Here is a 356,783-nt window from a genome sequence, read left to right on the forward strand (position 1 = left end):
GCGGTCGAGGACATTGCGCTGACGGGCCCGGCCCCCTTCCTTCGCCGGCGGCACCTCCTCCTTGTGCGAGTCGATGTGGATGCACCAGTCGGGGCACTCGCGGGCGCAGAGCATGCACGAGGTGCAGTTGCTCTCGACGAGGGCGATGACGCCGCGCGAGCGGGCCGGCAGCTCGGGGGCGACGTCGGGGTACTCGGCCGTGTGCGGCCGGGAGAAGAGCTGGCGGGCGGTCGTGGCCATGCCGGTGACGAGCCCGGGGACGAAGTCCTTGCTCACGCGGTCACCACCACCCCGACGGCCGTGAGGCCGAGCTGGGCGAGCGCGAGCGGCACGAGCACCGTCCACGCGAGCCGCTGCAGCTGGTCCTCACGCATCCGCGGCCACGAGACCCGCACCCAGATGATGAGCAGCACGACGAGCGCCCCCTTGAGCAGGGTCCACAGCCAGCCGAGCTGGTCGGCGAAGGGCCCCTGCCAGCCCCCGAGCCACAGGATGCCGAAGAGCAGCCCCATGACGACCATCCCGGCGTACTCGGCGAGCATGAAGAAGGCGAAGCGCAGCCCGGTGTACTCGGTCCACGGACCCATGACGACCTCGCTGTCGGCGATCGGTGCGTCGAAGGGGGGTCGCTGCAGCTCCGCGGTCGCGGCCACGAGGAAGACGACCGCCCCGGGCAGCTGCCACAGCAGCCACCACGGCGACCAGGCCTCGACGACCCCGGCGAGGGAGAGCGTGCCGGCAGCCATGGCGATCGAGGCCACGGACAGGACGAGGGGCAGCTCGTAGGCGAGCAGCTGTGCGGCAGAGCGCATCCCGCCGACGAGGGCGTACTTATTGGCGCTCGCCCACCCGGCCATGAGGGTGCCGAGCACCCCGACCCCGGTCACGGCGAGCACGAGCAGCAGGCTGCCCGGCACCTCGGCCGCGGCGACCCCGGGGTGGACGGGCAGCAGCGCGATGGCGATGAGGTAGGGCACGAGCGCGACGGCCGGCGCGAGGCGGAAGACGGCCCGGTCCGCGGCCGCGGGGGTGATGTCCTCCTTCTGCACGAACTTCACGCCGTCGGCGACGAGCTGGGCCCAGCCGTGGAATCCGCCGGCGTACATCGGGCCGAGGCGGCCCTGCATGTGCGCCATGACCTTGTGCTCGGTCTGGCCCGCGGCGAGGGGCAGGACGAGCACGGCGGCGAGCGCCGCGAGTGAGCGGAGGGAGATCTCGAGCAGGCTCATGGCGCCCCCACCACACCACACGCTCCCTGAGGAGGTCGCCCGGCGACCGTCTCGAAGGGAGTCATGACTGCCCCCACTCCGGCCCGGGCACGCCGGGCGCGGAGACGCGGCGCCGGCTGGGCGACTTCGCCGAGTGGCCCTCGCCGGGCTCCTTGCCACCCGGCCACGGCCGGGTGGCGCGTGAGGCGAGGACGAAGGACTTGCGCAGCGGCGTGCCCTCGAAGCCGTCCGGCAGGAGCAGCGGCCGCAGCCCGAGGCCGGTGCCGTCGGCGAAGCCGTCGAAGTGCTGGCCGAACATCTCGTGCGTCTCGCGCTCGTGCCACGCCGCACCGGCGAAGATCCCGGTGAGGCTGTGCAGGGACTCGCCCAGGGGCACCCGGGTGCGCATGAGCAGGGTCCGCTGGTCCCGCTCGGGGGTCGGGCGCGGGTCGATGAGGTGGCAGACGACGTCGAGGCCGGGGTCATCGGCGCGGTCGCTCTCGTCGACGGCGCTCAGCCAGTCGAAGAAGGTGTAGCCGCGGTCGCGCGCGTCACCGACGGCTCGCAGCCACTCCGGTGGGGAGACGGTGAGGTCCTCCTGGGGCACGTCAGACCCCCTTCGTCGGGCGTCGCAGGAGGCCGCGGCGCACCTCGCCGGCCGCCGCGGACCGGTGGCCGGCGTAGCGGGCGCGCAGCGCCGGGGTCGAGAGCGACTCGGCGGCGATCTTGTCCTGGAGGGTGAGGATCCCGTGGAGCAGCGCCTCGGGGCGCGGCGGGCAGCCGGGGACGTAGACGTCGACGGGGATGAGCTGGTCGACCCCCTTCGTCACGGAGTAGCTGTCCCAGTAGGGGCCGCCGGAGTTGGAGCAGGCGCCGAAGGAGATGACGTACTTCGGCTCGGGCATCTGGTCGTACAGCCGGCGGATCGCCGGCGCCATCTTGTCGGTGACCGTGCCGGAGACGACCATGAGGTCGGCCTGGCGCGGGCCGGGGGCGAAGGGGATGACCCCGAGCCGGATGAAGTCGTGCCGCGCCATCGACGCGGCGATGAACTCGATGGCGCAGCAAGCCAGCCCGAAGTTGAAGACCCACAGCGAGTAGCGCCGGCCCCAGTTGAGGACGACCTTCATCGGGCGCGGGGCATGGGCGCCCACGGCACCCACGCGCGGCATCGGCAGGTCGGTCGTCACGCGGTCACCACCTCAGGTCCACCGCAGCAGCCCGCGGCGCACGGCGTGCACGAGACCCAGCAGGACGACCCCGATGAAGATCGCCACCTCGAGCAGGCTGACGAGCCCGAGGTCGGTGCGCAGCACGAGGGCCCACGGGAAGAGGTAGACCGCGTCGACGGCGAAGACGACGTAGAGGAAGGCGTAGGCGAGGTAGCGCACCCGGGTCTGGGCCCAGTCCTGCCCGACGGGGTCGACACCGGACTCATAGGTCGTCAGCTTGGCGCGGGTGGGGGCCGCAGGGGCGATGAGGCGACGGGCGGTGTAGGCCGCGACGACGAGCAGCACGCCCACGACGAGCGTGCCGGCGACGACGAGGTAACCATCCACGCCCCGCACCCTATCCGCGCCGCCCGCCGAATCGGCGCCGGCAAGGCCACCACGGCGAGGCCCGATCCTCTAGGTTGCGACCCACCAGGTGGGCAACTTCGCCTACCGACCACGGGAGGAAAGACACGTGCGATCACGTACAGCAGCCGCCACCGCGGCCGCCGCGACCGCTGCCCTGGCACTCGCCACCGTCGCCACGGGCCCGAGCCACGCGGAGGAACCCACCGCGTCGGACCGGATGACCACCGCAGTCACCGTCGAGGGGGTCACCGAGCACCTGCAGGCCCTGCAGGACATCGCCGACGCCAACGACGGCAACCGCGGCGCCGGCACCTCGGGCTACGAGGCGAGCGCCGCCTACGTCGAGGAGACCCTCGAGGAGGCCGGCTACACGACGCAGCGGCAGGAGTTCTCCTTCGTCTACGAGGAGGTCCACGAGGACAGCCTGACGGAGGTCGCCCCCGACGCGCGGACCGTCGAGGCGGTCCCGATGTCGTACAGCCAGCCGACCCCCGACGAGGGCGTCTCCGCCGAGCTCGTCGCGCCGAGCACCGCCACCGGCTGCACCGCCGACGAGTACGACGGGGTCGACGCCACCGACAAGATCGCCATCGTCGAGCGCGGCGTGTGCCCTTTCGGCGACAAGGCCATAGCGGCCAAGGCCGCCGGCGCTGACGCCGTGATCATCGCCAACAACACCGACGGCGTGCTCAACGGCACTCTCGGCGGCGTCGACGAGGACGGCGTCCCGGCCACCGGCATCACCCAGTCCGAGGGCGCGGCCCTGCTCGCCAAGATGGAGAGCGGTCCGGTGACGATGAAGCTCGTGCTCACCAAGACGATGGAGGAGCGCCAGACCTTCAACGTCATCGCGGAGACCGACGAGGGCAGCAGCGACGACGTCGTCATGGTCGGCGCCCACCTCGACAGCGTCCACGACGGCGCGGGGATCAACGACAACGGCTCCGGCACGGCGGCGATCCTCGAGACCGCGGTCCAGCTCAAGGCGGTCGGCGGCCAGCACCGCAACAAGGTGCGCTTCGCCTTCTGGGGCGCCGAGGAGCTCGGCCTGCTCGGCTCCGACCACTACGTCGCCGACCTGCAGGCCAACGACCCGCAGGGGCTGGAGAGCATCTCCTCCTACCTCAACTTCGACATGGTGGGCTCGCCCAACCACATCATCGGTGTCTACGACGCCGACCAGTCGACCTACGAGGCCCCGGTCGAGGTGCCCGAGGGCTCCGCCGACATCGAGGCCGTCCTCACCGACTACTTCGACGGCATCGACCAGGCCTGGGTCGACACCGAGTTCTCCGGGCGCAGCGACTACTCCGCCTTCATCGCGGCCGGCATCCCGGCCTCCGGTCTCTTCACCGGGGCCGACGGGATCAAGACGCAGGAGGAGGTGGCGCTCTTCGGTGGCACCGCGGGGATCCAGCACGACCCCAACTACCACACGCCGCAGGACGACATCGACAACATCAACAGCGAGGCGCTCGACGTCAACAGCGACGCCATCGCCCACGCGACGATCACCCTCGCCGAGCCGATCATCGAGGACCCGGGCACCGACGAGCCCGGCACCGACGAGCCGGGCACCGACGAGCCGGGCACCGACGAGCCGGGCACGGAGGAGCCAGAGCGTCCCGACGTCGTCCAGACCGACGGCACCGGCACGGATGGCGGCGCGGCCGGCGCCCTGCTGCTCGCCGCGCTCGGCGCGGGCGGCGTCCTCGTGGCCCGACGGCGGGCGCTGCAGGACTGACCCGGTCGCAGCACGGGCGAAGGGGGACGGCGCGGCCGTCCCCCTTCGTCGTGCCGGGGGTGGGGCTGGCCCCACCGCGACCCGGCGGCGCACCGCATGGTCCCGGCACCCTCCGAGCGGGCAGAGTTGACCCCGACACCACAGGAGGCACCCATGACCGAGCACCCGCAGACCCCGCCCCAGCAGGGGGCGCCCTACACCCCGCAGCCGCTCTCGCCGACCGAGGAGCGCAACCTCGGGTTGATCGCCCACCTCGTGCCCGCGGTCCTGCTGCCGCTGAGCGCCGGCACCCTCGGCTTCCTCGGGTCGCTCGTCATCTACCTCATGTACAAGGACCGCGGGCCCTTCGTCCGCCAGCACGCGGCCAACAGCCTCAACGTGCAGATCATCACCGCGATCCTGCTGCTGGCCTCGACCGTGCTGATGATCGTCTTCATCGGCTTCCTGACCTACGGTCTCGTCATCGTCGTCGCGACCGTCATCCACGTCATCGGCGCGGTCAAGGCCAACAACGGCGAGTGGTGGACCCCACCGCTCACCCCGCAGCTGGTGAAGTGACCGCGAGCGCGACCGGGGTCGTCGTCGCCGGGCACGGCGTCGCCTCCGGCCGGGCGGGCGACTCCCCCTTCGCCGCCGGGACGATCGAGCTCCAGGCCCCGCACTTCCGGGCGCGGGGCCTGGAGCTCTCGGCGTACCTGCTCGCGACGGTCAACGTCGACCTCGCGCCGTGGCGGCTGGTCCTGCGGGAGCCGCGGTGGACCTTCGCCGACGTCGAGTGGACCCGGGTGCACCCGCCGGAGACCTTTTCCTTCGTCGAGTGCACGGTGACCCGTGACGGCGCCGCCGTCGACGGGCTCGTCTACCACCCGCACCCGGAGACCAAGCCGATGCACCACCAGCCGTCGACGGTCGTCGAGCTGCTGCTGCCGCACCTGCCGGGGCTGACGCCGGGCGAGACCCTCACGCTGCAGGTCGACCCGCGTCAGGCCGTGCTCACCGACCGGTGACGAGCACCTCGGTCAGCTCGGCATCGACCCGGCGGCTCCGGACCCCCTTCGGCGTGGGTCCGGAGCCTTCGTCCATAACGTGACGTTATCCATCTCATAACGTGACCGACTGAAATCGGAAGGCAGGTCCGCCTTACCATGGACGGACGCCCCGGGGGACCCCGCGGCACGACCGACCTGCAAGGGGCACGACCACCCACCATGAGCAGCACAGCGACAGCCCAGGCCAAGGACCGCGTCATCATCCGCTTCGCCGGTGACTCCGGTGACGGCATGCAGATGACGGGAGACCGGTTCACCGCCGACAGCGCCGCGCTGGGCAACGACCTGTCGACCCTGCCGAACTTCCCCGCGGAGATCCGCGCCCCCCAGGGCACGATCCCGGGCGTCAGCTCCTTCCAGCTGCACTTCGCCAGCTGGGACATCCTCACCCCGGGCGACGCCCCCGACGTGCTCGTCGCGATGAACCCCGCGGCCCTCAAGGCCAATCTCGCCGACGTGCCCCGCGGCGCGACGATCATCGTCAACACCGACGAGTTCACCACGCGCAACCTCAAGAAGGTCGGCTGGACCACCAGCCCGGTCGACGACGACACCCTCGAGTCCTGGCACGTCCACGCCCTGCCCCTGACGTCGATCACCGTCGAGGCGCTCGCCGACTTCGACTCGCTGACGCGCAAGGAGAAGGAGCGGGCGAAGAACATGTTCGCCCTCGGCCTGCTGTCGTGGATGTACTCGCGCCCGACGAGCGCGACCGAGGACTTCCTCACCTCGAAGTTCGGCGCCAAGCCCGACATCCTCGCCGCCAACCTCGCCGCCCTGCGCGCCGGCTGGAACTACGGCGAGACGACCGAGGACTTCGCCGTCCCCTTCACCGTCGCAGCCGCACCCACCCCGCCCGGCACCTACCGCAACATCACCGGCAACACCGCACTCTCCCTCGGCCTCGTCGCCGGTGCGCACCGCGCCGGCCGCCCGCTCGTGCTCGGCTCCTACCCGATCACTCCTGCGAGCGACATCCTCCACGCCCTCTCCGGCTTCAAGCGCCACGGCGTGACGACCGTGCAGGCCGAGGACGAGATCGCCGGCATCGGCGTCGCGCTCGGCGCCTCCTTCGGCGGCGCGGTCGGGGTGACGACGACGTCCGGCCCGGGCGTCGCGCTGAAGTCGGAGACGATCGGCCTGGCCGTGAGCCTCGAGCTGCCGCTCGTCATCGTCGACGTCCAGCGCGGCGGGCCCTCGACCGGCCTGCCGACCAAGACCGAGCAGTCCGACCTGCTGCAGGCGATGTTCGGCCGCAACGGCGAGTCGCCCGTGCCGATCATCGCCCCGCAGACCTCGGCCGACTGCTTCGACGCGGCCCTGGAGGCCGTGCGGATCGCGACGGTCTACCGCACCCCCGTCTTCGTGCTCTCCGACGGCTACCTGGCCAACGGTTCCGAGCCCTGGCAGGTGCCGCAGGTCGCGGACCTGCCGAGCTTCCCCGCCGAGCTGGCCACCGAGCCCAATGCCACGGACGCGAAGGGCAATCCCACCTTCCACCCCTACGTCCGGGACGAGGCGACGCTGGCCCGCCCGTGGGCGGTGCCCGGCACGCCCGGTCTCGAGCACCGCATCGGTGGCATCGAGAAGGACGCCGTCACCGGCAACATCTCCTACGACCCCGACAACCACGACCTCATGGTCCGCACCCGCCAGGCCAAGGTCGACAAGATCGCCGACTCCATCGGCGACCTCGAGGTCGACGACCCGAGCGGCGAGGCCAAGGTCCTCGTCCTCGGCTGGGGCTCGACCTACGGGCCCAACCTCGCGGCGGTGCGCCGCCTGCGCTCGGCCGGCAAGGCCGTCGCCCACGCGCACCTGCGCCACCTGAACCCCTTCCCGGCCAACACCGGCGAGGTCCTCGCCCGCTACGACCGCGTCATCGTCCCCGAGATGAACCTCGGGCAGCTGGCGATGCTGCTGCGCGCGAAGTACCTCGTCGACGTCCGGTCCCACACCTCGGTCCGCGGCCTGCCCTTCAAGGTCGCCGACCTGGCCGAGGTCATCGACGCAGCCCTCCAGGAGGTCTGAGCATGAGCATCGATCTCGGCATCCCCACGGTCGCCTCCGGCACCGACGGCGTCCCCACCCTCCCCGAGGGCGAGAAGCAGACCCGCAAGGACTTCGCCTCCGACCAGGAGGTGCGCTGGTGCCCGGGGTGCGGCGACTACGCCATCCTCGCGGCCGTCCAGGGCTTCCTGCCCGAGCTGGGCCTGCGCAAGGAAAACATCACCTTCGTCTCCGGTATCGGCTGCTCCTCGCGGTTCCCGTACTACCTCGACACGTACGGCATGCACTCGATCCACGGTCGCGCGCCGGCGATCGCGACGGGTCTGGCGACGAGCCGCCCCGACCTGTCCGTGTGGGTCGTGACGGGTGACGGCGACGCCCTCTCGATCGGTGGCAACCACCTCATCCACGCGATGCGGCGCAACGTCAACATGACGATCCTGCTCTTCAACAACCGCATCTACGGCCTGACCAAGGGGCAGTACAGCCCGACCTCGCAGCCGGGCCTGGTGACGAAATCTTCGCCGATGGGCAGCGTGGACGCCCCCTTCAACCCGGTCTCGCTCGCGCTCGGCGCGGAGGGCACCTTCGTCGCGCGGACGATGGACTCCGACCGCAAGCACCTCACCGAGGTGCTCAAGGCGGCGGCCGCCCACCGCGGCACGTCGATCGTCGAGATCTACCAGAACTGCCCGATCTTCAACGACGGCGCCTTCGAGCTCATCAAGGACGTCGAGCAGCAGAAGGCACGCCTGGTCCACCTGCGCGACGGCGAGCCCGTCGCCATCGGTGACGAGGGCGAGCGCGAGCTGCTGGTCCGTGGCGAAGGGGGGTCCGTCCGCTTCGTGCCGGAGGCCGAGGTCGCCGGCCAGGGCCTCGCCGACCACGTCATCGTCCACGACGTGACGCTCTCCGACCCGAGCCAGGCCTTCTCGATCAGCCGGCTCGACTCCGAGTCGATGACGCACGTGCCGATGGGCATCTTCCGCGCGGTCGAGCGCCCCACCTACGACGACCAGACCCGCGCCCAGGTCGAGTCGGCGATCGATCTCGCCGGCGGCCCGGCCACCGACGACGACCTCCAGTCCCTGCTCCACGGCAAGGACACCTGGACCGTCGAGTGACCCCGCGCGCATTTCCCTAGGGAAATGCGGACCCAGGGCGCATTTCCTTAGGGAAATACGGACCCAGGGCGCATTTCCCTAGGGAGATGCGCGGTCAGGGGCCGAGCACGCGGTCCAGGTAGTCGTTGGTCAGGACCCGCTCGGGGTCCAGCCGGTCCCGCAGGGCGACGAAGTCGCCGTGACGCGGGTAGAGGTCGGCGAGCTGCTCGGCGCCCAGGCCGTGTAGCTTGCCCCAGTGCGGGCGGCCGGCGTGCGCTGCCACGATCTCCTCGAAGGCCGCGAAGTAGGCCCGGCGGTCACCCCGGTGGTACTGGTGCACCGCGACATAGGCATTGGCCCGCTCGTACCCCGTCGACAGCCACATGTCGTCGGGCGCGGCCACCCGCACCTCGACGGGGAAGCTGATCGGCTCGCGGTGCCGCTCGACCCAGGCGACGAGGTCGGTGAGCACGTCGGCGACGGCCTCGCGCGGCACGGCGTACTCCGACTCGACGAAGCGCACCGTCCGCGGCGTCACGAAGACCTCGTGCGAGGGCGCCGTGTACGACCGCTCGGTGAGCGCCCGGGCCGCGACCGCGTTGAAGGGCAGCACCGCCCGCGGCACCGCGGTGAGCACCCGGTTGGCCGCGCCGAAGACGGTGTTGGACAGCAGCTCGTCGTCGAGGCGACGCCGCCAGGGGGCGAGCGGCTCGCCGACGTCGTCGGCGATGAGGTCGTTGGCCTTGGTCTGCACCCGCCGCGTCCCGGGGAACCAGTAGAGCTCGAAGTGCCGGTGGGCGTCGAAGTGCTCCTGGATGCGCGGCAGCACCGCGTCGAGCGAGTCCGGCCGCTCGACCGCCCGCAGGCGGTAGGCCGGCAGGCAGGCCAGCTCGATCTCGGTGACCACCCCGAGGGCCCCGAGGCCGACGCGGGCCGCGCCGAAGAGCTCGGGGTCGCTCTCGTCGACCCAGCGGCTCGCGCCGTCGGGGGTGACGAGGCGCAGACCGACGATGCCGGCGGACAGCCCCGGGAGGGTGGCCCCGGTGCCGTGCGTGCCGGTCGAAGTGGCCCCGGCGAGGGTCTGGGCGTCGATGTCGCCGAGGTTGGGCATGGCCAGCCCCAGCAGGTCGAGGGCCCGGTTGAGGACGCGAAGGGGGGTCCCCGCCAGCACCCGCACGTGTCCGGTGGCCCGGTCGGCGGCGACGATGCCGCTCAGGTGCCTCAGGCTCAGCCGGGTGTCGCCGGCCTGCGCGATGGGCGTGAAGGAGTGCCCGCTGCCGACGGGGCGGATCCGCCGGCCGGCTGCGGCGCTCGAGTGCACCATCTCGACGAGCTCGTCCTGGGTGCGCGGGCTGAGCACGGCCGCCGAGTCGGTGACATTGCCCGCCCAGTTCGACCAGCTGGCGCTGTGGCGGCCGGTCATCCGAAGGTCCTTCCCTCGCCGCGGTAGGTCGGGACGACGTCGACGACCTCGTCCCCGCTGATGACGACGTACTCGTCGAAGCGCTCGGCGAGCTCGCCCGCCTTGGCATGCCGCCACCACACGCGATCACCGATCGCGAGGTCACGAGCGGCCTTGCCCCGCAGGGGAGTCTGCACCTCACCTGCACCCTCGGTGCCGATGAGTCGCAGGCCCTCCGGGTGGTGCACCGACGGGACCCGCGAGTCCCCGGCCGGCCCCGAGGCGATGTAGCCGCCGGAGAAGCAGGTGACGACGTCGGCCGCCGGGCGCCGCACGACGGGCAGGGCGAAGGCCACCGCGGGGTGCGGGGTGAAGGCGTCGTAGCCGTCGAAGAGCGTCGGCCCGATGAGCCCGGACCCCGCGGCCAGCTCGGTGAGCGAGGGATCGGCCCCCGTCACCTCGAGCGAGCCGGTGCCACCGCCGTTGACGATCTCCAGCGGTCCGACGACGGACTCGACTGCCGAGCGCACCCGACCGCGACGGCGTCGCAGCGAGGCATCGCTGCGTGCCTTGACGAGCCGGACCGCCGGCGAGCTGTCGGGCAGCCCGGCGATCTGGGCGTCGTAGAACATCACGCCGACGACGGCGAAGCCGGCCGCCCGCGCGGCCTGCGCGACCTTCGCCGCGGCCCGCGGGCTGCGCGTGGGGCTCCGCCGCACCCCGAGGTGGACCGGGCCGATGCGCAGGGAGGCGTCGACGTCGACGACGACGCGCAGCGGGACCCCCTTCGGCAGCCAGCGGCGCAGCGCGTCGACGTGCTCCACCGAGTCGACGACGACGGAGACCTGGGTCAGAGCATGCTCGTCCGCGGCCAGCCGGTCCAGCGCCTCCCGGTCGGCCGTCGGGTAGGCGACGAAGACATCACGCACGCCCTCCCCCACGAGCCACAGCGCCTCGGGAAGGGCGTAGGACATCACCCCCGCGAAGCCCTCGCGGGCCAGCGCCCGCTCGAGCAGGTACCGCACCCGGATCGACTTGCTCGCCACCCGGATCGGCCGGCCGGCGGCCCGCCGCACGAGGTCGGCGGCATTGGCGTCGAAGGCATCGAGGTCGACGACGGCGAAGGGGGCCGACCGCCCGGCCGTCGCCCGGTCCCACACAGCAGCTCTGCTCACGCCATTGATGTTACCCACAGGTCACTACATGTGACATTCGGGTGAGCGTCACCTGCACGCCACCTCGGCGACGCCGGGGGTGACCTTCGCCTCCCTAGGTTTTCGCCCGTCCCTTGCGCCACCCCGCCCACCCCGGGCCCTCGGAGGAGAAGTCATGACGCCACCCCGCAACGACCGCACCCTGCTGCCGCTGGCCGCAGGCCACCGGGACGGCGGCCGCTCCGCCGCCACCTGCCTGTGGAAGTGCAACGACGCGTGCAGCAAGCCGGTCCCCAACACCTCGGACAACGAGTACTTCGGTGACGTCGTGGCCGCGTCGCGCCGCTCGGTGCTCAAGGCCGGTGGCGCCGCCGCCGCGCTCGCCGGTCTGACGACCGCCGCCGGCACCGCGCTCGCCGAGCCCGCCGTCGCCGCCCCCGGGCCGGGCAAGACCGCCCCCTTCGGCTTCATCGGGATCGACCCGGTCAACGCCGGCACCGACGAGGTCGTCGTGCCCGAGGGCTTCCGCTGGGCCCCGATCATCGCCTGGGGCGACCCGGTCCTCGCCGGTGCCCCCGCCTTCGACTTCGACCACCAGACGGCCGCCGCCCAGGCCGGTCAGATGGGCTACAACTGCGACTACGTCGGCGTCCTGCGCAACGGCAGCGCCAACCAGGCCGTGCTCGTCGTCAACAACGAGTACACCAACAACGAGCTGATGTTCCACGGCTACACCGACGCCGCGTCGCTCACCGACGACCAGGTGCAGATCACGATGAACGCCCACGGCATGACCGTCGTGGAGATGACCCGCAAGAACGCCAACAGCAAGTGGGTCTACACCAAGGCGGCCCCGCTCAACCGCCGCATCACCGCCGAGACCCCCTTCGAGCTCGTCGGTCCGGCCCGCGGCAGCGACCTCGTCAAGACCTCCGCCGACCCGGCCGGCACGACGCCGCTCGGCACCTTCGGCAACTGCGCTGGCGGCACCACCCCGTGGGGGACCATCCTCTCCGGCGAGGAAAACTTCAACGGCTACTTCACCCAGCCGGCCGCACCCTCCGACGACCTGGCCGGCGAGGCCGCCGCCCGCTACGGCCTGGCCGGTGGCAGCGCCGCGCAGCACAACTGGGACCGCCTCGACGACCGCTTCGACCTGACCAAGGAGCCCAACGAGGCCCACCGCCACGGCTGGATCGTCGAGGTCAACCCCTTCGAGCCCGACGCCAAGCCGCGCAAGCTGAGCGCGCTCGGCCGCTTCAAGCACGAGGGCGCCAACGTCGTCGTCGCCGGCGACGGCCGGGTCGTCGTCTACATGGGTGACGACGAGCGCTTCGACTACATGTACAAGTTCGTCTCCGCGGGCACCTACGTCGAGGGCGACGCCGCCGCCAACCGCACGCTCCTCGACGAGGGCGACCTGTACGTCGCGAAGTTCACCGGCAACGGGACCGGGGACGGACTCCACGACGGCACCGGCGAGTGGCTGCCCCTCGTCGTCGACGGCGAGTCCCAGGTCGACGGCATGAGCCTCGAGGAGGTCCTCGTCTTCACCCGGCTGGCCGCCGACAAGGTCGGCCCGACGAAGATGGACCGCCCCGAGGACGTCGAGGTCAACCTCGTCAACGGCCGCGTCTACGCCGCCCTGACCAACAACTCCAAGCGCGCTCCCGGTCAGGTCGACGAGGCCAACCCCCGCGCGAAGAACAAGCACGGTCAGGTCCTCGAGATCACCCCGCGCTCGGGCGACCACACGGTTACCGCCTTCGACTGGAAGCTCGTGCTCATCTGCGGCGACCCGAGCGACCCGGAGACCTACTTCAACGGCTACGACAAGTCGCAGGTCAGCCCGATCTCCTGCCCCGACAACGTCGCCTTCGACAGCTCGGGCAACCTGTGGATCTCGACGGACGGCAATGCGCTCGGCCACTGCGACGGCATGTACCTCATGCCGCTCGAGGGCGAGCACACCGGCCACCTGCAGCAATTCCTCTCCGTCCCGGCCTTCTCCGAGTGCTGCGGCCCGCTCATCGAGTGGGACGACCGCGTCGTCTTCGCGGCGATCCAGCACCCGGGCGAGGACGACGGCGCGAGCACGACCAATGTCCGCAGCCGCTTCCCCTACACGGGCAACACGCAGCCGCGTCCCGCGGTGATCATGGTGTGGCCCGAGGCGAGCAACGAGCCGAAGCCTCCGAAGGCGCCCAAGCCCCCGAAGGAGCCCAAGCCGCCCAAGGGCCACAAGCCCCCGAAGGGCGACACGCCTCGCGGCCCGGTCATCGAGACCGACCGCGTCTGACCCCACCACTCGGGCGGGCCGTCCGCGACCGCGGGCGGCCCGCTCCCCCCATGACAAGGTGAGACCCATGCCCCGCCACCGCCCCTCCCGCCGCGCTCTCGCCGCCGGCGCCCTGCTCGCCCTGGCCGTCACCGGCTGCGGGGCGGGTGGTGACGACCCGCAGGCGTCCGGGACCTCCCCTTCGTCATCTGCGACGTCGAGCACGAAGGGGGCGACCCCCACCTCGTCGTCGACCAGCGCCACCTCGTCGTCGGGCACCTCGAGCACGAGCCATGCCCCCGACCCCGACGTCACGGTGACGCCTGCGGCCGACGCGCCGCAGACCGCCGCCGAGGCGAAGGCCGGCCGGTCCGCTGCCGACGCCTCCGCCCCCGCGACCACGCTGAGCATCCCCGCGGTCGGTCTGTCGACGAAGATCGGTCCCCAGGGCCTGCGCGACGGCAAGGTCAACCCGCGCGCCGGCGAGGTCATCTGGTTCACCGGCTACGACCGGGTCCGGCCGGGGGCTACCGGCACGACCGTCATCGCCGGCCACGTCATCTCGGGCGGGAGGGCCGACTCCTTCGCCGCCCTCGAGCAGTTGTCCAAGGGCGACGGCGTCGTCCTGTCCTACCCCGGCGGAGCCCGCCTGCGCTTCGAGGTGACGAGCACCGACATCGTCGACAAGGACGAGCTGACGACGAGCCAGGACGTCTGGGGAGACAACTCCGACACCCGCCGGATCGTCCTCGTCACGTGCGACGACGAGCTCGGCTTCCGCACCGACGGGCACCGCAAGGCCAACTTCGTCGCCGTCGCAGAGCTGCCCGCCTAAGGCCGGACCGGCGGCGGGAGTAGCCTCGGCCGGTGACCCCTCAACGTGACGCGCGCGGCGTCCTTGCCGCCTGGCTCGCCTACGGCATCTGGGGGCTCTTCCCCCTGTACTTCCACGCTCTCCGGCCGGCCAGCGCCGAGGAGATCCTCGCGCACCGCGTCATCTGGACCTTCGTGCTGTGCGTGCTCGTCCTGCTGCTGCGCCACGAGCTGGTGGCCCTGCTGCGGCAGCTGCGCGGGCGCCTCGCCCTGGGCGTCGGCATCGCCGCCTACCTCATCGGCGTCAACTGGTTCGTCTACGTCTACGCGGTCGGCACGGGGCGGACCAACGAGGCGGCCCTGGGCTACTTCCTCAACCCGATCGTCACGGTCGCCCTCGGGGTGCTCGTGCTCGGCGAGGGCCTGCGCCGCCTGCAGTGGGTCGCGGTGGCGATCGGCGCGATCGCGGCGCTCTACCTCACGGTCGCCGGCGGCGGGCTACCGTGGATCTCGCTGGTCCTCGCGCTGAGCTTCGGTGGCTACGGCCTGACCAAGAAGCGCCTCGGGGCGACCCTGCCGGCGCTCCAGTCGCTCTCGGCGGAGACGATCTTCCTCCTGCCGCCCGCGCTCGCCCTCGTGTGGTGGCTGGGCGCCGGGGGCGAGTCGACCTTCACCGTCGACACCCCGTGGCACCCGCTGCTGCTCGTCTCGGCCGGCGTCGTCACCGCGATCCCGCTCCTGCTCTTCGCCGAGGCGGCCCGACGCATCCCGCTCGTGACGATCGGGCTGATCCAGTTCATCACCCCGGTGCTGCAGCTCGTCGTGAGCGTGACGCTGCTCGGCGAGCACCTCGAGCCGGCCCGGTGGGTGGGCTTCGCGACCGTGTGGGTGGCGCTGGCCTGCCTCACGGTCGACTCGCTGCGCACGGCCCGTCGCCGGCGCCGCCCCGCCCCGGGCGAGTGCGAGTCGCTGGAGCCGGTCGAGCCGGTCTGATCGGGCCGAAGGGAGCGGGCCGGATCAGCCGACCCGGTGGACCACGCCTTCCATGAGGGCGACGAGAGCCGTCTTGGCGTCGCTCTCGGGCAGGCCGGCGAGCGAGTCGGTCGCCCGCCGCCCGACGGCGAGGGTCTCCTCGCGGGCCTGCGCCATCGCCGGGTGCGGCCGCAGCAGCTCCAGGGCCCGCTCGACCCGCTCTGGCTCCTTGAGCTCCGAGCGCAGCAGCTCCTGCAGCTCGGCGTCGGCCGGGTCGGTGGAGGCGAGCGCGTTGAGCACCGGCAGGGTCCGCTTGCCCTCCCGCAGGTCGGTGCCGGGCGTCTTGCCCGTCTCACCGGACTCGCTCGCGATGTCGATGAGGTCGTCGGCGAGCTGGAAGGCGACGCCGAGGTGCTCGCCGTACTCCGTGGCCAGCTCGACGACCTCGGGGCTGCACCCGCCGTACATCGCGCCGTAGCGGGCCGCCGTCGCCACGAGCACCCCGGTCTTGTCGGCGAGCACCCCGCGGTAGTACTCGCGCGGGTCGGTGCCGTCTGGGCAGGGGCGGTCGTCACGGATCTGGCCCGAGCACAGGCGGATGAAGGTCTGCGCCTGGATCTTCACGGCGTCGGCACCGAGGTCGGCGATGATGTCCGACGCGGTGCCGAAGAGCAGGTCGCCGACCAGGATCGCCGTCGAGTTGTCGTAGCGGGCGTTGGCGCTCGGGGCCCCGCGGCGCAGGTCGGCCTCGTCCATGACGTCGTCGTGGTAGAGGCTCGCGAGGTGGGTCAGCTCGACCCCGGCCGCGGCGGCGATGACCCGGTCGTTGATCCCCTCGCCGAGCTCGGCGACGAGCATGGTGAGCATGGGGCGAAACCGCTTGCCGCCGGCCTTGGCCAGGTGGAGGTTGGCCTCGGTGATGAAGTCGTCCTCGCTGCGGGTGCGCTCGACGATGAGCGCCTCCACCTGCTCGAGACCGGCCTGGAGGCGGGAGGTCAGGTCCGTGCTCGCGCCCGGGAGGGCGAGCACGGGCGGCGTCGAGCTGGTCACTGCGTCACCTCGTGATGAAGATGCTGGACTGCTCGGCTAGCTCGAGCAGCGGGCCCGGGAAGACACCGAGGGCGATCGTAGCGATGACGCCGATGACGATGACCACCAGGGACAGCGTGGCGGGTGCGGCGGCGGTCACCTCGCCCGTCGGCTCGGTGAAGAACATGAGCACGATGATGCGCACGTAGACAAAGGCGGTGATCGCCGACATGAGCACGCCGATGACGACGAGGACGACGCCGGACAGGCCGGCGTGCTCGACCGCCGGGAGGAAGGCGACGACCTTGGAGGTGAACCCCGAGGTGAGCGGGATCCCGGCGAAGGCGAGCATGAAGAGGGCGAAGGCACCGGCGAGGTAGGGGTGGTTGCGCCCCAGACCGGCCCACTGGGAGAGGTGGGTGGCCTCCGCGTCGCGCTCGCGCACGAGGTTGACGACGGCGAAGGCGGCGATCGTCGTGATGCCGTAGGCGACGACGTAGAAGAGCACACCCTCGACCGCCGAGCGGTCGAAGCTGATGAGCGCCACGAGGATGAAGCCGGCGTGGGCGATCGAGCTGTAGGCGAGCAGTCGCTTGATGTCGGTCTGGGTCACCGACAGCACCGAGCCGGCGACCATCGTCAGGGCGGCGATGACGATGACGCCCGTCCGCCACTCCCACCGGGTCGTCTCGAGCCCGACGTAGACCAGGCGCAGCAGCGCGCCGAAGGCGGCCGCCTTGGTGCACGCGGCCATGAAGCCGGTGACGGGGCTCGGGGCGCCCTGGTAGACGTCGGGCGTCCACGAGTGGAAGGGGACGGCGCCGACCTTGAAGAGCAGCCCGACGAGGACGAGGACGACACCCGGGAGCAGCAGCCCCTCGAGCTCGCCGGTGGAGGTCGTCGCCGCGGCCGCGATCTCCGGCAGGCCGATCGACCCGGCGTACCCGTAGAGCAGGGCCGCGCCGAAGAGGAAGAAGCCGGAGGAGAAGGCGCCGAGGAGGAAGTACTTCAGCGCCGCCTCCTGGGAGAGCAGCCGACGCCGGCGGGCCAGACCCGACATGAGGTAGAGCGGCAGCGACAGCAGCTCGAGCGCGACGAACATCGTCAGCAGGTCGTTGGCCGCGGGGAAGAGCAGCATGCCGGCCAGCGCGAAGAGGGCCAGGGGGAAGACCTCGGTCGTCGACCAGCCCTTGCGGGCGGCCTGCGCCTCGAGGTCGGAGCCCGGGCTCGCCGCACCCATGGGGGTGAAGGCATCGGCGCTGTCGCCACCGAGGCGGTCGGCCATGACGAGCAGGCCGAGCCCGCCGAGGACGAGCAGGGTGCCCTGGAGGAAGCGGGTCGGGCCGTCGACCGCGACGGTGCCGCCGACGGTCACCCCGACGTGGTCACCGGTGAGGAAGAGCAGCGTGGCCATGGAGGCGACCACGGACAGACCCGTCACGGCGAGGTGTGCGACGTGCTTCGCCCCGCGGGGGACGAAGGCCTCGACGAGGACACCGACGAAGGCACCGACGAGCAGCACGATCATGGGCGCGAGGGCCTGGTAGCTGATGTCGACGGCCTCGAAGGCCTCGGGCACGGTGGGGGGCATCAGTGGTCACTCCCGGAGTCGAGCTGGAGGCCGGCGGGCACGGTCGGGATCGTGTCGCCTACCCCGACGATCTCGAGCGTGCGCTCGACCGCCGGGTTGAGCACCTCGAGGGCCGGCCCGGGGAAGAAGCCGAGCACGACGAGGGCGACGACGATCGGGGCGACGACGACCTTTTCCCGCCAGCCGAGGTCGGGCACGGCGGCGGCGAGGACACCCGCGCGACGCCCTTCGTCGAGGTCGGCACGGACGAAGGGGAGCTCGCTCGCCTCGTCGGTGGCCTCCTGCGCGTCGGTCCCGGCGGTGCCGACGACCGGCGGCGGGCCGGTGAAGACCCGCTTGTAGAAGAGCAGGACGTAGATCGCGGCGAGCACCACACCGAGCACGGCGAAGGCGGTCGCGACCGGCTCGCGGGGCCAGGCACCGGCGATGACGAGGAACTCCGAGACGAAGGTCGACAGACCCGGCAGCGAGAGCGTCGCCAAGCCGGAGAGGAGGAAGACACCGGCGAGCACCGGGGTCACCCGCTGCCAGCCGCCGTAGGCCTCGATGTCCTGGCTGCCGCGGCGCGCGATGAGCATGCCGGCGACGAGGAAGAGGCCGGCCGTCGCGAAGCCGTGGTTGACCATGTAGAAGTTGGCGCCGACCTGGGCCACCGAGGTGAAGGCGAAGATGCCCAGGACGATGAAGCCGAAGTGGCTCACCGAGGTGAAGGCGATCAGGCGCATCATGTCGCGCTGGCCGATGGCCAGGATCGCCCCGTAGAGGATCGAGACGACCGCGAGGGTCACGACGACCGGGGTCGCCCACAGGCTGGCCTCGGGGAAGAGCTGGAGGCAGAAGCGCACCATGCCGTAGGTGCCGACCTTGTCGAGCACCCCGACGAGCAGGGTCGCCACGGCCGGGCGGGAGGCCGCCGCCGCGTCGGGCAGCCAGGTGTGGACCGGCCACATCGGCGCCTTGACCGCGAAGGCGATGAAGAAGGCGATGAAGAGCCAGCGCTCGGTGCTGCCCCCGATCTCCAGGCCGGTGAGGTTGGCGACGAGGAAGCCGTCGGGTCCACCGGGGCCCTGCAGGTACAGGGCGATGACCCCGACGAGCATGATGAGCCCGCCGGTGAGGGAGAAGATCAGGAACTTCACGGCCGCGGCCTGGCGGTGCGCGCCGCCGTACATCCCGATGAGGAAGTACACCGGGATGAGCATCGCCTCGAAGAAGACGTAGAAGAGGAAGACGTCGGTCGCGGCGAAGACGCCGATCATGAAGGGCAGCAGCACGAGCAGTAGGGCGAAGTACCCCTTGTGCCAGGCTCCGCCCTCCGGGGCGTCGTCCCACGCGGCGAGGATGCACACCGGCACGAGGACGAGCGCCATGAGGATGAGCGCGAGCGAGATGCCGTCGACGCCGAGCGAGTAGCTGACGCCGAGCTGCGGGATCCACTCGTGCTGCTCGACCATCTGGAACTGCTCGGTGCTGCCGCGGGTGAAGCTCGTCGCGGTCGCGATGATGCCGAGCACCAGGGTGACCAGGGCGGAGCCCAGGGCGATGGGTCGGGCGAGAGCCGCACTGCTCGACGGGAGGACCGCCACCACGGCCGCGCCGGTGAGCGGCACGACCATGAGCAGGGAGAGCCAGGGCAGGTCGTTCATCAGTTGATCACCCACAGGGCTGCGAGGAAGACGACGACGCCGGAGAGCATCGTCAGGGCGTAGGAGCGGGCGAAGCCGTTGTGGGCCCGCCGCAGCCAGCTCGAGGCCGACTCGATGCCGCGGGAGAGCCCGCCGACGCCGGCGCTGTCGACACCGTCGGTGTCCATCGACACCAGACCGCGGGTCAGCGAGATGCCGGGCCACTGGAGCAGGGTCGCGTTGAGCTCGTCCTGGTAGAGGTCGGCCCGGGCGGCGCGCGTGAGGGCCGAGCCCTCGGGCGCGACCTGCGGGACCTCGCCGCGGCCGTAGACGAGCCAGGCCCACACGGCGCCGATGGCGACGACGACGAGGGTGCCGGCCATGAGGACCGGGATCGGCAGGACCGGCTCGTGGTGCTCGACGTGGCCGAGCACCGGCTCGAGCCAGGTCGTGATCGGCGCGACGGTCGCGAGGACGAGACCGAGCAGGGCCGAGCCGACGGCGAGGACCATCATCGGGATCGTCATCGTCAGCGGCGACTCGTGCGGGTGCACGTCGTCGGTCCAGCGGCGCTTGCCGTGGAAGGTCATGAAGAACAGGCGCGACATGTAGAAGGCCGTGATGCCGGCACCGATGAGCGCGGTGAGCCCGAAGACCCAGGGCCGCCAGCCCTCACCGACGAAGGCGGCCTCGATGATCTTGTCCTTGCTCCAGAAGCCGGCGAAGGGGGGCACCCCGAGGATCGCCAGCCAGCCCAGGCCGAAGGTCACCCAGGTGATCTTCATGACCGTCGAGAGCCCGCCGAAGCGGCGCATGTCGACCTGGTCGCCCATGCCGTGCATGACCGAGCCGGCGCCGAGGAACATCCCGGCCTTGAAGAAGCCGTGGGTGATGAGGTGGAAGATCGCGAAGGCGTAGCCGACCGGGCCCAGGCCCGCGGCGAGCATCATGTAGCCGATCTGGCTCATCGTCGAGGCGGCCAGGGCCTTCTTCATGTCGTCCTTGGCGCAGCCGACGATCGCGCCGTAGACGAGGGTGATCGCACCGACGACGACGACGGCGAGCTGCGCGTCGGGCGAGGCCTCGAAGACGTGGTGGCTGCGTACGACGAGGTAGACGCCGGCGGTGACCATCGTCGCGGCGTGGATGAGCGCGGAGACGGGGGTCGGGCCGGCCATCGCGTCGCCGAGCCAGGACTGGAGCGGGAACTGCGCCGACTTGCCGCACGCACCGAGCAGGAGGAGCAGGCCGATCGCGGTGACGGTGCCCTCCCCCGCGCCGGCCACGGTGGCGCCGACGGTCGCGATGTCGAGCGTGCCGAAGGTCGCGAGCATGAGCGTCATCGCGAGGATCAGGCCGACGTCACCGATGCGGTTGGCGATGAAGGCCTTGTTGGCCGCGGTCGCGTAGGCAGGGTTGTGGTTCCAGAAGCCGATGAGTAGCCACGACGCGAGGCCGACGCCCTCCCAGCCGACGAAGAGCAGCAGGTAGGAGTCGGCGAGGACGAGCACGAGCATCGACGCGACGAAGAGGTTGAGGTAGGCGAAGAAGCGCCGCTTGTCCGGGTCATGCTCCATGTACCCGAGCGAGTACACGTGGATGAGCGAGCCGACGAAGGTGATGAGCAGGACGAAGGCGAGCGACAGCGGGTCGACGACGAGCCCGGCGGTGACGTCGATGTTGCCGGCGGGTACCCAGTCCCACAGCTCGAGCCGGCCGGACCGGTCGTGGGCGTCGGTGCCGAGCATCCCGACGAAGATCGCGGCGCCGACGGCGAAGGAGCCCCACGACAGCGCGGTCGCGAGGAGCGGGCCGAAGGAGTCGGTGAGCCGGCCGCCGAGCAGGAGCACCGCGGCGCCGAGCAGCGGCAGCGCGACGAGCAGCCAGGAGAGTTCGGTGAGCAAGGTGACTCCCTTACAGCTTCAGCAGGTTGGCGTCGTCGACCGAGGCCGACCGGCGGGCACGGAAGACGGCCATGATGATGGCCAGTCCGACGACGACCTCGGCAGCCGCGACGACCATGACGAACATGGCGATCACCTGGCCCTCGACCGACCCGTGCATGCGGGCGAAGGTGACGAAGGCGAGCGAGGCGGCGTTGAGCATGAGCTCGACGCCCATGAAGACGACGATCGCATTGCGCCGCAGCAGCACGGTCGCGCTGCCGATCGTGAAGAGGATGACCGAGAGGTAGATGTAGTTCATCGGGCTCATCGCTCCTGCCCCCCGTCGGTCGTGGTCTCGGCGTCCTCGAGCTGGGTGTACCGCGTCGGCGTGGTGACCTGGTCGCGGGCGACGAGCACCCGGTTGAGCGAGAGCTCGCTGATGCTGCCGTCGGGCAGCAGCGCCGGGGTGTCGACGGCGTTGTGCCGGGCGTAGACGCCGGGGACGGGCAGACCGGCCAAGTGCTTGCCGGAGCGGAAGCGCTGGTCCATCCACTCCTTCTGCGTCGGCTTGGCGATGATCCGCTCGCGGTGGGCGAAGACCATGGCGCCGATCGCGGCGACGGTGAGCAGGCCGGCCGTCACCTCGAAGAGCCAGACGTACTTGCCGAAGACGAGGTAGGCGATCGCCTCGACGTTGCCCGGGTTGGCGTTGACCTCCGCGAGCGAGGGGTCCCCGGAGTAGGAGACCCGGCCGATGGCGCCGAAGAGCAGCGCGACGACGGCGAGCGAGAGCACGAGGGTGAGCACGCGCTGGCCCTTGAGCGTCTCGACGAGGGAGGACGAGTGGTCGACACCGACGAGCATGACGACGAAGAGGAAGAGCATCATCACCGCGCCGGTGTAGACGAAGATGTGCACGACCCCGAGGAAGTCCGCCTCCTGCAGGAGGTAGAAGACGCCGAGGACGATCATCGTCGTCACCATGCCGATGGCCGCGTGAACGGCCTTGCGAGCGAAGAGTAGGGCCAGCGCGCCGGGGACGGCGATGCAGCTGAGGACCCAGAAGACGACGGCCTCACCGGTGCCGGTCATCGGGCCTCCTCCGTGTCGTGGCCGCTCGCGTCCGAGCCGCCCGCGTCGCGGTCGCTCGTGTGCTGGTCGACCCACCGACGCTGCTCGTCGGTGGCCGTCGCGACCTTGCCCTGGTAGTAGTCGCGCTCCTCCGTGCCGGCGACCATCGGGTGCGGCGGGGGGAGCATCCCCTCCTGGAGGGGGGCGAGCAGCTGCTCCTTGGTGAAGATCAGGTCGGCGCGGTTGTTGTCCGCGAGCTCGTACTCGTTGGTCATCGTCAGCGCCCGCGTCGGGCAGGCCTCGATGCACAGGCCGCAGAAGATGCAGCGCAGGTAGTTGATCTGGTAGATGTGCCCGTAGCGCTCACCGGGGCTGAAGCGCAGCCCCCGCTCGTCGTCGTTGCCGCGGCCCTCGACGAGGATCGCGTCGGCCGGGCAGGCCCAGGCGCACAGCTCGCAGCCCACGCACTTCTCGAGACCGTCCGGGTGACGGTTGAGCTGGTGCCGGCCGTGGAATCGCGGCTGGGTGGGCCACTTGACCTCGGGGTACTCCTGGGTCGCCACCTTGCGAAACATCGTCGCGAAGGTGACCCCGAAGCCCGCCACGGGGGCGAAGAGGTCGGCGAAGAACCCTCCCTTGGCGTCGTCGTCAGCCACGGTGCTCCTCCTCGGAGGTCGGCGCATTGGTCGTCGTGGACGGGGTGGGCGCCGGCGCGGAGCCGATGGCGGCGCCGGCCGGGGACGCCTCGACGAGGCGCTGCCCGGGCATCGGGGGCACGGGGTAGCCCCCGGCCCACGGGTCGATCTCGTCGGGCACCTCGGCCGCGGCCTGCTCGGCCTGCGAGCGCGCCTCGACCTTGCTCTCCCAGATCCACGTGGACCCGAGGACGAGCACGCCGAGCACCGAGACGATGATCAGCGAGGAGACGGGGAACTCGACGCCTAGGAGGCCGACGGTGCCGTCGCCGAAGAAGCCGGCGTCCGCGCCGCGGATGAAGGCGACCGCGATGACCCAGGCGACGGTGACGGGGATGAGGAACTTCCAGCCGAAGCGCATGAACTGGTCGTAACGGGTCCGGGGCAGGGTGCCGCGCAGCCAGACGAAGAAGTACATGAAGAGCCACAGCTTGGCGGTGAACCACAGCAGGCCCCACCAGCCGGTGTTGAGCATGCCGTCACCGATGGCGGCGATGCCGGGAGGTGCCTGCCAGCCACCGAGGAAGAGGGTCGTCGCGAGCGCCGAGACGGTGAACATGTTGATGTACTCCCCGAGGAAGAACATCGCGAAGCGCATCCCGGAGTACTCGGTGAAGTAGCCACCGACGATCTCGCCCTCGCCCTCGGCGAGGTCGAAGGGCAGCCGGTTGGTCTCGCCGACCATCGTGATGACATAGATGACGAAGGAGACGCAGGCGGGGACGACGTACCAGAGGTCGCTCTGGGCGGCGACGATCTCACTCGTGCTCATCGAGCCCGCGTACATGAAGACCGCCACGAGGGCCAGGCCCATCGCGATCTCGTAGGAGATGAGCTGGGCCGTCGCGCGCAGGCCACCGAGCAGCGGGTAGGTCGACCCGGCGGACCAGCCACCGAGGACGATGCCGTAGGCCGCGACGCCCGCGACCGCGAGGACGAGCAGCGCGGCGACCGGCAGGTCGGTCAGCTGCAGCGGGGTGTGGTGGCCAAACATCCACACCATCCCGCCGAGCGGCATGATCGAGAAGGCGACGAAGGCCATCGACGCGAAGATCACCGGGGCGATGGTGAAGATCAGGGCGTCGGCCCCCTTCGGCCGCACGTCCTCCTTGAGCATCGACTTCATGCCGTCGGCGAGGGTCTGCAGCAGGCCGAAGGGGCCGTTGCGGTTGGGGCCGGGACGCTGCTGCATCCGGCCGATGACGCGGCGCTCGAACCAGATGACGAGCAGCACGGAGACGAGCAGGTAGACGAAGAGGAAGAGCGCCTTGACGAGCGAGAGCCACAGGGGCGTGTCGCTGAAGTCGGCGGCCACCGGCTTGTCGGCCGCGGCGACGAGGAGGTCGAGCCCCGTCATGCCGCACCCCCCTTCGTCACGGAGACGATCGCTCCGGCCTGTCCGGCGAGGCCGCGCAGGTCGCAGCTCTCGGAGTTGGTCGGCAACCACACGACGTGGTCGACCATGTCGTGGATGACGACGGGCACGGTGACCCGCAGGTCCTCGCTGCTCACGGTGACGAGGTCACCGTCGACGATGCCCATCCCCTGCGCGGTCACCGGCGAGATGAGGGCGCGGGGCGCCTTCGCGGTGCCGGCGAGGAAGGGTTCGCCGTCCTGCAGCGAGCCCTTGTCGAGCATGAGCCGCCAGGTGGCGAGCACGAGCTCGCCGACACCGGGCTCCGGGACGGGGGCGCGGCGCACCCGCGGCGGGTAGCCCTCGGCGCGCGGCGTGGCCGTGGCCTCCATCGAGCGGCGGGCCTCGGCGGTCGTGCGCGTGCCGAGGAAGGCGCCCATCTCGTCGGCGAGCATGTGCAGCACCCGGTGGTCGGGCAGGGCGCTCGTCGCGAGCGCCGCCTCGAAGGGCCGCACCCGGCCTTCCCAGTTGACGAAGGCACCGGCGCGCTCCGCGTGCGGAGCGACGGGCAGGACGACGTCGGCGTGCTCGGTGACGCTGCTCGGCCGGATCTCGAGGGAGACGACGAAGGCCCGCTCGAAGGCCTGCGCGGCCCCCGGCAGCCCGAGGTCGTCGACGTCGACACCGCCGACGAGCAGGGCGCCGACGCGGCCGTCCGCCGCAGCGGCGACCATGCCGGCCGTATCACGGGCTCCGGCATCGGGCAGGCACCCGGCCTCGATGGCGCCCCGCTCGCCCGCGCGACGCGGCACCCAGGCCAGGCGCGCGCCGGTCGCCGTGGCGAGCTCGGCGGCAGCGGCGAGCGCGCCGGGCACGGTGGCCAGACGCTCGCCGACGAGGATGATCGGTCGCTCGCCCCGCAGCGCGGCGTGGGCGGCGACGACCGGGTCGGTGTCGGTGCCGGGGCCGATCTCACCGGCGAGCGCGGTGAGCACCTCGGTCTCGGTGCCGGGCGCGCTCGGGATGAGGGTGCCGCCGAGCTTGTCGAGACCACGGGTGGCCAGGGGGGCGACGGAGTAGACGGCGGTGCCGGCCTTGCGGTGCGCCTTGCGCAGGCGCAGGAAGAGGATCGGGCTCTCCTCCTCGGGCTCGAGCCCGGCGAGCAGCACCGAGCCGGCGCGGCCGATCTCGTCGTAGGTCACGCCCGTCTCGGGCGTCGTGCCGGCGACGTGGCGCAGCAGGAAGTCGCGCTCGTCCGCCGAGTGCGGGCGGGCGCGGTGGTCGATGTTGCCCGTGTGCAGCACCGTACGGGCGAAGGCGGCGTAGGCGTGGGCGTCCTCGACGCTCACCCGGCCGCCCACGAGGACGCCGTGGTCGGTGGCGGCGCGCAGTCCGGCCGCGGCGGCGGCCAGGGCCTCCCGCCAGGAGACGACCCGCAGCTCACCGTCGGCGTCCCGGACCATCGGCAGCTCGAAGCGGTCGCCGAGGTCGGCCGAGACGAAGGCCCAGCGGCCCTTGTCGCAGTTCCACTCCTCGTTGACCTGCGGGTCGTTGCCGGCCAGGCGCCGCAGGACGGTGCCGCGACGGTGGTCGGTGCGAAGGGAGCAGCCGTCGGCGCAGTGCTCGCAGACGTCGGGGGTGGAGACGAGGTCGAAGGGTCGGGAGCGGAAGCGGTAGGCCGCCCCGGTCAGCGCCCCCACCGGGCAGATCTGCACGGTGTTGCCCGAGAAGTAGGACTCGAAGGGCTGCTCCTCGTAGATCCCGACCTGCTGCAGGGCGCCCCGCTCGACGAGCGCGATGAAGGGGTCGCCGGCGACCTGGTCGGAAAAGCGGGTGCAGCGCGCGCACAGGACGCACCGCTCGCGGTCGAGCAGCACCTGCGAGGAGATGTTGACCGGCTTGGGGTAGGTGCGCTTGACGTCCTCGAAGCGCGAGGTCGCCCGGCCGTTGCTCATCGCCTGGTTCTGCAGGGGGCACTCGCCACCCTTGTCGCAGACCGGGCAGTCGAGCGGGTGGTTGATGAGCAGCAGCTCCATGACGCCCTGCTGCGCCTTGTCCGCGACGGGCGAGCTGTGCTGCGTGCGCACGACCATGCCCTCGCTGACGGTCATCGTGCAGCTGGCCTGGGGCTTGGGCATGGGCTTGACGTTGCCCTCGCGGTCGGGCGTCGCGACCTCGACGAGACACTGCCGGCAGGCGCCGACGGGCTCGAGGAGGGGGTGGTCGCAGAAGCGCGGGATCTGGATGCCCGCCTCCTCGGCCGCCCGGATGACGAGGGTGTCCTTGGGGACCTCGACCGGCACCCCGTCGATGCTCACCGTGACCAGCTCGGGAGTCGCGGGGGCGGTGTTCTTGTCGCTCGTGACGGTCATGCGTTCACCTGCGCGCTGTCGTGGTGGGCGAAGAGCGTCGAGGCAGCCGGCGGGAAGAGCTCGGCGGCCGGGGTGTGGCAGCCGGCCTCGAACTCCTCGCGGAAGTGCTTGACCGCCGAGGTGATCGGGCTCGTCGCGCCGTCACCGAGGGCGCAGAAGGAGCGCCCGAGGATGTTGTCGCAGATGTCGACGAGCTTGTCGATGTCCTCGGGGGTGCCCCGGCCGTGCTCGATCCGCTCGAGGATCTGCGCGAGCCACCACGTGCCCTCGCGACACGGGGTGCACTTGCCGCAGGACTCGTGCTTGTAGAAGTCGGTCCAGCGGCTCACGGCGCGCACGACCGAGACGGTGTCGTCGAAGATCTGCAGCGCGCGCGTGCCGAGCATCGACCCGTGCGCCGCCACCGACTCGAAGTCGAGGGGCACGTCGAGGTGGGCGTCGGTGAAGATCGGCGTGGACGACCCTCCGGGCGTCCAGAACTTCAGCGGGTGCGCCGGGTCGCGCATGCCCCCGGCCATGTCGATGAGCTCGCGCAGGGTGATGCCGAGCGGTGCCTCGTACTGACCGGGCCGCTTGACGTGGCCCGAGAGGGAGAAGATGCCGAAGCCCTGGGACTTCTCCGTCCCCATGTCGGAGAACCAGTCGGCCCCCTGGCTGACGATGAGCGGCACCGAGGCGATGGACTCGACGTTGTTGACCACCGTCGGGCGGGCGTACAGACCGGCGACGGCCGGGAAGGGGGGCTTGAGACGGGGCTGGCCGCGGCGCCCTTCGAGGGAGTCGAGCAGGGCCGTCTCCTCGCCGCAGATGTAGGCACCGGCACCGGCGTGGACGGTGACGTCGAGGTCGAAGCCGCTGCCCTGGATGTCCTTGCCGAGGTAGCCGGCCGCGTAGGCCTCCTCGACCGCGCGCATGAGGCGGCGGTAGACGTGGACGACCTCGCCGCGCAGGTAGATGAAGGCGTGGTTGCAGCCGATGGCGAAGCTCGTGATCGCGACGCCCTCGACGAGGAAGTGCGGGGCGGCCATGAGCAGCGGGATGTCCTTGCACGTGCCCGGCTCGGACTCGTCCGCGTTGACGACGAGGTAGCGGGGGCCGCCGTCCGGCGGGGGCAGGAAGCCCCACTTCATGCCGGTGGGGAAGCCGGCGCCGCCACGACCGCGCAGGCCGGAGTCCTTCATCGTCTGCACGAGGTCGGAGGGGTCCTCGCCGAGGGCCCGGCGCAGGGCGGAGTAGCCGTCGTGCTCCTCGTAGGTGGCCAGGGCCCACGACTGCGGGTGGTCCCAGAACCTCGTGAGGATCGGCGTCAGCGTCGTCATGCCTGCCCCTCCTTGCCGTCACTCGTCGGGCGCTCGTCCGGCTCGTTGGCCGGGGTGTCGACGGAGGTCTGCTCGCCGGTGGCGGTGCCCTCGGTCGACGCGTCGTTGGTCGGCGCCGCGTCGGGGGTGGCGTCGCCGCTGTCGGGAGCCGTCCACCCTTCGCGTCGCGCCAGCTCCACCCCGCGAAGGGAGGCCGTCCCGGCTCCGACGCCCTCGTCGGCCAGCCCGTCGGGGAAGCCGGCGAGCACGCGCGAGACCTGCTTGAAGGTGCACACCCGGCTCGGCCCGCGCGTCGGCGCCACCGGCGCACCGGAGCGCAGGTCGTCGACGAGCTGCACCGTGGAGTCGGGGGTCTGGTTGTCGAAGAACTCCCAGTTGGTCATGACGACCGGGGCGTAGTCGCACGCCGCATTGCACTCGATGCGCTCGAGGGTGATCTTGCCGTCCTCGGTCGTCTCGTCGTGGCCGATGCCGAGGTGCTCGCTCACCGTCTCCCAGATCGCGTCGCCGCCCATGACCGCGCACAGCGTGTTGGTGCACACGCCGACGGTGTAGTCGCCATTGGGGTGGCGCTTGTACTGGGTGTAGAAGGTCGCGACGCCCGAGACCTCGGCCGTCGTCAGCCCGAGGGCGCTCGCGCAGAAGTCGATGCCCCGACCGGTGACGTAGCCGTCGATGCTCTGCACGAGGTGCAGCAGCGGCAGCAGCGCCGAGCGCCGCTGCGGGTACCGGGCGATGACCGCCTCGGCGTCCGTCGACAGCTGCTCGAGGACGTCCGCGGGGTAGGGCTCCTTGCTCTCCGACGGCACGTGCAGGTGCCCCGAGGCGGTCTGCTCTCCGTAGTGGTTGACCATCAGCGGTCCACCCCTCCCATCACCGGGTCGATCGAGGCGACCGCGACGATGACGTCGGCGAGGTTGCCCCCTTCGCACATGGCCGCGACGGCCTGCAGGTTGTTGAAGCTCGGGTCCCGGAAGTGGGCCCGGTAGGGGCGGGTGCCGCCGTCGGCGACGACGTGGCAGCCCAGCTCCCCCTTCGGCGACTCGATGCCGACGTAGGCCTGCCCGGGCGGCACACGGAAGCCCTCCGTCACCAGCTTGAAGTGGTGGATCAGAGACTCCATCGAGGTGCCCATGATCTCGCGGATGTGGTCGAGGCTGTTGCCCTGCCCGTCGCCACCGACCGCCAGCCGGGCCGGCCAGGCGATGCGCTTGTCGGCGACCATCGTCTCGCCGGGGTGGCGCTGCAGCTCGTCGGTGACCTGCTCGACGATCTTCAGGCTCTCGCGCATCTCGTCGAGGCGGATGCACAGGCGGTCGTAGGCGTCGGCACCCGTGCGGGTGATGACGTCGAAGTCGTACTTCTCGTAGCCGCAGTAGGGCGTCAGCTTGCGCAGGTCGTGCGGCAGGCCGGTCGAGCGGAGCACCGGACCGGTGATGCCCAGCGCGGTGCACCCGGTGAGGGAGAGGACCCCGACGTCCTTGGTGCGGCCCTTGAGGATCGGGTTCTCCAGCAGCAGCTTTTCCAGCTCGCCGATGCCCTTGCGCACCTGCGGCACCATCTCGCGGATCTTGTCGATCGCGCCGTGCGGCAGGTCCTGGGCGACACCGCCCGGGCGGATGTAGGCATTGTTCATCCGCAGGCCGGTGATGTTCTCGATGACCGACAGGATCCGCTCGCGCTCGCGGAAGCTGATCGTCATGATCGTCGTCGCGCCCATCTCCATGCCACCGGTGCCGAGACAGATGAGGTGGCTGGAGATGCGGGTCAGCTCCATCATGAGCACCCGGATCGCGCTCGCGCGCTCGGGGATGTCCGCCGTGATGCCGAGGACCTTCTCGATCGCCAGGCAGTACGCGGCCTCCTGGAACATCGGCGTCAGGTAGTCCATCCGGGTGCAGAAGGTGACCCCCTGCGTCCAGGTGCGGAACTCCATGTTCTTCTCGATGCCGGTGTGCAGGTAGCCGATGCCTGCGCGGGCCTCGGTGACCGTCTCGCCGTCGAGCTCGAGGATGAGCCGGAGCACCCCGTGGGTTGACGGGTGCTGCGGGCCCATGTTGAGGACAATCCGCTCCTCGGGGTTCATCCCGAGCTCGCCCATCTCCTGGTCCCAGTCGCCGCCGGAGACGTTGACGACGTGACCCTCGGCGAGGTCGTCGGCGCCGGGAGTGGCATGCACCCCGGTGTGCGTGCGTGTGCGAGCCATCAGCTGTACGACCTCCGCTCGTCGGGCGGCGGGACGGTGCCGCCCTTGTACTCCACCGGGATGCCACCCAGCGGGTAGTCCTTGCGCTGCGGGTGCCCGGCCCAGTCGTCGGGCATGAGGATGCGGGTGAGCGCCGGGTGCCCGTCGAAGACGACACCGAACATGTCCCACGTCTCCCGCTCGTGCCAGTCGGCCGCGGGGTAGGTGGCGACGACGCTCGGGATGTGCGGGTCGGCATCCGGCGCGGTGACCTCGACCCGCAGGCGGCGACCGCCGTGGGTGATCGAGAGCAGGTGGTAGACGACGTGCAGCTCCGCGCCCTCGTCCTGGGGGAAGTGCACCCCAGAGACCGACATGCACATCTCGAAGCGCAGGTCCGGGCGGTCGCGCAGCGCCCGCATGACGACCGGCAGGTCCTCGCGGCGCACGTGCAGCGTCAGCTCGTCGGCGTGGACGACGACCCGCTCGAGCAGGTCGCCACCCGTGGCGTCGGCGAGCCGGTCGACGATCTCGTCGTACCAGCCGCCGTAGGGGCGCTGGGCGGCGCCGGGGAAGGCGACGCTCGTGCGCAGCCCGCCGTAGCCCGAGGTGTCCTGCCCCTCCCGGGCACCGAACATCCCGCGACGCTCGTCCCGCACGACGGGGGCGTGCGCGGGGTCGACCTCGCCGGCCCCCTCCCCTTCGACGTTGCTGTACTCGACCGGCTGGTTGCCGCCGGTCAGGCCCTGCGTCGACGGGAAGCCCTTGTTGGCCGTGCCGCTCAGGCCGACGCCATCCGGGTGCACGCCCTCGGCGGGCGTGTCGAGCTCGTCACTCATGCGAGGAGGTTCCTTCCGAGCAGGCCCTCGTGGTCGTGCGTCGGGGGCTGCAGCTCCGTCGGGGTGGCGCCCAGCGCGGCCTGCTCGGCGGCGCGGGCAGCGGCGACCCGGTTGACCCCCAGCGGGGTGCTCTGGATCTGCTCGTGCAGGGTGATGATCGCGTTGAGCAGCATCTCCGGCCGCGGCGGGCAGCCCGGCAGGTAGATGTCGACGGGGATGATGTGGTCGACGCCCTGGACGATCGCGTAGTTGTTGAACATGCCGCCCGAGCTGGCGCACACACCCATCGAGATGACCCACTTCGGGTTGGCCATCTGGTCGTAGACCTGGCGCACGACGGGGGCCATCTTGTTGCTCACGCGGCCGGCGACGATCATCAGGTCGGCCTGGCGCGGCGTCGCCGCGAAGCGCTCCATGCCGAAGCGGGCCAGGTCGTAGTGCGGCGTGCCGACGGCCATCATCTCGATGGCGCAGCAGGCCAGCCCGAAGGTCGCGGGCCAGATCGACGCCTTGCGCATGTAGCCCGCAAGGTTTTCGACGGTCGTCAGCGCGATACCGGCCGGCAGCTTCTCTTCGATCCCCATTGATCCTTCTCCGTCCTCGTCAGTCCCACTCGAACCCACCGCGACGCCACACGTAGGCGTCGGCGATGAAGAACGCGTTGAACAGGAAGAGCACCACGGCACCGAGCGTGAACGCCCCCAGCTCGTCGAAGGCGACGGCGAAGGGGTAGAGGAAGAGCGCCTCGATGTCGAAGATGATGAACAGCATGGCGGTGAGGTAGTACTTCACCGGGAAGCGGCCACCCTCCTCCGCCTGCGGCGTCGGCTGGATGCCGCACTCGTAGGCCTGGGCCTTGGCGACGTTGTACCGCGCCGGACCGACGACGAGACTCGTCCCGACCGACACCAGGGCAAAGCCCAGGCCGAGCGCGAAGAGGATGAGCAGCGGGATGTACGGGTTCATCGCTGCGCCTCGCTTCCTGATCTGTGATGCACGCCACGCACGATCCTAGGGGTGACCCGCGACATGATCGCGGCCGGCTCACGCATTGGGGGCCACCTTCGTCATGAGGTGCACCAGACGGTCGTCGAGACCGCCGCCCTTCTCCTCCGGCAGGTTGGCCATGAGCTTGAGCATGAACTTCATGAGCGTCGGCCGCGGCAGGCCGTACTTCGTCGCCAGGCGCATGATCTCGGGGCGGCCGATGAGCTTGGCGAACTGCGCGCCGAGGGTGAAGTAGCCACCGTGCATGTCCTTCATCCGGCCGATGTACGAGGCGAGCACCCGCTCACGCTCCGCCGCGCTCGGCCGCGCCAGCGCCTGGACGATCGTCTCGGCCGCGGCGTGCCCGGCCTCGAGCGCGTAGTCGATGCCCTCGCCGTTGAAGGGGTTGACCATGCCACCGGCGTCGCCGACGAGCATGAGGCCGTCGGCGTAGAGCGGCTGCCGGTTGAAGGCCATGGGCAGGGCCGCGGCGGTGATCTCGCCGGTGATCGTGTCCTCGTTGATGCCCCACTCCGCCGGCATCGTCTCGACCCAGCGACGCATGACGTCCTTGTAGTCGGTGCGGCCGAAGGCCTCGGAGGTGTTGAGGACACCCAGGCCGACGTTGGAGCGACCGTCACCGAGGCCGAAGAGCCAGCCGTAGCCCGGCATGAGGATGCGCCCCCCTTCGGGCGTCGTCGACCACAGCTCGAGGTGGCTCTCGAGGTAGGCGTCGTCATGACGGGGGGTCTCGTAGTAGGCGCGCACCGCGACGGCCATCGGCCGGTCCTCGCGCTTCTCGCGGCCCATCTTCACCGACAGACGGGAGGAGACGCCGTCGGCGGCGACGACGACCGGCGCCCGGTAGGTCTCGGTCTCGCCCGTCGCGCGTCCCCGCTCGTCGACGACCTTGGCGACCACGCCGACGATGCGGCCGCTCTCGTCGCGGACCGGCTCGGAGACGTTGCGCCCCTCGAGCAGCTCGGCACCGCACGCCGCGGCGTGCCGGGCCAGCACCTCGTCGAGGTCCGCACGGGCCCGGACCATGCCGTACCCGGGGAAGGAGGTGACGTCCGGCCAGTCGAGCTGCAGCCGCATGCCGCCACCGATGATCCGCAGGCCCTGGTTGTGGGCCCACCCGTCCGTCTCAGACAGGGGCACACCGAGGTTGATGAGCTGGCGCACCGCGCGCGGGGTCAGGCCGTCGCCGCAGATCTTGTCGCGGGGGAAGCGTGACTTCTCGAGCAGGACGACGTCCTTGCCCGCCTTCGCCAGCCAGGCGGCGGTGGCGCTGCCACCCGGCCCGGCTCCGACGACGATGACGTCGACACTGCGGTCACCATCGGCCGCAGGCAGTGCACTGGTCACGGAAGTTCCTCAGCTGCTTGTGAAGCATTTCACGATCGCGGGAGACACTACCCGCCGGAAACCTTGCCGCTCACGCAGGTAGACCTAACCTTTGGTCGCCCGGTCCCGTGGTCGCGTGCAGGCTTCGCTCGTGCCTCGCTACGCCTTGACCGCTCGATGGAGCGCGACGACCCCACCCGTGAGGTTGCGCCACTCCACCTCGGACCACCCGGCGCCGGCGACCATGCGGGCGAGCGGCTCCTGCGCGGGCCAGCTCTGGATCGACTCCGCGAGGTAGACGTAGGACTCCGGGTTGGAGCTCAGCCGCCGCGCGACGGGCGGGAAGGCCGCCATGAGGTACTCCGAGTACACGGTGCGGAAGGCCTTGTTGACCGGCTGGCTGAACTCGCAGATGAGCAGCCGACCCCCCGGCCGGGTCACGCGCAGGAACTCCTCGAGCGCCACCTCCGGCCGCACGACGTTGCGGAAGCCGAAGGACATCGTCACGACGTCGAAGGAGGCGTCGGCGAAGGGGAGGCGGGTCGCGTCGGCGGCGGTGAAGTCCAGCTGCGGGCTCTGCTTGAGCCCCTGCCGCAGCATCCCGAGGGAGAAGTCGGCGGAGACGACCTGGGCGCCCGCACGTCGCAGCGGCAGCGAGGAGCTGCCGGGGCCGGCGGCGATGTCGAGGATCCGCTCACCCGGCCCGGGGTCGATGGACGCGAGGACGGCGCGACGCCACAGCCGCGTCTGACCCAGCGACATGACGTCGTTCATCAGGTCGTACTTCGCGGCGGTCTCGTCGAACATCGCGGCGACGTCCTTGGGGTCCTTCTGCAGGGTGGCGCGGCTCATGTCCTCATCTTCGCACCCGCGGTCGTAGGCTGTTGCCCGCCATGACCTCACCTTCGCCTGCCGCCGACACCACCCCCGTCGGCACCCCGCACCCCGCGCTGGTCGTGCGCACCGTCTCCGTCCCCGCCTCGCGCGTCGGCGACCTGCTCGCCCTCCTGCCCGAGCCGCAGGACGCCGGCGACATCGTCTCGTGGGTCCGCAGGGGCGAGGGCTTCGTCGGGTGGGGCCGGGTCGCGACCTTCCGCGCCACCGGTGCCGACCGCTTCGAGCACGCCCAGGAGTGGTGGCGGGCCGTCACCGCCGAGGCCATCGTCCGCGACGACGTGGACGAGCCGGGCACCGGCCCGATCACCTTCGGCTCCATGGCCTACTCACGTCGGTCGGAGACCGAGTCGGTGCTCGTCGTCCCCGAGGTCGTCGTCGGCCGCCGGGGCGACCTCGCCTGGGTGACGACCACGACGACCGACGCCACGGTGCCGCCGGCCGACGAGCCGCTCACGCAGCAGCCGGCCCCGACCAGCCCCGGCGAGGTCGACTTCGTCGACCGTGACCTCGACGCCCCCTCGTGGGCGCTCGCCGTCGAGGAGGCCGTCGCCCGGATCAGCGCCGGAGCGCTCGACAAGGTCGTGCTCGCCCGAGCCGTCCAGGCCAGCGCCTCCCACCGCATCGACCCGCGGTGGGTCCTCACCCGGCTCGCGGAGGACTACGACACGACCTGGGTCTTCGCCGTCGACGGCCTCGTCGGCGCGACGCCGGAGATGCTCGTGCGCCTCGAGCGCGGGCTGGTCACCTCCCGCGTCCTCGCCGGGACGATCCGCCGCACCGGCGACGACAGCCACGACCTGGCCCTCGCCGGGTCGCTCGCCCGGAGCAGCAAGGACCTCGAGGAGCACGAGTACGCGGTGCGGTCGGTGGCCGACGCGCTCGCCGCGCACACGTCGTCGATCAACGTGCCGGACTCCCCCTTCGTCCTCCACCTCAACAACGTCATGCACCTGGCGACGGACGTCGCCGGCGTCGTCGACGACCGGTCGACCTCGCTGGCCCTCGCCGCCTCGCTGCACCCCTCCGCCGCCGTGTGCGGCACCCCCACCCGTGACGCCGACGACGTCATCGCCGAGCTCGAGCAGATGGACCGCGGGCGCTACGCCGGCCCCGTGGGCTGGATGGATGCCTCCGGCGACGGCGAGTGGGGCATCGCGCTGCGCTGCGGGTGGTACGAGAGCGCGCAGTCGCTGCGGCTGTACGCCGGCTGCGGGATCGTCGCCGGCTCGGTGGCGGCCGACGAGGTCGCCGAGTCGATCGCCAAGCTGCTGCCGATGCGCACCGCGTTGGGCGGCTGAGTCCTCAGCCGAGCGCCGCGGCCACGGCGGCCCGCACCCGCTGGCCGGCTGCCCGCCGCCCGCTGCCGCTCACGGGCACCCGGATGACCCGGATGCCCGGGCTGGGCTGACGGAGCAGCCCGGCGAGCTCGTCGGTGGTCCAGGCGGTCGTCGCCGGCACGCCGTGGGCCGCGCAGAGCAGACCGATGTCCGTCCCGGTGGGCGTGGTGAAGAGCCTCGACAGCGACCCCGCGAGCTCCGGCGCGCCGTACTCGAGCGTGGTGAAGATGCTGCCGCCGTCGTCGTCGAGCACGACGATCGTCAGGTCCGGCCGCGGCTCGGCGGGGCCGATGAGCAGGCCGTTGGCGTCGTGGAGGAAGGTCAGGTCCCCGAGCAGCGCGACCGTCGGCGCGGGGCGGGAGAGGGCGAGCCCGATCGCCGTCGAGACGCAGCCGTCGATGCCTGCGAGCCCCCGGCTGGTGACGACCTCGACATCGGGCCGTGGGTGGGCGACCCCGTGGGCGAGGTCGCGGGCGACGCTCGAGCTGCCGACGAAGAGCGCGGCGCCCGGCAGCAGCGTCTCGTGCAGGGCGCGAGCGGTCGCGGGCCCACCGGCCTCAATCGGGACGGCGGCGGCGATCCGCTCGCCGGCCTCCAGCCAGGTCCTGGCGAAGGGGGTCACCCCCACCTCCTCCCCCGTGAGCCGCAGTGCGGCGAAGGGGTGGACCGCGGAGGCCGCGTGCGCGGCATCGGCCCAGCCGTCCGCGCCGGGCTCGCCGGAGGTGACGACCTCGACGCGCAGCCCGGGGGCGCGGGTGAGCGCCGGGACGGACCGGCCGAGGGTCGGTCGCCCGACGACGAGCAGGCGCCGGGGCAGGTGCTCCCCCACCCAGTCGGTCGCCGTGAGGAGCAGGTCGCCGTGGGGCAGGACGAGGTGGTGCGTGCCCGGCCCCGGCTCGGCGATGACCGGGGCGCCGTGGTGGGCGGCCCAGTCGAGGGCCGCCCGTCGGTGCTCGGCGGTGGGCAGCTCGCCGATGACGACGAGCGTGTCCGGCTCGTGCGGCAGCGGTGACCCGGCCCCGTCGGTCACGGTCGCGGGGGCGGGCAGCTCCACCCGGGGGCAGGCGTCCGACGGCTCGGGAGCCGCCGGGTCCGGGCCCGCCGACCCGACGAGCGACTCCGGGGCCAGCGGGTCACGGTAGGGCAGGTCGAGGTGCACGGGGCCTGCGGACCCGGGTCCTGCCAGGGCGCCGGTGGCCGCCGCGACGGCCCGCGCGGCCGCGGTGCGCCAGGCCGGCTCCTGCCGGGCGGGGTCGCTCGGGGCCTCGAGCTCGAGCGCGAGGCGCACGTGCCCGCCGAAGACTCCGACCTGGTCGGTCGCCTGGTTGGCCCCGACACCACGCAGCTCGGGGGGCCGATCGGCGGTGAGCAGCAGCAGCGGCACGGCACCGTGGTGGGCCTCGAGCACGGCGGGGTGGAGGTTGGCGACGGCGGTGCCGCTCGTCGTGACGACGGCGGCGGGGCGTCGTGAGGTCTTCGCCAGACCGAGTGCGAGGAAGGCAGCGCTGCGCTCGTCGACACGGACGTGCAGCCGCAGCCGGCCCTGCCGCTCGAGCTCGTGCGCGGCGTACGCGAGCGGCGCCGAGCGGGAGCCGGGGCAGAGGACGAGCTCGCCGACACCGAGTCGGACGAGCTCGTCGAGGAGCACGCGGGCGCCGGTCGTCGAGGGATGCACCCGCACGATCCTGCCACCGCACGGATCTCACCGGCGCGCGACGTCGTAGTCGGTCGTCACCGTCGCCCCGGGACCGTCGCCGAGGTAGGGCACCGCGTCGGCGCGCCAGGCGGTGATCGACGGGTCGTCGCTGGCGTCGACGAGTTGCGCGGCCTCGGCGTAGCGACCGTTGTCGTGGGCCTGCGTCGCCCGCCCGTCCTCGCCGAGCTCGTCGGCGAGGGAGCGCTCGACCGTCACCCAGCTCGCCCGGTCGGGGTTGTCCGCCCCCTCGAGCGCGGGCACGGGGTCCTCGGTGTGCTCGATGCTGAGGACCGAGACCTCCGGTGGCACGTCGAGCGAGGCGATCGGTGCCCCCGAGGTGACGACGTGGGTAACGCCGAGGCGATCGCGCAGGCGCGGGTCCGCGGCGAGCGCCGCGGCGACGAGTCCGCCCTGGCTGTGACCGGTCAGCATGACGCGCGGCGGCCCGGTGTCGCCGACCCGGCGGCGGGAGTCCTCGAGCGCGCTCACCACGGCCGTCATCGTCGCGGTCTGCCGCCCGGCGACGAGGAGCACGTTGCTCGTCATGTCCCACGGGTTGTCGCCCGACCTCGGGTCGAAGGTCTGGGTGCCGGGCACGTCGACGACCCACGCCCACCCGCCGTCGGGCTGCGGGATCCCCGTGACGCGCACCCGAGACCGACCCGACGTCGGCCCGTCCCCCGCGACGAGATCGGCGATCCCGCGCGGGCGCACCCCGACCTGCGGCTCGCGGGCGCGCACGGTCGCGTGCCGCCCGGACTCGTCGAGGACCACCCCGCGCGTCGCGGCGAGCACGACGCCGAGCGCCTCCGTCTGGGTGCGCGGCGGGTAGACGGCCCCGGCTCGTCCGCTGCGCCGGGCGAGCCACAGCCCGAGCACCGGCAGTCCCTGCCCGAGTCCGAGCAGGAGCCCGTCGAGGCCGTCGGCGGCGGCCGGGACGATCCACGGGTGGTCGAGCACGATCTGGTCGATCCCCTCGCCGAGCCCCAGACCGACGCCCACCACGGCGTCGCGCGCGCCGGGGACCGCGAGCACGAGCGGGACGACCGGAGCGACGGCCAGCCCGACGCCGAGTGCCACGGGGGCGATCGTGCGCCCCACCCAGGCACCCGCCTGCGTCGCGATGCCGTCGGCGAGCGACTCCACCGCCTCCTCGGCACCGCGGTAGGTCCGGACCGCCGTCGTCGTCGCGAGCGCGGTCGCCGTGACGTCAGCAGCGGCACCGGCGGCGCCATGCGGCCCGATGCAGCCGAGCAGCGCACCCTCGGCGGCGAGGTACTCCACCGGGGCGAGCAGCCCGGCCAGCGCGAGCCGGGGGTCCGTGGCGGCGAGGCCGATCGACGCCGCGACCTCGCCGAGGTCGAGCGCCAGGCTGCGCAGGCGACGAGCCGACTCCTCGAGCTCGTCGAGCCCGACGGACAGGCCGGCCGCTCCGCCCGACACCTCGATGGCGCTCACCGGCCGACCCCCGCGGTCAGGTCGACGGCACCGACGAGGTCGAGCCTCTGCTCCGCGACGTGCTGCAGCGTGCGCACGCGCTGCGCAGCCCGACGCACCCGCTCGGCGAGGGCCGCGATGTCGTCGGCGTGCTCGGCGACCCGCTCACGGTGCAGCGTCGCGGCCTCGCCCCGCCAGGTCGTGGCGGTCGCGACCCGCACCTGCAGCGCCGTCACCTCGAGCCGTGCGGCACAGCGCTCGAGGCGGTCGGCGGTCGTCGTCAGCTCCCCCGGGAGCAGTGTCCCCGTGTCCATGGGTCCACCTCACCGCGGCTCGGCCACCTCCGCCGGACTCGCCTGCGGACTGTGCACGGGCGGACGCGCCGGGCGCCGGCTGTGGATCAGGTGCGCGCCGCGCTCGCAGCCCGCACCCGCTCCCGCCACCAGTCCACCCGTGCGGGCGGCGCCGCGTGCCGGGCGAGCAGGTCCGGGTCGACGACGACCTCCCGGACGGGCAGCGCCCCCTCCGCCGGCAGCAGAGGCTCCCGGCTGACGTCGGCGGCCAGGAGTGCGCCCGTCCCGAGACCGCACGCGTGCCCGAGGTCGGGCAGGGCCGCCGCGAGCGCGACCCCGGCCCGCAGACCGACGCTCGAGTCGATGGCTGAGGAGACGACGGCCGGCAGCCCGCAGTCGGCGACGACCTCGAGCGCGTGGGCGACTCCTCCGAGCGGGGCGACCTTGACGACGACGACGTCCGCCGCCTCGAGGCGAGCGACCTCGAGCGGGTCCTCCGCCTTGCGGATCGACTCGTCGGCCGCCACCGGCACGTCGACCCCGCGCCGGGCGAGCTCGACCCGCAGCCGGGCGAGGTCGTGCACGTCGGCGCAGGGCTGCTCCGCGTACTCCAGGCCGAAGGGGGCCAGTCGGGTCAGCACGTCGACGGCCTCGGTCAGGGACCAGCCGCCGTTGGCGTCCACCCGCAGTCGGGCGTCGGGCCCCATGGCCTCGCGGACCGCTGCGACGCGGTCGAGGTCGTCCTGCTCGCCCTGGCCCCGCTCGGCGACCTTGATCTTCGCCGTCGTGCACCCGTCGTAGCGGGCGACGACCTCGGCGACGTCGGCTGCGGGCACGGCGGGCACGGTCGCGTTGACCGGCACCCTGGCCCGCCGCGGCTCCGGCCAGCCCTGCCAGGCCGCCTCGACGGCCGCGTCGAGCCAGCGCGCGGCCTCCTGCGGTGCGTACTCGACGAAGGGGGCGAACTCCCCCCAGCCGCGCGGCCCCCGCACGAGCGCGACCTCGCGCTCGGTGACGCCACGAAATCGGGTGCGCAGGGGCAGGGTGACGACGTGCAGCCCGTCGAGCAGCTCGTCGACGGCGACCGCGGGGCTCATCGGTCTCGGCTCGAGAGCACGCAGAACTCGTTGCCCTCGGGGTCGGCGAGGACGGTCCATGTGACCTCGTCGTCGTCCTGGCCGACGGCGGCGCGGGTGGCTCCCTTCGCCAGCAGTGCCTCGATCTCGGCATCGCGGTCCTGACCGACGTGCGGTGCGAGGTCGATGTGGAGACGGTTCTTGACCGTCTTGCCCTCGGGTACCGGGACGAAGGAGAGCATCGAGCGCCGCGCCAGCCACGTGGCCGTGTCGTCGACCGGGTCCTCGCTCGCCTCCGGTGGCAGCACCTCGCACTCGTGCTCGTCCTCGTAGCCGATCCGCCACCCGAGTACGTCGGCCCACCAGCGGGCGAGGGCCCGGTGGTCGCGGGCGTCGACGGTCAGGGAGTAGAGGTGCAGGGCCATGCCCCCGACGTTAGTCCGACAGCCGGGCGAGCCGGGCCCGCAGGAGCGCGAGTCGGTGGGCATTGCCGTGCAGCTCGATGTACCGCTCGCCGTAGACGGACAGGAGTGCGTCGTCGAGACGGCGCACGGCGCCGGGCGGGTAGCGGTAGCCCATGTGCGCGTCGATCGCGGGCACGTCGACCTCGCGCAGCACCTCACGCAGCTCGGAGAGCGAGCTGATGCCGAGCTCGAGGAGCAGCCCGCTGATCCACGCGTAGTGGTCGGTGCGCGACCACCCGGCGTCGACGAACTGCCCGGCGAGGAAGGCGGCGAGGTCGGTCGCCCCGATCCGCGGGTCGTCGTCGTCCTCGGTCGGCGAGGTCAGCTCGTCACGGTGCCGGTCGCGGATCGAGGAGAACTGCTGGTCGGCGAGCTCGAGCAACCCGGCGGCGAGCGTGAAGCGGCGGTCGAAGTCGGGCGCGTGCTCCGCGGAGACCGACCCCTTGTAGCGCACGTCGTGCTCGAACTCCGCCCACGCGTGCTGGAGCACCGTGCGGATCTGCACCGACGCGGGGCGCTCGCGCGGGATGCCCGGCTCCTCCCGGTCCTCGCCCAGCCCCACGAGCAGGTGACGGCTGGAGTATCCGAAGCGGCCGGCCGCCGCCGTCTCCTGACCCATGTCGCGGTCCTCGAGCACCGCGAGCTGGGAGGAGAGCAGCTGCGCCACGGCGTCGACGTCGGCGAGGACGTAGGTGACGACCCGGACCCCGATCTGGTCGGTGATGTCGGTGAGCGGCTTGGGGTGCGCCAGGCGCCCACCCGGCAGCCGCCGCGCGGCCTTGCCCGCGAAGGACTCGACCGTCTTGGTTCGCCCGCTCACGGTCAGGTAGTTGATGCCCGCGTCGTCGAGCAGCCGGGTCACCAGCGCCACGTAGGCGTCGGTGACCCCCCGCAGCTCGTCGATGCTCGCCGCGTACCGCTGGACTGCCCGGCGCACCCGGGTCGACTGTGTGGTCGCCATGGGGACAGCCTGCCCGACGCGGGTCACATGACCTTGCTGATCGCCTTGGTGAGCTCGTTGACGGCCAGGGCGGCGAAGGCCGCCGCGCACAGGACGAGGGCGACGTTGGCCGGCCAGCGGTTGCGCCACTGCACCGGCACCCGGTCGGTGTTGAGCAGCCAGAGCAGGGTGACCGACAGGAAGGGCATGAAGAGCGCGCCGAGGACGCCGTAGGCGAGGATCAGCCAGATCGGCTTGCCGAGGAAGAGCATCGCCATCGGTGGGATCGTCAGCCACAGGATGTAGGCGCGGTACCAGGTGCCTCCGGCGCGTCGCGCCGGGTCGTCCTCGGCCAGGCCGCGCAGGTGACCGACGAGGTCGGCAAACATGAGCGAGACGCCGTTCCACACCCCGAGCAGCGAGGACATCGCCGCCGCGAAGAAGCCGACGAGGAAGACCTTGCCGGCCCAGTTGCCGTACCGGTCTGCGAGGACCGTCGACAGGTCGAGCAGCCCCTTGTCCCCGTCCTCGACGGCGATCTGCGCCGAGTAGAGCAGCTCGGCACCGACGACGAGGGTGGCGAGCACGAAGATGCCGGTGATGACGTAGGCGACCGTGTTGTCGATGCGCATGACCCGCACGTGTCCGGGGGTGTCCCAGCCCTTCTCGCGCAGCCAGTAGCCGTAGGCGGCCAGGGTGATCGTGCCGCCGACACCGCCGGCGAGCGCCAGCACGTTGACCAGACCCCCGTCGGGGATCCACGGCTTGATGCCGGCGAACACGTCGAGCAGGTTGGGCAGCGTCATGATCGCGGCGCCGCACATCGTGACGAACATCAGGCCGACGAGTGCCGCGCAGACCTTCTCGAAGACGCCGTAGCGGCCGAGCCAGACGAGGGCGGCGCCGGTCAGACCGGCGATGATCCCCCACCACGTCACCCCGAGGACCGGGAAGAGGGAGTGGAGCGGCAGCCCCGTGCCGGCCATCGCCGCCGCGCCGTAGACGAAGCCCCAGATGACGATGTACGGCACGAAGTACACGTGCGTCCATCGACCGAGGCTGGACCACCCTTCGAAGATCGTGCGTCCGCTCGCCAGGCTGTACCGGCCGGCGCCCTCGACGAGGACGATCTTCATGATGCAGCCGACGACGACGCACCACATGAGGCCGTACTCGTACTTGCTGCCGGCGATGAGGGTTGCGACGAGGTCGATCGCGCCGACACCCGTCGCGGCCACGACGATGCCGGGGCCGACGAGCGACCACCTGCCGGTGCTGACCTGGGGTTCGCGTGCTGGGGTGGACACGTGCTGCTCCTGCCGTGGACTGCTGGGTCGATGCCGACGTGTGAGTGTAGTCACAGCCACGTAGGGTCTCTCGCGTGGACATCGCACTGACGCTCGTCGCGATCGCCCTGGCGATCGTGCTCATCCTCCGGTTCAAGGTCGACCCGGTGATCTCGCTGATCATCTCGTCGGTCTTCCTCGGCCTCTCCGCCGGCGTCGGGGCCGCCGACACCGTCGCGGCCATCACGACCGGCTTCGGCGAGATCATGGGCGAGGTCGGTCTGCTCATCGGCTTCGGCGTGCTCATCGGCTCGCTGCTGCAGGCGACGGGGACCTTCCGCGCCCTCGTCGAGGTCATCGCCCGCCGGGTCGGGCGCAAGCTGCCCTACGCGATGGCCGCGGCGCTCTCGGCGGTCTTCCCCTCGATCTACGTCGACGTGCAGGTCGTCCTCGCCTCCCCGATGGCCCGCCAGGCGGCGCCCGTCGTCGACCGGCGCAAGGGCCTGCCGTGGCTCGCCGGCGCGATCGGCATCGGCATCTTCGCCGGCTACGTCTTCGTCGTCCCCGGCCTGGCCGCCGTCGCCATCTCCGGCCAGCTGAAGCTGCCGCTCGGCGAGTACCTGATCTTCGGCGCCCCGATCGGTGTCGCCACCGCGCTGCTCACGACCTTCCTCTTCCGCCTGCTGCTGCAGACCCGCTTCTGGGACGAGCGCACCGACGTCGACCCCAACGAGGAGGAGCACCCCGACAACCCGGGCCACGCCGCCTACCTCGCCCGCGGGGAGATCGGGCACGAGAGCACCGGCAGCTCCGCCGACGCCGACCTCGACGACCCTGACGCCGTGCCCGAGCGGGCCCTGCGCCTGCCGCTGCTGCTGCGCCTCACCCCGATCCTCGTCCCGCTCGTGCTCATCGCCTTCGGCGCCTTCATGGACCTCTTCGACGCGAGCAACGGGGCCATCGCCTTCGTCGGTGACGCCAACATCGCGCTCTTCGTCGGCCTGCTCATCGCCTTCGTCATCGGCCGCTCGACGCTCGGCTCGGACGGCACCGAGCAGGCCCTCTCGGGCGGCTTCCGCACGACCGGCGAGATCCTGCTCATCACCGGCATCGGCGGTTCGCTCGGCGCCGTCATCACCGAGACCGGTCTCGACACGACCCTCGAGGGCCTCTTCTCCGCCGACGCCGGCGCGCCGGTCCTCGTCACGGTGCTGCTCGCGTGGTTCATCGCGGCGCTGCTGCACTTCGCCATCGGCTCGGTGTCGGTCGGCGCGATCACCGCCTCCGGCATCATCGGCCCGGTCGTCGCCTCGACCGGTGTCTCGCCGGTCGTCGTCGCGCTCGCCATCGCCTCCGGTGCGATGTTTGCCCTGCACGTCAACAGCAACTTCTTCTGGATGTTCAAGAGCCTGCTCGGGCTGTCGACCAAGGGCGCGCTCAAGACGCTCACCCTGGCCACCTCGCTGGGCGCCGTGGTCTCGCTGCCGATGGTCCTGCTCGTCAGCCTCGTCGCCTGACGGGGCGCCCCCTTCGACCTGCGGTCGTTAGGCTCGCCCCCGTGAGCGCACTGGACAACGTCAGCGAGACCTTCGACCCGCAGGCCTGGGAGGTGGTCCCCGGCTTCGAGGACCTCACCGACCTCACCTACCACCGCGCCAAGGACGTCGGCTGCGTGCGGATCGCCTTCGACCGGCCGGAGATCCTCAACGCCTTCCGGCCGCACACCGTCGACGAGCTCTACCGCACCCTCGACCACGCCCGCCGCACCCCCGATGTCGGCGTCGTCCTGCTGACCGGCAACGGCCCGACCCCACGCGAGGGCAGCAGTGCGACGACCGAGGGCTGGGCCTTCTGCACCGGCGGCGACCAGCGCATCCGCGGCCGCTCCGGCTACCAGTACGCCGCCGACCCCGGTGGCGACGACTCCGCGGCCGGCATCAACGAGCGTCGGGTCAAGGCCGAAGGGGGGCGCCTCCACATCCTCGAGGTCCAGCGCCTCATCCGCACCATGCCCAAGGTCGTCATCGCGCTGGTCGGCGGGTGGGCCGCCGGCGGCGGGCACTCGCTGCACGTCGTCTGCGACATGACCCTCGCCAGCCAGCACGCGCGCTTCAAGCAGACCGACGCCGACGTCGGCTCCTTCGACGGCGGCTACGGCAGCGCCTACCTCGCGAAGATGGTGGGGCAGAAGCGCGCTCGCGAGATCTTCTTCCTCGGCCGCGCCTACACGGGCCAGGAGATGTACGAGATGGGCGCGGTCAATGCGGTCGTCGACCACGCGGAGCTCGAGGTCGAGGGGCTGCGGATGGCCCGCGAGATCATGGCGAAGTCGCCCACCGCGATCCGGATGCTCAAGTTCGCCTTCAACCTCACCGACGACGGGCTCATGGGCCAGCAGGTCTTCGCCGGCGAGGCGACCCGCCTGGCCTACATGACCGACGAGGCGGTCGAGGGGCGCGACCAGTTCCTCGAGAAGCGTGACCCGGACTGGTCGCCCTTCCCTTGGTACTTCTGATGCCCATCACCCCACTCCCCTTGCCGCCCGGCCCGGCCGCGCTCGAGTCGCTCCCTTCGCTCGAGCAGGCGCTGACCGGCACCGCGCCGATCCACCCGCACGCCCCCGGCGAGCACCCGAGCCTGCCCGAGGGCGAGCTGCCCGGCGACCTGGCCGTCGCCATCGCGACCTCCGGCTCGACCGGCACGCCCAAGCTCTCGCTGCTCACCGCCGCCAACCTCATCGCGAGCGCGGAGGCCACCGCCCAGCGGCTCGGCGGGCACGGCCAGTGGCTGCTCGCGCTGCCGCCGCACCACATCGCCGGGCTGCAGGTGCTGCTGCGCAGCATCGCCGCCGGCACCACCCCGGTGGCGCTCGACCCGTCGGCGGTCACCCCCTTCGCGCTGGTGGAGGCGGCGGCGGGCATGCACGCGCAGCGGCGCTACACCTCGCTCGTGCCGACCCTGCTCGCCCGGCTCGTCGACGACCCGCTCGGACTCGAGGCGCTGCGGCGCTTCGACGCCGTCCTCGTCGGTGGGGCCGCTACCCCGGCGGCGCTGCTCGACCGCGCCCGGTCTGAGGGCGTGCGCGTGGTGACCACCTATGGCATGTCCGAGACCGCCGGCGGTTGCGTCTACAACGGGCAGCCGCTCCAGGGGGTCGCCGTGCGCACCGACGCCGCCAGCGCCCTCGAGATCGGCGGCCCGGTCGTCGCCCACGGCTACCTCGGGGTCGAGACCGGAGCCTTCCGTGACGAAGGGGGCCAGCGCTGGTTTCGCACCGGCGACCTCGGCTCCGTCGACGGCCGGGGCCGGGTGAGCGTCACCGGCCGCGCCGACGACCTCATCAACACCGGCGGCCTCAAGGTCGCGCCGCGCGTCGTCGAGGAGGCCGTCCTCGCCCACGTGCCCGCCGTGACCGAGGCGGTCGTCGTCGGCGTCCCCGACCTCGAGTGGGGCCAGGCCGTCGCGCTGGCGGCGGTCACCTCGCCGGGCGGACCGCCGCCCGGGCCGGTCCCGGACGCCGGGGTCGCCGAGATCCGCGAGATGCTGCGGCCCCACCTCGAGGCCGCCGCGCTCCCCCGCCGCGTCGTCGTCGTGCCCGAGCTGCCGATGCGCGGGCCGGGCAAGCCGGACCGGGCCGCCGTGGCGCGTCTGGTCGGGGGCTGAGCGCCTCGTAAGATCGCCTCTCGTGGCCACCATCAAGCAGTGGGTCGCCGGCGCCCGTCCGCGAACCCTCCCCGCAGCACTCGCCCCCGTCATCGTCGGTACCGCTGCGGCAGCGGCCAACCGTGATCTCGAGGAGGGGACGAAGGGGGCCAACCTCGGCCTCGCACTGCTGGCGCTCATCGTCTCGTGCTGCCTGCAGATCGGCGTCAACTACGCCAACGACTACAGCGACGGCATCCGCGGGACCGACGAGGAGCGCGTCGGCCCGGTGCGGCTCGTCGGGCAGCGCCTGGCCAACCCTGACAACGTCAAGATCGCGGCCTTCTCCTTCTTCGGGCTCGGCGCCTTCGCCGGCTTCGCGCTCGTCGCGCTGAGCCAGGCGTGGATCCTCCTGCCGATCGGCGCGCTGGCGATCCTCGCCGCGTGGCGCTACACCGGCGGCGACAACCCCTACGGCTACCGGGGCCTCGGCGAGGTCTACGTCTTCGTCTTCTTCGGGCTGGTCGCCACGCTCGGCACGCAGTTCACCCAGATCGGTGGCATCACCGCGGTCGGTGTGCTCGGCGCGATCGCGGTCGGCTCGCTCGCCAGCGCGATCCTCGTCGCCAACAACCTGCGCGACATCCCCACCGACTCGGTGACCGGCAAGACGACGCTCGCCGTGCGCCTCGGCGACGCGCGCACCCGGCAGCTCTACCTCGGGCTCTTCGCCGTCACCGTCGTGTGCACCCTGCTCATGGCGATCTGGCGACCGTGGGCCCCGATCGGCCTCATCGGGCTGGTCATCGCGTGGCCCGGCATCCAGGCCGTGCGCGGCGGAGCGACGGGCAAGGAGCTCATCCCGGCGCTGGCCCTCACCGGCTTCGCCGAGCTCATGTGGGCGGTCTGGCTCTTCGCGCCGCTCGCGCGCTGAGACCCCGGCGAGTCGAGCGCTCACACCTCAGCGGAAGGTCTCGGGCTCCTCGCCCTCGGGCGCCGACTCCCGCTCGCGCGCAGCGTCCTCGACGGCCTCGTCGGAGTCGGGGCGCTCCGAGCGGGCTCGCGCCTTGGCCTCCTGGCGCGCCTGGATCTGCTCGATCATCTCCGCGCGGAAGGGCCGCAGCACGATCGCCGAGACGACCATCGACAGCAGGGCCGCGATGACGACGAGCCAGGGCAGCTCGTTGGGCTCGCGCAGGCCGACGAGCCACAGCAGCGAGAGGCAGCCGAAGAAGATCAGCATGCGGAGCAGGGTGTAACGGACCACGGGTACTCAGAACCTCACTGCGCGTAGCTGTGCTGGCCGATGAAGTAGAAGTTCACGACCGTGTAGTTGATGACGATGCACACGAAGCCGGCGACGGCGATCCAGTTCGCGGTGCGGCGCGAGGTGTTCTTCGTCGCGCGGGCGTGCAGGTAGGCGGCGTAGACCGTCCAGATGACGAAGGTCCACACCTCCTTGGGGTCCCAGTTCCAGTAGGCCCCCCAGGCCTCGCGGGCCCAGATCGCGCCCGCGATGAGCGTGAAGGTCCACAGCGGGAAGCCGATGATGTGCAGGGAGTACGACAGCTTTTCGAGCGTCGCGGCCGGCGGCAGCTTGCGCCAGAAGCGCTCGCTCCCGACCCCCCGGTCGCTCATGAGGTAGAGCGCGCTGATGATGGCCCCGACGACGAAGATGCCGACCGACAGGGTCGCGACGGTCACGTGGATCGGCAGCCAGTAGGACTTCAGCGAGGGCACGACCTCGTCGGCCTCGACGTACCAGGCGGTCGAGGCGACCATGAGCAGCAAGACGACGAAGGCGGTGACGAAGACGCCGAGCCAGCGCAGGTCGCGGCGCAGCCCCGCGACGGCGAAGGTCGCCATGGCGAAGAAGGCTCCCGCAACGCTGAACTCGAAGAGGTTGCCCAGCGGGAAGCGCTCGACGGCGAAGCCGCGGCAGGCGAAGGAGACGAGCAGGAAGAAGGCACCGAGCCAGGACATCGAGCCGGCGATGCCGGCGGCCTTGCGGGCCCGCGCGGAGGTCTCGGCGGGCTCGGCGGCGGGGGCGGCGCCCCCTTCGGCCGTGGCGTCACCCTCGCCGCCGCCGACGGTCGCGGGCACCTTGGCCTCGACCTCGGCCTGGTCGCGCACGGGCACGGCCTGCGAGAGGTAGAAGGCGTAGCAGAGCATGGCCATGGTGATGACCAGCGCGGCCGAGGCCAGCGCGTAGTTGGCGTACTGGGCCAGCATCTCGTTCGTCATGATGTCCTCGATTGTCCCACGAGCTCGTCGCGGATCTCCTCGACGACCTCGAGGAGGCCCTCGTCGTCGTCCTTGCTCATGCCGCCGACGTCGACCCTCACGACGTCGCCCTCCTGGACGAGTCGCACGAAGACTCGGCGGCGCTTGATCGTCAGCGTCGCGATGAGCCCGGCGAGGGCGAAGAGCGCCGACCACAGGGTCAGCCCCTTGCCCGGGTCGTGCCGGACCGAAAATCCGGCGAAGCGCTCGACCCCGTCGAAGGTGATGGTGCCGCGGTCGCCGGGCAGCTTCGCCCCTTCGCCGGGGGTGAGCCACAGCCGCATCTGGTCGGAGCCGTCGGCCGTCTCGACCTTGGTCATCGACGCGGTGTCGAGCGTGAAGACCGACTGCGGGCGCCCGTCGGGGAAGAGCTCGCCGGTGTACATGCTCATCGCGAGCGCGGGGCTCTTGGTGTCGGGGAAGACCGAGATCGGTCCCTGGTCGGGGTCGATGTAGGCGGTCGGCAGGAAGAGGCCGACGAAGCCGAACTGCTCGGGCGAGGCCGCCCCGACCTTGATCGCGCCGGTCGAGCGGTAGTTGCCGTCCTGCGCGAGGAAGGGGGTGGCCCCCTGGTAGAGGACCTTGCCGTCGTCGTCCTTGACGGTCACGACGGGCGCGTAGCCGTTGCCGAGGAGGAAGACGGTCGCGTCCTGCATCTCCAGAGGGTGGTTGACCTTGACGCTGTCGGTGAAGGCATTGCCGTCGGCCTCGGTGACCTTGACGTGGGCCTCGAAGTCGCGCGGCTGGCCGAAGGTCTGCGCCGTCGGCTCTCGGTCGTTGAAGTCGGCGGTCATCTCCTCGACCTCGATGGCGAAGGGAGACAGCGAGGACTCGTCGACGAGCGGGCCGGGGGCGAAGGTGTCGTAGCGGGTCACCGTGTTGACGAAGGAGTCGCCCGAGGGGACGACGACGTCGGCCTTCCAGCCCCACAGGTGGCCGACGGCGACGCCGATGATCAGGGTGACGAGCGCGGTGTGGAAGACGAGGTTGCCCGTCTCCTTGGCGTAGCCCTTCTCCGCGGAGACGGAGACGTCGTCGTGGCTCGCGACGCGGAAGCGCCGCCGGCGCAGCACCCGGGTCGCCGCCTCACGGGCCGACGCCAGGTCGCCCGCGAGCTCGCCGGAGGCGTGGGCCTCCAGGCGCGCCAGACGCTTGGGGGCGCGCGGCGGCTTGCTGCGCAGCGCCCGCCAGTGGACGCCGGTGCGGGGGACGATGCAGCCGATGAGCGAGATGAAGAGCAGCAGGTAGATCGCGGAGAACCACGGCGAGCTGTAGACCTCGAAGGCGCCGAGCTTGTCGAGCCAGGGGCCGGTCGTCTCGTGGCGGGCGATCCAGTCGGCGGTGCGGGCGGGGTCGATGCTGCGCTGGGGGAAGACCGACCCCGGCACGGCACCGACGGCCAGCAGCAGGAGGAGGAAGAGCGCCGTGCGCATGCTGGTCAGCTGCCGCCAGGCCCATCGCAGGTAGCCGACGACGCCCAGGCGTGGCTGGGTCACCTCGGGCCGGGTCTCGCGGGCCATCAGATGAAGACCTCCATGTCGCTGAGCAGGCGGGTCTGCAGCCACTGGGTGAGCGCGTCCCACGCGCCGGTGAGCAGCAGCAGGCCGACGATGATGAGCAGGACGGCGCCGGTGACCTGGATGGCCCGCTGGCGTCGGCGCAGCCAGGCCGAGACCGGAGCCCACCGCTCGTAGGCCGCCGCGATGAGGACGAAGGGCAGGCCCAGCCCCAGGCAGTAGGCGACGGCGAGCACGACGGCTCGGGTCGTCGACGCGTCGCCGGCGAGGTTGAGGGTGAGCACGGCCGCGAGGGTCGGGCCCATGCACGGGGCCCAGCCCAGGCCGAAGACCGCGCCGAGGACCGGCGCCCCGGCGAGGCCGGCGGCGGGCCGCACGGGCAGGCGCCAGGTGCGCTGCGACCCGGCGCCGAGGAAGACGAAGGCCATGAGGATGACGAGCACACCGCCGATGCGCATGAGCAGCTCGCGGTGCTCGCCGAGGGCCTGGCCGATGCCGGCGACGAACATCGACAGCAGGATGAAGACGGCGGTGAAGCCGAGGATGAAGAGCAGCGTGCCGAGCACCATCCGGCCACGGCTGCGCCGCTCGAGCGCGACGTCGGACAGCCCGGTGACGTAGCCGAGGTAGCCGGGCACGAGCGGCAGCACGCACGGCGTCGCGAAGGAGACGAGACCCGCGAGCGCGGCGACGAGCACGGCCAGCGGCAGGGCACCGTCGGCGATCTGGTCGCTGAGCATCAGTCGCTCTCGGCCAGGGTGTCCTCGACGGCGCCGACGAGGGTCTGGGTGGTCACCGGGCCGAGGACGACGGCGGCGATCCGCCCGTCGCGGTCGAGGATCGCGGTCGACGGCTGGGTCGTCATCTTGCCTTGCATGTCGATGGCGGTCTTGCCCGACTTGTCGTAGACGGAGGGCCAGGTGAAGCCCCACTCCTCGCCCTGGGCGCGACCGGTCTCCTTGGAGGACTCGCGGTAGTTGATCCCGACGAACTCGACGTCCTCCCCCTTCGTCTCGTCGAAGGCCTCGACGAGGTGGGGGGCCTCCTTGGCGCACGGGCCGCACCAGCTGGCCCAGAGGTTGACGACGACGACCTTGCCGCGCTGGTCGGCGCTGTCCCAGGTCGCGCCGTCGATCGTGTCGCCGGCGAGCTGCACCGGCTCGCCCCGCTCGTCGGGGGCGAAGAGGGTCATCGACCCGTCGCCGTTGCGCGAGCCGACCTCCTTGGCCGCCTTCTCGGAGGCGGACTCACCGCAGGCGGCGACCCCGCCGGCGAGCGCGAGGGCGCTCACCGCGGCGACGAGGGTGCGGGTCAGTCGGTGGTGTCTCATCGAAGGGGGGTCAGGCTCCGGGGGTCGTGGCGGCGTGGGCGTAGAGGTGCGCCGCCGGTTCGCTGTAGGTGACGTCGGTGACCTCGTCGCCGGTGAAGGTCACCGAGGTGAGGGAGGCCAGGTTGCACTGGCGCCGGCGCGGGTCGTGCCAGAGGTTGCGCTGCTCGAGGACGCTGCGGATGGTCCAGATCGGCAGCTGGTGGCTGACGATGAGCACCTCACGGCCGCGGGCGTGGTCACGGGCGTCCTCGATGGCGGCCATCATCCGCTTGCCGATGACGCGGTAGGGCTCGCCCCAGGTCGGCTTCGTGGGGTCACGCAGCCACCACCAGCGGCGCGGGTCGAGGAGCAGCCGCTTGCGGAAGCGCCGCCCTTCGAACTTGTTGCCCGCCTCGATGACCCGCGGGTCCACGATCGCGGTGAGTCCGTGGCGCTCGAGCGTCGGGGCCGCGGTCTCGGCGGTGCGCTCGAGGGGGCTGTGCACGACGAGACCGAGGTCGGCGTCGGCGAGGTGCTCGGCGACGGCCTCGGCCATCTCGCGGCCCAGCGCCGACAGGTGGTAGTCGGGCAGGCGGCCATAGAGGACCTTGTGCGGGTTGTCGACCTCGCCGTGGCGCAGCAGGTGCACGACGGTGCGCTCGGTGCCGGGGCGGGCGCCGTGCTCGGCGTGTGCCTCGCGGGCTCCGGCGGCGGCTTCGCCGGCGGCGTCGGCCGCTTGGGCAGAGGTCTCCGCGGTCTCGGTGTCGACGGGCAGGTCGGTGCCGGACTCAGGCATCGGCTCGGTCATGGCCGGGATTGTCCCACCTCAGTCTGAGAGGGACCTGCGGTGGTCGACGACGGCGTCGTAGAGCGCCTTCTTGGAGTGGCCGGTGGAGGTCGCGACGGCCGCGCAGACGTCCTTGAGCCGGGCCCCGCGGTCCTGGCGGGAGAGCACCTCGGCGACCGCGTCCTCGATGGAGATGCTCGTGCGCTCGGCCCCGCCGACGACGATGGTGATCTCACCCTTGACCCCCTCGGCGGCCCATCCGGCGAGCTCGGTGAGCCCGCCGCGCCGCACCTCCTCCCACGTCTTGGTCAGCTCGCGGCAGACCGCCGCCGGGCGGTCGGCGCCGAGCACCTCGGCCATCGCCTCGAGGGAGGCGGCGATGCGGTGGGGCGCCTCGAAGAAGACCATCGTGCGCCGCTCCTGCGCGACCTCCTCGAGGAGGCGACGGCGCTCACCGCCCTTGCGCGGCAGGAACCCCTCGAAGGTGAAGCGGTCGACGGGCAGCCCCGACACGGCCAGCGCCATGAGCACGGCACTCGGTCCGGGCACGCACGTCACCTGCTCGTCGACGTCGATGCACGCGCGGACGAAGCGGTAGCCCGGGTCCGACACCGACGGCATGCCGGCGTCGGTGACGAGGACGACCCGCTCCCCCTTCGTCACGGACTCGAGGAGGTCTGCGGTGCGGGCCGCCTCGTTGTGCTCGTGGTAGCTGACGACTCGCTCGGGCAGGGTGACGTCGAGCTTCGCGGCGAGGGCGCGCAGCCGCCGGGTGTCCTCGGCGGCCACGACATCGGCCCCGGCGAGCTCCTCGCGCAGGCGGGGGCTGGCGTCGCGCGGGTCTCCGATGGGTGTGGCGGCGAGGACGAGTGGCATGGCTCCATCATCCCAGCCCTGCTCGCTCGCCTACGATGACGCCCATGGACCGGGGGCAGCAGCTGCGCGAACGCCTGCTCGGCTTCCGGCCCACCGAGACGCTGTGGGGCTGGGCCGGCCCGCTCCTCTTCGCCGCCATCGGCGGCCTCCTCCGCTTCTGGGCCCTCGACCGCCCCCACCAGCTGGTCTTCGACGAGACGTACTACGTCAAGCAGGGCGTCTCGATGCTCGACCACGGCGTCGAGATGCAGTGGAACGGCGACGGCGAGCAGGTCGACCCGCTCTTCACCCACGGCACGACGGCCGTCTTCAACACGACCGAGGGCGACATGGTCGTCCACCCGCCGGTCGGCAAGTGGGTCATCGCCTTCGGCGAGTGGGTCTTCGGCTCGACGTCGAGCTTCGGGTGGCGCTTCTCCGTGGCGCTGCTCGGGACGATCTCGATCCTCATGGTCGGCCGGATCGCCCGCCGCCTCTTCCGCTCGAGCTGGCTCGGGGCCATCGCCTCCTTCCTCATGGCCTTCGAGGGGCACCACTTCGTCCACTCCCGCACCGGCCTGCTCGACATCATCCTCATGTTCTTCGCGCTGGCCGCCTTCGGCGCGCTCCTCATCGACCGCGACCGGGGGCGGGAGCGACTGGCGGCCAAGGCCGCCCGTCTCCCCGCGAGCTTCGCCACCGGCCCGTGGCTGCTGTGGCGCCCGTGGCGCCTCGTCGCCGCCATCTGCCTCGGGCTGGCCTGCGGCACGAAGTGGTCCGGCCTGTACTTCTTCGCCGCCTTCGGCCTGATGATCGTCTTCTGGGACATCGGGGCACGCAGGGCGGCGGGCGCCCGCCACTGGATCATCGCCGGCATCGGCAAGGACGGGGTGTGGGCCGGCCTGTCGATGACGGCCGTCGTCCTCGCCACCTACCTCGCGTCGTGGGTCCAGTGGTTCCGCACCGACATCGGCTACAACCGCACCTGGGCGGTGGACAACCCCGAGCAGGGCGTGCAGTGGCTGCCGCCGGCGCTGCGGTCGCTGTGGGAGTACCACGTCGTGGTCCTCGACTTCCACGACGGCCTGACCAAGCCGCACACCTACGACTCCAACCCGTGGTCGTGGATGGTCCAGTCCCGCCCGACGTCCTTCTTCTACGAGTCGCCGACCCAGGGCATGACCGGCTGCGACGTCGAGAAGTGCTCCAAGGCGATCACCTCGCTCGGATCCGTCTCGATCTGGTGGCTTGCGACGGCGGCCCTCTTCTTCCTCGTCTACCACTGGGCCTTCAAGCGCGATTGGCGCGCCGGGGCGGTCCTCGCCGGCTTCGTCGGCGGGTGGCTGCCGTGGTTCTTCCTCCAGCACCGCACGATCTTCACCTTCTACACGATCGCCTTCGAGCCCTGGGTGGTCCTCGCGGTCGTCTTCGTGCTCGGCCTGGCCCTCGGCCCACCGGGCGCCGACGCGCGCCGCCGCCGCATCGGCCAGCTCGTCGTCGGGGCCTACTTGCTCCTCGTCCTGGCCAACTTCGCCTTCTACTGGCCGATCTGGACCGCGCAGGTCATCCCCTACGACCACTGGCGCTGGCGCATGTGGTTCCCCAGCTGGGTGTAGCGGAGGCACGCGTGTCAGTCACCCCTCGTACCCTCGGGGGCATGGACCTCCCCCTCGTCGACGGCGCACCGCAGGCCGCGGTCATCACCGCGGGCGACCTGCGCCACGGACGAGAGTGCGAGTACGGCCTGCTCGTCGACCTCGACGTGCGTCTCGGGCGACGCGAGCCGGTCGTCGCCACCGTCGACCCGGTCCGTGAGCGCTTCGGCGACCTCGGCCGCGAGTACGAGCAGGAGGTCACCGCCGCCCTGAGCGCGCAGGTCGGCGCCGGGGTCGTCGACGCCCGCCGCCTCGGCCCCGACGAGGTGCTCACCGTCCTGCGCGACCCCGCGACGCGTCTCGTCCACCAGGCCGCCGTGCGCGGGGAGCGCTTCGTCGGTCGTGCCGACCACCTGCTGCGCGGGCCCGACGACCTGTGGGTCGTCGCCGAGACCAAGCTCGCCCGCCGAGCCCACCAGCACGCCCAGCTGCAGGTGGCCGCCTACGCCCGGGCCCTCGCCGACGCGGGGGTGGGGGTCGCTCCCTTCGTCCGCCTCATCCTCGGTGACGGCAGCGAGGTCGACATCCCGCGCGAGGACCTCGCCGACGAGCTCGCCACGGTCCACACCCGCCTCCTCGAGGTGCTCGACACGCACGCCGCCGAAACGGGGCCGGTCGTGTGGGGCGACCCGCGGTGGCGGGCCTGCCTGTTTTGCGACGCCTGCCGGGCCGAGCTCGCCGTCCGCGAGGACGTCGGTCTGACCGCGGGGGTCCGCGCGACGACCCGCGCCCGGCTGCTCGACGCCGGCGTGACGACGGTGACTGCCCTCGCCGGGCGCACCGAGCCGGTCGAGGGCATCGACCCCGAGCAGCTGGCGACCCTGCGCAGCCAGGCCCGCCTGCAGATCGTCGAGCCGACGCCCGAGGCACCCCTGCCCTACGAGGTCTTCGCCCCCGAGCGCCTCGCCGACCTGCCCGCCCCCAGCGAGGGTGACGTCTTCTTCGACTTCGAGGGCGACCCGGTGTGGCGCGGCGACTCAGCGACCGACCAGGGCCTGGAGTACCTCTTCGGCTCGCTGACCGCGAGCGGCGACTTCGTCCCCTTCTGGGCCCACGACCGCGAGCAGGAGCGGGCAGCGCTCATCGGCTTCGTCGACTGGCTGCGCGCCCGGCTCGAGCGCTGGCCCGACCTGCACGTCTACCACTACTCCGGCTACGAGCGGGCTGCCCTCGCCCGGCTCGCCGCCCGGCACGCCGTCCGCGAGGCGGAGGTCGCCGAGATCCTCGACGGCGACGTCTTCGTCGACCTCTACGCCGCGGTCAAGTCGGCCGTGCGCATCGGCTCGCGTTCCTACTCCATCAAGCGGCTCGAGCCGCTCTACATGGGCGACGAGCTGCGCGACGACTCCGGCGTGACCGCCGGCGGTGACTCGATCATCGAGTACCAGCGATACCGCGAGGCGGTCGCGGCCGGCGACGCGACCACGGCCGCCGAGCGCCTCGAGGACCTGCGGCAGTACAACGAGTACGACTGCCTCTCGACGCTGCGGCTGCGCGACTGGCTGCTCGCCCACGCGGGCTGACCCGTCATGTCCCTCCGCCGTCGCCGGGTCGCCGCCGCGGCACTCGCCGCCCTCACCGTCTGCGTCGTCGTCGTGGGGGTCAGGGCGGCCCATGGCGACGGTGAGCCGACGACGCAGGTGAGCCCGGTGAGCACCAGCACGACGACCGCCACCACGACGGCGGCGCCCTCGCCGACGACCTCGGCGCGTCCGACGCTGCCCGACTACCGCTCCACCGGAGACTTCTCCCGCAGCCCGACCGGCACCCCGGTGCGCGGTCGCAGCACCGGCCAGCTCGTCACCTACCGCGTCGAGGTCGAGCGCGGCTCGGGCGTGACGACGAGCGAGTTCGCCGCCACGATCGACCGGACCCTGCGCCACGAGCGGGGCTGGACGCGCGGCGGCCACTGGCGCTTCCAGCGGATCGTGCGCCACGAGCCCGACGTGACGATCCGCCTGGCCACCCCGCGCACGGTCGACCGCGCCTGCGGCGCCGCCGGTGCCGACACCGACGGCTACACCTCCTGCCGGGCCGGCTCGGTCATCTGGCTCAACCTCGACCGCTGGTACATCGGGGTCCCCCACGTGCCCAACCTGCACACCTACCGCGCCTACCTCATCAACCACGAGGTGGGCCACGCGCTCGGCCGCGGCCACGAGCGCTGCCCGGGCCGGGGCCGACCCGCGCCCGTCATGGTCCAGCAGACCCTCGTGCTCGGCGGGTGCATCCCCAATGCGTGGCCACGCACGCCCGGGGGCCGCCCGATCACCGGCCCGCCGGCCGAGTAGTTGTCAGCCATGGTCGTACCGGGCAGGGGTGTGGTGCGCTGCGCCCGTGCCGCAGCCTGGGCCTGCGCGGCCCGGCGGCCTGTCGGTCGGCGCCCACCTCGTCGGTGGCGGCGGGCTCCCTTCGGCCGGTGGCGCACGCCGACCCCCCCGCAGCTCGTCGGTATGGGCCGCGAAGACCTCTTCGTCCGGCTCCGACCAGTCGAAGCGCCGTCGGGCCCGACGAAGTAGCCGTCGAGCGAGATGTTTATCGAGTAGGTGACGAGGCGGGGCGTGGGTGCCATGGACCGACGCTACTGGCGAAGGGGAGCCCGTCACCCCTCGTCGTCGGCGAGCGCCGACAGGTAGCGGTCGGTGATCCGCGACTGGACGCGCCGCCCCACCTGTCCCGCGAGGCGGGCCAGACGGGACGACGGACGGGAGACGGCGGTGATGGTGAGGGTGACGTCGCCCGTTTCGCCCAGCTCCACGACGAACGACTCCTCGCCGCCCTCAGGGTGCCCGGGGAGGGTGCCGTAGGCGAAGCCGCGACGGGTGGGCTCGTCGACCACGTCCACGACCCGCACCGGCGCCCGCAGGCCCAGCCGCCCCACGCCCAGGCGCAGCTCGGCGACCGCTCCGGTCTCGACCCGCTCGTGCGATGCCGTGGCTCGACGGTGCATCTGCCACGTCAGCAGGGCATCGGCGGCCCGCTCGAAGTCCGCCAGCCCCGATCCGACCCGACGGCTGCGGCGCAGCTCCGCGAACCCGCCCGGCGCCACGCCCGTGCGCGTGCACCCGACAGCGGCTTAGGTGAGGGCGCGCTGGTCCATGCTCGCCATGCTGGCACGGGGACACGACCGAGCCCGGCTCTACGACCGACGTTGTCCCCCTCGCTCGGTAGCGTGACCTGCGGGAGGCGAGAGCAATGGCGAACGGTTCACAAGCGGGCTGGTATCCGGACCCCATGCGGAAGTTTCAGCATCGGTATTGGGACGGCAGCCGCTGGACGGAGCACGTCAGCACAGGCGGCGAGATGTCCATTGACCCTCTGCCTTCGGCCCCTGAACCCACAGCTCACATGCCGCCCACCGAGGCAGGGTTTCCCGCCGAGTCGTCTACCGCGGTCGCGTCTTCTTCAGAAGGCGCGACCACACCCCCACCCGTAGAGGCTCAGACACCACGCGTTCCCAGTGGGCCAACGCAAGGTGGAACCGGGTGGACTCCCAACGAAAAGATCACGACCTTCAACGCCAAGCGTGTGGCACACGAGCTTCAGGTCGAGAACCAGCGGCTCTTGGGCTCCCTGGAGCAGTGTGAGCGACTGCTGGCGGAGTTGGGTGCGCTCGACGTTGCCGCGCGGGAGCAGCGCATCGAAGCGCAGAGACAGACCGAGGAAGCTGTAAGACAGCAGGTGGCCCAACTGCAGCGGCAGGTCAACGACCTCGAACGGCAGGTCATCGTCAACCGCGATCGTCTAATCCTGGAGGAGGTCGGCCTCTTCGACTTCGAGCATCCGGCGGAGGCCTCAGCCGCACTGGCCACCGAGCTCGAGGCTCTGCGCTCTGACATCCGACAGACGAACAAGATCGGTTCTGCGATCACCGCCGCGCCGAACTTCACCTTCAACAACTCTCTCGCCAAGGGAAAAACCTTCGTCAACCAGATGAGTCGCATCATGCTGCGTGCCTACAACGCCGAGGCAGAGAACGCCGTCAAGACGGTGAAGGCCGGCAACCTCACCTCGGCGCAGAAGCGCCTGTCCACAGCCCGAGAGCAGATCGCCAAACAGGGGCAGATGATCGACCTCGCAGTCACCGACCAATACCACCGACTCCGCCTCCGGGAGCTTGAGCTTGCGGCCCGTCATGAGCAGGCAAAGGCTGCCGACCGGCAGCAAGAGCGCGAGCGTCGTGCAGAACTCCGAGAGCAGCGCGCCCTTGAGGCCGAAATCCAGCGTGAGAAGGACCGCCTGGCAAAGGAGCGCGGCCACTACCTCAACTCCATCCAGCGCCTGCGGGACTCCGGCGACACCACCAGCGCGGAGTCGCTTCAAGCAGAACTCGACCGCATTGACGCGGAGATCGCCGCGGCGGACTACCGTGCGGCCAACATCCGAGCCGGGTATGTCTACGTCATCTCCAACATCGGCGCCTTTGGTGAAGGCGTCGTCAAGATCGGCATGACTCGGCGCCTCCAACCCGAGGAACGCATCCGCGAGCTAGGCGATGCGTCCGTGCCGTTCAACTTCGATGTGCATGCATTGTTCTTCAGCGACGACGCGGTCACGATCGAGGCGATGCTTCACCGCGAATTCGCCCGTCAGCGACTGAACAAGGTCAACCACCGACGGGAGTTCTTCCGAGTCCATCCACAGTCGGTCCTTGACGCCCTCACCGAGCACAACGTGTCCGTCATCGAATTCAACACACACGCTGCGGCCGACGACTACCGCATGAGCTGGCCTGACGGATACCCGGCCAGCGCCGACTGACAGCCACAGAGTTAGGGCACGGGGGCCGATCGGGCGGGCCTCGAGCGGCTCAATGCCGAGTGGAGGTACCGCCGGGGTACCAACTCCCCCGCCGATGGCCGGGCACAGTCGTGATGCACCCCAAGAACGACGAAGGCCCCCGGCGTGGTGCCGGGGGCCTTCGGTGGTGGAGCTGAGGGGATTCGAACCCCTGACCTTCTCATTGCGAACGAGACGCGCTACCAACTGCGCCACAGCCCCGAGAACGTCGGTAACCATAACACCGTGATGACGCGTCGCCACAATCCGTGCGGTTACAGTCGACAGACCCGACCCGAAGGACGTGCATGAGCGACAAGCGCCGCCCGAAGGGGGTCCGGTTGCCCCGTCTCCCCCGCCGGCTGCCGCAGCTGCCCCAGCTGCCGGCACCACCTCCGCAGGAGCGACAGATCGTCATCCAGACGACCCCTCCCGGTGCGGGCGGCAGCGGGGCGGTGCCGCCGGCCTTCAGGGCCGCCTCGGAGTGGGTGTGGCGCTCCCTCGTCATCGGCGTCGGCATCATCGCCCTGCTGTGGCTCATCTCGAAGCTCTCCGAGGTCGTCTTCCCCGTCATCATCGCCCTGCTGCTCGCGGCGCTGCTCGAGCCGGCCTTCCAGCGCCTGCGCGCCGTCCTGCCGCGCGGCCTGGCCGCCGGGGTGACGGTGCTCGGCACGCTCGCGGTGCTCGTCGGTCTCTTCAGCTTCGTCGGCAACCAGTTCGCCTCCCAGCTCGACGACATCGTCAGCCAGGTGAGCCAGGGCGTCGACGAGTCGCGCCGCTGGGCGGTCAACACCTTCGGCCTGACCGAGGGCCAGATCACGACATGGGTCTCCGAGACGTGGAGCCAGCTCACCGAGGGTGACGCCCTCTCCTCACGCGCCGCCCAAGCGGGGCTGACGGTCGGGCAGCTGCTCACCGGCTTCTTCCTGGCGATGTTCTCGCTCTTCTTCTTCCTTTACGACGGCGCGGGCATCTGGGCGTGGGTCGTACGCCTCTTTCCCCGCGGTGCCCGTGCCAAGGTCCTCTCCTCCGGGGCGATCGCGTGGAACCAGCTCAAGGCCTTCACCCGCGCGACGATCCTTGTCGCGGGCACCGACGCCCTCGGCATCGGGCTGGGCGCCTTCGGCCTCGGCGTCCCCTTCGCCTCAGGCATCGCCCTGCTCGTCTTCATCGGTGCCTTCATCCCGATCGTCGGCGCCCTGATGTCCGGCTTCGTCGCGGTCGCCCTCGCTTTCGTCGCCAAGGGCCCGATCACGGCGCTCATCATGCTCGGCATCGTCATCGCCGTGCAGCAGGTGGAGTCCCACCTGCTGCAGCCGCTGCTCCTCGGCCGGGCCGTGCGCGTCCACCCGCTCGCGGTCATCCTCGGCATCGCGACGGGCATCGTCGTCGGTGGTGTCATCGGCGCCCTCGTCGCCGTGCCGCTCGTCGCGGTGCTCAACGCGGTGGGGCACAACCTGCTCGACCCGGTGCCCGAGGACGTCAATGAGCCCGCGGACCTCGCCGACCCGCAGGAGCGCTCCGAGATCCGGGAGGACATCGCGCAGGACACCGCCCGCTCGAGCATCGAGCCGGGCGAGTCCCCCTTCGACGTCTAGTCGGTCAGCCCCAGCCGGCGATGGCCGGCAGGTCGTCGTCCTCGACGTCGATGACCTGCGGGGTCTCGTCGTCGGCGGCCGGCGCAGCGGTCGGAGCCGGGGCGGGCTCCCGTCGGGCGGCGGCCTTCATCGTGTAGACGGGCCGCGGGACCGGGGTGGGCTCCCAGGTGCCGGGCTCCGGGGTGGTGGCGATGGGCTCCTCGACCTCGTCCATCTCGGCGGCAGCCGCTGCAGCGACCGCGGGAGCCGCGACGTCGTAGATCCGCTCGGCACGCCGGCGCGGGGCGGGCGACGCCTCGCGCGCGGCGGGCTCGGCCCGACGCGGGGTGGGAGCGGTGGCGGTGGCGGTCCGACGCTCCTGCGCCCGGGCACGACCGCGCGCCTCGCGCTCGGCCTGCACCGCCTGTCGCAGCCAGCCGAAGGCAGCGACGGTCCCGACGAGCCAGGCGAGGGCGACCCACCAGGTCAGCGGGCCGAAGGCAGCGACGAGGGTGACGACGGGCAGCAGCACGAGCATCGTCAGCAGCACCAGACCGCGGACCCGACGCGGCGCACCGACGACGGGCTCGACCATGCGGGCCCGGGCGGGGGCCCCGGCGTGCTTGACGGTCACCTCGGGGCGCGCAGTGCGCGCCGGGGTCACGGCGTAGGAGCGCGGCGTGGGCTCGGTGGCCTCACGACGCAGTCGGTGGTCGTCGAGCACCCGCATCGCGGCGGAGAAGCGGTCGACGGATCGCACGGTGGAGAGGTGGTCGCGGCGCTTGATCCAGTACTGGAGGAGGTAGACAGCCCAGATCGCCACGACGAGGACGAAGATGAGGCTGCTCGGCTGCACGGACCCAACGCTAGGCAGTCACGTCGTCAGGGTGGTGCAGGCTGGTCGGTGTGTCGCGCACGTGACGCCTGATGTTGGTGTGACAGACGTGCTCGCAGCCCTCCGGGACCCAGCTCGTCGGTGACGACGGCGAAGCTGCGGTGGTCGCGCCAGGCGCCGTCGATGTGCAGGTAGGCACGCCGCAGCCCCTCCTCGCGCAGGCCGAGCTTGGCCGCGACGGCCAGGCTCGGCGCGTTGTCGGGGCGGATCTCCAGCTGCACCCGGTGCAGTGCCCGGCCCTGCGGGTCCATGAGGTGGTCGGCGAGTATCGCCACGGCCGTCGGCGCGATGCCTCGGCCGGCGACCTCGCGCCCGACCCAGTAGCCGATGCTCGCGGAGCGCAGCGCGCCCTCGACGATGCTGCTCGCCGCGACGAGACCGACGATCGCGGAGTCGACGACGATCGCCAGGGTGAGCCCGGTGCCGGACCTCGCCTCGGCGTCCAGGGCCCGCACGTACCCGCGGAAGTCGGCGGCGATGTCGCGCCGCGGCACCCCGCCCGGTGGCGTCGTGGGGTCCCACGGCGTCAGCCAGTCGGCATTGCGGCGGCGCAGTGCGATGAACTCGTCACGGTCACCACGCACGAGCGGACGAAGGGAGATCCTCTCGCCGTGCACGGTGGCGCCGGTGAGCACGACCCCGCGCCGGCGCCTCACCGGGGCAGCTCGACCCGCCCCTCGAGACGGGCCCCCTCCGGCAGGGTCGCCGGCTCGGTGGCGACGACCTCGACGTCGCCGACGGCGCGCACGTCCGCGCCGAAGGTGACGTCACCGGTCACCTGCAGCGAGGTGCACTCGCGCAGCGACGGCACCCCCTGCGGGAAGCGGGCGTCGAAGTCGTGGATGAGCTTGTACGTCGGGTCGAGCCGCACCGTCGGGTCGCCGCGGTCGATGGTAGAGACGACGCGCCACCGCTCGTCGAGCTCGAAGACGTCGGAGCGCAGCAGGAGCAGCTCGTTGGTCGTCTTGACGGGCCGGAAGCGCGAGCGCGGTACCCGCAGCGCGACGCTGCCCTCGAAGGCCTCGACGGCCGAGCCCATGGCCGACTCGATCTGGATGACGGGGGTGGAGTCGGGGCGGGTCGGGTCGACGGTCTTGCGGTTGACGATGATCGGCAGGCCGAGGTCGCCGTCGCGCTCGCGCAGCAGCTGGTCGAGCCGGTCGAGGTCGACCCACAGGTTGTTGGTGTTGAACCACTGGTGCCGGCGGATGTCCTGGAAGTGCTCCTGGTCGTCGTCGACGACCATCGCCGACTCGCGCAGGACGAGCTGGCCGTCACTGCGGCGCACCGCGAGGTGGCCACCCTTGCGGTCGTTGAGGGTCCGCTCGGCGACCTCGACGGCGAAGGGGATGCCCTCCGCCACCATCCAGGCCGCGATGTCGGGGTCGCAGGTCGCGCCGAGGTTGTCGGAGTTGGAGATGAAGGCGTAGCGGATCCCGGCCGCGCGCATGCGATCGAGCAGGCCGGAGGCGGCGAGCGCGACGTAGACGTCGCCGTGACCCGGCGGGCACCACTCGAGGTCGGGGTCCTCCGCCCACGTCACCGGGGCGAGGGTCTCGGCGTCGAGCTTGGGCTCCATGTTTTGCAGGAAGTCCAGGGGCAATGCTTGGTCGGCCATCTGCGGGTACCGCTCGAGGATCTCGAGCGAGCGCTCGCGGGTGCGGAAGGAGTTGAGCAGCACGAGCGGCGGCCGAGCCCCAAAGCGCTCCTCGAGGGCGATGAGCTGGCGGACGATGACGTCGAGGAAGGTCTGTCCGTCGCGCGCGACGAGTGCCGCCTTGGGCCCGGCCATGCCCATGCTCGTCCCGAGGCCGCCGTTGAGCTTGACGACCGCGACCCGGGCGAGGGCCTCGCGGCGCGCCTCGTCGTCGACCTCGAGGGCGGCGAGCTCGGGCACGTCGACGAGCGGCTCGAGGGTGTCCTCGCGGACCATCCCCTGCTCGCCTGCCGCCAGCTGCTCCCAGTAGTGCTCGAAGACGGTGATCGCCCGCTGGTCCACCCCCGCTGCAGCCATCCGCTCGACGGCCCTCGCACACCCCTCGCGACTCATGGTGGTCACCTTACGATGTCGTCCCATGACACTCGGCGCGCGATCGAAGGGGGAAACCCGCCGCCTCCTGCGGGCGCGGCGGCGCGAGATCGTCGCCACCCGTGACCTCATCGCCGACGGCGCCGCGATCGCCGCCCAGCTCGAGGCGTCACCGCCGGCCGGGTGGTCGGCCACGACGCCCGGGACGGTGCTGTCGTACGAGTCCCTCCCCCACGAGCCCTCGACGGTCGCGGTCAACGACGCCCTGCGGGCTCGCGGCCACCGCGTGCTCGTGCCGATCACGCTGGACGACATGCAGCTGGACTGGTGCGACCTCGACGACCCGGGGCGGACCCCCTTCGGCATCGACGCACCGACCGGGGCCGACCTCGTGCTCGCCCCGGGGTTGGCCGTCGACCGCGACGGCACCCGCCTGGGCCAGGGCGGCGGCTGCTACGACCGGGTGCTGCCGATGCTCGCCCCGCACGTGCCCGTCGTCGTGCTGCTGCACCCCGGCGAGCTCGCCGACGAGGCGCTGCCACGGGAGCCGCACGACGTGCCGGTCGCCTGGGTGCTGAGCGCCCTCGGGTGCGGCCCCGTGGCCCCCGACGGGACGACGAGGTGATCTCGAGCGGGCAGACGCCCGGCTTCGACCTCTCGGAGCTCTCGCTCGCCCTGCTCGCCGGCTCGCTCGTCCTCGTCGTCGCCGTGGCGGCCGTGCGCCTGGCCAACCGCGCCGGGCTGCCGACCCTGCTGCTCTACCTCGCGATCGGGCTTGCCCTCGGCCAGGAGGGCCTGGGCATCCCCTTCGACTCCGACCAGGCCGCGCAGGTGCTCGGCTACTGCGCGCTCGTGCTCATCCTCGTCGAGGGCGGCCTCACGACGTCGTGGTCCTCGATCCGGGCCTCGGTGGCACCGGCCCTCGCCCTGTCGACCGTCGGGGTGCTCGTGTCTGTCGCGGTCGTGGCCGTCGCGCTGCACGAGATCCTGCACACCGACTGGCAGATCAGCCTGCTCATCGGCGCGATCCTCGCCTCGACCGATGCCGCCGCCGTCTTTTCCGTCCTGCGCGTCGTGCCGCTGCCCCGCCGGCTGTCGGGGATGCTCGAGGCCGAGTCGGGCTTCAACGACGCCCCCGTCGTCCTGCTCGTCACGGCCCTCTCGCTGCAGCTGGCCGACCCCGCGGAGGCCGAGCCGTGGTGGCAGATCGGGCTGCTCGCCATCGCCGAGCTCACCGGTGGCGCGCTCATCGGGCTCGCGATCGGCTGGCTCGGGGGCAAGCTCATGCGACAGCTCGCGTCAGGCACCTCCGGCCTGTTCTCCCTCGGGGTCGTCGGCATCGGCGTGCTCGCCTACGCGGCGGCCTCGACGGCGCACACCTCGGGCTTCATCGCCTGCTACCTCGCGGCGCTCGTCCTGGGCAACATGCACCTGCCGCACCGGCAGTCGGTGACCGGGTTCGCCCAGGCGCTCGGCTGGCTGTCGCAGATCGGACTCTTCGTCATGCTCGGCCTGCTGGCCCGCCCCTCCGGCTTCGTCGACGAGGTGCCCCGCGCGATCCTCGCCGGGCTGGTCCTGCTCCTCGTCGCCAGGCCGCTCTCGGTGATCGTCTCCCTCACCCCCTTCGGCGTACCGTGGCGGGAGCAGGCCTTCCTCTCCTGGGCCGGCCTGCGCGGGGCCGTGCCCGTCGTCCTCGCGACGGTGCCGATCACCAACAACGTGCCGGGTGTCGAGTGGGTCTTCGACCTCGTCTTCATGCTCGTCGTCATCTTCACCCTCGTGCAGGCGCCGCTCATGCCGCGGGTGGCCCGCGCCCTGCGGGTCACCGAGCCGGGCCGGGCCGCTGACGTCGTGGTCGAGGCCATGCCGCTCGAGGAGCTCGGGGCGGAGATGCTCGACGTCGCCGTCCACGAGGGCTCCCGCCTGGCCGGGGTCGAGGTCTACGAGCTGCGCCTGCCGCAGGGGGTCAACGTCTCCCTCGTCGTCCGCGGCGCGGAGACCTTCGTCCCCGACGCGCACACCCGGCTGTGGACCGGTGACCGGCTGCTCGTCGTCACCCCCGGCGCGCAGCGCGAGCGGGCCGAGCACCGGCTGCGCTCGGTCGCCCGCCACGGACGCCTGGCCGGCTGGCACCGCGACGTATGATGGCAGGGCCATGCCTACCTATGCCTACGCCTGCGCCGACTGCGGCCACGCCTTCGACATCGTCCAGTCCTTCAGCGACGACGCGCTGACGACGTGCCCGCAGTGCCAGGGCCGTCTGCGCAAGCAGTTCAACGCCGTGGGCGTCGTCTTCAAGGGTGGCGGCTTCTACCGCAACGACTCGCGGTCGACGAGCGCGAGCAGCGACTCCGCGACCAGCTCGAGCTCCTCCTCCGACTCGTCCACAGGCTCGACCGCCTCGACGACGTCGTCCACCGCGAGCTGACGCCACTCCCACACGCCTTGGGCCGGCCCTAGCGTCGGGCCATGGCCACCTCGCGTCTCGCGCAGCACCTCCCGTCCCTCTTCGGGCCCTCCCGTCGGGCGGCCTGGCGGCTCTCGCTCGCGCGCCGGCTGCTCGCCGTGAGCGCGATCCTCCTCGCCCTCCAGCTCGTCCTCGGGGCCACCGGCGGCGAGTCCACCGAGCCGGTCACCGACCCGGTCGGTGACGGACCCCAGCTGACCCTCCCCCTCGCCCTGCCCGGCGACCACCTCGCGACGGATGACGAGGTCGACGTCTACCTGGCCGGTCGCGCGACCCCGCTCGCCACGGGCGCTCGGGTCACCGGCACCTCCGAGGGCGCGTCCGGGCAGTCCGTGGCCCGGGTCGTCCTGCAGCCGGACGAGATCCGCACGATCCTGCGCAGCATGGGGCCGGGCGGGGCTTCCGAGGGCGGTTTCGTCGTCGTGACGACGGGCTGACGGACGCGCCACGGGGGTCTCTTGCGGCGCAATGTGAGTCCGGATGGTTCACACTGTCAGGCGAGTGACGTTCGCGCGTCACGCCCCTGTACCCCATCCGAAGGGAGACCCTCATGAAGGGCTTCAAGGACTTCCTCATGCGTGGCAATCTCGTCGAGATCGCCACCGGTCTGATCATGGCGACCGCCTTCGCGGCCGTCGTCACCAATTTCACCAACTTCCTGCTCGAGGTCGTCGGTCGCATCACCGGCGGCAAGGAGTTCAACTTCGATGACATGGAGATCCTCGGTTTCCAGACCATCGGTCCTCTCCTGACCGCCCTCGTCGCCTTCCTCATCATGGCCGCGGTCGTGTACTTCGGTGTCATCAAGCCCTACACCGCGATGCGCCAGCGCTTCGTCGCGGCCGAGGAGGAGACCACCGACGAGTCCGTCGAGCTGCTCCGCGAGATCCGCGACTCCCTGCGCGCCGGCCGCGCCTGAGTCACGCCACACGGGTAGACCCCGGCCGCACGGTGATCCGTGCGGCCGGGGTCTTCTGCTGTGCGCCCGCGGGCGCGGCGCGGCGCGAGGAGGGCGTCACTCCCAGTGCGGCGGACGCTGCTCCTGCAGCCAGCGGTCGTGCTCGTCCTCGTCGGGGCGCTCGCCCCACCCGCGGTCGGTGTCGTCCGAGGTCTGCTCGGGGGTCGAGCGGCGGCGGGGCGCGACCCGCGGCGTCTCCGTGGTCCCCTCCTGCGGGGTCTGCTCCGGCTGGTCGGTCATGACGCGTCTCCCTCCTGGGCGATGGCCTCACGCACGGCCCGGGTGACCAAGGCCTCCTGACGGGCCGGATCGGCGAAGATGTCGACCGCCCACAGCCTCAGGTGGTGCCAGCCGAGGTCGGTGAGCCGCTCGACGAGGATCCGGTCCCGCTGCCGGGTCGAGGCCAGGCCGGCGTAGCCGGGCCCGTCGACGTCGACGGCGACGAGCATCCGGCTACGGTCGCGCGGGTCGGCGACGGCGATGTCGACCCGGTGCTCCCCGGAGCCGACGTCGGTGGCGACGACGAGCCCGCCGTCGCGCAGCCGCCGGACAAACCCGGCGAGCAGTGGGCTCAGCTCTGCGTCCTCTGCGCTGCCTCGCGGACCACCGACCGGCGACGGGGCGGCGATGCCCTCGAGCAGCGTGCGCAGGGCCCGGTGCCCGGGCAGCGATCCCCGCTCACCCCCGAGGTCCTGCGGGTCGATCGTCGTCACCCAGACGATGGTCCGGCGGGCTCTGGTCGCGGCGAGCAGGACCAGCTCGGCACCGGTGACGCCACTCAGCGCGCCGAGGCGCTGGATGACCCGTCCCTGCGGCGAGCGGCCGAAGCCGACCGAGACGATGACCGCGTCGCGCTGCTCGCGCTGCCACCGGTCGGCCGGCTTGATGACGAGGGGCTCGGGCAGGTCACGCAGAGCCTGGGCGATCTCAGGGTCGGACTGGCTCGCCTCGGCCACCGCGTCGGCGATGCGGTCGGCGTGCCGCTGGCCGAAGGTCACGACACCCAGCGAACGGCGGGGCTTTCGCTGGAGGTGCTGGCGGACCCGGGCGACGACGGCCTCGACCTCCGCCGTGGTCGACTCGACGAGACCGGTGCGCTCGTCGAGGACACCCACGCCCTCGACGCGCTCGAGGTGCACCGCGTCGTGGGGTGCAGGGGCCGGCGGGTGCACGACCTCACCGGCGGTGGCGGCGCCACCGAGCAGGGTGTCCACGCGCGGTCGCGGATAGGCGCTGTCGCGGAGCGCGCGCGTGGGCAGGACCCGCGCCGTCAGGTCGGCGAGCGAGGTCCGCGGCCGGCCGGGGGCGGGCACGCCGGCGTCGGCGGTCCACGTGTCGGGGGGCAGCTGTCCGCGGTCGCCGATGACGAGCAGCTGGCTCCCTCGGGCGATGCCCGAGAGGGTGCGGGCGAGGGTGGTGCGCGAGGCGTCGTCGACGACGACGAGGTCGAAGGTCTGGTCCCGGGGCAGCACCTGCCCGACGACGAAGGGGGCCATGGCCCAGGCCGGGGAGGCGGCCCGCAGCAGCCCGCCCCAGCGACCGAAGGCACGGTTCCACGGCAGCGACGGGCGCAGCCCCTCGTGGGCGGCAGCCACCTCGCGGGCGGCTGACCGGTGCCGTCGCCCGTCGGCGTGGAAGCGCTCGCGCTGTCGGGCGGCGACACGAGCAGCGTTGGCGCCCAAGCTCGCCCGGTCGGCCTCGACGAAGGTCCGCAGCGCCTCGTCGAGCTGTTCGCCGGTCACGCCGGCGACGCGCTCATCCTTGCCCGCCTCGGCGAGCACCGAGGTCCACCACACGAAGAGCACCTCGTCCGCCACGGACGACGGCGCGACGCGACGCGACGCGAGGTCGTCGAGGAGGTCGCCGAGGCCGCGCTTGCGCAGGTCGTCGAGGTCGTCGATGACCTCCGGCACGGCCCGGGCACCGGCCACGTCCTTGCCGAGCTCGTCGAGGCGCGCGGTGAGCTCCTCCCACGGGGTGTCGAGCAGGTCGCCCCCCTTCGCCGTGTCGCCGATGACGGCACCGACGTGCGTGAGGTCGGCGTAGACCCGCTCGTAGGCGGTGTGGGCGCGGTCCATCTCTGCCGGGATGCGCGGTCGACCGCCGCCACCGGTGAGGCGGGACCAACTGCTGCGCTGGCGCGCGGCGAGCTGGAGGGCGGCGTGCAGGTCCTCCGGCGGGCGCCCGGGCCGCAGCAGGCGGCGCGCCTGAGCACGCAGGCGGCGCCGCTCGACGACCCCGAGGGGTTCGCCGTCGACGGTGAGGCCCTTGGGCCCGGTCGCCGCGAGGAGGTGGTCGAGGGGGGTGTCGAAGACCTCCGGCCGGAAGACGTCGACGGTGTCGCGGATCTCCTCGATGCCGGCGAGGAAGCGCCCGTGGTCGGCCGGGCAGGACGCCCGGGGCTCGGCGATGTCGGCGAAGACCTCGCGCACCGTCGTGCGCAGCTGGGCGAGGGTGCCCTCGGGTCCGCGCAGCCGGTCGATCGCGGCGAGCACCTCGTCGACGTCGGCGGCGCTGTGCAGCCGGGCCCCGGCCCACGGCTCGTCCTGCCGCCCGGGCCGCCAGGCCTTGCGTGTGGCGACACCGGTGAGCTGGGTGACGAGGGCGTCCCTCCCTTCGGCATCAAGCGAGGTGAGGACTCGGCCGGTGAGCCGCACGCGCGAGCGCGGGGCGGGACGGCGGGTGCTCAGACCGACGATCGCGTCGTGGGCGTCGGCGATGGAGACCCCCCACGGGGGCCGCGGCTCGTGCCGGGCGTGGGTGTGCCCGTCGAGGACCTTGGCTGCGGCGGCGGCCCGGCGCCCCGGGCGGTCGAAGGAGCGCTCGCTCTCCGGGAGGCGGCGCGGCCAGCGCTCGACGACGATGGTCGGGTTGACCTCGGCGGCGGGGTCGGTGACGTGGACGAGCAGGTCCTCGAGGCCGGCGGAGGCGAGCTCGTGCGCCACGGCGTCGATGGCGGCGGTCTTTTCGGTGAGGAGGAGGACGCTGCGGCGCTCCCCCGCGGCCTGTGCGATGACTGCCGCGACGAGCTGCGCGATGCCGGTGCCGGGCGGGGCGTCGACGTAGAGGTCCTGCCCGTCGGCGACCCGGTCGAGCACGGCCTGCTGGTCGGCGGTGATGTCGAGGACGGCGCTGTCGGCGACGCTCGGCGGCTCCTGCTCCGGCGCTTCGACGGGCCGACCCCGCAGGAGGGTCGCGGCCGGGCCGTCGGCGGTGAGCTCGCCGAGGTCGGTCAGGTCGGCGAGCGCCTCCGCCTTGCCGTAGGGGTAGGCGGCGATGACGATGCGCGAGGTGATGTTGAGCTCGGGCAGGTCGGCGCACATCTCGCGCAGCGCGTCGAGCACCGGTGTGGGGTTGAAGCCGCGGCCGTCCCCCCGGCCGAGGTCGGCGAGGGCTTCGCCGTCGATGTCCCGACGCAGGGCGCGCCGCAGGTAGGTGAGCAGCGCCGGGTTGACCTCGGCGCGGGGTGCGAGGTCGAGCGCGAAGTCCGACCCGGGCCGCAGCCGCCGCAGGGAGGCGCGTCGCAGGATGACGGGCGCGAGCGGGCGGTCGACCTCCCCGGGCACGTGCCAGGAGGCGGAGCCCATGGCGAGGAAGCAGGTGTGCACGCCGTGCTCCTGCGCGATCCGCTCGACGTGCTCGGTGAGCTCGGCGGCGCGGCGCTGCGCCCGCAGCAGCGCGCCGGGCTCGCGGACGAGGTCGGAGAGGCGGGCGTCGCGGCCCGAGAGGAGCATGGCGATGCCGCCGGGGTGGGCGGTCGTCAGGTCGACGACGTGGGGGTCGCGGGACGGCCAGAGGAGCGTGTTGGGACCGCCGAGCTCCATGAGCTCACGGCGCTGGGGGGACACGTCTGCCGGCACCGGGGCAGGGGTCGTCGGCGGCAGGGTCACGGCGCCAACGCTAACAATTGCGACCGCGCCCGAGCGGGACCAGCAGGCCGACGAGCAGCGCCGCGCCGCCCGCGAGGAGGGCGAGGGCGGGGTAGCCCCACCAGCCGACGACGACTCCCGCGAGCGCGCCGCCTCCGCCCCCGGCCAGCCCCATGGCCACGTCGGCGAGGCCCTGCGCCGCAGGCCGCTGGCGAAGGGGGATCGCCCCCGTCAGCAGGGTCGACCCGGCGATGAGGGTGCACGACCAGCCGAGGCCGAGGAGCACGAGCGCGAGGGTGAGCACCGCGGAGTGGCCCTCGGGTGAGGTGGCCGCGAGGACGCTGGCGGTGAGAAGGATCGCGGCGCCCAGCCCGATGACGGCCCGGCCACCCCACCGGTCGACGGCCCAGCCAGTGACGGGCGACAGGGCGTACATGCCGACGACGTGCAGCGAGATGACGAGCCCGATCACCTCAAGGGTCGCGTGGCCGTGCCGCATGTGCAGCGGGGTCATGATCATCACCGAGACCATGACGGTGTGCCCGAGTGCCATGGCGAGCACCCCGGTCAGGGCGTCGGGGTGGGATCGGATGACGGCCCAGCCGCGGGTGGGCGGCTCCCCGGGGCCGGGTTCGTCGTGGTCGACGTGCAGCTCGCGGGCGGTGAGCAGCGGGTCGGGGCGCAGCGCGACCAGGAGGACGAGGCCGGCGAGGAGCACCGCCACGAGCGAGAGGACGTAGGGTCCGACGAGCACGGGCAGGTGCAGCCGCTCCGCCACCCACCGTCCCGGACCGGTGAGGTTGGGGCCGGCGACGGCGCCGACGGTCGTCGCCCAGACGACGATCGACAGGTGCCGGCCGCGGTGGTCCTCGTCCGCGAGATCGGTCGCGGCAAACCTCGCCTGCGAGTTGGCCGCCGTCGCACCGCCGAAGAGCAGGAAGCCGGTGATGAGCAGCGGGAAGGACCCGATCGCCGCCGCGCCCACGATGAGCAGTGCGCCGCCGACGGCGAGGGCGTACCCGAGGACGAGGCCGGGGCGTCTCCCCTGCGTCGCCATGACCCGGGCGACGACGATGGCGGCCAGCGCACCGCCCAGGGTCTGCGCGGTGCCGCCCAGACCTGCCCAGGCCTCGCTGCCGGAGACGTCGGCCGCGAGGAGGGCCCCGACCGCGGCGCCGGCACTCACCCCGACCCCACCGATGATCTGCGAGCCCGCCAGGGTGGCGATGGTGCGCCGCTGCAGCGCCTGGGTGATCACCGAAGGGAGTATGACGCGTACCCTGTCCCTCGGCGTGGTCCCGCACCGCGTCGGGCCTCCGTAGCTCAGGGGAAGAGCACTTCTCTCCTAAAGAAGGTGTCGCTGGTTCGAATCCAGCCGGGGGCGCCGCTAGTTTTGGGGTTGTTCGCCAGCGTGGGGGCCCTCGTCCGGGTCAACTCGCCCGCTCCTCAGCCGCCCGGCGGCGTTGATGTCACCTGGTCCCCCTTCTCCGGGCAACCAGGTGACAGCAAGGCCGCCAGGTGACATCAACGATGCCAGGCGACGCCGGGGCGCACTGATCCTCGACGCGTGCGGCCACCATCTCGGCCACCCGCGCATCACGCCCTTCGACACAACACGCCGTCGCCCTCGCCTGCACCGCCGCAGACGCCCTCTCGAAGCCCTGTTCGAGGGCGTCAAGAGGGTGGCAGGAGATTCCTTCGGGAACCTGCCGAGCCGGGCACCTGCCGCGCGTGCCCCCGGCACCGGCGGCGCGGTCACCTGCCGTTAAACTAGGAGCCCGTCCCCGGACTCGTCGAGAGGCCTTCGTGACCCTGCTGCTGCTTGCCCACTTCGCGGCGGCAGCAATTGCGCCCGGACTGGCCAAGAGCCTCCACCGCCGGTCCTTCCTCGTCCTGGCCCTCGTCCCCGCGGCCACCTTCGTCTGGCTCCTCGCCCAGTCCGGCACCGTCACCGAGGGCCACACCCTCGTCGAGCAGATCCGCTGGGTCCCCCAGCTCGGCATGGACTTCTCCCTGCGACTGGGCACCCTCCAGTGGCTCCTCGGCCTGCTCGTGAGCGGCGTCGGCGCTCTCGCGCTCGTCTACTGCGCCTGGTACTTCAAGCCCGACGACCCCAGCCTGTGGCGCTTCACCGGGGTCTTCACCGCCTTCGCGGGCGCCATGCTCGGGCTCGTCCTCGCCGACAACCTGCTCGCGCTCTACGTCTTCTGGGAGCTGACGACGGTCTTCTCCTACACCCTCATCGGACACAACCCGGTGCGCTCGGCCAACCGGCGCTCGGCGATGCAGGCCCTGCTCGTCACGACCTTCGGTGGCCTGGCGATGCTCGTCGGCACCGTGATCATCGGCCAGACGTCGAGCTACACCATCAGCGAGATGCTCGCCTCGCCGCCGCCGGCCGGCGCCCTGACGACCGTCGCCGCACTGCTCGTCCTCGCGGGCGCGCTCACCAAGTCCGCGCAGATCCCCTTCCACTTCTGGCTGCCCGGCGCCATGGCCGCACCCACCCCGGTGAGCGCGTACCTCCACGCCGCGTCGATGGTCAAGGCCGGCATCTACCTCGTCCTCCTCCTCGAGCCGGCCTTCGCCGACGTGCCCGGCTGGCGCCCCGTGCTCGTCGTCCTCGGCCTGTGGACGATGATCGTCGGCGGCTGGCGGGCGCTGCGGCAGGACGACATCAAGCTTCTGCTCGCCTACGGCACGGTGAGCCAGCTCGGCTTCATGACCGTGCTCTCCGGCATCGGCTCCAAGGCCGCCGCCCTCGCCGCGCTCGGCCTCGTCCTCTCGCACGCCCTCTTCAAGTCCGTGCTCTTCTTCACCGTCGGCATCATCGACAAGGGCACGGGCACCCGCGACCTCACCCAGCTCCACGGCATCGGCCGCACCGCCCCGGTGCTCGCCGTCGTCGCGACGATCTCGGCCGCCTCGATGGCCGGCCTGCCGCCGCTCGTCGGCTTCGTCGCCAAGGAGTCGGCGCTCACCGCCGCCATGGAGTCCGCCCACGGCCCGCTGTCGACGGCGACCGGCTGGCTCACCGTCGCCGGCATCGTGGCGGGATCGGCACTCACCGTGGCCTACTCCGCCCGCTTCGTCTGGGGTGCCTTCATGACGAAGGGGGAGACCGGCGCCGCCGCGCGGCCCACCCCCTTCGACGCACCGCGCCCCCTGCTCATCGCCCCGGTGCTGCTCGCCGCCGCCACCGTCGCGGCCGGCTTCCTCGGCGACCCGCTCACCGAGCTCTTCCACCCCTACACCGCCTCGCTGCCGGGTGAGGAACCCGAGCACCTCGCGCTGTGGCACGGCCTGACCCCCGCCCTCGGGCTGTCCGCCGTCGCCATCGCCGGCGGCCTGACGCTCTTCGCGCTGCGGGCCCCCTTCGCGCGGCTGCAGGCGCGCCTGCCCGACGTCGCCGACGGCGAGCGCGTCTACCAGCGCTTCATGAAGGCTCTCGACCGCTTCGCCGTCGAGGTCACCGCCCTCTCCCAGGGCGGCTCGCTGCCCACCTACCTCGCCGCGATCTTCCTCGTCGTCCTCGCCCTGCCCGGGGTCGTCGCCGCCACCGCGCTGCCCGGCGCGCAGGTGCGCCTGTGGGACACCGTCGCCCAGGCCGTCGTCGCCGCCCTCGTCATCGCCGGCGCCGTCCTCGCCGTGCGCGCCCGCAACCGCCTGCAGTCGGTGATGTTCGTCGGGACCACGGGCTACGGCCTCGCGCTGCTCTTCCTGCTCCACGGCGCACCCGACCTGGCGCTGACCCAGGTGCTCGTCGAGACCTTCAGCCTCGTCCTCTTCGTGCTCGTCCTGCGCAAGCTGCCCGAGTCCTTCCGCCGCCGCCCGCGCTCCGCCCGCCGCTCGTGGCGTCGCTCCTGGCGGCTCGCCCTCGCCGGCTCCATCGGTCTGGCGATCTCGACGCTCACCGTGGTCGCGGCCAATGCACGAGTGCACGAGCCGATCTCCAAGGCCTTCCCGCAGGAGGCCTACGACTTCGGTCACGGCCGCAATGTCGTCAACGTGACGCTCGTCGACATCCGCGCTTGGGACACCCTCGGCGAGATCTCCGTGCTCGTCGCCGCCGCCACCGGCATCGCCAGCCTCGTCTTCGTCCGCACCCAGGACGTCGAGCGCTCGTGGACCCGCCGCCGCAACCAGGGCGCGGTCATGGCCTCAGTGGTGCGCGAGCGCCGCTCGGTCATCCTCGAGACGGCCACCCGGCTCGTCTTCCACGTGATGATCCTGCTCTCCCTCTACCTGCTCTTCGCCGGCCACAACCAGGTCGGCGGCGGATTCGCCGGCGGCCTCGTCCTCGGCCTCGCCCTGCTCGTGCGCTACCTCGCCGGTGGCCGCGCCGAGCTCGACCGTGCCGCCCCGGTGAGTGCCGGTCTCGTCCTCGGCGCCGGGTTGGCCGTCTCCGCGGTGTCCGCCCTCGCCCCCCTCGCCTTCGGCGGCACCGTCCTGCAGTCCGCCGTCCTCGAGGTCGACCTGCCGATCTGGGGCCACGTCAAGATCGTCTCCGCGCTCGCCTTCGACATCGGCGTGTACCTCATCGTCATCGGGCTCGCCCTTGACGTCGTCCGCTCGCTCGGCGCCGGCATCGACAAGCAGGCCGAAGAGGACGAGGTGACCGCATGACCGCCATCGCGCCCAATCTCAGCCTCGTCGTCGTCGCCGGCTTCCTCATCGCCACCGGTGTCTACCTGCTCCTCGAGCGGGCCCTGACCCGGCTGCTGCTCGGCATCGTCCTCGCGAGCAACGGCGTCGCCACGCTCTATCTCGTCGTCTCCGGACCGGCCAAGGGCGCCCCCTTCGTCGGCTCGAGACCGGCCGAGGAGATGAGCGACCCGCTCCCCCAGGCCATGGTGCTCACCGCGATCGTCATCGCCCTGGCCTCCGTCGCCTTCGTCCTCTCCCTCGCCTACCGCCAGTGGCGGATCACCGGCAGCGACGACGTCCCCGACGACGCCGAGGACGAGCTGATCAAGCGGCTCGCCGAGCGCGACGAGGTCTCGAGCACCTACGACCCCGACACCCAGTCCACGACCGAGGCAGACGAGGAGGACGCCACCGCATGAGCTCCGCCAACCTCCTGCCGCTGCCGGTCCTGCTCCCCCTGCTCGGAGCAGCGCTCACCCTCGTCGCCCGGCGCCACCGGCGCACCCAGGTCGCGATCAGCCTCGGCGTGCTCGCCGCGAGCCTCGCCGTCGCCGTCACCCTCATGTACCGCACCCACGAGGAGGGCCCGATCGCCCTGTGGCTCGGCGCGTGGAGCGAGCCCCTCGGCATCGCCCTCGTCGCCGACCGGCTCTCGGCGCTCATGCTCCTCGTGAGCAGCTTCGTCATCCTCGTCGTCCTCGTCTTCGCCATCGGGCAGGGCGTCGCCGACGGTGACGATGACTCCCCCCTCGCGATCTACTTCCCCACCTATCTCGTGCTGTCGGCCGGCGTCTCCAATGCCTTCCTCGCCGGTGATCTCTTCAACCTCTTCGTCAGCTTCGAGATGCTGCTCTTCGCCTCCTTCGTCCTGCTCACCCTCGGTGGCAGCGGCGCGCGCATCCGGGCCGGGACGACCTATGTCATCGTCTCGATGGTCTCCTCCTTCCTCTTCCTCGCGGCCATCGCGGCGACCTACGCGGCGGCCGGCACGGTCAACCTCGCGCAGCTCTCCCTCCGCCTGCCCGACATCGACCCCACGGTGAGCCTCGCCCTGCAGCTCATGCTGCTCACGGTCTTCGGGATCAAGGCGGCCGTCTTCCCGATGTCCGCGTGGCTGCCCGACAGCTACCCGTCGGCGCCCGTGCCCGTCTCCGCGGTCTTCGCCGGGCTGCTCACCAAGGTCGGCGTCTACGCCATCGTGCGCACCCAGTTCCTGCTCTTCCCCGACTCACCGCTGCACCACCTGATCATGATCGCGGGACTGCTGACGATGCTCGTCGGCATCCTCGGAGCCGTGGCGCAGCCGGGCATCAAGCGGATGCTCTCCTTCACGCTCGTCAGCCACATCGGCTACATGCTCTTCGGCATCGGCCTGGCGAGCGAGCTCGGCCTCTCGTCGGCGGTCTTCTACATCGCCCACCACATCACCGTGCAGACCGCGCTCTTCCTCATCACCGGGCTCATCGAGCGGGTCGGCGGCTCGACGGTCATCGACCGGCTCGGTGGCCTCGCCGCGACCTCCCCGGTCCTGGCCATCCTCTTCTTCGTCCCCGCGATGAACCTCGCCGGCATCCCGCCCTTCTCCGGCTTCGTCGGCAAGGTGGGGCTGCTCCAAGCCGGAGCCGAGGACGGCAGCGCCGTCGCGTGGACACTCGTCGTCGGGTCGGTCGTCACCTCCCTGCTCACCCTCTACGCGGTCGCCAAGACGTGGAGCCACGCCTTCTGGCGCCCGCGCGCCGAGGACGAGAGCGACCGCGCCTTCGCCTTGCCGACCCTCACCCCGTCCTTCGGCCGGCTGAGCGACGCCATCGGGGCCGTCGTCGCCGCGCAGCGCCCCTCCACCCCCATCGCTCCACCGCCGCCCGCTCAGCCCGTCGAGCGGCCGATGCCCCCGCTGATGCTCGGCGCCGCGAGCGCCGTCGTCGTCTTCAGCCTCGGCCTCTCGCTCTTCGCCGGGCCCCTCTTCGCCTACACCGACGCCGCGGCCCAGCAGATGATCACCCGTGACGGCTACGTCAAGGCCGTCCTACCGCAGGAGGGGCCGTGAAGGACGCCGACACGAGCACGGCCGCTGCCACCCGGCGCGGCGGCTGGCAGCCCCGCGCGATCATCGCCCTCGCCGTCGTCTGGGTCCTCCTGTGGGACCGGGTCACCCTCGGCAACGTCGTCAACGGGCTGATCATCGGCGCCGTCGTCACCCAGATCTTCCCGCTGCCGTCGGTCCAGTACTTCGGCCGGATCCACCCGTGGCCGCTCGTCCAGCTCATCGCGCGCTTCCTCGTCGACCTCGTGCAGGCCGCCGTCCAGGTCGCCGCCGCCACCCTCAGCCCGCGCCCCGCGCAAGGCGGGTCGATCGTCGCCGTCCAGCTGCGCACCCGGTCGGAGTTCTACATGACGATCGTCTCGGCCCTCGTCTCCCTCGTGCCGGGCTCGATCGTCGTCGAGGCCCGACGCCGCGCGGGCATCCTCTACGTCCACGGCTTCCACGTCACGACCCCCCAGGAGCTCGAAGAGCTGCGCCGGGACGTCCTCGCCGTCGAGACCCGCGTCGTGCGGGCCATCGGCACCCGCGAGGAGATCACCCTCTGCTCCGAGGAGGAGGCATGAGCATCATCCTGGCCATCGCCCTCGGCATGCTCATCTGCGCCGCCGCGCTCGTGCTGGTGCGCGTCGCGCTCGGCCCGACCAACCTCGACCGGGCGCTCAGCCTCGACGTCCTCATCGTCATCGTCACGGGCATCATCGCCACGCAGATCCTGCGCACGGACGACCCCGGGCCGCTGCCGATCATGGTGGTCTTCAGCCTCACCGGCTTCGTCGGCTCGGTGTCCGTCGCCCGCTTCATGGCCCGCAAGCAGGACGACGCATGAGCTGGCAGGAGATCTGTGACCTCGCCGGGGGCATCAGCCTGCTCCTCGGCTCGACGATCGCCCTCGTCGGCGCGATCGGTCTGGCCCGGCTGCCCGACATCTTCGGCCGCATGCACGCGGCGACCAAGCCGCAGACCCTCGGCCTGCTGCTCATCCTCGTGGGCCTGGCTCTCAACGTGCGCACCTGGGCCTCGGTCGCCACGCTCTTCATCGTCGTCGGCGCCCAGGCCCTCACCGCCCCGGTGACAGCCCACATGCTCGGCCGCGCCAGCTACCGCACCGGCGCCTCCGAGGACGACCTGCTCCACCACGACGAGCTCGGCGAGGACTACCGGCGCATGACGGAGCAGCAGGCCACCGGCGACGAGGCCTGACCGCACGACGAAGGGGGCGGAGGGAGATGATCTCCCTCCGCCCCCTTCGTCATGGGGTGGGCCTGCTCAGACGCGGCCGTACCCGGAGACGCCGTCGAAGATCGGACGGATCGAGATCGACTTGCCAGTGCGCGGTGCGTCGATCATCATGCCGTCGCCGACATAGATGCCGACGTGCCACGAGGGCGAGCCGAAGAAGACGAGGTCACCCGGCTGCGGGTTGGACACGGGGGTCGCGGCGGCCTGCTGGGCCGTCGTGACGCGCGGTAGCGACTTGCCCGCCTTGGCGAAGACGTACTGGGTGAAGCCCGAGCAGTCGAAGCCGGAGGGGGTGGACCCGCCGTAGACGTAGGGGACGCCGATGTACTGCTTGGCGATGGAGATGACGTCGGAGCTCGCGGAGGAGGCCGCGGCGGGGGCGGGCTCGCTCTTGGCCGGGGCCGGGGCCTGACGCTCCTGCGAGCGGCTCGGCGCGGTGGACTCGGTGCGCTCGCTGGCCTGCTCCTCGCGGGCGGCCTGCTCCTGCTCCTGCTCGCGCTGACGCTCGGCGGCGGCCTCCTGGCGGGCCTGCTCGCGCTCGGCGCGGGCCCGCAGCTGGGCCGGGGTGGGGCCGGTCGGCTTGGCGACGGGCTCGACCTCGATCTTGCCGAAGGCGGCGTCGGTCGCCTTCGACGACGTCGTCGTGGCGGGCGCGGTGACCGCGGCGGCGGGAGCGGCCGGGGCGGAGGCGGTCTGGACCGGGGCGGCGTCGACCTCGGCGGTCGAGTCGGCGGCCTGGGCGGGGATGGCGATCGCGGCGATCAGACCACCGGAGGCAGCGATGACGGCCGAGCCCTTGGCGAGGGGCGTGCCCGCTTGGCTGACGATCTGGCCGAGCTCGGACACGGGGTTGTAGCGACCGGCGGCGCGGTGGCGCCCGACGTTGTGAGACAAGGTGATGACCTCTATCCCGCCTGCGGGGTCAGCTGTCGGGTTCGAGCCAGAGGTCTGGCCCGGCCCTGCGACACCGGACCGACCTGGCGGTCCGCTGCGTCCCAGGACTTCACCCCGAGGAGCATCCGCGATGCCCCGCCAAAACGTGGGTCCCCCGCTCCTGTCATGCGGTGTCGTGCAGATCCGTCGGGTGCGGTGACAGGACTCAGCGTCCGCGTGACGGGTCCGCCCAGGGGGAGCGGACCATCAGACCGTACCCGCAGATCACGGCAATGTCACGCCGAGGTCACGAGAGGTCACGGAGCGACCAGCTCGACGAAGACGTGCTCGGCGACGTCCTTGGGCAGCGACACCGCGTCGCCCGGCTGGGCACCGACCCGCGCGACGATGACGCGGTCTCCCTCGGGGGTGACGTCGACGACCTCACCGGGGCGCAGCCGCGCCTCGGTGAGCAGCTCCAGCGCCTCGTGGTCGACCTGGGCCGGCTCGCCGATGCGGCGCACGCGGTACTGCCCCGTGGGCTTGCCCTGCGCGACCTGGACGAGGCTCTGCAGACCCTCGAGGTAGTCGATGCTCGCCTCCTCGTCCGAGAGCAGCTCGTCGAGGCCGGGGATCGGGGTCCCGTAGGGCGACTCCCGGTGCTCGGGCAGCATCGCGAGGATCTTGCGCTCGACGCGCTCGCTCATCACGTGCTCCCACCGGCAGGCCTCGTCGTGCACGTGCTCCCACTCGAGACCGATGACGTCGGCGAGCAACCGCTCGGCGAGGCGGTGCTTGCGCATCACCCGCGTGGCGAGCAGCCGCCCTTCGTCGGAGAGGACGAGCCGGCGGTCCTCGCCGAGGCTGACGAGGCCATCACGCTCCATGCGCGCCACGGTCTGCGAGACGGTCGGGCCGGAGTGGCCGAGCCGCTCGGCGATGCGGGCGCGCATCGGCGGGATGTTTTCCTCCTCGAGCTCGAAGATCGTGCGGAGGTACATCTCGGTGGTGTCGATGAGGTCCTTCACGAGCCCCATCATGCCCTGCCCGGCGGCGCCGCGGGCCGCCGCGTCAGGCCGCGGAGCGCTCCCGGTCGGCGCGTGGGATCCACAGGCTCGTCCAGGCCAGCCCCGCGAGGCCGAGGGCCCCGAGCGCCACGGCGGCGGCGGGCAGCGAGACGAGGGTGGTGACGGCGCTCAGGCCGAGCGAGCCGCCGGCGTGCCCCACCTCGCCGGTGAGCCGCCAGGCGCCGAGGAACTGGGCCCGGTCGCGGCTCGGCGCGGCGTCCGCGCCGAGGGTCATGACGATGCCCGACCCCAGCCCGTTGCCCAGGGCCATGGCGAGCGCGACGGCGAGCAGCTCCCCCTTCGTGTCGGCGAGGGGCAGGGCGACGAAGGAGAGCGAGACGACGCCCAGCAGCGCCCCGACGACCCACATCCGGCCGAGCCGGTCCATGACCCAGCCGCCGGGGTAGACGAGGACGAGCTCGGCGAGACCGGCGACGGCGAAGATCTGCGAGGAGTCGACGCCGTCGAGGCCGATGTGCAGCGCCCACAGCGGCAGGATCGCCAGCCGGGCGGAGCGCAGCGCCGAGATCACCGTGACGCCCAGGCCCTGGGTGAGCAGCAGGCGGGCGTGCCGCCGGATGACCCGGAAGACCCCGGTGTGCGGCTCCTGCGCGCGGGCCCGCTCGTGCTCACCGGTGAGGTCGGGTGCGGTGAGGACGGTCAGCACGGAGCCGACGGCGAGGAGCACGGCCAGCCCGTAGGCCCCCTGCAGGCCGAAGGGGGCGATGGCCAGCGACCCGACAACCGGCCCGAGGAGCAGCCCGGCCCGCATCGACCCACCGAGCAGGGACATGCCACGGGCGAGGAGCTGCCGCGGCAGGACGTCGATCATGAAGCCCTGCCGGGCGAGGAAGAAGGCGGAGGAGGCGAGCCCGCTGACGAGCAGCGCGACACCCATGAGCCACAGCGAGGGCGCCCACCCCGCGACGGCGAGCGCCGCGACGTCGAGCAGGCCAGCGCGGACGAGGGTCGCGCGCTCGCCGATGCGGGCGACGAGGGCTCCGGCGGGCAGGACCCCGACGAGCTGCCCGACCCCGGTGAGGGCGACGACGAAGGCGGCGGTGCCGAGGCTCGCGCCGAGCTCGTCGGCCCGCAGCGCAGCGACCGGGATGACGGCGCCGGTCGCGGCGGCGGAGAGGAAGGTCGGCCCGAAGGCGGGTACGGCGATGCGCCTCCAACCGAAGGTCTCGCGCGTACTCATCCCCCTCATCCTCTCCTGCCGGCTCGTCGCTAGGTTGGGGTGGTGCACACCACAGCCGAGACGACGACCGTGTCCACCCTGCGCGCCGGCCCCCCGGGCACCGGCAACGGCGGCTGGTTGTGCGGGCTGCTCACCGAGCGCCTCGACGACCTCGTCCCCGCGGAGGGGGACCTGACGTCGGCGACGGTCCGCCTGAGCGCGCCGACGCCGCTCGGGCGTCCCCTGCGGTGGGAGGTCGACGGCACGGTCGCCGACGGCGCCGAGCTCGCGGTGCACCTGCTCGACGGCGACACCCTGCTCGGCACGGCCCGCCGCACGACCGCCCCCGACCTGACGGTCCCCGCACCGGTCGACCTCGAGGCGGCCCGGACCGCGGCGGCCGGCGTCGACGCGAGCGACCACCCCTTCCCCGGCTGCTACGTCTGCGGGCCCGAGGCCGAAGGGGGTCTGCGCGTCTTCGTCGGGCCGGTCGCCGGCCGCGACGACGTCCTCGCCTCGCCCGTGACCCTGACCGAGGAGGGCCTGCCGCCGGTGCTCGCAGCGCTGGACTGCCCGGGCGCCTTCGCCGTGGGCTTCGGCGAGGAGGCCTTGCTGCTCGGCACCCTCACCGCCACCGTCCACGCCGAGGTGCCCGTGGGCCGCGAGCTCGTCGTCGTCGCGTGGGAGATCGGGTGCGAGGGCCGCAAGCGCCACAGCGGCACCGCCCTGCTCGACGGCGAGCGGGTGCTCGCGAGCGCAGCCGCCACCTGGATCGTGGTGGCCCGATGAGCCGCCCCCTCGCCCTCGTCACCGGCGCCAGCTCCGGCATCGGGGCCGCCACCGCGCGTGCGCTCGCCGCGGCCGGCCACGAGGTGGTCTGTGCGGCCCGCCGCACCGACCGCATCGCCGACCTCGCCGCCGAGATCGACGGGCGCGCCGTCACCTGCGACGTCACGGACGCGGCCTCCGTCGCGGCGTTGGCCGCCGAGATCGGCGACCGCCTCGACGTGCTCGTCAACAACGCGGGTGGCGCCTTCGGCCTCGACCCGGTGGCCACGGGTGACGTCGAGGACTGGCGAGCCATGTACGAGGTCAACGTCATCGGCACCCTGCGCGTGGTGCAGGCGCTGCTCCCTTCGCTCGTCGCGGGTGAGGGGGTCATCGTCAACGTCGGCTCGACCGCCGGCCGCACCTCCTACGAGGGCGGCGCGGGCTACACCGCGGCCAAGCACGCGCTCGCGACGATGACGGAGACGATGCGCCTGGAGCTCGTCGACCAGCCGGTGCGGATCACCGAGGTCGCGCCGGGGATGGTGCACACGGAGGGCTTCTCCCTCACCCGCTTCAAGGGAGACGCGGAGCGCGCCGAGCAGGTCTACGCCGGCGTCGCCGAGCCCCTCGTCGCCGAGGACGTCGCCGACGCGATCACCTGGATGGCCACCCGCCCCCCGCACGTCAACGTCGACCTGCTCGTCATCAAGCCCCGCGCGCAGGCCGCCCAGCACAAGGTCCACCGGGAGATCACATGAGCCTGCCCACCCCCGCCACCCCCGAGGCCGTCTTCACCTACGCCGCGCCGCGCCTGAAGTTCGGGCCCGGAGCCGTCAGCGAGATCGGTCACGACGTCGCCGGGCTGGGCGCCCGGTCGGCACTCGTCGTCACCGACGCGCGGCTGGCCGCCACCGGCCACCCCGAGCGGGTCGCCGAGGCCCTGCGCTCGGCCGGGCTGCGCGCCGAGGTCCACGACTCGGCCGCCGTCGAGCCGAGCGACGCCTCCCTCGCGGCCGCCGTCGAGAGGGCGAAGGGGGCGGCCCCCTTCGACGCCGTCGTCGCCGTCGGCGGTGGGTCGAGCATCGACACGGCCAAGGCGGTTTCGCTCCTGCTCACCAACCCCGGCGAGCTCATGGACTACGTCAACGCGCCGGTCGGCGGCGGGCGGGCGCCCGAGCAGCCGGCGCTGCCCCTTGTCGCCGTGCCGACGACGACGGGCACCGGTGCGGAGTCGACCACGGTCTGCGTCCTCGACGTGCTCGCGGCCAAGGTCAAGACCGGCATCAGCCACGAGCGGCTGCGGCCGGTGCTCGCGGTCGTCGACCCCGAGCTGACCGCCACCCAGCCGCCCGGGGTCACCGCCTCGGCCGGGATGGACATCCTCTGCCACGCCCTCGAGTCGTGGACCGCGCGGCCGTACACGAGCTACGAGCACAAGACGCCTGAGCAGCGGGTGCCCTACTGCGGCTCCAACCCGATCTCTGACCTCTATGCCGAGAAGGCGATGCGCCTGCTCGCCGGCGCCTTCCGCGGTGCCGTAGCGGGCGAGGAGCGGGCCCGCACCGACATGGCGCTCGCGGCGACCTTCGCGGGGATGGGCTTCGGCAACGCCGGTGTCCACGTGCCGCACGCCAACGCCTACCCGGTCGCCGGGCGGGTCCACGACCTGGGCTCGGCCTTCCGCCCCGACGGGTACGACGTGGAGGAGGCGATGATCCCGCACGGCATGGCGGTCGCCTCGACCGCTCCGGCCGCCTTCGCGATGACTTTCGCAGCCGACCCGCAGCGCCACCTGACCGCCGCCGCCTGGCTCGACCCGCAGGGCCTCGACGCCGACGTCCCCGAGCCCGAGCGCCTGTCGGCCGTGCTGCGCCGGCTCATGCGCGACATCGGGCAGCCCTCGGGGCTCGCCGAGATCGGCTACGGCGAGGCGGACGTCGACGGCATCGTGTCCGGGACCATGCAGCAGCAGCGCCTGCTGGCGACAGCGCCGCGCGTCGTCACCGAGGAGGACCTCGCCGGGGTGGTGAGGGCTTCGATGCACCACTGGTGAGTTGGGCGATTGATGCTCCGCGGCGACACACCAAGGCTGATATTCCCCACACTGCCACCAGCCGAGAGTTGAACGACAACCCTCCGTAGCGAAGCAGTTACAGGTACGTCAGCCACCCTTCGCTGTAATAGCGCACTCTCGAGGGCGCGAGAGCGCGCTCGATCTCAGCCGCAAGCGACATTCCCCGCGCGTCCAGCTCATCGATATGGCCAGCGAGCGAGCGCCGCTCACTCAGGCCAAGGGGGACAACAACTTGATAGTCAGCGTTCCACGCGACGATGCGAGCGACCAAGTCAACAGGGAGCCCGGCCCGGTCGATCACAAGGTGGCCTTCGGACTCTTCGCGCAGGGAAGGATCAATGTAGTCGGCGGAGAGCGTCAAGTACCTCATGGCTTCCACGCCCGATGGAAGATCACGCCCGTGTCGGGGTTTATCGGCTCTTCACCCACGATGAGGGTGCCGATCCGACCTGAAGTCTGCAACTGCCCCTGCCAGCGCAGGACCAGGTTGGGGTCAATTGCAGAATCGGACGGTCTTGCAGGAACCACCGTCGTGTTGCCGTCGAACTCGCTGAGTGTCCCGACGGCAACACCCGATGGCGAGGCCGCGATCGGGTGTCCGCCCATGGACGATGGCAATGTGCCGGTCACCGGGTCTAGGACCAACACAAGGCTGTTCGGAAAAGTTGTCGCGATCTGCAGCATCAGCCGCCACCACCCAACCGATTCATCCTTGCGATGAACAGCCCTTGCTCCCGACTGCAAGCCAAGCAGTGGGGGTACACCTCGAAGGGCCCATCACTCTGCGAAATCGGCGGTTGGGGATCTGGGATCGCGCCCCCCGACTTGGTCCCTGAGGTCCTTACCCCGCATCGATGACAGCCCGTATCACTCATGATCTCGTTCAACTCGTCGCGCTGCCCTCGCGTGAAGTCCCGAGTCGTCGCCTGGGATCGAGCGGCGAGCAAATGGGCCCGGAGACAACAACCCGTCACCTGTCCTTGCGGCAACACCACTTACGCGAATCGAAACCGCCGCCCTCAAGGGCGCGACTGGAGGCTCCGTCGGCCACTCGGGTCGCGTCGATTCCACAGGCCGAGGTTCAGGGTGTGAGCCGGTCTCGTAGGCGTGGGCAGCCATGTCGTAGGTGGTGGCGAAGGCTTGAGGCAGGGCTGTCGCGCTGGATGTCGACCAGCCCAGAAGCGCCGCACAGACGACGAAGAAGCCGACCACGCGCCCCAGGCACAAGCCGTCACGCGTCATCGCGCATCGCTTCCAACGCGAGCCGAGCCAACTCTCGTATGCGGTGCCATTCAAGCGAGTGACGAAGCGCCCCCGCATCCCAGGGCACATTATCGCTCGAGAGCGCGCGGTCGATGTCCGAAAGGCGATCCTGAAGTTCTCGGTCGGAGATCTCAAGTAGTGGACTCAGCACCCTCCACACGTCGTCGAACTCAAGCCCGAGTTCGTCGATCGATCCCTCAATACCGAGGTTTCGCAGGTACTGCAGTTGGTCGTCCGCAGGGGAACTCAGTCTGCGCAGAACTCCCTGGGCAGCTTCGAGCCAGTGTTCACGGGGCGTCGATATCGTCATCGGATGATCCCGCCGAGGTCGCCGTTGGGCCCGACCACGCGCCAGTACGGATCAGGCCCGTGGTGTCCCCCGCCGGGGTGCCAACGGATTTGGGGTCCAGTCGGGTTGCCAGCATCGTTGTACTGACGGAGTACCCATCCCTGGCCTTGCCGACTTCCCTTGCCGAGGGTCTCTACTTGCCAACCAGGCGTACGGCCAATCATCGATTCGACCTGAGCCGGCGACTTTCCCACGAGCAACCGCGGGTTGGTCATCACGTCGTCAACGGACTCCAAGTACTTCCCGACCGGCCGTAGTGCCTTGGAACCCGTGTTTGCGGCGACTGGCGACGGGTTAGTCAGTCCCGCTTCCTTCTTGACCGGCGGTCCGGGAAGGAGGTCCGTGAGGCACGGGCCGACCTTGGCATACTGGCCGTTCGTGATGTGTTGTGGAGCGTTGAGTGCGTCGAGCGGAACAAAAATGCTGATGCCGAAAGATGTGGCGTTGGCCGCGTAAGTCTCCGTGCGACTCGCTTCGTATGTCGGGGTCCCGGTCGGGACGGTGCTATAGGTGAAGGCCCCTGGCTCGAGGAAATCCGATGCGCGAATACCCTTGAACAAGTCACCCCCAGTTAGGAGGTCGCCAGGCACCCAGGCCACATCGGCGAGCCCAGCCGCTCCGAGACCAACTCCCGCTCCTAGGTCTTCCAACCAGCGCGGGATTTCCCCGGATGGGTCGACCATCGTCAGAGGCCGTGCGTTGACGTACAAGTACGGGTTGCTCGCAGGGTTGGGCGGGCCGAGCGTGATCGGGTCCGGAGCGAAGAAGGCGCCGATGCCCAGGTAGTCCCGGGCCCGTAGGTGGATCGTGCCGGTGAAAGTATCGGTGTACTCGCCGGTGTACCCGATCTCCGGGGCCACCCGAGTCGCGGACTTGCTGGGAGTCTCCTGCCGGCCAAACGCTTGGTAGTCGTGGCGATAAGCCGTCGCGCCGTCCGGCTTGAGCACCTCCCTCACCAAGCAGGAGTCCAAGGAGTCGGATGGCACTGATGCTGGCGCCCACAGCTCGTTGAGGAACGTGACGGGAGTTGCTGCAACAGTCCGCGCGTGGAGCATAGAACTGCGAGCCGAACCGACTACCTGCCCGGGCGCACTGACCCCAAGCGCTAGCGCCACAACGACCCACACTGACACCACAAGACGACTCAACACAGCAAGCCCTCCCCGCGCGATGCCGTCGCTCCCCCGGATGGTGCACGAGCAGCGAGTCACATCTTGGCAGAGCAAGCGCACCCCGGCGACCCGGCGCGGGAGTCAGTCGAAACCTCACCAGCGATTCATGTATTCGCCGCCTTCGCTCGGGCTCGCCCGTCCGTTCGCCAACGCCGACCTGTCAGGGCTGGAGGCGCTCAACCCGCCAGGCGGCGGGCTCGTCGAGCCCCCCTTCGCCCCCCCTCGACCAACGGAACCGGTCGTGCAGCCGGTTGCTCCGACCGGCCCACGCCTCGACCTCGTCGCAGACGATGCGCCAACCGCCCCAGTGCTCGGGGCGGGGCACGTCACGGCCCTCGTAGCGAGACTCGACTTCAGTCCAGGCGCGCTCGAGACGCTCGCGGCCGTCGATGGGCGCTGACTGGTGCGAGACCCACGCGCTCAGCTGGGAGCCACGGGGGCGCTCAGCGAAGTAGGCGTCGATCTCCTCCCCGCCGATGCGCTCGGCGCGTCCGCGGAAGCGGATCGCACGAAACATCGACGGCCACGTCAGGGTCGCCGCGACGAAGGGCGTGGCGGCGAGCTGTCGGCTCTTCGCCGACTCCAGGCTCGTGACGAAGCCCGGCCCGCGGGCGTCGAGGAAGCGCATGAGCACCGTGCGCACATCGGGTCGGCCCTGCTCGTCGACGGTCGCGACGGCGAAGGACAGCGGCTCCGGCACGTCGCCACGGTCGACCTGACGGGCCCGCGCCGCGTCCACCCACGACGTCACGAGAGCGAAGGGGGCAGCCGGCACCTCCCCTTCGGTCAGGCCCTCGCCGGAGTAGTCCACGTGGTCCGGCCGCGGCGGGGTGCGCGGGATGATCCCGTCAGGGGAGGCACTCATGGGCGCCAGCGTACGGCCGTCTCCCCCAGCGCGACCGGACCGGCGGGTAGCCTGCCCGGGACCACAGTCCCGCCCATCCCCTGGAGTCCGCATGCGCCCTGCCGCCCCGCGGCGCACCCGCCGTCAGCGCACCTGGTGGCGCGACCTGGTGAGCACGGACCTCGACCAGATGGGCCGCTCGTACCGACCGGCGATCGACGGCTACCGCGGGCTCTTCATCATCCTCGTCATGCTGTACCACTTCGGGGTCACGCAGCTGACCGGCGGATGGGTGGGCATCAACCACTTCTTCACCTTCTCCGGCTTCCTCATCGGCGGCATCCTCATCAAGGAGTGGCAGCGGCGGGGCCGGATCGACGCCGTGCGCTTCTACCTGCGGCGCGCTCGCCGGATCGTGCCGGCACTCGTCCTGCTCGTCGTCGCGGTGCTCGTGCACACCCTGCTCGTCAACTCCGGTGACCGGCCGCAGACCGCGGGCGATGCCTTCGCCAGCCTGACCTTCTGGCAGAACTGGCGCCTCATCGGCCGCGACGACCAGTACTTCGACGTGCTCGTCGAGCCCAGCCCGCTGCGGCACGTGTGGACCCTGGGGGTGGAGGAGCAGTTCTACCTCCTTGCGCCCTTCCTCGTCGCTGCCGTCCTCGTGCTCCGGCGCCGGTGGGCGCGCACGGCCGCCGTCCTCGGCCTGGCCGGGGTCAGCGCCGCGTGGACCGCGATGCTCGCCGACGGCGGCGCGACCGGCTCGCGCCTCTACTACGGCACCGACGTGCGGGCCCAGGCGATCCTCGTCGGCGTCGCCGTCGCGATGCTCCTCACGCCCGACCGGCGTGGTGACGCCCCCCGCCTCGGCCGCTCGACAGCCGAAGCCATCGGCTGGGCCGGCACCCTGCTGTCGATCTCGGCCTTCTTCGTCCTCGACGAGACCGGCCGGTGGATCTTCGAGAGCGGCGGCATGCTCCTCTTCGCCGTCATGGCCGCGTGCATGGGCGCATCAGCGCTCGACCCCCGCCCTCTGCTCATCAACCGGATCATCAGCTGGTCGCCCCTCGTGCACCTCGGCCAGATCTCGTACGGTCTCTACCTCTTCCACTGGCCCATCTCCCTGTGGTTGCCCGTCGACGGGCTCCCGCTCGTCGTCGCGATCGCGATCAAGCTCGCCCTGGCCTGGGTCTGCGCCGTGCTGTCCTACCGCCTCGTCGAGCTGCCGGTGATGATCGACGGCTTCCGCGCACTCGTCCCCCGCAGCCTGGGCCGCACCGCCCGGCAGTGGGCTCCGGCCGGAGTCGTCGCCGCGCTCGCCGCCGTGGCCTACGCCCTGAGCACGGTGTGGTCCCCGCTCATCGACGGGGACTGGGACGGCCGCCCCCTCGCCGCCGCGGCCGAGTACCAGCAGCCGGCGCAGGACCTGCGCGTCTCGGTCGTCGGCAGCTCGATCGCGCAGTCGATCCGCGACGGCTTCGACGGGGGCGACTACCCGGGCCTGGACGTCAGCGGCCACACGCGCCGCGGGTCCTGCAACCCCGTACCCATCACCTTCAAGTACCTCGGTGGTGGTGAGGTCGAGGAGGACGCGACGTGCGCCGCCTGGCGCGAGAGCTGGCCCGACGAGGTCCGCGGGGCGGACGCCGACATCGTCCTGTCCCCCATCGAGACCGCCCTGACCCAGCCGATCGTCCTCGACGGCCGCACCGTCGAGCCGGGCACCGAGGCGCATGCTCGCGAGGTCCGCCGCGCCCTCGACGCCCTGCTCGAGCAGACCCGCCGGGCTGGCGCCCGCCAGCTGCAGCTCATCAACGCCACCTGCCACGACGACCCGGCCACCGTGCGTGACGGCGAGGAGCTCGGCGCGGTCAAGATCGACCCGTCGCCCACCAACGAGGTCGTGTCCCGCTGGGCGAAGGGAGTGCAGGACCAGCGCGGTGACGTCTCCGCGGCGGTCCTCGACCTCAACTCCGCCGTGTGCGGGGAGGGGTACCGCTCGCAGATCAACGGCGCCGAGCTCTACGCCGACCGGGTGCACTTCTCCCGGCAGGGCTCCGAGCTCGTGTGGACCTGGCTCGCGCCCGAGATCGTCACCGCCTGGGGCTTCCGGGACGCGTGAGGGTCACCGGTCGGCGTAGTTCCTGCTGACCTGCCCCAGCAGCCACTTCCACAGCATCGGGGTCACCTCCGGCGAGAAGTGCAGGAAGTCGTTGTAGACCTGCACGCCGTGCAGCTCCTCGGGGTACCCGTCGGCGCACAGCGCCCCGTCGAGGTCCACGACCCGCACGTCGTCGGGGTGGGTCTCGGCCCAGGACTCGACGAGCCCGTTGAGGATCTCCGGGTTCTTGTACTCCGCGAGCATCTGCGGCTCCGACTCCAGGACCGCCTGGACCTCGTCCGGGATGTCGTCGGGGGGCAGGCGGCAGGGCACGTTGACGATCTGCACCTGCTCGGCCCCGGCTCCCTTCGCCTGGTCGTAGACGGTCTCGAAGCGATCGGTGATGACCTGACGGAAGCGCGGGTCGTCGAGCCAGAGCCGCTCGCCGTCGACGATGTGCGGCAGCCCGACGAGGGGCGAGGCGAAGAGCATGAGCACCTGGTCGTCGGCGGCCTCGAAGTCGGTGGTCCACTGCTTCTTCTGCGTGACGCACCACGGCTCGGTCTTCTTCGACAGACCGGGAGCCCAGCTGATCGGCTCGTCGAGGAGGTCGCAGCCCTCCCGTGCGTGGTTGTCGATCTGCACCCCGGGGAACTGCGCCGCCGGGAAGCGCTCGCCGAGGAAGTAGGGCACCGAGTCGCCGAGGATGCCGATCCGGGTGGGCGCGTCCGGGACGTACTCCACCTGCCCGTCGACGATGTCCGGCAGGTCGGCCACGGTCGCCGTCGGCGCGGTCGACTGCTGCTCCGGCGCGGTCCGGACGAGCCCGAGGCCGAGGACGGCGACGAGGACCACGGGCAGGACGGCGGCGAGCAGGGGCTCGCGCGTCCGCGGCAGGACCCCACGGATCCCGCGCGCGATGACCGGCTCCTCGAGGTAGGTGTACGAGACGTGCGCGATGGCGACGGTGAGAGCCATCCCGACGACGAAGACCGCGATGGTGCTGTCACCCAGCGAGGTCTGGGCCAGCATGACGTAGATCGGCCAGTGCCAGAGGTAGAGGCCATAGGTGCGCTCCCCGACGAAGGCCAGCGGCGCCCAGGAAAACAGCGTGCGTGTCGGGTTGGGCCGCGGGTCGGCGCAGGCGAGGACGAGCAGGACGCTGCCGATGCCGAAGAAGAACATCCCACCGTGGTTGAACATCCACCCGGTGTACGGCGTGATGATCGCGAAGCAGATGACCGACGACACGAGGCCGACGAGGCCGCCGACCCAGATGAGCGGCATCGGCAGGTCCGGCGGGGCGATGCCCTTGCCCTTGGGAGCGCGCAGCACACCGATCGCGGCACCGAGGAAGAGCGCCTGGGCCCGGGTGTCGGTGCCGTAGTAGAGCCGCGGGTAGTCCGACTGGTCGTGGAAGCCGAGCATCGCGGTCCACACCGCGGAGGCGACCGCGCCCAGCACGAGGACGGCCATCGAGATGCGGCGGTTGCGGAAGAGCACGTACAGGCCGATGAGGACGAGCGGGGCGACGATGTAGAACTGCTCCTCGATCGCCAGCGTCCACGCGTGACGAAGGGGAGAGGCGCCGCCAGCCGTCCCGAAGTACTGGTCCTCCTGGTGGATGAGTCGCCAGTTCATGACGTACCCGAGCGTCGCCAGGACGTCGCCGCCGAGCTTGCGGCGGATGCCTTCGGGAGCCGCGAGCGCGCCCCAGGCCATGACGACGAGGAGCATCACGAGCAGTGCCGGCAGCAGGCGGCGGATCCGCCGCTTGTAGAAGCCCCACACGTCGATCGAGCCGTAGCGGGACTGCTCGGCCGTCAGCAGACGCACGATGAGGAACCCGGAGAGGACGAAGAAGAGGTTGATCGTCACCCACATGCCCTCGAGCTGGGTCAGCCCGAAGTGGAAGGCGATGAACAGGAGGATGAAGACGCCTCGCAACCCGTCCAGAGCCGGGCTGTACCCCGTACGCACCTTCGACACCTGTGTCCCTCCCTCGCGGCCCGCCGTGCGGCATGCTACCCGTGGCAGGTCTTCGGCACGCCCGTGGTGCGTGCGACACTGATCGCTGAGCAGCTCGACGCACGAACGAAAGAGGCACCCGATGACGGACACCGAGGTCAAGCACGGTCTGGAGGGCGTCGTCGCCTTCGAGTCGGAGATCGCCGAGCCCGACAAGGCCGGCGGCAACCTGCGCTACCGCGGGGTCGACATCAACGATCTCGTCGGCAAGGTCTCCTTCGGCCGTGTCTGGGGCCTGCTCGTCGACGACTCCTTCGACCCGGGCCTCCCCCCGGCCGAGCCCTTCCCGCTGCCGGTCCACAGCGGCGACATCCGTGTCGACGTGCAGTCGGCCCTCGCACAGCTGGCTCCTCTGTGGGGCTTCAAGCCGCTCCTCGACATCGACGACACGCAGGTGCGCGACGACCTGGCCCGCGCTTCGGTCATGGCGCTGTCCTTCATCGCCCAGTCGGCGCACGGGCAGCACTCGGCGATGGTGCCGCAGGCCCGGGTCGACGAGGGCAAGAACATCGTCGAGCGCTTCATGATCCGCTGGCGCGGCGAGCCCGACCCCAAGCACGTCGAGGCGATCGACGCCTACTTCATCTCCGCGGCCGAGCACGGCATGAATGCCTCGACCTTCACCGCGCGCGTCATCGCCTCGACCGGCGCCGACGCCGCCGCCTGCCTCTCTGGGGCCGTGGGCGCGATGTCCGGCCCGCTGCACGGTGGCGCCCCCTCGCGGGCGCAGCACATGATCGAGGGCGTCGAGCGCACCGGCGACGCGACGAAGTACGTCAAGGAGGCGCTGGACCGCAAGGAGCGCCTCATGGGCTTCGGGCACCGCGTCTACCGGGCCTACGACCCGCGCGCGGCCGTCTTGCGCGACACCTGCAAGCGCCTCGGCGCCCCGCGCTACGAGGTCGCCCTCGAGCTGGAGAAGGCCGCCATCGCCGAGCTCGCGGACCGCTACCCGGAGCGCAAGATGGAGACCAACGTCGACTACTGGGCCGCGGTCCTGCTCGACTTCGCCGACGTCCCCGGCGAGATGATGACCCCGCTCTTCGTCTGCGCCCGCACCGCCGGCTGGTCGGCCCACGTGCTCGAGCAGAAGCGCACCGGCCGCCTCATCCGCCCGAGCAGCAAGTACACCGGTCCCGGCCCGCGTCCGATCACCGACGTCCACGGCTACGACCTGCTCCCCGGCTGATGCGTACCGTCGCGATGGCCCTCGCCGCCACCGCCACCCTCGCCCTGGCGGCGTGCGGTGGCGACGGGGGCCCGGGCCCGACGGCCGGCAGCACCTCCAAGGACGCCCCGATCCCCTCGTCGACGCCCTCGGCCTCCGCCTCGTCCACGGCGCCGTCGTCGACGTCGAAGGGAGCCGGGACCACGAGCTCGTCGAGCCACCGGTCCCCGTCGAGCTCCGCCCCCTCGTCCACGTCGACCGACACGGGCACGCCCTTCGACGCGGACGAGTTCACGAGCAAGCTCGAGGCCGCGGTCGACGCCAACCCGACAGTGGCTCTCGACGTGCGGATCGGGCCGAAGGACTCCCCCGCGGCCACGGCCACCGGGAAGCAGGACCTGGCAGACAACGCCCTGGAGATGGAGGTCTCCGTCGGGTCCCAGCAGCTGACCTACCGCCTCGTCGACGGCCAGTACTACCTCGCCCAACCACCCAAGTGGGTCCCGGTGACCAAGGACTCGACCAACCCCCTCATCCAGCAGGCCCTGAGCCAGACGGAGCTGCTGAGCATGCGGACCCAGCTCGACGCCTTCATCGCCGGCGTCGAGTCCGCGGGCGACAAGGGCACCGAGGAGATCGACGGCGTGTCGACGACTCACTACACCGCGACGGTCCGCACCGCCGACGTCCGTCGCGAGCTGGGCCTGGACCAGGACCCCAACGGACCGGCGACGGCCATCTACGACGTGTGGCTCGACGACGACGACCTCATCCGCAAGATGTCCTTCACGCAAAACGGCGCCGAGGCCGAGCTCATCGCCACGGACTGGGGCAAGCCGCTCACCATCAGCAAGCCCACGTCCTCCGAGCTGGCGAAGGTCGGTTGACGTCCGTGACTGCCGACATCACCATCCCCGAGGAGCTGCGGCCCCGCGACGGCCGTTTTGGCTCGGGCCCCTCGCTCGTCCGCCCCGAGCAGCTCGACCACCTCGTCACCCTCGGCCAGACCGTCCTCGGCACCTCGCACCGTCAGGCGCCGGTGCGCTCCCTCGTCGGCGGGCTGCGCGAGGGGCTCGGCGAGCTCTTCGCGCTGCCCGACGGCTACGAGGTGGTCCTCGGCAACGGCGGGTCGACCGCCTTCTGGGACATCGCCGCGCTCGGGCTGGTCCGCGAGCGGGCCCAGCACCTCGTCTTCGGCGAGTTCTCGAGCAAGTTCGCCGCGGTGACCCGCCGCGCCCCCTTCCTCGCCGAGCCCGACGTGCGCTCGGTCGACCCCGGGTCGCTCGTCGCGCCCGAGGCGGTCGCCGGCGTCGACGCCTACGCCTGGCCGCACAACGAGACCTCGACCGGCGTCATGGCGCCGGTGCAGCGCCCGGCGGGGGTCGACGACGACGCCCTGGTCCTCGTCGACGCGACCTCGGGCGCAGGCGGCCTCTCGGTCGACATCGCGCAGACCGACGCCTACTACTTCGCACCGCAGAAGTCCTTCGCCTCGGACGGCGGCATCTGGTTCGCGATCCTCTCCCCTGCCGCGATCGCGCGGGCCGAGGAGATCGCGGCCACCGACCGGTGGATCCCCGACTTCCTCTCGCTGACCGCGGCGATCGACAACTCGCGCAAGGACCAGACGCTCAACACCCCGGCGGTGGCGACCCTGGCCCTCATGGCCGAGCAGGTGCGCTGGCTCAACGAGTCCGGCGGCCTCCCCTTCGCCTCCGGCCGCACCGCGGACTCCTCCTCACGGATCCACGCGTGGGCCGAGCAGGGGGATGCGACGAGCCTCTTCGTCGCCGACCCGGCCGCCCGCTCGCAGGTCGTGACGACGGTCGACTTCGATGACGACGTCGACGCGGCAGCGATCGCGGCGACCCTGCGTCAGCACGGCATCGTCGACGTCGAGCCCTATCGCAAGCTCGGTCGCAACCAGCTGCGCATCGCGACCTTCCCGGCGGTCGACCCCGACGACGTCACCGCGCTGCTCGCCTGCATCGACCACGTCCGCGAGCGCATCTGAGGCACCCGCGCGCGGGTCACAGCAGGGCCGAGAGCACGGCCACGAGGACGAGCGAGCCGAGGACGGCCCACGTCATGATCCGCCGAAACCGGGGCGTCATCGGGCGGCCTGCGGGACGTCGTGGGTGGGCGCGGAGGAGACGCGCACGCGCGGGCGGCGCTGGCTGGAGTAGGTCACCTCGACATTCTCGTGCCGCGCGAGCCAGAAGGACACCGCGACCAGCGTGATCCCGACCGCGACGGCCCCGATGCCGATCGTCCACCGCGGCCCGAGCACGTCACCGACCCAGCCGATGAGCGGCGCGCCGATGGGGGTGCCGCCGAAGAAGATCGCCATGTAGAGCGCCATGACCCGGCCGCGCATCACCGGGTCGGTGCGCATCTGGACCATGGCATTGGCCGTCGTCATCGTCGTGAGGGCGGTGAGGCCACATGCGGCGAGCGCGACGGCAAAGGTGGCGTAGGTCGGCGCGAGGGCGGCGAAGCCCGCGGCGAAGGTGAAGCCGACGAGCGAGAGCAGCAGCACCCTCAGCCGCGGCTCGCTGCGGCGCGCGGCGAGCAGGGCGGCGCTCAGCGAGCCGATCGCCATGATCGAGCCGAGCAGCCCGTAGTCCTCGGCGCCGCGCTCGAAGACCTGGGTGGCCATGAGCGCGATGGTGATCTGGAAGTTCATGCCGAAGGTGCCGAGGACGAAGATCAGCACCATGACGAGGACGATGTCGGGGCGGCCGCGCACATAGCGCAGGCCCTCCAGGGCCGAGCCGCGACCGGTCGAGCGCGGTGCCGGCGTCAGCTCGCTCGCGCGCATGAGCAGCAGCGCGATGAGCACCGAGACAAAGGTCAGGCTGTTGGCGAGCAGCGCCAGCCCCGACCCCACCCAGGCGATGACGAGACCCGCGACGGCGGGGCCCACGAGGCGACCGAGGTTGAAGGAGGCCGAGTTGAGCGCCACCGCGTTGGCCAGGCGCTCGCGCGGCACCATCTCGGAGACGAAGGTCTGCCGTGCCGGGTTGTCGAAGGCGGTCGCGATGCCCGTCATCAGGGCCAGGCCGTAGAAGTGCCACAGCTGGGCGCTGTCGGTGACGACGAGGACACCACCGATGAGCGCGCTCAGCGCGAGCAGGGTCTGCGTGAGCAGCAGCAGCGCCCGCTTGGGGTAGCGGTCGGTGACCGCGCCGGTCCACGGCGCGAGGAGCAGCATCGGCAGGAACTGCAGGCCGGTGACGATGCCGAGCGCCGACGCGGAGTGGTCGGTGAGCTCGGTGAGCACGACCCAGTCCTGGGCGACGCGGCCCATCCACGTGCCGACGTTGGAGACGATCGCGCCGAGCGCGTAGATGCGGTAGTTGCGGATCGAGAGGGAGGCGAAGGTGGGGCTCATCGGGCCGCGATCCGACCGAGGATCCCGCTCGCCGCGACGAGCGTGTCCTGCTCCTCGCGGGTCAGCTCGGCGACCCGCTCGGTCATCCACTTGTCGCGCCGCCGCCGGGTCTGCGTCAGCGCCGTGCGCCCCTGCTCCGTCAGCTCGACGAGCACGCGGCGCCCGTCCTGCGGGTCGTCGTGCCGCTCGACGAGGCCGTCGTCGGCGAGGCAGGCGACGGTGCGGGTCATGCTCGGGGCCGAGACCTTCTCGATGTCGGCGAGCGCCCGGGGGGTCAGCGGACCGTCCTCGAGGCGGGCGAGCACGGAGAACTGGTGGGGCGCGATGACGTCGGTGCTCTCGAAGCGGATGCGGCGGCTGATGCGCATGCACGCCAGCCGGAGGTCCTCGCTCAACGCGCCCACCGCCGCACGGCCCAGCGCTCTCGACTCCGCCACCGGCTCTCCCTTCGCTCGCATCAACACGTTGGTACAACTCATTACCTGTGCTAACTATTCCTCGGCGGCGCAGAAAAACCCCGCCGCCGCACGGGTGTGGACCACGTGCGACGGCGGGGTGTCCGCGTCGATCGGCGAAGGGAGCGTCACCCCACCCCGAGCACCCCCTTGATCGGGTCGATGCCGAAGTACAGGACGAAGAGGCCAGCGACGAGCCACATGAGCGGGTGGATCGTCGCCGCGCGGCCACGCACCGCCTTGATGAAGACGTAGCTGACGAAGCCGGCGCCGATGCCCGCGGTGATCGAGTACGTGAAGGGCATGAGGGCGATCGTCAGGAAGGCCGGGATCGCGATCTCCAGGTCCTCCCAGTCGATCTCCTTGACCTGCTGCATCATGAGGAAGCCGACGAGCACGAGCGCGGGGGTGGCCGCCTCGTAGGGCACGACTGCGACGAGCGGCGACAAGAAGGTCGCGAGCAGGAAGAGCACGCCCGTGACGACCGAGGCCAGACCGGTGCGGGCCCCCTCGCCGACACCGGAGGCCGACTCGATGTAGCTCGTGTTGGAGCTGACCGCAGCAGCACCACCGGCCGCGGCGGCGAGCGAGTCGACGACGAGGATCCGCTGCGAGTTCGGCGGGTTGCCCTCCTCGTCGAGCAGGTCGCCCTCCGCGCCGACGGCGACCATCGTGCCCATCGTGTCGAAGAAGTCCGCGAGCAGGATCGTGAAGACGAGCAGCGCCGCCGAGACGACCCCGATCTTGTCGAAGGAGCCCAGCAGGTTGAAGTCGCCGAGCAGGCCGAACTGCGGCGTGGCGGCGATGGAGTCGGGCACCTGCGGGACGTTGAGCCCCCAGCCGGTCGGGTTGACCAGCTCACCCGCCTCGTTGGTCTGCGAGCCGATGCTGAAGACCGCCTCGACGACCATCGCGAGGATCGTCGTGCCGAGGATGCCGTAGAGGATCGCGCCCTTCACGCCGCGCACGTGCAGCGCGATGATGATGAAGAGGCCGATGACGAAGACGAGCAGCGGCCAGCCGGCGAGGAAGCCGCCGACACCCAGCTCACCCAGGGGACCCCCTTCGGCCTTGCGGACGAAGCCGGCGTCGACGAGGCCGACGACGGTGATGAAGAGGCCGATGCCGACGGAGATGGCCGTCTTGAGCGGCGCCGGCACGGCGTGCAGCACCGCCTTGCGGAAGCCGGTGAGCACGAGCAGCAGGATGATCAGGCCCTCGAGGACCACGAGGCCCATCGCGTCCGCCCAGGTCATCTCCGGCAGCTTGGCGATGCCGAAGGCGACGAAGGCGTTGAGCCCCAAGCCCGCGGCGAGGGCCAGCGGGTAGTTGGCCACGACCCCCATGAGCAGCGTCATGACACCCGCCACGAGGGCGGTGCACGCCGCGACCATCGCGAGGTTGGGCTCGTCGCCCCCACCGAGGAAGCCGCCCGTCGAGTCGGCCTGGGTCCCGATGATCAGCGGGTTGAGGACGACGATGTAGGCCATCGTGAAGAAGGTCGCGAAGCCACCGCGGACCTCCCGGCCGATCGTCGAGCCACGCTCGTGGATCTTGAAGTACCGCTCGATCGCGGAGCCCTCCGCAGGGGGCGCAGTAGGCGTGCTCACAGGGTCTCCAGCACCTCGTCGTCCAGGATCGGTGTCCCGACCTGCTCCGGCTCGGGGGCGTCCATGTCGACCTCCGAGTGCGCGCCGCAGCCGTGGTCCCTGCTGACGACCGTGCCGTCGCTCGGGCTCCACTCGTTGGCGCAGACGCCGAAGACGGAGCGCAGCGCGCCCGCCATCGGCAGGAAGTAGCCGCAGCCGTCGCACCGCGCCGGCGCCTTGACGGCGACCTCGGCGGTCGGCCCGTGGCTGCCGTCGTACCACCGCTGCGCGGCGCGGTCGCGGCCCTCCGCGGAGAGCACCCGGGGGCGGCCGAGGCCGAGCTCCCACAGCGCGACGGCGTCGACGTCCTCCTCGCCCGTGGCCTCGAAGCCGGCCTCGAGGTTGGGGTCGTCGTCGACCTTGGGCGTCACGTCCCCCGGGCCGACGTCGCCGGGCGCGAGGCGCTCGGCCCACGGCAGCCACTCCGGGGAGAGGATCGCGCCGTCGCCGGGCAGCAGCTGCGACTCGCAGACGGTCGCGCTCTTGGAGCGCGGGGCGCGGGTGACGGTGACGGCCCAGTTCCAGCCGCCGTACCCGGGCAGGGTCGCGGCGAACCAGTGGGTGCCGAGCCGCTCGGCGTCGAGGGTGAAGCCGACGTGCTCGCCGACGCCCTCCCCCTTCGTCGCCTCGAGCAGCTCACGGCGGGCCGGCTCGACAGCAGCCGCGAGGACGGCATCGGCCTTCGGCCGGGCCTTGCGGGTCCGGGTGGCGGTCTCGGTCATCTCAGCCCTCCAGGTCGTCGGCGACCCGGCGCAGGACCTGCGCGACCTTGGCGCCCTGCGCCTTGTCAGGGTAGCGCCCGCGACGCAGGCCGTTGCCGACGTTGTCGAGGAGCTTGATGACGTCCTCGACGATGGCGGCCATGTCCTCGGCACCCTTGCGGTCGCGCTGGCGCAGGTTGGAGCTGACGCTCGGGGGCGCGTCGAGGACCTTGACCGACAGCGCCTGGGCGCCGCGGCGCCCCTCGACGATGCCGTAGTCCACGCGGGTGCCGCCCTTGAGGGTCGTCGTGCCCTCGGGCAGGGCGTTGGCGTGGAGGAAGATGTCCGCGCCGTCATCCCCGGAGATGAAGCCGAAACCCTTCTCCGCGTCGTACCACTTGACCTTGCCAGTAGGCACCGTGCACCTCTTGCTCGCATACGAAAGTGTGTGGGCGCACGGGACCGTGCACCACCGACAAGGCTAACCCGTGCGGGCCAAAACCCGGTGGTCGGATGTCGGCGGTCTGGGGCAGCATTGCCCCTCGTGACCACGCTGCCCAAGGACCTCGCCGCCCACGAGATCGGGCCGGGTCTGGCCGGCTTCTGGCGGGCGCTGCCGCGCGAAGGGCGGTTCCTCCTCTCCACCGTCGCGCTCCAGCACCTCGGGCGGGGCATGACTCTGCCCTTCACCGTGATCTACCTGCACGAGGTGCGGCACTTCTCCCTCGACGCGGCGGGCACGATCATGGCCCTGCTCGCCCTCGTCGCGGCGCTCGCCGCGGGCCCGATGGGCAGCCTCACCGACCGGCTCGGCGCCCGGTGGATGCTCATCAGCGCCGGGGTCGCCCAGAGCCTCGGTGCGGTGGCGATGGCCTTCGCGACCTCGTTGCCCGTGGCCGTGCTCGGCGCCGTGCTCATGGGGCTCTCGCAGAGCATCGGCTGGTCGGCGTCCAACACCTTCATCTCCGCGCTCGTGCGCGGGCCGCTGCGGCAGCGGTACTTCGGGGTCAACTTCGCCCTGCTCAACCTCGGCATCGGGGTCGGCGGGCTCATCGCGGGCGCCTTCGTCGACGTCGCCCGGCCGGTGACCTTCGAGGCGATCTTCCTCCTCGACGCCGTGCTCGTGCTCATCCCGGGCATCTGGCTGCTCGGCCCGCTGCGGCACGTGCACGCCCGCGCCGAGCACCCGGGCGACGGCTCGTCCGCCGCCACCTACGCGACGGTCCTGCGGCTGCCCGGCATGCGGTGGGTGCTGCTCCTGGCGATCCTCACGAGCTTCGTCGGCTACGGGCAGTTCGAGGCCGGCGTGCCCGCCTTCGCGCGGACCATCTCGCAGGTGGGCACCGAGACGATCGGCGTGCTCTTCGCGTGCAACACCGCGGTGATCGTCCTGCTGCAGTTCTGGGTGCTCCACCGCATCGAGGGCCACCGGCGCACCCGCATCGGCCTGCTCATGCTCGTCATCTGGCTCTGTGCCTGGGGCGCGATGGGCCTGAGCGGCCTCCTGCCCGACACCCTCGCGGCGGCGGCGCTCGTCGTCCTCTTCGGGGCGCTCTTCGGGCTGGGCGAGACCCTGCTCCAGCCGACGCTGCCGGCGATCACCAACGACATGGCGCCCGACCACCTGCGCGGGCGGGTCAACGCGGCCCAGTCGACCGCCTTCATGGGCGGCGGGGTCCTCGGGCCGCTCGCCGCGGGCTTCCTGCTCGACCGCGACCTCGGGGGCCTCTTCATCGGCATCATCATCGGGGGCCTGGCCGTCACCGCGTGGGTCATGCTGCGGCTCGAGCGGATCATCAGCCCGGCGGTCAACGGCGTCCTCGTGACCGCCGGCGACGAGCAGCCCGTCCGCTGAACTACCGTGAGGCGGTGCGATCACTCGCCGAGGACATCCGCCACCGCTCCGACGTCGAGCTCGTGGCCCTGCTCGACCTGCGCCCGGACCTGGCCCGGCCGCAGCCGGCCGACCTGACCGCCCTCGCGGCCCGGGCGAGCACCCGGGCCAGCACCGCCCGCGCCGTCGACCACCTCGACCTGCCGCACCTCACCGCCCTGCAGGCCTGCGCGGTGACGGGCAGCACCGACCCGGCGGTCATCGCCCCCCTCCTCGGCACGGACGAAGGGGGCGCCGCCCCCTTCGTCGAGCACCTGACCACCGCCGCCCTGCTGTGGCGGTCCACCGACGGGCTCGCCCTCTCCCGCACGGTCGTCGACGTGCTCGGCCCGCACCCCGCAGGCCTGGGCCCGACGGCCCACAGCCTCGGCCACGCCCTCCCCGACGACCTCGCGGGAGCGGTGGCCGATCTCTCCCCGGAGGCGCGGCGGGTCCTCGAGCGGGTCGCCCTGCACGGCCCGACCGCGACGGTGCCCACCGACCCCGCGAGCCGCGCCGGCCAGGCCGTGGCCGAGCTCGTCGACACCGGTCTCGTCGCGGCGCCCGACGCCGAGCACGTGCTCGTGCCCCGCGAGGTGGCCCTCGTCGTGCGCGGCGGCCGTCTCGTCGACGCACCCCTCGACGAGACGACGTCGACCGCGCGCACCCTCTCCCCCGACGACGTCGACCGGGCCGCGACCGCCGCCGCGACCGAGCTCGTCGCGCTCGTCGACGAGCTGCTCGACCACCTCGACGAGACGAGCCCTCGGGTGCTGCGCAGCGGCGGGATGGCCGTGCGCGACCTGCGATCGCTCGCCGGTCGGGTCGACCTCGACGAGCCGGCGACGACCTTCCTCCTCGAGCTGGCGCTCGGGGCCCAGCTGCTCGCCGACGACCACGCCCTCGAGCCCACCTGGCGGCTGACGAGCGTCGTCGACGAGTGGCGGGCGCGCTCGACCGCTGACCGGTGGGCGGCCCTGGCCGGGCCGTGGCTCGACTCGCTCCGGGCCAGCGTCGTCCCGGCCCCCGAGGACGGCGGGCGGGTCAACGCCCTGTCCGAGGGCATGGTCTGGCCGCCCGTCCGGGCGCTGCGCCACGAGGTGCTCGACATCCTCGCCGCGCTGCCCGAGGGCAGCGCCCCCGACCTCGAGGAGGTGATGCGCCGCCTGCGTCACCGTCGGCCACGCCGCATGCCGCACGGGGCCGACGAGGCCGTCGCCGCCCTGCTGCGCGAGGGCGAGCAGCTCGGGGTGACCGGGCGCGGGGCCCTGGGCTCCTTCGGGCGGCTGCTCACCACCGACGCCGCGCGGGCCGGTCAGCACCTGGCCGAGCTCGTCCCGGAGCCCGTCGACCGGCTGCTGCTCCAGGCCGACCTCACCGCGATCGTCCCCGGCACACCCGTCCCCGAGCTCGCCGCCCTGCTGCGGCGCAGCGCGACCCTTGAGTCACGGGGTGGGGCGAGCGTGCACCGCTTCACCGAGACCTCGCTGCGGGCCGCGCTCGACGCGGGCTGGACCGCCGACGACCTGCTCGACACGCTCAGCCGCTACAGCGCCGGGCCGGTGCCGCAGCCCCTCGACTACCTCGTGCGCGACGTCGCCCGACGCCACGGCCAGCTGCTCGTCGGCGCCGCGGGCAGCTACCTGCGCAGCGACGACCCCACGCACCTCGAGGCCCTGCTCACCCACCGCGAGCTCTCCCACCTGCAGCTGCGGCAGCTCGCCCCGACCGTGCTCGTCAGCCCGGTCGGGCCGACGGTCCTACTCGAGGCGCTGCGCGAGGTGGGGTCCGCACCCGCGCTCGAAGGCCCCGGAGGCGTCGTCTCGAGCCGACCGGGTGCTCCACGCATCACCCCGCGCCGGGCCCGCCCGGTCACCGAGATCGCGCCCGAGCCCTCCGACGAGGTCGTCCGTCGCCTGCGCGAGGGCGAGGCCCGCGCCGACCGGCAGCGCGCCCTCCCGCACGACGACGGGCCGGTGATCCCCGCCCTCGACCCGGCGAGCAGCGCGGCCCTGCTCCGCGAGGCCGCCGCCGACCGCCTGCCCGTCTGGCTCGGGGTCACCGATGCCGTCGGCGCCACCCGCCGCCTGCTCTTCCACCCGACGAGCATCGATGGAGGCCGCGTCGGTGGCGAGGTCGACGCCGTGCACCAGGTCTTCTCCCTCCACCGGATCACGGGCGTCGTCATCGACGGGTGAGGCACCCCCTTCGTCAGGGGCGGCGGCCGGTCACCCGCCGGACAGGGCCTTGACCACCCGCGACGGCGACGGGCGGCCGAGCTGCTCGGCCATCCACACGCTCGTCGCGACGAGGGCGTCGAGGTCGATGCCCGTCTCGACGCCGGCGCCGTCGAGCAGCCACACGAGGTCCTCGGTGGCGAGGTTGCCGGTGGCCGACTTCGCGTAGGGGCAGCCGCCGAGGCCACCGGTCGAGGCGTCGACGACGGTGACGCCAGCGCGTAGCGCGGTGAGCGTGTTGGTCAGCGCCTGGCCGTAGGTGTCGTGGAAGTGCACGCCGATCCGGTCCACGCCGATGCCGCGCTGGCCGAGGGCTTCGAGCAGCGCCTCGACGTGACCCGCCGTGCCGGTGCCGATCGTGTCGCCGATGGAGAGCTGGTCGCAGCCGAGGTCCATGAGCTCGGCACAGGCATCCGCCACCCGGTCGACGGGCACCGGCCCCTTCCACGGGTCGCCGAAGCACATCGACACGTAGGCCCGCACCCACAGGCCGGCGTCCTGCGCGCGCCTGACGACGGGGCTGAACATCTCGACCGACTCCGCGCGCGAGCGCCCGAGGTTCTTGTGGGCGAAGGTCTCCGTCGCGCTGCCGAAGATCGCGACCGCCCCGACGCCCGCCTCGAGGGCCCGGTCGAGGCCGCGCTCGTTGGGCACGAGCACCGGACGAAGCGGGCCCCGCCCCGCCTCGCCGAGGTCGGCGAGCAGGTCGGTCGCGTCGGCGAGCTGGGGAACCCAGCGCGGCGAGACGAAGGACGTGGTCTCGACGGTCTGCAGGCCGGCCGCGATGATCCGGCGGATGAACTCCGCCTTCGTCGCCGTGGGGACGGTCGCTGCCTCGTTCTGCAGCCCGTCCCGGGGGCCGACCTCGTAGACGGTGACCTTGTCGGGCAGACCGTCCATCGGCTGGGTCTGCGGCAGTGCACGACTCATGAGGTCATCCTCCCATCACGTACCGTGGGCCCGTGGCCTGCCCGTGCAGGCGAGGGAGGAGGCACCGTGAGCATGGACCCGTACCCGTACCCCGTCCCGGGTCACGCACCCCTGCCGCCTCCGCCGAACCCCTACCCGCCGCCCCAGCCGCCCAACTCGTCGGCGATCGTGCTCATCGTCTTCAGCGGGCTGGCGCTCCTCAGCGGGTACTGCTGCTACATCGGCATCCCGAGCCTCGTCTTCGGCATCCTCGGCGTGACCCAGCACGCGAGCGACCCGGAGGGGGCCGCCCGGATGACCCGCATCGGGTGGGTCGTCTTCGCCGCCCTCGTCCTGCTCACCCTCCTGGTGATCGGCGGCTTCTTCGTCTACGCCGTCATGGAGAGCTGACCGTGGCACTCGACGGGGCGCTCATCGTCCAGAGCGACAAGACCCTGCTGCTCGAGGTCGACCACGAGCGGTCGGCGGAGGCACGCCGGGCCATCGCCCCCTTCGCCGAGCTGGAGCGCGCCCCCGAGCACATCCACACCTACCGGGTCACCCCGCTCGGCCTGTGGAATGCCCGCGCCGCCGGCCACGACGCCGAGCAGGTCGTCGACGCCCTCATCACGCACTCGCGCTACCCCGTGCCGCAGGCACTGCTCGTCGACGTCGCCGAGACGATGGACCGCTACGGGCGGCTCGTGCTCGACAAGGACGGCGACCAGCTCGTGCTGCGCACGACCGACCGGGCTGTGCTCACCGAGGTCCTGCGGCACAAGAAGATCCGGCCGCTGCTCGGCGAGCAGCTCTCCCCCGACGAGGTCGTCGTCCACCCCTCCGAGCGGGGCACCCTCAAGCAGGAGCTGCTCAAGGTGGGCTGGCCGGCCGACGACCGTGCCGGCTATGTCGACGGCGAGGCGCACCCCATCTCCCTGACCGAGGACGGGTGGACCCTGCGGCCCTACCAGCAGCAGGCGGTCGACGGCTTCTGGGACGGCGGCTCCGGCGTCGTCGTCCTGCCCTGCGGCGCCGGCAAGACGCTCGTCGGCGCCGGGGCGATGGCCGCGGCCAAGGCGACGACCCTCATCCTCGTGACCAACACGGTGAGCGCCCGCCAGTGGAAGCAGGAGCTGCTCGAGCGCACCACGCTCACCGAGGACGAGATCGGCGAGTACTCGGGTGCCCGCAAGGAGATCCGCCCCGTCACCATCGCGACGTACCAGGTGCTCACGCTCAAGCGCAAGGGCGCATACCCGCATCTCGACCTGCTCGACGCCCGCGACTGGGGGCTCGTCGTCTACGACGAGGTGCACCTGCTGCCCGCCCCGATCTTCCGGATGACCGCCGACCTGCAGGCGCGCCGGCGACTCGGGCTCACCGCCACCCTCGTGCGCGAGGACGGCCGCGAGGCCGACGTCTTCTCCCTCATCGGGCCCAAGCGCTACGACGCGCCGTGGAAGGACATCGAGGCTCAGGGCTACATCGCCCCCGCCGACTGCGTCGAGGTCCGGGTGACGCTCACCGACGCCGAGCGGATGGCCTACGCCACCGCCGAGGCCGACGACCGGTACCGGCTCGCCTCGTGCTCGCCGGTCAAGCTCGGCGTCGTCCGCGAGCTCGTCGAGCGACACCGCGGCGAGCCGACCCTGATCATCGGGCAGTACCTGGACCAGCTCCACGAGCTGTCGGAGCAGCTCGATGCCGACCTCATCACCGGCGAGACGCCCGTCAAGCAGCGGCAGGAGCTCTTCGCCGACTTCCGCGAAGGGCGCTCCAGCCTCCTCGTCGTCTCCAAGGTGGCCAATTTTTCGGTCGACCTGCCGGAGGCGAGCGTCGCGATCCAGGTGAGCGGCACCTTCGGCTCCCGGCAGGAGGAGGCGCAGCGGCTCGGCCGGGTCCTCCGCCCGAAGGAGGACGGCCGCACCGCGCACTTCTACACCGTCGTCACCCGCGACACGGTCGACGCGGAGTTCGCCGCCCACCGCCAGCGCTTCCTCGCCGAGCAGGGCTACGCCTACCGCATCCTCGACGCCGACGACCTCGCCTGAGGCTGCCTCGCCCGACGGCAACGCAGGGTGGACGGAGTCAGAGGATCGACGTCAGGAAGCGCTTCGTCCGCTCGTGGGTCGGGTTGCCGAGGACCTCGTCCGGTGGCCCCTGCTCGAGCACCTGACCGCCGTCGAACATCATCACCTTGTGCGAGACGTCGCGGGCGAACGTCATCTCGTGCGTGACGATGAGCATCGAGATGTCCGTCGAGTCGGCGACGTCGCGCAGGACCTGCAGCACATCGCCGACGAGCTCGGGGTCGAGCGCTGACGTCACCTCGTCGAGCAGCAGGATCTTGGGGTCCATCGCCAGCGCCCTGGCGATCGCCACCCGCTGCTTCTGCCCACCCGACAGGCGGCTGGGGTGCTCCTCCGCACGGTCCTTGAGCCCCACCTGGTCGAGCAGGGCGAGACCGCGCTCGCGCGCCTCCTCCTTGCTCCGCCCGAGGACGTGCACGGGCGCCTCGGTGACGTTGTCGATGACCGACATGTTGGGGAAGAGGTTGAAGTGCTGGAAGACCATGCCGATCTTGCGGCGGGTGGCGGCGACCTCCTTCTCGCGCAGGCGGATCCGTCGGCCGTCGCGCCGGTCGTGGGTCAGCGGCTGGCCGTCGATCCAGATGTAGCCACCGGTCAGCTCCTCGAGCGTCATGACGAGGCGGAGGATCGTCGTCTTGCCCGACCCGCTCGGGCCGATGAGCGTGACCCGCTCGCCCTGGGCGACGTCGAAGTTCAGCCCGGACAGGACGGTGTGGTCACCGAAGGACTTCTCGACGTCCTCGAAGCGGATGACGGGCTGGCCCGGCGAAGGGGGCATCCCCCCGGTCTGGTCAGTAGACAAGAGCTTTTTCCAATCTGCGGACGGCGAAGGCGGTGACGAGGCTCGCGACGAGGAAGATCAGGCCCGCGATGGTGAAGGCCTCGTTGTACCGGAACGTGGAGTCGCCGGCCTGCTGGGCGACGGTGACCATCTCGAGCACGGAGATCGCGAAGAGATAGGGCGTGTCCTTGAACATCGAGATCGTCCAGTTGCCGAGCGCGGGCAGGGTCGCGCGCAGGGCCTGCGGCAGGACGATCGCGCGCCAGGTGCGACCGAGCGGCAGGCTGAGCGCACGCGCAGCCTCCCACTGGCCCCTGTCGACGGAGGCGATGCCGGCGATGTACGACTCGGCCATGTAGGTCGCGTAGTGCAGCCCGATGACGGCTGTGCCGACCCACAGCAGGTCCCAGCTGACCGGGACGAGGTAGCTGACGAACATCAGCTGGATGATGAGCGGGGTCATGCGCACGACGTCCATGACCCAGCGCAGTCCGGCCGCGAGTGCCCGCGGGAGGGACTGTGTGGCGACGGCGAGCAGCAGCCCGACGACGACGGCAACGGCCGTGCCGACCACGGTGATGAGCAGGGTGGCTCGGACGAAGGCCGAGAGCAGCTCCGGGAGCATCTCGGCGGCCGCCTCCCAGCTCCAGAACTCCTCGAAGGTGATGGCGGGGACCATCGTGGGAGATGTCATCACAGAGCCACCCCCGCACCGGCGTGTGCGCCGCGGACCGGGAGGCCCAGGCGGCGACGGGCGCGCTTCTCCAGGTGACGCAGGGCCTGGGAGAAGACGAGCGCGATGAGGTAGTAGATGACGAGCCCGACGCCGAAGGCGAGGATCGTGTCGCCGGTCGACGCGCGCAGCTCGTCGATCTCGTAGGTGAGGTCCTGCAGCCCGATGAAGAGCGCCACGGCGGTGCCCTTGATGAGCATGACGAGCAGGTTGTTGTAGCCCGAGAGCATGAGCACCCAGGCCTGCGGCCAGATGATCCGTCGCATGCGGGTCAGGGGCGACATGTTGAGCGCGGTGGCGCCCTCCCACTGGCCGCGGTCGACGGCATTGATCGAGCCCCGCACGATCTCCGCCCCGTAGGCGCCGTAGTTGAGGCCGAGCGCGATGACGCCGGTGAGCACGGCGTCCATGCTCACGCCGAAGAGCGGCATGACGTAGTACAGCCAGAAGAGCTGGACGACGAGCGAGGTGCCGCGGAAGAACTCGACGACGACGGCGGCCAGCCAGCGCAGCGGAGCGACCGGGCTGATGCTCACCAGCCCGAGGACGACGGACACGAGGAAGGCCACCAGGGCCCCGCCGAGGGTCAGCTGGAGCGTGACCAGCACGCCCTCGATGATCCTGGGCAGGGCGTCCTGGAGGTCCTCGATCCGGTCGGTCACTCCGCGTCCGGCAGCTCGCCCTTGCAGAGCTGCTCGGTCGTCAGGTCGCCCTTGGGCCGCTCAGCGTCCGTGAAGCCGAACTCGCCGATGACGTCCGTGTAGGCCTTCTCGTCGCCGGTGATCTTGGCCAGCTCCTTGTTGTAGGCCTCACGGAGGGTGTCGTCGCCCTTCTTGAAGACCGTGGCGCCGGCGCCGACCTGCTCCTTGCCGTCGACGACGGCGACGAAGGGTTCAGTCACCTCGACCTTCGCGTCGGGGTTCTTCTCGTCCATGGTCCGCAGCGAGATGCCGGTCAGGGCGAAGACGTCACTGCGGCCCCGGGTGACCGCCTCCATGCCGTCCTGCGGACTCTTGACCTGGGTGGCCTTGATGTCGAGCGCCTTGGCGTAGTCCGACTCGATGGCACCGCTCATGGTGGTGAGCTTTGCGCCGGACTTCTTGACGTCGTCGAGCGTCTTGAGGTTCTTGGGGTTGCCCTCGGGCACCATGAGCGCCGTCGTGTAGACGATCTCCGGGTCGCCGAAGTCTGCCTCCTTGCACCGGTCGGGCAGGATCGACATGCCCGCCGAGATCGCGTCGTAGCGGCCGGCCTTCAGGCCGGGGATGAGGGCACCCCACTCGGTCTTGACGCCCTTGACCTCGTCGATGCCCATCTCCTTGAAGACCTTCTTGTGCAGGGCGATCGTCGCGCCGGTGAGCTCCCCGTCCTCCTCGAAGGAGTAGGGCTCCTCGCCGGCGAAGGCGACGGTGATCGTCCCCTTCTCCTGCAGCTCGGCCAACTTGTCGCCGGACGAGCTGTCCGATCCGGAGTCGCCGCAGGCCGCGAGGGCCAGGGCGAGGGTGAGAGCGGCCGTCCCGGCCAGAGTTCGAGTGTGACGCACGAGTTCCTCCCCGTCGGAGGGTCTTCCCCGGGTCCGTCCCGATCCTCCGATCGCCTCCACCCGACCAAAAGAGACGGCCGAAGGGGGGCGTGGGCCCCCCGACCACCCCCTTCGTTGTCACTCCGTGACCCACGTCATGGGCACGCCGCCCAGCAGACGTCCAGCCCACACCCAGACAACGGGCGCACACTCGAAGGGTGAGCACGCACACCACCTCTGCCGAGACGAGCCCCCACCTGCTCGTCGTCGAGGACGAGCCCAACATCCGCGAGCTGCTCGCGACCTCCCTGCGCTTCGCGGGTTTCGAGGTCGAGGTCGCGGGCGACGGGGAGAGCGCCATCGACGCCGTGCACCGCATGGAGCCCGACCTCATCGTCCTCGACGTCATGCTCCCCGACATCGACGGCTTCGAGGTCGCCTCTCGCCTGCGGGCCACCGAGCGGCACCAGCCGATCCTCTTCCTCACCGCCCGCGACTCGCTCGACGACAAGATCAAGGGCCTGACCGTCGGGGGCGACGACTACGTCACCAAGCCCTTCTCCCTCGAGGAAGTCATCGCGCGCATCCGCGTCATCCTGCGACGCACCCAGGACGTGCCCTCCGCCGACGCCGTCCTGCAGTTCGCCGACCTCGAGCTCGACGACGAGGCCCACGAGGTGCGCCGCGCCGGCCGCTCGATCGACGTCTCGCCCACGGAGTTCAAGCTCCTGCGCTATCTCATGCTCAATCCCAACCGCGTGCTGTCCAAGGCGCAGATCCTCGACCACGTGTGGGACTACGACTTCCGCGGCGAGATGGGCATCGTCGAGTCCTACATCTCCTACCTGCGCCGCAAGATCGACACCGAGGGACTGCCCCCGCTCATCCACACCAAGCGCGGCTTCGGCTACGTGCTGCGCCTGCCTCCGGAGTGAGTCCCCGATGAGCCTGGAGCGGGTCACCGCACCCGTCGTCCGCAAGCTCGAGGCGATGCCGCTCACCTGGCGGCTCGTCACCATCCTGCTCGTCCTGCTGCTCGCGGCGCTGATGGCGACCTCGCTGGCGACCGCGTGGCTCGTCCAGCGTGACCTCAAGGCCAATGTCGACGACCAGCTGCGAGCGGTCGCCGTCCCCATCGCCGAGGACACCTCCGCCGTGACGATCGGCGGGGAGAGCAACGACGACTTCTACAGCCAGGACCTGCGCACCGGCCCGACCAACTTCTTCTTCGTGCGTCAGCCCTCCGACGGCTCCGCCTGGCAGTACCGCTTCCCGACCGGGGAGGCCTCCCGGCCCGACGTGCCCGTGCTCAGCCTCGACGACCCCCGGGTCCGCAGCGGGCAGCCCTTCACCGTCTCCTCCATCGACGGCACGACCCGGTGGCGCTTCATCGCCGGCCACTACACGACCCCCGACAACTCGACGTTCGCCGTCGGCATGCCGATGACGGGGGTCAACAAGATCATCAGCCGCTTCGCCATCGTCACGACGAGCCTCGGCCTGGCCGCCCTCGTCACCTGCGGCGTCCTCGGCTGGTTCGCCACCCGCCGGGCCTTCCGCCCCCTTCGTCGCATCGAGGACACCGCCGCCGGCATCGCGGCCGGCGACCTGACGCGACGGGTGCCGGTCCGCCACAGCCACGACGAGGTCGCGAGCCTCAGCGACTCGCTCAACGCGATGCTCGGTCAGGTCGAGCGCAGCTTCGCCCTCCAGGAGGCGTCCGAGACGCGGATGCGGCAGTTCGTCGCCGACGCCAGCCACGAGCTGCGCACCCCGCTGGCGACCGTCCGCGGCTACGCCGAGCTCTACCGGCAAGGGGCCGTGCAGGGCCCCGAGCACACGGCCCAGGCGATGGACCGCATCGAGGGCGAGGCCTCCCGCATGACCGGGCTGGTCGACGACCTGCTACTGCTCGCCCGCCTCGACGACCAACGCCCCCTCGAGCTCACCGACGTCGACCTCGTCGTCCTCGCCGCCGAGACCGTGCACGACGCCCGTGCCCGGGCCCCGCACCGCCGGGTCCAGCTCGTCGGTCTCGACGGCGAGCTCAGCCCCGTCGTGCTGCGCGGCGACGACAGCCGACTGCGTCAGGTGCTCAGCAACCTCATCGGCAACGCCCTCATGCACACGGCCGACGACGTGCTCGTCGAGGTGCGCACCGGGCAGGTCGGCGACCGGGCGGTCGTCGAGGTCCGCGACCACGGTGCGGGCATCGAACCCGACGTCGCCGAGCGGGTCTTCGAGCGCTTCTTCCGGGTCGACAAGGCGCGCTCCCGGGCACGCGGGGGCAGCGGCCTCGGCCTGGCCATCGTCGCGGCGATCGTCGGGCAGCACCAGGGCCGGGTCCGGGTCCTCGAGACACCCGGAGGCGGAGCGACCTTCCGCGTCGAGCTGCCCGGGACGACCCCCGAGCGCCCCGCCCGCGTGTGATCGTCACAGCCAGCTGACAGGCAACACCGAGCCGGGCCCGAAGTTGACGGAGCAGTGTGGGTCACACAGCCTCGACAAGGAGCACTCGATGGACCACCCGACTGCGCCGTACCCGACCTATGCGACCGCCCTGTCGACGCCTCCCCCGCCGCGTCTGCGCCGGCGCCGGGGTCGGCGCATCGGGGAGATGACCGCCGTCGGTCTGCTCTCCGCTGTCCTGGCCTCCGGCGGCACGTGGGGCGTCATCTCCCTCACCGACCCCGGCCCGACCGGTACCACGTCGGCGGCAAGCAGCACCGCGGTCGGCTCCGGTGCGAGCGTCGTGCCGGTGAGCAGCGCCGCCAAGACCAACCCGGACTGGAATGCCGTGACCGCGGCCGTCTCCCCGAGCGTCGTGTCGATCACCGTCGAGGGCAACGGCTCCGGCGGCCAGGGCTCTGGGGTCGTCATCGACGACTCCGGCCACGTGCTCACCAACCACCACGTCGTGAGCGGCGCCGGCGACGACGCCAAGATCACCGTGACCCTCTCCGACGGCAAGACCTATGCCGCGACGATCGCCGGCGAGGACGCGTCGACCGACCTGGCCGTCGTCAGCCTCACTGACCCTCCGGACGACCTGCGCCCGATCACCATCGGCTCGTCGCAGCAGCTGCAGGTCGGTGACCCCGTCATGGCGGTGGGCAACCCGCTCGGCCTCTCCGGGACCGTGACCACCGGCATCGTCAGCGCCCTCGACCGACCGGTGACGACGAGCTCGGCCGACGAGCAGGAGCAGCAGGGCTCTCCCTTCGGCCCGCAGCAACAGTCCAGCTCCACGCCCGTGGTGACCTCCGCGATCCAGACCTCGGCGGCCGTCAACCCCGGCAACTCCGGCGGGGCCCTCGTCGACGCCTCCGGCCGCCTCGTCGGCATCAACTCGTCGATCGCCACCCTCGGCGGGTCCGAGGGGCAGTCGGGGAGCATCGGCATCGGCTTCGCCATCCCCGTCGACGAGGCCCAGTGGATCGCCGAGCAGCTCATCGAGGACGGCACGGCGCAGCACGCCTTCCTCGGCGTCACCCCGACCGACGGCACGGCCACCGTCGGGTCTGCCACCCGGTCCGGCGCCGAGATCCGCAGCGTGACCTCGGGCAGCCCGGCCGAGGACGCCGGTCTGCGCGAGGGCGACCTCGTCGTCGGGGTCGACGACAGCCCGGTCACCTCGGCCGAGTCGCTCGTCGGGCTCGTCCACGCCCGCCGCATCGACACCCAGGTCGAGCTGACCGTCGTCCGCGACGGCCGGGAGGAGCAGGTCACCGCCACCCTCGGCACCGCCCCGACCGCCCAGGGCTGAGCAGGCTCAGCCGACTCACAGGTCGATGCCAGCGGCGTCCAAGACGGGTGTCGCAGGATGGGCTCAGGAGCACAGGACAAGGGAAGCAACGGTCACGATCGTCTCCTCCCCCGACGTGGACACCGACTTCCTCCGGCTCCCACAGGGGTGCTACCCCCGCCTTCGGGTGTGGCGTCTGAAGGCGGCGCTGAGTAGCCGAACTCATGCCCCCGGTGTGCTGGTCCCAGCACACTGGGGGCATGAGCACGTCAGGAACCCCCGCCGACCGGGTCCGCGCGATCGAGGACGACTTCGCCGACGCGATGACCCGGATGTACCGCGTCGGCAACGACCTCGCCCGGCTGCGCGCCAGCCTCGTCGCCGAGGCCGAGACCCCGGCCGAGTGGACACCGGTCGCAGCGCCCACCCCCGCACCCGCCGCAGCGCCCACCCCCGCACCCGTCGGAGCGCCCGCCCCGGCCCCAGCGCCGTCGCCGGCAGGCGCTCCGGGTGTCGTCACCCCGCCACCGACCGCTCCCTCCGCGCCGCCCGCGGAGCCCCCGACCGCGGCCCTGCCGCCCACCGAGCCGTGGTGGCAGCGCGACGGCGTGGTCGCCAAGCTGCTCGCCGTCGTCGGCACCGGCATCACCCTCATCGGCGTCGCCTTCCTGCTCGCCCTCGCCATCCAGATGGGCTTCTTCGGCCCTCTCGCCCGCGTCATCAGCGGGGCGATCCTGGCCGCCGCACTCGTCAGCGCGGCCGTCCTCGTGCGGCGGCGACCCTCGGGCACCATCGGTGCCCTCGGACTGGCCGCCACCGGATTCGCCACCGCCTACCTCGACGTCCTCGCCGTGACCTACATCTACGCTTGGGTGCCCCTCGCGGTCGGGATGGCCCTCGCCGGCGCCATCGCCCTCGGCGGTGTCCTGCTCGCCCGGGCCTGGGAGAGCGAGCTGCTCGCCGTCGTCGCCGTCCTCGGGGTCGCGCTCATGGCTCCCTTCGTCGGCATCTCGCACGGTCTGCTCACCGGCGCCTTCCTCGTCGTCCTCGCCGCCGCCACGTGGCCGGCGCAGGTCGGGCGGAGCTGGTACGCCCTCGAGGTCTCACGGGTCGTGCCCGCGGCGCTCTTCCTCATGGTGCTCGCCGGATTCCACGAGCGGACCGGCATCGCCGCGACGCTCGCCGTCGTCCTCGCCGTGCTCCTCACCGCCACCGCGGCACTCGGGGCGACGGTGCGCCGGCTGCCCGAGCAGCTCGGCATCCTCCTACCGGTGGCGATCGCCCCGGCCGCCGTCGCCGCGCTCGCCGTCGACGACCGGTGGGGCGGAGCCGGGCTCTTCGTCGTCATCACCTGCCTGCTCGTCATCGTCGCCGTCCTCGCCGACCACGGCCCGCCGACACCGTGGTACCTGCGCCAGCCGGAGATCGCCCTGGTGACCGCCGGCGTCACCTCCCTCGGTGCCGCCCTGCGGGCGGGCGACGGGCAGGGGTGGACCCCCGTCATCGCCGTCGCGGTCGCGCTCGGCTGGGCCGTGGCTGCTCTCGTCCTGCGGCACCAGACCACGCTGGTCGTCGCCCTGGCCTTCGCCGCCTTGTCTCTCCTCGGCGGCATCACCCTCCTGCCCTACGTGCTCGGTCGAGGTCTGGCCGGCGACGTCGACGCCCAGCACCTCATCGCCGCGGGCGGCCTCCTCGTCCTCTACGCCGTGCTCGCCCGCGCGATCACGACGACGCTGCCGATGCTGGCGCCCGCCCTGCCCCGGGTCCTCGTCGCGCTCAGCCTCGCCTGGGCCGGAGGGGTCGTGGTCCTCGCCGGCGCCCTGCTCGGGCAGCTCCTCGACGACGCACGGGGCGGCTTCATGGGCGGCCAGGCCGGCGCGACCGTCATCTGGATGGGTGTCGCCGCCGTGCTCCTCCTGCGCGGGCTGCGCGGCTCGAGCATCGCGATCCCGGCGGGCCTGACCCTCGTCGCCGTGAGCGTCGCCAAGCTGCTGCTCTTCGACCTGTCCTTCCTCTCCGGCATCGCCCGGGTGCTGTGTTTCATCGTCGCCGGCCTGCTCCTGCTCGGCATGGGCGCCGGCTATGCGCAGGCCCTCGAGCGCACCCGCCGCGAGAAGCGTCCGCCGGCCGGTCCTGTGGAAAACCCGACGGCCGCCGGGCCACTTCCTCCTACGGTCTGAAGGACACCGGGCCACACGGGCCCGGCACCGGACGAAGGGGAACGAGCATGGCCACTTTCACCGTCGACACCGACCAGGTGGCGAGCAGCGCGAGCGATGTCGCCCGCATCTCGGAGGACGTCGAGACGACCGTCGCGAGCATGATGACGCGGCTGATCTCGCTCCAGAACGACTGGCAGGGTGACGCCTCGACGTCCTTCCAGGACCTCATCAACGACTGGCGTGCGACCCAGCGCACCGTCAAGGAGAGCCTCGACGAGATCGGTCGGGCATTGCACGACGCCGGCCGGACCTACGACACCTCGGAGACCTCGGTCAAGAGCTCGATGCAGCCGGGTCGCTGACGAGACGCGCAGGGGCGGTGACCGGGTGGTCACCGCCCCTGCGCCCTCCGCGGGTCACTCCGTGGAGATCGCCTCGAGCACGTCCATCCGCGAGGCCCGGCGTGCTGGGAGCAGCGCCGCCAGGACACCGATGACACCGGCGAGGCCGACGAAGACCGCCATCTGCCCCCACGGGATCGCCAGCTCGGTGATGCCGTCGTCGACGAGGGCCCGCTGGATCGCGACACCCGCGACGACACCGAGGACGATGCCGAGCAGCGCCCCGAGGAGCGCGATGGTCACCGACTCCAGGGTGATCATGCGCCGCAGCTGACGACGGGAGAGCCCGACCGCCCGCAGCAGCCCGACCTCACGGGTGCGCTCCATGACCGACAGGCCCAGGGTGTTGACGATGCCGAGCACCGCGATGACGATCGCCAGGCCGAGCAGGGCGTAGATGAGGTAGAGCAGCTGGTTGATGCTCGAGCGCTGCTCATCGGCGTAGCCCGCCTGGTCCTTGAGGGTGACGAGCGGCTGCCTGTCGGTGATCGCCTCGATGTCCGCCTCGACCGCTGCCCTGTCGGCGCCGCCGTCGACGAAGATGAAGGCCCAGTTGTCGGCCGCCGCACCGTTCATCGCGTCGACCGTCTCGACCGACATGAGCACGTCCGGCGAGCCGATCGTGCGCAGCTCGTCGTAGAAGCCGACGACCTCCAGGTCCTTGGTCTCGGACCCCATGGTCACGGTGACGGTGTCGCCGACCTTGCGGCCCCCTTCGTGCTTGGTCGACAGGACGACCGCGTCGGGGCCGATGTCCGCCGTGCCGGACGTCGTCTCGATCTGCTCGACGTCGCCGAAGGACGCCGGGTCGATCGCCGTGACGAAGAGTTGCCCGCCGTCGACCTGGGCGCTGCTGAAGCGCACCGGCGAGACCTCGCGCACCCCGTCGACCTCGGCGACCTGCTCGGCGATCTTCGACGAGAAGGGCTGCCCCACCGCATTGCTCAGGATGTAGTCGGCGCGGAAGGTCTCCTCGATCTGCTGGTCGACGCTCGCCGTGGTGCTCGAGGCGACGACACCCATGAGCGCGACGAGGGTCATGCCGATCATCAGCGCCGAGGCCGTCGCCGCGGTGCGCCCGGGGCTGCGCACGGAGTTTTGCTCCGCCATCCGCCCGACCGTTCCGAAGAGGCGCCGGTAGACCCACCCGAGCCCGGAGATCACCGGCCGACCGACGAAGGGGGCGAGGAAGGCCGTGCCGAGGACGAGACCGACGATGCCGCCACCGATCCACCACAGCTGCCGTGTGTCGGCGACGAAGAGCCCGTAGAGGAAGGCGAGGGCGCCGACGGCGAGCACGGCGACCTCGAGCCCGTGGCGGACCGGGTGGTGGCCGGTGCCGGAGTCGATCGAGTCCCGCATCGCCGCCACCGGTGGCACCGAGCCTGCCCGACGGGCCGGCACCCACGCAGCGAGCATCGTAACGACGATGCCGACCGCGTAGGCGGCGATGACGGTGCGCGGGGTGAAGACCAGGCCGCTGCCCGACAGGTCGAGACCGATCGTCGCGAAGAGCGCCTTGATGCCCAGCGCGAGGACGACCCCCAGGGCCAGGCCGAGGGTCGCGCCGACGACGCCGATGATGAAGGCCTCGAGCAGAACCCCCCGGACGATCTGCCGGCGCGAGGCACCGATGGCCCGCAGCAGCGCCAGCTCGCGGCCTCGCTGGGCGACGATGATGCTGAAGGTGTTGATGATGAGGAAGGAGCCGACGAAGAGGGCGATGCCGGCGAAGACCAGCAGGAAGGTCGTGATGAAGCCGAGCGCCTGCTGCACGTCGTTCTGGTTTTCCTCGGCGAGCCCCTCACCGGTCCACCCCTTGAAGCCCTCGGGTACGAGGGGCTCGACCTGCGAGAGCAGCTCGTCCTGGCTCACGCCGTCCTTGGCCGTCACCCACACGGAGGAGTAGTCGTCCTTGCCGTCCATGAAGTACTTCTGCATGGACTTCGTGTCGAAGACGACGACCGAGGCGCCGGCCATCCCCCCTTCGCCGAAGGTCAACGTGCCGACGAGCTCGGCCTCGATCTCGGGGGTGTCGCCGGTCGTCACGAGGGTGATGTCGTCGCCCACCTCGTAGCCGGCACGCTCGGCGGTCACGGTGTCGACCATGACCTCGCCCTCGCGCTCGGGGACGCGGCCGGCATCGGTGACGAGCGGCTCCTCGCCGAGCTGGTTGGGCGCGTCGGTGTAGTTGAAGGACAGCGCGGGCGCGCCCTGCCCGCCGACGACCTTGCCGTTCTTGCCGACGACGAAGACGCCCATGGCGTCGATCGACCCGTCGGCACGCTCGGCGCCGGGCAGCTGGCCAAGCTTCTCGACGTCGGCGGCGGACATCCGGCCGCCGCCCGTGCCGCCGTACTCGTCGGTCTGCTCCGGCTGGACGACGACGTCACCGACGGTGCCGTCCATGATCCCGTCGAAGGTCCGCGAGAGGGTGTCGGTGAAGATCAGCGAACCGGCGACGAAGGCCGTCCCGAGGACGATCGCCATCGCGCTCATCAGCAGGCGCGCCTTGCGCGCCAGCAGACTCTTGAAGGTGGCCCTGAGCATCAGTGGGCCCCGCCAGTCAGGGCGACCATCCGCTCGAGGACGCTCTCGCGGTCGGGCTCGTAGAGCTCGTCGACGATGCGACCGTCGGCGAGGAAGAGCACACGGTCGGTGTGACTCGCCGCCACCGGGTCGTGGGTGACCATGACGATCGTCTGGTCGAACTCGTCGACGCTGCGTCGCAGGAAGCCGAGCACCTCGGCGCCCGACGTCGAGTCGAGGTTGCCGGTGGGCTCGTCGGCGAAGATGATCGCCGGCTTCGACACGAGGGCCCGGGCGCAGGCGACCCTCTGCTGCTGGCCGCCCGAGAGCTCCGTGGGCCGGTGACCGAGCCGGTCACGCAGGCCGACCTTACCGATGACGAAGTCGAACCACAGGGGGTCGACCTTGCGCCCGGCGATCGCCAGGGGCAGGAGGATGTTTTCCTCGGCGGTCAGCGTGGGGATGAGGTTGAAGGCCTGGAAGATGAACCCGATCCGGTCGCGGCGCAGCCGGGTGAGGTCCTTTTCCTTGAGCCGGGTGATGTCGGTGTCCCCGATGAGGGCGCGGCCGCTGCTCGCGGCGTCGAGGCCGGCGAGGCAGTGCATGAGCGTGGACTTGCCGGAGCCGGAGGGCCCCATGATCGCGGTGAACTGCCCGGCACCGATGTCGAGGTCGATGCCGTCGAGGGCGGCGACGCTCGCCTCGCCCCTGCCGTAGACCTTGGTCAGGCCGTGCGTGCTCGCGGCCACCTGAGTGCTCATGCGCGTCTCCCCGTGCTGGATGTGGTGTCGCGCCAAATCTAGGTGCACCTCAGGCGCCGGGTCACTGGGGTTTACCCCCGACGGCCTCCTCGGGGGTGCACCCAGCCGCTGGCTGCAGGGAGCCTCAGACGGTGACCTCGGAGACGACCCGCAGCCGCGGCCGGTCGTCATCACCGTCGACGACGCCCGTGACCCAGCGCAGGGTGAGGTGCCCGTCGTGCACCTCGGCGACGGCGAGGTTGTTGTCGAACCATGGCCCCTGCGTGAGCTGCCACGGGTAGCGCAGCGGCGGGACCCCCTTCGTCCTGGCGGCGAGCCAGCGCATCGGGCGGACGAGCCCCTTGGCACTCTGCGACACGAGCATCCGGATCCCGCGCGGCATCGGGTTGCGGATCGGGCTGCACACCGCCTGGACGATCGAGCTGCGTGCGCCGTGCGCGTCACCGCCGGTCACCTCGGCGACGTAGGAGTGGTGGACGTCGCCGGAGAGGAAGGTGATCGTCGCGGGTGGGCGGCCGCGCTCGCCACGGGCGACCGACATGACGAGCTCGAAGACCTCGACGAAGCCGGAGCTGAAGGCACCCCAGTGCTCGAGGTCGACGGCCTGCCGGACCACCTCGGTGGCGCGACGGACCGGCCGTGACCGGCCCGGCCCGGCGAGGGCCTCGCTGATCGCCTCCGCGTCGTGCAGCCCCGGCGGCAGGAGGAAGGGGAGGGAGGTCCCGATGAAGAGGTGGTCCAGGTCGCCGGTCAGCTGCTCGCCGAGCCAGGCCAGCTCGTCGTCGTCGAGCATCGCGCGGCGCTCGGGCTCGAGGACCCGGGCGGCCCGTGAGTCGAGCATGACCAGTCGGGAGCCGCCGAGCGCCCGGGTGTAGCTCCAGCGGTAGCGCTCCGGGTGCCGGTCCACCTGCTCGGCCAGGGCACGAAGGGGGCCGGTCAGGTCGACCTCGCCGGGAGCGGCCCCCTCGAGCCGACGCCAGATCTCGTCGCGTGCGAGCTCCTCGGGCGCGAGGTTGCCGATGTGCTGGTGGACCCAGTAGCTCGTCAGGCCGGCGACGAGCCGCTCGTGCCACCACGGGGTCTTGTTGATCTCCTCGTGCCAGGCCCACGAGGTGTTCCAGTCGTCGCGGATGTCGTGGTCGTCGAAGATCATCGCGCTCGGCACGACCGACAGGACCCACCGGATCGCCGGGTCGCTCCACGCGAGCTCGTAGAGGTGCGCGTACTCGGCGTAGTCCTTGATCTCCTCGCCCGGCGGCTCGTCGAGGCTGCGCCGCGAGGCGATGAAGTCACGCATCTGCGGGCTCGTCTCGTCGGCGTAGACCTGGTCACCGAGGAGGGCGAGGACGTCGGGTCGTGGGGACTCCCCCTTCGCCAGGGACAGGGCGAAGGTGCGCAGCGCGTCGACGCCGTGGCTCGCGTGGTGCTCCGCGTCGTGCGGGACGCTCGTGCGGCAGCTGCCGAAGGCGAGCAGCGTCGCACGCGTGTGGTCCAGCGTCGCGATGCTCGAGGACGGCAGGTCGGAGCCGGCCGGCGGCCACACCAGCTCGTCGTCGACGCTCACCGTGTAGTCGTAGGTGCGGCCGGGCTCGAGGTCGTCGAGCAGGACGAGGGCGTAGTGGTGGCCCTCCACGACGAAGCTCGCGGCGTGCCACGCGCGGCCGTCGGCCGCGACGGTCACCCGCGCGGGGGCGGCGGTCTCCACCCAGACGGAGGCGTCGTGCTCACCGACGAAGCGCAGGAGGGGACCGAGGACGAGCGGAGACGTGGCGGTCATCCGCTCATCGTCTCGCCCGTGGCTGTGAGTCGGCTGGCCGGGGGTGCGTCAGCTCACCCCTTGCGACGCCGCAGGGCGATGATCAGGAGGACGAGCGGGGCGAGCGCCGCGGCGATCTGGGGACCGTAAGCCCGCAGCAGCACCGGAAGGGCGGTCGCCCCGAGGTCGATCGCGTCATCGGACGAGCTCGCCGGGCGCGCGGCCGGCGAGGACTCGGCCGGTGAGCTCGCGGCGGGAGCCGCAGCGGATGCGGGAGCCGTAGCCCCCGGTGTCGTGGTCGACCGGGTCGGCGTCTGCGCCGGCGATGTGGCCTCCGCTTCCTCCTCACCCGTCGGCTCCGGGGTGGCCTCGGGGGCGGCGAAGCGGCCCGCCAGGCAGTCGACGAACTGCCCGAGGAGCTTGTCGGAGACGTCCTGCATCACGCCACGGCCGAACTGCGCGGGCTTGCCCGTGATGTTGAGGTCGGTGACCACGTCCACCTTGGTGCTCGCCGCACCCTCGGGGGCCATCGTCACGACGACGTCGGCGCCCGCGGTGCCGTTGCCCCGCTTGTCCTTGCCCTTGGCGGCGATACCCATCCGGTGAGCGGCCTCGTCCTTGTCGACGAAGTCGCCGCTCCCCTTGTACACGAGCGCGATCGGACCGAGCTTGACCTTGACCGTGCCCTCGAAGGAGTCGGCGTCGGCGTGGGTCACCTGGGCACCGGGGAAGCACCCGGCGACGGACTCGATGTCGTTGAGCGCGGCCCAGGTCTCGTCGATGCCGGCGGGAACGGTGAAACTGTGGGTCAGTTGCACGAGGGTCCTCTCATCCTGCGGCCGTGAGCACGGCACGCCTCGTCAGTACGGTGGCCAGGTGCCGGCGGTAGTCGGCATCGCCGTTGAGGTCCGACGGCGGCTCGGTGCCCTCGCCGGCCAGGTCGCAGGCCGCCCGCACGCCCTCGGCCGTCGGCTGGTTCCCGACGAGCGCGGCCTCGACTGCGCTGGCTCGGACCGGGGTCGCGCCCATGTTGGTCAGGCCGACCCGTGCCTCGGCGATCGCGCCACCCTCGATCCGCACCTGCGCGGCGACCGCGACGATGGGCCACTGGTGGGCGACCCGCACGAACTTCTCGTAGTGCGAGCCCCACCCGTCGTAGGTGGGCACCCTGACGGCGGTGAGCAGCTCGTCCTCGCCGACCGCGGTCTCGAAGAGGCCATGGAAGAAGTCGGCCGCGGGGACGACCCGCTGGCCTGACGCTCCGGTGATGACGAGCTCGGCGTCCATGGCGAGCACAGGTGCCCCGCAGTCGCCCGCGGGGTCGGCGTGGACCAAGGCCCCACCGAGAGTGCCCCGGTGCCGGATCTGCGGGTCGGCGACCTCGCTGATCGCCTGGTGCAGGAGTCGACAGCGTCCACTCACCCGATCGTCGGCGAGGATCTCGTGGTACGGCGTCATGGCCCCGATGGTGAGCGCCCGACCGTCGTCGCTGATGCCGCGCAGCTCGGGGATCCGACCGATGTCGATGATCATCTCGGGGGCGTTGAGCCGCATCCGCAGGACCGGGAGCAGGGACTGCCCGCCGGCGAGCACCTTGGCGTCGTCGCCATGCTCGCCGAGCAGCCCGAGCGCCTCCTCCACCGACGTCGGTGCCGCGTAGTCGAACTTCGCCGGGATCATCGGACCTCTCCTTCCGTGCTCATCGCCGGTCCCGTGGGTCCGTCGGCGCCCGCCATCCGGTCGGTCTGCCCCTGGTCACCAGTCGCCTCGTCGAAGTGGGGCGCCGCGGCCCCGGTCGTGTCCTCGCCACCGGACCCCGACCGGATCGCCTGCCACACCCGCTCGGGGGTGCACGGCATCTGCACGTCGTCGACGCCGAAGATGCGCAGCGCGTCGACGACGCCGTTGACGATGCAGGGGGTCGAGGCGATCGTTCCCGCCTCACCCACTCCCTTGGTCCCGAGCGTGTTGCCCGTCGCCGCCGTCGTGGTGGTCGCGGTGTCGAAGCTGATGGTGTCGGCCGCGGTCGGGACGAGGTAGTCGACGAAACTGCCGCTCACGAGCGTGCCGGAGTCGTCGTAGACGGCCTCCTCCCACAGCGCCTGCGAGATGCCCTGGACGAGTCCGCCGTGGATCTGTCCCTCGACGATGAGCGGATTGATCACCTGTCCGACATCGTCGACGCAGGTGTACTTGCGCAGCCTGACCTCCCCGGTCTCGGTATCGATCTCGATGGCGCTCAGGTGGGTGCCGTGCGGGTAGTTGAAGTTCACCGGGTCAAAGGTGGCCTCCGCGTCGACGCCCGGTTCGATGTCGTCCGGGTAGTCGTGCGAGGCGAAGGCCGCGGCCGCGATGTCGGTGATCCCCACGGACTGGTCCGTGCCCGCGACACCGAAGCGACCGGCCGTGAACTCGAGATCGTCGGGGTTGGCCTCGAGCAGGTGCGCCGCGTAGCGCCGCGCCTTGTCGATGACCTTGTCCGCGGCACGGACCACGGCCTCGCCGCCGACGACGAGCGAGCGCGAGCCGTAGGTGTCGAGTCCCTTGTGCGAGATCTGGGTGTCGCCGTGCAGGATCTCGACGTCCTCGAAGGGGACACCCAGCCGGTCGGCGACGATCTGGCTGAAGGCCGTCTCGTGCCCCTGACCGTGCGGGCTCACGCCGACGACGACCTCGACCTTGCCCGTCGCGAGCATGCGCACGCTCGCGTGCTCCCAGCCACCCGCGCCGTAGTCGAGGCTGCCGAGGACACGGCTGGGCGCGAGACCGCACATCTCGGTGAAGGTCGAGATGCCGATCCCCAGTTGCACGGGGTCCTTGGACTCGCGCCGACGACGCTGCTCCTCGCGCAGCTCGTCGTAGCCGAACATCTGCTTGGCCAGGTCCGTGGCGGCCTCGTAGTTGCCGGAGTCGTACTCGAGTCCGGCAACGGAGGTGAAGGGGAACTCCTCGTGGGTGATCCAGTTGCGCTCGCGCACCACGAGCGGGTCCTCACCGAGCTCGTGTGCCAGCTCGTCCATGATCCGCTCGATGCCGAAGGTGGCCTCGGGGCGACCAGCACCCCGGTAGGCATCGGTCCAGGCCTTGTTGGTGAGGACCGACTGCATCGAGAAGTGGTAGGCCGGGAACTTGTAGATGGCGTTGAACATGAAGGCGCCCAGGACGGGAACGCCGCCGCCGATGAGGGCGACGTAGGAGCCGAGGTCCGCGAGCAGGTCGACCTTGAGCCCGGTGACCTTGCCCTGCTTGTCGGCGGCGAGCGTCAGCCGCTGCCACTGGTCACGGCCGTGGTGGGCCGCCATGAGCGACTCCGAGCGGGTCTCGGTGTACTTGACGGGCCGGCCCAGCTGGCGGGCCACCCACCAGGCCAGCCACTCCTCCGGCGTCACCTGCAGCTTGCCGCCGAAGCCGCCGCCGACGTCCGGGGCGATGACCCGGATCTTCGACTCCGGGACGCCGGTCGTGGCCGCGAGCGCGAAGCGCACGATGTGCGGGATCTGGGTCGCCGTCCACATCGTCAGCTGCTCGCCGGTCGGGTCGACGACGACGGAGCGCGGCTCCATGAAGGCGGGGATGAGTCGCTGCTGGCGGTACTCGCGCTCGATGACGATGCCGTCCTGGCGTGCGGTGGCAATGGCCTTCTCGACGTCACCCCCGGTGCCGGCCTCGGCGGAGTCGAAGGTCCACAGGGCCGACTTGTTGGTGCCGAGGTCGGGATGCGCGAGGACGGTGTCCTCCGCCGCCTCCTTGAGGTCGAGGGCGGCGGGCAGCTCCTCGTAGTCCACGTCGATCAGCTCAGCGGCGTCGCGCGCCTCCGCGGCGCTGCGGGCGACGACGAGGGCGACGATCTCCCCGGCGAAGGTCACCCGGTCGGCCGGCATCGGCGGGTGCACCGGAGTCACCTGATCCGGACTGACCGGCCACGCGTTGATGAGGACGCCGACCGATTCGTCGAGGTCGGCGCCGGAGTAGACGGCGACGACATTGGTCGCGCTGGCCGCCTCGCTCGTGTCGACCGACGTGATCCGGGCGTGCGCGAAGGGGCTGCGGACCATCGCCATGTGCAGCATGCCCGGCAGCACGATGTTGTCGGTCCAGCGGGTGCGACCGGTGATGAGCCGCTGGTCCTCCTTGCGACGGCGGTCGCGGCCGATCTCGGTGGTGGCGGGCCGCTCGGTGACCTCCGCGGTCATGACGCACCCCCAGCGGCACCGGCCGAGGCACTCGCCGCAGTCTGCACCGCGCGGACGATGTTGTGGTAGCCGGTGCACCGGCAGAGGTTGCCCTCGAGCCCCAGGCGGATCTCCTCCTCCGAGGGATCGGGGTTGTCGCGCAGCAGGTCGGCGGACTGCATGATCATGCCGGGGGTGCAGTAGCCGCACTGGAGGGCATGGCACTCGTGGAAGGCCGCCTGCACCGGATGCAGCTCGCCATCCGTGGCCATGCCTTCGATGGTCGTCACCTCGCAGCCATCTGCCTGGACGGCGAGGACGTTGCAGGACTTCACGCTCCTGCCGTCGAGGTGGACGGTGCACGCTCCGCAGTTGGAGGTGTCGCACCCCACCACCGTGCCGGTCTTGCCGAGGGTCTCGCGCAGGTAGTGCACGAGCAGCATCCGGGGTTCGACGTCGTCCGCGACGCGGGCGCCGTCGACGACAAGCTCGATCTTGGTCATGGGGCGCTCCTGATCTCGATCACGACAGTGTGATCTGGCTCATGCTAGCCATGACCGTGCCGGAGGTCACGCCTTCGCGTGAGGATTCATCCCTCGCTCGAGTGGTGGATCCGCCCTTGGCGCTCGGCCAGCGGTCGACCGGAGCCGCCCCACCGCTCGGCGACGAACTCGGCCGCGATGCTGATGGCGGTCTCCTCGGGCGTGCGGGCCCCGAGGTCGAGCCCGATCGGGCTGCGCAGCCGGTCGAGCTCCGCCGTGCTGACCCCCACCGCGCTCAGCCGCTCCTGACGGTCCTCGTGCGTGCGACGCGAGCCCATGGCACCGACGTACCCGACCTCGGGCAGGCGCAGGGCCACCTCGAGGAGCGGCACGTCGAACTTCGGGTCGTGGGTGAGCACGGTGATGACCGTGCGCCCGTCGATCCGCCCGGCCTCCTGCTCAGCTGCCAGGTAGCGGTGCGGCCAGTCGACGACCACCTCGTCGGCCGCTGGGAAGCGGCTGTGCGTCGCGAAGACCGGCCGGGCATCGCACACGCTGACGCGGTACCCGAGGAAAGAGCCCACGCGGGCGACGGCGGCCGCGAAGTCGATGGCGCCGAAGACGAGCATGCGCGGCGGCGGAGCGAAGGCCCACACGAAGACCCGCATACCCTCCCCGCGGCGCTGCCCGTCGGCGCCGTAGCCGAGGGTGGCGTTGTGACCGAGCGCGAGCTGGCCGAGCGCGTCGTCACGGACGGCGGCGTCGACCCGCGCGGAGCCGAGGGTGCCGGTCGGCTCCTGATCGGGGCGCACGAGCATCCGCCGCCCGAGCCAGGCGGGGTCGGGGTGCTCGATGACCGTGGCGACGGCCACGGGTCGGCCGGCCCGGACGTCGGCGGCCACCTCGTCGAGCTCGGGGAAGGTCTCGCGGCTCATCTGCTCGACCCACACGTCGAGGATCCCGCCGCAGGTCAGGCCGACGGCCATCGCGTCGTCGTCGGAGACGCCGTACCGCTGGAGGGCAGGGGAGCCCGACTGGAGCACCTCCTGGGCCAGCTCGTAGACCGCACCCTCGACGCACCCGCCGGAGACCGACCCGACAGCGGTGCCGTCGGGCCCGACGAGCATCGAGGCGCCGGGCGGCCGCGGTGCGGATCGGAAGGTCGCGACGACGGTCCCGACCCCGACGGAGTGTCCCTGCTCCCACCAGTCCAGGAGCTCGGTGAGCACCTCACGCATCGGCCAACACCTCCAGCAGGTCCTCGAACGCCCGCAGTGAGTGTCCTGCGACGAAGGCATCGATGTGGGGCAGCGCGGCGACGATGCCCACCTGCACCGGACGGTACCCCTCCTTGCCGCGGTGGGGATTGACCCAGACCAGCAGGTGGGACATCCGGCGCAGCCTGGCCAGCTGGTCGGCGAGCTCAATGCCGTCGCCGCGCTCCCAGCCGTCGCTCACGACGACCACGACAGCGCCGCGGGCCAGGTGCCGGGTCTGCTCCCACGTGAGGAAGACCCGCAGCACCTCACCGAGCCGCGTCCCGCCGGACCAGTCCGGTACCCGGTCACCCACGCGCACGAGCGCCCGCTCGGGGTCACGGGTGCGCAGGGCCTCGGTGACCCGGGTGAGGCGCGTGCCGAGGGTGAAGACCTCGACCGCACCGCCCGTGCCACCGGTCCGGGGCGCCCGCACGATGCCGTGGGCCAGCCGCAGCAGCGCGTCGGCGTAGGGTCGCATCGACCCCGAGACGTCGACGAGCAGCACGACCCGGCGGGTGCGCGGCCCTCGCCGCCGGTGGTGGATCCGGCTCGGCTCCCCCATCTGGCGCAGCATCGAGCGAAGGGTGGTCCGCACGTCGATCTCCCCACGGACCCACGTGGTCCGCCGGGTCCCGCGACGCACCGGCAGCCGCGGCCGCAGGCCCGCGATCATCCGGTCGAGCACGGCCTTGTCCCGCGGACCCATCGCCGCCACGTCGCGGGAGCGGAGGACCTCGACCTCGCTCGCGGCCACGTGCAGTGCGTCGGCCTCCCCTTCCCCGTCGTCGGCACCGTCGTCCTCGGGCAAGGGGGAAACGAGCTCGCTCTGCTCCTCTCTGTCGACCCGCCGGGGCAGGTCGTCGCGCCCGGCGAACCACTCGGCGTACACCTGCTCGAAGCGCAGGAGGTCCTCCGGTCCGGCGCACAGCGTGGCCCGGCCCGCCCGACGCACGTGCTCGAGGTCGCCGGCCCCGACGACCGATGCCGCTTCGAGGAAGGTCGCGGCCCGGTCGTGGGTCACCCCGACCCCGGCTGCCCTCGCCGCGTGGGCGAGCGCGAGGAGGATCTCGTCGACCTCGCCGGCGTGCGGGGGTGCCGTCATCGGGCGAGCACCCGGTCCAGTGCCTGCCTCACCCGCTCGGCGTCCTCGCGGTACTTGATCACGGCCCCGAGCGTGCGGGCGGCGGTCTCGAGGTCGAGCTCCGGCGACCCGAGACGCTGCAGGGCAGCGACCCAGTCGAGGGTCTCGGCGACACCCGGGGGCTTGACGAGGTCCTCGGTCCGCAGTCGCTGGACGGCGGTGACGACCTGGTGGGCCAGCGTCTCGCTGACGCCGGGGAGGCGGCTGCGGACGATCGCCACCTCGCGCTCCAGGCCCGGGTGGTCGATCCAGTGGTAGAGGCAGCGTCGCTTGAGTGCGTCGTGCAGGTCCCGGGTGCGGTTCGACGTGAGGATGACGGTCGGCGGCACGGCGGCCCGAACCGTCCCGAGCTCGGGGATGCTCACCGTCCAGCCCGAGAGCACCTCGAGCAGGAAGGCCTCGAACTCGTCGTCCGCCCGGTCGATCTCGTCGACGAGGAGCACGACCGGGCTGGTGCGCAGCGCCCGCAACACCGGGCGCTCCAGGAGGTAGCGCTCGTCGAAGAGCGAGCTCTCCGCCTCGCTCGGGTCGAGCTCGCCGCTGGCGGCGACCGCTTCGAGGGTGCGCAGGTGGAGGATCTGCCGCGGGAAGTCCCAGTCGTAGAGGGCCTGGGAGGCGTCGAGCCCCTCGTAGCACTGCAGCCGGATGAGGGGGGTCCCCTCGAGCTCGGCGAGGGCCTCGGCGAGGGCGGTCTTGCCCGTGCCGGGGGCTCCTTCGAGCAGCAGGGGGCGCTGCATCTCCCGCGCGAGGAAGGCCACCGTGGCCAAGTCCTCGTCGGCGAGGTAACCCGTGGCACCCAGCCGGTCCGCCAGCTCCTGCGGTGACGTCATGCAGGAAGGGTACGCCGAAGGGCGGTTCCCCGATCCGGGGGAACCGCCCTTCGTGCGTGGTGCAGGAGTGGGCTCAGAAGCCCATGCCCCCCATGCCACCCATGTCGTCGCCACCGGGCATGGCCGGAGCGGCCTTCTCCGGCTTGTCGGCGACGACGGCCTCGGTGGTGAGGAAGAGCGCCGCGATGGAGGCGGCGTTCTGCAGCGCGCTGCGGGTGACCTTGGCCGGGTCGATGATGCCCTGGGCGATCATGTCGACGTACTCGCCGGTCGCCGCGTTGAGGCCCTCACCCGCGGGGAGGTTCTCGACCTTCTCGGTCACGACACCGCCGTTGAGGCCGGCGTTGGTCGCGATCTGCTTGAGCGGGGCACCCGCCGCGACGCGCACGATGTTGGCGCCGGTCGCCTCGTCACCCTCGAGGGTGAGCTTGTCGAAGGCGGCCTTGGTCGCCTGCAGGAGCGCGACGCCACCACCGGCGACGATGCCCTCCTCGACGGCAGCCTTGGCGTTGCGCACGGCGTCCTCGATGCGGTGCTTGCGCTCCTTGAGCTCGACCTCGGTGGCCGCACCCGCGCGGATGACGGCGACGCCGCCGGCGAGCTTGGCGAGGCGCTCCTGGAGCTTCTCGCGGTCGTAATCCGAGTCGGAGTTGCTGATCTCGGCCTTGATCTGGTTGACGCGACCGGCGATCTGGTCCTGGTCGCCAGCACCCTCGACGATGGTCGTCTCGTCCTTGGTGACGACGACCTTGCGCGCACGACCGAGCAGGTCGAGCTCGGCGGTGTCGAGCGAGAGGCCGACCTCCTCGGAGATGACCTGGCCACCGGTGAGGATGGCGATGTCGGCGAGCATGGCCTTGCGGCGGTCACCGAAGCCCGGAGCCTTGACGGCGACGGACTTGAAGGTGCCCTTGAGCTTGTTGACGACGAGCGTCGACAGGGCCTCGCCCTCGACGTCCTCGGCGATGATGAGCAGCGGCTTGCCGGCCTGCATGACCTTCTCGAGGAGGGGCAGCAGGTCCTTGATCGAGCCGATCTTGGAGTTGGCGATGAGGACGTAGGGGTCCTCGAGCACGGTCTCCATGCGCTCGGTGTCGGTGACGAAGTAGCCGGAGATGTAGCCCTTGTCGAAGCGCATGCCCTCGGTGAGCTCGAGCTCGAGCCCGAAGGTGTTGCTCTCCTCGACGGTGATGACGCCTTCCTTGCCAACCTTGTCCATGGCCTCGGCGATCTTGGCGCCGATCTCCTGGTCAGCAGCGGAGATGGAGGCCGTGGCAGCGATCTGCTCCTTGGTCTCGATCTCCTTGGCCATCGCGAGCAGCTCGTCGGACACCGCAGCGGTGGCCTTCTCGATGCCGCGCTTGAGGGCCATGGGGTTGGCGCCGGCCGCGACATTGCGCAGCCCCTCGCGGACGAGGGCCTGGGCGAGGACGGTGGCCGTCGTCGTGCCGTCACCGGCGACGTCGTCGGTCTTCTTCGCGACCTCCTTGACGAGCTCGGCCCCGATCTTCTCGTAGGGGTCGTCGAGCTCGATCTCCTTGGCGATGGACACGCCGTCGTTGGTGATCGTGGGGGCGCCCCACTTCTTCTCCAGGACGACATTGCGGCCCTTGGGGCCGAGGGTGACCTTGACGGCGTCGGCGAGGGTGTTCATGCCCCGCTCGAGGCCGCGACGGGCCTCCTCGTCAAAAGCAATGAGCTTTGCCATTCGGGTGGTTCCTCCACGCGAATCGAAGGGTGCGACCGGGGGTGCCCGCGACGGACGGAGAGCGACCACCCGGCTCACGTCACCGTGCGATCGCGCCCCTCACCTGACCGGTCAGGACTGTCACTCTCACGAGGAGAGTGCTAACGCCATTATTGGCACTCTCCTCCGTCGAGTGCAAACGAGGCGGGCCCGGGCCGCCGCCTCGGCCTCAGACCGCCGGGTGGTGGTGCTCGAAGCTCGCCCTCATGGCTCCGTCGACGTCGGAGGAGATCGGGTCGTCGAGGTCCGCGACGAAGACGGCGACGAGCTCTCGGGCCGGGTTGTCGCGGGCGGCGGCGAGCAGCCCCTGCCAGGCCGCGAGGTTGGGGTGCTCGAGCTGCTCGCAGGCCCGGGCCGGCGCGAGGGCCTCGACGGCGGCGGCGAGCTGGTCGGTCGACACGTCGAGGGTGGCGGTCGACCCGTCGTGCCGCAGCACCGTGGCGAGGACCACGGCCGCCAGGCCGTGGCGACCGCCGGGGAGGTTGACGTGCGGCAGCTCCCACTCCGGGTCGCTGCTGGCGGGCGAGATCGCCACGGCCCACGCGGTCGGCCGCGTCCATCCGTCGACCTGTGCTGCCAGGTGGTCGGCGATCGCCGCCAGCCCGTCGGGGGTGCTCCAGTCGAGGTCGGTCATGGTCCCCACTGTGCCAACGAGTGGGCGGCTCCGGTACCCCCTGCGGACCGGAGCCGCCCACCTGCCCCTCCACCCCTGCACCGTGAGACGCGAGAGGACGACGGCGGGTTCGGCCCGGGCACGATCCGTGACGCTTCCGTGACCCTCGGGCGCCCGGTGCACGCACGAGGGCCCCGCCCGACCGGTGGTCGTGCGGGGCCCTCGTGGCGGCGTGCGCTCAGATCTCGATGCCGAGCCGCCGCGCGCTGCGGGTGCGCTGGCGCTGGTCGCGCAGGCGGCGCAGCCGCTTGATGAGCATGGGGTCCTCGGAGAGGGCGGCCGGGTTGTTGATGAGCCCGTTGAGCACCTGGTAGTAGCGGGTGGAGCTCATGTCGAAGAGCTCCTTGATCGCCTGCTCCTTAGAGCCGGCGTACTTCCACCACTGGCGCTCGAAGGCGAGGATCTCGCGGTCGCGGTCCGTGAGCGGGACCGAGGGGGTCGGCGCGGCGGTCTGGTCTGCGAGGTTCACGTCGAGCACTGTACCGGCGAAATCACACGCCTGTCATTACCTCGGCGTGTCGGCTGGACAGGTAGGGCGAAGGGGGTCACTCGCGCCTCCTTCGCCCCACCCGTCACAGGCTCAGCCCATCGAGTCGAGGATGGCGACGATGTCGTCGGTCGTCGTCTGGGGGTTGACGATCGCGAAGCGCGCGAGGGTCTCGCCGTCGTGGTTGGTCGGCACGACGAAGGCGAACTCCTCGTCGAGGATGCGGTCGGACCAGGCCTGGTAGTCCGCGGCCGTCCAGCCCGTGCGCCGGAAGACGAGGACGGACAGGAAGCGCTCGCCGACGAGCTCGAAGCCCTCGCGGCGGGCGATCTCGGCCTCGGCGAAGGCGGCGACGGTCAGCGTCTTCTCGACCGAGTCGGTGTAGGCCTGCGTGCCGTGCGTGGCCAGGGAGAACCAGAAGGGCAGGCCGCGCGCCCTTCGCGTCAGACCGACGGAGTAGTCGGTCGGGTTCCAGTCGGTCGCCTCGGTGAGCACGTCGAGGTAGCCCGCGTGCTGGGTGTGGGCCCGGCGCCCCGCCTCGGGGTCGCGGTAGAGCAGCGCGCAGCAGTCGAAGGGGGCGAAGAGCCACTTGTGCGGGTCGACGATGAAGGAGTCGCAGTGCTCGATGCCCGCGTACAGGTCGCGCACCGAGGGCGCGGCCAGACCGGCGCCGCCGTAGGCGCCGTCGACGTGGAACCAGATGCCGAGCTCGCGGCACACCTCGGCCACGGAGGTCAGGTCGTCGATGATGCCGAAGTTCGTCGTGCCCGCCGTCGCGACGACGGCGAAGAAGGTCTCCGGCCCCTCGGCGAGGAGGACCTCGCGCAGCCGCTCGCCGGTGAGCCGACCCCGCTCGTCGGGCTCCACGGTGACGAGCTCGGCGTCCATGACGTCGCAGGCGGACTGGATCGACGAGTGGGCTCCGCGGGTGGTCGCGACCCGGAAGGGACGCTGACCGGCGGGTGCGGTGCGGCGCGCCTCGGCACGGGCTGCGACGAGGGCCGAGAGGTTGCCGATCGTGCCGCCGGGGACGAAGACGCCGCCCGCGGACTCGGGGAGGCCGACGAGGTCAGCGATCCACCGGAGCGCCTGGTTTTCGGCATAGACCGCGCCGGACCCCTCGAGCCAGGAGCCGGCGTAGATCGAGCTCGCGCCGACCACGAGGTCGAACATCGCGGCGGCCTCGGTGGGCGCGCACGGGATGAAGGAGAGGTAGCGCGGGTGGTCGACGGACAGGCAGGCGGGTGCGAGCACCTCGGCGAAGAGGTCCATCGCCGACTGCCCGCCGAGCCCCTCGGCGGTGATCGTCTGACCGGCACGCTCCTGCAGCTGCGCCGGCGTGAGGGGCCGGTCGAGTGGGACCGGGTCGAGCTCGAGGCGCTCCTTCGAGTAGTCGAGGACGATCCGAGCCAGCTCGGCCAGGGAGGTGTTGTCGTCAGCGAATCCGTGCACGGAGGCACTCTAGGGGCCAGCCGACGCGGCGCGAGGCCCCCAGGCGACGGCAGGGACACGCCCGAAGGTGTCCTCCCGGCAAACACTTGGGCCGCGCGTCCACATGGTGTTAACCTTGTGTTCATCTTGAGTCGAGGAGGACCCATGATCACCATCCACGTGGACCACGTCATGACCAACATGGCCGCGGACCTGTGCGTCCGCTACCCCCAGGTCGCCTGCGAGCGCATCGAGGCCATGGTCGCGAGCGCCAGGGAGCGCATCGAGCCGACCAACCAGCACCCCGAGTTCCTCGCCCCGCTCGTCGAGCACGCCGTGAAGATCGAGTTGCACGAGCTCGCCGGCGCCCCGGTGCCGCCCACGAGCGCCACCTGCTGACGACCCCCGATCCACGAACCCCCCGGTCCCCTGCACCGGGGGGTTCGTCGTCCCCGCGGCAGGCATAGGTTGGGCGGGTGCCAGCACAACCCCTGACCGAGCTCGTCCACCCCTCTTGGGCGCAGGCCCTCGAGCCCGTCGCCGGGACGATCGCGGCCATGGGCGAGTACCTGCGCGCCGAGGTCGCCGCCGGCCACGGCTACCTTCCCGCTGGCGAGCACGTGCTGCGAGCCTTCACCATCCCGCTCGACGAGGTCCGGGTGCTCGTCGTCGGCCAGGACCCCTACCCCACCCCCGGCCACGCCATCGGGCTCTCCTTCGCGGTGGCGCCGGACGTGCGGCCGCTGCCCCGGTCCCTGCTCAACATCCACCGCGAGCTCGTCGACGACCTCGGCGTCGCCACCCCCGGCAACGGCGACCTCACACCGTGGGCACAGCGGGGCGTCATGCTGCTCAACCGCTGCCTCACCGTGCGCCCCGGCGCACCGGCCAGCCACCAGGGCCACGGCTGGGAGCAGGTCACCGACCGCGCGATCGAGGCCCTCGCCCGCCGCGGCGGACCACTCGTCGCGATCCTCTGGGGTCGGCAGGCGCGCAACCTGGCCCCTGCGCTCGGCGACGTGCCACGCATCGAGAGCGCCCACCCCTCCCCCCTGTCCGCCCGCAACGGGTTCTTCGGCTCGCGGCCCTTCAGCCGGACCAATGAGCTGCTGACCCGTCAGGGAGCCGACCCGATCGACTGGAGCCTGCCGTGACCGAGCCGACCACCCCCGCCCAGCACCCCTGGCGCCGCTACGTCGCGATCGGCGACTCCTTCACCGAGGGCATGGTCGACGTCGACCCTCGGCACGAGGGCCGCTTCATCGGGTGGGCCGACCGCCTCGCCGCGGAGCTCGCCGGGCGCACCGGCGGCGAGGAGCTGCACTACGCCAACCTCGCCATCCGCGGCCGCAAGCTCGCCGACGTCGTCGGGCGGCAGCTCGACGAGGCGCTGACGATGACCCCGGACCTCGTCTCGGTGGTCGGCGGCGGCAACGACATCCTGCGCCCCCGGGTCGACCTCGACGCGATCGCCGCCCGGCTCGAGGACGCCGTCGCCCGGATCCGTGGGGCCGGCGCCGACGTGCTCCTCGCGACGCCGACGGACCCGCGCGGAGCCGGCCTCTTCTCCGCCCTTCGCTCGCGGCACGCGGTGCACACGGCCAACCTCCACTCCATCGCCGCCCGCCACGGCGCGCACGTCCTCGACCTGTGGGGCATGCGCTCGGTCAAGGACGCGCGCATGTGGGGCGAGGACCGGATCCACCTGAGCACACCGGGGCACGAGCGCGTGGCCCAGGCGGCGCTGACGGCGCTCGGCCTGCCGACGCGGGCGGGCTGGGACACTCCCCTCGACCCGGCGCCGTCGCGACCGGCCACCCAGCGTCGGGCTGAGCGCGCCCGGTGGGCGGTCACCTACGCCGGACCGTGGGTGCAGCGCCGGCTCACCGGCCGCTCCTCCGGCGACACGGTGACGGCGAAGATCGGCGAGCCCGCCCCCTTCGGCCCGCTCGACCTGCCCTGAGGTCGCGACGACCACAGCGCTCTTTGTCCAATACGGCTGCACTTTCCTGTGGTTTTGCCGCAGATGCGGTGATACTTTGCGCAACATGGCGCAGATTCGAATTTCAGAGGCGGCGGAGCTGCTGGCCGTCTCCCCGGACACCGTCCGACGCTGGATCGACGCTGGCCGCCTCACCGCGACGAAGGGAGCCGGCCCGGCCCACGTCGACGGCACCGACCTGGCGCGGCTCGCCGAGGAGATCGCCCACCCGGCCCCCGTCGGCACGGTGACCGACGAGTCCGCCCGCAACCGGATGCGCGGCATCGTCACCGAGGTCAAGAGGGACGGGGTCATGGCGCAGGTGAGCCTGCAGGCCGGACCCTTCCGGATCGTCTCCCTCATGTCCCGCGAGGCCGCCGACGAGCTCGGCCTGGATCCCGGAGTCGTCGCCGTCGCCTCCATCAAGTCCACCAATGTCGTCATCGGCACGCCCGGGAGCCCCGCATGAAGCGCATCGTCGCCACCACCGCCACCGCCGCACTCGCCCTGGCCCTTGCGGCCTGCGGCTCCGACTCGGACTCCTCTGCGTCGGGCGGCGACGGGGGCACCACGACCCTCAACGTCGCAGCGGCCGCCTCGCTCACGGCCTCCTTCGAGGAGATCGAGGCCGCCTTCGAGGAGGAGCACGAGGGCGTCGACGTCCAGCTCCAGTTCGCCGGGTCCTCCGACCTCGCCTCGCAGATCACCAACGGCGCCGACCTCGACGTCTTCGCCTCCGCCGACGAGGCCAACATAGACAAGGTCAAGGACGCTGTCGAGGGCGAGCCCACGGTCTTCGCGACCAATGTCCTGACGATCATCACCGAGCCGGGCAACCCGCAGAAGATCACCGGGCTGGAGGACCTCGAGGACTCCGACCTGGCCGTCGTCGTCTGCGCCGAGCAGGTCCCCTGCGGCGCCGCGACCGCGACCCTCACCGAGCAGCAGGGCGTCACGCTCGAGCCCGCGAGCGAGGAGTCCAAGGTGACCGACGTGCTGAGCAAGGTGACCACGGGCGAGGCCGACGCCGGCCTCGTCTACGTCACCGACGCGACCGGCGCGGGCGACAAGGTCGAGATGGTCGAGACGAAGGGCGCCGACACGGTCGTCAACAGCTACCCCATCGCCGCGCTCAAGGACTCGAAGCACGCCGAGGACGCCCGGGCCTTCGTCGACTACGTCACCGGCCCGGAGGGTCAGAAGGTGCTCAAGGGCAAGGGCTTCGGCACCCCGTGAGGCCCCCCGCCTGGCTATGGATCCCGGCGGCGGGGGCCATCCTCGTCGTCGTGGTCCCGCTGCTCGGTCTGCTGACCTCCGTGGACGTCGGCAGCCTCTGGCCGCTGCTGACGTCGGAGGCCTCGGTGACCGCGCTCCTGCTGTCGCTGCGCACCGCGGTCATCGCCACGGCGCTCTGCTTGGTCCTCGGGGCCCCGCTCGCCCTGCTGCTCGCCCGCGGGCAGTGGTGGGGGCAGGCGGTGCTGCGGGCGCTCGTCCTGGTGCCCCTCGTCCTGCCGCCGGTCGTGGGCGGCTTGGCGCTGCTGACGACCTTCGGTCGGCGCGGGCTGCTCGGCGAGCACCTCGTCGCCGCGGGCATCTCGATCTCCTACACGACCACCGCGGTGGTCCTCGCGCAGACCTTCGTCGCGCTCCCCTTCCTCGTCCTGTCCCTGGAGGGGGCGGTGCGGGGTCTCGACCGGCGTCACGAGGAGGCCGCCGCCACCCTCGGCGCCGGACCGTGGCGCCGGCTCACCCGCGTCACGCTCCCGCTCGTGGGGCCGGGGCTCGTGTCGGGCTCCGTGCTCGCCTTCGCCCGGGCCCTCGGCGAGTTCGGGGCGACGCTCACCTTCGCCGGGTCCGCGCAGGGGCGGACCCGGACCCTCCCCCTGGAGATCTACCTGCAGCGAGAGGTCGACCAGGACGCCGCCATCGCGCTCTCGCTCGTGCTCGTCGTGCTCGCCACGGTGATCGTCGGGTCCGTCTACGCGCGCACGACCAGGGCCGCAGCATGAGCCTGCAGGTGCGCGCCCGGTGGGCGCAGCGCGGCCTCGACGTCGACCTCGACGTGCCCGCCGGTCGGCACGCGATCACCGGGCCCAACGGCGCGGGCAAGTCCTCGCTGCTCGCCGTCGTCGCCGGACTGGCCCGCCCCGACGAGAGCCGGGTCGTGCTCGGCGGTCGCCCGCTCGACGGGCTGCCGCCGCACCGCCGTCGGGTCGTGCTCATGTCGCAGGCCGGGCAGCTCTTCCCCCACCTCGGGGTCGGCGACAACGTCGCCTTCGGCCCGCGCAGCCAGGGCAGGGGGCGGCGCGAGTCCCGCGCCGCTGCCGAGCACTGGCTCGAGGTCGTCGGGATGAGCAGCTTCGCCGACCGACGCCCCGCCCAGCTCTCCGGTGGTCAGGCCGCGCGCGTCGCCCTCGCCCGGGCGCTGGCCGCCGAGCCAGCCGCGCTCCTGCTCGACGAGCCGCTCGCCGCGCTCGACGTCGAGGCGACCCCCGCGATGCGGGCGGTCCTGTCACAGGTCACCCACGAGCGCGAGGACCTCGTCGTCCTCCTGGTCACCCACGACGTCCTCGACGTGCTCACCGTCGCCGACGGGCCGCGCGACACGCTCACCGTCCTCGGCGAGCAGGTCGAGCACGGCCGCGTCCGCGAGGTGCTCGAGCGACCGCGCAGCGCCTTCACGGCGGGGCTGGCGGGGGTCAACCTGCTCCGGGCCGAAGGGCGCGCCGGCGGCGGTGCCATCGCCGGAGAGGTCGAGATCGCCACCGGACCGCACCAGATCGCCGGGCCGTGCTGGGTGACCTTCGCCCCCGACGCGGTCTCGCTGCACGATGACCACCCGGAGGGATCGCCGCGCAATGTCTGGCGCTCTCGGGTCACGCGCGTCGAAGCGCACGCCGGGCGGGTGCGGGTCCGGTTGGACTCCCCCTTCGCGATGAGTGCGGAGGTGACGCCTGCGGCGCTGGCGGCACTCCCCCTTCGTCCCGGGGACCGGGTGTGGGCCTCGGTCAAGGCGACCCAGGTGCGCGTGCACCCAGCCACCGTCACCGCTGACGACCGTCCCTGACGGCCGGCTGTCGCGACCGGCCGCGAGGAGATCAGTCGTCCGTGGCGACCGTGGCCTGGCCCGACTCGACGTCGACGTCGACCTCGACGCCACCACGGTCCGTCGTGTCGATGGTGACCTGCCAGACGTGACGGCCGCCCTGCTCCTCGAGCTCGACGTCGTCGAGGGTGCCGTCGACCTGCTTCAGCGCGGTGGTGATGGCATCGCCGAGCGAGATCTTCGCGGCCTCGATCGCGGCCCGGTCCTCGTCGTCGAGGTCGTCCGTGTCGTCGTCGACCGTGGCGGTGCCGTCAGCCGTCACCGTGACCTCGGTGCTCGTGCTGCCCTCGGCGACGTCGATCTCCCAGCTGCCGTCGTCGTCCTGGTCGTCGATCTCGTAGGCGGCGCCGCCCGCCTCCTCCTCGGCCGCCGAGATGGCCGCGAGGACGTCGTCGGAGCTCGCACCGCCTGCCGCGGAGGTGCTGGATCTGCTCGTGTCGTCGGCGGAGGAGCTGCCGTCCGACGGGCTGTCGTCGGAGCTGCTCTCGGTCGTGGTGGTCGACGGCGCCGCGGAGCTGCTCGTCGTCGACCCGGCACCATCGGCACCGGTGTCCGACCCGCAGGCGGTGACGCCGAGAGAGACGGCGGCGGCGAGGGCGATGAGGGCGGTGCGTGAGGTCGTCATGGCTCCCACCATGGCGGCCCAGATCGCCGATATCCAGCCGGATCGGCCTGGGTGAAGGCACTCTCATCGAGGCCTCATCCCGGTCTCATAGAGTGGCACCCATGGCAGCAACGAGGCTCATGCCCACGGAGATCGGTGACGACCTCATCGCCCTCACGCGGGAGATCTGCGACAAGTCCCTGCGACCCCAGGTCGACGACGTCGAGGCGCGCGCGGCGACCGAGGAGGTCTTCCCGCGGGAGGTCTTCCGCACCCTCGGGCGGGCGGGCCTGCTCTCGCTGCCCTACCCCGAGGAGCTCGGTGGGGGCGGACAGCCCTACGAGGTCTACCTGCAGGTGGTCGAGGAGATCGCGAGCGCTTGGGCGGCCGTGGCCGTCGGGGTCTCGGTGCACTCCCTGACCGCCTACGCCGTGCACACCTACGGCAGCCCCGAGCAGCAGCAGGCGCTCCTGCCCGACATGCTCTCCGGCGAGACCCTCGGCGCCTACGCCCTCTCCGAGCCCCTGGCTGGCTCCGACATCGGGGCGATGACGACCCGGGCCACCGCGGACGGCGACGACTGGCGCATCCGCGGGCGCAAGGCGTGGATCTCGCACGCCGGCCACGCCGACTACTACACGACCTTCGCCCGCACCAGCGACGACGGCGGTCGGGGCGTCAGCTGCTTCGTCGTGCCGGCCGACGCGCCGGGCCTGTCCTTCGGCACCCCGGAGAAGAAGATGGGCCTGCACGGCGACACCGTGCGCGAGGTGATCTTCGAGGACGCGCCGGTGAGCGGTGACCGCCAGATCGGTGAGCTCGGGCGCGGTGTGCCCATGGCGCTGGCCGGCCTCGACGCCGGACGGCTCGGCATCGCCGCGGTCGCGACCGGCCTGGCCCAGTCCGCCCTCGACGTTGCGGCCCGCTACGCGACCGAGCGCGAGCAGTTCGGCCGGGCCATCGCGAGCAACCAGGGGTTGGCCTTCCTGCTCGCCGACATGGAGGCCGCGGTGACGAGCGCCCGCGCCACCTACCTGCACGCCGCGCGGCTGCGTGACGCGGGCCGCACCTTCGGCAAGGAGGCCGCCGTGGCCAAGCTCGTCGCGACCGACGCGGCGATGCGGGTGACGACCGACGCGATCCAGGTCCTCGGTGGCGCCGGCTTCACCCAGGACTTCCCCGTGGAGCGCTACTTCCGCGAGGCCAAGGTGACGCAGATCTTCGAGGGGACCAACCAGATCCAGCGGCTCGTCATCTCGCGCCAGCTGCTCGCGGGGCTCTGACCCCCTTCGGCCGTCAGTCCTCGTGGTCCCGGGAGATGCCGGGCAGGAGGGCCTCGCCGGAGCGCAGGGCGTCCAAGGCGCCGGGGCTCTGCGCGATGCGATCGAGGCTGCGCCGGCGGTAGCGCCAGATCATCCACGCGCCGAAGCCCCACAGGAGGAACTGGACGCTCATCGCGATGCGGAAGTCGTCGAGCGTGTAGGTGTCCGGACCGCCGGGGGCTAGGCGGTCGAGGACGAGGCCGATGAGCGCCATCGTCACGAGCGAGGCGACGAAGCCGCCCATGTTGACCACGCCCGAGGCCCGGCCGAGCCGGTCGCTGCGGTGGAAGCTGCGGGCGAGGTCGAAGGCGATCATCGAGCCGGGTCCGCCCACCGCGGTGACGGCGACGAGCACGACGAGCAGCCACAGCGGCGAACGGCCGGGAAGGGCCAGGACGACCGCCCACACCAGGGCGATCGACCCGACGACGCCCAGGGCAACCACCGAGCGGTAGTAGGGGTTGCGGCCCGTCCAGCGACCGATCGTCGGGCCGGCCACGAGCGCGACGAAGGTCATCAGGGTGAGCAGGGCCGATGCGGTCGTCGGGCTCAGCCCCTGGCCGGAGACGAGGAAGGGGTAGCCCCACAGCAGCGCGAAGACCGTGGGCGCGAACTGCGAGGTGAAGTGCACCGACAGACCGAGCCGGGTGCCCGGGTCACGCCAGACCTCGGTGAGGCTGTGCCGCAGGGCGCGCAGCTTGATCCGCTCGACCTCGCCGCGCTCGTAGGGCGAGTCCTTGATGACCGCGAAGGCGCCGAACAGGAGGATGACGCCGAGCGAGGCGGCGAGGGTATAGGTGCGGGTCCAGCCCAAGCCGTGCAGCGCGGCACTCAGCGGGACGGCTGCGGCCACGGCGCCCATCTGGCCGACCATGCCGGTGAGCTGGGTGATGACCGGCGCCTGCCGCACGAGGAACCACAGCGCGACGAGGCGCAGCACGGCGGTGAAGACCATCGCGTCGCCGGCGCCGATGAGGGCCCGGGCTCCCAGACCCATGGCGAAGCTGTCGGCGGCGGCGAACCACAGCTGGCCAGCAGTCATGCAAACCAGCCCGCTGATGATGAGGATGCGCGAGCCGAAGCGGTCGAGCGCCACCCCGACGGGCACCTGCATCCCGGCGTAGACGGCGAGCTGGAGGACCGTGAAGGTCGCCAGCTGGCTGGCGTTGATGTCGAAGCGGTCGGCCGCGAGCAGCCCTGCGACCCCGAGCGAGGTGCGGTGGAAGACGGCGAGGACGTAGACGGCGAGGCCGGCGCCCCAGATGGCGTAGGCGCGACGCCGCCCGATGTCGTGCAGCTGTCGGGTCCCGGTCACTGGATAGATGATACGAATCCGTGCGCGATGCAGGCCATTGCGTCCACGGATCGGCAGGCGACGACTTGTCACACACGCTTGACACAAGCCGAAGGGAGGACGAGTCTTTCTTTGTCACACTCACCTGATACAAGGAGCTGGCCATGGCCATCGCGCTCGTCCTCCCCTTCCTCCTGGTGGCGGCGCTCGGCGTCGCCCTCGTCGGGTGGCTGCTCACCCGCACGCGCGCTCCGCTCACGGTGCCGCAGCACGCGGCCGTGATGCAGGTGCACCGTCGCTCGACCCGGTGGTTCGCCTGGGGCGTCGCCCTCGCGCTCGTCGTGACGGTCGCGCTCTTCGCCCTCGCCGGCGTCTCGCTGGGGCGGGTCGCCGCCCTCGCTCCGGCGGTCGGCGGTATGACCCTGCTCCTGGTCATGTGCGTCGGCGAGCTGCGCAGCCCGCGGCAGACGACGCTCACGCGCACCGCGGTGGCCCGACCACGCCGGGTGCGCGACCTCATCGGCGCCGGCCCCCTCGCCCTCGCGACGATCGCGGTCGCCGCGCTCACCACGACCCTCGTCGTCGGCACGGCCATGGGCTCGCCCGACGACCTCGGCCGGGCCGGGCGCGCGCTGACGACGGTGTGCGGGGACGCCACGACGGTCCGCGGCCCGTGGCCCGGGAGCTACTACGCCATCCCGATCGCCGTTGCCCTCCTCGTCGGTCTGGTGGCCGCCGCGGTCACCTGCCGCACGATCGTCGTCCGCCCCGCCCGGGGGGCCGAGGGAGCCGACGTCGACGACGCCCTGCGACGCTGGTCGACGCGGTCGGTGCTGCTCACCGTCGCGCTCGTGTGCTGGGCGACCCTCGTACCGCTGCTTCTGCTCATGACGGTTGCGCACTCCGGCGGCACCTGCGCGACCTCGTCGACGCGAGCCCTCCAGCTCACCTTCGGCGCGGGCGCGCTCGTGTCGGCGGTGGCGGCGATCGGGACCTTCGCCGCGCTATGCACCGGCCCGCGGCTGCGGCCGGGTCAGGCGCCGCCGGGCAGCTCCGACCGCTCGACCGTGGGGGTGCCGCTGTGAGCGACGTCGTGACGATCGACCTCGTCGACCCGACTCCCCCCTTCGAGCAGGTGCGCCGCCAGCTGACCCTGCTCATCGAGACCGGCCAGCTCGTCACCGGCGAACGCCTGCCGTCCGTGCGGCAGCTCGCCGGTGACCTCGGCCTGGCGACCGGCACGGTCGCGCGCGCCTATCGGGAGCTCGAGTCCGCCGGGCTCGTCGTCACCCGGCGCGGGGGTGGCACCCGGGTGGCCGACCGGCCGAGCTCCGCGAGCGCGGCCGCGACGTCGCTGCTCGAGGACGCCGCCCGCGAGTACCTCGCCCGGGCCAAGGCCCTGGGCGCGGGGCCCGACCGCGCCATCCAGGTCGTCGAGATCGTCTCGCGCCGCCACTGACGGCACCACCGAGGAGACCCATGGACCGCATCACCAGGGCGCGCCGGTGGGGACGCTGCAGCTGACCTTCGTGCCCGGCCTGAGCCGCGGCGGTGCGATGCGGCCCGGGCCCGCGGCGTGACGCTCGTGCGGCTGACGAGCGACAAGCGGCGCCCCGAGGCGCACCGCTTCTACGAGCGGCTCGGCTACGTCACGACGCACGAGGGCTTCAAGCTCGAGGTGTGACCCCTCAGGCCCAGCGGGCAAGCAGGTACTGCACGCCGAAGGGTGACTCCTCGGCGACGAGCTCCCCGGCCAGACCGTCGGTCGCGGCGGCGAGGACCTGCAGGGCGGCCCGACCGCGCATCCACAGCCGGTCGCACGTCGCGGGGTCGAGGGCGGCCAGGGCGGTGGTGTCGGCGGCGGCGAGCGCGCGCGCCAGCCCCTCGGCGAAGGGAGCCGCGTCCGGCTGCAGATGGCCCGGTGCCTTGTCGGTGAGCGTCGCCGGGCCGTCGGCGACGACGACCAGCAGCGTCGACGGGCAGGCGGCGAGGGTGGTGCCCAGGGCCGCGCACTCCTGCGGCGAGGCGTCGGCGGAGACCGAGTGGAGGATGATCTCGCCCCCCGTGGAGGAGGCGAGCAGGCGCCCGATCTCGAGGTCGGAGGGCAGCGCCCCGTCGGGGACGCGGCCGGTCGTGAAGCGCGCAGCACCCGAGGGCGCGTCGCCGGGCCACACACGGGTGGTCGTACCCGAGCCGACGACGACGAGACGGTCGGCCCCCTTCGCCGTGGCGGTGTCGGCGACGAGGGCTGCGGCCCGCTCACGCAGGTCGGCGAGCGGGTCGGCGGTGCCGCCGATGCCGGGCAGCAGCGCCGGGGCAGCGGGGACGACGACGGCGGCGGTGATGCTCATGCTGGTCGACCGAGAAGGGTCCCTCCCTGCGGGCGCGGCTCGTCCCTCGCTCGTGCCCTCGCTCCTCACCCCGCTCATGCGAGCCCTCGGATCGTGCGGGCCGGCGGACGCTCGCCGCGCAGGGTGGCGACCATGTCGAGGACCTGGCGGGTCTCGGCGACCTCGTGCACGCGGTAGATCCGCGCGCCGAGCCACGCGGAGACGGCGGTCGTCGCGAGCGTGCCGATGAGTCGCTCGTCGACGGGGCGATCGAGGGTCTCGCCGACGAAGTCCTTGTTGGACAACGACACGAGCACCGGCCAGCCGGTCTCGACCATCTCGTCGAGGCGGCGGGTGACCTCGAGGGTGTGGTGGGTGTTCTTGCCGAAGTCGTGTGCCGGGTCGATGACCACCGACTCCCGTGCGACGCCGGCCACGACCGCCCGCTCGGCGTACCCGAGGACCCCGTCGAGCACGTCGGCGACGACGTCGCGCTCGAAGCCGGTGCGGAAGGGCCGCGTCCGCGGCTCGACCCCGCCGGTGTGCGTGCAGATGATCGCGACGTCGTGCGCGGCGGCGACGTCGACGAGGCCCGGGTCGGCTCCGCCCCACGCGTCGTTGAGCACGTCCGCGCCTGCGGCGCAGACGGCTTCGCCGACCTCCGCTCGCCACGTGTCGACGGAGATGACGAGCTGCGGATGCGCCGCGCGGACCCGGGCGACGAGCCCGGCGACCCGATCGATCTCCTCGGCGACATCGACGTCCCCGCCCGGCGCGGCCTTGACCCCGCCGATGTCGACGATGTCGGTGCCCTGCTCGACGACGAGGTCGACTCGCTCCATCGCCTTGTCCTCGGCGAAGGTCGCGCCCTTGTCGTAGAAGGAGTCGGGCGTGCGGTTGACGATCGCCATGACGAGCATCGCGTCGTCGGCGAAGGTGTGGCGGCCGAGTCTCATCGGGCTCCTGCGGGGTAGCCGGGCTGGGTGGCCGCCGGTGGTCGCTGACGAAGGGGGAGCGCCCGAGTCCGCCAGCCGCCCTCGCGGGTGAACTGCTCGAGCGTCTCGCTCGCGATGGTGACGTCGACCGGCTCGCCGTGGCGGCGGGCGTGGACGACGGCGAGCAGCTCGGCAGCCATGACGGCCAGGTCGTGGTCGCGCTGGTGGCGGTGGGCCCGGCAGCCGAGGTCGACCTGGGCGATCGCGTCGAGACCGTGGCGGGTGTGGGTGTCGAGCAGCGAGGCGATCTCGACGCCGTAGCCGGTCGGCACGGTCAGCGACTCCATGAGCGAGCGGCGGGCGGCCCACTCCCCCGCCAGGGGCTGGACGACGCCGGCGAGATCGGGCCACCACAGGTCGATGACGGGGCGGGCGACGAGCTCGGTGACCCGGCCCCCTTCGGTGCTGGGTGCCCGGCCGAGCACGTCCATGACCCGGTCGTACCAGCCCTTGACGAGCTGGGTGCGGGGGTCGGCGGTGAGGGCCCCGACGAGACCGGTGACGAAATGCGGCCACCACTGCGTGAGGTCGGCGTCGACGAAGACGAGCAGGTCGGCGGAGGTGACGAAGAGCGACTTCCACAGCGCCTCGCCCTTGCCCGGGTGGGCGCCGAGGTGGGGCGCGATGTCGGCGGCCCGGTGCACAGTCGCACCGGCGTCGGCGGCGACGGCCGCGGTGTCGTCCGTCGAGTCGGAGTCGACGACGACCAGCTCTGAGACGAGTGGCACCTGCTCGACGAGCTCGCGGCGCAGGCCGGTGACGACGTCGCCGACGGTGGCGGACTCGTCGCGGGCGGGGATGACGACGGCGACGGTCTCCCCCTTCGCCCGGAGGTGCTCGACCAGGGTCGTCGCGTCGAAGTCCGTGTGGACGTGGCTGTGCGCCCTGAGCCACTGCCGGGTCGACGCACGCACGTCGCCCATCGTAGGCAGGCATCATGGGGGCCATGCGCCGACTCCTCGCGATGGCCCTGCTGCCGCTGCTCCTCGTGGCCGGCTGCTCCGACCCCGGCTCCGGCCTCGACCGCGCCGAGAGCACGGGGGTCCTCACCGTCGGCGTCGTCGCCAACCCCCCGCTCGCCGTGCCGGAGGACAGCGGTGAGGTGAGCGGGCCGGCGGCCGAGGCCGTCGGCGACTACGCCGAGTCGATCGGCGCGCACCCGAGCTGGCAGGTCGGCGAGCTCGACGCCCTGGCCGCCGCGGTCGACCGCGGCGAGGTCGACGTCATCATCGGTGCCGACGGCGGGACGAAGGGAGTCACCGCCACCTCGTCGACGGGCGAGGGCGGGGTCATCCTCGTCGGCGAGCAGGAGGGCCCGCTGAAGGACTCGATCAACGCCTGGCTGGCCGGCCGCTGATCCTCCGGCCGGTCCCGCGCCAGTGGAGCTGGCGAAGGGACTCGAACCCTCAACCACCTGTTTCCCTGCGGGGCTCCTCGGTTGGGTACTGCTGGGACTCGGATTCCCTGTGTTTCCAACGGTCTTCGCGTGCATGTGCGGAGCCGACTCGGGCTGGATCGGTCCTTCTCTGGACGAAAGAGGAGGCGTAAGTGGAGGGCTGGCCGGATCTAGCCACCGACCCTGTAGCGGGGCAGAGGAGCCTGCCGGAGTGGCCGGGTCAAGGGTGGACGGAGTCCATCACGCAGTGACGCGGAGCGCCCTTGATGCGGTCCGGAGGTGGGCGGAGAGTGAAGCGGAGGGTCGGAGGCGTGAAGGTGACGTATTCGCGCGGCGGCGTGTCCGCCCAACTTCACTTCTGGACCACCGGCCTTGCTCACGTCATTGCTCCGAGCCAGCAAGGCCATCTCGGCTGCAGTTCCGTCGATGTTTCGTTGGCGCTATGTCCCAGATAGGACCTGGACTAGCTGTTCAACTGTGGGAGAACCCTCCACGCCATCTGGTGTCCGATACAGCCGACACGACAGCCCGACCGGCGCGCCTGGCTCGGCGAAGTGGTCCTCACCGTCGACAAGGATCGACGGCGAGCCACGAAAGCTCCACTGTTCAGCTTGTTCGGGGGTGGTCACCAGGACCTTCTCCACGTCGACGTGGATGCCTAGGGTTTCCAGCGCTTCACGGATGCGGCCGTCGGCCACCTGCCAGTTCGGGCACCCGTCGAAGTACAGGAGTTGGACGCGCATACTGCCAGCCTACTTATCGCACGGTGGCAATCACGTAGCTGCATGGCGAAGGGAGCGACGCTCGGGATGAGGTCCTGGGCGTCGCTCCTTTTGGTCTGCCGGTTGGGTCGAGGTTCGCCGCCGCGCCCGGAACGGCCGCAGGCCGCACGCCCGGCACGGCGGCGGGCCGAAGGCCCGCCGGCTCGCGCCGGAGGCGCGCTTGAGTCAGTAGAGAAAGTCCTCACCGGCCAGTTTTCTGCCTAGGCATTCTCCGCCTGCTTAGGAGGGAGCAGAGAGGGCCCGCGCGATTCTGTGTATCGTCTAAGCGTGCGCACTCAAGCTGTGATACTGTCCTACGCCGCCTTTATCCTTGGGGCAGCCGCCTTCGTCTACGCTGGCCTGTCCGGCCGAAACGAAGGCCCCTTCGTTCAAGCAGCGGGGGCCATAGTCGTTGCGGGACTGGCCCTTTTCGGTGTCGCCACAGGGGTAAGTTCTTGGCAAAGTGAGCGGACAAAGAGCCGGAAGCAGAGGCAGGAGGACGCGTACGCCTCACTTGTTATGCAGTTGCTGGCGCGCTTCACATCTGGCGAGGTAGAACCTGAGGGCGAGGCACAAACTCGATCAAAAGTGGCCGTTTGGGCAGAAGCTCCCGTGATTCAAGCACTGGGCGAGTGGAATCGTGTTTACGACAAGTACATACCTAGCGGTTCAACTGGAGAGGTGACGCTCGACGATTCCGGAAGGAAGGCATTTGAGGAGGCCACAGCGAAAGTGGCCCGGGCTGTCCGCAGGGAATTGGACCCCGGGGACAAAGTTCAGTTGGATCAATTGATCCAAGTGCTATTCAACCGAACTTCATAACCATGCCGGGACACGCAGCAGATGAAAGTTCGGCCCGCCGTTCTAGTAAGCCGACTGTCAAACCTGTGCCATCGACAACACAATTTCCCCTAATGAGAGCGCCCGCGATTATAATTGTCTAGGGAGGACGCAAGCATTCTGGCCACGTTTCGAGAGAGGCCGCCGTAGCCAGAGAGGCTAATGCCAACGTTACCCCCAGTGATGGATCCTCCTCGAATTGCATTGCCCACGCCGAAGCTGATTTCACGGCTACCGAACTCTATTAGACCGTTCCTCGAGCGCTCGTAGATGAGTGCGACCACCACCGGGAAATTTACCTTCTCGGCAATTGCCTCTCGGCCAGGCAGCATCTCGCGGAAGGCTTCTGCAGTTCGCGCCTCTCGGAAAGAGATGTAGAATCCATCGCCATTTTCAAAATCGACCCTGAGGTACCTTCCTCGCGGTGGGCATTCAATATGCGCCGCACCTGGATCCACGGTCCAGACGTTGTCTTCCATCCATGCTCGTGGCTCGCCATGCATAGATGGCATCTTAAAATTGAGCAATAGGAATCCGTCTTGGTCGCGGTTAAAGTAGACGCAAGGCTCACCGTCAATCTCTACGATTGTGTCTACTTGATAGAAAGCCACCGACCCAACGACGGCCACCAGATCTCGCGTCAGGTAGTCAAATTCTCCCACCACAGGCAGTGAGGCCGGCCCAACCTCCTTCAACTTGGACAGATACTCGTTGGGGTAGTATCCGCCATCGGCCTTTGCCGCGTGGTTCGAGCAGAGCGCAATCATTCCGACAGGATCGTGGTGACGCTTCTCTCGCCAGGGCGGTAAGAAGTGGTGGAACGTCAGGTACGGGCTCCCGCAGTCACGGATCGGACACCTGAACCCGACTTCACGACACAACTGCTTGCGGACAGCCTTGGGGATGGTCCGCCCTGGTTCGCTTATTGGAGTATTCGCGTTGGATTGCCGCTGCACGCCGATCCCACCATCCCCTTCTTGTCCTTTGTCATCACCATGGCTTCTGCATGGCGGCCCTCGCCCCAGACGTGGTCAGACTCGCCGATGACCTTCCAGCCGTTTCTTAGATATAGGTTCATGGCGCTTTTATCTTTGGCCAGAACTTCTAGCACGAGTGTCAGACCTAGAGACCTTGCACTGTCCTCAGCGGCTTTTAGCAACGCTTCACCTATACCCTGCCCCCGAACTCGAGGGTCGACGAAAAGGCGAGCGAGAACTGCCAGCTGCGTCATCGACACTCCCTGCTTGTCGACCACCAGACCAACTACCTCGTCGGTTGACTTGGGCTGCAAGAGAGCGGCGTGTCCACGAGGTCTTCCGTCCAAGAGGGCAGTCCATTGTCCAATAGCGTCTGGCAGGTCCAGCCAAGCCAGAGGGCTATCAACTCCTTCCACCGGGTAGCCGTCCCTCTTGTTGACCGCGACGAGTACGTCCGCAAGCTCCTCATAGTCGGCTCGTCGGGTCAAGCGGATTTCAGTCATGCTCAATCATCCACCTTCATCGTGTAGTCAAGGCCGGAGTAGTCGGCGCGCATGGTGAACTGCGTGACCTCGAAGGGTCGCCGGTCCTGGTCAAGCCCCGTATGCAGCACTACGAGGACCGGCACTCCTTCGGGCAGTCGCAGACCGTCCACCTCATCGAGCGTGGGCATGCGCGCGGTGACCTCCTCGCGGGTGTAGGTGATCTCGTGGCCCAACTCAGCGAACCGCGCATAGAGGTCGCCCTTGCCGAGGTTGTCGCCTGCCCGAAGCTCCGTCCCCGCCGCGATGCTCCACGGCACGTAGGTGACGCCGACCTGCATCGGCTCATCGTCTGCGAAGTACCAGTTTTCGCGCCGCACCACGCTCGCCTCAGTGGGACTGACGTTCAGGCGCTCAGCGATCTCAGGCGGTGGGACTACGCGGCCGATCTCCTTCAGGAAGGCGTTCGGCACTCGATCCTGGGCGGCTACCTCGGCGTGGAACGGAGACAGGCCCGTCTCCTCGCGCAGCCTCCGCGAGTACCGCCACTGACCGAACCGCATCAGCCGCGGCTTGGTCCGAACAAAGACACCCTTGCCGTGATGTGCGGTCACGAGCCCCGCCTCGGCTAGCTGTCGCACGGCTTCGCGGGCGGTGTTGCGGGCAACCCCGTGATCTGAAGCCAGCACGCGCTCAGAGGGCAGTCGGTCGCCTGGCTGGTACTTCCCCGACTCGATGGCAGCACGCAGCGCGGCCGCCACCTGACGACTTGCTGTGCCCGCCCCTTGGGCCGACACCTTCTTCTCACTCATATCCACAGTGTAGGCCCCTGGCTTAAGCCACCTGTTGACACTGGCTTGAGCCAGTTGTAACGTCGTCACACTGGCTTAAGCCAGCATCTATCAAGAGGAGCAAGTCATGGCGATGCAGCGTCGGTTCCCGGTCGGTCACGCGGATGTCTTCCCCGCGGGTGCGTTCTTGAAGGGGGGTGTGGAGCCGGTGGCGGACTTCGATGCGGACAAGCGGCCTGATGGTTCGCGGCCGCAGCAGTTGGACAAGGACTCGGGGTTGCCGTTGTGGCAGGTGACGGTCCTGGACGCGGACGAGGAGGCCGGCAAGAAAGAGACGGCGCTGTCGATCAAGATCGCGGCGAAGGTGCAGCCGGTTCCTCCGGACAACGGGACGCCGTTTCCGTGGACGCCGGTGGAGTTCGTGGGGCTGACGGCTCTGCCCTACGTCGATGACAACGGGGTGCGTCCTCGGCTGGCGTGGTCCTTCCGGGCGGAGGGGATGACTGCTCCGGGCAAGGGGGCGAGGCCCTCGGTCTCGGGTCGCTCGGAGTCGGCGGCTGCGTGATGCGTGCCGTGAGGGTTCGCCGTCTGGTCCGTGGGGGTGTCCTCGCGGTCCAGGCGGCTGGCCCGGTCCTGTGGCGGCTGCTGGCGGTGTGCGTGGCGTTGCTCGGTGCGGGCTGGTTCGCCGGTCGCGCTCCTGAGCGGACGTCGTGGGGGCTGCCGACCGGTCCGTCTGACACCTCGTGGGTCGCGGTCCTTGGGTCGCAGCTTCAGGTGCTCGGGGTCGTGGTGGGCGTGGCTGCGCTGTTCGTCTTCGTCGCGGCTTTCGTGGTCGCGTTGCGGTACCCCAATCAGGTTGTGGCGTGGTTCTACCGGCGCTATGTGCGTGGAGACTTTGCGCATGTCGCTCGGGCGGCTGGCCTGTCGAAGGAGATCCAGACCAAGGACGGTCGCGGGTGGGTCGATCCGGCGTTGCTGGGTGTGACCTCGTGCGGTGGTGTGGTCGTGGCTCGCATCCGGGCTCGCCGGGGGCAGTCGTCGTCGGAGATCGCTGCGGTGGCGGAGAAGTTCGCGGCTGACTTCGGTGCTGCGAGTTTTCGTGTCTCGACGCCTTCGGCTGCGGTCGCGGAGCTGCGGTTGACGATGGGTGACGCGCTGGCTGGTGCGACGACGGCGAGGATTCCTGTGGATCGTGCGCCGGGTGCGGCCCTGGAGCCGGTGGAGGTCGGTCGGGAGGAGTCGGGCGACCCGTGGCGGCTGTCGCTGGTGGGTCGGCACACGCTGGTCGCGGGTCGGTCGGGCTCGGGGAAGGGCTCGATTCTGTGGGGCTCGGTGGCCTCGTTGGGGCCGTGGATCAGGCAGGACACGGTGCGGGTGCACGGCGTGGATCTCAAGCGTGGCGTGGAGATCGCGATGGGCGATGGCCTGATGTATCGCACGGCGTACAAGCCGGAGCAGGCGGTGGAGGTGCTGCGGGATCTGCTGGCGATCATCGATGAGCGCGCGGTCCGCATGGTCGGGCAGTCCCGGCTTCATGAGCCGTTGCCGGGCGATCCGTTGCACGTCTTGGTCATTGACGAGTTGGCGGCGTTGACGGCCTATGCGGATGCAGGGGTGAAGAAGGAGGGCAATCGCCTCCTGTCGGAGATCTTGACGCAGGGCCGGGCGATGGGGGTTGTCGTCGTCGCCTTCGTGCAGGACCCGAAGAAGGAGACGGTCCCGATGCGGGGGCTGTTCACGCAGACGGTGGCGCTGCGTCTCCAGAGCGTCGAGGAGGTGCAGATGGTCCTGGGGTCGGGTCTGAGTGATGAGGCTCCGGCCCATCGCATCCCGGATGACATTCGGGGTGCTGGCTATCTCGTCACGGAGGAGGGCGAGGTGGCGCGGGTGCGGGCGCACTTCTGGCCGGACTCGCTCATCAAGGCCACAGCGGCGCACTACCCGGCGGCGAAGCGCTGGGAGTCATCTCGGGAAGGGGTTCGTCATGATGCCGAATGAGCGTTCTCGCGCTGCCACCCGGACGTTGGCAACGCTCAATCTCCACGGGGCGTGCGTGCGCCATCCGCACCCGGATTGGTGGTTTCCGGAGCGTGGCCGCGACGACACGGACAAGGCGCTGGAGGTGTGCGCTTCTTGCCCGGTGCGGGCGATGTGCCTGGACTACGCGCTGGCGTGGGACGACCAGGGCGTGTGGGGCGGCACCGTGGATCACGAGCGGTTCGGGCTGGGCGAGACGGCATGAGCTGGATGCTGGCGGCGGCTCCGTCGCAGGTGCTCCCCCTTCGCTCGTCGTTGGGTCGGGGTGCGGCGGTCGCGTGCGATGAGTGCGGGGTGGTCTTCGTGCGGCGCTTCGATGCGCGGACGATCTTCCCGACGACCTCGGACGCCATCGCGGCGGCGACGACGTTCTGTGAGGGTTGGGCCTATGTGATCGGCCACGGCCGCGATCACCTCGTGTGCCTCGACTGCGTGTGCGCCAGTGGGGCGGCAGGCGACTTCTGATGGTTGACCGCAGCGCCCCCTTCGGGTTCCCCGGCTACAGCGACGATGCGCCGCTGGATCTGGGGAGCCTCGGGGCGGCTGCTCGGCAGAGCGTGGTGGATCGCCTCGTGGGCGGCACCTTCGATGCCTGGGCGGATGCTGCGGCCCGGGTGGGTCATTGCGCGCACCCGATCCGGCTGGTCGGGTCCTCTCGTCGCGTCGACCGGGCCACGGGTGAGGTGCTGAGCAGCTATTCGTCTGCTCACGAGCCATTCGGCGTGACCTATGTGCGGTGCGGCAATCGGCGGGCGAGCGTGTGCCCGGCCTGCTCGCGGACCTATGCGCGGGACACCTTCGAGATGATCCGGGCCGGCGTGGTCGGGGGCAAGAGCGTGCCGGAGGAGGTCAGCGGCAATCCGCTGGTCTTCCTGACGTTGACGGCTCCGTCCTTCGGTCCGGTGCACGCGGCGAAGGGAGGGCAGCGGTGCCGTCCTCGTGATGGGCACGGGGTGTGCGAGCACGGTCGTGCGGTGGCGTGCTGGCGGGCTCACGACGACGGTGACCTCGACGTGGGGACGCCGATCTGTTCGGACTGCTACGACTACGTCGGGCACGCGATCTGGCAGTGGTGGGCCCCGGAGTTGTGGCGGCGCTTCACGATCACAGCTCGTCGGGTCATCGCTCGCGCGCTGGGTGTGCCGGACTCTCGGCTGCGGGAGGTGGCGACCTTGCAGTACGCGAAGGTCGCGGAGTACCAGGCGCGGGGTGTCGTGCACTTCCATGCGTTGGTGCGCCTCGATGGCCCGAAGACGCCGGAGGGGTATGCGGCTGCGCCTGCGGCGGTCTCGGCTGGGGTACTGGCCGGCCTCCTCGAGGACGCGGTGGCGCGGGTCCACTTCGACGCTCCGTCGTGCGGTGGCCAGGGCGGCGGTCGGCTCCGGTTCGGCACTCAGGTCGATGCCCGGACGGTGACCGGCTCGCGGGGCGATGATCCGGACGCACCGCTCGTGGGTGAGCAGGTCGCCGGCTATCTGGCGAAGTACGCGACCAAGGCCGCATCGGACACGACCGATCCGCGAAGGGAGTCGGCCCACTACCGGCGCCTGCGGGCGACGTTGGATGACCTCGCGGACCAGCGGACGTCGGGCGATGACTACGAGCTGCTGGGCAAGTGGGTGCACATGCTCGGCTTCCGGGGGCACTTCTCCAGCAAGTCGCGCAAGTACTCGATCACGCTCGGTGCTTTGCGTCGGGCGCGGCAGCGGTGGCAGCGGATCGCCGCCGACTGCGCTCGTGAGGGGCGTGAGGTGCCGGTCCTCGACTTCGCGGACCTGATCTCTGATGACGAGGAGGAAACGACCCTCGTCGTGGGCTCCTGGAGCTACGCGGGCACCGGGTGGGACAACGACGGTGACACGGCGCTGGCTCTGGCGGCTGCGGACCGTGCTCGGGCCTACGACCAGTGGCGTGCCGAGAAGGCACGGGCGAACTGAGAAGACACGACAGACAAGGGAGAGAAGGGATTCAGATGTGCAATCGACATGACCCGCTGTGGACGGTGCAGGACGTCGCAACGTTTCTCGGGGTGCCCGTGGGGGCGCTCTACGACTGGCGGTGCCAGGGCGAGGGACCTCCGGCGTTGAAGATCGGTCGTCGCCTGCGCTACCGGGAGAGTGACGTCTTCGCGTGGCTCGACGAGCAGACGGCAGCGTGAGCCATGGGACGGCAGGGGCTGGCTCCGGGCGAGTGGGGCGCCATCTCGACGGTGCGCGTGGCCACGGACTCCGGAGCGACGTACAAGGCTCGGGCATGGTTCCGGGGCTTCGACGGTCGCAAGCGTCGGGTGGAGCGGTGGGGGTCGTCGCAGGCGGCGGCTCAACGGGCACTGACGACGGCCCTGGAGGATGCCGCCACGACCGGCGTCGGTGGGCTGACGGCTCGCGACACCTTGGACGAGGCGGTGCGGCAGTGGTTGGCCGACCTCGACCAGCTCGTGCGGATGGGTGAGCGATCGCCGGGGACGGTGCAGACCTATCGCTACCAGTGGCAGCGTCACGTCTCCCCCGCGTTGGGCAACCTGCGGTTGGGTGAGGTGACGACGCCCATCGTGGACCGCTTCCTCGTGGACCTGCACGAGCGGGTCGGGTCGGCCACCTCGCGCACGTCGCGGGCGGTGATCTCCGGTGCGATGGGTCGGGCCGTGCGTGAGGGTGCGGTGCGGTTCAACCCGACTCGCGAGGTGCGTCGGCTCAGTGCCGGCCCTCGTCGTCGGCCGCGTGCGTTGACCGAGCAGGAGCGGGCGGCGTGGTTCCTGGCCGTGACCCGTGATCCTCGGGCCGTCGAGCACGACCTGCCGGACCTGTGCGCCTTCATGCTGGCGACGGGTCTGCGGATCGGTGAGGTCGTCGCGGTGCTGTGGTCGGAGATCGACCTGGAGGCCGGCACGGTCGCGGTGACCTCGACGCTGATCCGGGTGACGGGTCAGGGCTTGATCCGCAAGCCCACGAAGTCGGCGGCCGGGCAACGGCTCCTCCCCCTTCCTCAGTGGTGCGTGGCGATGCTGCGGCGGCGCGCTGAGGTCGGGGTCGGGCCGGAGGAGCCGGTCTTCGGCACGGTCGACGGTGGCTACCGGGAGCCGCGCACGGTGAGTCGGTGGCTCTACGAGGTCCGATTGGACAGTGACCTGGAGTGGGTGACCTCGCACGCCTGGCGCAAGACGACGGCGAGCATCCTCGACGGGTCCGGGGTCACGGCGCGGATCATCGCGGACCAGCTCGGCCACTCGCGGGTGTCGATGACGCAGGACGTCTACCTGGGACGCGGCGAGCAGGATCCTCGGGTGCTGGCGGCGCTCGAAGCGGCCGACCCACGACCCCCTTCGCCGGGCCAAAGTGGAGGCGAAAGTGGAGGCTTCGGCCTCCCGGAGGGTGGGGAGTGAGGTGTTTCCCTTGATTTCAGAGCTGGCGAAGGGACTCGAACCCTCAACCACCTGTTTACAAGACAGGTGCGCTACCAATTGCGCCACGCCAGCGGGCCCGGACGACGAAGACCGGGACCGCGGCATCGTAGCCCGCGGGCCCGGTCGTCACCGAGTCGTGGCGCCCGTCAGAGGACGTTGTTGTTGAGCCAGGACTGCAGGCGCGAGGTGGTCTGCGGGCCCCACTTGCCGTCGACGTCCGCGCCGACCTTGCGCTGCAGCGCCTTGGTCGTCTGCGGGCCGATGACGCCGTCGGGGGAGGCGCCGACCTTGCGCTGCAGGGCCTGCTTGTCCTGGGAGTCGAGGTAGCCGTTCATCGGGCGGCCGCCCCACTTCTCGATGCCGGCATTGGTCTTCGGGCCCTGGATGCCGTCGACGGCGAGCTTGCCACCGGTGGAGGTGGCCGGTGGGCGGGTCGTGTCGCGTGAGGGCCGCTCACCGCTGCCGTAGGGGTTGACGGCCAGGCCGTTGGCGACGGTCAGGCCCGCCTTGCGCGAGCACACCGGCCAGGCGCCGGGGCCCTGGACCTTGAGCACCTCCTGGGCGATCTCGATCTGCTGCGCGCGGGAGGCGCGGTCGGCGGTGTAGGCGTACTTCTGGCCGCCGAAGCCCTTCCACGTCTGGAAGGAGAACTGCAGGCCGCCGTAGTAGCCGTTGCCCGTGTTGATGCTCCAGTTGTTCGTCGACTCGCAGGCGGCGACCCGGTCCCAGACCGTGTCGGCGGCACCGGCGTTGGAGGCGACCACGAGGCCACCGGCCACGAGCGAGCCGGCGGCGGCGACGCCACCTGCGACGCGCAGGCGACGGCCGCGTCGGGAGGCCGGCTGATCCGGGAAGTCATTGGTGCTGAACATGTGGTGTCCTCATCTCGGCTGAGCACGGGCAGGGGTACCCCGCGCAGGTCCGAGAGCGACGCTAAGGACACTCCAGTCACACAGACAACACTCGTCACGTAAATACAGACCTGTAACTCAGGCACCTCGGACACCATCCACACCACGCCTCCGAAATGGTGGTGAGGCGCGAGCGGCGATGCCTGGGCCGCCCGGCGTCACGACCCCGGGCACGACGAAGGGGGGTCCGCACCGTTGGTGCGGACCCCCCTTCGCGGAGTGCTGCGTCACGCCTGACGGCGGGACGGGCTCAGCTCACTCAGCGACCGTTGAGGTAGGTCTGGAGGGCCTTGGTGGTCTGCGGACCCCAGATGCCGTCCTGGTCGGCGCCGACGACCTGCTGCAGGGCAGCGGTGGTCTTCGGGCCGATGACGCCGTCCTGGCCCGAGCCGACCTTGGCCTGGAGGGCCTTCACGTCGGTGGCGCTCAGGGCACCGTCCTGGGTGGCGCCGACCCACTTCTCGATGGCGGCGTTGGTCTTCGGGCCGCGGATGCCGTCGACCACGAGGGCGCCGGCGGCGGCCGGGGTGCGGACCTCGGAGCGCGAGGGCGCCTGCTGCTGCGGAGCCTGCTGCTGCGGGGCAGCCTGCGTCTTGGGGGCCTCGGCCTTCGGGGCCGGGGCGGTCGAGCCGGCGGAGGCGCCGCCGTTGGCCTTGGTCAGACCAGCCTTCTGCGAGCAGACGGGCCAGGCGCCGGGGCCCTGGGTCTGCAGGACCTTCTGCGCGATCTCGATCTGCTGCGACTTGGTGGCCTGGTGGGCGTTGGGGGCGTACTTGCCACCGCCGAAACCGTTCCAGGTCTGGTTGGTGAACTGCAGGCCGCCGTAGAAGCCGTTGCCCGTGTTGATGGACCAGTTGCCACCGCTCTCGCAGGCGGCGACGCGGTCCCAGACGGAGGAGTTCGTGGAGGCGGACGCGCTCTGGGCGGTCGCCATGGAGCCGACGGCCACCGAGGCCCCAGCCACGGCAACACCGGCGATGCGGCGGCGGGCGGGCGAGGTCTTCGCAGCCTGAGCGTGCTTCGGGGAGTAGAACATGGGGTGGTGATTCCTTCCACGAGGTTCAGGGGGCTTCGTGGTGAAGCTGCCAGAAGGTCTGGCGTCGGTCTCGGACTTCGCGAACGTTACCTTCCCGTGATCTAGCGAGTCAAACTTGTGACCTTCGGGGCGCGGCCCCGCCCCGCCAGCACCTCAGACGATGTCCCACCCGTCCTCGGCCCGCCGGTCGCCCTCCTGCTCGACGGTGGCCCGGCGGCGTTGTGCCACAGGCGCGTCGAAGGGAGCGGCCAGCCGGTCACCCAGGGTGTTGCCCGTCGCGATCGCCATGATGACGCCGAAGGCACCGAGCACGTTGAAGAGACCGGCCGTGGAGTTGGCGCCGTCGGCCACCGTGCCGGGGCTGCTCATGTGGTACAGACCGATGAAGATCCCGAGACCGGGGTAGAGGCCGAAGGACGCGGGGACCGAGATCGTGAGCGCCGGGGCGTCCATCCGCAGGGCGATGTAGCGGGCGAGGAAGCCGATGACGGCCGCAGCCAGCCCGGTCGACGTCACCCGGCCGATGCCGAGCGAGCTCAGCCCGACGGCGACCGCCACGCCGGAGACGCAGAGCAGGCTCGCGGGCAGGAGCATCCGGCGGCTGTCCTGGAGCGTGATGGCGCCGGTCAAGCCGATGACGACAGCGCCGATGATGACCATGGGCAGCGGGCCCGACGCCCAGGCGAGCTTGTCGAGCGGCGGCGGCGTGAGCTCGATGCCGAGGAGGCCACCGGCCTGCAGGCACAGCCCCAGGCCGGAGGCGACACCGACGATGAGCCCGAAGGTGTGGAGCATGACCGCGAAGAGGCGGGCCGTCCCGGTGACGGGGAAGCCGGAGAGGACGTCCTCCATCGCCGAGATCAGCGTGCGCGAGGGCAGCAGGGCGACGATGCCACCGGCGACGATGAAGGCGAAGTCCGCCGGCGAGATCGGGATGATCCCGTAGGTGCCGAGCACGTAGGCGAAGAAGGCGATCAGCGTGGCCGTCGCGCCGCCGAGCGCCCCGAGGTAGAAGTCCGGCAGGCTCAGCCGGTCGACGAGGCCGGAGAGCAGGATCGTCACGCAGGCCGCAGCGGCGGCGACGAGCACACCGGGCAGGCTCGCCCCGAGCAGGAGGGCGACGCCACCGGCCACCCCGCCCTCGGCGAGCGTGACGAACCACCGCGACCACATGCGGGGGGCCCGGCTGATCTCGCGGAGCTGCGAGTCGGCCTGCTCGAGGTCGATGTCACCCGAGACGAGGTCGTCGACGAGCGCGTGGACCATCGCCAGCCGGGCGAAGTCGAGGCGGGGCTGCCGCACGACTCGCAGCCGCGAGATCGTCTGCCCCGACGGGGTGCGGCACTGCAGGTGCATCGACTGCATCGTCAGGTCGACGTCGAGGTCGTCGAGGCCGGCTGCCACACCGACGGCGATCGTCGCCGACTCGACACCCGCGGCACTCGAGCCCGAGCGCAGCATGATCTCGGCGACCCGCAGCGCGAGGTCCATCGCGTGCGCGGCGGCCCGCTCTTCGGCGACCGCCCTCGTGACACGGGGGTCGCGGTAGGGCGTGCCGCGCAGCGAGCCACGCAGCGGGATCGTCTCGGTCGGCTGCTCGCCGCGCAGGCTGGGTCGACGGCGCGGCTTGGGCTGCGGGTGCTGCGGGATGGCTCCGGTCTGGGGCTCGGTGCGACGTCCGGGCCGGCGCCGCGGGCCCTTGGCGGGCTCGTGGGGTGGTGGGGGCGGCGGCGTCGTCATCGTGAGGGCAGCTGCTCCGGGGAGGGCATGGGCGACTGGACGTCAGGCCACCACGAGACCTCGAGGGCGCCGACGGCGAGCGCACCGAGCACGCCGACGGCGAAGACGACGAGGCAAGCGGTGATGACCACCCGCGCGACGGGGACTCCCGTCACGCTGCGCACGAGGCTGCGGCTGCCCCGGCGCAGGCTCGGGCCCCCGGGACCCCACCAGCCGATGAGCAGGGCGAGCAGAGCCGCGACGGCCAGGGGCACGGGCGCATCGAGCCGCACCCCTCGGCCGTCGACCGCGTCCTGCGCCACGGCGGTGACGACGAGGCCCGCGGCACCCACCGCGGCGGGCAGGAGCGCCGCCACGACTGTCGTGAGGGCGGCGCCGAGGAGGTGCAGGGGCGACGCGGCCAGGGCCGCGACGCCGTCGCTGCGACGACGTCCGTACCGGTGCCGTCGCCGCACGGTGGCCGTCATCGAGCGGTCGACGGTGCGCGCCAGCCAGGACCAGCCGATCGCCAGTGCGAAGCCTGCCCACGGCACGGCCGCGCCGAAGGCGACCGCGGCTGCGAGCAGCGCGGCGAGGACGTCGCTGCGCCGCGGGCGGCCGATGCGGGGGTCGCCGGGGCGGTCGGGCGTCGCCGGACCGGCGCCGGGCCACGGCGTCGGCGCGACCTGGGCCGGAGCGGGGGCCGCGGGTGCAGGCGTGGACGTGGGTCGCGGGTCGGTCCAGTCACCACGACCCCAGGGGGCCGGCGGCTCCGCGCGGGGCGCGGGCGCCGACACCGGCGGGAGGGTGCGGGTTGCTTCGGGCTGGAGGGCCCGGGTGCGCTGGGGCAGCACGTCGGTCACGGGTCGCCCACGGGCCCAGGTCTCGAGGGCCATGAGGACCTCGTCGGCGTCGGGGCGTCGGCTCGGGTCCGGGGTGAGGGCGGCGTGCAGCAGCGGCGCCAGCTGCGGGTCGACGTCACGCAGGTCGGCATCGCCGCGGCAGACCCGGGCGAGCACCGCCTCCATGCCGCCACGGCCGAAGGGAGAGCGCCCCGTCGCCGCGAAGACGAGGGTCGCCGCCCAGCCCCACCAGTCGGTGGCCGGGGTGACGTCGCCGCCCTCGATGAGCTCCGGCGACAGGTAGCCGGGGGTCCCCATGACCAGACCGGTCATCGTCATGCGCGAGCTCTCGGCGACGTGGGCGATGCCGAAGTCGATGACGACCGGGTCGTCGTCGAGCATGAGGACGTTGCCGGGCTTGAGGTCGCGGTGGACCACGTCGACCTCGTGGATGGCTCGCAGTGCCTCGGCGAGCCCGCGGGCAAGACGCAGCAGGGCCTCGGCGCCGAGCGGGCCCTGCTCGCGCACGTGCTGCTCGAGGCTCGGGCCGGGGACGTAGCGGGTGACGATGTAGGGCTGCTCGCCCTCGAGGTCGGCGTCGAAGACCGGGGCGATGCGCTGCGAGCGGACCCGGGCCAGGGTATCGACCTCGCGCGCCAGCCGGGCACGGGCCTCCTCGTCGTGGGCGACGTGGGAGCGCAGCACCTTGATCGCCACGGCGCGGCCGCGCTCGTCGAGGGCCAGGTGGACGATGCCCATGCCACCCTGCCCCAGCTGCTGGAGCACGCGGTAGGGCCCGATCGTGTCGTAGTCCGCCACACCGGCCTCTCCGGGCTCGTCCGGGGCCGGGTCGCCCCCGAGCAGCTGCGTCGTCATGCCCCCCAGCGTAGAAGGCCGAGCTTGTGAGGTGTCGGAGCGCTCGCTGTGTGCCGCCTGTAGGTCACTGGGTGATGTAGGCCTCGAGCTGGTCGCGCTCGGCGGCGAGGTCACGGATGCGGTGCTTGACGACGTCTCCGATGCTCACGATCGCGACGAGACCCCCGTCGCCCACGACCGGCACGTGACGGATGCGGCGCTCGGTCATCTGCGCCTCGAGCGCGGTGAGGTCGTCCCCCTCGCCGCAGGTGTGCACCTTCGCGGTCATGATCGCGCTCACCGGCCCCTCGAGGACGCCAACGCCACCGCTGTGGAGGTGACGGACGACGTCCCGCTCGGAGACGATCCCGTCGACGGATCCCTCCCCCACGGAGACGACGACGGCACCGATGCGGTGCTCGGCGAGGAGGGCGAGCAGCTCGCCGACCGTCGCGTCGGGGGTGATGGTCACGACATCGTGGCCCTTGCTGCGCAGCACGTCCGAGATCTTCATGTACCGACGGTAGTGGCCCCGACCGCTCCGTGGAAGGGGTCACAGGAGGGCCCACGCTGGCCCGTAGGCTGGGGACCACCCACTCCTCGGAGGTGCACTGCAGTGCCACGTCAGCACACGTACGACCTCGTCATCGCCGCCAACCGACTGCCCGTCGACCGCGTCGTCGGCCCGGACGGCAGCAGCGAGTGGCACCGCTCCCCCGGGGGACTGGTCACCGCGATGGAGTCGGTGATGCGAGGGCGCGAGGGTGCCTGGGTCGGGTGGGCCGGCGAGGCCGGCGAGGCTCCCGCCCCCTTCGCCGAGGCCGGCATGTGGCTGCACCCCGTGCCGCTCTCCGAGGACGAGCTGCAGACCTACTACGAGGGCTTCAGCAACGACACACTGTGGCCGATCTACCACGACGTCATCGTCCCCGCGCACTTCCACCGCGAGTGGTGGCAGGACTACCAGCGGGTCAACGAGCGCTTCGCCGAGGCGGTGTGCGAGGTGGCGGCACCGGGGGCCAGGGTCTGGATCCACGACTACCAGCTGCAGCTCGTGCCCGCCCTCGTGCGTCGGCTGCGACCGGACCTGCGGATCGGGTGGTTCAACCACATCCCCTTCCCTCCCGTCGAGCTCTTCGCGCAGCTGCCGTGGCGCTCGCAGATCATCGAGGGACTCCTCGGTGCCGACTACCTCGGCTTCCAGCGCTCCGCCGACGCCGCCAACTTCGTGCGGGCCGCCCGCCAGCTCGACGGGCGCAGCACGCGCGGCGAAACGGTGACGACGACCCACCCCGACGGGCGCGAGCGGGTGGTCCGCGCGTCCTCGGTGCCCATCAGCATCGACTACGCCGGGCTGGAGCAGCTCGCCCGCAGCCCCGAGGTGCTCGCCCGCGCCGAGCAGATCCGCACCTCGCTCGGCGACCCCGAGATCGTCATGCTCGGCGTCGACCGACTCGACTACACCAAGGGCATCCGTCACCGCCTCAAGGCCTACGAAGAACTGCTCTCGGAGGGTGCCTTCTGCCCCCCCGAGGTGACCTTCGTCCAGGTCGCCACGCCGAGCCGCGAGCGCGTCGAGGCCTACAAGCGGCTGCGCACCGAGGTCGAGACGACAGTGGGGCGGATCAACGGCACCTACGGCACCCTCGGCAGCCCGGCCGTCCACTACCTGCACCAGAGCTACCCGCGCGAGGAGATGGCCGCGCTCTTCCAGGTCGCCGACGTCATGCTCGTCACCCCGCTGCGCGACGGGATGAACCTCGTCGCCAAGGAGTACGTCACCTGCCGCCACGACCTCGGCGGCGCCCTCGTCCTCAGCGAGTTCACCGGGGCCTGGCACGAGCTGCACCAGTCCTTCGTCTGCAACCCGCACGACATCGAGGGCCTCAAGCAGACGATGCTGCGCGCCATCGAGACCGACCCCAAGGACCGCCGCCGGCTCATGCGCGCCTCCCGCCGCCGGGTCAGCGAGCACGACGTCCAGCGGTGGGCCGATCGCTTCCTCGACAACCTCGCCTCCGCCCCCGAGCGTCCCACGCCGAAGAGGGCCTGACGTGCCCCTGCCGGAGCCGGTCACCGCCGCCCTCGCCGAGGTCGCGGCCGCGCCGCGGCTGCTCGTCGCCACGGACTTCGACGGGGTGCTCGCCCCCTTCGTCCTCGACCCTGCCGACGCACGCGCCCAGCCGGGCACCCTCGAGTCGCTGCGCACGCTGGCCGCCGCGCCCGCGACGTGGGCGGCCGTCGTCTCCGGGCGCGACCTCGCCACCCTCGACCGCCTCACCGGGCTCGACGGGTCAGCCCTGACCCGCATCGGCAGCCACGGCGCGGAGTCGAGCGTCGGCACGACCCTGCCCGAGGGCACGCAGGCCGCCGTCACCGCGCTGCGCGGCCACGTCGCGGCGGCCGTCGCGGCCCGCGACCCGCGGATCCGGCTCGAGCACAAGCCGACCGCCGTCGTCCTGCACACCCGGGGTCTGCCCGACGACGCCCTGCCGGTCGCCCGGGCCATCGCGGAGGAGGCCGCCGCCCACGCGGGCGTCACCCACCTCGCGGGCAAGGGGGTGCACGAGCTGAGCGTGCTGCGCGCCGACAAGGGCACCGCCCTGCGGGCCCTGGCCACCACCCTCGGGGTCGACGCGAGCGTCTACCTCGGCGACGACGTCACCGACGAGCACGCCTTCGCCGCGCTCGGGCCGCACGACCTGGGCATCAAGGTCGGCGCCGGTGAGACCGCCGCCCGCGCCCGCATCGACGCCTGCACGGACGTGCCCGAGGTGCTCGCCCTGCTCGCCCGGCGACGGGGGTGAGGCTGCGCCCCCTTCGTCGACGTCGGCTGCGCCACACTGGAGCGATCGACCGAAGGGAGCCGCCGTGCCGCTCGACATCCAGGCCGCGCAACCCGACCCGGCCCTGCTCGACCTGCCGTGGTCGGTACCGCTGGCGGACTGGCCGGAGGACCTGCTCGCCGCACTCCCTCGCGGCATCTCGCGGCACGTCGTGCGGTTCGCCCGGCTCTCGGGCGGCATCGTCGCGGTCAAGGAGATCGCCGCGCCCCTGGCCCGCAACGAGTACCGACTGCTGCGCCAGCTGCGGCGCCTCGACCTGCCCTGCGTCGTCCCGCTCGCCGTCGTCACCGACCGCACGGACGCCTCCGGCCAGCCACTCGATGCCTGCCTCGTCACGCGGCACCTGCAGTTCTCCCTGCCCTACCGCGCCCTCTTCAGCCAGTCCCTCCAGGCCGACACGGCCGTCCGGCTCGCCGACGCCCTCGCGGTGCTCCTCGCCCGGCTGCACCTCACCGGCTTCTTCTGGGGCGACGTGTCGCTGTCCAACACGCTCTTCCGGCGCGACGCCGGTGCCTTCTCCGCCTACCTCGTCGACGCCGAGACCGGTGAGCTGCACGACCGGCTGAGCGACGGGCAGCGCGCGCACGACCTCGACCTCGCCGAGACCAACATCGCCGGCGAGCTCATGGACCTCGCGGCCGGGGGCTACCTGCCCGACGGGCTCGACCCGCTCGACGTCGCCGCCGACGTCATCGCCCGCTACCGGGGCCTGTGGCAGGAGCTCACCGGTGACGAGTGGTTCGACTCCGGCGAGCGGTGGCGCGTCGACGAGCGCATCCGCCGGCTCAACGCGCTGGGCTTCGACGTCGACGAGCTGGCGATCACCACCGACCTCGACGGCACCCACCTGCGCATCGAGCCCAAGGTCGTCGACGCCGGGCACCACAGTCGTCGGCTCATGCGCCTCACCGGGCTCGACGTCGAGGAAAACCAGGCCCGCCGCCTGCTCAACGACCTCGACTCCTACCGTGCGGCGCTCGACCGGCAGGGCGACGACGAGGGGCTCGTCGCGCACGACTGGCTCACCCGCGTCTACGAGCCGACCGTGCGACGCATTCCGCCGCAGCTGCGCTCCAAGCTCGAGCCGGCGGAGATCTTCCACGAGATCCTCGAGCACCGGTGGTACATGGCCGAGCGCATCGGGCACGATGTCCCCATCGAGGAGGCCGTCACGGCCTACCTCGAGGAGGTCCTGCCCAGCAAGCCTGACGAGCAGTCCGTCCTCGGGACGGACACGCAGATGCTGCCCGTCGTCGACAAGGAGAGCTAGATGTCGATCCCGACTCCCCCGCCACCCCCGACCACGGGCAGCGACCCCGACCGCCCGGGCTCCCGCGCCTGGGTGGAGCAGCGCTACGGCCGCACAGCGGCCTTCGCCGACCGCATCGTGCCCGGCATCATCGATGGGCTGCTGTCCACGGCCGCCGCCTTCGTGCCGCTCGTCCTCGGCATCATCTGCATCGCGGCCGGCGTGCCCGACACCTATGACTGCGGGGGCTACTACTACTCCGACACCTGCGAGGTCCCCGGCTCCGGCTCCGGGCTGCTCATCTTCGTCGGCATCCTGTGCTTCCTCCTGACCTTCGTCGCCAGCCTGGCGATGGTCGCGTGGAACCGCGTGTGGCGGGTCACCAAGACCGGTCAGAGCATCGGCAAGAAGGTCACCGGGCTCAAGGTCATCGACGCCACGACGGGGCAGCACCCGCAGCTCGGCGCGATGGCGCTGCGCGAGCTCGTGCACCAGTTCGCCGGCATCATCAGCTGGATCTGGATGCTCGTCGACGACGACGACCGCACGCTGGCCGACATCGTGGGCAAGACCCACGTCGTCCACGCCGACCGGGGCTGAGCCCGGCTCGGTCCGCTACCCCGGCCCGCGGCGGCCGGGTGGGGGTGCGCTCACCCCCGGCTCCGCAGGCGGGCGACCTCGTAGAGGGTCACGCCCGCCGCGATGCCGGCATTGAGCGACTCGGCGCTGCTGCTCATCGGGATCGAGACGATCTGGTCGCACGTCTCGCGGACGAGGCGCGAGAGGCCCTTGCCCTCGGAGCCCACGACGACGACGAGCGGCGAGGTGGCGAGCTCGAGGCCCGGCAGCTCGACGTCGCCCTCCATGTCGAGGCCGATGACGAAGAAGCCGGCGGACCGGTAGTCCTCCAGGGCGCGCACGAGGTTGCTCGCCTGGGCGACGGGCACCCGGGCGGCCGCGCCGGCGGAGGTCTTCCACGCGGCGGCGGTCATGCCGGCGCTGCGTCGGGAGGGGACGACCACGCCGTGCCCGCCGAAGGCCCCCACCGAGCGCACGATGGCACCGAGGTTGCGCGGGTCGGTGATGCCGTCGAGGGCGACGACGAGCGGCACCCCCGGCAGCTGCGAGTCGGCGAGATCCTTGGGGTGCGCGTACTCGTAGGGCGGCACCTGCGCGGCGAGCCCCTGGTGCACGGCACCGTCGGTGAGCCGGTCGAGCTCCGAACGCGGCGTCTCCATGATGGGGATGCCCGCCTCGGCCGCGATCGTCAGGGCCTCGCGGACCCGGTCGTCGCTGTCGATCCGGTTGGCGATGTACATCGTCGAGATCGGCACCTCGGTGCGCAGCGCCTCGACGACGGAGTTGCGCCCGGCGATCATCTCGGTGGAGCCGGACTTCTTGCGGCTGCCGCCGGGCCGGGAGGTGGGGCGGCGCTCCGAGGGCTTCTTGTACGCCTTGTGGTTGGGGCGCTCCGAGGCCTTGGGCGTCGGCCCCTTGCCTTCGAGGCCGCGCCGCCGCTGGCCGCCGGAGCCGACCTGGGGCCCCTTCTTCGACCCGGAGCGGCGCACCGCACCGCGCCGCGAGCTGTTGCCGGCCATCAGTGATCCTTCCTGGCGAGGCTCCACCGCGCGCCGTGCGGGGTGTCCTCGATGGTGATGCCCGCGGCGACGAGCGCGTCGCGGATCTGGTCTGCCGTCTCGAAGTCCCGTGCGGCCCGGGCCGCGGCTCGGGCCCCGACCTGCAGCTGCACGAGGGCGTCGAGGGCATCGGTGAGCTCACGCTCGCGGCTGCCACCAGCCTGCCCCCACGTCGCGGACAACGGGTTGATCCCGAGCACGTCGGTCATCGCCAGGACGGTGGCGGCGATCTGCGCTGCCTCGTCGCGACCCCCTTCGTCGAGGGCGGTGTTGCCCTGCCGCACGTGGTCGTGGACGACGGCGAGCGCGCCGGCGACGCCGAGGTCGTCGTCCATCGACGCGGCGAAGTCGGCGGGCAGCTCCACACCGGGGTCCGCCTCGGCGACGGCCTGCCCGGGCAGCGCCCGGCGCAGGAAGCCCTCGATGCGCTCGACCGCCGCCGCGGCCTCCTCGAGGGAGCCGGGGTGGTACTCGATCATCGAGCGGTAGTGCGCGGCGGTCAGGAAGTAGCGGACGGTGAGCGGGGCGTGCTCCTGCACGAGGTGCTGGACCTCGAGGGCGTTGCCGAGGGACTTGCCCATCTTTTCCCCCTTCACCGTCACCCAGCCGTTGTGCAGCCAGTAGCCGGCGAAGCCGAGGCCGGCCGCACGAGACTGGGCCTGCTCGTTCTCGTGGTGGGGGAAGCGCAGGTCGATGCCGCCGCCGTGGATGTCGAAGGTGTCACCGAGGTACTTGCGGGCCATCGCCGAGCACTCGAGGTGCCAGCCGGGGCGCCCCTCGCCGTACGGGGTCGGCCAGTTCGCCGTGGCCGGCTCGTCTGCCTTGCGGCCCTTCCACAGCGCGAAGTCCCGCGGGTCGCGCTTGCCGCGCGGGTCGGCGTCCTCGGCCGCGACCATGTCGTCGAGGCCCTGGTGGCTCAGCTCGCCGTAGTCGGCCCAGCTCTTGACGTCGAAGTAGACGTCGCCGCTGCCGTCGGCCGCCGGGTAGGCGTGGCCACGCTCGACGAGCAGGTCGATGAGGTCGACCATCTCGGTGATGTGGCCGGTCGCGCGCGGCTCGTAGGTCACCGGCAGCACGCCGAGCAGGTCGAGCGCCTCGCTCGTGTAGCGCTCGTTGCGATAGCTGAGCGCCCACCACTCCTCGTCGCTCTCGGCCGCCTTGCGCAGGATCTTGTCGTCGATGTCGGTGACATTGCGCACGAGGGTCACGTCGTAGCCGTGGCCGCGCACGAGCCAGCGACGCAGCACGTCGAAGGCGACGGCGAAGCGCAGGTGACCGATGTGCGGCGCGCCCTGGGTCGTGAGCCCACAGATGTACATCCCCACCCGGCCGGGGGTCACGGGGACGAAGTCGCGCTGCTCGCGCGTGGCGGTGTCGAAGAGCTGCAGGGTCACGGGCTCAAGGCTAACGGGCGCAGGTGGTTACCTTGGCCTCGTGACGACCCAGATGCCGTCGTGGGCGGCCGTGACCCTCGCCGTGCTCCTCGGCCTCTGGTCCTTCGGCGTGGGCATCGCCTTCGGGCGTCAGCTCACGCGGCTGTGGTTTCGCCCGGGCTCGAGCGCGTGGCGCACGGCCGCACGGGTGCTCCTGCTGCACGGCGGCCTCATCACGCTCCTCCTGATGAGCGTGCTCGTCGTGCTCGCCGTCCGCGAGGAGACGACGTACCGGACGTGGCTGCTGGGCGGCCTGCTCGTGGCGACCCTCGTGCCGCTCGGCCCGGTCGTCGCCAACGTCCTGCCGAGCCCGTCCGGCCTGGCCCCCGACAAGGAGACCCTTGCCCGCGCGGGGGCCGACGAGAGCCAGGCCGCGGTGATCCGGTGGCTGGGCGCCCCCTTCGCCATCGTCGAGATGGCGATGCTCGTGACGGTCTGCTTCCCAGCACTCGCGGCCTGACCCTGCGGCTCAGTGCCCCCGGTCGAGCCACTCCTGCACGTGGGGGGCCTCGGCGGCGATCGTCGTGTCATCGCCGTGGCCGGTGTGCACGACGGTCTCCGAAGGGAGGGTCAACAGCGTGTCGCGGATCGACTCCACGATCGTCGGGAAGTCGGAGTACGAGCGCCCCGTCGCCCCGGGACCGCCCTGGAAGAGGGTGTCCCCGGAGAAGAGGGCCCCGAGCTCGGGGGCGTGCAAGCAGCAGGCGCCCGGCGCGTGACCGGGCGTGTGCAACACCGTGAGGTCGGTGCCCGCGACCGTGATGACCTGACCGTGCGCCAGCGCGCCGTCCGGTGCCCGGTCCGGGTAGGTCATCTGCCACAGCGGCGCCTCGTCCGGGTGCACCAGGATCGGCGCACCCGTCGCCTCGGCGACCTGCGCCGCGGCGTTGACGTGGTCGTTGTGCGCGTGGGTGCACACGATCGCCTTCACGGTGCGGCCGCCGACCGCTGCGAGGATCGGCGCGGCCTCGTGGCCGGCATCGATGACGATCACCTCGGTGTCGTCACCGACGATCCACACGTTGTTGTCGACCTCCCACGAGCCACCATCGAGCTCGAAGACCCCGGAGGTGACGACCCGCTCGATGCGCGCGGTCACAGGACCACCACCGAACGCAGCACGTCACCGGAGTGCATCTTGTCGAAGGCCGACTCGATGTCGCCCAGACCGATCCGCTCGGTGACGAAGGCATCGAGGTCGAAGCGCCCCTGGCGGTAGAGGTCGACGAGCATCGGGAAGTCACGGCTGGGCAGGCAGTCGCCGTACCAGCTCGACTTGAGGGCACCACCTCGGCCGAAGATCTCGATCATGGGGAGGGTGACCTCCTTGTCCGGGGCCGGGACCCCGACGAGGACGACCCGACCGGCCAGGTCGCGCGCGTAGAAGGCCTGCTCGTAGGTCTGCGGCAGGCCGACCGCATCGACGACGACATCGGCCCCGAAACCGCCCGTCAGCTCACGGACCCGCTCGACGGTGTCCTCGGTGCTCGCATCCACGGTGTGCGTGGCACCGAAGCCCTTGGCGATCTCCAGCTTCCGCGGATCCATGTCCACCGCGATGATCGTCGTCGCACCCGCAACCTTCGCGCCCGCGATCGCCGCATCACCGACACCACCGCACCCGATGACCGCAATCGACTCACCACGAGTGACCTCACCGGTGTTGACCGCGGCACCGAAGCCGGCCATCACACCGCAGCCCAGCAGGCCCACGGCCGCCGCGTCGGCGTCCCCGTCGACCTTGGTGCACTGCCCCGCAGCGACGAGGGTCTTCTCGGCGAAGGCGCCGATACCCAGCGCGGGGGTCAGCGCCTCGCCGGTCTCGGCGATGGTCATCTTCTGGGTCGCGTTGTGCGTGTCGAAGCAGTACTGCGGCTTGCCCTTCCGGCACGCGCGGCACTGACCGCACACCGCCCGCCAGTTGAGGATGACGAAATCACCGGGCGCCACCTCGGTGACCCCCTCGCCGACAGCCTCGACGACACCCGCGGCCTCGTGGCCGAGGAGGAAGGGGAACTCGTCGTTGATCCCACCCTCGCGGTAGTGCAGGTCGGTGTGGCACACCCCGCACGACTGGACCTTGACCACGGCCTCACCCGGACCGGGGTCGGGCACGACGATGTCGACGACCTCGACATCCGCCCCCTTCGAACGAGCAATGACTGCCTTGACGGTCTGCGACACGATTCGACTCCATTCGACGGCGGGGCGGCGGCCCCGAGGTTCACGCCCCATCGTGACCCATCCGCCCACCGCCGTGGGCATAGGGTCTGGCCATGGATACGAGTCTGCTGGCCGAGGTCCTGCTCACCCGGCTCGCGTGGAGCCTCCCGGTCGCCATCACGGCGACCGTCATCGCCGTCCTCGCGCTCGTGCGCCGGGACGACGGCCAGTGGTGGAAGTTCGTGATCGCCGGCTGCGCCGCACTCCTCCTCGCGCAGCTCGTGGGCCTCCTGGGGACCACGCTGCTGCTGGCGAACCACGACTTCCACCGCTTCCAGTGGATCACCTCGATCCCCACCCTCGTGCTCGACGTCCTGGCGCTGGGGCTGCTCGCAGCGGGCGCCTTCACCGGCCGCCGACCGACGGTCACCCCGCGATGAGCCTGCTCGTCGTCCAGCACCAGCGGACGTGCCCTCCGGGCCGCTTCGGCGACTGGCTCACCGACGCCGGCGTCGAGCTCGACGTGCGCCGCCCCGACACCGGCGACTCCCTGCCGATCGACCTGTCGGGTCACGACGGCCTGCTCGTCCTCGGCGGCCAGATGGGCTGCCGCGACGACGAAGTGGCCCCGTGGCTGCCGGCCGTGCGTCAGCTCATCACCACCGCGGCGAAGCGGGCCACCCCCGCCCTCGGCATCTGCCTGGGCCACCAGCTGGCCGCGGTCGCCCTCGGCGGCGAGGTCGGTCGCAACCCCGGCGGGCGCACCCTCGGTGTCCTGACGGTCGCCGGCACCGGCTCGCTCGCCGACGACCCCGTGCTCGCCGCAGCGGCCGGCGCGCCTGTGCCGCAGTGGAACGACGACGTCGTCACGCGACTGCCCGAGGGCGCCGTCGCCCTCGCCGACAACGAGCGCGGCGACCTCCTCCTGGCCCGCCTGGCCCCCACGGTCTGGGGCGTGCAGGGGCACCCCGAGGCGGACCTCGGCATCGTCACCGCGTGGGCGGACTCCGACGCGGGGGCACCCGAGCTGGCAGACATCGACGTACCCGCCGCGCTGGCCGCGGTCGCCGACGCACAGCCGGCCGTCGAGGCCGCGTGGCGGCCGGTCGCCGAGGCCTTCGCCCGGCTGCTCTGAGGTCTCAGCCCCCGACGACGAGGGCGGTCGCGACGGCGGCCGCGCCCTCGCCCCGGCCGGTGAGCCCGAGTCCGTCGGTCGTCGTGCCGCTGAGGCTGACGGGCGCACCGCAGGCCGCGGACATCGCCTGCTGGGCCTCCTGACGACGGGTGCCGATCTTCGGGCGGTTGGCGACGACCTGCACGGCGACGTTACCGATCTCGTAGCCCGCCTCGCGCACGAGCCGGGCCGCCTCGGCGAGCAGGGTGAGGCCCGAGGCGCCCGCGAGCTCGGGGCGGTCAGTGCCGAAGTGCTGACCGAGGTCACCGATGCCCGCCGCGGCGAAGAGCGCGTCGCACGCCGCGTGGCAGGCGACGTCGGCATCGGAGTGCCCCTCGAGACCGACCTCGCCGGGCCACAGCAGCCCACCGACCCACAGCTCGCGTCCCGAGTCCGGCGCCGCGAAGGCGTGGACGTCGACACCGATCCCGGTGCGCGGCAGCCGGGCGACCTCGTGTGCACTCATGGCGACAGTCTCGCAGCCGGGGATCACGCGCGGCCGCACCTGCGTTGGACGCAGCGTGACCCCCTTCGACTCCCTCGTCATCGGTGCCGGTCAGGCCGGGCTCTCGGCGAGCCACCACCTGCGCCGGCTCGGTATCGACCACGTCGTGCTCGACGCCAACGAGCACGCCGGCGGCGCCTGGCAGCACCGCTGGGACTCGCTGACCATGGCCGACGTGCACGGCGTCGCCGACCTGCCCGACGCCGCTGCCCCGGGCGACTCGCACGACCGCGCCAACGAGGTCATCGCCCGGTGGTTCGACGACTACGAGCAGGCCCACGACCTGCCTGTGCTCCGCCCGGTCAGGGTCGACCGGGTCACCGACGTCGGCGGCATGCTCCACGTGCACGCTGCACGGCGGACCTGGGTCACGCGCACCCTCGTCAACGCGACGGGGACGTGGACCCACCCCTTCGTCCCGACCTACCCGGGCCAGCGCGACTTCGCCGGGGAGCAGTGGCACACCGTCGCCTACCCGGGCCGCGAGCACTTCCGCGGCATGCGCGTGCTCGTCGTCGGGGGCGGCGCCTCCGCCGTCCAATTCATCGGCGAGCTCGCGACGATCGCCAAGATCACCTGGGTGACGCGGCGGCCACCGGTGTGGACCGACGAGTTCTCGGGACGGCGGGCGATCGAGCTCGTCGAGGAGCGGGTGCGCGAAGGGAGACCACCCGCCAGCGTCGTCTCGGTCACCGGGCTGTCGCTGCGGCCGCAGGAGATGGCCGCAGCCCGCACCGGGGTCTACGAGCGGCGGCGGCCGATCTTCGATCGGATTGAGCGTGACGGGGTGCGCTGGGCCGACGGCAGCTTCGTCGCGGCCGACGCGATCCTGTGGGCGACCGGATTTCGCCCCGCGGTGCGCCACCTGGCACCCCTCGGCCTGCGCAGCCAGCACGGCGGCATCGCGCTGCTGCCCGGATCACGCGACGTCCAGACCTCCGTGACGGCGGCCCGCGACCCGCGCGTCCAGCTCGTGGGCTACGGCCCGTCCGCCAGCACGATCGGCGGCAACCGGGCGGGCCGCGCGGCGGCCCTGGCCGTCCGTCGCCAGCTCAGCGGAGCAGCTGCTCCGCCCGGGTGAGGTCCGCTGGCGTCGTCACCTTGAGCGCTCGCTCGTCACCCTCGACGACGAGCACGTCGTGGCCGAGTGCCTCGACCATAGCCGCGTCGTCGGTGGCCGCCGCGCCGGCCGCGTGCGCCGCGGCGAGGACGGTCCGGTCGAAGCCCTGCGGGGTCTGCACCGCGCGCAGCGTCTCGCGGCGCGGAGTGGCCGTGATCCGCCCGTCGGGGCCGACGACCTTGATGGTGTCGACGACCGGGACCCCGGGGATGGCGCCGGTCGCGCCGGCGTCGAGTGCAGCGAGCACCCGCCCGAAGACGGTCGCAGGCGTCAGGCAGCGGGCCGCGTCGTGGACGAGCACCCGGTCGACCGTGGGCGACAACGCAGCCAGGCCGGCAGAGACCGAGTCGGTGCGCTCGGCCCCACCGGGCACGACCACGCAGCGCGTGGCACCGGAGTCGAGGCCGGCGACGAGGGCGCTCGCCTCACCGACGAGGTCCTCGGGCACGACGACGGCGATCTCGGCCGGCGTCGTCTCGAGCGCCCCGCTCACCGCGCGCTCGAGGATCGTCACCCCGGCCAGCTCGACGAAGGCCTTGGGCCGGTCGGCACCCAGGCGCGTGCCCGACCCCGCAGCCACGACGACGACGCCCACACCGTGACCGGTGTGGGCGTCGGACTGCTGGAGCAGTGAGTCGTTCAGGACGCGAGGACCTCGTCGAGGATGACCTCGGCCTTGTCCTCGTCCGTCTTCTCGGCGAGCGCGAGCTCGGAGACGAGGATCTGGCGCGCCTTGGCGAGCATCCGCTTCTCACCGGCGGACAGACCGCGGTCCTTCTCGCGGCGCCACAGGTCGCGGACGACCTCGGCCACCTTGATGACATCGCCCGAGGCCAGCTTTTCGAGGTTGGCCTTGTAGCGGCGCGACCAGTTGGTCGGCTCCTCCGCGTGCGGGGTGCGCAGCACCTCGAAGACGCGGTCGAGGCCCTCCTTGCCCACGACGTCGCGGACACCCACGAGGTCGCAGTTCTCGGCGGGCACCTCGATGGTCAGGTCACCCTGCGCCACCTTGAGCTTGAGGTACTGCTTGTCCTCACCCTTGATCTTTCGAATCTTGATCTCTTCGATCAGAGCAGCCCCGTGGTGGGGGTACACGACCGTCTCGCCGACCTTGAAAACCATGTGGAGATTTCCCCTTTCGCGACCTCCAGATTATCACGGCGTGTCGTAGGTCGCACAGTCGTCCGAGGGATCAGAATGCCCCTCGCGCGCCCGCGGAGAGGCATGTCACGCGACCCCGCACGACCCCGGCACCGCCCCCCGCTAGGCTGTGCCCCGTGAAGCGCAACCTCGTCTCCCGCACCCCCGTCATCGCCCTCGCCGTGGCCCTGGCTGCCGGCACGGCTGGATGCTCGGTCAACTCCCCCTTCCAGACCGCCGAGACCATGGCGCTCGCCGACGGCGTCCCGGTCGACCTCGACGGGGCGCAGGTCCGCAATCTCGCCCTCGTCAGCGGCGAGGAGGGCGGCGACGCCACCGTCATCGGTGCCGTCGAAAACACCAGCGGCGAGGAGCTGACCTTCACGGTCGCCGTGAACGGCGGCAGCAAGGCCTCGACCAAGGTCCCGGCCCACGCCACGGTCAACCTCAGCTCCGAGGACAAGGTGACGCTGAGCAAGGTCGCCGCCGCCCCCGGCGACATGATCGACGTCGAGGTGAGCGACGGCGGTGCCGCGACTCCCGTGAGCATCCCCGTCCTCGACCCCACCGGCTACTACGAGGACTACGCACCCGAGGGCTGGACCCCCACCCCCACGCCGTCCGCGACGGAGGAGCACGGCGAGTCCGAAGGTCACTGACCCGCTCGAGCGCTCACGGTGAGAGGTCGGCACCCCGCGGGGTGCCGACCTCTCACCGTGAGCGGGCTCAGCCCTCGAACTTGTAGCCCAGGCCGCGCACGGTGACGATGTGCACCGGCTTGGCCGGGTCGGGCTCGATCTTGGCCCGCAGCCGCTTGATGTGCACGTCCAGGGTCTTGGTGTCACCGACGTAGTCGCTCCCCCACACGCGATCGATGAGCTGCACGCGGGTGAGCACCCGGCCGACGTTGCGCAGCAGCATCTCGAGCAGCTCGAACTCCTTGAGCGGCAGCGAGATCTGCGTGCCGTCGACCGCCACGATGTGCCGGTCGACGTCCATCCGCACCGGGCCGCCCTCGATCGTCGCCGGCAGCAGCTCCTCCGGCTCGTTGTTGCGGCGCAGCACCGCCTTGATCCGGGCGAGCAGCTCGCGCGAGCTGTAGGGCTTGGTGACGTAGTCGTCCGCACCGATCTCGAGCCCGACGACCTTGTCGATCTCACCGTCCTTGGCGGTGAGCATGATGACGGGCACGTTGGACCGCTGCCGGATGGCCCGGCACACGTCGATGCCCGACAGGCCGGGGAGCATGAGGTCGAGGAGGACCAGGTCCGCACCGTCGGCGTCGAAGGCGGTGATGGCGTCGGGGCCGGTCTCGGCGACCGCGACGTCGTAGCCCTCCTTATCGAGCAGGTAGGACAGGGGGTCGGAGAAGGACACCTCGTCCTCGACCACGAGGATGCGGGTCATCAGCGGGACTCCTTGGGGGTGGTGGTGGGTGAGTGTGGTGTGTCGGCCTGCAGGGTTTCGGCCGCGGCAGGCAGGCGGATGGTGAAGGTCGATCCGTGGTCGCCGTCGCTCCACACCTGGATGTCGCCTCCGTGGTTGGCGCAGATGTGCTTGACGATCGACAGACCGAGCCCGGTCCCGCCGGTGGCCCGGGAGCGGGCGGCGTCCATCCGGTAGAAGCGCTCGAAGATCCGGGTCTGCTCGTGCTCCGGGATGCCCGGCCCCTGGTCGGTGACGGCGATCTCGACCGTGTCGCCCTGCAGTCGCGCACCGACCCCGACGGCGGTCCCGGCGTCGGCGTACGAGATGGCATTGCCGACGAGGTTGCGCACCGCCGTGATGAGCATGTCCTCGTCACCGCGGACGTAGAGGTCCGCGGCGACCTTGTCGGTCAGGGTGATCTGCTTGGCCTCGGCCTCGAGCCGCAGGTGGTCGAGCGCCAGGGCGACGACGTCCTCGATCTCGACGAGCTCGGGGTCCTGGAGCACCGGCGTGCCCTGCAGGCGCGAGAGCTCGACGATCTCCTTGATCAGGCTCGACAGACGCACCGCCTCGCCCTGCATGCGCCGTGCGAAGCGGTCGACGGCCTGCGGGTCGTCCTTGGCGTCCATGACGGCCTCGGCGAGCAAAGAGATGCCCCCGACCGGCGTCTTGAGCTCGTGGCTGACGTTGGCGACGAAGTCGCGGCGGGTCTCCTCGACGCGCCGCCCGTGGGTCTGGTCGTCGACGAGCAGCAGGAGGTTCTTCGCCCCGAGCGGCGCGACGCGCGCCGACACGTAGACGAGGGTGCTCAGCCCGGGGCGGGCCAGCTCGAGCTGCGCCTCGCGGATCACGCCGTCACGGGCCACCTGCTCGACCATGGACGCGATCTCCGGGTGGACGAGCTGTCCGTGTCGCACGAGCCCGTAGGTCACCGCGGCGGGCGAGGTCGTGATGACGCGGCCAGCACGGTCGACGACGACCCCGGAGGAGCGCAGCACGGCAAGGACGTCGCCGACGCCGTGGGGCACCTCCGGCTCCGGCTCTGGGGCGGCGGCGCGTTCGCGGTCACTCATGGTGATCGCGGCCCAGACGAGGAAGCCGATGAGCAGGCCGGCGACGCCACCGAGAATTGCCGCGGTCGTAGGCTGCACGTCACCGAGAGTACTTCTCCGTCAGGGCACACTGACACCGGGCGAGCGGTCGCGAGACGACCTCCTGCGGTGTTCACCTGCCCGCCGCAGGATGTTCACCGCGACCGCGTTCACTGGCCCGGGCACCTGCCCGTGCACACCGACGAAGGGGACACCATGCGCCAGATCTTCCACGACGAGCTCGAGCAGATCGCGAGCGACCTCGTCGAGCTGGCCGGGCTCGTCGCCACCGCGATCCGCCAGTCGACCGAGGCCCTCCTCGAGGCGGACGTGCAGCTCGCCGACCGGGTCATCGAGGGCGACCGGGCCATCGACGACCGCCGCAACGACCTCGACGCCCGCTCGGTCGACCTGCTCGCCCGACAGGCGCCGGTCGCGAGCGACCTGCGCACGGTCGTCGCCTCCATGCGCATGTCGAGTGACCTCGAGCGCATGGGCGACCTCGCCCGCCACGTCGCCCAGGTCGCGCGCATGCGCTACCCCGAGCAGGCCGTCCCCACCGAGCTGCGCGAGACCTTCATGCGCATGGGCAGCATCGCCGAGCGGATCGTCACCGAGGTCGCCGCGGTCATCCTCAGCCAGGACGTCGCGGCAGCCGGCGAGATCGAGCGGATCGACGACGAGCTCGACGTCCTCCACCGCGAGATGTTCACCCTGCTCGCCGAGGGCGCCTGGCAGCACGGCACGACGAGTGCCGTCGACGTCGCCCTCCTCAGCCGCTACTTCGAGCGCTTCGGCGACCACGCCGTCACCGTCGCGCGACGCGTCAACTTCCTCGTCACGGGTCAGGCCGGCGCCGTCGAGCTGCCCGAGGAGTCCGAGCGCAGCTGATCGCCCCGACGAGTGAGGGCCCGCCGACGTGACGTCGGCGGGCCCTCACTCGTGCGGTCGGGTCAGCGACCCTGATTGGCCACCGCGGCCGCCTCGGCGGCCGCTGCCTCGGGGTCGAGGTACTCCCCCGGACGCGTCGGCATGAAGTCCTCACCGAGGTCGTAGACGAGCGGCATGCCCGTGGGGATGTTGAGCGCCGCGATGTCCTCGTCGCTGATCCCGTCGAGGTGCTTGACGAGCGCGCGCAGCGAGTTGCCGTGGGCGGTGACGAGCACGGTGCGGCCAGCGGTCAGGTCCTCCCGGATCGGGCCCTCCCAGTACGGCATGAGGCGGGCGATGACGTCCTTGAGGCACTCCGTGCGCGGCACCTCGGGCAGGTCCGCGTAGCGCGGGTCGTCGGTCTGGGCGTACTCGTCGTCGGGCTCGATGGCCGGCGGCGGGGTGTCGAAGCTGCGGCGCCAGAGCATGAACTGCTCGTCGCCGTACTTGTCCCGGGTCGCCGCCTTGTCCAGGCCCTGCAGGGCGCCGTAGTGGCGCTCGTTGAGCCGCCAGTCGCGGCGCACGGGGATCCAGTGGCGGTCGGCGGCGTCGAGGGCCAGGTTGGCCGTCGTGATCGCGCGGCGCAGCACCGAGGTGTGGACGACGTCGGGCAGCAGGCCCGACTCCTTGATGAGGCGGCCTCCGCGGACGGCCTCCTCACGGCCCTTGTCGATGAGGTCGACGTCGACCCATCCGGTGAAGAGGTTCTTCTCGTTCCAGTCGGAGCGGCCGTGGCGGAGCAGGATGAGAGTCGACATGGCGCACAGCGTAACGACGCCGTCAGTCCTGCGCGGACCCGTCCGGGTGCTCGAGCACCGACCGGAAGGCCTCGAGGTTGCGCAGGGACTCGCCGCGCGAGACGCGCCAGTCCCACTCCTTCTGCATCGACGTGCGGAAGCCGAGGAGCAGCAACTCGTTGAAGGGCGCGTCGGCCGCCTCGAGCACGACGCCGAGCACCTGGTCGACGAGCTCCTCCGTCACGGCACGAAGGGGGACCCTCCCCCCGACGTAGACGTCACCGGAGGCGTCGATCGAGTAGGCGAGCAGGGGCATGCGCAGGTTGCGCCGCAGCAGGTAGCGGTAGAAGCGCTCGTGCTGCTCGTCCGCATTGCGGATGACGAAGGCCGAGACGGACAGGGCGCTCTCGCCGACGACGAGCGAGACGACGGTCTTGAGCTTCTTCTCCCCCGGGAGGGTGACGACGAGCTCGCCATCACGGGCACCCCCTTCGTGCTCCAGCTCGGCCTCGGTCACCACGCGGGTCACGACGTCGAGAGCGCGCTCGCGCTCGGTCTGCTCGGTCATCGGGCCACCTCCAGGGGGTTGGCGTTGACGGCACTGCGCTCGGCGACGGCGTCTTCGTAGACGTCGAGCAGCCGGTCGACGGTATCGGACCAGCCGAAGCCCTCGGCGTGCCGGCGTGCCCGGCCGCGCAGGTCCGCGGCCAGGTCGGGGTCGTCGATGATGCGGAGCATCGCCTCGGCCCACGTCGTCGGGTCGTGGTCGGGGACGAGGACCCCCGCGTCGCCGACGGCCGTCGGGAGGCCACCGACCTGGGCGGCGAGGACCACGGCGCCCGAGGCCTGGGCCTCGACGGCGACGAGACCGAAGGACTCGGTGTACGAGGGCACCGCGACCAGGTCGGCAGCCCGGTACCAGTCAGCGAGCTCGCTGCGGCTCACCGGGGCCGACAGGTGGAGCACGTCATCGACCCCGAGCTCCTCGCCGAGACGCTGCAGGCGGTCGGGGGCGCTTAGCCCGCGCCCGGAGGCACCGCCGAGCACGGCGACGACGAGCCGGTCACGCAGCTCGGGGCGCTGCTCGAGGATCTGCGCGGCGGCCCGGACGAGGACGTCGGGTGCCTTGAGCGGTTGGATCCGGCCGACGAAGAGGAGGACGAGCGCGTCCTCGCGCAGGCCCACCCGGGCCCGCGCCGCACTCCGGTCGCCCGGTGCGAAGCGGTCGAGGTCGACCCCAGGCGGCACGACGACGACGCGCTGCAGGTCGGCGTCGTAGTACTCGACGAGCTCGGCCGCCTCCTGGTCGGTGTTGGCGACGAGCCGGTCGGCGATCTCGACGACCTGGGCCTCACCGATCTCCCGGCCGGGGGGCTCGGGCACGTCGTCCGCGGCGAGCTGACGGTTCTTCACCCGCGCCATCGTGTGCATCGTGTGGACGAGCGGGACCTGCCACCTCTCGGCGACGAGCCAGCCCACCTGCCCGGAGAGCCAGTAGTGCGAGTGCGCGACGTCGTAGTGCCCCGCGGGGACCCGCGCGATCTCGCGCATCATGCCGGCGGCGAAGGCGCACAGCTGCCCGGGCAGGTCCTCCTTGACGAGGCCCTCGTAGGGCCCGGCGTCCACGTGGCGCACCGTCACCCCGGGCAGCATCTCCACCGCGTCGGGCAGGTCCGTCGCCGTGCGCCGGGTGAAGATCTCCACCTCGACACCCCGCGCCGCGAGCTCGCGCGCGGACTCCACGACGTAGACGTTGAGCCCGCCCGCGTCACCGGTGCCGGGCTGGGCGAGGGGCGAGGTGTGCACGCTGATCATCGCCACCCGCCGGATGGGTCGTCCGGTCACTGCTCCACCGTCCTCCGGTAGCTCGTCATCGTCACGGTCGCGCTCGGCGACCACGTGTGCAGGTCGGTGTGCCCCGTGCGCCGCAGGTCGACCCCGCGGTGGGCCGGCCCCGGCCCGAGGCCGATGACCGTCCCGAGGTCCGTCGCGTAGGCGTCGGCGACCGACACGGTGCTCTCACCGACCCACCACGCCCGCTTGCGCAGCAGGCGGTCGGGCAGACCCGGCCCGCGGCCGACCGTCCCGAGCTCCTGGGCGGAGTGCACGACGACGGCGTCGGCCCCCTTCGCCTCGACGGTCAGGGAGATGCGCGAGGCCTGCAGCCGGACCGTCATCGTCACCGGCAGCCGGCCCTCGTCGTCGGTGAGCTCGCCCGACCAGGTGACCTCGCCCGCACGGATGGACAGACGGTCCACGCGCAGGTTGCTCCACGTGGCATCAATGGCCTCGGTGCGCTCCTTGCCCGTGCCCTCGACGTGACCGGTCAGCGCGGAGACCGGTGAGCCGCCGCGCACGGTGCGGAAGAGGACGCGGCCGCCGTTGGTCACCCGCAGCCCGGTCCCGTCGAGCTGGGCCGCGCGCCCCTGGCCGAGGGTCACGACGCCGCTCGCCTCGGGGGCGACGACGAGCAGCCCGGGCTGGACCGGCCGCAGGCCCGAGTCACGGCCGAGCGCCGGCGGGACCCAGATGATCGCGGCGAGCACGAGGGCAGCACTGAGCGAGAGGAGCAAGGACACCATGCTCCAGCTCACCCGTCGGTCCGCTCGCCACACATTCGCCAGCCTAGTTCGCGCGAGGACCTACGCTGCGTGCGTGTCCAGTCCCCGCCCCCTCGGCAGCATCACCCGAGGGACGACCAACCCCAACCGGCTGCGCCGCTGCGACCGGTGGTTGCTCGCGACCCACCGCGACCGTCTGACGAAGGGGGACCCGCCCCACCTCGTCGACCTCGGCCACGGCGCCTCCGGCGTGACGACCGTCGAGTGGGCCGACCGCGTGCAGGCGGTCCGCCCCGGCGCGACGGTCACCGGGCTGGAGATCGACCCCGAGCGGGTCGCGTCGGCGCAGGCCTGGGCCCGGCCCGGCGTGGACTTCAGGCTCGGTGGCTTCGAGGTGCCGGGGCGGCCGGCGCGGATCGTGCGGGCCTTCAACGTGCTGCGCCAGTACGACGAGACCGAGGTCGAGGGGCCGTGGCGCACGATGCTCGCCCGGCTCGACCCGCGCGGCCTGCTCGTCGAGGGCACGTGCGACGAGCTCGGCCGGCTCGGCAGCTGGGTCACGCTCGACGCCGACGGCCCGCAGACGCTCACGCTGTCGTGGCGGCTGCGCGACCTCGACGCGCACCGGCCCCCTTCGGTCGTCGCCGAGCGCCTGCCCAAGGCGCTCATCCACCGCAACGTCCCCGGCGAGCCGGTCCACGACCTGCTCCGTCTCGTCGACGACGCGTGGCGCCGGGCCGCTCCCTTCGCGCCGTACGGGGCACGGCAGCAGGCGGTGGCCGCCTTCGGTCAGGTCGCGGCGGCAGCCCCGGTCGTCGGGGGCCGGGACCGGTGGCGGCTCGGCGAGCTGACCCTGCCGTGGGCGGCCGTCGCCCCCCGCAGCGGACCGCTGGCTCAGCGCTGGTAGTCGTCCTCGAGACGCACGATGTCGTCCTCGTCGAAGGTGCCGTAGCCGACCTCGAGGACCCGGCACGGCTGCTCGCCGGAGTTGCCCATGCGGTGGACCTGACCCTGCGCGATCCACACCTGCTCGCCCGGCTGGGCGCTCCACGTCTCGTCACCCACGGTGACGTCGATCGGCCCGTCGAGCACCTGCCAGAACTCGGCCCGGTGCTCGTGGGTCTGCAGGGACAGGCGCTGCCCGGGGTTGACCGTGATGACCTTGACCGTCGTCGGCTCGTTGAGGGTGAACTGCTGGAAGCTGCCCCACGGGCGCTCCGAGACGAACATGGCCTCGCGCGGGTCCGGCAGGTTGGTCACGACATCTCCCCTGGATCGTGGTCGCTGATCGATCGCCATTGTGCACGACTCACCGACGGCGACCGAGGATCTCGTCGATCGCCGGGCGGACGTCGGCGAGGTAGACCCCCGCGACGACGATGCCGATGATCGCGAGCAGGCCGACGCCGACGACCGCGGCGAGCCCCATGAGCGTGGCGATCACCAGGGCTGCGACCCAGAAGGTCTTGGACTGCTTGCCGGTCGCCGTGAAGGCATCGGGCCGTTGCCGCACCGCGTGGACCAGGGCGAAGACCTCGGCCCCGAGCGCGAGGAGGGACAGGACGAGGACGATCGTCGCCTGGATGTCGCTGAAGATCTGCACGTCGGCAGCCTAGGCGGGCACGTCGAGGACGATGGTCACCGGACCGTCGGCGTGGATGTCGATCGCCATGTCCGCGCCGAACCGTCCGGTCGCGACCGACACCCCGAGCTCGCGCAGTCCGTCGGCGACGGCCGCGACGACCGGCTCGGCCACCGGGCCGGGGGCCGCGGCATTCCACGACGGCCGCCGCCCCTTGCGCACGTCGGCGTGGAGGGTGAACTGGCTGACGACGAGGACCTGCGCGCCCCGGTCGAGGACCGAGGTCTCGTCGCGCAGCAGGCGCAGCTGGGCGATCTTGCGCACCGTCGTCGCGATCTCCTCCGGCCCGTCGTCGTGCGTCACCCCGACGAGCGCGACGAGCCCCTCGCCGATCTCGCCCACGACCTCGCCCGCCACCGTGACCCGAGCCGAGGTCACCCGCTGCAGCACCGTCCTCACGGGGTGCGCAGGTCGAGCACCTCGACGGCCCCGACGGGTCGGCCGTGCCCGAGCACCGGCTGGTCGGCCAGGTCCCGCAGCCCGGGGGTGTCGACGCCGAGCGTCAGGAGGGCGTGGGCGAGCAGCCCCCGCCGGGCCCGGGAGAAGGGCGCCCCGTCGGCGACCTTGACCGCCACGCCGCGCCCGTCGGCCAGGCCGGCCGCGTAGACCGACTCGGCGCCGTCCTTGGCGATGAGCCCCGGCACGGCCTGCATGAACTGGGTGACGTCCCGATCGGTGCCGCCGACCATGTGGGGGGCCGTGCGCATGGCGTCGGCGACCCTCCCTTCGTCCGTCGTGGGCTCCGCGGCGGCGAGCCGTCCGAAGGAGGCGGCCAGCCCGCGCAGCGGGACCGCGAAGAGCGGCGCGCCGCACCCGTCGACCGTCGTGTGGGTCACCTCGCCGACGACCTCGTCGGTCGTCGTCCGGATCGCCTGCTGCAGCGGGTGCTCGGGGTCGAGGTAGGTCTCGGTCGGCCAGTCGTTGACTCGGCACGTCGCGAGCATGCCCGCGTGCTTGCCCGAGCAGTCCTGGGCGACCGGCTCCGGGCCGCGACCGCCGGCCAGCCACCGCGCGTGCTCGAGCTCGCCGAGCGGCAGGGCGGGCGTGTTGCGCAGGGCAGACAGGTCGAGACCCACCGTCGCGAGGATCTCGGCGGCCCCCTCGCGGTGGACCTGCTCCGCGGAGTGGCTCGAGCACACGAGTGCGAGCAGGTGCGGCGGCAGGTCGAGGCCGTGCCGGACCATCGCGAGCGCCTGGATCGGCTTGAGCGAGGACCGTGGCAGCACGGGGTCGCCGACCCGGCCGTGGCGAAGGGGGGTCCCCCCACCGGGGTCCGTGGCGACGAGCGTCGCGCGGTGGGCGGACTCGACGAAGCCCCCGCGGGTCACGTGGACCAGCACGGGGGCGTCGTCGAGAGCTGTGGTGTCGGGGGCCTGAGCGGTCACCCGCCGGAGGCTACCGGCTCACCACAGGGTCGGCTGCTCCGCGAAGGGAGCCGGACTCCTTCAGTCGCCGACCTTCTCGGTGGCCTTGGCAGCAGCGGTCGTGGTCTTGGCGGCCGTCTTCTTGGCGGCGGTCGCGGTCGACTTGGTCGCGGTGCGGGTGCGGGTCGCGGCCTTCTTGGCGGTGGTGCTCGTGCGCTTCGCGGCGGTGGTGGTGCGCTTGGCGGAGCCGGAGACGGCCTCCTTCGCCTTGGCGGTGTCGACCTTGACGTCGACGTCCACGGAGTCGGCGACGGCCTCGGCAGCCTTGGCGGCCTCCTTGCGACCGATGGTCAGCGTGGCCTTGGCGGAGCGCTCGACGTCGGCGACGGCCTTCTTGACGGTCGTGACGACACCCTTGCCCAGGGCGACGGTGGCCTCGGCCTGACCGACGAGGTCCTGGGTGGCCTTCTGCTTCTTGATGCGGGTGACGAGGGCCTCGCCGCGCTTGGTGAGGTCGGCGTAGTAGGCCTGCGCGTCGGACGGGGCGGCCTTGACGCGGGCCTGGACCTTCTTGGGCTCCAGCTCGGCGCGCAGGGCGGCGATCTGGGCGGTGTAGCCGCGGACCGTCTCGACGGTGAGGTCGGTGGCGCCGATGGTGGCGTAGGTCTGGTCGGTGACGACCTTCTTGACGGTGGTGGTGACGCTCATGAGGTGCTCCTTGGAGTGCTCTTGCGGGTGGACGTGCGCGAACCCGACGACGCTGCCGAGCCCTTCGTGCTGGCCGCGGTCTTCTTCGCGGTGGTCGTGGTCGCCTTCTTCTTCGGCGTGGACTGCTGGGCCGCCTTGCGGGTGGCGCGGGCACGCGGCGTCGGGCGCGCGGGCCCGGCGTGGTCGTCCGCGGCGGTGACACCGACGAAGGACTGGTAGATCTCGAGCAGCGTCTGCCGCTGGCGCGAGGTGAGTGCGGGGTCGGTGGCGATCGCGGCGCGTGTCGTGGCCCCGGCCTCGGCGGCGGCGGCGTCCTTGGGGTCGAGCAGCCCGGCCTGGACGTAGAGGGTCTCGGCGGAGATCGACAGGCCCTTGGCGATCTGCTGGAGGATCTCGGCGCTCGGCCGCTTGACCCCCCGCTCGATCTGGCTCAGGTAGGGGTTGGAGATCCCGGCGATCGCGGAGAGCTGGCGCAGCGACAGCTTCTTGGTGAGCCGCTGCTCGCGCAGGTACTCACCGAGGTTGTTGCCCAGGTTGCCCGGGAGGGCGTCCAGCGGGTTCTTCGACATGCCCCCAGTGTGCTTGCTCTAGTTAGCAACTGCAAGCCAAAGACAGCAGAAGGTGACCCGACTCACCCCCGGGGGACGACCACCGTCTGGGCGGCGGCGATGTCCGGGGCGACGAGCAGGTCGGCGGAGTCGTCGGTGTTGCGCTTGAGCAGGGCGAGCGCGATCGGGCCGTCCTCGTGGTGCCGGGCCACGGAGGTGATCCGACCGACGACGCGCTCCCCGAGCGTGATCTCCGCGCCGGGGTCCGGGAGCGTGTGCCCGGAGCCGTCGAGGTGGACGAAGGCGAGCCGGCGCGGGGGTCGCCCGAGGTTGTGCACCCGGGCGATGGTCTCCTGACCGCGGTAGCACCCCTTGTGCAGGTGCACGGCCGTGCGCAGCCAGTCGAGCTCGTGGGCGATCGTCCGGTGGTCGGTCTCGGCCCCGAGACGGGGACGCCACGCGGCGATGCGCAGCGCCTCGGCGGCCCAGGTGCCGACGAGCTCGCGGTCACCGACCGCGGCGGCGACCTCGTCGACGGGGACGATGACCTCGCGCCAGCGCCGGTCGCGCCCGGGGTGCTCCTCGACCGGCGGGCCGTAGAGGGCGGAGTCCCCGACGAGTCGGGGCCAGGGGTCGACCCAGGTCGGGGGCTCACCCTCGCTGCCCTCGCGGTCGACGGTCTCGCCGAGCACCGCGTAGCGGTCCGAGACGTCGGCGACCTCGACCCGCAGCATGAAGCGCATCGAGTCCAGCCAGGCCGCCAACGACGCCGCGGTCCCCGGCTCGACGGTGATCCAGGTCGTCTCACCGTCGTCGACGAGGTGCAGGGCGTGCTCAACGTGCCCCTTGGGCGTCAGCACGAGCGACTCGGCGGAGGTGCGCGGCGCGAGACCGGTCAGCTGCTGCGAGGTCAGCGAGTGCAGCCACGAGAGCCGGTCCGGTCCGGTGACCGTGACGACCCCGCGGTGCGACAGGTCGACGACCCCCAGCCCCTCGGCGAGGATCCGCTGCTCCCGCATCGGGTCCCCGTAGTGGGCGGCAACCCCCGCGTCGAGACCCTCGCCCGGGACCGCGCCGGGCGCCTGCAGCAGGGGAGAGGTGCTCATGACCCCAATCTACGGCGTTCAGGGAGTCACCACCCCGGGCCCCTACCATGTGGCCATGCTCGAAGAATTCGCGGACACCGACGACACCGTCGAGGAGTCCCGCCGCCCACGCCGGCGCCGTCGCGGCCGTCGCATCATCGGCTCGCTGCTCGCCCTCGCCCTCCTCGTCGCCGTCGGCGTCGGCGGCTACGGCTGGTTCCTCAGCAGCAAGGTCGACCGCAACCTCACGCACGAGGACCTCCTCGGCGCGAGCGCGGCCAAGACCGAGACCGCCAGCGGCAAGAAGCTCGTGAGCGACATGGGCACCAACTACCTGCTCATCGGCTCCGACGCCCGCCCCGGCGAGAACGCGAGCCGGTCCGACGTCATCCAGCTCATCCACGTGCCGAGGGACCGCAAGGAGGTGTGGATCATCCACTTCCCGCGCGACCTGTACGTCCCGATCCCCGGCCACGGCGAGGGCAAGATCAACGCCGCCTACGCCTACGGGCAGTCGCCCCTGCTCGTCGAGACGATCCAGGACCTCGTCGGGGTCAAGATCGACCACGTCGCCAAGACCGACTTCGAGGGCTTCAAGAACCTCACGGACGCCCTCGGGGGCGTCACGGTCACCAACCAGCACGCCAGTCCCGAGTACCCCGCCGGCCAGCTCGAGCTCGACGGCGACGAGGCCCTCGCCTACGTCCGCGAGCGCAAGACCCTCGCCGAGGGCGACATCTCCCGCGGGCAGCGGCAGCAGGCCTGGCTCAAGGCGATGATGGCGGAGACGCTCAGCCCCGGTGTGCTGCTCAACCCGGGCAAGCTCGGCGACGTCATCGAGGCCGGGACGAGCAACACCGTCGTCGACAACGACCTGACGACCGGCCGCATCCGCAGCGAGGCGATCAAGATGCGCAACGTGCGTGGCGGCGACATCCACTTCGTCACCGCGCCCTTCAGCGGCTACGGCACGACGAGCCGGGGCGAGTCGATCGACGTCCTCGACGAGCCCGGCATGGACCGCCTCTCCGACGCCCTGCGCACCGACGACATGGAGGGCTACGAGGAGTAGGGAGGGCGCTGCGCCCCCTGCCCTTCGAAGCGCTCGCCAGTGCCGTCTCGGGGGGTCACTCGACCCGCTTGAGCTCCGCCGAGAGGTGGCTCGTCATCGGCTGGCCCATCGCGGCCATGTCCATGACCCACATCAGGTTGGACTTCACGAGGCCGTACATGCGCTTGGCCGCGGAGTACTCCTTCGCGTGCGGGCTGCGGATGACCCCGTCGGTCTGCAGCTCGATCCGGCCCGGCTCCACCGTGCCGTAGTACATCTCGACGATGCCGGTGGGGTGGACGAGGAGCAGCTCCGCCTCCCCTTCGCCCCCGGCCCGCCAGAAGCCCAGCTCGGTGCCCGACGGACGCACCTTGTTGCCCTCGTCGTCGAGGATCCACGACTGGCTCTCCCACCGGAGGAAGGGGCGCGAGTCGTGGCTGACGACGATCTCCTGACCGAAGTTGGCCGACTCGATCGACGGGTAGCCGAGGACGCCGGCGCCCTCCCAGCGGCCGACGAGCCAGGCGAGGGGTGCGACATCGGGGTGGATCGTGGGATCGAGGGTGAACACGCGCCCATCGTAGACGCGGCGTCGACCGCCCGACCGCCCCGAGGAGTCGCTAGACGAGCGGCAGCCGAGCCACGAGGTGCACGAGCGGCGCGACGACGAGGACCGACGCGGCACCCGCGGCGAGCGCCCCGAGGGGGCCGTCGACAGCGGCCCGCTGGGCGAGGGCCCGACGCATCGCGGCGGCCGCCCCGGCCCCGGTCACGCCGATGAGCGCCGGCCAGGCGGCGAGCTGACCGTCGATGACGAAGTGAGCGGCCAGCGCGGCGAGACCACCGACGAGCATGCCCGTCGGGATGAGCCACGGGCTCGCCCCCGGGCGCTCGAGGACCAGGTCGACGAGCGCCGCCACCGCGAGGGCGATGCCCACGACGACGACCGGCCCACCCCCGCCGACGAAGACCGTGCTGACGAAGAGCCCACCGCCGCCGATCGTCAGCAGGCCGAGGGCCGTGCCGGACAAGGAGGTCGCGAGGTGCACCCGCGCGGGGGCATGGACGAGGGGGTGGAGGCACATGGCGATGACGCCGAGGGCGATCGCCGCCGGGACGTGCTCGAGGTAGGGCTCGCGGTCCTGCACTGCCAGGGCTGCGCCGAGGGCCAGCGCGGTGACCGCGAGGACCACGGTCATGCCGACGTGACTGCGTGGAGCGACGAGCGGCGGCCAGCCGATCGCCACGGCGAGACCGATGGTCACGATCGTCACGATCTCGACGACGCGCTCCCCCGAGGCGCCCGCGGCGCTCAGGGCGAGCCCGGCCACGACGGTCGCGGCGACCACGACGGGCCGTGGCCGCGTCGCCGGGGCCGTCGCGTCGACTCCCCGGTCCGCGCCCGCACGCTGCGTGCGGCGCGAGGCTCGGGTCTCGTGCTCGGCGGGTACATCTGTGGTCACGTGGCGAGGGTAGCCGCCCGTTCACGCATATTCTTGGGGGCGATGGCCAGACTGCTCCTCCTCACGGACGACCTGGCGCCCAGCGCAGAGATCCTCCCTGCCCTCGGGCTGCTGGGCCATCACGTGCGCACGCTCCCTGCCGAGGCGGCCGCCGTCATCGAGGCCCCGGCCGTCGACGTCGTCCTCGTCGATGCCCGCACCGAGCTGGTCCAGGCGCGCTCGCTCTGCCGCGTCCTGAGCGCCACCGGCACCGGCGCCCCGGTCATCGCGATCCTCACCGAGGGGGGCCTGACCGCCGTGACCGCCGAGTGGTCGGTCGACGACGTCGTCGTCGAGGGGGCCGGTCCCGCCGAGGTCGAGGCCCGGCTGCGCCTGGCGATGACCCGCACCGCCGAGGCCGACGCGGAGGACGACGAGCGGATCGTCGCCGGCGACCTGACGATCGACGAGAGCAGCTACTCCGCCCGGCTCGGGACGCGGCTGCTCGACCTGACCTACAAGGAGTTCGAGCTCCTCAAGCACCTCGCCCAGCACCCGGGTCGCGTCTTCACCCGGGCCCAGCTCCTCCAGGAGGTCTGGGGCTACGACTACTACGGAGGGACCCGCACCGTGGACGTCCACGTCCGACGCCTGCGCGCCAAGCTCGGCAGCGAGCACGAGCAGCTCATCGGCACGATCCGCAACGTCGGCTACCGCTTCGTCCCCGACCGCGGCGACGAGCTCACCGAGACGGGGGGCGAGGTCTCGTGACCTGGTCTCCCACCCCCTTCGTCGAGCTGGCTCCCGAGCAGGTCGAGCAGGTGCGCGCCGCTGCGTCGGCCGTGGCCTCCGCCGACGGGGTCGAGCCGCTCAGCGAGGCCTTCCTCCTCGCTCTCCCCCGGGCCGGCGACCACCTCCTCGTCACGGACGGCGACCGCCTGCTCGGCTACGCGGCCACGCTGGCCGACGGCTCGCTCGAGGCCTTCGTCGTCCCCGACGCCCGGCGTGAGGGCACCGGGACCGCCCTGCTGACCACCGCCCTCGAGCGGCGCCCCGACGCCCGCCCCTGGGCCCACGGCGACCTGCCCGCCGCCCGCGCGGTCGCCGACCGCCTCGCGCTGCACGTCGTGCGCGAGCTGCTCGTCCTCGCCCGCCCGGTCGGGCCCGGCGACGAGATCGACCCGCAGCTGCCCGACGGGATCCGCCACCGGACCTTCCGACCCGGTGAGGACGACGCCGCACTGCTGGCCGTCAACGCGGCGGCCTTCGCCCACCACCCCGAGCAGGGGAGTCTCGACGCCGACGGTCTCGCCGAGCGGGCCGCTCAGCCCTGGTTCGACCCCGAGGGGCTCATCCTCCTCGAGGACGACGACCCGAGCCGTCTCGCCGGATTTCACTGGACCAAGATCGACCCGCCCGGCGGGAGCACCGGCGAGGTCTACGTCGTCGGCGTCCACCCCGAGCTGCACGGCCGGGGGCTCGCTGGCCCGCTGACCCGGCTCGGTCTGGCCCACCTCGCCCGACGCGGCGTCGTGGACGTCGAGCTGTACGTCGAGGGCGACAACGAACCCGCCCTCGCGACCTACCGCAGGGCCGGCTTCGAGCGGCGGGCCGTGCACGTGATGTATTCACGCGAGGTTCACCCCGCAGTGACAGGATGAGGTGCATGTCCGACGCTTCCTCCCCCGTGCCCCGCCCTGCCGTGACCGCGCGCCCGGGCAGTGGTCCCGCCGGAGACATCTCGATCACCTCCTCGTCCCCCGCCGCGACGCCCGAGCTGCGCCCGCGGGCGACCAACGGCCGCTTCGTCCGCGCCGGCGGGAGCGACGACGCGGACGAAGCGCCAGACCTGCCCGTCGACCGCTTCCTCGACCGCGAGATCAGCTGGCTGCAGTTCAACGAGCGCGTGCTCCAGCTCGCGGCCGACGAGTCCGTGCCGCTCCTGGAGCGCGCCCGCTTCCTCGCGATCTTCACGAGCAACCTCGACGAGTTCTTCATGGTCCGGGTCGCCGGGCTCAAGCGCCGCATCGCCACCGGCATCGCGGTGCGCAGCCCCTCCGGGCTCGAGCCGCGCGAGGTGCTCGAGCAGATCTCGCGCATCGCGCACGACCTCACGGCAGTGCAGACCCGCATCTTCGAGGACTCGGTCCGCCCCGCGCTCGTCGACGAGGGCATCAGCATCGTGCGCTGGAGCGAAGTCGAGCCCGCCGAGCAGGAGCGGCTCGGCGAGCTCTTCGGCAGCGAGATCTACCCGGTCCTCACCCCGCTCGCCGTCGACCCGGCCCACCCCTTCCCCTACATCTCCGGGCTCTCGCTCAACCTCGCCGTCATCCTCATCAACCCCAAGACGGGCAAGGAGCACTTCGCGCGGATCAAGATGCCGCCCTCGCTCCCGCGCTTCCTCAAGGTGCGTCGGGCGACGGCCTCGGTGACCTCCGACCTCTTCGAGGCGCGCTTCGTGCCGCTCGAGGACGTCATCGCCGCCCACCTCGACCAGCTCTTCCCCGGCATGGAGGTGCACGAGCACTACTCCTTCCGCGTCACCCGCAACGAGGACCTCGAGGTCGAGGAGGACGACGCCGAAAATCTGCTCGCCGCCCTCGAGAAGGAGCTGACCCGGCGCCGCTTCGGCCCGCCGGTGCGTCTCGAGGTCGAGGAGGACCTCGACGACCACGTCATGGAGCTGCTCTCGCGCGAGCTCGGCGTCACCGACGACGAGGTCTACCGTCTGCCGGCACCGCTCGACCTGCGCGGTCTCAACGAGATCGCCGACATCGACCGGACCGACCTGCACTTCCCTCCCTTCGTCGCCCGGACCAATGCCGACCTGGCGCCGGCGGAGTCCTCCAAGGCCGCCAACCTCATCGGCCGCATCGCCCGGCAGGACGTGCTGCTCCAGCACCCCTACGACTCCTTCTCGACCTCGGTGCAGGCCTTCATCGAGCAGGCCGCCGCTGACCCGCAGGTCCTCGCGATCAAGCAGACGCTCTACCGGACCAGCGGCGACAGCCCGATCGTCGACGCCCTCATCGACGCCGCCGAGGCCGGCAAGCAGGTGCTCGCCGTCGTCGAGATCAAGGCGCGCTTCGACGAGCAAAACAACATCGAGTGGGCCCGCAAGCTCGAGCACGCCGGCGTCCACGTCGTCTACGGCATCGTCGGCCTCAAGACCCACTGCAAGCTGGCGCTCGTCGTGCGGCAGGAGGCCGACGGGGTCAAGCGCTACTGCCACGTCGGCACCGGCAACTACAACCCCAAGACCGCGCGCCTCTACGAGGACATGGGGCTGCTCACCTCCGACCCCGTCGTCGGTGAGGACCTGACCCGCCTCTTCAACCAGCTGTCGGGGCTCGCGCCACGCAGCAAGTTCAAGCGTCTGCTCGTCGCACCCCGCAGCATCCGCGACGGACTCGTCGAGCGGATCGACAAGCAGATCGCCCGCCAGGAGCGCAGCGGCGACGGCTACGTCGCCGTCAAGGTCAACTCCCTCGTCGACGAGCGGACGATCGACGCCCTCTACCGCGCGAGCAACGCGGGGGTCCGCGTCGACGTCTGGGTCCGCGGCATCTGCGCCCTGCGCCCGGGCATCGACGACCTGAGCGCCAACATCCGGGTGCACTCCGTGCTCGGCCGCTTCCTCGAGCACTCCCGCGTCTTCCTCTTCGGGCAGGGCGAGGACCGGGAGGCGTGGATCGGCTCGGCCGACCTCATGCACCGCAACCTCGACCGACGCGTCGAGGCCCTCGTGCGCATCAGCGAGCCACGCCACGTCGACCAGATCTTCGATCTCGTGACGCGTGGCATGTCCGGCGACTACGCCCACTGGAGCCTCGACGGCGACGGGCGCTGGACCCGGGTGCACCAGGGCCCCGACGGGTCCCCGCTGCCCGACATCCAGGCCGCCCTCATCGCGATGCACGCCAAGCGGCGCCGCAAGGCGCGGCGCTGACGATGGCCACCGTCCTGGCCGCGGGCACCCTGCCGTGGCGACGTCGGCGCGGGCGACTGCAGGTCGCCCTCGTCCACCGCCCCCGGTACGACGACTGGTCGTGGGCCAAGGGCAAGCTCGACCCCGGCGAGACCTTCCCCGTCGCCGCGGTGCGCGAGACGCTCGAGGAGACGGGGCTGCGCGTGCGGCTCGGGCACCCGCTGCCGACCACGACCTACACGGTCGCGACGAAGTCCGGCCCCGCGGTCAAGGAGGTGCGCTACTGGGCCGCCGAGGTGACCGGCGGCGTCGGCGGGCTCGTCCACGAGGTCGACGAGGTCGCCTGGCTCGAGGCCGACGCGGCCCGTGCGACGCTTACCTACCCGCACGACCTCGCCCAGCTCGACGCCCTCGTCGCCGCGGACGCGCAGGGGAGCCTGACGACCTGGCCCCTCGCCGTGCTCCGCCACGCCAAGGCCCGCCCCCGCGCCTCGTGGACGGACGACGACTGGCTGCGGCCCCTCGACGACCAGGGGCGTACACAGGCGGCCGACCTGGTCCCCCTCCTCGCCGGCTACGGCATCGAGCGACTCGTCAGCAGCCCCTCGACCCGGGCGAGCGACACCCTCGCCCCCTACGCCACCGCCTCCGGCGGACGCCTGCGCCTCAAGCCCGGCCTGTCCGAGGAGGGTTACGCCGAGGACCCCAGCCGCGCCGGCCACCACCTCAACCGGTTGCTCGAGCGGGGTGTCCCCGCCTGCCTGTGCAGCCACGGGCCGGTCCTGCCCGACCTCGTGGCCCGGGTGCTCGAGCGGGTCGACCCACGCCTGGCCCCCGGTCTCGTCGCGCGGTCCGTCGTCGACGACGCCGTCGGCTCAGGCCTGGCGAAGGGAGAGGTCCTCGTCGCCCACGTCGTGGGCACCGGCGAGGACGCGCGGGTGGTCGCTGCGGAGCGGCACCACCCCCTCGACCGCGGCTGAGGACCGGCGCGGCGAAGACCGGACACCGGCTCCCGATACCCCGAAGACGCACGCGGCGCGACCGGACCACGCATTGTGCAGGTCTGATTCATCGACTGTTCACCGGTTGCGGCCCTTGCGGTCACCGTCGCTCCCTACTTTCGTTGCGTACGACCACGGCGGTCGCGGCGGGCTGCCCTCGTCGCGCGTCCGTGTCCACCCCCTCAGAGAGGTTCGACAGACGTGATCCGTTCCACCCGCGGCCGCAAGGTCCTCACCACTTCCGCTGCTCTTGCCCTGACCTTCACGATGGCCGCCTGTGGCGCAGGCAACGAGGGCGAGACCTCCGCCTCCGGTGGCGACGGCGACGCCGCTGCCTCCGCCTCGGGCACCATCAAGGGTGCCGGCGCCAGCTCCATGGAGAAGGCGCAGAACGAGTGGATCGCCAACTTCACCGACGTGGCCCCCGACGCCACCGTCGAGTACGCCCCCGACGGCTCCGGCACCGGCCGGGAGAAGTTCATCAACGGCGCCGTGAACTTCGCGGGCACCGACTCCGCCATGGAGGACGACGAGATCGCCAAGGCCAAGGAGAAGGGCTGCACCGGCGAGACCATCCAGTTCCCGATCTACGTCTCCCCGATCGCCGTCGCCTTCAACCTCAAGGACGTCGACAGCCTCAACCTCAGCGCCCCGGTCATCGCCGACATCTTCTCCGGCAAGATCAAGACCTGGAACGACCCGGCGATCGCCAAGGAAAACGAGGGCGTCGACCTGCCCGACACCAAGATCACGCCGGTCAACCGCTCGGACGAGTCCGGCACCTCCAAGAACTTCTCCGCGTACCTCTCCGAGGCCGCCCCGGAGAACTGGAAGCACGAGCCCGAGGACGTCTGGCCGATCAAGGGTGGCGAGGCCGCCAAGGGCACCTCCGGTGTCGTCGACACCATCGGCGCCGGCGAGGGCAACATCGGCTACGCCGACGCCTCGCAGATCGGTGACCTCAAGGCCGCCAAGATCAAGGCAGGCGAGGAGTTCATCGAGTACAGCCCCGACGCCGCCGCCAAGATCCTCGAGAGCGCCGAGCGCGTCGACGAGAGCAGCAAGACCAACTACGCCGTCAAGCTCGACCGTGGCAACGCGGGCGAGGGCGTCTACCCGGTCGTGCTCGTCTCCTACGCGGTCGCCTGCACCGACTACGAGGACAAGGACGTCGCCAGCACGGTCAAGGCCTACCTCGAGTACGCCGTCTCCGAGGACGGCCAGAAGGCCTCCACCGACGCCGCCGGCTCGGCCGGGCTGAGCGAGGCCGCGACCAAGAACGCGACCGACGCCCTGGGCCAGATCAAGACCGACTGACCAGTGTGACCCTCAGGGTCGACCCGATCGGCCCTGTGGCTGCAGCGCAGTCGCAGGGCCGATCGGCCTGTCAGCCCACCCCCTTCCCACCCCCTGAAGGAAGCAGCAGGACACCGTGAGCAGCACCTCAGCAGTGGACTCCCCCGGACGGAGCGACCTGAAGTCCGGACGCCGATTCGGCGACGCCGTCTTCAGCGGACTCTCCCTCTCCGCCGGCGTCGTCATCCTCCTCGTCCTCGTGGGGGTGACCTTCTTCCTCTTCTTCGGGGCCAAGGACGCCCTCGTGGCCGACCCCTCCGAGGTCCGCGGGCAGAAGGGCCTCGTCGCCTACATCGGGCCGCTGATCTTCGGCACCCTGCTCTCGTCGATCATCGCGCTGCTCATCGCCGTGCCGCTGTCGATCGGCATCGCCCTCTTCATCAGCCACTACGCGCCGCGCCGCCTGGCTGCGGGCCTGGGCTACATCGTCGACCTGCTGGCGGCCGTGCCCTCCATCATCTTCGGTCTGTGGGGCATGCAGATCGCGCAGAGCGCCGTCCCGACCTTCGAGTTCCTCCACGAGTACCTCGGCTGGATCCCGCTCTTCGGCGGTGAGTCGGTGACGACCACCGGTCGCACGATGCTGATGATCGGCGTCGTCCTCGCGATCATGATCCTGCCGATCATGACGGCGGTGAACCGTGAGGTCTTCCTCCAGACGCCGCGGCTGCACGAGGAGGCCTCGCTAGCCCTCGGCGCCACGCGGTGGGAAATGATCCGCCAGACGGTCATCCCCTTCGGCAAGTCGGGTGTCGTCTCCGGTGCGATGCTCGGTCTGGGCCGCGCCCTCGGCGAGACGATGGCCGTCGCGATCATCCTGTCCGCGAGCGGCGGCGGCTACTCCTGGGAGCTGCTCACCTCGCGCACGCCGGGCACGATCGCCGGTGACATCGCGCTGAACTTCCCGGAGTCCTTCGACATCGAGCGCAGCACCCTCTTCGTCTCCGGTCTCGCGCTCTTCGTCGTCACCTTCCTCGTCAACATGTTCGCTCGGTGGATCATCTCCCGCCGGTCCGAGTTCTCTGGAGCCAACTGATGACCGCCACGACCCACGACGACGTCCAGGCGGACGGCCGCCTCGAGCAGCCGGTCCGCTGGGCGATCCTCGCCGGCGCCGGTGTCGCCGCCGTCGCCCTCCTCGCCGTGGTCGGTGGGCTCAGCCCGCTGACCGTCATCCTCGTCGGTGCGCTCTTCTACTGCATCGCGATCTACGTCGCCTCGCGCAGCGTCGAGGGCTCACGGCACGCCATGGACCGCCTGGTCACCGGCGTGGTGACGACGACCTTCCTCCTGGCGATGGTGCCGCTCGTCTCCGTGCTGTGGACGATCATCTCCAAGGGCCTGGACCGCTTCGACGTCGAGTTCTTCACCTACTCGATGCGCGGTGTCACGACCGGTGAGACCGGCGGGGCCTACCACGCGATCATGGGCACGGTCATCACGACCGGCATCGCGACGCTCATCTCCGTGCCGATCGGCCTCTTCGCCGCGATCTACCTCGTCGAGTACGGCAACAAGGGCCCGCTCGCCCGCGGTCTGACCTTCTTCGTCGACGTCATGACGGGTATCCCGTCGATCGTCGCGGGTCTCTTCGCCATCGGCTTCTTCACGATGATGCTCGGCGACGAGTCCTACCAGTCCGGCATCGTCGGCGCCGTGGCGCTGTCGGTCCTGATGATCCCGACGGTCGTGCGCTCGAGCGAGGAGATGCTGCGCCTCGTACCCAACGAGCTGCGCGAGGCGAGCTACGCGCTCGGCGTCTCCAAGTGGCTGACGATCGTCAAGGTCGTGCTGCCGACCGCCGTCGCCGGTCTGGCCACGGGCGTCACCCTGGCGATCGCCCGCGTCATGGGCGAGACGGCCCCGCTGCTCATCACGATGGGTGCGGCCAAGGCCGTGAACTTCAACCCCTTCGAGGGCTCGATGTCGGCGCTGCCGCTCTTCGCGTACAGCTCCTACGCCAACCCGGGCACCAACAAGGACGACAGCATCGCCGCCGCCTGGACCGCAGCCCTGGTCCTCATGGTGATCGTCATGGTCCTCAACATCGTCGCCCGCCTCATCTCCAAGTTCTTCGCCCCCAAGACCGGTCGCTGACGCGACAGACAAGGAACCACGACGTGTCCAAGCGCATCGACGTCAAGAACCTCGACATCTACTACGGCGACTTCCTCGCCGTGAAGGACGTCTCGGTCACCATCGAGCCCCGGTCGGTCACGGCCCTCATCGGCCCCTCGGGCTGCGGCAAGTCGACCTTCCTCCGCTCGCTCAACCGCATGCACGAGGTCATCCCCGGAGCCCACGTCCAGGGCGAGGTGATCATCGACGGGGAAAACCTCTACGGCAAGGGTGTCGACCCGGTCATGGTCCGCCGCAAGGTCGGCATGGTCTTCCAGAAGCCGAACCCCTTCCCCACCATGTCCATCCGCGAAAACGTCCTCGCCGGCGTCAAGCTCAACAACAAGCGGATCAAGAAGTCGGACGCCGACGAGCTGGTCGAGACCAGCCTGCGCGGCGCCAACCTGTGGAACGAGGTCAAGGACCGCCTCGACAAGCCCGGCTCCGGCCTCTCCGGTGGTCAGCAGCAGCGCCTCTGCATCGCCCGCACCATCGCCGTCAAGCCCGAGGTCGTCCTCATGGACGAGCCGTGCTCGGCGCTCGACCCCATCTCCACGCTCGCGGTCGAGGACCTCATCGCCGAGCTCAAGGAGAACTACACGATCGTCATCGTGACGCACAACATGCAGCAGGCGGCGCGCTGCTCGGACCGCACGGGCTTCTTCAACATCGAGGGCACCGGCAAGCCGGGTCAGCTCGTCGAGTTCGACGACACCCAGAAGATCTTCAACAACCCCACCGAGAAGGCCACCGAGGACTACATCTCCGGTCGCTTCGGGTGATCTGCCGCCCCCCTTCGCCGGGGGCAGCCGCGAACGGCCGACGGACCCGCAGGGGGGATCCGTCGGCCGTTCGTCGTGCTCGGGGTCAGACGCCGAAGAGCGGCATCGCCACCCACATGACGACGGCTGCGCTCAGCCCCGCGCCGGGGAAGGTGAAGATCCAGGCGCCGACGATGTTCTTGGCGACGCCCCAGCGCACGGCCTTGAGCGAGCGCGTGGAGCCGACGCCCATGATGGCCGCCGTGATGGCGTGCGTCGTCGAGATCGGCGCCCGCAGCATCGTGGCGACGTAGAGGATCGAGGCCGCGGTGACCTCCGCGGCGAAGCCCTGCGGCGGGTCGAGGTGGATGATCCCCCGACCAAGGGTGCGCATGATGCGCCACCCGCCGGCGTAGGTGCCGAGGGAGATGACGACGGCGGACATGACGAGGACCCACATCGGGATGTGGTGGTCGTCGCCGCTCTGGTACCCGGCGACGGTCAGGGCGAGCACGACGACGCCGGCGGTCTTCGCGGCGTCCTGCATGCCGTGGCCGAAGGCCATGGCCGCGGCGGACGCGGTCTGCGCCATGCGGAATCCGCGCTTGGTCCGCCCCGGGTGGGCGTCGCGGAAGATCCGCAGGATGAGCTTCATGACGAGGAAGCCGACGAGGATGCCGACGAAGGGTGAGACGAGCATCGGGATGACGACCTTCTCGAAGATGCCTGCCCACTTCACGGCGGCGCCGGCGGCGAGCGCCGCACCGCCCAGGCCGCCGATGAGCGCGTGCGACGACGACGACGGGAGGCCGAACCACCACGTGAGCAGGTTCCACAGGATGGCGCCGAGCAGCGCGGCACCGCACAGGACGAGGCCGAGCTCACCGCCGGGGGCCTCGATGATGCCCTTGCCCACCGTCTCGGCGACCTTGGCGCCGAAGAAGGCGCCGAAGAGGTTGGCGACGGCCGCCATGGCGAGCGCAGCCCGCGGGGTCAGGGCGCGGGTCGACACCGACGTGGCGATCGCATTGGCCGCGTCGTGGAAGCCGTTGGTGTAGTTGAAGCCCATCGCCAGCGCGGTGACGAGCGCTACGGGAAACCAGTCCACGAAGGTCAGGACTCCTTGATGGCGATCGTCTCGACCCGGTGGGCGACGCGCTCGAAGGCATCGGCCGCCTGCTCGAGGCGCTCGATGATGTCCTTGTGCTTGATGATCTCGACGGGGTCGGTCACCGCGCCGCCGAAGAGGTCCCGCAGCAGCGTGCGGTGGATGACGTCACCCTCGTTTTCGAGGCGGTTGATCTCCACCCAGTACTCCGGCAGCGCCTTCATCGTCGCCAGGCGGGGCATCGAGGCGGCCGTGAGCTCGGCCATCCGGACGATGACCTCCATCTGGCCGGTCACCTCCGGCATGAGCCCGTCCATGCGGTAGAGGACCACCATCTGGCCGACCGACTCCAGGGAGTCGGTGCAGTCGTCGAGGGCCGCGGCCAGCTCGACGATGTCGCCGTGGTCGAAGGGGGTGACGAAGCTCGAGTTGACCTTGTGGATGACCGCGTGGGTCACCTCGTCGGCGTCGTGCTCGATGTCCTTGAGCCGGGGCAGGAGCGCCTCGCGCTCGGCGGGCTCGGCCGCCAACATCTGGGTCAGGGTCTCGGCAGCCAGGACGCTCTGACGGGCGCTGTCGGCGAGGAGCTGGAAGAAGGCGTCGTCGCGGGACGACGGTCGCAAGATGCCCACGGGGGTCAGACTCCGGTTCAGGGGAGGAAGCAGGGTCGCGCCCACTCTAGGACCGCTGGGCCATCCACGCGTCATCGGGCGTTCACGCGCGAGACACCGGGGATGCACCGGGTCGGGAGCGCCTCACGGCGCACGGCCGCTCGTGGCGGCGTATTTTGGGACCCGGGGCTACCGCGACCCGGTGCACCAGACCAGCGTAACCACGCGGTGGCCGGATCTGTTCCCCCGGCCGGTCAGGACGACCCGGTCAGGACAGTGCCCCCGCCCGCCAGAGCCGGGCACACGCCTCGAGGTCCTCGGCGGTCCCGATCATCGATGCGGCGGTCGTCACGTCGCCGTCGTCGAGGTGGGCCCGCCCGGTGGCGACGACGCGGCAAAAGGCTGCGGCCCGCTCGAGCGCGACGGCGAGGTCGCCGTCGAAGACGCCACCGAGGATCCGGTCGGAGAGCGCGCGGACCTCGACGGCACCAGGTGGGTCGACGACGCCGGCGATGGCATGGCTCACCTCGGCGACCGCGAGCCCGGCGGCGTACTCACGCGCGGCGACCTCGGGACGGCGCTGGATCCAGGCCCGCAGGACGTAGACGCGCCACAGGGCTCCGGGCAGGCTGCGCGCCGGGCGGTCGGCCCACAGCTGGGCGAGGGTGTCGATGCCGAGGTCCTCGACGAGCCGCACCAGCCGGGCCGTCGTCTCCGGCGAGGAGGTGCTCCGGCCGGCGTCGACGACGGTCTGGGCGGCCGCGTGTGCGGCCGCGGCGGTCTCGGCGGGGTCGGGGAGGGTGCCGCCGTGCGCCTCCATGGCATCCGGCCCGAAGTGGAGCGGACGTCGCGGCCGACCGGGGTCGCCCACCGGTCAGTCCTTGCTGCGCATGAGCAGCGCCCGCACGAGCGTCACGGCCTCGGACTGGGACAGCTCGGTGCGCGAGGTCTCCCAGGAGGCGTGCAGCAGGCGGCGCATCTCGGAGTTGGCCCACAGGTGCTTGCCGCCCAGGTTGTCCGCGGCGTCCTTGAGGGCGGCCGTGACATCGCCGTCGGGTGCCATCTCGGCGATGCCCCAGTCGTCGGCGGTCACGGCGTCCAGCGTGCGGCCGCCGAGCCCGAAGGCGAGCGCCCGCTGCTGCCCGATGGCGCGCGGCAGGAGCCAGGCCAGCCCCGGGTCGGGGGCGCCCGTGCCGCCCTTCGGCGCGACGCAGAAGCTGGCGTCGTCGGCGCAGAAGGCGAGGTCACCGGCGAGGACGAGCCCGAGACCGGACCCCATGGCCCGCCCGTGGACGCCGACGAGGACGAGCTTGGTCGAGGAGTTGAGCAGCGCGAAGAGCTCCTCGAGCGCGGCGGCCAGCTCGAAGACCGCGGTCGTCGGGTCGTCGGCAGCCTCGGCATCGCGCGTGTCCGAGCCGAGGCAGAAGTCCTTGCCGTTGGCGGTCAGCGTGATGATGTCGACATAGGGGTCCGAGAGGGCGCGCTCGATCTGCTTGCGCAGTGTCCGCGCCATCTCGAGGTCGAGCGCGTTGCCGGCCTCGGGACGGTCGAGGACGATCTGGGCCAGCCGGTCTGATGCTTCGTACGTGACTCCCACACCACGCACCTTAGCCACCGCCGCTCACTTCTTCGATGTCGTCGGCTGGAGGTCGTGCTCGGGCTCGATGTCGCTCTCGGGCACGAGGTCGTGCTCCTCGAGGGCGACCCGCAGCTGCTCGGCCGAGTTGATGTTGAGCGGGCTGCTCGTCCAGGCCGGGATCGGCAGGTTGAGGAAGCGCTCCTCCTTGACCGCGGGCAGGTCCTTGGTCGCCGGGTTGCTCTTGAGCACCTTGACCTTGTCCTCGAAGGTCTGCCCGTCGTAGTCGACGAAGGCGAAGAAGTCCGGGTCGGAGGAGACCAGCTGCTCCCACGACACCTCGGTCCAGGTGTCCTTGACATCGGCCGTCGCGTTCTTGGCACCGGCCGCCTCGATGATGGCCTGCGGGCCACCGAAGGAGCCGGAGGTGAAGATCTGCTTGGTGCCGGAGTCGAAGAGGAAGACCGTCGGGGCCTCGTTGGGCTGCGGCGCGGCCTGCAGGGCCTTGAGCCGCGCCTCGATGTCGGCGTTGACCTCCTTCGCCTCCTCCTCGCGACCGGTGATCTTGCCGAGGTTGTCGATGTCGGCCGACAGCGCCTCCCACGGGGGCATCGTGCCCCGCTTGCCGTCGGCCTGACGGCAGCTCTCGGACAGGACGTATCCGGCGATGTCTCGGTCCGCCAAGAGGTCGGGGGTGAGCTTCTTCTCCTCTGAGTAGCCGTAGTTCCAGCCGGCGAGCATGACGTCAGGCTTCTGCGCGATGACGTTTTCCATCGTCGGGTAGTCCGTGGTCGCCACGGGCAGGGCATCGACGACGTCCGTGCCGTAGGCCGTTGAGAGCGCCTCCTTGGTGTCGCTCAGACCGCTGACGCCGGCCACCTGGTCCTGCGCATCGAGCGAGAGCACCATGGACAGCAGGTTGCCGTCGCCGCCGACGTACATCCGCTCCGCGGGCGAAGGGAAGGTCACGTCGGTGCCGCAGTTGGAAATCGTCACCTCCCCCCCGGCGGAGGTGGTGTCGGTGCCTGCGTCGTCGCCGCAGGCGGCCAGCAGTCCGACGGTGAGGGCGAGTGCTCCGCTGACGCGGGCTGCGCGAAGGGGGGTCATGAGGCTGCCTTCCGGTGGCTGGCGGCCGGCGGGGCGCCGGCTCCGAGGACGAGGTGCACCCGGCCGGTCGCCGGGTCCACGAGGTGCTGGGCGTCGACGTCGAAGACGTGACGCACGGTCTGGGGGGTGAGGACGGCGGCGGGAGGACCGACGCTGTGGAGCCCGCCGTCGTGGAGCACGGCGACCTCGTCGAAGTGGGCGGCGGCCAGCTGCAGGTCGTGCACGGCCGCGACCACGGTCCGGCCCAGCGCCCGGACGGTCTCCAGGAGCTGGATCTGGTGGTGCACGTCGAGGTGGTTGGTCGGCTCGTCGAGGACGAGCAGGTCGGTGCCCTGGGCGATGCCGCGGGCGAGCATCGCGCGACGGCGTTCGCCACCGGAGAGGTGCTGGCAGGGGTGGTCGACCTTGTCCGCCAGGCCGACGGCGTCGAGTGCGTCGAGGACGAGGCGGCGCTCCCCCTTCGCGTCGACGGCCCACGGGGGGCGGTGCGGGATGCGGCCCATGGCGACCATCTCGCCGACGAGGAGGTCCTCCGGCGGGGCGTCCTCCTGGCCGACGTGGGCCACCCGGGTGGCGCGCTGCCGCGCCGGCAGCGTCGTCAGGTCGGCGCCGTCGACGTGGACGCTTCCGGCTACGGGCCGGCGCAGGCCGACGAGCGCGCGGATGAGCGTGGACTTGCCGCTGCCGTTGCGCCCGACGACGGCGAGCATGGAGCCGCGGGGCACGGTCAGGTCGACGCCGGAGACGATGGTGCGGCCGTCGATCGCCGCGGCGAGGCCGCGGCAGGTGAGGTGGCTCATTCGCCACCTCCCGAGTAGGTGTAGTGCCGTCTGCCGAGCAGCAGCAGGAAGATCGGGGCGCCGACGAGGCCGGTGACGACGCTCAGCGGGATCTCCTGCGGCCGCACGACGACCCGGGCCGCGACGTCGACCCAGAGCATGAAGAGGGCCCCGCCCACGGCGGCGATCGGCAGGACGTGACGGTGCAGGGCGCCGACGACGATGCGGGCCAGGTGGGGGACGACCAGCCCGACGAAGCCGATGCCGCCGGAGACGGCGACGAGCACGCCGACGAGGACCGAGGTGAGGACGAAGAGCCCGATCCGCAGGCCGCGGACGGGCACGCCGAGCCCGGCAGCGACGTCGGCCCCAGCGGCGAGCGCGTCGAGCCACGAGTGCAGCGCCAGCAGGATCGCGATGGCCAGCACCACGACGATCACCGACGGGAGGATCTGCTGCCACACCGACCCCGAGAGGCTGCCGAGCAGCCAGAAGAGCACCGACTGGGTGGCTCGCGGGTCGGCGCTGAAGAAGACGAGGAAGCTCGAGACGGAGCTGAAGGCGGCGGACATGACCACGCCGGTGAGGATGAGCCGGAGGGGGGTGATGCCGCCCTGCCACATCGAGATCCCGAAGACGAGGGCGGTCGCGAGGAGCGCGCCGCCGAGCGCCCCGAAGGACAGCGCCCAGATGCCCAGGCCGCTGAAGGCGCCGATGACGATGACGAAGGTGGCGCCCACGCCCGCGCCGGCCGAGACACCGAGGAGGTAGGGGTCGGCGAGCGGGTTGCGCACGAGCGTCTGCATGCACGCCCCGGCCATCGCCAGCCCCGCGCCGACGACGACGGCCATGATGACGCGGGGGGCGCGCAGCTCCCAGACGATCGTGTCGTAGGTGGGGTCGGCCCCCTTCGACCCGGACAGGCGGGCCCGCAGCACGTCGACGACACCGGAGACCGAGAGCGGTTCGGAGCCGAAGGCGAGCGAGGCGACGGCGCTGACGGCGGTCGCCAGCAGCAGGGCGACGAAGAGGGGCGTGACGGGCAGTCGACGCCCGCCGGGACGGTCGTGGGACACGCGGCTCCAGGTGCCTCGGGGGCCCAATCGCGAGACCCGTGCGGATGCAGCGAGCCAGCAGGTTTTCGGACTCGGGGTCGACCCGGCGGGGTTCCTTCCCAGGCCTCACCGCCCAGTGGCTTGCACCCCGCCAGTCACCCTCACCGCTGCGCGACAGCTCCGGAGTCTCACCGGATTCCCTTGCACTGGTGTGCGTCTGGCTCGGGGCCAGCCTAGGCCACTGGGCAGGCGCGCTTCCTGCGGGCCTGCCCCCTTCGCCTCCTAGACTCAGTGCACCGGACCGACGAAGGGGGACGACCGATGCGGGCACGTCGTGGTGTGGGGGTGCTGACGGCACTCGCCCTGACGGTGAGCGGGTGCACTCTCGTCGGCGGTGAGGACCCGCCGGAGACCAGCGGGTCGACGTCGGCCCCGGTGAGCACGCCGCGGGAGACGACGGTCGAGACCTTCGACCCGCCGCTGGGGGGCCGCGACTGGGTGGTCGTCGTCGAGGACCCGGCCGACACCCAGGACGTCGCTGATGCCCTGAAGGCCGACGGTCTCGACCTCACCTCGATCAACACGGGCATCGGCATGGTGACCCTGCGCAGCACCGCTCGCGACGTCGCGGAGCGGGCGAAGGGAGTCGACGGCGTGAGCGCCGCCGTCACCGACCGCAGCACCAACTGGCACCCGCCCCACGTGCCCCTGCCGAGCGACGGCGACCTGACACCGGCCACCGACATCCCCGCACCCCCGGACGCCCCCGAGGGCGGCGACCCCTTCGACGGGTGGCTGTGGGGCCTGGAGGAGATCGACGCCGCCGGCGCCCACGAGGTGACGACCGGCCGACGCGAGGTGCGGGTCGGGGTCATCGACACTGGCGTCGACAGCAGCCACCCCGACCTGGCCCCCGTGCTCGACACCGGCCTCTCACGATCCTTCGTCTCGGACCTGCCGGAGATCGACGGCTCGTGCGAGGTCGACAGCTGCGTCGACCCGGTCGGCGTCGACGACGGCGGTCACGGCACGCACGTCGCCGGCACGATCGCCGCCGCGGCCAACGACCTCGGCGTCACCGGCGTGGCGCCGGGCATCACCCTCGTCGACCTGCGGGCCGGGCAGGACTCCGGCACCTTCTTCCTCGGGCCGACGGTCAATGCGCTCACCTACGCCGCCGACCAGCAGCTCGACGTCGTCAACATGAGCTACTACGTCGACCCCTGGCTCGTCGCCTGCCCCGGCGGGGCGAAGGGGGACAGCCCCGAACAGGCCGACTTCCAGGACGTCGCCCTCGAGCTGATGCACCGCGCCTACGACCTCACCCACGAGGCCGGCGTGACGATCGTGACCTCCGCGGGCAACGAGGGCGCCGACGTCGGCTCGCGCGGCCCCGACGAGACGAGCCCCAACTACGGCGACGACGCCCACGCGCGCACCGTCGACCCGCAGGAGTGCGAGCGCATGCCGCTCGACGGCGAGCACGTCATCGGTGTTGCGTCGATCGACGAGGGCGCGGTCCGGTCGACCTTTTCCAACTGGACCTCCGACCCCGACGACGGGCGCATCGACGTCGCGGCCCCCGGCGGTCAGGAGCCCGACGGTCGCGGCGGCATCCTCTCCGCCCTCCCCCGCGACCTCGCCCGGACCGAGGGGTCCGTCGACGACGAGGGCCGGGTCACCGAGAGCGGCAACGAGCAGGTCGTGCGCAGCTGCCCCGACGGCATCGGCGAGACCGACCCCGACCCCGACCGGCGCTGCGGCCTCTACACCTGGCTCCAGGGCACGTCGATGGCCTCGCCGCACGTCACGGGCACGGCGGCGCTGATCATCAGCGCGCACGGCGAGCGCATGTCGCCCGACGACGTCGCCGCCCGACTGCTCGAGACGGCCGTCGACCAGCCGTGTCCCGCGGACGAGGGCAGCGTGACGTGCGCGGGCACGACCCAGCGCAACGGGATCTTCGGCGAGGGCGTCGTCGACGCGGGCGCAGCGGTGCGCTGACCGGCTCCGACGTCACCTGACACCACACAGTGGGCCCCGTGGGATTCGAACCCACAACCTACGGATTAAAAGTCCGCAGCTCTGACCGTTGAGCTAGAGGCCCGGCCGCCACAGCGTAGTGCGCAGCAGGGCTTTGCCCACCAACGTGATCTGGGGCACAGTGTGCAAGATGCGCCGCGGAGACCCCGCGGGCCGTCTCGAGAGGACACGATGAGCAGCCAGGCCCCCACCCCCCGCAGAGTCGCCGTCGTCGGCGCCGGCATGGTCGGTCTGTCGACCGCATGGTTCCTGCAGGAGCACGGCATCGAGGTCGACGTCTACGACCGCGACGGCGTCGCCGCCGGCTCGTCGTGGGGCAATGCCGGCTGGATCACCCCGGGCATCTCGACCCCGCTGCCCGACCCGGCGGTCCTCTCCTACGGGATCAAGGCGGTCATCTCGCCCGCGTCACCGGTCTACGTCCCCGTGACGACCGACCCGCGGCTGCTGAAGTTCCTCGCGACCTTCACCCGCAACAGCACGATGCGGCGCTGGTCGCGCTCGATGCGCTCGCTCGTGCCGATCAACGGGCACGCCCTGCCCGCCTTCGACGACCTCGCCGCCGGCGGCGTGGGCGCCACTGCCCTCGAGGCCACCTCCTTCATCGCCGGCTACCGCACGCGCAGCGAGACGGAGTTCCTGCTCACCGAGCTCGAGCACATCGCCGCCTCCGGGCAGGACGTCGGCTTCGAGGAGCTGACGGGCGACGAGGTCCGCTCCGCGGAGCCGACCTTCTCCGACCAGATCGGGGCGGGCATCCGCCTGCTCGGCCAGCGCTACGTCAACCCCGGCGAGTACGTCGACGCCCTCGCCGCCTCGGTGCGGGCCCGCGGCGGGACGATCCACGAGGGCACCCGGGTCACCGGCATCACCGACGAGACGAAGGGGGTGCGCCTCGCCCTCGACCAGGCCGGCACGCAGGCCGTCGACGCCGTCGTCGTCGCGACGGGTACCTGGCTCGACGAGCTCGCCCGCCCCTTCGGCGTGCGCGAGCACGTCCAGGCCGGCCGCGGCTACAGCTTCTCGGTGCCGATCGAGCACACCCCGCGCGGGCCGGTCTACCTGCCGGCGCAGCGCATCGCCTGCACACCGCTCGGTGACCGGCTGCGGGTCGCCGGGATGATGGAGTTCCGCGCGCCCGACGCCGCGCTCGACCCGCGCCGGATCACCGCGATCGTCGACGCCGCCCGGCCCTTCCTCACCGGCGTCGACCTCGACGACCGCCAGGACGAGTGGGTCGGCTCGCGCCCCTGCACCTCCGACGGCCTGCCCCTCATCGGCCGCACGAGCTCGCCGCGCGTGCTCGTCGCCGGCGGCCACGGGATGTGGGGCATGACCCTCGGCCCGGCCACCGGCCGGCTGCTCGCGCAGACCATCGCGACGGGCCGACCGGCCCCCGAGCTCACCCCCTTCGACCCGCTGCGCTGACCCGACCGGCTGGGACCTCCACGCCGAGACGGGGTGAGCCTTCCCACCCCCTCTCGATGTGACGGGCCGTTACCTCTTCGTTACGGTCGAAGGGATGTCCTCCCCCGTCAGTTCACTCCTCACCAGCCGCGACAACTCGCTCAACGCCGTCCGCCTCGGGCTTGCCGCGGCGGTGATCCTCGCCCACTCGTGGCCGCTCGGTGGCTACGGGGCGAGCGCCATGGAGCGCTTCGGCACGATCGGGGTCAACGGATTCTTCGCCCTATCCGGCTTGCTCATCGCGGGCAGCCGGCTGCGCAACGGCTTCGGCACGTACATCTGGCGGCGGGCCAAGCGGATCTTCCCGGGCTTCTGGGCCTGCCTGGCCGTCACGGGCTTCGTGCTGGCGCCGCTCGGCGGGGTCATCGGCGGCCACGGGTGGAACCCCGCCGACTCGCTCGCCTACGTCCTCGACAACGCGGCTCTCGTCATGACCACCCCCGCGATCGGCGGGACGCTCGCCGGCGCGCCCAACCCGGGCATGTGGAATGGCTCGCTGTGGACGCTCATGTACGAGTTCGCGGCCTACCTGCTGTGCGGCGCCGCCCTGGGCATCGTGTGGGTGCGACGCCACCTCGTCGCCTCCGCCGCAGTCGCCGCGGTCGCCCTGCCCCTGCTCAGCTGGTGGGTCGGTGAGCTCTCCGGCGCCGCGCACATGATCACGAGCGCCCTGCGCCTCTTCACCTTCTTCGCCGTCGGCGTCCTCGCCTACGCGCTGCGTGACTGGCTCCGCACGACGACCCCCCTCGCGGCCCTGTCCGTCGTCGCCGTCGCGGGGCTGACCGTCGCGAGCGAGTCGGCGCTCAACCTGCTCGGTGCGGTGCCGCTCACCTACGCGCTGCTGCACGTCGGTGGCACCTGGCGCACCTCGATCGCCGCCCGCGAGGACCACTCCTACGGGCTCTACGTCTACGGCTGGCCCGTCCAGCAGGTGCTCGGCATGCTCGGCCTCGGCGCGATCGTGCCCGCGCCCGTCTTCGCGCTCGTCTCCTTCGCCTGCGTGCTGCCGCTGGCGGTGCTGTCGTGGCGACTCGTGGAGCGCCCCGCGATGCGCGTGTCGCTGCCCTCGCTGCCGACCCGACCCACGGGCGACCTCCACGTGGCCGACCAGCCCCGGCGGCACGTCGAGCGGGCAGAGGTCCGGCTGCCGCTCAGCACGCCCCGCTGACGCCCAGCGCACCCCCTCCGGCGCTCAGGCGTCGCCCGGCACCGGGTACCAGCGCAGCCTCTCGAGGGTGATCGTGCTGGCGCCGGACCCGTCCCACGTCGGCGCGAGCCCCTCGTCCTCGAGCGCCGCGACGACCCGTCGACCGACCGCCTCGTCCTCGGCGTACTTGTCGGCAGCGGACGTCGCCGTGTAGCGCGCCGCGGCATACCGCAGGTGCAGGGTGCCGGGTCCGTCGACGACGCGCTCGACGTCCTGGGCGTGGAAGAAGACGTAGCCCTCCGCCCCGACGTCCCCGGCCTCCTCCGTCGCGAGCTCGTGACCCTCGTCGTTGTCGTACCCGAGGGCCTCCACCGCGAGCACCCCCTCGGCATTGAGCGCGACGAAGGCCCGCCGCACCGCGCCGGAGTCGTCGTCATCGCGGTGCTCCTGCGCCAGCTGGACGCGCCGGTCCCACTCCTCGCGCAGGATCTCGCGGGCGCGCTCGAGCGGCAGCCCCTCGGCGGCCGCGTCGGTCGCGAGGTCGTCGTGCTGCACCATCGGCATCCGCGTCGTCGCAAAGGTGACCCGGGCCGAGCCACGCAGCGCGGACTCGTGCTCGGCGAGCTCGTCCGGCGAGAGCTCGACGGCCGGCTCCTGCGCTACCTGCCGCGCGGGGGCGGTCGGGTCCTGGCGCTTGCGGAGGCGGTCGAAGAGTCCCATGCGGGCACGCTAGCGCCGGGCCGTCTCCGTCAGGCGATGAGCACGCTCACCGAGTGGATCGCCAGGCCGGCGAGGGCGCCGACGACGGTGCCGTTGATCCGGATGAACTGCAGGTCGCGGCCGACGAAGAGCTCGATCCGCTCACTCGCCTCGTCGGCGTCCCAGCGCTCGACGGTCACCGAGATGACTTCGGCGAGCTCGTCGCCGTAGGTGTTGACGAAGAAGGCGACGACCTCGCCCAGGTGGGTCTCGAGGCGCTGCTGCCACGCCGCGTCGTGCGCGAGGTGGTCGCCCAGGTGCGTGAGCAGCTCGTCGCCGCGGCGCCAGAAGTAGGACTCCCGGTCGGCCATCGCCCCGAGGAGCGAGGTGCGCAGCGACTGCCACACGGCGACGGCGCTCGTGGGCACCTGCGGGTGCGCGAGCAGACGCTCCTTGAGCGACTCCGCGCTCGCCATGACCTCGGGGTCGTGCTGCAGGTCTGCCGCCAGGCGCCGCAGCAGGTCGTCGAGGGCCGCCCGTGCCGGGTGGCGGGCATCGGAGCGCATCTCGCGGAGCCAGGTGACCGCCTGCCGGTAGGTCCAGTCGATGACCTTGTCGTCGACCCACTCAGGCGTCCACCACGGCGCCTTGTCACCGACGACCTGCTTGAAGAGCTCCGGGTTGTCCCGCAACCACCGGGTGATCTCGTCGATGCCGAGGTCGACGAGACCGGTGTGGCTGCCGCCGTCGACGACGCCCTCGAGGAGCGACCCGGCGATCGGGCTGATCGGCTCCTGCGCCAGGCGCGGCAGGAGGAGCTGCTCGAGGAAGTCGTGCACGTCCTCGTCGGCCACCCGCTCGAGGGCGCGGGTCCCACCGCGGGCGACCTCGGTGAGCACCCGCTGCCGCTGGTCGGCGCCACCGAGCCAGGTACCGAGGCGCTGGGCGACGTGCGCGGAGGCCAGCCGGTCACGCGCGATCTCCTCGGTGAGGAAGTTGTCGGCGACGAACTCCTGCAGGCTGCGTCCGAGCTCGTCCTTGCGCTTCTTGACGAGCGCCGTGTGCGGCACGGGCAGGCCGAGCGGGTGACGGAAGAGCGCCGTGACGGCGAACCAGTCCGCGAGGGCTCCTACCATCGCCGCCTCGGCGGCGGTGTTGACGAAGCCCCACACGCCGCCGTGGTCGAGACGCAGGGTGATGACGTAGACGAGCGCCGCGAGGACGAGCAGCCCCGTGGCCACGGTGCGCATGCGGCGCAGACCGGCCCGGCGGCGCTCGTCGGCGGGGGACTCCTGCAGGAAGCTCACCCTGCGATCCTGCCCCATCTCCCTCCCTACACTGGTCACCGTGGAGTTCCTCAACGGCCTGGTGCCCCAGTTCGACCTGACCTACGACGACGTCTTCATGGTGCCGAGGCGCAGCGAGGTCGCGAGTCGGCACGAGGTCGACCTCACCACCCAGGACGGCACCGGCACGACGATCCCGCTCGTCGTCGCCAACATGACGGCGATCGCGGGTCGCCGGATGGCCGAGACGACGGCCCGACGCGGTGGTCTGACGGTCATCCCGCAGGACATCCCCGTGCAGGTCGTCGCCGAGGTCATCTCGTGGGTCAAGGCCCGCGACCTCGTCCACGACACCGCGATCACGCTCGAGCCGAGCACGACCGCCGGCGAGGCGCTCGCCCTCATCAGCAAGCGGGCCCACGGCGCGGGTGTCGTCGTGCGCGACGGCCGCCCCGTCGGGGTGGTCACCGAGCGCGACCTCGACCGGGTCGACCGCTTCACGCAGGTCCTGGACGTCATGTCAGCCGACCCGATGACCCTGTCGGCCGGGGCCGACCCCCGCGCGGCCTTCGAGGAGCTGCACCGCGCCCGCCGCCGGGTCGCGCCCGTCGTCGACGCCGACGGCCGGCTCGTGGGCATCCAGACGACGAAGGGGGCGGTGCGCGCCAGCATGTACACCCCCGCCGTCGACGCACAGGGCCGTCTGCGGATCGCCGCGGCCGTGGGGATCAACGGCGACGTGGGCGGCAAGGCCGCCGCGCTGCTCGAGGCCGGCGCCGACGTGCTCGTCGTCGACACCGCGCACGGCCACCAGCGCAAGATGCTCGACGCCCTCGCGGCCGTCCGCGCCCTCGACCCGCACGTGCCCGTCGTCGCGGGCAACATCGTCTCCGCCGAGGGCACCCGCGAGCTCATCGAGGCGGGCGCCGACATCGTCAAGGTCGGGGTGGGCCCCGGCGCGATGTGCACGACCCGGATGATGACGGCCGTCGGTCGGCCGCAGTTCTCCGCGGTGCTCGAGTGTGCCGCGGCCGCCCGCGAGATGGGCAAGCACGTGTGGGCCGACGGCGGGGTCCGTCACCCGCGCGACGTCGCCCTCGCCCTCGCCGCCGGTGCGAGCAATGTGATGATCGGCTCCTGGTTCGCCGGCACGCTCGAGTCGCCCGGTGACCTCGTCGTCGACGCGGACGGACGCCGCTACAAGGAGTCCTTCGGCATGGCGTCGGCACGGGCGGTGCAGCACCGCACGGCGGCGGACTCCCCCTTCGACCGGGCTCGCAAGTCCCTCTTCGAGGAGGGCATCTCCAACTCGCGGATGTACGTCGACCCGCAGGGGCCGGGCGTCGAGGACGTCATCGACGAGATCGTCGGCGGCGTGCGCAGCTCGTGCACCTACGCGGGCGCGACGACGCTCGAGGAGTTCCACGAGCGGGCACTCGTCGGGCTCCAGTCGACGGCCGGCTTCGCCGAGGGCCGACCGCTGCACACCTCCTGGTGACGTCGTGAGGTCCCTCGACCCGCTGGAGACCCCGGTCGACCCGGTGGCGGCGCTGCGTCGCGTCGCCTTCCTCCTCGAGCGGTCCCGGCAGCACAGCCGGCGGGTCGAGGCCTTCCGGGGCGCCGTCGCGACCCTGCGCGAGCTGGACGAAGGGGAGGTCCGCGAGCGGGTCGAGGCGGGCACCGTCACCGAGCTCGCCGGCATCGGCAGGTCCACGGCCGGGGTCATCGAGCAGGCCGTGCGCGGCGAGCTGCCCGACTACCTCGCCACCCAGCAGGAACAGCACGGCGGCCCGCTCGTCGAGGGCGGCACCGCCTACACCGAGGCGATCATCGGCGACTGCCACCTGCACTCGGACTGGTCCGACGGAGGCAGCCCGATCGACGAGATGGTCCTCACGGCGGTCGAGCTCGGGCAGGAGTGGATGGTCCTCACCGACCACTCGCCCCGCCTGCGGATCGCCAACGGGCTCTCCGCGCAGCGACTCGCGCAGCAGCTCGACCTCCTCGCACGGATCGACGCCTCGCTCGGCGACGCCTTCACCGTGATGTCCGGCATCGAGGTCGACATCCTCGACGACGGCGGTCTCGACCAGACGCCGGAGATGCTCGCGCGGCTCGACCTCGTCACGGCGTCGGTGCACTCGAAGCTCAAGATGGCGCGGGGCCCGATGACCGCCCGCATGGTCGCGGCCGTCGCCAACCCGCGCGTCAACGTCCTGGGCCACTGCACGGGTCGTCTCGTCACCGGCTCGCGCGGCACGCGCCCGCAGAGCGACTTCGACGCGCGCGCGGTCTTCGAGGCCTGCGCCGAGCACGACGTGGCGGTGGAGATCAACTCCCGCCCCGAGCGGTGCGACCCGCCCGACGAGCTCGTCGAGCTGGCTCTGGAGATCGGCTGCCTCTTCGCCGTCGACTCCGACGCGCACGCGCCCGGCCAGCTGGAGATGAAGGCCTACGGCGCCGAGCGCGCGGAGCGGCTCGGGGTGCCGCTCGAGCGGATCATCACGACCTGGGAGGCCGAGCGGGTGCGGGAGTGGGCCGCCCCGCGCTGAGCCTCACTCGTAGAGCTGGGGGGCCTGCTCGCGCAGCTCGCGCGACAGCGGCGCGGCGAGCGTGCGGACAAAGGTCGACGACAGGTGCGAGGCGTCGCGGTAGACGATGACGTTGCCGACGACCGCCGGGCAGGTGTCCTTCGGGCAGTAGTACTCCGACAGGTCGACGTAGCCGATCCCGTCGGTGCCCTCCAGGCCGACGAAGGGGGACGTCGCCGCCAGTCCGTAGTTCTTGCTGCCGACCCGCGGGGTGTCGCAGTCGCTCGGGTCGTCGGTGCGGCTGAGGCACTCGGACAGCGGCTTGCGGATGCGGGGGCTGTCGCGCATCGTCAGCACGGGGATGTCGCGCTCCTCGAGCTCGGCCCACTTGTCGAGGAAGCCGCGCGAGGTGCTCTCCGGCGCACCGAGGCTGGTCGTGCCGATGGTGACGACGAGGTCGGGGTCGAGGTCGTCGAGGACGTCGACGATCTCCTTGTTCCAGGCGACGCACGAGCTGCGCGGGGTGATGTCGCGCGGTCGCGGGTACTGGCCGTGGTTGCTCGTCAGCTGGCAGCCGCCCTTGTCGGCGACGAGGATGCGCCAGCCGTGCTGACGACCGAGCTCCTCGAAGGCGGGCACCCACTGGCCGGCGTGCGAGCCGCCAGCGACGACGACGACGGGCATCTCCTCCCAGCCGGGCGAGCCCTCGGGGTGATCGGGGTCGTCGCAGATCAGCGGCTTCTCCGTGCCGGGCCCGTCGGCCTGCTGGCGGCAGGGCTTGTCGTAGTAGTCGGGCTGGTCCTTCTCGAGCACGCCGAGCTCGGGGATGAGCTCGGCGTCGGGCGCGGCGTCCACCCAGCTGTCCGGGTCGAGGTCGCGGGCGCCGGGGTTGTCGAGCACGAGCGGCTTGTCGGCGGAGCCGAGCACCTTGTCCTCCGCGGCGACGCGCGTGAGCGACTCCTGACGCGCCAGCTCGTCCTGCTCATGGCGGGTGATCGCCTGGGCGCCGAGTGCGGTGGGTGCCGCGACGAGCACGACGAGCGCGGCTCCGAGCGCCATGGCCGGGCCGGGCCGGGAGCCGAGGCGGGCGGTGACCGGGCGCTCGACGAGGCGCAGCGTGAGCTGGGCGAGCGTGATGGCGAGCGCGAGGATGCCGACGGCCTCGAGGAGGCCGACCCGCTCGTGTCCGCTGTGGCTGATCCACAGCACGAGGATCGGCCAGTGCCACAGGTAGAAGGCGTACGAGATGTCGCCGACCCAGGCGAAGGGCCGCAGCTGCAGCACCCGCGTCACGCCCCACCGGGCGTCGTGCTCGGACCACATGACGAGCGCAAAGCCGAGGACGGGCCACAGGGCCCACGGGCCGGGGAAGAGCTGGCCGCCGTCGAGGAAGAAGCCGCAGGTGATGATGAGCAGCAGGCCGATCCAGCCGGTGACCGGGCGGATCGCGCGCGGGAGCACCTCGGCGCCGAGCAGGGCGATGAGCGCACCGAAGGCGAGCTGCCACAGGCGCGTGCCGGTGTTGAGGTAGGCGTTGGCCTGCTGGGCGTGGTGCATGTAGACGGCGAAGGGGAAGGAGGCCGCCATGACGAGGACGGAGACGACGATCATCGCGGTCCGGGCGCGCATGCCGAGGCGGCGCGCCACGACGACGGCGACGATCGTCAGCACGGGCCACAGCAGGTAGAACTGCCCCTGCACGGAGAGCGACCAGATGTGCTGGAAGACGCTCGTGTCCGCTCCGGCGGCCTCGTAGGCCAGCTGGCTCTTGATGAGCTCCCAGTTCTCCACGTAGAGCACCGAGGCGGCGGCCTCGCGCAGCAGCGCGTTCCAGCGGCTCTCGGGCAGCACGAGCAGTCCGGCGACGGTCGTGACGGCCACGACGGTGACCATGGCCGGCAGCAGGCGTCGGGCCAGCCGGCCGATGTAGGGACCGACGCGGATCCGCCCGGTCGTCGCGGCCTCGCGCAGGAGCATGCCGGTGAAGAGGAAGCCGGAGACGACGAGGAAGACGTCGAGACCGCCGGAGACGCGGCCGTGCCCGAAGACGTGGAAGAGCGCGACGAGCAGGATCGCCAGGCCGCGCAGGCCGTGCAGCTCGGGCCGGAAGCGCCGCTCGGGCAGCCCCTCGGTCAACCGTCCGGACGAGCCGGGCGCCGTGTCTGTCTCCACCATGGGTCCTTCGTGTGCTGGTCAGGGGGCCACCCCTCAGGGTAACTGCGGGGTGCAGGCATTCCGCTGCGGACGGACCGTCGGCACCCGGTCCTGCAGGGACCGACGCGCTCGTTTTGGCGATCGGCGATGTGTCTCGTATGCTTCTCGAGTCCTCGACGGATTCGGGTGCTGCCTGCTGCGTAGCGAGGGGGTTCTCGGAGACGGGTCCCCATCGTCTAGCGGCCTAGGACCCCGCCCTTTCACGGCGGTAGCACGGGTTCGAATCCCGTTGGGGATACGCACAGCAGTATCGTGCACGTGCCTTGCACACCAAGGCCCTGTAGCGCAGTTGGTTAGCGCGCCGCCCTGTCACGGCGGAGGTCGCGGGTTCGAGTCCCGTCAGGGTCGCTCGCTGGTCCGGTTCGGACCGGCTCGGCCAGGTAGCTCAGTTGGTACGAGCGTCCGACTGAAAATCGGAAGGTCGGCGGTTCGACCCCGCCCCTGGCCACCGGAGCCAAGACGAAGGGCGCCACCCCCACCGGGGTGGCGCCCTTCGTCGTCCCTGCCCGGGGTTACGGGATGTCGTCCACGGTGATCTGGCCCGCCTGCCGCTGCGTCAGCTCCTCGGCCGCGAGCGCGCGGTAGAGCATGGGCGTCAGCGAGCGGATGTAGCTGGCCGTGATGTGGCTGCCCTGGCGGTAGACGAGGGTGCCGCCGACGACGGCCGGGCACGTGTCGCGCCCGGGCGGGCAGATCCACTCGTTGAGGTCGACGAAGGGGAGGTCCTCCGCCTTCGCGACGGCCCGCAGCGCCGATGTGCCGTTGCCCGCACGTCCCGTGCCCGCTGCGGGGAAGTCGCACTGCGCGAAGTCCTCACGGTGCTCCTCGACGCAGGCGTAGACCTCGTCCTTGGGTCGCGGGGTGTCGGCGAGCACGACGACCTCGGTGCCCTGCGAGCGCAGGTCACCGATGGCCTCTGCCATGCCCTCGCGGAGCTTGGGCGAGTCGGTCGTGCTCTGCGAGACGATCGCGATGTCGGGGGCGCCCTCGGACTCCATGTGCCCCACGACGTTGCGGCTGTAGGTCGAGCACTCGGCCTTGTTGGCGCCGGCGTAGGTGAAGGGGCAGGCCGCCTTGAGGTAGAGCTCCAGGCGCCAGCCCTCGCTGTCGGCGATGGACTCGACCGCGGGGAACCACTGCCCCATCTTGGAGTCACCGAGGATGGCGATGCTCGTGTCGCCGTCCTGCGCGCCGTAGACGCACGAGGGGTCGACGTCGACGGTGCCGTTGGTCATCTGGCAGCCGTCCTCGTAGTACGAGGGGTTGTCTTCGGTGGCGACAGCGGGGTCGGGCACGACGTCGCCGGAGGTCGGCAGCTGCGCGACCGCCTCGTCGTCCACGCTCCAGTCCTCGCTCGCGGCGTCGGCGACGAGGGTCGTCGCCCCCTCGACCTGCGCGTCGGGGTCGAGCTTGGGCACCGAGGCCCAGACCGCCGTGCCGACGAGGGTCGTCACCACCATCGACGCGAGGCCGAAGAGCAGCCCCCGCGAGGCCTTGGCGCTCAGGCCGGGGTGAAACCGGATCGGGTCCTCGACGAGGTGCTTGGTCAGCCAGGCGAGGACGACCGAGAGGACGCCGAGCAGGGCCAGGTGGCGCAGCCGCACGTCGGGGTAGGCCTGCTGGGCCAGCGTGATGAGGGGCCAGTGCCACAGGTAGATCGCGTACGACAGGCCGCCGATCCAGACCATCGGCTTCAGGCTGAGCAGCCGGGCGGCCACGGTGCGCTGCGTCGAGCAGCCGGCCGCGATGATGAGTGCCGCCCCGACGGTGGGCACCAGGGCCCACGAGCCGGGCCAGGCGACCTTTTCGTCGAGCATGAAGGCCCCACCCAGCACGAGCACCAGCCCGATGCCCGACAGCACCTCGGCGGCGATCCGCGGCAGGGCGGTCAGCCGCAGCACGAGGAAGGCGAGCAGGGCCCCGATCGCCAGCTCCCAGACGCGGGTCGTCGTATAGAAGTAGGCCGTCGCCGGGCTCGCCGCCGTGTGGACCACCGAGTAGGTGAGGGAGGCGAGCGCGATGACGGACAGGACGCCGAAGAGCAGCGGCTTGGCGCGCACCGACAGGCGTCGGGCGAGCACGAGCCCGACGATGATGACGAGCGGCCAGACGACGTAGAACTGCTCCTCGACCGACAGCGACCAGTAGTGCTGCAGCGCCGACGGTGCGTCGTCCTCGGCGAGGTAGTCGACCGACCGCAGGGCGAGCGCCCAGTTGATGACGTAGAAGGTCGCCGCGATGACGTCGACGCCGAGGTTGGCCCGGTCGCCACCGGAGAGGACGAACCACCCGGCGATCGCCGTGAAGACGAGGACGACCGAGGCGGCCGGCAGCAGCCGTCGAGCCCGGCGGGCGTAGAAGTCCGCGATCGAGATGCGCCCGGACCGCACCGTCTCGCGCAGCAGCAGCGAGGTGATGAGGAAGCCGGAGATGACGAAGAAGATGTCGACGCCGACGAAGCCGCCGGGCAGGAAGGGCATGCCGACGTGGTAGAGGAGCACGGTGCCGACGGCGATGGCCCGCAGGCCCTCGATGTCACCGCGGAGGTTCTTGCCCCCCTTCGCCCCGTGGTGCGCCTCGGCGGCGCTCTCCCTGGCCTCGGCGCTCAGACGTGTGTCCCCCGAGCTTGCGGTCACGCCTCGCCTCGACGAGCGGCACCCACGGCCGCGGCGAGCACCTTGGCGATGCGCTCACCGGCGTGGCCGTCCCACAGGGGCGGCGTGTCCCAGGTCTCGAGCGGGCCGGTGGCGAGGACCTCGCGGACCCGCTCGGAGAGCGTCTCGCGCGTGACGAGCTGGTTGGTGCCGTGGGTGATGGTCACCGGGCGCTCGGTGTTGGGGCGCAGGGTGAGGCACGGGACCCCGAGGATCGTCGTCTCCTCCTGGACGCCACCGGAGTCGGTGACGACCGCGGCGGCGCCGCGGACGAGGCCCATGAACTCGATGTAGCCGAGCGGGTCGATGACGCGCATGCCCGGGTGGTCGAGGAAGCCGGCCTCCTCCAGCCGGGCCCGGCCGCGCGGGTGCAGCGGGATGACGACCTGGGCCTGGTCGGCGACGGCGTGCATGGCGGCGACGAGCGCCTTGACGTCCTCCGGGTCGTCGACGTTGCCCGGCCGGTGCAGCGTCGCGACGATGTAGTCACCCTCGATGCCGACCTCGCCGCGCACGGCCTCGGGGTCGAAGCGTTCCTTGTTCTTGAGCAGCGTGTCGATCATCGGGTTGCCGACGAAGTGGATCTTGTCCGGGTCGGTGCCCTCGTTGCCGAGGTGACCGATCGCGTCCGTGCTCGTCGTGAGCAGCAGGTCGGAGAGCTTGTCGGTGACGAGCCGGTTGATCTCCTCCGGCATCGTCATGTCGAAGGAGCGCAGGCCGGCCTCGACGTGGGCGAAGGTGATGCCCATCTTCGAGGCGACGAGCGCAGCGGCGACCGTGGAGTTGACGTCGCCGTAGACGACGACGAGATCGGGGCGGCGCTCGGTGAAGAGCTCCTCGAGCGCCTCCATGACCTTGGCCGTCTGCGCCCCGTGGGCACCCGAGCCGACACCGAGGTTGACGTCCGGCTTCGGGATGCCGAGCTGCCGGAAGAAGATGTCGGACATCTTGTCGTCGTAGTGCTGACCGGTGTGGACGAGCAGCTGCTCGACGTCGTACGCGCCGAGCCCCTCGAGGACGGGCGCCGCCTTGGGGAAGTTGGGGCGAGCACCGGTCACGTGCAGAACAAGAGGCGCCACGGGTCGTTCTCCTTGGATGGGTCGGGGACGGTCGAGACTCTCGGGCCGCAGACAGTCTCGCACGGCGCTCCTGCCCCGACCCGGCACGAGGCTTAGGATGCTGCGGATGGTTCCCGCACCCACGCACCACGAGGACGACGCCCATGGGCTCTGACCCGCGATCCGCCCGTGCGCTCCTGCGCCGCTCCTCGACCGTGGTCGCCGCGCAGGCCGTGCTCCTGCTGATCACCGTCGCCCTGGCCGCTCTCGTCGGCTGGGAGGCCGCTGTCGTCGGCCTGGCGCTCATGCAGCTCGTCACCACCGTGGTCGTCGTCGGCCCGTGGGGCGCCCCTCCCCGGGCCAGCGCAGGCGGCGCCGCCTCCACCGACGTGGCCGAGCTGACGCAGCGCGTCGACGCCCTCGGAGCCCGCCTCGTCGCCAGCACCGAGCGCACCCGCGTCGAGGTGCTCGACGCCCTCGCGGATGGTCGGCGGGACCGGACGCGCTGATGGGGGACTCCCCCACCGGCCTCGTCCCCGACGCGGCGCAGCAGCTGACCGCGTCGGACCTCGACGCCTATGCCGCCTTTGCCCTGCGCACCCGCAGTCCCTTCGCCCGTGAGGTCCTGCGGGCCGGGGGCCACACCGACGTGCTCGGCCGGGTCCTCGCCCTGGGCGGCGCCGACGGGTCCCACACCCGGGGTCTGGCCGTCCTCGACGACGCCGTCGCGGCGGGCGGGGTCGGCTCCCTTCGTCCGGAGGCACTGTCCGTCTGGACCTCCCTGCTGCTGCGTGCCGGGCGGGAGGACCAGCTGCGCGAGGTCCTCGCCAAGCCCGACCTGCCGCTGACCGACGCCGAGCGGTGGGTGCTGCGCACCGACCTGGCCAATCCCCACCGCACCGGTGCCGGCCTGACCGGCGACGCGCTCGCCGCCGCCGAGCGGGACTGGCTCGCGGTGCTCAACGAGGTGCACACCCCCGACGGCCTCGAGCCGGTCGAGCTGGTGCCCCCCGAGGGGCACGACACGGTCTACCAGCGACTCACCACCACCCTCGACGCCGCCGTCGACGGCGACCTCGTGAGCGTCGTCATGTCGGCCTACCGCCCCGACGCCGACCTCCGGCTGGCCGTCCGCGGGGTGCTCCAGCAGACCTGGCGCAACCTCGAGCTCATCATCGTCGACGACGCCTCCGGCCCCGGCTCCGACGCACTGCTCGAGGAGGTCGCGGCCCTCGACCCCCGCGTGCGGGTCGTGCGCGCCCCCCGCAATGCCGGCACCTACGCCGCGCGCAACCTCGCGCTCACCGTCGCGCGCGGCCGCTGGATGACCTTCCAGGACAGCGACGACTGGACCCACCCACGACGCATCGAGCACCAGGTCCGGCACCTGCTCGACTTCCCCCGGGTGCTCGCCAACCGGACGTGGACGCTGCGCTCCTACCCCGACCTGACGATGACCTTCGTCGGCTACCCCGCCCGACGGCTCAACGCCAGCTCCCTCCTCCTCGACATCGCACAGGTGACCGAGCTCGTCGGCGACTTCGACGTCACCCGCAAGTCCGGCGACATGGAGCTGCCGCTGCGCCTGCGGGCCGTCCGCCCGGGCAGCGTGCGCGACCTGTCGCACCCCTCACCGCTCGCGATCACGCAGCTGCGCGTCGGCTCGCTCTCCCGCGACGACGCCGTGCCCGGGTGGACCCGCTGGGACCGGCTCGCCTACCGCGACAGCTACCTCGAGTGGCACGAGCAGCTCGCGACCGGCCGGATCGCCCCCGGCCCCGGCTCGACCCGGCCCTTCCCCCTCCCCCGGCACGGCTGGTACGCCGACCGCGACCAACGCGACCCGGCCGTCGCCTGGGACGTCGTCGTCCTCGGCGACATCCGGCCCGTGGCCCCCGACGCCCTGCGGACGCTGGGCGTGGCCCGCACCGCCTCCGCGAGCGGGCTGCGGACCGCGATCGCCCACGCCGAGGCGCCCCGCCCGTTGTCGACCAAGCGGCTCGACCTGCTGCCCGGCGTCTCCACCGACGTGCGCCTGGGCCGTCTCGGCCTGACCAGCGCCCACGAGGACGACGCCGTCGACCTGCTCGTCGTCACCTCCCCGGAGAGCGTGCTCCACCTCGACGGCGCCGGCCTGCGCCCCGGCTCCGTCCTCGTCGTCACCGACACCGCCGAGCCGCAGGGCTGGACCGTCGCCGCCGTCGACTCCCGCTGCGCCGAGCTCTTCGGCGTCACCCCGACGTGGGGCGGGCCGGCCGCCGTCCACGAGCCCGGCTCCCCCGTGCGCGCCGCCGTCCCCGCCGACCGCTGGACCGACGCCGACCTCGCCGACGTCGTCGGCGCCCGCTGGCTCGAGGTGCCCGGGCACCGTCGCCCGAGCGCCGCCGACGGCATCGCCATCGGCCACCACCTCCCCGATGCCCGCGAGCACTGGCCCGAGCCGGCCACCGCGATCCGGGCCGCCCACCCCGGCACGGTCGTGCTCGCCGACCGGGGGGAGGTCCCCGTCGAGGTCCACTGTCTGCACGGGCTCGGCGCGGTGACCAAGGCCCTCGGGCGGCGTCGCCCGCCGCCGTCCTGGCTCTCCTTCGCCGGGACCGGCATGACGCCGCGCGAGTTCCTCTCCCACATCGACGCCTTCGTCCACCTCGGCGTGTGGGGCCGGGCCGCCGAGCACGCGACGCGCGAGGCCCTCGCTGCGGGCCTGCCCTGCGTCGTCGGCACCGACGCCGCCCCCAGCGGGCTGACCGGTCGGATCCGGTGCGTCGCCCCGGACGAGGTCGGCGCCGCCCTCGCCGAGCTCCTCGCCGAGCCGGCTGCCGCCGACGCCGCCACCGCGGCGCGAGAGGCCGCCTGGACCCGCACCCTCCACGACCTGGTGGCCACCCCCACCGCCCCTGACCCCAACTGACAGGTATCGCCCATGAGCCCCAAGGCACCGCTCCAGCGCCGCATCCGCGCACGCCTGCTCCCCTTCGCCGGGTACCTGCCCGCCGAGCGCGGGCCGGCTGGCGTGCAGCGGCTCGCCCAGAAGGGCCGCGTGGCCACCGCCAACCGCCTCATCCGCAAGAACCCCAGCGTCGCCCTCGCCCGGCTGGAGGCGGAGCTGACCGACGACTCGCCGCCCTCGACCGTGCGGTCCACCGCCTCCGCGGCCTGGGCCACGGACGACTTCGTCAAGGCGGCAGGGCTCTACGAGCGGCTCGTCACCTCCGGCGACGGCACGGCGATGGACATCCTGCGGTGGGCCCGTGCGGGGCGCAAGGCGGAGTCGCCACAGATCCTGGCCCGCGCGCAGGACGCCGCGCTCTCCCGGGTGCCCGCCGATGCCTCCGAGCTGACGAAGGCGGTCAAGACCCTCAAGGACGCCCCGGCCGACGAGCTGGGTCGGGTGCACGACTGGCGCGAGCGGATCGCCGCCGCCCACCCCGAGCTCGACCTCATCGACGTCGACCGCCTCATCACCGACCTGCAGGTCCACGAGGCCCTCTCCGACGACCACCTCGACCCGGCCGTCGTCACCGACGTGCTCGCCCGTGACGGCGGCGCCGCCGCGCTCGTGCGCAGCCTGCTCCGATCGCGCCGTCTCGACGAGCTCGAGGAGCAGCTCGGCGCCTTCGACGCGAGCATCGCAGCCCGCGTGCCCGACACGCTGTGGCAGCGGGTGCTCAAGCTGGCCATGTCCCTCGGCTGGACCTCCCTGGCGGCCCGTGCCGCGGAGTTCGCGCCTGACCAGGTCGAGGGTGACCTGCGCCGCCGACTGGCCGCCGACGCGGCAGACGAGCAGGCGATCCTCGCCGACCCCTGGCAGCCCCCGGCCGCCGCCCCGGCCCCCGCGAGCAGCGAGCTGGACCCGCGCTCGGTCGTCTCCGTGCTCGGCCAGTCCCTGCCCATCCGCTCCGGCGGCTACGCCACCCGCTCGCACGGCATCCTCACGGGCCTCGCGGTCCAGGGGTGGGACATGGCGGCCGTGACCCGGCTCGGCTTCCCCTTCGACCTGTGGTGGAGCGCCGACGACGAGCGCACGCCGGCACCCGTCGACGTCGTCGACGGCATCCCCTACCACCGTCTCCTCGAGGACGGGGTGCGCGAGTACCCGCGAGCCCCGCTGCCGCCCTACGTCGAGCGAGGCGCCGCCGGCATCGCCGAGCTGGCCCGCGACCGCCGCGCGAGCCTCGTGCACGCGTCGAGCCTCTACGACGTCGGCATGGCCGGCCTGAGCGCGGCCCGCCAGCTCGGCCTCCCCTTCGTCTACGAGATGCGGGGGCTCAAGCAGCTGCTCGAGGACGCCCGGCAGCCGCTCTTCTCCGCCTCCCCGCGGCGCGACTACCTCGACCTGCTCGAGGGGACCGTCGCGCGTGAGGCCGACGCGGTCCTCGTCATCACCGAGGCCCTCGGCCGCGAGATGGTCCGCCTGGGTGTCGACCCCGAGCGCATCACCGTCGTCCCCAACGGCGTCGACGCCTCACGCTTCACCCCCCGCGAGCGCGATGAGGAGCTCGCCCAGCGCCTCGGCGTCGCGGGCAAGACGGTCATCGGCTACATCGGCGGGCTCGTCCACTACGAGGGTCTCGACCTGCTCTTCCAGGCGGTCGCGCAGCTGCGGGAGCAGCGCAGCGACTTCCACGTCCTCGTCGTCGGGGACGGCGCCCACCAGAAGGCCCTGCACAAGATCGTCATGAAGCTCGACCTGGGTGACGTCATCACCTTCACCGGGCGGATCCCCCACGAGGACGTCGAGGACTACCTGAGCCTGGTCGACATCACGCCCTTCCCGCGCAAGCCGCTCAAGGTGTGCGAGATGATCTCGCCGATCAAGCCCTTCGAGTCGATGGCGATGCGCAAGACCGTCGTGGCGTCGGACGTCGCCGCCCTCGCCGAGATCGTCCAGGACGGGGTCACCGGCCGTCTCTTCGCCAAGGGCGACGCGACCGACCTGGCTCGGGTCCTCGACGAGCTGCTCGACGACACGGAGCAGCGCGCCCGCCTCGGCGAGGCCGCTCGCACGTGGGTCGTCGAGGAGCGCGACTGGCACAAGATCACCAGCCGCGTCGACGGCGTCTACCGGGGGCTGCTCGGTCAGTCGAGCACGGAGGCGTAGATCCGCGCGTAGCGGTCGTCGTTGTGGGCCCAGGTGCGGTGCCCCAGCACCCACTCGCGGGCGCGCGACGACAGCTCGGCGCGGCGCTCGCTCGACCCGGCGAGCTCCTCGAGCACGTCGGCGAGCGACGTCGCGTCACCCGTCACGAAGGTCTCGCCGCGGTCGCCGTCGCCGGTGATCTCCTGCAGCGCCGGCAGGTCGGAGACGACGAGCGGCACCCCGAGCGCCATGGCCTCGTAAGGCTTGAGCGGCGTGACGAGCCGCGCCGCTCGCTCGTCGACGCGCGGGATGACGAAGACGTCGACCTGCGCGTAGTACTGCGACACCTCGTCGTGCGGGATGCGACCGGTGAAGTGGACCGCGTCGCCCGCCTGGCACTCCCGGGCGTGCTCCTCGAGCAGCTCGCGACGCTTGCCGTCGCCGACGACGAGCGCGGTGGCGTCGACGCCTCGACGGCGCAGCTCGAGCGCCGCGTCGATGAGCAGCTCCTGTCCCTCGCGGAAGTGGTCGAGGTTGGAGACGTAGCCGAAGACGAAGCGCCCGGTCAGCCCGAGCCGCTCGGTGAGCGCCTCGTCACGCTCGACGGGGACGAAGGCCGACGGGTCGACGCCGTTGGGCACGACGTGGACGTGCGCGGGGTCGACGTCGCGGGCGACGATGTCGTCCTTCATCGACTCGCTGAGGGTCACGACGGCGGCGGCCTGCCGCAGGCAGTGCGCCTCGGCGGCGCGTCGGCGCTCGTAGACCTCGGCCCGCTCGGCCCACGCGGTGTCCTGGGTCCACAGCGACTCGAAGAAGCCCCGCACCTCGTAGACGACGGGGACGTCGAGCGCCGCGCCGACGGCCATCGCGACGAGCGCGGCCTCGGTGCCCCGGTGCCCGGAGTGGACGTGGATGAGGTCGGGCGCCTCCTGCGCGACGACAGGAGCGAGCGCGGTGGCGTAGGCGCTGAGGTACTCGTCCCACGGCTCCTTGTCCGGGATCTGCTCGCGCAGCAGGTGCCGGTAGCGCACCCCGCCGACGGTCTCCTCGTCGGGCACGTCGTCGATGCCGATGCTCCGGGGGAAGTCGAGCGCCGTGACGGCGACCGGGTCGAGCCCGGCGTCGAGCTGACCGGTGAGCGTGTACATGCTGCGCATGGAGTAGCCGCTCTGCCGCTGGGGCATCCCGATCTTCAGCAGGTGCAGCACCTTGGTGCGCGACCGGTCGCGCTCCGCCGGCTCCGGCAGCGCCGCGAGCACGGCGGGGTCGATCGTCGGGAGCCAGCCCGGCTCGGACTCGTGCCAGCGTCCCTCGGCGGCGCGCAGGTACTTCGGCAGGCCCGTGTCGTGGGGCATGACCTCGATGCGGCGCCGCAGGGTCTTGATGTGCAGGCTGAGGTTGCCCGCCTTGGAGGCGCTCATCTGGATCTGCCGGAGGAGGGCGGTGTCGGGGTCGCTCTGCTGCGCGAGCCGGTCGTACTCCTCGTGCGCGAGGGCGAGCGCCTCCTCGTGGCGACCGGCACCGGTCAGCTCGGCGAGGCGGGTAGCCGCCTGCGCGTCCGCGGGGGTCGCCGGGGTCGCGGGTGTCGAGCCCCGTCGGCGCAGTCGTCGGACGAGTCGGTCGCGCAGGTCTCTCAGGTCAGCCACCCGGCGAGACTACCCGCGCGCCCGCGCCGGTGTCAGACGCCGCGGCCGGTACCGCCGGCGTCGGTGATGCCGGTCAGCGCGGGCAGGTCGTGCAGGTCGTGCTGGTCGGCGAGGTAGCCGGGCAGGGCCTCGAGCAGCTCGACCTGGGCGGGTGCGAGCCCGGCCCTGCGCGCGGCGGGGACGTCGAGGACGAGCCATGCCCGGTAGTGGTCGGTCATCGCGACGACCCGGCGAGCGCGGTGCCGGCGCACCGCCGCCGCGTCGCCGATGTCGGCGGGGTCGGGCAGCAGCTCGACGGCATGGCCCGCGCGCCGGACGACGTCCAGGGCGTCGCCGGTGACGAGGAAGACCGCGCGGAAGCACCGCAGCCGCTCCTGCAGCCGCCCGATCTCGGCGACGACCTGGGCGACCTCCTCCGGCGTCGCGGGGCGCTCCCCGTCGGGGTCGTCGAGGGTGATGACGACGACGGGCCAGCGGTCCGCGCCGGCCGTGTCGACCCCCTTCGCCGTGACGAGGGGGTGGCTGGAGCCGCCGAGGCGCCCCCCTTCGCCGACGAGGCGGGTGAGCAGGTCGACGACCGTCTCGCTGCCACGGATGCGCGGCAGGATGCTGTCGGTCACCTGCCGGTAGCCCGGCGCGGTCCGCACGCGGCGGGCCAGGGTGCTCAGGCGGCTGCTGGGGGGCGGGGCGGCGCTGCTCATCGGACGGCTCCGGTCGAAGGGAGGGACACCAGCTCGCGGATCGCGTCGGCCGCGGCGGGGGCGCCGTTGCCGGGGTCCGCCGCGCGGGCGGTCGCGGCCATGGCCGGTCCGCGGTCGAGGAGGTCGGCGAGCAGGGACTGCGTCGGCGCGGCGGCGAGGTCGGTGGCGCCCAGCGCCCATCCGGCCCGCACCGCGTGCTCGACCCGGGTCTCCTGGTCGTCGAGGTTGGTCCGCGTGTTGGGCACGAAGAGGGTCGGCAGGCCGAGGCGGAGGTTTTCGTGGAAGGAGTTGTACCCCGCAGCGCTCACCGCGAGGTCGAAGGCGGCGAAGCGGCGGCTGATCGGGAAGTCCTGCACGTGGTGCACGTCCAGGCTGGTGCCGGCCTGCTCGGCGATCGCCGCCTGGGTGACGCATGCACCGACGCCGAGGGCGGACAGCCCCGCGACGACGGCCCCGAGGTCACCGCGCGTGTCGTTGATGTTGCCCGCGCCGAGGGAGACGAGCGCGAGCGGGGCGTCGGCAGGCAGGCCGAGCTCGCGCCGAGCGGTCGCGCGGTCCTGCAGGTCGGTCGTGTCGACGAGGGTCACCGGACCCACCCTCCGGGCGTCGCGGCCGACGGTGGCCCCCCGGTCGGAGGCCCCGGCGAGGTCTCCGGGCTCGAGGACGAGGTCGAACCACGACTCCTTGGCCAGCTGGTCGACATTGCGGTCGGGCCGCCACATCGCCCGGCGGGACCACACCCAGCGGGCACCCGGCACGGCCTCGCGCGCCAGGTCCATGCCGGCGTAGGGGTGGGTGCCGTCGAAGACGACGACGTCCGGCCGCGTGCGGCGCAGGTACTCGACGAGACGGTCGAGGAAGAGGCGCCGCCAGGTCGCGGCCCGCAGACCGGTGCTGCCCCGCGAGGGCAGGTACTCGTACCGGTGCCCGAGCTGTCCGACGACGGGGACGGCGGTCGACATCGACAGGAAGCGCACGTCGAGGCCCTCGAGCCCCTGCGCGTAGGCGAGCAGCCGGGTCAGGTGCCCCATGCCCGTGCCGTTGCTCGACATGAGGACCACCCGAGGAGGTGCGTGCGTGGCGACGGGTCCCATGGGCCTGCATCCTGTCATGACGGGCCACCGGGACCCGGCGAGCCGTGGCGCGGCTGGGCCGCGCGAGCAGGCCTCGCCTGTACACTCCACAAGCCACATACCTGCATCAAGGAGCAGCATGTCAATGGACGTCGCGATCATCGGTCAGGGGTACGTCGGACTGCCCCTCGCCCAGGAGGCCTCCCGCGTCGGGGTCAAGGTCCTGGGCTTCGACATCAACCAGGGTGTCGTCGACGCTCTCAACTCCGGTGTCTCCCACATCGATGACCTCTCCGACGACGACATCGCCGCGATGATCGCCGCCGGCTTCGAGGCCACCACCGACCCGTCCCGTCTCGACGAGGTCAAGACGATCGTCATCTGCGTGCCCACGCCGCTGTCCGAGGACGGCGGGCCCGACCTCGGCCCGATCAACTCGGCCGTCAAGACGATCGCCGAGCACCTGCAGCCCGGCCAGACGATCATCCTCGAGTCGACGACCTACCCGGGCACGACCGACGAGGTCGTCCGTCCGGCCCTCGAGGCCGGTGGCCTCGTGGCGGGCAAGGACTTCCACCTCGCCTTCTCGCCCGAGCGCATCGACCCGGGCAACGAGCAGTTCGGCGCCAAGAACACCCCCAAGGTCGTCGGTGGCCACACCCCCGAGTGCGGTGACGCCGCCGCTGCCTTCTACGGCCAGTTCGTCGACACGGTCGTCCGCGCCAAGGGCACCCGCGAGGCCGAGACGGCCAAGCTGCTCGAAAACACCTACCGCCACATCAACATCGCCCTGGTCAACGAGATGGCGCGCTTCTGCCACGACCTCGACATCGACCTGTGGGACGTCATCGCCGCGGCCAAGACCAAGCCCTTCGGCTTCCAGGCCTTCTACCCCGGCCCCGGCGTCGGCGGGCACTGCATCCCGATCGACCCCAACTACCTCTCCTACAACGTCCGCGCGAAGCTCGGCTACCCCTTCCGCTTCGTCGAGCTGGCCCAGGAGATCAACGCGACGATGCCGGCCTACGTCGTGCAGCGCGCGCAGAACATCCTCAACGAGGACAGCAAGCCGCTGCGCGGCTCGACCGTCCTCCTCCTCGGCGTCACCTACAAGCCGGACATCGCCGACCAGCGGGAGTCGCCCGCCGTGCCCCTGGCGCAGCAGCTCATCGCGAAGGGGGCGTCCGTCCAGTACTTCGACGCCAAGGTCGACAACTGGAAGGCCGTGCCCGAGGCGACCCGCGTCGACGACCTCGACGCCGCCGTGGCCGCCGCGGACCTGACGGTCCTCGTGCAGAACCACAAGACCTTCGACATCGAGGACCTGGCCGGCAAGGCGCAGCGCTTCTTCGACACCCGGGGTGTCGCCGCGGACAGCGACAAGGTCGAGCGGCTGTGACCGAGGCCCCACCGCGGGCCTCACTTCCCTCACCACTGACACCGAAGGAGGCCGCGGACCTCGCGGCCTCCCACGGGCTGCGGACGCTCTCGGAGCGTCCGCAGCTCGGGCGTTATCTCGCCGACCTCTGGCAGCGGAGGTCCTTCCTGTGGACCCTCTCCTCTGCCCAGACCCGCGCCCAGAACGAAGGCAACCACCTCGGTCAGCTCTGGGCGCTGCTCAACCCCGCCTTCCTCATCGGCAGCTACTTCCTCATCTTCGGGCTGCTCCTCGACACCCGGGGCGGGGTGGCCAACTTCGTGGCCTTCCTCGCGATCGGCGTCATCATGTTCGCCTTCACGTCCTCCGTCATCACCCGGGGGGCCAAGGCGATCTCGAGCAACACCTCGCTCGTGCGTGCGCTCCACTTCCCCCGCGCGATCCTGCCGATGTCGGTCATGCTCACCGAGCTGCTGGCCGCCGTCCCCGCCTTCGCCCTGCTCTTCGGGCTGATGCTCATCACGGGCGAGACGCCGGACTGGGAGTGGCTCCTCTTCCCCGTCGCCGTGATCATGCAGGGGCTGGCCCTGCTCGGCGTCGCCTTCATCTGCGCGCGGATCGTCAATGCCTCGCGCGACATGGGCAACCTCATCCCCGTCATGGTGCGGCTGCTGCGGTACGTCTCGGGGGTCTTCTTCCCGGTGGCGCACTACGCGAAGGGGCTGCCCCACCTCGCGCAGGACATGCTCGTCTACCAGCCCTTCTCGCTCATGCTGACGACCGGCCGGCAGGCGCTGCTCACCGACCCGGACCACGACGTCGTGCTCACCGACTGGCTCGTCATGGCCGCCTGGGCCATCGGTCTGGTGACCATCGGGCTGGTGGTCTTCTGGCGCGACGAGGCGAGGTACGGCCGTGGCTGACCCCACCCCGCAGCAGGCTCCCGAGCCCACCCCGACGGTCATCGTCAACCACCTCGACGTCAAGTACACGGTCTACGGCGGTGGCCGGCGCGGCACCCCCCTCGGCCAGCAGCGCCCCTCTCTCATGGACCGGCTGCAGCAGCGCCCCGAGCCCAAGGTGCGCGAGATCCACGCCGTCAAGGACGTCAGCTTCGTCGCCCACCACGGCGAGTCGATCGGCATCATCGGCCGCAACGGCTCGGGCAAGTCGACGCTGCTGCGGGCCGTCGCCGGGCTCATCCCACCCGCCGGCGGACGCCTCTGGGTCGCCGGCGAGCCCTCGCTGCTCGGCGTCAACGCCGTGCTGATGAACAAGCTGAGCGGTGAGCGCAACATCCAGATCGGCGGCCAGGCTCTCGGCCTGTCGCGTGCCGAGATCGCCGAGCGCTTCGACGACATCGTCGAGTTCTCCGGCATCGGTGACGCCGTCTACCTGCCGATGAGCACCTACTCCTCCGGCATGAGCGCGCGGCTGCGCTTCGCGATCTCCACGGCCGCGGCCCCCGACGTGCTGATGATCGACGAGGCGCTGGCCACGGGTGACGCCGACTTCCGCGCCAAGAGCGCCGCGCGCATCGCCGAGATCCGCGAGCAGGCGGGCACCGTCTTCCTCGTCTCGCACTCCAACTCGAGCATCCGCCAGATGTGCGACCGGGCCCTGTGGATGGACCAGGGGCACCTCGTCATGGACGGCCCGACCGAGGAGGTCGTCTCCGCCTACGAGGACACGCTGCCCAAGAAGAAGGGCAAGGCCAAGAAGAAGAAGAAGATCACCGCGGCCGACGACATCCACGTGCCCGGCACGAGCCGGTGGACCGGCGAGGACCGCTTCCAGGTCGCCGCGTCCATCACCAAGCACGCGTGGCGCAAGCCGGGCATCGACGGGTGCTTCGTCGTCAGCGTCCACCGCGCGGCTGCCGCCCGCGTGGCGGCGCCGGTGGCTGCGCGTCTCGGCTGGCCCCTGCTGTGGGTGCGGCCCGGTCACGTGCCGAGCTCGACGGTCGACGAGCTCAACCGGCTCCAGCCGGAGCGCATCGTCGTGCTCGGCGGCGACGAGCTGATCGCGCCCGAGACGGCCGCCCGCCTCGAGGAGCTGGCCCCCGGCCGCATCGAGCGGATGGGCAGCGACGACGACGCGATCACCTCGGCGGCGGTCCTGGCCGCCTTCCCACCGGACGACCGCTCGACGGTCCACGTCACCCAGCCGCACAGCTCGGGCTCCAGCCCGGTCATCTCCCTCGCGGCCGCGGTCGCCGGTCGCGCGGTCGTCGCGTGCAACACGACGACGGTGGCCGACGAGCTGCTCTCCGCCCTGGCCGAGCTCGGCCCGGAGCGCCTCGTCCTCGACGGTACCGAGGAGGACTGGGCCGCCGACGCGGTCGAGGCCCTGCGCTCGGCCGCGGGGGCGACCACCGAGTTTTCCAAGCGGGGCGCCATGGCCCTGGCCGCCGAGCAGTGGGCGGACGTCGAGCCCGGTGGCGAGATCATGGTCACCGGTCGAGCGGTCGGCGAGCTGCTCACGGGCGCCGTCGCCGCGGTGCACACGGGACGACCCCTCTTCATCTACACCCCCGACCGGATGCCGCCCGTCGTGCGCAAGGAGCTGACCCGGCTGGCCCCGAGCTCGATCGTGCTCATCGGCACGCTCGAGGCGATGCCGCCCGCGGTGCGCACCAAGGTCGGCGGGCTGCTCGCACCCCGCTGACCCCGGTGGTCACCGTCGGGGCGATCGCTCCGCGGCGACGTCGGTGAGCGCACCGACGAAGGCGGTGGCCCCCTTCGCCCAGTCGTACCGCTCGCGGACGAGGTCGCGCCCGCGCACACCCATGGCCGCCGCCCGCTCGGGGTGACGCCACAGGTCGAGCACCGCGTCGGCCACCGCCTGCGGGTCGTCGAAGGGCACGACCACCCCGGCATCCGCCTGCTCGACGATCTCGCGGGCCAGCGGCAGCGGGGTTGTCACGGCAGGGACGCCATGGGCGAGGTACTCGACGACCTTGGTCGGCATCGACCCGCGGTAGTTGGGCAGGTCCCGCAGCAGCGACAGGCCGGCCAGGGCGCCGTCGAGCCGCGCCATCGCCTGCTCGGCGGGCTGGAAGCCGTGCCAGGTCACGAACCCGTCGGCGGCCCCCCGCCCCATCGCGGCGCGGGAGGCGCCGTCACGGGCCGGCCCGACGACGTCGAGCGTGATCGCCCCGTCGGAGGCGGCGTGGGCGAGCCGGGCCGCCGCGACCATGAGCTCGCTGCCGCGGGCGAGCGTCAGGTTGCCGACGTGCACGAGGCGAGCGCCACCGGCCGGCGGGCCGTCCGCGGGCACGCGGACCGCGTTGGGGACGACCGTGTGGGGTCGGCGAAACCGGTCGGCGTAGGCGTGCTCGGCGAGCAGCAGCGGGTGCCGGCGCTCGACGAGCCCCTCGGCCACGCGCCAGCCGGCCGCGACGGGTCCGCGCACGGGCGCCGGGAGCCAGTCCTTGACGACGAGGGCCCCGGCCGGGTCCTCGTGGACGTCCCACACGAGGTGCCGCAGCCCGAGACCGGCGGTGGCCGGCAGCAGCTCGGGGTCGTGGACGAGCACGACGTCGTGCTCGGGCGCGAGCCGACGCACGGCCGCGCGCGCGGCGCGGCCGGCGGCGAGGCGGCGACGCCCGGCCGCACGCGGCAGGTCGAGACAGGTCAGCCCGCCCGCGGGTGCCGGCACGGGCAGGTCGTGGGCGACGAAGGGAGCCAGGTAGGTCACCTGCCACCCCGCCTCGAGCAGGGCGGCGATCTCCCGATGACGGATCCGCGAGTCCTGCGGATGGTGCACGACCGTCACGACGAGAGCCCGGAGGGGGCTCCGCGGCAGGCCAGCGGTCACGACCTCTCCCTTCGTCGGTGTCGTGGCGCCGATCCTACGTCGCGGCCCGGTGAGACCGATGGGACGAACCGGCCGCGCCTCATGTACCGTTGGCCTCACGAGAAACCACACAGATCCGGGTCCGCTCTGGTAGTGCCGCCCTCCCCACGGGGAGAGCGGGACGATCAGCGCCGACCCGCACTAGCGTAATGAGGGGGTCACGCCATGGGGCGCGGCCGAGCGAAGGCGAAGCAGACCAAGGTTGCCCGCGAGTTGAAGTACTACTCGCCGGAGACCGACCTGCGAGCGCTGGAGACGGAACTTCACGGTCAGTCCGCCAAGTCCACGGGGCGTGCGACGCATGACGACGCGCCCGACCGGGACGAGGACGACTACGACGACTGGTCGCCGCCACAGCGCTGACCTGCCTCAGATCAACCCCTGACGCCGGGCCTCCGCGGCCGCAGCCTCCCTGCGCCGCACACCGAGCCGCCCGTACGTGTGTGACAGGTGCGACTTGACGCTGGACGGGCTCAGGTAGAGCCGCTCGGCGATCTCCTGGTTGCCCAGCCCGTCGGCGACGAGCCGCAGCACCTCCACCTCCCGCTCCGTGAGCGGCGGCGCCTCTCGGCGCACCCGTTGCACGAGCGGCCCGGTCACCGGCTGGCCGAGCTCGGCGACGTCCCCGCGGGATGCCGCCCGGATCGCCGCCCCGATCTCCAGGGGCGTGCTCGACTCGGCCAGGCACCCGTGGGCGCCGGCCGAGATGATCGCCTCGGTGCACTCGACGACCTCGGTGAGCACGACCCACGCCGGGCCGTCCGGTGTGCGCAGCTCGGGCAGCACGTCCGTCGCACCTGGTCCGACGTCGAGGCCGCCGAGCAGCACGACGACGTCGACTGCCGGGGTCGAGAGCACCTCACGGGCCGTCGCCGCAGGCGTGACGAGCTCGAGGTCGGGCTCCGCCGCGAGCACCGCGACGAGGGACTGGCGCCGGGTCTCCGCGGCATCGGCCACGAGGACCCGGATGGCGGCGGGTCTCAGACGTGCTCCCCGACGACCTGCACGGCGCCGCCGTGCACTCCCTTCGCCCCCTGGACGACCTCGGCACCGGCCACCGGCTCGGTCGTGGCGGCGTCGGAGACCTCACCGAGGACCCAGGCGTCGATGCCGGCGGCCCGCGAGCGGGCGATCGCCGCGTCGACGCTCGCCTGCGGCAGTGCCGCGACGAAGCCGATGCCCATGTTGAGCGTGCGCTCGAGGTCGGCGCGCGGGACGGCGCCGAGCTCACCGACGAGGGTGAAGATCGGCGGCGGCGTCCACGAGGCGCGGTCGACCCGGGCGATGGTGCCCTGCGGCAGCACGCGCGCGAGGTTGGCCGCGAGCCCGCCGCCGGTGACGTGGCTCAGCGCGTGCACGTCGACGTCGTCGGACCGCACGAGGTCGAGCAGCGCGCGGGTGTAGATGCGGGTCGGCTCGAGCAGCTCCTCGCCGAGGGTGCGGCCGAGCTCGTCGACCTGCCGGTCGAGCTCCCACCCGGCGCCCGCGACGACGCTACGCACGAGCGAGTAGCCGTTGGAGTGCAGGCCCGAGGAGGCGAGGGCGATGACGACGTCACCGGCGGCGACGCGGTCCGGCCCGAGGACCTCGTCGTGCTCGACGACGCCGGTGGCGGCACCGGCCACGTCGTACTCGTCCGGGTCGAGCAGGCCGGGGTGCTCAGCCGTCTCGCCGCCGACGAGGGCGACACCGGCGAGCTCGCACCCCTTCGCGATGCCGCCGACGATGGCCGCGATGCGCTCGGGGACCACCTTGCCGGTGGCGATGTAGTCGGTCATGAAGAGCGGCTCGGCACCGCAGACGACGATGTCGTCGACGACCATGCCCACGAGGTCCTGGCCGATCGTGTCGTGCCGGTCCATCGCCTGGGCGATCGCGACCTTGGTCCCCACGCCGTCGGTCGAGGTCGCGAGCACCGGCCGCCGCATGCCCTGCAGTGCGCTCGCGTCGAACATGCCGGCGAAGCCCCCGAGGCCACCGAGGACCTCGGGGCGGGTGGCCCGGCGGACCGACTCCTTCATCAGGTCGACGGCCTTGTCGCCGGCCTCGACGTCGACGCCCGCGTCGGCGTAGGTGATCGGGGTCTGCTGGGTGGTGTCGGGGGTCGTCACGGTCGGCGTACCGCCTCTTCGGTGGGGGTGAACTCGAGCTCGAGCAGGGACTTGCCGAGGCGGTCCTCGCTCGGCAGCTCCATGGGATAGGTGCCGGAGAAGCAGGCGGTGCACAGCTCGTCGACGGGCTGCTCGGTGGCGGCGATCATGCCCTCCTCGCTGATGTAGCCGAGCGAGTCGGCGCCCAGCGAGGTGCAGATCTCGTCGACACCGAGCCCGGTCGCGATGAGCTCGGCCCGGGTCGCGAAGTCGATGCCGAAGAAGCACGGCCACTTGATCGGCGGCGAGGAGATGCGCACGTGCACCTCGGCGGCGCCGGCCTCACGGAGCATCCGCACGACGGCCCGCTGGGTGTTGCCGCGCACGATCGAGTCGTCGACGATGACGAGGCGCTGCCCCTTGATGACGTGGTCCAGGGGGTTGAGCTTGAGCCGGATGCCGAGCTGGCGGATCGTCTGGCTCGGCTGGATGAAGGTGCGGCCGACGTAGGCGTTCTTGACCAGGCCCTGACCGAAGGGGATGCCGGACTCCTGGGCGTAGCCGATGGCGGCCGGGGTGCCCGACTCGGGCGTCGCGATGACGAGGTCGGCCTCGACCGGGTGCTCGCGGGCCAGGGCACGGCCCATCTCGACCCGGGCCTCGTGGACCGTGCGGCCGTTGATCGTCGTGTCGGGGCGGGCGAGGTAGACGTACTCGAAGACGCAGCCCTTGCGGGTCGGAGCGGCGAAGCTGCGGGTGCGCAGGCCGTCCTCGTCGATGGCGACGAGCTCGCCGGGCTCGACCTCGCGGACGAAGGAGGCGCCGACGATGTCGAGGGCTGCGGTCTCGGAGGCGACGACCCAGCCGCGCTCGAGCCGGCCGATGACGAGCGGGCGCAGACCCTGCGGGTCACGCGCGGCGTAGAGGGTGTCCTCGTTCATGAAGACGAAGCAGAAGGCGCCGCGCAGCTGGGGCAGCAGCTCCATCGCCGCCTCCTCGAGGGAGCGGTCCTGCTCGCCGGCCAGGAGTGCGGTGACCAGGGCGGTGTCCGTCGTGTTGCCGCGGCTGAGCTCTCCCTTCGACAGGCCACGCCAGGTGCCGTCGACCTCAGGGGTCTCGGCGCGCGCCTCGACGAGCTCGAGCAGCTCGGCGGAGTTGATGAGGTTGCCGTTGTGGGCGAGCGCGACGGTGCCGGTGTCGTGGCCGCCGAGGGTCGGCTGCGCGTTTTCCCAGGTCGACCCGCCGGTCGTGGAGTAGCGGCAGTGGCCGACGGCCATGTGACCCCGCAGGGTGGACAGGCTGCGCTCGTCGAAGACCTGCGAGACCAGCCCCATGTCCTTGTAGACGAGGATCTGCTGGCCGTTGGAGGTCGCGATGCCCGCCGACTCCTGCCCGCGGTGCTGCAGGGCGTAGAGGCCGTAGTAGGTCAGCTTGGCGACGTCCTCGCCGGGCGCCCAGACGCCGAAGACACCGCAGGCGTCCTGGGGTCCCTTCTCGCCCGGCATCAGGTCATGGGACAGGTTTCCGTCTCCGCGTGGCACGGGGACCAGTCTCCCACAGGGCCGGGGCGCGGCTGCTCCCCCTTCGCTCCTGCGCATCTGCCGAGGGAAAGACGCACTCTCAGCCGCATTTCCTGGGGAGATGCGCGCCCCCAGCCGTATTTCCCTAAGGAGATGCGCGCCCCCAGCCGTATTTCCCTAGGGAGATGCGGACGAAGGGGGTCAGACGTCACCTGCGGTAGGTGAAGAGGGCCGCGACGGCGGCCCCGACGAGCGCGCCGAGGAAGAGCCCCAGGACGCTCATGTACCCGAGCGCGGCACCCGGGTCGTAGGTGATGTCGAAGCCCTCGTTGCGGTTGGGGCCCAGCCAGGAGACGACCCCGAAGACGACGAAGCCGATGACCGCCCCCGTCACGACGAAGGGGATCGGCTTGGGGTTGCTCCGGGGACGCTTGCTCACCCCACCATCGTAGGTTGGGCCCATGACCGACCCGCGCCCGCATGCCGACGTCCCCGGCATGAAGCTGCCCACGCCGCGCACACCCGACCCTGCGAGCGCCCCCGGGCTGCGGTGGGGTCTGCTCGGGGCGGGGTGGATCGCCGAGCAGATGACCATCGCGCTGCAGGGCACGAGCCAGCAGGTCGTCGCCGTCGGGTCCCGCGATCTGGGGCGGGCGCAGGCCTTCGTCGCCGCGCACGCGCCCGGTGCCCGCGCGCACGGTGACTATGCGTCGCTCGTCGCCGACGACGAGGTCGACGTCGTCTACGTCGCGAGCCCGCACAGCGAGCACCTCGAGCACGCCCTGCTCGCGATCGGCGCCAACAAGCACGTGCTCGTCGAGAAGCCCATCGCGCCCACCGCGGCCGAGGCGGCCCAGATCGCCGCCGCCGCCGGCGAGGCGGGCGTGTACTGCATGGAGGCGATGTGGACACGCTTCCTGCCGCACATCGACGTCCTGCGCCAGGTGCTCGACGCCGGTCTGCTCGGCGAGGTGAGCACCGTGCTCGCCGACCACTCGATCCAGCTGTGGCCCGACGGCCCCGAGCGCCTCGCCGACCCCGACCTCGCCGGGGGCGCCATGCTCGACCTCGGCATCTACCCCCTGTCCTTCGCCTCGCTGTGCCTCGGCGGCATCACGTCGGCGACGGGGCTGGGCTCGCTGACCGACCGCGGGGTGGACCGGCGCCTCGCCTGGGTCGCGCAGGGCCCCACGGGAGCGGTCGCGTCCCTCGCGACGGACATGTCGGTCTCGTCGCCGACGACGGCCTCGGTCAACGGGACCTGGGCCCGTCTGGAGCTCGACACGATGTTCTACACCCCGACGACGATGCGGCTCGTCGGCGCCGACGGGGTCGTCCTCGACGAGATGGTCGGCGACCCGATCGAGCAGCACCGCGGCCTGCGGCACGAGGCGACGGAGGTCGCGCTGCGGGTCACGGCCTGCGAGACCGAGTCGCCGGTCATGCCGCTGGAGGAGTCGGTGCACCTCATCGGTGTCGCCGAGGCGCTGCTGGCCTCCCTTCGCCCCGCATCTACCTAGGCACATACGGAGGACATGCGCATTTCCCTAGGGAAATACGGAGGACGTGCGCATTTCCCTAGGGAGATGCGAGGGGGAGGTGGGCCGAGAGGTCCGTGCGCTGCCCGCTGACCCTGACCCGCCCCGCGGCGACGCCCTCGGCCCAGTCGAGCTCGCCGGTGGCCAGCTCCAGCCAGGTCTGCGCGTCGGTCTCGACGACGGCCGGCGGGGTGCCGCGGGTGTGGACCGGCCCCTCGACGCACTGCACGGCGGCGAAGGGAGGCACCCGCACCTCGACGCTGCGCCCGGGCGCGGCGTCTGCGAGCTCGGCGACCGTGTGCCGCACGGCCGTCGCCACGACGGCGCGGGGCAGCGTCGCGCGATCGTCACTGGCCGACCACGCGGCGAGCGCGGCCCACCCTTCGTCCACGGGGATCCGACGTCGTCCAGCCACGGGACCAGTCTCGCACCGCCTACCGTTCACCCACTGGCCAGCCTCCGGCCCCGTCTCGTCATGCGAAGGCCCCCGAGCTCGGGCACAGTCTGCTGGTGAGGCCCACCCCTTGCCGGGCCCCGCCACACCGTTGTGCTCTGGGAGGAACCCCGAATGACCCTCAAGAACAAGGGCGCGTCCCTGCTCGTCGGAGCGGGTGCGGTCGCCGCACTCGTCGCGACGTCCGGTGCCGCGCACGCCGCCGACCCCGTCGAGCCGGGAGCGATCGACCCGTCGCTCACGACCGTCAACCTGCTGAACGTCAACGACTTCCACGGTCGGATCGACGCCGACGGCACCGGCAAGAGCGGCAAGGCCTTCGCCTGCACCGTCGTCACCACCCGCGCCGAGCTCGGCGAGGACAGCACCGCGCTGCTGTCCGCCGGCGACAACATCGGGGCCTCGCCCTTCACCTCCGCCTCGCAGGAGGACAACCCGACGATCGCCTTCCTCAACGCCCTGGGCCTGCGCGCCAGCGCCGTGGGCAACCACGAGTTCGACCGCGGCTTCTCCGACCTCACCGGTCGGGTCGACCAGGCGGCGGACTTCGAGCTGCTCGGCGCGAACGTCTACGAGCGCGGCACCACGACGCCGGCGCTGTCGGAGTACGAGATCGTCGAGGTCGGGGGGATCAAGGTCGGCGTCGTCGGCGCCGTCACCCAGCAGACGCCGACGCTCGTCTCCCCGCAGGGGGTCGCCGGCCTCGACTTCGGTGACCCGGTCGCCGCGGTCAACCGCGTGGCGGCCCAGCTCAAGGACGGCGACGCGACCAACGGCGAGGCCGACGTGGTCATCGCCGAGTACCACGAGGGCGCCACCGAAGGCGATGCCCTGAGCACTCTCGAGGACCAGGTGGGCGCCGGTGGCGCCTTCGCCAAGATCGTCGAGGACACCACGGCCGAGGTCGACGCGATCTTCACCGGCCACACCCACAAGCGCTACGCCTGGGACGCCCCCGTGCCCGGTGGCGACGGCACCCGGCCGATCATCCAGTCCAACTCCTACGGCGACACCCTCGGCCAGCTGCAGCTGGGCATCGACCCCGAGACCGGTGAGGTCGTCGAGTACTCGGCGACCAACGTCCCCGTCGCCCCGGCCACCGAGGAGTGCGCCGGCGACCCGACGTACACGACCGCCGCGGGCATCGTCGACGACGCGGTCGAGGAGGCCGACGAGCTCGGCAAGGTCGTCATCGGCGAGGTGAGCGACGACATCACGACCGCCCACAAGGACGGCAACCGCGACGACCGGCTGCGCGAGTCGACGCTCGGCAACCTCACCGCCGACATCTGGCTCGACGCCCTCAACCAGCCCGGGCGCCCCGGCGCCGACATCGGCATCATGAACCCCGGCGGCCTGCGCGACGAGCTCACCTACGAGCCGACCGGCGACGAGGAGCCCGGCGAGGTCACCTACGCCGAGGCCGCCGCGATCAACCCCTTCGCCAACACGCTGATGACGGTCGACCTCACCGGCGAGCAGTTCACCACCCTGCTCGAGCAGCAGTGGCAGCCCGAGGGCAGCTCGCGGCCCTTCCTCAAGCTCGGCCTCTCCGACAACGTCACGTACACCTACGACCCGGACGCCGCTGCCGGCAGCCGGATCACGTCGGTGAGCATCGAGGGCGAGCCGATCGACTCGGCCGGCACCTACACGGTGGCGTCCGGTTCCTTCCTCATCGGCGGCGGCGACAACTTCTCGGTGCTCGCCGAGGGGGCCGACCGCAAGGACACCGGCCTCATCGACACCGACGCCTTCGTCAACTACTTCTCCGCCCGCGACGTCGTCGACCCGGACTTCCGCAAGCAGGCTATCGCCGTGAGCGACGCGCCGAGCGAGCTGACCGAGGGTGACGAGGTCTCCTTCACCGTCTCCGACGTCGACCTGACCTCGCTGGGCGCGCCCGACAACACGGAGGTCGAGGTCTTCGTCGGCGACACGTCGGTCGGCACCTTCCCGGTCTCCTCCGAGTCGATCGACGGCACGCCGACGCGCAAGGGCAGCGCCGACGTCAGCTTCACCGTGCCGGACGGCCTGGAGGCTGGGGCGGCGACGCTGCGCATCGTCGCCGCGCCGAGCGACTCCCAGGCGACCCTGCCGGTGACGGTCGTGACCGACGACGAGCCGACCTCGACGACGACCTCGACGTCGAGCACCTCGACGAGCTCCACGTCGAGCACCTCGACGAGCTCGAGCACCTCGGGCACCGGGACGAGCACGAGCGGCACGACGACCGCGACGGGCACGGCCACGTCGACCGACGACGGTGGCGACGCCACCGGCCCGGTCGTCGAGACTGACCGCCCGGGCGGCCCGATGGACACCGGCGTCGTCGGCTCGGGCCTCGGCCTGGCGCTCCTGGCCGGCATCGCGCTGGCGATCGTGAACGCCCGCCGCACCGCCTCGCGTCGCCACTGACGCACAGCCCGAAGGGGGTCACGGCCGCTGGTCGTGGCCCCCTTCGGTGCCCTTCGAGACGGCGCTGGCGCGCCTCCTCAGGGACCGTGGACGCGAGACGGCGCTGGCGCGCCTCCTCAGGGCCCGTGGACGCGAGACGGCGCTGGCGCGCCTCCTCAGGGACCGGTGAGGACAGGCGGCGCTGGCGCGCCTCCTCAGGGACCGTGGACGCGAGACGGCGTGGGAGGGTGGGGCCATGGCGGAGGTGGAGCTGGTCCTCGACGAGCAGGGCGGGGTCACCGTCATGCGCGACGGCCACCCGCAGAGCCATGTCGACGTCGACGACCCGGGGCACCTCGTCTTCGAGTACGTGCAGCACATCGCCGCCGTGCTCGACGCGGTCCACCCGGACCCCGACCCGATCGGGGTGACCCACGTCGGCGGCGCTGGCCTCACCCTCCCGCGCTGGGTGCAGGCGACCCGGCCCGGCTCCCCGCAGATCGTCATCGAGCCCGACGAGGCGCTCACCGCGCTGGTGCGCGCCGAGCTGCCGCTGCCGCGCGGGCACCGGATCCGGGTGCGTCCGCAGCTCGGGCGACCCGGGGTCGAGGCGCTCCGGGACGACGCCGCCCACGCCCTCGTCGTCGACGCCTTCGACGCGGGCCGGGTGCCGGCCGACCTGCAGACCGTCGAGTTCTTCGAGCAGGTGGCGCGGGTCCTGCGGCCCGACGGCGTGCTCGTCATGAACTCCCCCGACGAGCCCGGCTGGCGACATCTGGCCGACGTGGTCGCGGGAGCACGGGCCGCCTTCGGTCCCGACGGGTCGCTCGCGCTCGTCGCCATGCGCGATGTCATCAAGGGGCGCCGCTACGGCAATGTCGTGGTCGTCGCATCCCACCGGCCGCTCGACGTCGACGAGATCACACGGCAGGTGGGGCGCTGGCCCTTCCCCTCCGGGGTGCTCGCCGGGGCGGAGCTGGCCCGACGGACCGCGGCCGGGCGGGCGCTCACGGACGGGACGGCACGCCCTTCGCCCGCAGCGCCGGCCCCGGGGGGCTGGCGGGTGCGCTGACCTCAGCCCACGCCGGCCAGACGGCTGACGACCGACGGCAGGTCGACCATGTCGCTGATGACCGCAGCAGCGTCGTCGAGCCAGCCAGTCGGGGTCATGTCGCTGTGGTAGCCGACGACCGGCATGCCCGCGGCGACGGCCGCCTCGACGCCTGCGCGGCTGTCCTCGACGACGACGCACCGGTCGGGGGCGTAGCCCATGGACTCGGCGGCGAGGAGGAAGACGTCGGGAGCCGGCTTGCCGCGCTCGACCTGCTCGGCGCTGAAGCGCGCGGACTCGGGGAAGAGCCCGTCGAGGCCGGTGCGCGCGAGCTTCGTGGCGATGGCCGCACGGAGCGAGCCGGAGGCGACACACACCTGCAGGCCGAGCTCGCGGATGGCCGCCGCCGCCTCGGCAGCACCCGGGACCGGCTCCAGTTGCTCCTGGCTGCGGGCGAACTCGGCCCGCCACGCGCGCTCCCACTCGGGGTCCGGCACGGCTCCGGTCAGCTCGGTCAGAGTGACTCGGTTGTCCTTGTAGGCCTTGCCGACGAAGGTCTCGACGGCATCGGCCTCGGTGAAGTCGACTCCGGCGTCGCGCATCATGCCGGTCCAGGTGCGCACGTTGAGGCGCTCGCTGTCGACGAGCACGCCGTCGCAGTCGAAGATGACGAGCCAGGGCGTGTCAGGCATGGACGGTCACCGGCTCTCGACGACGTCTGCAGCTGTACCCATGACCCCACGATATCGGCGAGGTGCGATGAGGTGCTCGGCCTGTCCATTCCCCCGCTGTGCCGTATGAGCGGGATATCTTTTCGTCATGTTCCATGCGCGTCCTGCCGTTCGCAGCGCAGACCTGGCCGGGCGCGGCCTGTCGCTGATCATCAACCGCGTCTACGGCCAAGGCGCGCCTCGTCCGCTGCATCCGCGCGGGCAGAGCAGTCGCGCGACCTGGCAGGTCACGGCGCAGGGGTTAGCCCCCCTCGGCGTCCCGGTGCTCGACGGAGGAACCCGTGACTGCGTGGTGCGCCACAGCCGCGCAGTCGGCTTGCCCGGCACGTTGCCGGACATCGAGGGTTTGGCCATACGGCTCGAGGGCCAAGACGGTGGCGACCTTCTCCTGGCCGGTACCGGGAGCGGCATCCTCACCAGATATGCGCTTGTCCCCCGCAGGAGGGACGGCGTGTGCTCCACCTTGCTGCCCATGCGTACCCCGACCGGTGCTGTGCTGCTCCGGGCGTCGCCAGCGCCCGCCGACAACGCCACGTGGCATCTGTCATGGGCGCGTCCAGCGGGCACCTGGCACACCTTCGGAAGGCTCACCCTCCACGCCGATGCAGTCCCTCCGACCCCTTTCGACCCGATCAACGGACTCCCCACGGGTCTCAGCCAGTACGACGTCGTCGCCCGGCTACGCAACCCGGCCTACATCAGGGCTGCCATGCAGCGCAGTTCCCCGGCCGGGTCCCCCCACCACGCCGCAGAACTCGACTGATCGCCGCCCGCCAACGAGCCGACGGGACGCTGGATCAGTCGACTGGGGTGCCGACGCAGGCCAAGAACTTGCGCACTGGAGGCCCCGAGATGGTTTGCGCCAGGCTCGAGCCCAGGGCTGCTGGCCGCCCTCGCACGGCCAGACTGCTCTCGAGAAGCATCTCGGTTCCGCCTCCTCGACGCTCCGTCAGAGTGAGGACGACGACCAGATCGGCGTGGCCGAGTCCGCGTGACTCATGTCCGCTGGAGCTGATCTCGGCACGGTGATGCGCCGTGTCCCGCACGGTCATGCTCCCCTCGGCCACGCCACCTGTGCGACGAGCAGCGCGCCGAGCAGGAAGAGCCCCAAGAGCGCGGCGCCGAGCACCAGTCCTTGCACGATCCCTCTGCTGGTCTGCCCGTCGCGCTCTCAGGCTCTGCCCACGTGCAGGGGCTCAGAGACCCAGGCGTTGGTCACGGTCCCGATGACCAAGGTCACGGCGACAGCCCACCGACGGCGCGTCACCGCCTGCACGCTCTCGCGATGGTCACGAGGGACAGGGGTCAGCAGGGCGGCCGAGACAAAGGCCCGCACGTCGTCGAGTGGATCGATCATGTGCAGCCCCACGTCGCGAAGACCGTCTGATCTCCGGGTCGAGCTCACACCTTGTGCGTCCCGTCGCACCACGGCAACCGGCCCGAGTTCCCACATCTGCACACCGCCACGACGGGTCGGCTCACCGCGTGGGCGGTGCCGTGCGCGTCGACGATCTCCTGCGCCCCGCGCACCAGGACCGGCCCGCCCGGGCAGGGCAGGATGTCCACATGAGCGCCGCAGTCCTCCGCTCGCACATCGCCGGCACGCGTGATCTCCACCCCGTCAGTCACGCCGCGCCCACCGCCGGCTGGAGCAACGCAGAGCGCGAGTCACGCCAGGCACCCACCGCGGCCTGAGCGACTCGACCCTCGAGATACAGCCCGCTGAGGAACCCGTAGAGCACCTTCTCCGTGCCGGCGGGGTCAGCGGCGGCCACCGCCGTGCACATCTGCCGGATCGCGATCTGCTCATGAGCGGCATCTGCCTCGACATGCTCACCGAAGTAGCGGTGGGCCTGCGCTGGCAGCTTCAGTCGCCGCGCTCCGGCGACGTACTCCTGGCAGGGCAGGGAGCTCGTGGTCTCGATGAAAGCCAGATGACCGGCCACCGCCCCGACCCATTCGCGTCGCGACGCCCACCACCCGAGCGCGGTGTTGGCGGCCAGCACCTCGCAGGGCCACGCGTCGCAGTAGTCCCCGTACCGATCCGACAGCTCCACCGACCGCATCGCCTCGGCGAAGATCCTCGAGTGCTGATCACTCAACCGGCCGTTGCCGTACTCGTCGAACTGGATCTCCAGCAGCGGCAACTTCGCCTCGTCGGGCAACCGCGGGATCGCGAAGGTGTGCGGGTCGCCCTCCTTGAGCTGATATGCCGACTTCAGGATCAACATCTCGCGCCACTGCTGATGACTCATCTCCCGCCGCGCAAAACTCGCGATGGACGGCGCCTCGGTGAACTCCGCCCGCGGAAGGTCGAACAACGTCCTCACCAGATCGTCCGTGGCTGAGGTCAAGTGCCGCGCCACGACGGGAGCAACCACCCGACTCAGGTCAGACTCCAGAGCATCCTCGAGAGCCAGACGCAAGGCCACGACGTCGGGGTCGACCTCGCACCTGGCGTCCACACCCGCGAAGCCGTGGCAACTCAGCCCCTGCGCCACCCACAGCGCCATCAGGCGGTCGTCGTCCGAGAGGATCCCGCTCCCGCGGACCACCTCGTCCGACGGCTGTGGCGTGGCGCTCGCCGCCTCGGACCACCCCAGCCGCTGCACAAGCCACTGCGACACCGGACCCCGCTGACGGGGCAACCGCGGCGCGGTCGGCGAGACGAGGGAAGCCATACTGACCAACCACTCTCATTGAGGGGACGGTGGATCCACTTGATCCTAGGGGCCCGTCCGCGGCTGGAGCCACCGGCGATGCGTACTCACGAGGACCGAGCACGCAGCGGCCCCCCGGTGCGCAGGTGCGCGGTGGCTCTCAGCCGAAGTAGCGCGCCATCGTCCCGGTGTGGGCGGCCCGCATCTCCTCGACCGGCAGGTCGAGCACGTCCTTGACCCGCAGCCGGTCGCCGTCGGTCGTGCCGAGGCGCGCCAGCGGGACCCCGTGGGCCTCGGCGATGCCGACGACGGCCGCCAGGTCAGCCTCGGAGCGCACCGTGACGACCACCCGGGCGGTGGACTCGGAGTACAGCGCGGTGAAGGCGTCGATGCCGTCGCGCTCGAGGACCGGGGCCAGGTCGATCGAGGCACCGGTGCCACCGGTGAGCGTCGACTCGGCGAGGGCCACGGCCAGACCGCCGTCGGAGAGGTCGTGCGAGCTGGCCAGCAGGCCGCGTCGCACGGCGTCGACGAAGAAGGAGGCGAGCGCCTTCTCGGCCGCGAGGTCCACGCGCGGCGGGGTGCCGCCGAGGTGGCCGTGCAGCGCGTGCGCCCACTCGCCGCCGTCGAGCTCGTCGCGGGTCTCGCCGAGCAGGAGGACGATCTCCCCCTTCGCGGCGAAGCCGGAGCCGACGGACGTCGCGACGTCGTCGATGACGCCGAGCACACCGACGACGGGCGTCGGGTGGACCGCGGTCTCGCCGGTCTGGTTGTAGAAGGAGACGTTGCCGCCGGTCACCGGGATGCCGAGCTCGAGGCAGGCGTCGAAGAGCCCGGCGATGGCCTGCTGGAACTGCCACATGACGCCGGGGTCCTCGGGCGAGCCGAAGTTCAGGCAGTCGGTGACGGCCAGCGGCAGGGCGCCGGAGGTCGCGACATTGCGGTAGGACTCGGCGAGCGCGAGCTGCGCGCCGGCGTAGGGGTCGAGCCGGCCGAAGCGGCCGTTGCAGTCCGTCGAGACCGCGACACCCAGGCCCGACTCCTCGTCGACGCGGACCACGCCGGAGTCGTGCGGCATGGCGCGCTTGGTGTTGCCCAGGACGTAGCGGTCGTACTGGTCGGTGACCCACGACTTGTCGCAGATGTTGGGCGAGGCGAGCAGCGCGAGCAGGTCGGCACCCAGGTCCGCGGGGCGGGGAAGGGAGGAGCTCGCGTCGGCCTGCACCGCGTCGAGCCACTCGGGCCGGGCGATCGGACGCTCGTAGACCGGACCGTCGTGGGCCACGGAGCGCGGCGGCACGTCGACGATCGTCTCGCCGTGCCAGGTGATGACGAGCCGGTCGCCGTCGGTGACCTCACCGAGCACGGCGGCCTCGACGTCCCAGCGGGTGGTGATCTCGAGGAAGGCGTCGAGCTTGTCGGGCGCGACGACGGCCATCATCCGCTCCTGCGACTCCGACATGAGGATCTCCTCCGCGCGGAGGGTGGAGTCGCGCAGCGGCACCTTGTCGAGCTCGATCTGCATGCCGCCGTCGCCGGCGGAGGCCAGCTCGGAGGTCGCGCAGGACAGGCCGGCACCGCCGAGGTCCTGGATGCCCTCGACGACGCCCGCGGCGTAGAGGTCGAGGCAGCACTCGATGAGGACCTTTTCGGCGAAGGGGTCACCGACCTGGACGGCGGGCCGCTTGGCGGGGCCGCCCTCCTCGAAGGTCTCGGACGCCAGGACCGAGACGCCGCCGATGCCGTCGCCGCCGGTCTTGGCGCCGAAGAGCACGATCTTGTTGCCCGTACCGGAGGCATTGGCGAGGTGGAGGTCCTCGTGGCGCAGCGAGCCGACGCACAGCGCGTTGACGAGCGGGTTGCCCTGGTAGCACTCGTCGAAGACGATCTCGCCGCCGATGTTGGGCAGACCGAGGGAGTTGCCGTAGCCGCCGATGCCCTTGACGACGCCGGGCAGGACGCGGGCGGTGTCGGGGTGGTCGATGGCACCGAAGCGAAGGGGGTCCATCACCGCGATCGGGCGGGCGCCCATCGCCATGATGTCGCGGACGATGCCGCCGATGCCGGTCGCCGCGCCCTGATAGGGCTCGACATAGCTCGGGTGGTTGTGCGACTCGACCTTGAAGGTCACCGCCCAGCCCTGGCCGATGTCGATGACACCCGCGTTTTCGCCGATGCCGGCGAGGGTCTTGCCCAGGGGCGTCTCGGAGGGCAGGTCACCGAAGCGCTTGAGGTGGACCTTCGAGGACTTGTAGCTGCAGTGCTCGGACCACATGACCGAGTACATCGCCAGCTCGGCGCTCGTCGGGCGACGGTCGAGGATCTCGCGGATGTGCTCGTACTCGTCGGCCTTGAGGCCGAGCTCGGCCCAGGGCTGCTCCGTGTCGGGGCTGCCCTGCGCGACGGCGACGGTGTCGAGGTTGCTGACGGTCACGCGGACACCACCTGCTCGAGGACGGACGTGAAGAAGGTGCGACCGTCGAGGCTCGGGCCGAAGCCCTCCTCGACGGCGTGCTCGGGGTGCGGCATGAGGCCGACGACGTTGCCCCGCTCGTTGGTGATGCCGGCGATGCCGCGGGAGGAGCCGTTGGGGTTGTCGCCGACGTAGCGGAAGGCGACCTGTCCCTCCCCTTCGAGCCGGTCGAGGGTGGTCTCGTCGGCGACGAACTGGCCGTCCTGGTTCTTCAGCACGATGCTGATCTCCTGGCCGGCCTCGAAGCCGGAGGTCCACGCGGTGCTCGTGCTCTCGACGCGCAGGACCTGGTCACGGCAGAGGAACTTGCGGTGGTCGTTTTGGATCATCGACCCGGGGAGCAGGTGCGACTCGGTAAGGATCTGGAAGCCGTTGCAGATCCCGAGGACCGGCATGCCGCCCTTCGCCGCAGTGATGACCTCCGTCATGACCGGGGCGAAGCGGGCAATGGCGCCGGCGCGCAGGTAGTCGCCGTAGGAAAATCCGCCGGGGACGACGACCGCGTCGACGCCGTGGAGGTCCGCGTCTCCGTGCCACAGGGCGACGGCCTCGCCGCCGCAGAGGGTGACGGCGCGGCGGGCGTCGGCGTCGTCGAGGCTGCCGGGGAAGGTGATGACGCCGATCTTCACGCGCCGGCCCCGGTGATCGGCGCCTGCTCCGGCTCGTCGCTCGTCAGCTCGTGGACGCTCACGACGTCCTCGATGACGGGGTTGGACAGGAGGGTCTCTGCGGCCTCGCGGGCCTGCGCGAGGTGCGCGTCGGTGACGTCGCCGTCGACGGACAGCACGAAGCGCTTGCCCTGCCGCACGTCGGTGAACTGGTCGATCCCCAGCCGGGGCAGCGCCCCGCGGACCGCCTGGCCCTGGGGGTCGAGGATCTCGGGCTTGAGCATGACGTCGACGACGATGCGTCCCACAGGGTGTCTCCTGGTGCGAAGGGGGTGGTCCGCTCGCGAGTCTAGTTGGCCCGGACACCTCGCTCCCCTGCGGTGCTATCCCCGGCAGGATGGAGCCATGAGCAGCCGCTACGCCGACCTCGTCCGCCTCCTGCTCCGGCATGCCCGGGGAGACCTGCTGGCCGGGGCGCAGGTGGACGGGCTCGGCGGTGGCGACGACCTGCCCGAGGGGTCGGACGCACGGGCGCGGGCCTTCGCCGAGGACCTCGAGTCGATGGGGCCGACGTACATCAAGCTGGGCCAGCTGCTTTCGACACGCTTCGACATGCTGCCCGCGGCCTACACCGACGCGCTCACCCGCCTGCAGGACACGGTCGAGCCCTTCCCCGTCGCGCAGGTGCACGAGATCGTCGAGGAGGAGCTCGGAGCGCGGATCAAGGACGTCTTCGCCTTCTTCGACGAGGAGCCGCTCGCGGCGGCCTCGCTCGGGCAGGTGCACCGGGCGACGACCCGCTCCGGGCGCGACGTCGTCGTCAAGGTGCAGCGCCCCGACGTGCGCGAGACGGTCCGGGGCGACATGGACGTCCTGGACACCGTGACCGGATTGGTCGACAAGCACACGAGCGTCGGCAGCTCCTACGGCCTCAACCAGCTGCTCCACCAGTTCCGCCGGTCCCTCATCGACGAGCTGGACTACCGGCGCGAGGCGCGCAACCTGCTGCGCTTCATCGACCTGACCGGCGGTCACGACCGACTCGTCGTTCCCGAGCCGCTGCTGCAGCTGACGACGACCCGGGTGCTGACGATGGACTACATCGAGGGCCGCAAGGTCACGGACCTGGGGCCGCTCGCCCTCCTCGACCTCGACGCGCGGCCGATCGTCGAACAGCTCTTCCACTGCTATCTGCAGATGATCCTCGACGACGGCGTCCTCCACGCCGACCCGCACCCCGGCAACCTGCTCGTCACCGACGACGGACGGCTCGCCCTGCTCGACCTCGGGATGGTCGCGACCGTCCCGCAGCGGGTGCAGGCGCACGTCACCAAGCTGCTGCTGGCGATCCACGACGGCGACGGCGAGGAGGCGGCGGTCGTGCTCGGCGACATGGGCCACGCCCTCGACGACTACGACGCCGCCGGATTCCGCGACGACGTCGCCCACCTCGTGAGCGAGGCGGTGACCACGGGGTCCGACCTCGAGGCAGGCCGGCTGCTCGTCGAGCTCTCGCGTGTCTCCGGGGTGCACGGGCTGCGCCCGCCGGCCGAGATGGCGATGATCGGCAAGGCCCTGCTCAACCTCGACCAGACGACCTCGCACCTGGACCCGGACTTCTCACCCGCCGACGCGATCCGGGACAACGTCTCTGACATCTTCGCCTCGTCGCTGAAGGTCTCCCCCGGCGGTGTGCTCGCGGCAGCGATCGAGGCCAAGGAGTTCACCGCGCTCCTGCCCAAGCGGGCAAACCGGATCCTTGACGCGCTCGCCCGCGGCGAGATGCGCGTGCACGTCGACGCGATCGACGAGCAGCGACTCCACCTCGTCCTGCAGCGCATCGCCAACCGGCTGACGCTGGGGATCATCATCGCGGCCACGATCATCGGCGCGGCGATGATGATGCGGGTCGAGACCGAGTCGACGGTCCTCGGGTTCCCCGTGATCGCGATGCTCTTCTTCACCATCGCGGTGCTCGCGGCGATCCTGCTCGGGGTCCACATCGTGCTCACCGACCGCAAGGTGGCCCAGCAGCACCCCGAGCCGCAGGAGCGCTAGCCCCACCGCCTCGCCAGCTCACGTACGACCGTCAGGTTGCGGTTGGTCCACACGCCCATCGCCCGGTCGTGCGCGGCGGGCAGCTTCACCTGGTGGTAGCGGTCCTTGCCGTCGAGCACGAGGTGGACGGCCCGGCCGCGGACGAGCGTGGCCTCCCCTTCGCCCTCGTGCGTGAGCAGCTCGACGGCCTCCGCCGATGGCTCCTCCCGCATGAAAGTCACGTAGTGCGCCGCCACGTCGAAGGGCGCCCGCCCGGCCACCTCCTCCGCGTCCGCGACGACGGCCACCAGCTCGGCCGGCGCGAGCACCACGGTCGGCACCTCGAAGCCCCGGTCGGCGAGGAAGGCCTTCTCCAACGTCGACTCCACCGCCGAGGTCGACCGCTGCCGGCTCGTCAGCCGGACGTTGCCGGTGTTGAGGTGCACGGCGACGTCGCACGCGCCGGTCTCCTCGACGACCCGCTGCAGGTCAGCCTTGGGGAACGTGCGCTTGGCGCCGAGGTTGATCGCGCGGAGGAAGGCGACGTAGGTGGCCATCAGCTGAAGCGCTCGCGCAGCTCTCGCTTGAGGATCTTGCCGCTCGGGTTCTTCGGCAGGGCCTCGAGGATCTCGACCCGCTTGGGCCGCTTGTAGCTCGCGAGCACCTGCGTGCAGTGGTCCTGGACCGACTCGGCGGTCAGCCCCGACCCCTGCTTGGCGACGACCGTCGCGGTGACGGCCTCGACCCACTTCGGGTCGGGCACGGCGAAGACCGCCACCTCGGCGACGTCGGGGTGGGCGTAGATCGCCTCCTCGACCTCGCGGGAGGCGACGTTTTCACCACCGGTCTTGATCATGTCCTTCTTGCGGTCGACGATCGTGATCCTCCCTTCGTCGTCCGCGATGCCGAGGTCGCCGGAGTGGAACCACCCTCCGGCGAAGGCCTCGGCCGTCTTCTCCTCGTTGCGCCAGTAGCCCGCCGCGATGTGCGGGCTGCGGTGCACGACCTCGCCGATCTCACCGACGGGCACCTCGTGGCCGGCGTCGTCGACGAGCCGGGTCTCGACCATGAGCACCGGCCGCCCCGCGGAGCCGGCGTGCGACAGCTGCTCGTGCGGCGGCAGGATCGTCGCGACGGGGGCGAGCTCGGTCTGGCCGTAGAAGTTCCACAGGTGGACGTCGGGCAGCCGCTCCCGGATCTCCTTGAGCACCTCGACGGGCATGGGTGAGGCGCCGTAGTAGCCCTTGCGCAGGCTGCTCAGGTCGGTCGTGTCGAAGTCGGCGTGCCGCAGCAGCGAGATCCACACCGTCGGCGGGGCAAAGTACTTCGTCACCCCGTGCTCGGCGATCTTCGCCAGCACCGTCGCCGGGTCGGGCGCGGGCAGGATGATGCTCGTCGCCCCGAGCATGATGTCCGGCCCGAGGAAGCAGTCGAGCTGCGCGCAGTGGTAGAGCGGCAGGGTGTGCAGGTCGACGTCGTCGCCGGTCATGCCGCCGTCGACGATCGCGCTGAGGTACTCCGCCTGCAGCGCGCGGGAGGTGAGCAGCGCTCCCTTCGGCCGGGACTCGGTGCCGGAGGTGTACATCAGGCGGATCGGGTCGTCGTCGGCGACGAGCGGCGGCTGCCAGCCGGTCGCGTCGGTGGCGACGAGGTCGGCGAAGGGGGTCCACCCGCCACGTGCGTCGCCGGTCACCACGCGGGTGCCGATCTCGAGCCCGCTGGCGTCGCTCGCCGCGTCGGCGGTGGCGACGAACTCCGGCTGGGTCAGCATGGCGACCGGCTCGCTGTTGCCGAGGATGAAGCCGACCTCGTCGGCGGTGAGCATGAAGTTGATCGGCACGAGGATCGCGCCGAGCCGCGCTGCCGCCCAGGCGATCGCGGCGAAGTCTGCGCTGTTGCGGCTGAGCAGGGCGACGCGGTCGCCCTTCGTCACGCCGCGCTCGGCGAGGCCCGCGGCCACGGAGGTGACGATCGCGTCGAGCTCGCGGTAGGTCCAGCGGACGTCACCGTCGATGATCGCGACCTTGTCCCGGTGGCGAGCAGCGCTGCGGCGCAACACCTCCCCGAGACCGTTGGCACGGGCGATGGCCATCTCCGTCGTCATCGACATGACGGCAGTCTGCCCACCGGAGGGGGTGAGCACCACCCCCGACCCGCTCAGACGGAGAAGGTCTGCCCGGTGAGCCGCTCGTAGGCCTCGACGTACTTGGCCCGGGTCTGCGCGACGACGTCCTCCGGGAGGGCAGGGGGCGCCTCGCCCGAGCTCTTGTCCCAGCCGCTCGCCGGCGAGGTCAGCCAGTCACGGACGTACTGCTTGTCGTAGCTCGGCTGCTGCCGGCCCGGCTCCCACTGGTCGGCGGGCCAGAAGCGGGAGGAGTCGGGGGTGAGCACCTCGTCGGCGAGGACGATCTCGTCGCCGCGCATGCCGAACTCGACCTTGGTGTCGGCGAGGATGATGCCGCGATCGGTGGCGATCTCGTTGCCGCGCTGCAGGATTCGCACGGTGAGGTCACGCACCCGCGAGGCGAGGTCCTCGCCGATCTCGGCCACGACGCCGGAGTACGGGATCGGCTCGTCGTGCTCGCCGACGGGTGCCTTGGTCGACGGGGTGAAGATCGGCTCCGGCAGGGGCGAGCCGTCGACGAGGCCGGCCGGCAGCTCGATGCCGCTCACGGCGCCGGTCGCCCGGTACTCCCCCAGCCCGCCCCCGGTGAGGTAGGCGCGGGCGACGCACTCGACGGGCAGCATCTCGAGTCGCTCGACGAGCACCGCGCGGCCGGCGACGGCCGCGGGGACGTCGGTCGAGACGACGTGGTGCGGGACGAGGTCGGCGAGCTGGTCGAACCACCACAGCGACATCTGGGTCAAGACCGCCCCCTTGTCGGGGATCGGGGTGTCGAGCACGAAGTCGTAGGCCGACATCCGGTCGCTCGCGACGAGCAGCAGCTGGTCCTGGCGCGGCTGGCCGTCGGTCCCGACCGGCGCGTACAGGTCGCGCACCTTGCCGGAGTAGACGTGGGCGTAGCCGGGCAGCTCGAGGGGGGCGTCGCTCGTCATGGGGTCATCTTGGCAGCGGCCCGGCTCAGCCGCGGCGGCGGGCCAGCCGGCGGGCGCCGGCCGCGCCGAGCCCGGCGGCCAGGAGCACGGCCCCGAGCGGGAGGAGGACGATCTCGTTGGCGATGCTGTACAGCGGGCTCTGGAGCGTGACCGGCCCCTCCCGCCCCAGCCTGGCGACGAGGCTCGCGCCCGACCGAGTGGTGACGTAGAGGCCGACGGCGAGGGTCGCCAGGCCGGCCACGGTCGTGCCCGACGACGACCACACGGTGAGCGCCGCCCACAGCGCGGCCGCGACGAGCAGCGCGACGACCCCGGCGACGAGCTCGCCCCAGCCGCGCTCGAAGCTGACCCGGTAGGCCAGCGCCGACCGGGCGACGAGCAGCGCCCCACCGACCGTCAGGAGCCACGGCAGCACCGCGGCGAAGGGCGTGACCACCCACGCGACGAGGCGGCCGCCACCCCCTTCGGTCCGGTCCTCGGCGCGCTGCGCGGCCGTCGTGGCGGTCGTGGTCTCCGGCTCCCCAGTCATGCGGACATGCTCCCACCAGCGGGCCCGCCGAAGGGGGCTCACGTCCCGCCCCGCAGCCCCTGCGGCCACCGCCGGGAAGCGCAGCGTCGGAACGCTCACCCCGGCACGCGCCGCGGTCTCGCCAATGGTCAGCAGCTCGCGCGTCCATGCCCTCGAGCTAGCGACTTGACCTCAAGCGCACGTGAGGTCAGAGCCTGTCGGCATGAGGACGACACCGCCGTGCCAGGTCGAGCCCGAGTTGTGGTTCTCCGAGGGGCTCGAGGAGGCCAAGAGCAGGTGCCGGGGCTGCCCCCGCAAGGACGTCGCCGCCTCAGGCGTGGATCTCGCCGCGGGAGGCGCGCAGGGCGATGTCGGTGCGGTGGTGCCCGCCCTCGAGCTCGACGAGGTCGACGGCCGCGTAGGCCCGCGCCCGCGCCTGCTCGAGGTCCTCGCCGAGCGCGACGACCGAGAGCACACGACCACCCGACGAGACGAGCCGGCCGTCGTCGGCCCAGGTCGTGCCCGCGTGCAGCACGTGCACGCTCTCGGCGAGGTCACCGGCCGCGATCTCCTCGAGGCCACCGATCTCAACGCCGGTGCGCGGCGCCGCCGGGTAGCCCTCGGCTGCGACGACGACCGTCACGCTGGCCTGCGGGCTCCACCGCAGCGGGTCGTGCTCGTCGAGACGACCGTCGGCCGCCGCCGCGAGCAGCACCGCCAGCGGCGACTCGAGCCGCGCGAGCACCGACTGGGTCTCCGGGTCGCCGAAGCGCACGTTGAACTCGATGACCCGCGGCCCCCGCGAGGTCAGCGCCAGGCCGACGTACAGCACCCCGACGAAGGGAGTCCCCCGCCGCGCCATCTCGTCGACGACCGGCTGGGCGACGCGGGCGACGACGTCGTCGACGAGCCCCTCCGGGGCCCACCCGAGCGGGCTGTACGCGCCCATCCCGCCGGTGTTGGGACCCTCGTCGCCGTCGAAGATCCGCTTGAAGTCCTGCGCCAGGTCGAGCGGCACGACGGTCGAGCCGTCGCAGATGCAAAAGAGGCTGGCCTCGGGGCCGTCGAGGTACTCCTCGATGACGACGCGGGCGTCGTCCCCCTTCGCCAGGCAGGCCAGTCCGTGCTCCATGGCCGCGGCGCGGTCCTCGGTGACGACGACCCCCTTGCCGGCCGCCAGTCCGTCGTCCTTGACGACGAAGGGGGCCCCGAAGGCGTCGAGCGCCGCGGCCAGCTGCTCCTCGCTCGTGCACACGTGCGCCATCGCGGTCGGCACCTCGGCGGCGGCCATGACCTCCTTGGCGTAGGCCTTGCTGCCCTCGAGGCGAGCGGCCTCGGCACCCGGGCCGAAGCAGCGGATACCGGCCTCCCGCAGTGCGTCGGCGACACCAGCGACGAGCGGCGCCTCCGGGCCGACGACGACGAGGTCGACCTCGTGCTGCTCGGCGAGGGCGACGACCGAGGCCGGATCGGTCGCGTCGACCGGCACGTTGAGCGCCAGCGCGTCGGTGCCGGGGTTGCCCGGGGCGGCGATGACCGCGGCCACGGTGGGGTCGAGGGTGAGTGCGCGGACGAGAGCGTGCTCGCGGGCGCCGGATCCGATGACGAGAACCTTCACGGGGGTGAGCCTACGGCCCGGAGGACGGAGAAGGGGCGCAGCTCTCGGCAGGCAGGGGGTATCTGCCGTGAGCTGCGCCCCCGGGGTCGCGGGTCCAGACATCAGGGGGGACACCGACCGCGCGACCGTCGACCGAAGCCGACGGGTTGATACTGACACTTCGTTGAGGGTGAAATCAAGACAGGCGAAAAAACTTCCGCGCCCGGCCGACCAGAGGTCGCGAGAGCACCCCCGCGAGGACCTAGACTGGATCCTTCCGCCGATCTGGAGGGGAGCAGGACGACACGTGACCGACACCCACGTCGACGCCGTGGCTGCGGAGATCGCCATCGAGCAGCAGCACCTGGACCGCGTCCACACCGAGCTGGCCAAGGCCGGCCAGCGAGCCGACCTCGTCGCTGTCGACGGCCTGTCCCGCGGCCGTACCGACCGCACCGGCGACGTCCGTGACGAGGAGATGTCCGGGCTCTTCGAGCGGGACGCCCTCGTCTACAACGCCGCCCGTCGCATGGCCCACCTCGAGCACCAGCACGAGGGCCTCGTCTTCGGCCGACTCGACCTCGAGCACGCCTCCGGCGCGGGCACCGAGCGGGAGATCCGCTACATCGGTCGCCTCGGCGTCCGCGACGACGACTACGAGCCGCTCGTCATCGACTGGCGCGCCCCCGCGGCCTCGCCCTTCTACCGGGCGACCCCCGTCGACAACCACGGCGTCATCCGCCGGCGCGTGCTGCGCTGCCGCGGCGAGCAGGTCATCGGCGTCGAGGACGACCTCATGGTGCCCGAGGCCCCCGACGACCTCGTGGTCGTCGGCGACGGTGCGCTCCTCGCCGCCCTGACCCGCACCCGCGGCCAGCAGATGCGCGACATCGTCGCCACGATCCAGACCCACCAGGACGAGGCGATCCGGGCGAGCGACCGCGGCATCACCGAGATCAGCGGCGGCCCCGGCACCGGCAAGACGGTCGTCGCGCTGCACCGCGCGGCCTACCTCCTCTACGCCAACCGACGCCGCTACGAGTCCGGGGGCATCCTCGTCATCGGCCCCTCCTCGGCCTACACCGCCTACATCGAGCGGGTCCTGCCTTCGCTCGGCGAGGACTCGGTGACCCTGCGCTCGCTCGGCGACGTCGTCGACGTCATCACCGCCGTGCGGCAGGAGGCTCCCGAGGTCGCCGCGATCAAGGGCTCGCTGCAGATGCGCACGGTGCTCAAGCGACTGGCCGCGCGCGCGGTGCCCGGCGCCCCCACGAGCCTGCGCGTCATGGTCGGTGGCCTGCCCGTCCACCTCGACGAGCGGGCCCTCACCGACATCCGGCGCCGCGCGCTGCGCGACCGCACCCGCAACCAGGCGACCAAGCACGTCCGCGAGCTGCTCGCCGAGGCTGCCTGGCGGCAGGTGCGCGAAGGGGACCGCGACGAGTTCCTCGACGCCTTCGACGAGTCGCTCGCCGTCGACGACTTCGTCGCCCGGTGGTGGCCCCAGGTCGACCCCCGCGAGGCCCTCCTCTGGCTCGCCGACACCGAGCTGGCCTACGAGGTCTGCCGGTCGGTGCTCAGCCAGGGCGACGCCGCCGCGCTCGCCCACGCCGCCCGCGAGACCCTCGAGCTCGGCACGTGGAGCGTCTCCGACGTCGCGCTCGTCGACGACCTGTCGGTGCGGCTGGGGCAGGTCGAGCAGCCCGAGGCGGAGGAGCGCTCCTTCTACGAGATCGAGGAGCTCGACGGCGTCGAGGAGCTGCGCGCCATGGGCTCGGCGATCCGCGCCCCCGAGATGGCCCACTCCCTCACCCCGACGACGGCCCGCGAGCGGCTGCTCACCGGCACCGTCGGGCGCCCGGGCGAGTACGCGCACGTCCTCGTCGACGAGGCCCAGGACCTCTCACCGATGCAGTGGCGGATGATCGGCCGGCGCGGCCGCCGCGCCTCGTGGACCGTCGTCGGCGACGTCGCGCAGGCCTCGTGGCCCGACATCGCCGAGGCCGAGCGGGCCCGCGACGAGGCCTACGGCACCCAGCCCCGGCAGTCCTTCCACATGACGACCAACTATCGCAACGCGCAGGAGATCTTCGACTACGCGCGCGAGGTCATCCTCCCGGTCGTGCCCGACGCCGACATCCCCGATGCGGTCCGCGAGACGGGGGTCCGGCCCGTCGAGGTGACCTTCGGCGACGCCATCGACACCTCGCGCCCCGACGTCGGCGCCGTCGCGGCACAGGCCCTCGACGCCCTCGCCGCCGAGGTCGACGGGTCGATCGCGGTCATCACGCCGCAGCGTCACGCAGCAGCCGTGCTGCCGCTCGACGGCACGCACGACGGGCGGGTCATCGTCATCGACCCGCTGTCGACCAAGGGCCTGGAGTGGGACGCGACGCTCGTCGTCGACCCCGACGCGATCGTCCAGGAGTCCCCGGGCGGCGCCCGCGTGCTCTACGTCGTGCTCACCCGCGCGGCCCACCGGATGTCGGTGCTGCGCCCGACCGACTGAGGAGCCGCGGGCGAGGTCAGGGCTGCTCGTCGTGGAGCCATCGCAGCGCGCCCGTGAGGGCCCGGCCTCGCGGTCGACCCCACCAGCGGGCGTCCTGCAGCGCCGCGCGCGCCGCGAGGTGGCCGCAGCCGCCGTGCACACCGCCGCCGGGGTGGGTCGCCGCGCTGCCGAGGTAGAGCCCGCCGACGTGGGTGCGCGGCCCACCGAGACCGGTGACGGGTCGCCACAGCGCCTGCTGGAAGAGCTGCTGCGTGCCGCCGCCCACCGCACCCCCGACGAGGTTGGCATCGGCCCCCTCGAGATCGCCCGGGGTCTGCACCCACCGCCCGACCTCGTGCTGCGACCACCCCGGGGCGAGCGACTCGAGCAGCCGCTCGCAGCCCTCGACGGTCGCGGCCACCGCCGCGGCAGCGGCGGGCCGGTGCCGCGGCAGGTGCGTGTAGAGCCACAGCGCCTCGGTGCCCTCCGGCGAGCGCGAGGGGTCGATCGTGCTCATCTGCCCGACGAGGGCGAAGGGAGCCCCCGGCACCTCTCCCGCCTCGAGCTCCGCCGACCAGCGGATGAGGCCGGGCACGTCGTGGCCGACGTGGAGCACCCCGGCGCCCCGCGCCTGCGGCGCGGTCCAAGGCACCGGCGCGTCGAGGCGCAGGTTGAGCTTGAGCGTCGGCAGGTCCCAGGCGAAGCGCGCCAGTCGTCGGCGCAGCCCGGCCGGGACGTCGGCCGGGTCGAGCAGGTCCTCGTAGAGGCGCTGCGCGCTCGTGTCGGCCACGACCGCACGACGCACCCGCACGCGCCGCCCGTCGGACAGCTCCACACCGTGCACGCGCCCACCGGCCACGACGACCCGCCCGGCGCCGACCCCCGTCTCGACCCGGGCACCAGCCGCCTCGGCCCGGAGCCGGAGCGCGCGGGCCAGCTGCCGGGTCCCTCCCCGCGGTGAGGGGAAGCCGACGTCCTGGCACAGCATCGTCATGAGCCAGCCGTAGAGGCCGCTGCCCGGTGCCGTGGGTGGGATGTCGGCGTGCATGGCATTGCCGGCGAGCAGCTGCGCGGCGCCGGCGCCCCCGAAGTGCTCCCGTGCCAGCTGGTGCACCGGCAGCAGCGCCATGCGGGCGAGATCCGGCGCCTCACGCAGCCCGATCCGGGCGACGAGGCGGGCGGCGTCGGCGACCGGGGGCCAGCGGGTGAGCAGGGCGCGGATCAGTGGCTCGCGCACCCGCTGCCACTGCTCGACCATCTCCAGCCAGGCGGCCCCGTCGCCCGGGTGCCCTCGGTCGAGGTCGGCGGCGGTGTCGAGCGGGTCGGCGTGCAGCGCGATGCCGTCACGGTCCCGGCCGGCGAGGTGCGCCAGCGGCCTCGGTGCGTGCGCCCACTCCAGCCCGTGGTGCTCCAGACCGAGGTCGCGCAGGACCGGTGAGGCGAGGGCCAGCGGGTGGCAGGCGCTGAACTCGTCCTCGACCCAGTCCCCGTCGACACGGCTGGCGACGGCCCCACCGACCTCGTCGCGCTCCTCGACGACGAGCACGTCCCAGCCCGCATCGGCGAGCAGGGCGGCGGTCACGAGGCCGTGGTGACCGGCGCCCACGACGACGGCGTCGACGGTCTGCATGCGGCCCCCTTCGTCCTATCCGGTCAGCCCGATCATGCCAGCGGGTCCGGCACGACCCCCGCAGTGCCCGTCAAGACGGCGCCGGGGCGCCTCCTCAGGGACCTCTCTCCGGGGGTCGCGTCGTGGAGTGTCGGTCAGCCGCTCTTGCGGCGGAACATCTGCTGGGTCGCGCTGGTCTCGGCGCGGTGTGCGTCCTCGACCTTGCCGTGCGCCCCGTGGGGCGAGACATCCGCTCCGCCGTGCGTCTGCTTCCGCTCCAGCGCCTCCCGGAACTTCGCCTTCACGTCCTCAGGAGCGCTCTCGTGCTTGCTCATGGGGCCTCCCTTCGTCGCCGGCCGTGACCGCGTGCGCGGCCCCGTCCCACCACCATGGTCCAGATGTCGGCCGCTGGCAACGGCTTTTTGGGACCGAGCGTCAGGCGTCGAGCAGCGAGTGGCCCCGCGTGCCCTGAGGAGCGAGGCCGTCCACGGCCGAGCGTCTCGAAGGGCAGGAACCGGCGGGTCAGGCGTCGAGCAGCGGGTGCCGCTGGATGATCTCCTCGCGGCCGGGGCCGACCCCGATCGCCGAGACGCGCGCACCGACGAGCTCCTCGACCCGCAGGACGTAGGCCTGGGCGTTGGCCGGCAGCTCCTCGAAGGTGCGGCACGCGGAGATGTCCTCCCACCAGCCGTCGAGGTACTCGTAGATCGGCGTCGCGTGGTGGACGTCGGACTGGTTGACCGGCATCTCCTCGACGCGCTCGCCGTCGATCTCGTAGGCGACGCAGATCGGCACCCGCTCGAGGCCGGTGAGCACGTCGAGCTTGGTGACGACGAAGTCGGTGACGCCGTTGATCCGCGTCGCGTAGCGGCCGACGACCGCGTCGAGCCAGCCGGTGCGGCGCGGCCGACCCGTCGTCGTGCCGTACTCGTGGCCGGTCTTGCGCAGGAACTCGCCGTCGTCGTCGAAGAGCTCGGTCGGGAAGGGTCCCTCGCCGACCCTCGTCGAGTAGGCCTTGAGGATCGCGATGACCCGGCTGACCCGGGTCGGCGGGATGCCCGAGCCGGTGCACGCCCCGCCGGCGGTCGCCGACGACGAGGTGACGAAGGGGTAGGTGCCGTGGTCGACGTCGAGCAGGGTCGCCTGACCGGCCTCGAGCAGGACGTTCTTGCCCTCGTCGAGCGCCTTCTCCAGCTCGAGGCTCGTGTCGACGACCATCGGGCGCAGCCGGTCGGCGTAGGAGAGCAGCTCGGCGACGACGGCGTCGACGTCGGCCGCGCGGGTGTTGTAGATCTTGGCGAGCACCTGGTTCTTGAAGTCGAGGGCCGCCTCGACCTTCTGCCGCAGGATCCCCTCGTCGAAGATGTCCTGCACGCGGATGCCGACACGGTTCATCTTGTCCGCGTAGGTCGGGCCGATGCCACGACCGGTCGTGCCGATCTTGCGCTTGCCGAGGAAGCGCTCGGTCACCTTGTCGAGCGTCCGGTTGTACGGCGCGATGAGGTGCGCGTTGGCACTGATGAGCAGCTTGGAGGTGTCGACGCCACGGGCGTCGAGGCCGTCGAGCTCCTGGAAGAGCACCTCGAGGTCGATGACGACGCCGTTGCCGATGACCGGCACGACGCTCGGCGTGAGGATGCCGGAGGGGAGCAGGTGGAGGGCGTACTTCTCCCCCTCGATGACGACCGTGTGGCCCGCGTTGTTGCCACCGTTGAACTTCACGACGTAGTCGACGTCGTTGCCCATCAGGTCGGTGGCCTTGCCCTTGCCCTCGTCGCCCCACTGGGCTCCGATCAGCACGATCGCCGGCATCGGGTCCTCCTCGCCCGCCGTGCGGCGGGTGTCGACAGCACGTCAGCCGCGGGGTCTCCCGCGGCTGCTCACGGGGTCAGTCTACTAAGGCGTGCTCTCGAGCCGGCCGTCGCGCTCCAGCGCGGCCCCCAGCTGGAAGCGGGTCCCGACGCCGTACTGGTCCATGAGGGCGGCGACCCGACGGCGCACCGTGCGCAGCCCCACGTGCAGCGTGCGGGCGATCATCTCGTCCTTGGCGCCGAGCGCGAGCATCCGGATCAGGGCGTCGTCGCTGCTGCGTTCGGGCACCTCGATCTCCGGCGAGAGGCTCCACATGAGGTCGAACCACGCTCCGAAGCAGGCGACGAGGCCGGGATTGCGGATGACGGTGTACGGGCTCGTCGGGTCGCCCCAGACCGACAGGGTGATGACGGCCTCGTCGCCGAGGACGATGAACTCGGTGCCGACGAGGTCGGAGACCCGCTGCTGCTGCCCTGCGCCGCGCTTGGCGGCCAGCTCGGATCGGGCCAGCTCCGTGGTCAGGCACGAGGGGTGGATGAGGACCCGCTGCTGCTGCCCCTCGACCGCGCGCGAGCGCTCGTGACGGCCGTTCACCTCCTCTCGCCCCGCACCGACCGCCAGATCGAGGATGACGTTGTCCGTCCGGTCGACGCTGCCCGCGATACGGTCGATCATCGGCGCCGCCATCTCCTGCGTCAGCACCTGGACGCCGGGGTCCTCGCCGAGGTTGATGTTGTGCATCCGCGCCCGCAGGGTCATCAGGGCGTCGCCGATGTCGATGAGCTTTTCGCGGCCCTGCTCGATGCGGATGGTGTCCTCGGCGAGATGGCGCTCCAGGCGCAGCAGCGGCTCGTCCTCGGGGACGGAGGGTGGCGACATGATTGGCATGTTACTGCCAGTGGCCTCCCCATGCCGTCTTCTGGCGACGTCGTGGGGCACAATGGCTCTGCGCAGGGGCGCTGCCAGGGATCAGGGGACCGACGGCAGCGCCCCGCGCCTCGCTTGATCCGGACACGGGACACCGGACCCCACGAAGGGCGTCACGACCACGGTCGTGACGCCCTTCGTGCGTTGTGTTGGGGTGAGGGTCAGCCGAGCAGGGCCCGCGCCGCCTCGAGGGAGGAGTCGGTGAGGAAGGTGCGGCAGCGCGCCTCCTCCTCGGTCTCACCGATCTCGCCGGCCGCCTGCGACAGGGCCGCGAGCGCCCGCAGGAAGCCGCGGTTGGGCACGTGCGCCCACGGCACCGGGCCCTGGCCCTTCCACCCGGAGCGACGCAGCGCGTCCAGACCACGGTGGTAGCCGGTACGGGCGTAGGCGTAGGCCTCGATGGAGCGGCCGCCGTCGAGGGCGGCCTCGGCGAGCACCGCCCACGGCAGGGAGGACGAAGGCAGGTCCGCCGCCACCTTCGCCGCGTCCTCACCCGCCTCGATCCGCGCGGTCGCCGGGTCCTCGGGCAGCTTCGTCTCGGGGATGCCGAGCAGGTTGTCCACCATCAGGCCTTCACCGACGTCCCGGCCGAGCGGAGGTTTTCGCAGGCCTCGACGATGCGGGCGGCCATGGAGGCCTCGGCCTCCTTGCCCCACGCGCGGGGGTCGTACATCTTCTTGTTGCCGACCTCTCCGTCGATCTTCAGCACGCCCGAGTAGTTCTCGAGCATGAAGCCGGCGACCGGGCGCGTGAAGGCGTACTGGGTGTCGGTGTCGACGTTCATCTTCACGACGCCGAAGTCGACGGCGTCGCTGATCTCCTGGGCCGTCGAGCCCGAGCCACCGTGGAAGACGAGGTCGAGCGGGCGCTCGCCGTGGTCCGTGCCGTACTTCGCGACGATCGCGTCCTGGCACTGCTTGAGGATCTCGGGGCGCAGCTTGACGTTGCCCGGCTTGTAGACGCCGTGGACGTTGCCGAAGGTCAGGGCCGTCATGTAGCGGCCCTTCTCACCGAGGCCGAGCGCCTCGACGGTGGCGAGCGCGTCCTCGGGGGTCGTGTAGAGCTGGTCGTTGATCTCATTGGCGACACCGTCCTCCTCGCCACCGACGACGCCGATCTCGACCTCGAGGATGATGTCGGCGGCCGCGCTCAGCTCGAGCAGCTCCTGCGCGATGGTGAGGTTCTCGTCGAGCGGGACGGCCGAGCCGTCCCACATGTGCGACTGGAAGATCGGCAGGCCGGTGGCGTCCCGGCGCTCCTTGCTCGCGGCGAGCAGCGGCCGGACGAAGCCGTCGAGCTTGTCCTTGGGGCAGTGGTCGGTGTGCAGGGCGATGTTGACGTCGTAGTTCTTCGCCACCTCCTGCGCGTAGGCGGCGAGCGCGAGCGAGCCGGTCACCATGTCCTTGATCGTCGGGCCGGAGAGGTACTCGGCGCCGCCGGTGGAGACCTGGACGATGCCGTCGCTGCCGGCCTCGGCGAACCCGCGGATCGCAGCGTTGAGCGTCTGGCTGGAGGTGACGTTGATCGCCGGGTAGGCGAAGGACCCGGCCTTCGCGCGGTCGAGCATGTCGCGATAGACGTCGGGAGTGGCGATGGGCATGGCGTGGAGCCTCCTGGCGCGGTGATCGGTGGTCTTGGCGCCGATCCTCGCAGATCACCCCCCGCCCGACCACGCACCCTTTGCTAGGTTCGGTCGCGCGACCGGGGGGGACGCGCCCCTCGCCACGTCACGACGAAGGGGAACCACGTGCACTTCCGTACCCGACGCCGCCTCGGGGCCGCTGCCGCCACCGCCGCCGTCCTCCTGACCGCCGCCTGCGGTTCCGGCTCCTCCGGGGAGGAGTCCTCGACCTCCCCTTCGTCGTCGTCGGGCGCGGCCACCTCCTCCGGGGACGGCGGCGAGGCCACCGGATCCAACACGATCGTCGTGGACGGCACGACGATCGAGGCCCCCTGGAAGCCCGCCTGCCAGCGCAGCGACGACGGCACCAAGGGCGCGATCGACCTGCTCGACATGCCGAGCCTGGAGGAGGTCGAGGAGTCGGGCGAGATCGACAGCACCATCGTCGGCGCCGACTTCGACCTCGACGGCGACGAGGCGACGCTCACGGGCTTCCGGGTGACCAACGGCTTCCAGGAGGACCTCATCGCCGACCGCTTCGGGGACCTCGTCGGCAACCAGGACGACATGACGATCACCTACTCGGACAAGGCCGTCCGCGTCGAGGGCACCGCCCAGGGCGAGGTCGACGGCACAAAGCGCGAGGACATCCCCTTCGTCATGGACGTCGGGTGCACCACCTGGATGGGGCTGACCAATGAGGGCGACGTCGCCCCGCCGAGCTGATCGCGGACGGGTCCTTCCTCAGGGCGCGAGCCGGCTCATCGGCGGGCGCCCGGGGAGCGTCGGGAGTCCTGCCAGGCGATGATCCGCTCGAGCGCCTCGGCGATGGCCTCGGGACCGGCCGCCAGTGACAGGCGCACGCAGTGCGATCCCTCGACCGGGTCGAAATCGCCGCCGGGTGTCACCGCGACCCCGGTCGCCTCGAGCAGCGCCGACGCGTACTCCCGGGCGTCGGCGAAGCCCGCGAGCTGGTCACCCAGGTCGGCCCAGTAGTAGAAGGCACCGTCGGCCGGCGCCGCTGCGCCCCAACCGAGCTCGGGCACCCGCTCGAGCAGCAGCTCGCGTGCCCGGCCGAAGTCGACGAGCGCCGCCTCGCACTGCCGGTAGGACTCCTCGGAGAAGGCCGCCACCGCCGCCTCCTGCGCCGCCGCCGGCGGGCAGAGCGCGATGTTGCCGGCGAGCGCGTCGACCGCCGCCCGCAGGTCCTGCGGCACGAGGAGCCAGCCGAGACGCCACCCGGTCATGCCCCAGTACTTGCTGAAGGAGGAGACGACGATCGCGTGCTCGTCCACCTCGCGCGCGCAGACCCCCTTCGCGTCGGGACCCTCGCCGTAGGTGACGCCGTGGTAGATCTCGTCGCTCACCAGGCGCACGCCGTGGGCGGAGCACCACGCGGCGATCGCGGTGAGCTCGCCGCGGTCGAGCATCGTCCCCGTCGGGTTGGCCGGCGAGGCGAGGACGAGCCCCGCCAGGGGTGAGCGGGCGTGCTCGACCTCGAGCTGGGCGACGGTCGGCTGGTAGCGCTCGGCGGGACCGGTCGCGATGTCGACGACCTCGCAGCCCAGGCCCGCGAGGATGTTGCGGTAGGCCGGGTAGCCGGGCCTGGCGAGCGCGACGCGGTCGCCGTGGTCGAAGGCCGCGAGGAAGGCCAGGACGAAGCCGCCCGAGCTGCCCGTCGTCACCGCGACCTCGGTCGGGTCGACGTCGAGGCCGTACCAGCGGCGGTAGTGGCCGGCGATCGCCGCGCGCAGCGCCGCGGTACCGAGCGCGGGGGTGTAGCCCAGCGGCCTCCCTTCGGCATGGATCGCGGCCGCCGCCGCCTGGACCGGCCCGGGCGCGCCCTGGCTCGGCTCCCCCGCGCACAGCGAGATGACCTCGCGACCCTCGGCGCGCATGCGGGCGACCGTGGCGAGGACGTCCATGACCTCGAAGGGAGCGACCGCGGACCGGGAGGAGGGGGCGAAGGGAGAGGTCATGTGGTCATGGTCGCACTGTGATACAGGCCACGTGCGGGTGTACTGTCGCCCGGCCACACCTTCCAGAGAGGACCCCCGTGTCGGAGACGACCTACCAGCTCATCGCCACCGGCGTGTACTTCGCGGCGATGCTCGCCATCGGCTACTACGCGTACACCCGCACCCGCAACATCGACGGGTACATGCTCGCCGAGCGTGGTCTCCACCCGGCTGTCGCCGCCCTGTCGGCCAATGCCGCCGACATGTCCGGCTGGCTGCTCATGGGCCTACCCGGAGCGATCTACGCCTCCGGCCTCATCGAGAGCTGGATCGCCATCGGTCTGACGATCGGCGCCTGGCTCAACTGGAAGTTCGTCGCCCCACGGCTGCGCGCCTACACCGAGATCGCCGGCGACTCGATCACGATCCCGAGCTACTTCGGCCGTCGGCTGCGCGACCGGACCAACGTCCTGCGCGTCGTCGCCGCGCTCGTCATCCTCGCCTTCTTCACCTTCTACGTCTCCTCCGGCATGGTCGCCGCCGGCAAGTTCTTCGAGAGCTCCTTCGGCTGGACCTACCTGCACGGCGTGCTGCTCGTCGCGGCGATCACCCTCGTCTACACGCTCTTCGGCGGCTTCCTCGGGGCGACGCTCACCGATGTCGCGCAGGGCCTGCTGATGTTTGCTGCCCTCGTCGCCGTGCCGATCGTCGCCGTCTTCAAGGTCGGCTCGCCGGGCGAGATCGCCGACGGGGCCCGCGCCGTGAACCCCGATGTCTTCAACCTCTTCGCCGGCGACGACGGTGCCGGCCTGCTCGCGCTGAGCATCTTCTCCACGGCCGCGTGGGGCCTGGGCTACTTCGGCCAGCCGCACATCATCGTGCGCTTCATGGCGCTGCGCACCCCCGCCGACGCCCACTACGGCCGCATCGTCAGCACGACGTGGATGATCATCACCGCGCTCGGCGCGATCACGACCGCCCTCATCGGCATCGCGTACTTCAACGGCCCCGACCCGGCCAAGCAGATCGACGACCCGGAGACGGTCTTCCTGCTCCTGTCGCAGATCTTCTTCCACCCGCTCGTCGCGGGCTTCGTCCTCGCGGCCGTGCTCGCCGCGATCATGTCGACGATGTCGAGCCAGCTCGTCGTGTGCTCCTCCGCGCTCGTCGAGGACCTCGTCAACCTCACCGGCCGCAAGGCCTCGGACAAGGCGCTGCTCGTCTACGGCCGCATCGGCGTCCTCGTCGTCGCGCTCGTCGGGCTCGTCCTCGCGCTCGACCCCGACTCGGCGATCCTCGAGCTCGTCGCCTTCGCCTGGGCCGGCTTCGGTGCCGCCTTCGGCCCGATCGTCCTGCTGTCGCTCTACTGGCGCCGCCTGACCGCCCACGGCGCGCTCGCCGGCATGATCGTCGGTGCCGTCACGGTCTTCGTCTGGGGCAACATCGACAGCCTGAGCGACCGGATGTACGAGATCCTCCCGGGCTTCCTGCTCAACCTGCTCGTCGCCGTCGTCGTCTCGCTGGCCCAGCGGACCGACGAGCCGGGCATCGGCGAGGAGTTCGACCGGATGGAGCGCGACCTCGCGCGCGATCGGGGCGACATCGACCTGACGGCCGCCCCGTAGCCGGGCCCGGCCCCTCGAGACGGTCGCTGCGCGACCTCCTCGGGGAGCGTGGGCCCGGGGTGAGTATCGGGTCCCGGGGACCTGAGTACTCGCGCGGATCCCCCCTTCGTCGCGGGTCGGGAGTCTGGTCGGCATGGACACGACGACGATCTCCCGCCTCGCGGCGGCCACGCCCGACACCCGCAACCGGGTGGTCGACCTCTACCGTGCCGTCGCCATCGGCGTCGTCGTGCTCGGTCACTGGCTCATGGCGGCCGTGGTCGTGCGCGACGGCGAGCTGGCGATGGCCAACACGCTCGACCTCGTACCGCCCCTCCAGGGCCTCACCTGGGTGCTGCAGGTCATGCCGCTCTTCTTCCTCGTCGGCGGGTACGCCAATGCGACGTCGTGGCGCTCCGCGCGGGCGAAGGGGGACACCTGGGCGACGTGGCAGCGCGCCCGACTGCGCCGGCTGATGACGCCGGTGCTACCGCTGCTCATCGCCTGGCTGGCCATCTGCTCGGTCGGGGTCGCCGCCGGCGTCTCCCCCGACCTGCTGCGCACCGCGAGCCAGTCGGCGCTCGTGCCGACGTGGTTCCTCGCCGCCTACGTCCTCGTCGTCGCCGTGGCACCGGTGACGCTGGCGCTCTGGGAGCGGTACGGCTGGTGGAGCTTCGTCGGCGGCATGGCCGTCGCCGCGGTCGTCGACCTCGTCTCGATCTCGACCGGCTCGATCCTCGTCGGCTTCCTCAACTACCTCTTCGTGTGGGCGAGCGTCCACCAGCTCGGCTACGCCTGGCGTGACGGCGCCCTCGACGGCGCCCGCCGCCGGCTCGCTCTGTCGGCCCTCGGCCTCGCCGCCGTCTCAGCGCTCGTGTGGGTCGGCCCCTACCCGGTCGGCATGGTCGGCACCGGGCAGCCGGTGGAAAACTCCTACCCGGCCCGCGTGACGCTCCTCTTCCTCGGGATGTTCCAGATCGGGCTGGCGCTGCTCGCCGAGCGCCGACTCCAGGCCTGGCTGCAGCGACCGGCCGCGTGGCGGGCGACGATCGCCGTCAACGCCCGGATCATGACGCTCTACCTCTGGCACATGACGGCGATGCTCGGCCTCGTCGGCCTGTCGCTCGCCCTCGGCGGGCGCGGCCTGCACCTCGAGCCGGCCACCGGCGCCTGGTGGGCCACCCGACCGGTGTGGTTCGCGGTCTGCGGCGTCGTCACCGTCGCCCTCATCGCGGTCTTCGGCCGGCTCGAGGACCCGAGCGTCGACCTGCGGCCCGCCCCCCGCGTGTGGCGCCCCCTCGTCGCGACGGTCGCGGTCTGCGGCGGCCTGGCCGTCATGGCGAAGTCGGGCATCGTCTCCGCCGACGGCGTGCACTGGGTCTGGCCGGTGCTGCCGGTCGCGGCCCTGCTCCTGCTGCGGATGGTGCCGCTGCGCTCGCTCGCGCCGCGGGCCTGACCCCGGTGCCCCGCGGCGACCTCAGGGAGTCGTGGGGCGCTGGCCGAAGGTGTGCCGCCGCACCCAGGCGTGCATGGCGATGGCTGCCGCGGCGCCGGCGTTCATCGATCGGGTCGAGCCGAACTGGCTGATCTCGAGCACGACGTCGCAGGCGGCGAGCATCTCCGGGGAGATGCCGGGGCCCTCCTGCCCGAGGACGAGGACGCAGTCGCGGGGCAGGTCGTGGGTCTCGATCGGGACCGAGCCCGGCACGTTGTCGATGCCGACGACGCGAAGGGGGGTCCCACCTTCGCCCGCCGTCGCCGCCCACTGCGCGAAGGCCGCGACGTCGGGGTGGTGGTGCTCCACCTGGTAGCGGTCGGTCACCATCGCCCCTCGCCTGTTCCACCGCCGCCTGCCGACGATGTGGAAGGCCGCGGCGCCCAGGGCATTGGCCGTGCGCACGACGGAGCCGATGTTGAAGTCGTGCTCCCAGTTCTCGATCGCGACGTGGAAGGCGTGCCGCCGCGTCGCCAGGTCGGCGGTGATCGCCTCGTGCGACCAGTACCGGTAGCGGTCCTCGACATTGCGCCGGTCGCCCTCACCCAGCAGCTCGGGGTCGAGCCGCGGGTCCTGCGGCCACGCGCCCTCCCACGGCCCCACGCCGTGGCTCACAGCCGGCGCGAAGGGAGCGCCCGTAGCCTTGTGTCGATCATCCGGGGTGCTCACGGGCCCCCACCGTAGACGTCACCGCCTCGGAAGGGCCGCATGAACACCATCGTCGAGTGGGTCCTCGACCTCATGGACCGGATCGGGGGGCCCGGCATCGCGCTCGGCATCTTCCTCGAAAACGTCTTCCCACCCATTCCCAGCGAGGTGATCCTGCCGCTCGCGGGCTTCACGGCCGCCCAGGGGCGCTACTCGATCGTCGAGGCAGTCCTGTGGGCGACCTTCGGCTCCGTGGCCGGGGCGCTCCTGCTCTACGGCATCGGCGCGGCCCTCGGCCTGGATCGGCTCAAGGTCATCGCGCACAGGATGCCGCTCGTCGACGTCGCCGACATCGACAAGACCGACGCCTGGTTCAGCAAGCACGGGCCCAAGGCGGTCTTCTTCGGCCGCTTCGTCCCCGGCATCCGCAGCCTCATCTCGATCCCGGCCGGCATCGACCGCATGCCCGTGACGAAGTTCCTCGGCTACACGACCGCCGGCTCGCTCATCTGGAACACCCTCTTCGTGTGGCTCGGCTACCAGCTCGGCGACCGCTACCACCTCGTCGAGCAGTACATGGACCCGATCAGCAAGGTCGTCTACGTCCTCATCATCCTCGCCGCCCTCGGGGTCGTCGTGTGGATGTGGCGGCGCTCGGTGCGCCGGCGCCACGACCCGGACGACCACATCGACGTCGAGACCCTGCAGTAGCCCCCGAGCCTCGGAGGGAAATCCGCTGGGCGCTGTCGGTGCCGCCCCGTAGCGTTGCCAGCATGACCTCCCCCGTGATCGAGGCTCGCGGCCTCGTCAAGACCTTCGGCGACGTCGTCGCCGTCGACGACGTGAGCTTCGAGGTGCCTCGCGGCACCGTCTTCGGCCTCCTGGGGCCCAACGGCGCCGGCAAGACGACGACGGTGCGCATGATGACGACGCTGGCCACCCCGACGCGGGGGACGGCGACCGTCGCCGGCCACGACGTCGTGCGCGAGCCCGACGCGGTGCGGGCGAGCATGGGCCTGACCGCCCAGGGGGCGACCGTCGACGACCTGCTGACGGGGCGCGAAAACCTCCGGCTCATCGGCGACCTCTACGGCCTGCCCGGGCGCGAGGTGCGACGCCGGGTCGAGGACCTCCTCGAGCGCTTCTCGCTCACCGAGGCGGGCGACAAGGTCGTCAAGGACTACTCCGGCGGCATGCGCCGGCGCATCGACCTCGCGGTCAGCCTCATCGCGCACCCGTCGGTGCTCTTCCTCGACGAGCCGACGACGGGTCTGGACCCGCGCAGCCGGGTGGAGCTGTGGGAGGTCCTGCGTGACCTCGTCCGTGAGGGCACGACCCTGCTGCTCACGACCCAGTACCTCGACGAGGCCGACCAGCTGGCGGACCAGATCTGCGTCATCGACCACGGGAGGATCATCGCCCAGGGAACCCCGCTCGAGCTGAAGAACCAGTCTGGGGCGACGAGCCTCGTCGTCACCGTCTCCCGCCACGACGAGGTCTCCCGCGCCGCGGAGCTCGTCCGCGGCGCCGTCGGCGAGGTCCACGTCGACGCGGACGCGCGGCGGCTGACGGCGCCCGGTGCGGGTGTCGCCGACCTGACCCGCATCGCCGGCGCCCTCGACGGCGCGGGCATCGAGGTCGACGACCTCGGCATGCAGCGGCCGAGCCTTGACGACGTCTTCCTCTCCCTCACCGGTCACGCGGCCGAGGAGGCCACCAACCAGGAGGCACCGGCATGACCGCCCACGCAGAGGCAGCACCCGCGGAGGCCGTCGCCCCGCGACCGACCGGCGCCGGTCGGGTCCGGCAGATCACCACCCTGGTCCGCCGCAACCTGACCCACATCAAGCGGCAGCCCGAGATGCTCACCGACGTGACGATCCAGCCGGTGATGTTCGTGCTGCTCTTCGCCTACGTCTTCGGTGGCTCGATCCAGATCCCCGGCGTCGACTACAAGCCCTGGCTGCTGCCCGGGATCATGGCCCAGACGATCGCCTTCAGCGCCTTCATCGTCGCCATCGGGCTCAACACCGACATCGGCAAGGGCATGGTCGACCGGCTGCGGTCGCTGCCGATCCGTCGCTCGTCGATCCTCATCTCGCGCAGCATCGCCGCGCTCATCCACTCGAGCATCGGCGTCGCGGTCATGTCGGTCACCGGGCTCTTCATCGGGTGGCGGCTGCACGACGGCGTGGTCAACGCGCTCATCGGCTACGGGCTGCTCCTGCTCTTCGGCTTCGCGATGATCTGGATCGGGATCCTCGTCGGGTCGGCCATGCGATCGGTCGAAGCGGTCAACGGTCTGATGTTCACGACGATCTTCCCGATCACCTTCCTGTCCAATGCCTTCGCGCGGACCGACGTCATGCCGAGCTGGCTGCGCACCGTCGCCGAGTGGAACCCGATCTCAGCCCTCAGTCAGGCGATGCGTGACAACTGGGGCGTCGCGGGTCAGCCGCTGCGCGCCGACGCCCCGTGGCCGCTGCACCACCCGGAGCTGGCCACGATCATCTGGTCCGTGGGCATCACCCTGGTCATCGCGCCGCTCGCACTGCGGGCCTTCAACGCACGGACGACCGACTGACCCGGCCGCGCGACCGGGTTGCCGTAGAGGGCTCAGCCCGCCCCGGGTCAGCGCGACCGGCGGCCGAGGACCAAGGTCGCCAGCTGCGTGCGTGAGCGCACACCGCTCTTGCGGTAGATCCGCGTCAGCGTGCCCTCGACGGTCTTGACGCTCAGGTGCAACCGCTGGGCGATCTCCCGGTTGCTCGCGCCGTCGGCGACCAGCCCGGCGACCTGCTGCTCGGTGAGGGTGAGCTGGGCCAGCGGGTCGGCGCCCTCGGGCTCCTCCGGCTCCAGCGAGTGCAGGGCCGCGCCCTCCGGGAAGCGGGCCTGCACCCAGGCGGCCCACGGGTCTGCGTGCAGTGGCCGCAGCACCTCGCGGGCGCGGGCCGCCGCCTCGAGGCTGCGGCCCGTACGCCGGGCCCGACGCTCGATGTGCGCCAGGGCCACGAGCGAACGGGCCTGCTCGATCGGCAGGCGACGCTCCGCCGCCGCCGTGGCGGAGCGGGTCACCAGCAGCCGGGCACCGTCGAGGTCCCCCTCGGCAGCCGCGATCTCGGCCTCGGCGCGATCCGCGGCGATCCCCGTGCCGGGGGCACCGAGACCCACCTCGACGGCCGACCGGACCTCGGCGAGCAGCGCCGCCGCCTCGTCGGTCTCCCCGACGAGTGCGAGCGCCGTCACCGCATCGGTGTGCCAGCGCAGGGCGGTCACGTCGCGGATGCCGCTCGCCGCGTCGATCCGCCGCAGCTCGCGGTACGCCGCCACGGCCGCATCGAGCTCGTCGAGGTGCAGACGAGCCAGCCCCAGCTGGGCCAGCTGCCGGCGCAGGTAGCGCTCGTCCCCCTGCTCCCGAGCGAGGTCCACGCCACGCGAGCTGATGAGGGCCGCCCGCTCGAAGGTGCCCCCGACGAGCTCCGCCAAGGCCTCGATGTACCAGGTCGTCGCGACCGGCGTGTGGAAGTGTGAGGCCGCACGGGTGGCCCGCGCCGCCAGTTCGAGTGCCTCCCGGCCCCGACCCTGGCGGGCGACGACCTCGACGAGGCTGCGCAGCACGTGCACCGTGTCGTACCCGGCGTCCGGGCCGACCCCCGCCAGCAGGTCGACGAACTCGGACCGGGCGCGGCGCAGGTCGTCGTCGTGGAGGGCGAAGCGGGCGGCGATGTAGCGCGGGGAGGTGTGCACCTGGCCCGGGCGGGGCGGTCCGGCGAGCGAGGCCGCCTGCTCGATGAGCTCGCGGGCACTCCCTTCGCCGAGGGACCGGCTGACGGAGGCGGCCACCGTGAGCGCCTCGACCTCGATGTCCGGGCGGCCCGCGCGCCCCGCCAGGTCGACGGATCGCCGCGCCAGGTCGAGCGCGGTGCGCAGCTCGTGCGTGCCGAGGAGGATGCGGGCGCGCTGGAGGAGCACCCGCGCCTGCAGCTCGGGGTGGCGCTCGGAGGCGTGCAGCGCGGCGATGAGCACCTCGTCGGGCGAGCTGTCGTCGAGCTCGAGCAGGGCGAGGTCGGCCCGCACTCGCTGGTGGGGCTCGGTGAGTTCGGCAGCGCCCTCGATGGCCCGGTGCAGCACACGGGTCTCCTTGCCGATCACCGCGTTTTCGAGGCAGCAGGTGAGCCACTCGGCCCGCTGCGGGGTCCCGGCGTCGGCGGCGAGCAGGTAGAGGTGCGCCGCGAGGTCGTGCTCGCCACGCGCTGCGGCAGCCGCGGCGGAGGAGGCCAGGTCGGCCGGCCGCGTCGACGGATCGCCCGCCAGGGCGCGGTGGTAGCGGGTCAGTGCCTCGCTCCCGGCGTGGTCGGCCAGCTCGCGGTGCAGCCGGACGAGCTCGTCGCTGTCGACCGACTCGAGCAGGACGTCGGCGAGCGCCCCCGGCGTGAGACGCAGGTAGTCGTCCTCGTCGACGACGAGGGCCAGGGCGCGGGCCGTGCGGATGCTCTGCGCGGCTTCCCGGCCCCCGAGGCGGATGAGCACCTCGACGGTCGGCTGGTGCATGACCGCGATCCGTCGCAGGGTGGCGAGCACCACCTCGGACAGCGGCTGCACCCGCTCACGAGCCCGCGCGTACTCGGCCCGGGAGACGGTCGACGGCGAGAACTCGTCGGCGGTCGCGGCGATCTCGTGCGCGATCCCGGGGTTGCCACCGGACTCGCGGTGCGCCCACAGGGCGGTGTCGGTCGGCACGCCGACGGCGGCGAGCATCTCGACGGTGTCGGCCCCGGCGAGCGGCTCGAGGTCGATGTGCAGCACCGGCACCTCGCGCACCTGGCCGGGGGTGGGGACGAAGCCGGCGCTCCCGACCGGCTCGCCCGGCCCCACCCCGAGGAGCATGCCGACCGCGCCGGGCCCGAGTGAGCGCCCCGCGGCCACCCGCAGGGCGGTGAGGCTGGACTCGTCGAGGTGCTGGGCGTCGTCGACGACGAGGACGAAGGGGGCCCGCGACGCCCGCGCGGTGAGCAGCTCGGTCAGTGCATCGGCCAGCCGGCTGCCGGGGGCGTCGGCCCGGGCCTCGGCGTCGAGGAGCACCGTCCGCATGCTCGCGGGCAGCTCGTCCAGGACGTCGTCCTCGAAGGCCTGCGCGATGAGCGTCGCGCCGTGGCCGGCGACGCCCGGGCGCTGCAGGCGCACGGCGACGACCTGGGGCAGTCCGGCGGCGACGAGGTCGAGGAAGGTGCTGCGTCCCATGCCCCGTGGGCCGTGGACCGCGATCGCCTGTCCGTCGAGGACGCGCGCGGTGACGGCGGCGACCAGCCGGGCACGTCCGACCGGGGCGGGGACTCCGCCCAGGTCGTGCTGCGCAGCGAGATGCACGCGAGCTCCTCCGTCGTCGGACCCCTCCAACGTAGCCCGCAGGCCTGCGCGGGCTACACCGCGGGTCGGTCGAGCGGGTGTCACCGGGGGGAGATGACCTCGGTGCCGAGGAAGGGTTGCAGCGCGCTCGGCACCCGGACCGATCCGTCGGCCTGCTGGTGGTTTTCCAGGATCGCGACGATCGGGCGAGTGCTCGTGATGGCGGTGCCGTTGAGGGTGGCGACCGTCCGGGTGCCACCTCCGTCGGCCTGACGCTCGCGGATGCGCAGCCTGCGCGCCTGGAAGGTCGTGCAGTTGCTCGTCGACGTCAGTTCGCGGTAGCTGCCCTGGGTGGGGACCCACGCCTCGCAGTCGTACTTGCGCGAGGCGGGACCGCCGAGGTCGCCGGCGGCGACGTCGATGACGCGGTAGGGCAGCTCGAGGGCCTCGAGCACCCGCCGCTCGATGCGCAGCAGGTTGTCGTGCTCGGCCTGGGCGTCCTCGGGCCGGCAGAAGACGAACATCTCGGTCTTCTGGAACTGGTGGACCCGGAAGATGCCGCGGGTGTCCTTGCCGTAGCTGCCCGCCTCGCGGCGGTAGCAGGTCGAGGTCGCGGCATAGCGCAGCGGGCCGTCGCGCAGGTCGAGGATCTCGTCGGCGTGGTAGCCGGCGAGCGCGACCTCGGAGGTGCCGGTGAGGTAGAGGTCGTCGGCGGGCAGGTGGTAGACCTCGTCGCCGTGCGCGTCGAGGAAGCCGGCGCCGGCCATCGTCTCGGCGCGCACGAGGTTGGGGACGACGAGCTGGGTGAAGCCCTCCTCCGCGGCGATCTGCTGGGCCAGGCTCATGAGAGCGGTCTCGAGCCGGGCGCCGATGCCGGTGAGGTAGTAGAAGCGGCTGCCGCTCACCTTGGCCCCACGCTCCATGTCGATGGCGCCGAGCAGCTCACCGAGCTCGAGGTGGTCCTTGGGCTCGAAGCCCTCCGCGGCAAAGTCGCGCGGGGTCCCGACCTCCTCGAGCAGGTCGAAGTCCTCCTCGCCGCCGGCGGGGACTCCCTCCTGGATGACGTTGCCGATCTGACGAAGGGAGGTGTCCAGCTCCCCCTTCGCCGCCTCCGCCGCGGCCTCGAGCTCCTTGACCCGGGCCGACAGCGCCGCGCCCTTGTCCCGCAGCGCGGCAGCCTCGGCCTCGAGCTCGGCCACGAGCGTGACGTCCTCGCCGGCCTTCTCGGCCTTCTTGAGCCGGCCCATGAGCGGGCCGAGCTCCTTGCTCGCCGCCTTTTGCTCCGCGCGCGCTGACTCGAAGGCACCGATGGCCTCGCGGCGGCGCTCGTCGGCCGCGAGGACGGCGTCGACGAGGGACTCGTCCTCGCCACGGGCGCGCTGGCTCGCGCGGACGGCATCGGGCTGGTCACGCAGGAACTTGAGGTCGATCACGTGACGCAGGATATCCGCGATGGGCCGCGGGCCCTCCCGCCCTCGTCGGGCGCGAGCGCGACGCCACCGCGACGGCGTGGGTCGGGTAGCGTCACGGCCGTGTCGGACTGGACCCTCTTGGCGCTCGCGCTCGCCCTCTCGCTGGCCCTCGTCGGCGTCATCATCGCCCTCGTCCTCGCCGGCCCCGGCGCGGCTCGCGCCCGTCACGCGCGGCCACGCCCGACCCGCGGCAGCTTCCGCCGCGACGGCGCGCCGGAGCGCCCTCGCCGCGCGGCGATCATCATCAACCCGACGAAGTTCGACGACGTCGCGGCGACCCGCCGTGAGCTGACGGCGGCGAGCGCCGCGCTGGGCTGGTCCGAGCCGCTCTACATCGAGACGACCGCCGAGGACCCCGGGACGGGGCAGGCCCGCGAGGCCCTCGAGGCCGGCGTCGACGTCGTCTGCCCGCTCGGTGGCGACGGCACGATCCGCGCCGTGGCGGTCGCCCTCGCCGGGACCCGGACCCCGATGGGGCTGCTGCCCCGCGGCACCGGCAACCTGCTCGCCCGCAACCTCGACATCCCCGTCGCCGGCGACCTCACCGAGGCCCTGCGCGTCGCCTGCAGCGGGCGCAACAAGGCGATCGACGTCGCGTGGCTCGAGCTGGACCCCGCGGAGGAGGCGGCCACCGACGACTCCGGCCAGGCCGAGGAGCCGGTCGAGGGCCCACCCGTGGACCGGCACCCCTTCCTCGTCATGGCCGGCATGGGCTTCGACGCGGCGATCATGGGCAACACGAGCGAGCAGCTCAAGGCGCGGGTCGGCTGGTCGGCCTACTTCGTCACGGGCATCAAGAGCATCTTCATCCAGCGATTTCGCGTCCGGTGGAGCATCGACGGCCGGGAGCAGCGGCCGGTGCTCGCCCGCACGATCCTCTTCGGCAACTGCGGCACCCTCACGGGCGGCATCCAGCTCATCCCCTCGGCCCGTCTCGACGACGGCCTCGTCGACGGGATCGTCGTCGCGCCCAAGACCCTCGTCGGGTGGGGCTCGATCGCGGTGCGGGTCCTCGGCCGCTCCGACAAGGCGGGTCAGGAGCTCATCCGCACGAGCGGTGCCGAGTACACCGCGGTCGTCGACGAGCCGCACCCGGTACAGGTCGACGGCGATGTCATCGGCGAGGCATCGCGACTGCGGGTGACGGTCGACCGGCAGGCGCTCGTCGTGCGGGTCTCGGGGGTCTGAGCCCCGGGCGGGCAGGCCTCTGGCGAAGGGGGTCAGCGCGCGGGGACGACCTGCGCCATGACCTGGTCGACAAGGTCGTCGGGCGCGGCGGTGAGGTCGAGCTCTAGGCCGTCCTCGTCGGGCTCGAGGTCCTCCAGGGTGTCGATCTGCGACTGGAGCAGCGAGGCGGGCATGAAGTGCCCCTTACGCCCCGAGAGCCGCTCGGCGATGACCTCCGCCGAGCCGTCGAGGTGCGCGAAGACGACCCGGTGACCGGCCCCGAGGGCGGCCACGTCGGCGCGGAGCACGTCGCGGTAGACCCGCTTGAGCGCTGAGCAGGTGATGACGGTGTCCTCACCCCGCGCCGCGTGCTCGGCCATCCAGGCCGCGAGGTCGCGCAGCCACGGCCACCGGTCCTCGTCGGTGAGCGGGATCCCCTGCGACATCTTGTCGATGTTGGCCTGCGGGTGGAAGGCATCGGCCTCCGCGAAGACCCAGCCGGTCCGCTCGACGACGCCCTCGGCCACGGTGCTCTTGCCGCTGCCGGAGACGCCCATCGCGACGACGTGGACGCTCATCACAGCACCAGACTCAGCGCGAAGGCGAGGACGAAGCCGATGCCACCGATGAGGGTCTCCATGACGGTCCACGTCTTGAGCGTCGTCTTTTCGTCCATGCCGAGGAAGCGGCCGACGAGCCAGAAGCCCGAGTCGTTGACGTGCGAGAGCACGGTGGCGCCACCGGCGATGGCGATGACGACGAGCACGAGATCGATCGAGGTCAGGCCCGACGAGGCCTCGATCGTCGGGGCCATGAGACCCGCGGCGGTCGTCAGCGCGACCGTGGCGCTGCCCTGGGCGACGCGCAGCGCCGCGGAGACGACGAAGGCGGCGACGATGACCGGCAGCCCGGTGGACTCGAGGGTCTCGGCGAGCGCCTGGCCGATGCCGCTCGCGCGCAGCACACCACCGAACATCCCACCGGCACCGGTGATGAGGATGATGGCGCAGACGGGGGCGAGGGCGTCGTTCATGATCGTCTCGACGTCGGCCATCGAGCGGCGCCGCCAGCCGAGGACGACCATCGCGAAGAGCGTCGTGATGAGCAGGGCGATCGGCGTCTTGCCGATGATCCGCAGCGCGGCCACCCACGTCGCGTCACCGTCGACGACGCCCTGCGTCGCGAGGGTGTTGAGGCCGGTGTCGACGAAGATCAGCACCATCGGCAGCAGCAGCACGGCGAGGACCAGGCCGAAGGAGGGCAGGCGGGTCTCCCCCTTCGTCTCGGGGACGGGGCCACCGGAGAGCAGGTCCGGCACGTCGACCATGTAGCGGCTGCCGGCCCACACGCCGTAGAGGTAGGACGCGAGGAACCACGTCGGCAGGCCGACGAGGAGGCCGAAGACGAGGAGCAGGCCGATGTCGGCGCCGACGAGGTCGGCCGCGGCGACCGGGCCGGGGTGCGGCGGGACGAAGGCGTGCATGACGGCGAAGGCACCGGCGGCGGGGAGGGCATAGCGCAGGACCGACCCGCCGAAGCGTCGCGCGACACTGAAGATGATCGGCAGCATGACGACGAGGCCGGCGTCGAAGAAGATGGGGAAGCCGAAGAGCAGCGAGGCCACACCCAGCGCGAAGGGAGCCCGGTCCTCGCCGAAGCGGGTGATGAGGGTGTCGGCGAGCACCTGGGCGCCGCCGGTGACCTCGAGCAGGCGACCGATCATCGCGCCGAGCCCGACGAGCAGCGCGACCGAGGCCAGGGTCGTCCCGAAGCCGTCGGTCAGGGTGGTCACGACGTCGGCGGGAGCGATCTTCGTCGCGAGGGCGGTGAGGAAGCTGACGAGCACCAGCGCGACGAAGGCGTGCACCTTGAAGCGGATGATGAGCAGGAGCAGCAGCGCCACGGCTGCCGCGGCGATCGCGAGCAGCGGGCCGGACCCGTAGGCGGGCTCGGGCACGGCATCCTCGACGAGAAACATCTTCGGTCCTCCGGGTGAACAAGGGAGTCGGGCGGGCGCCCAGCGGACTCACTGTGGCAAACGTATGCTTATTGTGCAAGCAATCGTCATCTCATTCCTTGGAGGAGCGCCATCACGCATGGGACAATCCGGCGCATGACGAGGACGCAGGGCGGGGGCCTGCACCACAGCGTGCTGACGCAGATCGGCGCCGACCTCACCTCGGGCACGCTCGCCGCAGGGGACGTCTGCTCGATGGAGCAGCTCGAGGGTCGCTACGGCGTCTCCCGCACCGTCGTGCGCGAGGTCGTCAAGGTGCTCGAGTCGCTCGGCGTCGTCACCTCACGCCGCCGCGTGGGGGTGACGATCCAGCCCGAGAGCGCCTGGGAGGCGCTGAGCCCGGTCATCATCCGCTGGCGCCTCGAGGGCCCGCAGCGACTCGCACAGCTGCGCGAGGTGAGCGAGCTGCGCCGCGGTGTCGAGCCGCAGGCCGCCTGGCTGGCCGCCCAGCGGGCGACCCCCGAGCAGGCCACCCGTCTGCGCGAGGCCGCCGAGGGGATGGCCGCCACCGGACCGGAGGGCGACCTGCAGGCCTACCTCGCCCACGACATCGTCTTCCACCAGACCCTGCTCGAGGCGTCGGGCAATGCACTGCTGTCGGGCTTCGCCCCCTTCGTCGCCGAGGCGCTCACCGGACGGACGGAGCACGACCTCATGCCCGCGATCCCCGAGCAGGGCGCGATCGACTGGCACGCGGAGGTCGCCCGCGCGATCGCCGACGGCCACCCCGACCTGGCGGAGGAGACGACCCGGCGGATCGTCACCGAGGCGCAGGACGCGATGGACGAGATCGACGCCGTCGGCTGACCTCGGCGGTCACTCGCCGTACTCGACGACCTCGTCGTCGTCGACGTCCGCCGCGTACCAGCGGTCCTCGACCGGCACCCGCCCGTCGGGATAGGTCAGGGCCAGCTCGGCCAGGGTCGGCCGCGGGGGCGTGCGGACCTCGTCGGGCAGCAGGTCGGTGATGGCGTCGAAGACCCGCTCCATGTCGCGCGGCACCGACCGGTACTTCAGCTCGACCGGCTCGCCGAAGGTCACCGTCACCTCCGGCCGGGTCAGCGGGTTGGTGAGCATCCGCGGCAGCTTGGCGCTGCGCGGCCAGACCTTTTCGGTCCCCGTGATGGCGAAGGGGATGACCGGCGCATGGGTGAGGTGGGCCAGGCGGGCCGCCCCCGGGAAGCCGGTCATGCCGGGCTCGAAGAAGGGGATGCCGCGCGGGATCGTCCCCTCCGGCATCATCGCGACGAGCTCGCCGCCGCGGATGGCCCGCACCGCCGAGGCGAAGGCGTCGGGGCTGTCGGGGTCGTCCTGGCGCCGGTCGACGCTGATGCCACCGCCGGCCCGGAAGACCGTGCCCAGGCCGGGCACGTCGAAGAGCTCCTTCTTGCCGAGGAAGCGCGCCGAGCGGGGCGTGCGGCGGAAGGCGACGGCCATCGCGACGAGGTCGAAGTAGGAGCGGTGGTTGCCGACGAGGATCGCCGGCCCGGCGTCCGGGATGTGCTCGGTCCCGCGGACGGTGAACTTCGCGTACGGGAAGACCTCGGGTCGCGAGAGCAGGGCGATGGCACGCTGCAGCTCCACGCCGATGACCGGCAGCTTCATCACGCCGGGCGAGGTGTCGAAGTGCAGGACCGGCCAGCGCGCGGCGATGGCGAGGGCCTGCAGGCGCGGGTCGGGGTTGACCGCGCCGGGGTTGCCGACGGCCCGCAGCAGGGGCGCGTCGTAGATCGAGTCGGAGTAGGCAAAGGAGGCGTCCAGGTCGATGCCCTCCTCCTCCGCGAAGTCGCGGACGGCGGCGATCTTGCCCATCGACCACACGAAGTGCCCGTCGTTGCGTCCCGTGAAGCGCCCGTCGTCACCGACCTCGTAGCGGGTGGCGATGACGTAGTCGATGCCGAGCCGCTCGGCGAGCGGCAGGACGAGGTGCTCCGGCGTCGTCGTCGCGAGGACGACCGGGCGCCCGGCCTCGTGGTGCTCGTCGATCAGCATCCGGGCGAAGGGCCCGACCATCGGCTCGAGAACGTCGGCCGCGAGCTGCGCGGCGTCGTCGAAGGCGTCGGCCGGCTTGCCTTTGGCCACGAGGACCGCCTGGCGGGCGAGCGCGATCGACCCGAGGGACTCGCCGAGGAGGTTGAAGTAGCCGAAGAGGAGCGCCTCGCCGGGCATCCGGGCCGAGACGACCCCGGTCTGCCGCATGGCTGCGGACAGCGCCGGACCGGAGGCCTTGGGCAGCAGGGTGCGGTCGAGGTCGAAGAAGGCAGCACCGGTCATGTCGCGAGGCTATCGACGTGAGGGACTCACGGACACCCGCGCGACGTCTAACGTGGATCACATGAGCGATGACGCCAGCACCGTCCTGACGAGCACCCAGGTCGACGACCGCGCCCCCCGCGGGTGGCGCGAGGTCGACGGCATGCTCCGGACCCGGCTGCGCACGGCCGGCTACACCGAGGCGGTGGAGCTGGTGACCCGGATCGCCGCGGCGGCCGACGAGGCGGACCACCACCCCGACATCGACCTGCGCTACAACTGGGTCGGCCTGCGCCTCGTCAGCCATGACGTCGGCGGCCTCACCGAGCGCGACATCGAGCTCGCGGGCGAGATCAGCCGGATCGCCGACGACCTCGGCGCGCAGGCCACCCCCGAGGTCGCCGTGTCGATGACCATCGGCATCGACACCGCCGACCCCGACGCGATCCGTCCCTTCTGGTCCGCCCTCACCGGGCACCGTCCGGCGAAGGGGGACCCCGACGTCCTCCCGTCCCCGGACGGGCAGCTGCCGGAGATCTGGTTCCAGCAGAGCGAGCCCCGCGAGGGGCGCAACCGGCTGCACCTCGACGTGTACGTGCCGCACGACGAGGCCCTCGCCCGGGTCGAGGCGGCGGTCGCCGCCGGTGGACGGCTCGTGACGGACGACTTCGCCCCCTCGTGGTGGGTCCTCGCCGACGCGGACGGCAACGAGGCGTGCGTGTGCACCTGGCAGCACCAGCGCAACGACCCGCGACCGCGCCCCTGACGCAGGCAAGTCGTGAGAACCTGTGGGCGCGACCTCCCTCCGACACCGAGACGACGAAGACGACCCACATGACGCGTGCCGCCCGCCGCCTGGCCCCCATCGCCGCCCTCTCCCTCGCCCTGACGCTCGCCGCCTGCGGAGACTCCGACGACCCGCCGCCGGCCGAGACCAGCGCATCCGCGAGCCCGCAGGGCGAAAGCGGCGAGGCCGGTGGGGAGGCGGAGCAGGAGGAGAGCCTCGACAAGCCGGAGCAGCAGCAGGTCGACTCGGCGACGGCCAAGGCGGCCCTGCCGACCGTCGAGGACATGCCGGGTGACGGGTGGGGCATCGACGTCTCGACCTTCAGCACCGACCCGCCGAAGTACGACCCGGCCGGCTGCGCCGCCGTCGAGCTCGACAACGACGAGGACCGGGCCTTCACGAAGGACCACCGCAAGGTCAAGGAAAACATCCGTTTCAGCCGCTCCAACGGCGACAACCTGGAGATCACGGCCGTCTACATCGACTCCTACGACGAGCCCTACCCGCTGTCGGTCTTCGATGCCGCCGGCGAGCAGGTGACCTCGTGCGAGAGCTACCGCTGGCAGCGGGGCAACGGCGACACCACCCGCCACGTGAAGCCGCTCAGCACGCCCGCGGTCGGCGACCGCGCCTTCGCCGTGCGCCTCACGAGCGACGGCAGCCCCGGCGCCACCGACCGTCTCTACGTGCGCAGCGGGCACAACGTGCTGACGATCATGGGCGAGGGCGACGACGACGGCTCGGACGGCACCCTGCTCGCCGACATCGCCCAGGACATCCTCGACGAGCTGAAGAAGACCCCATGACGACCCGCCGCGCCACCCCCTTCGCCCTCGCCTGCATCGCGGCCCTGGCCCTCACCGCCTGCGGCGGCGACGAGGAGTCACCGGCCTCGGGTGCCCCGACCGTGACCGTCACCGAGACGACCGAGGCCGCGGAGGCCCCGACCGCGCCGGAGCAGCAGGAGCTCACCGCGGCCCAGATCAGCGCCGCGCTCCCCCGCGAGGAGGACATGCCCTCCGGCTACGCGGAGCACCCCGACGGCTTCGACGCCGACTCGACCTCGGAGCGCAGCGCCGACCCCGAGTCGTGCATGGCCCTGTACATGTCGACCGAGGAGATGCGCACCTTCAGCAAGGAGCACTCGACCCAGGGCGAGGGCGTGCGCTACCAGCGGCAGCAGCAGAAGGGCTACGCCCCGAGCATCGTCGTCGCCGTGTGGACCTTCGACGAGCCGTACCCGGCGAAGTTCTTCGACCAGGCCGGCTCGGCCCTGGCCGAGTGCGCCACCTACGACACCCGCTTCGAGCCCGAGGCCAACAGCGTGCGCAATGCCGCCACGGCGATCCCGACCCCCACGGTCGGCGACCAGAGCTTCGGTGTACGCCTCGGCGACCCGCAGATGGACCTCGGCGTCGACTACCTGTGGGTGCGCAGCGGCCACAACCTCATCAGCGTGCGGATGACGACGACCTGGCGCATGGACAACGACCAGGACCTCGACACCTACGCGCAGGGCGTCATCGACGAGCTGAAGAAGACGCCGTGACCCTGCCTGCCCGACGCCTCGCACCGGCCCTGGCCGTCGTGGCGCTCGGCCTGTCGGCCTGCGGGGGCGACGAGCCCACCCCCGCCCCCTCGAGCAGCGCCCAGAGCAGCACCGGGAGCTCCGGCGAGGGCACGACGAGCAGCCCGGGCAGCTCGTCGTCGACGGCGTCGAGTCGCGCGCAGCGCGAGCTGACCCAGGCCGAGGTCGACGCCGCCCTGCCCGGCGAGGACGAGGGCCCCTACCCGGTCGACTCGGACGGGGTGACCTTCGCGAACGCAGGGAAGCTCAGGACCGAGCCCGCGGACTGCTCGGCGATCTACCTCGACTCGCCGGAGGCGCGAGCCTTCGCCGACGGGCACCGGACCGCCCGCGGCGGCATCCTCTACACCGAGCCGCGCGACCAGTTCTCCCCCCAGCTGTCCGTGCGCATCGTCAGCCACGACGCGCCCTACCCGCAGGAGATCTTCGACGCGGCCGGCGCCGCCGTGGGCGAGTGCGCCACGCACGACAGGGCGCTCACCGAGGAGGACGCCCTCGGCGAGTGGGAGGCGACGAGCATCCCGACGCAGGCCATCGGCGACCAGGCCTTCGGCGTGCGCATCGGACGGCCGCAGTTCGACGCGGCCGTCGACTACCTGTGGGTGCGCAGCGGGCACAACCTCATCAACGTCCGCATGGTCTCGGGCTACTCGCAAGACAACGACACCCGACTCGGCACCTATGCGCAGGGCGTCCTCGACGCCCTCGACTGACCGCCCGCGCCCTACACTCGGGGCGGCGGACGAAGGGAGACACATGGGGCACCCCCGCACCGCAGCCCGCGGACTCGTGATGCTCGGCGCGCTCGCGCTCGTCGCAGGCTGCATCCCCACGCTCGCCGACGACGACCCCACCGGCGACCCGAGCACCGCCAAGGTCGGGGCCGGGCAGCTGACGGAGGAGCAGATCGCCTCGGTGCTCCCCGGCGAGGACGAGATCCCCGAGGGCTTCAGCCCTGAGACCGACGAGGGCGCCCCCTCCGACCCCGAGGCGACGGCCTACCCCGCCACCTGCCTCGACGTGCGCCTGGCCGGCACCGCCGGCAAGGAGCTGGGCACCCACCGCACGGCACGCCGCACCGCCAACTTCGTCGGCAGCGAGGGCGGCTACCTCAGCGTGACCGTCTCCAGCCACGACCAACCCGTCCCGGCGCAGCTCTTCGACGACGCCGGCGCCGCCGAGAGCCAGTGCGGCACCTTCCAGCTCATCGACAAGGAGGGCACGACGTCGTGGAAGCTCTCGCGCGTCGCCTTCCCCCAGCTGGGTGACCGCACCTACACGACCCGGGTCGAGGCCACGACGGAGGGCGACATCTTCCGTGGCGGGGTCATCCAGATCGCGGGCGTGTCGGTCGGCAACAACCTCGTCTACGTCGTCTACAGCGCCGGCCCCGCCTCGAGGTACGAGCCGACCGCCGTCGAGACCTTCGCCAAGACCACCGTCGACAACCTCGACGCGTTGTGAGCCTCCGCCGACCGGTCGCCCTGGCCGCCGCAGCATCCCTGGCCCTCGCCGGGTGCGGCCTGCGCGACCGGATCCAGCCGACGACGACGGGCACGTCGACGCCCGACCCGGGCAGCTCCCAGGGCAGCGAGGGCGAGGACCTCGGCACCCTCACCGGATCCGGTCGCCCGCTGGACGAAGGGGGACTGCGCGCGGCCCTCCCTTCGGCCGACGAGGTGGGCGACGGCTGGGGAGAGGACCCCGTCACCACGGTCACCGAGACGCAGAGCGCCGACGTCACCCCGGCGACCTGCGCGCCCCTGCTGCAGAAGGGGCCGGGCTGGGACTCCGTCCGGGCCACGCAGCGGGCCCGGGTCCAGACCAACCTGCGGCGCACCGACAACCCCCAGCCCCCGGGGACCGAGCGGCACCACATGGGGGTGTGGGCCTACTCCTTCGACGACCCCTACCCGTCGCAGCTCTTCGACGAGGCCGGGCAGACCATCACCGACTGCGCGAGCTTCGACGTCAAGCAGCGCGACACCGGCAACACGAGCAGCTACGAGGCCGAGCCGCTGGCCTTCCCCACCCTCGGTGACCGCACGCTCGCCATGCGGCTCACCGTGCGCCAGACGATGGAGACCTTCACCATCGACTTCGTCGTCATCAAGATCGGCCACAACACCGTCACCATCGCCAACGGCACCTACAACGGCACCCCCGACTCGCAGGTCACCGAGTCCGCGGCCCGCGCGGCGGTCGACGGACTGGAGCAGTCGTGAGCCGCCCCGCCAGCCCCCGCCGGATCACCGCCGGTCTCGCCGCAGCCCTCACCATCCCGCTCGCCGGGTGCATCCCGACGCTCGCGACGGACGACCCCAGCAGCTCATCCCCTTCGTCGAGCTCGGCGAACATCGGGCCGCAGCACGAGCGGGCCGGGCGCGAGCTGAGCCAGGCCGACGCCGAGGCGGCCCTGCCCGAGCGCCCGCAGGGAGCGCAGGAGCGCTCGACCGAGGTCACCGCGAGCCACCGCAAGACCGACCCCGAGTCCTGCCTCGAGGTCCTGCGGATCGGGCCGACCTACGACGAGCTGATCACCGACCGCGTCGCCTCGGCCACGACGGCCTGGTACGTCCAGACCGACGGTGGCCGCCAGATCAGCGTCGGGATCGACTCCTTCCCCGACGAGATCGGCCCCGACCTGCTCGACCGGGCCGGCGCGGCGCTCGGCGAGTGCTCGGCCTTCAGCATGACCGGGCTGGGTGACACGGGACGGTTCGACGACCGCCTCTGGGCCGACGGCCGCCCCGCACCACCGCTCGGCGACCAGGGCTTCGCCGTCCGCATCACCCAGCTGGCCCAGCAGGACCGCAAGACCGTGCGGCTCTACAACGACTACCTCGTCGTCCGGGCTGGCCACAACCTCATCACCGTCACCGTCTCCCACTGGGACGAGAGCATGACCTTCCAGGTGCTGCAGGACCACGCGACGACCGTGCTCGACCAGCTGGAGCACCAGTGACCGTGCTCGGCGCGTGAGCCGCCGCCGCGGCCCTGCTCACGGGTGCGCGCCTCCCTTCGCCAGCGACGACGAGACCACGTGCAGGGCCCAGACCAAGGACCACGGCCGGCAGCTCACCCAGGCGGAGGTGGACGCCGCCGTGCCCGACCTGCCCGCGGGCGCCGTCACCACCGCCTGCGTGGCCTCCTCCACACGGGGTCTCACCGCGGACCGTCGACCCCGTGGGCGAGCAGACCTCCACCGTCCGGAGCGCGGCCGAAGAGGTCATCGGCGGCACCGACCTCGAGCAGTACGCCCGCGAGGCCCTCGACAACCTCGCGACATAGCACGGCACCACGCTCGGCGAGCTCCCCGCACCTAAGGTGGGTACGTGACCATCCGCGTAGCCCTCGAGCACCGCACGTCCTACGAGTTCGCCGAGCCGGTGCACGTCTACCCGCACACGATCCGGCTGCGGCCGGCGCCGCACTCGCGCACGCCGATCCCCAGCTACTCCCTGCGGATCGAGCCGGCCGGCCACTTCCTCAACTGGCAGCAGGACCCCTTCGGCAACTGGCTGGCCCGCGTCGTCTTCCCCGACAAGGTCTCCCGGCTCGAGATCACCGTCGACCTCACGGCGGACATGACGGTCATCAACCCCTTCGACTTCTTCGTCGAGGACTGGGCCGCGACCTTCCCCTTCGCCTACCCGCAGCAGGTCCGCGACGACCTCGCCCCCTACCTCCAGCCCGTCGACGACGCCGGCGAAGGGAGCGGACCCGCCCCCGAGGTCACCGCTTGGCTCGAGCGCGTGCTGCCGACTCTCCTCACCGCGCCGCGCGATGCCGCGCCGGGCGAGGGCACCCGCATCGTCGACTTCATCGTCGCCCTCAACCGGGCCGTGCGCGAGAGCGTCGACTACACCGTGCGGCTCGAGGCCGGCGTGCAGACACCGCAGCACACCCTGGAGCGCGGCATCGGCTCCTGCCGCGACAGCGCCTGGCTGCTCGTCTCCGCGCTCCGGCAGCTCGGGCTCGCGGCCCGCTTCGTCTCCGGCTACCTCGTGCAGCTGACCTCCGACCTGAGCGCCGTCGGCGACGACAGCCTCAATGGTCCGGCCGAGGACTTCACCGACCTGCACGCCTGGGCCGAGGTCTACGTCCCCGGCGCCGGGTGGATCGGGCTCGACGCGACCTCCGGCCTGCTCTGCGGCGAGGGGCACATCCCCCTCTCGTGCACGCCGCACCCCGCGTCGGCCGCCCCGATCAGCGGCGCGACCGCCCCGACGCAGGTGACCTTCGACTTCGCCAACACGGTGACCCGCTTCGCCGAGGACCCCCGCGTCACCCACCCGGTGAGCGACGAGCAGTGGGCCGCGATCACCGCGCTCGGCGAGTCCGTCGACGAGCTCCTGACGCAGGGCGACGTCCGCCTGACGATGGGCGGCGAGCCGACCTTCGTCGCGGCCGGCGGGACCAAGGACCCGCAGTGGCACACCGCCGCCGACGGCGACGAAAAGCGCGAGCTCGCCATGGCCCTGGCCCGCCGCCTCTCCGGGCCCGGCACGCTGCGCCACCACGGCCAGGGCAAGTGGTACCCCGGCGAACCGCTGCCGCGCTGGCAGATCGGCCTCGCCGAGCGCGTGGACGGCGAGCCCCTGTGGCACGACCCCGACCTGCTCGACGACCCGTGGGGCCCCGTGCGTCAGGAGTCCGGGAGCAGCACGGCCGCCGGTCTCGCGCGCGACCTGGTCGTCGGCGTCGCCCGCCGCCTCGGTGTGCCCACCGAGCAGCTCGTCGCCGCCCTCGAGGACCCCCTCCAACAGCTCGTGCTCGAGGCCCGACGCCCCACCGGCGAGGCCCCGACGCCCGGCGACCTCGCACCCGACGACGAGGCGGCCTCCGACGAGGCCGCCCGAGCCGCAGCCCTCGCCGAGATCGACACGCAGGTCGACCCCGACACCCCCGCGGCCTGGGTCCTGCCGATCTTCCCGGCGCCAGACGGCGAGGGCTGGGCCACGACGACCTGGCGCACCCGCCGCGGCTTCCTCGCCCTCGTGCCCGGTGACTCCCCTGCCGGGCTACGGCTGCCCTTGTCCTCCATCGCCTGGAGCGAGGGACCCGCGGTCCCCGAGCGGTCCCCCTTCGAGCCACGCGGAGCGCTGCCCGCCCTCGACCCGAGCACGCTCCCGGACGTCGCCGTCGACCCGGCGCAGGTGCTGCCGATCGACGAGTCGCCGCGGACCGCCCTCGTCGTGCAGCACCGCGACGGGCACCTCTTCGTCTTCCTGCCGCCCGTCGAGCGCTTCGAGGACGCGCTGCAGGTCGTCACCGCCGTCGAGGCTGCCGCCGCCGAGCTCGGGGTGCCCGTCGTCCTCGAGGGCTACCCCCTGCCCGGCGACGACCGCGTGCGCACGATGTCAGTGACGCCCGACCCGGGCGTCATCGAGGTCAACGTGTCGCCGACGAGCTCGTGGGGCGAGCTCGTCAGCCAGACCGAGTCGCTCTACGAGCACGCTCGCCAGATCCACCTGTCGACGGAGAAGTTCGACCTCGACGGCTCGCACACCGGCACCGGCGGAGGCAACCACCTCACCCTCGGTGGCACGACCGCCGCCGACAGCCCGATGCTGCGCCGCCCCGACCTGCTGCGCTCGCTCGTCACGTACTGGCAGCACCACCCCGCCCTGAGCTACCTGTTTTCGGGGCGCTTCATCGGGCCGACCTCACAGGCGCCACGCGTCGACGAAGGGCGCGCCGACACGCTCTACGAGCTCGAGATCGCCTTCGCCCAGCTCGAGCACGTCATCGCGATGGAGCACGACGTCGAGGCGATCACCGAGCCCCTCGACGAGGACCACCGCCCCAAGCGGCACACGCGCCCGTGGCTCGCCGATCGGCTGCTGCGCCACCTGCTGACCGACATCACGGGCAACACGCACCGCTCGGAGTTCTGCATCGACAAGCTCTTCGCGCCCGGCTCGGAGCGCGGCCGGCTCGGGCTGCTCGAGATGCGCGGCTTCGAGATGCCGCCCCACCCGCGGATGGCGCTGCTGCAGGCGCTCCTCGTGCGCGCCCTCGTCGCCCGCTTCTGGGCGGAGCCGTACACCGCACCCCTCGTCCACTGGGGAACCCGGCTGCACGACCGGTACCTCCTGCCGGCCTTCGTCGCCGCAGACCTGCGCGACGTGCTCGACGACGTCAACCGCTACCTCGAGAGGGCCGGGGCCGGCCGCATCGACCCGGCGTGGTTCGACGCCTTCCTCGAGTTCCGCTTCCCGCGGCTCGGCGACACCGTCGTCGGCGGCGTCGAGCTCGAGCTGCGCACCGCCATCGAACCCTGGCACGTACTCGGCGAAGAGGTCAGCCAGTACGGCACCGCCCGCTACGTCGACTCCTCGGTCGAAAAGGTCCAGGTCCGCGCCGTCGGCCTCGTCGAGGGGCGGCACGTCGTCACGTGCAACGGCGTGCCCGTGCCCATGGTCCCCGTCGCCGAGCAGGGCTGGGGCGGGCCCGTCGGGGCGAAGGGGAGCACCGGCGCCTTCGTCGGTGGCGTGCGCTACCGGGCCTGGGCTCCCCCGTCGGCACTCCACCCGACGATCGGCGTGCACGGCCCGCTCGTCTTCGACCTCGTCGACCGGTGGTCGGGGCGCTCGCTCGGCGGCTTCACCTACCACGTGACCCACCCCGGCGGCGTCTCGTACGACACCTTCCCCGTCAACGCCGCCTCGGCCGAGTCGCGCCGCGCCGCGCGCTTCGTCACCGCGGGGCACACCCCCGGGCCGGTCGACGTCGCCGCGCTGCCCGACCCGATGCGGGGCTTCGGCCCGGCGGTCACCGACTTCCCGGTCACGCTCGACCTGCGCCGCTTCCCCGGCACGGACCGGCAGCCGGCGACGGAGGACGACTTCGCGACGCCGCCCCCGGAGGCCGTCGACGCGGGCATGCCGCCCACGGACGGCGAGCCGGTCGTCGAGATCACCGCAGAGGGGCCGGTCGCCGAGCGCTGACGAGCACGTCGGCTGCTGCTACTTTCGTCCCAACCATCGACCGGGGGGCCGTCATGAAGCATCCATTCATCCGCCGTCTCAGCGTCACCGCGGCAGCCGTCGTCACACTCGTCCTCGCCGGCTGCTCCGGTGACTCCGACGGGGGCGGGGGTGAGTCCGGTTCCTCCGGTGGCGGTGGCGGGGAGGAGTCGACCCAGGTCGTCAACGACGCCGGCGTCGAGGACATCGACCTCGACGACGCGGCGGCCACCCAGACGGTGAAGAACCCCGGCAGCGACATCGAGATCGAGCTGCGCGTCTTCCCGCTCGAGGTCGAGGGCAAGGTCCAGACGCTGCGCATCGCCGTGACCCCGAAGTTCGAGGGCGGCGACACGGTGAACCTCTACCGGATCTTCGCTCAGACCCCCTACAGCCCGCAGCTTGTCGACCGGGACAACCTCAAGGTCTACTCGGTCATCAGGGAGCTGAGCGACAGCTGGGCCATCGACGAGGTCAAGACCGACGCAGCCAGCGGGGAGACGATCATCGCCTGGTCGCAGCACGCCGCCCCCGAGGACGACGTCGACAGCTTCGACGTGCTGGTCAAGGACGGGTGGCCTGCCTTCACCGACGTGCCGGTCAAGCGATGAGCACGACTGCGTGGCTGCTCGCTGCGGCGGTCACCCTGGGAACCGGAGCAGCCAGCGATGGTCCCGATGACCTGCCCGAGCCCCGCCAGGAGCTGATCGATGAGTCCGTGCACACGTGGACGGACGAGCACATCGAGCGCTCCGTGCGCACCTGGTCCGTCGACGACTCCGTCCAGCCCCTCGTCGACACCGTCACGACCGGCAGCACGACGACGGTGACCTTGCTCAGCGACATCCTCTTCGACTTCGGTACCGCGAAGATCGACGCGACCGCGCGCAAGGCCGTGGAGAAGTCCGCGCAGAGCATCCCGAAGGGGGCGAAGGTCACCGTCGAGGGCCACACGGACTCGATCGGCTCCCCCTCTGACAACCGCACGCTCTCGCTCCAGCGGGCCCAGGCCGTGGCCAAGGTGCTTGCCGACGAGCGCCCCGACCTGACGCTCACGGTGCGGGGCCTCGGCGAGTCCCAGCCCGTCGCCGACAACACCTCTGGCGGCGAGGACAACCCGGCCGGCCGGGAGAAGAACCGGAGGGTGGAGATCTCGCACCGCTCGTAGGCCCGCGCCCCCTCCTCGCGCGAGGATGATCGGGCATCACCACCGAATATTCATTGCACACAACTTAATTGTGTGCAACCATCATGGGGTGCAGACGGACCACCACCTCGACCAGCAGATCTGCTTCGCCCTCTACTCGGCGGCGCGGGCGGCGACCGCGGCCTACAGAGACGCCCTCGCCGAGATCGGCCTGACGTACACCCAGTACGTCACCCTGCTCGCGCTCTGGGAGCGCGACGGACGCACCGTCACCGAGCTGGGCGACGCGCTGCATCTCGACAGCGGGACCCTCTCCCCTCTCCTCAAGCGGATGTCCGCGAGCGGTCTCGTCGAGCGCCGCCGCGAAGGGGAGGACGCCCGCCGCGTGACGATCCACCTGACCGACGCTGGCCGGGACCTCGAGTCGCAGGTCGCGGCGATCCAGTGCCGTCTGCACGACACCGTCGACATGGAGCCGGAGGAGCTGGCGACCCTGCGTCGTCTGGCCCAGCGGTTCTGCGACTCCGTCGGCGACACCACCCCCACCCCCACCCAAGGAGCATGACGATGAAGACTCTCTACACCGCAGAGGCCCTCGCCACCGGCGCCGGCCGCGACGGGCACGGCCGGACCAGCGACGGCCGCCTCGACCTCGACCTCGCGATCCCCCAGGAGATGGGCGGGTCGGGCGAGGGGACCAACCCCGAGCAGCTCTTCGCCGTCGGCTACGCCGCGTGCTTCCACTCGGCGCTGCAGGCCGTGGCCCGCGCGGGCAAGGTCGACGTCGCCGACTCGGCCGTCGGCTCCCGCGTCCACATCGGTCCCAAGGACGGCGGCGGCTACCAGCTCGCCGTCGAGCTCGAGGTCACCCTGCCGCACCTCGACCCCGAGGCCGCCCAGCAGCTCGCCGACCAGGCCCACGAGGTCTGCCCCTACTCCAACGCCACCCGCGGCAACATCGACGTGACCGTCACGGTCGTCCAGGACTGAGGCCCATGACCCAGTTGCCCACCTCCACCCGTCAGGTCGTCCTCGCCTCGCGCCCCCAGGGCGCGCCGAGCTCCGACAACTTCCGCCTCGAGACCGTCGACCTGCCGCAGCTCGCCGACGGTGAGGTCCTCGTGCGCAATGTCGTCATGTCGCTCGACCCCTACATGCGCGGTCGGATGAACGACGTGAAGTCCTACGTCGCCCCCTTCGAGATCGACGCCCCGCTCGACGGCGGCGCCGTCGGCGAGGTCATCGCCTCCCGCTCCGACGACGTCGCCGTGGGCCAGCACGTGCTGCACGGCCTCGGCTGGCGTGAGCACGCCGTGCTCCCAGCGAAGGCGGTCCGGGTCGTCGACACCGACGTCGCCCCTGCCTCGACCTACCTCGGCGTCCTCGGCCTCACCGGGCTGACCGCCTACGTGGGCCTGACCGCCGTCGCCGGGATGCGCGAGGGCGACACCGTCTTCGTCTCCGGCGCCGCAGGTGCCGTCGGCCAGGCCGCCGGTCAGATCGCCAAGGCGCTCGGCGCCGGCCGGGTCGTCGGCTCGGCGGGCTCCGCCGACAAGGTCGCCCGCGTGGTCGAGCTGGGTTACGACGCGGCCTTCAGCTACCGCGACGGTCCCGTCGCCGAGGGGCTGGCCTCGGTCGCACCCGACGGCATCGACGTCTACTTCGACAACGTCGGCGGCGAGCACCTCGAGGCCGCGATCGGCGCGCTGTCGACCTTCGGTCGGGTCGCGATGTGCGGGGCGATCTCGCAGTACAACTCGACCGAGCCGCCCGCCGCACCCCGCAACCTGGGCCTCGCCATCGGCAAGGGGCTGACCCTGCGCGGCTTCATCGTCGGTCAGTACCCCGAGCTCGTCGCCGAGTACCACTCCCGGGCTCCCCGGTGGCTCGCCGAAGGTCGACTGGTCGCCGACGAGACCTTCCGCGACGGCCTCGACGCCGCCCCGCAGGCCTTCATGGACCTGCTCGATGGTGCCAACATGGGCAAGATGCTTCTCCGCCTGTGATGGGCACCGCGATCATGTGGTTTCGCCGGGACCTGCGTCTGCGCGACCACCCCGCCCTGCGGGAGTCCGCCTCCCGGGGAGCTGTGCTCCCACTCTTCGTCATCGACCCGTCGATGTGGGGGCCGGCCGGCGCGGCGAAGACCGCGTGGTTGGCCGCCACCCTGCGGGCGCTCGACGCGTCGCTCGACGGTCGTCTCGTCATCCGCCTCGGCGACCCGGCCGAGGTCGTGCCGCGCGTCGCCCGCGAGGTCGGGGCCACCTCGGTCCACGTCAGCCGGGAGAACGAGCCCGGCGGCGTCGAGCGCGATCGTCGTGTCGTCGCCGCGCTGCGCGAGATCGGCGTCGAGGGTGTGGCCACCGGCTCGCCCTATGCCGTCGACCCCGGCACGGTGCGGACGAAGGGAGGCACCCCCTTCAAGGTCTTCACCCCCTTCGCCGCTGCGTGGCGCGAGCACGGCTGGGACGAGCCGACGAGTGCGCCGCGAGGCGTCGAGTGGGTCGAGGCCGACACCGACGGCCGGGTCGAGGCGATGCTCGACAAGGCGGCCCGCGAGTGCCCGATCGACCTGCCGACCGCCGGCGAGGACGCCGCCCGGCGTCGCTGGGTGCGCTTCCGCGACGAGGCGCTGGTCGACTACGACCACGATCGCGACCTCCCGGCCGTCGAGGGGACCTCGCGCATGTCCGCCGACCTGCACCTCGGGGTCGTCCACCCCCGCCAGCTCCTGCACGACCTGCGCGAGGAGCGCGGCGACGGGGCGCAGACCTACCGCACGGAGCTCGCGTGGCGGGAGTTCTACGCTGACGTGCTGTGGGCCAACCCGGACTCCGCGTGGCAGGACCTGCGGCCACTCCCCCTTCGCTACGACGAACCGCAGGACGCCATCGAGGCGTGGCGTGAGGGGCGCACCGGCTACCCGATCATCGACGCGGGCATGCGCCAGCTGCTCGGCGAGGGATGGATGCACAACCGGGTGCGGATGGCCACGGCGAGCTTCCTCACCAAGGACCTGCACGTGTGGTGGCCCGTCGGCGCGCGGCACTTCCTCGAGCACCTCGTCGACGGGGACCTCGGGTCCAACAACCACGGCTGGCAGTGGGTCGCCGGCACCGGCACGGACGCGTCCCCGTACTTCCGTGTCTTCAACCCCGTGACACAGGGCAAGCGCTTCGACCCCGACGGTGCGTACGTGCGCCGGTGGGTGCCGGAGCTGGCCCATCTCGAGGGCGCCGCAGCGCACGAGCCGTGGAAGCACGACGACGGGTACGCGCACGACTACCCGGAGCGGATCGTCGACCACGCGCAGGAGCGTCTCGAGGCCCTGGCGCGCTACGACGAGGCGACCTGAGGCGAGCTGCTCGCCGGGTCGGGCATCACGCTGCCCCGACTGCGCTCGTCAGTCCGCGTCGACGCCTCGCTCGACGGTCGTCGTCACCCGCGTCAGGCTGGGTGACGCGGGCGTGGAGCTGAAGCCGAATCGTGGCGGCGGCGTGACGGGGGCGAGGCCGCCGATGGACTGGCCCGACCAGGTGCCGGACAGCGAGGTCACCCGCCGCTGGTCGTGCGCCCCGTAGTACTCGCGCCGCCCACCTCCGGCGCTCCCGACGGTGCGCACCCCCGGGAGCAGCCGCCGAGCGATCGGGTCGGCCAGGTGCGCGAAGGCGCGGCTGCGCCCCATCCGCTCGGGCACGGGGCGCAGGAGCAGACCGATGGCCGTCCGCGCTCCCAGACCGATCGTGCACCGCAGCGGCCCGGCGTCGAGGCGCCACGCGGCATCGTCGGCCTGCAGGATGACCGGGCAGACCCGGACCTCGTCGAAGGAGTACGTGGCGGCGACGTACTGGGCGACGCGGTGGTCCGGCGCCAGCAGGACCCGACGGTCGTCGTGCGTCGCGACCATGACGTCGGTGAAGGCCCCGAGGGGCGAGTCCCACCAGTCGCCGACCACCAGCCGCAGCCCGCTGCTGCTGCCCGCCCCGAGGATGCGCCCGTGGAAGCGCTCGAGGACGGTGCGGGTCACGGCGGGCCGTCGTCGCGGCCGGCGACCCGGGCGAGGGTCAGCGAGAAGTCGCCCGCCGCGTCGGTCCAGCTCGTCACCGGCTCGAAGCCGTGCTCGGTCAGCTCGTCACGGAGCAGGCCGAGGTCGAACTTGCGCGAGATCTCGGTCCGCAGGTGCTCCCCCTTCGCCAGGCGCCACGTGCGACCGATCCCGGTGAAGTCGGCCGTGATGTCACGCACCGCACGCAGCCGCATCTCGATGCGCGAGGCGCGGTCGTCCCACGCGGCCTCGTGGACGAGGTCGTCGCGGGACAGACCCGTGACCGGCGTGGTGCGGGTGATGACGTCGACGAGGTTGAGGTTGAATCGCGCGGTCACTCCTGCCCCGTCGTCGTAGGCCGCGACGAGCCGGTCCGGGTCCTTGACGAGGTCGGCGCCGAGGAGCAGGTGGTCGCCCGGGGCGAGGGCCGCGTGCACCATGTCGAGGAACCCGGAGCGCTCGTCCTCCTCGAAGTTGCCGATCGTGCCGCCGAGGAAGACGAGCAGACGTTCGCCCGGCTCCCCCGACAGCGGTGGCAGGTGGTGGAAGTCGGCGACCGCCGGCTCCACCCTCAGGGCCGGGTAGTCCGTGCGCAGACGGTCGGCGGCCTCGAGCAGGACCTCCTTGCTGATGTCGAGCGGCGCGTAGAGCGCCGGCCGCCCCTGCGCGGTGAGGGCGTCGAGCAGCTCACGGGTCTTGGTCGCCGTGCCCGCCCCCAGCTCGTGCAGGCTCCGCGCGCCGCTCAGCGCGATGATCTCGCCGCTGCGGTGGGTGAGGATCTCCTGCTCGGCACGCGTCGGGTAGTACTCGGGCAGGGTGGTGATCTCGTCGAAGAGGCGGGAGCCCCGCTCGTCGTAGAACCAGCGTGGCGGCAGTGTCGCCGGCTGCGACCAGAGGCCGGAGCGGAGGTCGGCCTCGAGCTCGGCGCGGCTCACCGGGCGAGTCGCAGTCCGGAGAAGGCCCACCGGGACGCGGCGGGGAAGAAGTTGCGGTAGGTCGTGCGCGGGTGGTCCGGCGGGGTGACCGCTGAGGCGCCCCGCAGGACGTGCTGGTCGTTCATGAACTTGCCGTTGTACTCGCCCACGGCGCCCGGGGCCGTCTCGAATCCCGGGTACGGCAGGTACGCACTCGCCGTCCACTCCCAGACGTCGCCGAAGGTGACCTCGGCCGCCGGCCCTGGGTGGCAGCGCTCGGCGTCGAGCAGACCGCCGTGCGTCTGGTGACCGCTCACGGCGCGGGCCTCCCACTCCTGCTCGGTGGGCAGGCGGTGGCCGGCCCACCGGGCGAAGGCGTCGGCCTCGAAGAAGGAGATGTGGCACACCGGCTCGGCGGCCACCACCGGCCGCCGACCCGACAGGGTGAACGTCGTCCAGCCGTGGTCGTCGTCGGGGCGCCAGTAGCCGGGCGCGTCCCAGCCCGTGGCCTGCAGGGTCGCCCACCCGTCGGAGAGCCACAGGTCAGGGCGCGCGTAGCCACCGTCGTCGATGAACTGGACCCAATCGGCGTTGGTCACCTGGCGGGTGCCGACCTCGACGTCGTCGAGCCACACCCGGTGGCGTGGCCGCTCGTTGTCGAACGCGAAGCCGCTGCCGTCGTCGCCGATGTGCGTGACCCCACCGGGCACGTGCGTCCAGCGCTGCGGGAGGGGGTCGGCCGCGGGGTCGGGGTCGGGCGCCCGCTCGACGTAGACCGGCTGGAGGACATTGCCCGAGAGGAGGTGCTTGACGTCCATGAGGAGCAGCTCCTGGTGCTGCTCCTCGTGGTGGCAGCCGAGCTCGACGAGGTCGAGCAGCGCCTCGTCGAGGGTCCCGTCCTCGAGCCGGGCGACGAGCTGCTCCTCGACGTCCTGGCGGTAGGCCGCGACCTCGGCGACGCCCGGGCGGGTCACGTGTCCGCGCGCGGCGCGGGGGTGACGCTCGCCCACGGCCTCGTAGTAGCTGTTGAAGAGATAGCGGAAGGCGGGGTCGCGCGGTCGGTAGGCAGGGTCGGCACCGAGGACGAACTCCTCGAAGAACCACGTGGTGTGGGCTCGGTGCCACTTCGTCGGGCTGGCCTCGGTCATCGACTGCGGCGTCTGGTCCTCGGGACCGAGGTCCCGGGTGAGCCGGTCGGTCCGTGCCCTGACGGCGAGGAACCGCTCGGTCAATGCGGCGAGGTCTGGTCGGGGAGAGGTCGTGGTCATGCTGTCCTCCATGCGACGGAGGTTGACGACCACCGTCGGGCACCGGGGAAGTGGAGCTTCGGACGGGCTCGACGCTACACGCATCCCCCGACGAGCGCGCGTCGTGGCCCCGCGTGGGGGCGGCGCGACACGCCGGGGACGCGGCGTCGCTCAGAGGCTGACGGTGCCGGTGTCGCCGAGGTCGGGCCGCCCGTCGCTGACGAGTCCCTTGGCCATCTGGACGACCGTCGCCACGGTGCCGGGCGAGGTCCAGTAGCGCGCGGTGTCGGCCGTGACCGTGATCAGGGTGCTGTTCGGGTCATCAGGGCCGCCCTCCATGAAGGCACCGGCCGACGCGTCCCACAGCCGCCCGAGCAACTCCCGGTCGTCGTTGCGACGGGCCGTGCCGCTGACGCTCACCCAGCCGTCGTCCGTGGCGTACGCGATGTTGACCTCGGGGTGGGCCGCGATCGCCCGCACCTTGTCGGTGTCGGCCTCGGTGATGAAGTGGATGGTGCCCGGGTCGTCGAGGTCCTGGGTGCCCATCGGCACCGACACCAGGCGTCCGTCCTCGACGTGGGTGAGGACGGCGATCCTCGTCTCCCGCATGATCGTGGCGACGGTCTCGATCTCGGTCTCGCTCATCGTGCGCTCCTTGTGCTCTCGGGGCGGTCTTCCTAGGCTGACTACCCGCTCCACTCGTGTCGACACACGGTACCCGCGGATCTGAGGCACCCGACAGCGCACCTGACCGATGTCGGGGCCCACCTCGGGTGCTCCGTGCCGAGCCGGGCGCCGCGACGCGCGGCGAGGCCGTCTCGCTCGCCCGGGACGCCGGCCTGATCGGCTGAGGCCTTGTCGCCCCCTTCGCCAGTTGGGAGGGTGGAGCCATGAGCGATCTCAAGAGCCTGGCCAGCGACCTCCTCCGCCTGCACCACACCGACGAGACCCTCGTCCTGCCCACGGTCTGGGACGTGTGGTCCGCGCGTGCGGTCGTCGACGCGGGCTTCCCCGCCCTGACCATCGGCAGCCACCCGCTCGCCGACTCCCGCGGTCAGCAGGACGGCGAGGGGATGACCCTGGACGACGCGCTCGACGGCATCCGTCGGATCTGCTCGGCCGTGCGCGTGCCGGTGAGTGCGGACGTCGAGTCCGGCTACGACACCCCCGCCGCCGAGCTCGTCGAGCGGGTCCTCGACGCGGGCGCGGTGGGCATCAACGTCGAGGACACCGTGCACTCACAGGGCCGGGTGCGCGAGGTCGCGGAGCACGCCGACTACATCGGGGCGCTGCGCCAGGCCGCCGACGATGCCGGCGTCGAGCTCGTCATCAACGCACGCACCGACGCGCTGCTCCACGGCACCGACCGTTTCCCCGACCCGGTCGCCGAGGCGATCACCCGCATCCGGGCGTGCGAGGAGGCCGGGGCCCGCTGCCTCTACCCGGTGAAGATCCCCGACGCGGCCACCCTCGCTACCCTCATGGAGGCGACCTCGCTGCCGCTCAACGTCACCGCCCACCCCGTCGACGGCGCCCCCTCGGGGTCCCTGCAGGAGCTGCGCGACGCGGGGGTGCGCCGGGTGACCTTCGGCCCGCTGCTGCAACAGGCGCTCACCCAGTCGGTCGCCGAGCTCACCGGCCCGTGGCTCGGCCGGGCCGGGTTGGCCGACCAGTCGGACTGACCTCCGGCAGACTCGGGCGCATGCGACCCCTCCCCCAGCACTGGCAGCTCGCGAGCGCCGAGGTCGAGCACGAGGGGCGGCGCTTCCCCCTTCGCATCTGGGGGTGGTCGGCGGAGTCGGCCGCCGACGCGGCCATGCGCGCGCAGCACCGGCTCGCCGCGACCGTCGACCAGCTGACCCGCGGGCGGGCCGGCTTCGACTACTACCCCCGCACGCCCGTGCGCGAGGAGGTCCTCCACGAGGTACGCGGCGCCGACGGTGCACTGATCGGGGCCGTGACGCGCAACCGGATGGGTGTCGAGGTGCTCAACACCGACGTCCTGCTCGTGGCCGACATCGACCTGCCGCCTCAGCGCAAGCTCTTTCGCACCGTGCAGCCCGACCCCCGTCCTGCGCTCGAGCGCATCGCCCGGTGGGCGGCCGCGCACCCCGACCTCGGTGTGCGCACCTATCGCACCGCAGCCGGCCTGCGCGTCATCATCACCGGGCTGGCGAGCGGGCCTCCCGACCTGACGGCCCTCGTCGACCTCGGCTCGGACGACCTCTACGTGCGGCTGTGCGGACTGCACGAGACCTTGCGGGCCCGGCTGACGCCGAAGCCCCACCGGGTCGGCATGCCGAGGATCCGTGCGAGCTGGCCCTACCTCGGTGACGCCCAGCGGATCGCGGAGAAGTGGCTCAGGGACTACGAGCGGGCGTGCGCCCGCCGTGCCGTCTGCGAACTGCTGTCGGTGACCGGTCCCGCCCCGGACGGAGACGCCGCCGTGCTCGTCGACCTGCACGACCGGGCCACGCAGGCGACCTCGGGCCACGCAGGCGACCTCGGGCCAGCAGTTGGCGTGAGCCGGCCCGGGCGCGGGCCGGCTCACGGGCGCGGGCAGACGCGGGCGCGGGCCGGCGCCCAAGGTCACAACCAGCGCCGCACGCTCGCCACGTAGTCGCCATAGGTCGAGCCGAAGCGGTCGCGCAGCGCCTCCTCCTCGGCCGAGACCTGGAAGGTGTCGATCACCCCGACGAAGCCGGCCACCGGCAGGATGGCGAGCAGGTCGCGGCGGTGGATCGCGTAGCCGGCGAGCAGCAGGGCGTCACCGAGGTAGATCGGGTTGCGGGAGTAGCGATAGATGCCCTGGCGCACGACCTTGCTCGCGTCGGCCGGACGGGTCGGATCGAGGGTCGTGCCTGCGGCGCGGATCTCCCGGATGCCGGCGGCCGCGACTCCCAGGCCGGCCGCGGCGACTGCCGCTCCGAGGAGCGAGGTGGCCGGTGACGTGGACGACCCGCGGCTCAGCAGGCGTTGCGCCGCGAGCGAGGCCAGCCCGACGACGGGTGGCGAGCGCAGGATCGAGAGGGGCTCCATGCACCAACGGTAGTCGCGTCGGCGCTCCGTGGACAGGCCCCGACGATGACCAGGACCTCACCCTGCGCGATTCGAAGAAGATCCGCGACCTGGATGTCGCGCTCCTTCTTCGACTCGCCGTTCCCCGGGCCGGCTGTGCCGCGACCCAGCGGTCCGGGCACTGAGTCAGCCCGACTCAGTGCCCCCGGCGCGGTACCCGGTCGGGCTGAAGCCGAGCATCCTGCCGAACTCCCGGGTGAGGTGGGCGTGGTCGGCGTAGCCGAGGTCCGCGGCGATCGTCGACAGGTCGGCTCCCGGCTCCTCACGGACGCGCTCGGCCGCCTCCTGCAGCCGGCGGCGACGGATGATCTCCCCCGGGCTCATCCCGACGTGCGTGCTCGCCAAGCGCTGCACGGTGCGCACGGACGCACCCAGTCGCGCGGCGAGGTCGTCGACCCGCAGCAGGGAGGGGTCGCTGTCGGCCAGCTCGACGAGACGCCGGGCCGGGACCGCGTCGGGATCTGCGGCCACCGCCGCCCCCACCTGCGTGGCGAGCCAGACCTCGAGCAGCCGCGCTGCGGCGGTGTGCCGTTCGTCCGCGTCGCCCGGGCCGTCCATGACCCGGGTGACGTCCGCGCGGAGGCGGGTCGCCCCCTTCGTCTCGGTGTCGCGGTCCCGCAGCGTGCCCACGTCGCCGACGAGCGCATGGGCCGCCCCCGGACGCAGCAGGGCGCCCACGGCCCAGCCGCGCCCGGTGAGGTCGCGCCGCCAGGCCCGGGAGACCGGGCCGTACACCCGCACCGCATCGGCCTCGACGACGAGCTGGCACGCAGGGAAGGGCAGCGTCAGCGCCTCGTGCACCGCCCCCTCCGGCAGGTCCCACTCCGGCACCCAGAACCACCGCGCGAGGGGCTCTCCCTCCGCCGTCGGGAGGATCCGGGAGACCGGCGCCCGGGCGTCCGGACGCAGCTGGCCCTTGCGCGGGATCGCCTCGCTCACGGGCCGAGCGTAGGGGCACCCACGAGGTTGGCGCAGATCTTCAAGCGTCCCGCCCTCGGGCTGCCTAGCGTCGTGCCCATGGACACCACCACCGCAGCGACCGGCCAGCACACCGACCACGGCGTGCCGCACGGGTTCACCAGCCTGACCCCCTTCCACACCGTGCAGGACGCGCAGGGCGCGATCGCGTGGTACGAGCGGGTCTTCGGCGCGCGCACGGTCGACGTGACGCACATGCCGGACGGGAAGGGAGGGACGCTCGTCGCGCACGCGACGCTCGACTTCGGGCGGGGCCGGCTGCAGATCTCCGACCCGATGCCGGACTTCGGTCTCGTCGCACCCCACGAGGACGACGTCGTCTGCTCCTCGATCGCGCTCTACGTGCCCGACGTCGACGCCGTGGTCGCCGAGGCGCAGGCCGCGGGCGCGACGCTCCGGGAGCCGCTCGCCGACTTCGTCTCCGGCGACCGCTTCGCCTCGATCCGCGACCCCCACGGGCTGCGCTGGGCCGTCATGACCCGCGTCGAGGACCTGTCCGACGAGGAGTCGGCGGCGCGGGTGCGGGAGTGGGCGGCCGGGCAGGGGTGAGCCCGGCCGCCCCCGCGGTCAGCTCGGGCGACGCTTGGGCGCGTTGGCCTCGGTCAGGCCGGCGTCGCGCTCGACGTGCTCGCCGAGGACGGCATCGATCTTCGCCATGACCTGCGGCTCGAGGGTGACGCCAGCCGCCTTGACGTTTTCCTCCACCTGCTCGGGACGCGAGGCACCGATGATCGCCGCGGCGACGTTGGAGTTCTGCAGCACCCACGCGACGGCCAGCTGGGCCATCGACAGGCCGACCTCGTCGGCGACCGGGCGCAGACCCTGCACCGCGGTGAGCAGGGCGTCGTTGCCGACCCGCCCGGAGATCGAGCCGCCGACCTCCTCGTGGGCGGCGCGGCTCCCTTCGGGCAGAGGCTGACCCGGCTGGTACTTGCCGGTGAGGATCCCCTGGGCCACGGGGCTCCAGACGATCTGTGACAGGCCCAGCTCCTCGCAGGTGGGGACGACCTCGTCCTCGATGACCCGCCAGATCATCGAGTACTGCGGCTGGCTGGAGACGAGCCGGATGCCGAGGTCGCTCGCCAGCCGGTGGCCCTCGCGGATCTGCTCGGCGGTCCACTCGCTGACGCCGATGTACAGCGCCTTGCCCTGGCGCACGACGTCGGCGAAGGCCTGCATCGTCTCCTCGAGCGGCGTCTCGGTGTCGAAGCGGTGCGCCTGGTAGAGGTCGACGTAGTCGGTCTGCAGGCGGCGCAGCGACCCGTCGATCGACTCGCGGATGTGCTTGGCCGACAGGCCGGAGTCGTTGTGCCCGCCCGGTCCGGTCGGCCAGTAGACCTTGGTGAGGATCTCGAGCGACTCGCGCCGCTCGCCCTTGAGGGCTTCGCCGAGGACGGTCTCCGCCTTGGTGTTGGCGTAGACGTCGGCGGTGTCGAAGGTCGAGATGCCGTGGTCGAGGGCCGCGCGCACGCAGGCGGTCGCGGCGTCGGCCTCGACCTGCGAGCCGTGGGTGAGCCAGTTGCCGTAGGCGATCTCGCTGACCTTGAGACCACTGTTGCCGAGGTATCGGTAGTCCATGTGCCTCACGCTACGCCGGGGGTCTCGAGGCTCCGGCCGGGGGCGGCCTGCGCACCTCGACCCGCGTGGCGGTCAGGGAGTGACGTTGAGCCGCCCCAGCACGATCGCGGCGGTGCCCTCGTCGCCGGTGACCCCGACCGTCGCCTCCTCCGGCGAGATCCGGCCGCCGGTGAGCCGCAGCCAGGTGATGTCGTCGAGCTCGAGGGTCACGTCGCTGCCCTCTGCGGGGTCGAAGGGAGTGGCCCTCCCGTCCTCGCCGACCCGGGCCGCGAGGGTGCGGCCCTGCGGACCGGTGATGTGCGCGACGACGGCGGTGCCCGTGGGCAGTCGGCGCAGGGTCATGGGGAAGACCTTGGTCATGATGCCCGCGACGTACGCGGCCCCGACCCCGGTCGTCGTCATGGGGCGGCCGGTCGCCTCGCGGACGTCCTGCTCGTGGACCCACAGGTCGATAGGGCGGTTGCGCAGGAGCGTGGCGAGGTCCCAGCCCAGGCGCCCGGCGACGCCGGGGGCCTGCGCCTTCGGGTCGGACAGGTCGAGGCCCGCGAGGACCTCCCGCCGTCCTACACAGGCCTGCTCGAACTCGGCGAGGACGGCCTCGGCGCTCATCCCCCGCCGCGCCTCCACCCCGACGTGGGTGAGGTCGGTGGGCATCGCCTGGTTGGGCGCGGAGTCGACGTCGATGTGGCCGCCGTCGGGCTGTGGCATGCCGGCCACCTCGGACTCGAGGTGGGCGAGGTGCGCCACGACGTCCTGGACGCTCCACCCCGGCAGCGCCGGCTTGCTCCAGTCGTCGTCGGCGAGGTCGCGCAGGACGGTGAGCAGGTCCTGGGAGGTCTGCTCCCACAAGGCCACGGGGTCGGGTCGCGTCATGCCGTCAGCGTAGGGGTCGCCGTGACACGATCGGTGGGTGACCGATGACCGACCGGACGTGTCCCCCCTTCGTGCCGTGTTGTTGGGCTGTGGCGACCTCGGGATCCGTGTCGGGACCGCCCTGCTGGGGGCCGGCCACGAGGTGACCGGGGTGCGGCGCAATGTCGCTGCGCTGCCGGCCGGCTTTGCGGGCGTGTCCGCGGATCTGGCGTCTGGTGAAGTCCCCGACCTGCCCGCGGACCTGCTCGTCGTCTCGTTGACCCCCGACCGCCGGGACGAAGGGGGCTACCGCCGCGCCTACCTCGACGCGGTCCGCGGTGGGCTCGACGCGGTCCTGCGGGCGGGGACGCCTCGCCGCGCCGTGCTCGTGTCGTCGACGAGCGTCTACGGGGACCTCGCGGGAGACCTCGACGAGACGACCAGCGTTGCGCCGCAAGCGGATCGGCCGAAGATCCTGCTGGAGTCGGAGGCCCTCTTCCGCGAGGCGCTCCCCCGCGCGACGGTGCTGCGCCTCAGCGGGCTCTACGGCCCCCCGGGCAACCGGCTCGTGCGCACCGTGCGGGCGGGTGAGAACCGTGACCCAGGACGCTGGACCAACCGGATCCACCGCGAGGACGCGGCGGCGGCGATCACGCACCTGCTGACGATGCCCGCCGAACCCGCCGACCTCTACGTCGGCACGGACGACGAGCCGGCGACGGCGGGTGACGTAAGGGACTTCGTGGCCGACGAGCTCGGGCTCCCCAGGCCCGCTCCCACCGGGGACGTCGAGCCTCAGGGTCGGCGGATGCGCAATGCGCGGCTGCGGTCTACGGGAGTGGACCTGAGGTACCCGACCTATCGCGAGGGGTACCGGGCGCTGCTCGAGCTCGAGGGGCGGGCTGGCGGCACGTCGACCTGAACTAGGGTTCGACCCATGAACCTGCAGGAGATGCTCGACCAGGCCGCCACCGGCACCGTCCACGTCCAGGAGGGCTGGGGCCAGGGACGGGCGACCTACGGCGGGCTCGTGGCCGGGCTGGCGCACGCCGGCCTGCGCGGGCAGTTCGTCGACGCTCCGCCGCTGCGGCACCTCATGGTCAGCTTCGTCGCGCCGCTGGCGCCGGGCGACGCACAGATCGAGGTGACGCCGCTGCGTCAGGGCAAGAACGCGACCCAGGCCCAGGCGCACCTCGTGCAGGACGGGCAGGTCGTGGCCGCGGTGCTCGCCGCCTTCGGTCGGGAGCGCGAGTCGGCCATCTCGGTCCCGCACGAGACGGTGCCGATGCCACAGCTGCCGGAGCCGGAGTCGATCGAGCCCTTCCCGCACATCCCCGGGGCGACGCCGGACTTCTTCCAGCACGTCGAGCTGCGGCTGGCGGACGGCGCCGTCCCCTACACCGGTGCCGACACGTCGCACATGCACGGGTGGATGCGCTTCCGCGAGGCGCCGCCGGTCTTCGACGAGCGGCACTTCGTGACGCTCGGGGACGCGTGGCCCCCGGCGGTCATCCAGATGCTCTCCCAGTTCGCTCCCGGCAGCAGCCTGACCTGGTCGCTCGAGATCACCGAGGACGTCGCTGCCGAGCCCGACACGCACTGGGCCTACGCCGTGCGCACCGACCGGGCTGAAGGCGGGTACGCCCACACGGACGCGCGGATCTGGCACCCGGACGGGCGGCTCGTCGCGATCAGCCGGCAGACGGTGGCGATCTTCGGCTGACTGGCTGGGGTGAGCGGTGGCCCGCTCACCAGCTGGTCATTCGAAGAAGGAGCGCNNGCGCTCCTTCTTCGAATGACGTGCTGGTTCTTCGACTGAGGTGCTGGGGGCGTCGACCCAGCTCCGCTCAGCTGTGGGTCAGCGGGAGCGGCCGGTGCTGCTGGAGCTGAAGGCCACGACGCTGCCACCGCGGCTGGCGCCCTGGCGGCTGCCGCCACCCTGACCGCCACGGCGCTGACCGCCGTTGCCGCCGCGGGACTGACCGCCCTGACCACCGGAGCGGCCCTGACCGGAGCCGCCACCGTTGCGGTTGCGACCGGCACCGCCGCGCTCACCGCGCTGACGCTGGCCACCCTGGGCGGAGCCACCCTGGCCACGACCACCCTGGCCACCACCGGACCGGCCGCGACCGCCGCCGCGGGGACCCCCCTTCGCTCCGCCGTTGCCCTGCTGCGGGACGTCGGGGACGAAGGCGCCGGGGAAGGACCGCTCGCCCGGGGCGAGCTCACCGAGGAGCTCGTGGCCGACGGAGACGCGGGTCGTCGTCGGCTTGATGCCCGCCTTGCGGGTGAGGTCCTTGACGTCGCGGACCTGCTCGTCGGTCATGAGCGTGACGACCGTGCCCTCGGCGCCGGCGCGGGCCGTGCGACCGGAGCGGTGGAGGTAGGCCTTGTGCTCGACCGGCGGGTCGGCGTGGATGACGAGCGAGACGTCGTCGACGTGGATGCCGCGGGCGGCGATGTCGGTCGCGACGAGGGTCTGCGCGGTGCCGGAGTGGAAGGCCTCCATGGTCCGGGTGCGCGCATTCTGGCTGAGGTTGCCGTGCAGCTCGACCGCGGGGACGCCGGCGGCGTTGAGCTGGCGGGCCATCTTCTTGGCGCGGTGCTTGGTGCGGGTGAAGACGACCTTGCGGCCCGGCGCGGCGACGAGGTCGGTGAGGACCGGCAGGTGGTCCGTGCTCTTGATGTGCAGGACGTGGTGGGTCATCTTCGCGACCGGCGACTGGGCCGAGTCGGCCTCGTGGGTCACCGGCTGCTCGAGGTAGCGCTTGACGATCTGGTTGATCGCGCCGTCGAGGGTCGCGGAGAAGAGCATCCGCTGGCTGCCGCGCGGGGTCTTGTCGAGGATCCGCTTGACGCCGGGGAGGAAGCCGAGGTCGGCCATGTGGTCGGCCTCGTCGAGGATCGTCACCTCGATGGCCGACAGGTCGACGTGCCCCTGACCCATGAGGTCCTCGAGGCGACCCGGGCAGGCGACGACGACGTCGACGCCGGCGGCGATGGCCTTGACCTGCGGGTTCTGACCGACACCGCCGAAGACGGTGCGGCTGCGCAGGCCAACGGCCTGCGCGAGCGGGGTGAGGGACTCCTCGATCTGGGTGGCGAGCTCGCGGGTCGGGGCGAGGATCAGCGCGCGGGGGCGCTTGGCCTGGCGGCGCGTGCCCGACTCGACGAGGCGGGCCACGAGCGGCAGGAGGAAGGCGTAGGTCTTGCCCGAGCCCGTGCGCCCGCGGCCGAGCACGTCACGGCCGGCGAGGGAGTCCGGCAGCGTCGCCGCCTGGATCGGGGTCGGGGTGGTGATGCCCTGCTCCGCGAGGACGGAGGTCAGGGAGGTGGGCACGCCGAGGTCGGCGAAGGTCGTGGTCGTCACGAAAAAATGGCTCCAGACGGAGTCGTGATGCTTCGGTTCTGCCCGGCGCGAGTGCCTACCTGCGTCAAGCAGGAGGGGGTCGCGGCGCGATGGCATCAGTGCAATCAGAGAAGCAGCTCGCTGCAGAACTGAACGGCTGCTTCGTCAAGTGTAGCGGCGACGGGGGTGGCGCCTGACCGCGGGTGTCGGCGGCAGCTGCCAAGCTGCGAGCATGCCGATCGAGATGCGCTCCTTCGCGCGCAGCGTCATGAGCGATGACGAGCGCCGCGAGGTGGAGGCCGTGGAGATGCTCGCCGACCACCTGCGCGACGAGCTCGTCGAGCGCGAGGTCGCCATCAACCAGGCGCACGTCGTTGGCGCGCAGAGCGCGGCGATCCAGGCGATCGTCGCCGAGGTCCTCACGGACGAGCTGGGCTTCGGTCAGGAGGTCGTGCTCACGCCGCAGGACGGGATCGTGACCAGGGCACGGCCCGACTTCGTCTTCCAGCTCTCCCCCGGTCGAGGCGTCATGGCCGAGGTCGAGCGCGGCGGCACGGTCAACAACAACCACGACCTCAAGGACATGTGGAAGGCGCACATCGCGCAGGACATCCAGCACCTCTTCCTCGTCGTACCCAACTCGAACTGGACGGGCGTCGGCGGTGCACGAGAAAAGCCCTACCCCCGCGTGCTCAACCGCGTGGGTGCATTTTTCGGCACCCCACGCCGCGAGGTCGACGTCCTGTCCGCGCACGTCTTCGGCTACGGGCTGCTCAGCCTGCAAGCTGCGGTCGAGCTACGACCCGACGAAGGGAGCTGACACCCCCTTCGTCGCAGCTCAGGGTGGCGGCATGACTCGACACACCCAGCGCCCTGACCACACCGCCGAGCTGACGAAACTGCGCGCCCGCCTCTACTCACCGGAGCTCAGCCCGCTCGAGGCCGGCGCGATGCTCACCGCGACCGAGCTGCTACGCCTCCACGAGGACGGCGCCTTCGAGATCTGCACGAGCCCGCACAGCGCGGCGATGGTCAGGCTGTGCCTCGGCGCCCCCTTCGAGCTGGTGCACGTCGAGGGTCACGACTGCTGCGACTGCTGCGGGTGCGCGTGAGGCCCTTCGAGACGGTCGCTGAGCGACCTCCTCAGGGAGCGGGGGCCCTTCGAGACGCTCGTTCCTCGCTCCTCAGGGACCGAGGGCGGGGCGGCCTCCGGGTCCTGAGGAGCGAGGCCGCCTGCGGCCGAAGCGTCTCGAAGGGCAGGGAGCGGGGATCAGATGACGCCCTGGGCCACCATCGCGTCGGCGACCTTGATGTAGCCGGCGAGGTTGGCGCCGGCGACGTAGTCACCGGGGACGTCGAACTCCTCGGCGGTCTCGAGGCAGTTGGCGTGGATGTCGCGCATGATCTCCTCGAGGCGCAGCTCGGTCTCCTCGAAGCCCCACGAGTCGCGGCTCGCGTTCTGCTGCATCTCCAGCGCAGAAGTGGCGACGCCACCGGCGTTGGAGGCCTTGCCGGGCGCGTAGAGGATGCCGGCCTCGCGGAAGACCTCGATCGCCTCCGGCACGCACGGCATGTTGGCGCCCTCGGCGACGAGCCGGACACCGTTCTTCACGAGGGTGCGGGCGTGCTCCTCGGAGAGCTCGTTCTGCGTCGCGCACGGCAGCGCGACGTCGCACGGCACGTCCCAGATGGAGCCGTCGGCGACGTGGCGGGCGGAGCCCCCCTTCGCCTCGGCATAGTCGGTCAGGCGGCCGCGCTGGACCTCCTTGACCTCCTGCAGCAGGGCCAGGTCGATGCCGGACTCGTCGACGACGTAGCCGCCGGAGTCGGAGACCGCGACGACGGTGCCGCCGAGCTGGTGGACCTTTTCGACCGCGTAGATCGCGACATTGCCCGAGCCGGAGACGATGACGCGCTTGCCGTCGAGGGACTCGCCCTTCGCCTTGAGCATCTCCTGGGCGAAGAAGACGGTGCCGTAGCCGGTCGCCTCGGTGCGCACCTGCGAGCCGCCCCACGACAGGCCCTTGCCCGTGAGGACGCCGGCCTCCCAGCTGTTGGTGATCCGCTTGTACTGGCCGAAGAGGTAGCCGAGCTCGCGGCCACCGACACCGATGTCGCCGGCCGGCACGTCCGTGTACTCACCGATGTGACGGTAGAGCTCGGTCATGAAGGACTGGCAGAAGCGCATGATCTCCGCGTCGGACTTGCCCTTGGGGTCGAAGTCGGAGCCGCCCTTGCCGCCACCGATCGGCATGCCGGTCAGCGAGTTCTTGAAGACCTGCTCGAAGCCGAGGAACTTGATGATCGACAGGTTGACGCTCGGGTGGAAGCGCAGCCCGCCCTTGTAGGGGCCGAGCGCGGAGTTGAACTCGACGCGGAAGCCGCGGTTGATCTGGACGTCCCCGGAGTCCGTGGTCCACGGCACGCGGAAGATGATCTGCCGCTCCGGCTCGCACATCCGCTTGAGGATCGACCACTGCGCGTACTCGTCGACGCGGCCGGCGATCGGCGACAGCGACTGCATGACCTCGTAGACGGCCTGGTGGAACTCGCGCTCACCGGGGTTGCGCGCGATCACGTCGTCGAAGTGCCCTTGGAAGTTGGGGTGCAGGGCCTGGGTGGTCACAGCCGGTCTCCTTCGAAGGGGGATGGGTCGGCTCACGTTAACCGGCGAGAGAGCCCCTCCGCCGGGGTGTCCGAGGGTTGTCCGCGTCACGTGCAAGGCTGGAGCCATGAGCGCTTCCGTGAGCAGAGAGACCGGGCCCGACCGCTTCGAGGTGAGCTCCGACGGCGCCGTCGCCGGCTTCGCCCAGTTCGTCGACCACGACGGCCGCAGGGTCTTCTTCCACACCGAAATCGGCGAGGAGTTCGGCGGGCAGGGCCTGGCCGGCACCGTCGTCGAGACGGCCGTGCGGGCCACCCGCGACGAGGGCCTCACGGTGGTGCCGGTCTGCCCCTACGTCACGAAGTGGCTGACGAAGCACACCGACCACGGCGCCACCGTCGCGCAGCCGACCCCGGACGACCTCGCCGCGATCCCGCAGTGACCCTGCGCGTCGCGACCTTCAACGTCAACGGGATCCGGGCGGCGCAGCGGCGCGGCTTCGAGGCCTGGCTCGCCGAGCGCGACCCGGACGTCGTCGCGCTCCAGGAGGTGCGCTGCCCGCCCGCGCAGCTGCCCGCCGGCGTCTTCGGTGACCACCACCTCACCTACGAGCCGGGCCACCTCGCCGGCCGCAACGGCGTCGCCGTGCTCACCCGCACCCGCCCCGCGGCCGTGCGCACGTGGGACGGCGAGGTCCTCATGCGCGCACCTGGCGAGGAGCACCTGCACACCGAGCCCTCCCCGCCGGGCACGATGGCACGCGGGTTGTCCCCCTTCGCCAGCGAAGGGAGGTACGTCGAGGTGGACCTCGCGGACCGCCCCCTCACCGTCGCCAGCCTGTACCTGCCGAAGGGAGGGCTGCCGGCCCACCTGCAGAAGCCCGGCGGCCGCGAGGCGCCGGACGGCGGCGCGAAGTACGAACGCAAGATGGGCTTCCTCGCCTCCTTCGCCCGGCAGCTCGACCGCTCGCGCAAGACGGCGCGCGCCGCCGGCCGCGAGTTCCTCCTCCTCGGTGACCTCAACGTCGCCCACACCCGGCTCGACGTCACCAACTGGCGCTCCAACCAGAAGTCCGAGGGCTTCCTGCCCGAGGAGCGCGAGTGGTTCGACTCGATCGTCTCGCCGCGCACGCTCGTCGACGTCGTCCGCGCGCAGCACCCCGACACGACCGGCCCGATGTCGTGGTGGTCGTGGATGGGTGGGGCCTTCGACCGCGACACCGGCTGGCGGATCGACTACCACCTGGCCACCCCCGGCCTGGCCAAGCGCGCGGTCACCGCCGGCACCGACCGGCCGGCGAGCGGCCCGGAGCGGGTGAGCGACCACGCGGCGGTCGTCGTCGACTATGCCGAGGCATCCTGAGTGGGTCCCACGTTCCGCGTGGGCGGCCGTCCGCGACCGTCTCGAAGGGCGCCGACTGATCGTCCGGCGCCGGGGGGCTACCGCAGATACCTACCGGCCGGTAACCTCCACCCATGGACCAGTCTCCGACCCTGTCCATCGGGCTCCCCATCGCCATCGGCATCGTCATGCTCGGACTCGGCCTGTCGCTCACCAGAGCCGACTTCACCCGGGTGCGCGAGGCCCCGCGCGCGGTGATCGTCGCCCTGGGGCTGCAGATGCTCTTCCTGCCGCTGCTCGCCTACGGGCTCATCCGGCTCTTCGACCTCGCGCCGCTCCTCGCGGTCGGCGTCATGCTCCTCGCCGCCTCGCCCGGTGGGACGACGGCGGGGATGTTCAGCTACCTCTTCCGCGGCGACGTCGCGCTCAACGTCACGCTCACGGCGGTCAACTCGGTGCTGACGATCGTCACCCTGCCCCTCATCACCGGCTGGGCGGTGAGTCACTTCAACGCGGAGAGCGAAGGGGTCGGCGTCCAACTCGGCAAGTTCGGCGGGGTCGTCGTGCTCGTGCTGCTGCCCGTCGCCATCGGCATGTGGCTGCGCTCGGTCCGCCCACAGATCGCCGAGCGCGCGGAGCGTCCGATCAAGGCCTTCGCCATCGTCTTCCTCGTGGTCGTCGCCATCGGGGCGATCGTCGCCGAGCGGGACAACATCGTCGAGTACACCCGCTCGGCCGGACTGCTCGTCACGATCCTGTGCGCGCTGGCCCTGATCGTCGGCTACGCCGTCGCCCGCGCTCTGCGCCTCGGCCGCGCCCAGGGCGTGGCGGCCGCCTACGAGGTGGGCATCCAGAACACGACCCTGGCCATGACCCTCGCCCTGAGCGTCATGGGCAGCACCGAGATCGCCATCCCGGCCGCCGTCTACTCGATCGTCATGAACATCGTCGGCTTCGCCTTCGGCATCGCCCTCAACCGCCGACCCGAGCGGGCCCCGGCCCCGGCCGTCTAGGTTGGCCTCATGAGCGATGTCACCGTGCTGCACAACCCGAAGTGCTCGACCTCCCGCGCCGCGATCGAGTCGATCGAGGGAGCCGGGGTCTCGGCCGAGGTGCACCAGTACCTCAAGCAGCCCCTCGACGAGGCCGAGCTGCGCGAGCTCATCGGCAAGCTCGAGGACGAGCCGACCGACCTCGTGCGCCGTGATGCCTTCTTCAAGGACCAGGGCCTGACCGACGCCGACGTGGCGACCGTCGACCAGGTCGTCGCCGTCCTCGTCGAGCACCCGCGCCTCATGCAGCGGCCGGTCGTCGTCAAGGGCGACCGGGCGATCATCGGTCGGCCCAAGGACCGGGTCGCTCCCTTCGTCGCCGGCTGACACCCTCGGTGCGAAGACGACTACGGTGAGGTCATGATCCTCATCGTCGTGAAGTTCCGCACCAAGCCCGAGTACACCGAGCAGTGGCCGGAGATCGTGGAAGAGTTCACCCGCGCCACGCTCGCCGAGCCGGGCAACATCTTCTTCGAGTGGTCGATGAGCCTCGACACGGATGACGAGTGGGTCCTCGTCGAGGCCTTCCAGGACGACGCCGCCGAGGCGCATGTCTCGAGCGACCACTTCGCCGCCGGACTCGAGGCGATGCGCCCCGCGCTCGCGGAGACCCCGCGGATCATCAGCCGCGCCGTCGAGGGCACCGGCTGGGGCGAGATGGGCGAGCTCAAGATCGACTGAGCCCGCTCAGGCCACGGCGAGCACGCCGTGACCCAGCAGCTGCGTGACCGCGGAGGTCACGATGCTGGCCGCGTCCGGGTGCTCCCCGAGCGCGGCCGTCACCCCGTCGACGAGCTGCTCCACGGTCTGCGGTTCGTCGGCACAGCGCCACACCGCAGCCCCCGGGCCGGCGAGGCGCAGGGGGCGTGCCCCCTGGAGCACGAGCACCTCACCGTCGCAGGCGATGGCGTCCGACCACGGGGCCCGCACCACGCGCACGGTCGACAGGTCGACCGAGCCCTCGTCGGGCTCGACCCGTTCGGCGTCGACGGCGAGCCGCTGCCCACCGGTCGGGGGCAGGTGCTCCCACGTCGGCTCGGCTGGCACCGCCGACGCCAGGTGCTGGCGCACGAGGTCGACGCACCCGTCGATCTCCGCATAGCTCAGTCGCGCCGGGGGGCCGCCGACCGTCACGGCCCGGGCCAGCCGGTCGAGGCCGTCGTCGAGCCACCAGGTCGACGAGGTCTCGGGCAGCAGCGCGAGCACCTGGTCGACGAGTCCCACCTCCTCGATGACCGGCTCGGTGACCGTGGCGTCACGGGCGAGGGTGAGCAGCGCCGCGAGACGGGGCGCTACCGGGGTCGGCCCGAGGCCGAGGTCGTCGGGCGCCGGCTCCTCCTTGTGGAAGCGGTCGTCCGGGTCGATGACGAGAGACGGCGGCTTGGGGTGGGGGGCGATCCGGCCGTCGGGCAGCAGCACCACCGACTCGTCCGAGACGTAGCCGAAGTGCCGCCCGAGCTCCCGGGTCGCGGTCGACTTGCCCCCTCCCGAGGGGGCGACGAGCACGACGGTGCGGCCCTCGTCGTCCGCGAGCGCCGCGGCGTGGAGCAGGGTGGCCTGCCCTCGCAAACGCATCAGACCGGCCCGAGTCACCTCGCGGGAGAGGGCGTAGGCGATCTTGTCGGCCTCCGCCGCACCGGTGACGAGTTCACCCTCAGCGACCGCCCCCGGGTCGCCGCCGTGGACGCGCACGCGGATCGGCTCGTCGACCAGCCGGAGCCGGTCGGGCGCGGCGAGCAGGTCGACGCAGCGCTGCCAGCGGTGGGCCATCGCGTCGGCCTCGTCGGGGTCGAGCGCGGACACGTCGAGCACCCACGTGCACCCCATCGTCGCGAGATCGATCGCCCGCACCGCGGCCTCACCCACCGACGGCCCTCCCTTCGCCGGGGATCACTCTGCCAGAGCCGATCCGGCGAAGGCAGTGACGTCCGCCCCCTCCGCCGTCACCGTCGCGCACTAGGCTCGGCCCCATGCCGCGACCCCACGCAGCCGCGATCATCGAGGACGCATGGTACCGCCAGGTGGCGGGGGCCATGCGCCGCCGAGGGTGGGGCACACGCGTGCTCACCTACACCGGCTACGGCAGCGCCGAGCGGGTGCGCGTGCTCGGTCGCGTCCTCATGACCCGCCGCCCCTACGCCCCGGCCGCCGCGGACGCCCGGGCGACGTGGCTCGAGCTGCGCACCGCCGACAGCGAGCGAAGGGGGTGGCGCAGCTTTTTCACCACCCCGGCAGTGGGTGAGCCGGTGACCGTGCGCATCGGCGATCGCGAGTACCGCACCCGCTCCGACCGCTCAGGGCTGCTCGACCTGACGATCACCGACCACGGGCTCGCCCCCGGCTGGCACGACGTCGAGATCGCCTCGCCGCGGGCCGCGGACACGACGGCGGCCGTCTTCGTCGTCGGCCCCGACCAGACCTTCGGCATCGTCTCCGACATCGACGACACGATCATCACGACGACGATGCCGCGCCCGATGATCGCGGCGTACAACACCTTCTTCCGCCACGAGGGCACCCGCCGGGCCGTGCCCGGCATGGCGACGATGTACCGCGAGCTGCTCGCCGCGCACCCGGGGGCACCGATCGTCTACGTGTCGACGGGCGCGTGGAATGCCGTGCCCTCCCTCACCCGATTCATGCGCCGCGCCGGGTACCCGCTCGGTCCCCTGCTCATGACGGAGTGGGGCCCGACCAACACCGGCTGGTTTCGCTCCGGCCAGGACCACAAGCGCGCCTGCCTGCACCGGCTCGCCCGCGAGATGCCCCAGGTGCGCTGGGTGCTCGTCGGCGACGACGGCCAGCACGACCCGAGCCTCTACGGCGAGTTCGCCGAGCAGCGCCCCGACCGGGTGCGGGCCATCTGCATCCGCGTGCTCACGGCGACCGAGCAGCTGCTCAGCCACTTCACGCCCATCGCCACCGACGACTTCGAGCAGCACGTCGGGGTCCAGCTGCCGGTGGTCCACGCCGCCGACGGCTACACGATGCTCGAGCAGCTGCGCGGCGCCCTCGCCGCCGACGACGTGAGCCTCTCCGACCCCGCAGGAGCCAGCAGTGCCTGAGATGCCCGAGGTGCAGGGGCTCGTCGACTTCCTCGACGAGCGCCTCGACGGACTGGCGGTCGAGTCGCTCGAGCTCGCCTCGTTTTCGGTGCTCAAGACCTTCGACCCTCCGCCGCAGGCCCTCGCCGGCGCCCCGGTCGACGGCGTGCACCGCCACGGCAAGTTCATCGACGTCGACTGCGACGGCATCCACCTCGTCGTCCACCTCGCCCGCGCCGGGTGGATCCGCTGGTCCGACGAGCTGCCCCGCACCGTCCTGCGCCCGGGCAAGTCCCCCATCGCGCTGCGCGTCCGGCTCGTCGACGGGTCCGGCTTCGACGTCACCGAGGCCGGGACCAAGAAGAGCCTGGCCGCCTACCTCGTGCGCGATGTGCAGGACGTGCCCGGCATCGCCCGGCTCGGGCCCGACCCGCTCGCCGAGGACTTCACCCGCGACGTCTTCGCGGCCCTGCTCGCCGGGCGCACTACCCAGATCAAGGGGGTGCTGCGCGACCAGTCACTCATCGCCGGCGTCGGCAACGCCTACTCCGACGAGGTGCTGCACGTGGCGCGGCTGTCCCCCTTCGCCAAGGCCGCCTCCCTGACCGACGAGCAGGTCGACACCCTCTACGCGGCGCTCCGCTCCACCCTGAGCGACGCCGTTGCCGCCGCCTCGGGCAAGCCGGCGAAGGAGCTCAAGGACGCCAAGCGGGCCGGGATGCGGGTGCACGGACGCACCGGTGAGGCCTGCCCGGAGTGCGGCGATGTCGTGCGCGAGGTGAGCTTCGCCGACCGGTCGCTGCAGTACTGCGCGACCTGTCAGACCGGCGGCACGCCGCTGGCGGACCGGCGCACGAGCAAGTTCCTCAAGTAGCGCCGGCCCGCCGCGGCGGGTGGTCCTGCCCGATCAGCTCGGGTCGATGGCGACCGACCCGACCCCGGCCTCGACGTGGACCGTCCGGTCGGAGGCCGGGTCGTGCCCGAGGGAGTTGGCCAGGCCCGCCGCGCCAGAAGCAGTCACCCGGTACCCGACGGTGTCCGGCAGGCGCAGGCTCACGTCGCCGACGCCGAGGCGCACGTCCACGGACTCGGGGGGCTCGACCCCTTCGTAGCTGAACGAGCCGACGCCCATCTCGACGTCCAGCTGCTCGCTCTCCGCCCCGGTGACGGCGACGTCGCCGACGCCGGTGCTGATCCGGATGTCACCGGCCACGTCCTCGATCTCGACGGCGCCCACGCCCTGCTCGATGCGCAGATCGGTGTCGGCGGGCACGACGACGAGCCAGTCCGTGCCGCAGACGGAGCCGAAGGAGCGCGAGGGGCACGAGGAGCGCAGGGTGGCCGTGCCCTCGCTCGTGCGGACCGACGTCGACGGCTTCCACAGCCCCCAGGTGCTGGTGACCACCGCCTTGGGCGACTCCCCCGGCTCGGCCGCGCGGATGCGCACGTCGCCGACACCGCCGGCGAAGTTCACCGCCGTGACCTCGCCCAGGGCCTGCTCGCGGGTCTCGGACTGCTTGAGCATCGGTCCGACGAGTGAGGCGGACACGAGGGCCACGAGCACGACGGCGACGAGGGCCGCGATGACGCGGATCGGGCCGGTGGGGGTGCGGGAGGGGCGGGTCTGCGCGGCGAGCTGTGCCGCCTCCGCACGTCGCGCCTCGCGCTGGCGCGCGGCATCGGTGAGGTAGCGCTCGCGCAACTCGGGGTCGGCCGGCTCACCGGGCTTCGGCGGCAGCCGGGTCGGGGTCGTCGGGGGTGCGCTGGTCATCTCAGTCCTCCTGGTCGAGCCAGCGCAGCACGGCCAGCACGCGTCGGTGGTCGCCGTCGGCCGGGGGCAGGTCGAGCTTGGTGAAGATCGACGTCACGTGTTTTTCGACCGCACCGTCGGAGATGTAGAGGCCCTTGCCGATCGCCGAGTTGGTCCGGCCCTGGGCCATGAGGTCGAGGACCTCGCGCGGGGTGAGCGCCGCGAGCGGGTCGGCGTGCCGGGCCCGGGTGAGCAGCTGGGTGACGACCTCCGGGTCGAGCACCGTGCCGCCCGCGGCGACGTCGCGCAGCGCCGCGATGAAGTCGCTCGTGTCGGCCACGCGGTCCTTGAGCAGGTAGCCGACCCCCGTGGACCGGCTGGCGACGAGCTCGGTCGCGTACTGCTCCTCGACGTACTGCGAGAGCACCATGACCGCCGTCTCCGGGTGCTTGTCGCGCACCGCGAGCGCGGCGACGATCCCCTCGGAGGTGAAGGTCGGGGGCATCCGCACGTCGACGACGAGGTCCGGCTCGTGCTCGTCGACGGCGGCGAGGAAGCTCTCGGCGTCGGGGCAGGCCGCCGGCACCTCGAAGCCCGCGGAGGTCAGCAGGCGCACGATGCCGTCGCGCAGGAGGACCGAGTCCTCGGCGAGGACGATCCTCGTCGGCTGGGTGGTCGGGTCGGTCATCGCAGGCTCCGTCCGGTGCGCAGGGGGAGTGTGGCGGTGAGGGCGGTCGGTCCGCCCTCGGGGGAGGTCACGTCGAGGGTGCCGTCGACGGCGGTCACCCGCTGGCGCAGCCCGGTCAGCCCGGTGCCGCGAGCGGGATCGGCGCCGCCGACGCCGTCGTCGGTGACGGTCGCGGTCAGCTGCTCGCCGTCAGCGGTGACGACCACCTCGGCGTGCTGGGCACCGGAGTGCTTCGCGACATTGGTCAGGGCCTCGCTGACGACGAAGTAGGCGATGGCCTCGGTCGTCGGGTCGAGCCGGCCGACATCCCGGACCTCGACGGAGACGGGCACGGCGGCGCGGGCGGCCAGGGCGGGCAGTGCCGCCTCGAGGCCACGGTCGGCGAGGATCGGCGGGACGATGCCGCGGGCGACGTGCCGCATCTCGACGATCGCCTCCTTGGCGGAGCGGTGCGCCTCGTCGACGAGCTGGGCGGCGGCATCCGGGTCGCGGTGGATGGCCTCCTTGGCCATGCCGAGGGTCATCGCGATCGAGACCATCCGCTGCTGCGGTCCGTCGTGCAGGTCGCGCTCGATCCGTCGCCGCTCGGCCTCCACGGAGTCGACGGCCTCGCGGCGCGACTCGCTCAGGGTGTCGACCCGGGCCGACAGGTGCTCGACGACCTTGCGCTCGTCGCGGCCGAGGAGCCAGCGGGCGAGCATGACGTCGACCGAGGTGACGAGGTGCGCCAGGAGCGGCATGACGAGCAGGGCGACGAGCGCGATCGTCCAGGCCGTCGCGATCTGCGTCGTGCCCTCGATGCGCAGCCAGCCGAAGAGCGAGTAGCCACCATCGGGCAGGCGGCCGCCGAGCAGGGGTGCGCCGAGGACGAGCAGGGTCTGCGACAGCCCGATGAGCATGAGCCATCCGGTCACCGCCCCCCACATCGCGTGCAGCACGAGGTAGGCGGTGCTGCGCCACGCGTGCTGGTCAAAGAGGAGCCTGCGCCACAGCGGCTGCACCCGGCGGGCCGGCGGGTCGACGCGGCGGCCGGAGAGGGCGACGACGCGGTGCCGCTCGGCGTGTCCGACGACCCCGCACAACCACACGAGCGGCACGAGGAGGAGCAGACCGAGCCCACCGGCGCTGATGAGCAGCACGGCCGTGAGGACGAGCGAGACGAGGACCATGGCCCCGATCGAGGTGAGCGCGCTCGTGATGAGCAGCAGGACGCTGCCCCACCCGGCCTGCCAGCGGCGCGGGAGGCTCGGGCGCTCCAGTGATGGGGTGAGGGTCTGTGTGGTCACGTGACCAACCTACGAAGAGCGAGCCGCTCCGGTCTGCCCTGCGCTCCCCCATCTCGCAGGGGGGATGTCCCCCCTCCGACCGGTCCGGTCAGGCGTAGGACTCGGCCATCCGCACGGCTTGGCCGACGTACTCACCGCCGAAGACCAGCGCGTGCACCATGACCGGGCACAGCTGGTGCAGGCCGACGCGCTCCTGCCAGCCGTCGGCGAGCGGGGCCGCCTCGTCGTAGGCCGCGATGATCCGGGCGATGTGCGGCGCGGTGAAGAGCAGGAGCATGGCGAGGTCGGTCTCGGCGTGACCGCCGTGCGCGGCCGGGTCGATGAGCACGGCGCCCTGCCGGGTCCACAGGATGTTGCCCGCCCACAGGTCGCCGTGGATGCGGGCCGGGGGCCGGCCGTCGTCGAACTCGCCGGACTCCAGACGGGCCGCGACCCGCTCGAAGGTCGGGGTCTCGTCGGCCCACAGCCCCGCGGACCGGCCGAGACGCAGCAGGTGCCGGATGCGCTGCTCGGCGAAGAAGGCGCCCCAGGTGTCGGTCGGCTCGAGCGGCATCGGCAGCGGCGAGTCGGCCGGGCCGATGAAGCCATGGCTGCTCCACCGCGCCGGCGGCGCCCCGAAGGCCGGTGCCCCGGCCGCGTGCGTCGCCGCGAGGGCGACCCCGAGCTCGTCGGCCTGGACATTGGTCGAGGGCGCGGGGTCGTACTGCAGCAGGTCGATGTGGTCGAGGTCGACGTCCTGCAGCTCGGCGACCTGCGCGCCCCCGCCGGCTTGGGCCTCGGCGAGCCACAGCAGGCCGGCGGCCTCCCAGGAGGAGTAGCCGCGCGGGGCGGCCGAGGTGTCCTTGCGGTACGTGCGGGGCGGCTTCACGTGGCCAAGCCTGCCATTCGCGCCCTCCGCTCCCCGGGGACCCTCCACCACCGCCCCCTGAGGAGGCCGCCTGCGGCCGTCTCGAAGGGGCCGCTCCGGATGACGGGGCACGCCGGCGCCCGCCGACATCCCCCTTCGTCCTGCGCTGGTGGTCAGCGCACGCGGGGCAACGTGCCGGTCTCGTCGACGGGGGCGGCGGTGGAGCGCGAGCCCACCTTGATCGGACCGGTCGCGCCGGCGGAGGTCTTGCCCTCGCCGGCGATGGCGACGGCGACCGTGTCGGCGACGTCGGGGTGGAAGACGCTCGGGATGATGTACGAGGGGTTGATCTCCTCGTCCTTGACGACCGCGGCGATGGCATCGGCCGCGCGGATGAGCATCTCGATGCTCACGTCCTCGGCGTGCGCGTCGAGCAGACCGCGGAAGACGCCGGGGAAGGCGAGCACGTTGTTGATCTGGTTGGGGTAGTCGCTGCGGCCCGAGGCCACGACCTTGGCGTACTGCGCGGCCTCGGCCGGGTCGATCTCCGGGTCGGGGTTGGCCAGCGCGAAGACGATCGGGTCGGTCGCCATGTTGTCGCGGATCCACTCCGCCTTGAGCAGGTTGGGCGCCGAGACGCCGATGAAGACGTCAGCTCCCTGCAGCCCGTCGGCGAGGTCGCCGCGGACCTTGCGCGGGTTGGTCCGCTCGGCGAGCTCGCGCTTGGCACCGGTGAGCGACTCGTCGTCGGAGGAGAGCAGCCCCTCACGGTCGTAGACGACGACGTCCTGGGCGCCGGCGGCGAGCAGCAGGGTGACGATCGCCGAGCCGGCGGCACCACCGCCGGAGACGACGATGCGCACCTTTTCGAGCCACTTGTCGACGACCCGCAGCGCATTGCGCAGGGCCGCGAGGACGACGATGGCGGTGCCGTGCTGGTCGTCGTGGAAGACGGGGATGTCGAGGCTCTCGCGCAGCCGGCGCTCGATCTCGAAGCAGCGCGGCGCCGCGATGTCCTCGAGGTTGATGCCGCCGAAGCCGGGCGCGATCATCTCGACCGCGCGGATGATCTCCTCGGTGTCCTGCGAGGCGAGGCAGATCGGCCAGGCGTCGATGTCGGCGAACTGCTTGAAGAGCGCCGCCTTGCCCTCCATGACCGGCATGGCGGCCTCCGGGCCGATGTTGCCCAGGCCGAGCACGGCCGAGCCGTCGGTGACGACGGCGACGCTGTTGCCCTTGATCGTCAGCCGGCGGGCGTCCTCGGGGTGCTTGGCGATGGCGCTCGAGACGCGACCGACGCCCGGGGTGTAGGCCATCGACAGGTCGTCACGGGTCTTGAGCGCGACCTTGGAGCTGACCTCGATCTTGCCGCCGAGGTGGAGCAGGAAGGTGCGGTCGGAGACCTTGTGCACCTTGACCCCGTCGATCGCTTCGACGGCCTCGACGAGATCGTCGGTGTGGTTGACGTCGAAGCCGGAGCAGGTCGCGTCGACGACGAGACGGTCGTGGCGGGAGTCCGCGATGTCGACGGCGGTGACGATGCCGCCCTGCTCGGCGATCGCGGTGGCGATCCGGCCGACGACGGCGTAGTCGGGCGAGGTGTGCAGGCGGATCGTGATGGAGTACGACGAAGGGGTTGCTGCGGGCATGTGAGCAGTGTCTCACCGTCGCCCGCTCGGTCGGCGCCAGGTCTCGGGGACCGCTCCCCATCGCAGCGGACCCTCGGCGGACCTAGGTTGGTCCCGACGAAGGGGGGGAGCATGCCGCTCTCGCACGGCGCCGACGCGGCGCGACTGCACGACATCGGGGCCGACCTCGGCACGAGTGCCGAGCGCCTCGCGACGCTCGGCACGACCGGCGACTCCCTCGTCGCGACGACGCGTGAGGCCTGGGCGGGGCCGGACATGGAGCAGTTCGTCGCCGACTGGGAGGCCTCGCGACAGCAGCTGCGGTCGTGCACGGAGCGGCTCACCGCCTTTGCCCGCGAGCTGCTCCTCCAGGCCCGCGAGCAGGAGCAGGGCAGCAGCGGCGTGGGCGGGGGTGTGGGCGGTGACCTGCCCGCCGGGACGAAGGGCGGCAGCCCCCTCAGCGCCGCCGCCAGCCTGCCCACCGACGTCAAGACCGCCGAGGACCGTGGCTCGACGGATCGTGGCCCCGGGGAGGGCGGCCGGCCCACCGGCCCGCGCCCGCCCGGAGCGCCGCCGCCCCTCGAGCGGGGCCCGGACGGCATCGTGCTGCCCCGCGGCCTGAGCGCCGACGACCCGATCGTCGAGGAGCTCGCCTCGACCCCCACGGGGCGCGAGACCCTCACCTGGCTGGCGGACAACGACATCCGGGTCTGGTACGACGACGACCTCGAGGGCGCCTACTACCAGCCGGCCCTCGACTCCATCACCCTCGGCAAGGACCAGTACCGGGACGGGCAGACGCTCGTCCACGAGGCCAACCACGCCCGGTGGGACCTCGACGACAAGGCCGCGGACGTCGACGACGTCAGCCGCAACACGTACATCCAGAGCGAGTACGACGAGGAGACGGCCGGCACCGTCGAGGCGATCCAGCACGCCAAGGAGCGCCGCGCGGACCTGGGGTACGCGCAGTACACCGAGTCCGAGCGTCGCTACGACGAGGGCTACGACCGGGGCTACAACGAGGCCCTCGAGCGCGGCCGGTCCCCGCAGCTGGCGCACCAAGCCGGCGAGTCCGCCGGTCGCGAGGCCGTCCGCGAGCGCTTCAGCTCGGGTGACTCGAGGTCCTCCGACGGGGGCCAGACCTACGGAGAGCGCGCCGGCGAGACCTGGGATGCCGAAAACGACTGGAACCCCTTCAACGGGATCTGACGCGACCCATGGCCCACCATCGACACATGAGGATGAGACGTACGGCCGTCGGCCTCGCTCTGACGATGGTCGTGACGGGTTGCTCGAGCAAGGAGGGCGCGACGGAAGAACGCATCCGGGAGGGCCTGCCGGACGACTCCGTCGTCGCGCGGTCATGGACGACCAGCCCACCGAGAGCAGAGAGCTCGACCTGCCCCAGCTCCCCGAATGGCGCCTGGCCGAGGTGCGGGCCACCGGCGAGCGGCCCTTCACCACCGTGGTCGCCTACCCGCCGGAGGGTGACCCACGCACCGTCGTCCTGACCGGCAACCCCGACACGTGGGAGCAGGTCACCACCCATGGTCACGTCGAGGATGCCGCCGGCGCTCTCGCCGTGGCCCGCGCCTGGTACGACTCCACCCGTCGGACCGACCAGCTGTGGTATCGCGCAGAGTCCGTGGACGACATCGACTGGCAGCCGGTGGTCGACGAGGACGAGGTCACCCGACTGAAGAAGGCCTACCGCAGCCGGATCACCGCCCCGGAGGCGACCCGGTCGGGTGATGGCTGGTCCGTCACGCTGTGGACCGTCGAGCAGGGCGATCTCCTGCGTCACGAGCTGACCATCGGCGCGGACGCAACCGTCGACGACTCCGCCGAGACCCTCGAGACGCGGATGCCGGTGAGCGTTGCCGTCTGACCGCCGCGACGCGCCGATCCACGAATCTGCCGAGATATCCCCCTTCGGCTAGACGGGCGGATACGGTCGCATCGTGGACCCGATCACCAACCCCTACGCCCCCGGCGCGGGCCAGCGCCCGCCCGAGCTCGCCGGTCGCGACGAGCAGCTGACACGCTTCGACGTCGTGCTCAAGCGGATCGTCAGCGGCCGGCCCGAGCGCTCGCTCGTCCTCACGGGGCTGCGGGGCGTCGGCAAGACCGTGCTGCTCAACCAGCTGCGATCCGCGGCCGTCCGCGCGAAGTGGGGCACCGGCAAGCTCGAGGCACGCCCCGAGCTCGGCCTGCGCCGGCCGCTGGCGAGCGCGCTGCACCAGGCGGTGCGCGAGCTCGGCCACACGCAGGAGGAGGAGGTCGAGCACGTCCTCGGTGTCATCAAGTCCTTCGCGCAGCGCGACGCCAAGCCGGGCACCAAGCTGCGTGAGGTGTGGAACCCCGGCATCGACGCTCCCGCCGTCAAGGGGCGCGCCGACTCCGGCGACATCGAGATCGACCTCGTCGAGCTCTTCACCGACGTCGGCGGCCTGGCCGCCGACCTCGGCCGGGGGGTCGCCGTCTTCATCGACGAGATGCAGGACCTCGGGCCGGAGGACATCTCGGCGATCTGCGCGGCCTGTCATGAGATGAGCCAGTCCGGGCTGCCGCTCATCGTCGTCGGCGCCGGGCTGCCGCACCTGCCAGCTGTGCTGTCGGCGAGCAAGTCCTACAGCGAGCGGCTCTTCCGCTACCAGCGCATCGACCGGCTCGCCCGCGAGGAGGCCGACCGCGCCCTCACCGCCCCGGCCGCCGATGAGCTCGCCGAGTACGAGCAGGCGGCGCTCGATGCCCTCTACGTCGCGACTGGCGGGTACCCGTACTTCATCCAGGCCTACGGCAAGGCGGTGTGGGACCAGGCACCGCAGTCACCGATCCGCGCCGAGGACGTGCGTGTGGCCTCCCCCGAGGCGGAGTCGGAGCTGGCCGTCGGCTTCTTCGGCTCGCGGTACGAGCGCGCGACCCCTGGCGAGCGCGAGTACCTGCGCGCCATGGCCGACGTCGCCGCCGACATCGCCGCGAAGGGGGATGAGGCCCTCGACGACATCGAGTCGGTGCTCACCTCCGAGGTCGCCAGCCACCTCGGCAAGAAGCCCCAGTCCCTCTCCCCCGCCCGTGACGCCCTGCTCAAGAAGGGCCTGATCTACTCCGGCGAGCGCGGCCGGATCGCCTTCACCGTGCCGCACTTCGGGCGGTACCTGCGCGAGCAGACCTGAGCCCGGTGGCGACGTGTCCGGGTCCGGGCAGGCCCGGGCCGCCGACGGCGCGCGCATCGCGTGGCGCGGCTCGAGCTCCTGCCCGGCGCCCGGCACGGCTACTACCTCGACGACCCATCCGCCTCGCGGGTCGTCCTCGACTTCATCCGCGAGCACCCGGTGGCGCAGACCTGAGCAGGGCAGTGCTGGGCCCGGACCGACCGCTGTCAGGATGACCCGCATGCGAGCGATGGTCCTTGACGACGTCCGAGCCCGACCCGAGGTCAGGGAGGTGGCCGCCCCCTTCGCGCCGGACGGCGGGGTGGTCGTCGACGTGCGGGCGACCGGCCTGTGCCGCAGCGACTGGCACGCCTGGGCCGGCCACGACGACGACATCGCCTGGCCGCACGTGCCGGGCCACGAGCTCGCGGGGGTCGTGAGCGCCGTGGGTGCCGGTGTGCAGCGGTGGCGGGTCGGTGACCGGGTGACCGTCCCCTTCGTCTGCGGCTGCGGACGGTGCGCGTGGTGCGCCGCCGGCGACGCGCAGGTCTGCCCCGACCAGGAGCAGCCCGGCTTCACCCACTGGGGCTCCTTCGCCGAGCAGGTCGCGCTGCACGCGGCCGACACCAACCTCGTGGCACTGCCCGAGTCGGTCGACTTCGCGACCGCGGCGAGCCTCGGCTGCCGCTTCGCCACCGCCTACCGGGCCCTCGTCGCGCGCGCCCACCTGAAGAAGGGCGAATGGGTCACCGTCGTCGGCGCCGGCGGCGTCGGGCTGAGCGCGGTGATGATCGCCCGGGCGCTCGGCGCGCAGGTCGTCGCCGTCGACCGCAACCCCGCGGCGCTGGCCGTGGCGGCCGATCTCGGGGCGGAGCACACCGTGCTCGCGGGCGGCGAGGACGCCGCGGGCGTCGAGGCCACGATCATGAACCTGACCGACGGCGGGGCCCACGTCGCCGTCGACGCCGTGGGCAGCGAGCAGACCTGTGCCACAGCGCTGCTCAGCCTGCGGCGGCGCGGCCGACATGTCCAGGTCGGGCTCCTGCCGCCGGTCGACGGGCACCCACGGGTGCCGATGTCGCGGGTCATCGGGTGGGAGATCGACGTGCTCGGCAGCCACGGGATGGCCGCCGTCGACTACCCGGGGATGCTCGCCCTCATCGAGTCCGGCGCATTGGCTCCACAGCGCCTCGTCGAGCGGATCATCGGGCTCGACGAGGCGGCGGCGCTGCTGCCGGGCTTCGACACGGCGAGCGTCGCAGGGATGACGATCATCGACCCGGCTCGCTGAGGCGGGGCGAAAACCGCTGCGACACAACCCCCTTCGGCCCGTAGCGTGCCGACTGACGGAAGGGGCACCATGCGCACACTCACGTACTGCGTCGCAGCGACGCTCGACGGCTTCATCGCGGGGCCGGAGGGCGGCGACCCGAGCGGCGAGGACTACATGGCGGTCACGCCGGACCTCGTCGAGTTCATCGCGACCCACTACCCGGAGACGCTGCCGGGGCCGGCCCGGGAGGCGATGGGCCTGACCGAGCCCGGACAGGTCTTCGACACGGTGGTCGAGGGGCGGCGCTCCTACGACATCGGGCTCGCGGCCGGCATCGACGACGCCTATCCGCACCTGCGACACCTCGTCGTGTCGACGACGCTCGGGTCAGCGCCGGCGCCGGCGGTCGAGGTCGTCTCCGGTGACCCGCTCGGCCGGGTTCGCGAGCTCAAGGCCGAAGACGGTCTGGGCATCTGGCTCGTCGGCGGCGGCCGCCTCGCCCACGCCCTGCTGCCGAAGATCGATCGGCTCGTCATCAAGCTCAACCCCTCGGTCATCGGGTCGGGCACCCCGCTCTTCGACGGGGACTTCGCCCCCACGCTCTTCGAGACGGTCGACGTCACCTCGCTGGCCGGCGGGGTGCAGGTCATCACCTGCGAGCGAAGGGCGTAGTACGCACCTGACGGGTTGCCCGCGACCCTGCGTTGCCGTAGGCAATGCGACATCAGTGGCCCCCACCTCGGGCGCAGGCATGCCGCAGCGCCCGACCGCGGGAGGTCGGGCGCGGTGCGGGGTGGCTACAGGTGCCAGGTCACCCCGTCATCACGGACCGTGCACGCCAGCTCCTGCTGGTGCACGCGGGTGTGGTGCCGCTCGCACAGCAACGCCGCATTGCCGACGTCGGTGCGCCCGCCCAGGGACCAGTACTGCACGTGGTGCGCATCGGTCCAGTGCGCGGGCATCGTGCACCCCGGGAAGGTGCAGCCCCCGTCCCGCAACCAGAGCAACCGCTTCTGCCCCGGCGTGAAGAACCTGCTCGCCCGCCCCAGCTCCAGAGGCTCACCACCACTGCCGAGCATCACCGGGATCACCCCCGCCTCGCAGGCCAGCTTGCGCACACTCGCCGGCGAGAGCACCGCACCCGAGGCCGTCACCCCGCCGGCGTGACCTCCACCGGCCACACCTCCAGCGTCCAGCCCGACCCCCTCGGGGCCCGGCGCGCCGCCCCCGTCGTCGAGGTCATCGCGGTGGCCGAAAGGGTGCGTGGCGCTGAAGGGCACCCCGGCCAGCCCCAAGGCGCCGCCGGGGCGGCGGGACCCGCACACACCGCACATCCCGTCCGTAGCCGTCAGCAGCGAGGCCATCGAGATGGTCACCATCACCTGCGCCTTGTCACTCGTGCCCACCTCACCCGGGCTGGACACCCCACGACCCACCACCGACACCAGGGCATCGGCCCGACGCCGCGCCGCAGGCCGCGGGTCACGCTCGCCGTCAGGACCCTTGACCGGCTTCGACAACCCCGCCACCGCCGCGTCGATGATCGCCGCACCCTCCGCGTCGAGCACCAGCTTGTAGCGCGTCAGCCCACTGGCATCGGTGTGACTCGTCAACGACCGCGCCGACCTCGCCCGCTCGTCATCAGCCGCCAGGTCCTTGGCCGGGCTCAACATCCGCGTCGTCTGGGTGATCGCCGCCGCCAGCTCGCGCTCGTCGAGCCCCGGGACCCGACCCGAGACGCGCCCACCCGGGCCGGTGCGCACGACCTCGTCGCGGGCCGCACCGAGCAGGACCCCCAGATCCGCCTCGAGGAGCTCGGGGTCGGCCACCCGACGCATCCCCTCGTGGAATCGCACCAGCTGATCGGCCTTGCCGAGCGGCAGCCGGCCATCCTCGAGATCGGCGAGCACCCCGGCAAGGCCGGCCGGCGGCGACTGCTCGCCCCACTCCGCTGGCGTCGCCTCCTCGGCCACCTGCTCGGGTGCGTCCGGGCGAAGGGGGGCGGTCCCCCCTTGGTCGTCGGGCGAGGGGTCGGAGAGCGCAGGGTCGACGAGCGCGGACCCGGCCCGCAGACCTGCCCTGGCCACCCGCACCACCGACGCCACGTGGCGCACCGGCGGTCGCGGGGCGGACCGACCCTCGCTGACCGCGACCCAGTCGGTGTCGGACCACGACTGCCCCTGCGGGACACCGCGTGCGATGCCCTCGCGCACGAGCGCCACCTCGGCCGCCTCGAGCACCGCCCGTGCCCGACCGATCGCAGCCAGACCCTCCGCCAGCTCCTCCTCCGTCGCCTGCCACAGGTCCGGCATCTCGAGGGCAGCGATCGTCAGGGCTCGAACCGAGTCCCGCAGACCCGACACGAGCCCGAACTCCCCCCAGTGCGTCGCCTCTGACATGCTTCGATCATATGTTCGATACAGGCCCTGGGGAACCCTCTGAGCCCTGTGAATTCAAGGAATTTCGCCGCGAGCCTGGGGACGAGTGGCACCTGAGGCGTCAGCCGTCGAGACCGGCCCAGGGGTCCTCGCGCTGCCAGACTCGCGGCAGGTGGAGGGCGACGCCGTCCTCGTCGGCGAGGCGGCCGAGCACGCTGATCGTGACGTCCAGGTCATCGCCTGCGTAGGGCAGGGCGCGCAGCGGACGGTCGAGCGGACTGAAGAAGTCGTCCCAGTGGATGAGCACCACCCTGCGGGCCCCCACGGCACGCACCGTGTGCTCCCAGTAGGCCTCGAGGTACTCCAGCGGCTGTACCCCCAGCTGCCCCACACCCAGGTAGGCGACCTCGGCATCGTGGCCGGCGAGCGCGTCGGGCACGTAACCGGCGCTGCCCTGCAGCAGGGCGGAGCGGCCGCTGCGATGAGTGAGCAGGATCGACCACGCCTCACCGCAGCGGTAGGCGCCCACCTTGACCGGGGGCCTCACGGGCGCCTCGATCTGGCCCGGGTAGCGGTCCGGCGGACAGTGGTCCGACGCCACGAAAGTCAGGGAGAAGGCACCGCACTCCACGGTGTCGCCGGAGGCGACGACCCGGATGCGCTCGGGCGCGAGCCCTCCGCCGACGCCCACGTTGGCCACCGACTCGCCACCGACGAGGAGCGCACCCGTGCGCTCGGCGACGACGGCGGAGTCGAGGGCGTGGTCGTAGTGGCTGTGGACGGGGATGACGGCGTCGAGCCCGTCGAGACCGGCGTCGCCGAGGGCTCGGTCGAGGGCGGCATCGATGCGCTCGGCGGACGGCGCGACCCGCCCCAGCCCGACCCGGAGCAGGCCCGGCCGGGAGAAGAAACCATCGGTCATCACCGCCGACTCGCCGTCCTGGACGAGCAAGGTCGAGACGCCCAGGAAGGTCACCGCCAGCGGACCATCCCCGGCGACCGGGACATCCAGGCGCGAGGCGTGGCGGGAGACGTCCGGACGGCCGGGCTTGAGACGCACCCGGTCAGGCTATACTCGCCCCGCAGCCGGCCCTGCAGGCCGTCATCGACCGGCTCTCCCCGGCGAGCCCGTCGCCTTCGTGCTGCACGACAGCGTCGACTTCTCGACGATCGCCGCGATCCTCGAGACCACGCCCACCGCTGCCCCCGAGCTCGCCTCCCGGGCCAGTGCGAAGGTACGGGGGACGGGGGCGGGAGGACTCAGTCGACCAGCCAGAGCCTCGCCTCAGCGCCGCTGGCGCTCCACCAGCACCAACGCCCCGGCACCGACCAGTGCGCCCACCGCGTACCAGAGGAGGTCGTCCGGGGCGAAGGTCGTCCCGAGCACCAGTCGCAGCTGCGGCACCCGCGCCGGCAGACCCGTGAGCTGGGCCAGCTCGACGACCACGCACAGCCCGAGCGCCACGACGGCCACGACGAGCGGGCGCGGCGCCTCACGCCCCGGCCACACCACGCGGAGGGAGAGGACCGCCGCCGTCGCGTAGAGCACGCTGCCGGCGGCGTCGGTCCACACGAGATCGCGGAAGCCCTGGAGGGTCAGCCCGGTCGCCACGACCATGCACAGGACGACGAAGGTGGGGAGGCGGCGCACCGCGCCACCTCACCACCCCCGACTGGCACCCCGCTGAGAGGGCTGACGTGCGCCTCGCCCTGCACCACGGACTACTCACGGGTAGTGTCTGGCGGCCGGTGCACCAATGGCGATGCGCCACCGGTGCGCGCTACGTCGGGGAGGAACCCGCATTTCGGGGTTGCTCACCCCCCGACCAGGCCGACTCCCGGGCCGTCGAGGTCGGGGCGCACGACGTCGCGCCCCGAGATCGCGAGCAGCAGCGCGAGGGCCGGTCCGCGGACCTCGGGCCCGTCGCCGAGGGTGAGGTCCAGGTCGGTCGCCCGCAGCGTGACCCGCTCGGCGACCTCGCGTGCTCCACCGACGGAGGCGGGCGTGCGCGCCTGGTAGCGCAGCGCACCCTCGATCGCCTCGGCGGAGTAGTCGTGCCAGATGCCGAGCGGCCGGCGGATGTCCTCACCGTGGACCACCTCCTCGACGAGCCGGCTCTCGAGCGGGGCGAGCCGGGTGGGCGGCCCCGTCCGCCGACCGGCCACCTGGCGCAGGCTGCTCAGGGTCTCGCGCGGTGTCGCCCCGCGGTGCCGGTCGACGCCCTGCTGGGTCATCCGCTCGAAGTCACCCCGGGCCCGAACCATCCCCCGCACGAGGCCGAAGGGGGTGGCGAGGGCATTGGCGACGAGGTGCGCCGCGACGTCGTGGACGCTCCACCCGTCGCAGAGCGACGCGGTGCGCCACTGCTCGTCGGTGAGGCCCTCGAGGTCGGCCGCCAGTGCGGCCCGCTCGGCGTGGACGAGCTCCCAGACATCTGTCATGGGCCCACCTTGGCACGGCGGTACGACACCCCGCACGACGAAGCGAGCCCCGCCCGACGTGTCGAGATCACACCTCGACGAGCAGCTCCCGGGTGATGTCGCCGATCGAGGCTGCGCCGACCAGCCCCATCGTCAGGTCGAGCTCGGCGAGCACGTTGTCGACCACCGCGCTCACGCCGGTCGCGCCGTCGAGCGCCAGCCCGTAGACGTGCGGTCGCCCGAGCAGGCAGGCATCGGCGCCCAGCGCGAGCGCCACGAAGAGGTCCGCCCCCGACCGCACCCCGCTGTCCATGAGCACCGTCGGCTCCGGCCCGACCGCCTCGCGCACCCGCGCGAGCGCGTCGAGGGCCGCGATCGACCGATCGACCTGTCGCCCGCCGTGGTTGGAGACGACGACGGCGTCGACACCGGAGTCGAAGGCCTGCCGTGCATCGTCCTCGTGGAGGATCCCCTTGAGCACGACCGGCAGGCTCGTGCGCTCCCGCAGGGTCGCGATGTGCTCCCACGACAACGCGGGGTTGGAGTAGATGTCGAGGAAGGTCTCGACCGCCGCCCGCGGCTCCGGCGAGCGCAGGTTGTCGCGGACCCCGCCGGGGTGCTCGCGGCTCATCGAGAGCAGGGTGCCGACTCCTCCCTTCGCCGCACGGGCCGCCCGCAGCGGCTTGCGCGGGTCGATCCCGAGCGACTGCGCGGCACGCGCCGTGTCGGCGAGCTGCTCCCGGACCAGCTGCATGAAGCGGGGGTCGGAGGTGTACTGGGCGATGCCCTGGCCCCGGGCGAAGGGGAGGGAGCCCAGGTCGAGGTCCTGCGTGCGCCACCCGAGCATCGTCGTGTCGAGCGTGACGACGAGCGCCTGAGCGCCGACGGCCTCGGCCCGAGCGATCATCGAGTTGACGAGCGCCTCGTCGGTCGACCAGTAGAGCTGGTACCAGAACGGGGTCCCGGCCATCGCCTGCGCCGTCTCCTCCATCGGCGAGCAACCCTGGCAGGAGAAGACGTAGGGCACGCCGCTGGCGTGCGCCCCCTGCGCGATGAGCAGGTCGGCGTCGTCGGTGACGAGGCCGGCCGCCCCGACCGGGGCGAGCAGCAGCGGCGCGGTGAGCTCGGTCCCCAGGAGGGTCGTCGACAGGTCGCGGGTCGTCGTCGCGTGGAGCATGCGCGGGACGACCTGCCACCGGTCGAAGGCGGCCCGGTTGGCGCGCATCGTCGCGCCGCCGCCGGCACCCCCGGCGATGTAGGCCCAGGCCTTGCGGCTCATGGCCGCTCGCGCCCGGCGCTCGAGCTCCGCGACGTCCGTCGGGACCGTGGGCGCGATGCCGAGCGCACCGGGGCGGTAGATCGCGTCCTGGCGGGCGCGGCCGGGGCTGGGCTGGGGAGTCGTCATGACCGCAGGTTAGGGCCCCAAGCGGTGAGATCGGCCACAGCGACGGCCGTGGCCCGACCTCGACCTTTCGTTGACCTCATGGGCTTCTGGGGCAGTTTGGGCGCGGTTGGCTCCATTAGCCCTTCGTTGCCCGTCGGGTTACTTTCCGCTCAGCCACACCCACAACACCACACCGGAAGGAAGGCATGCCGACGCCACCCCTGGGGATCGCCACCATCGTGCTGCTGCTCGTCCTCTTCTACGGCCTGACCATGGTCATGTCGATGCGGATCAGTCGCGGCGAGGAAAACGCCGACGAGTACATGACGGCCGGGCACAACATCGGCTTCGGGATCTCCGCAGCCTCGATGACCGCGACGTGGATCTGGGCCTCGTCGATGTACGCCTCGGTGACCTCCGGCTACACGTACGGCATCTCCGGTCCCATCCACTACGGGCTGTGGGGCGCCCTGATGATCCTCTTCATCTACCCCTTCGGCCGTCGGATCCGGGCCGTCGCCCCGCAGGCGCACACCCTCGCCGAGGTCATGCGCGCCCGCCACGGACGATCCAGCCAGCTGATGCTCGCGATCTCCAACGTGCTCGGCAGCGTCATCTCGCTCATGTCCAACTCCATCGCCGGTGGCGCGCTCATCGCGATGCTCTCGCCGATGAGCTTCATCCAGGGCGTGCTGATGATCGCGGCCGGCGTGCTGATGTACACGATCTGGTCGGGCTTCCGCGCATCGGTGCTCACCGACTTCACCCAGGTCGTCGCCATGCTCCTCGCCGTCGTCGTCCTGGTCCCGGCCTTCTTCTTCGTGCTCGGCGGGCCCGACCTGCTGCGCGAGGGCGCCGGCAACCTCACCGCCCACCAGTCGAGCTTCTTCTCCTCCGAGGCCTTCCTCGGCCAGGGCGCGCCGTACATCGCGGCCGTCCTCGCCTACGCCATCGGCAACCAGACGATCGCCCAGCGGCTCTTCGCGGTGCGCGAGGACCTCATCAAGCCGACCTTCGTCACCGCGACCGTCGGCTACGGCGCGACGATCATCGGCGTCGGCATGATGGGTGTGCTCGCCCTCTACGCCGGCATCGACCCGGCCGGCGGCGACCCCAACAACCTGCTGCCGCAGATGGCGGCGACCCACCTCGCGACCCCGCTCATCGTCATCTTCTTCGTCATGATCATCGGCTCGCTGTCGTCGACGGCCGACTCCGACCTGGCGGCCCTGTCGTCCATCGTCATGACCGACATCTACGGCGACCGCGCCCGTCGCGCCGGCACGATCAACCCCGCGACGATGCTGCTCATCGGGCGCCTGACGATGGTCGTCGCCACGGTCGCGGCGGTCCTCTTCGCCGCGCTCGAGCTCAACATCCTCGACCTGCTCGTCTTCGTCGGTGCGATGTGGGGCTGCCTCGTCTTCCCCGTCATCGCCTCCTTCTACTGGTCGAGGGTCACCAACGCCGCCTTCACCGTCTCCGTGCTCGTCGCCTTCGCGGTCTTCCTGCCGGTGCGCTTCGGCTGGCTGCCGCAGTCCGGGGCGCTCGACCTCGTCGTCGACGTCGTCGGCATCATCGGCGCCGGCATCGTCATCGGGCTCATGGCCTTCGGCTTCTTCGGCGCCCGCGTCGGCATCTCGCTCGGTGCCGTCTTCGCGGTGGGGGTTGCCCCCTTCGCCATCGGGGTGATCTCGCAGTACCCGGCGCTGTCCGGCTCGCTGGCCGCCTACGCGATCTCGACGATCGTCTGCGTCGTCATGTCGTTCGCGTCGCGACAGCGGCCCTTCGACTTCTCGCTCATCGCCCGTCGCACCGGTGACTTCACCGACGACGAGTCGCTGACCGGCGACGACGACCTCGACCTCGAGCCCGCCCGCTCCTGACCCGGAAGGATCCCCATGTCGATCACCGCACTCACCGCCTACGTCCTCGTCTGGCCGGTCATCGTGGCCGTCATCCTGACGATCATCTGCGTCGCCTTCTACAAGGAGTGGCGCGCCGCCAAGGACGAGGGGCGCAAGATCATCTGACCTCGGCCACGGCATGACGAAGGGCGGGTCCGCACCGTAGTGCGGGCCCGCCCTTCGTCATGCCGGGTGGAGCCGGGTCAGGGGGCGACGGGGCGCCCCTGCAGGTGGCGCCACGTGTAGGCGACGGCGATCGTCATGACCGGGCCCAGCACGATGCCACCGAGGTAGCAGGTGCAGACGGTCGCGATGATCGCGACGACGCCGAGGAGGCAGAGGAGCAGGTTTTCGGCGAGGTTGTCCTTGACGAAGGTGAAGCTCGCCGAGATGGCGTCGGTCGCGCTCTTGCCGTCGAGGACCGCCGCGTTGGTGTAGTAGAGGAAGAAGGTCACGACGATCGCACCGACGCAGAAGACGATGAGGCCGGCCAGCGTGGCGACCGCGACGAGGATGCCCGCCAGGAGGGCCTGACCCCAGGGGATGCGGTTGAAGAGCTGACCGATCTCGACCCGACCGGTGTCGACGACGTCGAGCGCGCCGCGCATGATCGCCAGGCCGACGATCCAGCCGAAGAGGCTGGACAGCAGGCTGCCGACGAGCTCGAGCAGCGAGGAGCCGAGGCTGGCCTCGGGCGTCGGGGTGTCGGGGTCCCACGAGGGCGCCGAGAAGATCTCGAGACCGCCGCCCATGAGGTTGAAGAGGAACTGCACGCCAACGGTGACGACGAGCAGCAGCAGCCCCAGCACGAGGAAGACGCCCACGTGCTGGCCGAACGTGCGGAAGCCGTAGACGATCGCCTCGATCGGGCTGTACGGGGCGGCGAAGCCCCCACCGGGCGGCACCGGCGGCATCCCACCACCACCGGGCGGCATGGGCGGCATCCCGCCACCGGGGCCACCGGCGGGCGGCTGGGACCCGTAGGGCGGCTGGCTGCCGTAGGCCGGCTGCGACCCGTACGGCGGCTGGGAGCCCTGCGGCGCACCCGTGCCCGGAGCGGGCGGGGTGCCGTACGGCGGCTGGCCGCCGGTGGGCGTGCCCTGCCCCTCGGGTGGCGGCTGGTTCGACGGGTACGGCGAGGAGGGCGGATAGCTCATGGGGGTCATGCAATCGACATCTGCCGCCGACAGCAAGCGACTCGCACGGGGAGCACTCCCCCGCGCGTGCGGGCGCCGGGCGTCAGGAGACCCCGTGCCGACGCTGGTGCCGCAGGCCGAGCGCGGTGCCGACGAGGACGAGGGCGATCGACGCGACGAGCACCCCGAGGTAGCCGATCCACACGGCGGCGGTGAGGGCGAGGGCCGCCGCGACGAAGGACATCGCCAACGCGAAGGAGGTGAGCGTCGTGAAGTCGGTGCCGGCCGAGTCGGGGCGGGCGAAGTCCATGTTGATCGTGTAGACGACGACATTGGCCACCGCGTAGGCGGCCATGAAGGCGCACAGTGCGATCGTCGTCCACACGGTCGACGCCTCGCCGAGGGCGAGCGGCACCAGGCCGAGGGTGGCGACGGCGAGGAGCACGCCACCGAGGACGAGGACGCGACGACGACCCCAGCGGCTGACGAGCGCACCCGCGCCGAGCGCCGAGAGGACGGCCGGTGCCGAGGCGATCGCGCCGGAGACGACCCCGATCTTGGTCAGCGACCAGCCGGCGTCGACGAGAGCCGGCGAGACGATCGCGTAGCCCACGGCGGCCCCGATGTAGTAGAGCGGGACGACGACGAGCACCCAGCTGCGGCAGCCCTGCTGGGCGAAGACCGAGAGGAGCTCGCGCAGCCCGGCCCGGCGCACCTGCACCTCGCGGGTCGGCTCGCGGAAGCCGATGACGACGCCGAGGGCCGCGGCGGTGAGCAGAGCCAGGAGCAGGATCGCGGGCACCCAGCCCCACCGGTCGTAGACGACGACGGCCAGGCCGCCGCCGACGACGCTGCCGAGGTAGTTGCCGCCGACCTGGATCCCGTTGCCGATCCCCCGACCGGAGTCGGTGAGGAGGCGGACGGCGAGCGCGTCGGCGGCGATGTCCTGCGTGGCGGAGAAGAGGACGAAGAGCGCGCAGATCGCGAAGACCGGGCCGAGATGGTCGGCGGGGGTGGCGAAGGGGGTGAGCGCCAGCAGCGTGATGACCAGGCCGAGCTGCAGCGGGATGAGCCAGGAGCGGTAGTGGCCGACCCGCCGGCTGCCGAAGCGGTCGACGAGCGGCGCCCAGAGGAACTTCAGCGGCCAGATGAGCCCGATCGTCTGGAGCATGCCGAGCGTCGCGAGGGAGGTCCCGCCGTCCCGGAGGATCGCCACGAGCCCGATCGTGAGGAAGCCCACACCGAGGTACTGGGTGAAGTACAGGGCGGTGATGAGCCGGAACCGCTCTGCGCCAAGGGTTTTGGCGTCTTCAGTGGCCGTCGGGGCAGTGGTCGTCACGGGGTTCTTCCTCGCGCTCGTGGGCAGGTGCCCGGGTAGGGGTCATCGCGCATCGGCGGTGATGCGCAGCGTCGCGATCTCGACGAGCGAGGTCGGCGCACGGCAGTTATGTTAGGCCAGCACTACCTAAGTTAGGTATCCCTTACTTCTAGGAGCATGCTCGGTGAACCCCCACCTCCTGACGCACGAGACCGCCGACGACTACGTCCGCGGCATGGCGCGCGTGACGCAGCTCGTCGCGCGGCACCTAGCCGCGGACGCCCCGTCGACCGGGGCGACCGTCGCCGACCTCACCCCCGCCGTGGAGGGTGTCGACCTCGACCGGCCCGCCTCCGACCTCGACGCGGCGCTGGCCGAGGTGACCGACATCTACCTGCGCGACGCCATCTGGTTTCACCACCCCTCCTACGTCGCCCACCTCAACTGCCCCGTGGCCCTACCGGCCGTCCTCGCCGAGGGCATCATCTCGGCGGTCAACACCTCCGTCGACACGTGGGACCAAAGCGCCGGCGGCACGCTCGTCGAGCAGCGCCTGATCCGCTGGACCGCCGGCCGCATCGGCTTCGGCGAGGGCGCCGACGGCGTCTTCACCAGCGGCGGCACGCAGTCCAACCTCCAGGGCCTGCTCCTCGCACGCGGCGAGGCGGTCCGCCGGGTCGGGCCCGACGCCACGCTGCGGATCCTCGCGACCGAGCACAGCCACTTCAGCGTCATCAAGGCCGCCCGCATCATGGGGCTGCACCCGAGCGCCGTCATCGCGGTGCCGACCGACGCGACCGGCGGCATGTCCGTCGCCGCCCTGGCGAGCGAGCTCGACGGCATCCGCGAGCGTGGGGAGACGGCCATGGCCGTCGTCGCGACCGCGGGCACCACCGACCTCGGCGTCATCGACCCGGTCGCCGCCATCGCCGACCTCGCCGCCGCCCACGACGCGTGGCTGCACGTCGACGCCGCCTACGGGGGCGGGCTGCTCGTCTCCCTTCGTCGCCGGCACCTGCTCGCCGGCATCGAGCGGGCCGACTCGGTGACCGTCGACTTCCACAAGACCTTCTTCCAGCCGGTGAGCTCCAGCGCGATCGTCGTGCGCGACGGGGCCACCCTCGCCCACGTCACCCACCACGCCGACTACCTCAACCCGCGGACCGCGGTGACCCCCAACCAGGTCGACAAGTCGCTGCAGACGACGCGCCGCTTCGACGCGCTCAAGCTCTGGCTGACGCTGCGGGTCACCGGCGCCGACGCCGTCGGCGAGATGTTCGACGAGGTCATCGACCGCGCCCACGAGGTGTGGGAGGTGCTGCGGGAGGACGACCGCTTCGAGGTCGCCGTCGAGCCCGTGCTCAGCACGGTCCTCATGCGCTACCGGCCGAAGGGGGTGGGCGTCACCGAGGCCGACTCGCTCAACCCCCGTATCCGGCACGCCCTCCTCGACGACGGGTCGGTCATGGTCGCCGGCACGACGATCGAGGGGCGGTCGTGGCTGAAGTTCACCCTGCTCAACCCGCAGACCCCCTTGGCGCACCTGCTCGGGATCCTCGAGACGATCGCCGCCACCGGAGAGGCGCTGCTCGCCGCCCTTCGAGACGGCGCTGGCGCGCCTCCTCAGGAACCGGTCCACCTCGACGAGCTGAGCCTCGCGGAGCTGGAGGTGGCGCGATGAAGGTGCACGACTTCGTCGGCATCGGCCTGGGGCCCTTCAACCTCGGCCTGGCCGCCCTGACCCACGACCTGCCCGACCTCGACGGCGTCTTCCTCGAGGCGCGGGACGAGTTCAGCTGGCACCCCGGGATGATGCTCGAGGGCGCGACCATCCAGGTGCCCTTCATGGCCGACCTCGTGACGATGGCCGACCCGACGAGCCGCTTCAGCTTCCTCAGCCACCTCAAGCAGATCGGGCGGCTCTACCCGTACTACATCCGCGAGAGCTTCTACCCGCTGCGCGCCGAGTACGACCAGTACTGCCGCTGGGTCGCCGACCAGCTCGACACCATCCGCTGGGGCCACGAGGTGACCTCCGTCGAGCGCGAGGCCGACGGCACCTACGTCGTCACCGCTCGCCTCGGCGACGGGACGGTCACCTCCCTTCGCGCTTATCATGTGGTGCTCGGCATCGGCACCGAGCCGACGCTCCCGCCCGTCGCGGAGGGCCTCGGCGGACCCGTGACCCACTCCGCGCACTACCTCGAGCACCGAGCGGCCCTGCAGGACCAGGGGTCGGTGACCGTCATCGGCAGTGGGCAGTCCGCCGCCGAGATCTACCTCGACCTGCTCGAGGGCATCACCGAGCACGGCTACCACCTGACGTGGATCACCCGCTCGCCGCGCTTCTTCCCCATGGAGTACACGAAGCTCACGCTCGAGATGACCTCGCCGGAGTACGCCCGCTACTTCCGCGAGCTGCCGATGGAGCGGCGCGACGTGCTGCTGCGCGCGCAGCGCAACCTCTACAAGGGGATCAGCGGCGACCTCGTCGACCAGGTCTACGACACCCTCTACCGGATCCGCGTCGAGACCGGCGCACCCGTCCCGACGACCCTGCTCACCAACAGCGAGGTGCGCGAGGCGAGCTGGGACGCCATCTCCGGGCGGTACACGCTCGGCGTGCACCACGAGGAGCAGGACGCCGCCGTGCGGGTGACGAGCGAGGGCCTCGTCCTCGCCACCGGCTACCGCCCCCGGACCCCCGCCTTCCTCGAGCCCGTCGCCGGACGCATCCGGCGCGATGCCCGCGACCGCTACGACACCGGGGCCGACTACAGCGTCGACCTCGACGGCAGGATCTTCGTGCAAAACGCGGAGGAGCACACCCACTCCGTCCTGGCCCCCGACCTCGGCATGGGCGCCTACCGCAACTCGGTGATCATCAACGCCATGACCGGCCGCGAGGTCTACCCCGTCGAGGAGCGGATCGCCTTCCAGCACTTCGGGGTCGGTGAGATCGACTCCCCCGTGGTGGAGCCCGTGCGCGCCGAGGCGGTGGCGCGATGACCCCCTTCGCCCTGCTCACGCCCGTCGGCCGCGTGACAATCGAGCCGGTCGTCCCCGCCGAGCACGCCGACCTGCTGCACGACTGGGTGACCCACCCCAAGTCGGCCTTCTGGGGCATGCAGGGGTACACCCCGGAGCAGACCCGGGCGGCCTTCGACGAGATCGACGCCGACCAGCACCACGACGCCTGGCTGGGTCGGGTCGACGGCATCCCGACCTTCCTGACCGAGACGTACGACCCGGCGCACTCCGTGCTCGCCGCGCACTACCGGGTCACCCCCGGTCAGCTCGGCATGCACGTGCTCGTCGCGCCGACCGACACGCCGGTGAGCGGCCTGACCTCGCAGGTCTTCCGCGCGGTCATGCACTTCTGCTTCCGCGACCCCGCGACGACCGAGGTCGTCGTCGAGCCGGACGCCCGCAACCACGCGATCCACGCCAAGAACGCCGCCGCCGGCTTCGTCGTCGACCGCCGCATCTCGTTGCCGGACAAGCAGGCCCTGCTGAGCTTCTGCACCGTCGCCGACTTCGCGGCCAGCGAGCTGGAGCGGGGCACGCAGGAGCTGCCGAGCCCCGACGTCGCCCACCTCGAGCCGGGCGTCATGGCCCGCGCCCACCGGCACGTCGCGGCCAAGGCCATCGGCGAGTTCACCCACGAGCGGCTCCTCGAGCCCGAGCCCACGGCGGACGGGCGGTGGACGATCAGCGCCGGGGCGGCCCGCTACACCTTCTCGGCCACCCGGCACGCTCTCGAGCACTGGCGGGTCGACCCGGCGAGCATCGAGCGGACCGTCGACGGGAGCCCGACCGAGGTCGACGCCCTGGTGGTCGTCTCCGACCTGCACGAGGACCTCGGCATCCCCGACCACCTCCGCTCGACCTACCTCGAGGAGCTGAGCGGGACCCTCGCGAGCCTGGCCTTCAAGTGGCACCACGGGCGCCGCACGAGCCGCGACCTCGTCGACGCCGACTTCCAGACCATCGAGTCGGCGATGACCGAAGGGCATCCCGCCTTCGTCGCCAACAACGGTCGCATCGGCTTCTCCGCCACCGACCACGAGGCCTACTCGCCGGAGGCCGGCGCCGACGTGCGCATGCAGTGGATCGCGGTGCGGCGCACCGTCGCCCACCTCTCCCTGGCCGACGGCATGACGGAGGAGGACCTCTACGCGGGCGAGCTCGACCCGGCGGACCGGGAGCGATTCTCCCTTCGTCTCGAGGCGAAGGGGGTCGACCCCGCCGACTACCTGCTCATGCCGGTCCACCCGTGGCAGTGGGACCACAAGCTCGCGGTGACCTTCGCCGCCGACATCGCCCGCCGCGACGTCGTGCACCTCGGCACCACCCACGACCGCTACCGGGCGCAGCAGTCGATCCGCACCTTCTTCAACACGAGCCGGCCCGAGCGGCACTACGTCAAGACGGCACTGGCGATCCAGAACATGGGCTTCCTGCGCGGCCTCTCGCCGACGTACATGGCGGCCACGCCGGCGATCAACGACTGGGTCGCCGGCGTCGTCGCCGCCGACCAGGAGCTCGCCGACTGCGGCTTCAAGGTGCTGCGCGAGGTCGCGGCCGTCGGCTACACCGGCGACGCCTACCACCAGCTCGGCTCGCCCAGTGCGCACACCAAGATGGTCGCCGCCCTGTGGCGCGAGTCGCCGGTGCCCAAGCTCGCTGCGGGAGAGCGCCTCCAGTCGCTCACCGGGCTGCTCCACCGCGACGCCGAGGGCACGGCGCTCATCACCGAGCTCATCGCCGCCAGCCCGATCGGTGCGACCGAGTGGGTGCGACGGATGCTGCGGGCCTACCTGCGGCCGGTCGTCCACTGCCTCGGCGTGCACGACCTCGCCTTCATGCCGCACGGCGAAAACCTCATCCTCGTCCTCGAGGACCACGTGCCCACCGGCGTCTACATGAAGGACATCGGCGAGGAGGTCGTCGTCATGTCCGACCGCGAGCTGCCGCCCGAGGTCGAGCGCATCCGGCACGTCCTCGACCCGCAGGTGCAGTCGCTGTCGGTGCTCACCGACGTGCTCGACGGGGTGCTGCGCTTCGTCGCGGAGATCCTCGCCGACGACGGGGTGCTCACCGGCAAGGACTTCTGGGGCCTCGTCGCCGAGTGCATCACCGAGCACGCGGCCGACCACCCGCGAGCGGCCCGGCTCGACCTGCTGCGGCCGACCTTCGAGCACTCCTGCCTCAACCGGCTGCAGCTGCGCAACACGCTGCAGATGGTCGACCTCAGCGATCCCGAGGGATCGCTCATCCGGGTCGGGGACCTCGACAACCCCCTCCACGCCGCGACCCTTCGAGACGGTCGCTTCGCGACCTCCTCAGGGAACGTCGGCGGCGGCAGCGTGAGCAGGGACGTGGCCGGGTGACCCGACGCTGGCGGGTGGAGCGGGATGCCCACGGCATCCCGCTCTGCTGGGGGGAGACGCTCGAGGACCTCGCCTTCGCCCAGGGTCGGTCGGCCGCTGTCGACCGGGCCTGGCAGATCGAGGTGGAGCGGCGGCGGTCCGAGGCGACCTCCGCCGCCCTCCTCGGGACCTCGGACTGGGACGACTTCGCGACCCGGGCCGACCTGCCCGGCATCGCCCGTGCAGCCGTCGCCGACCTCGACGACGACACCCGCAGCTGGCTGCACGCCTACGTCGCGGGGGTCAACGACGGCCTCGACGAAGGGGGCTCTCGCGCACCGGAGTTCGCTGCCACCGGCACCCAGCCGCAGCTCTGGGAGCCGTGGTCGCCCGCCGGGGTCTTCCTCGTGCAGCACGTGCTCATGGGCAACTTCGGCCACCTGCTGTGGCGGCGGCACGTGCGCGCCCAGCTGGGCGACGACGCCCTCGACCTGCTCAGCCACGAGGGGGTGCCGCTCGGCGGCAGCAACGCGTGGGCGCTCACCGGGTCACGCACCGCCACCGGCGCGCCGATGATCGCCGCCGACCCGCACCGAGTGCTCGAGGCGCCGGGGATCTACCAGCAGGTGCGGCTGACGACGCCGCAGCTCGACGTGCTCGGACTCGCCTTCGCCGGCGTGCCGGGCGTACCCCACTTCGGCCACACCGGATCGGTCGCGTGGGCGGTCACGCACGCCATGGCCGACTACCAGCAGATCGCCCCTGACGCGGATCCGGTGGTCCCCCACCCGATCTCGCCCGCCGGCCTCGACGGCGACATCGGACTCGCGGCGATGCGTCGGCTGCTCCTGGCCCGCACCGTCGACGACGTCGACGCCGCCCTCGACGGCTGGGTCGAGCCGGTCAACGCCGTCGTCATCGCCGGTGCCGACGGTCGGGTGCGCGAGCGCGTCGCCGGCCGCCTCGTGAAACCCGCAGTGGATGCGCATCTCCCTAGGGAAATGCGCACTCAGGTCGGCCACATGGGCACGGTGGCGGCGCCCCCGGCGCGGCGGGACCTCACCGTCGGCGAGGTCGTCGTGCACGCGAACGACCGCCGGCCCTCCGTCACCGACCTCGGCGAGGAGTTCGCCGCACCGCACCGGGCGCAGCGGATCACCGAGCTACTCGGCGAGCGCACCACGTGGGACACCGCCGGCCTCGCGGCGGTCCAGGTCGACACGCGGCTCGGCTCCTGGCCGACCTACGCTGCCCTGCTCGACGGGGTCGCGGCCACCGGACCCGCCGAGGAGCTGCGCCTGCGGCTGCTCGCCTGGGACGAGCACATGGACGCGTGCAGCCACGACGCGGCCCTCTTCGCGAGCTGGCGCACCGAGCTCGTGCTCGCCGTCGCCGCCCACCCCCGGCTCGCGCCGATCCACGAACCCGCAGGTCTCGCAGCGCTCTTCGCCCCCTGGGTCGACCCCGTGGCCCGGGTCGGCGCCGGGATCGAGCGGATCGTGCACGTCGGGCGCGACTGGGGCCTGCCCCTCGACGACCTCGCCGTCCAGGCACTCGTCCGGGTCGCCCAGGCCCCCGCCGACGACCGGACGTGGGGGGAGCGGCACGTCGCCCCCTTCGTCCGGGCCGAGCACACCGCGGCCCCCGCCTCGGGACCGCTCGGTGGCGACGGCGACTGCGTGCTCGCCACCGCCGCCGCCCCCGGTCTGAGCGACCTGTGCTGGCGGGGCCCGGCCGCCCGGCTCGTCTGGTCCCTCGGCGGACCGAGCGGCTGGGCCGTGCCGCTCGGCGCCGCCGGCCCGGCCACCTCACCCCACGCCCACGACCAGCACGGGCTGTGGCGCGACGGTGACCTCGCCGACGTCGCCACCCCACGACCCCAGCCGCAGTCGACCGACGAGCAGGAGACCCGATGACCGACCTGACCTTCCGACCCCTGCAGCCCGAGCAGGACGCCCCGCTGATCCACGGGTGGGTGACCCACCCGCGCGGGCGCTTCTGGGGCATGGGCGACAAAAGCATCGAGGAGATCCGCGACGTCTACGCCTTCGTCGACTCGCTCGAGGCGCACTGGGCGTGGATCGGGAAGGTCGAGGGACGGCCGGTGGCGCTGCTGCAGACCTACGAGCCCGAGCACGACCCGATCGCCGAGGCCTACGACGTGCAGCCCGGTGACCTCGGCGCGCACGTCTTCGTCGCGCCGGGGGAGGACCCCCTCGCGGTGGGCGCCGGGATCTTCGCGTGGGCCTTCGCCGACCCGGCCGTGCAGCGGCTGGTCGGCGAGCCCGACGCTGCCAACCGGGCGATCCTCGAGCGGCTGCGGCAGACCGGATTCGAGCTCGGCGAGCAGGTCCGCATCGGGGACAAGGACGCCCGGATGGTCTACCTGACGCGGGAGCGCTTCGCGTCGCTGCTGCAGGTCTGACCACGCCCGACCGTGGACAGGCGTCGCGAGCCGCCGCCACACTGACCGCATGGGGACACGTACGCCCGCGCTCGTCGCGGTGATCATCACCATGGCCTTCGGCCTCGGCTTCGCCTTCTTCGACACGGTGCCGCGCTGGTACCCGGTGGGCGGCGGCATCCTCGTCGCCGCCGCCTGGGTCGCGGTCGGCATGGCGGGCAACCGACGGCGCACCTGAGCCGCGCGACCGCTCGGTAGCGTGAGGGGATGACCGAGCCCTCAGGCCACCCGACCCGGCGCAGCTTCGTCGCCGGGTCGATGGGTGCGGCCGCCCTGACGGCCACGGCCACCGGAGGCATCGGCCTCTACCGCACCCGCCACGAGGTGCCCGCGTCGTACGGGCTCACCGTCGCGATGCAGACCTCGCAGGGTCCGTGGCGGCAAACCCGCCGGCTCGTCGAGACACCCGACCTCGAGCGTCTGCTCCCCGACTCACGGGTCCTCGTCGGCCCCGAGCAGGGGCCGCTGCTGGAGGCCGAGGAGGAGTGGCTCGCCGGCCTGAGCCTGCCCGGGCACGTGGCCGGCACCCCGCGCGACCTCGCCCGCCAAGCCGCCCTCGACCTGTGGGTGCTCTCCGCGGGACTGCCCCTCGCCGTCGCCGGGTGGTCCCCGATGTGGCGTCACGCGTGGCCCCGCGACACGGCGCACGTGGCCGTCGCCCTCCACCGCCTCGGCGACGCGAAGGGGGCCACCCGCCAGCTCGCGACCCTCGCCTCCCGCGTCGGCCGGGCAGGGCGGATGCAGGCCCGCTACGCGCTCGACGGCGGCACCCCGGACGACCGGCCCCCGCAGGACGACGGCTTCGGCTGGGCGCTGTGGGCAGCCGGCTCGACGGCCGACTCGTGGCGGGGCACCTCCCACGCGTCGGCGATCGAGGGCTTCGTGCGGCACTGCGCCACCACGGCACTCGGCCGGCTCGCCTCGGACGGGCTGCCGCTCCCTTCGCCCGACTACTGGGAGCTCGACGAGGGGCAGCTGACCCTCGGGACCGCCGCCCCGGTCCTCGCCGGCCTCGAGCACGCCGCGACCCTCCTGCCGGACCGGCTCGGCGAACGCTGCGCCGCAGCGGCGCTGCACCTCGACCACCAGGTGCACGCGACCTTCGGCATGCGGGGCTGGCCCCGTCGGATCAGCGGCGGCGCGAGCGACACCGCGATCGCCTGGCTGCTGCCGCCCTACCGCACGGCGCCACCACGCGAGGCGGACATCCGGGCCGCGCTCGACGACGCCGCCCGCCAGATGGCCCGGCCCAACGGCGGCTACGCCCCCGGCGGCGACTGGCGCGACGACGGCGTCGCCTGGACCCCCGAGACGGCCGTGCTCGCCGGCGCCTGGGCCACGAGTCCCACGACCCGCGAGCGCGCGGTCGAGACCCTGCGCTGGCTCGCCGAGCACCGCACGTCGGCCGGGTCGCTGCCCGAAAAAGTCCTCGACGACGGCTCCCCCGCCGGCCCGTCGCCGCTCGCGTGGACCGCCGCGGTCACGCTCACCGCCGCGGCCGACGTGGCAGGCTGACAGCACACCGACGCAGGAGGCACCCGTGACCGACACCCCCACCTACCTCCGACCGCCCCACGAGGGCGTCAGCTATCTCGTCACCCAGCAGATCCCGACCGTGGTCCGCCTCGCCCAGGACGTGGCTCCCGACGGGATGCCCGCGATCTTCGACGAGACCTTCACGGCGCTCGTGCCCGCGCTCGCCGAGGCAGGCGTGCAGATCGCCGGGCCCGCGATCTCCCTGCACCACCGCATGCCGGGGGCGACGATGACCTTCGAGGCCGGCTTCCCCGTCGCCGCGCCGCTCGACGGCCAGCTCGAGGCGGGTGGCATCACCTTCCTGCCCTCGAGCATGCCGGCGACGCAGGTCGCGACGGTCTCCCACCTGGGCGGGTACGACGGTCTGGGGGACGCGTGGGGCCGATTGATGCAACAGGTGGCGGCCGACGGGCACCAGCCGGCGCTGCCCTTCTGGGAGGTCTACGTCACCGAGCCCTCCCCCGACCTGGACCCCGCGACGCTCCGCACCGACCTGGTGCTGCCCTACGAGAGCTGAGCGGCCTCAGCGACCCGCGGCGAGCACCTCGCGCAGCGGCGTCGCCGGGTGCCCGGTGAGCGCCTCGACGTCGCCGGTGACCTCGGCGTGCTCGCCGGCGGCGACCGCCGTGTAGGTCGAGATCCAGCCGGCGACCTCCCAATCAGGAGCGTCGTAGACCGCCCGTGAGGCTCGGGCCTCGTCGAGCGTCTCGTCGACGTAGGTCACCTCGCGGCCGCTCGCCTCGCCGACGATCGTCGCGATCTCGGTGAAGGACAAGGCTGCTGGCCCCGTCAGCGTGTAGGTGCGGCCGGCGTGGGCGGCCGGGTCGAGCAGCACGGCAGCAGCGGCGTCCGCGATGTCGTCCTGGGCCACGACGGCCACCCGGCCGCTGCCGCCGGGTCCGCGGATGACGCCGTCGTCACCCACGAGCCCCGGCATGAAGTCGGCGTAGAAGGAGTCGCGCAGGAAGGTCCAGGTCAGGCCCGTCCCACGGATCGCCGCCTCCGTCACCGCGTGGTCGCGGGCGAAGGTGAAGGTCGACGCCGCGCTCGCCCCCTGGAAGGAGAGGTAGACGAGGTGCCGCACCCCGGCGGCCGCGGCCGCCTCGACGAAGGTCAGGTGCTGCTGCACTCGGTCGGCCGCCTCCGACGCGGAGACCATGAAGGCCGTCTCGACCCCCGTGAGGGCCTCGCGGACGGCCTCACCGTCGGCGAAGGGGGCCACGACCGCTGTCGCACCCGGCAGATCCGGTGCCCGGTCGGGGTCGCGGACGAGGAGGCGAAGGGGGACCCCCTTCGTCGCGAGGCGGTCGGCCACGCGGCCACCGATGCGACCGGTCGCCCCGGTGAGGGCGATGGGAGCCGTGGCCACGGTCAGCGCCGGTCGGACAGGGCGTAGGACGCGGCAGCCGAGGCAGCGGCGACGCCGAGGACGGCCGGCCAGGCGCCGACCTTCTTGGCCAGCGGGTGCGAGGCGCCGAAGCCCCCGAGGTAGATCGCCGACAGCGCCGCGGTCGTCGCCGGGTCGGTCTTGGCGAGCCAGCTGCGACCGGCGAGCAGACCGGCCGCGCCGAGGACGACTCCCCCGAGCGGACGGATGCCGCTCTCGCGGGCCGTGAGGTATCCGCCGATCAGCCCGAGGGCGGCGACGGGTGCGGTCTGGACGCTCTCTGCGCTGCGAAGTGCCATGCGGACAGGCTACGACCGCCCTTCGAGACGGTCGCGGGGCGACCTCCTCAGGGACCGGTGAGACGGTCGCGGGGCGACCGCCCACGCGGGACGTGGGACCCACTCAGGGACCGGTGAGACGGTCGCGGGGCGACCGCCCACGCGGGACGTGAGACCCACTCAGGGACCGGTGAGACGGTCGCGGGACGACCTCCTCAGGGACCGGGAGGGGCGTGGTGGGATGCTGACCTCCGAACGCACCCACCGACCACGGAGCAGCTGATGAGCACCGAGAAGATCGTCGTCGTCGACGGCGCCCGTACCCCGACCGGAAGCTTCGGCGGGATGTTCAAGGACGTGCCGGGCTTCGAGCTCGGCGCCGAGGCCAGCCGGGTGGCGCTGCAGCGCGCCGGTGTCGCGGGCGAGGACATCTCCGAGGTCGTCATGGGCTGCATCGGCCAGGTCGGCCCCGACGCCTACAACGCGCGTCGCGTCGCCGTCACGGCCGGCCTGCCGACCAACGTCCCCGCCTACACGGTCAACCGCCTGTGCGGCTCGGGCCTGCAGGCGATCTGGTCCGCCGCGATGGAGATGCGGTGGAACGACCTCGACTTCACCCTCGCCGGCGGCGACGAGTCGATGACCCGGATGCCCTTCTACGACTTCGGTGCCCGCAGCGGCTACAAGCTCGGCAACCGCCAGTTGCAGGACGGCACCGTCCTCATGCTCACCGACCCCTTCCACGGCATCCACATGGGCGTCACGGCGGAAAACGTCGCGAAGAAGTACGGCGTCTCCCGCGAGGAGCAGGACGAGTTCGCCCTCGAGTCGCAGCGCCGCGCGGCGACCCCCGAGGCGCAGGCAGCCTTCGCCGAGGAGATCACCCCCTTCGAGGTCGGGGGCCGCAAGCCCTTCACCGCCGACAAGGACGAGCACCCCAAGCCCGACACCACTCTCGAGACCCTGGCCGGCCTCCGCCCGGCCTTCGCCAAGGACGGCTCGGTCACCGCCGGCAATGCCTCGGGCATCAACGACGGCGCTGCCTCGGTCGTCCTCGGCCGGGAGTCCGCCGTCGCCGAGCGCGGCCTCACCGGGCTCGTCAGCCTCGAGGCGGTCACCACCGCGGCGATGGAGCCGGAGCTCATGGGCTACGCACCGACCCACGCGCTGCGGGCGCTCTTCGACAAGACGGGGACCTCCCCTTCGGACATCGGGTCGATCGAGCTCAACGAGGCCTTCGCCTCGCAGGCCGTCGCCGTCATCCGCGACACCGAGCTCGACCCCGCGCGCGTCAACCCCTACGGCGGCGCGATCGCCCTGGGCCACCCGGTCGGCGCGACCGGCGCGATCCTCACCCTGCGCCTGGCCAAGGACATGGTCCGGCGCGACCTCGAGCTCGGCATCGTCACCATGTGCATCGGTGGCGGCCAGGCCCTCGCCGCGATGTTCCGGCGGATCTGATGGCCTCCGTCGAGTACACCGTCGTCGACGGCGTCGCCCACATCGAGCTCAACCGCCCGGAGGCGGCCAACACGCTCGACATGGCGCTGGGTGTCGCCCTGCGCGAGGCCGCCGAGCGGGCTGCCGAGGACGAAGGGGTGCGCGCCGTCGTCCTCAGCGGTGCCGGCAAGCGCTTCTGCGGGGGCGGCGACATCGCCTCCTTCGCCGACTCGCAGGACACCGCGGGTGACCTCTACGAGCTCGCCGTCGCCGGGGACGCCGCGGTCGCCGCGCTCGAGGCGCTCGACAAGCCGGTGGCGGTCGCCGTGCACGGTGCCGTCGCCGGCGCCGGGCTGGGCATCATGCTCGCCGGCGACGTCGTCATCGCGGCCGAGGACACGAAGTTCGTCGTCGCCTACCCCAAGATCGGGCTCAACCCCGACTGCGGCACGTCGACCCTGCTGCCGCTGGCGATGGGTCGGCAGCGGGCGCTCGCCTTCGCGCTGCGTGATCAGCCGCTGTCGGCCGACGAGGCCCGCGAGCAAGGCCTGGTCGCCGAGGTCGCCGCCGACCCGCTGGCCCGGGCCCGTGAGCTCGCGGCCACCTGGGCCGCCGGACCGGCCGGCGCCTACGGCCAGACCCGACGACTGCTGCGGGCAGGCTCCCTTCGCTCTCGTGAGGAGAGCGGTCGGGACGAGGCGGAGACGATCCGCGCCCGGGCATCGCTGCCCGAGACGCAGGCGCTCTTCGACGCCTTCCTCGGGCGCTGAGCCGGCGGCTCAGGCCGTCGTCACCGGCTCCTCGACGGCCGGGCGGCGACGGGTGATGTCGGCGCAGGCCTCGCAGGTCTCCTCGGGGATGATGCCCAGCCGCATGAGGTGACCGAAGGCCCAGCAACCGGCGCAGAAGCCGAGCGCTGCCTCGAGGGTCGCGAAGACGACGAGCACGCCGAGGACGATCCCCGCGGCGGTGTGCAGGCCGAGACCGAGGGCGAGGACCGCCGCGGTCGTCGAGAAGGCCAGACCGATGCCCTGGGCGAAGCGCTTGGGCGGCCCCGGCGTCAGCACCGGCTGCCCGAGCCGAGGAGCGACGACTCGCATCGCCAACCAGCCGAGAGGGCTGAGCCGGGGCCCGGCGAGCACCCGGCCGAGGAAGCCCAGCCCGAGCGGCACGAGCAGCCACCACCATCCGGTCACGAGCGTCAGCACGCTGATCGCGACGACACCGGTGGCGACCGTGCGCGCCGCCTTGTCGTTGACCGGGTTGGGGAAGTCAAAGAAGGCCATGCCCACAATCATAAGTCTGCGTTTGGACAGACATAACGTCGTGTGATGTGTGCGCGCTGGCAGGATGAGGCGTCATGCGTTCCGTGACCCACCTGGTGACCGTCGTCGAGCTCGACGACGGAACCAACGGCCCCCGGTCGATGTCCGTGTCCGCACTCCACCTGGCCGTCCTCGACGACGGCACCCGACGGATCCTGCTCGACGATCGGGGCTGGAGTGAGTGGGGCCCGGACGGCCTGTGGGAGCGCATGACCATCGAGGAGATCGCCGACACGGCCGTCACCGTGGTCGGCCCGGACGAGCCCCACGGCGACCTCACGCACGAGGACATGGAGCAGGATCACTGGGACTTCCTGGCGGAGCGGCTGCGGGCGCAGGGCGTGGCGGCCGATGCCGCCGAGATGCGCCGACTCCCCCACGAGGTCGAGCTGGGCCAGCGCCTGAGTGCGCGACTCGGACGGTCGTAGGCTGCCGGTCATGGACGGTGGCACCCGCGCAGCACAGGCCCTGGACGACAGCGGTATCGAGCACACGATCACCCGGCACGGCATGGTCCGCTCCCTCGAGGAGGCGGCCGCAGCCCGCGGGGTCGAGCCACACGACATCATCAAGACCCTCGTCGTGCGAAGGGGGGAGGGCGACCACCTCTTCGTCCTCGTCCCGGGCGACCGGCAGATCTCCTGGCCGAAGCTGCGCGCGCTGCTGTCGGTCAACCGGATCTCCTTGCCCGACAAGGAGATCGCCCGCGAGGTGACCGGCTACGAGCGGGGGACGATCACCCCCTTCGGCTCGCTGCAGGCACTGCCCGTCGTCGCCGACGAGACCGTCGCCGGCCGCACCGTCTCCATCGGCGCCGGCGCCCACGGCGTCGCCGCCACCCTCGACGCCGACGCCATGCTCGCTCACCTCGACGCCCAGGTCGCGGACGTCACCGACCCCGCCTGACCGGCCCTTCGAGACGGCCGCGGGCGACCTCCTCAGGGAACGGTGAGGGGCGGCGCAGGGTGGGGGTCGGCCCGACTCATGGAAAAAGTCCCGACCCTGCTACGCCCGGTGAGGCGTGTGCGACAGGAGTCGGGACTTTTCCTCAGGACCACCCCCAGCCCTGTGCTCGCGGCCCTTCGAGACGGGCGCGGGGCGCCCTCCTCAGGGAACGGGCAGACGGGCGCGGGGCGCCCTCCTCACGGAACGGGCAGACGGGCCGCGGGGCGCCCTCCTAGGAGACCGAAGCGCGAACTCAGCGAGGAGCCATGCGCAGCGAGCCGTCCATGCGGATGACCTCGCCGTTGAGGTAGTCGTGGTCGATGATCGACAGCGCGAGCTGGGCGTACTCGTCGGGGCGGGCGAGACGCTGCGGGAAGGGGACTCCCTTCGCCAGGCCCTCGCGGAACTCCTCGGAGACGGTCGCGAGCATGGGGGTCTCGACGATGCCGGGAGCGATGGTCATGACGCGGATGCCGTACTGGGCGAGGTCGCGGGCAGCGGGCAGGGTGAGGCCGACGATGCCGCCCTTGCTCGAGGAGTAGGCGGCCTGGCCGACCTGGCCGTCGTAGGCCGCGATCGAGGCGGTGTTGATGATGATGCCGCGGGCGCCGTGCTCGAGGGCCTCGGTCTGGGAGATCTTCTCGGCGGCGAGCGTCAGCACGTTGAAGGAGCCGACGAGGTTGACCTGGACGACCTTGGCGTAGAAGGCCAGGTCGTGCGGGCCCTTCTTGCCGAGGATGCGCATCGACGGGCCGATGCCGGCGCAGTTGACGACGGTGCGCAGCGGCACGCCGGCGCCGGCGGCGGTGTCGACCGCGGCCTGGACCTGCTCGGGGTCGGTGACGTCGACGGCGACGTACTCGACGCCGTCGACCTGCGGGGCGCCCTCGATCGAGGCCGGCAGGTCGAAGGCGAAGACGCGCGCACCGCCCGCGGCGAGCGCAGCTGCGGTCGCTGCGCCGAGGCCCGAGGCTCCTCCGGTGACGATGGCGGCGGTGTCGGTGATCTGCACGGTGCTCTCCTCGAAGGGGGACGGTGTCCGGGTATCGGGCCGAGCCTAACCAGTGGCCGATCCCCGGTTACGGTGCCCGCATGAGCGAGCTCCCTGCGGAGGAATCCAAGCCCCCCTCCCCCGGCGACTTCCCTGCCGCGGTGCGCAACCCGCGCGAGGTCCTGCTCTTCGGCATCACCCCGCCCCGCGCCGAGACCGCCCCCGAGCGGATCAGCGAGATCGCCGCTCGGACCCTCGCCCGCGCCGAGGCCCTGCCCGTCGACGCCCTCGTCCTCTACGACATCACCGACGAGGCCGACCGCAACGCCGCCCCCCGACCCTTCCCCTTCGCCTCGATGCTCGACCCGGGCGACTACCTCAGCGAGCAGCTCGCCGGCTGGGACCGGCCGGCGATCGTCTACCGCGCCGTCGGCAAGTACCGCGAGGACGAGCTCGCGGACTGGCTGGCCGCGGCGCCGGACAACGTCCTGACTGTCTTCGTCGGCAGCTCGAGCAGCGATGCCGAGGTGAACACGACCCTGCCCCGCGCGCTGGAGCTGCACCGCGAGGTGCGGCCGAGCCTGCCGCTGGGTGGCGTGACGATCCCCGAGCGCCACTCCGGCCGCGGGGACGAGCACGAGCGACTGCTGCGCAAGCAGCACGCGGGCGCCGGCTTCTTCATCAGCCAGATCGTCTACGACATCGGCGCGGCCAAGAACCTCGCCTCCGACTACCGCTATGCCGTCGTCGAGGACGAGCTCGACCCGGCGCCCCTGATCTTCACCCTCTCGCTGTGCGGGTCGGATAAGACGCTGAGCTTCCTCGAGTGGCTCGGCGTGCGGGTGCCCAGCTGGGTGCGCAACGAGATCGTCCACGCCGACGACCCGCTGAAGTGGTCGCGCCAGCACGCGCTCAACGCCGCCCGCGAGCTCACCGACTTCTGCCGCTACCTCGGCATCCCCTTCGGCTTCAACATCGAGTCCGTCTCCAGCCGGCGGGTCGAGATCGAGGCCGCAGAGGAGCTGACCCACGAGGTCGCGGCCCTGCTCGACCGGGTGTAGCCGGCCCACGACGACCACCCGGGAATGGATCCCGGCCCCACGCCGTTAGGATAATTGACGATTCAATAATCCAGCAGGAAGCGCGGCAATGCAGTTCGGACTCTTCTCCGTCGGCGACGTGACGATGGACCCCACGACCGGTCGCACGCCGAGCGAGGGCGAGCGGATCCACGCGATGACGCAGATCGCCCTGAAGGCCGAGGAGGTCGGACTCGACGTCTTCGCCACGGGTGAGCACCACAACCCGCCCTTCGTCCCCTCCGCGCCGACGACCCACCTCGCCTACATCGCCGCCAAGACCGAGCGCCTCAAGCTCTCGACCGCGACGACCCTCATCACGACGACCGACCCGGTGCGCATCGCCGAGGACTACGCCTTCCTCCAGCACCTGTCGGGCGGACGCGTCGACCTGATGATGGGCCGCGGCAACACCGGCCCGGTCTACCCGTGGTTCGGCAAGGACATCCGCCAGGGCATCCCGCTGGCGATCGAGAACTACCACCTGCTCCGTCGCCTGTGGCGCGAGCAGAACGTCACGTGGAAGGGCCAGTTCCGCACGCCCCTGCAGGGCTTCACCGCCACTCCTGCGCCACTGGACGGCGTCGCCCCCTTCGTCTGGCACGGCTCGATCCGGTCCACCGAGATCGCCGAGCAGGCCGCCTTCTACGGCGACGGGTTCTTCCACAACAACATCTTCTGGAACATCGAGCACACCGCCCAGATGGTCGGCCTCTACCGCCAGCGCTTCGAGCACTACGGCCACGGCGACGCCAACCAGGCGATCGTCGGGCTCGGCGGGCAGGCCTTCATGGCCGACACCGAGGCCGAGGCCAAGCGGGTCTTCCGCCCCTACTTCGACTGCGAGCATCGTGACTGCGCCACCACCTGGGGTCTGACCCTTGCTTATGACCGGCCCTGCGG

344 protein-coding genes, 7 tRNA genes, 2 pseudogenes and 2 riboswitches (1 of these 355 only partly in view) are annotated in these 356,783 nt (G+C 71.9%); of the genes and pseudogenes, 164 read left to right on the forward strand and 189 right to left on the reverse strand.

From position 1 onward, the window contains the following. The 5 genes from CWN80_RS10275 to CWN80_RS10295 all read right to left on the reverse strand — a co-directional run. Positions 1–276, reverse strand: the 5' portion of a protein-coding gene (locus CWN80_RS10275; RefSeq protein WP_007925618.1) for a NuoI/complex I 23 kDa subunit family protein. The gene continues 246 nt to the left of window position 1, outside the view; only the first 276 of its 522 coding nucleotides appear in the window; its start codon is at positions 274–276; the stop codon falls past the left edge of the window. Next, positions 273–1,229 carry an NADH-quinone oxidoreductase subunit NuoH gene (gene nuoH, locus CWN80_RS10280; RefSeq protein ID WP_007925617.1) on the reverse strand — a complete coding sequence of 319 codons (957 nt, stop codon included), beginning with the start codon at positions 1,227–1,229 and terminating at the stop codon, positions 273–275. Before nuoH (CWN80_RS10280) ends, CWN80_RS10275 begins: the two co-directional genes overlap by 4 nt. Before the next feature lie 61 nt (positions 1,230–1,290). After that, on the reverse strand, positions 1,291–1,815 hold the full coding sequence (locus CWN80_RS10285) for an NADH-quinone oxidoreductase subunit C (RefSeq protein ID WP_007925615.1): 525 nt from the start codon (positions 1,813–1,815) through the stop codon (positions 1,291–1,293). Position 1,816: 1 nt separating this feature from the next. After that, positions 1,817–2,380, reverse strand: coding sequence for an NADH-quinone oxidoreductase subunit B (locus tag CWN80_RS10290; RefSeq protein ID WP_051987866.1), 564 nt, complete (start codon positions 2,378–2,380; stop codon positions 1,817–1,819). A 30-nt stretch (positions 2,381–2,410) separates the two neighbouring features. Further along, on the reverse strand, positions 2,411–2,767 hold the full coding sequence (locus CWN80_RS10295; protein WP_007925610.1) for an NADH-quinone oxidoreductase subunit A: 357 nt from the start codon (positions 2,765–2,767) through the stop codon (positions 2,411–2,413). Between the two features lie 127 nt (positions 2,768–2,894). Here CWN80_RS10295 and CWN80_RS10300 point away from each other — a divergent pair, with 127 nt between their 5' ends. The 5 genes from CWN80_RS10300 (at position 2,895) to CWN80_RS10320 (ending at position 8,715) form a co-directional block, all read left to right on the forward strand. Then, positions 2,895–4,532, forward strand: a complete 1,638-nt coding sequence (locus CWN80_RS10300) for a M20/M25/M40 family metallo-hydrolase (protein WP_238148189.1) — start codon at positions 2,895–2,897, stop codon at positions 4,530–4,532. 153 nt (positions 4,533–4,685) lie between these two features. Next, positions 4,686–5,090 carry a DUF4870 domain-containing protein gene (locus tag CWN80_RS10305; protein ID WP_007925608.1) on the forward strand — a complete coding sequence of 135 codons (405 nt, stop codon included), beginning with the start codon at positions 4,686–4,688 and terminating at the stop codon, positions 5,088–5,090. After that, the gene (locus tag CWN80_RS10310; RefSeq protein ID WP_007925607.1) at positions 5,087–5,539 is read left to right on the forward strand and encodes a hypothetical protein; all 453 of its coding nucleotides are present in this window, start codon (positions 5,087–5,089) and stop codon (positions 5,537–5,539) included. Before CWN80_RS10305 ends, CWN80_RS10310 begins: the two co-directional genes overlap by 4 nt. A 201-nt stretch (positions 5,540–5,740) precedes the next feature. Beyond that, on the forward strand, positions 5,741–7,612 hold the full coding sequence (locus CWN80_RS10315; RefSeq protein ID WP_007925606.1) for a 2-oxoacid:acceptor oxidoreductase subunit alpha: 1,872 nt from the start codon (positions 5,741–5,743) through the stop codon (positions 7,610–7,612). Positions 7,613–7,614: 2 nt separating this feature from the next. Continuing rightward, a complete protein-coding gene (locus tag CWN80_RS10320; RefSeq protein WP_007925605.1) occupies positions 7,615–8,715 on the forward strand; it encodes a 2-oxoacid:ferredoxin oxidoreductase subunit beta in 1,101 nt (366 codons plus the stop codon). A 94-nt stretch (positions 8,716–8,809) separates the two neighbouring features. On the opposite strand, the gene CWN80_RS10325 is transcribed toward CWN80_RS10320, so the two are convergent. Continuing rightward, positions 8,810–10,117: a D-arabinono-1,4-lactone oxidase gene (locus CWN80_RS10325; RefSeq protein WP_007925603.1), complete on the reverse strand. Its 1,308-nt coding sequence runs from the start codon at positions 10,115–10,117 to the stop codon at positions 8,810–8,812. Further along, positions 10,114–11,271, reverse strand: coding sequence for an alanine racemase (locus CWN80_RS10330; RefSeq protein WP_128277246.1), 1,158 nt, complete (start codon positions 11,269–11,271; stop codon positions 10,114–10,116). Before CWN80_RS10330 ends, CWN80_RS10325 begins: the two co-directional genes overlap by 4 nt. A 154-nt stretch (positions 11,272–11,425) precedes the next feature. Between CWN80_RS10330 and CWN80_RS10335 the strand changes: the two genes are divergently transcribed. From CWN80_RS10335 to rarD, 3 genes are all read left to right on the forward strand, one after another. Next, positions 11,426–13,549 carry a PhoX family protein gene (locus CWN80_RS10335; protein ID WP_128277247.1) on the forward strand — a complete coding sequence of 708 codons (2,124 nt, stop codon included), beginning with the start codon at positions 11,426–11,428 and terminating at the stop codon, positions 13,547–13,549. 67 nt (positions 13,550–13,616) lie between these two features. After that, positions 13,617–14,363: a class F sortase gene (locus tag CWN80_RS10340; RefSeq protein ID WP_128277248.1), complete on the forward strand. Its 747-nt coding sequence runs from the start codon at positions 13,617–13,619 to the stop codon at positions 14,361–14,363. A gap of 32 nt (positions 14,364–14,395) precedes the next feature. Continuing rightward, the gene (gene rarD / locus CWN80_RS10345; RefSeq protein WP_007925586.1) at positions 14,396–15,334 is read left to right on the forward strand and encodes an EamA family transporter RarD; all 939 of its coding nucleotides are present in this window, start codon (positions 14,396–14,398) and stop codon (positions 15,332–15,334) included. Between the two features lie 24 nt (positions 15,335–15,358). Here the strand turns inward: rarD and CWN80_RS10350 are convergent, their stop codons facing one another. The 17 genes from CWN80_RS10350 to CWN80_RS10430 form a co-directional block, all read right to left on the reverse strand. After that, positions 15,359–16,363, reverse strand: coding sequence for a polyprenyl synthetase family protein (locus tag CWN80_RS10350; RefSeq protein ID WP_007925585.1), 1,005 nt, complete (start codon positions 16,361–16,363; stop codon positions 15,359–15,361). Between the two features lie 4 nt (positions 16,364–16,367). Next, positions 16,368–17,933, reverse strand: coding sequence for an NADH-quinone oxidoreductase subunit NuoN (gene nuoN / locus CWN80_RS10355; protein WP_007925584.1), 1,566 nt, complete (start codon positions 17,931–17,933; stop codon positions 16,368–16,370). Next, positions 17,933–19,579 (reverse strand): NADH-quinone oxidoreductase subunit M, encoded by a 1,647-nt coding sequence (locus CWN80_RS10360; RefSeq protein WP_007925583.1) that lies wholly within the window; start codon positions 19,577–19,579, stop codon positions 17,933–17,935. Before CWN80_RS10360 ends, nuoN begins: the two co-directional genes overlap by 1 nt. After that, entirely contained in the window at positions 19,579–21,462 is a 1,884-nt protein-coding gene (gene nuoL / locus CWN80_RS10365) for an NADH-quinone oxidoreductase subunit L (RefSeq protein ID WP_007925582.1), read from the reverse strand. The genes CWN80_RS10360 and nuoL overlap by 1 nt, the downstream gene beginning before the upstream one ends. 10 nt (positions 21,463–21,472) lie before the next feature. Then, a complete protein-coding gene (gene nuoK / locus CWN80_RS10370; protein WP_040880782.1) occupies positions 21,473–21,772 on the reverse strand; it encodes an NADH-quinone oxidoreductase subunit NuoK in 300 nt (99 codons plus the stop codon). Then, positions 21,769–22,536, reverse strand: a complete 768-nt coding sequence (locus CWN80_RS10375) for an NADH-quinone oxidoreductase subunit J (RefSeq protein ID WP_007925580.1) — start codon at positions 22,534–22,536, stop codon at positions 21,769–21,771. Before CWN80_RS10375 ends, nuoK begins: the two co-directional genes overlap by 4 nt. Beyond that, positions 22,533–23,198 carry an NADH-quinone oxidoreductase subunit NuoI gene (gene nuoI / locus CWN80_RS10380; RefSeq protein ID WP_051987865.1) on the reverse strand — a complete coding sequence of 222 codons (666 nt, stop codon included), beginning with the start codon at positions 23,196–23,198 and terminating at the stop codon, positions 22,533–22,535. The genes CWN80_RS10375 and nuoI overlap by 4 nt, the downstream gene beginning before the upstream one ends. Continuing rightward, a complete protein-coding gene (gene nuoH / locus CWN80_RS10385; RefSeq protein ID WP_007925576.1) occupies positions 23,164–24,567 on the reverse strand; it encodes an NADH-quinone oxidoreductase subunit NuoH in 1,404 nt (467 codons plus the stop codon). The genes nuoI and nuoH (CWN80_RS10385) overlap by 35 nt, the downstream gene beginning before the upstream one ends. Then, a complete protein-coding gene (locus CWN80_RS10390) occupies positions 24,564–26,936 on the reverse strand; it encodes an NADH-quinone oxidoreductase subunit G (protein ID WP_007925574.1) in 2,373 nt (790 codons plus the stop codon). The genes nuoH (CWN80_RS10385) and CWN80_RS10390 overlap by 4 nt, the downstream gene beginning before the upstream one ends. Then, a complete protein-coding gene (gene nuoF, locus CWN80_RS10395; RefSeq protein ID WP_007925573.1) occupies positions 26,933–28,255 on the reverse strand; it encodes an NADH-quinone oxidoreductase subunit NuoF in 1,323 nt (440 codons plus the stop codon). The genes CWN80_RS10390 and nuoF overlap by 4 nt, the downstream gene beginning before the upstream one ends. Beyond that, positions 28,252–29,109, reverse strand: coding sequence for an NADH-quinone oxidoreductase subunit NuoE (gene nuoE / locus CWN80_RS10400; protein WP_007925571.1), 858 nt, complete (start codon positions 29,107–29,109; stop codon positions 28,252–28,254). The genes nuoF and nuoE overlap by 4 nt, the downstream gene beginning before the upstream one ends. Further along, a complete protein-coding gene (locus CWN80_RS10405; RefSeq protein ID WP_007925570.1) occupies positions 29,109–30,461 on the reverse strand; it encodes an NADH-quinone oxidoreductase subunit D in 1,353 nt (450 codons plus the stop codon). The genes nuoE and CWN80_RS10405 overlap by 1 nt, the downstream gene beginning before the upstream one ends. Beyond that, entirely contained in the window at positions 30,461–31,279 is an 819-nt protein-coding gene (locus tag CWN80_RS10410; protein WP_128277249.1) for an NADH-quinone oxidoreductase subunit C, read from the reverse strand. Before CWN80_RS10410 ends, CWN80_RS10405 begins: the two co-directional genes overlap by 1 nt. Continuing rightward, positions 31,276–31,863, reverse strand: coding sequence for a NuoB/complex I 20 kDa subunit family protein (locus CWN80_RS10415; protein WP_007925568.1), 588 nt, complete (start codon positions 31,861–31,863; stop codon positions 31,276–31,278). Before CWN80_RS10415 ends, CWN80_RS10410 begins: the two co-directional genes overlap by 4 nt. A gap of 19 nt (positions 31,864–31,882) precedes the next feature. Then, positions 31,883–32,245, reverse strand: coding sequence for an NADH-quinone oxidoreductase subunit A (locus tag CWN80_RS10420; RefSeq protein WP_007925566.1), 363 nt, complete (start codon positions 32,243–32,245; stop codon positions 31,883–31,885). Positions 32,246–32,323: 78 nt separating this feature from the next. Then, positions 32,324–33,634, reverse strand: coding sequence for a geranylgeranyl reductase family protein (locus tag CWN80_RS10425; protein ID WP_007925564.1), 1,311 nt, complete (start codon positions 33,632–33,634; stop codon positions 32,324–32,326). Between the two features lie 138 nt (positions 33,635–33,772). Beyond that, positions 33,773–34,465 (reverse strand): demethylmenaquinone methyltransferase, encoded by a 693-nt coding sequence (locus CWN80_RS10430; RefSeq protein ID WP_007925562.1) that lies wholly within the window; start codon positions 34,463–34,465, stop codon positions 33,773–33,775. A gap of 41 nt (positions 34,466–34,506) precedes the next feature. Between CWN80_RS10430 and CWN80_RS10435 the strand changes: the two genes are divergently transcribed. Then, positions 34,507–35,808 (forward strand): isochorismate synthase, encoded by a 1,302-nt coding sequence (locus tag CWN80_RS10435; protein ID WP_007925560.1) that lies wholly within the window; start codon positions 34,507–34,509, stop codon positions 35,806–35,808. A 4-nt stretch (positions 35,809–35,812) separates the two neighbouring features. Here CWN80_RS10435 and menD read toward each other — a convergent pair whose 3' ends face one another. The 7 genes from menD to CWN80_RS10470 all read right to left on the reverse strand — a co-directional run bounded on the left by menD (position 35,813) and on the right by CWN80_RS10470 (position 43,060). Continuing rightward, positions 35,813–37,522, reverse strand: a complete 1,710-nt coding sequence (gene menD, locus CWN80_RS10440) for a 2-succinyl-5-enolpyruvyl-6-hydroxy-3-cyclohexene-1-carboxylic-acid synthase (protein ID WP_128277250.1) — start codon at positions 37,520–37,522, stop codon at positions 35,813–35,815. A 27-nt stretch (positions 37,523–37,549) separates the two neighbouring features. Further along, a complete protein-coding gene (locus tag CWN80_RS10445; RefSeq protein WP_128277251.1) occupies positions 37,550–39,001 on the reverse strand; it encodes a hypothetical protein in 1,452 nt (483 codons plus the stop codon). Further along, entirely contained in the window at positions 38,998–39,294 is a 297-nt protein-coding gene (locus tag CWN80_RS10450; RefSeq protein WP_007925552.1) for a hypothetical protein, read from the reverse strand. The genes CWN80_RS10445 and CWN80_RS10450 overlap by 4 nt, the downstream gene beginning before the upstream one ends. Before the next feature lie 86 nt (positions 39,295–39,380). Beyond that, complete coding sequence (locus tag CWN80_RS10455) at positions 39,381–40,370, reverse strand: o-succinylbenzoate synthase (protein ID WP_007925549.1); 990 nt, start codon at positions 40,368–40,370, stop codon at positions 39,381–39,383. Next, positions 40,367–40,774 carry a VOC family protein gene (locus CWN80_RS10460; RefSeq protein ID WP_007925548.1) on the reverse strand — a complete coding sequence of 136 codons (408 nt, stop codon included), beginning with the start codon at positions 40,772–40,774 and terminating at the stop codon, positions 40,367–40,369. Before CWN80_RS10460 ends, CWN80_RS10455 begins: the two co-directional genes overlap by 4 nt. 10 nt (positions 40,775–40,784) lie before the next feature. Beyond that, on the reverse strand, positions 40,785–41,774 hold the full coding sequence (locus CWN80_RS10465; RefSeq protein WP_040880791.1) for a GTP pyrophosphokinase: 990 nt from the start codon (positions 41,772–41,774) through the stop codon (positions 40,785–40,787). Positions 41,775–41,797: 23 nt separating this feature from the next. Beyond that, on the reverse strand, positions 41,798–43,060 hold the full coding sequence (locus CWN80_RS10470; RefSeq protein ID WP_007925544.1) for an Nramp family divalent metal transporter: 1,263 nt from the start codon (positions 43,058–43,060) through the stop codon (positions 41,798–41,800). A 74-nt stretch (positions 43,061–43,134) separates the two neighbouring features. Between CWN80_RS10470 and CWN80_RS10475 the strand changes: the two genes are divergently transcribed. The 4 genes from CWN80_RS10475 to CWN80_RS10490 are packed head-to-tail and all read left to right on the forward strand — an operon-like array spanning position 43,135 to position 47,615. Further along, entirely contained in the window at positions 43,135–44,556 is a 1,422-nt protein-coding gene (locus CWN80_RS10475; RefSeq protein ID WP_007925543.1) for a GntP family permease, read from the forward strand. Between the two features lie 41 nt (positions 44,557–44,597). Continuing rightward, positions 44,598–45,554, forward strand: a complete 957-nt coding sequence (locus CWN80_RS10480) for a 1,4-dihydroxy-2-naphthoyl-CoA synthase (RefSeq protein WP_128277252.1) — start codon at positions 44,598–44,600, stop codon at positions 45,552–45,554. Further along, a complete protein-coding gene (gene menE / locus CWN80_RS10485) occupies positions 45,554–46,702 on the forward strand; it encodes an o-succinylbenzoate--CoA ligase (RefSeq protein ID WP_128277253.1) in 1,149 nt (382 codons plus the stop codon). Before CWN80_RS10480 ends, menE begins: the two co-directional genes overlap by 1 nt. A gap of 22 nt (positions 46,703–46,724) precedes the next feature. Further along, positions 46,725–47,615 (forward strand): 1,4-dihydroxy-2-naphthoate polyprenyltransferase, encoded by an 891-nt coding sequence (locus CWN80_RS10490; RefSeq protein ID WP_007925535.1) that lies wholly within the window; start codon positions 46,725–46,727, stop codon positions 47,613–47,615. Positions 47,616–47,642: 27 nt separating this feature from the next. Here the strand turns inward: CWN80_RS10490 and CWN80_RS10495 are convergent, their stop codons facing one another. Genes CWN80_RS10495 through rsmI form a run of 7 tightly spaced genes read right to left on the reverse strand, consistent with a single transcriptional unit; the run spans position 47,643 to position 53,453 of the window. After that, positions 47,643–47,948, reverse strand: coding sequence for a DUF4229 domain-containing protein (locus CWN80_RS10495; protein ID WP_007925534.1), 306 nt, complete (start codon positions 47,946–47,948; stop codon positions 47,643–47,645). Between the two features lie 14 nt (positions 47,949–47,962). Continuing rightward, the gene (gene ccsB / locus CWN80_RS10500) at positions 47,963–48,925 is read right to left on the reverse strand and encodes a c-type cytochrome biogenesis protein CcsB (protein WP_128277255.1); all 963 of its coding nucleotides are present in this window, start codon (positions 48,923–48,925) and stop codon (positions 47,963–47,965) included. Continuing rightward, positions 48,922–50,484, reverse strand: a complete 1,563-nt coding sequence (resB, locus tag CWN80_RS10505; RefSeq protein ID WP_007925531.1) for a cytochrome c biogenesis protein ResB — start codon at positions 50,482–50,484, stop codon at positions 48,922–48,924. Before resB ends, ccsB begins: the two co-directional genes overlap by 4 nt. Next, the gene (locus CWN80_RS10510) at positions 50,484–51,221 is read right to left on the reverse strand and encodes a cytochrome c biogenesis CcdA family protein (protein ID WP_007925529.1); all 738 of its coding nucleotides are present in this window, start codon (positions 51,219–51,221) and stop codon (positions 50,484–50,486) included. The genes resB and CWN80_RS10510 overlap by 1 nt, the downstream gene beginning before the upstream one ends. Next, entirely contained in the window at positions 51,221–51,811 is a 591-nt protein-coding gene (locus CWN80_RS10515; protein ID WP_128277256.1) for a TlpA disulfide reductase family protein, read from the reverse strand. Before CWN80_RS10515 ends, CWN80_RS10510 begins: the two co-directional genes overlap by 1 nt. 10 nt (positions 51,812–51,821) lie before the next feature. Continuing rightward, entirely contained in the window at positions 51,822–52,598 is a 777-nt protein-coding gene (locus CWN80_RS10520) for a histidine phosphatase family protein (protein ID WP_128277257.1), read from the reverse strand. Positions 52,599–52,616: 18 nt separating this feature from the next. Then, entirely contained in the window at positions 52,617–53,453 is an 837-nt protein-coding gene (rsmI, locus tag CWN80_RS10525) for a 16S rRNA (cytidine(1402)-2'-O)-methyltransferase (protein WP_007925521.1), read from the reverse strand. Positions 53,454–53,497: 44 nt separating this feature from the next. On the opposite strand from rsmI, the gene CWN80_RS10530 reads away from it, so the two are divergent. Genes CWN80_RS10530 through CWN80_RS10540 form a run of 3 tightly spaced genes read left to right on the forward strand, consistent with a single transcriptional unit; the run spans position 53,498 to position 57,378 of the window. Beyond that, on the forward strand, positions 53,498–55,048 hold the full coding sequence (locus CWN80_RS10530; RefSeq protein WP_128277258.1) for a dolichyl-phosphate-mannose--protein mannosyltransferase: 1,551 nt from the start codon (positions 53,498–53,500) through the stop codon (positions 55,046–55,048). 41 nt (positions 55,049–55,089) lie between these two features. After that, entirely contained in the window at positions 55,090–56,610 is a 1,521-nt protein-coding gene (locus tag CWN80_RS10535) for a TM0106 family RecB-like putative nuclease (protein ID WP_007925515.1), read from the forward strand. A 6-nt stretch (positions 56,611–56,616) separates the two neighbouring features. Continuing rightward, on the forward strand, positions 56,617–57,378 hold the full coding sequence (locus CWN80_RS10540) for a DUF3152 domain-containing protein (protein ID WP_007925513.1): 762 nt from the start codon (positions 56,617–56,619) through the stop codon (positions 57,376–57,378). 311 nt (positions 57,379–57,689) lie between these two features. Here CWN80_RS10540 and CWN80_RS10545 read toward each other — a convergent pair. Then, positions 57,690–58,148: pseudogene (locus CWN80_RS10545) on the reverse strand (DUF1990 family protein); the annotation flags it as partial. Positions 58,149–58,282: 134 nt separating this feature from the next. Between CWN80_RS10545 and CWN80_RS16110 the strand changes: the two are divergent. Continuing rightward, a pseudogene (locus CWN80_RS16110) lies at positions 58,283–58,369 on the forward strand (DUF2510 domain-containing protein); the annotation flags it as partial. Between the two features lie 282 nt (positions 58,370–58,651). Then, positions 58,652–59,848: an SNIPE associated domain-containing protein gene (locus CWN80_RS10550; protein ID WP_238148191.1), complete on the forward strand. Its 1,197-nt coding sequence runs from the start codon at positions 58,652–58,654 to the stop codon at positions 59,846–59,848. 164 nt (positions 59,849–60,012) lie between these two features. Here the strand turns inward: CWN80_RS10550 and CWN80_RS10555 are convergent. Beyond that, positions 60,013–60,088 (reverse strand) — tRNA-Ala (locus tag CWN80_RS10555). An 86-nt stretch (positions 60,089–60,174) separates the two neighbouring features. Between CWN80_RS10555 and CWN80_RS10560 the strand changes: the two genes are divergently transcribed. Then, positions 60,175–61,464, forward strand: a complete 1,290-nt coding sequence (locus CWN80_RS10560) for an AI-2E family transporter (protein WP_007925507.1) — start codon at positions 60,175–60,177, stop codon at positions 61,462–61,464. Positions 61,465–61,468: 4 nt separating this feature from the next. On the opposite strand, the gene CWN80_RS10565 is transcribed toward CWN80_RS10560, so the two are convergent. From CWN80_RS10565 to CWN80_RS10575, 3 genes are read right to left on the reverse strand one after another with little or no spacing between them, the layout of a single operon-like run. Beyond that, positions 61,469–62,299, reverse strand: a complete 831-nt coding sequence (locus CWN80_RS10565; protein ID WP_128277259.1) for a hypothetical protein — start codon at positions 62,297–62,299, stop codon at positions 61,469–61,471. Positions 62,300–62,325: 26 nt separating this feature from the next. Next, positions 62,326–62,994 carry a GNAT family N-acetyltransferase gene (locus CWN80_RS10570; RefSeq protein WP_007926687.1) on the reverse strand — a complete coding sequence of 223 codons (669 nt, stop codon included), beginning with the start codon at positions 62,992–62,994 and terminating at the stop codon, positions 62,326–62,328. Then, positions 62,991–64,388 carry a UTP--glucose-1-phosphate uridylyltransferase gene (locus tag CWN80_RS10575; protein WP_040881091.1) on the reverse strand — a complete coding sequence of 466 codons (1,398 nt, stop codon included), beginning with the start codon at positions 64,386–64,388 and terminating at the stop codon, positions 62,991–62,993. The genes CWN80_RS10570 and CWN80_RS10575 overlap by 4 nt, the downstream gene beginning before the upstream one ends. A gap of 25 nt (positions 64,389–64,413) precedes the next feature. Between CWN80_RS10575 and CWN80_RS10580 the strand changes: the two genes are divergently transcribed. The 5 genes from CWN80_RS10580 (at position 64,414) to CWN80_RS10600 (ending at position 67,753) form a co-directional block, all read left to right on the forward strand. Beyond that, entirely contained in the window at positions 64,414–64,992 is a 579-nt protein-coding gene (locus CWN80_RS10580) for a 5-formyltetrahydrofolate cyclo-ligase (RefSeq protein WP_007926684.1), read from the forward strand. Further along, positions 64,989–66,512: a potassium/proton antiporter gene (locus tag CWN80_RS10585; RefSeq protein ID WP_128277260.1), complete on the forward strand. Its 1,524-nt coding sequence runs from the start codon at positions 64,989–64,991 to the stop codon at positions 66,510–66,512. The genes CWN80_RS10580 and CWN80_RS10585 overlap by 4 nt, the downstream gene beginning before the upstream one ends. A gap of 10 nt (positions 66,513–66,522) precedes the next feature. Then, entirely contained in the window at positions 66,523–66,795 is a 273-nt protein-coding gene (locus CWN80_RS10590) for an FmdB family zinc ribbon protein (RefSeq protein WP_040881078.1), read from the forward strand. Positions 66,796–66,836: 41 nt separating this feature from the next. Continuing rightward, positions 66,837–67,271: a hypothetical protein gene (locus CWN80_RS10595; protein ID WP_007926682.1), complete on the forward strand. Its 435-nt coding sequence runs from the start codon at positions 66,837–66,839 to the stop codon at positions 67,269–67,271. Between the two features lie 113 nt (positions 67,272–67,384). Continuing rightward, the gene (locus tag CWN80_RS10600; RefSeq protein WP_007926681.1) at positions 67,385–67,753 is read left to right on the forward strand and encodes an MscL family protein; all 369 of its coding nucleotides are present in this window, start codon (positions 67,385–67,387) and stop codon (positions 67,751–67,753) included. A 96-nt stretch (positions 67,754–67,849) separates the two neighbouring features. On the opposite strand, the gene CWN80_RS10605 is transcribed toward CWN80_RS10600, so the two are convergent. The 3 genes from CWN80_RS10605 to CWN80_RS10615 are packed head-to-tail and all read right to left on the reverse strand — an operon-like array spanning position 67,850 to position 72,919. After that, on the reverse strand, positions 67,850–68,032 hold the full coding sequence (locus tag CWN80_RS10605) for a hypothetical protein (RefSeq protein WP_007926680.1): 183 nt from the start codon (positions 68,030–68,032) through the stop codon (positions 67,850–67,852). Further along, the gene (locus tag CWN80_RS15410) at positions 68,029–71,682 is read right to left on the reverse strand and encodes a DUF4011 domain-containing protein (RefSeq protein WP_157986928.1); all 3,654 of its coding nucleotides are present in this window, start codon (positions 71,680–71,682) and stop codon (positions 68,029–68,031) included. The genes CWN80_RS10605 and CWN80_RS15410 overlap by 4 nt, the downstream gene beginning before the upstream one ends. Positions 71,683–71,692: 10 nt before the next feature. After that, on the reverse strand, positions 71,693–72,919 hold the full coding sequence (locus CWN80_RS10615) for an MFS transporter (RefSeq protein WP_238148193.1): 1,227 nt from the start codon (positions 72,917–72,919) through the stop codon (positions 71,693–71,695). Between the two features lie 54 nt (positions 72,920–72,973). Between CWN80_RS10615 and CWN80_RS10620 the strand changes: the two genes are divergently transcribed. The 7 genes from CWN80_RS10620 to mnhG all read left to right on the forward strand — a co-directional run bounded on the left by CWN80_RS10620 (position 72,974) and on the right by mnhG (position 79,552). Beyond that, positions 72,974–73,045: transfer RNA gene (locus tag CWN80_RS10620), tRNA-Arg, on the forward strand. Between the two features lie 422 nt (positions 73,046–73,467). Further along, positions 73,468–76,287 carry a Na+/H+ antiporter subunit A gene (locus CWN80_RS10625; protein WP_007926675.1) on the forward strand — a complete coding sequence of 940 codons (2,820 nt, stop codon included), beginning with the start codon at positions 73,468–73,470 and terminating at the stop codon, positions 76,285–76,287. Beyond that, on the forward strand, positions 76,284–76,727 hold the full coding sequence (locus CWN80_RS10630) for a Na(+)/H(+) antiporter subunit C (RefSeq protein ID WP_007926673.1): 444 nt from the start codon (positions 76,284–76,286) through the stop codon (positions 76,725–76,727). Before CWN80_RS10625 ends, CWN80_RS10630 begins: the two co-directional genes overlap by 4 nt. Further along, positions 76,724–78,355 carry a Na+/H+ antiporter subunit D gene (locus tag CWN80_RS10635; protein ID WP_007926671.1) on the forward strand — a complete coding sequence of 544 codons (1,632 nt, stop codon included), beginning with the start codon at positions 76,724–76,726 and terminating at the stop codon, positions 78,353–78,355. The genes CWN80_RS10630 and CWN80_RS10635 overlap by 4 nt, the downstream gene beginning before the upstream one ends. Continuing rightward, complete coding sequence (locus tag CWN80_RS10640) at positions 78,352–78,915, forward strand: Na+/H+ antiporter subunit E (protein WP_007926669.1); 564 nt, start codon at positions 78,352–78,354, stop codon at positions 78,913–78,915. The genes CWN80_RS10635 and CWN80_RS10640 overlap by 4 nt, the downstream gene beginning before the upstream one ends. Beyond that, a complete protein-coding gene (locus CWN80_RS10645) occupies positions 78,912–79,178 on the forward strand; it encodes an MrpF/PhaF family protein (protein ID WP_007926667.1) in 267 nt (88 codons plus the stop codon). Before CWN80_RS10640 ends, CWN80_RS10645 begins: the two co-directional genes overlap by 4 nt. After that, on the forward strand, positions 79,175–79,552 hold the full coding sequence (gene mnhG, locus CWN80_RS10650) for a monovalent cation/H(+) antiporter subunit G (protein ID WP_007926665.1): 378 nt from the start codon (positions 79,175–79,177) through the stop codon (positions 79,550–79,552). The genes CWN80_RS10645 and mnhG overlap by 4 nt, the downstream gene beginning before the upstream one ends. Before the next feature lie 66 nt (positions 79,553–79,618). Here mnhG and CWN80_RS10655 read toward each other — a convergent pair whose 3' ends face one another. From CWN80_RS10655 to CWN80_RS10665, 3 genes are all read right to left on the reverse strand, one after another. Further along, entirely contained in the window at positions 79,619–80,485 is an 867-nt protein-coding gene (locus CWN80_RS10655; RefSeq protein ID WP_007926664.1) for a C40 family peptidase, read from the reverse strand. A 2-nt stretch (positions 80,486–80,487) separates the two neighbouring features. Then, a riboswitch (cyclic di-AMP (ydaO/yuaA leader) is annotated at positions 80,488–80,668 on the reverse strand. 113 nt (positions 80,669–80,781) lie between these two features. Then, on the reverse strand, positions 80,782–81,492 hold the full coding sequence (locus CWN80_RS10660) for an iron-dependent transcriptional repressor DtxR (protein ID WP_128277262.1): 711 nt from the start codon (positions 81,490–81,492) through the stop codon (positions 80,782–80,784). 43 nt (positions 81,493–81,535) lie between these two features. Next, positions 81,536–82,732: an MFS transporter gene (locus tag CWN80_RS10665; RefSeq protein WP_040881087.1), complete on the reverse strand. Its 1,197-nt coding sequence runs from the start codon at positions 82,730–82,732 to the stop codon at positions 81,536–81,538. A 42-nt stretch (positions 82,733–82,774) separates the two neighbouring features. Between CWN80_RS10665 and CWN80_RS10670 the strand changes: the two genes are divergently transcribed. Genes CWN80_RS10670 through CWN80_RS10680 form a run of 3 tightly spaced genes read left to right on the forward strand, consistent with a single transcriptional unit; the run spans position 82,775 to position 85,535 of the window. Next, the gene (locus CWN80_RS10670; protein ID WP_128277263.1) at positions 82,775–83,500 is read left to right on the forward strand and encodes a hypothetical protein; all 726 of its coding nucleotides are present in this window, start codon (positions 82,775–82,777) and stop codon (positions 83,498–83,500) included. Further along, positions 83,497–84,240, forward strand: a complete 744-nt coding sequence (locus CWN80_RS10675; protein WP_128277264.1) for an SDR family NAD(P)-dependent oxidoreductase — start codon at positions 83,497–83,499, stop codon at positions 84,238–84,240. The genes CWN80_RS10670 and CWN80_RS10675 overlap by 4 nt, the downstream gene beginning before the upstream one ends. Beyond that, positions 84,237–85,535: a hydroxyacid-oxoacid transhydrogenase gene (locus CWN80_RS10680; RefSeq protein WP_040881083.1), complete on the forward strand. Its 1,299-nt coding sequence runs from the start codon at positions 84,237–84,239 to the stop codon at positions 85,533–85,535. Before CWN80_RS10675 ends, CWN80_RS10680 begins: the two co-directional genes overlap by 4 nt. A 97-nt stretch (positions 85,536–85,632) precedes the next feature. Here CWN80_RS10680 and CWN80_RS10685 read toward each other — a convergent pair whose 3' ends face one another. The 5 genes from CWN80_RS10685 to pdxH form a co-directional block, all read right to left on the reverse strand. After that, on the reverse strand, positions 85,633–85,926 hold the full coding sequence (locus CWN80_RS10685) for a hypothetical protein (protein ID WP_007926655.1): 294 nt from the start codon (positions 85,924–85,926) through the stop codon (positions 85,633–85,635). Continuing rightward, entirely contained in the window at positions 85,923–86,240 is a 318-nt protein-coding gene (locus CWN80_RS10690; protein ID WP_128277265.1) for a hypothetical protein, read from the reverse strand. The genes CWN80_RS10685 and CWN80_RS10690 overlap by 4 nt, the downstream gene beginning before the upstream one ends. A gap of 547 nt (positions 86,241–86,787) precedes the next feature. After that, on the reverse strand, positions 86,788–87,129 hold the full coding sequence (locus CWN80_RS10695) for a hypothetical protein (RefSeq protein ID WP_007926653.1): 342 nt from the start codon (positions 87,127–87,129) through the stop codon (positions 86,788–86,790). Beyond that, on the reverse strand, positions 87,126–88,115 hold the full coding sequence (locus tag CWN80_RS10700; RefSeq protein ID WP_169330593.1) for an RHS repeat-associated core domain-containing protein: 990 nt from the start codon (positions 88,113–88,115) through the stop codon (positions 87,126–87,128). Before CWN80_RS10700 ends, CWN80_RS10695 begins: the two co-directional genes overlap by 4 nt. A 385-nt stretch (positions 88,116–88,500) precedes the next feature. Next, entirely contained in the window at positions 88,501–89,205 is a 705-nt protein-coding gene (gene pdxH / locus CWN80_RS10705; RefSeq protein ID WP_128277266.1) for a pyridoxamine 5'-phosphate oxidase, read from the reverse strand. A 91-nt stretch (positions 89,206–89,296) separates the two neighbouring features. Between pdxH and CWN80_RS10710 the strand changes: the two genes are divergently transcribed. Next, positions 89,297–91,306, forward strand: a complete 2,010-nt coding sequence (locus tag CWN80_RS10710; protein ID WP_007928809.1) for an acyltransferase family protein — start codon at positions 89,297–89,299, stop codon at positions 91,304–91,306. Positions 91,307–91,309: 3 nt separating this feature from the next. Here the strand turns inward: CWN80_RS10710 and CWN80_RS10715 are convergent, their stop codons facing one another. After that, positions 91,310–93,274 carry an acyltransferase family protein gene (locus CWN80_RS10715; protein ID WP_169330618.1) on the reverse strand — a complete coding sequence of 655 codons (1,965 nt, stop codon included), beginning with the start codon at positions 93,272–93,274 and terminating at the stop codon, positions 91,310–91,312. 121 nt (positions 93,275–93,395) lie between these two features. Between CWN80_RS10715 and CWN80_RS10720 the strand changes: the two genes are divergently transcribed. Genes CWN80_RS10720 through serC form a run of 3 tightly spaced genes read left to right on the forward strand, consistent with a single transcriptional unit; the run spans position 93,396 to position 96,495 of the window. Then, on the forward strand, positions 93,396–94,502 hold the full coding sequence (locus CWN80_RS10720) for a citrate synthase 2 (protein ID WP_007928813.1): 1,107 nt from the start codon (positions 93,396–93,398) through the stop codon (positions 94,500–94,502). A gap of 14 nt (positions 94,503–94,516) precedes the next feature. Continuing rightward, entirely contained in the window at positions 94,517–95,368 is an 852-nt protein-coding gene (locus CWN80_RS10725) for an LppX_LprAFG lipoprotein (RefSeq protein WP_156811790.1), read from the forward strand. Positions 95,369–95,373: 5 nt separating this feature from the next. Then, positions 95,374–96,495 carry a phosphoserine transaminase gene (serC, locus tag CWN80_RS10730; RefSeq protein WP_007928815.1) on the forward strand — a complete coding sequence of 374 codons (1,122 nt, stop codon included), beginning with the start codon at positions 95,374–95,376 and terminating at the stop codon, positions 96,493–96,495. A 96-nt stretch (positions 96,496–96,591) separates the two neighbouring features. On the opposite strand, the gene CWN80_RS10735 is transcribed toward serC, so the two are convergent. From CWN80_RS10735 to CWN80_RS10755, 5 genes are all read right to left on the reverse strand, one after another. After that, positions 96,592–97,875: an MFS transporter gene (locus CWN80_RS10735; protein WP_007928816.1), complete on the reverse strand. Its 1,284-nt coding sequence runs from the start codon at positions 97,873–97,875 to the stop codon at positions 96,592–96,594. Then, a complete protein-coding gene (locus tag CWN80_RS10740) occupies positions 97,872–98,279 on the reverse strand; it encodes a MarR family winged helix-turn-helix transcriptional regulator (protein ID WP_337590146.1) in 408 nt (135 codons plus the stop codon). Before CWN80_RS10740 ends, CWN80_RS10735 begins: the two co-directional genes overlap by 4 nt. 179 nt (positions 98,280–98,458) lie before the next feature. Continuing rightward, complete coding sequence (locus CWN80_RS10745; protein WP_128277269.1) at positions 98,459–99,940, reverse strand: NCS2 family permease; 1,482 nt, start codon at positions 99,938–99,940, stop codon at positions 98,459–98,461. After that, positions 99,937–100,701, reverse strand: a complete 765-nt coding sequence (locus CWN80_RS10750) for a DUF3027 domain-containing protein (protein WP_007929211.1) — start codon at positions 100,699–100,701, stop codon at positions 99,937–99,939. Before CWN80_RS10750 ends, CWN80_RS10745 begins: the two co-directional genes overlap by 4 nt. Position 100,702: 1 nt before the next feature. Then, positions 100,703–101,098 (reverse strand): cold-shock protein, encoded by a 396-nt coding sequence (locus CWN80_RS10755; RefSeq protein WP_007929209.1) that lies wholly within the window; start codon positions 101,096–101,098, stop codon positions 100,703–100,705. Positions 101,099–101,224: 126 nt separating this feature from the next. Between CWN80_RS10755 and CWN80_RS10760 the strand changes: the two genes are divergently transcribed. Together CWN80_RS10760 and CWN80_RS10765 are read left to right on the forward strand one after the other, a co-directional pair. Then, positions 101,225–102,535: an MFS transporter gene (locus CWN80_RS10760; protein WP_007929207.1), complete on the forward strand. Its 1,311-nt coding sequence runs from the start codon at positions 101,225–101,227 to the stop codon at positions 102,533–102,535. A gap of 14 nt (positions 102,536–102,549) precedes the next feature. Then, positions 102,550–104,751, forward strand: coding sequence for a helicase-associated domain-containing protein (locus tag CWN80_RS10765; protein WP_128277270.1), 2,202 nt, complete (start codon positions 102,550–102,552; stop codon positions 104,749–104,751). A 30-nt stretch (positions 104,752–104,781) separates the two neighbouring features. On the opposite strand, the gene CWN80_RS10770 is transcribed toward CWN80_RS10765, so the two are convergent. Further along, positions 104,782–105,720 carry a hydroxymethylglutaryl-CoA lyase gene (locus CWN80_RS10770; protein ID WP_007929204.1) on the reverse strand — a complete coding sequence of 313 codons (939 nt, stop codon included), beginning with the start codon at positions 105,718–105,720 and terminating at the stop codon, positions 104,782–104,784. Between the two features lie 66 nt (positions 105,721–105,786). Between CWN80_RS10770 and CWN80_RS10775 the strand changes: the two genes are divergently transcribed. Next, positions 105,787–106,110 (forward strand): hypothetical protein, encoded by a 324-nt coding sequence (locus tag CWN80_RS10775; RefSeq protein WP_128277271.1) that lies wholly within the window; start codon positions 105,787–105,789, stop codon positions 106,108–106,110. A 2-nt stretch (positions 106,111–106,112) separates the two neighbouring features. Then, entirely contained in the window at positions 106,113–107,750 is a 1,638-nt protein-coding gene (locus CWN80_RS10780; RefSeq protein ID WP_007929202.1) for a DNA repair helicase XPB, read from the forward strand. A gap of 37 nt (positions 107,751–107,787) precedes the next feature. Here the strand turns inward: CWN80_RS10780 and ehuA are convergent, their stop codons facing one another. Genes ehuA through ehuB form a run of 4 tightly spaced genes read right to left on the reverse strand, consistent with a single transcriptional unit; the run spans position 107,788 to position 110,846 of the window. Further along, positions 107,788–108,567: an ectoine/hydroxyectoine ABC transporter ATP-binding protein EhuA gene (gene ehuA / locus CWN80_RS10785; RefSeq protein ID WP_007929201.1), complete on the reverse strand. Its 780-nt coding sequence runs from the start codon at positions 108,565–108,567 to the stop codon at positions 107,788–107,790. Positions 108,568–108,580: 13 nt separating this feature from the next. After that, entirely contained in the window at positions 108,581–109,264 is a 684-nt protein-coding gene (locus CWN80_RS10790; protein WP_238148197.1) for an amino acid ABC transporter permease, read from the reverse strand. Then, on the reverse strand, positions 109,264–109,965 hold the full coding sequence (ehuC, locus tag CWN80_RS10795; protein ID WP_007929199.1) for an ectoine/hydroxyectoine ABC transporter permease subunit EhuC: 702 nt from the start codon (positions 109,963–109,965) through the stop codon (positions 109,264–109,266). Before ehuC ends, CWN80_RS10790 begins: the two co-directional genes overlap by 1 nt. Then, positions 109,962–110,846: an ectoine/hydroxyectoine ABC transporter substrate-binding protein EhuB gene (ehuB, locus tag CWN80_RS10800; protein ID WP_007929197.1), complete on the reverse strand. Its 885-nt coding sequence runs from the start codon at positions 110,844–110,846 to the stop codon at positions 109,962–109,964. The genes ehuC and ehuB overlap by 4 nt, the downstream gene beginning before the upstream one ends. A gap of 197 nt (positions 110,847–111,043) precedes the next feature. On the opposite strand from ehuB, the gene CWN80_RS10805 reads away from it, so the two are divergent. The 5 genes from CWN80_RS10805 (at position 111,044) to CWN80_RS10825 (ending at position 117,094) form a co-directional block, all read left to right on the forward strand. Then, positions 111,044–111,760: a response regulator transcription factor gene (locus CWN80_RS10805; RefSeq protein WP_007929195.1), complete on the forward strand. Its 717-nt coding sequence runs from the start codon at positions 111,044–111,046 to the stop codon at positions 111,758–111,760. A gap of 7 nt (positions 111,761–111,767) precedes the next feature. Then, positions 111,768–113,255, forward strand: coding sequence for a sensor histidine kinase (locus CWN80_RS10810; protein ID WP_128277273.1), 1,488 nt, complete (start codon positions 111,768–111,770; stop codon positions 113,253–113,255). Between the two features lie 88 nt (positions 113,256–113,343). Continuing rightward, complete coding sequence (locus tag CWN80_RS10815; RefSeq protein WP_128277274.1) at positions 113,344–114,591, forward strand: S1C family serine protease; 1,248 nt, start codon at positions 113,344–113,346, stop codon at positions 114,589–114,591. Between the two features lie 239 nt (positions 114,592–114,830). Continuing rightward, positions 114,831–116,750 carry a DUF2339 domain-containing protein gene (locus CWN80_RS10820; protein WP_128277275.1) on the forward strand — a complete coding sequence of 640 codons (1,920 nt, stop codon included), beginning with the start codon at positions 114,831–114,833 and terminating at the stop codon, positions 116,748–116,750. A gap of 47 nt (positions 116,751–116,797) precedes the next feature. Then, complete coding sequence (locus tag CWN80_RS10825) at positions 116,798–117,094, forward strand: WXG100 family type VII secretion target (RefSeq protein ID WP_007924757.1); 297 nt, start codon at positions 116,798–116,800, stop codon at positions 117,092–117,094. 54 nt (positions 117,095–117,148) lie between these two features. On the opposite strand, the gene CWN80_RS10830 is transcribed toward CWN80_RS10825, so the two are convergent. The 14 genes from CWN80_RS10830 to CWN80_RS10895 all read right to left on the reverse strand — a co-directional run bounded on the left by CWN80_RS10830 (position 117,149) and on the right by CWN80_RS10895 (position 134,422). After that, positions 117,149–119,683, reverse strand: coding sequence for an ABC transporter permease (locus tag CWN80_RS10830; RefSeq protein WP_007924758.1), 2,535 nt, complete (start codon positions 119,681–119,683; stop codon positions 117,149–117,151). Further along, positions 119,683–120,423, reverse strand: coding sequence for an ABC transporter ATP-binding protein (locus CWN80_RS10835; RefSeq protein WP_051987806.1), 741 nt, complete (start codon positions 120,421–120,423; stop codon positions 119,683–119,685). Before CWN80_RS10835 ends, CWN80_RS10830 begins: the two co-directional genes overlap by 1 nt. Positions 120,424–120,547: 124 nt before the next feature. Then, complete coding sequence (locus CWN80_RS10840) at positions 120,548–122,200, reverse strand: alkaline phosphatase D family protein (protein WP_128277276.1); 1,653 nt, start codon at positions 122,198–122,200, stop codon at positions 120,548–120,550. 53 nt (positions 122,201–122,253) lie between these two features. After that, positions 122,254–122,997 carry an SRPBCC family protein gene (locus CWN80_RS10845; RefSeq protein WP_007924765.1) on the reverse strand — a complete coding sequence of 248 codons (744 nt, stop codon included), beginning with the start codon at positions 122,995–122,997 and terminating at the stop codon, positions 122,254–122,256. A gap of 10 nt (positions 122,998–123,007) precedes the next feature. Next, positions 123,008–123,859: an FAD binding domain-containing protein gene (locus tag CWN80_RS10850; protein WP_007924768.1), complete on the reverse strand. Its 852-nt coding sequence runs from the start codon at positions 123,857–123,859 to the stop codon at positions 123,008–123,010. After that, positions 123,856–126,372 carry a xanthine dehydrogenase family protein molybdopterin-binding subunit gene (locus CWN80_RS10855; RefSeq protein ID WP_007924770.1) on the reverse strand — a complete coding sequence of 839 codons (2,517 nt, stop codon included), beginning with the start codon at positions 126,370–126,372 and terminating at the stop codon, positions 123,856–123,858. The genes CWN80_RS10850 and CWN80_RS10855 overlap by 4 nt, the downstream gene beginning before the upstream one ends. After that, positions 126,369–126,854: a (2Fe-2S)-binding protein gene (locus CWN80_RS10860; protein ID WP_007924772.1), complete on the reverse strand. Its 486-nt coding sequence runs from the start codon at positions 126,852–126,854 to the stop codon at positions 126,369–126,371. The genes CWN80_RS10855 and CWN80_RS10860 overlap by 4 nt, the downstream gene beginning before the upstream one ends. 86 nt (positions 126,855–126,940) lie before the next feature. Then, complete coding sequence (locus CWN80_RS10865; RefSeq protein WP_007924773.1) at positions 126,941–128,071, reverse strand: XdhC family protein; 1,131 nt, start codon at positions 128,069–128,071, stop codon at positions 126,941–126,943. Next, entirely contained in the window at positions 128,064–129,194 is a 1,131-nt protein-coding gene (locus tag CWN80_RS10870) for a vWA domain-containing protein (RefSeq protein WP_007924774.1), read from the reverse strand. The genes CWN80_RS10865 and CWN80_RS10870 overlap by 8 nt, the downstream gene beginning before the upstream one ends. Beyond that, positions 129,191–130,063, reverse strand: coding sequence for an AAA family ATPase (locus CWN80_RS10875; protein WP_007924775.1), 873 nt, complete (start codon positions 130,061–130,063; stop codon positions 129,191–129,193). The genes CWN80_RS10870 and CWN80_RS10875 overlap by 4 nt, the downstream gene beginning before the upstream one ends. A gap of 73 nt (positions 130,064–130,136) precedes the next feature. Then, a complete protein-coding gene (gene groL, locus CWN80_RS10880) occupies positions 130,137–131,771 on the reverse strand; it encodes a chaperonin GroEL (RefSeq protein ID WP_007924776.1) in 1,635 nt (544 codons plus the stop codon). A gap of 208 nt (positions 131,772–131,979) precedes the next feature. Continuing rightward, positions 131,980–132,444 carry a hypothetical protein gene (locus tag CWN80_RS10885; protein ID WP_007924777.1) on the reverse strand — a complete coding sequence of 155 codons (465 nt, stop codon included), beginning with the start codon at positions 132,442–132,444 and terminating at the stop codon, positions 131,980–131,982. Positions 132,445–132,661: 217 nt separating this feature from the next. Next, positions 132,662–132,952 (reverse strand): DUF3263 domain-containing protein, encoded by a 291-nt coding sequence (locus CWN80_RS10890; RefSeq protein ID WP_128277277.1) that lies wholly within the window; start codon positions 132,950–132,952, stop codon positions 132,662–132,664. A gap of 111 nt (positions 132,953–133,063) precedes the next feature. Beyond that, complete coding sequence (locus tag CWN80_RS10895) at positions 133,064–134,422, reverse strand: pyridoxal phosphate-dependent decarboxylase family protein (protein ID WP_007924779.1); 1,359 nt, start codon at positions 134,420–134,422, stop codon at positions 133,064–133,066. Positions 134,423–134,566: 144 nt separating this feature from the next. On the opposite strand from CWN80_RS10895, the gene CWN80_RS10900 reads away from it, so the two are divergent. The 7 genes from CWN80_RS10900 (at position 134,567) to CWN80_RS10930 (ending at position 139,449) form a co-directional block, all read left to right on the forward strand. Beyond that, the gene (locus CWN80_RS10900; RefSeq protein ID WP_007924780.1) at positions 134,567–134,800 is read left to right on the forward strand and encodes a three-helix bundle dimerization domain-containing protein; all 234 of its coding nucleotides are present in this window, start codon (positions 134,567–134,569) and stop codon (positions 134,798–134,800) included. A 77-nt stretch (positions 134,801–134,877) separates the two neighbouring features. Beyond that, a complete protein-coding gene (locus CWN80_RS10905; RefSeq protein ID WP_007924781.1) occupies positions 134,878–135,555 on the forward strand; it encodes a uracil-DNA glycosylase in 678 nt (225 codons plus the stop codon). Further along, on the forward strand, positions 135,552–136,364 hold the full coding sequence (locus CWN80_RS10910) for an SGNH/GDSL hydrolase family protein (RefSeq protein WP_007924782.1): 813 nt from the start codon (positions 135,552–135,554) through the stop codon (positions 136,362–136,364). Before CWN80_RS10905 ends, CWN80_RS10910 begins: the two co-directional genes overlap by 4 nt. Positions 136,365–136,449: 85 nt before the next feature. After that, entirely contained in the window at positions 136,450–136,851 is a 402-nt protein-coding gene (locus CWN80_RS10915) for a TOBE domain-containing protein (protein ID WP_007924783.1), read from the forward strand. Next, positions 136,848–137,618: a molybdate ABC transporter substrate-binding protein gene (modA, locus tag CWN80_RS10920; RefSeq protein WP_007924784.1), complete on the forward strand. Its 771-nt coding sequence runs from the start codon at positions 136,848–136,850 to the stop codon at positions 137,616–137,618. Before CWN80_RS10915 ends, modA begins: the two co-directional genes overlap by 4 nt. Continuing rightward, positions 137,615–138,391 (forward strand): ABC transporter permease, encoded by a 777-nt coding sequence (locus tag CWN80_RS10925; protein WP_007924785.1) that lies wholly within the window; start codon positions 137,615–137,617, stop codon positions 138,389–138,391. The genes modA and CWN80_RS10925 overlap by 4 nt, the downstream gene beginning before the upstream one ends. Next, entirely contained in the window at positions 138,388–139,449 is a 1,062-nt protein-coding gene (locus CWN80_RS10930; protein ID WP_007924786.1) for a sulfate/molybdate ABC transporter ATP-binding protein, read from the forward strand. Before CWN80_RS10925 ends, CWN80_RS10930 begins: the two co-directional genes overlap by 4 nt. Positions 139,450–139,480: 31 nt before the next feature. On the opposite strand, the gene CWN80_RS10935 is transcribed toward CWN80_RS10930, so the two are convergent. Further along, complete coding sequence (locus CWN80_RS10935) at positions 139,481–140,113, reverse strand: PepSY domain-containing protein (protein WP_007924789.1); 633 nt, start codon at positions 140,111–140,113, stop codon at positions 139,481–139,483. A 101-nt stretch (positions 140,114–140,214) separates the two neighbouring features. Here CWN80_RS10935 and CWN80_RS10940 point away from each other — a divergent pair, with 101 nt between their 5' ends. After that, positions 140,215–141,375 (forward strand): acyl-CoA dehydrogenase family protein, encoded by a 1,161-nt coding sequence (locus CWN80_RS10940; RefSeq protein ID WP_128277278.1) that lies wholly within the window; start codon positions 140,215–140,217, stop codon positions 141,373–141,375. A gap of 13 nt (positions 141,376–141,388) precedes the next feature. Here the strand turns inward: CWN80_RS10940 and CWN80_RS10945 are convergent, their stop codons facing one another. After that, positions 141,389–142,729, reverse strand: a complete 1,341-nt coding sequence (locus CWN80_RS10945; protein WP_007924793.1) for an MFS transporter — start codon at positions 142,727–142,729, stop codon at positions 141,389–141,391. A gap of 143 nt (positions 142,730–142,872) precedes the next feature. On the opposite strand from CWN80_RS10945, the gene CWN80_RS10950 reads away from it, so the two are divergent. The 3 genes from CWN80_RS10950 to CWN80_RS16045 all read left to right on the forward strand — a co-directional run bounded on the left by CWN80_RS10950 (position 142,873) and on the right by CWN80_RS16045 (position 144,392). After that, on the forward strand, positions 142,873–143,793 hold the full coding sequence (locus CWN80_RS10950; RefSeq protein WP_007924795.1) for a hypothetical protein: 921 nt from the start codon (positions 142,873–142,875) through the stop codon (positions 143,791–143,793). Then, a complete protein-coding gene (locus CWN80_RS10955) occupies positions 143,790–144,167 on the forward strand; it encodes a GntR family transcriptional regulator (RefSeq protein ID WP_238148205.1) in 378 nt (125 codons plus the stop codon). The genes CWN80_RS10950 and CWN80_RS10955 overlap by 4 nt, the downstream gene beginning before the upstream one ends. Before the next feature lie 126 nt (positions 144,168–144,293). Beyond that, positions 144,294–144,392 (forward strand): GCN5-related N-acetyltransferase, encoded by a 99-nt coding sequence (locus tag CWN80_RS16045; RefSeq protein ID WP_128277280.1) that lies wholly within the window; start codon positions 144,294–144,296, stop codon positions 144,390–144,392. A gap of 4 nt (positions 144,393–144,396) precedes the next feature. Here CWN80_RS16045 and CWN80_RS10965 read toward each other — a convergent pair whose 3' ends face one another. The 3 genes from CWN80_RS10965 to CWN80_RS10975 all read right to left on the reverse strand — a co-directional run bounded on the left by CWN80_RS10965 (position 144,397) and on the right by CWN80_RS10975 (position 146,947). Then, a complete protein-coding gene (locus tag CWN80_RS10965) occupies positions 144,397–145,059 on the reverse strand; it encodes a class III extradiol ring-cleavage dioxygenase family protein (protein WP_007924824.1) in 663 nt (220 codons plus the stop codon). A 74-nt stretch (positions 145,060–145,133) separates the two neighbouring features. Then, positions 145,134–145,994 (reverse strand): dihydropteroate synthase, encoded by an 861-nt coding sequence (gene folP, locus CWN80_RS10970; RefSeq protein WP_007924826.1) that lies wholly within the window; start codon positions 145,992–145,994, stop codon positions 145,134–145,136. Next, complete coding sequence (locus CWN80_RS10975; protein ID WP_202865241.1) at positions 145,991–146,947, reverse strand: glucosyl-3-phosphoglycerate synthase; 957 nt, start codon at positions 146,945–146,947, stop codon at positions 145,991–145,993. The genes folP and CWN80_RS10975 overlap by 4 nt, the downstream gene beginning before the upstream one ends. Positions 146,948–146,979: 32 nt before the next feature. On the opposite strand from CWN80_RS10975, the gene CWN80_RS15415 reads away from it, so the two are divergent. Beyond that, complete coding sequence (locus tag CWN80_RS15415) at positions 146,980–147,390, forward strand: type 2 periplasmic-binding domain-containing protein (RefSeq protein ID WP_007924832.1); 411 nt, start codon at positions 146,980–146,982, stop codon at positions 147,388–147,390. Positions 147,391–147,869: 479 nt separating this feature from the next. On the opposite strand, the gene CWN80_RS10985 is transcribed toward CWN80_RS15415, so the two are convergent. The 4 genes from CWN80_RS10985 to CWN80_RS11000 all read right to left on the reverse strand — a co-directional run bounded on the left by CWN80_RS10985 (position 147,870) and on the right by CWN80_RS11000 (position 151,301). Continuing rightward, the gene (locus CWN80_RS10985; protein ID WP_007924834.1) at positions 147,870–148,172 is read right to left on the reverse strand and encodes a DF family (seleno)protein; all 303 of its coding nucleotides are present in this window, start codon (positions 148,170–148,172) and stop codon (positions 147,870–147,872) included. Between the two features lie 929 nt (positions 148,173–149,101). Beyond that, on the reverse strand, positions 149,102–149,797 hold the full coding sequence (locus CWN80_RS10990; RefSeq protein ID WP_128277282.1) for a hypothetical protein: 696 nt from the start codon (positions 149,795–149,797) through the stop codon (positions 149,102–149,104). A 155-nt stretch (positions 149,798–149,952) separates the two neighbouring features. Next, positions 149,953–150,510: a GNAT family N-acetyltransferase gene (locus CWN80_RS10995; RefSeq protein ID WP_083853597.1), complete on the reverse strand. Its 558-nt coding sequence runs from the start codon at positions 150,508–150,510 to the stop codon at positions 149,953–149,955. A 2-nt stretch (positions 150,511–150,512) separates the two neighbouring features. Continuing rightward, a complete protein-coding gene (locus tag CWN80_RS11000; protein WP_128277283.1) occupies positions 150,513–151,301 on the reverse strand; it encodes a GntR family transcriptional regulator in 789 nt (262 codons plus the stop codon). Positions 151,302–151,407: 106 nt separating this feature from the next. On the opposite strand from CWN80_RS11000, the gene CWN80_RS11005 reads away from it, so the two are divergent. The 7 genes from CWN80_RS11005 to CWN80_RS11035 are packed head-to-tail and all read left to right on the forward strand — an operon-like array spanning position 151,408 to position 156,699. Further along, positions 151,408–151,845 carry a plasmid replication, integration and excision activator gene (locus CWN80_RS11005; protein ID WP_128277284.1) on the forward strand — a complete coding sequence of 146 codons (438 nt, stop codon included), beginning with the start codon at positions 151,408–151,410 and terminating at the stop codon, positions 151,843–151,845. Between the two features lie 8 nt (positions 151,846–151,853). After that, on the forward strand, positions 151,854–153,278 hold the full coding sequence (locus CWN80_RS11010; protein ID WP_157986929.1) for a P-loop NTPase family protein: 1,425 nt from the start codon (positions 151,854–151,856) through the stop codon (positions 153,276–153,278). Beyond that, complete coding sequence (locus CWN80_RS15420) at positions 153,265–153,522, forward strand: WhiB family transcriptional regulator (RefSeq protein ID WP_157986930.1); 258 nt, start codon at positions 153,265–153,267, stop codon at positions 153,520–153,522. Before CWN80_RS11010 ends, CWN80_RS15420 begins: the two co-directional genes overlap by 14 nt. Then, positions 153,519–153,782 carry a hypothetical protein gene (locus CWN80_RS11020; RefSeq protein WP_007924844.1) on the forward strand — a complete coding sequence of 88 codons (264 nt, stop codon included), beginning with the start codon at positions 153,519–153,521 and terminating at the stop codon, positions 153,780–153,782. The genes CWN80_RS15420 and CWN80_RS11020 overlap by 4 nt, the downstream gene beginning before the upstream one ends. Beyond that, positions 153,782–155,254, forward strand: coding sequence for a replication initiator (locus CWN80_RS11025; protein WP_128277286.1), 1,473 nt, complete (start codon positions 153,782–153,784; stop codon positions 155,252–155,254). Before CWN80_RS11020 ends, CWN80_RS11025 begins: the two co-directional genes overlap by 1 nt. Before the next feature lie 35 nt (positions 155,255–155,289). Next, complete coding sequence (locus CWN80_RS11030) at positions 155,290–155,475, forward strand: helix-turn-helix transcriptional regulator (protein ID WP_040880612.1); 186 nt, start codon at positions 155,290–155,292, stop codon at positions 155,473–155,475. A 3-nt stretch (positions 155,476–155,478) separates the two neighbouring features. Further along, on the forward strand, positions 155,479–156,699 hold the full coding sequence (locus tag CWN80_RS11035) for a tyrosine-type recombinase/integrase (protein ID WP_007924852.1): 1,221 nt from the start codon (positions 155,479–155,481) through the stop codon (positions 156,697–156,699). Positions 156,700–156,719: 20 nt separating this feature from the next. On the opposite strand, the gene CWN80_RS11040 is transcribed toward CWN80_RS11035, so the two are convergent. The 6 genes from CWN80_RS11040 to CWN80_RS11065 all read right to left on the reverse strand — a co-directional run bounded on the left by CWN80_RS11040 (position 156,720) and on the right by CWN80_RS11065 (position 162,597). Next, a tRNA-Thr gene (locus tag CWN80_RS11040) sits at positions 156,720–156,792 on the reverse strand. Positions 156,793–156,866: 74 nt separating this feature from the next. Further along, a complete protein-coding gene (locus tag CWN80_RS15975) occupies positions 156,867–157,592 on the reverse strand; it encodes a transglycosylase family protein (RefSeq protein ID WP_007924854.1) in 726 nt (241 codons plus the stop codon). Positions 157,593–157,890: 298 nt separating this feature from the next. Beyond that, entirely contained in the window at positions 157,891–158,667 is a 777-nt protein-coding gene (locus tag CWN80_RS11050) for a transglycosylase family protein (RefSeq protein WP_007924857.1), read from the reverse strand. Positions 158,668–158,820: 153 nt separating this feature from the next. Beyond that, entirely contained in the window at positions 158,821–160,407 is a 1,587-nt protein-coding gene (locus tag CWN80_RS11055) for a threonine/serine exporter family protein (RefSeq protein WP_128277287.1), read from the reverse strand. Continuing rightward, positions 160,404–162,104, reverse strand: coding sequence for a serine/threonine-protein kinase (locus CWN80_RS11060; RefSeq protein ID WP_128277288.1), 1,701 nt, complete (start codon positions 162,102–162,104; stop codon positions 160,404–160,406). The genes CWN80_RS11055 and CWN80_RS11060 overlap by 4 nt, the downstream gene beginning before the upstream one ends. Positions 162,105–162,168: 64 nt before the next feature. Beyond that, entirely contained in the window at positions 162,169–162,597 is a 429-nt protein-coding gene (locus CWN80_RS11065) for a CBS domain-containing protein (RefSeq protein WP_007927234.1), read from the reverse strand. 102 nt (positions 162,598–162,699) lie between these two features. Between CWN80_RS11065 and CWN80_RS11070 the strand changes: the two genes are divergently transcribed. The 4 genes from CWN80_RS11070 to CWN80_RS11085 all read left to right on the forward strand — a co-directional run bounded on the left by CWN80_RS11070 (position 162,700) and on the right by CWN80_RS11085 (position 166,778). Beyond that, complete coding sequence (locus CWN80_RS11070; RefSeq protein ID WP_128277289.1) at positions 162,700–164,136, forward strand: alpha,alpha-trehalose-phosphate synthase (UDP-forming); 1,437 nt, start codon at positions 162,700–162,702, stop codon at positions 164,134–164,136. Position 164,137: 1 nt separating this feature from the next. Further along, positions 164,138–164,890, forward strand: coding sequence for a trehalose-phosphatase (otsB, locus tag CWN80_RS11075; protein ID WP_007927239.1), 753 nt, complete (start codon positions 164,138–164,140; stop codon positions 164,888–164,890). A 64-nt stretch (positions 164,891–164,954) separates the two neighbouring features. Further along, positions 164,955–166,199 carry a DUF4032 domain-containing protein gene (locus CWN80_RS11080; protein WP_007927241.1) on the forward strand — a complete coding sequence of 415 codons (1,245 nt, stop codon included), beginning with the start codon at positions 164,955–164,957 and terminating at the stop codon, positions 166,197–166,199. Beyond that, the gene (locus CWN80_RS11085; protein ID WP_007927243.1) at positions 166,200–166,778 is read left to right on the forward strand and encodes an RDD family protein; all 579 of its coding nucleotides are present in this window, start codon (positions 166,200–166,202) and stop codon (positions 166,776–166,778) included. It begins immediately after the preceding gene. A gap of 50 nt (positions 166,779–166,828) precedes the next feature. Here CWN80_RS11085 and rlmB read toward each other — a convergent pair whose 3' ends face one another. Beyond that, entirely contained in the window at positions 166,829–167,776 is a 948-nt protein-coding gene (rlmB, locus tag CWN80_RS11090) for a 23S rRNA (guanosine(2251)-2'-O)-methyltransferase RlmB (protein ID WP_128277291.1), read from the reverse strand. Next, positions 167,776–169,209 (reverse strand): cysteine--tRNA ligase, encoded by a 1,434-nt coding sequence (gene cysS / locus CWN80_RS11095; protein ID WP_007927245.1) that lies wholly within the window; start codon positions 169,207–169,209, stop codon positions 167,776–167,778. The genes rlmB and cysS overlap by 1 nt, the downstream gene beginning before the upstream one ends. Before the next feature lie 40 nt (positions 169,210–169,249). Here cysS and CWN80_RS11100 point away from each other — a divergent pair, with 40 nt between their 5' ends. Next, on the forward strand, positions 169,250–169,708 hold the full coding sequence (locus tag CWN80_RS11100; RefSeq protein WP_128277292.1) for a hypothetical protein: 459 nt from the start codon (positions 169,250–169,252) through the stop codon (positions 169,706–169,708). Between the two features lie 9 nt (positions 169,709–169,717). On the opposite strand, the gene CWN80_RS11105 is transcribed toward CWN80_RS11100, so the two are convergent. Both CWN80_RS11105 and CWN80_RS11110 read right to left on the reverse strand, forming a co-directional pair. Beyond that, positions 169,718–170,347, reverse strand: a complete 630-nt coding sequence (locus CWN80_RS11105) for an MBL fold metallo-hydrolase (protein ID WP_128277293.1) — start codon at positions 170,345–170,347, stop codon at positions 169,718–169,720. Next, a complete protein-coding gene (locus CWN80_RS11110; protein ID WP_007927247.1) occupies positions 170,344–171,432 on the reverse strand; it encodes an S-(hydroxymethyl)mycothiol dehydrogenase in 1,089 nt (362 codons plus the stop codon). The genes CWN80_RS11105 and CWN80_RS11110 overlap by 4 nt, the downstream gene beginning before the upstream one ends. Before the next feature lie 92 nt (positions 171,433–171,524). Between CWN80_RS11110 and CWN80_RS15425 the strand changes: the two genes are divergently transcribed. Next, the gene (locus CWN80_RS15425; RefSeq protein ID WP_007927248.1) at positions 171,525–171,851 is read left to right on the forward strand and encodes a hypothetical protein; all 327 of its coding nucleotides are present in this window, start codon (positions 171,525–171,527) and stop codon (positions 171,849–171,851) included. Continuing rightward, on the forward strand, positions 171,848–172,546 hold the full coding sequence (locus CWN80_RS15430) for a type 1 glutamine amidotransferase (protein ID WP_007927249.1): 699 nt from the start codon (positions 171,848–171,850) through the stop codon (positions 172,544–172,546). Before CWN80_RS15425 ends, CWN80_RS15430 begins: the two co-directional genes overlap by 4 nt. A 4-nt stretch (positions 172,547–172,550) precedes the next feature. On the opposite strand, the gene ispF is transcribed toward CWN80_RS15430, so the two are convergent. Further along, complete coding sequence (gene ispF, locus CWN80_RS11120; protein WP_040881212.1) at positions 172,551–173,051, reverse strand: 2-C-methyl-D-erythritol 2,4-cyclodiphosphate synthase; 501 nt, start codon at positions 173,049–173,051, stop codon at positions 172,551–172,553. 55 nt (positions 173,052–173,106) lie between these two features. Between ispF and CWN80_RS11125 the strand changes: the two genes are divergently transcribed. Then, positions 173,107–174,171 (forward strand): NAD(P)-binding domain-containing protein, encoded by a 1,065-nt coding sequence (locus tag CWN80_RS11125; protein WP_007927251.1) that lies wholly within the window; start codon positions 173,107–173,109, stop codon positions 174,169–174,171. Here the strand turns inward: CWN80_RS11125 and ispD are convergent. Together ispD and CWN80_RS11135 are read right to left on the reverse strand one after the other, a co-directional pair. Then, positions 174,143–174,805, reverse strand: coding sequence for a 2-C-methyl-D-erythritol 4-phosphate cytidylyltransferase (gene ispD, locus CWN80_RS11130; RefSeq protein WP_007927252.1), 663 nt, complete (start codon positions 174,803–174,805; stop codon positions 174,143–174,145). The two genes, CWN80_RS11125 and ispD, sit on opposite strands and share 29 nt — an antisense overlap. Before the next feature lie 44 nt (positions 174,806–174,849). Then, positions 174,850–175,332, reverse strand: coding sequence for a CarD family transcriptional regulator (locus CWN80_RS11135; protein ID WP_007927253.1), 483 nt, complete (start codon positions 175,330–175,332; stop codon positions 174,850–174,852). 155 nt (positions 175,333–175,487) lie between these two features. Between CWN80_RS11135 and CWN80_RS11140 the strand changes: the two genes are divergently transcribed. After that, positions 175,488–176,009 (forward strand): hypothetical protein, encoded by a 522-nt coding sequence (locus CWN80_RS11140; protein WP_007927254.1) that lies wholly within the window; start codon positions 175,488–175,490, stop codon positions 176,007–176,009. 67 nt (positions 176,010–176,076) lie between these two features. Here CWN80_RS11140 and CWN80_RS11145 read toward each other — a convergent pair whose 3' ends face one another. Together CWN80_RS11145 and CWN80_RS11150 are read right to left on the reverse strand one after the other, a co-directional pair. After that, positions 176,077–176,757: a response regulator transcription factor gene (locus CWN80_RS11145; RefSeq protein ID WP_007927255.1), complete on the reverse strand. Its 681-nt coding sequence runs from the start codon at positions 176,755–176,757 to the stop codon at positions 176,077–176,079. Next, entirely contained in the window at positions 176,757–177,929 is a 1,173-nt protein-coding gene (locus CWN80_RS11150) for a sensor histidine kinase (protein ID WP_007927257.1), read from the reverse strand. The genes CWN80_RS11145 and CWN80_RS11150 overlap by 1 nt, the downstream gene beginning before the upstream one ends. Before the next feature lie 156 nt (positions 177,930–178,085). Between CWN80_RS11150 and phoU the strand changes: the two genes are divergently transcribed. Beyond that, positions 178,086–178,760 carry a phosphate signaling complex protein PhoU gene (gene phoU, locus CWN80_RS11155; protein ID WP_040881213.1) on the forward strand — a complete coding sequence of 225 codons (675 nt, stop codon included), beginning with the start codon at positions 178,086–178,088 and terminating at the stop codon, positions 178,758–178,760. A gap of 62 nt (positions 178,761–178,822) precedes the next feature. On the opposite strand, the gene CWN80_RS11160 is transcribed toward phoU, so the two are convergent. Genes CWN80_RS11160 through CWN80_RS11175 form a run of 4 tightly spaced genes read right to left on the reverse strand, consistent with a single transcriptional unit; the run spans position 178,823 to position 182,118 of the window. Then, the gene (locus CWN80_RS11160; RefSeq protein ID WP_007927262.1) at positions 178,823–179,557 is read right to left on the reverse strand and encodes a phosphoglyceromutase; all 735 of its coding nucleotides are present in this window, start codon (positions 179,555–179,557) and stop codon (positions 178,823–178,825) included. A 22-nt stretch (positions 179,558–179,579) separates the two neighbouring features. Then, on the reverse strand, positions 179,580–180,104 hold the full coding sequence (locus CWN80_RS11165; protein ID WP_007927264.1) for a type III secretion system chaperone family protein: 525 nt from the start codon (positions 180,102–180,104) through the stop codon (positions 179,580–179,582). Beyond that, complete coding sequence (mshA, locus tag CWN80_RS11170; RefSeq protein ID WP_007927265.1) at positions 180,101–181,381, reverse strand: D-inositol-3-phosphate glycosyltransferase; 1,281 nt, start codon at positions 181,379–181,381, stop codon at positions 180,101–180,103. The genes CWN80_RS11165 and mshA overlap by 4 nt, the downstream gene beginning before the upstream one ends. Continuing rightward, complete coding sequence (locus CWN80_RS11175; RefSeq protein WP_007927266.1) at positions 181,378–182,118, reverse strand: hypothetical protein; 741 nt, start codon at positions 182,116–182,118, stop codon at positions 181,378–181,380. Before CWN80_RS11175 ends, mshA begins: the two co-directional genes overlap by 4 nt. 73 nt (positions 182,119–182,191) lie before the next feature. Here CWN80_RS11175 and CWN80_RS11180 point away from each other — a divergent pair, with 73 nt between their 5' ends. Further along, a complete protein-coding gene (locus CWN80_RS11180) occupies positions 182,192–183,004 on the forward strand; it encodes a class I SAM-dependent methyltransferase (RefSeq protein WP_007927267.1) in 813 nt (270 codons plus the stop codon). On the opposite strand, the gene CWN80_RS11185 is transcribed toward CWN80_RS11180, so the two are convergent. The 7 genes from CWN80_RS11185 to ygfZ form a co-directional block, all read right to left on the reverse strand. Further along, positions 182,992–183,357: a phosphomannose isomerase type II C-terminal cupin domain gene (locus tag CWN80_RS11185; protein ID WP_007927270.1), complete on the reverse strand. Its 366-nt coding sequence runs from the start codon at positions 183,355–183,357 to the stop codon at positions 182,992–182,994. The genes CWN80_RS11180 and CWN80_RS11185 overlap by 13 nt on opposite strands. A 49-nt stretch (positions 183,358–183,406) precedes the next feature. Continuing rightward, on the reverse strand, positions 183,407–183,700 hold the full coding sequence (locus CWN80_RS11190) for a DUF2516 family protein (RefSeq protein WP_007927272.1): 294 nt from the start codon (positions 183,698–183,700) through the stop codon (positions 183,407–183,409). Positions 183,701–183,709: 9 nt separating this feature from the next. Continuing rightward, positions 183,710–184,138 (reverse strand): D-aminoacyl-tRNA deacylase, encoded by a 429-nt coding sequence (gene dtd, locus CWN80_RS11195; protein WP_040881202.1) that lies wholly within the window; start codon positions 184,136–184,138, stop codon positions 183,710–183,712. Continuing rightward, positions 184,135–185,124, reverse strand: coding sequence for an asparaginase (locus CWN80_RS11200; protein WP_007927276.1), 990 nt, complete (start codon positions 185,122–185,124; stop codon positions 184,135–184,137). The genes dtd and CWN80_RS11200 overlap by 4 nt, the downstream gene beginning before the upstream one ends. A 60-nt stretch (positions 185,125–185,184) precedes the next feature. Next, complete coding sequence (locus CWN80_RS11205; RefSeq protein ID WP_007927277.1) at positions 185,185–185,811, reverse strand: hypothetical protein; 627 nt, start codon at positions 185,809–185,811, stop codon at positions 185,185–185,187. Next, positions 185,808–186,380 (reverse strand): helix-turn-helix domain-containing protein, encoded by a 573-nt coding sequence (locus tag CWN80_RS11210; RefSeq protein WP_128277296.1) that lies wholly within the window; start codon positions 186,378–186,380, stop codon positions 185,808–185,810. Before CWN80_RS11210 ends, CWN80_RS11205 begins: the two co-directional genes overlap by 4 nt. Positions 186,381–186,442: 62 nt before the next feature. Further along, the gene (gene ygfZ, locus CWN80_RS11215) at positions 186,443–187,465 is read right to left on the reverse strand and encodes a CAF17-like 4Fe-4S cluster assembly/insertion protein YgfZ (RefSeq protein WP_007927280.1); all 1,023 of its coding nucleotides are present in this window, start codon (positions 187,463–187,465) and stop codon (positions 186,443–186,445) included. Between the two features lie 55 nt (positions 187,466–187,520). On the opposite strand from ygfZ, the gene CWN80_RS11220 reads away from it, so the two are divergent. Continuing rightward, positions 187,521–188,516, forward strand: coding sequence for an LCP family protein (locus CWN80_RS11220; protein ID WP_007927283.1), 996 nt, complete (start codon positions 187,521–187,523; stop codon positions 188,514–188,516). 55 nt (positions 188,517–188,571) lie between these two features. Here CWN80_RS11220 and CWN80_RS11225 read toward each other — a convergent pair whose 3' ends face one another. Continuing rightward, positions 188,572–189,066, reverse strand: a complete 495-nt coding sequence (locus CWN80_RS11225; RefSeq protein WP_128277297.1) for a heme-binding beta-barrel domain-containing protein — start codon at positions 189,064–189,066, stop codon at positions 188,572–188,574. A 49-nt stretch (positions 189,067–189,115) separates the two neighbouring features. Continuing rightward, positions 189,116–189,958, reverse strand: coding sequence for a hypothetical protein (locus tag CWN80_RS11230; protein WP_128277298.1), 843 nt, complete (start codon positions 189,956–189,958; stop codon positions 189,116–189,118). Between the two features lie 42 nt (positions 189,959–190,000). Here CWN80_RS11230 and CWN80_RS11235 point away from each other — a divergent pair, with 42 nt between their 5' ends. From CWN80_RS11235 to pstB, 8 genes are all read left to right on the forward strand, one after another. Then, a complete protein-coding gene (locus CWN80_RS11235) occupies positions 190,001–190,708 on the forward strand; it encodes a response regulator transcription factor (RefSeq protein ID WP_040881214.1) in 708 nt (235 codons plus the stop codon). After that, positions 190,705–191,598, forward strand: coding sequence for a mycothiol synthase (gene mshD, locus CWN80_RS11240; RefSeq protein WP_007927288.1), 894 nt, complete (start codon positions 190,705–190,707; stop codon positions 191,596–191,598). Before CWN80_RS11235 ends, mshD begins: the two co-directional genes overlap by 4 nt. A 5-nt stretch (positions 191,599–191,603) precedes the next feature. Beyond that, a complete protein-coding gene (locus CWN80_RS11245) occupies positions 191,604–193,886 on the forward strand; it encodes an RNA degradosome polyphosphate kinase (protein ID WP_007927290.1) in 2,283 nt (760 codons plus the stop codon). Between the two features lie 2 nt (positions 193,887–193,888). Continuing rightward, positions 193,889–194,845 carry an NUDIX hydrolase gene (locus CWN80_RS11250; protein WP_007927292.1) on the forward strand — a complete coding sequence of 319 codons (957 nt, stop codon included), beginning with the start codon at positions 193,889–193,891 and terminating at the stop codon, positions 194,843–194,845. A gap of 222 nt (positions 194,846–195,067) precedes the next feature. Continuing rightward, positions 195,068–196,183, forward strand: coding sequence for a phosphate ABC transporter substrate-binding protein PstS (gene pstS / locus CWN80_RS11255; RefSeq protein ID WP_007927294.1), 1,116 nt, complete (start codon positions 195,068–195,070; stop codon positions 196,181–196,183). Between the two features lie 115 nt (positions 196,184–196,298). Beyond that, positions 196,299–197,258 carry a phosphate ABC transporter permease subunit PstC gene (pstC, locus tag CWN80_RS11260; RefSeq protein WP_051987952.1) on the forward strand — a complete coding sequence of 320 codons (960 nt, stop codon included), beginning with the start codon at positions 196,299–196,301 and terminating at the stop codon, positions 197,256–197,258. Continuing rightward, positions 197,258–198,319, forward strand: coding sequence for a phosphate ABC transporter permease PstA (pstA, locus tag CWN80_RS11265; protein WP_007927296.1), 1,062 nt, complete (start codon positions 197,258–197,260; stop codon positions 198,317–198,319). Before pstC ends, pstA begins: the two co-directional genes overlap by 1 nt. 23 nt (positions 198,320–198,342) lie before the next feature. After that, a complete protein-coding gene (gene pstB / locus CWN80_RS11270; protein ID WP_007927297.1) occupies positions 198,343–199,122 on the forward strand; it encodes a phosphate ABC transporter ATP-binding protein PstB in 780 nt (259 codons plus the stop codon). A gap of 85 nt (positions 199,123–199,207) precedes the next feature. Here pstB and CWN80_RS11275 read toward each other — a convergent pair whose 3' ends face one another. From CWN80_RS11275 to CWN80_RS11305, 7 genes are all read right to left on the reverse strand, one after another. After that, entirely contained in the window at positions 199,208–200,209 is a 1,002-nt protein-coding gene (locus tag CWN80_RS11275) for an inorganic phosphate transporter (protein ID WP_007927298.1), read from the reverse strand. 5 nt (positions 200,210–200,214) lie between these two features. After that, positions 200,215–200,841 (reverse strand): DUF47 domain-containing protein, encoded by a 627-nt coding sequence (locus CWN80_RS11280; protein WP_007927299.1) that lies wholly within the window; start codon positions 200,839–200,841, stop codon positions 200,215–200,217. Positions 200,842–201,088: 247 nt separating this feature from the next. Further along, a complete protein-coding gene (locus CWN80_RS11285; RefSeq protein WP_007927300.1) occupies positions 201,089–201,691 on the reverse strand; it encodes a hypothetical protein in 603 nt (200 codons plus the stop codon). Between the two features lie 3 nt (positions 201,692–201,694). Then, complete coding sequence (locus CWN80_RS11290; RefSeq protein WP_007927301.1) at positions 201,695–202,417, reverse strand: enoyl-CoA hydratase/isomerase family protein; 723 nt, start codon at positions 202,415–202,417, stop codon at positions 201,695–201,697. 24 nt (positions 202,418–202,441) lie between these two features. After that, a complete protein-coding gene (locus tag CWN80_RS11295) occupies positions 202,442–203,503 on the reverse strand; it encodes an ABC transporter substrate-binding protein (protein ID WP_007927303.1) in 1,062 nt (353 codons plus the stop codon). Further along, positions 203,500–204,303 carry an ABC transporter ATP-binding protein gene (locus CWN80_RS11300; RefSeq protein ID WP_007927306.1) on the reverse strand — a complete coding sequence of 268 codons (804 nt, stop codon included), beginning with the start codon at positions 204,301–204,303 and terminating at the stop codon, positions 203,500–203,502. The genes CWN80_RS11295 and CWN80_RS11300 overlap by 4 nt, the downstream gene beginning before the upstream one ends. Then, entirely contained in the window at positions 204,300–205,358 is a 1,059-nt protein-coding gene (locus CWN80_RS11305) for a FecCD family ABC transporter permease (protein ID WP_238148209.1), read from the reverse strand. The genes CWN80_RS11300 and CWN80_RS11305 overlap by 4 nt, the downstream gene beginning before the upstream one ends. Before the next feature lie 39 nt (positions 205,359–205,397). Then, a riboswitch (cobalamin riboswitch) is annotated at positions 205,398–205,574 on the reverse strand. 108 nt (positions 205,575–205,682) lie between these two features. Between CWN80_RS11305 and CWN80_RS11310 the strand changes: the two genes are divergently transcribed. Then, complete coding sequence (locus CWN80_RS11310; protein ID WP_157986931.1) at positions 205,683–207,341, forward strand: S8 family peptidase; 1,659 nt, start codon at positions 205,683–205,685, stop codon at positions 207,339–207,341. A 30-nt stretch (positions 207,342–207,371) separates the two neighbouring features. On the opposite strand, the gene CWN80_RS11315 is transcribed toward CWN80_RS11310, so the two are convergent. Continuing rightward, positions 207,372–207,444: transfer RNA gene (locus CWN80_RS11315), tRNA-Lys, on the reverse strand. A gap of 107 nt (positions 207,445–207,551) precedes the next feature. On the opposite strand from CWN80_RS11315, the gene CWN80_RS11320 reads away from it, so the two are divergent. Further along, positions 207,552–208,808, forward strand: a complete 1,257-nt coding sequence (locus CWN80_RS11320) for an NAD(P)/FAD-dependent oxidoreductase (RefSeq protein WP_007927312.1) — start codon at positions 207,552–207,554, stop codon at positions 208,806–208,808. 94 nt (positions 208,809–208,902) lie between these two features. Further along, positions 208,903–210,015, forward strand: coding sequence for an acyltransferase family protein (locus CWN80_RS11325; protein ID WP_128277299.1), 1,113 nt, complete (start codon positions 208,903–208,905; stop codon positions 210,013–210,015). Between the two features lie 24 nt (positions 210,016–210,039). Here the strand turns inward: CWN80_RS11325 and CWN80_RS11330 are convergent, their stop codons facing one another. Then, positions 210,040–210,714, reverse strand: a complete 675-nt coding sequence (locus CWN80_RS11330) for a DUF6891 domain-containing protein (protein ID WP_128277300.1) — start codon at positions 210,712–210,714, stop codon at positions 210,040–210,042. 29 nt (positions 210,715–210,743) lie between these two features. Next, on the reverse strand, positions 210,744–212,000 hold the full coding sequence (locus CWN80_RS11335) for a DUF445 domain-containing protein (RefSeq protein ID WP_007927317.1): 1,257 nt from the start codon (positions 211,998–212,000) through the stop codon (positions 210,744–210,746). Positions 212,001–212,040: 40 nt separating this feature from the next. Here CWN80_RS11335 and CWN80_RS11340 point away from each other — a divergent pair, with 40 nt between their 5' ends. Next, the gene (locus CWN80_RS11340; RefSeq protein ID WP_007927319.1) at positions 212,041–213,477 is read left to right on the forward strand and encodes a GuaB1 family IMP dehydrogenase-related protein; all 1,437 of its coding nucleotides are present in this window, start codon (positions 212,041–212,043) and stop codon (positions 213,475–213,477) included. Positions 213,478–213,481: 4 nt separating this feature from the next. Further along, a complete protein-coding gene (locus CWN80_RS11345) occupies positions 213,482–214,531 on the forward strand; it encodes a PHP domain-containing protein (RefSeq protein WP_007927322.1) in 1,050 nt (349 codons plus the stop codon). A gap of 3 nt (positions 214,532–214,534) precedes the next feature. Here the strand turns inward: CWN80_RS11345 and CWN80_RS11350 are convergent, their stop codons facing one another. After that, positions 214,535–216,685, reverse strand: coding sequence for an acyltransferase family protein (locus CWN80_RS11350; protein ID WP_128277301.1), 2,151 nt, complete (start codon positions 216,683–216,685; stop codon positions 214,535–214,537). A 204-nt stretch (positions 216,686–216,889) separates the two neighbouring features. On the opposite strand from CWN80_RS11350, the gene CWN80_RS11355 reads away from it, so the two are divergent. The 3 genes from CWN80_RS11355 (at position 216,890) to CWN80_RS11365 (ending at position 217,172) form a co-directional block, all read left to right on the forward strand. Beyond that, positions 216,890–216,962: transfer RNA gene (locus CWN80_RS11355), tRNA-Glu, on the forward strand. Positions 216,963–216,998: 36 nt separating this feature from the next. After that, positions 216,999–217,072: transfer RNA gene (locus tag CWN80_RS11360), tRNA-Asp, on the forward strand. 26 nt (positions 217,073–217,098) lie between these two features. Next, a tRNA-Phe gene (locus tag CWN80_RS11365) sits at positions 217,099–217,172 on the forward strand. Positions 217,173–217,236: 64 nt separating this feature from the next. On the opposite strand, the gene CWN80_RS11370 is transcribed toward CWN80_RS11365, so the two are convergent. Continuing rightward, positions 217,237–219,360, reverse strand: a complete 2,124-nt coding sequence (locus CWN80_RS11370) for an acyltransferase family protein (protein WP_128277302.1) — start codon at positions 219,358–219,360, stop codon at positions 217,237–217,239. Next, entirely contained in the window at positions 219,357–220,457 is a 1,101-nt protein-coding gene (gene wecB, locus CWN80_RS11375; RefSeq protein ID WP_128277303.1) for a non-hydrolyzing UDP-N-acetylglucosamine 2-epimerase, read from the reverse strand. Before wecB ends, CWN80_RS11370 begins: the two co-directional genes overlap by 4 nt. 143 nt (positions 220,458–220,600) lie before the next feature. On the opposite strand from wecB, the gene CWN80_RS11380 reads away from it, so the two are divergent. From CWN80_RS11380 to CWN80_RS11390, 3 genes are read left to right on the forward strand one after another with little or no spacing between them, the layout of a single operon-like run. Continuing rightward, the gene (locus CWN80_RS11380) at positions 220,601–220,945 is read left to right on the forward strand and encodes a hypothetical protein (protein ID WP_007927327.1); all 345 of its coding nucleotides are present in this window, start codon (positions 220,601–220,603) and stop codon (positions 220,943–220,945) included. Then, positions 220,945–223,347 carry a glycosyltransferase family 2 protein gene (locus tag CWN80_RS11385; RefSeq protein WP_128277304.1) on the forward strand — a complete coding sequence of 801 codons (2,403 nt, stop codon included), beginning with the start codon at positions 220,945–220,947 and terminating at the stop codon, positions 223,345–223,347. The genes CWN80_RS11380 and CWN80_RS11385 overlap by 1 nt, the downstream gene beginning before the upstream one ends. Positions 223,348–223,359: 12 nt before the next feature. Then, a complete protein-coding gene (locus CWN80_RS11390) occupies positions 223,360–225,537 on the forward strand; it encodes a glycosyltransferase family 4 protein (protein ID WP_051987959.1) in 2,178 nt (725 codons plus the stop codon). On the opposite strand, the gene CWN80_RS11395 is transcribed toward CWN80_RS11390, so the two are convergent. From CWN80_RS11395 to CWN80_RS11405, 3 genes are read right to left on the reverse strand one after another with little or no spacing between them, the layout of a single operon-like run. Beyond that, positions 225,516–227,165 carry a glycosyltransferase family 4 protein gene (locus CWN80_RS11395; RefSeq protein ID WP_007927335.1) on the reverse strand — a complete coding sequence of 550 codons (1,650 nt, stop codon included), beginning with the start codon at positions 227,163–227,165 and terminating at the stop codon, positions 225,516–225,518. The two genes, CWN80_RS11390 and CWN80_RS11395, sit on opposite strands and share 22 nt — an antisense overlap. Positions 227,166–227,197: 32 nt before the next feature. Continuing rightward, positions 227,198–227,866, reverse strand: a complete 669-nt coding sequence (locus tag CWN80_RS11400) for a hypothetical protein (RefSeq protein WP_128277305.1) — start codon at positions 227,864–227,866, stop codon at positions 227,198–227,200. Continuing rightward, a complete protein-coding gene (locus CWN80_RS11405; protein WP_007927337.1) occupies positions 227,863–228,960 on the reverse strand; it encodes a UDP-N-acetylglucosamine--LPS N-acetylglucosamine transferase in 1,098 nt (365 codons plus the stop codon). Before CWN80_RS11405 ends, CWN80_RS11400 begins: the two co-directional genes overlap by 4 nt. 118 nt (positions 228,961–229,078) lie before the next feature. On the opposite strand from CWN80_RS11405, the gene CWN80_RS11410 reads away from it, so the two are divergent. From CWN80_RS11410 to CWN80_RS16050, 3 genes are read left to right on the forward strand one after another with little or no spacing between them, the layout of a single operon-like run. Continuing rightward, positions 229,079–230,338: a nucleotide sugar dehydrogenase gene (locus CWN80_RS11410; RefSeq protein WP_040881209.1), complete on the forward strand. Its 1,260-nt coding sequence runs from the start codon at positions 229,079–229,081 to the stop codon at positions 230,336–230,338. After that, on the forward strand, positions 230,335–231,240 hold the full coding sequence (locus tag CWN80_RS11415) for an ABC transporter permease (protein WP_007927339.1): 906 nt from the start codon (positions 230,335–230,337) through the stop codon (positions 231,238–231,240). The genes CWN80_RS11410 and CWN80_RS11415 overlap by 4 nt, the downstream gene beginning before the upstream one ends. Beyond that, on the forward strand, positions 231,233–232,984 hold the full coding sequence (locus CWN80_RS16050) for an ATP-binding cassette domain-containing protein (RefSeq protein WP_192899861.1): 1,752 nt from the start codon (positions 231,233–231,235) through the stop codon (positions 232,982–232,984). The genes CWN80_RS11415 and CWN80_RS16050 overlap by 8 nt, the downstream gene beginning before the upstream one ends. A 9-nt stretch (positions 232,985–232,993) precedes the next feature. Here CWN80_RS16050 and CWN80_RS11425 read toward each other — a convergent pair whose 3' ends face one another. Beyond that, on the reverse strand, positions 232,994–234,136 hold the full coding sequence (locus tag CWN80_RS11425) for a glycosyltransferase (protein WP_157986932.1): 1,143 nt from the start codon (positions 234,134–234,136) through the stop codon (positions 232,994–232,996). A gap of 204 nt (positions 234,137–234,340) precedes the next feature. Between CWN80_RS11425 and CWN80_RS11430 the strand changes: the two genes are divergently transcribed. Continuing rightward, a complete protein-coding gene (locus CWN80_RS11430) occupies positions 234,341–234,538 on the forward strand; it encodes a DUF3073 domain-containing protein (RefSeq protein WP_007929001.1) in 198 nt (65 codons plus the stop codon). 6 nt (positions 234,539–234,544) lie between these two features. On the opposite strand, the gene CWN80_RS11435 is transcribed toward CWN80_RS11430, so the two are convergent. The 4 genes from CWN80_RS11435 to CWN80_RS11450 form a co-directional block, all read right to left on the reverse strand. After that, positions 234,545–235,132, reverse strand: a complete 588-nt coding sequence (locus CWN80_RS11435) for a response regulator transcription factor (RefSeq protein ID WP_007929002.1) — start codon at positions 235,130–235,132, stop codon at positions 234,545–234,547. Between the two features lie 23 nt (positions 235,133–235,155). Continuing rightward, the gene (purM, locus tag CWN80_RS11440) at positions 235,156–236,286 is read right to left on the reverse strand and encodes a phosphoribosylformylglycinamidine cyclo-ligase (RefSeq protein ID WP_007929003.1); all 1,131 of its coding nucleotides are present in this window, start codon (positions 236,284–236,286) and stop codon (positions 235,156–235,158) included. Continuing rightward, positions 236,283–237,770 carry an amidophosphoribosyltransferase gene (gene purF / locus CWN80_RS11445; protein WP_007929004.1) on the reverse strand — a complete coding sequence of 496 codons (1,488 nt, stop codon included), beginning with the start codon at positions 237,768–237,770 and terminating at the stop codon, positions 236,283–236,285. The genes purM and purF overlap by 4 nt, the downstream gene beginning before the upstream one ends. Positions 237,771–237,993: 223 nt before the next feature. After that, the gene (locus tag CWN80_RS11450) at positions 237,994–238,224 is read right to left on the reverse strand and encodes a hypothetical protein (protein WP_007926900.1); all 231 of its coding nucleotides are present in this window, start codon (positions 238,222–238,224) and stop codon (positions 237,994–237,996) included. A gap of 22 nt (positions 238,225–238,246) precedes the next feature. Here CWN80_RS11450 and CWN80_RS11455 point away from each other — a divergent pair, with 22 nt between their 5' ends. After that, positions 238,247–239,305 carry a Gfo/Idh/MocA family protein gene (locus CWN80_RS11455; protein ID WP_007926898.1) on the forward strand — a complete coding sequence of 353 codons (1,059 nt, stop codon included), beginning with the start codon at positions 238,247–238,249 and terminating at the stop codon, positions 239,303–239,305. A gap of 58 nt (positions 239,306–239,363) precedes the next feature. Here the strand turns inward: CWN80_RS11455 and CWN80_RS11460 are convergent, their stop codons facing one another. Continuing rightward, entirely contained in the window at positions 239,364–239,738 is a 375-nt protein-coding gene (locus tag CWN80_RS11460; protein ID WP_040881113.1) for a sterol carrier family protein, read from the reverse strand. 153 nt (positions 239,739–239,891) lie between these two features. On the opposite strand from CWN80_RS11460, the gene CWN80_RS11465 reads away from it, so the two are divergent. Together CWN80_RS11465 and CWN80_RS11470 are read left to right on the forward strand one after the other, a co-directional pair. Further along, a complete protein-coding gene (locus CWN80_RS11465) occupies positions 239,892–242,195 on the forward strand; it encodes a bifunctional metallophosphatase/5'-nucleotidase (protein ID WP_007926894.1) in 2,304 nt (767 codons plus the stop codon). Between the two features lie 235 nt (positions 242,196–242,430). Then, complete coding sequence (locus tag CWN80_RS11470) at positions 242,431–243,246, forward strand: spermidine synthase (protein WP_128277307.1); 816 nt, start codon at positions 242,431–242,433, stop codon at positions 243,244–243,246. 2 nt (positions 243,247–243,248) lie between these two features. Here CWN80_RS11470 and CWN80_RS11475 read toward each other — a convergent pair whose 3' ends face one another. Next, entirely contained in the window at positions 243,249–243,917 is a 669-nt protein-coding gene (locus CWN80_RS11475) for an HAD family hydrolase (RefSeq protein ID WP_007926892.1), read from the reverse strand. Positions 243,918–244,044: 127 nt separating this feature from the next. On the opposite strand from CWN80_RS11475, the gene CWN80_RS11480 reads away from it, so the two are divergent. Beyond that, positions 244,045–244,719, forward strand: coding sequence for a hypothetical protein (locus tag CWN80_RS11480; RefSeq protein WP_128277308.1), 675 nt, complete (start codon positions 244,045–244,047; stop codon positions 244,717–244,719). A 638-nt stretch (positions 244,720–245,357) separates the two neighbouring features. Here the strand turns inward: CWN80_RS11480 and CWN80_RS11485 are convergent. The 5 genes from CWN80_RS11485 to purS form a co-directional block, all read right to left on the reverse strand. Beyond that, entirely contained in the window at positions 245,358–245,585 is a 228-nt protein-coding gene (locus CWN80_RS11485; RefSeq protein WP_007926888.1) for a CDGSH iron-sulfur domain-containing protein, read from the reverse strand. Further along, positions 245,582–246,637, reverse strand: a complete 1,056-nt coding sequence (locus CWN80_RS11490) for an iron-containing redox enzyme family protein (RefSeq protein ID WP_007926883.1) — start codon at positions 246,635–246,637, stop codon at positions 245,582–245,584. The genes CWN80_RS11485 and CWN80_RS11490 overlap by 4 nt, the downstream gene beginning before the upstream one ends. Positions 246,638–246,776: 139 nt before the next feature. Next, positions 246,777–249,050, reverse strand: coding sequence for a phosphoribosylformylglycinamidine synthase subunit PurL (gene purL / locus CWN80_RS11495; RefSeq protein ID WP_007926881.1), 2,274 nt, complete (start codon positions 249,048–249,050; stop codon positions 246,777–246,779). After that, positions 249,047–249,718 carry a phosphoribosylformylglycinamidine synthase subunit PurQ gene (gene purQ / locus CWN80_RS11500; RefSeq protein ID WP_007926879.1) on the reverse strand — a complete coding sequence of 224 codons (672 nt, stop codon included), beginning with the start codon at positions 249,716–249,718 and terminating at the stop codon, positions 249,047–249,049. Before purQ ends, purL begins: the two co-directional genes overlap by 4 nt. Beyond that, on the reverse strand, positions 249,715–250,005 hold the full coding sequence (purS, locus tag CWN80_RS11505; protein ID WP_007926877.1) for a phosphoribosylformylglycinamidine synthase subunit PurS: 291 nt from the start codon (positions 250,003–250,005) through the stop codon (positions 249,715–249,717). The genes purQ and purS overlap by 4 nt, the downstream gene beginning before the upstream one ends. Positions 250,006–250,102: 97 nt before the next feature. Between purS and CWN80_RS11510 the strand changes: the two genes are divergently transcribed. Further along, positions 250,103–251,755, forward strand: coding sequence for an ABC1 kinase family protein (locus CWN80_RS11510; protein ID WP_007926875.1), 1,653 nt, complete (start codon positions 250,103–250,105; stop codon positions 251,753–251,755). Here the strand turns inward: CWN80_RS11510 and CWN80_RS11515 are convergent. From CWN80_RS11515 to purD, 5 genes are all read right to left on the reverse strand, one after another. Beyond that, entirely contained in the window at positions 251,752–252,291 is a 540-nt protein-coding gene (locus CWN80_RS11515; protein ID WP_007926873.1) for a DUF1697 domain-containing protein, read from the reverse strand. The two genes, CWN80_RS11510 and CWN80_RS11515, sit on opposite strands and share 4 nt — an antisense overlap. Next, entirely contained in the window at positions 252,291–253,844 is a 1,554-nt protein-coding gene (locus CWN80_RS11520) for a fatty acyl-CoA synthetase (RefSeq protein WP_040881118.1), read from the reverse strand. Before CWN80_RS11520 ends, CWN80_RS11515 begins: the two co-directional genes overlap by 1 nt. Before the next feature lie 47 nt (positions 253,845–253,891). After that, the gene (locus CWN80_RS11525) at positions 253,892–254,791 is read right to left on the reverse strand and encodes a phosphoribosylaminoimidazolesuccinocarboxamide synthase (RefSeq protein ID WP_128277309.1); all 900 of its coding nucleotides are present in this window, start codon (positions 254,789–254,791) and stop codon (positions 253,892–253,894) included. A 25-nt stretch (positions 254,792–254,816) separates the two neighbouring features. After that, positions 254,817–255,320, reverse strand: coding sequence for a hypothetical protein (locus CWN80_RS11530; RefSeq protein WP_007926867.1), 504 nt, complete (start codon positions 255,318–255,320; stop codon positions 254,817–254,819). A 310-nt stretch (positions 255,321–255,630) separates the two neighbouring features. Then, complete coding sequence (gene purD, locus CWN80_RS11535; protein WP_007926865.1) at positions 255,631–256,917, reverse strand: phosphoribosylamine--glycine ligase; 1,287 nt, start codon at positions 256,915–256,917, stop codon at positions 255,631–255,633. 286 nt (positions 256,918–257,203) lie between these two features. Between purD and CWN80_RS11540 the strand changes: the two genes are divergently transcribed. Next, the gene (locus CWN80_RS11540) at positions 257,204–259,405 is read left to right on the forward strand and encodes a HelD family protein (RefSeq protein WP_238148210.1); all 2,202 of its coding nucleotides are present in this window, start codon (positions 257,204–257,206) and stop codon (positions 259,403–259,405) included. 16 nt (positions 259,406–259,421) lie between these two features. On the opposite strand, the gene CWN80_RS11545 is transcribed toward CWN80_RS11540, so the two are convergent. From CWN80_RS11545 to fbaA, 6 genes are all read right to left on the reverse strand, one after another. Further along, complete coding sequence (locus CWN80_RS11545; RefSeq protein WP_128277311.1) at positions 259,422–261,014, reverse strand: phytoene desaturase family protein; 1,593 nt, start codon at positions 261,012–261,014, stop codon at positions 259,422–259,424. 134 nt (positions 261,015–261,148) lie between these two features. After that, positions 261,149–261,328 carry a DUF5302 domain-containing protein gene (locus tag CWN80_RS11550; protein WP_007926862.1) on the reverse strand — a complete coding sequence of 60 codons (180 nt, stop codon included), beginning with the start codon at positions 261,326–261,328 and terminating at the stop codon, positions 261,149–261,151. A 187-nt stretch (positions 261,329–261,515) separates the two neighbouring features. Then, on the reverse strand, positions 261,516–262,805 hold the full coding sequence (locus tag CWN80_RS11555; protein ID WP_007926861.1) for an adenylosuccinate synthase: 1,290 nt from the start codon (positions 262,803–262,805) through the stop codon (positions 261,516–261,518). Between the two features lie 84 nt (positions 262,806–262,889). Next, positions 262,890–263,684 (reverse strand): helix-turn-helix domain-containing protein, encoded by a 795-nt coding sequence (locus CWN80_RS11560; protein ID WP_007926860.1) that lies wholly within the window; start codon positions 263,682–263,684, stop codon positions 262,890–262,892. Between the two features lie 209 nt (positions 263,685–263,893). Next, positions 263,894–264,298, reverse strand: a complete 405-nt coding sequence (locus CWN80_RS11565; protein WP_007926859.1) for a DUF3151 domain-containing protein — start codon at positions 264,296–264,298, stop codon at positions 263,894–263,896. Further along, the gene (gene fbaA, locus CWN80_RS11570; protein ID WP_007926858.1) at positions 264,298–265,332 is read right to left on the reverse strand and encodes a class II fructose-bisphosphate aldolase; all 1,035 of its coding nucleotides are present in this window, start codon (positions 265,330–265,332) and stop codon (positions 264,298–264,300) included. The genes CWN80_RS11565 and fbaA overlap by 1 nt, the downstream gene beginning before the upstream one ends. 147 nt (positions 265,333–265,479) lie before the next feature. On the opposite strand from fbaA, the gene CWN80_RS11575 reads away from it, so the two are divergent. Continuing rightward, positions 265,480–266,079, forward strand: a complete 600-nt coding sequence (locus CWN80_RS11575; protein WP_007926856.1) for a lipoprotein LpqH — start codon at positions 265,480–265,482, stop codon at positions 266,077–266,079. A 35-nt stretch (positions 266,080–266,114) separates the two neighbouring features. On the opposite strand, the gene CWN80_RS11580 is transcribed toward CWN80_RS11575, so the two are convergent. Next, positions 266,115–267,332, reverse strand: a complete 1,218-nt coding sequence (locus CWN80_RS11580; RefSeq protein ID WP_007926854.1) for a pyridoxal phosphate-dependent aminotransferase — start codon at positions 267,330–267,332, stop codon at positions 266,115–266,117. A 77-nt stretch (positions 267,333–267,409) separates the two neighbouring features. On the opposite strand from CWN80_RS11580, the gene putP reads away from it, so the two are divergent. Continuing rightward, positions 267,410–268,936 carry a sodium/proline symporter PutP gene (gene putP / locus CWN80_RS11585; RefSeq protein WP_007926853.1) on the forward strand — a complete coding sequence of 509 codons (1,527 nt, stop codon included), beginning with the start codon at positions 267,410–267,412 and terminating at the stop codon, positions 268,934–268,936. A gap of 133 nt (positions 268,937–269,069) precedes the next feature. Continuing rightward, positions 269,070–270,371, forward strand: coding sequence for an acyltransferase family protein (locus tag CWN80_RS11590; RefSeq protein ID WP_007926852.1), 1,302 nt, complete (start codon positions 269,070–269,072; stop codon positions 270,369–270,371). A gap of 21 nt (positions 270,372–270,392) precedes the next feature. Here CWN80_RS11590 and CWN80_RS11595 read toward each other — a convergent pair whose 3' ends face one another. Continuing rightward, positions 270,393–271,079: a TrmH family RNA methyltransferase gene (locus tag CWN80_RS11595; protein WP_051987936.1), complete on the reverse strand. Its 687-nt coding sequence runs from the start codon at positions 271,077–271,079 to the stop codon at positions 270,393–270,395. Positions 271,080–271,118: 39 nt separating this feature from the next. Here CWN80_RS11595 and CWN80_RS11600 point away from each other — a divergent pair, with 39 nt between their 5' ends. The 3 genes from CWN80_RS11600 (at position 271,119) to CWN80_RS11610 (ending at position 273,642) form a co-directional block, all read left to right on the forward strand. Next, the gene (locus CWN80_RS11600) at positions 271,119–271,769 is read left to right on the forward strand and encodes a DedA family protein (protein WP_007926850.1); all 651 of its coding nucleotides are present in this window, start codon (positions 271,119–271,121) and stop codon (positions 271,767–271,769) included. Positions 271,770–271,831: 62 nt separating this feature from the next. Continuing rightward, on the forward strand, positions 271,832–272,797 hold the full coding sequence (locus tag CWN80_RS11605) for a daunorubicin resistance protein DrrA family ABC transporter ATP-binding protein (RefSeq protein ID WP_040881108.1): 966 nt from the start codon (positions 271,832–271,834) through the stop codon (positions 272,795–272,797). Then, positions 272,794–273,642, forward strand: a complete 849-nt coding sequence (locus tag CWN80_RS11610; protein ID WP_007926846.1) for an ABC transporter permease — start codon at positions 272,794–272,796, stop codon at positions 273,640–273,642. The genes CWN80_RS11605 and CWN80_RS11610 overlap by 4 nt, the downstream gene beginning before the upstream one ends. Positions 273,643–273,689: 47 nt before the next feature. Here the strand turns inward: CWN80_RS11610 and CWN80_RS11615 are convergent, their stop codons facing one another. Both CWN80_RS11615 and serS read right to left on the reverse strand, forming a co-directional pair. Next, complete coding sequence (locus CWN80_RS11615; protein WP_007926844.1) at positions 273,690–276,425, reverse strand: helix-turn-helix transcriptional regulator; 2,736 nt, start codon at positions 276,423–276,425, stop codon at positions 273,690–273,692. Positions 276,426–276,505: 80 nt separating this feature from the next. Beyond that, a complete protein-coding gene (gene serS, locus CWN80_RS11620; protein ID WP_007926842.1) occupies positions 276,506–277,837 on the reverse strand; it encodes a serine--tRNA ligase in 1,332 nt (443 codons plus the stop codon). Positions 277,838–277,936: 99 nt separating this feature from the next. Here serS and CWN80_RS11625 point away from each other — a divergent pair, with 99 nt between their 5' ends. Continuing rightward, positions 277,937–279,064 carry a diacylglycerol/lipid kinase family protein gene (locus CWN80_RS11625; protein WP_040881107.1) on the forward strand — a complete coding sequence of 376 codons (1,128 nt, stop codon included), beginning with the start codon at positions 277,937–277,939 and terminating at the stop codon, positions 279,062–279,064. A gap of 32 nt (positions 279,065–279,096) precedes the next feature. Here CWN80_RS11625 and CWN80_RS11630 read toward each other — a convergent pair whose 3' ends face one another. Further along, positions 279,097–279,621, reverse strand: coding sequence for a gluconokinase (locus tag CWN80_RS11630; protein ID WP_007926840.1), 525 nt, complete (start codon positions 279,619–279,621; stop codon positions 279,097–279,099). Beyond that, entirely contained in the window at positions 279,621–281,021 is a 1,401-nt protein-coding gene (locus CWN80_RS11635) for a GntP family permease (RefSeq protein ID WP_007926838.1), read from the reverse strand. The genes CWN80_RS11630 and CWN80_RS11635 overlap by 1 nt, the downstream gene beginning before the upstream one ends. Positions 281,022–281,156: 135 nt before the next feature. On the opposite strand from CWN80_RS11635, the gene CWN80_RS11640 reads away from it, so the two are divergent. Continuing rightward, complete coding sequence (locus CWN80_RS11640; RefSeq protein ID WP_007926836.1) at positions 281,157–281,867, forward strand: FadR/GntR family transcriptional regulator; 711 nt, start codon at positions 281,157–281,159, stop codon at positions 281,865–281,867. A gap of 9 nt (positions 281,868–281,876) precedes the next feature. Here CWN80_RS11640 and CWN80_RS11645 read toward each other — a convergent pair whose 3' ends face one another. Beyond that, complete coding sequence (locus tag CWN80_RS11645) at positions 281,877–283,334, reverse strand: HAD-IB family hydrolase (protein ID WP_007926833.1); 1,458 nt, start codon at positions 283,332–283,334, stop codon at positions 281,877–281,879. 61 nt (positions 283,335–283,395) lie between these two features. On the opposite strand from CWN80_RS11645, the gene CWN80_RS11650 reads away from it, so the two are divergent. The 14 genes from CWN80_RS11650 to CWN80_RS11715 all read left to right on the forward strand — a co-directional run bounded on the left by CWN80_RS11650 (position 283,396) and on the right by CWN80_RS11715 (position 297,161). Continuing rightward, on the forward strand, positions 283,396–284,079 hold the full coding sequence (locus CWN80_RS11650) for a 4a-hydroxytetrahydrobiopterin dehydratase (protein ID WP_128277312.1): 684 nt from the start codon (positions 283,396–283,398) through the stop codon (positions 284,077–284,079). A gap of 68 nt (positions 284,080–284,147) precedes the next feature. After that, positions 284,148–284,906, forward strand: a complete 759-nt coding sequence (locus CWN80_RS11655) for a hypothetical protein (RefSeq protein WP_007926829.1) — start codon at positions 284,148–284,150, stop codon at positions 284,904–284,906. After that, positions 284,903–285,649, forward strand: coding sequence for a hypothetical protein (locus CWN80_RS11660; protein WP_007926821.1), 747 nt, complete (start codon positions 284,903–284,905; stop codon positions 285,647–285,649). The genes CWN80_RS11655 and CWN80_RS11660 overlap by 4 nt, the downstream gene beginning before the upstream one ends. Next, complete coding sequence (locus CWN80_RS11665; RefSeq protein ID WP_007926820.1) at positions 285,646–286,401, forward strand: hypothetical protein; 756 nt, start codon at positions 285,646–285,648, stop codon at positions 286,399–286,401. The genes CWN80_RS11660 and CWN80_RS11665 overlap by 4 nt, the downstream gene beginning before the upstream one ends. 43 nt (positions 286,402–286,444) lie before the next feature. Next, positions 286,445–287,152 carry a hypothetical protein gene (locus tag CWN80_RS11670; protein ID WP_007926819.1) on the forward strand — a complete coding sequence of 236 codons (708 nt, stop codon included), beginning with the start codon at positions 286,445–286,447 and terminating at the stop codon, positions 287,150–287,152. Next, entirely contained in the window at positions 287,149–287,913 is a 765-nt protein-coding gene (locus CWN80_RS11675) for a hypothetical protein (RefSeq protein WP_007926818.1), read from the forward strand. The genes CWN80_RS11670 and CWN80_RS11675 overlap by 4 nt, the downstream gene beginning before the upstream one ends. Continuing rightward, positions 287,910–288,653 carry a hypothetical protein gene (locus tag CWN80_RS11680; protein ID WP_007926817.1) on the forward strand — a complete coding sequence of 248 codons (744 nt, stop codon included), beginning with the start codon at positions 287,910–287,912 and terminating at the stop codon, positions 288,651–288,653. Before CWN80_RS11675 ends, CWN80_RS11680 begins: the two co-directional genes overlap by 4 nt. Before the next feature lie 370 nt (positions 288,654–289,023). After that, positions 289,024–292,641 (forward strand): transglutaminase family protein, encoded by a 3,618-nt coding sequence (locus CWN80_RS11685; RefSeq protein ID WP_128277313.1) that lies wholly within the window; start codon positions 289,024–289,026, stop codon positions 292,639–292,641. Positions 292,642–292,694: 53 nt separating this feature from the next. Then, positions 292,695–293,270 carry a hypothetical protein gene (locus CWN80_RS11690; protein WP_007926813.1) on the forward strand — a complete coding sequence of 192 codons (576 nt, stop codon included), beginning with the start codon at positions 292,695–292,697 and terminating at the stop codon, positions 293,268–293,270. After that, positions 293,267–293,827: an OmpA family protein gene (locus CWN80_RS11695; protein ID WP_128277314.1), complete on the forward strand. Its 561-nt coding sequence runs from the start codon at positions 293,267–293,269 to the stop codon at positions 293,825–293,827. The genes CWN80_RS11690 and CWN80_RS11695 overlap by 4 nt, the downstream gene beginning before the upstream one ends. 88 nt (positions 293,828–293,915) lie before the next feature. Then, complete coding sequence (locus CWN80_RS11700; RefSeq protein WP_007927210.1) at positions 293,916–294,371, forward strand: MarR family winged helix-turn-helix transcriptional regulator; 456 nt, start codon at positions 293,916–293,918, stop codon at positions 294,369–294,371. A 2-nt stretch (positions 294,372–294,373) separates the two neighbouring features. Next, positions 294,374–294,796: an organic hydroperoxide resistance protein gene (locus CWN80_RS11705; RefSeq protein ID WP_007927209.1), complete on the forward strand. Its 423-nt coding sequence runs from the start codon at positions 294,374–294,376 to the stop codon at positions 294,794–294,796. 5 nt (positions 294,797–294,801) lie between these two features. Continuing rightward, complete coding sequence (locus CWN80_RS11710) at positions 294,802–295,812, forward strand: NADP-dependent oxidoreductase (protein WP_128277316.1); 1,011 nt, start codon at positions 294,802–294,804, stop codon at positions 295,810–295,812. Beyond that, positions 295,812–297,161, forward strand: coding sequence for a cryptochrome/photolyase family protein (locus CWN80_RS11715; RefSeq protein ID WP_128277317.1), 1,350 nt, complete (start codon positions 295,812–295,814; stop codon positions 297,159–297,161). The genes CWN80_RS11710 and CWN80_RS11715 overlap by 1 nt, the downstream gene beginning before the upstream one ends. A gap of 48 nt (positions 297,162–297,209) precedes the next feature. On the opposite strand, the gene CWN80_RS11720 is transcribed toward CWN80_RS11715, so the two are convergent. The 4 genes from CWN80_RS11720 to CWN80_RS11735 all read right to left on the reverse strand — a co-directional run bounded on the left by CWN80_RS11720 (position 297,210) and on the right by CWN80_RS11735 (position 300,657). Continuing rightward, entirely contained in the window at positions 297,210–297,833 is a 624-nt protein-coding gene (locus CWN80_RS11720) for a hypothetical protein (protein ID WP_007927206.1), read from the reverse strand. After that, positions 297,830–298,786: an L-histidine N(alpha)-methyltransferase gene (gene egtD / locus CWN80_RS11725; RefSeq protein ID WP_007927203.1), complete on the reverse strand. Its 957-nt coding sequence runs from the start codon at positions 298,784–298,786 to the stop codon at positions 297,830–297,832. Before egtD ends, CWN80_RS11720 begins: the two co-directional genes overlap by 4 nt. Next, positions 298,783–300,033, reverse strand: a complete 1,251-nt coding sequence (gene egtB / locus CWN80_RS11730) for an ergothioneine biosynthesis protein EgtB (protein WP_040881192.1) — start codon at positions 300,031–300,033, stop codon at positions 298,783–298,785. The genes egtD and egtB overlap by 4 nt, the downstream gene beginning before the upstream one ends. A gap of 150 nt (positions 300,034–300,183) precedes the next feature. Then, positions 300,184–300,657, reverse strand: coding sequence for a pyridoxamine 5'-phosphate oxidase family protein (locus CWN80_RS11735; protein ID WP_007927195.1), 474 nt, complete (start codon positions 300,655–300,657; stop codon positions 300,184–300,186). A gap of 245 nt (positions 300,658–300,902) precedes the next feature. Between CWN80_RS11735 and CWN80_RS11740 the strand changes: the two genes are divergently transcribed. Together CWN80_RS11740 and CWN80_RS11745 are read left to right on the forward strand one after the other, a co-directional pair. After that, a complete protein-coding gene (locus tag CWN80_RS11740) occupies positions 300,903–301,694 on the forward strand; it encodes an isocitrate lyase/PEP mutase family protein (RefSeq protein WP_007927194.1) in 792 nt (263 codons plus the stop codon). Positions 301,695–301,714: 20 nt separating this feature from the next. Continuing rightward, complete coding sequence (locus CWN80_RS11745; protein ID WP_128277319.1) at positions 301,715–302,632, forward strand: hypothetical protein; 918 nt, start codon at positions 301,715–301,717, stop codon at positions 302,630–302,632. Here the strand turns inward: CWN80_RS11745 and CWN80_RS11750 are convergent. Then, entirely contained in the window at positions 302,602–303,051 is a 450-nt protein-coding gene (locus tag CWN80_RS11750) for a methyltransferase family protein (RefSeq protein ID WP_007927189.1), read from the reverse strand. The two genes, CWN80_RS11745 and CWN80_RS11750, sit on opposite strands and share 31 nt — an antisense overlap. Positions 303,052–303,216: 165 nt before the next feature. Then, on the reverse strand, positions 303,217–304,029 hold the full coding sequence (locus CWN80_RS11755) for a helix-turn-helix domain-containing protein (RefSeq protein ID WP_128277320.1): 813 nt from the start codon (positions 304,027–304,029) through the stop codon (positions 303,217–303,219). Positions 304,030–304,107: 78 nt separating this feature from the next. Between CWN80_RS11755 and CWN80_RS11760 the strand changes: the two genes are divergently transcribed. Beyond that, positions 304,108–304,617, forward strand: a complete 510-nt coding sequence (locus CWN80_RS11760) for a VOC family protein (RefSeq protein ID WP_040881185.1) — start codon at positions 304,108–304,110, stop codon at positions 304,615–304,617. 18 nt (positions 304,618–304,635) lie between these two features. Here CWN80_RS11760 and CWN80_RS11765 read toward each other — a convergent pair whose 3' ends face one another. After that, entirely contained in the window at positions 304,636–305,646 is a 1,011-nt protein-coding gene (locus CWN80_RS11765) for an aldo/keto reductase family protein (RefSeq protein WP_128277321.1), read from the reverse strand. Between the two features lie 72 nt (positions 305,647–305,718). Then, positions 305,719–306,519 carry a maleylpyruvate isomerase family mycothiol-dependent enzyme gene (locus tag CWN80_RS11770; RefSeq protein WP_007927184.1) on the reverse strand — a complete coding sequence of 267 codons (801 nt, stop codon included), beginning with the start codon at positions 306,517–306,519 and terminating at the stop codon, positions 305,719–305,721. A 37-nt stretch (positions 306,520–306,556) separates the two neighbouring features. Here CWN80_RS11770 and CWN80_RS11775 point away from each other — a divergent pair, with 37 nt between their 5' ends. Then, positions 306,557–307,420, forward strand: coding sequence for a Rossmann-fold NAD(P)-binding domain-containing protein (locus CWN80_RS11775; RefSeq protein WP_238148212.1), 864 nt, complete (start codon positions 306,557–306,559; stop codon positions 307,418–307,420). A 15-nt stretch (positions 307,421–307,435) separates the two neighbouring features. Next, positions 307,436–308,221 carry an acyl-CoA thioesterase gene (locus tag CWN80_RS11780; RefSeq protein WP_007927180.1) on the forward strand — a complete coding sequence of 262 codons (786 nt, stop codon included), beginning with the start codon at positions 307,436–307,438 and terminating at the stop codon, positions 308,219–308,221. A 135-nt stretch (positions 308,222–308,356) separates the two neighbouring features. Here CWN80_RS11780 and CWN80_RS11785 read toward each other — a convergent pair whose 3' ends face one another. Continuing rightward, the gene (locus CWN80_RS11785) at positions 308,357–309,868 is read right to left on the reverse strand and encodes a DEAD/DEAH box helicase (RefSeq protein ID WP_238148213.1); all 1,512 of its coding nucleotides are present in this window, start codon (positions 309,866–309,868) and stop codon (positions 308,357–308,359) included. 211 nt (positions 309,869–310,079) lie between these two features. Here CWN80_RS11785 and CWN80_RS11790 point away from each other — a divergent pair, with 211 nt between their 5' ends. Together CWN80_RS11790 and CWN80_RS11795 are read left to right on the forward strand one after the other, a co-directional pair. Continuing rightward, the gene (locus CWN80_RS11790; protein WP_007927178.1) at positions 310,080–310,667 is read left to right on the forward strand and encodes a hypothetical protein; all 588 of its coding nucleotides are present in this window, start codon (positions 310,080–310,082) and stop codon (positions 310,665–310,667) included. Positions 310,668–310,698: 31 nt separating this feature from the next. Next, positions 310,699–310,959, forward strand: a complete 261-nt coding sequence (locus CWN80_RS11795) for a hypothetical protein (RefSeq protein ID WP_007927176.1) — start codon at positions 310,699–310,701, stop codon at positions 310,957–310,959. A 158-nt stretch (positions 310,960–311,117) separates the two neighbouring features. Here CWN80_RS11795 and gdhA read toward each other — a convergent pair whose 3' ends face one another. After that, a complete protein-coding gene (gene gdhA / locus CWN80_RS11800) occupies positions 311,118–312,473 on the reverse strand; it encodes an NADP-specific glutamate dehydrogenase (protein WP_238148214.1) in 1,356 nt (451 codons plus the stop codon). 106 nt (positions 312,474–312,579) lie between these two features. On the opposite strand from gdhA, the gene CWN80_RS11805 reads away from it, so the two are divergent. From CWN80_RS11805 to CWN80_RS11825, 5 genes are all read left to right on the forward strand, one after another. Further along, positions 312,580–312,894 (forward strand): GNAT family N-acetyltransferase, encoded by a 315-nt coding sequence (locus tag CWN80_RS11805; protein ID WP_040881176.1) that lies wholly within the window; start codon positions 312,580–312,582, stop codon positions 312,892–312,894. 2 nt (positions 312,895–312,896) lie between these two features. Continuing rightward, on the forward strand, positions 312,897–313,814 hold the full coding sequence (locus CWN80_RS11810; RefSeq protein WP_040881184.1) for an exodeoxyribonuclease III: 918 nt from the start codon (positions 312,897–312,899) through the stop codon (positions 313,812–313,814). 113 nt (positions 313,815–313,927) lie between these two features. After that, a complete protein-coding gene (locus CWN80_RS11815; protein ID WP_007927169.1) occupies positions 313,928–314,806 on the forward strand; it encodes a bile acid:sodium symporter family protein in 879 nt (292 codons plus the stop codon). 9 nt (positions 314,807–314,815) lie between these two features. Next, a complete protein-coding gene (locus tag CWN80_RS11820; RefSeq protein ID WP_007927168.1) occupies positions 314,816–315,172 on the forward strand; it encodes an ArsC/Spx/MgsR family protein in 357 nt (118 codons plus the stop codon). 33 nt (positions 315,173–315,205) lie between these two features. After that, positions 315,206–315,526: a putative quinol monooxygenase gene (locus tag CWN80_RS11825; RefSeq protein WP_007927167.1), complete on the forward strand. Its 321-nt coding sequence runs from the start codon at positions 315,206–315,208 to the stop codon at positions 315,524–315,526. Between the two features lie 6 nt (positions 315,527–315,532). Here the strand turns inward: CWN80_RS11825 and CWN80_RS11830 are convergent, their stop codons facing one another. After that, positions 315,533–316,711: a hypothetical protein gene (locus CWN80_RS11830; protein ID WP_007927166.1), complete on the reverse strand. Its 1,179-nt coding sequence runs from the start codon at positions 316,709–316,711 to the stop codon at positions 315,533–315,535. A 104-nt stretch (positions 316,712–316,815) separates the two neighbouring features. Between CWN80_RS11830 and CWN80_RS11835 the strand changes: the two genes are divergently transcribed. Beyond that, the gene (locus tag CWN80_RS11835) at positions 316,816–317,910 is read left to right on the forward strand and encodes an App1 family protein (protein ID WP_128277324.1); all 1,095 of its coding nucleotides are present in this window, start codon (positions 316,816–316,818) and stop codon (positions 317,908–317,910) included. Beyond that, positions 317,903–318,763 carry an Fpg/Nei family DNA glycosylase gene (locus CWN80_RS11840; protein WP_007927164.1) on the forward strand — a complete coding sequence of 287 codons (861 nt, stop codon included), beginning with the start codon at positions 317,903–317,905 and terminating at the stop codon, positions 318,761–318,763. The genes CWN80_RS11835 and CWN80_RS11840 overlap by 8 nt, the downstream gene beginning before the upstream one ends. A 33-nt stretch (positions 318,764–318,796) precedes the next feature. Here CWN80_RS11840 and CWN80_RS11845 read toward each other — a convergent pair whose 3' ends face one another. From CWN80_RS11845 to CWN80_RS11865, 5 genes are all read right to left on the reverse strand, one after another. After that, complete coding sequence (locus tag CWN80_RS11845; RefSeq protein WP_007927163.1) at positions 318,797–319,660, reverse strand: DUF4097 family beta strand repeat-containing protein; 864 nt, start codon at positions 319,658–319,660, stop codon at positions 318,797–318,799. A gap of 1 nt (position 319,661) precedes the next feature. Next, positions 319,662–320,327, reverse strand: coding sequence for a response regulator (locus CWN80_RS11850; RefSeq protein ID WP_007927162.1), 666 nt, complete (start codon positions 320,325–320,327; stop codon positions 319,662–319,664). After that, a complete protein-coding gene (locus CWN80_RS11855) occupies positions 320,324–321,613 on the reverse strand; it encodes a sensor histidine kinase (protein WP_128277325.1) in 1,290 nt (429 codons plus the stop codon). The genes CWN80_RS11850 and CWN80_RS11855 overlap by 4 nt, the downstream gene beginning before the upstream one ends. Positions 321,614–321,701: 88 nt before the next feature. Further along, positions 321,702–322,481: a fructosamine kinase family protein gene (locus CWN80_RS11860; RefSeq protein WP_238148215.1), complete on the reverse strand. Its 780-nt coding sequence runs from the start codon at positions 322,479–322,481 to the stop codon at positions 321,702–321,704. A gap of 152 nt (positions 322,482–322,633) precedes the next feature. Continuing rightward, a complete protein-coding gene (locus tag CWN80_RS11865; RefSeq protein WP_007927156.1) occupies positions 322,634–324,109 on the reverse strand; it encodes an NAD-dependent malic enzyme in 1,476 nt (491 codons plus the stop codon). 111 nt (positions 324,110–324,220) lie between these two features. Between CWN80_RS11865 and CWN80_RS11870 the strand changes: the two genes are divergently transcribed. The 5 genes from CWN80_RS11870 (at position 324,221) to CWN80_RS11890 (ending at position 329,191) form a co-directional block, all read left to right on the forward strand. Beyond that, the gene (locus CWN80_RS11870) at positions 324,221–325,300 is read left to right on the forward strand and encodes a WXG100 family type VII secretion target (RefSeq protein WP_128277327.1); all 1,080 of its coding nucleotides are present in this window, start codon (positions 324,221–324,223) and stop codon (positions 325,298–325,300) included. A gap of 154 nt (positions 325,301–325,454) precedes the next feature. Next, positions 325,455–325,979, forward strand: a complete 525-nt coding sequence (locus tag CWN80_RS11875; RefSeq protein WP_007927147.1) for a hypothetical protein — start codon at positions 325,455–325,457, stop codon at positions 325,977–325,979. Positions 325,980–326,052: 73 nt separating this feature from the next. Continuing rightward, entirely contained in the window at positions 326,053–327,267 is a 1,215-nt protein-coding gene (locus tag CWN80_RS11880; protein WP_007927140.1) for an ATP-binding protein, read from the forward strand. Positions 327,268–327,487: 220 nt separating this feature from the next. After that, positions 327,488–328,537 carry a zinc-binding dehydrogenase gene (locus tag CWN80_RS11885; protein WP_007927138.1) on the forward strand — a complete coding sequence of 350 codons (1,050 nt, stop codon included), beginning with the start codon at positions 327,488–327,490 and terminating at the stop codon, positions 328,535–328,537. 69 nt (positions 328,538–328,606) lie between these two features. Next, entirely contained in the window at positions 328,607–329,191 is a 585-nt protein-coding gene (locus CWN80_RS11890; RefSeq protein WP_007927136.1) for a dihydrofolate reductase family protein, read from the forward strand. Positions 329,192–329,316: 125 nt separating this feature from the next. Here the strand turns inward: CWN80_RS11890 and CWN80_RS11895 are convergent, their stop codons facing one another. The 5 genes from CWN80_RS11895 to CWN80_RS11915 all read right to left on the reverse strand — a co-directional run bounded on the left by CWN80_RS11895 (position 329,317) and on the right by CWN80_RS11915 (position 334,723). Then, positions 329,317–330,918, reverse strand: a complete 1,602-nt coding sequence (locus CWN80_RS11895) for an HNH endonuclease (protein ID WP_128277328.1) — start codon at positions 330,916–330,918, stop codon at positions 329,317–329,319. Between the two features lie 100 nt (positions 330,919–331,018). Continuing rightward, positions 331,019–331,957: an MBL fold metallo-hydrolase gene (locus CWN80_RS11900; protein WP_128277329.1), complete on the reverse strand. Its 939-nt coding sequence runs from the start codon at positions 331,955–331,957 to the stop codon at positions 331,019–331,021. 225 nt (positions 331,958–332,182) lie between these two features. Further along, positions 332,183–332,548 carry a ribosomal maturation YjgA family protein gene (locus tag CWN80_RS11905; protein ID WP_007929640.1) on the reverse strand — a complete coding sequence of 122 codons (366 nt, stop codon included), beginning with the start codon at positions 332,546–332,548 and terminating at the stop codon, positions 332,183–332,185. A 164-nt stretch (positions 332,549–332,712) separates the two neighbouring features. After that, the gene (locus CWN80_RS11910) at positions 332,713–333,339 is read right to left on the reverse strand and encodes a maleylpyruvate isomerase family mycothiol-dependent enzyme (protein ID WP_007929638.1); all 627 of its coding nucleotides are present in this window, start codon (positions 333,337–333,339) and stop codon (positions 332,713–332,715) included. Between the two features lie 67 nt (positions 333,340–333,406). Continuing rightward, complete coding sequence (locus CWN80_RS11915; RefSeq protein WP_007929628.1) at positions 333,407–334,723, reverse strand: alpha-hydroxy-acid oxidizing protein; 1,317 nt, start codon at positions 334,721–334,723, stop codon at positions 333,407–333,409. Between the two features lie 185 nt (positions 334,724–334,908). On the opposite strand from CWN80_RS11915, the gene CWN80_RS11920 reads away from it, so the two are divergent. Both CWN80_RS11920 and CWN80_RS15870 read left to right on the forward strand, forming a co-directional pair. Beyond that, a complete protein-coding gene (locus CWN80_RS11920) occupies positions 334,909–336,588 on the forward strand; it encodes a sodium:solute symporter family protein (RefSeq protein ID WP_128277330.1) in 1,680 nt (559 codons plus the stop codon). A 15-nt stretch (positions 336,589–336,603) separates the two neighbouring features. Beyond that, entirely contained in the window at positions 336,604–336,735 is a 132-nt protein-coding gene (locus tag CWN80_RS15870; protein ID WP_007929627.1) for a putative transporter small subunit, read from the forward strand. Positions 336,736–336,812: 77 nt separating this feature from the next. Here CWN80_RS15870 and CWN80_RS11925 read toward each other — a convergent pair whose 3' ends face one another. Together CWN80_RS11925 and CWN80_RS11930 are read right to left on the reverse strand one after the other, a co-directional pair. Then, positions 336,813–337,766: a hypothetical protein gene (locus tag CWN80_RS11925; RefSeq protein WP_128277331.1), complete on the reverse strand. Its 954-nt coding sequence runs from the start codon at positions 337,764–337,766 to the stop codon at positions 336,813–336,815. Between the two features lie 82 nt (positions 337,767–337,848). Continuing rightward, positions 337,849–339,084 (reverse strand): MFS transporter, encoded by a 1,236-nt coding sequence (locus tag CWN80_RS11930; RefSeq protein ID WP_007929625.1) that lies wholly within the window; start codon positions 339,082–339,084, stop codon positions 337,849–337,851. A gap of 163 nt (positions 339,085–339,247) precedes the next feature. Here CWN80_RS11930 and CWN80_RS11935 point away from each other — a divergent pair, with 163 nt between their 5' ends. The 8 genes from CWN80_RS11935 to CWN80_RS11965 are packed head-to-tail and all read left to right on the forward strand — an operon-like array spanning position 339,248 to position 348,952. Next, positions 339,248–340,744, forward strand: a complete 1,497-nt coding sequence (locus CWN80_RS11935) for a pyridoxal phosphate-dependent decarboxylase family protein (RefSeq protein ID WP_007929622.1) — start codon at positions 339,248–339,250, stop codon at positions 340,742–340,744. Beyond that, entirely contained in the window at positions 340,741–342,072 is a 1,332-nt protein-coding gene (locus CWN80_RS11940) for a lysine N(6)-hydroxylase/L-ornithine N(5)-oxygenase family protein (protein ID WP_128277332.1), read from the forward strand. The genes CWN80_RS11935 and CWN80_RS11940 overlap by 4 nt, the downstream gene beginning before the upstream one ends. After that, a complete protein-coding gene (locus tag CWN80_RS11945) occupies positions 342,069–344,456 on the forward strand; it encodes a GNAT family N-acetyltransferase (RefSeq protein ID WP_007929621.1) in 2,388 nt (795 codons plus the stop codon). Before CWN80_RS11940 ends, CWN80_RS11945 begins: the two co-directional genes overlap by 4 nt. After that, entirely contained in the window at positions 344,453–346,351 is a 1,899-nt protein-coding gene (locus CWN80_RS11950; RefSeq protein WP_192899862.1) for a penicillin acylase family protein, read from the forward strand. The genes CWN80_RS11945 and CWN80_RS11950 overlap by 4 nt, the downstream gene beginning before the upstream one ends. Then, the gene (locus tag CWN80_RS11955) at positions 346,348–346,860 is read left to right on the forward strand and encodes a GNAT family N-acetyltransferase (RefSeq protein ID WP_007929610.1); all 513 of its coding nucleotides are present in this window, start codon (positions 346,348–346,350) and stop codon (positions 346,858–346,860) included. Before CWN80_RS11950 ends, CWN80_RS11955 begins: the two co-directional genes overlap by 4 nt. A gap of 49 nt (positions 346,861–346,909) precedes the next feature. After that, positions 346,910–347,077 carry a hypothetical protein gene (locus CWN80_RS15570; protein WP_169330623.1) on the forward strand — a complete coding sequence of 56 codons (168 nt, stop codon included), beginning with the start codon at positions 346,910–346,912 and terminating at the stop codon, positions 347,075–347,077. Between the two features lie 29 nt (positions 347,078–347,106). After that, positions 347,107–348,414: a glycoside hydrolase family 15 protein gene (locus CWN80_RS11960; RefSeq protein ID WP_007929604.1), complete on the forward strand. Its 1,308-nt coding sequence runs from the start codon at positions 347,107–347,109 to the stop codon at positions 348,412–348,414. A gap of 25 nt (positions 348,415–348,439) precedes the next feature. Then, a complete protein-coding gene (locus CWN80_RS11965; RefSeq protein ID WP_007929603.1) occupies positions 348,440–348,952 on the forward strand; it encodes a GyrI-like domain-containing protein in 513 nt (170 codons plus the stop codon). Positions 348,953–348,958: 6 nt separating this feature from the next. Here the strand turns inward: CWN80_RS11965 and CWN80_RS11970 are convergent, their stop codons facing one another. Continuing rightward, complete coding sequence (locus tag CWN80_RS11970; protein ID WP_202865245.1) at positions 348,959–349,804, reverse strand: SDR family oxidoreductase; 846 nt, start codon at positions 349,802–349,804, stop codon at positions 348,959–348,961. A 2-nt stretch (positions 349,805–349,806) separates the two neighbouring features. Then, the gene (locus CWN80_RS11975; RefSeq protein ID WP_128277350.1) at positions 349,807–350,121 is read right to left on the reverse strand and encodes a hypothetical protein; all 315 of its coding nucleotides are present in this window, start codon (positions 350,119–350,121) and stop codon (positions 349,807–349,809) included. Between the two features lie 261 nt (positions 350,122–350,382). On the opposite strand from CWN80_RS11975, the gene CWN80_RS11980 reads away from it, so the two are divergent. Both CWN80_RS11980 and CWN80_RS11985 read left to right on the forward strand, forming a co-directional pair. Next, positions 350,383–351,561, forward strand: a complete 1,179-nt coding sequence (locus tag CWN80_RS11980; RefSeq protein WP_202865246.1) for a thiolase family protein — start codon at positions 350,383–350,385, stop codon at positions 351,559–351,561. Then, the gene (locus tag CWN80_RS11985; RefSeq protein WP_007929599.1) at positions 351,561–352,310 is read left to right on the forward strand and encodes an enoyl-CoA hydratase/isomerase family protein; all 750 of its coding nucleotides are present in this window, start codon (positions 351,561–351,563) and stop codon (positions 352,308–352,310) included. Before CWN80_RS11980 ends, CWN80_RS11985 begins: the two co-directional genes overlap by 1 nt. A gap of 9 nt (positions 352,311–352,319) precedes the next feature. Here the strand turns inward: CWN80_RS11985 and CWN80_RS11990 are convergent, their stop codons facing one another. Next, complete coding sequence (locus CWN80_RS11990) at positions 352,320–352,826, reverse strand: DUF4395 domain-containing protein (protein WP_007929598.1); 507 nt, start codon at positions 352,824–352,826, stop codon at positions 352,320–352,322. 74 nt (positions 352,827–352,900) lie between these two features. On the opposite strand from CWN80_RS11990, the gene CWN80_RS11995 reads away from it, so the two are divergent. Both CWN80_RS11995 and CWN80_RS12000 read left to right on the forward strand, forming a co-directional pair. Then, positions 352,901–353,293: a hypothetical protein gene (locus tag CWN80_RS11995; protein WP_007929597.1), complete on the forward strand. Its 393-nt coding sequence runs from the start codon at positions 352,901–352,903 to the stop codon at positions 353,291–353,293. A gap of 10 nt (positions 353,294–353,303) precedes the next feature. Then, on the forward strand, positions 353,304–353,771 hold the full coding sequence (locus CWN80_RS12000; RefSeq protein ID WP_040881727.1) for an aminoacyl-tRNA deacylase: 468 nt from the start codon (positions 353,304–353,306) through the stop codon (positions 353,769–353,771). 292 nt (positions 353,772–354,063) lie between these two features. On the opposite strand, the gene CWN80_RS12005 is transcribed toward CWN80_RS12000, so the two are convergent. Then, the gene (locus CWN80_RS12005; RefSeq protein WP_128277335.1) at positions 354,064–354,822 is read right to left on the reverse strand and encodes an SDR family NAD(P)-dependent oxidoreductase; all 759 of its coding nucleotides are present in this window, start codon (positions 354,820–354,822) and stop codon (positions 354,064–354,066) included. Between the two features lie 80 nt (positions 354,823–354,902). On the opposite strand from CWN80_RS12005, the gene CWN80_RS12010 reads away from it, so the two are divergent. After that, positions 354,903–355,862 (forward strand): methylenetetrahydrofolate reductase, encoded by a 960-nt coding sequence (locus CWN80_RS12010; protein WP_128277336.1) that lies wholly within the window; start codon positions 354,903–354,905, stop codon positions 355,860–355,862. 88 nt (positions 355,863–355,950) lie between these two features. Then, a partial coding sequence (locus CWN80_RS12015; protein ID WP_128277337.1) for a CE1758 family FMN-dependent luciferase-like monooxygenase occupies positions 355,951–356,783 on the forward strand: 833 nt, incomplete at its 3' end.

It is taken from the genome of Janibacter hoylei PVAS-1 (assembly GCF_004025845.1).
Classification (GTDB): Bacteria; Actinomycetota; Actinomycetes; order Actinomycetales; family Dermatophilaceae; genus Janibacter; species Janibacter hoylei.

Excerpts from the sequence above, each read along its gene's own strand:
- CWN80_RS10290 (WP_051987866.1), bottom strand. The coding sequence starts at position 2,380 with ATGCCGCGCGTGGGTGCCGTGGGCGCCCATGCCCCGCGCCCGATGAAG.
- CWN80_RS11550 (WP_007926862.1), bottom strand. The coding sequence starts at position 261,328 with ATGAGCAAGCACGAGAGCGCTCCTGAGGACGTGAAGGCGAAGTTCCGG.
- CWN80_RS11410 (WP_040881209.1), top strand. The coding sequence starts at position 229,079 with ATGTCAATGGACGTCGCGATCATCGGTCAGGGGTACGTCGGACTGCCC.
- CWN80_RS11005 (WP_128277284.1), top strand. The coding sequence starts at position 151,408 with ATGGCGATGCAGCGTCGGTTCCCGGTCGGTCACGCGGATGTCTTCCCC.
- CWN80_RS11650 (WP_128277312.1), top strand. The coding sequence starts at position 283,396 with ATGAGCGATGACGCCAGCACCGTCCTGACGAGCACCCAGGTCGACGAC.
- CWN80_RS11530 (WP_007926867.1), bottom strand. The coding sequence starts at position 255,320 with ATGACTGGGGAGCCGGAGACCACGACCGCCACGACGGCCGCGCAGCGC.
- CWN80_RS11405 (WP_007927337.1), bottom strand. The coding sequence starts at position 228,960 with ATGGGACCCGTCGCCACGCACGCACCTCCTCGGGTGGTCCTCATGTCG.
- CWN80_RS11600 (WP_007926850.1), top strand. The coding sequence starts at position 271,119 with ATGAACACCATCGTCGAGTGGGTCCTCGACCTCATGGACCGGATCGGG.
- CWN80_RS10900 (WP_007924780.1), top strand. The coding sequence starts at position 134,567 with ATGATCACCATCCACGTGGACCACGTCATGACCAACATGGCCGCGGAC.
- CWN80_RS11630 (WP_007926840.1), bottom strand. The coding sequence starts at position 279,621 with ATGAGCGTCCACGTCGTCGCGATGGGCGTCTCCGGCAGCGGCAAGAGC.
- CWN80_RS11885 (WP_007927138.1), top strand. The coding sequence starts at position 327,488 with ATGCGAGCGATGGTCCTTGACGACGTCCGAGCCCGACCCGAGGTCAGG.
- CWN80_RS15975 (WP_007924854.1), bottom strand. The coding sequence starts at position 157,592 with ATGTTCAGCACCAATGACTTCCCGGATCAGCCGGCCTCCCGACGCGGC.
- CWN80_RS11980 (WP_202865246.1), top strand. The coding sequence starts at position 350,383 with ATGAGCACCGAGAAGATCGTCGTCGTCGACGGCGCCCGTACCCCGACC.
- pstA (WP_007927296.1), top strand. The coding sequence starts at position 197,258 with ATGACCGCCACGACCCACGACGACGTCCAGGCGGACGGCCGCCTCGAG.
- CWN80_RS11710 (WP_128277316.1), top strand. The coding sequence starts at position 294,802 with ATGACCCAGTTGCCCACCTCCACCCGTCAGGTCGTCCTCGCCTCGCGC.
- CWN80_RS11635 (WP_007926838.1), bottom strand. The coding sequence starts at position 281,021 with ATGTTTCTCGTCGAGGATGCCGTGCCCGAGCCCGCCTACGGGTCCGGC.
- CWN80_RS11960 (WP_007929604.1), top strand. The coding sequence starts at position 347,107 with ATGACCGAGCCCTCAGGCCACCCGACCCGGCGCAGCTTCGTCGCCGGG.
- CWN80_RS10410 (WP_128277249.1), bottom strand. The coding sequence starts at position 31,279 with ATGAGTGACGAGCTCGACACGCCCGCCGAGGGCGTGCACCCGGATGGC.
- CWN80_RS11605 (WP_040881108.1), top strand. The coding sequence starts at position 271,832 with ATGACCTCCCCCGTGATCGAGGCTCGCGGCCTCGTCAAGACCTTCGGC.
- CWN80_RS11330 (WP_128277300.1), bottom strand. The coding sequence starts at position 210,714 with ATGGGACTCTTCGACCGCCTCCGCAAGCGCCAGGACCCGACCGCCCCC.
- nuoH (WP_007925617.1), bottom strand. The coding sequence starts at position 1,229 with ATGAGCCTGCTCGAGATCTCCCTCCGCTCACTCGCGGCGCTCGCCGCC.
- CWN80_RS10820 (WP_128277275.1), top strand. The coding sequence starts at position 114,831 with ATGAGCACGTCAGGAACCCCCGCCGACCGGGTCCGCGCGATCGAGGAC.
- CWN80_RS11795 (WP_007927176.1), top strand. The coding sequence starts at position 310,699 with ATGACTCGACACACCCAGCGCCCTGACCACACCGCCGAGCTGACGAAA.
- CWN80_RS10750 (WP_007929211.1), bottom strand. The coding sequence starts at position 100,701 with ATGACCGAGACCGCCACCCGGACCCGCAAGGCCCGGCCGAAGGCCGAT.
- CWN80_RS11735 (WP_007927195.1), bottom strand. The coding sequence starts at position 300,657 with ATGAGCGAGACCGAGATCGAGACCGTCGCCACGATCATGCGGGAGACG.
- CWN80_RS11915 (WP_007929628.1), bottom strand. The coding sequence starts at position 334,723 with ATGACGACTCCCCAGCCCAGCCCCGGCCGCGCCCGCCAGGACGCGATC.
- CWN80_RS11050 (WP_007924857.1), bottom strand. The coding sequence starts at position 158,667 with ATGTTCTACTCCCCGAAGCACGCTCAGGCTGCGAAGACCTCGCCCGCC.
- CWN80_RS15570 (WP_169330623.1), top strand. The coding sequence starts at position 346,910 with ATGGGGACACGTACGCCCGCGCTCGTCGCGGTGATCATCACCATGGCC.
- CWN80_RS11390 (WP_051987959.1), top strand. The coding sequence starts at position 223,360 with ATGAGCCCCAAGGCACCGCTCCAGCGCCGCATCCGCGCACGCCTGCTC.
- CWN80_RS11350 (WP_128277301.1), bottom strand. The coding sequence starts at position 216,685 with ATGGTGGAGACAGACACGGCGCCCGGCTCGTCCGGACGGTTGACCGAG.
- CWN80_RS11475 (WP_007926892.1), bottom strand. The coding sequence starts at position 243,917 with ATGCCTGACACGCCCTGGCTCGTCATCTTCGACTGCGACGGCGTGCTC.
- CWN80_RS11750 (WP_007927189.1), bottom strand. The coding sequence starts at position 303,051 with ATGGAGCCCCTCTCGATCCTGCGCTCGCCACCCGTCGTCGGGCTGGCC.
- CWN80_RS10830 (WP_007924758.1), bottom strand. The coding sequence starts at position 119,683 with ATGCTCAGGGCCACCTTCAAGAGTCTGCTGGCGCGCAAGGCGCGCCTG.
- CWN80_RS11990 (WP_007929598.1), bottom strand. The coding sequence starts at position 352,826 with ATGGCCTTCTTTGACTTCCCCAACCCGGTCAACGACAAGGCGGCGCGC.
- CWN80_RS10510 (WP_007925529.1), bottom strand. The coding sequence starts at position 51,221 with ATGCTCAGCGACCAGATCGCCGACGGTGCCCTGCCGCTGGCCGTGCTC.
- CWN80_RS11300 (WP_007927306.1), bottom strand. The coding sequence starts at position 204,303 with ATGAGCCACCTCACCTGCCGCGGCCTCGCCGCGGCGATCGACGGCCGC.
- CWN80_RS10305 (WP_007925608.1), top strand. The coding sequence starts at position 4,686 with ATGACCGAGCACCCGCAGACCCCGCCCCAGCAGGGGGCGCCCTACACC.
- CWN80_RS12010 (WP_128277336.1), top strand. The coding sequence starts at position 354,903 with ATGAGCGAGCTCCCTGCGGAGGAATCCAAGCCCCCCTCCCCCGGCGAC.
- CWN80_RS11020 (WP_007924844.1), top strand. The coding sequence starts at position 153,519 with ATGAGCTGGATGCTGGCGGCGGCTCCGTCGCAGGTGCTCCCCCTTCGC.
- CWN80_RS11765 (WP_128277321.1), bottom strand. The coding sequence starts at position 305,646 with ATGGACTACCGATACCTCGGCAACAGTGGTCTCAAGGTCAGCGAGATC.
- CWN80_RS10635 (WP_007926671.1), top strand. The coding sequence starts at position 76,724 with ATGAGCTCCGCCAACCTCCTGCCGCTGCCGGTCCTGCTCCCCCTGCTC.
- CWN80_RS10450 (WP_007925552.1), bottom strand. The coding sequence starts at position 39,294 with ATGGACACGGGGACACTGCTCCCGGGGGAGCTGACGACGACCGCCGAC.
- CWN80_RS15425 (WP_007927248.1), top strand. The coding sequence starts at position 171,525 with ATGGATACGAGTCTGCTGGCCGAGGTCCTGCTCACCCGGCTCGCGTGG.
- CWN80_RS11790 (WP_007927178.1), top strand. The coding sequence starts at position 310,080 with ATGCCGATCGAGATGCGCTCCTTCGCGCGCAGCGTCATGAGCGATGAC.
- phoU (WP_040881213.1), top strand. The coding sequence starts at position 178,086 with ATGCGCCAGATCTTCCACGACGAGCTCGAGCAGATCGCGAGCGACCTC.
- CWN80_RS10535 (WP_007925515.1), top strand. The coding sequence starts at position 55,090 with ATGGACCTCCCCCTCGTCGACGGCGCACCGCAGGCCGCGGTCATCACC.
- rsmI (WP_007925521.1), bottom strand. The coding sequence starts at position 53,453 with ATGCCACTCGTCCTCGCCGCCACACCCATCGGAGACCCGCGCGACGCC.
- CWN80_RS10870 (WP_007924774.1), bottom strand. The coding sequence starts at position 129,194 with ATGACGGCACCCCCGCACGCCGGCGAGGTCGACGAGATCCTCCTCGCG.
- CWN80_RS11845 (WP_007927163.1), bottom strand. The coding sequence starts at position 319,660 with ATGACCAGCGCACCCCCGACGACCCCGACCCGGCTGCCGCCGAAGCCC.
- CWN80_RS11580 (WP_007926854.1), bottom strand. The coding sequence starts at position 267,332 with ATGACCTCTCCCTTCGCCCCCTCCTCCCGGTCCGCGGTCGCTCCCTTC.
- egtB (WP_040881192.1), bottom strand. The coding sequence starts at position 300,033 with ATGACCACGACCTCTCCCCGACCAGACCTCGCCGCATTGACCGAGCGG.
- CWN80_RS11250 (WP_007927292.1), top strand. The coding sequence starts at position 193,889 with ATGGCCACCGTCCTGGCCGCGGGCACCCTGCCGTGGCGACGTCGGCGC.
- CWN80_RS11695 (WP_128277314.1), top strand. The coding sequence starts at position 293,267 with ATGAGCACGACTGCGTGGCTGCTCGCTGCGGCGGTCACCCTGGGAACC.
- CWN80_RS10915 (WP_007924783.1), top strand. The coding sequence starts at position 136,450 with ATGGCGCAGATTCGAATTTCAGAGGCGGCGGAGCTGCTGGCCGTCTCC.
- CWN80_RS11875 (WP_007927147.1), top strand. The coding sequence starts at position 325,455 with ATGGACGACCAGCCCACCGAGAGCAGAGAGCTCGACCTGCCCCAGCTC.
- CWN80_RS11815 (WP_007927169.1), top strand. The coding sequence starts at position 313,928 with ATGGACCAGTCTCCGACCCTGTCCATCGGGCTCCCCATCGCCATCGGC.
- CWN80_RS11870 (WP_128277327.1), top strand. The coding sequence starts at position 324,221 with ATGCCGCTCTCGCACGGCGCCGACGCGGCGCGACTGCACGACATCGGG.
- CWN80_RS10790 (WP_238148197.1), bottom strand. The coding sequence starts at position 109,264 with ATGACATCTCCCACGATGGTCCCCGCCATCACCTTCGAGGAGTTCTGG.
- CWN80_RS10590 (WP_040881078.1), top strand. The coding sequence starts at position 66,523 with ATGCCTACCTATGCCTACGCCTGCGCCGACTGCGGCCACGCCTTCGAC.
- CWN80_RS11525 (WP_128277309.1), bottom strand. The coding sequence starts at position 254,791 with ATGACGAGCGACGCCCCCCTCGAGCTGCCCGGCTACGCCCACGTCTAC.
- nuoE (WP_007925571.1), bottom strand. The coding sequence starts at position 29,109 with ATGGTCAACCACTACGGAGAGCAGACCGCCTCGGGGCACCTGCACGTG.
- CWN80_RS10840 (WP_128277276.1), bottom strand. The coding sequence starts at position 122,200 with ATGACCGCCACGTCTCCGCTCGTCCTCGGTCCCCTCCTGCGCTTCGTC.
- CWN80_RS11945 (WP_007929621.1), top strand. The coding sequence starts at position 342,069 with ATGACCCCCTTCGCCCTGCTCACGCCCGTCGGCCGCGTGACAATCGAG.
- ygfZ (WP_007927280.1), bottom strand. The coding sequence starts at position 187,465 with ATGAGCACCTCTCCCCTGCTGCAGGCGCCCGGCGCGGTCCCGGGCGAG.
- folP (WP_007924826.1), bottom strand. The coding sequence starts at position 145,994 with ATGAGACTCGGCCGCCACACCTTCGCCGACGACGCGATGCTCGTCATG.
- CWN80_RS11220 (WP_007927283.1), top strand. The coding sequence starts at position 187,521 with ATGCTCGAAGAATTCGCGGACACCGACGACACCGTCGAGGAGTCCCGC.
- CWN80_RS11715 (WP_128277317.1), top strand. The coding sequence starts at position 295,812 with ATGGGCACCGCGATCATGTGGTTTCGCCGGGACCTGCGTCTGCGCGAC.
- CWN80_RS11745 (WP_128277319.1), top strand. The coding sequence starts at position 301,715 with ATGCGACCCCTCCCCCAGCACTGGCAGCTCGCGAGCGCCGAGGTCGAG.
- CWN80_RS11175 (WP_007927266.1), bottom strand. The coding sequence starts at position 182,118 with ATGGTGTCCTTGCTCCTCTCGCTCAGTGCTGCCCTCGTGCTCGCCGCG.
- CWN80_RS10825 (WP_007924757.1), top strand. The coding sequence starts at position 116,798 with ATGGCCACTTTCACCGTCGACACCGACCAGGTGGCGAGCAGCGCGAGC.
- CWN80_RS11590 (WP_007926852.1), top strand. The coding sequence starts at position 269,070 with ATGGACACGACGACGATCTCCCGCCTCGCGGCGGCCACGCCCGACACC.
- nuoF (WP_007925573.1), bottom strand. The coding sequence starts at position 28,255 with ATGACGACGCTGACGCCGATCCTCACGAGGTTCTGGGACCACCCGCAG.
- CWN80_RS11520 (WP_040881118.1), bottom strand. The coding sequence starts at position 253,844 with ATGTCGATGACGACGGAGATGGCCATCGCCCGTGCCAACGGTCTCGGG.
- CWN80_RS11705 (WP_007927209.1), top strand. The coding sequence starts at position 294,374 with ATGAAGACTCTCTACACCGCAGAGGCCCTCGCCACCGGCGCCGGCCGC.
- CWN80_RS10835 (WP_051987806.1), bottom strand. The coding sequence starts at position 120,423 with ATGAGCACTCAGGTGGCCGCGAGCACGCACGGCCTGACCAAGGTCTAC.
- CWN80_RS10335 (WP_128277247.1), top strand. The coding sequence starts at position 11,426 with ATGACGCCACCCCGCAACGACCGCACCCTGCTGCCGCTGGCCGCAGGC.
- CWN80_RS15870 (WP_007929627.1), top strand. The coding sequence starts at position 336,604 with ATGTCGATCACCGCACTCACCGCCTACGTCCTCGTCTGGCCGGTCATC.
- ehuA (WP_007929201.1), bottom strand. The coding sequence starts at position 108,567 with ATGCCCCCTTCGCCGGGCCAGCCCGTCATCCGCTTCGAGGACGTCGAG.
- nuoK (WP_040880782.1), bottom strand. The coding sequence starts at position 21,772 with ATGAGCCCGATGAACTACATCTACCTCTCGGTCATCCTCTTCACGATC.
- CWN80_RS11545 (WP_128277311.1), bottom strand. The coding sequence starts at position 261,014 with ATGCAGACCGTCGACGCCGTCGTCGTGGGCGCCGGTCACCACGGCCTC.
- CWN80_RS11975 (WP_128277350.1), bottom strand. The coding sequence starts at position 350,121 with ATGGCACTTCGCAGCGCAGAGAGCGTCCAGACCGCACCCGTCGCCGCC.
- CWN80_RS11325 (WP_128277299.1), top strand. The coding sequence starts at position 208,903 with ATGTCCTCCCCCGTCAGTTCACTCCTCACCAGCCGCGACAACTCGCTC.
- CWN80_RS11000 (WP_128277283.1), bottom strand. The coding sequence starts at position 151,301 with ATGAGTGAGAAGAAGGTGTCGGCCCAAGGGGCGGGCACAGCAAGTCGT.
- CWN80_RS10950 (WP_007924795.1), top strand. The coding sequence starts at position 142,873 with ATGGCCATCGCGCTCGTCCTCCCCTTCCTCCTGGTGGCGGCGCTCGGC.
- CWN80_RS11465 (WP_007926894.1), top strand. The coding sequence starts at position 239,892 with ATGACCCTCAAGAACAAGGGCGCGTCCCTGCTCGTCGGAGCGGGTGCG.
- CWN80_RS10320 (WP_007925605.1), top strand. The coding sequence starts at position 7,615 with ATGAGCATCGATCTCGGCATCCCCACGGTCGCCTCCGGCACCGACGGC.
- CWN80_RS11430 (WP_007929001.1), top strand. The coding sequence starts at position 234,341 with ATGGGGCGCGGCCGAGCGAAGGCGAAGCAGACCAAGGTTGCCCGCGAG.
- CWN80_RS10940 (WP_128277278.1), top strand. The coding sequence starts at position 140,215 with ATGGCAGCAACGAGGCTCATGCCCACGGAGATCGGTGACGACCTCATC.
- CWN80_RS10680 (WP_040881083.1), top strand. The coding sequence starts at position 84,237 with ATGAGCCTGCCCACCCCCGCCACCCCCGAGGCCGTCTTCACCTACGCC.
- CWN80_RS11655 (WP_007926829.1), top strand. The coding sequence starts at position 284,148 with ATGACGCGTGCCGCCCGCCGCCTGGCCCCCATCGCCGCCCTCTCCCTC.
- CWN80_RS11085 (WP_007927243.1), top strand. The coding sequence starts at position 166,200 with ATGTCGATCCCGACTCCCCCGCCACCCCCGACCACGGGCAGCGACCCC.
- CWN80_RS11060 (WP_128277288.1), bottom strand. The coding sequence starts at position 162,104 with ATGACGACGCAGCTGCTCGGGGGCGACCCGGCCCCGGACGAGCCCGGA.
- CWN80_RS11770 (WP_007927184.1), bottom strand. The coding sequence starts at position 306,519 with ATGACGCGACCCGACCCCGTGGCCTTGTGGGAGCAGACCTCCCAGGAC.
- CWN80_RS12000 (WP_040881727.1), top strand. The coding sequence starts at position 353,304 with ATGGACGGTGGCACCCGCGCAGCACAGGCCCTGGACGACAGCGGTATC.
- CWN80_RS11510 (WP_007926875.1), top strand. The coding sequence starts at position 250,103 with ATGAGCAGCCGCTACGCCGACCTCGTCCGCCTCCTGCTCCGGCATGCC.
- CWN80_RS11825 (WP_007927167.1), top strand. The coding sequence starts at position 315,206 with ATGATCCTCATCGTCGTGAAGTTCCGCACCAAGCCCGAGTACACCGAG.
- menE (WP_128277253.1), top strand. The coding sequence starts at position 45,554 with ATGCCCATCACCCCACTCCCCTTGCCGCCCGGCCCGGCCGCGCTCGAG.
- nuoN (WP_007925584.1), bottom strand. The coding sequence starts at position 17,933 with ATGCCCCCCACCGTGCCCGAGGCCTTCGAGGCCGTCGACATCAGCTAC.
- CWN80_RS10600 (WP_007926681.1), top strand. The coding sequence starts at position 67,385 with ATGAAGGGCTTCAAGGACTTCCTCATGCGTGGCAATCTCGTCGAGATC.
- CWN80_RS10815 (WP_128277274.1), top strand. The coding sequence starts at position 113,344 with ATGGACCACCCGACTGCGCCGTACCCGACCTATGCGACCGCCCTGTCG.
- CWN80_RS10965 (WP_007924824.1), bottom strand. The coding sequence starts at position 145,059 with ATGAGCATCACCGCCGCCGTCGTCGTCCCCGCTGCCCCGGCGCTGCTG.
- CWN80_RS11995 (WP_007929597.1), top strand. The coding sequence starts at position 352,901 with ATGCGTTCCGTGACCCACCTGGTGACCGTCGTCGAGCTCGACGACGGA.
- CWN80_RS11805 (WP_040881176.1), top strand. The coding sequence starts at position 312,580 with ATGAGCGCTTCCGTGAGCAGAGAGACCGGGCCCGACCGCTTCGAGGTG.
- CWN80_RS11780 (WP_007927180.1), top strand. The coding sequence starts at position 307,436 with ATGAACCTGCAGGAGATGCTCGACCAGGCCGCCACCGGCACCGTCCAC.
- groL (WP_007924776.1), bottom strand. The coding sequence starts at position 131,771 with ATGGCAAAGCTCATTGCTTTTGACGAGGAGGCCCGTCGCGGCCTCGAG.
- CWN80_RS11025 (WP_128277286.1), top strand. The coding sequence starts at position 153,782 with ATGGTTGACCGCAGCGCCCCCTTCGGGTTCCCCGGCTACAGCGACGAT.
- CWN80_RS11055 (WP_128277287.1), bottom strand. The coding sequence starts at position 160,407 with ATGACGACGCCGCCGCCCCCACCACCCCACGAGCCCGCCAAGGGCCCG.
- CWN80_RS11910 (WP_007929638.1), bottom strand. The coding sequence starts at position 333,339 with ATGACAGATGTCTGGGAGCTCGTCCACGCCGAGCGGGCCGCACTGGCG.
- CWN80_RS11380 (WP_007927327.1), top strand. The coding sequence starts at position 220,601 with ATGGGCTCTGACCCGCGATCCGCCCGTGCGCTCCTGCGCCGCTCCTCG.
- CWN80_RS11165 (WP_007927264.1), bottom strand. The coding sequence starts at position 180,104 with ATGACCGAGCAGACCGAGCGCGAGCGCGCTCTCGACGTCGTGACCCGC.
- CWN80_RS11640 (WP_007926836.1), top strand. The coding sequence starts at position 281,157 with ATGACGAGGACGCAGGGCGGGGGCCTGCACCACAGCGTGCTGACGCAG.
- CWN80_RS10720 (WP_007928813.1), top strand. The coding sequence starts at position 93,396 with ATGACGGACACCGAGGTCAAGCACGGTCTGGAGGGCGTCGTCGCCTTC.
- CWN80_RS10685 (WP_007926655.1), bottom strand. The coding sequence starts at position 85,926 with ATGAGGTACTTGACGCTCTCCGCCGACTACATTGATCCTTCCCTGCGC.
- CWN80_RS10405 (WP_007925570.1), bottom strand. The coding sequence starts at position 30,461 with ATGGCTCGCACACGCACGCACACCGGGGTGCATGCCACTCCCGGCGCC.
- CWN80_RS11245 (WP_007927290.1), top strand. The coding sequence starts at position 191,604 with ATGTCCGACGCTTCCTCCCCCGTGCCCCGCCCTGCCGTGACCGCGCGC.
- fbaA (WP_007926858.1), bottom strand. The coding sequence starts at position 265,332 with ATGCCCATCGCCACTCCCGACGTCTATCGCGACATGCTCGACCGCGCG.
- CWN80_RS11555 (WP_007926861.1), bottom strand. The coding sequence starts at position 262,805 with ATGCCGGCGATCGTGCTGATCGGAGCCCAGTGGGGCGACGAGGGCAAG.
- CWN80_RS10420 (WP_007925566.1), bottom strand. The coding sequence starts at position 32,245 with ATGAACCCGTACATCCCGCTGCTCATCCTCTTCGCGCTCGGCCTGGGC.
- CWN80_RS10990 (WP_128277282.1), bottom strand. The coding sequence starts at position 149,797 with ATGATTGCGCTCTGCTCGAACCACGCGGCAAAGGCCGATGGCGGATAC.
- purF (WP_007929004.1), bottom strand. The coding sequence starts at position 237,770 with ATGCCGGGCGAGAAGGGACCCCAGGACGCCTGCGGTGTCTTCGGCGTC.
- CWN80_RS10390 (WP_007925574.1), bottom strand. The coding sequence starts at position 26,936 with ATGACCGTCACGAGCGACAAGAACACCGCCCCCGCGACTCCCGAGCTG.
- CWN80_RS10560 (WP_007925507.1), top strand. The coding sequence starts at position 60,175 with ATGAGCGACAAGCGCCGCCCGAAGGGGGTCCGGTTGCCCCGTCTCCCC.
- modA (WP_007924784.1), top strand. The coding sequence starts at position 136,848 with ATGAAGCGCATCGTCGCCACCACCGCCACCGCCGCACTCGCCCTGGCC.
- CWN80_RS11760 (WP_040881185.1), top strand. The coding sequence starts at position 304,108 with ATGGACACCACCACCGCAGCGACCGGCCAGCACACCGACCACGGCGTG.
- CWN80_RS10415 (WP_007925568.1), bottom strand. The coding sequence starts at position 31,863 with ATGGGGATCGAAGAGAAGCTGCCGGCCGGTATCGCGCTGACGACCGTC.
- CWN80_RS10995 (WP_083853597.1), bottom strand. The coding sequence starts at position 150,510 with ATGACTGAAATCCGCTTGACCCGACGAGCCGACTATGAGGAGCTTGCG.
- CWN80_RS10605 (WP_007926680.1), bottom strand. The coding sequence starts at position 68,032 with ATGACCGACCAGCCGGAGCAGACCCCGCAGGAGGGGACCACGGAGACG.
- CWN80_RS10630 (WP_007926673.1), top strand. The coding sequence starts at position 76,284 with ATGACCGCCATCGCGCCCAATCTCAGCCTCGTCGTCGTCGCCGGCTTC.
- CWN80_RS11835 (WP_128277324.1), top strand. The coding sequence starts at position 316,816 with ATGCCGCGACCCCACGCAGCCGCGATCATCGAGGACGCATGGTACCGC.
- CWN80_RS10375 (WP_007925580.1), bottom strand. The coding sequence starts at position 22,536 with ATGACCGGCACCGGTGAGGCCGTCGTCTTCTGGGTCCTCAGCTGCATC.
- CWN80_RS10580 (WP_007926684.1), top strand. The coding sequence starts at position 64,414 with ATGACACTCGGCGCGCGATCGAAGGGGGAAACCCGCCGCCTCCTGCGG.
- CWN80_RS11320 (WP_007927312.1), top strand. The coding sequence starts at position 207,552 with ATGAGCAGCCAGGCCCCCACCCCCCGCAGAGTCGCCGTCGTCGGCGCC.
- CWN80_RS10360 (WP_007925583.1), bottom strand. The coding sequence starts at position 19,579 with ATGAACGACCTGCCCTGGCTCTCCCTGCTCATGGTCGTGCCGCTCACC.
- CWN80_RS10935 (WP_007924789.1), bottom strand. The coding sequence starts at position 140,113 with ATGACGACCTCACGCACCGCCCTCATCGCCCTCGCCGCCGCCGTCTCT.
- CWN80_RS10430 (WP_007925562.1), bottom strand. The coding sequence starts at position 34,465 with ATGAGCCGCGCCACCCTGCAGAAGGACCCCAAGGACGTCGCCGCGATG.
- CWN80_RS10465 (WP_040880791.1), bottom strand. The coding sequence starts at position 41,774 with ATGGCGACCACACAGTCGACCCGGGTGCGCCGGGCAGTCCAGCGGTAC.
- CWN80_RS10810 (WP_128277273.1), top strand. The coding sequence starts at position 111,768 with ATGAGCCTGGAGCGGGTCACCGCACCCGTCGTCCGCAAGCTCGAGGCG.
- CWN80_RS10575 (WP_040881091.1), bottom strand. The coding sequence starts at position 64,388 with ATGAGTCGCGAGGGGTGTGCGAGGGCCGTCGAGCGGATGGCTGCAGCG.
- pdxH (WP_128277266.1), bottom strand. The coding sequence starts at position 89,205 with ATGAGTGCCTCCCCTGACGGGATCATCCCGCGCACCCCGCCGCGGCCG.
- ispF (WP_040881212.1), bottom strand. The coding sequence starts at position 173,051 with ATGAGTGCACACGAGGTCGCCCGGCTGCCGCGCACCGGGATCGGTGTC.
- CWN80_RS11400 (WP_128277305.1), bottom strand. The coding sequence starts at position 227,866 with ATGAGCAGCGCCGCCCCGCCCCCCAGCAGCCGCCTGAGCACCCTGGCC.
- CWN80_RS10665 (WP_040881087.1), bottom strand. The coding sequence starts at position 82,732 with ATGAGTACGCGCGAGACCTTCGGTTGGAGGCGCATCGCCGTACCCGCC.
- CWN80_RS11205 (WP_007927277.1), bottom strand. The coding sequence starts at position 185,811 with ATGAGCGTCACCACCACCGTCAAGAAGGTCGTCACCGACCAGACCTAC.
- CWN80_RS10690 (WP_128277265.1), bottom strand. The coding sequence starts at position 86,240 with ATGCTGCAGATCGCGACAACTTTTCCGAACAGCCTTGTGTTGGTCCTA.
- CWN80_RS10675 (WP_128277264.1), top strand. The coding sequence starts at position 83,497 with ATGAGCCGCCCCCTCGCCCTCGTCACCGGCGCCAGCTCCGGCATCGGG.
- CWN80_RS10770 (WP_007929204.1), bottom strand. The coding sequence starts at position 105,720 with ATGAGTCGTGCACTGCCGCAGACCCAGCCGATGGACGGTCTGCCCGAC.
- CWN80_RS10725 (WP_156811790.1), top strand. The coding sequence starts at position 94,517 with ATGGCCCTCGCCGCCACCGCCACCCTCGCCCTGGCGGCGTGCGGTGGC.
- CWN80_RS11030 (WP_040880612.1), top strand. The coding sequence starts at position 155,290 with ATGTGCAATCGACATGACCCGCTGTGGACGGTGCAGGACGTCGCAACG.
- CWN80_RS11610 (WP_007926846.1), top strand. The coding sequence starts at position 272,794 with ATGACCGCCCACGCAGAGGCAGCACCCGCGGAGGCCGTCGCCCCGCGA.
- CWN80_RS10855 (WP_007924770.1), bottom strand. The coding sequence starts at position 126,372 with ATGACCGCGGAGGTCACCGAGCGGCCCGCCACCACCGAGATCGGCCGC.
- CWN80_RS11985 (WP_007929599.1), top strand. The coding sequence starts at position 351,561 with ATGGCCTCCGTCGAGTACACCGTCGTCGACGGCGTCGCCCACATCGAG.
- CWN80_RS10515 (WP_128277256.1), bottom strand. The coding sequence starts at position 51,811 with ATGAGACACCACCGACTGACCCGCACCCTCGTCGCCGCGGTGAGCGCC.
- CWN80_RS10710 (WP_007928809.1), top strand. The coding sequence starts at position 89,297 with ATGCGCCCTGCCGCCCCGCGGCGCACCCGCCGTCAGCGCACCTGGTGG.
- CWN80_RS11955 (WP_007929610.1), top strand. The coding sequence starts at position 346,348 with ATGACCGACCTGACCTTCCGACCCCTGCAGCCCGAGCAGGACGCCCCG.
- CWN80_RS11660 (WP_007926821.1), top strand. The coding sequence starts at position 284,903 with ATGACGACCCGCCGCGCCACCCCCTTCGCCCTCGCCTGCATCGCGGCC.
- CWN80_RS11565 (WP_007926859.1), bottom strand. The coding sequence starts at position 264,298 with ATGGTGGACAACCTGCTCGGCATCCCCGAGACGAAGCTGCCCGAGGAC.
- CWN80_RS11480 (WP_128277308.1), top strand. The coding sequence starts at position 244,045 with ATGTTCCATGCGCGTCCTGCCGTTCGCAGCGCAGACCTGGCCGGGCGC.
- CWN80_RS15415 (WP_007924832.1), top strand. The coding sequence starts at position 146,980 with ATGCGCCGACTCCTCGCGATGGCCCTGCTGCCGCTGCTCCTCGTGGCC.
- CWN80_RS11515 (WP_007926873.1), bottom strand. The coding sequence starts at position 252,291 with ATGGCCACCTACGTCGCCTTCCTCCGCGCGATCAACCTCGGCGCCAAG.
- CWN80_RS10645 (WP_007926667.1), top strand. The coding sequence starts at position 78,912 with ATGAGCATCATCCTGGCCATCGCCCTCGGCATGCTCATCTGCGCCGCC.
- CWN80_RS10455 (WP_007925549.1), bottom strand. The coding sequence starts at position 40,370 with ATGAGCCCCGCGGTCGCCGTCGACGAGCTGCTCGACGGGCTGCACGTC.
- CWN80_RS11295 (WP_007927303.1), bottom strand. The coding sequence starts at position 203,503 with ATGACCCCCCTTCGCGCAGCCCGCGTCAGCGGAGCACTCGCCCTCACC.
- CWN80_RS11940 (WP_128277332.1), top strand. The coding sequence starts at position 340,741 with ATGAAGGTGCACGACTTCGTCGGCATCGGCCTGGGGCCCTTCAACCTC.
- CWN80_RS10850 (WP_007924768.1), bottom strand. The coding sequence starts at position 123,859 with ATGATCCCGGCGAAGTTCGACTACGCGGCACCGACGTCGGTGGAGGAG.
- CWN80_RS11135 (WP_007927253.1), bottom strand. The coding sequence starts at position 175,332 with ATGGTTTTCAAGGTCGGCGAGACGGTCGTGTACCCCCACCACGGGGCT.
- resB (WP_007925531.1), bottom strand. The coding sequence starts at position 50,484 with ATGGCCCGCGAGACCCGGCCCGAGGTGACCCAGCCACGCCTGGGCGTC.
- CWN80_RS11925 (WP_128277331.1), bottom strand. The coding sequence starts at position 337,766 with ATGAGCTATCCGCCCTCCTCGCCGTACCCGTCGAACCAGCCGCCACCC.
- nuoI (WP_051987865.1), bottom strand. The coding sequence starts at position 23,198 with ATGCGCCGACCTCCGAGGAGGAGCACCGTGGCTGACGACGACGCCAAG.
- CWN80_RS10595 (WP_007926682.1), top strand. The coding sequence starts at position 66,837 with ATGGCCACCTCGCGTCTCGCGCAGCACCTCCCGTCCCTCTTCGGGCCC.
- CWN80_RS11145 (WP_007927255.1), bottom strand. The coding sequence starts at position 176,757 with ATGACCCGCATCCTCGTGGTCGAGGACGAGGTGTCCTTCTCCGACCCC.
- ccsB (WP_128277255.1), bottom strand. The coding sequence starts at position 48,925 with ATGACGAACGAGATGCTGGCCCAGTACGCCAACTACGCGCTGGCCTCG.
- CWN80_RS10865 (WP_007924773.1), bottom strand. The coding sequence starts at position 128,071 with ATGCGTGAGGTGCTCACCGAGCTCCTGGACTGGTGGGAGCAGGGACAC.
- CWN80_RS11385 (WP_128277304.1), top strand. The coding sequence starts at position 220,945 with ATGGGGGACTCCCCCACCGGCCTCGTCCCCGACGCGGCGCAGCAGCTG.
- rlmB (WP_128277291.1), bottom strand. The coding sequence starts at position 167,776 with ATGGCCGGCAACAGCTCGCGGCGCGGTGCGGTGCGCCGCTCCGGGTCG.
- CWN80_RS10985 (WP_007924834.1), bottom strand. The coding sequence starts at position 148,172 with ATGCGCGTCCAACTCCTGTACTTCGACGGGTGCCCGAACTGGCAGGTG.
- CWN80_RS10340 (WP_128277248.1), top strand. The coding sequence starts at position 13,617 with ATGCCCCGCCACCGCCCCTCCCGCCGCGCTCTCGCCGCCGGCGCCCTG.
- CWN80_RS10735 (WP_007928816.1), bottom strand. The coding sequence starts at position 97,875 with ATGAGCCCCACCTTCGCCTCCCTCTCGATCCGCAACTACCGCATCTAC.
- CWN80_RS15430 (WP_007927249.1), top strand. The coding sequence starts at position 171,848 with ATGAGCCTGCTCGTCGTCCAGCACCAGCGGACGTGCCCTCCGGGCCGC.
- CWN80_RS11895 (WP_128277328.1), bottom strand. The coding sequence starts at position 330,918 with ATGTCAGAGGCGACGCACTGGGGGGAGTTCGGGCTCGTGTCGGGTCTG.
- CWN80_RS11690 (WP_007926813.1), top strand. The coding sequence starts at position 292,695 with ATGAAGCATCCATTCATCCGCCGTCTCAGCGTCACCGCGGCAGCCGTC.
- CWN80_RS11670 (WP_007926819.1), top strand. The coding sequence starts at position 286,445 with ATGGGGCACCCCCGCACCGCAGCCCGCGGACTCGTGATGCTCGGCGCG.
- CWN80_RS11645 (WP_007926833.1), bottom strand. The coding sequence starts at position 283,334 with ATGACCGGTGCTGCCTTCTTCGACCTCGACCGCACCCTGCTGCCCAAG.
- CWN80_RS15420 (WP_157986930.1), top strand. The coding sequence starts at position 153,265 with ATGATGCCGAATGAGCGTTCTCGCGCTGCCACCCGGACGTTGGCAACG.
- CWN80_RS11210 (WP_128277296.1), bottom strand. The coding sequence starts at position 186,380 with ATGTCGAAGAACCCGCTGGACGCCCTCCCGGGCAACCTGGGCAACAAC.
- CWN80_RS10885 (WP_007924777.1), bottom strand. The coding sequence starts at position 132,444 with ATGACCGACCTCGACTGGAGCACCCCCGACGGGCTGGCGGCGATCGCC.
- CWN80_RS10325 (WP_007925603.1), bottom strand. The coding sequence starts at position 10,117 with ATGACCGGCCGCCACAGCGCCAGCTGGTCGAACTGGGCGGGCAATGTC.
- CWN80_RS11235 (WP_040881214.1), top strand. The coding sequence starts at position 190,001 with ATGGCCAGACTGCTCCTCCTCACGGACGACCTGGCGCCCAGCGCAGAG.
- CWN80_RS11740 (WP_007927194.1), top strand. The coding sequence starts at position 300,903 with ATGAGCGATCTCAAGAGCCTGGCCAGCGACCTCCTCCGCCTGCACCAC.
- CWN80_RS10860 (WP_007924772.1), bottom strand. The coding sequence starts at position 126,854 with ATGACCAAGATCGAGCTTGTCGTCGACGGCGCCCGCGTCGCGGACGAC.
- CWN80_RS10435 (WP_007925560.1), top strand. The coding sequence starts at position 34,507 with ATGACCTCACCTTCGCCTGCCGCCGACACCACCCCCGTCGGCACCCCG.
- CWN80_RS10315 (WP_007925606.1), top strand. The coding sequence starts at position 5,741 with ATGAGCAGCACAGCGACAGCCCAGGCCAAGGACCGCGTCATCATCCGC.
- CWN80_RS11455 (WP_007926898.1), top strand. The coding sequence starts at position 238,247 with ATGACCGACCCGCGCCCGCATGCCGACGTCCCCGGCATGAAGCTGCCC.
- CWN80_RS11035 (WP_007924852.1), top strand. The coding sequence starts at position 155,479 with ATGGGACGGCAGGGGCTGGCTCCGGGCGAGTGGGGCGCCATCTCGACG.
- mnhG (WP_007926665.1), top strand. The coding sequence starts at position 79,175 with ATGAGCTGGCAGGAGATCTGTGACCTCGCCGGGGGCATCAGCCTGCTC.
- CWN80_RS11490 (WP_007926883.1), bottom strand. The coding sequence starts at position 246,637 with ATGGCTTCCCTCGTCTCGCCGACCGCGCCGCGGTTGCCCCGTCAGCGG.
- CWN80_RS11065 (WP_007927234.1), bottom strand. The coding sequence starts at position 162,597 with ATGAAGATCTCGGACGTGCTGCGCAGCAAGGGCCACGATGTCGTGACC.
- CWN80_RS10520 (WP_128277257.1), bottom strand. The coding sequence starts at position 52,598 with ATGACCGAGCCGATGCCTGAGTCCGGCACCGACCTGCCCGTCGACACC.
- nuoH (WP_007925576.1), bottom strand. The coding sequence starts at position 24,567 with ATGACGGGGCTCGACCTCCTCGTCGCCGCGGCCGACAAGCCGGTGGCC.
- CWN80_RS10695 (WP_007926653.1), bottom strand. The coding sequence starts at position 87,129 with ATGACGATATCGACGCCCCGTGAACACTGGCTCGAAGCTGCCCAGGGA.
- CWN80_RS10930 (WP_007924786.1), top strand. The coding sequence starts at position 138,388 with ATGAGCCTGCAGGTGCGCGCCCGGTGGGCGCAGCGCGGCCTCGACGTC.
- CWN80_RS11865 (WP_007927156.1), bottom strand. The coding sequence starts at position 324,109 with ATGCCCGCAGCAACCCCTTCGTCGTACTCCATCACGATCCGCCTGCAC.
- CWN80_RS11850 (WP_007927162.1), bottom strand. The coding sequence starts at position 320,327 with ATGACCGACCCGACCACCCAGCCGACGAGGATCGTCCTCGCCGAGGAC.
- CWN80_RS10540 (WP_007925513.1), top strand. The coding sequence starts at position 56,617 with ATGTCCCTCCGCCGTCGCCGGGTCGCCGCCGCGGCACTCGCCGCCCTC.
- CWN80_RS11470 (WP_128277307.1), top strand. The coding sequence starts at position 242,431 with ATGGCGGAGGTGGAGCTGGTCCTCGACGAGCAGGGCGGGGTCACCGTC.
- CWN80_RS11920 (WP_128277330.1), top strand. The coding sequence starts at position 334,909 with ATGCCGACGCCACCCCTGGGGATCGCCACCATCGTGCTGCTGCTCGTC.
- CWN80_RS11560 (WP_007926860.1), bottom strand. The coding sequence starts at position 263,684 with ATGTCGCCACCCTCCGTCCCCGAGGACGAGCCGCTGCTGCGCCTGGAG.
- CWN80_RS11820 (WP_007927168.1), top strand. The coding sequence starts at position 314,816 with ATGAGCGATGTCACCGTGCTGCACAACCCGAAGTGCTCGACCTCCCGC.
- CWN80_RS11890 (WP_007927136.1), top strand. The coding sequence starts at position 328,607 with ATGCGCACACTCACGTACTGCGTCGCAGCGACGCTCGACGGCTTCATC.
- CWN80_RS10460 (WP_007925548.1), bottom strand. The coding sequence starts at position 40,774 with ATGGCCCTGCACCTCTACTCCCTGACCGTCGACGCCCGCGACCACCGG.
- CWN80_RS10875 (WP_007924775.1), bottom strand. The coding sequence starts at position 130,063 with ATGACGTCACCGCAGGAGCTGGCGGACCGGCTGGGTGCCACGGGTTAC.
- CWN80_RS10530 (WP_128277258.1), top strand. The coding sequence starts at position 53,498 with ATGGACCGGGGGCAGCAGCTGCGCGAACGCCTGCTCGGCTTCCGGCCC.
- CWN80_RS11160 (WP_007927262.1), bottom strand. The coding sequence starts at position 179,557 with ATGTCGACTCTCATCCTGCTCCGCCACGGCCGCTCCGACTGGAACGAG.